This window comes from Streptomyces sp. NPDC045470 (assembly GCF_040646595.1).
In the GTDB taxonomy this organism is placed as follows: Bacteria; Actinomycetota; Actinomycetes; order Streptomycetales; family Streptomycetaceae; genus Streptomyces.
Genome location: NZ_JBEZAN010000004.1, coordinates 112320 through 465746 on the forward strand (window position 1 = coordinate 112320; position 353427 = coordinate 465746).

At 72.0% G+C, this 353427-nt stretch carries 320 protein-coding genes, 6 tRNA genes and 4 pseudogenes (1 of these 330 cut by a window edge); 208 read left to right on the forward strand and 122 right to left on the reverse strand.

All coding sequences use genetic code 11. The features are described 5' to 3' along the window. Positions 1-894, forward strand: partial view of an NADH-quinone oxidoreductase subunit NuoN gene (gene nuoN, locus AB0A97_RS14790; RefSeq protein WP_361149058.1) — the 3' portion only. Its footprint begins 759 nt before the window's first position; only the last 894 of its 1653 coding nucleotides appear in the window; its start codon lies beyond the left edge, outside the window; it ends in the stop codon at positions 892-894. A 181-nt stretch (positions 895-1075) separates the two neighbouring features. On the opposite strand, the gene AB0A97_RS14795 is transcribed toward nuoN, so the two are convergent. The 4 genes from AB0A97_RS14795 to fahA all read right to left on the reverse strand — a co-directional run bounded on the left by AB0A97_RS14795 (position 1076) and on the right by fahA (position 4200). After that, positions 1076-1417, reverse strand: coding sequence for a hypothetical protein (locus AB0A97_RS14795; protein WP_361149060.1), 342 nt, complete (start codon positions 1415-1417; stop codon positions 1076-1078). A 226-nt stretch (positions 1418-1643) separates the two neighbouring features. Then, the gene (locus tag AB0A97_RS14800) at positions 1644-2180 is read right to left on the reverse strand and encodes a hypothetical protein (RefSeq protein ID WP_361149063.1); all 537 of its coding nucleotides are present in this window, start codon (positions 2178-2180) and stop codon (positions 1644-1646) included. 137 nt (positions 2181-2317) lie between these two features. Further along, a complete protein-coding gene (locus AB0A97_RS14805) occupies positions 2318-3004 on the reverse strand; it encodes a GPP34 family phosphoprotein (protein ID WP_361149065.1) in 687 nt (228 codons plus the stop codon). Continuing rightward, positions 3001-4200: a fumarylacetoacetase gene (fahA, locus tag AB0A97_RS14810; RefSeq protein ID WP_361149067.1), complete on the reverse strand. Its 1200-nt coding sequence runs from the start codon at positions 4198-4200 to the stop codon at positions 3001-3003. The genes AB0A97_RS14805 and fahA overlap by 4 nt, the downstream gene beginning before the upstream one ends. Positions 4201-4528: 328 nt before the next feature. On the opposite strand from fahA, the gene AB0A97_RS14815 reads away from it, so the two are divergent. The 6 genes from AB0A97_RS14815 to AB0A97_RS14840 all read left to right on the forward strand — a co-directional run bounded on the left by AB0A97_RS14815 (position 4529) and on the right by AB0A97_RS14840 (position 11986). After that, entirely contained in the window at positions 4529-5866 is a 1338-nt protein-coding gene (locus tag AB0A97_RS14815; RefSeq protein WP_361149069.1) for an ATP-grasp domain-containing protein, read from the forward strand. Next, positions 5863-7077, forward strand: coding sequence for an FAD-dependent oxidoreductase (locus AB0A97_RS14820; protein ID WP_361149072.1), 1215 nt, complete (start codon positions 5863-5865; stop codon positions 7075-7077). The genes AB0A97_RS14815 and AB0A97_RS14820 overlap by 4 nt, the downstream gene beginning before the upstream one ends. A gap of 353 nt (positions 7078-7430) precedes the next feature. Beyond that, positions 7431-8444, forward strand: a complete 1014-nt coding sequence (locus AB0A97_RS14825) for a polyprenyl synthetase family protein (RefSeq protein WP_361149075.1) — start codon at positions 7431-7433, stop codon at positions 8442-8444. 234 nt (positions 8445-8678) lie between these two features. After that, on the forward strand, positions 8679-9989 hold the full coding sequence (locus tag AB0A97_RS14830) for a DUF2092 domain-containing protein (RefSeq protein ID WP_361149078.1): 1311 nt from the start codon (positions 8679-8681) through the stop codon (positions 9987-9989). A gap of 115 nt (positions 9990-10104) precedes the next feature. Next, positions 10105-11070: an ABC transporter ATP-binding protein gene (locus tag AB0A97_RS14835; protein ID WP_361149080.1), complete on the forward strand. Its 966-nt coding sequence runs from the start codon at positions 10105-10107 to the stop codon at positions 11068-11070. Continuing rightward, on the forward strand, positions 11057-11986 hold the full coding sequence (locus tag AB0A97_RS14840) for an ABC transporter permease (protein ID WP_361149082.1): 930 nt from the start codon (positions 11057-11059) through the stop codon (positions 11984-11986). The genes AB0A97_RS14835 and AB0A97_RS14840 overlap by 14 nt, the downstream gene beginning before the upstream one ends. A 50-nt stretch (positions 11987-12036) precedes the next feature. Here the strand turns inward: AB0A97_RS14840 and AB0A97_RS14845 are convergent, their stop codons facing one another. From AB0A97_RS14845 to AB0A97_RS14875, 7 genes are all read right to left on the reverse strand, one after another. Then, positions 12037-13437 (reverse strand): M28 family metallopeptidase, encoded by a 1401-nt coding sequence (locus tag AB0A97_RS14845; protein WP_361149084.1) that lies wholly within the window; start codon positions 13435-13437, stop codon positions 12037-12039. A gap of 129 nt (positions 13438-13566) precedes the next feature. Continuing rightward, entirely contained in the window at positions 13567-14661 is a 1095-nt protein-coding gene (gene rarD, locus AB0A97_RS14850) for an EamA family transporter RarD (RefSeq protein ID WP_361149087.1), read from the reverse strand. A gap of 224 nt (positions 14662-14885) precedes the next feature. Then, complete coding sequence (locus AB0A97_RS14855) at positions 14886-15980, reverse strand: 2-oxoacid:ferredoxin oxidoreductase subunit beta (RefSeq protein WP_361149090.1); 1095 nt, start codon at positions 15978-15980, stop codon at positions 14886-14888. Continuing rightward, positions 15973-17994: a 2-oxoacid:acceptor oxidoreductase subunit alpha gene (locus AB0A97_RS14860; protein WP_361149093.1), complete on the reverse strand. Its 2022-nt coding sequence runs from the start codon at positions 17992-17994 to the stop codon at positions 15973-15975. Before AB0A97_RS14860 ends, AB0A97_RS14855 begins: the two co-directional genes overlap by 8 nt. A gap of 274 nt (positions 17995-18268) precedes the next feature. Then, a complete protein-coding gene (locus AB0A97_RS14865; protein WP_361150145.1) occupies positions 18269-18928 on the reverse strand; it encodes a response regulator transcription factor in 660 nt (219 codons plus the stop codon). 997 nt (positions 18929-19925) lie between these two features. Then, positions 19926-21248 (reverse strand): sensor domain-containing protein, encoded by a 1323-nt coding sequence (locus tag AB0A97_RS14870; RefSeq protein WP_361149095.1) that lies wholly within the window; start codon positions 21246-21248, stop codon positions 19926-19928. Between the two features lie 406 nt (positions 21249-21654). Continuing rightward, a complete protein-coding gene (locus AB0A97_RS14875) occupies positions 21655-23073 on the reverse strand; it encodes a sensor domain-containing protein (protein WP_361149097.1) in 1419 nt (472 codons plus the stop codon). Positions 23074-23223: 150 nt separating this feature from the next. Here AB0A97_RS14875 and AB0A97_RS14880 point away from each other — a divergent pair, with 150 nt between their 5' ends. The 15 genes from AB0A97_RS14880 to AB0A97_RS14950 all read left to right on the forward strand — a co-directional run bounded on the left by AB0A97_RS14880 (position 23224) and on the right by AB0A97_RS14950 (position 39536). After that, positions 23224-23841 (forward strand): RDD family protein, encoded by a 618-nt coding sequence (locus AB0A97_RS14880; RefSeq protein WP_361149099.1) that lies wholly within the window; start codon positions 23224-23226, stop codon positions 23839-23841. Between the two features lie 192 nt (positions 23842-24033). Further along, entirely contained in the window at positions 24034-25476 is a 1443-nt protein-coding gene (locus AB0A97_RS14885; protein WP_361149102.1) for an EsaB/YukD family protein, read from the forward strand. A 537-nt stretch (positions 25477-26013) separates the two neighbouring features. Next, on the forward strand, positions 26014-26988 hold the full coding sequence (locus tag AB0A97_RS14890) for a hypothetical protein (RefSeq protein ID WP_361149104.1): 975 nt from the start codon (positions 26014-26016) through the stop codon (positions 26986-26988). 188 nt (positions 26989-27176) lie between these two features. Next, positions 27177-27578 carry an NADH-quinone oxidoreductase subunit A gene (locus AB0A97_RS14895; RefSeq protein ID WP_031002969.1) on the forward strand — a complete coding sequence of 134 codons (402 nt, stop codon included), beginning with the start codon at positions 27177-27179 and terminating at the stop codon, positions 27576-27578. Beyond that, positions 27569-28366: an NADH-quinone oxidoreductase subunit B family protein gene (locus AB0A97_RS14900; RefSeq protein ID WP_361149107.1), complete on the forward strand. Its 798-nt coding sequence runs from the start codon at positions 27569-27571 to the stop codon at positions 28364-28366. The genes AB0A97_RS14895 and AB0A97_RS14900 overlap by 10 nt, the downstream gene beginning before the upstream one ends. Continuing rightward, on the forward strand, positions 28363-29730 hold the full coding sequence (locus AB0A97_RS14905) for an NADH-quinone oxidoreductase subunit C (RefSeq protein ID WP_361149110.1): 1368 nt from the start codon (positions 28363-28365) through the stop codon (positions 29728-29730). Before AB0A97_RS14900 ends, AB0A97_RS14905 begins: the two co-directional genes overlap by 4 nt. Next, positions 29727-30692: a complex I subunit 1 family protein gene (locus tag AB0A97_RS14910; RefSeq protein WP_031002976.1), complete on the forward strand. Its 966-nt coding sequence runs from the start codon at positions 29727-29729 to the stop codon at positions 30690-30692. The genes AB0A97_RS14905 and AB0A97_RS14910 overlap by 4 nt, the downstream gene beginning before the upstream one ends. After that, a complete protein-coding gene (locus AB0A97_RS14915; protein WP_361149113.1) occupies positions 30692-31312 on the forward strand; it encodes an NADH-quinone oxidoreductase subunit I in 621 nt (206 codons plus the stop codon). The genes AB0A97_RS14910 and AB0A97_RS14915 overlap by 1 nt, the downstream gene beginning before the upstream one ends. Continuing rightward, the gene (locus AB0A97_RS14920) at positions 31309-31962 is read left to right on the forward strand and encodes an NADH-quinone oxidoreductase subunit J (RefSeq protein ID WP_361149115.1); all 654 of its coding nucleotides are present in this window, start codon (positions 31309-31311) and stop codon (positions 31960-31962) included. The genes AB0A97_RS14915 and AB0A97_RS14920 overlap by 4 nt, the downstream gene beginning before the upstream one ends. Beyond that, the gene (gene nuoK, locus AB0A97_RS14925; RefSeq protein ID WP_361149117.1) at positions 31962-32381 is read left to right on the forward strand and encodes an NADH-quinone oxidoreductase subunit NuoK; all 420 of its coding nucleotides are present in this window, start codon (positions 31962-31964) and stop codon (positions 32379-32381) included. The genes AB0A97_RS14920 and nuoK overlap by 1 nt, the downstream gene beginning before the upstream one ends. Then, positions 32378-34411: an NADH-quinone oxidoreductase subunit L gene (locus AB0A97_RS14930; RefSeq protein WP_361149119.1), complete on the forward strand. Its 2034-nt coding sequence runs from the start codon at positions 32378-32380 to the stop codon at positions 34409-34411. The genes nuoK and AB0A97_RS14930 overlap by 4 nt, the downstream gene beginning before the upstream one ends. A 17-nt stretch (positions 34412-34428) precedes the next feature. After that, on the forward strand, positions 34429-36078 hold the full coding sequence (locus AB0A97_RS14935; RefSeq protein ID WP_361150147.1) for an NADH-quinone oxidoreductase subunit M: 1650 nt from the start codon (positions 34429-34431) through the stop codon (positions 36076-36078). Next, a complete protein-coding gene (locus tag AB0A97_RS14940; RefSeq protein WP_361149121.1) occupies positions 36078-37775 on the forward strand; it encodes an NADH-quinone oxidoreductase subunit N in 1698 nt (565 codons plus the stop codon). The genes AB0A97_RS14935 and AB0A97_RS14940 overlap by 1 nt, the downstream gene beginning before the upstream one ends. A gap of 402 nt (positions 37776-38177) precedes the next feature. Continuing rightward, positions 38178-39041: a zinc metalloprotease HtpX gene (htpX, locus tag AB0A97_RS14945; protein ID WP_361149124.1), complete on the forward strand. Its 864-nt coding sequence runs from the start codon at positions 38178-38180 to the stop codon at positions 39039-39041. A gap of 99 nt (positions 39042-39140) precedes the next feature. After that, positions 39141-39536 (forward strand): YccF domain-containing protein, encoded by a 396-nt coding sequence (locus tag AB0A97_RS14950; RefSeq protein ID WP_361149126.1) that lies wholly within the window; start codon positions 39141-39143, stop codon positions 39534-39536. Positions 39537-39599: 63 nt separating this feature from the next. Here the strand turns inward: AB0A97_RS14950 and AB0A97_RS14955 are convergent, their stop codons facing one another. Beyond that, positions 39600-40337: a hypothetical protein gene (locus tag AB0A97_RS14955; RefSeq protein WP_361149129.1), complete on the reverse strand. Its 738-nt coding sequence runs from the start codon at positions 40335-40337 to the stop codon at positions 39600-39602. A 116-nt stretch (positions 40338-40453) separates the two neighbouring features. Between AB0A97_RS14955 and AB0A97_RS14960 the strand changes: the two genes are divergently transcribed. Further along, positions 40454-41653: a hypothetical protein gene (locus AB0A97_RS14960; protein WP_361149131.1), complete on the forward strand. Its 1200-nt coding sequence runs from the start codon at positions 40454-40456 to the stop codon at positions 41651-41653. A 133-nt stretch (positions 41654-41786) separates the two neighbouring features. Here the strand turns inward: AB0A97_RS14960 and AB0A97_RS14965 are convergent, their stop codons facing one another. Further along, positions 41787-42275, reverse strand: coding sequence for a YajQ family cyclic di-GMP-binding protein (locus tag AB0A97_RS14965; RefSeq protein ID WP_361149133.1), 489 nt, complete (start codon positions 42273-42275; stop codon positions 41787-41789). A 193-nt stretch (positions 42276-42468) separates the two neighbouring features. On the opposite strand from AB0A97_RS14965, the gene AB0A97_RS14970 reads away from it, so the two are divergent. Beyond that, positions 42469-42550 (forward strand) — tRNA-Tyr (locus tag AB0A97_RS14970). Between the two features lie 129 nt (positions 42551-42679). On the opposite strand, the gene AB0A97_RS14975 is transcribed toward AB0A97_RS14970, so the two are convergent. Continuing rightward, the gene (locus AB0A97_RS14975) at positions 42680-43339 is read right to left on the reverse strand and encodes an SDR family oxidoreductase (protein WP_361149136.1); all 660 of its coding nucleotides are present in this window, start codon (positions 43337-43339) and stop codon (positions 42680-42682) included. 94 nt (positions 43340-43433) lie between these two features. Beyond that, positions 43434-44726 (reverse strand): amidohydrolase family protein, encoded by a 1293-nt coding sequence (locus tag AB0A97_RS14980; RefSeq protein ID WP_361149138.1) that lies wholly within the window; start codon positions 44724-44726, stop codon positions 43434-43436. A 182-nt stretch (positions 44727-44908) separates the two neighbouring features. Here AB0A97_RS14980 and AB0A97_RS14985 point away from each other — a divergent pair. From AB0A97_RS14985 to AB0A97_RS15010, 6 genes are all read left to right on the forward strand, one after another. Beyond that, positions 44909-44981 (forward strand) — tRNA-Thr (locus AB0A97_RS14985). Positions 44982-45028: 47 nt separating this feature from the next. Further along, positions 45029-45101, forward strand: a tRNA-Met gene (locus tag AB0A97_RS14990). Between the two features lie 88 nt (positions 45102-45189). After that, entirely contained in the window at positions 45190-45354 is a 165-nt protein-coding gene (rpmG, locus tag AB0A97_RS14995; RefSeq protein WP_006604855.1) for a 50S ribosomal protein L33, read from the forward strand. Positions 45355-45518: 164 nt separating this feature from the next. Beyond that, positions 45519-45974 (forward strand): MaoC family dehydratase N-terminal domain-containing protein, encoded by a 456-nt coding sequence (locus AB0A97_RS15000; protein WP_361149141.1) that lies wholly within the window; start codon positions 45519-45521, stop codon positions 45972-45974. A 4-nt stretch (positions 45975-45978) separates the two neighbouring features. Further along, positions 45979-46413, forward strand: a complete 435-nt coding sequence (locus AB0A97_RS15005) for a MaoC family dehydratase (RefSeq protein WP_361149144.1) — start codon at positions 45979-45981, stop codon at positions 46411-46413. Positions 46414-46482: 69 nt separating this feature from the next. Continuing rightward, positions 46483-47538: a UDP-N-acetylmuramate dehydrogenase gene (locus tag AB0A97_RS15010; protein ID WP_361149147.1), complete on the forward strand. Its 1056-nt coding sequence runs from the start codon at positions 46483-46485 to the stop codon at positions 47536-47538. 42 nt (positions 47539-47580) lie between these two features. On the opposite strand, the gene AB0A97_RS15015 is transcribed toward AB0A97_RS15010, so the two are convergent. Together AB0A97_RS15015 and AB0A97_RS15020 are read right to left on the reverse strand one after the other, a co-directional pair. Then, on the reverse strand, positions 47581-48603 hold the full coding sequence (locus AB0A97_RS15015) for an adenosine deaminase (protein ID WP_361149150.1): 1023 nt from the start codon (positions 48601-48603) through the stop codon (positions 47581-47583). A gap of 121 nt (positions 48604-48724) precedes the next feature. After that, complete coding sequence (locus AB0A97_RS15020; RefSeq protein ID WP_361149153.1) at positions 48725-49957, reverse strand: pyridoxal phosphate-dependent aminotransferase; 1233 nt, start codon at positions 49955-49957, stop codon at positions 48725-48727. Positions 49958-50141: 184 nt separating this feature from the next. On the opposite strand from AB0A97_RS15020, the gene AB0A97_RS15025 reads away from it, so the two are divergent. The 16 genes from AB0A97_RS15025 to panD all read left to right on the forward strand — a co-directional run bounded on the left by AB0A97_RS15025 (position 50142) and on the right by panD (position 69769). Next, a tRNA-Trp gene (locus AB0A97_RS15025) sits at positions 50142-50214 on the forward strand. 109 nt (positions 50215-50323) lie between these two features. Then, the gene (secE, locus tag AB0A97_RS15030; protein WP_030017011.1) at positions 50324-50617 is read left to right on the forward strand and encodes a preprotein translocase subunit SecE; all 294 of its coding nucleotides are present in this window, start codon (positions 50324-50326) and stop codon (positions 50615-50617) included. A 72-nt stretch (positions 50618-50689) separates the two neighbouring features. After that, a complete protein-coding gene (gene nusG / locus AB0A97_RS15035; RefSeq protein WP_361149157.1) occupies positions 50690-51616 on the forward strand; it encodes a transcription termination/antitermination protein NusG in 927 nt (308 codons plus the stop codon). A gap of 168 nt (positions 51617-51784) precedes the next feature. Then, positions 51785-52219 (forward strand): 50S ribosomal protein L11, encoded by a 435-nt coding sequence (gene rplK, locus AB0A97_RS15040; RefSeq protein WP_030017009.1) that lies wholly within the window; start codon positions 51785-51787, stop codon positions 52217-52219. A gap of 106 nt (positions 52220-52325) precedes the next feature. After that, positions 52326-53048 carry a 50S ribosomal protein L1 gene (rplA, locus tag AB0A97_RS15045; RefSeq protein ID WP_361149160.1) on the forward strand — a complete coding sequence of 241 codons (723 nt, stop codon included), beginning with the start codon at positions 52326-52328 and terminating at the stop codon, positions 53046-53048. 205 nt (positions 53049-53253) lie between these two features. Further along, entirely contained in the window at positions 53254-54108 is an 855-nt protein-coding gene (locus AB0A97_RS15050) for a hypothetical protein (RefSeq protein WP_361149162.1), read from the forward strand. A gap of 323 nt (positions 54109-54431) precedes the next feature. After that, complete coding sequence (gene rplJ / locus AB0A97_RS15055) at positions 54432-54983, forward strand: 50S ribosomal protein L10 (protein ID WP_030017006.1); 552 nt, start codon at positions 54432-54434, stop codon at positions 54981-54983. 89 nt (positions 54984-55072) lie between these two features. After that, positions 55073-55459, forward strand: coding sequence for a 50S ribosomal protein L7/L12 (gene rplL, locus AB0A97_RS15060; protein ID WP_030017005.1), 387 nt, complete (start codon positions 55073-55075; stop codon positions 55457-55459). A gap of 605 nt (positions 55460-56064) precedes the next feature. After that, positions 56065-59547 carry a DNA-directed RNA polymerase subunit beta gene (rpoB, locus tag AB0A97_RS15065; protein ID WP_125055648.1) on the forward strand — a complete coding sequence of 1161 codons (3483 nt, stop codon included), beginning with the start codon at positions 56065-56067 and terminating at the stop codon, positions 59545-59547. 125 nt (positions 59548-59672) lie between these two features. Next, positions 59673-63572: a DNA-directed RNA polymerase subunit beta' gene (locus AB0A97_RS15070; protein ID WP_030017003.1), complete on the forward strand. Its 3900-nt coding sequence runs from the start codon at positions 59673-59675 to the stop codon at positions 63570-63572. Positions 63573-63899: 327 nt separating this feature from the next. Beyond that, positions 63900-64376 (forward strand): DUF1707 and DUF4190 domain-containing protein, encoded by a 477-nt coding sequence (locus tag AB0A97_RS15075; protein WP_361149167.1) that lies wholly within the window; start codon positions 63900-63902, stop codon positions 64374-64376. A 420-nt stretch (positions 64377-64796) separates the two neighbouring features. Then, a complete protein-coding gene (gene rpsL, locus AB0A97_RS15080; protein WP_003948652.1) occupies positions 64797-65168 on the forward strand; it encodes a 30S ribosomal protein S12 in 372 nt (123 codons plus the stop codon). A 2-nt stretch (positions 65169-65170) separates the two neighbouring features. Beyond that, positions 65171-65641 (forward strand): 30S ribosomal protein S7, encoded by a 471-nt coding sequence (gene rpsG, locus AB0A97_RS15085; RefSeq protein WP_030017001.1) that lies wholly within the window; start codon positions 65171-65173, stop codon positions 65639-65641. A 39-nt stretch (positions 65642-65680) separates the two neighbouring features. Continuing rightward, positions 65681-67801 (forward strand): elongation factor G, encoded by a 2121-nt coding sequence (gene fusA, locus AB0A97_RS15090; protein ID WP_361149170.1) that lies wholly within the window; start codon positions 65681-65683, stop codon positions 67799-67801. 155 nt (positions 67802-67956) lie between these two features. Next, positions 67957-69150: an elongation factor Tu gene (gene tuf, locus AB0A97_RS15095; RefSeq protein ID WP_361149173.1), complete on the forward strand. Its 1194-nt coding sequence runs from the start codon at positions 67957-67959 to the stop codon at positions 69148-69150. 184 nt (positions 69151-69334) lie between these two features. Next, entirely contained in the window at positions 69335-69769 is a 435-nt protein-coding gene (gene panD / locus AB0A97_RS15100; protein ID WP_361149176.1) for an aspartate 1-decarboxylase, read from the forward strand. A 34-nt stretch (positions 69770-69803) separates the two neighbouring features. Here panD and AB0A97_RS15105 read toward each other — a convergent pair whose 3' ends face one another. From AB0A97_RS15105 to AB0A97_RS15115, 3 genes are all read right to left on the reverse strand, one after another. Further along, positions 69804-70637: a TauD/TfdA family dioxygenase gene (locus AB0A97_RS15105; protein WP_361149179.1), complete on the reverse strand. Its 834-nt coding sequence runs from the start codon at positions 70635-70637 to the stop codon at positions 69804-69806. Then, complete coding sequence (locus AB0A97_RS15110; protein WP_361149181.1) at positions 70624-72588, reverse strand: nucleotidyltransferase domain-containing protein; 1965 nt, start codon at positions 72586-72588, stop codon at positions 70624-70626. The genes AB0A97_RS15105 and AB0A97_RS15110 overlap by 14 nt, the downstream gene beginning before the upstream one ends. Positions 72589-72814: 226 nt before the next feature. Further along, complete coding sequence (locus tag AB0A97_RS15115) at positions 72815-74128, reverse strand: MFS transporter (protein WP_361150150.1); 1314 nt, start codon at positions 74126-74128, stop codon at positions 72815-72817. A gap of 782 nt (positions 74129-74910) precedes the next feature. Here AB0A97_RS15115 and AB0A97_RS15120 point away from each other — a divergent pair. The 33 genes from AB0A97_RS15120 to truA all read left to right on the forward strand — a co-directional run bounded on the left by AB0A97_RS15120 (position 74911) and on the right by truA (position 94115). Next, positions 74911-75189, forward strand: a complete 279-nt coding sequence (locus AB0A97_RS15120) for a hypothetical protein (RefSeq protein ID WP_361149184.1) — start codon at positions 74911-74913, stop codon at positions 75187-75189. 146 nt (positions 75190-75335) lie between these two features. Next, the gene (locus tag AB0A97_RS15125) at positions 75336-76247 is read left to right on the forward strand and encodes a hypothetical protein (RefSeq protein WP_361149187.1); all 912 of its coding nucleotides are present in this window, start codon (positions 75336-75338) and stop codon (positions 76245-76247) included. Positions 76248-76678: 431 nt separating this feature from the next. Beyond that, a complete protein-coding gene (gene rpsJ / locus AB0A97_RS15130; RefSeq protein ID WP_004571821.1) occupies positions 76679-76987 on the forward strand; it encodes a 30S ribosomal protein S10 in 309 nt (102 codons plus the stop codon). Positions 76988-77001: 14 nt separating this feature from the next. After that, positions 77002-77646, forward strand: a complete 645-nt coding sequence (rplC, locus tag AB0A97_RS15135) for a 50S ribosomal protein L3 (RefSeq protein ID WP_030016992.1) — start codon at positions 77002-77004, stop codon at positions 77644-77646. An 8-nt stretch (positions 77647-77654) separates the two neighbouring features. Further along, positions 77655-78305, forward strand: coding sequence for a 50S ribosomal protein L4 (rplD, locus tag AB0A97_RS15140; RefSeq protein WP_361149190.1), 651 nt, complete (start codon positions 77655-77657; stop codon positions 78303-78305). Continuing rightward, positions 78305-78628 (forward strand): 50S ribosomal protein L23, encoded by a 324-nt coding sequence (rplW, locus tag AB0A97_RS15145; protein WP_030016990.1) that lies wholly within the window; start codon positions 78305-78307, stop codon positions 78626-78628. The genes rplD and rplW overlap by 1 nt, the downstream gene beginning before the upstream one ends. Before the next feature lie 39 nt (positions 78629-78667). Next, entirely contained in the window at positions 78668-79504 is an 837-nt protein-coding gene (rplB, locus tag AB0A97_RS15150; protein WP_030016989.1) for a 50S ribosomal protein L2, read from the forward strand. A gap of 12 nt (positions 79505-79516) precedes the next feature. After that, positions 79517-79798: a 30S ribosomal protein S19 gene (rpsS, locus tag AB0A97_RS15155; protein ID WP_030016988.1), complete on the forward strand. Its 282-nt coding sequence runs from the start codon at positions 79517-79519 to the stop codon at positions 79796-79798. A gap of 44 nt (positions 79799-79842) precedes the next feature. Beyond that, positions 79843-80190, forward strand: coding sequence for a 50S ribosomal protein L22 (rplV, locus tag AB0A97_RS15160; protein ID WP_006604878.1), 348 nt, complete (start codon positions 79843-79845; stop codon positions 80188-80190). Continuing rightward, on the forward strand, positions 80190-81020 hold the full coding sequence (gene rpsC / locus AB0A97_RS15165) for a 30S ribosomal protein S3 (RefSeq protein WP_030016987.1): 831 nt from the start codon (positions 80190-80192) through the stop codon (positions 81018-81020). Before rplV ends, rpsC begins: the two co-directional genes overlap by 1 nt. Positions 81021-81025: 5 nt before the next feature. Beyond that, positions 81026-81445 (forward strand): 50S ribosomal protein L16, encoded by a 420-nt coding sequence (gene rplP / locus AB0A97_RS15170; RefSeq protein WP_004571829.1) that lies wholly within the window; start codon positions 81026-81028, stop codon positions 81443-81445. Further along, positions 81445-81669, forward strand: coding sequence for a 50S ribosomal protein L29 (rpmC, locus tag AB0A97_RS15175; RefSeq protein WP_030016986.1), 225 nt, complete (start codon positions 81445-81447; stop codon positions 81667-81669). The genes rplP and rpmC overlap by 1 nt, the downstream gene beginning before the upstream one ends. Next, complete coding sequence (gene rpsQ, locus AB0A97_RS15180) at positions 81669-81953, forward strand: 30S ribosomal protein S17 (protein ID WP_004571831.1); 285 nt, start codon at positions 81669-81671, stop codon at positions 81951-81953. Before rpmC ends, rpsQ begins: the two co-directional genes overlap by 1 nt. Before the next feature lie 131 nt (positions 81954-82084). Beyond that, a complete protein-coding gene (gene rplN, locus AB0A97_RS15185) occupies positions 82085-82453 on the forward strand; it encodes a 50S ribosomal protein L14 (protein ID WP_003974257.1) in 369 nt (122 codons plus the stop codon). 3 nt (positions 82454-82456) lie between these two features. Further along, positions 82457-82780, forward strand: coding sequence for a 50S ribosomal protein L24 (gene rplX / locus AB0A97_RS15190; RefSeq protein WP_031003050.1), 324 nt, complete (start codon positions 82457-82459; stop codon positions 82778-82780). After that, positions 82780-83340: a 50S ribosomal protein L5 gene (gene rplE / locus AB0A97_RS15195; protein WP_030016984.1), complete on the forward strand. Its 561-nt coding sequence runs from the start codon at positions 82780-82782 to the stop codon at positions 83338-83340. Before rplX ends, rplE begins: the two co-directional genes overlap by 1 nt. A 2-nt stretch (positions 83341-83342) precedes the next feature. Then, positions 83343-83528, forward strand: coding sequence for a type Z 30S ribosomal protein S14 (locus tag AB0A97_RS15200; RefSeq protein WP_004571834.1), 186 nt, complete (start codon positions 83343-83345; stop codon positions 83526-83528). Positions 83529-83794: 266 nt separating this feature from the next. Continuing rightward, entirely contained in the window at positions 83795-84193 is a 399-nt protein-coding gene (rpsH, locus tag AB0A97_RS15205) for a 30S ribosomal protein S8 (protein ID WP_004571835.1), read from the forward strand. Positions 84194-84215: 22 nt separating this feature from the next. Next, positions 84216-84755, forward strand: coding sequence for a 50S ribosomal protein L6 (gene rplF / locus AB0A97_RS15210; protein WP_073768965.1), 540 nt, complete (start codon positions 84216-84218; stop codon positions 84753-84755). A 3-nt stretch (positions 84756-84758) separates the two neighbouring features. After that, positions 84759-85142 carry a 50S ribosomal protein L18 gene (gene rplR, locus AB0A97_RS15215; RefSeq protein WP_030375637.1) on the forward strand — a complete coding sequence of 128 codons (384 nt, stop codon included), beginning with the start codon at positions 84759-84761 and terminating at the stop codon, positions 85140-85142. A gap of 46 nt (positions 85143-85188) precedes the next feature. Then, positions 85189-85794, forward strand: a complete 606-nt coding sequence (gene rpsE, locus AB0A97_RS15220; protein ID WP_030016981.1) for a 30S ribosomal protein S5 — start codon at positions 85189-85191, stop codon at positions 85792-85794. After that, complete coding sequence (gene rpmD / locus AB0A97_RS15225; protein ID WP_030016980.1) at positions 85794-85976, forward strand: 50S ribosomal protein L30; 183 nt, start codon at positions 85794-85796, stop codon at positions 85974-85976. Before rpsE ends, rpmD begins: the two co-directional genes overlap by 1 nt. Before the next feature lies 1 nt (position 85977). Beyond that, positions 85978-86433: a 50S ribosomal protein L15 gene (rplO, locus tag AB0A97_RS15230; protein WP_030016979.1), complete on the forward strand. Its 456-nt coding sequence runs from the start codon at positions 85978-85980 to the stop codon at positions 86431-86433. A gap of 236 nt (positions 86434-86669) precedes the next feature. After that, a complete protein-coding gene (gene secY, locus AB0A97_RS15235; RefSeq protein WP_125046327.1) occupies positions 86670-87983 on the forward strand; it encodes a preprotein translocase subunit SecY in 1314 nt (437 codons plus the stop codon). Next, positions 87983-88633 carry an adenylate kinase gene (locus AB0A97_RS15240; RefSeq protein WP_361149201.1) on the forward strand — a complete coding sequence of 217 codons (651 nt, stop codon included), beginning with the start codon at positions 87983-87985 and terminating at the stop codon, positions 88631-88633. Before secY ends, AB0A97_RS15240 begins: the two co-directional genes overlap by 1 nt. 127 nt (positions 88634-88760) lie before the next feature. Continuing rightward, positions 88761-89597 carry a type I methionyl aminopeptidase gene (gene map / locus AB0A97_RS15245; protein WP_361149203.1) on the forward strand — a complete coding sequence of 279 codons (837 nt, stop codon included), beginning with the start codon at positions 88761-88763 and terminating at the stop codon, positions 89595-89597. Positions 89598-89790: 193 nt separating this feature from the next. After that, a complete protein-coding gene (gene infA / locus AB0A97_RS15250) occupies positions 89791-90012 on the forward strand; it encodes a translation initiation factor IF-1 (RefSeq protein ID WP_003956442.1) in 222 nt (73 codons plus the stop codon). Positions 90013-90070: 58 nt separating this feature from the next. Beyond that, positions 90071-90184 carry a 50S ribosomal protein L36 gene (gene rpmJ, locus AB0A97_RS15255; protein ID WP_003956441.1) on the forward strand — a complete coding sequence of 38 codons (114 nt, stop codon included), beginning with the start codon at positions 90071-90073 and terminating at the stop codon, positions 90182-90184. A 215-nt stretch (positions 90185-90399) separates the two neighbouring features. Further along, complete coding sequence (gene rpsM, locus AB0A97_RS15260) at positions 90400-90780, forward strand: 30S ribosomal protein S13 (protein ID WP_004571844.1); 381 nt, start codon at positions 90400-90402, stop codon at positions 90778-90780. A 64-nt stretch (positions 90781-90844) separates the two neighbouring features. Next, positions 90845-91249, forward strand: a complete 405-nt coding sequence (gene rpsK, locus AB0A97_RS15265; protein WP_004571845.1) for a 30S ribosomal protein S11 — start codon at positions 90845-90847, stop codon at positions 91247-91249. Between the two features lie 197 nt (positions 91250-91446). Then, the gene (locus tag AB0A97_RS15270) at positions 91447-92469 is read left to right on the forward strand and encodes a DNA-directed RNA polymerase subunit alpha (RefSeq protein ID WP_003956430.1); all 1023 of its coding nucleotides are present in this window, start codon (positions 91447-91449) and stop codon (positions 92467-92469) included. 226 nt (positions 92470-92695) lie between these two features. Beyond that, complete coding sequence (gene rplQ / locus AB0A97_RS15275) at positions 92696-93190, forward strand: 50S ribosomal protein L17 (RefSeq protein WP_125055658.1); 495 nt, start codon at positions 92696-92698, stop codon at positions 93188-93190. Positions 93191-93263: 73 nt separating this feature from the next. Beyond that, a complete protein-coding gene (truA, locus tag AB0A97_RS15280; RefSeq protein ID WP_361149208.1) occupies positions 93264-94115 on the forward strand; it encodes a tRNA pseudouridine(38-40) synthase TruA in 852 nt (283 codons plus the stop codon). Positions 94116-94139: 24 nt separating this feature from the next. Here truA and AB0A97_RS15285 read toward each other — a convergent pair whose 3' ends face one another. Next, positions 94140-94961, reverse strand: coding sequence for a hypothetical protein (locus tag AB0A97_RS15285; protein WP_361149211.1), 822 nt, complete (start codon positions 94959-94961; stop codon positions 94140-94142). Positions 94962-95018: 57 nt separating this feature from the next. Between AB0A97_RS15285 and AB0A97_RS15290 the strand changes: the two genes are divergently transcribed. The 5 genes from AB0A97_RS15290 to glmM all read left to right on the forward strand — a co-directional run bounded on the left by AB0A97_RS15290 (position 95019) and on the right by glmM (position 100662). Next, positions 95019-96638 carry an ATP-binding cassette domain-containing protein gene (locus AB0A97_RS15290; protein WP_361149213.1) on the forward strand — a complete coding sequence of 540 codons (1620 nt, stop codon included), beginning with the start codon at positions 95019-95021 and terminating at the stop codon, positions 96636-96638. A gap of 63 nt (positions 96639-96701) precedes the next feature. After that, a complete protein-coding gene (locus AB0A97_RS15295; RefSeq protein ID WP_361149216.1) occupies positions 96702-97958 on the forward strand; it encodes a glycosyltransferase family 87 protein in 1257 nt (418 codons plus the stop codon). Between the two features lie 205 nt (positions 97959-98163). Then, positions 98164-98607 carry a 50S ribosomal protein L13 gene (gene rplM / locus AB0A97_RS15300; protein WP_031003068.1) on the forward strand — a complete coding sequence of 148 codons (444 nt, stop codon included), beginning with the start codon at positions 98164-98166 and terminating at the stop codon, positions 98605-98607. Between the two features lie 41 nt (positions 98608-98648). After that, entirely contained in the window at positions 98649-99161 is a 513-nt protein-coding gene (gene rpsI, locus AB0A97_RS15305) for a 30S ribosomal protein S9 (RefSeq protein WP_361149219.1), read from the forward strand. 142 nt (positions 99162-99303) lie between these two features. Next, positions 99304-100662 (forward strand): phosphoglucosamine mutase, encoded by a 1359-nt coding sequence (gene glmM / locus AB0A97_RS15310; RefSeq protein ID WP_361149221.1) that lies wholly within the window; start codon positions 99304-99306, stop codon positions 100660-100662. A gap of 9 nt (positions 100663-100671) precedes the next feature. Here glmM and AB0A97_RS15315 read toward each other — a convergent pair whose 3' ends face one another. Continuing rightward, complete coding sequence (locus AB0A97_RS15315; protein WP_361149223.1) at positions 100672-101598, reverse strand: DUF389 domain-containing protein; 927 nt, start codon at positions 101596-101598, stop codon at positions 100672-100674. A gap of 40 nt (positions 101599-101638) precedes the next feature. Beyond that, positions 101639-102637, reverse strand: a complete 999-nt coding sequence (coaA, locus tag AB0A97_RS15320; protein ID WP_361149225.1) for a type I pantothenate kinase — start codon at positions 102635-102637, stop codon at positions 101639-101641. A gap of 195 nt (positions 102638-102832) precedes the next feature. Between coaA and glmS the strand changes: the two genes are divergently transcribed. The 7 genes from glmS (at position 102833) to AB0A97_RS15355 (ending at position 110172) form a co-directional block, all read left to right on the forward strand. Then, positions 102833-104680, forward strand: coding sequence for a glutamine--fructose-6-phosphate transaminase (isomerizing) (gene glmS / locus AB0A97_RS15325; RefSeq protein WP_361149228.1), 1848 nt, complete (start codon positions 102833-102835; stop codon positions 104678-104680). Next, positions 104677-105045 (forward strand): holo-ACP synthase, encoded by a 369-nt coding sequence (locus tag AB0A97_RS15330; protein WP_031003078.1) that lies wholly within the window; start codon positions 104677-104679, stop codon positions 105043-105045. The genes glmS and AB0A97_RS15330 overlap by 4 nt, the downstream gene beginning before the upstream one ends. An 88-nt stretch (positions 105046-105133) precedes the next feature. After that, entirely contained in the window at positions 105134-106561 is a 1428-nt protein-coding gene (locus AB0A97_RS15335; protein WP_361149230.1) for an NAD(P)H-hydrate dehydratase, read from the forward strand. Positions 106562-106659: 98 nt separating this feature from the next. Then, positions 106660-107820, forward strand: coding sequence for an alanine racemase (alr, locus tag AB0A97_RS15340; protein ID WP_361149232.1), 1161 nt, complete (start codon positions 106660-106662; stop codon positions 107818-107820). Then, positions 107817-109076 carry an alpha/beta hydrolase gene (locus AB0A97_RS15345; protein WP_361149235.1) on the forward strand — a complete coding sequence of 420 codons (1260 nt, stop codon included), beginning with the start codon at positions 107817-107819 and terminating at the stop codon, positions 109074-109076. Before alr ends, AB0A97_RS15345 begins: the two co-directional genes overlap by 4 nt. Positions 109077-109221: 145 nt before the next feature. Further along, on the forward strand, positions 109222-109758 hold the full coding sequence (tsaE, locus tag AB0A97_RS15350) for a tRNA (adenosine(37)-N6)-threonylcarbamoyltransferase complex ATPase subunit type 1 TsaE (protein ID WP_361149238.1): 537 nt from the start codon (positions 109222-109224) through the stop codon (positions 109756-109758). Positions 109759-109899: 141 nt separating this feature from the next. Then, positions 109900-110172 (forward strand): hypothetical protein, encoded by a 273-nt coding sequence (locus AB0A97_RS15355; protein ID WP_361149240.1) that lies wholly within the window; start codon positions 109900-109902, stop codon positions 110170-110172. Between the two features lie 58 nt (positions 110173-110230). Here AB0A97_RS15355 and AB0A97_RS15360 read toward each other — a convergent pair whose 3' ends face one another. Then, positions 110231-110797 (reverse strand): hypothetical protein, encoded by a 567-nt coding sequence (locus tag AB0A97_RS15360; RefSeq protein ID WP_361149242.1) that lies wholly within the window; start codon positions 110795-110797, stop codon positions 110231-110233. Positions 110798-110883: 86 nt separating this feature from the next. Here AB0A97_RS15360 and tsaB point away from each other — a divergent pair, with 86 nt between their 5' ends. The 5 genes from tsaB (at position 110884) to AB0A97_RS15385 (ending at position 114089) form a co-directional block, all read left to right on the forward strand. Continuing rightward, positions 110884-111543 carry a tRNA (adenosine(37)-N6)-threonylcarbamoyltransferase complex dimerization subunit type 1 TsaB gene (gene tsaB / locus AB0A97_RS15365; protein ID WP_361149245.1) on the forward strand — a complete coding sequence of 220 codons (660 nt, stop codon included), beginning with the start codon at positions 110884-110886 and terminating at the stop codon, positions 111541-111543. A 53-nt stretch (positions 111544-111596) separates the two neighbouring features. Beyond that, positions 111597-112130, forward strand: coding sequence for a ribosomal protein S18-alanine N-acetyltransferase (gene rimI, locus AB0A97_RS15370; protein ID WP_361150152.1), 534 nt, complete (start codon positions 111597-111599; stop codon positions 112128-112130). Further along, complete coding sequence (gene tsaD / locus AB0A97_RS15375; protein WP_361149248.1) at positions 112123-113277, forward strand: tRNA (adenosine(37)-N6)-threonylcarbamoyltransferase complex transferase subunit TsaD; 1155 nt, start codon at positions 112123-112125, stop codon at positions 113275-113277. The genes rimI and tsaD overlap by 8 nt, the downstream gene beginning before the upstream one ends. A gap of 13 nt (positions 113278-113290) precedes the next feature. Further along, positions 113291-113608, forward strand: a complete 318-nt coding sequence (locus tag AB0A97_RS15380) for a hypothetical protein (RefSeq protein ID WP_361149250.1) — start codon at positions 113291-113293, stop codon at positions 113606-113608. A gap of 115 nt (positions 113609-113723) precedes the next feature. Beyond that, complete coding sequence (locus tag AB0A97_RS15385; RefSeq protein WP_361149252.1) at positions 113724-114089, forward strand: hypothetical protein; 366 nt, start codon at positions 113724-113726, stop codon at positions 114087-114089. A gap of 3 nt (positions 114090-114092) precedes the next feature. Here the strand turns inward: AB0A97_RS15385 and AB0A97_RS15390 are convergent, their stop codons facing one another. The 5 genes from AB0A97_RS15390 to AB0A97_RS15410 all read right to left on the reverse strand — a co-directional run bounded on the left by AB0A97_RS15390 (position 114093) and on the right by AB0A97_RS15410 (position 120476). Further along, a complete protein-coding gene (locus AB0A97_RS15390; protein ID WP_361149255.1) occupies positions 114093-115307 on the reverse strand; it encodes a class I SAM-dependent methyltransferase in 1215 nt (404 codons plus the stop codon). Between the two features lie 65 nt (positions 115308-115372). Then, the gene (locus AB0A97_RS15395) at positions 115373-116908 is read right to left on the reverse strand and encodes an FtsW/RodA/SpoVE family cell cycle protein (protein ID WP_361150154.1); all 1536 of its coding nucleotides are present in this window, start codon (positions 116906-116908) and stop codon (positions 115373-115375) included. 50 nt (positions 116909-116958) lie between these two features. Then, positions 116959-118245 (reverse strand): LCP family protein, encoded by a 1287-nt coding sequence (locus tag AB0A97_RS15400; protein WP_361149257.1) that lies wholly within the window; start codon positions 118243-118245, stop codon positions 116959-116961. 70 nt (positions 118246-118315) lie between these two features. Continuing rightward, complete coding sequence (locus AB0A97_RS15405; protein ID WP_361149259.1) at positions 118316-119806, reverse strand: HAMP domain-containing sensor histidine kinase; 1491 nt, start codon at positions 119804-119806, stop codon at positions 118316-118318. Next, a complete protein-coding gene (locus tag AB0A97_RS15410) occupies positions 119796-120476 on the reverse strand; it encodes a response regulator transcription factor (RefSeq protein ID WP_361149261.1) in 681 nt (226 codons plus the stop codon). The genes AB0A97_RS15405 and AB0A97_RS15410 overlap by 11 nt, the downstream gene beginning before the upstream one ends. 623 nt (positions 120477-121099) lie before the next feature. Between AB0A97_RS15410 and groES the strand changes: the two genes are divergently transcribed. Beyond that, positions 121100-121408: a co-chaperone GroES gene (gene groES / locus AB0A97_RS15415; protein ID WP_030022440.1), complete on the forward strand. Its 309-nt coding sequence runs from the start codon at positions 121100-121102 to the stop codon at positions 121406-121408. A gap of 103 nt (positions 121409-121511) precedes the next feature. Continuing rightward, the gene (gene groL / locus AB0A97_RS15420) at positions 121512-123134 is read left to right on the forward strand and encodes a chaperonin GroEL (protein ID WP_030022439.1); all 1623 of its coding nucleotides are present in this window, start codon (positions 121512-121514) and stop codon (positions 123132-123134) included. Between the two features lie 77 nt (positions 123135-123211). Here groL and AB0A97_RS15425 read toward each other — a convergent pair whose 3' ends face one another. From AB0A97_RS15425 to AB0A97_RS15455, 7 genes are all read right to left on the reverse strand, one after another. Continuing rightward, a complete protein-coding gene (locus AB0A97_RS15425) occupies positions 123212-123577 on the reverse strand; it encodes a GntR family transcriptional regulator (RefSeq protein WP_361150156.1) in 366 nt (121 codons plus the stop codon). 5 nt (positions 123578-123582) lie between these two features. Further along, complete coding sequence (locus AB0A97_RS15430) at positions 123583-124416, reverse strand: hypothetical protein (protein WP_361149265.1); 834 nt, start codon at positions 124414-124416, stop codon at positions 123583-123585. Positions 124417-124533: 117 nt separating this feature from the next. Then, positions 124534-125583, reverse strand: a complete 1050-nt coding sequence (locus AB0A97_RS15435; protein WP_361149268.1) for a hydroxyacid dehydrogenase — start codon at positions 125581-125583, stop codon at positions 124534-124536. Between the two features lie 28 nt (positions 125584-125611). Further along, on the reverse strand, positions 125612-126547 hold the full coding sequence (locus AB0A97_RS15440) for a carbohydrate ABC transporter permease (protein ID WP_361149271.1): 936 nt from the start codon (positions 126545-126547) through the stop codon (positions 125612-125614). After that, positions 126547-127488, reverse strand: coding sequence for a sugar ABC transporter permease (locus AB0A97_RS15445; RefSeq protein ID WP_361149273.1), 942 nt, complete (start codon positions 127486-127488; stop codon positions 126547-126549). Before AB0A97_RS15445 ends, AB0A97_RS15440 begins: the two co-directional genes overlap by 1 nt. After that, positions 127485-128804 (reverse strand): extracellular solute-binding protein, encoded by a 1320-nt coding sequence (locus AB0A97_RS15450; protein ID WP_361149275.1) that lies wholly within the window; start codon positions 128802-128804, stop codon positions 127485-127487. Before AB0A97_RS15450 ends, AB0A97_RS15445 begins: the two co-directional genes overlap by 4 nt. Positions 128805-129019: 215 nt before the next feature. Beyond that, positions 129020-130273 (reverse strand): substrate-binding domain-containing protein, encoded by a 1254-nt coding sequence (locus AB0A97_RS15455; RefSeq protein WP_361149278.1) that lies wholly within the window; start codon positions 130271-130273, stop codon positions 129020-129022. A 221-nt stretch (positions 130274-130494) separates the two neighbouring features. Here AB0A97_RS15455 and AB0A97_RS15460 point away from each other — a divergent pair, with 221 nt between their 5' ends. Together AB0A97_RS15460 and AB0A97_RS15465 are read left to right on the forward strand one after the other, a co-directional pair. Continuing rightward, positions 130495-132474 (forward strand): DUF2264 domain-containing protein, encoded by a 1980-nt coding sequence (locus tag AB0A97_RS15460; RefSeq protein WP_361149281.1) that lies wholly within the window; start codon positions 130495-130497, stop codon positions 132472-132474. 54 nt (positions 132475-132528) lie between these two features. Then, complete coding sequence (locus AB0A97_RS15465; RefSeq protein WP_361149283.1) at positions 132529-134085, forward strand: hypothetical protein; 1557 nt, start codon at positions 132529-132531, stop codon at positions 134083-134085. 65 nt (positions 134086-134150) lie between these two features. Here AB0A97_RS15465 and AB0A97_RS15470 read toward each other — a convergent pair whose 3' ends face one another. Beyond that, positions 134151-134924, reverse strand: a complete 774-nt coding sequence (locus AB0A97_RS15470) for an SDR family oxidoreductase (RefSeq protein WP_361149286.1) — start codon at positions 134922-134924, stop codon at positions 134151-134153. A gap of 85 nt (positions 134925-135009) precedes the next feature. Beyond that, positions 135010-135675: an MOSC domain-containing protein gene (locus AB0A97_RS15475; protein WP_361149288.1), complete on the reverse strand. Its 666-nt coding sequence runs from the start codon at positions 135673-135675 to the stop codon at positions 135010-135012. A 79-nt stretch (positions 135676-135754) separates the two neighbouring features. Between AB0A97_RS15475 and AB0A97_RS15480 the strand changes: the two genes are divergently transcribed. Beyond that, a complete protein-coding gene (locus AB0A97_RS15480; RefSeq protein ID WP_361149291.1) occupies positions 135755-136666 on the forward strand; it encodes a LysR family transcriptional regulator in 912 nt (303 codons plus the stop codon). 137 nt (positions 136667-136803) lie between these two features. Here the strand turns inward: AB0A97_RS15480 and AB0A97_RS15485 are convergent, their stop codons facing one another. Then, positions 136804-137136, reverse strand: a complete 333-nt coding sequence (locus tag AB0A97_RS15485; RefSeq protein WP_361149293.1) for a WhiB family transcriptional regulator — start codon at positions 137134-137136, stop codon at positions 136804-136806. Positions 137137-137515: 379 nt separating this feature from the next. Here AB0A97_RS15485 and AB0A97_RS15490 point away from each other — a divergent pair, with 379 nt between their 5' ends. The 5 genes from AB0A97_RS15490 to AB0A97_RS15510 all read left to right on the forward strand — a co-directional run bounded on the left by AB0A97_RS15490 (position 137516) and on the right by AB0A97_RS15510 (position 142287). Next, complete coding sequence (locus AB0A97_RS15490) at positions 137516-138127, forward strand: response regulator transcription factor (protein ID WP_003948568.1); 612 nt, start codon at positions 137516-137518, stop codon at positions 138125-138127. A 281-nt stretch (positions 138128-138408) separates the two neighbouring features. Further along, positions 138409-138984, forward strand: coding sequence for a sigma-70 family RNA polymerase sigma factor (locus AB0A97_RS15495; protein WP_361149296.1), 576 nt, complete (start codon positions 138409-138411; stop codon positions 138982-138984). Positions 138985-139273: 289 nt separating this feature from the next. Further along, positions 139274-140776, forward strand: coding sequence for an IMP dehydrogenase (guaB, locus tag AB0A97_RS15500; protein WP_361149298.1), 1503 nt, complete (start codon positions 139274-139276; stop codon positions 140774-140776). A 49-nt stretch (positions 140777-140825) separates the two neighbouring features. Continuing rightward, positions 140826-141086 (forward strand): hypothetical protein, encoded by a 261-nt coding sequence (locus AB0A97_RS15505; RefSeq protein ID WP_361149301.1) that lies wholly within the window; start codon positions 140826-140828, stop codon positions 141084-141086. A gap of 73 nt (positions 141087-141159) precedes the next feature. Beyond that, entirely contained in the window at positions 141160-142287 is a 1128-nt protein-coding gene (locus AB0A97_RS15510) for a GuaB3 family IMP dehydrogenase-related protein (RefSeq protein WP_361149303.1), read from the forward strand. 76 nt (positions 142288-142363) lie between these two features. On the opposite strand, the gene AB0A97_RS15515 is transcribed toward AB0A97_RS15510, so the two are convergent. Together AB0A97_RS15515 and AB0A97_RS15520 are read right to left on the reverse strand one after the other, a co-directional pair. After that, entirely contained in the window at positions 142364-142948 is a 585-nt protein-coding gene (locus tag AB0A97_RS15515; RefSeq protein WP_361149306.1) for a hypothetical protein, read from the reverse strand. A gap of 76 nt (positions 142949-143024) precedes the next feature. After that, entirely contained in the window at positions 143025-144317 is a 1293-nt protein-coding gene (locus tag AB0A97_RS15520; protein ID WP_361149308.1) for a nucleotide sugar dehydrogenase, read from the reverse strand. 210 nt (positions 144318-144527) lie between these two features. Between AB0A97_RS15520 and AB0A97_RS15525 the strand changes: the two genes are divergently transcribed. From AB0A97_RS15525 to AB0A97_RS15555, 7 genes are all read left to right on the forward strand, one after another. Further along, entirely contained in the window at positions 144528-146234 is a 1707-nt protein-coding gene (locus AB0A97_RS15525; RefSeq protein WP_361149312.1) for a glycerol-3-phosphate dehydrogenase/oxidase, read from the forward strand. A 595-nt stretch (positions 146235-146829) separates the two neighbouring features. Continuing rightward, complete coding sequence (locus AB0A97_RS15530) at positions 146830-149019, forward strand: serine/threonine-protein kinase (protein ID WP_361149315.1); 2190 nt, start codon at positions 146830-146832, stop codon at positions 149017-149019. A 268-nt stretch (positions 149020-149287) separates the two neighbouring features. Continuing rightward, positions 149288-152194, forward strand: coding sequence for a protein kinase (locus tag AB0A97_RS15535; protein ID WP_361149318.1), 2907 nt, complete (start codon positions 149288-149290; stop codon positions 152192-152194). Positions 152195-152447: 253 nt separating this feature from the next. Further along, on the forward strand, positions 152448-153635 hold the full coding sequence (locus AB0A97_RS15540; protein ID WP_361149321.1) for an amidohydrolase family protein: 1188 nt from the start codon (positions 152448-152450) through the stop codon (positions 153633-153635). Further along, on the forward strand, positions 153635-154771 hold the full coding sequence (locus AB0A97_RS15545; RefSeq protein ID WP_361149323.1) for an acyl-CoA dehydrogenase family protein: 1137 nt from the start codon (positions 153635-153637) through the stop codon (positions 154769-154771). The genes AB0A97_RS15540 and AB0A97_RS15545 overlap by 1 nt, the downstream gene beginning before the upstream one ends. A gap of 9 nt (positions 154772-154780) precedes the next feature. Continuing rightward, positions 154781-155827: an acyl-CoA dehydrogenase family protein gene (locus AB0A97_RS15550; protein ID WP_361149325.1), complete on the forward strand. Its 1047-nt coding sequence runs from the start codon at positions 154781-154783 to the stop codon at positions 155825-155827. A 415-nt stretch (positions 155828-156242) separates the two neighbouring features. Continuing rightward, complete coding sequence (locus tag AB0A97_RS15555) at positions 156243-156716, forward strand: ATP-binding protein (protein WP_361149327.1); 474 nt, start codon at positions 156243-156245, stop codon at positions 156714-156716. A 308-nt stretch (positions 156717-157024) separates the two neighbouring features. Here the strand turns inward: AB0A97_RS15555 and AB0A97_RS15560 are convergent, their stop codons facing one another. Next, positions 157025-157966 carry a cyclase family protein gene (locus tag AB0A97_RS15560; protein ID WP_361149330.1) on the reverse strand — a complete coding sequence of 314 codons (942 nt, stop codon included), beginning with the start codon at positions 157964-157966 and terminating at the stop codon, positions 157025-157027. Positions 157967-158095: 129 nt separating this feature from the next. On the opposite strand from AB0A97_RS15560, the gene AB0A97_RS15565 reads away from it, so the two are divergent. The 3 genes from AB0A97_RS15565 to AB0A97_RS15575 all read left to right on the forward strand — a co-directional run bounded on the left by AB0A97_RS15565 (position 158096) and on the right by AB0A97_RS15575 (position 161457). After that, entirely contained in the window at positions 158096-159007 is a 912-nt protein-coding gene (locus AB0A97_RS15565) for an SDR family oxidoreductase (RefSeq protein WP_361149333.1), read from the forward strand. 207 nt (positions 159008-159214) lie between these two features. Beyond that, positions 159215-160390: an acyl-CoA dehydrogenase family protein gene (locus AB0A97_RS15570; protein ID WP_361149336.1), complete on the forward strand. Its 1176-nt coding sequence runs from the start codon at positions 159215-159217 to the stop codon at positions 160388-160390. Continuing rightward, positions 160390-161457 (forward strand): Zn-dependent alcohol dehydrogenase, encoded by a 1068-nt coding sequence (locus AB0A97_RS15575; RefSeq protein ID WP_361150159.1) that lies wholly within the window; start codon positions 160390-160392, stop codon positions 161455-161457. Before AB0A97_RS15570 ends, AB0A97_RS15575 begins: the two co-directional genes overlap by 1 nt. Before the next feature lie 50 nt (positions 161458-161507). Here AB0A97_RS15575 and AB0A97_RS15580 read toward each other — a convergent pair whose 3' ends face one another. From AB0A97_RS15580 to AB0A97_RS15595, 4 genes are all read right to left on the reverse strand, one after another. Beyond that, the gene (locus tag AB0A97_RS15580; protein ID WP_361149338.1) at positions 161508-162173 is read right to left on the reverse strand and encodes a flavin reductase family protein; all 666 of its coding nucleotides are present in this window, start codon (positions 162171-162173) and stop codon (positions 161508-161510) included. Between the two features lie 63 nt (positions 162174-162236). Then, the gene (locus tag AB0A97_RS15585; RefSeq protein WP_361149341.1) at positions 162237-163067 is read right to left on the reverse strand and encodes an enoyl-CoA hydratase-related protein; all 831 of its coding nucleotides are present in this window, start codon (positions 163065-163067) and stop codon (positions 162237-162239) included. Between the two features lie 94 nt (positions 163068-163161). Next, positions 163162-165432 carry an acetate--CoA ligase family protein gene (locus tag AB0A97_RS15590; protein WP_361149344.1) on the reverse strand — a complete coding sequence of 757 codons (2271 nt, stop codon included), beginning with the start codon at positions 165430-165432 and terminating at the stop codon, positions 163162-163164. A gap of 74 nt (positions 165433-165506) precedes the next feature. Continuing rightward, complete coding sequence (locus tag AB0A97_RS15595; protein ID WP_361149346.1) at positions 165507-166748, reverse strand: NAD(P)/FAD-dependent oxidoreductase; 1242 nt, start codon at positions 166746-166748, stop codon at positions 165507-165509. A 228-nt stretch (positions 166749-166976) separates the two neighbouring features. Here AB0A97_RS15595 and AB0A97_RS15600 point away from each other — a divergent pair, with 228 nt between their 5' ends. The 3 genes from AB0A97_RS15600 (at position 166977) to AB0A97_RS15610 (ending at position 168970) form a co-directional block, all read left to right on the forward strand. Then, complete coding sequence (locus AB0A97_RS15600; protein ID WP_361149348.1) at positions 166977-167387, forward strand: Zn-ribbon domain-containing OB-fold protein; 411 nt, start codon at positions 166977-166979, stop codon at positions 167385-167387. Positions 167388-167762: 375 nt separating this feature from the next. Further along, positions 167763-168416: an META domain-containing protein gene (locus AB0A97_RS15605; RefSeq protein ID WP_361149351.1), complete on the forward strand. Its 654-nt coding sequence runs from the start codon at positions 167763-167765 to the stop codon at positions 168414-168416. Between the two features lie 65 nt (positions 168417-168481). Further along, on the forward strand, positions 168482-168970 hold the full coding sequence (locus tag AB0A97_RS15610) for a GNAT family N-acetyltransferase (RefSeq protein ID WP_361149354.1): 489 nt from the start codon (positions 168482-168484) through the stop codon (positions 168968-168970). A 69-nt stretch (positions 168971-169039) separates the two neighbouring features. Here the strand turns inward: AB0A97_RS15610 and AB0A97_RS15615 are convergent, their stop codons facing one another. Beyond that, a complete protein-coding gene (locus AB0A97_RS15615; protein WP_361149357.1) occupies positions 169040-169987 on the reverse strand; it encodes a hypothetical protein in 948 nt (315 codons plus the stop codon). Between the two features lie 134 nt (positions 169988-170121). On the opposite strand from AB0A97_RS15615, the gene AB0A97_RS15620 reads away from it, so the two are divergent. Then, complete coding sequence (locus AB0A97_RS15620; protein ID WP_361149360.1) at positions 170122-170676, forward strand: PH domain-containing protein; 555 nt, start codon at positions 170122-170124, stop codon at positions 170674-170676. Here AB0A97_RS15620 and AB0A97_RS15625 read toward each other — a convergent pair. The 4 genes from AB0A97_RS15625 to AB0A97_RS15640 all read right to left on the reverse strand — a co-directional run bounded on the left by AB0A97_RS15625 (position 170673) and on the right by AB0A97_RS15640 (position 173914). Beyond that, complete coding sequence (locus AB0A97_RS15625; protein ID WP_361150161.1) at positions 170673-171377, reverse strand: pyridoxal 5'-phosphate synthase; 705 nt, start codon at positions 171375-171377, stop codon at positions 170673-170675. The two genes, AB0A97_RS15620 and AB0A97_RS15625, sit on opposite strands and share 4 nt — an antisense overlap. Positions 171378-171476: 99 nt before the next feature. Continuing rightward, on the reverse strand, positions 171477-172208 hold the full coding sequence (locus AB0A97_RS15630; protein WP_361149361.1) for a trypsin-like serine protease: 732 nt from the start codon (positions 172206-172208) through the stop codon (positions 171477-171479). A 29-nt stretch (positions 172209-172237) separates the two neighbouring features. Beyond that, positions 172238-173545 carry an FAD-dependent monooxygenase gene (locus AB0A97_RS15635; protein WP_361149364.1) on the reverse strand — a complete coding sequence of 436 codons (1308 nt, stop codon included), beginning with the start codon at positions 173543-173545 and terminating at the stop codon, positions 172238-172240. Positions 173546-173623: 78 nt separating this feature from the next. Further along, positions 173624-173914, reverse strand: coding sequence for a hypothetical protein (locus AB0A97_RS15640; protein ID WP_361149366.1), 291 nt, complete (start codon positions 173912-173914; stop codon positions 173624-173626). An 82-nt stretch (positions 173915-173996) separates the two neighbouring features. Here AB0A97_RS15640 and AB0A97_RS15645 point away from each other — a divergent pair, with 82 nt between their 5' ends. Continuing rightward, a complete protein-coding gene (locus AB0A97_RS15645; RefSeq protein WP_361149369.1) occupies positions 173997-174809 on the forward strand; it encodes a helix-turn-helix transcriptional regulator in 813 nt (270 codons plus the stop codon). After that, positions 174806-174991: a DUF397 domain-containing protein gene (locus tag AB0A97_RS15650; protein WP_361149371.1), complete on the forward strand. Its 186-nt coding sequence runs from the start codon at positions 174806-174808 to the stop codon at positions 174989-174991. Before AB0A97_RS15645 ends, AB0A97_RS15650 begins: the two co-directional genes overlap by 4 nt. On the opposite strand, the gene AB0A97_RS15655 is transcribed toward AB0A97_RS15650, so the two are convergent. Beyond that, entirely contained in the window at positions 174981-175637 is a 657-nt protein-coding gene (locus AB0A97_RS15655; protein WP_361149374.1) for a hypothetical protein, read from the reverse strand. The genes AB0A97_RS15650 and AB0A97_RS15655 overlap by 11 nt on opposite strands. 251 nt (positions 175638-175888) lie before the next feature. On the opposite strand from AB0A97_RS15655, the gene AB0A97_RS15660 reads away from it, so the two are divergent. Continuing rightward, positions 175889-176656: a VOC family protein gene (locus AB0A97_RS15660; RefSeq protein WP_361149377.1), complete on the forward strand. Its 768-nt coding sequence runs from the start codon at positions 175889-175891 to the stop codon at positions 176654-176656. 114 nt (positions 176657-176770) lie between these two features. On the opposite strand, the gene AB0A97_RS15665 is transcribed toward AB0A97_RS15660, so the two are convergent. Further along, positions 176771-177751 (reverse strand): ALF repeat-containing protein, encoded by a 981-nt coding sequence (locus AB0A97_RS15665; RefSeq protein WP_361149380.1) that lies wholly within the window; start codon positions 177749-177751, stop codon positions 176771-176773. Between the two features lie 64 nt (positions 177752-177815). On the opposite strand from AB0A97_RS15665, the gene AB0A97_RS15670 reads away from it, so the two are divergent. After that, a complete protein-coding gene (locus AB0A97_RS15670; RefSeq protein WP_361149383.1) occupies positions 177816-178613 on the forward strand; it encodes an alpha/beta hydrolase in 798 nt (265 codons plus the stop codon). Positions 178614-178701: 88 nt separating this feature from the next. Continuing rightward, positions 178702-179418 (forward strand): hypothetical protein, encoded by a 717-nt coding sequence (locus tag AB0A97_RS15675; protein ID WP_361149386.1) that lies wholly within the window; start codon positions 178702-178704, stop codon positions 179416-179418. A gap of 95 nt (positions 179419-179513) precedes the next feature. On the opposite strand, the gene AB0A97_RS15680 is transcribed toward AB0A97_RS15675, so the two are convergent. After that, positions 179514-180707, reverse strand: coding sequence for an acetyl-CoA acetyltransferase (locus AB0A97_RS15680; RefSeq protein ID WP_361149388.1), 1194 nt, complete (start codon positions 180705-180707; stop codon positions 179514-179516). A gap of 149 nt (positions 180708-180856) precedes the next feature. Here AB0A97_RS15680 and AB0A97_RS15685 point away from each other — a divergent pair, with 149 nt between their 5' ends. Further along, positions 180857-182116, forward strand: coding sequence for an acyl-CoA dehydrogenase family protein (locus AB0A97_RS15685; RefSeq protein ID WP_361149391.1), 1260 nt, complete (start codon positions 180857-180859; stop codon positions 182114-182116). Next, the gene (locus tag AB0A97_RS15690; protein ID WP_361149393.1) at positions 182113-182622 is read left to right on the forward strand and encodes a nitroreductase family deazaflavin-dependent oxidoreductase; all 510 of its coding nucleotides are present in this window, start codon (positions 182113-182115) and stop codon (positions 182620-182622) included. The genes AB0A97_RS15685 and AB0A97_RS15690 overlap by 4 nt, the downstream gene beginning before the upstream one ends. A gap of 327 nt (positions 182623-182949) precedes the next feature. Here AB0A97_RS15690 and AB0A97_RS15695 read toward each other — a convergent pair whose 3' ends face one another. Further along, a complete protein-coding gene (locus AB0A97_RS15695) occupies positions 182950-183597 on the reverse strand; it encodes a TetR family transcriptional regulator (RefSeq protein WP_361149396.1) in 648 nt (215 codons plus the stop codon). A 390-nt stretch (positions 183598-183987) separates the two neighbouring features. On the opposite strand from AB0A97_RS15695, the gene AB0A97_RS15700 reads away from it, so the two are divergent. Further along, a complete protein-coding gene (locus AB0A97_RS15700) occupies positions 183988-184752 on the forward strand; it encodes a VOC family protein (protein WP_361149399.1) in 765 nt (254 codons plus the stop codon). Positions 184753-185409: 657 nt separating this feature from the next. Next, positions 185410-188061, forward strand: coding sequence for a PQQ-binding-like beta-propeller repeat protein (locus tag AB0A97_RS15705; RefSeq protein ID WP_361149401.1), 2652 nt, complete (start codon positions 185410-185412; stop codon positions 188059-188061). A gap of 31 nt (positions 188062-188092) precedes the next feature. On the opposite strand, the gene AB0A97_RS15710 is transcribed toward AB0A97_RS15705, so the two are convergent. After that, positions 188093-189028, reverse strand: a complete 936-nt coding sequence (locus AB0A97_RS15710) for a hypothetical protein (RefSeq protein WP_361149403.1) — start codon at positions 189026-189028, stop codon at positions 188093-188095. Between the two features lie 229 nt (positions 189029-189257). On the opposite strand from AB0A97_RS15710, the gene AB0A97_RS15715 reads away from it, so the two are divergent. Both AB0A97_RS15715 and AB0A97_RS15720 read left to right on the forward strand, forming a co-directional pair. Then, complete coding sequence (locus AB0A97_RS15715; RefSeq protein ID WP_361149405.1) at positions 189258-189863, forward strand: hypothetical protein; 606 nt, start codon at positions 189258-189260, stop codon at positions 189861-189863. Next, a complete protein-coding gene (locus AB0A97_RS15720; RefSeq protein ID WP_361149407.1) occupies positions 189863-190402 on the forward strand; it encodes a hypothetical protein in 540 nt (179 codons plus the stop codon). The genes AB0A97_RS15715 and AB0A97_RS15720 overlap by 1 nt, the downstream gene beginning before the upstream one ends. Before the next feature lie 65 nt (positions 190403-190467). Here AB0A97_RS15720 and AB0A97_RS15725 read toward each other — a convergent pair whose 3' ends face one another. From AB0A97_RS15725 to AB0A97_RS15735, 3 genes are read right to left on the reverse strand one after another with little or no spacing between them, the layout of a single operon-like run. Beyond that, positions 190468-191256 (reverse strand): enoyl-CoA hydratase/isomerase family protein, encoded by a 789-nt coding sequence (locus AB0A97_RS15725; protein ID WP_361149410.1) that lies wholly within the window; start codon positions 191254-191256, stop codon positions 190468-190470. Further along, the gene (locus AB0A97_RS15730; RefSeq protein ID WP_361149413.1) at positions 191253-191777 is read right to left on the reverse strand and encodes an OB-fold domain-containing protein; all 525 of its coding nucleotides are present in this window, start codon (positions 191775-191777) and stop codon (positions 191253-191255) included. Before AB0A97_RS15730 ends, AB0A97_RS15725 begins: the two co-directional genes overlap by 4 nt. Positions 191778-191783: 6 nt before the next feature. Further along, positions 191784-192935: a lipid-transfer protein gene (locus AB0A97_RS15735; protein WP_361149416.1), complete on the reverse strand. Its 1152-nt coding sequence runs from the start codon at positions 192933-192935 to the stop codon at positions 191784-191786. A gap of 108 nt (positions 192936-193043) precedes the next feature. On the opposite strand from AB0A97_RS15735, the gene AB0A97_RS15740 reads away from it, so the two are divergent. The 3 genes from AB0A97_RS15740 (at position 193044) to AB0A97_RS15750 (ending at position 195865) form a co-directional block, all read left to right on the forward strand. Then, a complete protein-coding gene (locus AB0A97_RS15740) occupies positions 193044-194702 on the forward strand; it encodes a FadD3 family acyl-CoA ligase (RefSeq protein ID WP_361149419.1) in 1659 nt (552 codons plus the stop codon). 131 nt (positions 194703-194833) lie between these two features. Further along, entirely contained in the window at positions 194834-195487 is a 654-nt protein-coding gene (locus AB0A97_RS15745) for a hypothetical protein (RefSeq protein WP_361149421.1), read from the forward strand. Between the two features lie 159 nt (positions 195488-195646). Then, complete coding sequence (locus tag AB0A97_RS15750) at positions 195647-195865, forward strand: hypothetical protein (protein WP_361149424.1); 219 nt, start codon at positions 195647-195649, stop codon at positions 195863-195865. 20 nt (positions 195866-195885) lie between these two features. Here the strand turns inward: AB0A97_RS15750 and AB0A97_RS15755 are convergent, their stop codons facing one another. Then, positions 195886-197523, reverse strand: a complete 1638-nt coding sequence (locus AB0A97_RS15755) for an AMP-binding protein (RefSeq protein ID WP_361149427.1) — start codon at positions 197521-197523, stop codon at positions 195886-195888. Positions 197524-197671: 148 nt separating this feature from the next. On the opposite strand from AB0A97_RS15755, the gene AB0A97_RS15760 reads away from it, so the two are divergent. After that, the gene (locus AB0A97_RS15760; RefSeq protein ID WP_361149430.1) at positions 197672-198103 is read left to right on the forward strand and encodes a pyridoxamine 5'-phosphate oxidase family protein; all 432 of its coding nucleotides are present in this window, start codon (positions 197672-197674) and stop codon (positions 198101-198103) included. Between the two features lie 93 nt (positions 198104-198196). Here the strand turns inward: AB0A97_RS15760 and AB0A97_RS15765 are convergent, their stop codons facing one another. From AB0A97_RS15765 to AB0A97_RS15775, 3 genes are all read right to left on the reverse strand, one after another. After that, complete coding sequence (locus AB0A97_RS15765) at positions 198197-198418, reverse strand: hypothetical protein (RefSeq protein ID WP_361149432.1); 222 nt, start codon at positions 198416-198418, stop codon at positions 198197-198199. Positions 198419-198757: 339 nt separating this feature from the next. Next, positions 198758-199195, reverse strand: a complete 438-nt coding sequence (locus tag AB0A97_RS15770) for a laminin G (RefSeq protein ID WP_361149434.1) — start codon at positions 199193-199195, stop codon at positions 198758-198760. 210 nt (positions 199196-199405) lie between these two features. Beyond that, complete coding sequence (locus AB0A97_RS15775; protein ID WP_361149437.1) at positions 199406-202348, reverse strand: BTAD domain-containing putative transcriptional regulator; 2943 nt, start codon at positions 202346-202348, stop codon at positions 199406-199408. Between the two features lie 353 nt (positions 202349-202701). Here AB0A97_RS15775 and AB0A97_RS15780 point away from each other — a divergent pair, with 353 nt between their 5' ends. The 10 genes from AB0A97_RS15780 (at position 202702) to AB0A97_RS15825 (ending at position 214720) form a co-directional block, all read left to right on the forward strand. Beyond that, positions 202702-203958, forward strand: a complete 1257-nt coding sequence (locus AB0A97_RS15780) for an amidohydrolase family protein (protein ID WP_361149440.1) — start codon at positions 202702-202704, stop codon at positions 203956-203958. 127 nt (positions 203959-204085) lie between these two features. Next, the gene (locus AB0A97_RS15785) at positions 204086-204892 is read left to right on the forward strand and encodes an alpha/beta hydrolase (RefSeq protein WP_361149443.1); all 807 of its coding nucleotides are present in this window, start codon (positions 204086-204088) and stop codon (positions 204890-204892) included. Positions 204893-204950: 58 nt separating this feature from the next. Further along, a complete protein-coding gene (locus AB0A97_RS15790; RefSeq protein ID WP_361149446.1) occupies positions 204951-205334 on the forward strand; it encodes a DUF393 domain-containing protein in 384 nt (127 codons plus the stop codon). Positions 205335-205515: 181 nt separating this feature from the next. After that, a complete protein-coding gene (locus AB0A97_RS15795; RefSeq protein WP_361150164.1) occupies positions 205516-206463 on the forward strand; it encodes a TIGR03619 family F420-dependent LLM class oxidoreductase in 948 nt (315 codons plus the stop codon). A gap of 32 nt (positions 206464-206495) precedes the next feature. Next, a complete protein-coding gene (locus AB0A97_RS15800; protein ID WP_361149448.1) occupies positions 206496-207275 on the forward strand; it encodes an SDR family NAD(P)-dependent oxidoreductase in 780 nt (259 codons plus the stop codon). Positions 207276-207436: 161 nt separating this feature from the next. Then, positions 207437-208573: an LLM class flavin-dependent oxidoreductase gene (locus tag AB0A97_RS15805; protein ID WP_361149451.1), complete on the forward strand. Its 1137-nt coding sequence runs from the start codon at positions 207437-207439 to the stop codon at positions 208571-208573. 19 nt (positions 208574-208592) lie between these two features. Further along, positions 208593-210323: a D-aminoacylase gene (locus AB0A97_RS15810; protein ID WP_361149454.1), complete on the forward strand. Its 1731-nt coding sequence runs from the start codon at positions 208593-208595 to the stop codon at positions 210321-210323. Further along, positions 210320-211813 (forward strand): aldehyde dehydrogenase family protein, encoded by a 1494-nt coding sequence (locus AB0A97_RS15815; protein WP_361149457.1) that lies wholly within the window; start codon positions 210320-210322, stop codon positions 211811-211813. The genes AB0A97_RS15810 and AB0A97_RS15815 overlap by 4 nt, the downstream gene beginning before the upstream one ends. 237 nt (positions 211814-212050) lie before the next feature. Then, the gene (locus AB0A97_RS15820) at positions 212051-213640 is read left to right on the forward strand and encodes an APC family permease (RefSeq protein WP_361149460.1); all 1590 of its coding nucleotides are present in this window, start codon (positions 212051-212053) and stop codon (positions 213638-213640) included. Between the two features lie 717 nt (positions 213641-214357). Next, on the forward strand, positions 214358-214720 hold the full coding sequence (locus AB0A97_RS15825) for a DUF6415 family natural product biosynthesis protein (protein WP_361150166.1): 363 nt from the start codon (positions 214358-214360) through the stop codon (positions 214718-214720). Between the two features lie 9 nt (positions 214721-214729). On the opposite strand, the gene AB0A97_RS15830 is transcribed toward AB0A97_RS15825, so the two are convergent. Then, a complete protein-coding gene (locus tag AB0A97_RS15830; protein ID WP_361149462.1) occupies positions 214730-216241 on the reverse strand; it encodes a CehA/McbA family metallohydrolase in 1512 nt (503 codons plus the stop codon). 214 nt (positions 216242-216455) lie between these two features. Here AB0A97_RS15830 and AB0A97_RS15835 point away from each other — a divergent pair, with 214 nt between their 5' ends. The 3 genes from AB0A97_RS15835 (at position 216456) to AB0A97_RS15845 (ending at position 223215) form a co-directional block, all read left to right on the forward strand. Continuing rightward, entirely contained in the window at positions 216456-217280 is an 825-nt protein-coding gene (locus AB0A97_RS15835) for a TIGR03619 family F420-dependent LLM class oxidoreductase (RefSeq protein WP_361149465.1), read from the forward strand. 310 nt (positions 217281-217590) lie between these two features. Then, positions 217591-220233 carry a bifunctional FO biosynthesis protein CofGH gene (locus AB0A97_RS15840; RefSeq protein ID WP_361149468.1) on the forward strand — a complete coding sequence of 881 codons (2643 nt, stop codon included), beginning with the start codon at positions 217591-217593 and terminating at the stop codon, positions 220231-220233. A gap of 99 nt (positions 220234-220332) precedes the next feature. Further along, entirely contained in the window at positions 220333-223215 is a 2883-nt protein-coding gene (locus tag AB0A97_RS15845) for a tetratricopeptide repeat protein (RefSeq protein WP_361149471.1), read from the forward strand. Between the two features lie 9 nt (positions 223216-223224). Here the strand turns inward: AB0A97_RS15845 and AB0A97_RS15850 are convergent, their stop codons facing one another. After that, a complete protein-coding gene (locus AB0A97_RS15850; RefSeq protein WP_030021897.1) occupies positions 223225-223485 on the reverse strand; it encodes a hypothetical protein in 261 nt (86 codons plus the stop codon). A 219-nt stretch (positions 223486-223704) separates the two neighbouring features. On the opposite strand from AB0A97_RS15850, the gene AB0A97_RS15855 reads away from it, so the two are divergent. The 5 genes from AB0A97_RS15855 (at position 223705) to AB0A97_RS15875 (ending at position 231719) form a co-directional block, all read left to right on the forward strand. Then, positions 223705-224826 carry an ADP-ribosylglycohydrolase family protein gene (locus AB0A97_RS15855; protein ID WP_361149474.1) on the forward strand — a complete coding sequence of 374 codons (1122 nt, stop codon included), beginning with the start codon at positions 223705-223707 and terminating at the stop codon, positions 224824-224826. Positions 224827-225344: 518 nt separating this feature from the next. Beyond that, complete coding sequence (locus AB0A97_RS15860) at positions 225345-226325, forward strand: ABC transporter permease (RefSeq protein WP_361149477.1); 981 nt, start codon at positions 225345-225347, stop codon at positions 226323-226325. Further along, complete coding sequence (locus AB0A97_RS15865; RefSeq protein WP_361149479.1) at positions 226325-227365, forward strand: ABC transporter permease; 1041 nt, start codon at positions 226325-226327, stop codon at positions 227363-227365. Before AB0A97_RS15860 ends, AB0A97_RS15865 begins: the two co-directional genes overlap by 1 nt. After that, on the forward strand, positions 227362-229944 hold the full coding sequence (locus tag AB0A97_RS15870) for a dipeptide ABC transporter ATP-binding protein (protein ID WP_361149482.1): 2583 nt from the start codon (positions 227362-227364) through the stop codon (positions 229942-229944). Before AB0A97_RS15865 ends, AB0A97_RS15870 begins: the two co-directional genes overlap by 4 nt. A 74-nt stretch (positions 229945-230018) precedes the next feature. Further along, positions 230019-231719 (forward strand): ABC transporter family substrate-binding protein, encoded by a 1701-nt coding sequence (locus tag AB0A97_RS15875; RefSeq protein ID WP_361149485.1) that lies wholly within the window; start codon positions 230019-230021, stop codon positions 231717-231719. A gap of 47 nt (positions 231720-231766) precedes the next feature. Here the strand turns inward: AB0A97_RS15875 and AB0A97_RS15880 are convergent, their stop codons facing one another. After that, complete coding sequence (locus AB0A97_RS15880; protein WP_361149488.1) at positions 231767-233398, reverse strand: sodium:solute symporter family protein; 1632 nt, start codon at positions 233396-233398, stop codon at positions 231767-231769. A gap of 380 nt (positions 233399-233778) precedes the next feature. Beyond that, entirely contained in the window at positions 233779-234564 is a 786-nt protein-coding gene (locus AB0A97_RS15885; RefSeq protein WP_361149491.1) for an SDR family oxidoreductase, read from the reverse strand. A gap of 280 nt (positions 234565-234844) precedes the next feature. Here AB0A97_RS15885 and AB0A97_RS15890 point away from each other — a divergent pair, with 280 nt between their 5' ends. Then, the gene (locus AB0A97_RS15890; protein WP_361149495.1) at positions 234845-235798 is read left to right on the forward strand and encodes a hypothetical protein; all 954 of its coding nucleotides are present in this window, start codon (positions 234845-234847) and stop codon (positions 235796-235798) included. A 152-nt stretch (positions 235799-235950) separates the two neighbouring features. Here the strand turns inward: AB0A97_RS15890 and AB0A97_RS15895 are convergent, their stop codons facing one another. From AB0A97_RS15895 to AB0A97_RS15905, 3 genes are all read right to left on the reverse strand, one after another. Continuing rightward, a complete protein-coding gene (locus AB0A97_RS15895; RefSeq protein WP_361149498.1) occupies positions 235951-236160 on the reverse strand; it encodes a DUF397 domain-containing protein in 210 nt (69 codons plus the stop codon). A 201-nt stretch (positions 236161-236361) separates the two neighbouring features. Further along, on the reverse strand, positions 236362-237228 hold the full coding sequence (locus AB0A97_RS15900) for a helix-turn-helix transcriptional regulator (RefSeq protein WP_361149500.1): 867 nt from the start codon (positions 237226-237228) through the stop codon (positions 236362-236364). 335 nt (positions 237229-237563) lie between these two features. Beyond that, the gene (locus AB0A97_RS15905; protein ID WP_361149503.1) at positions 237564-238337 is read right to left on the reverse strand and encodes a GPP34 family phosphoprotein; all 774 of its coding nucleotides are present in this window, start codon (positions 238335-238337) and stop codon (positions 237564-237566) included. Positions 238338-238585: 248 nt separating this feature from the next. On the opposite strand from AB0A97_RS15905, the gene AB0A97_RS15910 reads away from it, so the two are divergent. Together AB0A97_RS15910 and AB0A97_RS15915 are read left to right on the forward strand one after the other, a co-directional pair. Continuing rightward, a complete protein-coding gene (locus tag AB0A97_RS15910; protein WP_361149506.1) occupies positions 238586-241327 on the forward strand; it encodes a D-alanyl-D-alanine carboxypeptidase in 2742 nt (913 codons plus the stop codon). 328 nt (positions 241328-241655) lie between these two features. Continuing rightward, positions 241656-243047 (forward strand): glycosyltransferase family 39 protein, encoded by a 1392-nt coding sequence (locus AB0A97_RS15915; protein ID WP_361150169.1) that lies wholly within the window; start codon positions 241656-241658, stop codon positions 243045-243047. A gap of 49 nt (positions 243048-243096) precedes the next feature. Here the strand turns inward: AB0A97_RS15915 and AB0A97_RS15920 are convergent, their stop codons facing one another. Continuing rightward, complete coding sequence (locus AB0A97_RS15920) at positions 243097-243921, reverse strand: winged helix-turn-helix domain-containing protein (RefSeq protein WP_361149508.1); 825 nt, start codon at positions 243919-243921, stop codon at positions 243097-243099. A gap of 63 nt (positions 243922-243984) precedes the next feature. On the opposite strand from AB0A97_RS15920, the gene AB0A97_RS15925 reads away from it, so the two are divergent. After that, the gene (locus tag AB0A97_RS15925) at positions 243985-245070 is read left to right on the forward strand and encodes a hypothetical protein (protein ID WP_361149511.1); all 1086 of its coding nucleotides are present in this window, start codon (positions 243985-243987) and stop codon (positions 245068-245070) included. Continuing rightward, positions 245067-245960: an isocitrate lyase/phosphoenolpyruvate mutase family protein gene (locus AB0A97_RS15930; protein ID WP_361149513.1), complete on the forward strand. Its 894-nt coding sequence runs from the start codon at positions 245067-245069 to the stop codon at positions 245958-245960. The genes AB0A97_RS15925 and AB0A97_RS15930 overlap by 4 nt, the downstream gene beginning before the upstream one ends. Before the next feature lie 89 nt (positions 245961-246049). On the opposite strand, the gene AB0A97_RS15935 is transcribed toward AB0A97_RS15930, so the two are convergent. Then, positions 246050-246358 carry a hypothetical protein gene (locus AB0A97_RS15935; RefSeq protein WP_361149516.1) on the reverse strand — a complete coding sequence of 103 codons (309 nt, stop codon included), beginning with the start codon at positions 246356-246358 and terminating at the stop codon, positions 246050-246052. A 257-nt stretch (positions 246359-246615) separates the two neighbouring features. Between AB0A97_RS15935 and AB0A97_RS15940 the strand changes: the two genes are divergently transcribed. Together AB0A97_RS15940 and AB0A97_RS15945 are read left to right on the forward strand one after the other, a co-directional pair. Further along, positions 246616-247269 carry a hypothetical protein gene (locus AB0A97_RS15940; protein ID WP_361149519.1) on the forward strand — a complete coding sequence of 218 codons (654 nt, stop codon included), beginning with the start codon at positions 246616-246618 and terminating at the stop codon, positions 247267-247269. Continuing rightward, a complete protein-coding gene (locus AB0A97_RS15945) occupies positions 247266-248708 on the forward strand; it encodes a HAMP domain-containing sensor histidine kinase (RefSeq protein WP_361149521.1) in 1443 nt (480 codons plus the stop codon). The genes AB0A97_RS15940 and AB0A97_RS15945 overlap by 4 nt, the downstream gene beginning before the upstream one ends. Here AB0A97_RS15945 and AB0A97_RS15950 read toward each other — a convergent pair. Beyond that, positions 248689-250899, reverse strand: a complete 2211-nt coding sequence (locus AB0A97_RS15950) for an esterase-like activity of phytase family protein (protein WP_361149523.1) — start codon at positions 250897-250899, stop codon at positions 248689-248691. The two genes, AB0A97_RS15945 and AB0A97_RS15950, sit on opposite strands and share 20 nt — an antisense overlap. A gap of 61 nt (positions 250900-250960) precedes the next feature. Next, positions 250961-251488, reverse strand: a complete 528-nt coding sequence (locus AB0A97_RS15955) for a hypothetical protein (RefSeq protein WP_361149526.1) — start codon at positions 251486-251488, stop codon at positions 250961-250963. Between the two features lie 540 nt (positions 251489-252028). Between AB0A97_RS15955 and AB0A97_RS15960 the strand changes: the two genes are divergently transcribed. Beyond that, a complete protein-coding gene (locus AB0A97_RS15960; RefSeq protein ID WP_361149529.1) occupies positions 252029-252178 on the forward strand; it encodes a hypothetical protein in 150 nt (49 codons plus the stop codon). Positions 252179-252283: 105 nt separating this feature from the next. Here AB0A97_RS15960 and recQ read toward each other — a convergent pair whose 3' ends face one another. Then, complete coding sequence (gene recQ, locus AB0A97_RS15965; RefSeq protein ID WP_361150171.1) at positions 252284-254269, reverse strand: DNA helicase RecQ; 1986 nt, start codon at positions 254267-254269, stop codon at positions 252284-252286. Positions 254270-254645: 376 nt separating this feature from the next. Between recQ and AB0A97_RS15970 the strand changes: the two genes are divergently transcribed. After that, positions 254646-255254, forward strand: coding sequence for a DUF4232 domain-containing protein (locus tag AB0A97_RS15970; RefSeq protein WP_361149532.1), 609 nt, complete (start codon positions 254646-254648; stop codon positions 255252-255254). A gap of 103 nt (positions 255255-255357) precedes the next feature. Then, positions 255358-255642, forward strand: a complete 285-nt coding sequence (locus AB0A97_RS15975; protein ID WP_361149535.1) for a hypothetical protein — start codon at positions 255358-255360, stop codon at positions 255640-255642. Positions 255643-255956: 314 nt separating this feature from the next. Here AB0A97_RS15975 and AB0A97_RS15980 read toward each other — a convergent pair. From AB0A97_RS15980 to AB0A97_RS16020, 9 genes are all read right to left on the reverse strand, one after another. Continuing rightward, positions 255957-256029 (reverse strand) — tRNA-Arg (locus AB0A97_RS15980). A gap of 396 nt (positions 256030-256425) precedes the next feature. Beyond that, positions 256426-258057: a SulP family inorganic anion transporter gene (locus tag AB0A97_RS15985; RefSeq protein ID WP_361149538.1), complete on the reverse strand. Its 1632-nt coding sequence runs from the start codon at positions 258055-258057 to the stop codon at positions 256426-256428. 17 nt (positions 258058-258074) lie between these two features. Next, positions 258075-258677, reverse strand: a complete 603-nt coding sequence (locus AB0A97_RS15990) for a carbonic anhydrase (RefSeq protein ID WP_361149541.1) — start codon at positions 258675-258677, stop codon at positions 258075-258077. Positions 258678-258773: 96 nt separating this feature from the next. Further along, positions 258774-259682, reverse strand: a complete 909-nt coding sequence (locus tag AB0A97_RS15995; RefSeq protein ID WP_361149543.1) for a hypothetical protein — start codon at positions 259680-259682, stop codon at positions 258774-258776. After that, positions 259679-261142 carry an MFS transporter gene (locus AB0A97_RS16000; protein ID WP_361149546.1) on the reverse strand — a complete coding sequence of 488 codons (1464 nt, stop codon included), beginning with the start codon at positions 261140-261142 and terminating at the stop codon, positions 259679-259681. Before AB0A97_RS16000 ends, AB0A97_RS15995 begins: the two co-directional genes overlap by 4 nt. Positions 261143-261182: 40 nt before the next feature. Next, positions 261183-261704 (reverse strand): hypothetical protein, encoded by a 522-nt coding sequence (locus AB0A97_RS16005; protein WP_361149548.1) that lies wholly within the window; start codon positions 261702-261704, stop codon positions 261183-261185. Between the two features lie 213 nt (positions 261705-261917). After that, positions 261918-263195 (reverse strand): hypothetical protein, encoded by a 1278-nt coding sequence (locus AB0A97_RS16010; RefSeq protein WP_361149550.1) that lies wholly within the window; start codon positions 263193-263195, stop codon positions 261918-261920. Between the two features lie 282 nt (positions 263196-263477). Further along, positions 263478-263639, reverse strand: coding sequence for a hypothetical protein (locus tag AB0A97_RS16015; protein WP_361149552.1), 162 nt, complete (start codon positions 263637-263639; stop codon positions 263478-263480). Between the two features lie 623 nt (positions 263640-264262). Continuing rightward, positions 264263-265432, reverse strand: coding sequence for a ScbA/BarX family gamma-butyrolactone biosynthesis protein (locus tag AB0A97_RS16020; RefSeq protein WP_361149554.1), 1170 nt, complete (start codon positions 265430-265432; stop codon positions 264263-264265). 215 nt (positions 265433-265647) lie between these two features. On the opposite strand from AB0A97_RS16020, the gene AB0A97_RS16025 reads away from it, so the two are divergent. Both AB0A97_RS16025 and AB0A97_RS16030 read left to right on the forward strand, forming a co-directional pair. Further along, on the forward strand, positions 265648-266262 hold the full coding sequence (locus AB0A97_RS16025) for a ScbR family autoregulator-binding transcription factor (protein ID WP_361150174.1): 615 nt from the start codon (positions 265648-265650) through the stop codon (positions 266260-266262). A gap of 49 nt (positions 266263-266311) precedes the next feature. Then, positions 266312-267514: an NAD-dependent epimerase/dehydratase family protein gene (locus tag AB0A97_RS16030; protein WP_361149556.1), complete on the forward strand. Its 1203-nt coding sequence runs from the start codon at positions 266312-266314 to the stop codon at positions 267512-267514. Between the two features lie 102 nt (positions 267515-267616). Here AB0A97_RS16030 and AB0A97_RS16035 read toward each other — a convergent pair whose 3' ends face one another. Then, positions 267617-268846: a transposase gene (locus AB0A97_RS16035; protein WP_361150177.1), complete on the reverse strand. Its 1230-nt coding sequence runs from the start codon at positions 268844-268846 to the stop codon at positions 267617-267619. Positions 268847-269858: 1012 nt separating this feature from the next. Here AB0A97_RS16035 and AB0A97_RS16040 point away from each other — a divergent pair. The 4 genes from AB0A97_RS16040 to AB0A97_RS16055 all read left to right on the forward strand — a co-directional run bounded on the left by AB0A97_RS16040 (position 269859) and on the right by AB0A97_RS16055 (position 274080). Beyond that, positions 269859-270701 (forward strand): helix-turn-helix domain-containing protein, encoded by an 843-nt coding sequence (locus tag AB0A97_RS16040; RefSeq protein WP_361149558.1) that lies wholly within the window; start codon positions 269859-269861, stop codon positions 270699-270701. Positions 270702-270806: 105 nt separating this feature from the next. Beyond that, the gene (locus AB0A97_RS16045) at positions 270807-271772 is read left to right on the forward strand and encodes an aminoglycoside phosphotransferase family protein (RefSeq protein ID WP_361149561.1); all 966 of its coding nucleotides are present in this window, start codon (positions 270807-270809) and stop codon (positions 271770-271772) included. A gap of 38 nt (positions 271773-271810) precedes the next feature. Then, complete coding sequence (locus tag AB0A97_RS16050; protein WP_361149563.1) at positions 271811-272548, forward strand: hypothetical protein; 738 nt, start codon at positions 271811-271813, stop codon at positions 272546-272548. Between the two features lie 212 nt (positions 272549-272760). Further along, complete coding sequence (locus tag AB0A97_RS16055) at positions 272761-274080, forward strand: transposase (RefSeq protein ID WP_361149566.1); 1320 nt, start codon at positions 272761-272763, stop codon at positions 274078-274080. 9 nt (positions 274081-274089) lie between these two features. Here the strand turns inward: AB0A97_RS16055 and AB0A97_RS16060 are convergent, their stop codons facing one another. Continuing rightward, on the reverse strand, positions 274090-274431 hold the full coding sequence (locus AB0A97_RS16060) for a hypothetical protein (RefSeq protein ID WP_361149569.1): 342 nt from the start codon (positions 274429-274431) through the stop codon (positions 274090-274092). Next, the gene (locus AB0A97_RS16065; RefSeq protein ID WP_361149571.1) at positions 274428-274601 is read right to left on the reverse strand and encodes a hypothetical protein; all 174 of its coding nucleotides are present in this window, start codon (positions 274599-274601) and stop codon (positions 274428-274430) included. Before AB0A97_RS16065 ends, AB0A97_RS16060 begins: the two co-directional genes overlap by 4 nt. 91 nt (positions 274602-274692) lie before the next feature. On the opposite strand from AB0A97_RS16065, the gene AB0A97_RS16070 reads away from it, so the two are divergent. From AB0A97_RS16070 to AB0A97_RS16080, 3 genes are all read left to right on the forward strand, one after another. After that, on the forward strand, positions 274693-275343 hold the full coding sequence (locus tag AB0A97_RS16070; protein WP_361149574.1) for a TetR family transcriptional regulator: 651 nt from the start codon (positions 274693-274695) through the stop codon (positions 275341-275343). Between the two features lie 119 nt (positions 275344-275462). Next, the gene (locus AB0A97_RS16075) at positions 275463-276275 is read left to right on the forward strand and encodes a helix-turn-helix transcriptional regulator (RefSeq protein ID WP_361149577.1); all 813 of its coding nucleotides are present in this window, start codon (positions 275463-275465) and stop codon (positions 276273-276275) included. After that, entirely contained in the window at positions 276272-276448 is a 177-nt protein-coding gene (locus tag AB0A97_RS16080) for a DUF397 domain-containing protein (protein ID WP_361149579.1), read from the forward strand. Before AB0A97_RS16075 ends, AB0A97_RS16080 begins: the two co-directional genes overlap by 4 nt. Here the strand turns inward: AB0A97_RS16080 and AB0A97_RS16085 are convergent. Next, complete coding sequence (locus tag AB0A97_RS16085; RefSeq protein ID WP_361149582.1) at positions 276391-277047, reverse strand: rhomboid-like protein; 657 nt, start codon at positions 277045-277047, stop codon at positions 276391-276393. The genes AB0A97_RS16080 and AB0A97_RS16085 overlap by 58 nt on opposite strands. A gap of 373 nt (positions 277048-277420) precedes the next feature. Here AB0A97_RS16085 and AB0A97_RS16090 point away from each other — a divergent pair, with 373 nt between their 5' ends. After that, entirely contained in the window at positions 277421-278089 is a 669-nt protein-coding gene (locus AB0A97_RS16090) for a TetR/AcrR family transcriptional regulator (RefSeq protein ID WP_361149585.1), read from the forward strand. Between the two features lie 327 nt (positions 278090-278416). Further along, entirely contained in the window at positions 278417-279952 is a 1536-nt protein-coding gene (locus AB0A97_RS16095) for an MFS transporter (RefSeq protein WP_361149588.1), read from the forward strand. A gap of 222 nt (positions 279953-280174) precedes the next feature. Here AB0A97_RS16095 and AB0A97_RS16100 read toward each other — a convergent pair whose 3' ends face one another. Beyond that, positions 280175-280672, reverse strand: coding sequence for a MarR family transcriptional regulator (locus AB0A97_RS16100; protein WP_030024258.1), 498 nt, complete (start codon positions 280670-280672; stop codon positions 280175-280177). Positions 280673-280815: 143 nt separating this feature from the next. Beyond that, on the reverse strand, positions 280816-281871 hold the full coding sequence (locus tag AB0A97_RS16105; RefSeq protein ID WP_361149592.1) for a questin oxidase family protein: 1056 nt from the start codon (positions 281869-281871) through the stop codon (positions 280816-280818). 194 nt (positions 281872-282065) lie between these two features. On the opposite strand from AB0A97_RS16105, the pseudogene AB0A97_RS16110 reads away from it, so the two are divergent. After that, positions 282066-282556: pseudogene (locus tag AB0A97_RS16110) on the forward strand (pyridoxamine 5'-phosphate oxidase family protein); the annotation flags it as partial. A 73-nt stretch (positions 282557-282629) separates the two neighbouring features. Here AB0A97_RS16110 and AB0A97_RS16115 read toward each other — a convergent pair. Then, a complete protein-coding gene (locus AB0A97_RS16115; RefSeq protein ID WP_361149594.1) occupies positions 282630-283217 on the reverse strand; it encodes a hypothetical protein in 588 nt (195 codons plus the stop codon). Between the two features lie 104 nt (positions 283218-283321). Then, a pseudogene (locus tag AB0A97_RS16120) lies at positions 283322-283642 on the reverse strand (GNAT family N-acetyltransferase); the annotation flags it as partial. Between the two features lie 174 nt (positions 283643-283816). Here AB0A97_RS16120 and AB0A97_RS16125 point away from each other — a divergent pair. The 4 genes from AB0A97_RS16125 (at position 283817) to AB0A97_RS16140 (ending at position 289069) form a co-directional block, all read left to right on the forward strand. Continuing rightward, complete coding sequence (locus AB0A97_RS16125; protein WP_361149597.1) at positions 283817-284818, forward strand: sigma-70 family RNA polymerase sigma factor; 1002 nt, start codon at positions 283817-283819, stop codon at positions 284816-284818. 382 nt (positions 284819-285200) lie between these two features. After that, entirely contained in the window at positions 285201-285971 is a 771-nt protein-coding gene (locus AB0A97_RS16130) for a DeoR/GlpR family DNA-binding transcription regulator (protein ID WP_031008731.1), read from the forward strand. After that, a complete protein-coding gene (pfkB, locus tag AB0A97_RS16135) occupies positions 285968-286915 on the forward strand; it encodes a 1-phosphofructokinase (RefSeq protein WP_361149599.1) in 948 nt (315 codons plus the stop codon). The genes AB0A97_RS16130 and pfkB overlap by 4 nt, the downstream gene beginning before the upstream one ends. 96 nt (positions 286916-287011) lie before the next feature. Next, positions 287012-289069 (forward strand): fructose-specific PTS transporter subunit EIIC, encoded by a 2058-nt coding sequence (locus AB0A97_RS16140; RefSeq protein ID WP_361149602.1) that lies wholly within the window; start codon positions 287012-287014, stop codon positions 289067-289069. Positions 289070-289198: 129 nt separating this feature from the next. Here AB0A97_RS16140 and AB0A97_RS16145 read toward each other — a convergent pair whose 3' ends face one another. Further along, complete coding sequence (locus AB0A97_RS16145) at positions 289199-290455, reverse strand: Ig-like domain-containing protein (protein ID WP_361150179.1); 1257 nt, start codon at positions 290453-290455, stop codon at positions 289199-289201. A 99-nt stretch (positions 290456-290554) separates the two neighbouring features. Then, the gene (locus tag AB0A97_RS16150) at positions 290555-291751 is read right to left on the reverse strand and encodes a CoA transferase (RefSeq protein WP_361149604.1); all 1197 of its coding nucleotides are present in this window, start codon (positions 291749-291751) and stop codon (positions 290555-290557) included. 334 nt (positions 291752-292085) lie between these two features. On the opposite strand from AB0A97_RS16150, the gene AB0A97_RS16155 reads away from it, so the two are divergent. Continuing rightward, on the forward strand, positions 292086-292352 hold the full coding sequence (locus tag AB0A97_RS16155) for a hypothetical protein (protein WP_361149606.1): 267 nt from the start codon (positions 292086-292088) through the stop codon (positions 292350-292352). A gap of 60 nt (positions 292353-292412) precedes the next feature. Here the strand turns inward: AB0A97_RS16155 and AB0A97_RS16160 are convergent, their stop codons facing one another. The 8 genes from AB0A97_RS16160 to AB0A97_RS16195 form a co-directional block, all read right to left on the reverse strand. Beyond that, positions 292413-293036 (reverse strand): YIP1 family protein, encoded by a 624-nt coding sequence (locus AB0A97_RS16160; protein ID WP_361149608.1) that lies wholly within the window; start codon positions 293034-293036, stop codon positions 292413-292415. 22 nt (positions 293037-293058) lie between these two features. Further along, positions 293059-294300, reverse strand: coding sequence for a P1 family peptidase (locus AB0A97_RS16165; protein WP_361149611.1), 1242 nt, complete (start codon positions 294298-294300; stop codon positions 293059-293061). Between the two features lie 133 nt (positions 294301-294433). Then, positions 294434-295204, reverse strand: a complete 771-nt coding sequence (locus tag AB0A97_RS16170; protein ID WP_361149614.1) for a L,D-transpeptidase family protein — start codon at positions 295202-295204, stop codon at positions 294434-294436. 212 nt (positions 295205-295416) lie between these two features. Further along, a complete protein-coding gene (locus AB0A97_RS16175) occupies positions 295417-296571 on the reverse strand; it encodes a low temperature requirement protein A (RefSeq protein ID WP_361149615.1) in 1155 nt (384 codons plus the stop codon). A gap of 103 nt (positions 296572-296674) precedes the next feature. Next, positions 296675-297613 (reverse strand): hypothetical protein, encoded by a 939-nt coding sequence (locus AB0A97_RS16180; RefSeq protein ID WP_361149618.1) that lies wholly within the window; start codon positions 297611-297613, stop codon positions 296675-296677. A 53-nt stretch (positions 297614-297666) separates the two neighbouring features. After that, positions 297667-299286 carry a peptidoglycan-binding protein gene (locus AB0A97_RS16185; protein ID WP_361149620.1) on the reverse strand — a complete coding sequence of 540 codons (1620 nt, stop codon included), beginning with the start codon at positions 299284-299286 and terminating at the stop codon, positions 297667-297669. Between the two features lie 106 nt (positions 299287-299392). Continuing rightward, a complete protein-coding gene (locus AB0A97_RS16190) occupies positions 299393-299788 on the reverse strand; it encodes a hypothetical protein (RefSeq protein WP_361149622.1) in 396 nt (131 codons plus the stop codon). A gap of 148 nt (positions 299789-299936) precedes the next feature. After that, complete coding sequence (locus AB0A97_RS16195) at positions 299937-300290, reverse strand: WXG100 family type VII secretion target (protein ID WP_361149624.1); 354 nt, start codon at positions 300288-300290, stop codon at positions 299937-299939. A gap of 577 nt (positions 300291-300867) precedes the next feature. Here AB0A97_RS16195 and AB0A97_RS16200 point away from each other — a divergent pair. After that, entirely contained in the window at positions 300868-302214 is a 1347-nt protein-coding gene (locus tag AB0A97_RS16200) for a M20/M25/M40 family metallo-hydrolase (RefSeq protein WP_361149627.1), read from the forward strand. A gap of 90 nt (positions 302215-302304) precedes the next feature. Here the strand turns inward: AB0A97_RS16200 and AB0A97_RS16205 are convergent, their stop codons facing one another. Then, positions 302305-302880: a TetR family transcriptional regulator gene (locus AB0A97_RS16205; protein WP_361149629.1), complete on the reverse strand. Its 576-nt coding sequence runs from the start codon at positions 302878-302880 to the stop codon at positions 302305-302307. A 70-nt stretch (positions 302881-302950) separates the two neighbouring features. On the opposite strand from AB0A97_RS16205, the gene AB0A97_RS16210 reads away from it, so the two are divergent. The 3 genes from AB0A97_RS16210 to AB0A97_RS16220 all read left to right on the forward strand — a co-directional run bounded on the left by AB0A97_RS16210 (position 302951) and on the right by AB0A97_RS16220 (position 305690). Then, a complete protein-coding gene (locus AB0A97_RS16210; protein WP_361149631.1) occupies positions 302951-303556 on the forward strand; it encodes a dihydrofolate reductase family protein in 606 nt (201 codons plus the stop codon). 187 nt (positions 303557-303743) lie between these two features. Beyond that, positions 303744-304919, forward strand: coding sequence for a MerR family transcriptional regulator (locus AB0A97_RS16215; protein WP_361150181.1), 1176 nt, complete (start codon positions 303744-303746; stop codon positions 304917-304919). A 63-nt stretch (positions 304920-304982) separates the two neighbouring features. Further along, a complete protein-coding gene (locus AB0A97_RS16220; RefSeq protein WP_361149634.1) occupies positions 304983-305690 on the forward strand; it encodes a TetR family transcriptional regulator in 708 nt (235 codons plus the stop codon). Between the two features lie 26 nt (positions 305691-305716). Here the strand turns inward: AB0A97_RS16220 and AB0A97_RS16225 are convergent, their stop codons facing one another. From AB0A97_RS16225 to AB0A97_RS16235, 3 genes are all read right to left on the reverse strand, one after another. After that, on the reverse strand, positions 305717-306922 hold the full coding sequence (locus AB0A97_RS16225; protein ID WP_361149636.1) for an FAD/NAD(P)-binding oxidoreductase: 1206 nt from the start codon (positions 306920-306922) through the stop codon (positions 305717-305719). Between the two features lie 113 nt (positions 306923-307035). Beyond that, complete coding sequence (locus tag AB0A97_RS16230; protein WP_361149639.1) at positions 307036-307959, reverse strand: sulfite exporter TauE/SafE family protein; 924 nt, start codon at positions 307957-307959, stop codon at positions 307036-307038. Between the two features lie 85 nt (positions 307960-308044). After that, entirely contained in the window at positions 308045-308830 is a 786-nt protein-coding gene (locus AB0A97_RS16235; RefSeq protein WP_361149641.1) for a GntR family transcriptional regulator, read from the reverse strand. 424 nt (positions 308831-309254) lie between these two features. Here AB0A97_RS16235 and AB0A97_RS16240 point away from each other — a divergent pair, with 424 nt between their 5' ends. Continuing rightward, on the forward strand, positions 309255-310682 hold the full coding sequence (locus AB0A97_RS16240) for a rhodanese-like domain-containing protein (RefSeq protein ID WP_361149643.1): 1428 nt from the start codon (positions 309255-309257) through the stop codon (positions 310680-310682). On the opposite strand, the gene AB0A97_RS16245 is transcribed toward AB0A97_RS16240, so the two are convergent. The 3 genes from AB0A97_RS16245 to AB0A97_RS16255 are packed head-to-tail and all read right to left on the reverse strand — an operon-like array spanning position 310642 to position 312038. After that, positions 310642-310986: a hypothetical protein gene (locus AB0A97_RS16245; RefSeq protein ID WP_361149645.1), complete on the reverse strand. Its 345-nt coding sequence runs from the start codon at positions 310984-310986 to the stop codon at positions 310642-310644. The two genes, AB0A97_RS16240 and AB0A97_RS16245, sit on opposite strands and share 41 nt — an antisense overlap. A gap of 20 nt (positions 310987-311006) precedes the next feature. Then, positions 311007-311408: a hypothetical protein gene (locus tag AB0A97_RS16250; RefSeq protein ID WP_361149647.1), complete on the reverse strand. Its 402-nt coding sequence runs from the start codon at positions 311406-311408 to the stop codon at positions 311007-311009. A 60-nt stretch (positions 311409-311468) separates the two neighbouring features. After that, complete coding sequence (locus AB0A97_RS16255; protein WP_361149650.1) at positions 311469-312038, reverse strand: MFS transporter; 570 nt, start codon at positions 312036-312038, stop codon at positions 311469-311471. A 158-nt stretch (positions 312039-312196) separates the two neighbouring features. On the opposite strand from AB0A97_RS16255, the gene AB0A97_RS16260 reads away from it, so the two are divergent. Beyond that, complete coding sequence (locus tag AB0A97_RS16260; RefSeq protein WP_361149652.1) at positions 312197-312712, forward strand: AMP-binding protein; 516 nt, start codon at positions 312197-312199, stop codon at positions 312710-312712. Between the two features lie 21 nt (positions 312713-312733). Here the strand turns inward: AB0A97_RS16260 and AB0A97_RS16265 are convergent, their stop codons facing one another. After that, positions 312734-313150, reverse strand: a complete 417-nt coding sequence (locus tag AB0A97_RS16265; RefSeq protein ID WP_361149654.1) for a hypothetical protein — start codon at positions 313148-313150, stop codon at positions 312734-312736. 182 nt (positions 313151-313332) lie between these two features. After that, on the reverse strand, positions 313333-314550 hold the full coding sequence (locus AB0A97_RS16270; protein ID WP_361149656.1) for a helix-turn-helix transcriptional regulator: 1218 nt from the start codon (positions 314548-314550) through the stop codon (positions 313333-313335). Positions 314551-314753: 203 nt separating this feature from the next. Between AB0A97_RS16270 and AB0A97_RS16275 the strand changes: the two genes are divergently transcribed. Next, positions 314754-314951, forward strand: coding sequence for a hypothetical protein (locus tag AB0A97_RS16275; RefSeq protein WP_361150183.1), 198 nt, complete (start codon positions 314754-314756; stop codon positions 314949-314951). 49 nt (positions 314952-315000) lie between these two features. Here the strand turns inward: AB0A97_RS16275 and mscL are convergent, their stop codons facing one another. From mscL to AB0A97_RS16295, 4 genes are all read right to left on the reverse strand, one after another. Continuing rightward, on the reverse strand, positions 315001-315519 hold the full coding sequence (gene mscL, locus AB0A97_RS16280; RefSeq protein ID WP_361149658.1) for a large conductance mechanosensitive channel protein MscL: 519 nt from the start codon (positions 315517-315519) through the stop codon (positions 315001-315003). Between the two features lie 980 nt (positions 315520-316499). Next, entirely contained in the window at positions 316500-316856 is a 357-nt protein-coding gene (locus tag AB0A97_RS16285) for an FmdB family zinc ribbon protein (protein ID WP_361149660.1), read from the reverse strand. A 69-nt stretch (positions 316857-316925) separates the two neighbouring features. Further along, the gene (locus tag AB0A97_RS16290) at positions 316926-318149 is read right to left on the reverse strand and encodes an MFS transporter (protein ID WP_361150185.1); all 1224 of its coding nucleotides are present in this window, start codon (positions 318147-318149) and stop codon (positions 316926-316928) included. 528 nt (positions 318150-318677) lie between these two features. Beyond that, complete coding sequence (locus AB0A97_RS16295; RefSeq protein ID WP_361149662.1) at positions 318678-320360, reverse strand: potassium/proton antiporter; 1683 nt, start codon at positions 320358-320360, stop codon at positions 318678-318680. A 274-nt stretch (positions 320361-320634) separates the two neighbouring features. Between AB0A97_RS16295 and AB0A97_RS16300 the strand changes: the two genes are divergently transcribed. After that, the gene (locus AB0A97_RS16300; protein ID WP_361149665.1) at positions 320635-323544 is read left to right on the forward strand and encodes a penicillin acylase family protein; all 2910 of its coding nucleotides are present in this window, start codon (positions 320635-320637) and stop codon (positions 323542-323544) included. Between the two features lie 140 nt (positions 323545-323684). Here the strand turns inward: AB0A97_RS16300 and AB0A97_RS16305 are convergent, their stop codons facing one another. Further along, positions 323685-324293, reverse strand: a complete 609-nt coding sequence (locus AB0A97_RS16305) for a 5-formyltetrahydrofolate cyclo-ligase (RefSeq protein ID WP_361150187.1) — start codon at positions 324291-324293, stop codon at positions 323685-323687. A gap of 80 nt (positions 324294-324373) precedes the next feature. Between AB0A97_RS16305 and galU the strand changes: the two genes are divergently transcribed. From galU to AB0A97_RS16350, 9 genes and pseudogenes are all read left to right on the forward strand, one after another. Further along, a complete protein-coding gene (gene galU, locus AB0A97_RS16310; RefSeq protein ID WP_361149667.1) occupies positions 324374-325276 on the forward strand; it encodes a UTP--glucose-1-phosphate uridylyltransferase GalU in 903 nt (300 codons plus the stop codon). A gap of 4 nt (positions 325277-325280) precedes the next feature. Next, entirely contained in the window at positions 325281-326597 is a 1317-nt protein-coding gene (glp, locus tag AB0A97_RS16315; RefSeq protein WP_361149670.1) for a gephyrin-like molybdotransferase Glp, read from the forward strand. A 305-nt stretch (positions 326598-326902) separates the two neighbouring features. Beyond that, positions 326903-327385: a cyclic pyranopterin monophosphate synthase MoaC gene (moaC, locus tag AB0A97_RS16320; RefSeq protein WP_125046493.1), complete on the forward strand. Its 483-nt coding sequence runs from the start codon at positions 326903-326905 to the stop codon at positions 327383-327385. Between the two features lie 326 nt (positions 327386-327711). Then, a pseudogene (locus AB0A97_RS16325) lies at positions 327712-328236 on the forward strand (MogA/MoaB family molybdenum cofactor biosynthesis protein); the annotation flags it as partial. Next, the gene (locus AB0A97_RS16330; RefSeq protein WP_361150189.1) at positions 328233-328856 is read left to right on the forward strand and encodes a GNAT family protein; all 624 of its coding nucleotides are present in this window, start codon (positions 328233-328235) and stop codon (positions 328854-328856) included. The pseudogene AB0A97_RS16325 and the gene AB0A97_RS16330, both read left to right, overlap by 4 nt. Positions 328857-329007: 151 nt before the next feature. After that, positions 329008-330171 carry a gephyrin-like molybdotransferase receptor GlpR gene (glpR, locus tag AB0A97_RS16335; protein WP_361149672.1) on the forward strand — a complete coding sequence of 388 codons (1164 nt, stop codon included), beginning with the start codon at positions 329008-329010 and terminating at the stop codon, positions 330169-330171. Between the two features lie 75 nt (positions 330172-330246). After that, positions 330247-330319: transfer RNA gene (locus AB0A97_RS16340), tRNA-Ala, on the forward strand. Between the two features lie 308 nt (positions 330320-330627). Next, entirely contained in the window at positions 330628-331059 is a 432-nt protein-coding gene (locus AB0A97_RS16345; protein WP_361149674.1) for a DUF3995 domain-containing protein, read from the forward strand. 146 nt (positions 331060-331205) lie between these two features. Then, positions 331206-332012, forward strand: a complete 807-nt coding sequence (locus tag AB0A97_RS16350; RefSeq protein WP_361149676.1) for a hypothetical protein — start codon at positions 331206-331208, stop codon at positions 332010-332012. Between the two features lie 57 nt (positions 332013-332069). Here AB0A97_RS16350 and AB0A97_RS16355 read toward each other — a convergent pair whose 3' ends face one another. Next, positions 332070-332621 carry a TetR/AcrR family transcriptional regulator gene (locus AB0A97_RS16355; protein WP_361149679.1) on the reverse strand — a complete coding sequence of 184 codons (552 nt, stop codon included), beginning with the start codon at positions 332619-332621 and terminating at the stop codon, positions 332070-332072. 413 nt (positions 332622-333034) lie between these two features. On the opposite strand from AB0A97_RS16355, the gene AB0A97_RS16360 reads away from it, so the two are divergent. Next, entirely contained in the window at positions 333035-333991 is a 957-nt protein-coding gene (locus AB0A97_RS16360) for a DMT family transporter (protein WP_361150191.1), read from the forward strand. Here AB0A97_RS16360 and AB0A97_RS16365 read toward each other — a convergent pair. Both AB0A97_RS16365 and AB0A97_RS16370 read right to left on the reverse strand, forming a co-directional pair. Beyond that, positions 333966-334499 (reverse strand): M23 family metallopeptidase, encoded by a 534-nt coding sequence (locus tag AB0A97_RS16365; protein ID WP_361149681.1) that lies wholly within the window; start codon positions 334497-334499, stop codon positions 333966-333968. The genes AB0A97_RS16360 and AB0A97_RS16365 overlap by 26 nt on opposite strands. 120 nt (positions 334500-334619) lie before the next feature. Beyond that, positions 334620-335723 carry a LacI family DNA-binding transcriptional regulator gene (locus AB0A97_RS16370; protein WP_361149683.1) on the reverse strand — a complete coding sequence of 368 codons (1104 nt, stop codon included), beginning with the start codon at positions 335721-335723 and terminating at the stop codon, positions 334620-334622. A gap of 518 nt (positions 335724-336241) precedes the next feature. On the opposite strand from AB0A97_RS16370, the gene AB0A97_RS16375 reads away from it, so the two are divergent. From AB0A97_RS16375 to AB0A97_RS16400, 6 genes are all read left to right on the forward strand, one after another. Further along, positions 336242-337681, forward strand: a complete 1440-nt coding sequence (locus tag AB0A97_RS16375) for a sugar ABC transporter substrate-binding protein (protein WP_361149686.1) — start codon at positions 336242-336244, stop codon at positions 337679-337681. 183 nt (positions 337682-337864) lie between these two features. Then, positions 337865-338686, forward strand: coding sequence for a sugar ABC transporter permease (locus AB0A97_RS16380; RefSeq protein ID WP_361150193.1), 822 nt, complete (start codon positions 337865-337867; stop codon positions 338684-338686). Further along, on the forward strand, positions 338683-339600 hold the full coding sequence (locus AB0A97_RS16385; protein ID WP_361149689.1) for a carbohydrate ABC transporter permease: 918 nt from the start codon (positions 338683-338685) through the stop codon (positions 339598-339600). The genes AB0A97_RS16380 and AB0A97_RS16385 overlap by 4 nt, the downstream gene beginning before the upstream one ends. A gap of 41 nt (positions 339601-339641) precedes the next feature. Then, positions 339642-340874, forward strand: coding sequence for a glycosyl hydrolase (locus AB0A97_RS16390; protein ID WP_361150195.1), 1233 nt, complete (start codon positions 339642-339644; stop codon positions 340872-340874). A 61-nt stretch (positions 340875-340935) separates the two neighbouring features. Beyond that, positions 340936-343146 carry an endo-beta-N-acetylglucosaminidase gene (locus AB0A97_RS16395; protein ID WP_361149691.1) on the forward strand — a complete coding sequence of 737 codons (2211 nt, stop codon included), beginning with the start codon at positions 340936-340938 and terminating at the stop codon, positions 343144-343146. 87 nt (positions 343147-343233) lie between these two features. Then, positions 343234-346314, forward strand: coding sequence for a glycoside hydrolase family 38 C-terminal domain-containing protein (locus AB0A97_RS16400; protein ID WP_361149693.1), 3081 nt, complete (start codon positions 343234-343236; stop codon positions 346312-346314). A 50-nt stretch (positions 346315-346364) separates the two neighbouring features. Here AB0A97_RS16400 and AB0A97_RS16405 read toward each other — a convergent pair whose 3' ends face one another. Next, positions 346365-347615: a glycosyltransferase gene (locus tag AB0A97_RS16405; RefSeq protein ID WP_361149696.1), complete on the reverse strand. Its 1251-nt coding sequence runs from the start codon at positions 347613-347615 to the stop codon at positions 346365-346367. 83 nt (positions 347616-347698) lie between these two features. Next, positions 347699-348463: pseudogene (locus AB0A97_RS16410) on the reverse strand (MerR family transcriptional regulator); the annotation flags it as partial. Positions 348464-348844: 381 nt separating this feature from the next. Between AB0A97_RS16410 and AB0A97_RS16415 the strand changes: the two are divergent. Both AB0A97_RS16415 and AB0A97_RS16420 read left to right on the forward strand, forming a co-directional pair. Further along, entirely contained in the window at positions 348845-349327 is a 483-nt protein-coding gene (locus AB0A97_RS16415; RefSeq protein WP_361149699.1) for a hypothetical protein, read from the forward strand. 6 nt (positions 349328-349333) lie between these two features. Next, complete coding sequence (locus tag AB0A97_RS16420) at positions 349334-351196, forward strand: HAMP domain-containing sensor histidine kinase (RefSeq protein WP_361149701.1); 1863 nt, start codon at positions 349334-349336, stop codon at positions 351194-351196. Positions 351197-351230: 34 nt separating this feature from the next. Here AB0A97_RS16420 and AB0A97_RS16425 read toward each other — a convergent pair whose 3' ends face one another. Then, positions 351231-351764 (reverse strand): GNAT family N-acetyltransferase, encoded by a 534-nt coding sequence (locus AB0A97_RS16425; RefSeq protein ID WP_361149704.1) that lies wholly within the window; start codon positions 351762-351764, stop codon positions 351231-351233. A 266-nt stretch (positions 351765-352030) separates the two neighbouring features. On the opposite strand from AB0A97_RS16425, the gene AB0A97_RS16430 reads away from it, so the two are divergent. Then, entirely contained in the window at positions 352031-352360 is a 330-nt protein-coding gene (locus AB0A97_RS16430; protein ID WP_361149706.1) for a hypothetical protein, read from the forward strand. Positions 352361-352486: 126 nt separating this feature from the next. Further along, positions 352487-353290: an exodeoxyribonuclease III gene (locus AB0A97_RS16435; protein WP_361149709.1), complete on the forward strand. Its 804-nt coding sequence runs from the start codon at positions 352487-352489 to the stop codon at positions 353288-353290. Positions 353291-353427 lie beyond the last annotated feature (137 nt).

Sequence of the window (353427 nt, forward strand, 5' to 3'; positions counted from 1 at the left end):
GACGGTGCCAAGCAGATCGACCCGGCGCTGGCCGACACCATGGGCAACGACGCGCTGCTGCTGATCGGCGCGGCGCTGGTGCTCATGGGCCTGCTCTTCAAGGTCGGCGCGGTGCCGTTCCACATGTGGACGCCGGACGTCTACCAGGGCGCGCCGACGCCGGTGACCGGGTTCATGGCGGCGGCCACCAAGGTCGCCGCGTTCGGCGCGCTGCTGCGGCTGCTGTACGTGGTCCTGCCGGGGCTGCGCTGGGACTGGCGGCCGGTGATGTGGGGCGTCGCGATCGTCACGATGCTGGGCGGCGCGATCGTCGCGATCACCCAGACCGACATCAAGCGGCTGCTGGCGTACAGCTCCATCGCGCATGCCGGATTCATCCTGGCCGGTGTCATCGCCACCAACAAGGACGGCATCTCGTCCGTCCTGTTCTACCTGGCGGCGTACTCCTTCGTGACGCTCGGCGCGTTCGCGGTGGTCACGCTCGTCCGGGACGCGGGCGGTGAGGCGACGCAACTGGCGAAGTGGGCGGGGCTGGGCCGGCGCTCGCCCCTGACGGCGGCGGTCTTCGCGGTCTTCCTGCTGGCTTTCGCCGGTATCCCGCTGACCTCCGGCTTCACCGGGAAGTTCGCGGTGTTCAAGGCGGCGGCGGAGAGCGGAGCGGGCTGGCTGGTCGTGGTCGGTGTCCTCTCGTCCGCCATCGCCGCGTTCTTCTACATCCGTGTCATCGTGCTGATGTTCTTCAACGAGCCGAAGGCGGACGGGCCGACCGTGGCGGTGCCCAGCCCGCTGACCATGACGGCCATCGCGGTCGGCGTCGTGGTCACGCTGGTGCTGGGCGTGGCGCCGCAGTACTTCCTCGATCTGGCGGGCCAGGCGGGGGTGTTCGTGCGCTGAGCGCGGCCGAGCCGGCCGGATGCACGGCGTACGGCCCACGGCCGCCGCCCGGTGCCCCTGCGGGGGTGCCGGGCGGCGGCCGTTGCGCCGCTCGGGCGAAGGGGGCCGGCGCGGCCTGAAGCAGGTACGAGGAGGGCCGGCCGGAGTGCGAAAGGCGCAGGTCAGAAGGGGGGCACTGGGCTCAGCGGGAGAACAGCACCGACCGGACCAGGACCTTCTTCGGGGCGGCCTTGCCGGGCGGGACGACGAAGAAGGTGTCGCTGCTGCAGTCGTCGTCGGCGAAGAGGGTCACGGTGGCGTTGGTCCGGTTGCGCGCGGCGTAGGCGAAGTCGGCACCGTCCGGCAGCTTGAGGGTGATGCACTGCTTGCCGGGCGGATTGAACAGGGCCGCACGCTGGTCGAGCTCGTTGCCGGTGTTGAAGCCGTAGGAGAAGACGCCGTCGGCGGCGTAGGCGGAGGTGGGGGTGGTCAGGGCGAGTACGGCCGCTCCGAAGGCGGCGGCGACGGAGGTGCGCAGGCGCATCTCGTGACTCCTCGTGGTTGTCGGTGTCGAGCAACTACTCGGAGTGAATATGGCTCAGCGTATGGCGTCTTTCCCGGCGCCGCCCCGGAAACACCCCTGGTGGCGTAGCGGGTCTGCGCCGTTCGCGGCGGCCCTCGGCCGTTCGCGCGGGCTCTGCGCCGTTCGTACGGCCTCTTCGCCGTTCGCCCCGGTCGGTCCCTGGAGCGGCCCGGTGCCTGATCGGCCGTCAGGAGCCGGACGGGCCCCCGGGCAGGCTCGGCATCTCCGGCAGCTTGAGCTTGCCCTCGGCCTTGGTGAAGTCGTCGGTGGGGCCGCCCTTCCAGCTCACCTTCAGCGTCTTGCCGTCGGCGCCCGGCTTGACGGTGCCCAGGGTGCGGGTGGTGTGGCCGCCCATGCACTTCAGGGCGATCACCGTGGTGCCCGCGGTCTCCACCTTGCCCTGGCAGGCCGAACCGGTGTCCGCGCCGAGCCCCAGGGAGGCGATGCCCCGGTAGATCACGAGGGTGAGGTGCGAGTCGCCGGTGGTGGCCGTCCAGGCGCCGTCGAGGCTGCCGGTGCCGCCGCCGTCGCGGCCGTCACCGGTGGAGCCGTCACCGGCCGGGCTGCCGGGGGTCCGCGACGGGGTGGCGGCCGGTGCCGTGCCCGTCCCGCCCGCCGCGTCACGCTGGTCGTCTCCGCTGCCGCTGCCGCTGCCGCCTCCGCAGCCGCTGAGCAGCAGTGCGGCCATGGCGGCCGTCCCGGCGATCTGTGCTGCCTTGCGCACGTACGTCTCCTCCGTTGTGGGGCAGGACACGTGAGGCTAGCAACGCGGTGTGCGGCCCGGCTCCGTGACGAGCGGGGTCACAGTGATCGCGGCAGCGTCGCTACGAAGTCGGCGCGCTGCCGTGACCTTCGGGTATCTCATCCGGCACCGCCGCCGCTGCCGGCGGCGGCCTGGTCCTGGAGGATCACGCCCGCCACCGCGCGGGCGATCCAGTCGTCGCGGACCAGCGCCTTCAGGCCGCGGCGTACGGCCCGCCGGTCCGGGCCCAGCTCCAGCTTGCGGTCCAGGGAGGTGGCGGACACCAGAGCGGCCAGCACCCGGTCGCGCGGGTCCGCGAAGCCGGTGGCCAGCGCGCCCTTGAAACGCGCGCGGGCCGGCCCGGCGAGGTCCACCGGTCCGGCCGCCAGACGCTCGTAACGGAACAGGCCGAGCGCGCGCCGGGACTCCCGGCGGACCGCGCCGCGCTGTTCCAGCCGCTGCCGGCACACCTCGTCGACGCCGCGCGCCGCGCTCCGCACCCAGCGCTTGACCTTGACCTCGCCGCCCTTGCCGGGGCCGGACAGCGTGGCCAGCGCCGCGTCCAGCACCAGATCACCGAAGGGCAGCGGACTGCCCACCAGGATCCGGCCGCCGCGGCCCTCGGTGGCCCGCCCGGCCCGTGCCAGCTCCGCCAGGGCGGCGCCGGCCAGGCCGTACCGCAGGTGGGACGGATCGTTCAGCGGCTTGCCCCGCGCCGGGTCCAGGGCGAGGAGCAGCAACTCCTCGGGCAGGGTGGGCCCGAGATCCGCGCCGCCCCACTCGCTCCCCGCCCCGTGCCCGGTCATGCCGTACGCGCCGGCCGGACACGTCCGGTGACCTCGCCCAGGCCGACCCGGGAGCCCTCGGGCCCCGGGGCCCAGGCGGTCAGCGTGACCTCGTCGCCGTCCTCCAGGAACGGGCCCTTGCCCTGGGTGAGTTCGAGGAGGCAGCCGAGCTGGTCCGGCTCCGGGCCGGAGACCGTGCCGGAGGCGTAGAGGTCGCCGGTGCGCAGCGAGGCGCCGTTGACCGTCATGTGGGTGAGCTGCTGGGCGGCGGTCCAGTACATGGCGGAGAAGGGCGGGCGGGCGACCGTCTCGCCGTTGATGTCGATCTGGATGCGCAGGTCGATGCCGCCCGGCTCGGCGTTCGAGTCGTCCAGGTAGGGGAGGACGGGGACGTCGCGGGCGGGCGGTGCCGTACGGGCGTGGTCCAGCGCGTCCAGCGGCGTGATCCACGCGGACACGGAGGTCGCGAAGGACTTGCCGAGGAAGGGCCCGAGCGGCACGTACTCCCATGCCTGGATGTCGCGCGCCGACCAGTCGTTGACCAGGCAGACGCCGAAGACGTGGTCGCGGAAGCCGGCCAGGCCGACCGGCTCGCCGAGCGTGGACGGCGTGCCGACGACGAAGCCGACCTCCGCCTCGATGTCCAGCCGCCGGGAGGGCCCGAAGGCGGGCGCCGCGTCGGCGGGCGCCTTGCGCTGGCCGCTGGGCCGTACGACGGGGGTGCCGGAGACGACGACCGTGCCGGCCCGGCCGTGGTAACCGATGGGCAGGTGCTTCCAATTGGGGGTGAGCGCCTCGGCGTTCGGCCGGAAGATCCGGCCGACGTTGGTGGCGTGGTGCTCGCTGGCGTAGAAGTCGACGTAGTCCGCTACCTCGAACGGCAGGTGCAGCGTCACCGCGTCCAGCGGGATCAGCAGCGACTCGGTGGTGGCGCGGTGCGCGGGGTCGGTGACGGCCGTGCGGACGGCCGCCCGTACGGCCTGCCAGATGTCGCGGCCCGCGGCGAGCAGCGGGTTCAGGGTCGGTGCGGCGAGCAGGTCGGCGTGCGGCGATCCGGAGGTGGCGGCCAGTGCGTCGAGGTCGAGTACGTGGTCGCCGAAGCGCACGCCGATGCGGCGCCGGGTCGGCTCGTCCGCCGTGCTGAAGACGCCGTAGGGGAGGGTGTGCGGCCCGAAGGGGTGGTCCTCGGGCAGGTCGAGCGGGTGGTGCTCGGACATGTACGGCTCCTCGCGTGGTCTCTCGCGTGCGTCGTCACCTGTGGCCGCGGACCCGGCCGGCGGGCCGGCGGGCTCATCGATCAGATTACGGCCCAACGGGCCGCGAGGGGATGCCCGGCCGGACGGCGGGTGCCGGCGCGGAGGTGCCCGGGGCAGCGGCGAACCGGAGAGAGACAGTGGCAGAAGAGAAACAGAACCGATCGAAAGGCGTTGGCAAAGCGCCATGAAAGAGTTCGTAATGTCTGGAAAGACGGTACCCGAACGGTCAGTTCGGTTCTAACTTCCTTGCGGGGCGTGGCCGGGGCGGGACGCGCCGTTGGGGGGTCAGGTGGCTCGGAGCAGTACGGCGTTCGCGGTGGACCGGACCGTTCCGGGACTCATCGTGAAGATCGGTGACTATCCGCTGCACCACGGCGGAGTGGGGGCGATCCGCAGTCTGGGACGTCTCGGCGTACCCATGTACGCGATCACCGAGGACCGGTTCACCCCCGCCGCCACCTCACGCTACCTGCACGGACGCTGCGTCTGGCCCACCACCGGACGCGAGGACCCGCAGCGGCTCGTCGAGGTGCTGCTGCGCATCGGCAAGCGGATCGGCCGGCCCGCGGTCCTGATTCCGACCGACGAAGAGGCCGCTGTCCTGACCGGTGAGTACGCCGACGTCCTCGGCGGCCACTTCCTGCTGCCCCGCACCGGAGCCGGCCTGCCGCGCCGCCTGGCGAGCAAACAGGGGCTGTACGAACTCTGCGTCGAGCACGGTATTCCGTCACCGGCGTCCGCCTTCCCCGAGTCGCTGTCGGACATCGAGCACTTCGCCGCACGGGCGCGCTTCCCGGTCGTGGCCAAGAACCGCGAGGCGTTCCAGCGGCGCCGGCACCCCGCGGTCGCCGGCACCACCCTGATCGCGGGCCCCGGCCAGCTCCTCGGCCTGGCCCGCGACTGGGGCCCGCGGCCGGACGTGATCCTCCAGGAGTACCTGCCGCGGGAGGAGGCCGAGGACTGGATCGTGCACGCGTACTTCGACGCGGACAGCACCGCGCTGAGCCTGTTCACCGGGGTCAAGGTGCGCTCCTGGCCGCCGCACGCGGGCATGACGGCCTGCGCGTACGTCGTCGACAACCCCGAACTGGCCGAGCTGACCGCCCAGTTCGTCAAGCGCGTCGGCTTCAGCGGCATCGTGGACCTGGACTGGCGCTACGACCGCCGGGACGGCGCGTACAAGCTGCTGGACTTCAACCCGCGGATGGGCGCCCAGTTCCGGCTGTTCGAGAACGAGGCGGGCGTCGACGTCGTACGGGCCCAGCACCTGGACCTGACCGGCCGGAAGGTCCCGGAGGCGGAACAGCGGGCCGGACAGCGGTTCGTCGTGGAGAACATCGACCTGCCGGCGCTGCTCGCGTACCGCCGCAGCGGCTACACCACGCCCCACGCGCCGAGCCGCGCCACCGGCACCGAGCTGGCGTGGCTGGCCGCCGACGACCTCAAGCCGTTCTTCACGATGCTGGCCCGGTTCGTCGGCCCGGGCGCCCGGCATCTGGTCGAACTGCGCCGGACGAGCAGACGCGCGCGGGCGATGAACGGGGGATCAGTGCGGCCGTTCCCCGCCAGGGCAGTGGGGGGCACTGCCGGACCAGCAGCAACACCCTGGGGAGGGGAACGCACGTGAACACTCCGGTAGCAGTCGTCGGAGCCGGTCCGTACGGCCTGTCGACGGCGGCGCACCTGCGCGCGCTGGGCGTGCCCGTACGCGTCTTCGGCCGGCCGATGGTGAGCTGGCGCGAGAACATGCCCGCGGGCATGCTGCTCAAATCGACACCGGCGGCGTCCACCATCGACGCCCCGCAGACCGGGCACACGCTCCAGGACTTCTGCGACGCGACGGGCGGGCGGCGCTACGAGTCCGACTGGGACATCCTCCCCGTCGAGACCTTCGTGCGGTACGGCGAATGGTTCCAGGAACGGCTGGTTCCCGACCTGGAACAGGTACGGGTCGTCTCGGTCGACCGGCGGTCCGGCGGCTACGACCGGCACTCCGACGGATTCGAGCTGAAACTGGACAGCGGCGAACAGTTCCGGGCCCGCGCGGTCGTCGTGGCCACCGGACTGACCGGCCTCGCCCGGCTGCCGCGAGAGCTGGCCGCGGCCGTGCCGGACGGGCCGTCCCCCACCGGCCCGGTCTCGCACAGCTCCCAGCACCGCGACCTGTCGGCCTTCGCGGGCCGGGACGTGGTGGTGGTCGGCGCCGGACAGTCGGCGCTGGAGAGCGCGGTGCTGCTCGCCGAGTCCGGCGCCCGGTCCGTACGGGTCGTCGCGCGCGGGCGTACGGCGGTGGGCTTCGGCGCGCCGCCGGACCATCAGCCCAGGCTGCGGCCGGAGACACCGTTCGGCAACGCGTGGTCGCTGTACGCGTTCACGTACTACGCGGGCGGTTTCCGCCACCTGCCCGCACCGGCCCGGCGCTACCTGGCCCGCCGGGTGCTGGGGCCACTGGGCGCCTGGTGGCTGCGCGACCGCTTCGTGGGGCGCGTCCAGGTCACGGCCGGGCAGCGGATCGTCCGGGCCCGCGTCGAGGACGGCCGCCCGGTCCTGACGCTGCGCGCGCCCGACGGCCGCACCGGCGAACTGGCCGCCGACCACGTCCTGGCCGCCACCGGCTACCAGGTCGACCTGGCGGCGATGGACTTCCTCGGCCAGGGCCTGCGCACCGGCGTCACGGTCAGCGGCGGAGGTCCCCGCCTGGACGCGGGCTTCGGCTCGTCCGTCCCGGGCCTGCACTTCACGGGCCTCCCGGCGGCGGCGTCCTTCGGGCCCGTGATGCGTTTCGTCTGCGGTACGGAGTTCGCGTCCCGGCGGGTGGCGGAGGCGGTGGCGCGGTAGGGGAGGACGGTACGGGGGAGAGCGCCGGCGTCCGAGCGGGGGCGTGGGCGCGGGCCCGGGCGGGACTCCGGGGCCCGCCTCCGGGCGGATGCCTGACCGGGAGGTCGGACGAGCACCCCGTCGCACCGCGGCCGGGGCGCTCCGTTCTGTCCGGAATCCGCTGGTGTCCGAGGTGCGAGAAGCGTGTTCGCCATGCGGACGCGGGCGGGTGTCGAACGGCTCGCACACCGTTCGAGTGTCTCGGAGGGGCGGGCGCTCACGGTGATCCAACAGCGACCGGATACGCTGGCCAATGGTGGAGACAGCGACAGATCGACATTCCGTTTGATCGTCAGCAGACAGGAGTACCCCTCGTGACCGTCGTCGGGCCCTTCGGGCTGAGCGTGCGGGACCAGGCTCTCGAGGCCGATGTCCAGGCCGGGTTGGCGGCTGTCGAGGAGGGCCTGCTGGAGGCCACCAAGAGCGACGTGCCGTTCATCACCGAGGCCGCGCAACATCTCGTCCGCGCAGGTGGCAAGCGGTTCCGGCCGCTGCTGGTGATGCTGGCCGCGCAGTTCGGCGACCCGCACACGCCGGGCGTCGTCCCCTCGGCCGTCGTCGTGGAGCTGACGCACCTGGCGACGCTGTACCACGACGACGTCATGGACGAGGCGGACGTGCGCCGCGGGGTGGCCAGCGCCAACGCCCGCTGGGGCAACTCCGTCGCCGTACTGACCGGCGACTTCCTCTTCGCGCGCGCCTCGCACATACTGGCCGACCTCGGGCCGGAGGCCGTCCGCATCCAGGCCGAGGCATTCGAACGCCTCGTGACCGGTCAGATCCTGGAGACGGCGGGCCCGCGGGACGGCCGTGACCCGATCGACCACTACCTGGACGTCATCGCGGGCAAGACCGGCTCGCTGATCGCCGTCGCGGGCCGCTTCGGCGCGATGATGTCCGGCGCCGACGAGACGACCGTCAACATCCTGACCCAGTACGGCGAACGCCTCGGCACCGCCTTCCAGCTCGCCGACGATGTCCTGGACATCGCCAGCGACTCCCACGAGTCCGGCAAGACGCCCGGCACGGACCTGCGCGAGGGCATCCCGACCCTGCCGGTCCTGCACCTGCGCGCGCTGGCCGACGGCGCACACGGCACCGACAAGGACCGCGAGCTGCGCGACCTGCTGGCCGGCGACCTGACCGACGACGCCCGGCATGCCGAGGCGCTGGCCGGACTGCGTGCCCACCCGGCGCTGGAGCAGGCCCGCCGCGACACGGTGCGCTACGCGGAGGAGGCACGGGCCACCCTGGCGCCGCTGCCGGAGTGCATGGCGAAGGCCGCGCTGGAAGGGCTGTGCGACTCGGTGGTGCACCGGGCGGGGTGACCTCCGGTAACCCTTAGGGTCCGTCTCTGTCTTTGGTCATACCGGTTCCACCCTGCGGTGGTGTGGGGCTCATCCCACCGGAGTACGGGAGTTGACCCCCGGGGCTGACGCGTCCGGCTGGCCGGTTTGGTGGGATGGAGAGCACCACGCCGCGGCGGAACGGGTCACAATGAGCCCGGGAGTGGGACGAGTGCGTCGCGCAGCAGGCCGCCGCTTACGACGGAGGTAAGGCACATGCCACGGAACCAACCGGCACAGGTCACCGACGAGTGGGACGGGGACGGGGGGCGCTCCGCGAAGCGCCGCAGAACGATGCGGTACGCCGTTCCGGCCGCCGTCGTGGGTATCACCGCGGCCACGATCGGGCTGGTCCCGGCGTTCGCCGGTTCCGGCTCCCCGGACCTGCCGAAGATCTCCGCGCAGGACCTGATAGCCAAGGTCGCCGCGTCGGACGTGCAGCAGTTGTCCGGTACGGTCCGCACGAACACCGACCTGGGACTGCCGTCCCTGTCGGGTGCCGGCGCCGGTGCCTTCGGCGGCTCCGCGGGCCAGGGCGGCAGCGGCTCGGGCGACAAGGACCGTACGGGAGCCTCCGCGAGCCCGCAGAACCAGCTCATGGACCTGGCGTCCGGCTCGCACACGCTGCGCGTCGCCGCCGACGGGCCGGACAAGCAGCGGGTCTCGGTCGTCGGCAAGGCCGCCGAGTACAACCTCGTGCACAACGGCCGTGACCTCTGGGGTTACGACAGCAAGAGCAACACCGCGTACCACAGCACGATCCCGGCCAAAGCGGACAAGGGCGGGAAGCACGGTACGGACGGGTCCGGCACGTCCGGCGACCTGAAGAACGCCACCCCGCAGGAACTGGCCAAGAAGGCGCTCGACGCGGTCGGCGACACCACCTCGGTGACCGTCGACGGCACCGCCAAGGTGGCCGGGCGGGACGCGTACCAGCTCTCGATCAAGCCGAAGCAGGCCGGTTCCACGGTCGACTCGATCCGGATCTCGGTGGACGCCGAGACCGGCGTACCGCTGAAGTTCACGCTCACGCCCAAGGGCGGCGGCGCCGCCGCGATCGACGTCGGCTTCACCTCCGTCGACTTCGCCAAGCCCGCGGCCGGCACCTTCGACTTCAAGCCGCCGAAGGGCGCCGAGGTCGTGGACGGCGACAAGGCCCGCGCGCAGCAGCGCGCCAAGGGGGAGCGGACGGCCGAGGACCTCCAGGGCATCCTGGGGCAGTACGGCCTGGGCGGCAAGAACGCCGCGAAGGGCAAGGGCGGCGTCGACGTCATCGGCTCCGGCTGGACCTCGATCGCCCACGTCAAGGGCGTCGGCTCCGGTCTCTCCTCGGCCGACGGCAAGGGCGCGTCCGGTGACGCGGCCAAGCTGCTGGACAGCCTGGGAGAGAAGGTGAACGGGAAGTTCGGCTCCGGCCGGCTCTTCAGCACCCGCCTGGTCAACGCCCTGGTGACGGACGACGGCTCGGTCTACGCCGGTGCCGTGGACAAGGAGTCCCTGATCAAGGCGGCCGAGCCCGCCAGGTGACGAGACCGGCGCGGGGCGGGGCCGGCCGGTCCCGCCCCGCGTCCGGGACGGGGCCGTCGGCGCGACCGGCCGCGGTCACCGGTGCGACCACAGGCGTGACCACATGGGGGAGCCGATGACGCAGCCGTCCGCCGGGGACCGGGTGATCGAAACCCGGGGGCTGACGAAGACCTACCGCGGCGGGCCACCGGCCGTCGACCGTCTCGACCTCGCCGTACCGCGCGGCAGCGTCTTCGGCTTCCTCGGACCCAACGGCTCGGGCAAGACCACCACCATCAGAATGCTGCTCGGCCTGATCGAGCCGTCGGCGGGCGGCGTCCGGCTGCTCGGCGAACCGATGCCGCGGGCCGCCCGCCGGGTGCTCCCCAGGGTCGGCGCCCTCATCGAGGGACCGGCGCTGTACGGCTTCCTCAGCGGGCGGGACAACCTCGTCCGGTACGACGCGGCCGATCCGGCCACGGACCCCCGCACCCGCGGCCACCGCGTGGACCACGCGCTGGAACGGGTCGGGCTGGCCGCCGCCGCCCGCAAGAAGGCGCGCGCCTACTCGCTGGGCATGAAGCAGCGGCTGGGGCTGGCCGCGGCGCTCCTCCAGCCCCGCGAACTCCTCGTGCTGGACGAGCCGACCAACGGCCTGGACCCGCAGGGCATGCGCGAGATCCGTACGCTCGTCAGAGAGCTGGCGGGCGACGGCACCACCGTCTTCCTCTCCTCCCACCTCCTCGACGAGATCGAGCAGGTCTGTACGCACGCCGCCGTGATGGCCCGCGGCCGGCTCGTCACCCAGGGCACGGTCGCCGCGCTGTCCGCGGGCACGCGCGGGCGGCTGGCGGTCGGCACCCCCGACACCGCCGACGCGGCGCGGGTGCTCAAGGAGTGCGGGGTGACCGACCTCGTGGTGGCGGAGGAGCGGGTGTCCGGTGACCTGCCGACGCCGGCCGGCGGGCCGCCCGACCTGGCGGAGGTGAACGCCGCTCTCGTACGGGCCGGGGTGCGCGTCCGGGCCTTCGGCGTGGAACGGGCGTCCCTGGAGGACGTCTTCGTGCAGTTGACCGGGGAGGGCTTCGATGTCGCGGGTTGAGACGGCCGGGAGCGCGGGGGCCGGGGACGCGGCGGCCGGGAGGGCGCCGGCCGGCAGCGCGGCCGTGCGCCGTGCGCCGCGACCGCTGTGGTCGCTCGGCCTGCTGCGCAACGAGATCGGCATGACCTTCCGGCGCTGGCGCACCCTCGCGCTGCTCGCCGTCCTCGCCGCCGTACCGGTCCTGATCGGTGTCGCCGTCAAGATCGAGACGAGCGGTGAGGGCGGCGGACCGGGCGGCTCCGGCGGCGCGGCATTCGTCTCCCAGATCACCAACAACGGCCTCTTCCTGGTCTTCACCGCACTCGCCGTCACCCTGCCGGTCTTCCTGCCGCTGGCGGTCGGGGTGGTCGCCGGGGACGCCGTCGCCGGTGAGGCGCACGCGGGGACGCTGCGCTACCTGCTCGTCGCCCCGGCAGGGCGGACCCGGCTGCTGCTGGTCAAGTACGCGACGACGCTGACGTTCTGCCTGGTGGCGACGCTGGTCGTGGCGGTGTCGGCGCTGGTGACCGGCGCGCTGCTGTTCCCGGTCGGCGAGGTGACGCTGCTGTCCGGGACGACCGTGCCGTTCGGCGAGGGGCTGCTGCGGGCGCTGGCGATCGCGGTCGTCGTGGCGCTGTCCCTGGTGGGGGTGGCGGCCATCGGCCTGTTCGTCTCGACGCTCACCAACAGCGGCATCGCGGCGATGGCCACCACCGTCGGTCTGCTGATCGTGGTGCAGATCCTGGACACCATCCCGCAACTGCACGCGATCCAGCCGTACCTCTTCTCGCACCACTGGCTGTCCTTCGCCGACGTGCTGCGCGAACCCGTCTACTGGGACCAGCTCCAGAAGAACTTCGGGCTCCAGGCGGTGTACGCGGCGGTCTTCGGCTCCGCGGCCTGGGCGCGCTTCACGGCGCGGGACGTCACGGCCTGAGCCGCGGCGCCCCGCGCCGTACGCTCCCGGTCCGCCGGTGCGGCCGGCCGTCAGAAGGTGAGCTTCCAGCCGTCGATGTAGCCGGTGTCCTGCGGACCGAGGTCCTGCACCCGCAGCCGCCAGGTGCCGTCGGCCGTCTCGGCGGACGCGTCGACGGTGTACGTGGTGAGCACGTTCGGCGCCGAGTCCGAGCCGCTGGAGTTCTTCAGCCGGTACGCCTGCCCGCTCGGCCCCACGAGGTCGATGGCCAGGTCACCGCGGTAGCTGTGCTTGATGTCCACGCCGACCTGGAGGGTGGCCGGCGCGTTGCCGGTACGGCCGGAGACCGTCACCGACGAGGTCACCGCGGCGCCCGCGTCCGGGATCTGCACGTCGTCGGTGTTCTCGAAGACGGTGCCGCCGGGCGGGGTCGTCGTGCCGACGCCCAGCGTCCACACCGCGTGGGCGACGGCGTCGCTGTTGCGGTCCAGGGCGGTGTCGTCGATGTTCGACGACGTGTCGCAGGAGCGGTGGTAGCAGCGGTCGAAGGGCTGGCCCGCCGTACCGCCCCACTTCTGCGCCTGCGCGGCCGTCTTGGTGTAGTCCGCGCCGGAGAACAGGCCGCCCACGGGGATGCCGACGTTCTTGAACGGCGCGTGGTCGCTGCGGCCGTCGCCCTCGGTCTCGATCTCCGTGGGGACGTTCAGCGAGGCGTAGTACGCCTTGAACACGGCCTCGATGGCGCGGTCGTCGTCGTAGACGAAATAGCCGGGGTTCGGGGAGCCCACCATGTCGAAGTTCAGATAGCCGCTGAACTTCGACCGCTCCGTCGCGGCCAGCCGGCTCACGTAGTACTGCGAGCCGCGCATCCCCAGCTCTTCGGCGCCCCACCAGCCGAACCGCAGGTGCTTGGCGGGCTTGGCGCCCGCGCGGGCGACGGCCAGCGCGGTTTCGAGGACCGCGGCCGAGCCGGAGCCGTTGTCGTTGATGCCGGGGCCCGCGCTGACGGAGTCCAGGTGCGCGCCGGCCATCAGGATCTGGTTCGGGTCGCCGCCGGGCCAGTCGGCGATCAGGTTGTAGCCGGTGGTGCCGCCGGTGGTGAACTGCTGCACGCTGGTGGTGAAGCCCGCGGCGTCCAGCTTGCCCTTGATGTAGTCGATCGAGGCCCGGTAGCCGGGCCGGCCGTGGGCCCGGTTGCCGCCGTTGGCGGTGGCGATCGACTGGAGCTGGCTCAGGTGCGCCTTGACGTTGGCCACCGGCAGGTCGGGGGCGGCGGTGCTGACGGCAGGGGCGGTGGAGCGGGCGGCGGCAGGCGCGGCGGTGGCCGCACCGGCCGCCCCGGGTATCGCAACGATCAGGCCGAGTACGGCACCGGCGGCGGTCAGCCCGAGGCCGCCGGGACCGTTGCCGCCGCTGCTGCCAGATCTTCGAAAACGCCTGGTCGTGCAGGGTCTTGCGGCATTCCATGACATGAGGGGTCTCCGGATTCCGAACGTGACATGAACGGACCGTGCATGGCGCGAAGCTGATGCTGGGCGCGCCGCGCCCCGCTGGCAAGGCGGAATCCGGACACCCCGACCCGCATATCGTTCCGCGGCGGATCAGTGCTTGGACGCACCCAGCTCCGTGGCGGATCCCGGGGCGGCTGCCGGAACGGACGGTGCGGAGGCGGACGTGGCCGCCGGGACGGACTGCCCGGCTGCCGGGGCGGTGTCCCGGGTGGCCTGCTCCGCGGTGGCCGGGGTCAGGGCCGCGGCCGTCTCGCCGACCACTTCCTGGGCCGTCTTGCGGGCCGTGGCCAGCGCCGTACGCGCGGACCGGGCGGTGCGCACCGCGTCGTACGTCAGCACCACCAGCGCCAGCCAGACGAGACCGAAGCCCGCCCAGCGCTCCACCGGCATCTCCTCGTGGAAGACCAGCAGACCGAGCGCGAACTGGAAGGTCGGCGCGAGGTACTGGAGCATCCCGAGCACGGTCAGCGGCAGCCGTACCGCCGCCGCCCCGAAGGCGATCAGCGGCAGCGCGGTGGCCACGCCGCAGCCCATGAGCAGCAGCATCTGGCCCACCCCGCCGGTCAGGAACCCGGCCTCGCCGCGCGCGCCGAGGAAGATCAGGATGCCGAGCGCGGGCAGGAACTGCATCGCCGTCTCGGCGCTGAAGCCCTCGATGCCGCCCAGCTTCACGCCCTTCTTGACCAGGCCGTACGTGGCGAACGTGAACGCCAGCGCGAGGGAGATCCAGGGCACCTGGCCGTACGCCACGGCCATCACGACCACCGCCGCGGTGCCGACGCCCACGGCGGTCCACTGCAGCGGCCGCAGCCGTTCGCGCAGCACCAGCACGCCGAAGGCGATGCTGACCAGCGGGTTGATGAAGTAGCCGAGGCTGGCTTCGAGTACGTGCCCGGCGTTGACCGCCCAGATGTACAGGAACCAGTTGACGGAGATGACCGCGGCGCAGACCAGCACCATGCCGAGCCGCTTGGGCTGCCGCACCAGCTCCCGTACCCAGGACCAGCGGCGTATCGCGGCCAGGATGAGGACGGCGACCGGCAGCGACCACACCATCCGGTGGGCCAGGATCTCGGTGGGGGCCAGGTCGCCCAGCAGGTGCCAGTACAGCGGGAGAAGACCCCACACCACGTACGCGGCGGTGCCGTAGACGAGTCCTGTGCGCTGTTCGTTCTGGGGTTGCAAGGGGCCCTCCGGAGGAATGCTGCTCCATCTGCGCCGGCGGTGGTGCGGGTCGCGCTCCGAAGGTAACGCCGGACGGCCCAACTGTCATGTCCGTTCCGGTAGACGGTCATGACAGGGGCGCGGCGGCGGTGCGGGCCGGCCACCTCGTGGCCGAAAACGACGGTGCCCGTACGGGACGTCCGAAGACGCTCCGTACGGGCACCGGAAGGCCCGTGACCGGCTGCTCAGCCGACCACCGTCCAGGTGTCGTGGCCGGCCAGCAGGGAAGCCAGGTCGCCCTTGCCCTTCTGCTCGATGGCGGTGTCCAACTGCTCACCCATGAGCGTGTCGTACACCGGGCGGTCCACGTTGCGCAGCACGCCGATGGGGGTGTGGTGCAGCGTGTCCGGGTCGGCGAGGCGGGACAGGGCGAACGCGGTGGTCGGCGAGGCGTTGTGCGCGTCGTGGACGAGCACCGCGTCCGCGCCCACCGCCGCCACGTCCACGACCTTCAGGTCGCCGGTGGCCGGATCGCGCACCACGCCCTTGGAGCCGAGGCCGTCCTCGGCGAGCGCTCCGAAGCGGATCGGCTGCCCGTGCTCCAGCCGGATCACGGCCTCCTCGGCCTGCTGCTTGTCCTTGAGGACCTCGAAGGCGCCGTCGTTGAAGATGTTGCAGTTCTGGTAGATCTCCACCAGCGCGGTGCCCGGGTGGGCGGCGGCCGCGCGCAGCACACCGGTCAGGTGCTTGCGGTCGGAGTCGACCGTACGGGCCACGAAGGACGCCTCCGCGCCGATGGCCAGCGACACCGGGTTGAAGGGCGCGTCCAGCGAGCCCATCGGCGTCGACTTCGTGATCTTGCCGACCTCGGAGGTGGGGCTGTACTGGCCCTTGGTCAGGCCGTAGATCCGGTTGTTGAACAGCAGGATCTTGAGGTTGACGTTGCGGCGCAGCGCGTGGATGAGGTGGTTGCCGCCGATGGACAGCGCGTCGCCGTCACCGGTGACGACCCACACCGACAGGTCGCGGCGCGAGGAGGCCAGACCGGAGGCGATGGCCGGGGCACGGCCGTGGATGGAGTGCATCCCGTACGTGTTCATGTAGTACGGGAACCGGGACGAGCAGCCGATGCCCGAGACGAAGACGATGTTCTCCTTCGCCAGACCGAGTTCGGGCATGAAGCCCTGCACGGCGGCGAGAACCGCGTAATCACCGCAGCCGGGGCACCAGCGCACTTCCTGGTCGGACTTGAAGTCCTTCATGGACTGCTTGGCCTCGGCCTTGGGCACCAGGGAGAGCGCCTCGATCGTCGAGGTCCCCTCCGCGATCGTCTCAGTCATTGATGGCCTCCTTAAAGACCTCCGCAAGCTGCTCGGCCTTGAACGGCATTCCGCTGACCTGGGTGTACGAGCGGGCGTCGACGAGGTACTTCGCCCGCAGCAGTGTCGCGAGCTGGCCGAGGTTCATCTCCGGTACGACCACCTTGTCGTAACGCGCCAGCACCGCGCCGAGATTCCGCGGGAAGGGGTTGAGATGGCGCAGATGGGCCTGTGCGACCCGCCCCCCGTCGCGCCGTACGCGCCGGACGGCCGCGGTGATCGGCCCGTACGTCGAGCCCCAGCCCAGCACGAGGGTGTCGGCGCCCCGCGCGGCGGCGGCACCCTGGCCGTCGTGGACGGCCGCCTCCACCGTCGGGTCGTCGACCTCCAGGTCCGGCACCTCGATGCCGTCGATCTTCGCCTGGCGGGTGCGCACCATGAAGTCGTGGTTGGCCGGGTCGTAGGAGATGTTGCCCGTGCCGTCCTGCTTCTCGATGCCGCCGATCCGGTGCTCCAGACCGGGCGTGCCGGGCACCGCCCACGGCCGGGCGAGGGTCTGCTCGTCGCGCTTGTACGGCCAGAACACCTCGGTGCCGTCGGCCAGCGTGTGGTTCGCGCCGGACGCGAACTGCACCCGCAGGTCGGGCAGTTCGTCGACCTCCGGGATGCGCCACGGCTCGGAGCCGTTGGCCAGGTAGCCGTCGGACAGCAGGAAGACCGGCGTACGGTACGTCAGCGCGATGCGCGCCGCGTCCAGCGCCGCGTCGAAGCAGTCGGCCGGTGTCCTCGGCGCCACGATCGGTACCGGCGCCTCGCCGTTGCGCCCGTACATCGCCTGGAGCAGGTCGGCCTGCTCGGTCTTGGTGGGCAGGCCGGTGGACGGGCCGCCGCGCTGGATGTCCACGATGACCAGCGGGAGTTCGAGGGAGACCGCGAGCCCGATGGTCTCCGACTTCAGCGCCACACCGGGGCCCGAGGTGGTGGTCACCGCGAGGGCGCCGCCGAAGGCGGCGCCCAGTGCCGCGCCGATGCCGGCGATCTCGTCCTCGGCCTGGAAGGTCCGCACGCCGAAGTTCTTGTGCTTGCTCAGCTCGTGCAGGATGTCCGAGGCCGGCGTGATCGGGTACGAGCCGAGGTAGAGCGGCAGATCGGCCTGCTGCCCGGCGGCGATCAGGCCGTACGACAGTGCCAGGTTGCCGGAGATGTTGCGGTACGTCCCCGTCGGGAACGCCTGGGTGGCCGGCGCGACCTCGTAGGAGACCGCGAAGTCCTCGGTGGTCTCACCGAAGTTCCAGCCCGCGCGGAACGCGGCGACGTTCGCCTCGGCGATGTCCGGCTTCTTGGCGAACTTCTGCCGCAGGAACGCTTCGGTGCCCTCGGTCGGCCGGTGGTACATCCACGACAGCAGGCCCAGCGCGAACATGTTCTTGGAGCGCTCGGCCTCCTTGCGGGAGAGCCCGAACTCCTTGAGCGCCTCGATCGTCAGCGTCGTCAGCGGCACCGGGTGGACGTTGTACGCCTGCAGCGACCCGTCCTCCAGCGGGCTGACGTCGTAGCCCACCTTCGCCATCGGCCGCTTGGTGAACTCGTCCGTGTTGACGATGATCTCCGCGCCGCGCGGCAGGTCCGCCAGGTTCGCCTTCAGCGCGGCCGGGTTCATCGCCACCAGGACGTTGGGCGCGTCGCCGGGGGTGAGGATGTCGTGGTCCGCGAAGTGCAGCTGGAAGCTGGAGACGCCCGGCAGGGTACCGGCGGGGGCCCGGATCTCGGCGGGGAAGTTCGGCAGCGTCGACAGGTCGTTGCCGAAGGTCGCCGTCTCGGAGGTGAACCGGTCGCCCGTGAGCTGCATACCGTCACCGGAGTCGCCCGCGAACCGGATGATCACCCGGTCCAGGCGACGTACCTCTTTACCGCCGTTTTTACCGCCGTCTGTACCGCCGTTCTTCCCGCCGTCGGCGCCGGTCCCGGGAGCCTGCGGCTCCCGGGTGAGCGCTCCGTCGGCCTGCTCGGCTTGGCTGCTGACCTGGCTGGTCACTGCTTCGGACCTCCCTCGGGGCGGTGGCTCGGGACTCGTCGTGCCGACCGGTCGTCCCACGAACATCGTACGTGGGTAAGGGTCGCCTTCCCTGGGCCGGTCACATGATGGACGTGGACATGAGACAGCACTCTGTCAGGAATTGTCATGAAAGAACCGCCCCCCGGCCCCCTTCTCCAAGACGCTCGCGTCTCGGCCTTTGGTTCTACTCCTCAGGTCCCGGGCGGCCCACGGAGCCGCCCGCAACCTGCGTGACTGACAGCGTGTCGGTTTCTCAGGAGTCGAGATAGGTGAGGACGGCCAGCACCCGGCGGTGATCCCCGTCACTCGGCGACAGGCCCAGCTTGAGGAAGATGTTGCTGACGTGCTTCTCCACCGCACCGTCGCTCACCACCAGCTGCCGCGCGATCGCGGAGTTCGTCCGTCCCTCGGCCATCAGCCCCAGGACCTCCCGCTCCCGCGGCGTGAGGTGCGCCAGTACGTCCTGCTTACGGCTGCGGCCGAGCAGCTGCGCGACCACTTCGGGGTCCAGCGCGGTGCCCCCCTCGGCGACCCGGACCACCGCGTCGACGAACTCCCGCACTTCGGCTACCCGGTCCTTGAGGAGATAGCCGACGCCGTGACTGGATCCCGCGAGCAATTCCGTCGCGTACTGCTCCTCCACGTACTGCGACAGCACCAGCACCCCCAGACCCGGGTGATCACGCCGCAGCCGGATCGCGGCCCGCACCCCCTCGTCCGTGTGCGTCGGCGGCATCCGTACGTCCGCCACCACCACGTCCGGCAGCTCACCCTCGGCCGCCAGCTCCCCGATGACCTTGATCAACGCCTCGGCGTCACCCACCCCCGCCACGACGTCGTGCCCTCGGTCGGTGAGCAACCGGGTCAGCCCCTCCCGAAGCAGCACCGAGTCCTCGGCGATGACCACCCGCACCCTGTCCTCCACGGCTCTTCCTGCCCCCACGTCTTGATATTTCCCCACCCTGCGCCCCCAGCATCCCAGCATCCGATCCCGACCGCCCCCACCCGCCCTGAATCGACGGACACGACTGCGGACGGGGCGGGGGCGCCGCCCGGGACGGGGCGGGGTGTCATTCGGGTCGGGGCGGGGGTGCCCCGGGGTGGGCGGGGGTGTCAGCCGGGATGGGGCGGGGCGTCCCGGGATGGGGCAGGGCGGCGTCATTCGGGACGGGGCGGGGGTGTCGTTCGGGATCGGACTCGGGTGGTGCTCCGGGCAGGCGGGGTGGTGACGGGCGCCATACCGGACAGGGCGGATGGGGGCGAAGGGCGGGCGGGGGAGCGGTTCGGGGCCGGGTACGAGTTGCTGGCTGGGTGGCTGGGTGGCTGGGTGGCTGGGTGGCCGGGGGCCGGGGGCCGGGGGCCGGGGGCCGGGGGCCGGGGGCCGGGGGCCGGGGCGCCGGGTCGCTGGGTGGTCGGGGGGCCGGGGTGCCGGGCCGCTGGGTGGTCGGGGGCCGGCTGGCCGGGGCGGCGGATAGCCGGGTCGCCGGGGCGGTGGATTGCCGGGCGGGCGGGTGGCGGGATGGCCAGGGGCGGGCGGTCGGGAGTGCTGGGTCGCCGGGAGTGCCGGGCTGTCGGGTCTCTCGGGGCGCCGCGCTGTCGGACTGCCGGGTCTGCCGGGCCTGTCGGGGCGCTGGGCTGCCGGGGCGCTGGGCTGTCGGGTTGCCGGACCGCCCGGACCGCCCGGACCGCCCGGACCGCCCGGACTTCTCCCGGCCCCCGGGCCCCCACGTCCCCCCTCCGGGCCCCCACGTCCCCTCCGGCTCCCCCAACGCCCCGGCCCCCGGATCGCCCAGGTGGCCCATGTGATCCCGGCGATCCCGGCGATCCGGGCAGGTGGCCGGGCAGGCCGGGTGGTCCCGGCCGGGTTACGGCGTGGCCCGGCTCGGTCCGGCCGGGTCACGCCGGGGAAGTCAGGCGCGCCAGGGGAGGTCTGCCGTGACGGTGGTCGGGCCGCCCGGCGGGGAGTCGACGACCAGGAGGCCGTCGACCGCGCTGAGCCGCTCGGCCAGGCCCGCCAGCCCGCTGCCGGTTTCCGTGCTCGCACCCCCCTGCCCGTCATCCGCGACGAGCACCATGAGCCGGTCCGCCACCTGCCACACGTCCACGGAGGCACTGCTCGCCCGGGCGTGCTTGGAGACGTTCTGGAGCAGTTCGGAGACGGTGAAGTAGGCGATGCCCTCGATGGCCGCGGCGGGACGGAGGTCCAGGTCGACGGAGACCTTGACCGGCACCGTGCAGCGGGCGGAGAGGGCCGACAGCGCCGGGCCCAGTCCGCGGTCCGTGAGGATCGCCGGGTGGATGCCGCGCGCGAGGTCCCGCAGCTCCTGCAGGGCGATCTTCACCTCGCCGTGTGCCTCGTCCACCATCTTCGCGGCGGCCTCCGGGTCCTGCGCCAGCTTCTCCTTCGCCAGGCCCAGGTCCATCGCCAGCGACACCAGACGGGCCTGCGCGCCGTCGTGCAGATCCCGCTCGATGCGCCGCAGGTCGGCGGCGGCGGTGTCCACGACCACCCCGCGGTCCGTCTCCAGCTCCGAGACGCGCGTGGCGAGCAGGGAGGGGCCGAGCAGCCCGTGCACCAGGACGCGGTCCACGTGCGTCAGACCGCGTATCAACCACGGTCCGGCCAGGACCAGCAGCAGGCCGAGCCCGCTGGTCATCGCCATGCCGGGCGGGGAGTCCAGGTACAGGCCGTCTCCCCGGCCGTTGCCCCACAGCTGGATGCCCGGCTGGTCGAGGTAGGCGGGGAACGTCCACTGCCACAGCGGGTAGAGGAACAGGGACCAGGCCGCCGTCCAGAACGTCACCGCGAAGACGAAGGCGAAGACCGCCCAGGGGAAGTGGAGTATCGAGTACAGGAGATGGCGCCAGGAGACACCGCTCTTGAGCACCGCGAAGACCCAGCTCATCATCCCCGGCTTGGCGGCACGCACCGGCTCCGGATGCTCCACGTCCAGATCCAGCAGCGCGCGCGCCCGGACCCGCTCCAGATTGCCGAACCCCCGGCAGCCGAGCAGCGCGCCCGCGAGCACCGGTATGCCCAGGAACGTGACCAGCAGGCCCGCACCGACCGAGACCATGGCGACGGCGTAGCAGAACATCATGCAGGCGACCGGGAGGCTCAGCAGGAGGTAGAGGAACTCCCGCCAGGTACGGCCCGCGAACGGGGCGCGCAGGGCGATGGGCACGCGCGAGGCTGCTGGTGAGGGGGAAGGGGGGCCGTAGGCGGTGTCCATGGTCTCGTCGTCCGTTCTGCCAGGTCCGGGTCGGCCTGCTGCCGGCGCCGTTGTACACCTCCGGCAGCGTCCAACCGCTGCCGCGCCGTCAGACCCGCTGCATCCGGCTCTTCCGACTACCTCAAGACTCCGCGCTCGCCGCCTTCCGCACCATGAGGGAAAGCGCAGTCTTCACCCTGGGGTTTTCCCCACCCCCGCCCCCCGCCCGGCGAAGGGGCGGCCCCTCCGACGACCTCACAGGCGGCGGGACTCCCGCCCTCGCAGCCCGTACGCGTCCCGTCCCCGCAGCCCGTACACGCCCCGTACACAGCCCGTGCGTGCTCCGAGCGCGTCCTGCGCGCATCCTGAGCGCGTCACGCGCACGTGCCCCGTACGGACTCCGTACGCGCCCCGTGATCGCCGCGCATCAACTGCCGGCGCCCACGCCTCTCCGCCGAGCTGCCCGTTCCCCCACGCTCTGCTCACCATTGCCCCGTTCCCGCACGCCCCGCTGCCCCTTGCCCCGCCCGCGTGCCTTCCAGCCGCCGCGCGGCGCCGCTCCCGCTGCGGCCCCCGCGCCCCTGCCCGCGGCCTGACGCCCGTCCTCTTCCCCCGCCCGGCCCCGCCACGGCAGCTCGGCCGTCACCCGCGTCGGCCCGCCGGGCGGCGAATCGAGGACGAACACCCCGTCCACCGAACCCAGCCGTTCCGCGAGCCCGGCCATGCCGCTGCCGCCGTCCAACCGCGCACCGCCCCGTCCGTCGTCCTGGACCTGGATCAGCAGCCGGTCCTGGGCGCGCCAGAGCTCCACCCGCGCCGCCCGCGCGCCACTGTGCTTGGAGACGTTCTGCAGCAGCTCCGAGACGGTGAAGTAGGCGATGCCCTCGATCGCCGGCGCGGGCCGCTGCGCCACGTCCACCTCCACCGTGACCGGGACCGTGCAGCGACCCGCCAGCGAGGTGAGGGCCGGGCCCAGCCCGCGGTCCGTGAGGATCGCCGGGTGGATGCCGCGCGCGAGGTCGCGCAGCTCCTGGAGGGCGAGTTTCACCTCGCCGTGCGCCTCGTCGACCATCTGGGCCGCCGCGTCCGGGTCCTCCAGCAGCTTCTCCTTGGCCAGGCCGAGGCCCATGGCCAGGGCCACGAGCCGGGCCTGCGCCCCGTCGTGCAGGTCACGTTCGATCCGGCGCAGGTCGGCGGCGGCGGTGTCGGAGACCGTCGCGCGGTCCGACTTCAGCTCGGCGATCCGCCGCTCCAGTTCGTCGGAGGGCGACAGCAGGCCGCGCACCATCATCCGGTCCACGTTGGCCAGTCCGCGCGCGATCCAGGGCAGCGCGGGCCAGAGCAGGAAGAACGAGACGACCGTCAGCGGGAAGGTCAGGATCGACCACGGCAGCCGGATGAACGCGTACAGCGCGTGCCGCCACCCGACCGGGTCCTTCAGGCGCAGCCACAGCCAGGTGAAGAAACCGTTCCCCGCCGTGTGCAGCGGGCTGGGCTCGTCCACCCGCACGCCCAGCAGGCACCGCGCGCGGGCGCGCTCCAGCTTCCCGTACTGACGGCACACCAGAAGGCCCACCGCGAGCAGCGGCAGCCCCACGACGGTGACGGCCAGCCCGATGCCCGCCACCAGCCAGACGGTCAGTACGGCGAAGGCCAGGACGCCCAGCGGGAGGTCGGTCAGGAGGTGGGCGACCTCCCGCCAGGTCGCGGAGGCGAGCGCGGCCCGGGGCGGCGGCAGGGGATCGCCGCCGTCGTGACGGTGGCCGTGACCGATGGCGCCCGGCGCCGGTGCGGTCCCTCCGGGGAGGGGATCGTGGCGTCGGTCGTGAGCGGAAGGTGCGGTCATACGCCCTAGCTTGCCGGTCACCACGCGTGGCGACCATGGGGAAGGTCGGTGACCGGAGGTGGGGTTTTCCTCACCCCGCAGCCCCGGGCCGGGGCGGTCACGGAGGGCGCGGCTTGTGCGAAGGCGGATCCGGCAGCTTGGATCTCCGACATGAGTGAGCACCAACAGGGACCGTACGGGCAGCAGCCGCCCTACGAGGCGTACGGGCAGGGGCAGGCACCTGGTCACGGGGCGCCGGGATACGGAGCGCCGGGATACGGGGCACCCGGATACGGCGCGCCGGGCCAGCAGGGGTACCCGTACGGAACACCGCAGGCGGGCGGGCCGCCCACAGGCATGCTGGCAAGTCAGGGGACGCGGCTCGGGGCGCGGGCGCTGGACGGGGTCTTCCAGGTCGCCGCGGTCGTCGTCATCCTCGTCGTGGTCAGCATCGTCCAGTCCCTGCTGCCGCGCGGGGCCGGAGTGGGCATACCGACAGCCCTGGCCGGGATCGTCGGCGTCGTCGCGGTGCTGCTCTACGAGCCGTTCATGAACTGGAAGTACGGCGGCACGTTCGGCAAGCGGATCTGCGGTCTGCGGGTCGCCCGGCTGAGCGACGGGGCGGCGCTGTCCTTCGGGCAGGCGCTGGGGCGTTGGGCCGTGGTGTTCCCGATGGGGTTCGTGCCGTTCCTGGGGCTGCTCAACGTGCTGTGGTGCTGCTGGGACGAACCGTTCCGGCAGTGCTTGCACGACAAGGTGGCCGGCACCGTGGTCGTCAAGCGCGTGTAGGCGCAGGTCAGGGGCTGCTGGGCTGATCGGGGGCGAGTGGCCCGGAGGCTGTCGGCCCGAGGGCGGGCGGCCTGGGTGCGGCCGGGCAGCCGGCCGGGGCAGGTGGTTCCGGGGCGGGTGAGGCGAGTCGTATCGTGTCGCGGTGCGGTGCGGTGGGGTGGGTTCCGGTTCTAGTACGGGGGCGTGGTCGGCATGGTGAACGCTGAGGCCGAACAGCGGGTGACGCTGCGACGGCTGGTGCTGGCGGGCGAACAGCGGCGGATCGACCTGGTGTTGCCCGCGCACGCGCCGATCGGCGAGCTGCTGCCCGAGATTCTGCGGACGGCCGGTGACCGGACGGCCGGTGACCGGACGGCGCACGAGCCGCCGACGTGCCGTCTGGTGACAGCGGGCGGAGCCGTACTCGCGTGGAGCGAGACGCTTGCTTCCGCGAATGTGACGGACGGGTCCGTCGTACGACTGGTACGGGAGCACGGCGTGTCCGAACCCCCGGCCGGGCGGAGCGCGCTCGGCGAGACGACGGGTGGCCCGCGTGGCCAGGACGACCGCGGTGGCCACGCCGACCACGGCGGCGATGGCGGTCACGAGGGCCGTGACGACCACGACAGGTACGTCTGGCGATGGGACGAGCGGAGCCGGACAGGGGCGGCGGTCGCGGCCGCAGTGCTGCTCACGGTCGTTGCCTGCGTGTTCGCAGGCCGCCAGTACGGGCTCGACCGGGCCGCACTGTGGCTCGGCCTGGCCACGGTGGCCGCGACCGGAGCCGGTGCGGCGGCCGGCCTCCTGCTCACCAGAAAGGCACCGGCTACCGCGCTGCTCCTGGTGGGCGGAACGCTCGGCGTGTCCGCCTCCTGGGGCGCGGCGCCGGGCGGTGCCCCGCGCCTGGCCGCCGTCGGGCTGACGGTGGCGGTCGTCCTCGCGCTGCTCGGGCTCTGTACGGGCCTGGGACGTGGCGGACTCGTCGGAGCGGCGGCCGTCGCGGCCGCGGTCGGCGGGTGGGCCATCGGGCTGGTGGTCGCCGACCCGGCCCGTACCGGTGTCGTACTGGGCGTGGTCTCGGTCCTCGTACTGGGACACCTGCCGCGGCTCGCGCTGTCGTCGGCCGGGCTGACACGTCTGGACGACCGCCACTCCGGAGGCGCACCGGTCAGCAGGTACCGGGCCGCGGCGGCGCTGGGCGCCACGCACCGCGGGCTCACCCTGGCCGCCGTCACGACGGCCATGTCGGCCGGGGCGGGCGGCGTACTGGCCGTCGGCGGCACCGGCGACGCGTCCGGAACGGTGGACGGCTGGGCGGTGGCGGCCGCGGTGCTGCTGAGCGTCGTGCTGTTCTCGCGGGCACGGGCCTACCCGCTGGCCCTGGAGGTCGTGGCGCTGCTGGTGGCCGGTGCGGCGGTCTGCGTAAGGCTCGTCCTGCTGTGGGGTTCCGACGGCGGGGACCCGACAGCCGCGCTGACCGTGCTGAGCCTGTCGGTGGCGGTGCCGCTCGCCGCCCTCGCGGTGCGGCCGCCGGAGCACGTACGGCTGCGGATGCGGCATCTGACGAACCTGGTCGAGGCGGTGAGCGTGGTGGCGCTGATTCCGGTCGCCGTCGGGGCGCTCGGGGTGTACGGCGGTCTGCCGGACATGTTCTGACCAGCCGGCCGGCCGCGAAGGACCGGCCGGGGCGACGAAAATGATCGGCCGCGACGGTCGGCCGGAGCGATCAGTCCGACCAGAAGGGGCGGCGGAGGGTTCATGTCAGGACAGACGGGGCAGCCGGGGCAGCCGGGGGCGGAGCAGCCAGGGCAGGAGGGGCAAGCGGGCCGGACGGGGCAGGGAGGGCAGTCGGGGCGGCCAGGGCCGGTGGTGCCGCCGATGCCCGGGTATGCGCCGGGGGCGGGTGGTGGCGCTGTGCCGGGCGGCGGTGCGGTATCGGGCGGCGGTGCCCCTGGTCGCGGGACGGCGCCGACGGCTCCCGCCGCGATGCCCGGCGGCACGCCCGCGGCGCCCGCACCGGTGGCCGTGCCGTTGCCCGGGGCCCGGTCCGCTCCCGGTGCCACGCCCGCGCCCGAACCCGTCATACCGGCTCGTCCGAGTGGCCCGGCCGGCCTGGCCGGCAGCCCCATGAACCCGGCCGGCCCGAGTGGTCCGGCCGGCCCAGTCGCCCCCACAACAGGTGTGCGGCCGCACATGCACCAGCCGCATCGCCCGGCCTCCACCCCCACCCCCGTCTCCGTCCCCGTCCTCCCACCCGAGCTCGACGGTGTGCAGGCCAAGCCCCGGCACGGTGAGACCGTCGCCCGTAGGGCCGGGCGGGCGCTGCGGCGCGTGTTCGCCTCCTCGGCTGCGGCCGAGACCGAGGCCGTCACGCGCGCCGCGCACGCCATCCAGCAGCCCGTGACCACCGGCCGCCAACTGGCCGTCTCCAGCATCCGCGGCGGTGCGGGCAAGTCCACGGTCGCCGCGCTGCTGGCCCTCACGTACGCGCACTACCGCTCGGACCCGGTGCTCGCGGTGGAGGCCGACCCGGCGCTGGGCACGCTGCCGCACCGGCTGGGTGTGCGGGAGGTGCGCTGGTCCGGCACCGATCTGGCGCAGATCGTCGACCCGTCCATGCTGATCACCGACCTGACCGGTTACCTCCTGCCGTTCACGGGCGGCGGCTGGCTGCTGCCCGGCAGTCAGGGCGCGATCGGCGCGCGGCTGGATCTCGACACGTACCGCATCGTCATGACCTCCCTGCGCCGCCACTTCGCGACCACGGTCGTGGACTGCGAGACGCTGCCGGCCGAGGTGGCGCGTACCGCACTGGTCACCACTCAGGCGCGGGTCCTGGTGACGCCGGCGACCGTGGAGGGCGTACGGGCGACCAAGTCCGTGCTGGAGTGGATGGGCGGGGTGCACCGCGGGCTGCTGCCGACCGCTGTCGTCGTGCTCAACCACACGTCGCCCGACGGGGGCATCGACGTACGCAAGGCGGTCGAGCACCTGGGGGCAGGCGGCGCGGCGGTGCTTCCGCTGCCGTACGACCGGCATCTGGCCGGTGGCGGTGCCGTCCGTACGGAGCTGCTGGGCGAACGGACGCGGGAGGCGGCGGCGCGGCTGGCCGCCGAGGTGATGGACCGTGCGGTCTCGCGCGGGCCGGGCAGGCAGCGCGAAGGCTGAGCCGCCACGCGCGGTGCCACGGGGACGTGTACGGGGTCCACGGTGCCGGGTCCAGGTGGGGCGAAGTCGGGCCATAGCCGTCCGCCAGGTGACGCGACTGCTCACCTGGGGCGGGCCAGGGCCTAGACTCCCGTGCGTACAGATCGTCGAAGTCGTTGAACAAGAGCAGTCAGGGAGCGAGGGCGGACGTGCCGGACGCGACCGTACGCACCAGCCTTGCCGCGGACTATTTCCAGGGGTACTCGGTCGTCGGGCTCATCGCCGTGATCGGCGTGCTCTTCGTGGCCGTGGCCTTCGGTGCCGGGCGGCTGCTGCGGCCCGTGGTGCCCACCCCGGAGAAACTGCTCACCTACGAATGCGGCGTGGACCCGGTGGGCGAGGGCTGGGCACACACCCAGGTCCGCTACTACGTCTACGCCTTCCTCTACGTGATCTTCGCCGTCGACTCGATCTTCCTGTTCCCCTGGGCGACGGTCTTCGCCGCCCCCGGTTTCGGCGGCGTCACGCTGGTGGAGATGTTCATCTTCCTCGGCTTCCTCGCCGTCGGCCTGCTCTACGCATGGAAGAAGGGCGTCCTGGAATGGACGTGACGAACGCGAGGCCGGCCACCGCGACGGGCACCGAACTGCCCGTCGTGTCCGCCGGCGGCACCGTCGAACGACGCCGGCTGGGCCCGCTCGCCCGCCTGGCTCCCGAACCCATGAAGGTGGTCCTGAACTGGGGCCGCCGCTACAGCCTGTGGGTCTTCAACTTCGGGCTGGCCTGCTGCGCGATCGAGTTCATCGCCGCGTCGATGGCGCGGCACGACTTCATCCGGCTGGGCGTGATCCCGTTCGCACCGGGCCCCCGGCAGGCGGACCTCATGATCGTCTCCGGCACGGTGACGGACAAGATGGCGCCCGCGGTCAAGCGTCTGTACGAGCAGATGCCGGAACCGAAGTACGTCATCTCGTTCGGAGCGTGCTCGAACTGCGGCGGGCCCTACTGGGACTCGTACGCGGTCACCAAGGGGGTCGACCAGATCATCCCCGTCGACGTGTACGTCCCGGGCTGCCCGCCCCGGCCCGAAGCACTGCTCCAGGGCATCCTCAAGCTGCAGGAGAAGATCGCCCGTGAGTCGCTGGGCGAGCGGTACGGGGTCGCGGACAACGGCGACGCGCCTTCCGGGCCGTCGGCTGCCGCGCTGCGCAGCGGGCTGGTGACGCCGCCTGCGCCGGGGGCTTCGGCCGAGGCGGGGGAGCCGGCCGGGACGGGGACGTCGGCCGAGGCGTCCCGGGGTGAGGCGTCCGGGGCCGAGGCGCCCGGGGGCGCGGCATCCGGGGGCGCAGCCGAAGCCGACACCGGTGGCGGGAAGCCGAAGGGAGCGGGGGACCAGTGAGCGACGAACAGTCTCCGGTCCCGCCGGCCGAGGACATGCCCGCCGACGCGGCCGAAGCCGCCGGGACGCCGTCCGAGTCCGCCGAGTCCAGCGAGCCCGCCGAGTCGGTCGAGGCGCCGCCCGCGCCGCCCGTCGGGTGGCTGCCCGGTTCCGCCACCGACCTCTTCGGCCCCGGCGCGACCGCCGAAGAGGCGTACGACCTGCTGACCGTCGACGTACCCGCCGACGCCTGGATCCCGGCGCTCACCACCGCCCGCGACGACCTCGGATGCAGCTACTTCGACTGGCTGAGCGCGGTGGACGAGCCCGGCACCGGCTTCCGCGTCTGCGCCCACCTCGCCGACATCGCCCGGCCCGGCCGCGTACGGCGCCTGGTGCTGCGCACCACCGTCCCGCACGCGGCGGCCGTACTGCCCACCGCCACCGAGGTGTACGCGGGTGCGGGCTGGCACGAGCGGGAGACGCACGAGATGTTCGGCGTGGACTTCACCGGCCACCCGTACCTGGAGCCGCTGCTGCTCCCCGAGAACTTCGAGGGCCACCCGCTGCGCAAGGACTTCGTGCTCGCCGCACGGGTCGCCAAGGCGTGGCCGGGCGCGAAGGAGCCGGGTGAGTCCGAGCACGGCGGGCCCAAGCGCCGCCAGATGCTGCCGCCCGGCGTGCCCGACCCGAACGAGTGGGGCCCGCTGAAGGGCCAGTTGCCGCCTGCCCCGGCCCGGCCCGCCCGTGGCGCACGCGCGGCCGGTGCCCGTGCGGCCGGCGGGGCGGCGGGGGAGCGGCCCGCCCGCCGTACGCGTACGGCGGGCGCGGGCTCGGCGAGCCAGCAGAGCGCCGCGGACAGCGCGCGGACGCCGGCCACGGACGCGGGGGCCTCCGCCGGGACTCCGGCCGCCGCCCCGGCTTCGCCCCCGGCCCCGGCCTCGGCCGCCCGGCCGGAACGCCCCGCCCGCCGGACGCGCAGCGCCGGCCAGGGCTCGGCCAGCCAGCAGGCGGCCGGTCAGGAGCCGGCCGGTCAGCAGTCGTCCGGCCACGAGTCGGCCGGTCAGGAGTCGTCCGGTCAGCAGGCAGGCCAGGCGTCCGGCCAGGCGGCGTCCGGGCAGGCGCCCGCCGTCACCGGCTCCTCGGACGCTCCGTGGCACCACGCCCGCCCCGCTTTCGAGGACGAGCCGAAGACCGGCGAGAAGCGCGCAGCCGAAGCCGCACCCGCAGCCGAAGCCGCACCCGAGCCCGCACCCGCCCCCGAAGAGAAACCCGCAGCCGAAGGCGAACCCGGGCCCGAGCCCGAGGGCACCGGCCCCAGCGACGGCACCACCGACGACCCCGGCCCCAGCGACGCAGTGGAAGAAGGCGGGACCAGACCATGAGCGACGCCCTCGACATCGCCCTGCGCCTGATCGCCGTCTTCGTCGCCTTCCTGGTCTTCCCGCTGGTCATCGGCCAGACCGAGCACAAGGTCATGGCCCATATGCAGGGCCGCCTCGGCCCCATGTACGCGGGTGGCTTCCACGGCTGGGCGCAGCTCGTGGCCGACGGGGTGAAGTTCGCGCAGAAGGAGGACGTCGTCCCGGCCGGTGCCGACCGGCGGATCTTCCAGCTCGCGCCCGCCGTCGCGCTCCTGCCGTACCTGCTGGTGCTGGTCGCCATCCCGCTCGGCCCGGACAACGCGGTCGGTCAGTCGCTGGACGCGGGCATCTTCTTCGTCCTCGCCGTGATGGGCGTCGGCGTCCTGGGCTCGCTGATGGCGGGCTGGGCCTCGGCCAACAAGTTCTCGCTGCTCGGCGGCTTGCGTACGGCCGCCCAGCTCCTCGCGTACGAGCTGCCGATGCTGCTCGCCGCGGCGTCCGTCGCGATGGCCGCCGGAACGCTCTCGCTGCCCGGCATCCTGGACGCCTTCCACTGGTGGTGGGTGCCGTGGCAGATCGTCGGCGGCCTGGTCTTCTTCACGGCGGGGCTGGCCGAACTGCAGCGGCCGCCGTTCGACATGCCGGTCGCCGACTCCGAGATCATCTTCGGCGCGTACACCGAGTACACCGGGCTGCGCTTCGCGCTGTTCCTGCTCGCCGAGTACGCGGGCATCCTCGTCCTGTGCGCCCTGACCTCCGTCCTCTTCCTCGGTGGCTGGCACGGGCCGTTCGGCGCCGACGGGCTCGGCTGGCTGTGGACGCTGCTGAAGACCGCGGTCCTGGCCTTCGGCGTGATCTGGCTGCGCGTCAGCTACCCGCGGCTGCGTGAGGACCAGTTGCAGAAGCTGGCCTGGACGGTGCTGATCCCGCTGGCCCTCGCCCAGATCGCCCTCACCGGCGTCGTCAAGGTGGTGATCTCGTAATGGCCCCGGAGAAGAAGTCCGGCTGGCCCGGCAGCGGTCTGGCCAAGGGGCTGGCCGTGACCCTTCGGACGATGACGAAGCGTTCGGTCACCGAGCAGTACCCGGAGGTCCAGCCCGAACTGGCACCGCGCACCCGCGGTGTGATCGGGCTGTTCGAGGAGAACTGCACGGTCTGCATGCTGTGCGCGCGCGAGTGCCCGGACTGGTGCATCTACATCGACTCCCACAAGGAGACGGTGCCGCCCGCCGCGCCCGGCGGCCGCGAGCGCAGCCGTAACGTCCTGGACCGCTTCGCCATCGACTTCTCGCTGTGCATGTACTGCGGTATCTGCATCGAGGTGTGTCCCTTCGACGCGCTGTTCTGGTCGCCGGAGTTCGAGTACGCCGAGACCGACATCCACAACCTCACCCACGAGCGGGACAAACTCCGCGCATGGATGTGGACGGTCCCGGAGCCGCCCGCCCTCGACCCCGCGGCCGAGGAGCCCAAGGAGATCGCCGCCGCCCGCAAGGCCGCCGACAAGCTCGCCGCGCAGGAAGCGGCCGAACGGCAGGCCGCGCAGCAGGCGGCCGAGGAAGCAGCCCGGAACACCGCCCAGGAACAGGAGGGGGAAGCGTGACGCTCGCCGCCGCAAGCCACGGTTTCCTCTCCCCGACCGGGGTCGAGATCGCCTTCCTCCTGGTCGGCCTCGTCACCCTCGGCGCGGCCGTGGTCACCGTCACCACCAAGCAACTGGTGCACGCCGCCCTGTGGCTGGTGGTCGCCCTCGGCGGTATCGCCGTGGAGTACCTGCTGCTGACCGCGGAGTTCATCGCCTGGGTGCAGGTCCTGATCTACGTCGGGTCCGTCGTCGTGCTCCTCCTGTTCGGACTGATGCTCACCAAGGCACCCATCGGCCGCTCCGCGAACGCCGACTCGGGCAACCGCTGGGCCGCGCTCACGGTGGCCGTCGCCTCCGCCGCCGCGCTCGTCTGGGTCGTCACGGACGCGTTCCGTACGACCTGGATCGACCTGGACGGCGCGGTGCAGGGCTCCACCGAAGCCTCCGGGCGCAGCCTGTTCCAGTACTGGGTGCTGCCGTTCGAAGCGCTCTCCGTCCTCCTCCTCGCCGCCCTCGTCGGCGCGATCGTGCTCTCCCGCAAACACGGAGACCGCGAGCGGCCCGCCGCCGGCAAGGGGCCCGGCGGCAAACAGGCCGGCACCCGCAAACGGCCCGGCTCCCGCGAGCAGCCCGGTGACCGCGCACGTCTCGGAGAGGACCAAGGCTGATGCATCTCGCCTATCCCGCCGTCCTCGCCGTCCTCCTGTTCTGCGTCGGCCTGTACGGCGTCCTCGCCCGCCGCAACGCGATCCTCGTCCTGATGTCGGTCGAGCTGATGCTCAACGCGGTCAACCTGAACCTGGTGGCGTTCGACGTCTGGCTGCGCGACAAGCTGCACGCCGGCCAGGCGCTCACCCTCTTCACCATCGCCGTGGCCGCCGCCGAGATCGGCATCGGCCTGGCGATCGTGCTGCTCGTCTACCGCAACCGCGGCAGCTCCGACGTGGACCGCCTCCGCGACCTCGCCGAGCGCCCGGACAGCAGCGGCCCGGACGACGGCAGCGACCCGAACGACGACAGCACCGGCGGCGCGGACGGTGCCGCCGGCCGGCCGCAGCCGGACCACCGGGCGGAGGCCGCCGCGTGACGACCACGACCACCGCCGTACTCGTACCTCTCCTTCCCTTCCTCGGCGCCCTCGCGGGCATCCTCCTCGGCCGCCGCGCGCCCGGCTTCGTGCGCCCGCTGGCCATCCTGCCGACCGTCGCCGCGGCCGCCCTGGCCGTCGTCGTGGCCGTCTCCCAGGGCGGCGGCGCCGGTGCGGGGAAGGCCCCGGTGGACGCCGCGACCCGGCTCACCCCCACCGGCTCGGTCCCCGTCGACCTCGCCCTGCACATCGACGGCTTCGCCGCCCTCGTCGCCGTACTCGTGGCCGTCGTCGCCTGCTGCGTGCAGATCTACTCGACCGGCTACCTGCGCGACGACCCGCGCTACCCCTCCTACGCCGCCCTGGTCTCCCTCTTCACCGCCGCGATGCTGCTGGTCGTCTACTCCGGCGACCTGATGGTGCTGCTGGTCGGCTGGGAGATCATGGGCATCTGCTCGTACTTCCTGGTCGGGCACTACTGGGAGACCGAAGCCGCCCGCTCCGCCTCCCTCAAGGCGTTCCTCGTCACCAAGCTGGGCGACGTCCCCTTCCTCTTCGGCATCTTCGCGCTCGCCGCCGACGCCGGGACGTTCCGCATCACCGGCATCCTCAAGACGGTGGCCGTCGGCGGCCTGGACCACCCCACCCTCGTCGCGCTGCTCCTGCTGGCCGGTGTCGCGGGCAAGTCCGCGCAGTTCCCGCTGCACACCTGGCTGCCCGACGCGATGGCCGGCCCCACCCCGGTCTCGGCCCTCATCCACGCGGCCACCATGGTCGCCGCCGGCGTCTACTTCGTCGCCCGTCTCCTCCCCGTCTTCGCGGCGTCCGCCACCGCGATGGTCGTCCTCGCCGCCATGGCCGCGGCCACCATGGTCGGCTCCGGTCTCGCCGCCCTGGCGCAGGACGACATCAAACGCGTCCTGGCCTACTCGACGGTCGGCCAGCTCGGCTACATGACCGGTGCCCTGGCCGTCGGCGACCGCGGCGCCGCCGTCTTCCACCTCCTGTCGCACGGCGCGTTCAAGGCCCTGCTCTTCCTCGCCGCCGGTGTGGTCATCCACGCCGCCGGCACCAACTCGCTGGCCGCCATGTCACGGATGCGCGGCCTCGCCCGGCGCATCCCCGACGCCTACTGGACGATGACGGTCGCGCTGCTCGCCCTGGCCGCCATTCCCCCGTTCGCCGGCTTCTTCTCCAAGGAAGCCGTCCTGGGCGCCGCCGAACACGCCGCCACCGGTCACCCGACGGCCTCCGGCACCCTCGCCGCCGTCCCCTCCGCGGCAGGCTGGACCGTTTTGATCGCCGGGCTGCTCACCGCCCTCCTCACCGCCGGGTACGCGACCCGGCTGTGGCTGCTGGCCTTCCACGGCAAGGGCCCGGAACCCGCGCCCGACCACGGCAAGCAGCCGGTCGTCATGAACACCGTGCTGTGGGTGCTGTTCGTCCCCACCCTCGCGCTGGGCCTTGCCACCCCCGTCCTGCCCGACTGGTTCGACGGCCGCTCGCTGACCCCGACCCTGACCACCTCCGTCCTGGGCACCGGTGTCGCCCTCGTCGGCGCCCTGGTCACCTACGGTGCCTGGCGGCACACCACCGCTCTCGCGGCGCGCGTCCCGCTCGGCGCGGTCGCCGTGGACCCGGACGCCGCCCCCGCGGACTCCGAGGAGCGCGCCATCGCCACCCACGCCGCGGCCTACGGCGACAACGCCGGCGCCCCGGACCCCGCCGACCCCGGCCGGCTCCTCCTGGGCCCGCTGCACCGCCCCGCCGCCGTCGGCTTCCACCTCGACGCCGTCTACACCGCCCTGTTCGTCCGGCCGGTGCGGGCCGCGGCCCGGCTCGTGCGCTTCCTCGACCGCGAGGTCGTCGACACGTACGTGCACGGCGCGGGCACCGCCTCCCGCTGGCTGGGAGCCGCCGTCCGCCGCGCCCAGACCGGCAATGTGCAGACCTACCTGGGCGCGCTGCTCGCGGGCTCGCTCGTCCTGGCCGTCGCCGTCGTCCTCGTCGCTACGGGCACGGGAGCCTGACCGTGAATCACACCGCTATGCAGCTTCTCCTCGCGGCCGTCGTCGTCCTCCCCCTGCTGGGCGCGGTCGCCGCCCTGCTCCCGGCCCCGCCCGGTCTCAAGGGCCGCGACCCCGACCAGGCCGTACTGCGCCACGGCGTGACCGTCACCGGTGTCGTGCTGGCCGCGGCCGTCGCGCTGGCCGTCGGATTCGACCACGACCACCCGGCCCGGATGCAGGCCACCACCGACATCAGCTGGATCCAGGCGCTCGGCATCCGGATCCATCTCGGCATCGACGGCATCTCGCTCCCCCTCCTCGTCCTGACCGCGCTGCTGACCTTCCTCTGCGCGCTCTACAGCTACTTCCACCTGCCCGCGGGCCCGTCCCCCAAGGCGTTCGTGGCCCTGCTCCTGGTCCTGGAGGCCGGCACCCTCGCCACCTTCGCCGTCCTGGACCTCGTGCTGTTCTTCCTCGCCTTCGAGATGGTCCTCATCCCGATGTACTTCCTCATCGCCCGGTGGGGCGGTGCGCAAAGGACGTACGCGGCGTGGAAGTTCATCCTCTACACCCTCCTCGGCTCGGTCGTGATGCTGCTGGGCCTGCTCCTCGTCGGCCTGAAGTCCGGCACGTTCGACATGGTGGCACTAGCCACTGACAACGGCCCGAACTCCCAGCTCAGCCACACCGTCCAGCTCCTCGCGGTGCTCGCGATCGGCATCGGACTGGCCGTCAAGGCACCGATGTGGCCCCTGCACAGCTGGCTGCCCGACGCGCACACCGCCGCCCCCACCGTCGGGTCGGTGCTCCTGGCCGGCGTCCTGCTGAAGATGGGCACGTACGGCTTCGTGCGCATCGCGCTGCCCATCGCGCCGGACGGCATGCACACCTTCGCCCCGTACCTCGCCGCCTTCGCCGCCGTCGGCATCGTCTACGGCTCGCTCGCGTGCCTGGCGCTCGCCCGGCGTGGCGCGAAGGGCGACCTCAAGCGCCTGATCGCGTACAGCTCGGTCGGCCACATGGGCTTCGTGCTGCTCGGCATCGCGACCATGACACCCACCGGCGTCAACGGCGCGCTGTTCGCCAACATCGCGCACGGCCTGATCACCGGCCTCCTCTTCTTCCTGGTCGGCGCCCTCAAGGACCGGTACGGCACCACCGACCTGGACCGGCTCGCGGGCCGCACCGGCGCCGCCCTGTACGGGCGCGCACCGCGCTTCGGCGGCCTGCTGGCGTTCGGCGCCGTCGCCTCCCTCGGCCTGCCCGGGCTCGCCGGGTTCTGGGGCGAGATGCTCGCCATGTTCGGCGCTTTCGAGCCCGCCGCGGGCCTCAGCCGCCCCGCGTTCCTCACCTTCATGGCGCTGGCCGGCCTCGGCACGCTCCTCACCGCCGCGTACCTGCTGATCGTCGTACGGCGGGTGTGCATGGGGGGCAAGGAGCCGACCGAGGAAGCCGGGGCGGCCGGGTCGCCGGAGCCCGACGGGGCGGCCGGTCCGCTCGGCGCTGACGGGGCACCAGAGGCCGCCGGTGCCACCCGTACCGCCCCCGTCATCCCCGACCTGGCCCGCTACGAGTACGCGGCCTGGTCCCCCCTCGCCGTGCTCACCGTCCTCGCCGGCCTGTGGCCCGCGGCCCTCCTCGGCCTCACCGACCCGGCCGTCCAGCAGCTCCTCGGAGGCGGTAAGTGATGAGTTCCGTGACCTCCCTGGTCCAGTCCGTCGACTGGGTCGCCGTCGCACCGCCCACCATCACCGCCGCCGTCGCCCTGGCCGTCCTGGTCGCCGACCTCTTCGTCCCGCAGCACCGCAAGCCGCTCCTCGGCTGGTGTGCGATCGGTGGCCTCGCGCTGGCCGCGCTCTCGCTCGTCCCCCTGGTGGCCGGGGACCGCCGTACCTTCTGCCTGACCACGGACCCGGGCGTGTGCAGTTACGCCGCCGACCACTTCGCCGTCGTCATCCAGTTCCTGGTGCTGGCCGGCGCCCTGCTCACCGCCCTGCTGTCGGTCACCGCCGTCGAGGACCACCGGCTGCCCGCGGGCGAGTTCTGGTTCCTGCTGCTGTCCTCCGCGGCGGGCGCGGCCCTGCTGCCCGCCTCCCGGGACCTGGCGACCCTCGTCATCGCCCTCGAAGTGGCCTCGCTGCCCGCCTTCGCCCTCGTGGGAATCCGGCGCGCGGACCGCCTCTCCTCGGAGGCGGCCCTGAAGTTCTTCCTGTCCTCGGTGGTGGCCACCGCGGTCATGCTCCTGGGCGTCAGCTTCGTCTACGCGGCGACCGGCAGCCTCCACCTGTCCCGCGTCGCCACCGCCCTCACGGACCTGCCCGACCCGCAACTGGCCACCCTGGCCACGGCGGGCGTCGCCCTGACCCTCGTCGGCTTCGCCTTCAAGACCGCCGCCGTGCCGTTCCACTTCTGGGTGCCCGACACCTACGTGGGCGCGCCACTGCCGATCGCCGCGTACCTCTCCGTCATCGGCAAGGCCGTCGGCTTCTCGGGCCTCATCCTGGTCACGGTCGAGGGCTTCCCCTCGTACGCGGACGTCTGGGGCCCGGCCGTCGCCGTCCTGGCCGCCCTCACCATGACCGTCGGCAACGTCGCCGCGCTGCGCCAGGCCCCGGAGCGCGCGCACAGCGCGGTACGCCTGCTCGCCTGGTCCTCGGTGGGGCAGGCGGGCTACCTCCTGGTGCCGATCGCCGCCGCCGGGTACGCCGACGACGCGGCACACGCCATCGGCGCGACCGTCGCGTACGCCCTGATGTACGCGGCCGTGAACCTCGGCGCCTTCGGGGTCGCTGCCCTCGTGGCCCGTACGAGCCCCGCCAACCGCATCAGCGACTACCGCGGCCTGGTCACGCGCCGCCCGCTGCCCGCCCTCGCCCTCGGCTTCTTCCTGCTCTGCCTCGCGGGCCTGCCGCCCGGCATCATCGGCCTGTTCGCCAAGGTCACGGTCTTCTCGGCGGCGGTGGACGCGGGCCTTGCGTGGCTCGCCGTCGTCATGGTCGTCAATGTGGTCATCGCGCTCTACTACTACCTCCAGTGGACGGCGGTGCTCTTCCGTGCGGCGGGGGAGACGGCTGACGCGGCTGAGGCGACTGTGGCGGAAGGTGCGGTTGAGTCGCGTGTGGAGGTCGGTGCCCGGGCCGGTGCTGGTTCTGGCGCCGAGGCCGGTCCCGGGGCAGACCACGGGACCGGAGCGGGTGGCGAAGGGGCCGAGGGGCCCGAGGGGGCCCGTACCCGGGCTCCCGAGACGGTCGGGCCGGCCGGACTTCCCAAGGCGAAGGTCCCGGCTCCGCTGGCCGCCGCGATCGCCCTCGCCGCCGTCCTCGGCATCGTCCTTTCCGGCGCGCCGCAGCTCGTCCTCCGCTTCGCCTCCGGCGCGCTCCTCTGAGCGCGCCGCGCGGGCGCACCCGGCACCTCTCGTGAGCACGGTCCGAGCCTGACGGTGGTCCGGGACCGATCGAGGACCGAGCCTGACGGTGGTCCAGGACCGATCGCGGACCGATCCTGAGCGCGGCCCGGCCGCTCTCCTTCCCTCCGGCCGCGATCTTCGGTCACTCCGGCACGGTTCCCCGGCCGACTGCTGGCCGGAATGCGACCGCCGACGATCACTTCGCCGGGGTGCCCGGAATGCGCCCGTGCGCGGGCTCACTCGCACGGCCGTACGCCGTCCCCGCATGCACAAGGGAACTAGCGCCCCTCATCTGGCGTTGACCAGACAGAAAGGGTCCACTGAAAAGTGGAGGAAACGTCAGCAAAGGGTTCCCCTGCCGCACCACCTGGAGGGCGTACCGTGCACCGCAGGCACAACGGGCTCAAGACCGCCGTACTCCTCGGGGGACTGTCCGCACTCATCATCGTCATCGGCGGACTTTTCGGCCGTACGGGCCTGATCATCGCGGTCCTCGTGGCCCTGGGAACCAACGCCTACGCGTACTGGAACAGCGACAAACTCGCCCTGCGGGCGATGCGCGCCCGCCCGGTGAGCGAGTTCCAGGCCCCGCAGCTCTACCGCATGGTCCGCGAGCTGTCCACGGCCGCGCGCCAGCCCATGCCCCGCCTGTACATCTCACCGACCCAGGCCCCCAACGCCTTCGCCACCGGCCGCAATCCGCGCAACGCCGCCGTCTGCTGCACGGACGGCATCCTGCACCTCCTGGACGAACGCGAGCTGCGCGGCGTCATCGGCCACGAACTCAGCCACGTCTACAACCGCGACATCCTCATCTCGTCCGTGGCCGGAGCCCTGGCCTCGGTGGTGATGTTCCTGGTCAACTTCGCCTGGCTGATTCCCATAGGCCGTTCCGACGACGAAGAGGGCCCCGGCATCCTCGGGATGCTCCTGATCATGATTCTCGGGCCGGTGGCGGCCTCCCTCATCCAGCTGGCCGTCAGCCGCTCCCGCGAGTACCAGGCCGACGCCTCCGGCGCCCAGCTCACCGGCGACCCGCTCGCCCTGGCCTCCGCGCTCCGCAAGCTGGAGGCCGGCACCCGGCAGCTCCCGCTGCCGGCCGAACCACGGCTGGAGACGGCGAGCCACATGATGATCGCCAACCCGTTCCGGCCCGGTGACGGGATGACCAAGCTCTTCTCGACCCACCCGCCGATGCGCGAGCGCATCACCCGCCTCGAACAGATGGCGGGCCGTCAGTCCTGACATCGGCCCCCCGCCGCAACTGTTTCCGACCGCCGCTGCGTCTCCCTGGAGGAAAGACACCACCACCGCACCCCACCGGTGCACGGAAGGCTGCCGACCATGAAGCTCATCCTCAACGTCATCTGGCTGATCCTGAGCGGCTTGTGGATGGCCGTCGGCTACGTCCTCGCAGGCATCATCTGCTGCATCCTGATCGTCACGATCCCCTTCGGCATCGCCTCGTTCCGCATCGCGGGCTACGCGCTGTGGCCCTTCGGCCGTACGACGGTGGAGCGGCGCGACGCGGGTGCCGGCTCGGTCATCGGCAACGTCATCTGGGTCATCTTCGCGGGCTGGTGGCTGGCGCTGGGCCACATCGTCACGGGCGCCCTGCAGTGCGTGACGATCATCGGCATCCCGTTCGGCATCGCCAACTTCAAGATGGTGCCGCTCTCCCTGCTCCCGCTCGGCCGCGAGATCGTCCCGACGGACCAGCCCTTCGCCGGGCGCTACTGAGCAGGTCGCGGGATACGGGAGCCCCGCTCCGTCCCGCCCCTCGCTCCGATCGCGTACGGGCCCTCACCGCCGTACGAGCCCCCGAGGCGTCACGTACCGCTGGAAACCGAGCGGTGTGACGCCCGGGATGCTCGCGATGAGGTTCATCACCGCGCCGCCCTGCTGCAGCGACGTCTCGACCACCCGCTGGTGCGCGGCCTCGTCCGTCCACTCGCTGTAGTTGAAGACCCGGCTGCCGTCCTCGCTGATGTGGAAGTTCGAGGAGATCCCGCCGGATCCGGTCCGCGAGGTCCCGGCCGAACCGGGCTGCACCTCGCCCAGCATGTCCAGCAGGCCGTCGACGAGCTGCCGTGCGGCCTCGTGCCCCGTCGTCTCGAAGGAGACGGCCACCACGCACCCCGGCTCCGGCTGTTCGCCCTGCGGCAGCAGGCTGCGGTAGTAGCGGTAACGCCGCGCCCCGCCCGCCTCGACGGCCGCCCGGGAGGCCCCGGCGGGCCCGTCCTCCCCGTCCGCCCACTGCCCGAAGCCGAGGACGGTGCGGCCGTCCGTACCGGTGAGGTAGACCTGCGAGACCAGGCCGTCCGGCAGCGGCGCCGCCCGCAGCGCCCGCGCGGCGCCCTCGGCCATGGCCTGCTGCCGCTCCGGGCTGCCCGCGTCCCACTCGCTGATCAGTACGGTGCCGACACCGGCCCGCCGGATGTCGGGCAGGGTGTCCGCCCGGAACCCGTCCGGGGCCGGGAAGCCACCGGGGTCGGCATCGTGGGCGTGCGCGGTCCGTCGGGTGTTCGTTTCCGAAGTCATGTGAACAGCCTCTGACCTCAACCAAACGTGAGGTCAAGCGCCTGCTCGTGAAAATCGCACGGTGTGCGAGGGTGTCCCCTTCGGGAAGATCAGATGTACGGGGGCGATCGACGGTCATGGCGCGAACCGGCAGATGGATCACGGCACCCCCGGCGGCCGTCGCCGCGCTGGTGCTGCTCGGGCCAGGGGCCGGCGGTTCGAGCGGGGCGCAACTGGACGCCGGGAAGCCGGTCTTCACGCTCCGTTCCCACACGCCGTACGTCCTGCCCGAGGAGAACCTCCCGTACGGCTCCACGGGCGCCTTGGAGGGCGTCCCCCGCCTCACTCCCGCTTTCGGGAACACCGGGACCGCGGCGGCGCCCCGGGGTGTGGTGCTGCGCGTGGACCTCGAAGACGTGCAGTTTCCCCGCAACCCTGGCGCCATGGTCCACGACAACTGCTACTACGGGGTGGGCGGCGGCACGGTCTTCTGCGAATTTCCGGACGCCGTGCCCGTGGGGACCGCGTACGAGACCGCCGAGCCCCTCCCGTGGGCCACCAGCAGTTCCGACGTGGTCGAGGGGGCGTACCGGTACTCCGTGTGGCCGCTGGGCGATCCGCCCCCGGGCACCGAGGACTACAAAAAGCTGGACGCGCGCGGTTCGGGACCCGCACTCGGTCTCGTGCCGGTCGCCGTCGACTCTGTCAAGGGCGGCGGTGAACTGCGCTTCGCTCCGCCCTCGCGGGCGCGGGCCGACTGGTCGGTCAAGGGCATCACCCTCCGCGGCCGGGTCGGCGAGTACGTCACCGTGGGGATGGAGGAGGTCGGCCACGGGGGAGACAGGGTGCGCGTGGACCTGCCGCCGGGGACGTCGTTCGCCCCGCTTTCCAGGGCGGAGCGGGAGGGGACCCCGTCCGAGCAGTACACCTGCGGACGCGACGACCTGGACGGGCAGCTCTACTGCAGCAACCAGCCCAACTACATATCGCTGCGGGTGCGGATCGACCGTCAGGTCGAAGGCGCGGTGGGGAAAGTGTCGGTACGCGACCCCATCCGGGGGGACACCGACCCCACGAACAACTCGGCGCCGACAGAGCTGGAGATAACGGGCACCGCCCCACCCGGCGAGACCGATCCACCCGTCGAGACCGCCGCGCCCGGCGAAGCCGGCCCCGGCGCATCCGCGCAGTCGCCCATGTCGCAGTCCGCCCTCTCGGACGACCGCCGTACCCCTGGGAGCGCGCTCGCCGTGGCAGCCTCCGCCGCCGCTCTCGCGCTGGTGACCGCCCTCCTCACCCGCCGCAAGCGCGCCCGGCGGGCAGACGGCCCGGCATAGGGAGAGGGCGTGTGGAAGAAGGCGTGCGGGACAAGGCGCACGGAACGCGACGGGGGCGCGGCGCCGAGACGGTTCTCGGGGCCGCGCCCCCGGCCGTGTCCGCCACCGGACTCACCGGCAGAGCGCCGATGGACTACCGGTAGTTCACGAACTGCAGCGCGAAGTCCAGGTCCTTGCCCTTCAGCAGCTGCTGCACGGCCTGGAGGTCGTCCCGGCTCTTCGAGCTGACGCGCAGCTCGTCGCCCTGCACCTGCGCCTTGACGCCCTTCGGGCCCTCGTCGCGGATGATCTTGGCGACCTTCTTCGCGTTCTCCTGCGAGATGCCCTCTTCGAGAGAGGCGAAGATCTTGTACTCCTTGCCGGAGGCCTCCGGCTCGCCCGCGTCCAGGGCCTTCAGCGAGATCCCGCGCTTGACCAGCTTGGACTGGAAGATGTCGAGGACAGCCTTCACGCGCTCCTCGGCGTTGGCCCGCATCTCGATCTTCTCGCCCGACCACTTGATCGACGCGTCCACGCCCTTGAAGTCGTAGCGCTGCGAGATCTCCTTGGCGGCCTGGTTGAGGGCGTTGTCGACCTCCTGCCGCTCGACCTTCGAGACGATGTCGAAACTGGAGTCGGCCATCTTGAGTTGGCTCCTCGTACATAGATCCGTCAGGGGTACGGCCCACCTGGGACCGCTACGCAAGCCTAGTCACCCCGAGCATGATCGGTCCGGGAAGAACCGAGTGGCGAACCACCCCCGGCCATCGGGTATGGTTTACGTCGTTGCCCCGGAGCGACGCCACACCGGCGGATCTCCCGGCAGCACAACCCATGGCGGTGTGCCCGAGCGGCCAAAGGGAGCAGACTGTAAATCTGCCGGCTCAGCCTTCCCAGGTTCGAATCCTGGCGCCGCCACAGGTCCGAAAAGGCCCTGGTCCGTGAGAACGGATCGGGGCCTTTTCGCTTGCCGCACGCCTTCCGTTCGAGGGACCGGCCGAGGCCCCGCCGCGCGCGCCGCGCGGAGCGGGGTCCCGGACGGCGCGGTCAGCCCGCGATCGCCCGGACGGCCTCCTCGACCGGAGTCTCGCCGCCGATCAGCTCCAGCGTGCGGCCGGCCGTGCGCGGCTCGTCCAGGAGGGCGGCCAGTACGGCCGCCACGTCGTCCCGGGTGATCTCGTCGCGGCCGGTCGACTCGGCCAGCCGGACCAGGCCGGTGCCCGGGTCGTCCGTCAGGCGGCCCGGCCGCAGGATCGTCCAGTCCAGGCCGGAGCGGGAGCGTACGTCGGCGTCCGCGGCGCCCTTGGCGCGCAGGTACGCGGCGAACACCTCGTCGGTGCCCTCCGGCGGTTCCCTGTCGGCGCCCATCGACGACACGACGACGAAGCGTCGTACCCCGGCCGCCTCCGCCGCGTCCGCGAAGAGCGACGCGGCACCGCGGTCCACCGACTCCTTGCGTTCGATGCCGCTGCCCGGCCCGGCGCCCGCCGCGAAGACCGCCGCGTCCGCGCCTTCGAGGTGCCGGGCGACGTCTGCGACGGTGGCCGTCTCCAGGTCGCAGACGACCGGCTCGGCCCCGGCGGCCAGCAGGTCCCCGGCCTGTTCGGGCCGGCGGATGATGCCCGCCACCTCGTCTCCGCGCCCGGCGAGCAGCCGCTCCAGCCGCAGCGCGATCTGACCATGTCCACCTGCGATGACAATGCGCATGATCCCGACCGTACGCCTGTCGTGCCGCCCGGCGCGGCACCCGGCGCGTGCGGGGTGCGGCCGGGCGCCCCGCTCCCGCCTCGGAGCCGCCCGCTCACCGCTGCGACTGCCGCGGCAGCTCCAGCGCCACCACCGCCGCCGAGTCGCAGTACTCGCGCACCGCGCTCGTCCGGGCCACCACGCGTCCCCGGTGCACGACGATCCGGCTGTACGCGAGCGACAGCACCCCGGCGAGGCTCTCACCCCGTACGGCCAGCAGTTCGGCGGGGAAGCCCGCTTCGACGCGGACCTCCGGGAGGCCCAGCGTGGCGCGGGCGGCCGTGCTGACGGCCCCGTAGGCGGCCTCGGGGCCGGCCTCGCCCAAGGAGGCCAGCAGGTACGCCGCCTCCAGGGGGTCACCGCGGCCCACCGGGTTCGCCGCGTCGCGCAGGGCGCCGCTGCCGGCCGCCACCCGTACGCCGGCCGCGCGCAGCAGCCGTACGGGCGCGGAACGGGGCCCCCGGCCGCCCGCGGCCCCGCCGTGCCCCGGCGGCCCGCCGCCCTGCCGTTCCAGGGCCGCACAGCCGCCCTGTGGCAGGCACACGACCGTCACGCCGGCCGCCGCGAGCTGTTCGGCCGTGCGGGCCGCGACCTCCGGCGGCGGCGCCGACAGGCCCGCGCACGGCCCGAGGGTCACGCCGGGGCGCAGGCCGCCCGCCATCGCGGCGAACCGGGCGAGACGCGCGGGGTCGTCGCCGTCGGTGTGCAGGTCCACGGCGCAGCCGTGCTCGTTCGCCAGCTCCAGGACGGTCTCGGCGTATCCGGCGGGGTCGGGGTCGAGGTCCGGGCAGCCGCCGACGACCGTGGCGCCCATCTTGAGGGCGTCCCGCAGCATGGCCAGTCCGTCCGCGCCGGCCACTCCGGTGAGCATCCGCGGCACCGCGACCGCGGTCACCTCGGCGAGTCCGCGCAGTGACCGGCTCGCCTGGAGGACGCCTTCCAGCGACCGCAGCCCCTGGACGTCGCCGATCCGTACGTGGGTGCGCAGGGCCGTCGCGCCGTGGCCGAGTTGCAGGAGGGCCGCCTCGGTGGTGCGGCGCTGGACGTCTTCGAGCGTCTCGGCGACGGGGCCGGCGGCGTCGGCGGTCAGTGCGGTGTCGCAGTGCGCGTGCGGCTCGGCGGGGGCCGGGAGCAGCAGGTAGCCGCCGAGGTCGATGCGGGAGCCCTGCGGGGCGAGGCTGCCCGCCGTGCCGACCGCCTCGATGCGCCCGCCGCTGAGCCGTACGTCCACCACGCGGCCGTCGGCGAGCCGTGCGTCACAGAGGACCAGGGTGCCTGCCGCGGCGCCCGTGCCGTCGCTGCCCGTGGCCTTCTCGGGCCCCGGCTGCGGCTGACTGCTGTCGGACATCGCGCTCCTCGAAGGACCGGGCGTGCAAGATCACGCAGCGTGGTCCGAGCCTAGGGGGCGCTCCGGGGACCTTCACGGAGGCGCGAAATAGTCGTACCGGTGTGGTGCGAGGGGCGGCCGGGGCGGGGCTCCGGATACGGATTTCACCTTTGGCGGCAGGCCGTGTAATGTCTTCATCGCTCGCCCCAATAGCTCAGTCGGCAGAGCGTCTCCATGGTAAGGAGAAGGTCTACGGTTCGATTCCGTATTGGGGCTCTGATGTGTGAGGTATCCCGCCTTCGGGCGGGGTCCACTCGCATCACAGCGGTGTAGCTCAGTCGGTAGAGCAAGCGGCTCATAATCGCTGTGTCACCGGTTCAAGTCCGGTCACCGCTACTGACAGTAGCCGATTGTGGGGTCGGTCCTCCGATCGGCTACTCTTCTATGCGTTCATCCGTCCATCCGTCCGTCAAGGAGCACTCACGTGGCTGCCACCGACGTCCGCCCGAAGATCACGCTGGCCTGCGTGGAGTGCAAGGAGCGGAACTACATCACCAAGAAGAACCGGCGCAACGACCCGGACCGTCTTGAGATGAAGAAGCACTGCCCGCGCTGCAACTCGCACACCGCGCACCGCGAAACGCGGTAACACCAGGCTCGTCCGCGAGGCCGTCCCCAGACCTTGGGGGCGGCCTCGCGGCGTTGTGGTGCGACGACGGCGGCGCGCGGCGTGGTGCCGGCCCGCCGGGCCGACGTGCCGGTATGGCAAGGTCAGGTTCTTTGCAGGGACCACTTCAGGGAGGTTGCGAGCCCATGGCGCTCGACCAGTCCTTTGTCGGGCGGAGCTACCCGGCCACCGCTCCTTACGAGGTCGGCCGGGAGAAGATCCGCGAATTCGCCGAGGCGATCGGGGACCCCGCACCGGCGTACACCGACGCCGAAGCCGCCAGGGCGCTCGGTCACCCCGATGTGATCGCCCCGCCGACCTTTGTGTTCTCCATCACTTTCCGGGCCGCCGGACAGGTGGTCGAAGACCCGCAGCTGGGGCTCGATTACAGCCGGGTGGTGCACGGCGACCAGAAATTCGTCTACACCCGCCCGGTGCGTGCCGGTGACCGGCTGACCGTCACCTCGACCATCGAGGCGATCAAATCCCTCGCCGGAAACGACATTCTCGATATCCGCGGTGAGGTGCACGACGAAGCGGGCGAGCACGTGGTGACCGCTTTCACCAAGCTGGTGGCGCGCGCCGCCGGGCAGGAGGGCTGACGCGATGACGGCGAAGATCTCTTACGACGACGTCGAGGCCGGCACCGAACTCCCGGCCCGGACCTTTCCTGTGACCCGTGCCACGCTCGTGCGCTACGCGGGCGCCTCCGGCGACTTCAACCCGATCCACTGGAACGAGAAGTTCGCCAAGGAGGTCGGCCTGCCCGACGTGATCGCGCACGGCATGTTCACCATGGCCGAGGCGGTCCGCGTGGTCACCGACTGGACCGGCGACCCGGGTGCCGTCGTCGAGTACGGCGTGCGCTTCACCAAGCCGGTCGTGGTGCCCAACGACGACGAGGGCGCGCTCATCGAGGTCAGCGCCAAGGTCGCGGCCAAGCTGGACGACCAGGCCCGTACGGTCCGGGTCGACCTGACCGCGATGAGCGCCGGGCAGAAGGTGCTGGGGATGTCGCGCGCGGTGGTGCGCCTCGCCTGAGGCGAGTGATCGTCACTGCACGGGGGCGGCCCGGCCGGAGCGGCGGACCGCCCCCGTACTCTTGAGCCCGTGCAGGAACTCACCGACGCTCCCCTCGCCCCGCTGACCACCTTCCGCCTCGGCGGACCGGCCACCCGGCTGCTCACCGCCACCACGGACGACGAGGTGGTCGCGGCCGTCCGCGAGGCCGAAGCGGCGGGCACGCCGCTGCTGGTCATCGGCGGCGGCAGCAACCTGGTCATCGGCGACAAGGGCTTCGAGGGCACCGCGCTGCGCATCGCCACCCGCGGCTTCACCCTGGACGGCACCGACCTGACGCTGGCCGCGGGCGAGAACTGGTCCGACGCGGTGGCCCGCACGGTCGAGGCCGGGCTCGCGGGCATCGAGTGCCTGGCCGGCATCCCCGGCTCGGCGGGTGCCACGCCGATCCAGAACGTGGGCGCGTACGGACAGGAAGTGTCCTCCACCATCACCGAAGTGGTCGCGTACGACCGCACAGCGGGCGAGACCGTGACCCTCTCGAACGCCGAGTGCGCGTTCTCGTACCGCCACAGCCGCTTCAAGGAGCACCCCGGCCGGTTCGTCGTGCTGCGCGTGCGCTTCGCCCTGGAGGATGCCGGCGGCCTGTCCGCGCCGATCAAGTACGCGGAGACCGCCCGCACCCTCGGGGTCGAGGCGGGCGACCGGGTGCCCGCCGCCGACGCCCGCGAGACCGTGCTCAAGCTGCGGGCCGGCAAGGGCATGGTGCTGGACCCGGAGGACCACGACACCTGGTCGGCGGGCTCCTTCTTCACCAACCCGGTCCTCACCGAGGACGGGTACGCGGACTTCCTCGCCCGCGTCCACGAGCGCCTCGGCGCGGACGCCACCCCGCCCGCCTTCCCGGCGGGGGAGGGGCGCGTGAAGACCTCGGCCGCCTGGCTCATCGACCGCGCGGGCTTCCCCAAGGGCTACGGCGACGGCCCGGCCCGCATCTCCACCAAGCACACCCTCGCCCTCACCAACCGCGGCGAGGCCACCACCGAGGACCTGCTCGCGCTGGCCCGCGAGGTCCGCGAGGGCGTCCGCGCGGCCTTCGGCGTCACGCTGGTCAACGAGCCGGTGACGGTCGGCGTCACCCTTTAGGACGCGTCGGGGCCCGGAGGGCTCAGCCCTCCGCCGGCCGGCTCAGCCCTCCGCCAGCCACGCCTCCACCCCCGCCAGCAGCTCACGCCGCACGCCCTCCGGCGCCCGCGAGCCCCGTACCGACTGGCGGGCCAGCTCGGCCAGCTCCGCGTCCGAGAAGCCGTGCGCCGCACGCGCGATCTCGTACTGCTCCGCCAGCCGGGAGCCGAACAGCAGCGGGTCGTCGGCGCCCAGCGCCATCGGGACGCCGGCGTCGTACAGCGTCCGCAGCGGTACGTCCTCCGGCTTCTCGTAGACACCCAGGGCCACGTTCGACGCCGGGCAGACCTCGCAGGTCACCCCGCGCTCGGCCAGCCGCCCCAGCAGCGCCGGATCCTCCGCCGCCCGCACCCCGTGGCCGACACGGGACGCGTGCAGGTCGTCCAGGCAGTCCCGGACGCTCGCCGGCCCGGCCAGCTCCCCGCCGTGCGGAGCCGCCAGCAGCCCGCCGTCGCGCGCGATGGCGAAGGCCCGGTCGAAATCGCGCGCGAAACCCCGCCGCTCGTCGTTGGAGAGGCCAAAACCGATCACGCCGTGGTCGGCGTAGCGGACCGCGAGACGGGCCAGCGTACGGGCGTCCAGGGGGTGCTTCATCCGGTTCGCGGCCACCACGACCCGTATCCCGAGACCGGTGTCCCGGGAGGCGGCCCGCACCGCGTCCAGGATGATCTCCAGCGCCGGGATCAGCCCGCCCAGCCGGGGCGCGTACGAGGTCGGGTCGACCTGGATCTCCAGCCAGCCGGAGCCGTCCCGTACGTCCTCCTCGGCGGCCTCCCTGACCAGCCGCTGGATGTCCTCCGGGGAGCGCAGGCAGGAGCGTGCGATGTCGTACAGCCGCTGGAAGCGGAACCAGCCGCGCTCGTCCGTGGCCCGCAGCTTCGGCGGCTCGCCGCCCTTCAGGGCATCCGGCAGGTGCACGCCGTACTTGTCGGCGAGTTCCAGCAGGGTCGCGGGCCGCATCGACCCCGTGAAGTGCAGGTGCAGGTGGGCCTTCGGCAGCCCTCGGACATCGCGTACACGTTCCATCCCAGGATCTTGCCGTACGGGGCCGACGCGCCGGTAGGCCCTTTCCCGAACGAGCGCCCGCCCGAAAGCAGATGCGGGCCCCGGGGGTTTCCCCCGGGGCCCGCGCATCCGCCGCTGTGCGCTACTTGGCCTCGGCCAGCAGCTTCTGGACCCGCGAGATGCCCTCGACCAGGTCCTCGTCACCCAGCGCGTACGACAGGCGCAGGTAGCCCGGCGTGCCGAACGCCTCCCCCGGGACGACCGCGACCTCGGCCTCCTCCAGGATCAGCTCGGCCAGCTCGACGCTGGTCTGCGGGCGCTTGCCCCGGATCTCCTTGCCGAGCAGGCCCTTGACCGACGGGTACGCGTAGAACGCGCCCTCCGGCTCGGGGCACAGCACGCCCTCGATCTCGTTGAGCATCCGCACCATCGTCTTGCGGCGCCGGTCGAAGGCGACCTTCATCTCCTCGACGGCGTCCAGGTCACCGGAGACCGCGGCGATGGCCGCCGCCTGCGCGACGTTGGAGACGTTGGAGGTGGCGTGCGACTGGAGGTTCGCCGCGGCCTTGATCACGTCCTTCGGGCCGATGGCCCAGCCCACCCGCCAGCCGGTCATCGCGTACGTCTTGGCCACACCGTTGACGACGATGCACTTCTCGCGCAGCTCCGGGACCACCACCGGCAGCGAGGAGAACTCCGCGTCGCCGTAGACCAGGTGCTCGTAGATCTCGTCCGTCAGGACCCACAGGCCGTGCTCGGCGGCCCAGCGGCCCACCGCCTCGACCTGCTCGCGGGTGTAGACCGCGCCGGTCGGGTTGGACGGCGAGACGAACAGCAGGACCTTCGTACGGTCCGTACGGGCCGCCTCCAGCTGCTCCACGGACACCCGGTAACCGGTGGTCTCGTCGGCCACCACGTCCACCGGCACGCCGCCCGCCAGCCGGATCGACTCCGGGTAGGTGGTCCAGTACGGGGCCGGCACGATGACCTCGTCGCCCGGGTCCAGGATCGCCGCGAACGCCTCGTAGATCGCCTGCTTGCCACCGTTGGTGACCAGCACGTTCGCCGCCTCGACCGCGTAGCCGGAGTCGCGCTGCGTCTTCGCGGCGATGGCGGCCTTCAGCTCGGGCAGGCCGCCGGCCGGCGTGTAGCGGTGGAACTTCGGGTCGCGGCACGCCTCGACGGCGGCCTCGACGATGTAGTCCGGCGTGGGGAAGTCGGGCTCACCGGCGCCGAAGCCGATCACCGGGCGCCCGGCGGCCTTGAGGGCCTTCGCCTTGGCGTCGACGGCGAGGGTCGCGGACTCGGAGATCGCCCCGACGCGGGCCGACACCCGACGGTCGGTGGGGGACTGTGCGGGAGGAGTAGCGCTCATGTACTGCATGTTCCCAGACCGCCGTCGGGGCGGGCACACGGGTTTGCGGGCACCACCTCGGGGCTTTCTGTTCGACGCCCGGCCGCGAACCACGTACACTCGCAGACCGTTGGCTCCCGACAGGGCGCGAACGGCCACGCACCTGGTGCAGTGGTCGGGATGCGGTAGGTTGGGGGAACCACAAAGGGTCGTAGCTCAATTGGTAGAGCACTGGTCTCCAAAACCAGCGGTTGGGGGTTCAAGTCCCTCCGGCCCTGCTACACGCACTCGTCGCCGAGTCGCGTGCACGCGTACGTACTGAAATGCACCGCCGTGCGGCTCTACCGGGCGCGGCACGGCAGACGACCCGGATTCAGGTGAGGACGAGTGACGGACGCCCTGGGCTCCATCGACATGCCTGAGCGCGGTCGTTCCGAAGACGAGGGCTCGGACGCGAAGAAGCCCCGCCGCGGCGGCAAGCGCGGCAAGAAGGGCCCGTTCGCCCGCCTCGCACTCTTCTACCGGCAGATCATCGCCGAACTCCGCAAGGTCGTCTGGCCCACGCGGGGACAGCTCTCGACGTACACCACTGTGGTGATCGTCTTCGTCGTCATCGTCATCGGTCTTGTAACCGTGATTGACTTGGGATTCAACGAGGCCGTCAAGTACGTCTTCGGCTGATCCCGCGAAGGGCGCCTTTGCGGGCGCCCCTTTGCATGTTCAACCCCTTGAAGCCAGGAAGAAGCAGCCACCGTGTCTGACCCGAACCTGAACGACGCCGCCGACTCCGTCGAGACGGCAGCGGCCGACGTTGACGCGGCTGCCTCGGCCGAGGTCGAGGGCGACGCTGCGGCGCTTGCCGACGAAGAGGGCGCTCGCGAGATCGTCGAGGGCGCCGACGCGGCCGACGAGCTCGACACCGAGGACGCCGAGGCGGGCGAGCCCGCCGAAGAGGCCGCGGTGAACGTCGAGCCCACCGAAGAGGCCGCCGACGCCGACGAGGCCGATGAGGCTGCCGACGAGGACGCGGCGCAGGACGAGGCCGAGGACGAGGCCGAGCCGGTCGACCCGATCACCGCGCTCCGCGAGGAGCTGCGCACCCTTCCGGGCGAGTGGTACGTCATCCACACCTACGCGGGCTACGAGAAGCGCGTGAAGGCCAACCTGGAGCAGCGCGCCGTCTCGCTCAACGTCGAGGACTTCATCTACCAGGCCGAGGTCCCCGAGGAAGAGATCGTCCAGATCAAGAACGGCGAGCGCAAGAACGTCCGCCAGAACAAGCTCCCGGGCTACGTGCTCGTGCGCATGGACCTGACGAACGAGTCCTGGGGCGTCGTGCGCAACACGCCCGGTGTGACCGGCTTCGTGGGCAACGCCTACGACCCGTACCCGCTGACCCTGGACGAGATCGTCAAGATGCTCGCCCCGGAGGCCGAGGAGAAGGCCGCCAAGGAGGCCGCCGAGGCCGAGGGCAAGCCGGCGCCGTCCCGCAAGGTCGAGGTCCAGGTGCTGGACTTCGAGGTGGGCGACTCGGTCACCGTCACCGACGGCCCGTTCGCCACGCTGCAGGCCACGATCAACGAGATCAACGCCGACTCGAAGAAGGTCAAGGGCCTGGTCGAGATCTTCGGCCGCGAGACCCCGGTCGAGCTGAGCTTCGACCAGATCCAGAAGAACTGACACCTTCTGGAACCACGCTTCCGAACAGGTCAGACGAGCCCCTCGGGGACCGTCTGACCTGCTCGGTTTTTGGCCGCACCTCTGTACCCGTTATCGTTGTGCGGTATGCCTCCATCCGGATGACCGGATGGTCTGGCGAAAAACCTCTCACTAGGACCCGGAGAGAGCATGCCTCCCAAGAAGAAGAAGGTCACGGGGCTCATCAAGCTCCAGATCCAGGCCGGTGCCGCGAACCCGGCTCCGCCGGTCGGCCCCGCGCTGGGTCAGCACGGCGTCAACATCATGGAGTTCTGCAAGGCCTACAACGCCGCGACCGAGTCGCAGCGTGGCTGGGTCATCCCGGTGGAGATCACGGTCTACGAGGACCGTTCCTTCACCTTCGTGACCAAGACGCCGCCGGCCTCGAAGATGATCCTGAAGGCCGCGGGCGTGGAGAAGGGCTCCGGCGAGCCGCACAAGACCAAGGTCGCCAAGATCACGGCCGACCAGGTCCGCGAGATCGCCACCACCAAGATGCCCGACCTGAACGCCAACGACCTGGACGCCGCGTCGAAGATCATCGCTGGCACCGCCCGTTCCATGGGCATCACGGTCGAGGGCTGACAGCCACCCCGCATCCGCCCCGCGGCACCCGCCGCATCACGGGGCACGTGGCAGGGCCAGGCGCTGGCCCGTACCACGACTCCATCGCCACCATTCAGGAGCAGCAGTGAAGCGCAGCAAGACTCTTCGCAACGCGGACGCGAAGATCGACCGGGAGCGTCTGTACGCCCCGCTCGAGGCCGTCCGTCTGGCCAAGGAGACCTCCGCGGCCAAGTTCGACGCGACCGTCGAGGTCGCCATGCGTCTGGGTGTCGACCCGCGCAAGGCCGACCAGATGGTCCGTGGCACCGTGAACCTTCCGCACGGCACCGGTAAGACCGCCCGGGTCCTGGTCTTCGCGACCGGCGACCGTGCTGCGGCCGCGGAAGCCGCCGGCGCCGACATCGTCGGCTCCGACGAACTGATCGACGAGGTCTCCAAGGGCCGCCTGGACTTCGACGCCGTCGTCGCCACGCCGGACCTCATGGGCAAGGTCGGCCGCCTCGGCCGCGTGCTCGGTCCCCGTGGTCTGATGCCGAACCCGAAGACCGGCACCGTCACCCCGGATGTCGCCAAGGCTGTCACCGACATCAAGGGCGGCAAGATCGAGTTCCGCGTGGACAAGCACGCGAACCTCCACTTCATCATCGGCAAGGTGTCCTTCGACGACACCAAGCTGGTGGAGAACTACGCCGCGGCGCTGGAGGAGATCAACCGTCTCAAGCCGTCCGCCGCCAAGGGCCGCTACATCAAGAAGGCCACCATCGCCACCACGATGGGCCCCGGCGTCCCGGTCGACGGCAACCGCACCCGCAACCTCCTCGTCGAGGAGGACGCGCTCGCCGTCTGAGTCTGACGGCAGGCGCGCGCGTACGCGTACGCCGGGCCCCGCACCTCCTCCGAGGTGCGGGGCCCGGCGCTTTTTCCGGCCATCGGACCCGTACGGGACGGTGCGGGGCGTTCGGGACCCGGTGGGGCCCGGCACCGGGCACTGTCAGCCCTCTGCACTACGCTCACCCGCAGTCGTAAAGCTGATCTACAACGGGGAGACACACGTGCGTACTGCGCGGATCACGGCGGTCGCGGCCGGCGTCGTCATGCTGGCCGGTCTGACCGCCTGCGGCGGCAAGGACGGCGGCAACAAGGCGGGCGGCGACGCGGGCGGCAACGGCTCGCCCGTCCAGGCCGCCGCCGCGGCGCTGCGGACGGCCTCCGAGAAGACCGGCTCGGAGAAGTCGGCCAAGGCCGAGACGACGACCACGTCGGGCCAGGCGACACAGACCATGAAGAGCGAGATCGACTGGTCCGAGGGCATGCGGATGAACGTCGAGATGTCCGGGAAGGGCGGTCTGGGCGGCGGCAAGCCCATGAAGGCCGTCTACACCCCGGAGGCCGCGTTCCTCAACCTCGGCGGCGGCAAGTCCTGGCTGAAGTACGACTACAACGCGATGGCCAAGAAGAGCCCGATCTACGCGGTGCTCAAGGATCAGATGCAGAACAGCAACCCGTCGCGGTCCGTCGGTCTGGTCCTCGCGTCGGGGAAGGCCAAGAAGGCCGGTACGGAGGACGTACGCGGCGTCCGGACGACCCACTACACCGCCACCTTCGACGCGGCCGAGCTGGCCCGTATGCAGGTGTCCGAGAACTTCAGCGCCAAGGACATGAAGGCGCTGGAGGAGTCGTTCAAGCAGACCGGCACGGAGAACCAGACCCTCGACCTCTGGATAGGCCCGGGCGACCTGCTGGTCAAGAAGGCCGAGAAGACCCGGACCCATGTGGGTCTCGTGGAGAGCACGACCTACTACTCCGACTACGGCACCAAGGTGAGCGTCCAGGAGCCACCGGCCTCGCAGGTCACCGACGGCAGCAAGATCGGGGCCGGCGCCGCGGCCGGCGGCCTGACGGGCTGACCCGACGCCCTCCCGACCCGCCGTTTCCGGGCCCGGCGCGCCGCGCGCCGCCGGGTCCAGGGGCGGATTTGCCTGCGCGGTGGCCGTTCGCGTACCGTAGCGAAGAAGCCAAAGACCGCTGGTTGTCTCTGTGCGCCCTTGTGGCGTACGGAACCGAAGGATCCGCTAGCTGCGGACGGCCTGCGCAGGTGGACGAGGAAGAACTCCCGGACGAAGTCTGTTTTTCGCCCGGTCGAGCCATGCCCCGTGCGCTTGCGCCGGGGCGTTTGTTTTGCCCAGCCCCTTCTGCGCGGTCCTCATCACCCGGAAGGAGGCCGAGGCTCATGGCGAGGCCCGACAAGGTCGCAGCCGTCGAGGAGATCACGGAGAAGCTCCGTAACTCCAACGCCGCTGTTGTGACCGCGTACACCGGACTGTCCGTCGCTCAGCTCAAGCAGCTGCGCCGTTCGCTCGGTGACAACGCTCAGTACCGTGTGGTGAAGAACACGCTGACCAAGATTGCGGCCAATGAGGCCGGGATCACGCTGGACGAGCACCTCAAGGGCTCGACGGCTGTCGCCTTCGTGACCGGTGACCCGGTCGAGGCGGCTAAGGGTCTTCGTGACTTCGCCAAGGAAAACCCCTCTCTCGTCATCAAGGGCGGTGTCCTCGACGGCAGGGCGCTGTCCGCCGACGAGATCAAGAAGCTTGCGGACCTCGAGTCCCGCGAGGTTCTGCTCGCCAAGCTGGCGGGTGGCATGAAGGCGTCCATGGCCAAGGCCGCGGCGACCTTCCAGGCCCCGCTCACGAAGATGGTCCGCACCGCGGAAGCTCTTCGCAGCAAGGTCGAGCAGGGCGGTGCCGGTGAGCCGGCTCCCGCCGAGGCCGCGGAGTAACCACTCCGTAGTCCAGCGGGCACGTCTGCTCAGCACGCCCGCCGCAATGTACATCCGGCACCAGCCGAATTAGTGGAAGGACCGCCACCATGGCGAAGCTCACCCAGGACGAACTGCTGGCCCAGTTCGAGGAGATGACCCTGCTCGAGCTCTCCGACTTCGTGAAGAAGTTCGAGGAGAAGTTCGACGTCGAGGCTGCCGCCCCGGTCGCCGTCGCCGCCGCCGGTGCCCCGGGCGCCCCGGCCGCCGAGGCCGCTGAGGAGCAGGACGAGTTCGACGTCATCCTCACCGGTGCCGGCGACAAGAAGATCCAGGTCATCAAGGTCGTGCGCGAGCTGACCTCGCTGGGTCTGAAGGAGGCCAAGGACCTCGTGGACGGCACCCCGAAGCCGGTCCTCGAGAAGGTCGCCAAGGACGCCGCGGACAAGGCCGCCGAGGCCCTCAAGGGCGCCGGCGCCTCCGTCGAGGTCAAGTGACCCGACGAGTCTGCTGACTCTTCGCAAACCTGAAGGCGATCACCCATGCGGGTGGTCGCCTTCGGGCGTTCGGGCCGCGGCTGCGCCGCCCCTGCCTTCCGTGCGAGTATGGTGATCTTCGTTGCCCGGCCGTGCACCCCGTGACGATCTTCCAGTGGGTGGGGGGCCTTGACGAACCGCACGCAGCGCGCAATTCTCAGGACGCGACGTCAGAAGCGATCCGGGTTCGAGGCATGGATCGCCGGCGAAGAGGGAAGCATCGGGGTGCGCCTGTTGGCGCACGGCTCGTGGCAGGCATAAGACGTTGGGCGTTGAGACGAACAAAGAGGGGTACCTCCGTCACGGAGGGTGCCGCCTCCCGGAGGGAGAAGATCGGTATCACGGTGCTGGGCCGGTCTCCGGAAACTCGCTCTGGACATCAGTGTGCCGAGTGGCTACACTGACCCTTTGCGCTGCCTGTTAGCTGCTCCCTGCCCGTCACCAGGGGCATACCCGAGCTCGAGCAATGCCGACTGATCCGCCCTGACCTGGGCCTTTCCTCCGGCTGTGTTCGGTCCGGGACCGGTACGCGCGTAGTGAGTCCGAGCCCTCGGAAGGACCCCCTCTTGGCCGCCTCGCGCAACGCCTCGACTGCCAATACGAACAACGGCGACAGCACCGCCCCGCTGCGCATCTCTTTTGCGAAGATCAAGGAGCCCCTCGGGGTTCCGAACCTCCTTGCGCTGCAGACCGAAAGCTTCGACTGGCTGCTCGGCAATGCCGCATGGAAGGGTCGCGTCGAGGCTGCGCTGGAAAGTGGTCAGGACGTCCCCACCAAGTCCGGTCTGGAGGAGATCTTCGAAGAGATCTCCCCGATCGAGGACTTCTCCGGGTCGATGTCGCTGACGTTCCGCGACCACCGATTCGAGCCCCCGAAGAACTCCATCGACGAGTGCAAGGAGCGCGACTTCACGTACGCGGCTCCGCTCTTCGTCACGGCTGAGTTCACCAACAACGAGACCGGTGAGATCAAGTCTCAGACGGTCTTCATGGGCGACTTCCCGCTCATGACCAACAAGGGCACCTTCTGCATCAACGGCACCGAGCGTGTCGTCGTCTCGCAGCTGGTCCGCTCGCCGGGCGTCTACTTCGACAGCCAGATCGACAAGACGTCCGACAAGGACATCTTCACCGCCAAGATCATCCCGTCCCGGGGTGCCTGGCTGGAGATGGAGATCGACAAGCGCGACATGGTCGGCGTGCGCATCGACCGCAAGCGCAAGCAGTCCGTGACCGTCCTCCTCAAGGCCCTCGGCTGGACGACCGAGCAGATCCTGGAGGAGTTCGGCGAGTACGAGTCCATGCGCGCCACCCTGGAGAAGGACCACACCCAGGGCCAGGACGACGCGCTGCTCGACATCTACCGCAAGCTGCGCCCGGGCGAGCCGCCGACGCGCGAGGCCGCGCAGACGCTGCTGGAGAACCTCTACTTCAACCCGAAGCGCTACGACCTCGCGAAGGTCGGCCGCTACAAGGTCAACAAGAAGCTGGGCGGCGACGAGCCGCTGGACGCCGGTGTGCTGACCACCGACGACGTCATCGCCACGATCAAGTACCTGGTCAAGCTGCACGCCGGCGAGACCGAGACGATCGGCGAGAACGGCACGGAGATCGTCGTCGAGACCGACGACATCGACCACTTCGGCAACCGCCGCCTGCGCAACGTCGGCGAGCTGATCCAGAACCAGGTCCGTACGGGTCTCGCCCGTATGGAGCGTGTCGTGCGTGAGCGCATGACCACCCAGGACGTCGAGGCGATCACGCCGCAGACCCTGATCAACATCCGGCCGGTCGTCGCCTCCATCAAGGAGTTCTTCGGCACCAGCCAGCTCTCCCAGTTCATGGACCAGACCAACCCGCTGTCGGGTCTGACCCACAAGCGCCGGCTGTCCGCGCTGGGCCCCGGTGGTCTCTCCCGTGAGCGGGCCGGCCTGGACGTCCGTGACGTGCACCCCTCGCACTACGGCCGCATGTGCCCGATCGAGACCCCCGAAGGCCCGAACATCGGTCTGATCGGTTCGCTCGCCTCGTACGGCCGGGTCAACGTCTTCGGCTTCATCGAGACGCCGTACCGCAAGGTCGTCGACGGCCGGGTCACCGAGCAGGTCGACTACCTGACCGCCGACGAGGAAGACCGCTTCCTCATCGCGCAGGCGAACGCTCCCCTCACCGAGGACATGGAGTTCGCCGAAGGCCGCGTCATGTGCCGCCGTCGCGGTGGTGAGGTCGACCTCGCCGCCCGCGAGGACGTGGACTACATGGACGTCTCGCCGCGCCAGATGGTGTCGGCCGCGACCGCCATGATCCCCTTCCTGGAGCACGACGACGCCAACCGCGCGCTCATGGGATCGAACATGATGCGCCAGGCCGTGCCGCTGATCAAGGCGGAGGCCCCGCTGGTCGGCACCGGCATGGAGTACCGCTGCGCGGTCGACGCCGGTGACGTCATCAAGGCCGAGAAGGACGGTGTGGTCCAGGAGGTCTCCGCGGACTACATCACCGTCGCCAACGACGACGGCACGTACACCACGTACCGCGTTGCCAAGTTCACCCGCTCCAACCAGGGCACCTCCTTCAACCAGAAGGTCGTCGTGGACGAGGGCGCGCGCGTCGTCGTGGGCCAGGTGCTCGCCGACGGTCCCTCCACCGACGAGGGCGAGATGGCGCTGGGCAAGAACCTGCTCGTCGCCTTCATGCCCTGGGAGGGCCACAACTACGAGGACGCGATCATCCTGTCGCAGCGCCTCGTGCAGGACGACGTCCTGTCCTCGATCCACATCGAGGAGCACGAGGTCGACGCCCGGGACACCAAGCTGGGCCCGGAGGAGATCACCCGGGACATCCCGAACGTCTCCGAGGAGGTCCTCTCGGACCTCGACGAGCGCGGCATCATCCGCATCGGTGCCGAGGTCGTCGCCGGCGACATCCTCGTCGGCAAGGTCACGCCCAAGGGTGAGACCGAGCTGACCCCCGAGGAGCGTCTGCTGCGCGCGATCTTCGGTGAGAAGGCCCGTGAGGTCCGTGACACCTCGCTGAAGGTCCCGCACGGCGAGATCGGCAAGGTCATCGGCGTCCGCGTCTTCGACCGTGAAGAGGGCGACGAGCTGCCCCCGGGCGTGAACCAGCTGGTCCGCGTCTACGTGGCGCAGAAGCGCAAGATCACCGACGGTGACAAGCTCGCCGGCCGTCACGGCAACAAGGGCGTCATCTCCAAGATCCTGCCGGTCGAGGACATGCCGTTCCTGGAGGACGGCACCCCGGTCGACATCATCCTCAACCCGCTGGGTGTCCCGTCCCGAATGAACCCGGGACAGGTCCTGGAGATCCACCTCGGCTGGCTCGCCAGCCAGGGCTGGAAGGTCGAGGGCGACGCCGACTGGCAGAAGCGTCTTCAGGCGATCGGCGCCGACGAGGTCGCGCCCCGCACCAACGTCGCGACCCCGGTCTTCGACGGTGCGCGCGAGGATGAGCTCGCTGGTCTGTTCGACTCCACGCTGCCGAACCGTGACGGTGAGCGGATGGTCAAGGACACCGGCAAGGCCCGGATGTTCGACGGCCGTTCCGGTGAGCCGTTCCCGGACCCGATCTCGGTCGGGTACATGTACATCCTGAAGCTCCACCACCTGGTGGACGACAAGCTGCACGCGCGTTCGACCGGTCCGTACTCGATGATCACCCAGCAGCCGCTGGGTGGTAAGGCCCAGTTCGGTGGCCAGCGCTTCGGTGAGATGGAGGTGTGGGCGCTGGAGGCTTACGGCGCCGCGTACGCCCTCCAGGAACTGCTGACCATCAAGTCCGACGACGTGACCGGCCGCGTGAAGGTGTACGAGGCGATCGTCAAGGGCGAGAACATCCCCGAGCCCGGCATTCCCGAGTCCTTCAAGGTGCTCATCAAGGAAATGCAGTCGCTGTGCCTGAACGTGGAGGTGCTGTCCTCGGACGGCATGTCCATCGAGATGCGCGACACGGACGAGGATGTCTTCCGCGCCGCGGAGGAGCTCGGTATCGACCTGTCCCGGCGCGAGCCGAGCAGCGTCGAAGAGGTCTGACGGGCCTGGCCGGGGCTCCTTTCCCCCAAGGAGCCCCGGTCGCCCCGGACCCGTACAGACCATGATGTAGAGCCCATTTTTTCGCTTACGCGAAGGGCACGACCCTGAAAGAGGGATTGACGACAGTGCTCGACGTCAACTTCTTCGACGAGCTGCGGATCGGCCTGGCGACCGCGGACGACATCCGACAGTGGTCCCACGGTGAGGTCAAGAAGCCGGAGACCATCAACTACCGCACCCTCAAGCCGGAAAAGGACGGGCTCTTCTGCGAGAAGATCTTCGGTCCGACCCGGGACTGGGAGTGCTACTGCGGCAAGTACAAGCGTGTCCGGTTCAAGGGCATCATCTGCGAGCGCTGTGGCGTCGAGGTCACTCGCGCCAAGGTGCGCCGTGAGCGGATGGGCCACATCGAGCTGGCCGCCCCCGTCACGCACATCTGGTACTTCAAGGGCGTTCCGTCGCGGCTGGGCTACCTGCTCGACCTCGCCCCGAAGGACCTGGAAAAGGTCATCTACTTCGCCGCCTACATGATCACGTGGGTGGACGAGGAGCGCCGTACGCGCGACCTGCCCTCGCTGGAGGCGCACGTCTCCGTCGAGCGTCAGCAGATCGAGCAGCGCCGCGACGCCGACCTGGAAGCCCGCGCCAAGAAGCTCGAGACCGACCTGGCCGAGCTGGAGGCCGAGGGCGCCAAGGCGGACGTGCGCCGCAAGGTGCGCGAGGGGGCCGAGCGTGAGATGAAGCAGCTGCGCGACCGCGCGCAGCGCGAGATCGACCGCCTCGACGAGGTGTGGAGCCGCTTCAAGAACCTCAAGGTCCAGGACCTGGAGGGCGACGAGCTGCTCTACCGCGAGCTGCGTGACCGCTTCGGCACGTACTTCATGGGCGGCATGGGCGCGGCTGCCCTGCAGAAGCGCCTGGAGTCCTTCGACCTCGACGAAGAGGCCGAGAAGCTCCGCGAGATCATCCGCACCGGCAAGGGCCAGAAGAAGACCCGTGCGCTCAAGCGCCTGAAGGTCGTCTCCGCGTTCCTGCAGACCCGCAACAGCCCCAACGGCATGGTGCTGGACTGCATCCCGGTCATCCCGCCGGACCTGCGTCCGATGGTGCAGCTGGACGGTGGCCGCTTCGCGACCTCCGACCTGAACGACCTGTACCGCCGCGTGATCAACCGCAACAACCGCCTCAAGCGGCTTCTCGACCTCGGTGCCCCCGAGATCATCGTGAACAACGAGAAGCGGATGCTGCAGGAGGCCGTCGACGCGCTGTTCGACAACGGCCGCCGCGGCCGCCCGGTGACGGGCCCCGGCAACCGTCCGCTGAAGTCCCTCAGCGACATGCTGAAGGGTAAGCAGGGCCGGTTCCGTCAGAACCTGCTCGGCAAGCGTGTGGACTACTCCGCGCGTTCCGTGATCGTCGTCGGTCCGCAGCTGAAGCTGCACCAGTGCGGTCTGCCGAAGGCCATGGCGCTGGAGCTCTTCAAGCCGTTCGTGATGAAGCGCCTGGTCGACCTGAACCACGCGCAGAACATCAAGAGCGCCAAGCGGATGGTCGAGCGCGGCCGTACGGTCGTCTACGACGTCCTCGAAGAGGTCATCGCGGAGCACCCGGTCCTGCTGAACCGTGCGCCCACCCTGCACCGCCTCGGCATCCAGGCCTTCGAGCCGCAGCTGGTCGAGGGCAAGGCCATTCAGATTCACCCGCTCGTGTGCACCGCGTTCAACGCGGACTTCGACGGTGACCAGATGGCCGTGCACCTGCCGCTGTCCGCGGAGGCGCAGGCCGAGGCCCGCATCCTGATGCTGTCCTCGAACAACATCCTCAAGCCGGCCGACGGCCGTCCGGTCACCATGCCGACCCAGGACATGGTGCTGGGCCTGTTCTTCCTCACCACCGACGAGGCGGAGCGCAAGGTCATCGGTGAGGGCCGGTCCTTCGGCTCGGTCGCCGAGGCGATCATGGCCTTCGACAACCGGGAGCTCTCGCTCCAGGCGAAGGTCGACATCCGCTTCCCGATCGGCACCGTCCCGCCCCGCGGCTGGACCCCGCCGGCGCAGGAGGAGGGCGAGCCCGAGTGGCAGCAGGGTGACAGCTTCCGGCTGCGGACGACCCTGGGCCGCGCGCTCTTCAACGAGCTGCTGCCCGAGGACTACCCGTTCGTCGACTACTCGGTGGGCAAGAAGCAGCTCTCCGCGATCGTCAACGACCTGGCCGAGCGCTACCCGAAGGTCATCGTGGCGGCGACGCTCGACAACCTGAAGGCGTCCGGTTTCCACTGGGCGACCCGTTCCGGTGTCACCGTCGCGGTCTCGGACATCGTCGTGCCGGAGGCCAAGAAGGCCATCGTCGCGGGCTACGAGGCCCAGGACGAGAAGGTCCAGAAGCAGTACGAGCGCGGTCTGATCACCAAGGACGAGCGCACTCAGGAACTGATCAACATCTGGACCAAGGCGACCAATGAGGTCTCCGAGGCGATGAACGCGAACTTCCCCAAGACGAACCCCATCTTCATGATGGTTGACTCGGGTGCCCGAGGAAACATGATGCAGATGCGGCAGATCGCCGGTATGCGTGGTCTGGTGTCGAACGCGAAGAACGAGACCATCCCGCGACCCATCAAGGCGTCGTTCCGTGAGGGTCTGTCCGTGCTGGAGTACTTCATCTCCACCCACGGTGCCCGTAAGGGTCTCGCGGACACCGCCCTGCGTACCGCCGACTCGGGTTACCTGACCCGTCGTCTCGTGGACGTCTCGCAGGACGTCATCATCCGCGAGGAGGACTGCGGCACCGAGCGCGGTCTGAAGCTGCGGATCGCCAGCAAGGGCGCCGACGGCATCCTGCGCAAGGCGGACGACGTCGAGTCCAGCGTGTACGCACGCATGCTGGCCGAGGACGTCGTCGTGGACGGCAAGGTCATCGGCCCCGCCAACGTCGACCTGGGCGATGTCCTCATCGACCAGCTCGTCGCGCACGGCGTCGAGGAGGTCAAGACCCGCTCGGTCCTGACCTGCGAGTCCGCCGTCGGCACCTGCGCCTTCTGCTACGGCCGTTCGCTGGCCACCGGCAAGCTGGTCGACATCGGTGAGGCGGTCGGCATCATCGCCGCCCAGTCCATCGGTGAGCCCGGCACCCAGCTGACGATGCGTACCTTCCACACCGGTGGTGTGGCGGGTGACGACATCACCCTGGGTCTGCCGCGTGTCGTCGAGCTCTTCGAGGCCCGTACGCCCAAGGGTGTCGCCCCGATCTCCGAGGCCGCCGGCCGCGTCCGGATCGAGGAGACCGAGAAGACCAAGAAGGTCGTCGTCACACCGGACGACGGCAGCGACGAGACGGCGTACGGCGTCTCGAAGCGTGCCCGTCTGCTGGTGGGCGAGGGTGACCACGTCGAGGTCGGCCAGGCGCTGACCGTGGGTGCCGTCAATCCGCACGACGTGCTGCGCATCCTGGGCCAGCGCGCCGTCCAGGTCCACCTGGTCGGCGAGGTCCAGAAGGTCTACAACAACCAGGGCGTGGCGATCCACGACAAGCACATCGAGATCATCATCCGGCAGATGCTGCGCCGTGTGACGATCATCGAGTCCGGCGACGCCGAGCTGCTGCCGGGCGAGCTGGTGGAGCGTACGAAGTTCGAGAGCGAGAACCGTCGTGTGGTCCAGGAAGGCGGCCACCCGGCCTCCGGCCGTCCGCAGCTGATGGGTATCACCAAGGCTTCGCTGGCCACCGAGTCCTGGCTGTCGGCGGCGTCCTTCCAGGAGACGACCCGGGTGCTCACCGACGCGGCGATCAACGCCAAGTCGGACTCCCTGATCGGCCTCAAGGAGAACGTCATCATCGGTAAGCTCATCCCGGCCGGTACGGGCCTGTCCCGCTACCGCAACATCCGGGTGGAGCCCACCGAGGAGGCCAAGGCCGCGATGTACTCGGCCGTCGGTTACGACGACATCGACTACTCGCCCTTCGGCACCGGCTCCGGCCAGGCGGTCCCGCTGGAGGACTACGACTACGGTCCGTACAACCAGTAAGGGCCCGGCCGGCCGTGCGCGGCCGGACCGGACACGCGCTGTGAGCGGCAGGGCGGTCACCCCCCGGGGTGGCCGCCCTGCGGCGTTGCGGGGCGGATCACTCCGTCGGCGGTCCGCCGGCTCCACTTGCGGTGGCCGGCGCGGTGTGGTGGCGCGCGCGGAATCATTCGCGGGGAACCGTGCGCTCTTCCGGCGCGTACTGAATGATGGGTGGTACTGCCTAATGTGGGGGAGGTGCTGAGAGTGGCGTTCCAGCCGTGGCAGGGTGGACAGCCGGCGCCGTGGCAAGGCGGGCAGCCGGTCCAGGGCCCGGGCCAGGTCCCGGCGATGCGTGCGTCGCACGCCGACCGGGAGCGTGCGGTGGACGTGCTGAAGGCCGGTTTCGCCGAGGGGCGGCTTCCGCAGCAGGAGTACGAGCAGCGCATCGGGCGCGCGTATCAGGCACAGACCCAGGCCGAGCTGCAGATGCTGGTGGCGGACCTGCCGCAGGGGCCGATGCCGCAGTCGCAGTTCGGGCCGCCGCCCGCGGTGCCGCCGACGTTCATGCCGGTGCAGCCGATGACGGCGCCGACCAACGGTTCGGCGACCGGCGCGCTGGTGTGCGGCATCCTCGCCCCGGTGACGTGGGGTCTGACGTCGATACCCGCGGTCATCCTGGGGCACAAGGCGCGGGCCGAGATCCGCCGCACGGGGGAGCGCGGGGACGGTCAGGCGGTCGCCGGGCTGGTCCTGGGCTGGCTGGGGATCAGCGGCTGGCTGCTGTTCTTCATCCTGATGGTCTTCGTGGGAGCGACGAACCTCTGAGGGCGCGTGGGACGGGGCACGGAAGGCGCCGGTGGCGCGGGGGCTGCCGGGTACCGGGGAGCGGCTCCGGGGGCCGCAGGGCGGCCGCCACGGCGCGCGCGGCGATGGCCGAGCCTTCTTCCGTACGGCCGCTGATCGCACTACGGTGGCCGCAGCGCCGGGGGAGTCCGGCGTGTCCTTCGCGTGTGCATTTGTTTTGACCGCAGCCCATGCGGTAGGTACGCTCTGACCTTGTGCCTGGGGTGTCCTCAGGCTGCCGTGCGTGCACTCGTCCGTACGGAAGCCGGGTCTCGACACCGCAATCTGCCGCCCTCCTCGTTCCAGCGAGGGGTCTGCAGTATTCGACACACCCGACCGCGTGGGTCGGGGACTGTTCCAGGTTAGCTTTACCGAGACTGGCACACAGAAACCGGAGAAACGGTGCCTACGATCCAGCAGCTGGTCCGCAAGGGCCGGCAGGACAAGGTCGAGAAGAACAAGACGCCCGCACTGGAGGGTTCGCCCCAGCGCCGCGGCGTCTGCACGCGTGTTTTCACGACCACCCCGAAGAAGCCGAACTCGGCCCTGCGTAAGGTCGCACGTGTGCGTCTGACCAGCGGCATCGAGGTCACCGCTTACATTCCGGGTGAGGGCCACAACCTGCAGGAGCACTCGATCGTGCTCGTGCGTGGCGGCCGTGTGAAGGACCTGCCGGGTGTTCGGTACAAGATCATCCGCGGCTCCCTCGACACGCAGGGCGTCAAGAACCGCAAGCAGGCTCGCAGCCGCTACGGCGCCAAGAAGGAGAAGTAAGAATGCCTCGTAAGGGCCCCGCCCCGAAGCGCCCGGTCATCATTGACCCGGTCTACAGCTCTCCTCTGGTGACCTCCCTCATCAACAAGGTCCTGCTGAACGGTAAGCGCTCCACCGCCGAGCGCATCGTTTACGGCGCCATGGAGGGTCTGCGTGAGAAGACCGGCAACGACCCGGTCATCACGCTGAAGCGCGCGCTGGAGAACATCAAGCCGACCCTTGAGGTCAAGTCCCGCCGTGTCGGTGGCGCGACCTACCAGGTCCCGGTCGAGGTCAAGCCCGGCCGCGCCGCCACGCTCTCGCTGCGCTGGCTCGTGGGCTACTCGCGCGCCCGCCGCGAGAAGACCATGACCGAGCGCCTCATGAACGAGCTGCTGGACGCCTCGAACGGCCTCGGCGCTTCGGTCAAGAAGCGCGAGGACACGCACAAGATGGCCGAGTCCAACAAGGCCTTCGCGCACTACCGCTGGTAGTCGCTACCCCCATCGAGACCGAGAGAAGATTGAGCCGATATGGCTACCACTTCGCTTGACCTGGCCAAGGTCCGCAACATTGGGATCATGGCCCACATCGACGCGGGCAAGACGACCACCACCGAGCGGATCCTGTTCTACACCGGTGTCTCCTACAAGATCGGTGAGGTCCACGACGGCGCTGCCACGATGGACTGGATGGAGCAGGAGCAGGAGCGCGGCATCACGATCACGTCTGCCGCGACGACCTGCCACTGGCCGCTGAACAACGTTGATCACACCATCAACATCATCGACACCCCGGGCCACGTCGACTTCACCGTCGAGGTGGAGCGTTCGCTGCGCGTGCTCGACGGTGCCGTGACGGTGTTCGACGGCGTTGCCGGTGTTGAGCCGCAGTCCGAGACCGTCTGGCGCCAGGCCGACCGCTACGGCGTGCCGCGCATCTGCTTCGTCAACAAGCTCGACCGCACCGGTGCGGAGTTCCACCGCTGCGTCGACATGATCGTGGACCGCCTGGGCGCGACCCCGATCGTGATGCAGCTGCCGATCGGTACCGAGGCGGACTTCAAGGGCGTCATCGACCTCGTCTCCATGAAGGCGCTGGTCTGGTCCGCCGAGGCCGCCAAGGGCGAGATGTACGACACCGTCGACATCCCGGCCACGCACACCGAGGCTGCCGACGAGTGGCGCGGCAAGCTGCTCGAGGCCGTCGCCGAGAACGACGAAGAGATGATGGAGCTGTACCTGGAGGGCCAGGAGCCCACCGTGGACCAGCTGCACGCGGCGATCCGCCGCATCACCATCAACTCCGGCAAGGGCGGCGACACCACCGTCACCCCGGTCTTCTGCGGCACCGCGTTCAAGAACAAGGGCGTGCAGCCCCTGCTCGACGCGGTCGTGCGCTACCTGCCGTCGCCGCTGGACGTCGAGGCCATCGAGGGCCACGCCGTCAACGACGCGGAAGAGGTCATCAAGCGCCGCCCCTCCGAGGAGGAGCCGCTGGCCGCTCTGGCGTTCAAGATTGCGAGCGACCCCCACCTGGGCAAGCTCACCTTCATCCGGGTGTACTCGGGCCGCCTTGAGGCCGGCTCGCAGGTCACCAACTCGGTGAAGGGCAAGAAGGAGCGCATCGGCAAGATCTACCGGATGCACGCGAACAAGCGTGAGGAGATCGAGTCGGTGGGTGCCGGTGACATCGTCGCCGTCATGGGTCTGAAGCAGACCACCACCGGTGAGACCCTCTGCGACTCGTCGAACCAGGTCATCCTGGAGTCGATGGAGTTCCCGGCCCCGGTCATCCAGGTCGCCATCGAGCCCAAGTCCAAGGGCGACCAGGAGAAGCTGGGTGTCGCCATCCAGCGTCTCGCCGAGGAGGACCCGTCCTTCCAGGTCCACACGGACGAGGAGACCGGTCAGACCATCATCGCGGGTATGGGCGAGCTGCACCTCGACGTGCTGGTCGACCGTATGAAGCGCGAGTTCCGGGTCGAGGCGAACGTCGGCAAGCCGCAGGTCGCGTACCGCGAGACCCTGCGCAAGGCCGTCGAGCGCCTGGACTACACGCACAAGAAGCAGACTGGTGGTTCCGGCCAGTTCGCGAAGGTGCAGATCGCCCTTGAGCCGCTTGAGGGCGACGGTTACGAGTTCGAGAACAAGGTCACCGGTGGCCGTATCCCGCGGGAGTACATCCCGTCCGTGGACGCGGGCTGCCAGGAGGCCATGGAGTTCGGCGTGCTCGCCGGCTACCCGCTGACCGGCGTCAAGGTCGTCCTTCTCGACGGTGCGTTCCACGAGGTCGACTCGTCCGAGATGGCCTTCAAGATCGCCGGTTCGATGGCCTTCAAGGAGGCCGCCCGCAAGGCCAGCCCGGCCCTGCTGGAGCCGATGATGAAGGTCGAGGTGACGACGCCCGAGGACTACATGGGTGACGTCATCGGCGACATCAACTCGCGTCGCGGTCAGATCCAGTCCATGGAGGACCGCCACGGCGCCAAGCTCGTCACGGGCCTGGTTCCGCTCTCGGAGATGTTCGGCTACGTCGGAGACCTCCGCAGCAAGACCTCGGGTCGCGCAAGCTACTCGATGCAGTTCGACTCCTACGCCGAGGTTCCGCGGAACGTCGCCGAGGAGATCATCGCGAAGGCCAAGGGCGAGTAGTACCGGCTCGCACGAGTCGCAAGACGCTTTAGGCTTGACACCGTCTGCCGGGGCCCGTCCCCGCCACCCGCGAGGGGGCCCCGGCGGCCGGCATCCCAGCAAAGATCACCTGGCGCCGATGAGTAAGGCGTACAGAACCACTTCAGGAGGACCCAGTGGCGAAGGCGAAGTTCGAGCGGACTAAGCCGCACGTCAACATCGGCACCATCGGTCACATCGACCACGGTAAGACGACCCTCACGGCCGCCATTACCAAGGTGCTGCACGACGCGTTCCCGGACCTGAACGAGGCCTCGGCCTTCGACATGATCGACAAGGCGCCCGAGGAGCGCCAGCGCGGTATCACCATCTCGATCGCGCACGTCGAGTACCAGACGGAGAACCGTCACTACGCCCACGTTGACTGCCCCGGTCACGCGGACTACATCAAGAACATGATCACCGGTGCCGCCCAGATGGACGGCGCGATCCTCGTGGTCGCCGCGACCGACGGCCCGATGCCGCAGACCAAGGAGCACGTGCTCCTGGCCCGCCAGGTCGGCGTGCCCTACATCGTCGTCGCCCTGAACAAGGCCGACATGGTGGACGACGAGGAGATCCTGGAGCTCGTCGAGCTCGAGGTCCGTGAGCTCCTCTCGGAGTACGAGTTCCCGGGCGACGACGTTCCGGTCGTCAAGGTCTCGGCGCTCAAGGCGCTCGAGGGCGACAAGGAGTGGGGCGACTCCGTCCTCAAGCTCATGGCCGCCGTCGACGAGGCGATCCCGCAGCCCGAGCGTGACGTCGACAAGCCGTTCCTGATGCCGATCGAGGACGTCTTCACGATCACCGGTCGTGGCACCGTCGTCACCGGTCGTATCGAGCGCGGTGTCCTCAAGGTCAACGAGACCGTCGACATCATCGGCATCAAGACCGAGAAGACCACCACCACGGTCACCGGCATCGAGATGTTCCGGAAGCTGCTCGACGAGGGCCAGGCCGGTGAGAACGTCGGTCTGCTGCTCCGCGGCATCAAGCGCGAGGACGTCGAGCGCGGCCAGGTCATCATCAAGCCGGGCTCGGTCACCCCGCACACGGAGTTCGAGGCGCAGGCGTACATCCTGTCGAAGGACGAGGGTGGCCGCCACACCCCGTTCTTCAACAACTACCGCCCGCAGTTCTACTTCCGTACCACGGACGTGACCGGCGTCGTGACCCTCCCCGAGGGCACCGAGATGGTCATGCCGGGCGACAACACCGAGATGTCGGTCCAGCTGATCCAGCCGGTCGCCATGGAGGAGGGCCTGAAGTTCGCCATCCGTGAGGGTGGCCGGACCGTCGGCGCCGGCCAGGTCACCAAGATCGTCAAGTAATTCCTGACGGTCGGGGAGACCCGGCAGCTCTTCCGAGCGCTCTGAGGAGCCCCGCTCGCCTTCGGGTGAGCGGGGCTCCTCGCTGTTTCAGGGCCGGGCCTTCTGCTCCGCCCGCCGGGTGCTTAGCATGTGCGGGTCGGCGCGTACCCCTTCGGGACGCGACCCTCTTCCCGGAAGTGACGCCATGCTGCGCACCATGTTCAAGTCCAAGATCCACCGTGCCACCGTCACCCAGGCGGACCTGCACTACGTCGGCTCGGTGACGGTCGACGCCGACCTGCTGGACGCCGCCGACCTGCTGCCCGGCGAGCTGGTCCACATCGTCGACATCACCAACGGCGCGCGCCTGGAGACATACCTCATCGAGGGCGAGCGCGGCTCCGGCGTCCTCGGCATCAACGGCGCCGCCGCGCACCTCGTCCACCCCGGCGACCTGGTGATCCTCATCAGCTACGCCCAGGTGGACGACGCCGAGGCCCGTACGCTGCGCCCGCGCGTCGTCCACCTGGACGCGGACAACCGCATCGTGGCCCTCGGCGCGGACCCCTCGGAGCCGGTGCCCGGGGGAACGGCCGTGCGCAGCCCGCAGGCGGTCGTACGGGCGGTGGAGCCCGCCTAGGAGGCCAGGGCCGGCGGCCGCGGGACGGCAGGGCTCACGGTGGTACCGGGCGTGCGGGGAAGCCGAAGGCCATCCGGTCGCAGGCCGGCCCCGTGGCGTCGAAGTTGAGACGGCGCATCACGCGGGGCATGCCGGCGGGGACGGGTGTCCTGCCGTGCACCACGGCCGTGTTGTCGGCGATCAGCACGTCGCCGACGGCGAGCTTGAAGCTCAGCCGGTTCGCGGGGGCGGCGAAGAACCGGCACAGCTCCGCGTACTGGTCCCGGACGTCCGCGCGCGGCACGACCCGCGACACGCCGTCCGCCATCCGGAACGTCAGCGTGCAGACGCCGTCCCGGCGCCGGAACAGTGGCTGGGTGCTGGTCCGGTCGGCGCGGGTGATCGTCAGCGCGTCGGGTTCGGCCAGCGCGTCGCGCCGGCCGGGGAAGTGCCGCGCCAGGTACTCGTAGGCGGCCTGGGCGCTGGCCAGGACGGACAGGCCGCCCCGTACGGCGGGCCGGACGCACTGGAGCGTGATCAGGGTTTCGGGGTGGTCACGGAAGGCGCCGTCGGTGTGCAGCAGGTGTTCCACGCGGGTGGAGCCGAGGAAGCCGGCGACCGGCCGGGCCGGGCTGATCGGCACGATCCCGTCGCCGTCCGCGCGCGGGTGCGGCACCGGGGTGCCGAAGCGCCGGCGCAGGCTGAGCAGGTCCTGGCGGCTCCTGGCCCGCTCGGCGCAGCGCAGGATCGTGAAGCCGTACCGGTTGAACGCGATCAGCATCTCGTGCTCCTGTGCGGCCGACATGCAGCGCATCGAGGGCACCCGGACGATCTGCGCCGCCACGGGCAGTTCGGAGCCGAACGGGCGGCGCAGGTCAGGTGGCGCCATGGCCGGGGGCCTCCGGTCGCGGTGCGGGGGTGAGCGTGGCGAGCCAGCCGCGCAGCACGGCGGCGGCCATCCGCTCGGTACCGGCGCGGTCGTACCGTACGTCGCCCGGTGCGGCCCCGAGTCCGTCGGGACGGCGGTGGTGGAAGGCGGTGACGGCCTGGTCGTCGGCCGGGTACTCGGCTCCGCTCTCCACCCGGAGCATGATCTTCGCGAGCAGGGCGGTGGCCTTGTAGAGCACCCGCAGGTCGGGTTCGGCGAGCAGGAGCTGCTTGCGGAGGGTGACGGCGGCCTGGACGCCGTCGCGCACACTGACGTCGGCGTACGTGACGGCGTCCGGCACCGGCAGGGCGAGGCCGGGGGCGCACCACAGGGGCGCGAGGGCGCCCGCCCCGCTGAGGGTGAGGACGTGCAGCAGGCGCGGCGGCAGGGCGCCCGCGCGGAACTCGTCCTCGGTGAGGACCGTCATGGTCATCCGCACGCCGTCCAGCACCGGCGCCAGTTCCGTGCGGACGCTCCGGAGCCGGGGGAGGGCGTCCTGCGGTGCCAGGACGAGGACGTCCAGGTCGCTCCAGCCGTGCCGGTACGTGCCCCGGGCCGCGCTGCCGGTCACGGCGACCAGGTCCACCGCCGTACGGGGCCGGGTGAGCCGTTCGCGCAGGGCGCGCAGATATGTCCCGAGGCAGCTCGGGAGGCCCAGGCTGTGCACGGAGACGGGCTTGAGCGGCCGGAACGTCCAGGCGGCGTCGAAGGCGAGGCGGTCCAGGCGCCGGTGGAGGCTGAGCCGGGGCCAGGGGGCGGCGGCTTCCTGAGCGGTGTGCTGAACGGTGGGTTCGGGCGCGGTGTCCTCGGGCGCGGTGTCCTCGGGTGCGGCGCCCGGCACGGAGCCGTCAGGGGCGAAGGAGTGCGGCGCGGGAGCGTGCGGGGCGGCGGCCGGGCCGGTCCCGGGCCCGGGGTGTACGGCGTGCAGCCGGTCGCCGAAGAGCTTGCGCAGTTCCTGGACGGTGGCCCGGTCGCGTACGGGCTCGATGCTCACGCGGTCGAGGAACGGGTGCGCGGCGCAGTAGCGGTCGAGGCCGTCGGCGATGCGTTCGGCCAGGGCCGTGGTGTCGTCGGTGTCCGGTACGGACGGGTCGTGCGACGCGGCGGCGAGGTGCGCGGCGTTGAGCCGGGCGTAGCCGCGTCGGGTACGCAGGTACTCTCCGGCGGCGTCGCGCGCGTGCTCGCAGTCGCCGCCCAGCGCCGCCACACGTACCCGGGAGAGCGCGCACTCCGGAATCGTGGGGTACAGCCGGTGCAGGCGCTGCCGCAGTTCGTGCTGCACGTCGATCGCGGGCCGGTCGCCGACGACGACGGCCGTGTCGAACCGTCCCTCGCCGAGAAGGCGGTTGATCTGCTCGTGCAGTCGCCGCTGGTAGTACTCCAGGAGGCGGTCAGGGGCCGGGGACCGGGCCAGACCGCGCGCGGCGCTCTGAGCGGGGTCCTCGTCGTGCAGCAGGACGACGCCGCACTCGGTGTCCTCACAAGCGCGCAGGGCGGTGCGGTACGGCGCGAGTGCCGCGCGCGCCTCGCGGGCCGCTCGTGCCGTACCGCACCGCTCGCGTACGGCGGCGACGGCAGCGAGCGTCGCTTCCAGCATGGGCAGGCCCTGCCGTACACAGCGCAGGTACCCACTGGACCGGGGCTGCCGGGCGCGGGCCAGGTAGGCCGTGGCGAGGACGTCTGCCAGCTCCTGGTAGGACGCGCCGTCGAGCCACCATCCAGTCGCCTCCGTGCCGCTCAGGGCGTGCCACCGGGAGGCGTAGGTCTCCGCAGGGGCGGAGGTCTCGATCTGCGGGGTGCGGCGGGCCAGCATGCGGAGCTGGGTGTCCTTGCCCACGTACGCCGGTCCGCTCACGGCGATGACCCGGTGTGCCGCCGGTGGGCGTTCTTCGGCCGGTGGGTTCAGGGGCATGGTGTTTCCTCCGGAGGTTCGCGTTCGGACGGGGTCCGGGCTTTCGGCATAAGGCGGTGTGGTGTGTTTCTTTTCCGTACGGGCGTTTCCGTGTGCGGGCCAGATGGAGGCAGGACAGGTGCTCGCCTCGCGGACCTCGGGAATTTCCTGTAGGGCGGTCTGCGGGGTGTTGCGCGTACGGAGGTGAATACCGGTTGTGCGGGAAAGGCCGGCCCGCGGCCGGGGTTCACGTCTTCGCGGCCGTGTCCGCGTCCCCGTCCGAACGTGTTTCCGCCTCGCACTCCGGCTCGGTGCCGGAATCCGCGCCCGTCGACGTTCCCGTACCCGTCTCCGGCTCCGTCGCCGGACGGGAGAGCGCGCAGCCGACGACGGCGGCCGCCGCGAGCGAGGTCAGGCCGCCGGTGAGGAAGCCGGCGCGGGGTCCGCAGGTCTCGGTGACCCAGCCGACGGCCGGCGCGGCCACCGGTGTGCCGCCCACGAACGCGATCTTGAACAGGCTCATCACCCTGCCCCGCGTCGCGGCGTCCGCGGTGAGCTGGACGTGCGCGTTGGCGGTGGCGGTGACGACCAGACCGGCCATGCCGACCGGGACCAGCAGGGCCGCGAAGAGCCACAGGGCGGGCGCCAGGGCGGCGGCCGTCTCCAGCGCGCCGAACAGCAGCGCCGCCGTGGTCAGCACCCGCCGCGGCGGCGCGAGGCTGCGCGCTGCCCACAGCGCCCCCGCCACCGCGCCCGCCGCCAGCAGCGAGTTGAGCAGGCCGTACACGCCGGAGCCGGTACGGAAGACCTGCACGGTGAACGCGGTCAGCCAGACGGGGAAGTTGAACCCGAACGTGCCGACGAAGGCGACCAGCACGATCGGCCACAGCAGGCCGGGATCGCGCCCGACCTGCCGCAGCGTCGCCCTGACCTGGCCGCTGCCGTGCGGGGCGCGCTCGGCCGGGTGTATCTCGGCGGTGCGCATGAGCAGCAGGGCGGCGAGGGGCGCGAGGTAGGAGAGGGCGTTGAGGAGGAAGGCCCAGCCGATGCCCACCACCGTGATCACCACGCCGGCGACGGCCGGGCCGACCAGGCGCGCGGTCTGGAAGACGGCGGAGTTCAGGCTCACCGCGTTGCGCAGTTGCTCCGGTCCGACCAGCTCGGAGACGAACGCCTGCCGGGCGGGAGCGTCCGCGACGGAGATCAGGCCCAGCACGGCCGCCATGACGTACACGTGCCAGGGCCTCGCCTGGCCGGACAGCACCAGTACGGCCAGGACCAGCCCCGTCGTGCCGAGCGCGGCCTGGGTGTGGAGCAGCAGCCGGCGCATCGGCAGCCGGTCGGCGATCAGGCCGCCGTGCAGCCCGAGGAGCAGCATGGGCGCGTACTGGAGCCCGATGGTGAAGCCGACGGCGGCGGGGGAGCCGGTCAGCTCGACGACCAGCCAGTCCTGGGCGATGCGCTGCATCCAGGTACCGGTGTGCGAGACGGCCTGTCCGGCGGCGAACAGCCGGTAGTTGCGGATGCGCAGCGAGCCGAACGTCGTGGTGGCGTGGCGCACCGAGCCGTCCTCGCGGCGGGGCGGGAGGGCGGCGGATGCGGGGCCCGGTGCCCCGGTCACGCCCGCCGCCTTCGTACGGGGCCCGGGCCGGGGCGTCTCCCGCACGCGGGGGCGGGACTTCTCGCTCCGCGGCGCGATCGGCGTCCGTGGGAAGAACGGTGTCTGGAGCGGGCGCAGCCGCCGCGCCGGAAAGGACGTCCGGAAGGGGAATGCTGCATGAAATCCTCCTTCCTGCTCGCCCGGCCGATATGGTTCAGGGTTCCCCCGGGGGTGCGGCGTAGTCGCCGGGTGCGCAGCTTCAGCCGGAAGGCTTCCATTTCTTGTGAGCTGTAGGATTTTCGGGTTCATTCGATACGGCGTGTTTTTGCCCGCGCCGGATAATTCTTTTGCGCTCGGCGCCCGGGGGCGTACGGCGGTGCGCGGGCGTGAGCCGGAGCGGGGGAGCGGGGTGTGCGGCGAGTGGGGTGCGCCGCGCCCCGCGCCGCGCGGTGCGGAAGTTCGGTTCGCGGGTGCGGCGCGCCGGAAATGGCGAGGGACCTTCCGTCATTTGGAGTAACGTACTGATGTCGGAGCGTCACCGCCCGGGGAGGGGCGGCTCGCGCCGAGGGGGTCGGGCGTCGCCAGGAAGTCCAGTCGGCACCAGAGGAGTCAGCCTCTCGTGGTACTTGCTCACCCCGTCACCCGTGTCGCGCCGCGGAGCACCGCCTCCGCGCCCGCCCCGAAGCCGCGCGTGCGCAGCGGGCCGCCGGCGTCTTCCGTGCGCGCCGACGGGCGGTGAGCGGGTGGTCGGCAGCGAGATCAGGCCCTGCGATCACCCCAAGAAGGACGTGCGGCGGGTGCTGGAGAAGTGGGCGGCCCGTGGCTGGGTGCTGCGCAAGGACGGGCACTGGGGGCGGCTCTACTGCCCGTGCGCGGGCCGCTGCACGGTCATCCCGGTGGCGGGCACGCCGCGCAGCGCCTCCGCGCACGCGCGCGTGATCGACCGGCTGGCGGCTCGGTGTCCGCTGCCGGACGACGCGGCGAACCGCAGTCTCACGGGGATGCCGCGCGGCGAAGCGTGACCGCGGCGTCAACTGAGGTGGACCGGCGGTGACCGTGCGCTTTACGACGGCTGCCCGTGCAGGCTGCGACATGTTTTGTCATGCTTTGTCTGTTGACGAACGACAACAGACCTGCAACCCTGCCCAAGGACTAGGGGGACGCCGTCATGGACTACGACTTCACCTTCGTCGTCACGGGCGCGACCGTCGACGACCCGGACGCCGTCGACGCGCTGCGCGACACCTGCGACGCCCTCCTGGCGCGGGCCGGCGGCACCGACCTGCTCAGCATCACCTGGCCCGGCGACTGCGCGGTCCGGGCCGCGCTCGAAGCGGCCTCCGCGGCGCGCGCCGCGGTGCCGCGCCTGCGGGTGCGCCGCCTCGACCGCGATGTGGTCGGCATACACGAGATCGCCGAGCGCACGGGACGCTCCCGGCAGAACGTCGCCCAGTGGGCCGCCGGGGTGCGCAAGGCCCAGGGTGCCCCGTTCCCGGCCGCCGAGGGCACCGTCGGGCGCTCCCGGGCGTGGCTGTGGCCGGAGGTCAACCGCTGGCTCGCGGCGTACGGCCTCGACGACGGGGCCGCGTACCCCACGCGCGAGGAGATGGCGGAGATCGACGTGGCGCTGGCCGGCCGGGTCTCGCTGACGTTCCGGTTCGCCGCGACCACGGGCTTCCAGGAGGGACGGCAGCGCGTCATCGACGAGCTGCGCAACCGCCACATAAACCGGTTCCTGGGCATACTGGCGGGGTTCGAGGGCACCACGGACGAGCACGGCGACCATGTGCTGGTCGTGGCCGACGGACGCGAGCCGGCCCGCGGGGTCATGGAGCGGGTGGCGCAGTTCCCGCACGACGTGGTGCTGGTGACCGAGACCGACCAGTTCACGGTCACCGTCCTCGCCAGCCGCGGCCCGGACCGCTCGGGCCGCGTCGTCCCCGTGCCCGGCACGGCGACGGTCGGCGAGTGGCTCCGGCAGATCCGCGACTTCCCGCACGCCACCTTCGCCGTGGAGGGTGACGAGCGTCACGCGGAGGAGTCCGCCCGTATCCAGTGGCAACTGGCGATCGCGGCGTGAGAGCGGGCCGGCGGCGCCCCGCCGGCGGTCCGTCCCGGCGCGTCGGAGGCGGGTCCGTGCATCCGGGCGGTGTGACGCGGTGTACGATCTCCCGCTCGATTGGCAGCGGCCGCCGCTGATGTGGCACACTGTCCAGGTTGCTCGGTTGAGTGCCGATGCTGCGCGCCTCCCGCCGGGGGGACTGGAAGCGAGTCCTAGGTATTCGTCGTCCCTTATCAGGGGCGGAAGTACGGGAATCTTCCGGGAAGTGCAGCGGGGTGCCTCAGCCAGGCGCCCGGTGGGTGTTCATCCCCCACGTTTTCCTTCTCGAAGGATCGCCCTTGCGGGGATCTGCGGGAAGGAGCGCGACACGCCCGACCGCGTGGGTCGGTGGATGAACGGCAACGTACCGGGTCCCAGAGCGTTACGAGAGACAGGACTACGAAGTAGCCATGGCGGGACAGAAGATCCGCATCCGGCTCAAGGCCTACGACCACGAGGTCATCGACACGTCGGCGAAGAAGATCGTCGAGACGGTGACCCGTACTGGTGCGTCGGTCGCGGGCCCGGTGCCGCTCCCCACCGAGAAGAACGTGTACTGCGTCATCAAGTCGCCGCACAAGTACAAGGACTCGCGCGAGCACTTCGAGATGCGCACGCACAAGCGCCTGATCGACATTCTCGACCCGACGCCCAAGACCGTTGACTCGCTGATGCGCCTGGACCTTCCGGCCGGCGTTGACATCGAGATCAAGCTCTGAGAGGCGCAGTAGAGATGGCTAAGCAGATCAAGGGCATCCTGGGCGAGAAGCTCGGCATGACCCAGGTCTGGGACGAGAACAACCGTGTCGTCCCGGTCACTGTGGTCAAGGCCGGCCCCTGCGTCGTTACCCAGGTGCGCACCAATGACCAGGACGGCTACGACTCCGTCCAGATCGCCTTCGGCGAGATCGACCCGCGCAAGGTGAACAAGCCCCTCAAGGGCCACTTCGCGAAGGCCGACGTCACCCCCCGCCGTCACCTCGTCGAGGTCCGTACCACTGACGCCAGTGAGTACACCCTCGGCCAGGAGCTGACCGCCGAGACCTTCGAGTCGGGCGTCAAGGTGGACGTGACCGGCAAGAGCAAGGGCAAGGGCTTCGCCGGTGTCATGAAGCGTCACGGCTTCCACGGCGGCAAGGCTTCGCACGGTGCCCACCGCGTGCACCGCAAGCCGGGCTCCATCGGTGGCTGCGCCACCCCGGGCCGCGTGTTCAAGGGCATGCGGATGGCCGGCCGTATGGGCAACGAGCGGGTCACCACCCAGAACCTGACCGTCCATGCCGTTGACGCGGAGAAGGGTCTGCTGCTCATCAAGGGCGCAGTTCCTGGTCCGAACGGCGGCCTCGTCCTGGTCCGTACCGCGGCCAAGGGGGCCTGAGGTAACCGATGAGCACCATTGACATCCTTTCGCCGGCAGGCGACAAGGCCGGGACCGTCGAGCTCCCCACGGAGATCTTCGACGCGAAGGTCAGCATTCCGCTGATCCACCAGGTCGTTGTCGCGCAGCTGGCCGCGGCCCGTCAGGGCACGCACAAGACCAAGACTCGTGGCGAGGTCCGCGGCGGTGGCAAGAAGCCGTACCGCCAGAAGGGCACCGGCCGCGCGCGCCAGGGTTCGACCCGTGCGCCGCAGTTCGCCGGCGGTGGCGTCGTGCACGGCCCCGTGCCGCGTGACTACTCGCAGCGGACCCCGAAGAAGATGAAGGCCGCCGCCCTGCGCGGTGCCCTGACCGACCGGGCCCGCAACAGCCGCGTCCACGTCGTCTCCGGCGTGGTCGAGGGCGAGGTCTCCACGAAGGCCGCCAAGGCTCTCCTCGGCAAGATCAGCGAGCGCAAGCACGTGCTGCTGGTCGCCGAGCGCGCCGACGAGGCCGCGTGGCTCTCCGCCCGCAACCTGCCCCAGGTCCACATCCTGGAGCCGGGCCAGCTGAACACGTACGACGTGCTCGTCTCCGACGACGTGGTCTTCACCAAGGCCGCCTTCGAGTCCTTCGTGGCTGGTCCCAAGGCCGCTGAGCTCGAAGGGAGCGCCGCCTGATGACTGAGGCGACCGTTACCAGCAAGTCCTTCTCGGACCCGCGCGACCTTCTGGTCAAGCCGGTCGTCTCCGAGAAGAGCTACGCGCTGCTGGACGAGAACAAGTACACGTTCATCGTCGACCCGCGTGCGAACAAGACCCAGATCAAGCAGGCCGTCGAGGCGGTCTTCTCGGTCAAGGTCACCGGGGTCAACACGATCAACCGCCAGGGCAAGCGCAAGCGCACCCGCACCGGTTTCGGTAAGCGCGCCAACACCAAGCGCGCCATCGTGACCCTCGCCGAGGGCGACCGTATCGACATCTTCGGCGGCCCGGTCTCCTAACGGAGTCCGAGTCGTCCGGAATCGGACGAGGACTGAGAAATGGGTATCCGCAAGTACAAGCCGACGACCCCGGGCCGTCGTGGCTCCAGCGTCGCCGACTTTGTCGAGATCACGCGGTCCACGCCGGAGAAGTCGCTGGTCCGCCCGCTGCACAGCAAGGGCGGCCGTAACAACGCCGGTCGTGTGACCGTTCGCCACCAGGGCGGTGGCCACAAGCGCGCCTACCGCGTGATCGACTTCCGTCGTCACGACAAGGACGGCGTGCCGGCCAAGGTCGCGCACATCGAGTACGACCCGAACCGCACCGCGCGCATCGCGCTGCTGCACTACGCAGACGGCGAGAAGCGCTACATCATCGCGCCGCGTGGCCTGGTGCAGGGTGCTCGGATTGAGAACGGCCAGGGCGCCGACATCAAGCCGGGCAACAACCTGCCGCTGCGCCACATCCCGGTCGGTACGACGATCCACGCCATCGAGCTGCGGCCCGGCGGCGGCGCGAAGTTCGCCCGCTCCGCGGGTGCCTCCGTGCAGCTGCTGGCGAAGGAGGGCTCCATGGCCCACCTTCGTATGCCGTCCGGTGAGATCCGCCTGGTCGACGTGCGCTGCCGCGCCACCGTCGGCGAGGTCGGCAATGCCGAGCAGTCGAACATCAACTGGGGCAAGGCCGGCCGTATGCGCTGGAAGGGCGTCCGCCCGACCGTGCGTGGTGTCGTGATGAACCCGGTCGACCACCCGCACGGTGGTGGTGAGGGCAAGACCTCCGGTGGTCGCCACCCGGTCTCGCCCTGGGGCCAGAAGGAGGGTCGTACGCGTTCGCCGAAGAAGGCTTCGAACAAGTACATCGTCCGCCGCCGCAAGACGAACAAGAAGCGCTAGGAGCGGGTTTAGATGCCGCGTAGTCTCAAGAAGGGGCCCTTCGTCGACGACCACCTGAGCAAGAAGGTGGACACGCAGAACGAAGCCGGCACCAAGAACGTCATCAAGACCTGGTCCCGCCGCTCCATGATCGTCCCGGCCATGCTCGGCCACACGATCGCGGTGCACGACGGCCGCAAGCACGTCCCGGTGTTCGTCACCGAGTCGATGGTCGGCCACAAGCTCGGCGAGTTTGCGCCGACCCGCACCTTCCGCGGCCACGAGAAGGACGACCGCAAGTCGCGTCGTCGCTGATCGACCGGAGTGCGAAGACTATGACTGACACCGAAGGGACAACCATGGAAGCCAGGGCCCAGGCGCGGTACATCCGCGTCACGCCCATGAAGGCCCGCCGCGTGGTGGACCTTATCCGTGGCATGGATGCCACGGAGGCTCAGGCGGTCCTGCGTTTCGCCCCGCAGGCCGCGAGCGTGCCCGTCGGCAAGGTGCTGGACAGCGCCATTGCCAACGCGGCGCACAACTACGACCACACCGACGCCGGCAGCCTCGTCATTTCCGAGGCGTACGTCGACGAAGGCCCGACCCTGAAGCGGTTCCGTCCGCGCGCCCAGGGCCGTGCCTACCGGATCCGCAAGCGGACCAGCCACATCACCGTGGTCGTCAGCAGCAAGGAAGGAACCCGGTAATGGGCCAGAAGGTTAACCCGCACGGGTTCCGGCTCGGCATCACCACCGACTTCAAGTCGCGTTGGTACGCCGACAAGCTGTACAAGGACTACGTCAAGGAAGACGTCGCCATTCGTCGCATGATGACGAAGGGCATGGAGCGCGCCGGCATCTCGAAGGTGGAGATCGAGCGCACCCGTGAGCGCGTCCGCGTCGACATCCACACCGCTCGTCCGGGCATCGTCATCGGCCGCCGCGGCGCCGAGGCCGACCGCATCCGCGGCGAACTGGAGAAGCTGACCGGCAAGCAGGTCCAGCTGAACATCCTCGAGGTCAAGAACCCCGAGACCGATGCTCAGCTCGTGGCCCAGGCCGTCGCCGAGCAGCTGTCCTCCCGCGTCTCCTTCCGTCGCGCCATGCGCAAGAGCATGCAGTCGACGATGAAGGCCGGCGCCAAGGGCATCAAGATCCAGTGCGGTGGCCGTCTCGGCGGCGCCGAGATGTCGCGCTCGGAGTTCTACCGCGAGGGCCGCGTGCCCCTGCACACGCTCCGCGCCAACGTCGACTACGGCTTCTTCGAGGCCAAGACCACCTTCGGCCGTATCGGTGTGAAGGTCTGGATCTACAAGGGCGACGTCAAGAACATCGCCGAGGTCCGCGCCGAGAACGCTGCCGCCCGTGCGGGCAACCGCCCGGCCCGTGGTGGTGGCGGCAACGACCGTCCGCGCCGCGGTGGCGAGCGTGGCGGCCGTGGCGGCCGCAAGCCGCAGCAGAACGCCGCTGCCGAGGCCCCCAAGGCCGAGGCCGCTGCCGCTGCTCCGGCTGCTGAGAGCACCGGAACGGAGGGCTGACCGACATGCTGATCCCTCGCAGGGTCAAGCACCGCAAGCAGCACCACCCGAAGCGCAACGGTATGGCCAAGGGTGGCACCGAGCTTGCCTTCGGTGAGTACGGCATTCAGGCCGTGACCCCCGCCTACGTGACGAACCGGCAGATCGAGTCCGCTCGTATCGCCATGACCCGTCACATCAAGCGTGGCGGCAAGGTCTGGATCAACATTTACCCGGACCGCCCGCTGACGAAGAAGCCGGCCGAGACCCGCATGGGTTCCGGTAAGGGTTCTCCGGAGTGGTGGGTCGCGAACGTCAAGCCCGGTCGGGTGATGTTCGAGCTGTCCTTCCCGAACGAAAAGGTTGCGAAGGAGGCGCTGACCCGCGCCGCCCACAAGCTTCCGATGAAGTGCCGCATCGTGCGGCGCGAGGCAGGTGAGTCGTGATGGCGGCCGGTACCAAGGCGACCGAGCTGCGCGAGCTGAATGGCGAGGACCTCGTCAAGAAGCTGCGTGAGGCCAAGGAGGAGCTGTTCAACCTCCGCTTCCAGGCGGCGACCGGACAGCTCGAAAACCACGGCCGGCTGAAGGCCGTCCGCAAGGACATCGCCCGGATCTACACCCTGATGCGGGAGCGCGAGCTCGGCATCGAGACGGTGGAGAGCGCCTGATGAGCGAGAAGAATGTGACTGAGACGAACGAGCAGCGCGGCTTCCGCAAGACCCGCGAGGGTCTCGTCGTCAGCGACAAGATGGACAAGACCGTCGTCGTCGCTGTCGAGGACCGTGTCAAGCACGCGCTGTACGGCAAGGTCATCCGCCGTACGAACAAGCTCAAGGCGCACGACGAGCAGAACGCTGCCGGTGTCGGCGACCGCGTCCTCCTGATGGAGACGCGTCCGCTGTCGGCGAGCAAGCGCTGGCGCATCGTCGAGATCCTCGAGAAGGCCAAGTAAGGACATTCCCGTTCGGGAATTCCTATAGATACCGCCTGGGGGGTTTCCCCCAGGTCAGTTCCGCCAGGCTCGGCGGTGGGCCTCAGCCATGAGGCCCCCGCCGGGAACCGGCAGACGATCAGGAGATAGACGTGATCCAGCAGGAGTCGCGGCTTCGGGTCGCCGACAACACGGGTGCGAAGGAAATTCTCACCATCCGTGTTCTCGGTGGTTCGGGCCGCCGCTACGCGGGCATCGGTGACGTCATCGTCGCCACCGTCAAGGATGCGATCCCCGGTGGCAACGTGAAGAAGGGTGACGTCGTCAAGGCGGTCATCGTTCGCACCGTCAAGGAGCGCCGCCGTCCGGACGGCTCGTACATCCGCTTCGACGAGAACGCGGCCGTCATCCTCAAGAACGATGGCGACCCCCGCGGCACCCGTATCTTCGGCCCCGTGGGCCGGGAGCTGCGCGAGAAGAAGTTCATGAAGATCATCTCGCTCGCGCCGGAGGTGCTGTAACCGATGAAGATCAAGAAGGGCGACCTGGTCCAGATCATCACCGGCAAGGACAAGGGCAAGCAGGGCAAGGTCATCGCGGCCTTCCCCCGCGAGGACCGTGTCCTGGTCGAGGGTGTCAACCGGGTCAAGAAGCACACCAAGGCCGGTCAGACCGCTCGCGGCTCCAAGACCGGCGGCATCGTGACGACCGAGGCCCCCATCCACGTCAGCAACGTTCAGCTGGTCGTGGAGAAGGACGGCAACAAGGTCGTCACCCGCGTCGGGTACCGCTTCGACGAAGAGGGCAACAAGATCCGCGTTGCCAAGCGGACCGGTGAGGACATCTGATGACTGCCACCACCAACGCGCCGCGCCTCAAGCAGCGCTACCGCGAAGAGATCGCCGGGAAGCTGAAGGACGAGTTCTCCTACGAGAACGTCATGCAGATCCCCGGTCTGACCAAGATCGTGGTCAACATGGGTGTGGGCGACGCCGCCCGCGACTCCAAGCTGATCGAGGGTGCCATCAAGGACCTCACCACGATCACCGGCCAGAAGCCGGCCGTCACCAAGGCCCGTAAGTCCATCGCGCAGTTCAAGCTGCGCGAGGGCCAGCCGATCGGTGCCCACGTCACCCTCCGCGGTGACCGCATGTGGGAGTTCCTGGACCGCCTGCTGTCGCTCGCGCTGCCGCGCATCCGCGACTTCCGTGGTCTGTCCCCGAAGCAGTTCGACGGTCGGGGCAACTACACCTTCGGTCTCACGGAGCAGGTCATGTTCCACGAGATCGACCAGGACAAGATCGACCGGCAGCGGGGCATGGACATCACCGTGGTCACCACGGCGTCCAACGACGATGAGGGCCGCGCCCTGCTTCGTCACCTCGGCTTCCCGTTCAAGGAGAACTGACCGTGGCGAAGAAGGCTCTGATCGCTAAGGCGGCCCGCAAGCCGAAGTTCGCTGTGCGCGCGTACACGCGTTGCCAGCGCTGCGGCCGTCCGCACTCCGTGTACCGCAAGTTCGGCCTGTGCCGCGTGTGCCTCCGTGAGATGGCTCACCGTGGCGAGCTGCCGGGCGTGACCAAGAGCTCCTGGTAACACCCCCTCCCGCACGTCCGACCAGCGCCCTCACGGGCGGTCCGGCGGACGGCAGGAATCATGTGGGTGGTTCCGGAGTCTCTCGGTAAGCATCTGTTCGGCGGGGCCCCGCCCTTTGATCCCGTAGGGTAGAAGGGTTGGGCGCCCCGCCGCCCAGGAACGACTTACTACGCCGAAGGTCCCCGCGCCGCACCCGTCCCGACCCTGCTCGGGGAGAGGGATGGCGCATACAGGAAACCCCGGCGAGAGAGGCCGAAGGCCAATTCATGACCATGACTGACCCCATCGCAGACATGCTCACGCGTCTGCGTAACGCGAACTCGGCGTACCACGACACCGTCGTGATGCCGCACAGCAAGATCAAGTCGCACATCGCGGAGATCCTCCAGCAGGAGGGTTACATCACCGGCTGGAAGGTCGAGGACGCCGAGGTCGGCAAGAACCTCATCCTCGAGCTGAAGTTCGGTCCGAACCGCGAGCGTTCGATCGCCGGCATCAAGCGCATCTCGAAGCCGGGCCTGCGGGTCTACGCAAAGTCCACCAACCTGCCGAAGGTGCTCGGCGGCCTGGGCGTGGCGATCATCTCCACGTCGCACGGTCTCCTCACCGGTCAGCAGGCCAGCAAGAAGGGCGTAGGCGGAGAAGTTCTCGCCTACGTCTGGTAATTCGGGAACGGAGGAATAGCTAATGTCGCGTATTGGCAAGCTGCCCATCCAGGTTCCCGCTGGTGTGGACGTCACCATCGACGGTCGCACGGTTTCGGTGAAGGGTCCCAAGGGCTCCCTGCAGCACACCGTCGCCGCGCCCATCGAGGTCGCCAAGGGTGAGGACGGCTTCATCGCCGTCACCCGCCCGAACGACGAGCGTCAGAACAAGGCCCTGCACGGCCTGTCCCGCACGCTGGTGGCGAACATGATCACCGGCGTGACCCAGGGATTCACGAAGGCGCTCGAGATCAGCGGTGTCGGTTACCGCGTCCAGGCGAAGGGCTCCAACCTGGAGTTCTCGCTCGGTTACAGCCACCCGATCCTGGTCGAGGCGCCCGAGGGCATCTCGTTCAAGGTCGAGTCCCCGACCAAGCTGAGCGTCGAGGGCATCGACAAGCAGAAGGTCGGCGAGGTCGCCGCGAACATCCGCAAGCTGCGCAAGCCCGACCCGTACAAGGCCAAGGGCGTCAAGTACGCCGGCGAGGTCATCCGCCGCAAGGTCGGAAAGGCTGGTAAGTAAGCCATGGCATACGGTGTGAAGGTCGCGAAGGGTGACGCCTACAAGCGCGCCGCCGCCAAGCGTCGCCACATCCGCATCCGCAAGCGGATTTCGGGTACGCCGGAGCGTCCGCGTCTGGTCGTGACGCGGTCCAACCGCGGTATCACCGCCCAGGTCATCGACGACATCAAGGGTCACACCCTGGCGTCGGCGTCGACCCTGGACGCGTCGATCCGCGGTGGCGAGGGCAACAAGACGGACCTGGCCAAGCAGGTCGGTTCCCTGGTCGCCGAGCGCGCCAAGGCCGCCGGCGTCGAGGCCGTCGTGTTCGACCGTGGTGGCAAGCAGTACGCCGGGCGGATTGCCGCTCTGGCCGACGCCGCCCGCGAAGCCGGGCTGAAGTTCTAAGCCCCGGTTCCGTAGCTAGCGGACGTAACAGAGAGAGGTAAATCCAATGGCTGGACCCCAGCGCCGCGGGAGCGGTGCCGGTGGCGGCGAGCGGCGGGACCGTAAGGACCGGCGGGACGGCGGCGCAGCTGCCGAGAAGACCGCCTACGTCGAGCGTGTTGTCGCAATCAACCGCGTCGCCAAGGTTGTGAAGGGTGGTCGTCGCTTCAGCTTCACCGCGCTGGTCGTGGTGGGCGATGGTGACGGCACCGTGGGTGTCGGTTACGGCAAGGCCAAGGAGGTGCCGGCCGCCATCGCCAAGGGTGTTGAGGAGGCCAAGAAGCACTTCTTCAAGGTCCCCCGTATCGGTGGCACCATCCCGCACCCCATCCAGGGCGAAGAGGCCGCGGGCGTCGTCCTGCTCAAGCCGGCTTCCCCCGGTACCGGTGTGATCGCCGGTGGCCCGGTGCGTGCCGTGCTGGAGTGCGCGGGCATCCACGACGTGCTGAGCAAGTCGCTCGGTTCGTCGAACCCGATCAACATCGTGCACGCCACGCGCGCCGCGCTCCAGGGCCTGCAGCGGCCCGAGGAGATCGCCGCCCGCCGTGGCCTGCCGCTGGAGGACGTTGCTCCCGCCGCTCTGCTGCGGGCGCGTGCCGGGGTGAACGCGTAATGGCTTCGCTCAAGATCACGCAGACCAAGTCCATCATCGGCAGCAAGCAGAACCACCGCGACACCCTGCGTTCGCTCGGTCTCAAGAAGATCAACGACGTGGTTGTCAAGGAAGACCGCCCCGAGTACCGCGGCATGGTGCACACCGTCCGCCACCTCGTGACGGTCGAGGAGGTCGACTGACATGGCGGAGAACAACCCGCTGAAGGTCCACAACCTCCGTCCTGCCCCGGGCGCCAAGACTGCCAAGACCCGTGTGGGTCGTGGTGAGGCGTCCAAGGGTAAGACCGCAGGTCGTGGTACCAAGGGCACGAAGGCCCGTTACCAGGTTCCGGAGCGCTTCGAGGGTGGGCAGATGCCCCTCCACATGCGCCTCCCGAAGCTGAAGGGCTTCAAGAACCCCGCCCACAAGCAGTTCCAGGTCGTGAACCTGGACAAGCTGGCCGCGCTCTACCCGCAGGGTGGCGAGGTCACGGTGACCGACCTGGTCGCCAAGGGCGCGGTGCGCAAGAACGAGCTCGTCAAGGTCCTGGGCCAGGGCGAGATCTCCGTGGCGCTGACGGTGACGGTGGACTCCGTCTCCGGCTCCGCCAAGGAGAAGATCACCGCTGCCGGTGGCAGCGTCACCGAGCTCATCTGAGCTCAGTGAATCAACCGACCGGGGATGCCCACGTATTGGGGCATCCCCGGTTGGTCGTTCCAAGGGGGGCATGGTCGCCGGTAAGGTGGCGTGCACTGTTGCTGTATTTTCCGGGGGTTCTTCCCCTGGACCCCCACCGCGTGGGCTAATGTCCTGCGCGGTTTTGGCCGCTTTGTATTCGTCGATCCTCAAGACCGTCACCTCTCGCTCCAGAGGCGGGAGGCGCAGGAGGCACCGTGCTCACCGCGTTCGCCCGAGCGTTCAAGACGCCCGACCTGCGCAAGAAGCTGCTGTTCACGTTGGGCATTGTGCTCGTCTACCGGCTCGGAGCGCACGTTCCGGTGCCCGGGGTGAACTACTCCAATGTCGACACCTGCATGAAGCAGGCCGGCGCCAACGGCGGCCTCTTCGGCCTGGTGAACATGTTCAGCGGTGGTGCGCTGCTCCAGATCACGATCTTCGCGCTGGGGATCATGCCGTACATCACGGCAAGCATCATCCTCCAGCTGCTGACCGTGGTCATCCCCCGTCTGGAGGCCCTCAAGAAAGAGGGCCAGTCCGGACAGGCAAAGATCACTCAGTACACCCGGTACCTGACCGTCGCGCTGGCGGTCCTCCAGGGCACCGGCCTGGTCGCCACCGCCAAGAGCGGCGCGCTGTTCCAGGGCTGCCCCGTCGCCAGCGAGATCGTCCCGAGCGACACGATCTTCACGACCATCACCATGGTCATCACGATGACCGCCGGTACGGCCATGGTCATGTGGCTCGGTGAGCTGGTGACCGACCGCGGCATCGGCAACGGCATGTCGATCCTGATGTTCGTCGGTATCGCGGCCGGCTTCCCCGGCTCGCTGTGGCAGATCAAGATGTCCGGCAAGCTGGCGGACGGCTGGATCGAGTTCTTCGCCGTCATCGTCGTGGGTCTGGCGATGGTCGCCCTGGTCGTCTTCGTCGAGCAGGCCCAGCGGCGGATCCCCGTGCAGTACGCCAAGCGGATGATCGGACGTCGCTCGTACGGCGGTACGTCCACCTACATCCCGCTCAAGGTGAACCAGGCGGGCGTGATCCCCGTCATCTTCGCTTCGTCGCTGCTCTACATCCCGGCCCTGGTGGCACAGTTCAGCGGGTCGAAGGCCGGCTGGGCGACCTGGATCGAAACCAACTTCACCAAGGGCAACCACCCGGTCTACATCGTCACGTACTTCCTGCTGATCGTCTTCTTCGCGTTCTTCTACGTCGCCATCTCCTTCAACCCCGAAGAAGTTGCCGACAACATGAAGAAGTATGGTGGCTTCATCCCGGGGATCCGGGCCGGTCGCCCCACGGCCGAGTACCTCAGCTACGTGCTCAACCGGATCACGTGGCCGGGCTCGCTGTACCTGGGTCTGATCGCGCTGGTGCCCACCGTGGCGTTGGTGCTGTTCAAGGCCAACCAGAACTTCCCGTTCGGCGGGACGAGCATCCTGATCATCGTGGGTGTGGGTCTGGAGACCGTGAAGCAGATCGAGAGCCAGCTCCAGCAGCGCAACTACGAAGGGTTCCTCCGCTGATGCGAATCGTCCTCGTCGGGCCTCCTGGGGCAGGCAAGGGTACGCAGGCCGCGTACCTCGCCAAGAACCTCTCGATCCCGCACATCTCCACGGGCGACCTGTTCCGCGCCAACATCAGCCAGGGCACCGACCTGGGCAAAGAGGCCAAGTCCTACATGGACGCGGGCAACCTGGTCCCCGACTCGGTGACGATCGCGATGGCCGAGGACCGGCTGAACCAGGAGGACGCCCGGCAGGGCTTCCTGCTGGACGGCTTCCCGCGCAACCTGGGCCAGGCCGAGGCGCTGGACACCTACCTCAAGGGCAAGGCCGTGAAGCTGGACGCCGTCCTGGACCTGGAGGTCCCCGAGGACGAGGTCGTCAAGCGGATCGCCGGCCGCCGGATCTGCCGCAACGACAGCAGCCACGTCTTCCATGTGGACTACCACAAGCCGAAGACCGAGGGCGTCTGCGACCTCTGCGGCGGCGACCTGTACCAGCGCGAGGACGACCGCGAGGACACCGTCCGCAAGCGGCTGGAGGTCTACCACACGGAGACCGAGCCGATCATCGACCACTACAAGGCGCAGGACCTGGTCGTCACGATCCCGGCCCTCGGCAAGGTCGACGAGGTCACCCAGCGCGCGATGGCCGCGCTCGGCAAGGCCTGACAGGCACGAGAACCACGCGTACGGCCGCGGTGCCCGGGCACGGGCGCCGCGGCCGTATCGTGTATGTGGCGGCCCGTGCGGCCGCAGCAGCGTCGTAGTAGTCGGTTTGAGGAAGGCGTCAGCCCCCATGGTGGAGATCAAGAACCCCGAGCAGATCGCGAAGATGCGCGAGGCGGGGCTGGTGGTCGCCGCCATCCACGCGGCGACCCGTGAGGTGGCGGTGCCCGGCGCCACCACCAAGGACCTGGACGACGCCGCGCGCAAGGTGCTGGCCGAGCACGGCGCCAAGTCGAACTTCCTCGGGTACGGCGGCTTCCCCGCGACGATCTGCACGTCGGTCAACGACGTCGTCGTCCACGGCATCCCCGACACCGAGACCGTGCTCGCCGACGGCGACATCATCTCCATCGACTGCGGCGCGATCATCGACGGCTGGCACGGCGACGCGGCCTACACCGCCTTCGTGGGCTCCGGTCACGCTCCGGAGCTGGTCGAGCTGAGCCGGGTGACCGAGGAGTCCATGTGGGCCGGCATCGCCGCCGTCCGCAAGGGCAACCGCCTGGTCGACATCTCCAAGGCGATCGAGGGCTACATCCGCCGCCAGCCGCGCCCGGCCAACGGCAAGTACGGCATCGTCGAGGACTACGGCGGCCACGGCATCGGCTCGCAGATGCACATGGACCCGCACCTGCTGAACTACGTCGACCGCAAGCGCGGCCGCGGCCCGAAGCTGGTCCCGGGCTTCTGCATCGCCATCGAGCCCATGGTCAACCTGGGTACGGCCAAGACCCATGTGCTGGAAGACGACTGGACGGTCAAGTCGAACGACGGCGGCTGGTCCTCGCACTGGGAGCACTCGGTCGCGCTGACCGAACAGGGCCCGCTGGTGCTGACCGCCCCCGACGGCGGCAAGGCGAAGCTGGCCGAGCTGGGCATCGAGGCCGCGCCCGACCCGCTGGCCTGAGACCCGCACCCGGCCGGCGGTACGGTCCGGGCCCGAGGCGTAACGATCACTGTCCGTGGGCAATAATCGTGGATTCGTCTTTTCGGGATCGCTGACGTAGACTGACGCGTCGGCTGTCGTGCATCCGTGTGCCTGTTTTCCGGGTATGCGTCCGTACGTAGTCGATCAAGGTAGCCGATTCGAAGGGCGAAGCGTGGCCAAGAAGCAAGGTGCCATCGAAATCGAGGGCACCGTGATCGAGTCCCTCCCGAACGCGATGTTCAAGGTGGAGCTTCAGAACGGTCACAAGGTCCTCGCGCACATCAGCGGCAAGATGCGGATGCACTACATCCGCATCCTTCCGGATGACCGGGTCGTCGTGGAGCTGTCTCCGTACGACCTGACGCGTGGCCGGATCGTCTACCGCTACAAGTAGATCTTGTCGACGCCCCCTCCCGTGGGGTGGCGGCACTGACCCGGAGAACCTCACACCCATGAAGGTCAAGCCGAGCGTCAAGAAGATCTGCGACAAGTGCAAGGTGATCCGCCGCCACGGCCGGGTCATGGTGATCTGCGACAACCTGCGCCACAAGCAGCGCCAGGGCTGACGCACGCCGACCTCTCTGCATTTCGCAGTATCTTCGCGCGACGCAAACGCACAGTAATACGTACATACGCAGACACCCGACCCCCGTGCTCGCTCAGGTAGCGGACGCAGGGGACGACACCCCCGGCTCGGAGGCCGGGGACCCGGCTCGTAATGCTCAAGAGTCTTACGGGAACGGTGCTGCGGAAGACCTCCGAATACCTCAGGAGCCAATCGATGGCACGCCTCGCAGGCGTTGATCTCCCGCGCGACAAGCGCGTCGAGGTCGCCCTCACCTACGTCTTCGGCATCGGGCGCACCCTGTCGCAGCAGACCCTCGCCGCCACCGGCGTGAACCCGGACACCCGCGTTCGCGACCTGGCCGAGGAAGACCTGGTCAAGATCCGCGAGTACGTGGACAACAACCTCAAGACCGAGGGTGACCTCCGTCGCGAGATCCAGGCCGACATCCGCCGCAAGGTCGAGATCGGCTGCTACCAGGGTCTGCGTCACCGCCGCGGCCTGCCGGTGCACGGTCAGCGCACCAGCACGAACGCCCGTACCCGCAAGGGCCCGCGTCGCGCGATCGCCGGCAAGAAGAAGCCGGGCAAGAAGTAGTCCTCAGCGGACGCTCATCAGCGGTCTTCGCTGTAGGACCGACCACCTCCACCGGGAGTAATACATGCCTCCGAAGGGCCGTACGGCCGGCGCCAAGAAGGTGCGCCGCAAGGAGAAGAAGAACGTCGCCCACGGGCACGCTCACATCAAGAGCACGTTCAACAACACCATCGTCTCGATCACCGACCCCACGGGCAACGTGATTTCCTGGGCCTCGGCGGGCCACGTGGGCTTCAAGGGCTCGCGCAAGTCCACGCCGTTCGCCGCGCAGATGGCTGCCGAGTCGGCCGCCCGCCGCGCGCAGGAGCACGGCATGCGCAAGGTCGACGTCTTCGTCAAGGGTCCCGGCTCCGGCCGTGAGACCGCGATCCGCTCGCTCCAGGCCACCGGCCTGGAGGTCGGCTCGATCCAGGACGTCACCCCCACGCCGCACAACGGCTGCCGTCCCCCCAAGCGTCGTCGCGTCTGACGCCGCGCGGCCGTAACAGGCCGCAGCCTGTCGGTCCGCGCTCCGGCGCGGCCCGGCACCGGGCACTTTTGGGGCGGTACGCCGCGACTCCTGGGAGCCGCGCCGTGCCGCCCGTACCCTTGTAGAGACCGCCGGGCCACCGTCCGGCGCAGCTGGCATCAAATAGCGGGTGCCACGACTGGAAGGCGAAACACCTCATGCTGATCGCTCAGCGTCCCTCGCTGACCGAAGAGGTCGTCGACGAATACCGCTCCCGGTTCGTGATCGAGCCGCTGGAGCCGGGCTTCGGCTACACCCTCGGCAACTCCCTGCGTCGTACGCTCCTCTCCTCGATCCCGGGTGCGGCGGTCACGTCCATCCGCATCGACGGTGTCCTGCACGAGTTCACCACCGTGCCGGGCGTCAAGGAGGACGTCACCGACCTCATCCTGAACATCAAGCAGCTTGTCGTCTCCTCGGAGCACGACGAGCCGGTCGTGATGTACCTGCGCAAGCAGGGCCCCGGCCTGGTCACCGCCGCGGACATCGCCCCGCCGGCCGGTGTCGAGGTGCACAACCCCGACCTGGTCCTCGCCACCCTCAACGGCAAGGGCAAGCTGGAGATGGAGCTGACCGTCGAGCGCGGTCGCGGCTACGTCTCCGCCGTGCAGAACAAGCAGGTGGGCCAGGAGATCGGCCGTATCCCGGTCGACTCCATCTACAGCCCCGTGCTGAAGGTCACCTACAAGGTCGAGGCGACCCGTGTCGAGCAGCGCACCGACTTCGACAAGCTGATCGTCGACGTCGAGACCAAGCAGGCCATGCGTCCCCGTGACGCGATGGCGTCCGCCGGCAAGACCCTGGTGGAGCTGTTCGGTCTGGCGCGCGAGCTGAACATCGACGCCGAGGGCATCGACATGGGCCCGTCCCCCACGGACGCCGCCCTGGCCGCCGACCTGGCGCTGCCGATCGAGGAGCTGGAGCTCACCGTTCGGTCGTACAACTGCCTCAAGCGCGAGGGCATCCACTCCGTGGGTGAGCTCGTGGCCCGCTCCGAGGCCGACCTGCTCGACATCCGCAACTTCGGTGCGAAGTCGATCGACGAGGTCAAGGCGAAGCTGGCCGGCATGGGCCTGGCCCTGAAGGACTCGCCCCCCGGGTTCGACCCGACGGCTGCCGCTGACGCCTTCGGCGCCGACGACGACGCGGACGCCGGGTTCGTGGAGACCGAGCAGTACTGAGCCCGTCTGCGGCGGGGTGGCTGACATGTCGGCCGGCCCGCCGCCGGGGCGCAGGCGTTATCGGCCTGCGGCCTCGTCCTCAAGCGCCGGACGGGCTTGTTTTGGCCTGGTCCGGCACGATGGAACAGGCCGCAGGCGGCGCGAAAAATCTTCCACGTGGCACCCGCCCCGTGGGAACTGACACCGGTACCTGATACGGCCGGTGCAGCAATGAAGGAGAAATACCATGCCGAAGCCCGCCAAGGGTGCCCGTCTGGGCGGCAGCGCGTCGCACGAGCGTGCGATGCTGCGCAACCTGGCCACCAGCCTCTTCGAGCACGGCCGGATCACGACGACCGAGGCCAAGGCCCGTCGTCTGCGTCCGTACGCCGAGCGTCTGGTGACCAAGGCGAAGAAGGGTGACCTTCACAACCGCCGCCAGGTCATGACGCTGATCTCGGACAAGAGCGTCGTGCACACGCTCTTCACGGAGATCGCGCCGCGCTTCTCGGAGCGTCCGGGTGGTTACACCCGTATCACCAAGATCGGCAACCGTCGTGGCGACAACGCCCCGATGGCCGTCATCGAGCTGGTCGAGGGCGAGATCGCCAAGAAGGCCACCGTTGCCGAGGCCGAGGCCGCGACCAAGCGCGCGGTGAAGGAGTCCGACGAGGCCGCCAAGGCCGAGGACACCAAGGGCGAGGCCGCCGAGGCCCCGGCCGAGGAGTCGAAGGACGCCTGAGCCTGCCACAGGCCGTAGGACGGGCCCGCTCCCCTCAGGGGGGCGGGCCCGTTCCGCTTGAGAGGATGCACGCGTGAGCGATGAAGTGGAGCCCGGGTTCGTACGGGTGCGGCTGGACCTTTCCTACGACGGGAAGGACTTCTCGGGCTGGGCCAAGCAGCGGGCGCGGCGCACGGTCCAGGAGGAGCTGGAGACCGCGCTGCGGACGGTGACGCGGTCGGCGGAGACGTACGAGCTGACCGTGGCGGGGCGGACGGACGCCGGGGTGCACGCGCGCGGGCAGGTGGCGCACGTGGATCTGCCGGCCGGGCTGTGGGCCGAGCACGCGGACAAGCTGCTGCGGCGGCTGGCCGGGCGGCTGCCGAAGGACGTACGGGTGTGGCGGGCGGCCGAGGCGCCGTACGGGTTCAACGCGCGGTTCTCGGCGATCTGGCGGCGGTACGCCTACCGGGTGACGGATCACCCGGGCGGCGTGGACCCGCTGCTGCGCGGCCACGTGCTGTGGCACGACTGGGACCTGGACGTCGAGGCGATGAACGCGGCGTCGCAGGCGCTGCTGGGGGAGCACGACTTCGCCGCGTACTGCAAGCGGCGTGAGGGGGCGACCACGATCCGTACGCTCCAGGAGCTGAGCTGGGTGCGGGACGCGGACGGGATCGTCACGGCGACGGTGAAGGCGGACGCCTTCTGCCACAACATGGTGCGCTCGCTGGTGGGCGCGCTGCTGTTCGTGGGGGACGGGCACCGGCCGGTGGAGTGGCCGGGCAAGGTGCTGGCGGCCGGGGTGCGCGATTCGGCGGTGCACGTCGTACGGCCGCACGGGCTGACCCTGGAGGAGGTCGGCTATCCGGCGGACGACCAGCTCATGGCCCGCAACAAGGAGGCGCGCAACAAGCGGACCCTGCCGGGGGGCGGCTGCTGCTGAGCCGCCCCGGGCGGGCGCGCGGGGTCAGGACTGGGCGCGGGCGGCCTTGGCCGCCTGGTCCGTGCCGCGCTGCCAGATGCGGTGGAAGGCGTACTGGCCGCCGTCCCGCCCTATCTGGAGGGCCTTGGTGGAGGCGTTGGTGACGGCCGAGCCGTCCAGGTTGCCGGCGATGGTGAAGTAGGCGTAGCGGCCGGTGGCGTTGGCGTACGTGGTGCAGGGCGAGCCCTGGCAGAAGGAGCCGACGCCGTCGCCCGCCAGCGGGGCGAGGCCGGGCTTGCCGGCGGCCTTGACCTTGAACGCGGCGGCCTTGGAGTCGAAGACCGCGACGCCGACGGTGACCGCCACGCCGTCCTTGGCGTAGGTGGCGCGCAGCAGCTTCTTGCAGCCGTTGTGCTTGAGCACCGAGCCCAGGGCGCCGTAGGTGCCGGCCGTGCAGTCGTCGGTGGCGGCGGTGCTGTGGCGGGGGTAGCTGTTCTTGCCGAGCACCATGGTCTTGTCGGGGAAGAGGCCGGCGGGGGTGAGGGCGGCGGTGTCCTTCTTGGGGTCGGTGATGTAGTCCCGCGGGTTCGGCGGCGGGGGGACCGAGACCTCGGAGAAGGACGGCTCGGGGGCGGCGGACTCGGTCGGCAGGGTCACGGGGTGCGGCAGGTCGCCGCCCTTGTTGCTGGTGATGACGGCGGTGGCGACGATGCCGGCCACGGCCGCGGTCGCCAGCGCTCCGCCGCCGATGAGCAGCCATCGTTTGCGGCGGCTGCGCGCCTCGCTCTCGTCGGCGAGCGCGTCCCAGTCAGGAGTCGAGGAGTCCGGTCCCCCAGGGCCGAACGGCCCGCCATTCCCAAAGCTCATGCCGCGCATCCTAAACCGGTTGGTGGAACGCGCGGCGGGCGGAGACAATCCGGGGCTATGGGACACGTGGAGGCCGGGCATCTGGAGTACTACCTGCCGGACGGGCGGGTGCTGTTGGGCGACGTGTCCTTCAGGGTCGGTGAGGGCGCCTCGGTGGCCCTGGTCGGCGCCAACGGGGCGGGCAAGACGACGCTGCTGCGGCTGATCGCGGGGGAGCTGCAGCCGCACGGCGGCGCGGTGACGGTCAGCGGCGGGCTGGGGGTGATGCCGCAGTTCGTGGGCTCCGTGCGGGACGAGCGGACCGTACGGGACCTGCTGGTGTCGGTGGCGCAGCCCCGCCTCAGGGAGGCTGCCGCGGCCGTGGACGCCGCCGAGCACGCGGTGATGACCGTCGACGACGAGGCCGCGCAGATGCGGTACGCGCAGGCGCTCAGCGACTGGGCCGAGGCGCGCGGGTACGAGGCCGAGACGGTGTGGGACATGTGCACCATGGCCGCGCTGGGCGTCCCGTACGAGAAGGCGCAGTGGCGGCAGGTGCGCACGCTCAGCGGCGGCGAGCAGAAGCGGCTGGTGCTGGAGTCGCTGCTGCGCGGCAGCGACGAGGTGCTGCTGCTGGACGAGCCGGACAACTATCTGGACGTGCCGGGCAAGCGCTGGCTGGAGGAGCGGTTGCGCGAGACGAAGAAGACGGTGCTGTTCGTCAGCCACGACCGGGAGCTGCTGGCCCGCTCCGCCGAGAAGATCGTCAGCGTCGAGCCGGGGCCCGCCGGTTCGGACGTGTGGGTGCACGGCGGTGGTTTCGCCACGTACCACGCGGCACGCAAGGAGCGCTTCGCCCGCTTCGAGGAGCTGCGGCGGCGCTGGGACGAGAAGCACGCGCAGCTCAAGAAGCTGGTGCGCACCCTGCGGCAGGCCGCGGAGAACAGCCATGAGCTGGCCACGTGGTACCACGCCGCACAGACCCGGCTGCGCAAGTTCGAGGAGGCCGGGCCGCCGCCGGAGCCGCCGCGCGAGCAGGAGATCACCATGCGGCTGAAGGGCGGCCGTACCGGTGTGCGGGCGGTGACCTGCGAGAACCTTGAGCTGACCGGGCTGATGAAGCCGTTCGACCTGGAGGTCTTCTACGGGGAGCGGGTCGCGGTGCTGGGGTCGAACGGCTCCGGGAAGTCGCACTTCCTGCGGCTGCTGGCGGGAGACTCCGTGGCGCACACGGGGGCCTGGAGGCTGGGCGCGCGCGTCGTGCCCGGCCACTTCGCGCAGACGCACGCGCACCCGGAGCTGGAAGGCCGCACGCTCCTGGACATCCTGTGGACGGAACACGCCAAGGACCGTGGCAAGGCGATGAGCGCGCTGCGCCGGTACGAGCTGGAGCGCCAGGCCGAGCAGCGCTTCGACCGGCTGTCGGGCGGCCAGCAGGCGCGCTTCCAGATCCTGCTGCTGGAGCTGGCGGGGACGACCGCCCTGCTGCTGGACGAGCCGACCGACAACCTCGACCTGGAGAGCGCGGAGGCGCTTCAGGAGGGGCTGGAGGCGTACGAGGGGACGGTGCTGGCGGTGACGCACGACCGCTGGTTCGCGCGGTCCTTCGACCGGTTCCTGGTCTTCGGCGCGGACGGGCGGGTGCGGGAGACGGCGGAGCCGGTGTGGGACGAACGGAGGGTGGAGCGGAAGCGGTAGCCCCAGGTCACCGCTTGGACGCGTGCGGTGGTGGGGCCGTGGGGGCGGCCCTTGAATGGACGCATGAGCGCGGAGAAGACGGGCACAGCGGGTGCCGGCGAGGACCGGGACGCGGTGCGGCCCGCGGCCGCGCCGCTCGTCGGGTGGCTGCGCGGGCGGGCCCCGTGGCCGCTGTGGGCGGTGGCCGCCGCCCTGATGGGAGCGGTGATCTTCCATGTCCAGCGGCACAGTCCCACCGTCGGCATGGACAACGACTTCGTCGTGAAGGCGGCGCGGGCGCTGCTGGACGGTGACGCCCCGTACGCCGACAAGCGGTTCCTGTATCTGCCGAGCGCGGTGCCGGCCGCGGTGCCCGAGGCGCTGCTGTCCGCCGGGAAGCTGCGGCTGCTGGTGCCGGTGGTGGGGGTGGGGCTGGTGCTGCTGGGGTGGCTCGTCTCGCTGCGGATCTTCCGGGTTCCCGTACGGAGCCGGCTGGCGGTGCTCGGCGTGGTGGCCCTGGCGTTCTTCGAGCCGTTCCGCAACGTCGTGAACATCGGGAACTGGACGCTGGCCTCCGTGGTGGCGCTGCCCCTGACGCTGCTGCTCGCGCTGCGCTCCCGGTGGATCGCCGCGGGCGCGGTCCTGGGGCTCGCGCTGGCGGTCAAGCCGATGTTGGCGCCGCTGCTGCTGCTCCTGGTCCTCGCGCGGCGGTGGCGGGCGCTCGCGGTGGCGGTGGCGGTGCCGGTCTCGGCGTCCGTGCTGGTGGCGCTGGTGATGCCGCGGCCGGGCATGTTCTTCACCCGTACGCTGCCGTTCCTGCTGCACGGCCAGGACAGCTTCGCGCGCCCGTTCGACGCCTCGCCCGGCATGATCCTCACCCGGCTGGGTGTGCCCGAGACCGCGGCGTACGGCGTGGCGGCGGTGGCGGCGGTCGCGGGGACGGGCTGTGCGTGGCTGCGGTGGCGGCGCGGCGACCCGGGGGCGCAGCGGCTCGTGGAGACGGCCGCGATGCTGATGCTGGCGGCCTTCCTGGTGTCCCGGCCGTCCTTCGACCACTACCTGCTGGTGGTGCTGCCGCCGCTGGCCGCCTCCGTGGTCCTGCCGGACTCCGTGCCCCGTACGGTGTGGTTCTGGGTGGCGCTGGTGCCGCAGATCGGCGGGCTGCCCTGGCCGCACCTGGAGGGACTGCACCGGCGGGCCTTCAAGGACACGGTGATGCTGTGCACGGTGGCCGCCGTGCTGGCATGGACCTGCGTACGGCCGCGGGTGCTGCGAGCGGTGGCTATCATGCCCATGGGGCCCGAGGGCACGGATCGTACGCCGGTTCGGGACGTGTTTTGACCCGGCTGGGGGCGGCCCGGTATTCTGCCAGTTCGTTATGCGTATTGGCTTGCTCTATCTCACGTGAGGGGCCCTTACGCCGGTCCACCGGGCCGATGACCAGTGGCAGGAACCCGGGTTGCGTCACCCGTGGTGCCGCCAGTGCTGGAGATCGACCGAGGTGGCCAGTACAGGACCCTATTCACTGAAGAAGCGAAGGCTAACCGTGCGTACGTTCAGCCCCAAGCCCGGCGATGTCCAGCGCCAGTGGCACATCATTGACGCGCAGGACGTTGTCCTGGGCCGTCTGGCCTCGCAGGCCGCGTCCCTCCTGAGGGGCAAGCACAAGCCGGTGTACGCGCCGCACGTCGACACCGGTGACTTCGTCATCATCGTCAACGCCGACAAGGTGCACCTGTCCGGCAACAAGCGCAGCCAGAAGATGGCCTACCGCCACTCCGGCTTCCCGGGCGGTCTGCGCTCGGTGCGCTACGACGAGCTCCTCGACAAGAACCCCGAGAAGGCCGTCGAGAAGGCCGTCAAGGGCATGCTCCCCAAGAACACCCTGGGCCGTCAGATGCTCTCGAAGCTGAAGGTCTACGCGGGTGCCGAGCACCCGCACGCTGCGCAGCAGCCGGTCCCGTTCGAGATCACCCAGGTCGCGCAGTAAGTCCGGCCACCCCCTAAGACGAAGAGAATCTGAGGAGAATCGTGGCTGAGACCACCGCCGAGACCCCGCTCGAAGAGGTAGAGGTCGAGGAGTACACGACCGAGACCGAGGTTCCGCTGGAGGGTGAGTACACCTCCGAGTCCCTCGCCTCGCGCTTCGGCGACCCGCAGCCGGCCGCCGGCCTGGGCCGTCGCAAGAACGCCATCGCCCGCGTGCGGATCATCCCCGGCTCCGGCCAGTGGAAGATCAACGGCCGCACCCTTGAGGGTTACTTCCCGAACAAGGTGCACCAGCAGGAAGTCAACGAGCCCTTCAAGGTGCTCGAACTGGACAACCGCTACGACGTGGTCGCCCGCATCTCCGGTGGCGGCATCTCCGGCCAGGCCGGTGCGCTGCGCCTGGGTGTGGCCCGTGCGCTGAACGAGGCGGACGAGGACAACAACCGCGGCCCGCTGAAGAAGGCCGGCTTCCTCAAGCGCGACGACCGTGCGGTCGAGCGCAAGAAGGCCGGTCTGAAGAAGGCCCGCAAGGCCCCGCAGTACAGCAAGCGCTAATTGCCGCTCGGCTGCTCGCGCGGCTCTTGGCGAACGCCCCGGTGGCACGATCCGTGCTGCCGGGGCGTTCGGCTATCCGGGACCAGCGGCGTATACCTGGACGCAATGCTCTGGTCCACGTACATCAACTCGGAGGACACCAGTGGGACGACTCTTCGGCACGGACGGTGTGCGCGGTGTCGCCAACGCGGATCTCACGGCGGAGCTGGCGCTCGGTCTGTCGGTCGCGGCGGCGCACGTGCTCGCGGAGGCGGGCACTTTTGAGGGCCACCGGCCGGTGGCCGTGGTCGGGCGCGATCCGCGGGCGTCGGGGGAGTTCCTGGAGGCCGCCGTCGTGGCGGGTCTGGCCAGCGCGGGCGTGGACGTGCTGCGGGTGGGCGTGCTGCCGACCCCGGCCGTGGCGTACCTGACCGGGTCGCTCGGCGCGGATCTGGGCGTGATGCTCTCGGCCAGCCACAACCCGATGCCCGACAACGGCATCAAGTTCTTCGCCCGCGGCGGCCACAAGCTCGCCGACGAGCTGGAGGACCGCATCGAGCGCACCTACCGCTCGCACAGCTCCGGCGAGCCGTGGGACCGGCCGACCGGCGCCGGTGTGGGCCGGGTCAAGGACTACGACCAGGGCTTTGACAACTACGTCGCGCACCTGGTGGGTGTGCTGCCGAACCGTCTGGACGGCCTGAAGGTCGTCATCGACGGCGCGCACGGCGCGGCCTCCCGCGTCTCCCCGGAGGCGTTCGCCCGGGCCGGTGCCGAGGTCGTCACCATCGGCGCCGACCCCGACGGCCTGAACATCAACGACGGCTGCGGCTCCACGCACCTCTCCGGCCTGTGCGCCGCGGTCGTCGAGCACGGCGCCGACCTCGGCGTGGCGCACGACGGCGACGCGGACCGCTGCCTGGCGGTGGACCGCGACGGCAACGAGATCGACGGCGATCAGATCCTGGCCGTCCTCGCCCTCGGGATGCGCGAGGCGGGCACGCTGCGCAAGGACACCGTCGTGGCGACCGTGATGTCCAACCTGGGCTTCAAGCTGGCCATGGAGCGCGAGGGCCTGACCTTCGTCCAGACGGCGGTCGGCGACCGGTACGTCCTGGAGGAGATGAAGTCCGGCGGCTTCGCCCTCGGCGGTGAGCAGTCCGGGCACGTCATCGCGCTGGACCACGCGACGACCGGCGACGGCACGCTCACCGGCCTGATGCTGGCCGCCCGCGTCGCGGCGACGGGCCGCCCGCTGGGCGAGCTGGCGGGCGTCATGAAGCGCCTGCCGCAGGTGCTGGTCAACGTGCCGGACGTGGACAAGACCCGGGTCGCTACGTCGCCGGAGGTCACCTCGGCCGTCGCGGAGGCGGAGCGCGAGCTGGGCGCCACCGGGCGGGTCCTGCTGCGCCCCTCGGGGACGGAGCCGCTGGTGCGGGTCATGGTCGAGGCCGCCGACATCGAGCAGGCGGGGGCCGTGGCCGGCCGCCTGGCGGACGTCGTGAAGTCGGCGCTGGGCTAGCAGCCGCCCCTACCGCTGTCGCTGCCCGGCCCAGAAGAATTTCTGGGCCAGCAGCGTCAGCGTGCCCGCCAGGACGATGCCCAGCAGGTTCAGCAGGAGCTGTTCGGTGGAACCCCACGCCTGCCGGTACGAGCCGTAGCCGAAGGCGACGGCCGCGTTGGCGGCGGCCGGGACGGTGGTGACCGAGATCGCCACGCCGACCAGGGCACCGGACTTCGCCGAGGTCAGCGAGAGCACGCCGGCGACTCCGGCGAGGACGGCCACGACGAACGAGAACCAGTCCGGCCGGTAGATGAAGTGGGTGTTCGGCCGCTCCGCGGTCAGCGCACCGGCGTGGAAGAGCCCCACCGCGTCCATGAACAGGCTGAAGCCCACCGTCACCGCCATCGCCGCCGCGAAGCCCACGACCAGGGCCAGCAGGGACCGCCAGGCCAGCCGGGGCGCGCGGCGCACCAGTGCGGTGCAGATCCCGGCCAGCGGCCCGAACTCGGGCCCCACGGCCATCGCGCCGACGATCAGGATCGCGTTGTCCAGCACCACACCGCAGGCCGCGATCATCGTGGCGAGCGTCAGGAACGCCAGGTAGGTGACGGAGAGCGTGGACTCCTCGTGGGTGGCGTCGGTCAGCGATTCCCACAGCACGGCGTCCGCGCCCTCGCCGGGCGCGTCGTCCGCCGCCCGGTCCGCGCGGGCGGACAGGGACAGGTCGATGTGCTCGACGGCGATCGCGCCGTCCCGGTCGATGCCGAGTGCCCGCAGCTCGCGCAGCAGCCCGTCACCGGCCTCGCGGGCCACGTCGCACAGCACCACATCGCCCCGCGGGTCGCGCGCGGCGCCGGTCAGGACGGCGAGGTGGGCGGTGCCGACCGTGCTGTCCACGAGCCGTACGACAGCGTCCGTACGGTCGGCGGGGACGATCAGGCGCAGGTGCAGCACGTGCGTACTCCTCGGGGCGGCGCGACGGTGGTGGGCCGCGTCAGAGTTTGCGCAGCGACAGCCGCTGCACCTTGTGATCGTGCCCCTTGCGCAGCACGAGGTTGGCGCGGCCGCGGGTCGGTGCGACGTTCTGTTCCAGGTTGGGCTTGTTGACGGTGCGCCAGATCATCCGCGCGTAGTCGAGGGCTTCTTCCTCGGAGACCTGGGTGTACTTGCGGAAGTAGGAGAACGGGTTCTGGAAGGCGGTCTCGCGCAGCTTGCGGAACCGGCCCAGGTACCAGCGCTCGATGTCCTCCGTGCGGGCGTCCACGTACACCGAGAAGTCGAAGAAGTCCGCGAGGCCCAGGCGGGTGCGGCCGTCCTTGCCGGGCAGGGCGGGTTGCAGGACGTTCAGGCCCTCGACGATCAGGATGTCGGGCCGGTGCACGGTCAGCCGCTCGCCGGGCACGATGTCGTAGATCAGGTGGGAGTAGACCGGGGCGCTGACCTCGGCCTTCCCGGACTTCACATCGGCGACGAAGCGGGTCAGGGCCCGGCGGTCGTACGACTCGGGGAAGCCCTTGCGCGACATCAGGCCGCGGCGGTGCAGCTCGGCGTTGGGGAACAGGAACCCGTCGGTGGTGACCAGTTCGACGCGCGGGTGCTCCGGCCAGCGGGCCAGCAGCGCCTGGAGGAGCCGGGCGGTGGTGGACTTGCCGACCGCCACGCTGCCCGCGACGCCTATGACGAACGGGGTGCCGGGCTGCGCGCCGTGGCCGCCGCCCGCGTCGCCCAGGAAGGTGTTCAGCGCGCCGCGCAGGTTGCTGGACGCGCCCACGTACAGGTTGAGCAGGCGGGACAGCGGCAGGTAGACGTCGCGTACCTCGTCCAGGTCGATCACGTCGCCCAGGCCGCGCAGCCGCTCGACCTCCTCGGCGGTCAGCGGCAGCGGTGTCTTCTCCCGCAGGGCGCTCCACTCGGCGCGCGTCAGGTCGACGTACGGCGTGCGCTCGGCGCGGCGGCGGTGCTGCGACTCGGTCGGCTCTGTGGTGAGGGGCACGCGCCCATTGTCCGCAGGCGCGGGGGCCGGTTCACCCCGGGGTGGGGTTGTGGCCGCCCGGTCCGCGTGTCGCGCGTACGGGTCACGGCGGCCCCGGACGGCGCGCGGGCCAGGCGGAGGGTGCGGGTCCGGTGCGCGTCGCCGTTGGCCGGATGGAGCGCGGGGAGGGATCGTACGGCCCCGTAGGCTGCCCTCATGTGCGGAATCGTGGGGTATGCGGGCGGCCGGTCCGCCCTGGACGTCGTGCTCACCGGGCTGAAGCGGCTGGAGTACCGCGGCTACGACTCGGCCGGGGTGGCCGTGCTCGCGGACGGCGGACTGGCGGCGGCCAAGAAGGCCGGCAAACTCGCCAACCTGGACAAGGAACTGGCCGACCGTCCGCTGCCGGCCGGTACGACCGGGATCGGGCACACGCGGTGGGCCACGCACGGCGCGCCGACCGACACCAACGCCCACCCGCATCTGGACAACGCCGGACGGGTCGCCGTCGTCCACAACGGCATCATCGAGAACTTCGCGGCCCTCCGCGCCGAACTGGCCGAACGCGGCCACGCGCTGGCCTCCGAGACGGACACCGAGGTCGTCGGGCACCTGCTGGCGGAGAACTTCTCCTCCTGCGGGGACCTGGCCGAGGCGATGCGCCAGGTGTGCCGCCGCCTGGAAGGCGCGTTCACGCTGGTCGCGGTGCACACCGACGCGCCGGACGTGGTGGTGGGCGCGCGCCGCAACTCCCCGCTGGTGGTGGGCATCGGCGAGGACGAGGCGTTCCTGGCGTCGGACGTGGCGGCGTTCATCTCGTACACCCGTGAGGCCGTCGAACTGGGCCAGGACCAGGTCGTGGAGGTACGCCGGGACGGGGTGACGGTCACCGGCTTCGACGGCGCGCCGGGCGAGGTGCGGAACTACCACGTGGACTGGGACGCGTCGGCCGCCGAGAAGGGCGGCTACGACTACTTCATGCTCAAGGAGATCGCCGAGCAGCCGAAGGCCGTCGCCGACACGCTGCTGGGCCGGGTGGACGGGGCCGGGGTGCTCTCGCTGGACGAGGTCCGCATCGAGGACACGGTGCTGCGCGAGGCCACCAAGGTGGTGATAGTGGCCTGCGGCACCGCCTTCCACGCCGGGATGATCGCCAAGTACGCGATCGAGCACTGGACGCGCATCCCCTGCGAGGTGGAGCTGGCCAGCGAGTTCCGCTACCGCGACCCGATCCTGGACCCGCGCACGCTGGTCGTCGCCATCTCGCAGTCCGGCGAGACGATGGACACCCTGATGGCCGTACGGCACGCACGGGAGCAGGGCGCGAAGGTGCTCGCGGTGTGCAACACCAACGGCTCGACCATTCCCCGCGAGTCGGACGCGGTGCTCTACACGCACGCCGGGCCCGAGGTCGCGGTCGCCTCGACCAAGGCGTTCCTGACGCAGTTGGTGGCCTGCTACCTCCTCGCGCTGTACCTGGGCCAGGTGCGCGGCACCCAGTGGGGCGACGAGATCCGCGCGGTGGTGCGCGAACTGGCCGCGATCGGCACCCAGGTCGAGCGGGTCCTGGGGACGATGGAGCCGGTCCGGGAGCTGGCGCGCAGCCTGGCGGAGAAGGACACGGTGCTGTTCCTGGGGCGGCACGTGGGCTACCCCGTCGCCCTGGAGGGCGCGCTGAAGCTGAAGGAACTCGCGTACATGCACGCGGAGGGCTTCGCGGCGGGCGAGCTGAAGCACGGGCCGATCGCGCTGATCGAGGAGGGTGTGCCGGTCGTCGTGGTCGTACCGTCGCCGCGCGGCCGGTCCGTCCTGCACGACAAGATCGTCTCCAACATCCAGGAGATCCGGGCCCGGGGCGCGCTCACCATCGTCGTCGCGGAGGACGGCGACGAGGCGGTCGTCCCGTACGCGGACCACCTGGTGCGCATCCCGCGCACGCCCACCCTGCTCCAGCCGATGGTCTCCACCGTGCCGCTCCAGGTCTTCGCCTGCGAACTGGCCACGGCGCGCGGCAACGAGGTCGACCAGCCGCGCAACCTCGCCAAGTCGGTGACCGTCGAATGATCGTCGGGGTGGGGATCGACGTCGCCGAGATCGACCGGTTCGCGGCAGCGCTGGAGCGCACCCCGGACATGGCGACGCGGCTGTTCGTCGAACGGGAGCTGACACTGCCCAGCGGCGAGCGCCGGGGCATCGCCTCGCTCGCCGCGCGGTTCGCGGCCAAGGAGGCGGTGGCCAAGGCGCTGGGGGCGCCGGCCGGGCTGCGGTGGACGGACGCGGAGGTGGCGGTGCTGGAGACCGGGCAGCCGATACTCAAGATCCGGGGCACCGTCGCCGAGCGGGCCGCGGAACTCGGCGTGCGGTCCTGGCACGTGTCGCTCAGTCATGACGCGGGCGTGGCCTCGGCGGTGGTGATCGCGGAGGGCTGAGCGGCGGACGGCCGGTCCGCGCGGGACACCGGCGCCGTGCGGGCGAGCCGGGAGGAATGCCCGCGCCGTCCGGGGTGAGACTGGGGGCATGAGGACTGCGTTCAGCGTGGATGTCGTACGGGCGGCCGAGCGGGACCTGATGGCGAGGCTGCCCGAAGGGGCCCTGATGCAGCGGGCCGCCGCCGGTCTCGCGGTGGCGTGCGCGGAGCTGCTGGGGCGGGTGTACGGATCGCGGGTCGTGCTGCTCGTCGGCAGCGGCGACAACGGCGGCGACGCCCTGTATGCGGGCGCCCGGCTGGCCCGGCGCGGCGCGGGCGTACGCGCCGTCCTGCTGTCCCCGGACCGGGCCCACGCGGGCGGCCTGGCGGCGCTGCGCGCGGCGGGCGGACGGGTGTCCGGCGACGCCCTGGCCGACCTCGCGCGGGCCGACCTCGTCGTGGACGGCATCGTCGGCATCGGTGGCAAGGGCGGGCTGCGGCCGGAGGCGGCCCGGCTGGCCGACGCGGCGCGGCGGTCCCTGGTCGTCTCCGTCGACCTGCCGAGCGGCGTGGACGCGGACACCGGGGAGGTGGCGGGTGACGCCGTACGGGCCGACGCGACGGTGACGTTCGGCGCGTACAAGCCGGGGCTGCTCATCGACCCGGCGCGCGAGTACGCGGGCGCGCTGCGGCTGGTGGACATCGGCCTGGAGCTGCCCGGGGAGGCGACGGCCGAGGCGCTTCAGTACGCGGACGTGGCGGAGCTGCTGCCGCGCCCCACGGCGGAGAGCGACAAGTACCGGCGCGGCGTGGTGGGTGTCGTGGCGGGCTCGGCGCGCTATCCGGGCGCCGCCGTCCTGGCGGTCTCCGGGGCGCTGCGGGGCGGCGCCGGGGCCGTACGGTACGTGGGTCCGGCGGCCGACGCCGTCCTCGCGCAGTTCCCGGAGACCCTGGTGCACGCCGGACCGCCCTCGAAGGCGGGCCGTGTGCAGTCCTGGGTCATCGGCCCCGGCATCGGCGACGAGGGGGACGCCATGGCGGACGTCCTCGACTCGGACGTCCCCGTCCTGGTGGACGCCGACGGGCTGCGCTTCCTGGACCCCGCGCGGGTACGGGGCCGCGGCGCACCGACCCTGCTCACCCCGCACGCCGGAGAGGCCGCGGCCCTGCTCGGCACCGACCGGGCGGACGTGGAGGCGTCCCGCCTGCGCTCCGTACGGGAACTGGCCGAGCGGTACGGCGCCACGGCCCTCCTGAAGGGCTCCACGACCCTCGTCGCCGACCCGGCGGGCGGCCCGGTGCGCGCCAACCCCACCGGCACGGGCTGGCTCGCCACCGCGGGCAGCGGCGACGTGCTGTCCGGCCTGACCGGCTCGCTGCTGGCCACCGGCCTGCCCGCGCGCGACGCGGCCGCCGTCGGCGCGTACCTGCACGGCCTGGCCGCCCGGCTGGCGGCCACCCCGGACGGCGCGCCGATCCTGGCGACGGACGTGGCCGGGGCGCTGGGCGCGGCGTGGCGGGACGTCAGCCGCCACTGAGGGCGCCGGGCCGCGGGCCCGTACCGCGGGCGCCCGCCCGTACCTCCCGCGCCCCCGTCTCTCCCGGCCCCAACACCCCGTTCTGCGACACTGGGTGGATGAACCATGCAGCCATGCGGGCCCGTGCGGCCGTGGACCTCGACGCGGTGCGCTCCAACGTGCGGGCGCTGCGGGCCCGCGCGCCCCGGGCCGAGCTGATGGCCGTGGTGAAGTCCGACGGGTACGGCCACGGCGCGATCCGGTGCGCCCGCGCGGCCCGGGAGGCCGGGGCGACATGGCTGGGCACCGCGCTCCCCGAGGAGGCGTTCGCACTGCGCGCCGCGGGCGACACCGGCCGGCTGATGTGCTGGCTGTGGACGCCCGGCGGGCCCTGGCGGCAGGCCGTCGAGCAGGACATCGACGTGTCGGTCAGCGGCATGTGGGCGCTGCACGAGGTGACCGCGGCGGCGCGGGCGTGCGGCCGTACCGCCCGCGTCCAGCTCAAGGTCGACACGGGGCTGGGGCGCAGCGGCTGCCAGCCCGCCGACTGGCCCGAGCTGGTCGCCGCCGCCCGCGCCGCCGAGGCCGAGGGCGCGATACGGGTCACCGGCGTCTGGTCGCACTTCGCCTGCGCCGACGAGCCCGGCCACCCTTCCATCGACGCCCAGCTCGCGGTCTTCGCCGACGCCGACGCGGTGACCCGCCGGGCGGGCCTGGACCCGGAGGTGCGCCACCACGCCAACACCCCGGCGCTGCTCAGCCTCCCGCACGCGCACTTCGACCTGGTACGTGCCGGTATCGGCATCTACGGTGTCTCGCCCAGCCCCGAGATGGGCGTGCCGGAGGACTTCGGGCTGCGGCCCGCGATGACGCTGGAGGCGTCCCTGGCGTCGGTGAAGCACGTGCCCGCCGGGCACGGCGTCTCGTACGGGCACCGCTACACGACGTCCGGGGAGACCACCCTCGCCCTGGTCCCGCTCGGCTACGCCGACGGCATCCCCCGCCATGCGTCGAACAGCGGACCGGTGCTGGTCGCGGGCAAATGGCGGACGGCCGCCGGCACCGTCGCGATGGACCAGTTCGTGGTCGATCTCGGCGGGGACCCGGCCCAGGTGGGAGACGTGGCCGTGCTGTTCGGCCCGGGGGACCGGGGCGAGCCGACCGTCGAGGACTGGGCGCGTGCGACGGGCACGATCGGGTACGAGATCGTCACGCGGATCGGTACCCGGGTGCCACGCGTCTATGTCGACGAGCGCGCGGACACGGGGAGCGGGACATGAGCGACAGGACGGGGGCGGCCGCCGACGCCGCGATCGACGCGGCGGCCGAAGCGGCCACGACGGCCGGCAACTGGACCCGGGCGGGACGGCGCGCGAGCCTCGCGGGCGCCGCGCTCGGCGTGGTCGCCGCGGGCGCCGCGGCGGGCGTCGCCATCGAGCGGCTGACGGTCGGCCGGGGCGTACGGCGCAAGGCGCGGCTCGCGCTGGACGCGGCGGGCCCGTACGGCACGCTGCGCGGCACACCGGGCACGGCGGTGGCCGAGGACGGCACGGAGCTGCACTACGAGATCGACGAGCCGGAGGACGGCAAGGGCAGCAGGAGCAGCAAGGGCGGCGCCGGCGGTGCGCGCCGCAAGCGGCTGCTGGGGCTGCTGGGACGCCGCTCCGGAGCGCCCACGGTCGTCTTCAGCCACGGCTACTGCCTGAACCAGGACTCCTGGCACTTCCAGCGCGCGGCCCTGCGCGGCGCGGTGCGCAGCGTCCACTGGGACCAGCGCAGCCACGGCCGCTCGGAGCGCGGCCGGGCCCAGCGCGACGGCACCGAGCCGGTCACCATCGACCTGCTGGGCCGGGACCTGAAGGCGGTGCTGGACGCCGCCGTGCCCGAGGGGCCGATCGTGCTGGTCGGGCACTCCATGGGCGGCATGACGGTGATGGCGCTGGCCGACCAGTATCCGGAGTACGTCGCGGAGCGGGTGGTCGGCGTGGCCCTGATCGGCACCTCGGCGGGCCGGCTCAGCGAGGTCGCCTTCGGGCTGCCGTCGCTGGGCGTCAAGGCGTTCCACCGCTTCGCACCGGGCGTGCTCAAGGCGCTCGGCGCGCAGAGCGAGCTGGTCGAGAAGGGCCGCCGGGCGACCGCCGACCTCTTCGCCGGGCTGGTCAAGCGCTACTCCTTCGGTACGCCGAAAGAGGTGGACCCGGGGGTGGCGCGGTTCGCCGAGCGGATGATCGAGGCGACCCCGATCGACGTCGTCGCCGAGTTCTTCCCGGCCTTCGCCGTGCACGACAAGACCGAGGCGCTGGTCGCGTTCGACCCCGTACCGGCGCTGGTGCTGGCCGGTGACCGGGACCTGATCACCCCGTCCGACCACAGCGACGCCATCGCCGGCCTGCTGCCGGGCGCGGAGTCGGTGTGCGAGCCGGGGGCGGGCCACCTGGTGATGCTGGAGCGCCCGGAAGTGGTCACCGGTCATCTGGAGACCCTGATCGAGCGGGCGGCGGCGACAGCGGCGGCGGCCCGGTCGGCGCGGGCGTAGCCGCGAGGCCGGGAAGATCCCCGGGCCCGGTGGGCTCGGGGAGCCCGGTGAGGCCGACGTGCCCGGCGGGCCCGACGGCCCCGGCGGCGTCCGCCCGCCGCGGACGGGTTCGAAATGCCGGTTGTGCGCGCCGTACCATCGGCGCATGAGCGCCACCGAGACGATCGAGCACGTAACCGTCAAGTCACCTCAGCGGATGCAGGAGTTGGGCCGCGCACTGGCCGGGCTGCTGTGCCCCGGGGACCTGGTGCTGCTGACCGGGGAGCTGGGGGCGGGCAAGACGACGCTGACCCGCGGGCTGGGCGAGGGCCTCGGCGTGCGCGGCGCGGTCACCTCGCCGACCTTCGTGATCGCCCGGGTGCACCCGCCGCTGGCCGACGGCCCGGCCCTGGTGCACGTGGACGCGTACCGGCTCGGCGGCGGCCTGGACGAGATGGAGGACCTGGACCTCGACGTGTCGCTGCCCGAGTCGGTGGTGGTCGTGGAGTGGGGCGACGGCAAGGTCGAGGAGCTGTCCGAGGACCGGCTGCACGTGATCATCGAACGCGCCGTCGGCGCGGACGCGCCCGTCGTTCCCGCCGACGGTGCGGCGCCGGACGAGGACGACGTGCGCGAGGTCACGGTGCGCGGTGTCGGGCCGCGCTGGGCGGACGTGGATCTGACGGTGCTGGCCGGCGCGTAGGAAGCGCCCGTACCGTAGTTTCCGACAAGCCGTCGGGAAGATGTTGCGCGCGCGGCGCCGGACGTGGTCACATGGGTGCAGAGAGAGCCGGTTAGGTCTGCCTAACTACGCCCGCTTGCCCAGGAGCCACGGGAGGCATCCATGTCGGCCCACCAGCCCGTCACCGCAGCGGTCCGCAACGGCGCGGCCGAACCGACGCCGACCATGAACCAGCTACTGGCGGCGTGCGCCGCGGCCAGCGCGGTGTCCACGCCCCCGCAGCCGCCGTCCCAGGCCGAGGCCGCGGAAGACACCGAGAACAACGAGAACACCGAGAGCGCCGAGGACGACGCCCGCGACGCCGCGCGGGAGGGCACCGGTCCGGGCCCGCACGGCGCGAGGACGCACGGCGCGGGGGCGCGCGACGCGGCATAGCGGGGGCGCACGCGCCGCGCAGGCTCACGCCCCGCGTCGGCTCACGCCCCGCCCAAGCTCACTTCACGACGACGATCTTCGTCTTGTGCAGCGCGAAGTCCCACATCGCCGTGCCGTCCGCCCGCGTCTCCCGGATGCCGCCGGTCTTCTTGGTCGCGTTCGGGTCCGGCATCGAGCCGTCCACCGCCGCGCTGAAGCCGACCACCACACCGTCGGCGACCGTGAAACGCACCACGTGCTCGATCGGCACCCCGTCGGAGCCGGTGACCTTCAACGTCCGGCCGTTGACCTTGTACGTGCCCGGGGCCGGGCTGACGGAGCTCGGTGTGACCTCGTACGTCCGCTTGACCTTGCCGTCCGCCGTGACCAGCCACACCCGCCGCGCGCCCAGCGCGTAGACGACCCGCTCGCCCTCGCCGGAGTCCGGCGGCACCGGCACCTCGGTCTTCCGCTGGTCCGCGCCGCCCTTGCCCTTGCCCGGGGCCGGGCTCGCGGTCGACGACGGCTGCTTGCCCGGGGTGGTGTGATCGGGGGCCGAGGCGGACGCCTGATAGGCCAGGAAACCGACGGCGGCGAGCGCAACCGTGGTCAGAGCGGTGACGATCGAGCTGCTCTTTGCGGACACCGCCGTGCCACCTTTCGTACGCGCGTGACTACGGGTGACGGTAGCACCCGGCAAGGCACCCGCGGCCGCGCCGTAGTCTTGGAGGCGTGCTGCTGCTTGCTCTGGACACCGCAACCCCCGCCGTCACCGTCGCCGTCCACGACGGCTCCCGCGTCCTCGCCGAGGAGCGCCAGGTGGACGCCCGCCGGCACGGCGAACTGCTGCTGCCCGCCGTCGACCGGGTGCTCGCCGAAGCGGGGGTGAAACTCGACGCGGTCAGCGACATCGTCGTCGGCGTCGGCCCCGGCCCGTACACGGGCCTGCGGGTCGGGCTCGTCACCGCCGCGACGTTCGGCGCCGCGCTCGACGTGCCGGTGCACGGCCTGTGCACGCTGGACGGCATCGCGTACGCCGCCGGGCTCGACGAGCCGTTCCTGGTGGCGACCGACGCCCGCCGCAAGGAGGTCTACTGGGCGCGCTACGCCGACGCCCGCACGCGGCTCACCGAGCCCGCCGTGGACCGCCCCGCGGACATCGCCGACGAGGCCGGCGCGCTGCCGTCGGTGGGCGCGGGCGCGCTGCTGTACGCGGACACCTTCACCGGCGTACGGGACGGCGGCCCGGAGCACCAGTCCGCGGGCGCGCTCGCCGCGCTGGCCGCCGAGAAGCTCGCGCGCGGTGATGAACTGCTGCCGCCGCAGCCGCTGTACCTGCGCCGCCCCGACGCGCAGGTCCCCGCCAACTACAAGGTGGTCACCCCGAAGTGACCGCGCGGACGGCGGCCGGGGACGGCGCGCGCGACGGCGCCGTACTCCGCGAGATGCGCTGGTGGGACATCGCGCCGGTCCTGGACCTGGAGCGCGAGCTGTTCCCCGAGGACGCCTGGTCGGCGGGCATGTTCTGGTCCGAGCTGGCGCACGCGCGCGGCCCGGCCGCCAACCGCCGCTACCTCGTCGCCGAACAGGACGGCCGCCTGGTCGGCTACGGCGGCCTGGCCGCCGTCGACGGCACCGGCGACATCCAGACCATCGCCACCGCCCGCGACCAGTGGGGCACCGGCCTCGGCTCCCGGCTGCTGACCGAGCTGCTGTCCGCCGCCACCGCCTTCGAATGCGCCGAGGTGCTGCTCGAAGTACGCGTCGACAACATACGGGCACAGCGCCTGTACGAGCGGTTCGGCTTCGAGCCGATCGGCTTCCGGCGCGGCTACTACCAGCCGGGCAACGTGGACGCCCTCGTCATGCGCCGTACCACCGAGTCCCCCTCCGAATCCCCGGCCGATTCCGCCGCCGGACCGTCCGGCGACGCCCCCTCCTCCCCACCCCCCGCGCAAGGAAACCGGACCCATGGCTGACGAACCGCTCGTCCTCGGCATCGAGACCTCCTGCGACGAAACCGGCGTCGGCATCGTGCGCGGTCACACGCTCCTCGCGGACGCCGTCGCCTCCAGCGTCGACGAGCACGCCCGCTTCGGCGGCGTCGTCCCGGAAGTGGCCTCGCGCGCGCACCTGGAGGCGATGGTCCCCACCATCCGGCGCGCCCTGAAGGAGGCCGGCGTCGCCGCGTCCGACCTCGACGGGATCGCCGTCACGGCGGGTCCCGGCCTGGCGGGTGCTCTCCTCGTCGGCGTCTCGGCCGCCAAGGCGTACGCCTACGCCCTCGGCAAGCCGCTCTACGGCGTCAACCACCTCGCCTCGCACATCTGCGTCGACCAGCTCGAACACGGCGCCCTGCCCGAGCCGACGATGGCCCTGCTGGTCTCCGGCGGCCACTCCTCGCTCCTGCTGGCCCCCGACATCACCTCCGACGTACGCCCCCTCGGCTCGACCATCGACGACGCGGCGGGCGAGGCGTTCGACAAGGTCGCCCGCGTGCTGCACCTGGGCTTCCCCGGCGGCCCGGTCATCGACCGCTACGCACGCGAGGGCGACCCGGACGCGATCCGCTTCCCGCGCGGCCTGACGGGCTCCCGCGACCCGGTCTACGACTTCTCCTTCTCCGGCCTCAAGACGGCCGTCGCCCGCTGGATCGAGGCGAAGCGCGCCGCGGGCGAGGAGGTCCCGGTCGCGGACGTCGCGGCGTCCTTCCAGGAAGCGGTCGTCGACGTCCTGACCCGCAAGGCGGTACGCGCCTGCAAGGACAACGGCGTCGACCACCTGATGATCGGCGGCGGCGTCGCCGCCAACTCCCGCCTCCGCGCGCTGGCCCAGGACCGCTGCGAGAAGGCAGGCATCACCCTGCGCGTCCCCCGCCCCAAACTCTGCACCGACAACGGCGCCATGGTCGCCGCCCTCGGCGCCGAAATGGTCGCCCGCAACCGCCCCGCCTCCGCCTGGGACCTCCCGGCCGACTCCTCCCTCCCGGTGACGGAACCCCACGTACCGGCCCCGGACCACGACCACGGCCCCGGGGGCCACAGCCATACGCACGGCCACGGTCACGGCCATGCGCACGATCACGACCACTTCCACGAGCTGAGCAAGGACAACTTGTACTCGTAGGGGGAGGGGGCCGATGGCCTCGATCACGTTGTTGCACGACGCCGTGGCGCAGGCCACGCCCGCTGCCCTGCCCGCCTTCACCCGTGAGCTGTCCCAGGCCGCCGACAGGGTTCTTCAGGGAGGGGACTTCCTTTCGTTGCGGCGTTTCGCGACGCAGTGGGCCGTCTACGTACACATCCAGCGTGATCCCGGGACCGCCGCCAGGTTCCGGGAGTTGGAGGACCTGGCGGTGGCCTCCGGCGACCCGGCGAAGGCCCGGGGCGCGGTGGGGGAGCTCGGTCGCATTCTGGACGCCGCGCATGCCGCCGTGGCGCACGGCGAAGCGCCGTGATCACGGCGTTCCGGCCTCCGAAGGGTGCCGCCGTGCAAACCTGCCCCGCCCACTCGTGACACCACGTCATACCCTGGCCTAGCCGAAATGCAGACATACGGGGAGGCGGCAGGCTGTGAACTGGTTCTGGTGGGTGTTCGTGTTCTTCATGGCGGGGGGTTTCGCCAAGGTCGCCGATGTGGGGCGGAAGGCGATGGGTACGCGGCACGCGCGGAAGATGGAGCGGCTGGAGAGTACGCGGCGCGAGCGGCTGGAGCTGGAGGCGGCGCAGCGGCCGCCGGAGCCGGTGTGCGGGTGTACGCACCACCTCGCCAAGCATGACAAGCAGGGCAAGTGCCATGAGGTGACGCAGGTTCCGACGGCCTGGGACGCGGAGCAGAAGCCGGTCAGGTACGAGCCGGGGCAGTGCACCTGCCAGCAGTACGTCGGCCCGCAGCCCCTGTCGCAGGTGTTCGCGGAGGAGCTGACGGACCGGGCGTAGGCGTCAGCCCTTCGCGGCCGCAGGGGCCTCCCGGCCCAGGAGCATCGTGGGGGCGCCCGCGACCCGGGTCAGGAAGATGACGCAGGAGTGCGGGCCGGCGAGCTTCAGCTTCTTGCGCAGTTCCTCGGGTTCGACGGCCGAGCCGCGCTTCTTGACGACGGCGACGCCCACGCCGCGTTCGCGCAGCAGCGCCCGGAGCTTCTTGACGTTGAACGGCAGCGTGTCGGTGATCTCGTACGCGGTGGCGTACGGGGTCGGACGGTGCTCGTCGGCCGTGACGTAGGCGATGGTCGGGTCGATCAGGCGGCCGTCCACCCGCTGGGCGACCTCCGCGACGAGGTGCGCGCGGATGACGGCGCCGTCCGGTTCGTACAGCCAGCGGCCGACCGGGCCCGGCGCGGGGTCGGGCAGGCCGGTGCCCAGCAGGAAGTCACCGGCGGGCAGGAGCGTGGCGCGGCGCGCGCCGGGCGCGGTGCCGAACCACAGGACGGCTTCCTTCACGTCGCCGCCGTCGGAGATCCACTCCGCCTCCGCCTCGTCGGGGATGATCTCGTGCGGGATGCCCGGCGCGATCTTCAGGGCGGCGTGCGGTGCCGTACGGGCGGCTTGTACGGCCCAGGAAAGCGGCGGCGAGTACGCCTCGGGGTCGAAGATCCGCCCGCCGCGCCCGCCCCGGCCGCCCCGCCGCGCCGGGTCGACGAACACCGCGTCGTACGCCGAGGTGTCCACCTCGGTGACATCCGCGCAGCGCACCTCGATCCGGTCGGCCAGCCCCAGCGCCTCCGCGTTGGCGCGGGCCGCCGCGCAGGTCAGCGGGTCGCGGTCGACGGCCAGGACATGGATGCCGGCGCGCGCCAGGGCGATGGCGTCACCGCCGATGCCGGAGCACAGGTCGGCGAGCGTGCGGACGCCGAGGGCGGCGAGGCGGGTGGCGCGGTGGGCGGCGACCGTGCTGCGGGTGGACTGTTCGACGCCGTTGGGCGTGAAGTACATGCGCGCGGCGTCCGCCCCGAATTTGGCCGCGGCGCGCTGGCGCAGCCGCGCCTGTCCCAGCGCGGCGGAGACCAGCGGCGCCGGGTGGTCGCGTCGCAGCCGGGTCGCGGTCGCCAGTTCGTCGGCCGGGTCGTGGTCGCGCAGTGCGGCCAGCAGGGCCTGACCTTCGGGCGTGTGCAGCGCGGAGAAGGAGTCGAGGTCGTTCGCCTGGTTCACCCGGTCCATTGTGGGCCAGCGCGCGGGGTGGGGAGCGGCGGGGCGCTGCGGAGGCCGGTGGTGACCTCCCGGGGTCAGCCGCGTGAGCGGCGGGCGCGGCGGCCGTGGCCCGGCGGACGGCCGCCGGGCCGGGGCATGGCCGGGGCGGGCAGGGCGGCCGGGTCCACGCGCGGGGTGGCCTGGGTGGCGTCCAGGTCCGCCGCGGCGCGGGCGGCGCGCCGTCCCCGCCGCCCGCGCCGTCCGGTCGGCTCTCCTATCGGCTCGCGGCGGCGCTGCGCACTGTCGCTGATGCGGATGAGCAGCGCGACCATGACCCAGTTCGCGACGAGTGAGGACCCGCCCTTGGCCAGGAAGGGCAGTGCTTTGCCGGTGAGGGGGATCAGCCCGGTGACGCCGCCCGCGACGACGAACACCTGGAGCAGCAGCGAGCTGGCCAGGCCGACCGCCAGCAGCTTGCCGAAGGGGTCGCGGGCGGTGAGGCCGACGCGCAGGCCGCGCTGGGCGAGCAGTACGTACAGGAGCAGGACGACCATCACGCCGGCGAGGCCCAGTTCCTCGCCGACGGTGGTGAGGATGAAGTCGCTGTTGCCCGCGAAGCCGATCAGTTCGGGGTGTCCCTGGCCCAGGCCCGTACCGCTGATGCCGCCGCTGCCGAAGCTGAACAGCGCCTGCGCGGCCTGCTCGGATATCAGGCCCGGCGGTCGCTCCTTCTCGGGCAGGAAGATGTCCATGGGGTGCAGCCAGGCCATGACCCGGCCCTTGACGTGCGGTTCGGTCGAGCCGACGACGGCGGCGCCGATCACCGCCATGGCCAGGCCGCACAGCACCCAGCTGGTGCGCTCGGTGGCCATGTAGAGGGTGATCACGAAGAGGCCGAAGAAGATCAGTGACGTACCGAGGTCGCGTTCGAAGACCAGCACCAGGAGGCTGATGACCCAGATGGTGAAGATCGGCCCGAGCTGGCGTCCCGGCGGCAACTGGACGCCCATGACGCGGCGGCCGGAGAGGGCGAGCGCGTCGCGGTTGAGCGTCAGGTAGCCCGCGAAGAACACCGCGATCATGATTTTCACGAACTCGCCGGGCTGCAACGAGAGCGGTCCCACGAAGATCCACCGCTTGGCGCCGAACGTGTCGCCGGGGAAGAACGCCGGGGCCATCAGCAGCACCAGCGCGACGGCCATCGTCAGGTAGATGTACCGCTGGAGGAAGCGGTGGTCGCGCAGCAGCATCAGCACGGCCGTACAGACCGCCACCCCGATCACCGTCCACACCAGTTGCCCGCCGGCCGCCGGGGCCATGTGCAGGCTGGGCTTGGCCGCGTACGTGATGTCGAGGCGATTGAGCAGCACCAGGCCGAGGCCGGACAGCAGGGTGGCGAGCGGCAGGATCAGCGGGTCGGCGCGCGGCGCGAAGCGGCGCACGACCAGGTGCGGGACGAGCGCCATGAAGAAGACGGCGGCGCTGAAGCCGGGCAGCCCGGCGGGCAGCCGGCCGTTCATCGACAGACCGGTGTACGTGTAGCCGAAGACCGAGATCAGTACGGCGAAGGCGAGCAGCCACATCTCCGTACGCCGCCGGTTCGGGGCCTGGGCGAGCGCGGCGAACGTCATGGTGCGCTCGGCGTCGCTCTCCGGCGCCCCGGGGGGCCGGGGCGAGCTCGTCAGTCCACGCACGGGATGCCTCCGCCGTCCATCATGGGAGCCGTCTGCCCGGAACGTTCCGCTCCGGAGCCGGACTCCACCGTCGATGAGGAAGACGAGGGTGACGGTTGCAGGGTTCCCACAGACGGCCGGGGTGCGACAGACCCGCCGTCGGGCGCGTCACCGCTGGTGGGAGCAGTGGAATCACCGGCCTCCGGCCTGGTTTCGCGGGCGACGAGCCGCCGTATCTTGTCCGGATCCACCCGGTTCACGTCCTCACCGTGATGCTTGGCGAAGCCCTCCACGGGCAGCGTGGTGAAGCGTACATTCCCGCCCGAAAGGTTCTTCGCCTGCCGGAGGAACGCCAGCAGGTCCCAGCCCTCGTCGATCACCAGGTCCTGCTTCGCGACGTCCGTCAGCTTCAGCAGCCGCAGCGGGTCGGTGAAGGTGCCGGCCGAGTTCAGCTTGTGCGTGGCGGAGGCGAGAAACGCCTGCTGGCGGCGGGTACGGTCCAGGTCGCCGGCGGGCAGGCCGTGCCGCTGCCGTACAAAGGCCAGCGACTGCGGCCCGTCGAGCGTCTGCCGTCCGGCCGGGAAGTCGGCACCCGAGTAACGGTCCCGCACCGCGTGCTTCAGGCACACCGGTACGCCGTCGAGCGCGTCCGCGATGTGCAGGAAGCCCACCAGGTTCACCTCGGCGAAGTGGTCGACCGGCACACCGAGGAAGGCGCGCACCGTCGCGATCTGCGCCCGGCGGCCGGCCTCCCGCCCCTCGTGCTCCAGCCGGTCGTGATCCGTGACGCCCTGCCGCGCCAGCCGCTCCTCCGCCGCGGCCTTGGCCAGCCCGTACGCCTTCTTGATCTTGTCCTTGCCGTGCCCCGGAATGTCCACGAGATCGTCGCGGGGAATCGAGAACGCAGTGGCCCGCCCCCCACCGGCAGGCACATGCAACAGCATCAGCGTGTTGGTGTTGTAACCGCCGATGTCCGACGAGGCGCCCGCGTGCAGCTTCTCCAGCACGTCCTTCGGCAGGTCGTTCCCGTTCTGGTCCTTACGGCTGTCCAGCCCCATCAGCAGGATGTTGACCGCCCCGCCGGACGATCTGGGCGCCCCGTCGCCGAGCGCCCGCGACGAGCCGATCCGCGCGGCGAGATCCCGGTAGAAGTACCACCCGGCGCCCGCCGTGCCCAGCAGGAGCACGGCGACGCACAGGGCCAGCCTGCGCAACACGACACGGCGCCGGGACCGGCGCCGGTGCCCTCGCGGGTGGGCGGTGTCCGGAGCGGTGGGCCTGCGACGGTGCTTCATCCGAACAGGCTGACGGTCCGCCGCTGAAGAAAATCTGAAAGTCCTGAAGACCCGCTCAGGAGTAACCGCCTCAGGCGGGCCGCCCCCTGTCAGAAACCCCCGGGCCCCCGCTGCCCCCGGTCCGTACGGGCAACACGGCCACGAAGCGGGCACCGGCCCGCCCGTCCTCCCGCCCCCGCACGGTCAGCTCCCCGCCGTGCGCGCGGGCGACCCCCCGGGCGATGGCCAGCCCCAGCCCCGTACCGCCGGTCTCCCGGTCACGCGCCGCGTCGAGCCGGGCGAACCGCTCGAAGACCTTCCCCCGGTCCGCCTCCGGAACACCTGGCCCGTCGTCCACGACTTCCAGTACAGCCCGGTCGACGGCACCATCGTGTCCGCCTTCCTCCCCCCGCGCCACGACCCGCACCTCGGACGCCGCATACCGCAGCGCGTTGTCGACCAGGTTGGTCAGCAGACGCTCCAGTTGCGCCGGATCACCCCGCACAGGAACGGGTTCACCGGCCTCCACGACCAGCCGCGCCCCACCGCCGCCGCCCGGACGGCGCGCGGCCTCCTCCGCCGCCAGCAACGCCAGATCCACCGGCTCCGCACCACGCGGGGCATGCGCGTCGAGCCGCGCGAGAAGCAGCAGGTCAGCGGCGATCCGCTGTAGACGCTCGGTGTCCCGCAGCGCCGCGCGTACGGACTCCTGATGCTCGCTGTCGCTGTCGCTGCCACCGGTCCCGCCAGCGAGCGCCACCTCCAGCCGGGACCGCACCGCCGCGATCGGATTGCGCAGTTCGTGCGACGCGTCCGCGACGAACTGGCGCTGCCGGGTGACGGCCTGCTCCAGCCGGTCCAGGGTGGCATTGACCGTACGGGCCATCAGCGCGATCTCGTCACCGCCCGCCGGATCCGGCACCCGCCGGTCCAGCTCGCTCTCACTCACAGCGGCCAGCTCGGTCCTGATGGCGGTCACCGGGCGCAGCGCCAGCCCCGTCACCGCCCACGCGATGGCGGCGGCCAGCGCGATCAGCGGCGGGGCGCTGGCCAGCAGGGCCACGCCGATGGCGTGGGTCGCGTCGTCCACGTCCGAGAGCACGGTCACGGCGTACACGTACCGCTCCTGCCCGCCGCCGCCGGGCGGCGACGCCCGGACCACCACCACGTCCGCGCGCGCACCGCCCGCCGCCGCGGCGGGGGAGCCGGTCAGCACGCGGTCGGCGGAATCCTGGCCCGGCGACGGGCGCAAGCCCCGCAACTCGGCGGTCAGCGGTTCGGCGGTACGGAGACTGGTCGCGACGACCCGCCCCGTCGCGTCCAGGACCAGCACCAGATCGACGCCGTCGGCGGGCGAAGGCAGCACCTCCGGCAGGGCACCGGTGTCCGCCTGCGCGGCGACCTTACGGGCCGCCACCTCGGTACGACTGGTGGTGTTGTCCAGAAGGTTGGCGCGCAACAACGCGTAGAGCCATCCACCCCCGACGGCCAGCAGGAGGCCCATCGCGAGCGCCGCGGCCACGGCGGTGCGGCCGCGCACGGACGCGGGCCCGGGCCGGAACCGGCGTTTCTCAGCCGTCATCGGGCGCCATCCGGTAACCCGTCCCGTGCACGGTACGGATGGAATGGCGGCCGAACGGCACATCCACCTTCTTGCGCAGCGACGAGACGTACACCTCGACGATGTTGGGGTCCACGTCGGCCGGCGAGTCCCACACCTCGTCGAGGATGTCCCGCTTGGCGACCGCCTGCCCCTCGCCCGCCATGAGACAGCGCAGCACGCCCAGTTCGCGGGCGGTCAGCTCGATGTCCGTGTCACCGCGGCGACAGCGCCGGGCATCGGCGTCCAGAGTGAGATCACCGCTCTGCAGCGTCCGGGGCCGCTCGGCGGCCCGCCCACGCCGGGTGAGCGCCCGCAGCCGGGCCAGCAGCACAACGAACGAAAACGGCTTGGTCAGATAATCGTCGGCGCCCGCGTCCAGCCCTTCGGCCACGTCGTACTCGCCGTCCTTGGCGGTCAGCATCAGCACAGGCGTCCAGTCGTCCCGGCGCCGCAGCCGCCCACAGATCTCGTACCCGCTGGGCCCCGGCAGCATCACATCCAGCACGATCGCGTCGTACACCCCCGCCAACGCGAGCTCCAGCCCCCGATGCCCGTCCCGGGCCACATCCACCCAGTGCCCCTCAGCAGCCAGCCCCCGCCGCAAGGAGTCGGCGAGCCCCTCTTCATCCTCCACGACCAGTATGTGCATGAACTCATTGTCCCGGTTCCGCCCTATTCCCGACAGGACGGACCGGAGGACCGCAGCAGTGGCGCCCACACCACGTGAGCCTCTCCGCCAGTCGAGCGCGCACCAGAACAATCGTTCTTTCCCACCCCCACAGACCTGGGCTCGCCAATCCGACCGGAGGGGGCGGGTAGGGGACCGTCCCCGCGGGCAGTCCGGACACTGGCCCACGTATCCGATGCACCTCAGCTAAAGGACGCCGTGGGGAGCTAAAGGATGCCTTGGGGGTACCCCCGGCCGAAGGCTGGGGGAGAGTTGGCCCCCTACGCGCCCCCGCCGCTCCCACAACGAACCCCGTCCGAGCCCAGGTCACCCCACAACCCCCGCGCGAAGCGCAACCCAGGATTGCCAAGCCCCCCACCTGGGCAAGGTGCCCCACGAGCAGCCCCCCCGAAGAGACGCGCCGAAGGCGCATTGGCACTCCGCTTGACCGAGTGCTAACCGCGTCATAGTCTCGGCTCTGGCACTCTCCACCGGGGAGTGCCAAACACAGCGACGGGCAGGTCCGGCACCCGCGACGACGGATCGACCTGGTCGCCACCTCAGACAGTTAACCCCGTGAGATCTCCGAAGGGGGAGGTCGGATCGTGACGACCGCCAGCTCCAAGGTTGCCATCAAGCCGCTCGAGGACCGCATCGTGGTCCAGCCGCTCGACGCCGAGCAGACCACGGCTTCGGGCCTGGTCATTCCCGACACCGCGAAGGAGAAGCCCCAGGAGGGCGCCGTCCTCGCCGTGGGTCCGGGCCGCTTCGAGAACGGCGAGCGCCTGCCGCTCGACGTCCAGGTGGGTGACGTCGTTCTCTACAGCAAGTACGGCGGCACCGAGGTGAAGTACAACGGCGACGAGTACCTCGTCCTCTCGGCGCGCGACGTGCTCGCGATCATCGAGAAGTAATTCACCGAAGATTGCCTAGTTCTGCGCCCCTGGTTCCCGCGTCTAAACAACCGGTATCCCGGGGCGCAGTTCGTTGCAGAGAACGACTAAGGACACGTAACTCATGGCGAAGATCCTGAAGTTCGACGAGGACGCCCGTCGCGCCCTTGAGCGCGGCGTCAACAAGCTTGCCGACACCGTGAAGGTGACGATCGGCCCCAAGGGCCGCAACGTCGTCATCGACAAGAAGTTCGGCGCCCCGACCATCACCAACGACGGTGTGACCATCGCCCGTGAGGTCGAGGTCGACGACCCGTACGAGAACCTCGGCGCGCAGCTGGTGAAGGAGGTGGCGACCAAGACCAACGACATCGCTGGTGACGGCACCACCACCGCCACCGTGCTGGCGCAGGCGCTGGTCCGTGAGGGCCTGCGCAACGTCGCCGCGGGTGCTTCCCCGGCCGCCCTGAAGAAGGGCATCGACGCCGCGGTCAAGGCCGTGTCCGAGGACCTCCTCGCGACCGCCCGCCCGATCGACGAGAAGTCCGACATCGCGGCCGTCGCCGGTCTGTCCGCGCAGGACAAGCAGGTCGGCGAGCTGATCGCCGAGGCGATGGACAAGGTCGGCAAGGACGGTGTGATCACCGTCGAGGAGTCCAACACCTTCGGTCTGGAGCTGGACTTCACCGAGGGCATGGCCTTCGACAAGGGCTACCTCTCGCCGTACATGGTCACCGACCAGGAGCGGATGGAAGCGGTCCTGGAGGACCCGTACATCCTCATCCACCAGGGCAAGATCGGCTCGATCCAGGACCTGCTGCCGCTGCTGGAGAAGGTCATCCAGGCCGGCTCCTCCAAGCCGCTGCTGATCATCGCCGAGGACGTCGAGGGCGAGGCCCTGTCGACCCTGGTCGTCAACAAGATCCGCGGCACGTTCAACGCCGTCGCCGTCAAGGCGCCCGGCTTCGGTGACCGCCGCAAGGCGATGCTCGGCGACATGGCCGCCCTGACCGGCGCGACCGTCATCGCCGAGGAGGTCGGCCTCAAGCTCGACCAGGCCGGTCTGGACGTGCTGGGCACCGCCCGCCGCGTGACCGTCACCAAGGACGACACGACCATCGTGGACGGCGGCGGCAACTCCGCCGACGTCGAGGGCCGCGTCAACCAGATCAAGGGCGAGATCGAGTCCACCGACTCGGACTGGGACCGCGAGAAGCTCCAGGAGCGCCTGGCGAAGCTGGCCGGCGGCGTCTGCGTGATCCGCGTGGGTGCGGCCACCGAGGTCGAGCTCAAGGAGAAGAAGCACCGTCTGGAGGACGCCATCTCCGCGACCCGCGCCGCGGTCGAGGAGGGCATCGTCTCCGGTGGTGGCTCCGCCCTGGTGCACGCCGCCAAGGTGCTGGAGGGCTCCCTCGGCAAGGAGGGCGACGAGGCCACCGGTGTCGCCGTCGTCCGCCGCGCCGCCGTCGAGCCGCTGCGCTGGATCGCGGAGAACGCCGGCCTTGAGGGCTACGTCATCACCTCGAAGGTGGCGGAGCTGGACAAGAACCAGGGCTTCAACGCCGCGACCGGCGAGTACGGCGACCTGGTGAAGGCCGGCGTCATCGACCCGGTCAAGGTCACCCGTTCCGCGCTGGAGAACGCCGCGTCGATCGCCTCGCTGCTGCTCACGACCGAGACCCTGGTCGTCGAGAAGCCGGCCGAGGAGGAGCCCGAGGCCGGTCACGGCCACGGCCACGCCCACTGAGGCAGCTCACCGCCGTTCGAGGCCCGGTCCCCTTTCGAGGGGGCCGGGCCTCGTCCCGTTGACGGGGCTTCCCGCCGTCATCCCGCGGAACCGTTGGCCAGCGCCGCTCGGACGATGCGGACGGCCTCGTCGGTGCCGATGCCGGCGCGGGCGATGACGGCGGCGTACTCGGCGGCGGCGCGGCGTGCCCGTTCGCGCCCCTTCTCGCCGGCCGCGGACACGAACGAGCCGGCCGCTCCGCGGGTCTCGATCAGCCCTGCCTCCTCCAGCCCCCGGTAGGCCCGGCCGACGGTGTTGGCGGCCAGGCCGAGGTCCGAGGCCAGGCGGCGGATGGCCGGCAGCCGGGTGCCCACGGCCAGTGCGCGGTCCTGGATCTGCCGGGCGAGCTGGGCGCGGAGCTGCTCGAACGGCGGGACGGGGGAGGCCGGGTCGATGACGAGCATCGGTCTCACCGGTCGCTCATGACGTGCTGTGCCACCGTGGAGCTCGGTGCGGTCCGCGCGGTGATCAGGGCGAGCGCGACGACGCTCAGGGCGATGAACGCAAGCCAGGCGACGGTCCACCAGCCGAGCCCGGCAGCGAGCACCGACACGGTCGGCAGGCACCACACCACGGAGGGGGTGGCGACGTAGCGGGCGTCCTCGACCCGCATGATGACGTCGGCGGTCAGCGAGACCTCGTCGTCGGCCACGGCCGGGCGCGCCAGAACATGCCGCAGTTGGACGAGCATGCCGGCCGCGATCCCGCCCAGCCCGATGAGCAGGATGGCCGCCGCGTACCGTGCGGTGGATTCCTGCACGGTCAGGGCATGGATCGCCGGGGCCGTCGCGCCCGCGAACGTGGCAACCGCGAACAGGACACGCGGCCCGCCGAGCACGGTGCGCCAGCCGAGCCGGACCGGGTGGGCCGCCCGTCGCGGCAGCGTCGCCGCGGCCCGCCGGTCGACCTGCCGCACCCGCCGGGCCAGCAGTGACTGGGCCAGCACCAGCCCGGCCACCACCGCCGTCAGGACCAGCAGCGACCAGTGCAGGGGAGGCCCGGCCCCGTCAACCGCGTCGCCGTCGGACCGGTTGACGGTGTGGACGAGGGCGACCGCGATGATGAAAACGGCCAGCAGGACATCAGCGGCCAGGTGGCTGGCCCGCCGGGCCGCCAGGCGCGCGGCCAGCAACGGTGTCGGCCGGACGTCGGCGAGGCCGTGCCAGGTCAGCCACGCGCCGGCCCGTTCAAGGTCGACCGGCCGCACCGACCGGTCGTTGTCCGGAGTCGTTCCTTTCGGCATGACGCCTCCTTGTATCAACCCTTGACTCAACACGGTGCGACAAGGGTTGCGACAAGTCAAGGGCGAAGTGGCCGCAGGCAGACGGTACTTGACGGCGATCCGGCCTCGCCCCGGCCCTCACGCCGACCGCCCGAGCCCGTCCGGCCGTACGGGATCCGCGAACGGCAACCCCTGCGCGTAGCGCTCCAGTTCGTCCAGGGCCTGGTCGGCCATGCGGTGGAGCTCGCCGCCGAGGGAGCCGGCGAGGTGCGGGGTGAGCAGGACGTTGGGCAGGTCGTAGAGGGGGGAGTCGGGGGGCGGCAGTTCGGGGTCCGTGACGTCGAGTACGGCGCCGATGCGGCCGGTGACCAGCTCGGAGAGCAGGGCCGTCCCGTCGACGAGGGTGCCGCGGGCGGTGTTGATCACGGTGGCGCCGTCGGGCAGGAGGGCCAGCCGTCGGGCGTCGAGCAGGTGGTGGGTGGCGGGCAGTTGGGGCGCGTGGACGGTGACCACGTCGGAGCCGGCGCAGAGGTCGTCGAGGGAGGCGAGGGTGGCGCCGAGGCGGCCGGCTTCGGCCTCGTCCACGTACGGGTCGTGGAGGAGGACCGTCAGGTCGAAGGGGCGCAGGAGGTCGATGACGCGGCGGCCGATGCGGGAGGCGCCGATCACGCCCACGGTGCGGCGGTGGTTGCCGGCGCCGTCCAGTTCGCGGAGCCAGTCGTGGGGGGCGCGCAGCGCGCGGTAACGGTGTGCGGAGTGCAGGACGCGCTTGTTGGCGAAGAGGATCGCGGCGAGTGTGTACTCGGCGACGGGCTGCGCGTTGGCGGCGGCCGCCGAGGTGACGGCGATGCCCCGGCCCCAACAGGCCTCGGTGACATGGGGTTTGACCGACCCGCCGGCGTGGACGACGGCGCGCAGGCGCGGGGCCCGGTCGAGGACAGCGGCGGTCAGCGGGGTCGCTCCCCACGACGTCAGGAGGACTTCGGCGTCGGCCAGCGCGGTGGCCACGGCCGGGGGCGGGTCGGCCAAGTCGTGGGCCACCAGGCCGGGATCGGTGCGGGCGAGCGCTGTCAGACGGGTGCGGTGGTGGTCGGCGAGCAGACGGCCGGCGAGGCCGGGTTGCATGGCGAGCAGCAGGGTGGGGCGGGAAAGTGCCTGGTCAGAGGAATTGTCAGTGGTGTGGTGCATGGTGGAAGCGTGCTCCTGGTTCGGGGCGTCACTTGACGCTTCCGGCGGCGAGTCCGGCCTTCCAGTGCCGCTGGAGGGTCACGAAGGCGATGATCAGGGGAAGGACGGCGAGGAGGGAGCCGGTGACGACGAGGGGGTAGAAGGACGGCTCGCCGTGCGCGTTGCCGCTCCAGGCGTACAGGCCGAGGCTCACGGGGAAGAGCCGCTGGTCGGAGAGCATCACGAGGGGGAGGAAGAAGTTGTTCCAGATCGCGGTGAACTGGAAGAGGAAGACGGTCACCAGGCCCGGCGCGACCATACGCAGGCCGATGGACCAGAAGACGCGCAGCTCGCCCGCGCCGTCGATACGGGCCGCTTCGAGCGCCTCGTCCGGGATGTAGCCGGCGCTGAAGACCCGCGCCAGGTATACGCCGAACGGGTTGACGAGTACGGGCACCAGCACCGACCAGTAGGTGTTGACCACACCGGTGCGGCTGGCCAGCAGGTAGAGGGGGAGGGCCAGCGCGGTGGTGGGGACCAGCACCCCGAGCAGGACGACGCCGAACAGCTTCTCCTTGCCCGGGAACCGGTACTTGTCGAAGGCGTAACCGGCTGCCACGCAGATCAGGGCGCAGAGCGCGGCGCCGGCGCCCGCGTAGAGCAGGCTGTTGGCGTACCACCGGAAGTAGATGCCGTCGCCCTCCGAGGCGAGGCGGGAGAGGTTGCCGGCCAGGTCGAAGCCCTCGAAGGACAGGGCGTCCCCGGCCAGCAGGCCGCCCGCGTCCTTGGTGGCGGCGGTGACCAGCCAGACGAGGGGGAAGAGCGTGTAGAGGACGGCGAGGGCGAGGGCCGCGTTGACGGCGGCGGGGGAGAGCCAGCGGCCGCGCGGGTGACGGCCGGCGGCGCGTACGGACGGGGTGCGCGAGGGGCGTACGGGCGCGGGGGCCGCCGGGCCGGCGACGGCGGTGCGGGGGGTCAGCGCCATCAGGGCCTGCCCTTCGGGTGGGCGAGCGGGACACGGGAGGCGTCCGGCAGGCGGCGGCCGGGCCGGGAGGAGCGGCCGGAGAGGCGGGTGACGGCGAAGGACAGCAGCGCGGCGGCGAGGGCGAGCAGGACGGACGCGGCGGCCGCGAGGCCGTAGTCGTTGCGGGCGAAGGCGGCGGTGTAGGCGTACATGTTCGGCGTCCAGGAGGAGGTGACGGCGGAGCCGGAGCCCTGGTTGAGGATCAGCGGCTCGGTGAAGAGCTGGAGCGAGCCGATGACGGTGAAGAGGGCCACCATGACGAGGGAGGGGCGGATGAGGGGGATCTTGACGCCGGTCGCGACGCGCCAGGCGCCCGCGCCGTCCACCGTCGCGGCCTCGATCACGGAGCGGTCGACGGCCTGGAGGGCGGCGTAGAAGATGACCATGTTGTAGCCGAGCCACTCCCACAGGGCGATGTTGACGACCGAGGGCAGCGCTCCGGAGGGGGACAGGAAGTCGAAGCCGAGACCGCCGGACTCCATCGCGGCGACGACCGGGCTGAGCTGGGGCGTGTAGAGGTAGACCCAGATCAGGGCGGCGATGATGCCGGGCACGGCGTGCGGCAGGAACAGGGCGAGCTGGAAGAAGCGCCGGGCGCGGGCGAGGGCGGAGTCCAGCAGCAGGGCGAGCGTCAGCGCCCCGGCCAGCAGGAGGGGGAGGTAGAGGGCGCAGTAGCCGAGGAGGACGAGGAAGCCGTCGCGGAAGGCGTGGTCGCCGAGCGCCGCCGCGTAGTTGCCGAGTCCGCTGAAGACCGTGCGCGTACCGCCGAAGCCGAGGCCGGACTGCTTCTCGGTGAAGAGGCTGAGCCAGACCGCGTACCCGATCGGGACCACCATGACCACGGCGAACAGGGCGAAGAAGGGGGTGAGCAGGACGGTGGCGGCGCGCGCCTTGGCGTTCACCGGCCCATGACCTTCAGGCCGCGCTTCCGCAGTTCGCGCACGGTCGCGTCGCTGCCGGCGCGTACCGCGGCGGTGAGCGAGCCGGTGCCGCCGCCCGCGCCCGCGACCTTGCCGAACTCGTCCTTGAGGGTGGTGTTGGTGGTGCCGGTGGCCGGGCCCCAGCCCCACGCGCCGTTGACCGAGGCGGCCGCGGCGTCGAAGAGGGCATAGACGTCCTGGCCGCCGTAGTAGCGGGTGTCGAACGCCCGCCGGGCCACCGGGCGCAGTGCCGTGGCGGCCGGGTAGGCGCTGGACTCGCCGGAGGCGACCCGGGCCTTGACCGCGTCGGCGGAGGTGGACATCCAGGTCGCGAACCGTACCGCGGCCTCGGGGTGGCGGCTGTTCTTGGTCACGGCGGTCGTGGAGCCGCCGAGCATGCCGCTGGCGGGCCTGCCGTCCCAGCTCGGCACGGGCGCCGCGGCCCACTTGCCGCTCTGGTCGGGCAGGGTGCCCTTGAGGACGCCCGCGCCCCAGGAGGCGCCGAGGTAGCCGACGGTGCCGCCGCTCTTGAGCGAGTTGGTCCACCCGGGGCTGAAGGAGGCGTGGGTGTGCACCAGGCCGTCCCGGAGGAGGCCCTGCCAGTAGTCGGTGACCTTCCTGGTCGCCGGGTCCGTGGTGTTCAGCTTCCAGGAGTCGCCCTCGGTGGCGAACCAGTGGGCGCCGGCCTGCCAGGCCATCGCCTCGAAGGTGGTCGGGTCGTCGGGGAAGAAGGTGCCGGCGCGCGCTTTCGGGTCGGCCCTCTTCACGGCGGCGGCAGCGGCGCGGAAGGCTTCCCAGGTCCGCGGCACCTCGATCCTGTGCCGGGTGAAGAAGTCCTTGCGGTAGTAGTAGACCTGCGGCGCGGCGTCGAAGGGGACGGCCCAGTCGCGGCCGCCGAGGGTGGTGAGCCGGACGGCCTGCGGCAGCAGCTTCCGCTTCAGCTCGGGCGTCACGTACGGGGTGATGTCCCGGACGGCGCCCTGGCTGACGAACTCCGGGAGGGTCGGGTACTCGACGCTGACCAGGTCGGGCGCGTTGCCCGCCTTGACCGCGTTGGAAATCTTGGCGTAGCCGCCCGCGGTGCCCGAGGGGATCTCCTCGAACCGTACCTTCGTGTCGCGGTGGGTGGCGTTGAACGCGTCCACGGCCTGTTTCGTGCCCTTGGTCCAGCCCCAGTACGTCAGGGTCACGGGGCCTTCGCTCCCGGCGGCGCCACTGCCGCCGCAGGCCGTCAGCAGGGTCAGGGCGGTGAGGCCGCCGGCTAGCGCGAGCGTCGTTCTGCTCCAACTGGGGCTCATGGCGCGGCTCCTGAGCATGGGGGGCGCGGCGCGAAGGTGATGGCCGCGATCCGCGATCCTTGGGCCGGCCTTGAGCGAAGTCAAGAGCGAAAGATTGATTGATCGAAAAAAGAACAGGATGGGGGAGGCGGGTGCGGCGTCCGGAGGTGGCCGAGCGGCCGGGGAGTGGGGAGGGGCGGAATGCGGGAGCGGGTGGCGGGAGGGGGGCAGACGGGTCAGGTGCCTTCGCCCGCACCCGCGCCCGTACCGCTTCCCGCGCCCGCCTCCGTACCGCTTCCCGCCTCCGTACCGCTTCCCGCCTCCGTACCGCTTCCCGCCCCGGTACCGCTCCCCGCCCCGCACGAAGCGCGGACCCGCAGTGTCGGCAGCAGGGTGAGGTGGCGCCGCGGACCCGGCCCCCCGAGACCTTCCCCGCCCGGCTCCCCGCCGCCTGCCGCCCCACCGCCACCCCCTCCGGCCCGCTCGCGCAGCCGGTGCATCAGCAGGCCCGCCGCCTGCCGCCCCACCTCCCGCTTGGGCGGCGCCACGGCCGTCAGCGGTGTGTCCGCCAGCGCCGCCACCTCGTCGTCGTACGCGACCAGCGCCAGGTCGCGCGGCACCCGTACGCCCAGTTCGGCGAGCCGCTGCACCATCTGGATCGCGTCCACGTCGTTGTGCACCAGCGCCGCCGTCGCCTCCCCCGAGGCCACCGCCGCCCGCAGCTCCCGTACGGCCCGCTCGAAGCCCGCCGGGTCCAGTTCGGCGGGCACCGACCCGATCGCCGGCCGCGGCCGCGGCACGCCGAGGGCCCGCAGCGCCGCGTCGTACCCTTCGCGTACGGCGAGCGCCGTCGGGCTGTCGGCGCGGGCCACCAGCAGTGGCGCCGCGTGTCCCCGCGCGATCAGGTGGCGCAGCGCGAGCAGCACCCCGTGGCTGTGGTCCGAGCACACCCGGTCCAGCCCCGCCAGCGGGCTGCCCGGCGGCACACTGCGCTCCAACAGAACGACGGGCACCGGGAGTTCGGCGACCCAGCCGCCGTACTCGGCCGGGTCGCCCGGGCCGCGCCAGCCCGGCGCGACGAGCAGCCCTTCGGCGCCGGCGGACAGCAGTCCTTCGGCGCGCGCCGGGTCCTCCTCGGGCCGGTAGTCGGATATCCGCAGGACGAGCCGGGCCCCGGCCCGCGCCGCGGCCTCGTGGGCGCCGCGGATCACGTCGGCGAAGTAGTACGTGGCCGAGGGCGCCAGCAGGCCCAGCACCGGCCCCTCGGCGGCGGGCGCGCGGCCGTCGGCGGCCCGGTCGCGCCGCCGGGGCCAGGACACCGCGCCGTGCACCCGGTCGAGCAGGCCCTTGCCGGTCAGCGCCTCGACGTCGCGCCGTACGGTGACGGGTGAGACGCCGAGCTGGTCGGCCAGGTCGGTGACGCGGGCCGAGCCGCGCTGCCGTACCAAGGACAGCAGGCGGTCATGACGTTGCACAGCACGCTCGCGCACGGCGGCAGCCCCCTCGCGGTGTGGTGGACGGGTGCCGGCCGGGACGGCGGCCGGTCCCGGACCCGGCCCGTCTCCAAGAGAAACAAGAGAAAACGGTGCGGACGCACCCTAGTGCAGCGTGATCGAACGGCCCAGCAAACGGTCGTTCGATCAGGTGGTCTTGACGTTCGATCGCGGCGAGTTGAGGATTCCTGGGGTCGTCGACCGTAAGGGAAGCGCTCATGACCGTGCCCCAGCCCGCCCAGCCCCCGCAGTCCGCCCGGCCCGCCGGCCGGAAGACCGGCGCCCTGCCGCCGGAGGACCGCGAGCGCAGTCCGTACACCGGCTGGACCCGTGCGCACTGGGAAGCCACGGCCGACGGCCTCCTGCAGGCGGTCGTCCCGTACGCGTCGCCCCGCAACGGCCTCATCAACCTCCCCGGCGCCCGTCCGAGTTGGGCCGGACCGCGCTCGGACGGCCTCGAAGGCTACGCCCGTACCTTCCTCGCGGCCGCCTTCCGGGTGGCCGGGAGCGGTGGCCGGGACCCGCACGGCTACCTGGCGCGCTACGGCGAAGGGCTCGCCGCGGGCACCGAGCACCCGGTGACCGAACCGGGACTGGACGGCAAGGACCCCGACGCCTGGCCGGTCATCCCGGACACCCGGCAGGCCATCGTCGAGTCCGCCTCCGTCGCCCTCGGCCTGCGGCTGACCCGCCCCTGGCTGTGGGACACCCTGGACGACAAGGTCCGCACCCGGGCCGTCGACTGGCTGCTGCCCGCCCTCGACCCGCCGCCCATCGACAACAACTGGTGGCTGTTCGGCCTGACCGTCGGCGGTTTCCTCCTCGACGCGGGCGTCGAGACGGAACGCGCGCAGGCGTCCGTCGACCGCGCGCTGGAGCGGATCGACGGCTGGTACCGGGGCGAGGGGTGGTACAGCGACGGCGACAACCAGGCGTTCGACCACTACAACGGCTGGGCGCTGCATTTCTATCCCGTCCTGCACGCCCATCTCTCCGGCGACCGCGCGCTGCTCGACACGTACGGCGAGCGGCTGCGCGCCCACCTGGACGGCTACCGCCGCATGTTCGACGCCAACGGCGCCCCGATGCCGTTCGGCCGCTCGCTCACCTACCGCTTCGCCACCCTCGCCGCGCCCTGGCTCGGCGCGCTCACCGGCCACACCCCGCTCAGCCCCGGCGCCACCCGCCGCCTCGCCTCCGGCACCCTGCGGCACTTCGTCGACCACGGCGCCGTGACGGACGAAGGGCTCCTGCCGCTCGGCTGGTACGGCCCGTACGCCCCCATGCTCCAGGGCTACTCCGGGCCCGCCTCCCCGTACTGGGCGTCCAAGGGGCTGCTCGGCCTGCTGCTGCCGGACGGCCACCCCGCCTGGACCGAGCGCGAGGAGCCGCTGCCGGCGGAGACCGAGGACGCCGTCACCACGCTGCGCGCACCCGGCCTGCTCGTGCAGGCCACGGCATCCGACGGGCTGGTCAGACTGCACAACCACGGCAGCTCCTCGGTCTTCGGCCCGGCCGACCCGAACTACGCGCGGTTCGCCTACTCGACGCGTACGGGGCCGTCGGCCGCCGAGGAGACCGTGGCGATCGTGGACACGGCGGCGAACCCCGGTTCCGACACCACCCCCGTCGCGACCCCGGACAACCACTTCGCGCTGCTGGTGGACGGCGCGTCCACCGGCCGCGGCCCGGTCGAACCGCTGGGCAGCGGACCGGGCTGGGCCGCCTCGGCGCACACACCGCGCCGCGCGGACGGCTCCGAACTCGCCGGAGTACGGGTCCGGTCCGCGACGCTGGCGCACGGCCGCGCCGAGGTACGCGTCCACCTCGTCACCGGGGCCGCGCCCGGCACGCCCGTACGCCAGACCGGCTGGGCCGTCCCGGACGACGGGCCGACCGCCCAGCTCCACGCCGTACACGGTTTCACCCAGGACGGCGGGCAGCCGCGGACCGTACCGACCGGCAGCACGCCTTTCGGGGAGCACACCCGCACCGCCTGCCTCGACGGCACGGTGCCGGACGCCCCCGAAGCCGCCCTCTTCGTCTCGATCGCCTCGCTCACCGCCGAGGCCGACCCGGCGCCGGCCCGCACGCTGGCCGAGGTCCGGCTCAGCGGCTCCCACGCCATCCACGTGACCTGGAAGGACGGCACCACCAGCACCCTGACCCTGACCGCGGACACCGCCACCGCCCCGTAACGGAGGCCCACGGACCATGCGACCCGGACCAGGAACCGCACCAGGAACAGGGCCATGAGACCCGGACCGCGCGCCGCCGCGCGCGCTTGGCCCACCGTGCTCGCTCTGTCCGCCGCGCTCACGCTTGTCGCAGCCCCCGGCGCGTGCGCCGCCGACCGCCCCTCCGCTTCGGCAGGCCACGCCTTCCACGTCGACTGCGCCGCGCCCGCCGGGGGCGACGGCTCGCGCGCCCGCCCCTGGTCCACCCTGGCCCAGGCCAACGCTCAGCCGTACGGGCCTGGCGACCGCCTGCTGTTCCGCCGCGGCATCACCTGCACCGGCACCCTCGCCCCCAGGGGCGAGGGCTCCGCCACCGCGCCCTTCACCATCGCCGACTACGGGAGCGCCGCCGCCCGTGCCCGACTGGACGGGGCCGGCGCCCACGACACCGTGCTGCTGGGCAACACGCAGTACGTACGGCTCAGCGCGCTGGAAATCGTCAACGCGGCACGCCCCGGCAGCGAACGCAACGGCGTACGGCTGCGCCTGACCGACTACGGCACCGCCCGCGGTATCGCGGTCACCGGGCTGTACGTGCACGACGTACGCGGCGGCGACGCCAAGACCCTGACCGGGTCCAGCGGCATCCATGTCGCGGTCGAGGGCACGGCGCGGCCCAGCCGCTACGACGGGCTGGAGATCGCCGGGAACCGCATCGAGGACGTCGACCGGGAGGGCGTGTACTTCAAGTCCACCTGGTCCAGGCGCCCCCTCGTCGGCAACCAGCAGGACCCGCACACCTACCCCGGCGCCTGGACCCCGAGCACCCGGGTCCGCGTCCACCACAACACCCTCAGGTCACTGGCGGGCGACGGCATCAAGCTGGACACCACGGCGGGCGCCGTCGTCGAGCACAACCGGGTGGACGGTTTCCAGCTCCGCTCGCCCTCGGCCAACGCGGGGGTCTGGACGTTCAACACCGACGACACCCTCGTCCAGTTCAACGAGGTCTCCGGCGGCGGCAACACACACGACGGCATGTCCTTCGACGCCGACGGCGCCTCCCGGAACACGGTGTTCCAGTACAACAACAGCCACGACAACAAGGGCGGCTTCCTGCTGCTGTGCCCGTACAGCGGCGCCAAGACCGTCGGCACCACCGTCCGCTACAACGTCAGCCGCAACGACGGCGCGCGCCTGATCCAGAACTGCGCGGGCCCCGTCCTCGACACCCGCATCTACAACAACAGCTTCCTCAACACGGACCGCATCCCCGCCTACCTGGTCCAGGACGACACCTCGTCCCCCACCACCACCGACCACCAACTGACCGTCCGCAACAACATCTTCGTCAGCCGCGGACAGGGCGGTTACGCCCTCAAGAACCCCACACCCGGCCTGCGCTTCGACCACAACGTCTTCCACGGCCTGCCGCCGGCGCACCTGCCCGCCAACCCCGGCGGCACCACGGCCGACCCCGGACTGCGCGACGACTTCCGCCTGACCGCCGGGTCACCTGCCCACGCCGCCGGACGGCACGTGGCGGGCAACGGCGGCCGCGACTACTTCGGCACACCGCTGCCCGCCGGAGCCCCCACCATCGGCGCTTACGAGGGCCCCGGCGTCCACTGACGACTCCAGGACGGTACGGGCCGCGCCCTAAGGCCCGTACCACCCACGGCCCGTACCGCGCCGCGTCACTGCGGCCCGTACTTGCGTCCCGTCTTCGACGTGATCCCGCCGAGGAGGTTGCGCGGCGCCAGCTTCGCCACGCCCATCAGCGCCTTGTAGCGCGGGTCCGGGATCGACAGCGACTTGCCGCGCGCCAGGTCCTTCATCGCAGCGTCCACCAGTTTGTCGGGGTCCAGCCACATCCAGTCGGGGATGTTGTCCGTACCCATTCCGGCCCGTTCGTGGAACTCGGTCCGCACGAAGCCCGGACACAGCGCCATCAGCCGTACGTTGCTGCCCGCCAGGTCACGGGCGGCGCCCTGGGTGAACTGCACGACCCACGCCTTGCTCGCCCCGTACGTGCCGCGCGGCACGAACGCGGCCACCGAGGCCACGTTGACGACCCCGCCACGACGCCGCTCGCGCATCCCCTTCAGCGCCTCCGACGTCAGCCGCAGCACCGCCTCGCAGTGCACCTTGAGCATCATCAGCTCGTCGGCCATCGGCACGTCCAGGAACTCGCCCTTGTTGCCGAAGCCCGCGTTGTTGACCAGCAGGTCCACCGGGTGGGTGCGGTCGCCGAGCCGCTTCTCGACCGCGGCGATGCCGTCCTCCGTCGCCAGGTCGGCGACCAGCACGGACACCTCGACGCCGTGCCGGTCGTGCAGCTCGGTGGCCTGCTCGCGCAGCCGCTTCTCGTTGCGCGCCACGAGCACCAGGTTGTGGCCGTCGCCCGCCAGCCGGCGGGCGAAAGCGGCGCCGATGCCCGCCGTCGCTCCCGTAATCAATGCAGTCGTCATACGGGCACGCTATCCGCATCCGCGCACACCGACCGCCCCGGCCGGTGCCCGTCGGCCGGGGCCCGGGCGCCCCGTTCAGGCGGGTTCAAGCCTCTTGTGCACGGATGTACTTGAGCGCCCATTCGCGCAGCTCGGGGTGGAGTGCCGCACCCGTCTCCAGGAGCCGCGGCAGCACCTCGCGCTCGGTGGTCATGCCGCGGAAGGCGAGGGCGATGGTCACGTCGTGGTCCGGGCGGTGCTCGACGGTGATCGTGTCCCCGGCCCGGATCTCGCCCGGCTCCAGGACCCGCAGATACGCGCCGGGCACCCCGGCCCGCGTGAAGCGCTTGATCCAGCCCGGCTCGCCCAGCCGCCCCTGGAAGGTCATGCAGGGGATGCGCGCGGAAGTCACCTCCAGCAGCAGCCGAGGGCCGACGCGCCAGCGTTCGCCGATCAGCGCGTACGTCACGTCCAGGCCGCTGGTGGTGAGGTTCTCCCCGAACATCCCGGCGGGCAGCGTGCGGCCCAGTTCCTTCTCCCAGACGTCCAGATCCTCGCGGGCGTAGGCGTACACCGCCTGGTCGTCGCCGCCGTGATGCTGGAGATTGACCACCGCGTCCCCGGCCAGACCACTGCCGGCGACGCCCTTGGGGCCGGGCGCGGAGACCGCCACCGGCCCGTCGACGGGCTGCTTTCCGATGCCCGTACTGCCCGTCGCACCGGGGTACTCCATGGGCCCCGGCCGCCCCACGTTCACAGACAGAAGCTTCATGGCGGCACGCTACTGGCATCCGGCCAAAGCAGCGAGTCATTATTTCCCGCTCACCCCAAGGTCCGCTTATGCTCGGAGCATGATCGAGGCCCGCCATCTCCGTGTGCTGCGCGCTGTCGCCCGGACCGGTTCCTTCTCCGCCGCCGCCCGCGCGCTCGGCTGCACCCAGCCCGCCGTCAGCCAGCAGATGAAGGCCCTCGAACAGTCCGCAGGCACCCCGCTGCTGATCCGTACGGGCCGCGAGATGCGGCTGACGCAGGCGGGCGAGGCGCTGGTGCGCCACGCCACCGGCATCCTGGCCGGGCTGACCGCCGCCGAGGAGGAGGTCGCCGCCATCGCCGGGCTGCGGGCCGGGCGGGTGCGGCTGGTCTCCTTCCCCTCCGGCAGCTCGACGCTGGTGCCCACCGCCCTGGCCGCCATGCGCGCCGACCACCCCGGCACCCGCGTCTCCCTGGTCGAGGCCGAGCCGCCGCGCTCGGTCGAGATGCTGCGCAACGGCGACTGCGAGATCACGCTGGCCTTCCGGTACCCGGAGGTGCGCGGCGCCGACCCCGCCGCCGAGGCGGAGTGGGACGACCTGGTCGTCCGGCCGATCCTGGTCGACCGGCTGGTGGGTCTGGTCCCGGAGACGCACCGGCTGGCCGACGCCGGGACGGCGGGCTACGCCGACCTGGCCGGCGAGCCGTGGATCGCGGGCTGCCCGCGCTGCCGGCGGCACCTGGTCGAGGTCTGCGAGGGGGCGGGCTTCACCCCGCGCATCGACTTCGCGACGGACGACTACCCGGCGGTGATCGGCCTGGTGGGCGCGGGTCTGGGCGTCGCCGTACTGCCGGAGCTGGCGCTGGAGTCGGTACGGCACAAGGGGGTCCGTACGGTCGCGATGGAGCCGTGCGTGCAGCGCGAGGTCGTGGCGCTCACCCTGCCGGACCTCGCACAGGTCCCGGCGGTCGAGGCGATGCTCGGGCGGCTGGCGGGCGCGGTCGGGCGCTGAGACGTCCGGCCCTGGCCATGACTCCGGCCCTGGACCCGGCGCGGGCTCGAAGGCGGCGATCGGCGCCCGGCGGGGACCCGGCCTGACTGCGCCGATCGGGTGAAGTTTCCGAGGAAACGTTTCTTCAGTCCGGGCTCTCAGCCACCCCCGGCGCCGAGGTGTCCCACCACCGCCGTCGCCGGCACCAGCCGGTGCCGCGCCCGGCCCATCAGCTCTTCGCGCTCGTCCTCCGTCAGCCCGCCCCACACCCCGTACGGCTCGCGGACGGCGAGGGCGTGCGCCGCGCACTGGGCGCGCACCGGGCAGCGCATGCACACCTCTTTCGCCGATGTCTCACGCGCGCTGCGGGCGGCGCCGCGTTCGCCCTCGGGATGGAAGAAGAGGGAACTGTCCACGCCACGGCACGCGGCGAGCAGCTGCCAGTCCCAGAGATCTGCGTTCGGGCCCGGAAGGCGCGAGAAATCTGCCATTGCTAGTCCCCTCGAAGCGATACCGGTTCGGGCTCGGTGCTCACGACCGTACATCTACTGTCTAAGTAGATGTAAATATGACTCATTGCGAATCTAGCCACAGACACCATGAAAACGGAAGAAAAGCCACCGAATAGGGCATAGCGTGATGAAGCGGGGCGATACTCGGCCGTGCATCTTCTGCGTGTCCGAGCCCTCACGTAGAGTGCCGAAGGCGGCTGTCGAACCCGTAACTCTTTCGAGTGACCGTCGTTGAGAGGGCGGAAGCGGTTGGCGGAGGTAGGTCTCGGGCAGGTGTCCGAGGCGGTCGATCGCTCAGGTGACGATACGTACCAGCCTGGAGGCTCAAGGTGACGCGCATCAGCTGCGGAGGGCGGTCATGACATCCGTCCTCGTCTGTGACGACTCCCCGCTTGCCCGAGAGGCGCTCCGCCGCGCGGTCGCGACCGTGCCCGGTGTAGAGCGTGTGACGACGGCGGCCAACGGCGAGGAAGTCCTCCGCCGCTGGGGCGCCGATCGCTCGGACCTGATTCTGATGGACGTGCGGATGCCCGGACTGGGCGGGGTCGAGACGGTTCGCCGGCTGCTCTCCGCCGACCCCGGGGCCCGCATCATCATGCTCACGGTCGCCGAGGATCTGGACGGGGTCGCTCTGGCGGTCGCCGCCGGCGCCCGCGGCTATCTGCACAAGGACGCCTCACGCGCCGAGCTGCGCGCGACGGTCACCCAGGCGCTCGCCGACCCCACCTGGCGGCTCGCCCCGCGCCGGCTGCGGTCCGCCGAGATGGGGGCCGCGCCGACGCTCACCGCGCGTGAGATCCAAGTGCTGGAGGGCATGAGCCACGGCCGCTCCAACGCGGAGATCGGACGTGAGCTGTTCCTCTCCGAGGACACGGTCAAGACCCACGCCAGGCGGCTGTTCAAGAAGCTCGGCGCCTCCGACCGGGCCCACGCGGTCGCGCTCGGATTCCGCTGGGGTCTGGTCCGCTAGGACGGCCGTGACGTGCAGCGATGCGGGGGAATGAGGGGCCCCGCCCACCGCATGGCGGGCGGGGTGGCAGCAGGTCCCGCAGGTGCCGGGCCGGGAGTGCCGTCCCGGTTCGGCGCGCGGTGCCGCATCCTTGAGGTATGGAGTTCCTCGGGGACGGGCCGATCCGGTGCGAGGGGAGGGCGCGGGAGATGACAGCCGGCGCACCTGCCGCGCATAACGCTTCGGTGCACAAGTACGGACCTGATGCCGCGGATCGCGCCGCGCCAAGGCACCATGGACCGATGCGCGATGACGGGATTCAGGAGATCGGCGATCTCGTCGCACGCGCCGTGGAAGGGGATCGCCGGGCCACCCACGACCTGCTGGCCCATGTGCACCCCCTCGCCCTGCGCTACTGCCGCACCCGGCTGTCCCGGCTGCCGGGTGACGCGCGGCACTTCGTGGAGGACCTGGCGCAGGAGGTCTGCGTCGCGGTGCTCTGCGCGCTGCCGCGCTACCGGGACACCGGCAAGCCCTTCGAGGCGTTCGTCTTCGCCATCGCCGCCCACAAGGTCGCCGACCTCCAGCGGGCCGCGATGCGCGGTCCCGGCAGCACGGCCGTGCCGTCCAACGAGATGCCCGAGCAGCCGGACGACTCGCTGGGCCCCGAGGAGCGGGCGCTGCTCAGCAGCGACGCCGAGTGGGCCAAGAAGCTGCTGGCCAACCTGCCGGATAACCAGCGTGAGCTGGTGCTGCTGCGGGTCGCGGTCGGGCTGACGGCCGAGGAGACCGGGCAGATGCTGGGGATGTCGCCGGGTGCGGTGCGGGTAGCGCAGCACCGGGCGCTGAGCCGGCTGCGGGCCCTGGCCGAGCAGTAGCCGGACCGGCGGGGGCGCGCGCCCCGGCGATGGTCCGGTGTCCGGCGGGGGGCTGTCCGGTGCCCGGCTCGGAGCGGCGTTCCGGTCCCCGGCGGAGGTCGGGGCAGCCGGACGCCGCGGGGGAACGTACAGTCGAAGAAACGCGCAGCCGTAGGAATGTACGTCCGTACCGCGGTCATTTCATAGGAACGCACAAGTGATGCGCTCCTCACCGGTTGTGGAATGAGACGCCTGTGGTGGCCGTTAGCATGGGTGTCCGCGCTGAGGCAAGACCATTTGGGAAGGTGTCATGACTGACAACGTCGACGGAATGCCCGCCAAATTCGCGATGCTCGGTCTGACATATGACGACGTGCTGCTGCTGCCCGGCGCCTCCGAGGTGCTGCCGAACGCGGTCGACACGGCGTCCCGGGTCTCGCGCAACGTGAAGGTCAACATCCCGCTGCTGTCCGCCGCGATGGACAAGGTCACCGAGGCGCGGATGGCGATCGCCATGGCGCGGCAGGGCGGCGCGGGCGTACTGCACCGCAACCTCTCCATCGAGGACCAGGCCAACCAGGTCGACCTGGTCAAGCGCTCCGAGTCCGGCATGGTCACCGACCCGATCACGGTCCGCCCGGACGCCACCCTCGTCGAGGCGGACGCGCTCTGTGCGAAGTTCCGCATCAGCGGGGTGCCGGTGACCGACCCGGCGGGCAAGCTGCTGGGCATCGTCACCAACCGCGACATGGCCTTCGAGCTGGACCGCAGCCGTCAGGTGCGCGAGGTCATGACCCCGATGCCGCTGGTCACCGGCAAGGTCGGCATCTCCGGCGAGGACGCCGTCGAGCTGCTGCGCCGCCACAAGATCGAGAAGCTGCCGCTGGTCGACGACGCGGGCGTCCTCAAGGGCCTGATCACGGTCAAGGACTTCGTGAAGGCCGAGAAGTACCCGAACGCGGCCAAGGACGCCGAGGGCCGCCTGGTCGTCGGTGCCGCGGTGGGCGTCGGCGACGAGGCGTTCGACCGTGCCCAGGCGCTGGTCGAGGCCGGCGCGGACTTCCTGGTCGTGGACAGCGCGCACGGCCACAGCCGCGGCATCCTCGACATGATCGCCAAGGTGAAGTCCAACGTCCGCGTCGACGTGGTCGGCGGCAACGTCGCCACCCGTGACGGCGCCCAGGCGCTGATCGACGCCGGCGCGGACGGCATCAAGGTCGGTGTCGGCCCGGGTTCGATCTGCACCACCCGCGTGGTCGCCGGTGTCGGCGTGCCGCAGGTCACCGCGATCTACGAGGCCGCGCAGGCCGCCAACGCGGCGGGCGTGCCGCTGATCGGCGACGGCGGCCTGCAGTTCTCCGGCGACATCGCCAAGGCCATCGCGGCCGGTGCCGACACGGTCATGCTGGGCTCGCTGCTGGCCGGCTGCGAGGAGTCGCCGGGCGAGATGGTCTTCATCAACGGCAAGCAGTTCAAGTCGTACCGCGGCATGGGCTCGCTCGGCGCGATGCAGTCCCGCGGCCAGGCGCGTTCCTTCTCCAAGGACCGCTACTTCCAGGACAACGTCCTCTCCGAGGACAAGCTGGTCCCCGAGGGCATCGAGGGCCAGGTCCCCTACCGCGGCCCGCTCGGCTCGGTGGCCCACCAGCTCGTCGGCGGCCTGCGCGCCTCCATGGGCTACGTCGGCTCCGCGAGCATCGAGGAGCTGAAGGACAAGGGCCGCTTCGTCCGCATCACGGCGGCGGGCCTGAAGGAGAGCCACCCGCACGACGTGCAGATGGTGACCGAGGCGCCGAACTACGCGCGGCGCTGAAGCCGGTAGGCTTGAGGCGCCTGTTTGAGGGGGCCAGATGTTGTACTCGGTGAGTTACAGCGAACGCGCGGCCCAGATCCGCGACAGTTTGCCCGAGGACTGCAGGGCTTTGCTGGAGCGGGGCCTCAGGAAGCTGGCGGACGATCCGCGGCCGAAGATTTCCATACCGATCTCAAGCGACGAGAACACCAGATCGCTGGCGCTCACGCAGAACATCGCGGTCGAGTACGTCATCAGCGACGGCCTGCTGATCGTTGTCGTGGTCCACGTCGTGGACACTTCCCAGGTGCTCCTCGACAACGAAGACTGATCAAGCCCTGATACGTCCCCAGCGTCCCCGGTCGGGGATACTGGGGACGTAATCGTATGGAAGGGCCACACACGTGACTGAGATCGAGATCGGGCGCGGCAAGCGCGGCCGCCGGGCGTACGCCTTCGACGACATCGCCGTCGTACCGAGTCGGCGCACCCGCGACCCGAAGGAGGTCTCGATCGCCTGGCAGATCGATGCCTACCGTTTCGAGCTGCCGTTCCTGGCGGCCCCGATGGACTCGGTCGTCTCGCCGCAGACCGCGATCCGCATCGGTGAGCTGGGCGGTCTGGGCGTACTGAACCTGGAAGGGCTCTGGACGCGCTACGAGGACCCGGAACCGCTGCTCGCGGAGATCGCGGAGCTGGACGGCGAGGCCGCCACCAAGCGCCTCCAGGAGATCTACGCCGCGCCGATCAAGGAAGAGCTGATCGGGCAGCGCATCAAGGAGGTGCGCGACTCCGGTGTGGTCACCGCCGCCGCGCTCTCGCCGCAGCGCACGGCCGAGTTCTCCAAGGCCGTGGTGGACGCGGGCGTGGACATCTTCGTGATCCGCGGCACCACCGTCTCCGCGGAGCACGTCTCCTCGGCCGCCGAGCCGCTGAACCTGAAGCAGTTCATCTACGAGCTGGACGTCCCGGTGATCGTCGGCGGCTGCGCCACGTACACCGCGGCCCTGCACCTGATGCGCACCGGCGCGGCGGGCGTGCTCGTCGGCTTCGGCGGCGGCGCCGCGCACACCACCCGCAACGTGCTCGGCATCCAGGTGCCGATGGCGACCGCGGTGGCCGACGTGGCCGCTGCCCGCCGTGACTACATGGACGAGTCCGGCGGCCGGTACGTGCACGTCATCGCCGACGGCGGCGTGGGCTGGTCGGGTGACCTGCCCAAGGCCATCGCCTGCGGCGCCGACGCGGTCATGATGGGCTCGCCGCTGGCGCGCGCCACCGACGCGCCCGGCCGCGGCCACCACTGGGGCATGGAGGCCGTGCACCCGGACGTGCCGCGCGGCAAGCGGATGGACCTGGGTGCCGTCGGCACCACCGAGGAGATCCTGTGCGGTCCCTCGAACACGCCGGACGGTTCGATGAACTTCTTCGGCGCGCTGCGCCGGGCGATGGCGACCACCGGCTACTCCGAGCTGAAGGAGTTCCAGCGGGTCGAGGTGACGGTCGCGCCGTCGCAGCACGACAAGCCCTGAGGCACGACGCGCAGACGCCGAAGGGCCCGGACCGCACACCTCGTGCGGTCCGGGCCCTTCGGCGTGCGTGCGGGTGTCAGGCCCCGAGCTTCTTGGCGACCTGGAAGCCGCCGGCGGCCGCCAGCAGGTAGAAGACCACGTCGATCGCGCCGAGGTACTCCTTCCACACCGCGTGGACCAGGTCGAAGTGGTCGAAGACGATCTCGGTGAACGTGACGTGCGCGGCGTCGGCCGTGAGCAGGGCCATGCCGAAGACCTGGCCGAGGTAGAGCCCGAGCAGGCCGAGCACCGCGCTGACGACCGGCAGCGCGGCGTTGCGGCCGCCCAGCTTGCCCACCACGGCGCCGATCAGCGCGCCGACGGCGAGTGCCGCGTAGCCGATCGAGGCGCCGTCCACGGCCTTGAGGACCCCGCCGTAGACACCGGCCGCGACCAGCATGGTGACGACACCGAGCACGACGGCCAGGCCGGCGTTGCCCTGGCGGGCGGGCGGCGGAGCCGTCGGAGCCGGGAAGCCGCCCGGTGCGGGAGCGCCGTACGGAGCCTGCGGCGGCTGGTGGGGCTGCTGCGGCTGCTGCGGCGCAGGCGGCATGGACTGGCTCATGAAGATTCCCCCGAGGTGGAAGACCGTCGCGGTGCTGGGCACGGGACCGGTCGGCATGGACGCGCACACGTTCGATGCGCCGGAACAAATTAACAGACCGGTCTGACATGTCCGCTACGGAATACCGCCGTGCTCAGAGCCGGTGCGCGGCCCCCGTCGGCGTCGCCCCCCGGGTGTCCAGGAGGAGCTGCGCCTTCACCGCGAGGCCCTGGAGGTCGTACGTGCGGTGATGCTGGAGCAGCAGCGTGAGGTCGGCCCCGGCGGCCGCGTCGTAGAGGGCGTCGGCGCGCGGGACGGGCCGGTCCCGGACCTGCCACTGGTGGACGTACGGGTCGTGGTACGTGATGTGCGCGCCCAACTCCATGAGCCGGGAGGCGACTTCGCGGGCCGGGGAACCTTCCTCGTCGCCGGTGTCCGGCTTGTACGTGACGCCCAGCAGCAGGACGCGGGCGCCGCGCGCGGACTTGCCGTGCTCGTTGAGCAGGGTCGCGCAGCGCTGTACGACGTAGCGCGGCATCCGGCTGTTGACCTCCTGCGCCAGCTCGACCAGGCGCAGCGGGTAGCCGAGTGAACGGCCTTTGTAGGAGTAGTAGTTGGGGTCGATGGGGGCGGTGTGGCCGCCGACCCCGGGGCCGGGGCGGAACGCCTGGAACCCGAACGGCTTGGTCTCGGCGCAGCGGATGACGTCCCACAGGTCGACGCCGATGTCGTGGCAGAGCACCGCCATCTCGTTCATGAGCGCGATGTTCAGGTGCCGGTAGTTGGTCTCCAGCAGTTTGGCCGTCTCCGCCTCGCGCGGGCCGCGCGCGCGGACGACCTTGTCGGTGAGCCGGGCGTAGAACGCCGCCGCGGCCTCCGTGCAGGCCGGGGTCAGGCCGCCGATGACCTTCGGGACGGTGCCGTAGCGGTGTGCGCGGTTGCCGGGGTCGTGGCGGGCGGGGGAGCAGGCGAGATGGAAGTCGCGTCCCGCGGTCAGACCGGAGCCTTCTTCCAGGAGGGGGCGCAGGAATTCCTCGGTGGTGCCCGGGTAGACGGTGGACTCCAGGACGACCGTGGTGTGCGGGCGCAGCTGCGCCGCCAGTACGCGGGCGGCGTCGGCGACCGCGGTCAGGTCGAGGGCGCCGTCCGCGCCGAGTGGAGTGGGGGCGCAGATGACAGCCGTACGGACCCGGCCGAGCGCGGTGGGGTCGTCGGTGACGCGGAAGCCGGCCGCGAGCAGCCGGCGGGTCTCGGACGCGGTGAGCGGGCTGTGCGCGGTGGCGGCCGGGCGGCTGTCCGGGGGCGCGGCAGCGGGGGTGTCCGGCGCGGCCGTCGCCGGCGGCGGTCCGGGGTCGTAGCCGATGGTGCGGACGCCGGCGAGGGTGGCGGCCTGGGCGAGGGGGAGACCGATATGGCCTAGTCCGACGACGGCGAGGTCTGCGGGCATGGCTGGCTGCCGTCCTTCCCGAGCGGTTCCGGATGAGGCGGTGAAGCATAAGAGCATAAATAGACTAAGCGGACATTTGGCCCAGAATGGGGATTGGCGGATCGGGGGCGGCGGGGTGTTGCCCGGCTCGCCGGAGGGTGGATACGGGCCGGTGGCGCGGCCAAAATCGACGGACGGGGAGTGTGGCCCCGACCACAGCGGGAGGCAGCGGTGAGGACAGCGACACTCGGACCGGCCCAGCGTGCCGAAGCACTCGCACGGATGGCGGAACGGGAGCTGGACATTTTGGTGGTCGGCGGCGGAGTCGTCGGCGCCGGCACGGCACTGGACGCGGCGACCCGCGGCCTGGACACCGGACTGGTCGAGGCCCGCGACTGGGCCTCGGGCACGTCGAGCCGGTCGAGCAAGCTCATCCACGGTGGGCTGCGGTACCTGGAGATGCTGGACTTCGCGCTCGTACGGGAAGCCCTGAAGGAGCGCGGGCTGCTGCTGGAACGGCTCGCGCCGCACCTGGTCAAGCCGGTGCCGTTCCTCTACCCGCTGACCCACAAGGGCTGGGAACGCTGGTACGCGGGCTCCGGCGTCGCCCTGTACGACGGGATGTCGGTCTCCTCCGGGCACGGCCGCGGCCTGCCCGTCCACCGGCACCTCTCGCACAAGCGCGCCCTGCGGGTCGCGCCGTGCCTGAAGAAGGACGCCCTGGTCGGCGCGTTGCAGTACTACGACGCCCAGATGGACGACGCCCGCTTCGTGATGAACCTCGTCCGCACCGCGACCGCCTACGGGGCGGACGCGGCCAACCGGGCCAGGGTGGTCGGCTTCCTGCGCGAGGGCGAACGCGTCGTGGGCGCCCGGGTGCAGGACGTGGAGGCGGGCGGTGAGTACGAGGTACGGGCGCGCCAAGTGGTGAACGCGACCGGCGTGTGGACCGACGACACCCAGGCCCTGATCGGCGAGCGCGGCCAGTTCCACGTACGGGCGTCCAAGGGCATCCACCTGGTCGTGCCCAAGGACCGCATCCACTCGACGACCGGGCTGATCCTGCGCACGGAGAAGAGCGTGCTCTTCGTCATCCCGTGGGGCCGGCACTGGATCGTCGGCACGACCGACACGGACTGGGACCTGGACAAGGCGCACCCGGCAGCGTCCAGCGCCGACATCGACTATCTGCTGGAGCACGTGAACTCGGTGCTCGCCACACCGCTGACCCGCGACGACGTCGAGGGCGTCTACGCGGGACTGCGTCCCCTGCTGGCCGGTGAGTCGGACGCGACCAGCAAGCTGTCGCGCGAGCACACGGTCGCGCACCCGGTGCCGGGCGTCGTCGTGGTCGCGGGCGGCAAGTACACCACGTACCGGGTGATGGCCAAGGACGCGGTGGACGAGGCGGTGCACGGACTCGACCAGCGGGTGGCCGAGTGCGTCACCGAGGACACGCCGCTCGTCGGCGCCGAGGGCTACCGGGCGCGGTGGAACGCGCGGGCCCGCACAGCGGCGCGCACCGGCCTGCACGTGGTGCGCGTCGAGCACCTGCTGAACCGTTACGGCTCCTTGGCCGACGAGGTCTTCGAGCTCGTCCTCACCGACCCGGGGCTCGGCGAGCCGCTCGCCGCCGCCGACGACTACCTGCGCGCCGAGGTCGTCTACGCCTGCACCCACGAGGGCGCCCGGCACCTCGACGACGTCCTCACCCGGCGTACGCGCATCTCCATCGAGACCTTCGACCGGGGCACCCGCAGCGCCCGCGAGTGCGCGGAGCTGATGGCGCCGGTCCTGGGCTGGGACGCGGACCAGGTCGACCGCGAGGTGCAGCACTACGAGAAGCGGGTGGAGGCGGAGCGCGAGTCGCAGCGGCAGCCGGACGACCTGACCGCCGACGCGGCCCGGCTGGGGGCGCCGGACATCGTGCCGCTGTAGGGGGTACGAACCTCAGCCGGCCGGTTCTGCCGGGCGGGCCCGACGCGACCGGGTCCGCCCGGCAGAACTCTTTCCCCGGCACCGGGGGCGACCCGGTCACGGTGCCGGCGCCCGGTCACGGTGAGGGTGAGCAGGCGAAGGAAGGTGCGGCGGGTGGGGTGCGTGCGGCGCGGGGAGAACCGGAGGGGGTGGTGTCGGCGTGGAGGGTAGGGAGGCCGGAGCCGGACAGGGTGACGGAAGGGACGCGGGAGACGCTGGAAGAGATGAGGCCGGTGGTGTCGGAGACCCGGGAGGGGCGGGCGGTGCGTCGTGAATCCGTTCTTGTCCCTGTCGTCACCTGTCGTTTCCTGCTGCCGTCCGCCGTCCCGGCGCCCGCCGGCACCGCGCCGGTGATGCCCTCGTCAGCGGGGACGCCGCCCTCCCGGGCCGTCATGGCGGGTGCGCAACGGGCGCCGAGTCGTGGACCCTGGCCTTCCCCACGGGCGCGGATGAGAGAGAATGAAGGCTCCGCCAGGGTGGGTTGTCCGAGTTGGGCCAGTTTGGTGATCGACAAGTGTTCGAGATGCCAACTCGGCTGGATTGCAGAGGGGATTCAGTGGGCGACGAGGTCGAGATGGACGGCAAGGAGGGCAGGCTGCTCGCCGGCCGGTACCGGCTCGCCGAAGTCCTCGGCCGGGGCGGAATGGGTACGGTCTGGCGCGCACGGGACGAGGTGCTCGGCCGTACGGTCGCGGTCAAGGAACTGCGCTTCCCTGGCGGAGTCGAGGAGGACGAGAAGCGCCGCCTGATCACCCGTACGCTGCGGGAGGCCAAGGCGATCGCCCGGATCCGCAACAACGGCGCGGTCACGGTCTACGACGTGGTCGACGAGGACGACCGCCCGTGGATCGTCATGGAGCTGGTCGAGGGCCGCTCGCTCGCCGAGGTGGTGCGCGACGACGGCCCGCTGACGCCGCGCCGGGCGGCGGAGGTCGGCCTCGCCGTCCTCGACGTGCTGAACGCCGCCCACCGCGAGGGCATCCTGCACCGCGACGTGAAGCCCTCCAACGTCCTGATGTCCGACGACGGCCGGGTCGTGCTCACCGACTTCGGCATCGCCCAGGTCGAGGGCGACCCCTCGGTGACCTCCACCGGCATGCTCGTCGGCGCGCCCTCGTACATATCGCCCGAACGGGCCCGTGGCCAGAAGCCGGGCCCGCCGGCGGACCTGTGGTCGCTGGGCGGCCTGCTGTACGCCTGTGTCGAAGGCGTGCCTCCGTACGACAAGGGGTCGGCGATCGCCACCCTGACCGCCGTGATGACCGAGCCGCTGGAGCGGCCGAAGAGCGCCGGTGTGCTGGAAGAGGTCATCTACGGGCTGCTGGTGAAGGACCCGGCGGCGCGGCTCGACGACCGGGCGGCGCGGGCGCTGCTCCTGGACGCGGCCAGCGCGCCGGAGGACACCGGGCCGGAACCGCCCGCTCCGGACGCGACCCGGGCGATGGCCCTGCCGGTCGTCCCCGAGGAGCCCGCGGCGCAGTCCGAGGTCCGCGGCCGGGACAAGGACCGGGACCGGGAGACGGCGCGGTCGAAGCCGTCGATGCCCCGCCCGCAGTGGAAGCCCAAGACGCGTGGCAAGGACGCCGAGAGACGCGCACCGGAAGCCGGGCACGGTTCCTCGCGGCCGGACGCGCCGGCTGCGCGCGCGGCGTCGGCCGCCGGTCCGCGCACGGCGCCGGGTCCCCGTACCGGATCGGGCGCCCGTACCGGATCGGGCACGGGCACGGGCGCAGGCACCACGGGTACGGGCAGGGGCTCCGGGGCCAAGGCGGCGACCGCCTCGACGACGCGGAGCACCACCGGTCAGTCGTCGGCGCAGACCGGCTCGACGAACGGGCCGAAGAACTGGCCGACGGCGGTCGGCTCGGCCGGCCGGACGGGCTTCGAGTCGGAGGGCGCGAAGGAGAAGGTACGGACCGCGCTCCAGGCGGTGCGCAAGGCGGCGGCCGCCGCGGCCGCCGCCGCCAGGCCGGAGCCGAAGCCGGACGACGGCACGCGCCCGTCCGGCCCGCCCCGGGCGTCCGTCACCGACGTCGTACCCCGCCGTACGCTCGTCATCGCCGCCGTGGTCGTGGTGCTCGCCGTGCTCGGCACGGTGCTGGCCTTCGCGCTCAGCGGGAGCGACGAGAAGGACGGCGGCCGGGCGGCGGGCGCCGGCAAGGCGGCCACCGACGCGGCCGGTTCCGCCCCGGCGAGCGCCGGGGACACCCCCGGCGAGCCGACGACGGACGGCAAGCCGGGCGGCGGTCAGGGCGGCAAGCCGGGCGGTGACGGCAAGGACAAGGCGCTGCCGCAGGGCTACGGGACGGTGGCCCACCCCGGCTTCCACTTCGCCGTGGCGCTGCCGTCCGGCTGGAAGCAGACGGACACGGCCGGTCAGAACTCCGGCGCGATCTACAGCGCGTCGGGCGGGTTCCCGCGCGTCCAGATCGACTACAACGCCAAGCCCGGCAGCGACGCCGCGGCCGCCTGGCGCAGCCTGGAGCCCGCCGTCCGCGGCAGCGTCCAGGACTACCGGCGCATCGACATCAAGCCGATCGAGTGGCGGGGCTACCCGACGGTCGCCGACTGGTCGTTCACGCGCAAGCAGAGCGGCCAGGACGTCCGCGTGCTCAACCGCGGTTTCCGCGCGGACGACCAGCACGGCTACGCCATCATGGTCACCTGCAAGGCGGACGCCTGGGACGCGGCGGAGTGCCGGCGGCTGCGGGACACCGCGTTCGCGACCTTCCAGGTGAAGGACTGACCTGCCGCGGCCCGCGTACCGAGAGGTGCGCAGGCCGACGAGGTGTGCGCGGTGACGGTCGCAGGGCGCGAGCGAAGTCCTGGGGGAACTGTTGGCCGGAGCGCTCCTCAACCCACGCCCCCGGCACGTATCGTGAGACCCCGAAGACCGTACGCAGCCGCAATCGGAGGGAATGCGACCGGTTTTGACCACTGGGGGTAACCAGTGGAACCGGGAGCTCCCGGACAAAGCCGGGCAGGCGGCGTGAATCGCGCGCTGGGGAGGCGTCGTGGACGAGTACGCGGGAAGAGTGCTCGCCGAGCGCTACCGCCTGCCGGTGCCACCGGCGGACGAGTACGAGTTCGCCGAGACCCGCGCCTTCGACACGTACAGCGGGCAGGAGGTCCTCGTACGCCAGGTGCCGCTGCCCGAAGTCGTGGACGCGGAACTCCTGGACCCGGGGCATCCGGGCGGCCGCCCCGCGCCGGGCGGATACGGGTACGGACCGGGCCACGGCCACCGGGTGTCCGGGGCCGACCGTACGCCGCGGGACCCCGCCGTACGGCGTGCCCTGGAGGCCGCGACCGCCGCGGCCCGGCTGCCCGACCACCCGCAACTCGACCAGGTCTTCGACGTCTTCGCCCAGGACGGCAGCCTCTGGATCGTCAGCGAACGCGTCGCCGCCCGCCCGCTCGCCGCGCTCCTCGCCGAACGCACCCTCACCCCGCACCGGGCGGCGGAGGTCGCCGCCGACATCCTCACCGCCCTGCGCGCCCTGCACGCGCACGGCTGGACCCACCGCAACATCACTGTCCGCACGGTCCTGGTCTGCGACGACGGACGGGCGATCCTGACCGGTCTGGCCGCGGGCGCGGCGGAGGAAGCGCTGTGCGGGTACGACCCGGTGCCGGGGGAGGGGGCGGGAGCGGACGCGGGGGAGCGTGCGGCGGCGCCGGGGCAGGCGCCCATACCGGGGGCTTCCGCGGCGGGGCAGGCTTCCGTGCCGGGGCAGGCCTCCATTCCGGGGCAGGCTTCCGCGGCGGGTGAGACGGTGGCGGAGCCGGCCGGTCCCGAAGCGGCGACCGGAGACGGTGGCGGGGAGCCGGACGCGTCACCCGGAGCGGACCCACGCCGGGCCCGGGCCGGGGCGATAGCCGCCTACCAGGCGGGCACCCGGGCAGCCGCCGCCCGTACGGGCACCGGCGAGGACGCGGCGGCCACCGACCCCGCACACCCCGCCGACCCGCACTTCAGCCCGTACCGGGACCACATCACCGCGCCGACGCCACCGGCCGCCCCGTCGCGGCCGGGCAGCGTCACGTACGGCGGCAGCCTGCCGGGGCCGGGGGCCGGGCCGCGGCCCGGAGGCATCCAGGTGCCGCATCCGCTGCCGGTGCAGCGCCCGGCGCCGGAGGCGGGACCCTCCTTGCCCGAGGAGGGTGCGGAATCGAATCATCCGGAGGGGCCGGGGCAGTCGAAGCGTCCGGAGCGCTCGGAGCACGCGGACCACCCGGACCAGGCCGTTCCCTACGGGCGCCCGGGCGCGGCCCTGGCCGCCGAGCGGGCACGGCAGGTGCGGATCAACGTCGTCGGCCCGGTCACCGAGCGCTGGGCGCCGGAGCAGGCCGGCCCGGTGCACGCCAACTGGCAGCTCGCGCCGCCGATCGGCCCCGCCACCGACCTGTGGGCGGTCGGCGCGCTGCTGTTCCGGATCGTGCAGGGGCACTCCGCCTACCCCGAGGACAGCGCCGCCGAGCTGGTGCAGTCGGTGTGCTCGGAACCGCCGTCGTACGCCGAGGAGTGCGGCGCGCTGCGGCCGGTCGTCGAGTCGCTGATGCGGCAGGATCCGGCCGACCGTCCGGACTTCGAGGAACTGCGCGGCTGGCTGCGGTCGCTGATCCGGACCGCGCCGGAGCCCGAGGTGGGCAGCCGGGTCGTGACCGTGCCGTCGCTGGAAGGGCCGTCCGACTCGCGGCGGCTCCCGATCCTCCGGCGCCGGGGCGAACTCGTACGCAAGGGCCGGCACAAGAAGGCGCGCCGGTCCCGGCCGCAGCGCCCGGCCAAGCCGCCGCGGCAGCCGAAGGGCAAGCGCCCGGCCGTGGCGTACCGGGAAACCACCCAGCACGCCCAGCCCGGCCTCTCCGAAGCGCCCGCCGACCAGCAGCCGCAGCCCTTCATACCGCCGACGGACGACCCCCGGGGCAGATCCCACTTCCAGCCCCCGTCCCCACCGCAGTTCCAGTCACCGCCGCAGTACCAGCCTCCTGCCCAGCCGTTCACGCCCACCACCCAGGACGGTCGACACCCCCACGAAAGCGACCGAGCCCACCAGCCTCAGCAGCCCCACCATCCCTCCGCCCCGCCCACGCACGCGGCGGCCACGGTCCCGCCGCCGCACCGGGCCGAGCCGGCCCGCGCCCCCAAGCAGTCCCGCCCCGCCCGGCAGCCGCGCCCGGCCAAGCAGATCCGGCGGATCGAGGGCGCCGTGCCCCCGGGCGGACGCAGCCCGCGCCGCCTCGGACTGCTTCTCGTGGGGTTGGTGATCCTGCTGGTGGTGGGCACGATTCTGGTCGCGGTGCTGTTCATGCCGAAGGCCGGCCCGGGGGCGGGCGCCGCGGACAGCGTCCGCGAACGCAGGGGCGCCGTGGGCACGCAGAGCTCGACACCTGACGGCGGCTCCGGCGGTCGGCCCGGCGACCAGGGCTCGCGCAAGCAGCAGCCGCAGACGACCGAACCCGCCGACCTCGCCGAAGGCTTCGCGGTGCGCAAGGACCCGGAAGGCTTCCAGGTCGCCGTCCCGAAGGGCTGGCAGCGCCGCGGGGAGAACGAGCGCGGCCAGGTCCGTTACCTGGGGAACGACTTCGAGCTGCTGATCGTGCCCGGCCGCGACACCACGTCCCGCCACGGCACCGACCCGATGGCCTACCAGCAGGACAAGGAGGCGGAACTGGCCCCGTACCGGGAGTCGAGCTGGTCCGGCTCCTCCGGCCTGCGCCGTATCGACGTCGGCCGGGCCGCGATGGCCGAGGGCACCTTCACCTGGCAGGACAGCAGCGGCCGCCAGGTGTACGTACGCAACCTCGCGATGATCCACAACGGCCGCTACCACGTCATCCAGGTCATCGGCCCGGACAACGAACGCCGCGAGGTCGACCGCCTCTACGACCAGGCCACGGGCTCCTACCGGCCCAACTAGCCGATCATCCCGCTGTCGATGGCGACACGGGTCCCCGCCCTCGTCGCCCTCCCCGCACCCTTGCCCGCCCTCGTCGCCCTCCCCGCGAGTCCTCGGCACACCCCTGCCCGCCCTCGTCGCGCGCCTGCGTGCCCCGCCGCGCGCCTTGTCGGCTCCGAGGCGCGCGGCTAGCCTCGTAACTGACGGGCCGTCAGAAAGCGCTTGGCGTACGTCCGTCGGGCACCGGTCGGAAGAACCGTGTGAGGGGAACCGGATGGAGCTACCGCGCATCGTCAGCGTCGACGACCACGTCATCGAGCCCGCGCACCTCTTCGAGACCTGGCTGCCGGCGAAGTACCGGGGACGGGGCCCGCAGCCGCTGACCGCGGGCATCGGCGAGCTGGCGTACACCGGCGGCAAGTATGTGATCACGATGGATCCGGACGGGCCGCCCACCGACTGGTGGATCTACGAGGACCTGAAGTTCCCGTACAAGCGCAACATCGCCGCCGTCGGCTTCGACCGCGACGCCATGACGCTGGAGGGCATCACCCGCGCCGAGATGCGCCCCGGCTGCTGGGACCCGGCCGAGCGGCTCAGGGACATGGACCTCAACCACGTCGAGGCGTCGCTGTGCTTTCCGACCTTCCCCCGGTTCTGCGGCCAGACGTTCGCCGAGGCGCGGGACAAGGAGGTCGCCCTGGCGTGCGTGCGCGCGTACAACGACTGGATGGTGGAGGAGTGGTGCGGGGACAGCGGCGGGCGGCTGATCCCGCTGTGCATCGTCCCGCTGTGGGACATCGGCCTGGCCGTGGCCGAGATCCGGCGGAACGCGGCGCGCGGGGTGCGGGCCGTGACGTTCAGCGAGATACCGACCCACCTCGGACTGCCGTCGATCCACTCCGGCTACTGGGACCCGTTCTTCGCGGTCTGCGAGGAGACCGGGACGGTGGTCAACATGCACATCGGGTCCAGTTCGCAGATGCCGGCCGCCTCCCCCGACGCGCCGCCCGCCGTCCAGGCGTCACTGAGCTTCAACAACGCCATGGCGTCGATGATGGACTTCCTCTTCAGCGGGGTGCTGGTGAAGTTCCCGCTCCTCAAACTCGCGTACAGCGAGGGGCAGATGGGCTGTATACCGTACGCCCTGGAGCGCGCGGACGACGTGTGGGAGGAGCACCGCGCCTGGGGCGGGGTGCGCGACCTGATCCCCGAGCCGCCCTCCACGTACTACTACCGGCAGATCTTCTGCTGCTTCTTCCGCGACAAGCACGGTGTCGCCTCACTGGACGTGGTCGGCCGGGACAACGCCACCTTCGAGACCGACTACCCGCACGTGGACTCGACCTTCCCGCACACCAAGGAAGTCGCCCTGGACCACGTGAAGGGGCTGGACGAGGAGACCGTGTACAAGCTGATGCGCGGCAACGCGATCCGCATGCTCGACCTCGACCTCGTCTGATGGACCTGACGTACTCGCCCGAGGAGGAGGAGTTCCGGGTCCGGCTGCGGGAGTGGCTCGCCAAGACGCTCCCCGGCCTTCCCGCCCGGCCCGATCCGCTGGACTGGCCGGGCCGGCGTGCCTACGACCTCGGCTGGCAGCGGCGGCTGTACGACGCCGGGTACGGTGCCGTGCACTGGGACGCCTCGCCCACCCGGCGGCTGATCTTCCTGGAGGAGACGGAGCGCGCCGGTGCGCCCTACGTGGGCGCCAACTTCGTCGGGCTGCTGCACGCCGGGCCGACCATCGCCGCCGAGGGCACGGACGAGCAGCGCGCCCGCTGGCTGCCGCCCGTCGTGCGCGGTGAGGAGGTCTGGTGCCAGGGCTTCAGCGAGCCGGAGGCGGGCTCCGACCTCGCCGCCCTGCGCACCCGTGCCGTACGGGACGGCGACGACTACGTGGTCACCGGGCAGAAGATCTGGACCTCGCACGCGGAGATCGCGGACTGGTGCGAGTTGCTGGTGCGTACGGACGCGGAGGCCCCCAGGCATCGGGGTGTCTCGTGGCTGGCGATGCCGATGGACGCCCCCGGGATCACCGTACGGCCGCTGCGTACGCTCGCCGGCCCGGCCGAGTTCGCGGAGGTCTTCCTCGACGGGGTGCGGGTGCCGGTGGCAAACCGGGTCGGCGCCGAGCACGACGGCTGGCGCGTCACCATGGTCACGCTCTCCTTCGAGCGGGGCACCGCCTTCGTCGGCGAGGTCGTGGCCTGCCGCCGTACGCTCGGCGAGCTGGCCCGCGCGGCACGGGCGAACGGGCGCTGGGACGACCCGGTGCTGCGCCGTCGGCTGGGCCGGCTGAACGCCGAGTTCACGGCGTTGTGGCGGCTCATCCAGCGCAACGTCGGCGCGGCCCGGGACACGGGCGGGGTACCGGACGCGGGCGGCTCGGTCTTCAAACTGCGCTACTCGCAGACCCGCCAGGAGCTGTACGACGCGGCCGCCGAGGTGCTGGGGCCGTCCGGCGCGCTCGACGCGGACCAGCGGTGGACGGCGGACCGGCTGTCGTCCCTCTCGTACACGATCGCCGCCGGAACGTCGCAGATCCAGCGCGACATCATCGCCGAGCGCATCCTCGGCCTGCCGAAGGGACGGTGAACGGGCACCGTGGACCTCCGACCCACCGCTGATCAACGCGCCTTGCAGGCGGGAACCCGCGAACTGCTGACGCGGCGCTTCGGCAGGGACCGGCTGCGGGAGGCGGTGGAGGCCCCGGCGCTCGACCGCGCGCTCTGGCGTGAGCTGGGCGCGGCCGGGTTCTTCGCGCTGCGGCTGCCGGCGGCGGACGGCGGGGTGGGGCTCGGCCTGCCGGACGCGGTGCTGGTCTTCGAGGAGGCCGGGCGGGCGTTGCTGCCGGGGCCGCTGGTGGCGGGAGAGCTGCTGGCGGGGGTGGTGCCGGGGGCGGCCACGGGGGAGCGGGTGGTGGGGTTGTGCGATGCGGGGAGGGGCGGGGAGCGGCTGTGGGAACACCCTGGGGACTGCGACGAGTTGATCTTGCTGGAGGGCGGCGATCCGGGAGAGAGCCGTGAGCTGGGGGAGGGCGGCGATCTGGGCGAGAGCGGGGAGTCGGGCGAGGGCGGGGAGCCGGGCAAGACCGGCAGGGCCTTCTGGAACGCCCCCGACTGGCCGGTCCTGGAGCCCGTCCGCTCGGTCGATCCGCTGACGCCGCTCGCGCGCGTGACGTCCTACCCGCGCCGCGCGCCGCGCTCTCTGGACGTGCCCCGGCTGCGCCGCGAGGCCGCCCTGCTGACGGCGGCGCTTCAGCTCGGCAGCGCTGCCCGTACGGTCGAGATGGCCGTGGAACACGCCCGGCGCCGAGAGCAGTTCGGCGTACGCATCGGATCGTTCCAGGCGGTGAAACATCTGTGCGCCGAGATGCTGATACGAGTGGAAATAGCGAGAAGCGCCGTATATGCGGCTTCACTCACCGATCAGTCACTCCCCGTAGTCGGCGCCAAGTTGCTCGCCGACGAGGCCGCCGTGCGCAACGCCCGGGACTGCCTTCAGGTGCACGGCGGAATGGGCTTCACCTGGGAGGCCGACGTCCATCTGCACCTCAAACGGGCGTGGTGGCGAGTCGAACAGTGGCAAAGCGGCGGAAAGGCGGAGGAAGCACTCGCCGAGGCTCTGTTGGCCGACGATTTCGGCGTGTAGGGCATTCTGGTGCGGAATGTCGGTTTCCGTACACACAAGCGGTCACAGAGGGTCGATATCGGGTGGTGTCCCAGGCATAACTCGTCACAGGGGGGAGTCGGCGCCCCGCTCGGGTACGCTCCCTTGGGTGCGAGTGGTTCTGAGGCGCAACTGTTCCCGTGGGGTCGTGGCGACCGACCCGGGATGCCGAACGCGCTCCGCTCGCCCCCGAAGGAGGGGCGTGAAGCCCTCTTGTTCGACTCCCGGCAATGCGCGTCGCACAGTATGCACCACGCATACTCCCTTGCGCTGGAATATGCCCGAAGCGCTTGTTGGGGTGACTGAACGTCAACCATGCTGTGCATCACCGAGGTCACGGAGTGTGACCTCGATGAGGTGCGAGGCGATGTGTCCGCCGGTTCGGATGGTGTGAGCGGTGCAGGTGCTTCAGGTGCAGTTGGAAGTCCGGCCTGACCCCGCGGAGGTGGGGCGGGCCCGGAGGTGGGCCAGGTCGCGGCTGGCCGGCTCGGGCATAAGGGCCGACGAGCCGTTGGCGGAGACGCTGATCCTGCTGATCTCGGAGTTGGTCACCAATGCCGTCGTGCATACGGGCAACCCCGCCGAGCTGCGGATGTGCTTCTCGGGTTCGGGTGCCGTGGTGGGCACCGTACGGGTCGAGGTCGCGGACCGCAGCACCCGCGCGCCACGCCCCCGGCGCGCCGACGGTGACGACACGAACGGCCGCGGCCTGGAACTGGTCGACGGCCTGGCGGACCGCTGGGGCTGGCGGCCCGAAGGGACCGGCAAGAGCATCTGGTGCGAGGTGGACCGCGGGCAGTCGATGCTGATGGCGGCCGGGTCGGACCTGGGGGCGTACGACCCGCACTGCGCCGTACCGCACCGCGCCTGACCGAAGGAAAGTCCAGACCAGGTGTTGACGTGGCGTGGCCACGTGATCACGCTGGGGTGGAGCGATCCGCCGCGAGGGGACGCCGAGGGTACGGGGCCGGGGCCTCGGCGAGTGCGGGTCGTGTCCCGTAGCCGGGTGGTGGTCCGCGGTGCCACGCTCGGGGTGCGCATGGGCGTACCGCCACCCGGCTGGGGCAGTGCCGCTGCCCGTACGGCGGCCGGCCCGCTTCCGTCCGGCCTGTCGCAGGCCGACCCGCTTCCGTCCGGTCCGCCTTCCCGGCGCGGGCGCTCCCGCGCCGGTGCGCAGCCTCAGAGGACCGCGACCGGCGCCACCGGTGTGCCGGTGCCGCCCACGAACGGTTCGGCCATCGCGGCGAGGAAGAACGCGTAACGGTTCTCCTGCGCGCAGGCCCCGGCCAGCTCCTCCAGATTCCAGTTCTGGCCCTGGATCATGCCCATCTCCACCAGGTGGAGCGCGTGCACGGGCATCCAGAGGCCGTCGATCTCCGGCGGGAAGATCTCGAAGGTGAGGGTGTCGTCGGCGACGGCCGCGACGTCGCGGGCGTGGAACCACTCGGGCGTACGGACCGACAGTCCGGGCGACGGGTGGGCGTACGCGTCCCGGTCGCCCGCCAGGTAGTGCTGGATCTGCCCGGTACGGATCAGCACGATGTCGCCGGCCCTTACCCGCGTCCCGGCCAGTTCCTCCGCCGCGTCCAGGTCCTCCGGCGTCACCGCGTGACCGGCGGGCAGCCTCCCGGGCCCGTCGGAGTCCCCGTGGTGGGCGCGGGCCACGTCGAGCAGGACGCCGCGCGAGACGATCGGGGGCGCCTTCTCGATGCCGAGGACGGTGGCGCCGCCGCGCGCGGTGACGGAGTCGGCGGGGCGGTTGTTGTAGAGCCGGCCGGAGTGCGAGACATGGGCCAGGCCGTCCCAGTGGGTGGCCGCCTGGAGGCCCATGGTGACGGCGTCGTCGGAGGTGGCGACCGTCCCCGGGCCGAAGATCTCCTGGTTGATCGCGGTCATGGTGTGCAGGGGGTTGACGCGGCCGGGAATCAGGCCGGTCTGCACGCCGTCCTGCCGCAGTGGCAGCGCGAGGCCGATGCGGCGGCCGGAGCGGACGGCGGAGGCGGCCTCCCGTACGACGCCGGGCGTGAGCAGGTTGAGCGTGCCGATCTCGTCGTCCGCGCCCCAGCGGCCCCAGTTGTTCACGCGTTCGGCGAGGGCGTGGAACTCGGCGGGCAGTGGCATTCCGGTCCTCCTCGGGGCGGTGCGGGGGTGTGCGTCGTGCCGCGTTCCGGGCTGCGCCGGGTCTTGTGCTCGGTGCGGGTCTGCTCAAAAATCTAACGGGCCGTCAGAAACTGCGGGAAGGGGCGCGGCATGGGGAACTTCTTGACGGACAAGGTGGTCGCCGTCACCGGTGCGGGCCGCGGCATCGGGCGCGCGGTGGCCCTGGCCTGCGCCGCCCAGGGCGCCCGGGTGGTCGTCAACGACTACGGGGTGGCGGTGGACGGCGCCGGGCCGAGCAGCGAGGTCGCCGAGGCGGTGGTCAAGGAGATCGAGCAGGCGGGCGGCGAGGCGGTCGCCGTCGCGGACGACGTGTCCACGATGGCGGGCGGGCAGCGGGTCGTCGACACGGCGCTCACCCGCTACGGGCGCGTGGACGGCGTGGTGTGCGTGGCCGGCATCCTGCGCGAACGCATGCTCTTCAACATGACCGAGGAGGAGTGGGACCCGGTCGTCGCCACCCACCTGAAGGGCACCTTCACCGTGTTCCGGGCGGCCTCGGCGGTCATGCGCCGGCAGCGGTCCGGCACCCTCGTCGGCTTCACCAGCGGCAACCACCAGGGCAGCGTCTCGCAGGCCAACTACGCCGCGGCCAAGGGCGGCGTCATCTCGCTGGTGCGCAGCGCCGCACTCGGTCTCAGCCGGTACGGCGTGACCGCCAACGCGGTCGCCCCCGTCGCCCGTACGCGGATGTCCGCCGGCGTGCCGACGGAGCTGACGGAGATCGGCGAGCCCGAGGACGTCGCGGCTCTCGTCGTCTACCTGCTCAGCGACCGCGCCGTGCAGGAACGCGTCACCGGACAGGTCTACACGGTCGCCGGGCCGAAGATCGCGGTGTGGGCCCAGCCGAGGGAACTGCGTGCCGGGTACGCGGAGGGCGGGTGGACGCCGGAGAAGATCGCGGAGTTTCTGCCGGGGACGGTGGGGACCGATCCGATGCCGTTGCTGTCGCGGGTGGAGGCGATGGCCGCTGACGCGGCCGGGGGGCGGCGGCCCAACGTGTAGTTCCAAGTGGCGCTCTTTGGGCGCGGGGTCCGGGGCGCCGGTTCGCTTCTGGCTGCGGGTTCGTCGCGCCTGCGGCGGGCTGTGGCCGCTGCGCGGGGCTGTCAGGTTCGGGGGCGGGCCTGCGCGGCAGGCCGCTCCGGCCCGCCCCCTTCCGTGAGGGGGTGGGAGGAGAGGTGGATCGGGGCTTGTCCCGGTGGGAGGGTGGCGGTGGATTTTTCGGTCGGGGTCGAAGATCAGGTGTTTCGGGGTGAGGTGCGTTGTTGGCTGGCGGAGCATCTGTGTGAGGAGTTGGTGGCCCGGCGCTCGGAGTTCGGCGTACGGCGTGCCTGGGAAAGGGAGTTGGGGCGCGGCGGGTGGGTCGGGATCGGGTGGGACCGTGCGTACGGTGCGTTCGGGAACCGGGGGGCCACGCTGACGCAGCAGGTGGTGTGGGCCGAGGAGTGCGCCGCGGCGCGTGCGCCGGAGCGGGTGGGACACATCGGGGAGCAACTGCTGGCACCGACGCTGCTCGCTTACGGGGACGACGCGCAGCGGAAACGTTTCCTGCCGCCCGTCGCGCGGGGCGAGGAGCTGTGGTGTCAGGGGTACAGCGAGCCCGGCGCGGGCTCGGACCTCGCGGCGGTCCGTACGGCGGCCGTGCGGGACGGGGACACGTACCGGATCAGCGGGCAGAAGATCTGGACCTCGCTCGCGCGGGAGGCCGACTGGTGCTTCGTGCTGGCCAGGACCGATCCGGGGGAGCGGCGGCACCGGGGGCTGTCCTTCCTGCTGGTGCCGATGGACCAGCCGGGGCGCATCGAGGTCCGGCCGATCCGGCAGCTTACGGGGACGTCCGAGTTCAACGAGGTGTTCTTCGACGGGGCGGTGGCGCGCGCCGCGCATGTGGTGGGCGGGCCCGGCGCCGGGTGGCGGGTGGCGATGGGGCTGCTGGCGCTGGAGCGCGGTGTCTCCACCCTCGCCCAACAGGTCGGCTTCGCCGCCGAGTTGCGCGAGGTCGTCCGTGAGGCGGTGCGTACGGGCGCGGTGGACGATCCCGTACTGCGGGACCGGATCGTACGCCAGTGGGCCGAGCTGCGGGTGCTGCGGTGGAACGCGCTGCGCACGCTCGGTCCGGCGGCCGGGGACGCGGGCGCGCCCAGTGTGGCGAAGCTGCTGTGGTCCGGCTGGCACCAGCGGATGGGGGAACTGGCGATGCGGGTACGGGGAGCGGGCGCGGCGTGCGGCCCGGAGCCGTGGACGGCGGACTCCGCGTACGCACTCGACGCGGCGCAGCGGCGGTTCCTCTTCAGCCGGGCCGACACGGTCTACGGCGGTTCGGACGAGATCCAGCGCACGGTCATTGCCGGGCGGGTGCTCGGCCTCGGCGGAGGGCGGGAGCGATGATGCGAGGCGTCATGTTCGAGGGTGGCCGGCCGCGGGTCGTCGACGACCTGGAGGTACGGGCTCCGGGGCCCGGCGAGGTGCTGGTCGGCATCCGGGCGGCGGGGCTGTGCCACAGCGATGTGTCAGTGGTCGATGGGACGATTCCTTATCCGGTGCCGGTGGTGCTGGGGCATGAGGGCGCGGGTGTGGTCGAGGAGGTGGGGGACGGGGTCACGCATGTAGCGGCAGGAGATCATGTCGCGCTGTCCACGCTGGCCAACTGCGGGACGTGCGCGGAGTGCGACCGCGGCCGGCCGACGATGTGCCGCGCCTCGATCGGGATGCCCGGGAAGCCGTTCCGGCACGGCGGCCGGGAGGTGTACAGCTTCGCGTCCAACTCGGCCTTCGCCGAGCGTACGGTCGTCCGGGCCGTGCAGGCGGTACGGATCCCCCGCGGGATACCGCTGACGTCGGCGGCGCTGATCGGGTGCGGCGTGCTGACCGGGGTCGGCGCAGTCCTGAACCGCGCGCGGGTGGGGCAGGGCGACACGGTGGTGGTGATCGGCACGGGCGGCATCGGGCTGAACGTGCTCCAGGGTGCCCGGCTGGCCGGTGCCTCGGTGATCGTCGCCGTGGACGTCGAACCGGCCAAGGAGGCGATGGCGCGGCTGTTCGGCGCGACGCACTTCGTGGACGCCTCGGCGGTGCCGGACACCGTCGAGGCCGTGCGCGGTGTCCTGCCGGACGGCGCCGACCACGCCTTCGAGTGCGTGGGCCGTACGGAGCTGATCCGGCAGGCCGTGGACCTCCTCGGCCGGCACGGTCAGGCGGTGCTGCTGGGCGTGCCCCCGGCCACCGCCGAGGCGTCGTTCCTGGTCTCGTCGATGTATCTGGACAAGTCCATCCTGGGCTGCCGCTACGGCTCGTCCCGCCCGCAGCGCGACATCGCGCGTTACGCGAGGTTCTACGAGGAGGGCCGCCTCCTCCTGGACGAGCTGGTGACCAGGACGTACGCGGTCAAGGACTTCGACGGGGCGGTGGCGGACCTGCGGCGGGGCCGGGTGGCGCGCGGAGTGCTGACGTTCTGACGTACGGGCGTACCGCCCTCCGGCCCCGGTGCCCGGCGGGCGGTTCCGTCCTACGCGCTGAAGCGGCCGAAAGCGCCCCGGTGGAAGAGGAGCGGGCCGGCCCCGGCGGTTCCCGGGTCCGTGCCGAGGGCGGCGACCCGGCCCACGACGATGAGGTGGTCGCCGCCGGTGTGCACGGCCTGGATCACGCAGTCGATCCAGGCCGGGACGCCCGCCAGGCGCGGTGATCCGGTGACCGGGGCGGGTGCGTGGGAGACGCCCGCGAACTTGTCGGCGCCGCTGACCGCGAAGGCGCGGCACAGGCCCTCCTGGTCCGCGCCCAGGATGTTGACGCAGAAGACGCCCGCGCGGGCGATCCGGGGCCAGGTGGTGGACGTACGGGCCACCATGAACGTGACCAGCGGCGGGTCGAGGGAGAGCGACGCGAAGGACTGGCAGGCGAAGCCGGCCGGGCCGTGCGCGGTGGTGTCGCCGGGGCCGGCCGGGCGGGGTGCGGGCGCGGTGACGACCGTGACGCCGCTGGCGAAGTGGCCCAGCACGGCGCGGAAGTCGGCCGGGTCGAGCGGGGCGCGCTCGTCCTCCCGTACGGCTCTGAGGGCGGGGCGCGGCACTGTGCCGGCGCGCCCGGCGGGCTCCGGCGGCGTGGCGGAGGTCGGCGCGCCCACCGACCGCAGATAACGCACCGCGGTGGCCGCCATACCGGCATGTCCCATCATGCTTCCATTGAACCTGATGGCCCGTCAGATTTGAAGGTGCGGGCGGGGCCGCTCTGCCGGAGCTCACCGCCCCCGGTACGTGGGCCGGCGGCGCTCCACGAAGGCCGTGACCCCCTCCCGCGCGTCCGCCGTCGTCATGTTGATCTCCTGGGCCGCCGCCTCGGCCGCGAACGCCGTGCCCCGGTCGGCCTCCAGTGAGGCGTTGACCAGGTGCTTCGTGAGGGCAAGGGCCCGGGTCGGGCCGGCGGCGAGCCGTTCCGCCCAGTCCCGCGCGGCCTTCTCCAGACCCGTGTCCGGCACGACCCGGTTGACCAGCCCCATGCGTGCGGCGTCGGCCGCCGTGACGGCGTCGCCGAAGAACAGCAGTTCCTTCGCGCGCTGCGGCCCGACGAGCCGGGGCAGCAGGTACGCGCCGCCGCCGTCCGGTACGAGGCCGCGCCGCGCGAACACCTCGACGAACGTCGCGGACTCGGCCGCCACCACCAGGTCGCAGGCGAAGGCGAGGTGCGCGCCGAGCCCGGCGGCGGTGCCGTTGACGGCGGCGAGGACGGGTTTCTCGCAGTCCAGTACGGCGGATACGAGGCGCTGGGCGCCGCGCCGGATCAGACGGGCCACGTCGCCCGCGGCCCGCTCGGCCGGCTGCGTGGCGGCACCGCCGCGCAGGTCGGCGCCGGCGCAGAAGCCCTTGCCGGTGGCGGTGATGACGACGGCCCGTACGTCCGGGTCGGCGGACGCGTCGGAAAGTCGCGCGATGATGCGTTCGCGCTGGTCAGGGGTGATGGCGTTGAGAGCGGCCGGGCGATTGAGGGTGATCCGCAGCACGCCGTTGTCAGTGGTGTGGAGTATCAAGGAGTCAGCGGGGACGGATGCGGGGGAATCGGGGGTGGGGGCCATGGTGAGGCGGCTCCGAGTTCTGTGGTCGACGGTGGGAGCGCTCGGGCGGGCGGGCGCCCGGGCGCCCGCGCGGGCCGCCGGGCCGCCCGCCCGGTCAGTGGCAGACGGCGAGCGCGTCGAGCGCGACGGCGCCCTGGCCGCGCGGCAGCACCATCAGCGGGTTGATGTCCAGCTCGGCGAGTTCGCCGCTCAGGTCCAGCGCCATCCGCTGGACGCGCAGGACGACTTCGACGAGCGCGTCCACGTCGGCCGGCTGCCCTCTCCGTACGCCTTCCAGCAGGGCGTGTCCGCGCAGTTCGCGGAGCATCGCGCGGGCCCGGTCCGCGCCGAAGGGCGGCACGCCGACGGCGGTGTCCCGCAGGACCTCGACGAGCACCCCGCCCAGCCCGACCGTCACGGTCGGCCCGAAGAGGCGGTCGGCGGTGACGCCCACGACCATCTCCACGCCCCGCTCGATCATCTGGCAGACGAGCACCCCGTCCAGCTCGATGCCTTCGTGGCGGGCGATGTCGGCCAGCTCCCGGTAGGCGTCCCTGACCTGGCTGGCGGAGGTCAGTCCGGTCTTGACGAGCCCGAGTTCGGTCTTGTGCGCGAGCTGCGGCGCGGACGCCTTCATGACGACGGGGTAGCCGACGAGACTCGCGGCGCGCACGGCCGCCGCCGCGCTGGTGACGAGCTGTTCGCGCGGCACCCTGATCCCGTAGGCGCGCAGGAGCTGTTTCGCCGCGTGTTCGCTGAGCTGCTGTCCCGGGCTCATCAGGTCGTGCGCCTTGCGCGCGGAGGGCGACGGGGTGCGCGGGGCGTCGTCGAAGGGGGAGCGGTAGCCGGCGGTGAAGCGGTGGTGGGCGAGGTGGGCGCGGACGGCCGTGACGCAGTTGGCGAAGGTGCGGAAGGTCGCCACGCGCCGGGAGCCGAGGAGGGTGTGCCGGTAGGCGTCCTCGGTGCCGACCGGCGAGCCCCAGACGACGCACACCAGCTTGTCCGTCTGTTCCGCCGCGTCCACGAGGTCCTGGGCCAGCTTGTCGCTCATCGGGGGGAACGGTCCGGTGATCGGGCAGATCAGTACGCCGATGGACGGGTCGGCGAGGAGCGCGTCGATGATTTTTCGGCCGCGCCGGTCGCCGACCGGGTGGCCGCCGCTGTCCACCGGGTTGGCGACGTTCAGACAGTCCGGGATCCACTGGTGCAGCTCGTCCTGCTTCGCGCGGTCCAGGGTGGGCAGCGTGAGCCCGGCGGCCGTCGCCAGGTCCGCGAAGTGGGCGCCGGTGCCCCCGGATATCGAATAGACGACGACGCCGTCGGCCGTCGGGGTACGGGCCCGGGCGAGCAGGGCCGCGGTGTCCTGCAACTCGTCCAGCCCGTCCACCCGGATCACCCCGAACTGCCGCATGGCCGCGTCCACCACCGCGTCCGCACCGGTCAGTTTGCCGGTGTGCGAGGCGGCGGTACGGGCCCCGGCCTCGGTGCGGCCGACCTTGACGGCGACGACCGGGACCTTGTTGCGGGCCGCCCGGTCGGCGGCGAGCAGGAAGCTGCGGCCGTCCTTGAACCCTTCGATGTACGCGGCGACGGCACCGACCTCGGGACGGGAGGCGAAGTAGGAGAGGAAGTCGGCGGTCTCCAGATCGGCCTCGTTGCCGGTCGGGGCCCAGTGCGAGAGGCGGATGCCCAGTTCCTGGAGGGAGAAGACGGGGCGGCCCTGGTGGCCTGACTGGGTGATCAGGGCGATGGCGGGGCCGTCCAGGTCCTCGCGGAACGACGCGAAGGCGTTGAGGTTGGTGTTCGGGCCGAGCAGCCGGATGCCGGTACGGGCCACGGCCTCGGCGAGCCGGTCCTGGGCGGCGGCACCGGCCGCCCCGGTCTCTGCGAAGCCGGAGGCGAAGGCGACCGCGAACCTGATCTTCGCGTCGGCCAGTTCCTCGATGACCGGTACGGGGTCGGCGACCAGCAGTACGGCGAGGTCGGCCTGCTCGGGCAGGTCGGAGACGGAGGTGAGGCAGGGCAGGCCGAAGACACGGTCGCGGCCCGGGTTGACCGGGTACAGGCGGGCACCGACACGTTCGGCCCACGCGATGAGCTGCCGGGTGATGCCGGTGTTCGGGCGGCCCTCGCTGTCCGAGGCGCCGACCACCGCCACCGCCCCGGGCCGGAAGAACCGGTCCAGGTCGGGGACGGGGGCGTACAGCGGGCGCCCGCTGACGTCCAGGTCGGGCCCCGTGGCGCCGGCGGGTGTGCCGTCGGCGTGCGGGCCGCCCGCGGGGGGCGCGGCCGTGCCGTGCACGGTGTGCGGTGGGGTCGCCCCGCACGCCACTACGCGGGCCGGGCTGGAGTGAGTGCTGAGGCTGCCGTAGGTCGATCCAAGCATCGCTGACGCCCGCTCCCGTGTGACGAGTGCCGATTCGACTGACGCTCCGTCAGGTTAGGGCAACTGACGTTCAGTCAGGAATGGGTCGTGCGGGATCGGGTGCGGGCGGGCACGGGGTCCGGGCCCTGACGGGCGTGGGCCTCGGCGATGGCGTGCGCGATGCGGCGGGCGTCGTGCGCCAGTTCGCGGAACATGCCGCTGATGGGGTTGGTGTAGCCGGTGAAGTGGAGGCCCGGGCAGGAGGGGAGGGTGCGGGGGCCGTGGACGCGCGGGCGGCCGCGGGTGTCGAGGAGGCCGAGGTGGCCGACGAGGCCGTCCAGGCCGCGCCGGTAGCCGGTGGCGGCGATGACGGCGTCCGGTTCGATCGCGTCGCCGTCCGCGAGCCGTACGACGTCACCGTCGAAGGACGCCACGGCCGCCACCGGCCGTACCGCTCCGCGCTGTACGGCGTCGATCAGCCCCACGTCCTGTACGGGGATCGCCCCTTCCAGGACCCGGCTGTACAGCCCGGTGTCCGGCATCGGCAGGCCGTGCGCCGACAGGTCCGGCACGGAGAGGCGGCGCATCACCCGGGCCGCCCGGTCCACCGCGCGCGGCGGCAGACGGCGTACGAGGATGCCCGTCGCCTGGGCGGGCCAGCCCGCCGTCGAGCGGCGCACGATGTGCGGGGCGGTACGGACCGCCAGCCGCACCCGCGCCGCGCCGCCTTCGGCCAGGTCGACGGCGATCTCGGCTCCGGTGTTGCCGGTGCCGACGACCAGGACGTCCTTGCCCGCGTACGGGGCGGCGTTGCGGTAGTCGCCGGCGTGCCGGAGATCGCCGGAGTAGCTGTCGCGGCCGGGCCAGTCGGGGAGGTGCGGGGTGTGGTTGTAACCGGTGGCGATCACGACCGTACGGGCGGCCGGCGCGCGCCCGCCGTTCGCGTGGAGCACCCATCCGCCGTCCGCCGCGCGGTCCACGCGCCGCACTTCGACGCCCGTGGCGACTTCGAGGTGATGGTGCTCGGCGTACTGCTCCAGGTAGCGCACCACGTCGTCGCGCGCGACCCACCGCCCGTAGGCGCGCGGGATGGGCAGGCCCGGCAGGCCGGAGAGGCGGCGTGTGGTGTGCAGTCGCAGACGGTCGTAGTGGCCGCGCCAGGAGGCGCCCACCGCGTCGGCCTTTTCGAGGACGACGGCACGGATGCCGTAGGCACCGAGGGCGGCGGCCGTGGCGAGCCCGCCCGGCCCGCCCCCGATGACATACACGGGTGGGTCGGCGGCGGGCGGTGCGGTGCTGGATGCGGAGGAGCTGGCGTGCGCTGCGGCGTCCGGCATGCCGGTGAGGGTAACCGCGTACGGCGCGCATGTCGCCGTACGGGGCGCTGCCCGTGCCCGCACCCTTGCGCAGCCCGGCCGTCGTCGAGTGAACTGACGTGCCGTCAGGAAAAGCAACGCGCGCTGTGGGCCGTGCGCCGCGCGCCGAGGTGAAGCGGGTGGTCCGGAGTGAGGCCGAAGGCGACATCCACGTCCGAACCCGAGGGGCCTGCGGCGGCGCCGTCCGCCGTGCCCAGGTACGACCTGCCCGGCACCGACGCGTTCAGCCGCGTCTACTGGGACGCGGCTGCTCAGGGCCGCTTGCTGCTGCGCCGCTGCCGCGCCGACGGCTGCGGGGCGGCGCACCACTACCCGCGCGAGTTCTGCCCGCGTTGCTGGAGCGAAGACGTGGAGTGGGAGGAAGCGAGCGGCCGGGCCACGCTCTACACGTGGTCGGTGGTGCACCGTAACGACCTCCCGCCGTTCGGCGGGCGTGTGCCGTACGTGGCCGCGGTGGTGGACCTCGCCGAGGGCCCGCGGATGATGACGGAGGTCGTCGACTGTCCGGAGGCGGCCCTGCGCATCGGTATGCCGCTACGGGGGCGTTTCCGCACCGCGGACGCTTCAGGAATTGTCGTCCCCGTATTTCGCGCCGCCTGAACTCCACGTGACAGGGAACTGCTGCCGTGAGACGCGCGTTTTACGGTCATGGTGACGCGTAAGTCCCGAAGACTCACCCTGGTGTCGGCCGGTGCCGGTGCGATGACCCTTGTCGCGATCTCGGGGTGCGGTGCGACATCGGCCGGGAGCGCCGGGGCGGGGCGCGGTTCGTCGGCGTACGCCTCGTCCGCCCCGGACGCGAGGAAGGGGCCGGACGGTGCGGGCGGGCTGTTGGCCCGTGGGGTCTGGTCCGTGCGCGCCTTCAAGGGAAAGGAGGTGCCGTACGCATTCTTCGGGACGTCCGTCGGACGTCCGTGGATCGAATTGCATGATGACGGGACCGCGTCCGGCGCCTACGGGTGCGAGGCGTTCCGGATGGAAGCGAAGCTGGGGGCGGCCGAGCTGACTCTGGGAGGAAAGGCGGGCGAGCCTCCGAAATGGCCGGGCCCGCAGAAGAAAGCCCGGTGCGGCGACGAAGTGACCTACGCCGAGGGAGCGGTGCAGTACGAGGAAGGCCTCAAAGCCTTCCTCCAGGGCCCGTTGACGATCACCGAAAAGCCCGAAGACGCTGACCCGGAGTCCGCGAAGCCCCGAAGCCCCCGTTCTTCCCTGGAGCTGAAGAACGACCGCGGTGGGACGGTCACTCTGGTGCCCAACCGTCCCGAGGAGTTCTTCGACACCCGGTACCGGCCGGTGCGAGTGCAGGTGTACGACTCCCCGTACGGTTTCGACTCCGGCACCGAGCTGTATTTCGACTTCCACCCGGACGGCACTGTCACCGGACAGCTCGGTTGCAACGACTTCACCGCCAAGGCCGACTTCGCCGGCACGCACGTCTTCTTCCACGACCCGGAGCTCGCCACGGACCACTCCTGCTCCGAAAAGGAACGGGACGACGCACAGATGGTGCTCCCACTCCTGAAGTCGCAGCCCTACCAGTACGTGGCCGACCGCGACGGCATGACGATACGTTGGGGCGACGACCCCTACATCACCACCCTTGACTTCACCGGCAGTCCACGGCCGTAGCCGCTCTCCCACCGGGCCCGGAAAATCGCTGGCTCCCAGCGTCCGCCCCCGGCATGCTGGCGCGCGTGCTGATCCGAGAAGCGAACGCGGCCGACTGGCCCGCGATCTGGCCGTTCTTCCGTGCCATCGTCGCGGCCGGCGAAACGTACACCTACGACCGCGACACGGACGAGGCGACCAGCCGTGCGATGTGGATGCTCGATCCGCCGAGTCGCACGGTCGTCGCCGTGGACGACGGCGGTACGGTCCTCGGCACGGCCAAGATGAACGCCAACCACATGGGCGGCGGCGCCCACATCGCGAGCGCGTCCTTCATGGTCGATCCGGCCCACGGCGGCCGCGGAGTGGGCCGCGCGCTCGGCGAGTACGCCGTCGGCTGGGCCCGTACGAGCGGCTTCCGGGCCATGCAGTTCAACGCGGTGGTCGAGACCAACACCCATGCCGTCGCCCTCTGGAGGTCCCTCGGCTTCGAGATCATGACGACCCTTCCCGAGGGTTTCCTGCACCCCACCGAGGGCTACGTCGGGCTGCACATCATGTATCGGCGCTTCTGACGGCACACGGCACACGGCACACGGCCGTGACCCGCGACCCACGACCGCCGAACCGTGCGGCGCGGGCCGTCAGCCGTCCGCAGTGATGACTTCGTACTGCTTCGCCGTGGGCGGGATGCCCGTGTGGAGCTTGGCGTTGACCAGGGCGAGCGTGCTTCCGAAACGCGCCGCCGTCGACGGGGTCCGGAACAGCCCCGACCTGATCGTCTTTTTCGCCTTCCCGCTGTTCAAAGGCCCGTTGAGCGTGACCCGCCGCACCTGGCCGAGGAAGCCCTGGACGGCCCACACCGTGCGTCCGTGCAGCACGATGCCGTCGACCCCCGGTACGGACACCCCGGAGACGGCCGTACTGCGCCCGCTCGCGGGATCGACGGTGAAGAGGGCGCCCTTGGAGGAGTGCGCGACGATCAGCGTCCGCCCGTCGGGCGTGGCCTGGATGCCGTTGAGGTTGAACCGGCCGGCGAGGACGGCGGCCGGGCCGCTGACGCGGAGGGCGGTGTGGTGGCCGAGCCGCCCGCGCCGGTCGACGGGTACGAAGTAGAGCCGGGGCCGGGAGGAGTCGGTGAACCAGGCGCCGTAGCGGGTCAGGACCACGTCGTTGACGAACGTCGTGCCCGCGGGGCCGAACCGGTAGCTCGCCACCGTGCGCCCCGTCCCGGTGTCGTAGACGTACGCCCGCCCGGTCCGGCCGCCGCCGACGAACAGCAGGTCGTGTCGGGGGTGTGCCTTCATGCCGAGGGCGTGACGGCCGCGCGGCGCGTCGATGAAGCGGGCGGCGGTACCCGCCTCGATGTCGCCGCGGTAGATGTCGCCACCGAAGTAGTCGCCCGCGTAGAAGGTGGAACCGCGCCCGGCGGCGATGCCCTCCGCCGAGGTGGCGCCCGGCAGCACGATCGTCTTCCCGTGCGCCGCCGCCTGCCCCTGTGCCGGTGCCGGTACCGTCGCCCCGGCCAGGGTGGCGAGCACCAACAGGGGCAGCAGCCCGCGCCGCACCGGGCTCCCGGTCGTACGGCGCATCGGCAGTTCTCCCTCACCTCGGACGGGACCGCTGTATCTCCCGGCACCGTAACGGCGGGGCGCGCGCGGCGCCGTCCTGGTTGGCCCGAATGCCGTAGGGAGGGCCGGGTATGGGCGGGACGTAGGGTGAATGGGTGGAAACGATCGAGTACCGACCCGCGTCCCGCTGGTGGCAGTGGATCGCCCTGGCCTTCGCCTTCGTCGGCGGGGTCGTCCCGCTGTGCGTGGTCACCTTCGGCATGGGGTGGCAGGAGTTCGGGCGCCGCTTCTACGCGGAGCCGCGCGGCAGTGACCTGCGCGAGCTGACCGTCGCGCTCGGAGTGTTCGTGCCGCTTTCCCTCGTCCTGTACTACTGCACCGCCAGCCGTACGTACGTCGGCGACGAAGGCATACGGGTCAGGTCTCCGCTGCGGCGGCGACGCATCGCCTGGCGTGACGTCGCGGGCGTCGGCGTCGACCGCCACGAGGGCACGTCCCTCTACGGCCGTAAGGGCACGCCTCACCACCGCATACGGCTGGACCTGGTGAACGGCGAAAGGATTTTCCTGCCCGCCCCGGTCAAGGAGGAGTTCGACTCGGCCATGGAGGCCGCCAAGGGGGAGGTCATCCGCCGCTGGAAGGCCGCGACGGTACCGGCGCGGGAGGGCGTCGGCCCGGTCTACGGCCAGAAAGGTTCCGGCCCGGCCTAGGGCCAGAGGAGTTCGCGGGTCCAGGCCCCGTTCTCGTCCGCACGGCGGTAGTCGACACGTACGTGCCGTCGGCGGGCGTCGCCCTGGAAGAACTCCACCTCGTCGGGGCGCAGGACGTACAGGGTCCAGCTCGGTACAGGGGCGGTCGGCTCCGCCTGGGCGCGGGCCCAGGCGGCCTCCGAGGCACGTTCCAGTTCGGCGTACGAGGCGAGGACTTCACTCTGGTGGCCGACGAGGGCGGCGGCCAGCGCGCCCGTCGAGCGGCGGTGGAGGTCGGCCGCGCTCTCCTCCGGACCCGCCTCGGTGACCCGGCCCCGTACGCGGACCTGGCGGCCGAGGCCCGCCCAGTAGAAGCCGAGGGCGGCGCGCGGGCGGTCGGCGAGTTCGCGGCCCTTGCGGCTGCCGCGGTGGGTGGCGAAGTGCCAGCCGCGCTCGTCGGCGTCGTGCAGCATCAGGGTGCGGACGTTCGGATCGCCGGACGCGTCCGCCGTCGCGAGCGTCATGGTGTGCGGCTCGGGCACGCCCGCCTCCGCGGCCTCCCGCAGCCACTGCCGGAAGAACGGCAGCGGGTCGGCCGGGGCGTGCGCCGGGTCGGGGTCGATGCCGGGCAGCTCGCAGTCCCAGACGCGGAGGGAGCGGAGGAGGGCGTGGAAGCGCTCGTCGGAGTCCGGGCCCGCGCCCGTACCCGTACCCGTGTCCATGTGCGGGGGCGCGTTCTCTGCCGGGTGTTCGACCATGGCTGGCAGCCTAGTCCGCCGGTCTGCGGGCGGCGGACCAGGCAGTGCCTGTCGCGAGTCGCCCTAGCGGCGGATGACCGAGCGGATCCAGGCGAGTTGCTGGGAGACCTCTCCGGCCTGGGCGACCGTCTCCCGGTCCGAGCCGTTGAAGACGCCGAGGAGCGTTTCGCTGCCCTGCGCCCCGATGCTCATGACCGGACCGCCGGAGTCGCCGCCGGCCGGAATCCCGGTCACCTTCTCCATGCAGAAGTCGGGGCCGCCCGGTGCCGTGTAGCCCTTGCAGCGGCGGTCGTCCGGTCGCACGATCCGAAGGTCCGACTGCTTGAGCACGGGGGACTGGCAGGCGTTCTCGTCGTCGGTGCAGGTGGCGCCCCACCCGTACTGCCGCACGGTCTGGCCGACGCGGACGCCGGTCGTGGCCAGGCGCGCCGTGGGGATGTTCATCTTCGGGACCTTGACGAGCATCATGTCGGCGGTGCTGCCCACCCGCTTGCCGGGCAGCGGCCGGACCGTGGTGCCCTTGCGCATGTCGAGGTTGCCGACCCGGAAGGAGATCCGCTTGTCGGCGACCGGCTGCGCCTGCTCGTAGAAGCAGTGCGAGGCGGTGAGTATCCACTGGGGGGCGACCGCCGTCCCCGTACAGGTGGGCTGGCCGTCGATGAGCATGCGTACCGCCCATGGGCCGTAGGTGCTCTTCGCCCCGCCGATGACGGCGGAGGCCGGTGCGGACCAGATCACCGAACCTGTCAGCAGCAGTGCGGCCGTCAACAGCAGCACACGAACTCGACGCACCATCCGAACAACTCCTCCACCTGACCGGGCCCTTACGGGTGAAGAGATGACCCGCCGGGGCAAAAGGTTCCGGCTTGCGCCGATGTGAGAGCCGGGGCCGGTGCTGGGGCCGGGCGGTGGGTGCCGTACGGCTTGAGGGTGATCGCGTGGGCGCAGCGCTGTACGTCCTCGGCGAGCTTCTTCGCCACGTAGTTCTTCCACGGCAGGTGGGACAGCATCCGCAGCATCACGTGCCGGAACCGGATGGCGGCCCGGGAGGTGGGCGTCATCTGCGGTACGAACTTCTCCGCCATCCGCTGGTTCGCCGTGACGTACGGGCGCATCTCCCCCTCGTAGCGCGCGAAGCCCGTACGGGGGTCGCCGCCCGCCGCCGCGAGTTCCCCGGCCAGTACGTACGCGCCGACCAGCGCCATCCCCGTCCCCTGCCCCGACGCGGGTGACGCGCAGTGCGCGGCGTCGCCCAGCAGCACCACGCGCCCGCGCGACCAGCGGTCCATTTCGATCAGGTCGAGCCCGTCGAAATAGAAGTCGGTGGCGGCGCGGGAGGCTTCGAGGAGGCGCGGCACCTGCCAGCCGACGCCTTCGAAGGCGGTTGCCAGCAGCGCGCGTTGGCCGTCCGCGTCGCGGGGGTCGTAGTCCAGCCGGGGCGAACGGAAGCAGAGCCACGCCTTGGCGCCGTTGGCGCCATGTTCACCGGACGCGCTGTACGTGCAGATGAGGCGGCCGGGCGTGAGGTGGTACAACTCCTCGCCGGGTGCCGCCAACCCGTCCGGAATGCTGAAGGCCGCTATGTACGCGCCGATGCGCCTCAGGTAGCGCGACTCGTCGCCGAAGGCCAGGCGGCGGACGGTGGAGTGCAGGCCGTCCGCGCCGACGACCAGGTCGAAACGGCGCGGCGTCCCGCGTTCGAAGGTGACGTTCACACCCGTGCCGTCGTCCGTGAGCGAGCTGATCGAGTCGCCGAAGACATACTCCACGTCGTCGCGCGTGCGGGCGTGGAGGATACGGGTCAGGTCGCCGCGCATGATCTCGTCGTCGCCGTCCACCCGGGCGCCGAAGATGTCGGCGGGCAGCGTGGCCACCCGCCGCCCGTCGTCGTTCACGTACGCGCCGGTGCGCATGTCCGTACTGGCGCGCCGGATCTCCGGCAGTACGCCCATCCGGTCCGCGACCTCGATCGCGACGCCGCGCAGGTCGACCTTGTAGCCGCCGGTCCGGAGTACTGGCGCGCGCTCCACGACGGTTACGGCGTAGCCGTAGCGGTGCAGCCAGTAGGCGAGGGCGGGGCCGCCGATGCCGGCGCCGGAGATGAGGGCGTGGGGACGGGATGTCGAGGTCACGCAGCGACTATACGAGCGTCTTATACGCTTGTCTATGACGCTTGTGTAGGTTCCCGCTGCTCACGGTGCGTGACATGTTCAAGGCAGGCGGCGGCCCCGGCTGTCCGCCACGCGCACGGCGTCGCTGAGCGATTCGGTGAGGCGGTTGGTGATGAACAGCAGTTCCGTGCGCTCGGGCGGCTGCTCCCTGTTCAGGGCCGCGCGCGAATGGTCCAAGAGCTGCACCGCCATGGAGAGTTGCATCTCCTCCAGCCCGTCGGCCAGGTCGGTCACGGGGCCGCGTCCTTCGCTGATCACGTAGCAGGGCTTGCCGTCCTGACCGGCCCAGGGGAGGAGGCGTGGCTCTCGGGGGTGGTTTTCGGTCGTCATGGCTTCAATGGTCGGCATGTGTGCGTAGCGTCACCAGAGAGAAAGCGTCCACAAGGCGGGTTGTAGGGAGGAGTTGGTCATCGTGGCCGTTTGGATGGAGCCGTCACCGGCGCGGGAGCACGTCGGAGGGCTCATCAAGCATTTCCGTCAGCGCACAGGCATGACGCAGAAGCGGCTGGCCTACGAGACGCATGTCTCCGAGTCGCTGGAGGGGGCGTACGAGCGAGGGGAGCGCATCCCGAGCGCCGGGTTCCTGATCGATGCAGACCGACACATGGCGGCCGGCGGAGTGTTGGAGACGTGCGTGAAGCTGATGGAGCAGGAATCCAGCCGTGCACAGTATCTGGAGTGGCGGCTGTTGGAAGCTGAGGCGCTGAGCCTCAGCGGATACGTGGACACGGTGCTGCCTGGGCTGCTTCAGGCTCCTGATTACATGCGTGCGCTGTTCAGGTCGCGGGTTCCGGCCTTCAGCGCTGATGAGGTCGAACGCTTGATGCGCAGGCGGCTGGAAAGGCAGCCCGTGCTTCTCCGAAACCCTGCCCCAACCGTGAGTTTCGTAGTGGAGCAGTCGGCGTTGGAGCGGCCGCTCGGGGGGAAGCAAGTCCTCAAAGGGGCTTTGCTCCACGTCCTGGAGACCGTCCGCGCCCTGAGTCACGTCACGCTACAAGTGATGCCCACGAACGTGGAGACGCACTCTGGACTCGAAGGTTCACTGCAGTTGCTGTCCTCCCCCGACGGGCGGAGGAGCGTCTACTTCGACGTGGAAGGGAAGGGTAAGTTGCTCACCAGGCCGGTCGAGTCCGTTCAGTACGTTGAGCAGTACGGTGCCATTCGTGCTCAGGCACTCTCCCCGGCGAAGTCCCTGGACCTGATCGAGAGACTGGCAGGTGAATGATGAACGTCGCACTGGTCTGGCGGAAGTCCAGCTACAGCAGCGAACAATCCGCCGACACCAACTGTGTCGAGATCGCCACCACCCCCACCACCATCCACATACGCGACTCCAAGAACAAGACCGGCCCCGCCCTCTCCGTACCCCCCACCTCCTGGGCCGACTTCCTCCGCCTCATCTCGTAGCGCGGGACGCGTCGTACTCGATGACGCGTTCGTTCATGGCTTGCAGGTGGTCGTCCCAGGAGTAGACCCGCCGGAGGCTGTAGCCGCCCTTGCCGGCCGGTTCGCGGACGATCACGTCCTGGCCTGAGAGTTCGACGGACAGGGGTGTCACTCCGGCGTCCATGATCTGGGTGACCACCCCGTCCTTCGCGGTGAACCCCCACAGGAACAGAAACGTTTTCCCGGACTCGATGCCGAGCAGCAGCTCGTCCTTGCCGTCCCCGTTCAGGTCCCGGTACTGCGGCGCCAGTACGGGGCACCCCTTCTGCCCGGCGGCCCGGCACTCCCCGATCTTCCTGTGGGTGCCGTCCTCGTCCAGCGCGCCGGTCATGGACGCGACCTTGGCCTGCGCGACGGCCAGCGCCGAGACCCGGTGCATGTCACCGGACGGGACGCGCGGCGCCGACCGCAGCGGCGTCGGGCGCTCGGCGGAGTTCGGCTCGTACGTCTGCTCCGGCGCGGGCGTACGGCCGGGCCACAGCAGGGCAGGCGCCGATGCCCCCGCCGTACGCCCCGCACTCTTCGGCTCGCCCGTCCCGTCGCACCCGCTGACCAGCGCGCACGTGGCGGTCAGGGCGAGCGCCACGGCCGGCAGGGAACGGAGCATCGGTACGTCATTTCCGGTCGGGGCCTGAAGGGAGACGGCGGGCGGGGGCCACACCGCACATGATGTTGTCTGCCCTTTGTTGCGGCAATTCGGCGGCGGCGTAACGGCACGCCGTAGACGGAAGTGCGGTGGTGTTACGGGCCTGGAAATGTCCCCCGGATGTAGGACACTCCCTGTCCGCCATGGCGCCTAGCGTCGTTCTCGTCGGCCAGCGCGGCCACCCGGCCGCCCCGTACCGTGAGGAGCACGTCATGAGCCGTGTCACCGGCAATCAGCCCGACGGAACGCCCACCTGGATGGAGCTGGCCGTTCCCGACCTCGACCGTGCCATGGACTTCTACGGGGCGCTGTTCGGCTGGACGTACGAGACGGAAACCATGGAGGGCGGGCGGTACGCCGTCGCCCTCGTCGGCGGGCAGCGCGCCGCGGGCCTGATGGAACGGCCCGACGCGGCGGGCGGCGGGTGGACGATGTACATGGCGGTGGACGACTGCGACGGCACGGCCAAGCGGATCGCCGACGCGGGCGGCCGGGTGCTGTGGGGCCCGGTGGAGATCCGGGACTACGGACGGGCCGCGATCGCCGAGGACACCGTGGGGGCCCAGTTCGGGCTCTGGCAGGGGCGTACCCACGTCGGCTGCGAGATCGTCAACGAGCCCAACTCCCTCGTACGCAACGACCTGGTGGCGCCGCCCGCCCACGCCGCCCGGGCCCGCGACTTCTACGCGGCGGTCTTCGCCTACACGCTGGACGGCAACCCGGACATGCCGGGCGTCGACTTCACGTTCCTGCGCCGCCCGGACGGGCACGAGATCGGCGGGATCATGGGCGACGCGTCCGCCGGGGCCGCGAGCTGGGGGACGTGCTTCGAGGTGGCGGACACGGACGCGGCGGTGGCGCGGGCGGCCGCGGCCGGCGGGACGGCGACCGAGCCGGAGGACACGGTGTACGTACGGCAGGCGCGGGTGACGGACCCGTTCGGTACGGAATTCGTGATCGGCGCGCGTCCGACGGCGTGAGGCTGCCGCCGCAGTCCACACAGCTTTGAGCAGCCCCGTACAGCCCGCGCAATCGCGCGCCCGGCGGCCGGCCACGGGGGACCGGCCGCCGGGGGCGCCTGCTTCCGTCGAAGGTCAGCCGCGCTCGGCGGCGGTGCGGCGGCGGCCCGCGACCATCAGGCCCGCGCCCGCGGCGACGGCGACGGCGGCGCCGCCCGCGGCCCACGGGGTGACCGGGCTGACGCCGGTCGCGGCCAGGCTGCTGCCACTGGTGCTGCTGTCGCTGCCGGTGGACGTGACGGCGGTGCCGGAGGCCGTGCCGGAGCCGGTGGTGCCGTGGCCGCCCGCGGGCTTGGAGTCGACGGCGGGCGTGACGTTCTTGCCGCCGCCCTTGGCGGCCTCGTCCTCGGCAGCCTTGTCCTTTGCTGCCTTCTCCTTCGCCGCCTTGTCCTTGGCGGCCTTCTCCTCTTCCGCCTTCTTCGCGGCGGCCTCGTCCTTGGCGCGGGCCTCGTACTGGCCTACGTCGAGGAAGTGCTGAAGGGCCTCGGGCCCGGCCCACAGCGCCTCGTCGGCGGCGGCTCTGACGGCGGGGCCGCCGATGCTGGAAATCTGCACCGCGCGCACCCTGTTGTCCGCTTCGGTGGCCAGGGCCAGGCCCTCCTTCAGGAAGCGCACCCGGTCCTGCGGGGTCCCCTCAAGAGCCTTGGCGGCTGCTTTGTAGACGCTGGAGTCGGTGCTCTTGCCCGCGATGCTCCGCAGGATCGCCACCCTGTTGTCCTCGTCGCGGGCCTCGTACTGCCCTGTCTCCAGGAACTGGCGCAGGCCCTCGCGCGGACCCATGAGCGCCTTCCTGGCCTCCCGGGCCAGCGCGCGGCCGGGGTTCCCGTCCAGCATCCGCGCGACCGTGAGCAGGTCCTCCTTCATGCTCGACGTGTCAGCCGGCTTCTTCGCGGACGCGTCCGGCTCCGTCTGCGCGCCCTGGTCCGGCGCCGAGTTGGCGGTGGCCGGTGCCTCGGCGGCGAGCGCCGGGGAGGCGAACAGCACGGCCGGCGCGACGGCGGCAGCCGCCAGGAAGGCCGTGAGACGGGCCTGCTTCTTCATGTCTTGCACCAACATTTCCAGTAATGATCAAAAAATAACCTTTACAGGGTAAGGGGTGCCCGGGATTAGCGTGCCGGGCATGGGGACTTCGCAAGAACACCGCAGTCGGCTGCTCCTGGGCGGCCGTAGCCTCTCGTATCTCGATTTCGGCCCCGCCGACGGAAAACCTCTCCTCGCCTTGCACGGGCATTTCTCCGAAGGCCGCGGTTTCGCCGGGCTCGCCGCCGAACTCGCCCCGGAATGGCGGGTGATCGCCCCCGACCAGGGCGGCCACGGCGAGTCGGACCGTACCCCGGACCTTTCCCGTGAGGCGTACGTCGCCGACGCGATCGCGCTCCTCGATCATCTCGGCCTGTCGTCCGCCGTGGTGCTCGGACACTCCATGGGCGGCAAGAACGCGTACCACCTCGCCGCCCGGCATCCCGAGCGGGTCCGTGCGCTGATCAACGTGGACGACCCGGTCGTGATCACCGACACCGGCCCCAGCGGCATCGCCTTCTGCCTGGACTGGCCGCGCCAGGCACCGACCCGTGAGGCGCTGCTCGACGGCCTCGGCGCGGCGGCGCCGCTGATCGCCCCATGGCTGCGGCAGCAGGACGACGGCAGTTGGCGGCTGCCGTTCGTGCCGGAGGACATCGTCGCGTCCGACTTGGGCGTGCGCGGTGACCACTGGCCGGTCTGGCTGGGCAGCGACTGTCCGGCCCTGCTCGTGCACGGCCGTACGAGCTTCTTGCTGACGCCGGAGCTGGCCCGGGAGATGGCCGGGCGTCGCCCGCGCACCCGCCGGGTCGAGCTGGACGCCGGGCACTTCATCCCGACCGAGGACCCGCAGGGGCTGGCCAGGGCGGTACGGGAGTTCCTGGGCACGCTTCGGTGAGCGGGGAACGGGTGAGGGGGCGGGTGCGAGGGTGTTACGGGCGGGGCCATAGTGGACAGAGGGGAGGAAATCTCCATAAGGTAAAGAAATGGCAAACTTCGTTGAATGCATAACCGATCCGGACGCCGCCGGTGAGCTGTGGTGCGGAGACCGCACGGTCGCCGTACTCGCCGCCCGCCCCCAGGGAGTGGTCGACGGGGCCGGAGGCGTCGAGGGCTCGGTCGCGCTGCTGGACCTGGGCGCCGACGACCCCGCCCTGCGCTTCGTCGCCGTCCTCGACTGCGCCGAGGACGCGATCCTGGTGCCCCTGTTGCAGGGGGCGACCGACGAGGTCCGCAAGGCGGGCGGCACGGCGCTGCGGTGGATCACGGAGGAGGACACGAGCCCCGGCAGGCCCGCGGTGGAGCTGGGTGCCCTCGAAAGCGGCGAGGTCTACCGGTGGTGGCGGCGCGGCCTGCCGGCCGGTGTCCCCGTGCGGGACGCGGCCGTACGGCAGTTCCCCTCCGAGGAGGAGGGGGTCGCGTTCCGTATCGGTACGGACGACGCCTGGTACGACGTCGAGTTGGACGACGCCCGCGCCCGCCTGGTCCACAACCGCGAAGAGGACAGCACCGCCGACGCGCTCACCGCCCTCACCTCCGCGGCCCTCCACGCGCTCGACACCGACCACCCCGGCCTCCGTACCGCCGAGGTCAACGCGGCACCCGACGACGAGGAACTCCACGCGGCCCTGCGCCGTCTGGGATTCGAGGCGACGGACTCGCGCGCCGTGGAGTACACGTTGGCGCTGGTGCAGGGCGGGTAAGGGGTGGGCCGGGCCGCCGCTTCACGGACGCGGCACGGCGTCGAGCGAGAGGGAGTAGTTGAAGGGGTAGTGGCTCACGGCCTCTGCCCCGTCCTCTACCCCCGCCCCAGCACCACCGTCCCCGACGAGCAGAACCAGCCGCCCGTCCCCGAGGCCACGGCCAGTTCCGGGAGGCTGCCGTCCGGCCGTCGTACCTGGCGGCCCTCGCCCGCCTCGCCGCGTAGCTGGCGTACCGCCTCGACCAGCAGGAACAGGCCGCGCATGCCGGGATGGCAGGCGGCCAGGCCGCCGCCGTCGGTGTTGACGGGGAGGGCGCCGTCGCGCAGCAGCCGGCCCTTTTCCACGAACGCGCCGCCCTCGCCCTTGGCGCAGAAGCCGAGGTCTTCCAGCGTCACCAGCGTCATGTAGGTGAAGGCGTCGTAGATCTCGGCCACGTCGATCTCCGACGGGCGCACTCCGGCCCGTTCGAAGGCGAGGCGGCCGGAGACGGCGGCAGGGGAGACGGTGAAGTCCTCCCATTCGGACATCGCGGAGTGCGACACGGCGGTGCCCGCGCCCAGGACGTGGACGGGCGGTTGGGCCAGGTCGCGTACGTACTCCTCGGCGGCCAGGAGGACCGCGCAGCCCCCGTCGGAGCGGATGCAGCAGTGGAGCTTGGTGAAGGGGTCGGCGATCAGCGGGCCGGACAGGACGTCGTCGACGGTGATGGGGTCCCGGTACATGGCGTCCGGGTTCGTGGCCGCGTTGGCCCGCGCCTGGACGGCGACCTCGGCGAGCTGGGCGAGGGTCGTGCCGTACTGGTGCATGTGGCGGCGCGCGGCCATGGCGTACTTGGCGACGAGGGTGTGGCCGTACGGCACCTCGTACTGGAGCGGGCCGCGGGCGCCGAAGGAGAGGCTGGCGGTACGGCGGCCGGCCTTGAGGTCGGCGCGCGCCGTGGACCCGTACACCAGCAGCACCGCGCGCGCCTGCCCGGCCGCGATCGCGTCCACGGCGTGCGCGGCCATCACCTCCCAGGTCGCGCCGCCCACCGACGTGGAGTCGGTCCAGGTGGGACGCAGCCCCAGGTACTCGGCGACCTCCACCGGCGCGAGGGTGCCGACTCCGGCCGAGGCGAAGCCGTCGACGAGCGAGCGGTCCAGGCCGGAGTCGGCCAGCGCGCGGCGGGCGGCCTGGGCGTGCAGGGCGTACGGGGTGGGTCCGTCCACGCGTCCGCAGTCGGAGAGGGCGACACCGGCGATGACTACCTTGCGGGGGAATGCGGCGGTACTCCCTGGCGGTAGCGGCATGGACGTGACGGTACATCAGATAGCGGGCGGGGCGGGAGGGTGCGACAGCGGGGTGAGAAGTGCGCGTGAGGCTGGGAAAAGCGGTTCGGGGTACCTAACATGACGGGCCGTCAGGTCGTCGTACGGCCGTGACCGGGAGGAGTCCGCCGATGGATGCCGCGTTCACCGATGAGCAGGACGAGATCCGCCGTACGCTGCGGGAGCTGCTGCGGAAACGCTGCGGCTCCGACGACCTGCGGGCCGCCGTGCGCACCCCCGAGGGGTACGACCCCGACCTGTGGCGACAGCTCGCGCAGCATCTGGGGCTGCCGGGACTGGCACTGCCCACCGCGTACGGCGGCGTCGGCTGCGGGCCCACCGAGCTGGTGCTGGCCTGCGAGGAGACCGGGCGGGTGCTGCTGCCCTCGCCGCTGCTGCCCACCGCCGCCCTCGTCGCGCCGCTGGTGCTGGCGGTGGGGACGGAGGCGCAGCGTGCGGAGCTGCTGCCCGCCCTCGCGTCGGGAGAGCTGACGGGTGCGCTCGCCGTACCGGGCGGGCAGCTCGGCACGGCCCTCGCGCTCACCGCCCGTAACGGCGGGGACTGGGCGGGGGGCGGCCGGGCCGGCGGCATCCAGGCGCGGGAGTGCGGAGGGGGAGGGGGGCGCGGGACGGCGGGGGAGTGGCGGCTGTACGGGGAGGCCGCGCAGGTGCTGGGCGGGCACAGCGCGGGGCTGCTCCTGGTGGCCGCGCACGCGGGCGGCTATGCGCGCAGCCGGACGCTGCTGTTCGTCGTACGGGGGGACGCGCCCGGTGTGGCGCGGGTGCGGCAGACGGCGATGGACGAGACCCGGGCGCTGGGGGTCGTCCAACTGCGCGATGTACCCGCCTCGTTGCTGGGGGCGGAGGGCGCGGGCGGGGGGAATGGGCGGGTGGGGCGCGCGCTCGCGCAGGCGGGTGCCGGGGTCGCGGCGGCGCTGGCCGCCGAGGCGGTCGGGGCGGCGGGCGCGGCGTTGGAGCGGACCGTCGAGTACGTCAAGGTGCGGGAACAGTTCGGCCGGCCCATCGGGTCCTTCCAGGCCGTCCAGCACCGGCTGGCGGACCTGTACGTACAGGTGCAGGCCGCCCGGTCCGCGGTCTGTTACGCGGCGTGGGCGGTGGGCGGCCCGGCGGAGGGCGCCGAGCCCGGTGCCCCCGGCCTTGCGCTCGCGCACGCTCTGGAGACGCTGCGCGCGGTGGCCGGGGAGGCCATTCAGTTGCACGGCGGGATCGGCTTCACCTGGGAGCACGACGCCCACCTGTTCTTCAAGCGCGCGGCCTGCGACGAGCTGCTGTTCGGGCCCGTGCACCGGCTGCGGGCGCAGGCCGCCGAGACGGCGGGAGTGTTCGGGGACGGTGGGGGCGGCGAGCTGCGGGCGGAGGTATCGGCGTGAGGGCGCCCGGCGGCTCCGGAGCGTCCGCCCGGGTGAAGGCGTCCGGCAGGCGGGTGGTGCAGAAGGTGTCCGCGACGCGTGGCTTCGCGCGGGTGGCGCCGTACGTCGTCCCCGCCCTGGACCGTACGGTGCACCGGCTCACCAAGGGCAAGGTGCTGCTGAGCGCGCGGATGCTGCCCGGTGCGGTGCTGACGGCGACGGGCGCCCGGACCGGCCTGCCGCGGCGGACGCCGCTGGCGTGCCTGCCGGAGAAGGCCGGGACGTGGCTGCTGGTCGGCAGCAACTTCGGCCGCCCCGGGCACCCGGCCTGGACGGCCAACCTGCTGAAGCACCCGGAGGCCGAGATCAGTTGGCGGGGCCGGGACGTCCCCGTACGGGCCCGGCTGCTGACCGGTACGGAGCGGGCGCGGGCATGGGCGGCGGTGGTCGGGTTCTGGCCGCCGTACGCCGCGTACCAGGCGCGGGTCAGCCGGGAGATCCGGCTCTTCCGGCTGGAGTCGCGCTGAGCGCACGGGCTCACGGGTGCACGGGTGCACGGGTGCACGGGCTCACGGGCGTACGGGCTCCGGGCGTCCGCGCGTCACGGCCCTGGGCGTCCGGGGGCTTGATGCTGCCCGCAGACGCGCACAGCGGGTGCCGGCCGGCCCCGAGGGGCGGACAACACCCGCTGTGACGTACAGCTATGGCAGGACGAGCGCGAACGAGAACCGTTCCGTGGGCTGTTTCGTGAGGTATTCCCGAGCTGTGTCGTGGCGCGGAACCGGGGTGCCGCGTGGGGTGAAACAGGAGGGCGAAATGTGGCCTGAGCCGTGTGCCGTGGAATGCGACCCGGGTTATTTGGTGGGCTTTTTCCCGGTGACGCCCAGGTGCACCAGAAGCGCCAGGTTCGGCTTCAATTCCTGCTGTTTGACACCCCAGCTCGTGAAACCCTTCTGATGAGCGGCGACCGCCGCCAGCATGGCGACGAGCGAACCGGCCATCGCGGCCGCACTGACGTCCTTGTCCACCTTGCCCTTGGCCTGGAGCTCCTTGATGGAGTCGGTAAGGGAGTTGGTGACGGCATTGAGGATCTTCATGCGGATCTTGTAGAACCGTTTGTCGCCCTCGGCGGCACCGAGGTCGACGACGCGCAGGATCGCGTCGTTCCGCCGCCAGAAGGAGAGGAATCCCTCGACGAGTTCCTCGGCCGCCTGCCGGCCCGACCGGCCCACCCAGGAGCGCCCGGCCACCAGGTCGGTCAGGCTCGCGCCCTCTTTGGCCATCTCCTCGGCGATTTCCAGTACCGCGCCCTCGACATCGGGGAAGTACTGGTAGAACGTCGCGGGCGAAGTGCCCGCTTTGCGGGCCACATCGATGACCTTGACGTCTCTGTACGGGGACGAACTGAGCATGTCGCTGAGGCAGTCGAGCAGCTTCTGCCGGGTCGCCTGTCCACGGCGCCCGGCGACTCTGCCGTCGACGGTCCGAACTTGTCCTGTCATGCCGTCAGCTTACCGAGGGGTGATCGGAGCGCGATTTGGCTGCCTGCAAATGGGGATGCGGGAGTTCGGTCGTATCGGTCCTGGCCGGCCCCGTGCGCGGGGCGGCCGGGGCGGGCCGGAGCGGGCCCTGAGGGCGGCTTGGCCCGAACAAGTGAATCGTATTGTCAACAGGCTGTGGACAACTTTTCCGGACCGGCGCGGACCGGGTTCCGGCGGGGGTGCGCGACCGTGCCGTACGGCATTGCGGGCGCGGAACAGATCATTGCGGACGGGGAACTGCTCATTGCCGGACGACGGGGAATGTCCGGTAAGGAGCGTGATCGCAGAGAATTGGCAGAATGTTCGATTACTCTCCGGGCGCGCGGCAAGATCCAGGGCTAGTTTGGCCCCATGACTGCATTCGCGGCGGGCGCCCCGTGCTGGGCCGACGTCATGCTGCCCGATCTGGAAGCGGGCAAGAGGTTCTACGGAGAGCTGTTCGGCTGGACCTTCTCCGGCGGCGCCCCCGAGTCCGGCGGCTACACCGAGGCGTACAAGGACGGCAGGGCGGCCGCCGGCCTGATGCCCAAGCGGGACGGCCGGATGCCCACCGCGTGGAACGTCTACTTCGCGACCCCGGACGCCGCCCGGAGCAGCGCGCTGATTCTGCGGGCGGGCGGCCGGATCGTCACGGAGGCCGCGCCCGTCGGTGACTTGGGCACCATGCTGGTCGCCGCCGACCCCACCGGCGCGGTCTTCAGTATCTGGCAGGCCGGCACCCACCAGGGCTTCGGCGTGCAGCGCGAGTCCGGCGCGTACGTCTGGACGAGCCTGAGCACCCGCGACCCGGAGCGGGCCGACGCCTTCTACGAAGAGGTCTTCGGTTTCGAGAGCGTGGCCGACAGCCCGGCGGCGGACGAGCGCTTCCGGCCCTGGCGGCTGCCCGGCCAGGGCCGCGAGGTCGGCGGCCGGATCCTCATGGACGAGCACGCGCCCGCCACGATGCCGCCGCACTTCACCGTCTGCTTCCTCGTCCCCGGAATGGACGACGCCGTACGGACCACCACCCGGCTCGGCGGCCGGGTCACGGTCGAACCGGTCGGCACGCCGGGCGGGCCGTTCGCGGTGCTCACCGACAACCAGGGGGCGGGCTTCGGCGTCATGGCCCCGAAGTAGGCGCTCACCGACCACAATTGAGGACGAGGGCAGCTCCCGCTGTCGGGCCGCGGACGGCGCGGCCCGGCAGCGGGCCTGTGCGAGGGGCCTGTGGGGGCGGCGCGACGACCTTGAGTACGGCACAGTGGGTACGGCCGCGCGCGGGGAGAGAACGGGGACGGGACGACATGACCAGTACGGACAGCAGGCCGGACGGACGGCTTCCGGTGCTCGCGGGGTGGGGTGCAGGACTGGACATATCGGAGTCCGGCGGACGTAACCGATCTACCCGACGTACCCGGTCGTTCCCGGGCGCAGGTCCGGTCCGGCGGCAGTTTCGGGCGGTGTGACGGCGCGGCGACGGCACGCCCCGGCGCGATCCGGTCGTACGGTGTTCGACAGCTCGTCGGCGGCCCGCGGCGGCGCCCGGGCCCGTCCGTACGGACATCCGTCCGCACGGATCCGTCACGGCATGTGACGGTACCGGTGCGCACCGCAGAAGCCCGCCGGGACACGACGGGAGCGGCCCCGGGTTCGCAACCGTGGGCCCGGCCAGGAAGAATCAGCACGCGTACGGCCGAACAGGCCAGGCGGTGAGACGCTGCACGGGGCAGTGGCTCTCGGCGGCCACCGGCTTTTGAGAGTCTCTTTAACGCCCCACGGGGAGGTGGCAGGCAAGTGGTGGAGCAGCTGACACAGCTGACGCAGCACGATCCCCGGCGGATCGGCCCGTTCGAGGTGCTCGGCCGTCTCGGGGCCGGCGGCATGGGGCTGGTCTACCTCGCGCGCTCGGCGTCCGGGCGGCGGGTGGCGATCAAGACGGTGCGTACGGAACTCGCCGAGGACCAGCTGTTCCGGGTCCGCTTCACCCGCGAGGTGGAGGCGGCCCGCGCGGTCAGCGGCTTCTACACCGCCGCGGTGGTGGACGCCGACCCCCGGGCCGCGGTGCCGTGGCTGGCCACCGCCTACGTGCCCGCGCCCTCCCTGGAGGAAATAGTCAATGAGTGCGGGCCGCTCCCGGCCCAGGCGGTGCGCTGGCTCGCGGCCGGCATCGCCGAGGCGCTGCAGTCCATCCACGGCGCGGGCCTGGTCCACCGGGACCTGAAGCCGTCCAACGTGCTGGTCGTCGAGGACGGCCCGCGCGTCATCGACTTCGGTATCGCCAGCGGCGTCTCCAACACCCGCCTGACCATGACGAACGTGGCCGTCGGCACGCCCGCGTACATGTCGCCCGAGCAGGCCCGCGACTCCCGCAGCGTCACCGGCGCCAGCGACGTCTTCTCGCTCGGTTCCACCCTGGTCTTCGCCGCCACCGGACACGCCCCCTTCCACGGCGCCAACCCGGTCGAGACGGTCTTCATGCTGCTGCGCGAGGGCCCGGACCTGGCCGGGCTGCCGGACGAACTGCGGCCGCTGATCGAGTCCTGCATGCAGATGGAGGCGCCGGGCCGCCCCACCCCCGCCGACCTCCAGTCCCAGCTCGCACCGCACCTGTTCGGCTCCGGCAGCGACGACAGCGGCACCGCCTCCGCCTGGCTGCCGGACGGCGCCGTCGCCCTCATCGAGGGGCGGCGCGGCGGACGCCAGACCGCGTCGGCGGCCGCCGGGCGCGGCGGCACCGGGCAGCCCCGCGCCGCGCGGCAGCCCGTACCGCACTCGCCGCCGCCCGCCCAGCCGCCGCCACCGCGCCCGCGCGACGCCCCGGCGGCCGCGGCCGCGCAGGCCGGCGGCGCGATGGGGGCGCCCGGGGCGGAGCCCGGCTGGGCCGGAGCCGCCGGAGTGGGCCCCGGCGCACGCCGGGCCGCCGACCCGCGCGGCGCCGCGCAGCCGCCGCAGTCCGCGCCCGCCGGTCCGGTGGCCGCGGCACCGCCGGTCGCCGCCCCGCCCTTCTCGTCCGCCCCGCCCGCCGCGTCGCGGCTGCCGGACGCCGACGTGCCGAACGGCTCCGTACGCCTCGCGGGCACCTCCGCACCGATAGGCCCCGGCCCCCGCGCCGGGGACGGCGGGCAGCCGCAGCCACGCGCCCAGGCACCCGCCACGGACTGGGTCCGGCCGCCCGCGGGCGCGCCGGGCGGCCCCGGCCACGGCCCCCACGAAGGCGACCCGGCCGCACCCCTGCCGCAGCAGGGCGCCGCGGCGGGGCACGGCTCCGGCGCGCCCGTCACCGGTGCGGGCGGCGCCTCCGGAGGCGCCGCGCCCGCCCGCTGGCGTCCCTGGCGTTTCCGCATGTCCAACGACGTATGGGGCACGCCCACGGTCGCCGGCGACCTGCTGTACGTCACCTCCTTCGAGGTGCACGCCCTCGATGTGGCCAGCGGCCGCCGCCAGTTCAAGACCCGTGACGTGGCCTGGAGCATGTCCGTCGCGGACGGCCGTATCCACGCCTCCGACGGGCCGAGCCTGTACGCGCTCGACGCCGCCGACGGCACCGAGCAGTGGCGCCTGGGCAGCGACGGCTGGATCTACGCGCTCACGGCCGACCGGGGCACCGTCGTCACCGGCACCCGCGGCGGCGGCGTCCAGGCGTGGGAAGCCGCCACCGGCGAACGGCTGTGGGAGACCGGCGGCGTCCAGACCGACTTCGAGACCGCCGACCTGGGGCCGGTCCTGCACGAGGGCACGGTCCTCGTGTGGGCCGACGGGCGGCTGAAGGCCCTGGAAGCCCGTACCGGTGCCGAGCGCTGGTCGTACCCGGTCGGCGACACGGCCTCCTGCGGCGGCGTCCCGGTGCGGCTGCTGCCCGCGCCGGACGGCGCCGTGTACGTCACCGCCGGGACGCGGGTGCTGGCGATCGACCTCGCGCGCGGCGAGGTGCGCTGGCACTTCGAGGCGCCCGCCGCGTTCCTCAGCCGCCCCGCGTTCGCGCCGGGGCCCGCGGTCACCGGCGGCGGTCTGTACCTGGCCGACTACCTCGGCACGGTCTACGCCCTGGACGCGGCCGACGGCCGGGACCGCTGGCGCATCGCGACCGAGGCCCGGCAGTCCACCGAACCGGTTCTGGTCGCGGACGGTGCCGTGCACCTCGGCAGCGGCCAGGCGCTCTACACGCTCGACGCCGTCACGGGCACGCCCCGCTGGCGGTTCCAGGCGGGCGGCGAGGTGATCGGCGCGCCGGTGGTGGCGGACGGCCGGGTGCACTTCGGCTCCGCCGACCACTGCCTGTACACCCTCGACGCGACGGGTGGACAACTGCGCTGGAAGCTGGCCACCGGCGGCGAGATCACCGGCACGCCGGTGGCCGCCGGGGGCGTCGTCTACGCGTGCAGCAAGGACCGGTGCGTGTACGCGCTGGACGCGGCGAAGGGGACGGGGCTGGCGCGGCGGTCGTGACGGGCGGCGGCCGGGCCTCGCGCGGGCGCGGCTACCGGTCCTTGTCGCGGGGCGGCTGCCCGGGCCGTTCCTGCTCCGGCTGTACCGGCCGCTCCGGGGGCTCCGGCTGTACCGGCCGCTCCGGGGGCTCCGGCTGTACCGGCCGCTCCGGGGGCTCCGTCTGTACCGGATGCTCCGGCCGTTCCGGCTGTACCGGCCGTTCCGGGGGCGGTGTCGTCCTGATGGGCCGCGTCTCGTCGTCGGGCCGGGGCGGCGGCTGTCCCGGATCGTCCGAGGCCGGGGGCATCCGGACCGCCCGGGTGGGCTGGTCGTCCGGGTCCGGCGGGCCCGACGCGGGCGGCGGGTGCCCGGCGCCCGGCCACCGTACGGGCGGCTGCTGATGGGGTGCCGGAGGCGGTGTCGCGCCGTACGCGGGGGTGCCCTGCGGCGGGGTGTCGCCGCCCCGGATCGGGCCGGGCTCCCACTCGGGCCCGGGGGCCCCGTAGGGCGTCGGCTCGCCGTACCGGTTGTCCCGCTCCGCGGAACCGGCCTCCCGGCGCCGGGAGCGCACGCCCCGGCGCCCGCTCATCACCAGGGCTCCCAGCCACAGCAGCGCGCCCCCTCCGAGGGCGTACGCCACCCCCAGCCCCACCCCTTGGCCGGCGTTCTCGCCCACGGTGAGGCTGCCCGCCTGCTGCCCCTGGCGGACCATCCACAGGATGGTGAAGCCGAGCACGACGAGTCCCGCCACCGCGACGAGCAGGCGGGAGCGGAACACGATGCCCAGCAGGGTCACCAGCGCGGCGAAGGCCATCGGCAGGAACACCGAGCCGAACAGGTCCGCCTTGTCCCCGGTGATGCCCCGGAACAGGTCCTCGATACGGATCTCGCGTCCGTGACGGCCGTCGTACCAGGCACGGAAGGGGCTCCAGACGGCGGCCGCCGCTCCGGCGAGGGCCAGTACGGATCCGAGTACGTTGCGCACCACAGGCGTCGCCTCTCAGGTCGCTGATTCGTCCCGTTTCCCTCTGTAATCGACGCTACGCCCGACTGCACGCGCGCGCCAGACCTGCGCGTTTTACCTGGTCAGGAAGAGATTTTGGGTAACGCAAAGAGGTTGCTAGTCTGCCGTGCACTCGTCAAGAAAAGATAAGGACGAGCGAGGCCGCACGGGCAGGACGCGGCTCTTTCAACGGGGTCAACGGGGGCACAACAACATGAAATTCCGTCATGTCCGCGCGGTCGCGGCGGCCGCGGTGGTCCTGGTCGCGCTGACCGGCGCCCGTCACTCGCACGGAGGTGGCTGCGGCAGCAGCCACAGCAGCAGCGACGGCGGTTCCAGCAGCACGGGCGGCAGCAGCACCAGCGGCAGCAGCAGCGGCAGCAGCAGCGGCGGCTACGAGGCCAGCACCGGCGGCTACGACGGCGGTACCAGCGGCGGCAGCTCGACGAGCGGCAGCACGACCAGTGGCGGCAGCACCAGCGGCAGTACCTCCGGCTACACCAGCGGCGGCTCCGGCAGCAGCCGCAGCGCCATGGGCGACATCAAGATCAACGGCTGCCGGTACAACGGCGCCGGGAGCGTGAAGACCACGGTCAGCGCCACCAACAGCTCGTCCACCACCAAGTACACGTACCTGCTGACGGTGAAGTTCACCGCGCCCGGCGGCAAGGACCTCGGCACCCGCCACCCGAGCATCCCCTACGTGATGCCGGGGCGCACCGACTCCACCGACGTGATCCAGTACGTGCCGTCCGACGCCGCCACCGCCGGTACGTACCGCTGCTCGGTGACCGACGTCCAGCGCACCCCGCTGTCCTGATGGCCACCTGGGAACGGCGGCCCGTGCGGGCCGCCATCGCGGCCGTGACGGTGACCGCCGGCGCGCTCGGGCTGGTCGGCTGCGGCGCCCTGCTGCCCGGGGGCCACGCCGGCCGGGTGACACCGCCGCCGCCACCTCCCGGCTACCGCTACTCGCCGTCGCCCGGCTACGACTCGCCCTCGTACGAGCCGACGTACTCCTACTCGCCGTCGCCGACGCCGGAGGAGACGTACGACCCGGACGGCCGCTCGGACGCGCGCGGCAACAACTGCCGCTACGACCAGTCGACCCACCGCCTCGAATACTCGGTCTCGGTGACCAATCCGTCGCTGACCAAGACCTTCAAGTACGAGATGGCCGTCAACTGGATGAAGGCGCGGCCGGCCGACGGCACGGCGTTCGGGCTGCACCAGCGCAGCATCATCGTCCGGCCGGGGCAGACCGAGACGTACACGGCCTCGTACAGCTACACCAACACCTCGACGCGGCAACTGTGGTTCCAGTGCGAGATCCGCAGGGCGCGCAAGTCGGAGCTGTGACGGGGCCGTCGGCGGACCGGTGACGCTTGCGGGCGTACGGCCTCCGGGGCCGGTGCGCCCCGGCGTCAGCGGACCCGGAAGTCCCGGGAGCGGGCCGCGAACAGCCCCGCCTGCTCCTCCGGCGGCAGACTGCCCAGCGCGATGAGCTGCGGGGCGTGGGCCACGGCCTGCGCCCGCGCGGCCTCCCGCGACGCCCACAGGGCCCGTACGGTGCCCTGCACCGCGCCGGTCGGCTGCGCGGCGAGCACGGCGGCGGCACGCCGGGCCGCCGCCACCGCGCCGCCCGGTGGCGTCAGCTCCGACACCAGGCCCGTCGCATGGGCGCGGCGGGCACCGAGCCGCTCCGCCGTGCCCATCAGGGACAGCCGAGCGATCTCGCCGTACGGCATCCGCTGCGCCATGAAGACCGACTCGTACGCGCTGACCATCCCGTACGTCGTGTGCGGGTCGAAGAACGTGGCCTCCTCGGAGGCCACCAGGAACTCGCACTCGCCCAGCAGGTAGAACGCCCCGCCGCAGGCCATCCCCTCGACGGCCGCGACGACCGGCTTCCACAGGTCGTTCGCCTTCGGGCCGATGCCGAGCAGCGGGTCGTCGGCCGAGAACGGGGCGGACGGCTGCGGGACGTCCGCCGAGCGGTCGATGCCGGTGCAGAACGCCGCACGCCCGGCGCCGGTCAGGACGACGGCCCGTACGGCGTCGTCGAAGCGGAACCGGCGCCAGACGGCCGCGAGCGCGCCGGCCGTCGCCAGATCGATGGCGTTGTGGCGTCCGGGCCGGTCGAGCGTGACCAGGGCGACGCCGTCGGGCGCCGTCTCCACCCGGACGGGCGGCTGTCCGCCCGGCGTCGTCACGGCCGCTCCAGCAGCCAGCGCGGCACGGTGACGCCCGGCGCCTGCTCGTGGAACGCCACCCTCACCGCGGCGCCGATACGGACCCGGCCCGGGTCGACGGAGTTCAGCGGGGCGTCCGGGGCCGCGACCAGGTTGCCGGCCAGGCGGATGCGCGGGGCGTCGGCCAGCTCCACCACGACGACGGTGTACGGGGCCTGCGCGGTGTAGGCGGGCAGCAGCGGCGGGTGCGGCACGACGTACGACCAGACGCGGCCCCGGCCCGACATCCGCCGCCAGCGGTGGTCGAAGGACTGGCAGTGCGGGCAGCACGGGCGGGGCGGGAAGCGCAGCTCGCCGCAGGCGGCGCAGGACTGGACGCGGAGTTCGCGGCGGGCGGCGTACTCCCAGAAGGGGGCGCCGTCGTCGTCGGGGACGGGGAGGAGGAGAGCGTCGGCGGGGGCGGGGGTCGCGTTCGGGGCTTTGCCCTGGTCGGGGGCCGGTTCGGGGCCGTTGTCAGTGGTCGGCCTCATGCTGGTGGACATGAGCACTCAACTCCTCAGCAGCAGGGCCGATGTGGGGACGCCCTCACCGGCCGTGACCAGGCAGGTGGCGGCGTCCGGGACCTGGGCGGTACTGGTGCCGCGCAGTTGCCGGACGCCTTCGGTGATGAGGTTGAAACCGTGTACGTACGCCTCGCTCAGCCCGCCGCCCGCGGTGTTCAGGGGCAGCCGGCCGCCGATCTCCAGGGCGCCGCCCTCGGTGAAGGCCGCGCCCTCGCCGCGCCCGCAGAAGCCGTACCCCTCCAGGGAGAGCGGGATCAGCGGGGTGAACGCGTCGTAGATCTGCGCCACATCGACGTCCTCGGGGCCGAAGTCGGCCTGCTTCCAAAGCTGCCGGGCCGCGGTCCAGGCCGGCCCGGTGAGCGGGTCGTCGGTCCAGTAGTTGACCATGCCGTGGTGCTGGGCGGGCAGGCCCTGCGCGACGGAGTGCACATACACCGGGCGGTGGCGCAGGTCGCGGGCGCGTTCGGCGGCGACGACCACACACGCCAGCGCGCCGTCGGTCTCCAGGCAGTTGTCGAAGAGGCAGAGCGGCTCGCTGATCCAGCGGGAGGTCATGTACATTTCGCGGGTCAGCGGCCGGTCGTACATGATCGCGGCCGGGTTCTGGTTGGCGCGGTTGCGGCAGGCGAGCGCGACGTTGAAGAAGTGGTCACGGGTCGCGCCGTATTCGTGCATGTAGCGCCGGGCGAGGACACCGATCTCGTCGGCGGGCCGCAGCAGACCGAAAGGTCGGGTCCATTGGGCCGGAGTGGGCAGTTGGACAGCGGTGTTCCGCCACGGGCGGGGCCCCGATCCGCGCTTGCGCGAGCGCCAGGCGACGCCCACGCCCGCCTGGCCGGTGGCGATGGCCGCAGCCAGGTGCGCGACGGTCGCACACGAACCGCCGCCGCCGTAACCGGCCTTGGTGAAGAAGGTGACGTCACCGGCGCCGATCGCCTTGGCGACCTCGACCTCGTCGGTCTCCTCCATGGTGTACGAGGCGAACGCGTCCACCTCGGCCGGGGCGATCCCCGCGTCGTCCAGCGCCGCGACGATGGCCCGGCACGCCAGCGTGCGTTCGGACTCCGGAAGCCGCTTGGCGAACGCCGTCTGGCCCGTCCCGGCTATCACCGCCGCGTCCTTGAGGGTCGCCCCCATCGCCACCTCCGTGGTCGGCCGTCCGTGCTGACAGCCGAGGAGGCTACCGCTAACCTGACGGGTAGTCAGCTACTCGGTACGGGCAGCTCTGTCGCGGGAGGTAGTGCGATGCGCGGTGACCTGGACGAGCCCGGCACCACCGACCCTCGCGCCGACCTGGAGCACGGCACGATCCCCCGGCTGGTGCGGGCCGCCGCCGAGCGGTACGGCCCGGCCGAGGCGGTCGCCGAAGGCCGCCACCGCCTGAGCTACGCACAGTTGGGGGAGCGGGTCGAACGGGCCGCGGCGGCCTGCCTCGCCGCCGGTGTCCGCCCCGGCGACCGGGTGGCCGTGTGGGCCCCCAACACCACCGGATGGATCACCGCGGCGCTCGGCGCGGTGACGGCGGGCGCCGTCCTGGTGCCGGTCAACACCCGCTTCAAGGGCGCCGAGACGGCCCACGTCCTGCGCCGCACCCGCGCCCGCCTGCTGTTCGTCACCGGCACGTTCCTCGGCACGTCCTACGTGGCCTCGCTGCGGCGCGCGGCCCGGGAGGGCTCCGGTCGCGGCCCGCTCCCCGGCCTGCCGGACCTGGAGCGGGCCGTCGTCCTCTCGGGAGACGCCCCGGACTCCTTCCAGGCCTGGCAGGACTTCCTGGCGGCGGGCGAGGCGGTACCGGCCGACGCGGTGCGCGCACGGGCCGACGCCGTCCGCCCCCAGGATCCTTCCGACATCATCTTCACCTCCGGCACCACCGGCCTCCCCAAGGGCGCCGTCATCACCCACCAGCAGACCCTGCGCGCGTACGGCGTCTGGAGCGAACTCGCCGGACTCGTGCCCGGCGACCGCTACCTGATCGTCAACCCGTTCTTCCACACCTTCGGCTACAAGGCCGGCATCATCGCCTGCCTGCTGCGCGGCGCGACGATGATCCCGCAGCCGGTCTTCGGCGTCCCCACCGCGCTGGCCCACATCGCCGCCGAACGCGTCACGGTGCTGCCCGGCCCGCCCTCCCTCCACCAGCAGCTCCTCGACCACCCCGACCGGGCCCGGTACGACCTCGGCTCGCTGCGCCTGGTCGTCACCGGCGCCGCCGTCGTACCGCTGGAGCTGGTCGAACGGCTCCGCGCCGAGCTGGGCGTCGGCACCGTACTGACCGCCTACGGCCTCTCCGAAAGCTCCGGCATCGCCACGATGTGCCGCCGCGACGACCCGCCCGCCACCGTCGCCGGAACGTCCGGGCGCGCCGTACCCGGCACGGAGATACGGATCGCCGGCGCCGACGGCCGGGGGGTGGCGGAGCCGGGGACGGCGGGCGAGGTCCAGGTCCGCGGCTATCACGTGATGACCGGCTACTACGAGGACCCGCCGGCCACCGCCGACGCGCTGACCCCGGACGGGTGGCTGCGCACCGGCGACGTCGGAGTCCTGGACGCCGACGGCAACCTGCGCGTCACCGACCGCCTCAAGGACATGTTCATCGTCGGCGGCTTCAACGCCTACCCCGCCGAGATCGAGCGCCTGCTCGCCCGCCACCCGGACGTCGCCGAGGTCGCCGTCGTCGGCATCCCCGACCCCCGGCTCGGCGAGGTCGGCAAGGCGTACACGGTCCGCCGCCCGCACTCCACGCTCACCGCGGCGGAACTGATCGCCTGGGCGCGCCGGGAGATGGCCAACTACAAGGTGCCCCGGGAGGTCACGTTCGTGACGGCCCTGCCGCGCAACGCGAGCGGGAAGGTCGTCAAGGGCGAGTTGCGCGGCGCTCTCGCCCTTCCGACGCACCCGTAGCGGCAGGCCCCGGGCAGGGGGGCGTAGGACGCCACCCGTCGATTACCGGGGTGTTAGCAGGCTGTTAGCCGCCCCCGGCACCGTTGAGTACGTACCGACGACCCCGCCGCACCTGTTCCTGGGGGAACCGCATGACCAGCCTCACCACCGCCGCCTTCCGCCGCGGCCGCCGGCTCGCCGCCACGGCGATCGTCGCCGTCGCGGCGTTCTCGCTCACCGCGTGCAACAGCTCCTCCGGCGGCCCGGGCCCGGCCGAGAGCGCGGCGGTCGACGCTCCCGAGGGCGGCTCGTCCGGCGGCTCGGGATCGTCCGGCGGCTCGGGCTCCGCGGGCGGCGACGCGGGTCCCGCGGACACCGGCACCTCGGGAGCACAGGCTGCGGGTGGCTCCACCGGCGGCGGCACGTCGGGCGGCACGGGCTCCAGCGGCTCCGGCACGGGCAAGGCAGCAGGTACCGGTACCGGTGCCGGTACGGGCGCCGGTCGCAAGGGCGTCGACGCCACCCTGGTCGGCACCCTCAAGTACCTCGCCCCGGGCAAGCTCACCGTGACCCCGCGGTCCGGTACGGAGCAGGCGTTCTTCGTCGCCGCCGACACCGAGGTCCTCGGAGCCGCGACCATCTGCGGCGGCCCCGACGGCCAGGTCACCATCACGGACGACAGCTACGGCACCACCGCCTGCACCACGGACCAGCTCGACGAGGCCGCCAAGAAGAACACGGTCAAGGTCCGCGCCACGATCCACAAGGGCATCGCCACCAAGGTGGAGGAGCGCTACCACCCGTAAACCACTTTCCCACCCCCGGCGCAGCCCCCGGCCCCCCGACCGGGGGCTGCGCGCATCCGTCGCGGCCTCGGTACGGTGCAGTGCAGTGCAGCGCGGCGCGGTCGGCCGCTGTCCCGATCCGGTGGTTGTGAAGCGGCGCTCGCGTGGAAGGCGTGCAGTATGAGCACTCCGTATCCCGACGGGCCCGAGCCCGGCGGCCCCGTGACCGACCCGCCCGACCCGCCCGGCCCCCAGCCGGGACCCGAACCTCAGCCGGGACGCGACCCGAGTCCGCCCCCGCCCGGGCCGAGCGACCCCATGGGCCCGGACCCGATCCCGCGGCCGTCCGACCCGGACGCGGCCCCGGAGCCCGCGCCGCAGCCCGGCCCCCTCACCTGACCCTCACCTGCCCCCGGCCCTCAGCGCTCCCCGAACCGCTCCCGCAGCGCCCCCTTGAGCACCTTGTCCAAGGGGCCGCCCCGCGGCAGTGCGTCCAGGATCTCCAACTGCTCCGGCAGCTTCTGCGGCATCAGCCCCGCCCGGCGCAGATGTGCGGTGAGCGCGCCGAGCGTCAAGGCCCCCGGGCTCGGAACCGCATCAGGCTCCGAGCCCGGCCCCGGCCCCGGCCGGGCGCCTGCCTCCGCCCCCGCCCCCGCGAGAGTCACCACCGCACACACCCGTTCACCGCGCTCCCGGTCCGGCAGACCGATCACCGCCACCTCGCCCACCGCCGGATGCGCGCGGATCAGCTCCTCGACCTCCTGGGCGGAGATGTTCTCGCCCTTCCTGATGATGATGTCCTTGAGCCGCCCGGTGATCACCAGGTGCCCGTCCGCACGCAGCAGGCCCAGGTCGCCGGTGCGGAACCAGCCCTCCGCGTCGAACGCCCCGGCCGTCAGCGCCGGGTCGGTGTAGCCGCGGCAGACCATCGGCCCGCGTACCGTGATCTCGCCCGGCTCGCCGGGCCGCGCCTCGCCGCCGTCCGGCCGGGCGATCCGGACGCGGGCCCCGGTCACCGGCTTGCCCACGGTGTGTGCCAGTTGTTCGTCGCTGTCGTACGGCGTCCCCATCGCGATCATGGGGCACTCCGTCATCCCGTACCCGTGCACCACCGCGCACTCCAGCTCCCGGCCCGCCGCGTGGTACAGCTCCGGCGGGAGCGGCGCCCCGCCGCCGGACAGCAGCCGCAGCGTGGGGACGAGCTTGACCGCCGGTCCGGGTCCGGCATGCGCCCGGCGACGGCGGGCCTCATCGAGGAACGCCTGGTAGAAGGCCGTGCTGCCACCGGCCATGGTGACTCCGTGCCGCCGGTACGCCGCGACCGCGGCCGCAGGTTCGAACGTGTCCAGGACGACGGCCGGGAAGCCGCTGAGCAGCATCGCGACCACGTAGTCGGGCCCGGCGACGTGTGCGTACGGGAAGGCGATCGAGCCGGTGTCCGCATCGGTCATGCCCAGCGCGGTGGCCAGTCCGATGCCGCCCGCGAGGAGCGAGCCGTCGGTGTGCTCGACGCCCTTGGGGTCGGCGGTCGTGCCGGAGGTGTAGTAGATCCACGTCGGCGTGCCGCCCGGCCGTACGAAGTCCGGCAGCGCGTCCCCGGAGCCGGGCGCGGCCTCCGGCAGCCCGTCGGCGACGGAGAGCACCCGCACACCGGCGGGCGCGACCTGCCGCGCCGTGCCCGCATAGTCGTGACCGCGCCACTCGCCCGGCACGATCGCGTACTCGGCGCCCGATTGCCGCAACGCGAAGCCGACTTCCCGCGCCCGGTGCAGATGCAGCACGGGTATCTGCACGGCTCCGAGCCGGGCCAGCGCGAGGGACACCGCGACGGTCAGGGGCCAGGTGGGCAGTTGCCACAGGACGCGCGTGCCGGCGCCGATCCCCAGCCCGTGGAACCCGGCCGCCAGCCGCAGGGCCCGGTTCCGTACCTCCTCGAAGGTGACGGTCTGCCCGGAGCCGCCGGTGGTCTCGTCGAAGAACATCGGCTGCCGCGGGGACAGCTCCACCCGGTACCCCATCAGTTCCCAGAGCGAACGCACACGATCGGGTTCGAACACGTCGCCTCCTAGGGGAGCGGGGCCGCGACGGTAGCAGACGTACGCAGACATGAGGAGACGTCAACTGGCGGAACATGCGGAACATCCGCACGGGGGACGGCGTTGGGAGCTGGTGACCTGGTCCGCACGAGCACGTGAGGAGACGGCCATGCCGTTGAGTACGGAAGAGCGCGAGGCTTTCCTGGCCGAGCCGCACATCGGAGCCCTGTCGGTGGCGTCGGGCACGGCGGACCGCGCCCCGCTGACCGTGCCCATCTGGTACGGCTACGAGCCGGGCGGCGATCTGTGGATCACCACCGAGCGGGATTCGCGCAAGAGCCGGCTGATCGCGGCGGCGGGCCGGTTCTCCCTGATGGTGGACCGGGTCGAGCCGACGGTCCGCTATGTGTCGGTCGAGGGGGAGGTCGTCTCGACCGAGCCGTCGACGGACGAGGAGCTGCGCGCGATCGCCGAGCGCTACCTCGCTCCGGAGGCCGCGGCGGCGTACCTCAAGAACGTCCTGCCCACGTTCGGCCCGTCGGTGACCATCCGGCTGCGGCCGCGGCGGTGGCTGTCGGCGGACATGGGGTCGGCCGTTTGACCCGAGCAAGCCTTGGATCGGACGCCGTAGGGGCCGGCCTCACCTGGTCCGGCCCCCGTCGGTCGTGGTCCGGGCCCGTGACGGGCCCGGGGGTTACGGGCGGTGGGTGTCCAGCGGGACAAATCCGCCCGCGTCCGGCCGGTGGGTGTCGGGCGCGACGGAACGCTCGACAGGGGTCGGGCGGTGGGTGTCGGGCGCGACGGAACGGTCGGCGGGTATCGGCCGGTGGGTGTCGGCGAACGCGGGAACCGCCGCCGTGCCCGCTACGGCAGTGGCGAAAGCAAGAGTGACAAGGGTGCGCTTGATACAACTCATGACAGCTCCTCCGTGGGGGAATCCCATATGAGTGACGCTAGCTTCTGGTGAGGCATGTGTTCGATCCCCCCGGCCGGAAACGGCCGTAGAGCGGGGGCGAAAGCGTATGACTGCGGGTATGCCGCGGGGACCGGCTTCGATGGCTCCCCCCTGAGTGCCATCGAAACCGGCCCCCGCGATCCCCCGGATCCCCCCGGATCCCCCGAACCCCGGATTCAGCAGTCCCCCCGGATCCCCCGATCCCCCGGACTGCCGAAACCGCAGTGGGTCTGGTGTGGAGTTACTCGCCGTACGGGCGGGCCGATGGTTCCCCCGTGACCCGCCCGTACGGGCGTCGCACTACTTCGGCTCGGCCACGGGCACGTTGCCCTCGTCCATCACGACCACATTGCCGTCCCGGCCCGGTGCGGGCTGGGTGGCGTCCTCCGTGACCAGCGCACCGTCGATGATCGGCCGGTGGCTGTCCTCCGGCTTGATGGGCCGGTGGCTGTCCATGGGCGTGATCGGCCGGTGGCTGTCCATGGGCGTGATCGGGCGGTGGCTGTCCTCCGGCTGGATCGGCCGGTGGCTGTCGACGGTCTCCGGCTGGATCGGCCGGTGACTGTCCTGCGGCACGATGGGCCGGTGACTGTCCTGCGGCTGGATCGGCCGATGGCTGTCGACGGGTTGCGGCGGAATGGGCCGGTGGCTGTCCTGCGGCTGAATGGGCCGGTGACTGTCCAGCGGTTTGACGATGTTCCTGTCGTCGTCCTTTCGAGCCTGATTCTGAGAGCTCACGGTGATCAACTCCGTTGTGTGGGCGCAGTTGGCCCACCCGGCCGGCAACTCCCCCGTGGGTCGCCGGACGGGTGGACCATGGCCTTACACCTTGCGGTGGGGCCTGGTCACCGAGCCGCTTGCCCCCCGAGGCGGCGGATCGGTAATTAGAGACTGACCCCTCGCGATGAACGATCGATAAACGCCTGAAGCCCGCCGTCCGGGCGGCTTTTACACCAGCGCGACAGGGGCGGTGAAATGCTGCGTCTCCCCGTCCGCGGGCAGGCCGAGCTGTTCGTGGATGGACACGACTTCCTGCCAGCAGACCTTCGCCCGTCCGGTGTGCCCGATCTGGTTCAGGGCGTGCCCCAGCGTCGTCAGCGCGTCGGCCCGCCAGCGGCCGCCGCCGAGCCCCCGCAGGGCGGACAGCGCCTGCTCGGCGTAGTTGGCAGCGTTGGCCGGGCGGTGGGCCGCCAGGTCGACCTCGGCGAGCCGGAGGTAGGTCATGCCCTCCCAGAACCGCTGCCGGCTGTCGCGGAAGATGACGAGTGCCTCGGTGAGCTGCTGGGTGGCCTCGTCGAGTCTGCCGGCCAGCGTCAACGCCATGCCCAGCGCGTACATGCCATTGCCGAGGCGGCGGGTGGCGCCGACCTCGCGGAGGGCGGCGACACCCTGCTCGGCGAGCTGGATGGCGCTCTCGGTGCGCCCGGTGTCCAGGTGCAGCCGCGACAGGTTGCACAGCGCGCTGGCCTCGGACTGCTTGTTGTCGTTCTCGCGGAAGGCGAGCAGGGCCTGGTTCAGGTAGCCCTCGGCCGCCTCGAAGCGGTGCTGGATGCTGGCGATGATGCCGCGGTCGTTGGGGCCCTGCGAGGCGGCGAAGGGATCCTCGGCGGCGAGCCCCAGCAGGGTGGCCAGCTTCGCGTGCTCGTCCGCCTCGTTGAGCCGTCCGGAATGGGTGTAGAAGGGCGCCAGTGCCCAGTGGGCCCGGCCCTCCGCGTGCTGGTCGCCCGCGCGGCGCGCGGCGTCCAGCAGGACGAGGTTGGCCTGCTCCCACTGACGGCTGTTGGCGCCGGACTCGGCCATGTCCCGGGTCAGGAGCAACAGGTCGACGGCGCGCCGCAGCACCTTCTTGCCGGTGTTCTGCAGCGCGCAGGCGATCAGGGAGCGGGTCTCGTTGAAGAGCCAGCTCAGGGCCTCGGCGCGGTCGGTGAAGAGCAGGCCCGGGTAGTGCGGGGTCTCCGTGTGGTCGGTGAGGCGGTCCCCGGGGCGCTCCAGCGCGAACATGTGGGTGGCGGTGGCCAGGTAGAAGTCCAGCAGCCGGGCCAGGGCCGCGTCGCGTTCCTCGGCCGGCTGCTCGTCGCGCTCCGCGCAGGAGCGGGCGTAGAGGTGCACCAGGTCGTGGAAGCGGTAGCGGCCGGGGGCGGCGGACTCCAGGAGGGAGGTGTCGACGAGCGATTCGAGGAGGTCCTCGGCGTCGTCGGTGTCCATGTCGAGGAGGGCGGCCGCGGCGGCGAGCGAGATGTCGGGGCCGTCGGCGAGGCCCAGCAGCCGGAAGGCCCGTGCCTGGCGGGGCTCCAGTTGCTTGTAGCCCAGCTCGAAGGTGGAGTTCACGGCGAGGTCGCCGGCGCGCAGCTCGTCCAGCCTGCGGCGCTCGTCGGCCAGCTTGCGGGCGAGTACGGAGACGGTCCAGGTGCGGCGGGCGGCCAGCCGGGACGCGGCGATACGGATGGCCAGCGGCAGGAAACCGCAGGCGCCGACCACGTCCATGGACGCCTCGCGCTCGGCGTTCACGCGCTCCTCGCCCACGATGAGCGCGAAGAGGGTGAACGCTTCCTCAGGGCTCATCACGTCCAGGTCGACCAGATGCGCGCCGGCCAGGTCTATCATCCGGACGCGGCTGGTGATCAGCGCCGCGCAGCCGTCCGTACCGGGCAGCAGCGGGCGGACCTGGGCGGCGTCGCGGGCGTTGTCGAGCAGGACGAGCAGCCTGCGGCCGGCGAGGGCCGAGCGGTAGAGGGCGGCCCGTTCCTCGATGCCGTCGGGGATGGCCGCGCCCGGCGTCCCCAGCGCGCGCAGGAACGCGCCGAGCACCGCTTCCGGGTGGGACGGGGAGTGCCCGACGCCCTGGAGGTCCACGTAGAGCTGACCGTCCGGGAAGTGCGCATGGGCGGCGTGCGCGACATGCACGGCCAAGGTGGTCTTGCCGACGCCGCCGATGCCGGTGAGTGCCGAGACGGCCATCACCCGGCCCTCGGCGGTGGCGAGCTGCTCGCTCAGTTCCGTGACGAAGGCGGCCCGGCCGGTGAAGTCGGCGACGGTGGCCGGAAGTTGCTGCGGGCGTACGAAGGCCGGCTCGCCGGGCAGTTGGCCGTCGTGCGGCACGGCGGGCGCGTCCAGCTCCGTGTCCGCGCGCAGGATGCGCTGCTGGAGTTCGGAGAGCGACGCGCAGGGGTCCACCCCCAGCTCATCGGCGAGCAGACGCCGCGTGTCGGCGTATACGGCAAGTGCCTCGGCCTGCCGGCCGCTGCGGTACAGCGCCAGCATGAGGAGTTCTCGCAGCCGCTCGCGCAGGGGATGCGCGGCGGTCAGCGCGGTCAGCTCCGAGACGGCGTCGCCGTGGCAGCCCAGTTCCAGGTCGAGCTCCAGGCGCGTCTCCATGAGGGACAGGCGCCACTCCTCCAGGCGGGTGCGCTGGTTCTCCGCGTAGGGCCCGGCGAGGTTGGCGAGCGGTTCGCCGTCCCACAGGGCCAGCGCGGAGTCCAGGAGGTCCCGGGCGCGGCAGCGGTCGCCGGTGGCCCGGGCCTTCTCGGCGTCGGCCGCGTACTGCTCGGCGTGGACCATGTCGAGGTCGAGCGGCCGGTGGTCCGCCGACCGCAGTGCATAGCCGCCGGACTCGCTGACCAGCGTGTCCGCGTCCGCCCCGAGTGCTTTGCGGATGCGTGAGGCGTACGTGCGCAGCGCCGCGAGGGCGGCGTGCGGCGGTTCCTCGCCCCAGAGGGCGTCGACGAGTTCGGATGCGGTGGCGGTGCGTCCGCCCCGCAGGAGAAGGGCGGCCAGCAGCGCACGCTGCTGCGGGGAGCCGGCCGCCAGTGGCGTCGCGCCGCGCCAGGCCCGTACGGGACCGAGCACGGTGAAGCGGAGCCGCTCCTGGCCCTGCTCCGGACCGTCGTCCATGGTGTCCCCCTGCCCTGTGCACTTCGTTCGCATCGGCCAGTCTGCCTTGTCGTAGCCCCTTACGTCAGTAGGGGTCCGGTCTCAGCACGGTCTCTCCACGCCCGGCGTTCGGGCTGGTGTTCGGCTGCGTGGCGGGGGTCGGGCCGGGGCGGTCGCCGGTGCCGGTGACCGTGCGGATGCGCGTGCAGCTTCCCGTGCGCGGTCCGGGTGCGGACGGGGGCCCGAGCGTCGCTGCTCAGCCGCCTGCGAGGCCGCGCGGCGCCCGGCCGGCGCCCGGAACGGTGCCGTCTGCATGCATTCCCTCCCGTCACTGGGTTACTGACGACCCGTCAGTTCGACGCTACGGTAAAAACATGGAGAGTTTTCCGAAGATAATCTCGGTGGACGACCACACGGTGGAGCCGCCGCACGTCTGGCGGGACCGCCTCCCCTCGAAATATCACGACATCGGCCCCCGAATCGTCCGGGCACCACTGAAGGAAATGACCTTCGTGGGCGGCAGGTTCGCGCCGAAGATGGGCCGGCCGGGGGAAGAGGGCCCGCTCGCCGACTGGTGGGTCTACGAGGATCTGCACCGCCCGCTGACCCGCCTGGACACCGCCGTCGGCTACGCCCGCGACGACATCAGACTCGAAGGCATCACCTACGAGCAGATGCGCCCCGGCTCCTTCAGCGTCCCGGAGCGGCTGGCCGACATGGACGTCAATCACGTGCAGTCGGCGCTGTGTTTCCCCACGTTCCCGCGGTTTTGCGGCCAGACCTTCACCGAGGCCAAGGACCGCGAACTGGGGCTGCTGGGCGTGCGCGCGTACAACGACTGGATGGTGGAGGAGTGGTGCGGTCCGGCCGCGGGCGGACGCCTCATACCGCTCTGCCTCGTCCCGTTGTGGGACGCGGAACTGGCCGCGCGGGAGGTGCGCCGGAACGCGGAGCGGGGCGTACGGGCGGTCTGCTTCAGCGAAATCCCGCCACATCTGGGCCTGCCCAGTATTCACACCGGTGACTGGGACCCCTTCCTGCGCGCCTGCGAGGAGACCGGGACCGTCATCGCCATGCACATCGGCTCCTCCAGCAGGATGCCGTCCACCTCCGCCGACGCGCCGCCCGCCGTCGGCTCCACGATCACCTTCGCCAACTGCTGCTTCTCGATGGTCGACTGGCTGATGAGCGGAGCGTTCGACCGCTTCCCCGGCCTGAAGATCATGTACGCGGAGGGGCAGATCGGGTGGATCCCGTACATCCTGGAACGCGCCGACGTGGTCTGGGAGGAGAACCGCGGCTGGGGCGGCGTCGCCGACAAGGTCCTGCGGCCGCCCTCCGAACTCTTCGCCGGGCACGTGTACGGCTGCTTCTTCGACGACGCCTTCGGCCTGCGCAACCTGGACGCGATCGGCGTCGGCAACGTCCTCTACGAGACCGACTACCCGCACTCGGACTCCACCTGGCCGCGCTCCAGGGAGGTCGGCGAGGCCCAGATGGGACACCTCGCGCCCGAGACGGTCGAACGGATCGTCCGCGGCAACGCCATCGACCTGCTCGGACTGACGCCGGACGGGCTGTGGGCGGGCTCCGGGACGGGGCCGGGAGCGAGGCCGGGAGCGGGGGCGTAGGGGCGGCGCGCGCCTGTGCGACGCCGGGTCCGGCGCGTGCCCGTGCGACATGCCGCCTTTCGTGCACCCGGAACCTCCCCCTACGGGCCGCCTTGCGGTCACGATGGGACGAGTGGAGGTGACACACATGATGACGTTCGTGCTGGTGTCGGGCGGGTACACCGGAGGATGGATCTGGCGGGAGGTGGCGGACCACCTGCGCGCGGCGGGACACCGGGCGCATCCGGTGACCTTGACCGGGATGGGAGACCGCCGCCACCTGTCAGGCCCCGGCACCGATCTGAACACCCATGTCGAGGACGTGGTGCAGGTACTGGACCACGTGGGCGCGGGGGAGCCGCACGAAGCGGGCGAGACCGTACTGGTCGCGCACTGCTACGGCAGCTACCCGGCGCTGGCCGCCGCCGACCGCGCCCCGGAGCGCATCGCCCGCCTCGTGTTCGTGGACGCCGGCCTGCCCCGCGACGGCGCCGCCGTCCTGGACTCGCTGCCCGACCCGGCCGTACGGGAACGGCTGCGGCGCCGCGCCCAGGAACACGGCGACGGCTGGCGCCTGCCCCCGCCCGCGTTCGACGAGACGGAGATCTGGGGCAGCCTGGACGGCATCTCCAAGGACGGCCTGGACCGGCTGGCCCGCCTCGCCGCGCCACAGCCGCTGGCCACCCTCACCCAGCCGGTCCGGCTGACCGGCGCGACGGCCGGGCTGCCCACGACCGGCATCTTCTGCACGAAGAACGTCACCAGTACCGCGGCCGTCCGCGCCCTGGTGGCCACCGGCGACCCGGCCTTCGCGGCGCTCGCCGACCCCCGGGTCGGCTTCTTCGACCTCGACACCGGGCACTGGCCCATGCTCTCGCGCCCCGGCGAGCTGGCCGACCTGCTGCTGCGGGCGGCGGCGGACGAAGGGGAGCGGATCGGGGCGGCCGCGGGCTGAGGGGAGCGCCGTCCGGGGCGCCGCCGGACCGCCGCCGGCGCCCCGGCATGATGGAGCCATGACCAACCGACCTGTACTCGTCTACGACGGGGACTGCGGCTTCTGCACCACCTGCGTGCGCTTCGCCGAACGCCGCATCCACCCCCGCTGTACCGTCTCGGCCTGGCAGTTCACCGACCTGGAGGCGCTCGGCGTCACCCAGGGGCGGGCCGAGCGCGAGCTGCTCTGGATCACCCCGGCGGGAACCGTGTACGGCGGCGCGCAGGCGGTCGCCAAGCTGCTGATGAGTGCGCGCGGCCGGTGGGCCGTCCCCGGTGCGCTGCTGACCCTGCCGCCGTTCCGCCAGGCCGCCCACGCCGTCTACCGCCTGGTCGCCGACAACCGCCACCGCATGCCCGGCGGCACCGCGGCCTGCTCGCTCCCCGCGCACCTCCGGCCCTGACGCCCGCCACCAGCGCCCACCCCCTTGTCTGACGGGCCGTCAGCCCACACCATGACCCCCAGCCGACGACGACGGGCCGTCGGCCGAGCGCCCGGGGGTGGACGCGGACGTGGACAGCGCTACGGGAAGCGGCACACACAGCGGCACACGCACCGACAGCACCGGCAGTACGGACGACGCGGTGCGGGTGCTGCCCGACGGGAAGCTGGCCTACGGCATCCAGCTCCCCGTCCAGTCGCAGAGCACCCTCTACACGGAACCGTGGGAGGCCGCGGCCGGCCCCGCCGACCTCGTGGAGATCGCCCGCACCGCCGACCACCACGGCTTCGCCTACATCGCCTGCTGCGAGCACATCGGCATACCGCGCCGGCTGGCCGCGGCCATGAGCACGGTCTGGTACGACCCGGTCGCCACCCTCGCCTACCTGGCGGCTGCCACCACCCGCGTCCGGCTGCTCAGCCACATCGCGCTGGCCGCCCTCAAGCACCCGCTGGTCAGCGCCAAGCAGTACGCGACCCTGGACCACCTCTCGGGCGGGCGGCTGATCCTCGGGGTCGGCGCCGGGCACGTACCGGAGGAGTTCGACGCCCTCGGCGTGGACTTCACGCGGCGCGGCGCCCTGCTGGACGAAGCCGTCGACGCGCTGAAGGCGGCGCTGGGACCGGAAGAGTTCCCCGCCTACCAAGGGAAACGATGCGCCTTCGCCGGACTGGGACAGCGCCCCCGCCCCGTACAGACGCCGCGCCCGCCGGTCTGGGTGGGCGGCTCCTCGCCCGCCGCCGTCCGCAGAGCGGCCGTACGCGGCGACGGCTGGCTGCCGCAGGGCGACCGCAGGGACCAGCTCCCGGCGCAGCTCGCCAAGCTGCGGCGGCTGCGGGCGGAAGCCGGGATCAGCACGCCCGCCGAGGCCGGCGCCATCACCGAGCCGCTGTACGTCGGCGAGCCCGCGTGGGACACCGGCCGGCGCACCCTCACCGGGCCGCCCGAGCGGCTGGCGGAGTCCCTGCGCGCGTACCAGGCGATGGGGGTGCGGCAGATCCAGGTCCGGTTCCGCAGCCGGAGCCGCACCGAACTGACCGACCAGATGGCGGCGTTCGCCACCGGGGTGGCCCCGCACTTCGACTGCTGAGACGCACGGCGCTCGCGGAGGGACCGGTGCACATGGGGAAGCTGGACGGCCGGGTCGTCGTCATCACCGGCGCCGCACGCGGCCAGGGTGAGCAGGAGGCGCGGCTCTTCGTCGCGGAGGGCGCCCGCGTGGTGCTGGGCGACGTGCTGGACGGCCCGGGGGAGACGCTGGCGGCGGAGCTGGGGGACGACGCCCGGTACGTACACCTGGACGTGCGCCGGGAGGCGGACTGGGAAGCGGCGGTCCGGGCCGCCGGAGAGGCGTTCGGCACGGTCGACGGGCTGGTCAACAACGCCGGAATTTTGCGCTTCAACGAGCTGGCCGCCACCCCGCTCGCCGAGTTCCAGGAGGTGGTGCAGGTCAACCAGGTCGGCACGTTCCTCGGGATGCGGGCGGTGGTCCCGGAGCTGACGGCGGCCGGCGGCGGCACCGTCGTGAACACCGCCTCGTACGCCGCGCTGTCCGGCATGGCGTACCTGACCGCGTACGCGGCGTCCAAGGCCGCGGTGGTCGGCATGACGCGGGTGGCGGCGATGGAGCTGGCGGGCCGGGGCATCCGGGTCAACGCGATGTGTCCGGGGGCCGTCGACACCCCGATGACCCGGCCGGAGCGGGGACCGGGGGGCGCCTCCGACACCTCCGCGCGGGAACCGGACGCGTTCTATGCGAAGGCCGTCCCCCTCGGGCGGATCGGCCGGCCGGAGGAGGTGGCCCGGCTGGCGCTGTTCCTGTCGTGCGACGACTCCTCGTACATCACGGGGCAGCCGTTCGTCATCGACGGCGGCTGGCTGTCCGGCATCAGCCTGTACTGAGGTGCGTACGGTGCCTCCGAAGTCCGTACCACGGCCCTGTCCGTGCCGTACCTGATGGCCCGTCAGGTATTGACGCTCCGGATGCCCGGTGCGAGAGTCGGACCCGATCTGACGGGGCGTCAGGTGGTGGCGCCAGGGCGGACGAGGGACGGTGAACCCCCTTGGAATTCGGGCTGTTCGTACAGGGATATGTGCCCGCCGCGCGGGCGGAGGTCGACCCCGAGGCAGAGCACCACGCACTGATGGAGGAGACCGAGTACGTCATCCAGGCCGACCGGTCCGGGTTCAAGTACGCGTGGGCCTCCGAACACCACTTCCTGGAGGAGTACTCCCACCTCTCCGCCAACGACGTCTACCTGGGCTACCTCGCCCACGCCACCGAGCGCATCCACCTCGGCTCCGGCATCTTCAACCCGCTCGCCCCGGTCAACCACCCCGTCAAGGTCGCCGAGAAGGCCGCCATGCTCGACCACCTCTCCGGGGGCCGCTTCGAGTTCGGCACCGGGCGCGGCGCGGGCAGCCACGAGATCCTCGGGTTCATGCCGGGCGTGACGGACATGAACCACACCAAGGAGCTGTGGGAAGAGACCATCGCCGAGTTCCCGAAGATGTGGCTCCAGGACGAGTACCAGGGGTTTCAGGGGAAGCACTGGCAACTGCCGCCCCGGAAGGTGCTGCCCAAGCCGTACGGGGCCGCGCACCCGCCGATGTGGTACGCGGCCGGCTCGCCGTCCTCGTACGCGATGGCGGGGAAGAAGGGCCTGGGTGTACTGGGCTTCAGCGTGCAGAAGGTCGCCGACATGGAGTGGGTCGTCGAGTCGTACAAGACGGCCGTCGAGCAGGCCGAACCGGTCGGCGCGTACGTCAACGACAACGTCATGGTGACCTCCACCGCCATCTGCGCCGAGACGCACCGGAAGGCCGTGGAGATCGCGGTGGGCGGCGGGCTGAACTACCTCCAGTCGCTGCTGTTCCGCTACCACGACACGTTCCCGCGCCCCGAGGGAATCCCGGAGTGGCCCGAGCTGCTGCCCGAGTACACCGAGGAGATCATCGAGCTGCTGATCGCCGAGGAGCTGATGATCTGCGGCGACCCCGACGAGGTCTTCCGGCAGTGCAAGCGCTGGGAACAGGCCGGCGCCGACCAGCTCTCCTTCGGCCTGCCCATCGGCGTCTCGCCCGAGGACACCCTCACCACCATCCGCCTCATCGGCGAGCACGTGATCCCGAAGATCGACACCGACCCGGTGCACCGGACCGCCCGCTTCCGGCAGGGCGCCGCCGGACCGGACGCCTGAGGGAGAGGGGCACCCGGGGATGCTCGACCACCTGATCAAGGGCGCCACGATCGTCGACGGCACCGGCGCCCCCGCCTACCGGGCCGACCTCGCCGTGCAGCACGGCCGCATCACCGCCATCGGCAGCATCACCGACCCCGCCGGGACCACCGAGGACGCCCACGGCCTCGTCCTCACCCCCGGCTTCGTCGACCCGCACACCCACTACGACGCCCAGCTCTTCTGGGACCCGTACGCCACCCCCTCCATGCACCACGGCGTCACCACCGTCGCGGGCGGCAACTGCGGCTTCACCCTCGCCCCGCTCAACCCGGACCGCCCCGGCGACGCCGACTACACGCGCCGCATGATGAGCCGCGTCGAGGGCATGTCGCTGGCGGCGCTGGAGCAGGGCGCGCCGTGGAACTGGTCCACCTTCGGCGAGTACCTGGACGCGCTGGACGGCCGGACCGCCGTCAACGCGGGTTTCATGGTCGGCCACTGCGCCCTGCGCCGCCACGTCATGGGTCCCGACGCCGTCGGCGGACAGCCCACCGCGGCCCAGCTCGACGCGATGCTGCGGCTGTTCCACGACGCGATGGACGCGGGCGCCTGGGGCCTGTCCACCACCCAGTCCGCCACCCACACGGACGGCGACGGCCAACCGGTCGCCTCCCGCCACGCCCGCCCCGCCGAACTGCTCGCCCTGTCCCGCGCGGTCGCCGACCACGAGGGCACCCAGCTCGAGGCCATCGTCGCCGGCTGCCTCGACCAGTTCGCGGACGAGGAGATCGACCTGCTCGTCGAGATGTCGGCCGCCGCCGGGCGCCCCCTGAACTGGAACGTGCTGACCATCGACGCGGCCGTACCCGAACGCGTGCCCCGGCAACTGGAGGCGAGCGAGCGCGCCCGTAAGGCGGGCGGCCGGATCGTCGCCCTCACCATGCCGATCCTCACCCCCATGAACATGTCGCTGGGCACCTTCTGCGCCCTCAACCTCATCCCCGGCTGGGGCGACGTCCTCGCCCTGCCCGTACCGGAGCGCATCGCGCGGCTGCGCGACCCGGCCGTACGGGAGGAGATGCTGCGGCGCGCGGCGAGCAAGGAGGCGGGCGTCTTCCGGCGGCTGACCGACTTCGCCCGGTACGTCATCGGTGACACGTACTCCGCCGCGAACCAGGGACTCTCCGGCCGGGTGGTCGGTGACATCGCCGCCGAACGCGGCCAGGACCCCTTCCACACCCTGGTCGACATCTGCGCCGAGGACGGGCTGCGCACCGTCCTGTGGCCGATGCCGACCGACAACGACCCGGAAAGCTGGGCCCTGCGGCAGCGCACCTGGCAGCACGAGGACGTCATGCTGGGCGGCTCCGACGCGGGCGCCCACCTGGACCGCATGTGCGGCGCCCCGTACACGACGCGGTTCCTCGGCGACTGTCTGCGCGGCCGGAAGCTGGCGGGGCTGGAGACGGCCGTACGGATGCTGACCGACGACCCGGCCCGGCTCTTCGGACTGCGCGACCGTGGCCGGATCGCCGTCGGCCACCACGCCGACCTGGTCCTCTTCGACCCGGAACGGATCGACGCGGGCCCGGCCCGGCTGGTGCACGACCTGCCCGGGGACAGCCCGCGACTGGACTCGGAGGCCGCCGGGATCGTGAGCGTACGGGTCAACGGCGTCGAAACGGTACGGGACGGCGCGGTGACCGGGGCGGTACCGGGGAAGGTGCTGCGGTCGGGGCGGGACACCGAGACGGTGCGGACGCGGTGAGCGCTTCCGGCGGGGCGGCCGAATCGCGATATGAGCGGCTGCTGATCGGCGGCGAGTGGACCGCGCCGGAGCGGGGTCACTACGAGGTCATCGACCCGGCGACCGAGGAGACCGTCGGGCTGGCGGCGGAGGCGGGCCGTGACCAGGTGTACGAGGCGGCCCGCGCGGCGCGCGAGGCGTTCGGGCCCTGGTCGCGCACGGCGCCCGGGACCCGGGCACGGGTGCTGGAGCGCGCCGCCGAGATCCTGGCGCGCCACATCGGCCCGTACGCCCGGCTCGCGCAGGCGGAGACCGGGGCGACGGCCGGCACCGCCCGCGCGATGCAGGTGGGCGTCGCCGTCGCCCGCCTCAGGCGGTACGCGCGCGGAGCGCTGGAGCCGGTGGAAACCCCCTTGCCCCCGCAGATCAACGAGGCGGGCCCGTTCGGGAAGGCCGCCGTCCTCGGCGCGCTCGCGGTGCGCCGCCCCGTCGGCGTCGTCACCTGCGTCACCTCGTACAACAACCCCTGGGCCAACCCGGCAGGCAAGATCGCGCCCGCCCTGGCCATGGGCAACACCGTCGTGATCAAGCCCGCCCCGCAGGACCCGCTCTCCGTCCACCGCCTCGCCGAGGCGCTCCAGGAGGCGCTGGACGAGGGCGGCGCGCCACCGGGCGTCGTCAACCTCGTGACCGGCACGGACCCGGCGATCGGCGAGGCCGCGGTGGACGCCCCGGACGTGGACATGGTCAGCTTCACCGGCTCCACGGCCGTCGGGCAGCGCATCGCCGAAGTGTGCGGACGCGGCATGAAACGCCAGCTCATGGAGTTGGGCGGGAAGGGCGCCGCGCTGGTCTTCGACGACGCCGACCTGGACGCGGCCGTCGCCGGCATCGGCACCACGTACTCCTTCTACAGCGGACAGATCTGTACGGCGCCGACGCGCGTGCTGGCCCAGCGGGGCATCCACGACCGGCTGGTGGAGCGGCTGGCCGCGTACGCCGGCCGGCTGAAGGTCGGCGACCCGGCCTCGGCGGACACCGTCGTCGGCCCGGTGATCTCCGCCGCGCACCGCGACCGCGTCGAGTCGTACGTCGAACTGGGCAGGAAGGAAGGCGCCCGCCTGGTCACGGGCGGCGAGCGCCCACCCCTGCCACGCGGCTTCTACGTGGCCCCCACCCTCTTCACCGACTGCGCCCCCACCATGCGCGTCGTACGCGAAGAGATCTTCGGCCCGGTGATCGTCGTCCTCCCCTTCACCGACGAGGAGGAGGCCGTCGCACTCGCCGACGACACCGACTACGGCCTGCTGGACTACGTGTGGTCCGGCGACGTTGCGCGCGCGTTCCGGGTGGCGGGGCGGCTGCGGGCGGGCGGCGTCGGTGTCAACACGGTCGGCCGGAACATGGAGGCGCCGTTCGGCGGCTTCAAGCGGAGCGGGGTGGGGCGCGATGTCGGCTCGTACGCGCTGCACGCGTACAGCGAGACGCAGGCGGTGGTGTGGCCGGGGTGAGGCCGGTGCGGGACGGTGCGGGAAAATTTTGAAACGGGACGAATCGGGCGGGGGTGCGGTTCCCGCAGTCCGGAACTCGACGGTACGACCTTCAAGTTACCGCTCGTAACGCGCAGTCGACCTTGTAAACCGCGACCGATGCCCGATTCGCACCTCGCTAAGCGAGGAAAACGGCGGCACTCAGGGGTCGATCTCCAGCCCCCCGATGCGGAAACAGCAGCCCTTAACGTCCTGTTCATGGTTCAGGTAGACCCCCGGCTCCCGGCCGGAGACACGGTAACGAGGGCCGCCGGCACGGCTGGTGACACGCCCGTCGGCGGCACCGGCGGTACCCGCGGCAAGGGCCTGAGCGGCAACTCCGTCGGCCTCCTCGGCAGCGCCGTCATCGGCGTCTCGACCGTCGCCCCCGTCTACTGCCTGACCTCGACCCTCGGCCCCACCGTCGGCGAGGTCGGCCTCCAGATGCCGGCCGTCTTCCTCGCCGGTTTCCTGCCCATGCTGCTGGTCGCCTTCGCCTACCGCGAGCTGAACAAGGCCGTACCCGACTGCGGTACGTCCTTCACCTGGTCGGTCAAGGCGTTCGGCCCCCGCATCGGCTGGATGTGCGGCTGGGGACTGGTGATCGCCACGATCATCGTCCTCTCCAACCTGGCCGGCGTGGCCACCTCCTTCTTCTGGCTCCTGCTCGGCGAACTCACCGGCAGCGACGCCGTCGCCGCCCTGGACGGCAACAAGGCCGCCCACGTCCTGACGTGCCTGGCCTTCATCGCCCTCGCCACCGCCGTCAGCTACCGCGGCATGACCGCCACGAAAGGCGTCCAGTACGCGCTGGTCGGCCTCCAACTGGCCGTCCTGGCCGTCTTCGTGGTCATGGCCTTTGCCAAGGCCGGCTCCGGCGCCTTCACCGGCTCCCTCCACTTCTCGACGAGCTGGCTGAACCCCTTCGCCGTCCAGTCCTTCTCCGCCTTCACCGCGGGCCTGTCCCTCTCGATCTTCATGTTCTGGGGCTGGGACGCCTGCCTGACCGTCAACGAAGAGACCGCCGGCAGTGCCAAGACCCCCGGCCGCGCCGCCCTCCTCGCCATGCTCGTCCTCATCGGCTCGTACCTGCTGACCGCCGTCGCCGCCCAGATGTACTCCGGCGTCGGCACCGAAGGCCCCGGCCTGGGCAACCCCGACACCGCCGACAACGTCTTCGCCGCCCTCGCCACCCCCGTCATGGGCCCGGTCCTCGGCGTACTCCTCTTCGTCGCGGTCCTCGCCTCCGCCGCCGCCAGCCTCCAGACCACCTTCATCCCGGTGGCCCGCACGGTCCTGGCGATGAGCGCGTACGAGGCACTGCCGCCGTCCTTCGCCCGCATCCACCCGCGCTTCCGCTCCCCGGGCCGCGCCACCGTCGCGGCGGGCATCGCCACCGGCGTCTTCTACGCGGGCATGACCTTCCTCTCCCAGAACGTCCTCGTCGACACCATCTACGCCCTCGGCCTCATGATCTGCTTCTACTACGCGATCACGGCCTTCGCCTGCGCCTGGTACTTCCGCCGCGAACTGCGCCGCTCCGCCCGCGACCTGCTCTTCAAGGGCGTCTTCCCGGCCCTCGGCGGCCTGCTCCTGACCGCCGTCTTCACCAAGACTCTCCTCGACATGTGGAACCCGGCCTACGGCTCCGGCAGCTCCGTCCTCGGCGTCGGCTCGGTCTTCGTCATCGGCGTCGGCCTGCTCCTGCTCGGCTTCGTCCTCATGCTGGTGATGCGGCGGCGCAGCCCGGCGTTCTTCCGGGGTGAGGTGCTGACGCGGGCTACGCCGGTGATGGTGGTGGAGGAGTAGAACGGGCGAAACCGCCCCGCCGGCCTCCGACGAGGCCAGGCCCCCGAACTCGTCGAGGATGTCCGCCCCCCGGTCGGTCACCGCCCGGACCGTCTCGACCTGTGCCGCCCCGACACGGCCGGTCCGGCCCGGACGCGCCGCCGCTTCGGCGCGTCCGGCGAGGTCGGAGAAGAGCGGCACGGCCAGGGCGGCCGAGTAGAGGCCGGCTTGCAGGACGCCCCTGCGGGACGGGTCCATGTCGTCGCGGCTCAGGTCGAGGAGTTCTTCGACGGCTGCGCTCCCGGCCGGGGGCGCACTGCCCGGCCGGGTGGGGAAACCGGCTTCGGCGTGGGTGACGGGACGTCCGAGGCGCCTGGCCAGGGCTTCCAGGACGACGGGCCGGACCTGGGGCCTCGGCATGGTGCCGGAGAGCCAGTGGGCGACGGCCGACTGCTCGTACCGGAGGGTGAGACCCGCTTCCGTCCCCGCACGGTTCACCGCGTTGGCGAACTGCTGCTCGGTCCATGTGGCCTGCCGGAGCAGGAGCGCGAGACCGGTGTTCGGTGGGCGCCGACTGGTCGCCATGCTCAACTGCCGGCAGTATTCATGGCTTTCATGTCCCTGCCCGCCTTCCACGGTACCCGCGCGGGCGCCACACCGAGTTGTCTCCGTGCAGGACAGGGCACCACGGACGAGGTGGGCCGGTACCCGGGTAACGAGGAAGCAGCGGTGAGGGACATGGAGCCACGGGAGCAGGCGGGTGCGGTGCCGGCGGGAGTCGACTTCGAGGCGGCGCGCCGCACCATCGGCGCGATCAGGGCGCAGGTGCGGAGCTGCTCGGCGACGGAGGACGCGGCGCGGCTGATGGGTGAGGTGCGGGCCATTCTGTCCCAGCTGATCCCCCTGGTCGACGAGCGTGTAGGGCGGCTGCCCCGCACCTCGCTGGAGTGGGACCGGGGCTGCGACACGGTCGCGCGTGCCCGTACGGCCCTGACGTGGACCCATACGGGCAGCAGCATCTCGTACCTCGGCTACGTCGCCCACGTCGCCGATCACCTGCTGAGCTACTTCCCGGACCGGAGGCCTGAGGAGGGAGCGTGATGGCCGGCGTCAGTTCTGGCCCAGGAAAATCGGATTCGTCATGGCCGCCATCGGGCCCGGCGCCCCCGGTGTCGTCGTCGGGTGGCGGACCTCCGCGCGTACGTAGGCGGCGTTGGCCGGGGTGGTGTGCCATGTGGCGGTTCCCGTGGCGGGGGTGGTGAAGCGTTGGCCCTGGTCGGTGAGGAAGCGGATGGTGCTGTCGGGTGGGGCGCCGGTGACGGCGAGGCGGATGGTGACCGGGGTCGAGTCGTGTACGGGGAGGCGGTCGCCGATGGTGGCGTGTTCGCCCTTGGGGCCGGTGGCGGTGAAGGTGAGGGAGAGGGAGGACGATTCGGCGAGGTAGGCGTGGCCCTTGCGGATGCCGTCGAGGATGGCGTGTCGCGAGAGGGCGTCGGCGTGGACGACGGTCTGGGGGAGGCCGATGACGTCCGGGTCGCGGTGGGCGTCGCTGTGGCCGACGGCGGGGAGGAAGCGGCCCCGGTCGTGGGCGTGTGCCACCAGGGCGTTGTCCCACTCGGCGATGGCGACCTCGTCGTCGAGGGTGAAGGGGCCGTTCCAGACCTCGACCGCGTCGGCCTCTTCGTAACCGAACTTCCAGTTGCAGCCGATGCAGGTGGCGTGCGGGTGGGCCGGGATGACGAGGCCGCCCGCGCGGTGGATGCGGCGTGCGAAGCGGTCGAAGACGGCGTCGCGGGCGCGGTAGCGCCAGTCGATGAAGACACCGGGGTCGGTGCCCATCGCCACCACGTGGCCGTTGCGCGTGGTGACCTCTTCGCCGGTGAGGATGAGCAGGTCATCGCCCCACAGGCCCTCCCAGGCCCGGTGCGAGGAGGTGGTGTTGTGCTCGGTGGTGGTGATGAAGTCCAGGCCGGCGGCGCGGGCGAGGGCGGCGATCTGGGCGGGGGTGCGCTTGCCGTCGGAGTGGACGGAGTGGAGGTGGTTGTCGCCCCGGTACCAGGAACGGCCGCGGCCTTCGGCGCGTTGGGGAGGGTAAGAGGGCACAGGCGGGGTGCCGGGGGAGCCGTAGTGGAGGGTGATGGTCACTTCGTAGGTGAGGCCCTGCGGGGCCACGGTGTACGGGCCGAGGGCGATGTACCAGGTCCCGGGGTTGAGGGGGCCGGGGAGGTAGCCGGGCGTCGCGTCGTCGGCGCGGAGGAAGAACTCCGTACGGGCGCCGCCCGACCAGCCGCGGAAGCCGCGTCCGCCGAGGTCCGTGCCGCGTTCGTCGAAGATGCCGATGTCGCAGGCGTTGCCCGCGGTGCCGGGTGGGGTGGCGGGGCGGTCGTAGGTGTAGGAGACGGCGATCTCGCGTACACCGTCGGGGATTTCGACGGGGAGGTGGACGTAGTCGGGGCAGCCGGCGGGGAGGCGCCCGGTGACCTTGCGTGTGGTCGCACCGGCCCGGCCGTCGCTGTCGGCTGCCGCGAAGCTCACACCGTTCAACGTAAGCGCCGCGGCGGCTCCCGTCACCAGGAGGGCGCGGCGTCCGAGCGGGCCGCTGGGTCTGTCGTCGTCGCACATGGGGCATCGCTCCCGGGGAGGCGTGGCGGAACCGGCGTACGGAAACCCTCGTATTGAGGCGTGAACGGACGGGCAAGGGAAGGGGGCGGGCCGGAAACGCTCCTGTGTGGCGCGTCGTGTGGCGTGTTCCGCGGCCACCGCACCGGCGCCTCATGGACGTTGCCCCTTCCCGGCGGTAGGAAGGGAACACTGCCGACGCGGAGGTACGCCCAGTATGCGGATCTCGACCACCATCTTCCTGACCGACGAGACCGTCCGGCCCGACCGGCTGGCCCGGGAGCTGGAGCAGCGCGGGTTCGCCGGGCTCTACCTCCCGGAGCACACGCACATTCCGGCCAGCCGCGACACGCCCGCCCCCATGGGTGAGCCGCTGCCCCGCGAGTACGGGCGCACGCTCGACCCGTTCGTGGCGCTGGGGCAGGCCGCCGCCGTCACCGAACGGCTGACGGTCGCCACCGGCGTCACCCTCGTCGCTCAGCACGACCCGATCGCCCTGGCCAAGCAGGTCGCCACGCTGGACTTCCTCTCGGGCGGGCGGTTCACGTTCGGGGTGGGGTACGGCTGGAACGTGGAGGAGGCGGCGGACCACGGGGTCGAGTGGTCCTCGCGGCGCGCGCTGGTGCGGGAACGGATGCTGCTGATGCGCGCCCTGTGGGCGGAGGAGCCGACGGCGTACGAGGGGCGCTTCGCTTCGGTACGGGCCAGCCTGGCGCATCCGAAGCCGGTCAAGGGCGCGCCGCGCACGCTGCTCGGCGGCGCGCCGGGCCCGCGGCTCTTCGCGGGCATCGCGGAGTACGCGGACGGCTGGCTGCCGATCGGCGGCGCGGGGCTGGCGGAGGCGCTGCCGGCCCTGCGGCAGGCGTGGACGGACGCGGGCCGGGACGGCGAGCCGGTGGTGGTGCCGTACGCGGTGCAGCCGTCGGCCGGGAAACTGGCGCGGCTGCGGGACTTGGGGCTGGAGGAGGTCGTCGTGGGGCTGCCGTCGGCGGGGGAGGCGGAGGTGCTGCGGACGCTGGACGAGTACGCGCAGTATCTGTGAGGGGCGGCTGGTCACTCGGCGGGGGCGGCAGGGCTGGGGAAGGGCGCAGGGCGTCCGGCGAGGGCGGCAGGGGCCAACGTGAGGGACGGCAGGCCCCCGGCGAGGGCGGCAGAGGCCACGTGAGGGACGGCAGGCCCCCGGCGAGGGCGGCGGGGCCCGGCCCGGTACACCTCCGCACCCGGTCGCACCACTCCCGCCCAGGCTGCCCGCCCCCGCCCCGGAGGGAACCTCCGTCTGACGTGATCAGTGGCACACCGTCGCAGGCCGGCCGGTCGGCGGCACTGTCGGTGGTCGCTCGTATGCTCGTTGGATGACTAGCAGCGCGCAGGTACCCGGGCAGGGGACGGACCGGGTGGCGGTCCCCACCGGCACACCCTCTTCCGCCACCGCCCCCACCGCCAACGCCATGCGCCGCGCCCTCAAGCGCGCCCGCGACGGCGTCGCGCTCGACGCCGCGGAGGCCGCGGTGCTGCTCCAGGCGCGCGGCGACGACCTGCGCGACCTGTGCGCGTCCGCCGCCCGGGTGCGCGACGCCGGCCTGGCGGCCGCCGGGCGGCCCGGTGTCATCACGTACTCCAAAAGCGTGTTCATCCCCCTCACGCGCCTGTGCCGCGACAAGTGCCACTACTGCACGTTCGTCACCGTCCCCGGCAAGCTGCGCCGCGCCGGCCACGGCATGTTCATGTCCCCGGACGAGGTGCTGGACATCGCCCGCCGCGGCGCCGAACTGGGCTGCAAGGAAGCGCTGATCACGCTCGGCGACAAGCCGGAGGAGCGCTGGCCCGAGGCGCGCGAGTGGCTGGAGGCCGAGGGGTACGACTCCACGATCGCGTACGTGCGCTCCATCGCGATCCGCATCCTGGAGGAGACCGGGCTGCTGCCCCACCTCAACCCGGGCGTGCTGTCCTGGACGGACTTCCAGACGCTGAAGCCGGTCGCGCCGTCGATGGGCATGATGCTGGAGACCACCGCCGAGCGCCTGTGGAGCGAGCCCGGCGCCCCGCACTACGGCTCCCCGGACAAGGAACCGGCCGTCCGGCTGCGCGTCCTGGAGGACGCCGGACGCTCCAACGTGCCCTTCACGAGCGGCCTGCTCATCGGCATCGGCGAGACGTACGAGGAGCGCGCCGAGTCACTGTTCGCGCTCCGCAAGGTGCAGCGCGCGTACCACGGCATCCAGGAAGTCATCGTGCAGAACTTCCGCGCCAAACCGGACACGGCGATGCGCGGCATGCCGGACGCCGAACTGGAGGACCTGGCCGCCACCGTCGCCGTCGCCCGGCACATCCTGGGCCCGGCCGGCTGCCTCCAGGCGCCGCCCAACCTCGTCGACTCCGAGTACGCGCTGCTCATCGACGCGGGCATCGACGACTGGGGCGGCGTCTCCCCGGTGACGATCGATCACGTCAACCCCGAGCTGCCCTGGCCGCAGATCGAGGAGCTGGCCGAGAAGTCCGCCGCCGCGGGCTTCGAGCTGCGCGAGCGGCTCGCCGTCTACCCGGAGTACGTCCAGCGCGGCGAGCCCTGGCTCGACCCGCGCCTGCTGCCGCACGTACGGGCCCTGGCCGACCCGGAGACCGGGCTGGCCCGCCCGGACGCGAAGGTCGAGGGCCGCCCCTGGCAGGAGCCCGACGAAGGCTTCTCGATGAGCTCCTCGGGCCGTACGGACCTGCACCGCACCATCGACACGGACGGCCGCACCGCCGACCGGCGCGACGACTTCGACGAGGTGTACGGCGACTGGGACGCGCTGCGCGAGGCCGCAGCCCCCGGCATGGCTCCCGAACGCATCGACACGGACGTCCGCGCCGCCCTCGCGCAGGCCGCCGACGACCCGACCAAGCTCACCGACGCCGAGGCGCTGGCCCTGCTGCACGCCGACGGCCCGGCGCTGGACGCGCTGTGCGGCATCGCCGACGACCTGCGCCGCGCCACGGTCGGCGACGACGTCACGTACATCGTCACCCGCAACATCAACTTCACCAACGTCTGCTACACCGGCTGCCGCTTCTGCGCCTTCGCCCAGCGCCGTACGGACGCCGACGCGTACACCCTCTCCCTCTCCCAGGTCGCCGACCGCGCCCAGCAGGCGTGGGACGTGGGCGCGGTCGAGGTCTGCATGCAGGGCGGCATCCACCCCGACCTGCCCGGCACCGCGTACTTCGACATCGCGCGCGCCGTCAAGGAACGCGTCCCCGGGATGCACGTCCACGCCTTCTCGCCGATGGAGGTCGTCAACGGCGCGAGCCGCACCGGCCTGTCCATCCGTGAGTGGCTGAGCGAGGCCAAGGCCGCCGGCCTGGACAGCATCCCCGGCACCGCCGCCGAGATCCTCGACGACGAGGTCCGCTGGGTGCTGACCAAGGGCAAGCTCCCCACCGCCACCTGGGTCGAGGTCGTCAAGACCGCCCACGAGCTGGGCATCCGCTCGTCCTCGACGATGATGTACGGCCATGTCGACCAGCCCCGGCACTGGCTCGGCCACCTGCGGCTGCTCGCCGGGATCCAGCAGGAGACCGGCGGGTTCACGGAGTTCGTGACGCTGCCGTTCATCCACACCAACGCGCCCGTCTACCTGGCCGGCATCGCCCGCCCCGGCCCCACCACCCGCGACAACCGCGCCGTGACGGCCATGGCCCGCGTACTGCTCCACCCGCACATCCCCAACATCCAGACGAGCTGGGTCAAACTGGGCACGGAAGGCGCCGCCGAGATGCTCCGCTCCGGCGCCAACGACCTCGGCGGCACCCTGATGGAGGAGACCATCTCCCGGATGGCGGGCTCCAGTTACGGCTCGTACCGTTCCATCCAGGACCTGGTCGCCATCGCGGACGCCGCGGGCCGCCCGTCGCGCGCCCGCACGACGCTGTACGGGCCGGTGGCGGCGGAGCGGGAGGCGGCGGCGCTCGCCTCGGACGGGCATCTGCCGGAGTTGCTGCCGGTGGTGGAGTAGCGGGACCGGGGGCGGCCGGAGCAGGGCAGCGCGGAGCACCCCGCGGCGCTACGGTTACCTCCCAGAGCCCGCCGGGGGGCGCGGGCCGGGAGGTGAGCGGTGGACCGCAGACGGCTCTCGCGCCAGGAACTGCTCCGGGCCCGGAGCGGGGACGGCTTCGTCGGCCGGGAGAGCGAACTGGCCGCGTTCCGCGCGAACCTCGGCCGGGACACCGCCGATCCGGATTTCCGGTTCCTGCACCACCTGCACGGCCAGGGCGGCGTCGGAAAGACCTCCCTGGTCCGGCGCTTCGAGCAGATGGCACGCGAACGGGGAGCGCTGACCGTCTGCACGGACGAGTCGGTGCACAGCGTCCCGGAGGCGATGGCCGAGATCAGTGCCCGGCTGGCCCGCCAGGGCGCCGCGCTGAAGTCCTTCGACAAGCTGCTGGCCACCTACCGTGAGCGGCGGCACGAGGCCGAGGCGGCGCTCGCGGGCCCGGACGAGCCGGGTGACGAGGCGCCGCCCTCGCCCGGCAACATGATCATCGCCAGAGCGGGTATGGCGGGCCTGGGCCTCATCCCGGGCGTCGGGCCCTTCACGAGCGTGGTGGACACCACCCAGGTCGCCCGGGGCACCGAGCGGCTGCGCAGCCGCATCGGCGCGCGGCTGCGCAACCATGACGACGTACGGCTGGTCCTGTCCCCGGTCGAGGTGCTGACCCCGGTCTTCGTACGGGAACTGAGCGACGCCGCCGACGCCGTACCCGTCCTGGCGCTGTTCTTCGACACCTACGAGGCGACCGGCCCGCTCCTGGACACCTGGCTGCGCGACGTCCTCTTCAGCGACCGCTACGGCCCGCTCGCGCAGAACGTCATGGTCACCCTCTCCGGCCGGGACGCACTGGACCGGGGCTGCTGGGCCGACCACCTCGAACACGTCACCGACGTACCGCTGGACGCCTTCACGGAGGCCGAGGCCCGGCAGTACCTGTCCGCCAAGGACATCACCGACCCCGGCACCGTCGACGCCATCCTGCGGCTCTCCGGCGGCCTCCCGGTGCTCGTCTCGACGCTCGCGGGCAACCGGCCACGCGCGGCGGAGGCCGTCGACGACCCCAGCGACACGGCCGTCGAACGCTTCCTGAAGTGGGAGACCGACCCGGTACGGAGGGAAGCCGCGCTGGCCGCCGCCCTGCCGTGCCACCTGGACGAGGACGTGTACCGGGAAGCGGTGGACGCCGAGGCCGCAGGACACTTCGGCCGGCTGTGCACCCTGCCGTTCGTCACCGAGCGCGGCGGGCGGTGGCAGTACCACGAGGTGGTCCGTACGGCGATGCTCCGCCTCCAGCGCCGCCGCTCGCCGCGCCTCTGGGCCGAGCGGCACGGGCGGCTGGCGGAGGCCGCACGGCGGTGGCGGGCGGAGTGCGCGGGGGACGGCCCGGACGGCTCCGGGGGCGGGGGCGGCAGGTACGGGGAGGACAGCGACGCGGGCGCGTGCCACCGCGACGAGCGGTGGCGGGAATTGCGGCTGGGGGAGATCTACCACGGGCTGTGCGCCGACCCGCGGGGGTTCCTGCCCGAGGCCCTGTCCGAGGTGACGGCCACCGCGCGGTACGAGCCGCCCGCCGTACGCCTGGTCGCCGAGACCGTACGGAAGGCCGGGGCGGACGCGGACGCGCCCGAGGTACGCGACTGGGGTGAACGGCTGCTGGCCGCCCTCGACGGGGCGGAGGGGCTGACGCAGGCCCTGACCACGCTGCTCGCCCGGCCCGGTCTCGGCGCGCCGGAGCAGGCGCTGATCCACCGCCTGCGCGGCCGGGAACACCGCAAGGCCGAGTCGTGGCAGCAGGCGTTCGCCGACTTCGACCGGTGCCTGGAGCTGGCACCGGACGACGCGCACGCGCTGGTCGGGCGAGGGCTGACCCACCGGTACCGGCGCGACTTCGAGCCCGCCGTCCAGGACTTCACCCGGGCCCTGGCCCTCGATCCGCGCTCGGTCACCGCAGCCTTCCACCTCGGCGAGGCCAACCGCCTCATGGGCAGGTACGAGCAGGCGCTGACCGCGTTCGACCGGCCGCTGGAGCTGGACCCCCGTTACCCGCCGGCGCACGGCAGCCGCGCCGTCTGCCTGCGCCACCTGGGCCGCCACGAAGAGGCGCTGGCGGTGCTGGAGCACGCCATCGAGCTGTACCCGGACTACGCCTGGGCGATGGCCGAGCGGGGCATGACCTACCGCGCCATGGGCCGGTACACCGAAGCGCTGGCGGAGTTCGACCGGGCGCTGGCCGTCAACCCGGTCTACGCGTGGGCCGCCGGAGCCCGGGGAAGGGTCGCCCTCCTCGCGGGGCGGCCCGCGGAAGCGGTGGCGGACTTCGGCCGGGTCGTCACCCTCGGGGCGGCCGATGCCTGGCTCCTCGCCCGCCGCGCCAAGGCACACGCGCTGCTGGGGGCGGCGGAAGAAGCGCTTGCCGACTACGACAGGGCACTGGCCGAAACCGACCGGTCCGCCGTGCCGGACGAGGCACGGGCCGCCTTCCAGGCCGGGCGCGCCGGATGCCTGCGCCGCGCGGGACGGCTCGACGCGGCACGCGAGGCCGTCGAGACGGCCGCGGCTCTCGCGCCGGACGCACTGCCGGTGCGGTACGAGGCCGCGCTCCTCACCTGCGCCGCAAGCGGACCACGGGCCGCCGCGCCCGCCTGGGAAGCGCTACGGGACGGCGCGGAGGCCCGGCCGCCGGACGGTGACGACTTCACCGGCCCCGCCGTCGCCGCCGCCGTCAGCCGCTGTGCCCTTGCCGACTGGACCGGCGCCCATGCCGTGCTCACCGGCCTGCTCGACGACGGTGCCTCCTGGGAGCGCCTGGCCGAGGTGGAGTCCGGGCTGCGGGACCTGGCCGGGGCGTGGCCGGGCCCGGACGCGGCGGGAGCCGAACAGTTGGCAGCCCTCCGCCGCGTACTCCTGGACCGGATGACCGAAGCAGCCGCCGAGCACGCGCGGTGACCGCCGTCCTCACCCGTCCCCCGTCTCCGCCTCCGCCTCGTGCTGGAGGATGCACTGCTGCCACTGCGCCAGTGCTTCCGCGCGGTCGCCGCCGGTGTCCTCGGCGGCGGAGATGAGGGCGTCGGCGGCCATCGCGGCCAGCCGGACGGTGATCTGACACACGTCGCGCTGCGAGAGCGGGCGGAGGAGTTCCACGGCGCCGTCGCTGTCACCGGCCAGGGCGCAGGCCACGGTGGCCATGGCGGTGCGGTCCCACTCGAAGTCGGGCATGGCAGAAGCCTTCCCACGGCACGCCGGACGTATGGCCTCGGTGCGCAGGGGGCACGACTGTGTGGATCGGGACCGTAGTGATCAAAAGCCTCCTCCGGGGTGACTGTTCGCATAGCGTTCCTTGCCCGGAGTTGACTGTTCTTGGTCGATTACAGTGCTGCGGCAGGGGGCGCGTAAGGACCCCGTAAGGGAAGTGGTGGGCCACGGGGAGGGACGAGCGTGAGCACAGCGGCAGGCGGCGCGGCCATCTGGGGCCGCGCCGAACAGCAGGACTTCCGCAGCCGGGTACGCGGCTGCCTGTTGGGCGGGGCGATCGGTGACGCACTCGGCGCCGGCATCGAGTTCAGCTCGCTGGACGCGATCCGCGAGGCCCACGGCCAGGACGGTGTGACGGACTACGTACCGGCCTTCGGGCGGCGCGGCACGGTCACCGACGACACCCAGATGACGCTGTTCACCGTCGACGGGCTGATCCGGGCCCAGGTGCGGCGCGACACCGGCGCCTGGCACCCGCCCACCGACGTGCACCGCGCGTACCTGCGCTGGGCCGCCACCCAGCGCGACTGGGGCCCCGACGAACGCAAGGAGGACGACGGCTGGCTGGCGCGCGAGGAGTGGCTGTACGCGCAGCGGGCACCCGGCCGGGCCTGCCTGTCCGGGCTCGGCGACGACGTGATGGGAACGCTGGAACAGCCCAAGAACCCCACCTCCAAGGGGTGCGGCGCGGTCATGCGGTCGGCGCCCTTCGGGCTGCTGGTCGGCTGGGAACCACAGCTCGTCTTTCAGCTCGCCGTCGAGTGCGCCGCGCAGACGCACGGCCACCCGACCGGCTACCTCGCGGCCGGCGCCCTGGCGGTGATCAACCACTCGCTGGCCCGGGGCGAGGACCTGGACAGCGCCGTACAGAAGTCCCTGGCCCACCTGGCCACCCGGCCGGACCACGAGGAGACCGCCGAGGCGCTCAAGCAGGCGCTGGGCGCCGTACGGCAGGGGATGCCCACGGCCGCCCGCGTGGAGTCGCTCGGCGAGGGCTGGACGGCCGAGGAGGCCCTGGCGATCGGCGTGTACTGCGCGCTGGTCGCCGAGGACGTCCGGCACGGGCTGCTGCTGGCGGTCAACCACGGCGGCGACAGCGACTCCACCGGAGCCATCTGCGGCAACCTCCTGGGCACCCTGCACGGTGAGACGGCGCTGCCGCCCGTGTGGCTGGCCGAGGTGGAGGGCCGCGCGACGATCCTGCAACTCGCCGACGACTTCGCCATGGAGATGACACAGGGCCCGGCCCTGCACGGACCGGGCAACTCCGCGCCGGGGTGGCTGGAGCGGTATCCGCGGGCGTGACGGTTGCGGCGGTGGGGGTTCGGGGCGACGCCTGGGCCCACCCCATGGGGGGGGGTACCGCAGCCCGCTCCATGGGCCGGCATGCAACTCGCTCCATGGGCGGCACCGCAGCCCACTCCGTGGGCGGTCCGGTGCGCAGCTCACCTCAGGGTCCGGCACGCACCCACTCCACGGGCCGGCATGCAGCCCACTCCGTGGGGCGGTCCGGTGCGCAGCCCACTTCAGGGCCCGGCACGCACCCACTCCCTGGGCTGGTGTGCACCCACTCCATCCGCCGGCACGCAGCCCGCCCCATGCGTCCACCGGGGGCAAATCGAACGGACTCAGCCCCCCAGCGGGGGAATACCCGGGGGCGGCGCACCGGACACGCCGGAGGTCAACTCGGCTGGCGACCGCAGGCGTTCGCATTGTCCCGCTTTGGGGGCGCCTTGGTCGACAAACCCTCCCCGGGCATGCGAGAACAGCCCGAGGGGACCGCAGGCGGTCCACGCCGTAGCCGTACGAGGGGGAGAGAGATCATGGGCCGCTACCTGCTGCGCAGGCTGGCCGGTTACCTCGTCCTGGTGGCCGTGGCGGCGTCCCTGACGTATTTCCTCGCCGGGCTGAGCCTGAACCCGCGGGCCCGGTTCGAGAACCGCAACCCGCCGCTGCCCGAGGCCGCCGTCACCCGCACCCTCGACGACGTCAACATGAATCCGGACACCCCGGTGGCGGCTCGCTTCGCGCGCTGGGCCGGCGACGTCGTCCACGGCGACCTCGGCCGGACCCTCTCCGGCGACTCGCTCAACGACGACTTCGGCCGCCGGGTCGGTGTCAGCACCCGGCTGCTGCTCCTGGCCACCTTCGCCGGCTCGGCCCTCGGCGTCGCCGTCGGCGCGTACGGAGCGATCCGCCAGTACCGGTTCTTCGACCGGTTCTCCACCCTCGCCTCGTTCTTCGTGCTGGCCATGCCGGTGTTCGTGGTCGGCGTCGCCCTGAAGATCGGCGCCACCGCCCTCAACGACGGTACGCAGACGATCAAAGTCCTCGGCGAGTACGACGCGCAGTACGCCGGCCGGTGGGACCCCGCCGCCCTGTTCAACCGCGCCCAGCACATGCTGCTGCCCGCTCTGACCCTGATCATCGTGCAGGTCGCCCTCTACAGCCGTTACCAGCGCAACACCATGCTGGACGTGCTCGGCGCCGACTTCCTGCGTACCGCGCGCGCCAAGGGCCTGCGCCGCCGCACCGCGCTGTTACGACACGGGCTGCGCACGGCCGTCCTGCCGGTCGTCCCCCTGCTGGTCTACAACATCGTGCTGCTCTTCGCCGGTGCCACGTTCGTCGAGAAGACCTTCGGCTGGCACGGCATGGGCGAACTGCTCGTCGACTCGGTCGCCGGGCAGGACGTCAACGCAGTCGCCGCGGTGGGCCTGTTCACCGCCGTACTGGTGCTGGCGGCGGGGCTGCTGTCGGACCTCCTTTACGCGGCGCTGGACCCCCGCGTAAGGGTGCGGTGATGCGTACCGCAACCGGCGGCCGTACGCCCTGGCCCGGCCGTACGCCGTGTTCCGACCGCCCGTCACGTGGCCGCCGTACGTCGCGTGACGGCCGCCCCTCGCGGTCCGGCCGTCCACCGCGTGACCGCCGCCCGTCCCGCGCGCGCCTCACCGCGCGCCGCTTCGCGCGCAACCGGCTCGCGACGGCCGGGCTGGCGCTGCTCCTCCTGCTCTTCCTCGCCGCGTACGCCGGCCCGCTGCTGACCCCCTGGGACCACCGCACCCACGACTTCCTCAACTTCCTCTCCGGACCGTCCGCCGAACACTGGTGGGGCACCACCCAGAGCGGCCTCGACCTGTACGCGCTCACCCTGCGCGGGCTCCAGAAGTCCCTGGTCATCGGCATCCTCGTGGGAGTGGTCTCCACCTTCCTGTCGGCCGTGGTGGGCGCCTTCGCCGCGTACTTCGGCGGCTGGACCGACCGCGTCCTGACGGGCGTCGTCGACCTGCTGCTGGTGATGCCCGCATTCTTGGTCGTCGCCGTCCTGTCGCCGCTGGTCCGCGGCTCCGGCTGGCCGGTCTTCGTCGTCCTGCTGGCCGCCTTCAGTTGGATGATCACCGGGCGGGTGGTCCGCAGTGTGACGCTCACGCTCAAGGAACGCGAGTACGTCAAGGCGGCCCGCTACATGGGGGTACCAGGGCCGGTGATCGTCTTCCGGCACATCCTGCCCAACATGGCCTCCCTGCTGATCATCGACGCGGTCATCCAGGCCGGGGCCGCGGTCATCGGGGAGAGCGGACTGTCGTACTTCGGGTTCGGGGTGCAACCGCCGGACGTGTCGCTCGGCACGGTCATCGCCGACCACACCAACATGGCCGCGAGCTACCCGTGGCTGTTCTTCTTCCCCGCCGGGTGCCTGGTGCTCATCGGCGTCTCCCTCGCCTTCATCGGCGACGGGCTGCGGGACGCGCTGGACCCCGACGCGGCGGGGGCGCAGGCGCGCGCCAAGGGGCGCGGGAAGCGCGGGAAACGCGCCCTCACGGAAGGCCGCCGCCGGTGACCGGACAGCGTGCCGCCGGCCCGGACCCGGCGGCCGCCCGCCCCGCCCTCCAGGTGACGGACCTGCACGTCACCTTCCCCGGCGAGCACGGCCCCGTGCACGCCGTACGCGGTCTGAGCTACGCCGTACGGCCCGGCGAGGTGCTCGGCATCGTCGGGGAGTCCGGCTCGGGCAAGTCCGCCGCCGCCCAGGCCGTCCTCGGACTGCTGCCGGACGGCACCGGCGTACGGGGCTCCGTCGTACTGGACGGCCGGGAACTGCTCGGACTCGGCGACGCCGCGCTGTCCAAGATCCGCGGCAACGGCATCAGCATGGTCTTCCAGGACCCGCTGTCCGCCCTCACGCCCGTCCACAGCATCGGCAGCCAGCTCGTCGAAGCACTCCGCGTCCACCAGGACCTGAGCCGCAAGGCCGCACGGGACCGCGCCGTCGAACTCCTCGCCCTCGTCGGCATCCCCGACCCGCGGCGCCGCGCCGACGCCTTCCCGCACGAGTGCTCCGGTGGGATGCGGCAGCGCGTGGTGATCGCCATGGCCATCGCCAACGGCCCGCGGGTGATCGTCGCGGACGAGCCGACCACCGCGCTGGACGTCACCGTCCAGGCGCAGATCCTGGACGTCCTGCGGACCGCCAGGGAGGTGACCGGTGCCGCGATCGTCCTGATCACCCACGACCTGGGGGTGGTCGCGGGGTTCGCGGACCGGGTGCAGGTCATGTACGCGGGCCGGTCCGTGGAGGCCGGTACGGTCGACGAGATCTACTACCGGCCCCGGATGCCGTACACCATCGGCCTGTTGGGCGCCACACCCCGCCTGGACGGACCCACGGGCGTACCGCTGACCCCCGTCCACGGCACCCCGCCGTCCCTGACGGAGCTGCCGCCCGGCTGCCCGTTCGCCCCGCGCTGCCCCGTCGCCGTCCCCCACTGCCGCGAGACGGAACCCGACCCGGCCCCGGGCGTGCCCATGGCCGCCACCGTAACCACGGCTCCACCAGCTCCACCGGTTCCACCAGATCCACCGGTTCCACCAGATCCATCAGCCCCATCGGCCCTCACTCAGGTCCCCCCGGCCACTGCCGTTCCTCAGGCCACCCCCGCCACCCGGGCCACCATGGCCCCCGGCCATGCCGCCGCCTGCCACCGCAGCGGGGAGATCGCCTCGGGCGCGTTGCCGCGGGCGGGGATCTTCGCGGGGGCAGGGGGGACGCCTTCGGGCGGGGGCGGTTCACCTTCGGACCCCGGCGGTACGGGCACGGCCGGTACGGGTACGGGCGGTACGGGCTCTCGCAGTACGGGGACGGGCGCTACGGCCACCGGCGGTACGGGCTCCCGCAGTACGGGGACGGGCGCTACGGCCACCGGCGGTACGGGCTCTCCCAGCACGGCCACCGCCCCCGGTGGCGCTTCCGCCGCCCCACCCCGTACGGACCGCGCGCCTATCGGGGCGAATCGAACGGCCCGGTCCCCCCAGCAGGGGGTTACCCAAGGGCGGCAGCCCGGAACCGTGCCGCCCGCCCCGCCACCTGCCCCGTCGCCCGCCGCGCCACCCACCCCCCGCCCCGCCATCCTGGAAGTCGAAGCTCTCGTCAAGCACTTCCCGCTCACCCGGGGCACCTTCGTCAAGCGCACGATCGGCGCCGTGCGGGCCGTGGACGGCATCAGCCTGGTCGTACGGGAGGGGGAGACGCTCGCTCTGGTCGGCGAGTCGGGTTGCGGCAAGACCACCACCCTGATGGAGATCATGGACCTGGCGGCCGGGCAGGCGGGCACCGTCCGCCTCTTCGGCCGGGACGTACGGGACCTGGACCGCGCCGTGCGCCGCGCCCTGCGCCGTGACCTCCAGATCGTCTTCCAGGACCCGACGGCCGCACTGGACCCCCGGATGCCGGTCGGCGACATCCTCGCCGAGCCGCTGCGCACGCACCGCTGGCACAGGGACCGGATCGCCGCCCGCGTCCCCGAGCTGCTGGAGACGGTCGGCCTGGCGGCCGCGGACGCGGGGCGCTACCCGCGCGAGTTCAGCGGCGGCCAGCGTCAGCGCATCGCCGTCGCGCGTGCCCTGGCGCTGGAACCGCGGCTGCTGGTGCTGGACGAGCCGGTCTCCGCCCTCGACGTGTCCGTGCAGGCCGGTGTGCTGAACCTGCTGAACGAGCTGAAGGCCCGGCTCGGTCTGAGCTACCTGCTCGTCGCCCACGACCTGTCCGTCGTCCGGCACAGCGCCGACCGGGTCGCGGTCATGTACCTGGGCCGCATCGTGGAGTCGGGCGACACCGCGGACGTGTTCGCGGCGCCGGCGCATCCGTACACGCGGGCCCTGCTGTCCGCCGTACCGCTGCCCGATCCGCGCAAGGAGAGGGCCAGGACCCGGATTCTGCTGGGCGGCGACCTGCCGAGCCCGGCGGACGTGCCGTCCGGCTGCCGGTTCCGCGGCCGCTGCCCGCTGTACGCGGCGCTCGGCGCGCCGGAACAGCGGCGCTGCGAGCAGCGGGACCCGTCCCCGGCACCCGTCGGGCCCCGCCACGAGTCGGCCTGCCACTACGCGGGGCACCGGCCGGACACACCGCCCACCGGAGGCTGAAGAACACCTCCCGCACCACGCCCTCCCTGTGTTTTCGTCAGTCCAGTCCAGTCGAGAAGGGGAACGTCTCCGCAATGAAACTCTCCAGAGTTCCACTCGCCCTCGTCGCCACCGTCGTGGCGTCGTCCTTGGCGTTGACCGCGTGTGGCGGGTCGGACGACAAGGGCGGTGACGGCAAGGCGAAGCAGCCGCCGAGGACCACCGCGCTGGACATCAACAAGACCGACCCGGCGCGGCTGGCCCAGGGCGGCACGCTGAACTGGGCGATAGACCAGTTCCCCGTGCAGTTCAACGAGATGGAGACGGACGGCAACCAGGCCGCCACCAATGCCGTCGTCGAGGCCCTGCTGCCGTCGCTGTGGCACTCGGCGCCCAACGGCGAGCAGGTGCCCGACAAGGCGTTCCTGCTGGACGCCGCCAGCCGTACGGAGGGCGGCAAGCAGATCGTCACGTACCACCTGAACCCCAAGGCGAAGTGGTCCGACGGCACGCCGATCACCTACCGGGACCTGGAAGCCAACGTCCGGGCGCTGAGCAGCAAGGACCCGGCGTACAAGGTCGGTTCGCCGGCCGGGTACGAGGACGTGTCGTCCGTGCGCAAGGGCAAGGACGACCATGAGGCCGTACTGACCTTCGGCAAGCCGTACGCGGACTGGCGCGCCCTGTTCGGAGCGCCCAACAACACCCCGCTCTACCCGGCGAAGTACATGGCCGACGCGAAGAGCTTCACCACCGGCTACCTCAACAAGATCCCGGTCACCGCCAACGCGTACAAGCTCGGCGGCATCGACAAGACCGCGCAGACCGTCACCCTGGTGCCCGACCCCGCGTGGTGGGGCGCGAAGCCGAAACTCGACAAGATCGTCTTCCATGCGATGACGACCGAGTCGATGCCCGCCGCCTACGCCAACGGTGAGATCGACTACTTCGACCTGAACGCGAGCGTGGCCGCCTTCAAACAGGTCTCGGGCGTGAAGACGGGCGAGATCCGCGAGGCCGGCGGCCCCAACTACCGGCACCTGACCTTCAACGGCAAGAGCCCGAAGCTCAGCGACCCGAAGGTACGCAAGGCGCTGTTCAAGGCCACCGACCGCGAGACGCTCGTGAAGTCCGGCCTCAAGGGCCTCAACTGGGAGGGCACGCCGCTGGGCAACCACTTCCTCATGCCCAACCAGCAGGGTTACCGGAACAACGCCGGCGACCTCGGCACGTACGACCCGAAGGCCGCCGCCCGGCTGCTGGACGAGGCCGGCTGGAAGCTGGACGGCGGCAAGGTACGCAAGAAGGGCGGCGAGGAGCTGAAGCTGCGCTTCGTGATCCCCACCGGCCAGCCCGCCGCGAAGAACGAGGCCACCATCCTCACCCAGATGTGGGCCGAGGCCGGGGTCCGGCTGGACATCCGGACGGTGCCCGTCAACGAGTTCTTCGACAAGTACGTGACCCCGGGCGACTACGACGTGGCGCCCTACAGCTTCTCCCGTACGCCGTTCGCCGCGACCGGCTCCAGCGGCACCTACGCCCGCGACGGCGGCGGCAACGACTCCAAGACCGGCAGCGCCAAGCTGGACGACCTGCTGGACAAGGCGGGCCGCAGCGCCGACCAGGCCGCCGCCCTGGAGGCCGTCAACGCGGCCGACGCGGAGGCGTGGCAGGTGGCCGGCGTCCTGCCGACCTACCAGCTCCCCGAGATCACCGCGGCCAAGAAGAATCTGGCCAATCTCGGCGCCCAGGGCATGGCCGACATCGCGTACGAGCGGATCGGCTACACGAAGTAGTTCGCGAAATCCGCCGTGGGCGAGGGGCGGCGGGCCGCACGGCCGCCTCACCGTGGTGGCGCACGGTGTCCGGGCCCGCCGGCCCGCCCGGACACCGTGCGGGCAGCGGTGCCCGTACCGCCGGTGCCGACGCCGTCCCCGCCACTTCCGTCCGCACCCGCACCCGCGTCCCTGCCCTCGTCCTCATCCTCATCGTCGCCGGAGTTGATACGGGCGAGCACCGCGTCCCGCTCCGGCGTGTCCTCCGGCTTGAGGAAGCCGATCACGACGTACAGGACCAGCGAGGTGGCCACCGGCGCGACGATCTGGACCTGGAGCTGGACGCCGGTCAGTCCGTAGTTGGTGAGCCAGAAGGCGAACAGGCCCGCCGCCCAGGACACCAGCGCCGCGGTCGGCCCGGACCTGCGGAACCGCGGCACCATGCCGAGCAGGAACGGGATGGAGATCGGCCCCACCAGGCCGGCCACCCACTTGATGACGACGGTGATGATGTCCTTGAACGTCGGCGAGTTCACCTGGGTGGCGATGGCCATCGACAGGGCCAGGAAGGCGACGGTGGACAGCCGCGCGGCCAGCAGACCCGCCCGGTGCGACCAGGCACGGGCCCGCGCGCCCAGTTTCGGCAGCGCGGGCGCGATGTCACGGGTGAAGACGGCGGAGATGGCGTTGGCGTCGGACGAGCACATGGCCATCGTGTGCGAGAAGAAGCCGACGATGACCAGGCCCAGCAGGCCGTGCGGCAGCAGGTGTTCGGTGAGCAGCGCGTACGAGTCGGACGCGTCCGGCTTCTCCGCCTTCACCAGCAGCGGCGCGACCCACATGGGGAAGAAGAGCACCGCCGGCCACACGAACCACAGGGCGGCGGACAGCCGCGCCGAACGCCGTGCCTCGCGCGCGCTGCGGGTGGCCATGTAGCGCTGCGCCTGGTTCCACATGCCGCCGCTGTACTCGAACGTCTTGATGAAGAGGTACGCGAGCAGGAACGTCAGCGTGTACGGGCCGACCGTAGGCTGTGTGTGGCTGTCGGGCAGCCGGTCCCACACCGTCCACAGCGCGCTGACACCGCCCAGCTCCGCCAGTACGGTCACCAGCATCGCCACGCCTGCCAGCAACTGGATGACGAACTGGCCGAGCTCGGTGAGCGCGTCCGCCCACAGGCCGCCGACGGTGCAGTAGACGCCGGTGACCACGCCGGTGATCAGGATGCCCTGGTTGAGGGAGAGCCCGGTGAAGACGGACAGCAGGGTGGCGATCGCCGCCCACTTGGCCCCCACGTCGACGACCTTCAGCAGCACGCCGGACCAGGCGAGCGCCTGCTGGGTGGGCAGGTTGTAACGGCTCTTGAGGTACTCCAGCGGCGAGGCGACACGCAGCCGCGAACGCAGCCGGTTCAGCCGCCCGGCGAACAGGCGCGCCCCGATGGCGATCCCCACCGCGATGGGGAAGGACCAGGTGACGTAGGACGTGACGCCGTACTGGTAGGCGATCCCCGCGTACCCGGTGAACATCACGGCGCTGTAGCCCGACATGTGGTGCGAGATGCCGGACAGCCACCAGGGCATCCGGCCGCCCGCGGTGAAGAAGTCGCTGACGTCGTCCACGCGCTGGTGGGACCACACGCCGATCGCGACCATCACACCGAAGTAACCGATGAGCACGGCCCAGTCGAGACTGTTCATGCCCCCTCCAGGGGTCCGCCTTGTGAACGGGAAACACATCGCCGTACGTTCCGCGGGGCGGCGCCCCCGTGCGGGAGCGGGGACTTCGGGGATTGAACCGTTCATGGCGAGGGATGGTCAAGGGTGCTGGTGGTCAAGGATGTGAACCTATGCCAGCCAGGCGAACGATTTGGTGTCCTCCTGGCTGGTGGAGGAGTTGTCGGGTGCGGCTCCCGGAGCCGACGCTGAGCGCATGCTTCGCCGGGAGCCGGGAGCCGGGAGCCGGGAGCCGGGAGCCGGGAGCCGGGAGCCGGGAGCCGGGAAGAGGTAGGGGGCGAGGCCCAGGGGGAGGCCGGGGAGGGAAGCGGCGTGCCAGTGAGGTGGTACGGCGGAAGCGGCGCCTAGCGCATGATCTCGCCGGCGTTCACCAGCAGCGACTGGCCGGTGATCGCCCGCGCCCGGTCGGACGCCAGGAACACCGCCGTCTGTGCGACATCGGCGTCCGTCGCCATCTCCGGCAGTGCCATCCGCGCGGTGAGCCGGTCCAGCACCTCGCGCTCCGGCACGTCCTCGGTGTGCGCCGCGTACCGGACGTACGCCTCGACCTGCGGCCCCCACATCCAGCCCGGCTGCACGGTGTTGACGCGTATCCGGCGCGGCCCCAGCTCACGCGCGAGCGAGTACATCGCCGAGACCAGCGCGCCCTTGGACGCCGCGTACGCCGCCTGCCGCACCTCGGACGGCGCGGCGACCGACGACTGCGTGCCGATCAGCACGACCGACCCGCCGCCGCGCTCCGTCATGGACGGCAGGCAGGCGCGCGCCATGCGCAGCGTGCCGAAGAGGTTGACGTCCACGACCCGCTGCCAGGCGTCGAAGTCGGCGTCCGCCAGCCCGCCGAAGTACGAGTCCAGCGCGGCCACCTGAACGATCGCGTCGACACCGCCGAAACGTTCGGCCGCGAGCGCGGCCAGTGCCGCGCACTGCTCCTCGTCCGCGATGTCCGTCACCCGCCAGGCGACGCGCTCGCCCGACGGGTCGGCCTGCGCCGCCGTCTCGGCGAGGCGGGACTCCGTACGGGCGCCGAGCACCACCGAAGCGCCGTCCCGTACGCATGCCGTCGCCACCTGGTGGCCGAGCCCGGCGCCGACGCCCGAGACGACGACGGTCTTGTCCCGCAGCAGCATGCGCGCCCCCAGCCCGACGGGATGTGACGAGCCGTCAGGATAGGTGCGCGGGATCTCGATGGCTACGGGCGCGGCGCCCGCAGTGTCTTCGCCGGCCGCAGCAGCCCCTCCTGAATCTCCTCCGGCGGACGCGTCACGAAGGACAGCCGCACGGTCCCCGCGTCGGCCGGCCCGGCGTAGGAGCAGAGGTGCCCGCATGGTGAACCGGGGGTGGCGGGTACGGGTGCCGTGGGCTCCGCGCCTCTCCTCAACTGACGCGGCGTCAGCTACACCTCTGGGTATGACCCGGAACCCCGGCACGGACGAGCACGCGACAACGGACCTGGACACGGAGACGGGCGCAGCCACGGATGCGGAGACGGACGCAGGCGCGGCAACGGGCGCGGACGCCGAGGCTGACGCGGACACCCGCAGCGGGACCTACGCCGAACTGGCCGCCGTCGGCCCCTACGGCGTGCGCCCCGGGCACGCGCTGATCACCATGGTCGAGCCGCATCCCGGCCACGAGTCCACGTACAACCGCTGGTACGAGGACGACCACTACCTGGCCGGCGCGATGGCGATGCCCTGGATCTTCGCGGGGCGCCGCTGGGTCGCCACCCGGGACCTCCGGCTGCTGCGCTACCCCGCCCGGTCGGCCGTCGCCCGGCCCGTCACCGCCGGGTGCTACCTCTCCACGTACTGGATCACCGAGGGGCGCTATGACGACCACCTGCGGTGGACCGTCGCCATCAACCGGCGGCTGAACGCCGACGGCCGGATCCACCACGACCGTACGCACGTCTTCACGGCCTTCCACGACCACCAGGCCACCGTCTACCGGGACGGCACCCACGGCCCCCGTGACTTCCACGCCCTGGACCACCCGTACGCCGGCCTCGTCGTCGAGATCGTGGACGCGGAGGGTGCTCCGGGCCGTACCGCGCTGCTGCGGTGGCTGACCGAGGAGCGGCTGCCGCGCCGGCTGGCGGGCTCGCCCGCGGCCATGGTGACGGTCTTCCGGCCCAGGCCGCTGCCTGCGGACCGGATGGCGTACGTGCGGCAGGTGGAGGGTGCGGACACCCGGCTGACGCTGCTGTGGTTCCTCCAGGCGGACCCGCGAGCGTGCTGGGACCGGTGGTTCACGGGGCTGGACGGGGAGGTGGCGGCCTCGGGGCTGGGGCAGGTGGAACTGGTCGCGCCGTTCGTCCCCACCGTGCCCGGGACCGACCGGTACGTGGACGAGCTGCGCTGAGGCGGTGGGGAGGGCCGCCCCGCGCGCTCGCGGGCAGGGCCGAGCCCCCTCGGCCGGGACGGCGATCCAGTCGAGAGGGCTCTGGGGTGGTGCTCGTCATGCGGTGTACGGCATCAGGCCGGGACCGGCCGGACCGGACCGGGAGGTCCGGATCAGGTCAGGTCGTACGCGCCTTTGCTCACGTCCCCCACGAAGGAGTTCCACGCGGAGGTGTCGAAGGTCAGGCGCGGGCCGTCGGGGTTCTTGGAGTCGCGGACCGCGATGGCGGCGGGCGCCGGTACGGCGACCTCGACGCAAGCGCCATTGCCACCGGAGTACGAGGACTTCGTCCAGGAGAATGCGGAATTGGGCTGAATGGCCATGTTCACTCCGACTCGATCTGAGTTGCACCGCGTTGCCGCGGATTCGGTAGTCCCGACGCTACGCGCCAACATCACCGGAGGCAGGAGTAGTTCACCCATCCGTATGGCATATTCCTTGATCTCTTTCCAAGTGGCAGCGTCTCGGTGTACGGTGCCGGACTTCCTTCCGGAATCCTGGATTCGGCCATCCTGGCGCGGTGATCAGGTCATGCTGTCCGCGTGCTTCTTCGCCGCCGCGGCGATGAACTCCCTGCTCTGGTCCGCACTCAGCGCCTGGGCCCGCAGATGTTCGTACATGATCGTGTACTTGTGCACATCGTTGGTCTTCTCCAGGTACAGGTCGCTGGTGACGCCCTCGATGTAGACCACGCTCGAATCGGCCGCGTCGTCGAACTCCAGGATCGAGAACGTGCCCGACATACCCGCGTGCGCGCCCGCGTCGTACGGCAGCACCTGCACCGTCACATGCGGCAGGTTGCTGACCTCCACGAGGTGGTCGAGCTGCTCGCGCATGATCAGGTGGCTGCCCACGACCCGCCGCAGCGCGCTCTCGTCCAGGACGACCCACAACCGCAGCGGGCTGTCGGGGTGATTGACCCGGTCCTGGCGGCGCATCCGCACCTGAATGCGTTTCTCCAGCTGCTCCTGCGTCAGCTCGGGGACCGTGCCGGGAATGACGGCCTCGGCGTAACCGGACGTCTGCAACAGGCCCGGTACGAGCAGCGACTCGTACACCCGCAGCGAGGCCGCCTCGGTCTCCAGGCCGATGTAGACGCTGTACGGGATGTCACCGAACGCGTGCCACCAGCCCTGCTGGCGGGAGTCCTTGGCCATCTGCATCAGCGAATCCACGACCCGGTGGTCGTCGACCTCGTACACCCCGCACAGGTCCCGGACATCACGCTGGCTGATGCTGCGGCGGCCGTTCTCCAGCCGGCTGATCTTCGACTGGGACACGAGCAGGCGCTCGGCGACCTCCTCGGCCGTCATGCCCTTCAGCTCGCGGAGCCTGCGCAGCTCCTGGCCCAGCCGGCGCCGCCGGACGGTGGGATTGATGTTGGACGCCACGGGACGTGCACCTCCGGCTCCGTACTGCTGATTTCTCCTGCTCAGCAGATTGCCATCCCAGGTCCGCGCAGCGCAGTGGAATGGACACACAAGGCGAGCGGACGTGCGCGCGGGGTGGCGGCCCGGCCGTCGTCCGGAACGGCCGGGCCGCCACCCCGCGTTTGCTGCGGCTCCCGAACGGGACCGTGGGGACGGTGGTGCTGGTGCTGGTGCTGGTGCTCGGTGCGCCTGACACGCACCGAGCGGGTGCCGCGTGGTGTGTGTCCGTGCTCTGCGCGACGTGCCGTTACCGCCGCGGTGCCGGGCTCGTCGTCGGCGTGCGCCGACGCGAGACGTCAGCGTGCGCCGACGCGGGCCATGGACCCGTGCCGGGGCTGTACCGGTACGCCCGCCGGCTCGGCTGCCACGCGGGTCGCGGGCTGCCTGCCCGCACCCGGCCCGGCCGCCGCTCCGGACACCGTCACCGGTGCGCGCCTCGGCTGTGCCGCGACGCCGTTCTGCACATCCATGACGGCATGTGCGACCAGCCCGCCCATCGGGTCGTGCCGGATCAGGTCCCGGAGGCGGGAGCGCGAGGAACGCCCCTCGTTCCCGGGATACAGGTGCTTGCCGAGACCGACCGCGTGGGCCAGAGCGGCGAGCGCCGCGGTCCGCGGGTCCGGCGGTACGCCGGTGCGGATCGCGTTGTCCAGCCGGTTCTTGATCTCCCGGCTGATGGCCGTGTCCGTCGCCTGGTAGCGAGTCGTCGGCAGCACCCCGCACATCTGGCCCGCCACGGCATGGACCATGCCGCACCGCTCCAGATGCGTGAGATACGTCTGGCGCAGCCCCAGCCGGGGCCCGCCGATCCAGTGGACGGCGCGCACCGGGCTGCCGCGTCGGCGCAGCAGTTCGAGCGCGGAGTCCAGAGTCGGATCTCCGGTCGGCCGTGGCAGCACCACGGCGATACGATCCCCGTCAGGGGCTATCCGTCCGGCCAGAGCCAGCTCTACTAGCTGGGCCCCGGCCAGACCGAGGTCGAGCGACTGCGGCTGCGCTGTGGTTCCCGTTGCCGGGTCCAAAGCGAGCAGCAGAAGCTCCTCCGGAATTGTTCTGCGGCTCCTGCCCATCCATGCCTCCCCGCGTGGATGAATGACAGGGTGACCCCTCTCACATTCATCTGTCGAGAGTGCCTGGGGGGTTAGGCAGGGAACCTGTAGGTATGTCGTTGTCGTCTAGCTCCTTGGCGACGCCTTCTGTGGGGCGGGGCGCCCAGCGTTTCGCGTGGCGGTGCGGACGTGCCTCGCGGACACAGGACACTTGGGAACACTGGGCCAGACAGAGCGCGACGTATCGCGGACGTGTGAAGGAGACATAGGTGGCGGGCGAGTCCCCCGGCAAGCCGGAGCAGAAGCAGTCGTCGGGGGAGACGGCGGGGAGCGAACGCGATCCGCGGCTCGCGGTCTTCCGCGAACCGAAGGCCGACCCGGCCGACCCGGAATCGAAGAACGGCACGGCGGACGACGCCGGGTCCAAGGCTGCGGACGAGGGCACGGGCGAGGCCGCGAAGGCGGGCAAGGCAGGCGAGGCGGAGAAGACCGCTGCGGAGCCGGCTGCGGAGCCCGGCGGCGAGGGCCGTGACGAGCGGCTGCGGGAGGCGGTCGCCGCCTGGGTGGCGAACTCGGACGGCGAGGACGCGTCCGACGGGGACGCTTCCGGAGCCGATGCCTCTGGTGGCGTCGCCTCCGATGGCGACGCAGGGGCCGGAGCGGAAACGCGTGCGAAGGCTGAGGCGGACGAGGCCCCGGTGACGAAGGTGACGAAGTCGTCGAAGGCATCGAAGGGGAACGACGAGGAGAAGGCCGGCGGCGCCCCCGAAAAGGCTCCCGAGGCCACTTCCAAGACCGCCCCTGAGTCTGCCCCCGAGCCCGCTCCCAAGGGTGCCTCGAAGGCTGCTGAGGGCGCGGCTAAGGGCAAGACCGAGGCTGAGCCCAAGGACAAGTCCAAGAGCGGGTCCAGGGATGTCTCCAAGGGTGCCTCCAAGGCGGGTGAGGCCGCTGCGAAGAGCTCCTCCGGTGCGGCGGCCGACGGCCGGCCGAAGGCGGACGAGGGCAAGCCGAAGGCGGCCGAGGAGCAGTCGAAGGCGGTGGACCAGCCGACGGCGATCTTCAAGATGCCGAGCGCGGAGGAGCCTGCCGACGACGCGACCCGAGCGTTTTCGATCGCAAACCGAAAGGGGTCGGACGCCGAGGTTCCGGCGACGTCCGCCAAGGACGCCGGCAAGGCCGGGAAGCCCGGATCAGAGGACGCCGGGACCGACGCGAAGACCGACTCCAAGGCCGGCACCGAGGCTGAAAAGCCCGGTGGCAAGCCCGGTGGCAAGACCAGCGGCAAGCCGGAGGACGAGCCGGCCGCCGACCAGCCGACCACCGCGATAAAGGTCGTACGGCCTGCCGGTGCCGCGGAGTCGGACGGCGAGCGGACCAGCCAGTTCGTGGCCCTGAAGTCCACCGACCCGCAGCCGATCAAGCCGCCGCGGCCGGTCACGGGCGACAAGCCGGGCAAGGGTGGCAAGCCCGCGGCCGAGGACGCCGCGAAGACCGAGGGCAAGCCCGGTACCGGTGCCAAGTCCGACGCCAAGGCGGGTAAGAAGGCGGGCGCGAAGCCCGCCGCCGAGCCGGACGTCGCGCCGGGCACGAAGTGGGGTGCGAAGGCCGCCGGGACCGAGGCGAAGCCCGCCGCGCCCGAGGCGCCCGCCGCCGCGGCGTCCACCGGCGCCACCGCGCTGCCCGACTCCGAGCGCACCAAGCAGCAGCCGCTGCCGCCGCTGGACCTGCTGGCGCAGCTCACCAACACCCCGCCGCCGCCCGAGACCCCGCTGCGCACGGTCGCCCGCCGGTTCAAGATCTGGACCCCGCTGGTGATCCTGCTGGCGATCATCTTCGTCGTCGTCCAGCAGGTGCGCCCGCTGCCCGACCCGACGCTGGCGCTGGGCGGGAAGTCCGCGTACACGTTCGCGGGCGACGCGTTCCAGATGCCGTGGCCCGGTGAGGGCCAGGCGGCGGCGCGGGTCGTCGGCGTGGGTGACGTCGGCACGTACGGGCCCCAGAAGCCGGTGCCGACGGCCAGTGTCGCGAAGGTGATGACCGCGCACCTGATCCTCAAGAACCACCCGCTCAAGCCGGGCGAACAGGGCCCCAAGATCAAGGTGGACGCCACGGCCGTCAAGGAGTCGGGCGCCGAGGACGAGTCGCGGGTCAAGGTCAAGGAAGGGCAGTCGTTCACGGAGTTCCAGATGCTCCAGATGCTGCTCATCCCCTCCGGCAACAACATCGCCCGGCTGCTGGCGCGCTGGGACTCGCCCCAGGACGAGCAGGCGTTCATCGGCAAGATGAACGCCGAGGCCAAGGCCCTGGGCATGACGAACACCACCTACACCGACTCCAGCGGGTTCAAGGACTCCACGAAGAGCACGGCGGTCGACCAGCTCAAGCTGGCCGAGGCCGTGATGAACAACGAGGTCTTCCGCAAGATCGTCGCCATGCCGAACGCCCAGGTGCCCGGTCTCGACCAGCGGCTGGAGAACAACAACAGCGAGCTGCTGATCAAGGGCACGGGTGTCCTGGGCATCAAGACGGGATCCAGCACCCCGGCCGGCGGCGCGCTGATGTGGGCCGCCCGGCGGACCATCGACGGCAAGCCGCACACCATCGTCGGGGTGACCATGGACCAGCACTTCAAGGGCCTGGACCCCAACGCCGAGAACAGCCTGCGGCTCGTCCGCGACCGGAGCTACAAGATGATCAGGGCGTTGCAGGACGCCATGACCTCTGCCGACGTGGTCAAGAAGGGTGACGTGGTCGGTTACGTGGACGACGGTCTCGGCGGACGGACGCCGGTGGTCGCGACCAAGGACTCCAAGGCGGTCGGGTGGCCCGGCCTCAAGGCGAAGTTCTCGATCGACAGCGGCCGCACTCCCGTACCGCACGAGGCGAAGGCCGGGACGGTCGTGGGACAGCTGAACATCGGCAGCGGCCCCGGCCGGGCGACGGTGCCCGTAGCGCTCCAGAAGGATCTGGCCGAGCCGTCCTTCGGCGCGAAGCTGAAGCGCATCGCCTGATCGTCGGACTCACCGGCGGCCTGGCTCCCGGGCGGGCCGTCGGCGGGTCTCCCGTCTTACGGCGTGAACCGTCGAGGCCCCGGCAAGCAGCGGTTTGCCGGGGCCTCGGCCATGCCCGGCGTGCGGCCGCCGCGCACCGGCAGGCCCCCGCCTGCTGCTGGGCGGCGGCTGTCGTACGGTCTAAGCGTGTCCGCACAGGCATCGTCCCGACCCTCCCGCTGAAGCGGAGTCCGCCATCGACGTAGCGCAAACCGCATACGCGTCCCCCGCGCGCGCCCGGAGCATCTGGGTGTCGCGGGGGGCCGTCGCGTTGTACCCCGCCACCTTGATGCTGCTGCTGGGTCTGTGGGGCATCCGCCGCCAGGGCAGCATGTGGCGGGACGAGGCGGTCACGTACGACATGGCGCACCGCACCCTGGCGGAGCTGTGGCCCACCCTCCAGACCGTGGACGCGGTGCACGGTCTCTACTACGTGCTCATGCGCGGGTGGTTCCTCGTCTTCGACGGGGGTGTGGTGGCCCTGCGACTGCCGTCGGTGGTGGCGATGGCGGCGGCCGCCGCCGGGGTCACCCTGCTCGGCAGGCAACTGGCGGGCCGGCGGGCGGGGCTCTTCGCGGGTCTTGTCTTCGTGCTGCTGCCGACGGTGCAGCAGTACGCGCAGGAGGGCCGCTCCTACGCGATGGTCTGCGCGCTGGTGGTGTGGTCCACCTACCTGCTGGCGCGGGTCACCGCCCGGCCCGGCAGGCGCCTGTGGGTGGGGTACGCGGCACTGTCGCTGGCCGCCTGCCTGATGCACGAGTTCGCTGTACTGGTCCTGCCCGCGCACGGCGCCGCCGTCGCCCTGTCCGGGTTGCCGCGCGCGGTGCGCAGGGCCTGGTGCGTGGCGGCGGCCGCGGTGGTCGTCGGCCTGGTGCCGCTGGCCCTGTTCAGCATGGGGCAGTCGGAACAGCTCAGCTGGCTGCAATGGCCCAACCCCGTCCAGTTGGGCACTTTCATCGCCCTGGTGCTGGGCGGCCTGCTCTGCTCCCGTGCCCCGGTCGCCCGCGCGGGCCGGCGGCGGCTGCGGCTGCGGCCGGTCGCGTTCCCCCTGCTGGTCCTGCCCACGGCGCTGCTGGTGCTGCTCTCCCAGCTCAAGCCGATGTACGTGGACCGCTACGTCCTGTACTACGTGGCCGGGTTCGCCCTCCTGGCGGGCGCGGCGCTCGACTGGGTGCTGCGCCCGCCCGGCCGCCGCGGCCAGACCCGGCGCAGGGTGCTGTACCGGTCGGCGGCGCTCGTCGTGGTCCTGGCGCTGCTCGTCCCCGTCAACGTCTTCCTGCGCAGCCCGCAGAGCCGTACCGACGACGCGATCGCGGTGACCCAGGCCGTACGGGAGCTGTCGTCGCCCGGCGACGGCCTGCTGTTCCTGCCCGCGCGGCGCCGGGTGTGGGCGGCGGCCGCGCCCCACGAGTTCCACCGCCTGCGGGACCTCGCGCTCGACGAGAGCCCGGTCGCCTCGCACACGCTGTACGGCACCGAACTGTCCGGCGACCGCGTCCACGGGCACATGATGCGGGCCCGCCGTATCGTCGCGGTCGGCGACGCGAAGGGGCAGCCGCTCGACCGGACCGATCAGGAGATCGCCAAGCGGACCACCTTGGAGTCGGCGTTCCAGGTCTGCGCGACGAGGGACGTGAAGGGTGCGAGCATCACGCTGTACGCCCGTCCTGGGCACTGCTGAGGGGTAACGGTCCCGGGTACTTACGCGCCGGAGTACCGGCCCGGGGTACTTACGCGCTCCGGCCGTCCTCCCGCCCCGCTTCCGCCGCTTGCCCGTCAAGCAGCGCCGCCTGAGCAGCGCCGCCTGTCCGCTGGAGCAGCCCCGCCGCCTCCGCATCCAGACCCAGCAGGTCACGCAGGGCCTCCACCCCCGTGGGCGTCAGCCGTACGGCCCGGCCGCTGCCGACGCGCCGTACCCACGCCCGTTCCAGCAGCCCCGCGCAGAGCCGGGCGCCCGCCACGCCTGCCAGGTGCTGCCGCCGCTCGGTCCAGTCCAGGCAGCCGCGCGCCGTCGGGCGGCGGCCCGCGCGGAGCATGGCGGTGTCGGTGGCGAGGGCCTCGGCGAACCAGGCGCGGCCGGCGCCGGTGAGCGCGAACCCGCCGTCCTGGTCGATCAGGCCGCGCCCGGTCATCGCGTCCGTGACGGCCACGCCCAGCCGCCCTGCCAGGTGGTCGTAGCAGGTACGCCCGCGGGCCAGCGCCGCCGACGCGTTCGCTGCGCGCAGCCCGCGCGGCCGCTCGGCGGGTGGGTCGAGGTGCGCGGTCAGCCCCTCGATCAGTTCGGCGACGCGAGGGCTTGCGAGCTGCACGTACCGGTGCCGGCCCTGTCGGTGCTCCACGAGCAGCCCACCCTCGGTCAGCCGCGTCAGGTGCTCGCTCGCACTGGAGGGCGCGACCCGCGCGTACGCGGCCAGCTCACCCGCCGTCCAGGCCCGCCCGTCCAGCAGGGCCAGGCAGAACGCGGCCCGGGTCCGGTCGGCGAGCAGGCCCGCGAGACGCGCGAGCCCGACGCTGTGCGCCGGTGCCGCGTCCGGCGGCGGTGCCTGCGTGGTCATGGGTCCATTGTGCGGGGGCACGTTTCGGCCGGGCCCGAAACAAGGCGGTTCTACGGTCCTGGCATGCAGACCTTGGACGTGGACGACATGGACGACGTGGACGTCACGGGCGACCTGGACAGCACACGCGGGGGTACCGGCCCTGACCTGCTCACGGACCCGGGCTGGGGAGTGTCGCCGGTACCGGAGGACGCACCCGAGGGCACGATGGCCTGGCTGCGGGCGCGGGTGGCCCGCTTCAGCAGCGGGGAAGCGCATGCGCGGCGGCGGGCACTGGCGACCGAAGCGCTTGATGCGATCGGTGCACTTGATTTTCCCGGTTCGGCGGGTTCGGTGATGGCGTCGGGTTCGGTGGGTGCGTCGGGTGCGTCGGGTGCGTCGGGTGCGTCGGTTTCGACGGGTTCGACGGGTTCGACGGGATCGCCCGGTGGGCCGGACGCGGCCGTGGCGCTGCGCGCCGCGGTCCTGCGCGACGCGACGCGCGTCCGGACGCAGGAGCTGCTGTGCGCCCCCGGCCCGATCGAGGTGATGGCCCGAGTGGCCCGCGTCGTGCCCGCCGAAGTACTCGCCGCGTCGCTCGGCCTGCCGGTCACGGCGGACACGGCCGGGCTGGTGGGGGACGTGGCCCGCGCGTACCACGCGCACGGCGGGACGGTCCCGGCCGCGGACCGCGCCCTCACCCGGCTCGTGGCGGACTGCGGCGGTACGTGGGACGAGGCCACCGCGGCCCGCATCGGCCTGCTGGTACAGGCGTACGACGCCACGGCGGGGCTGATCGGGAACGCGGCGTACCTGTCGCTGTCGGGAACGGGGCACGCGCCGGAGCTCCTGCCCGTACCACCGTGCGCCGACCCCACCACGGACCGGCTGGAGCAGGCCCTGCGCACCGACCCACCCGTACGGGGCACCCTCCGCGCCCCCGTGGACGGCGGCGACCCGATACGGGTCGGCCTGGTCGCCCCCGACGGATCGCTGGCCTTCGGCGCCGGGGCGCACGCCTGTCCCGGGAACGCTCACGCCCGGGCCCTCGCGGCCGGAGTGCTGGACGCGTTGCTCGCGCGCGGCTGCCGCCTGGTCCGCCCGGACATCGCGTACGAGCCGTCCGTGAACCTGCGGGTGCCGGCGGCGCTGGAGGTGGTGTGCGCGTGAGTAAGGACCGGAACCGCACCTTCCACGCCCTGCACCACGCCGACGCGCCGCTGCTGCTCCCCAACGCCTGGGACGCCGCCTCCGCAGCCGCCCTCGCCGCCGCGGGCTTCGCCGCGATCGGCACCACGAGCCTGGGCGTCGCGGCCGCCCTGGGCGAACCCGACGGGCAGGGTTCGGCCCGCGTACGGGACGCCATGGTCGCCCTCGCGCGACGGCTCGGCAGCCGCCTGACCTGCCCGTACACGGTGGACATCGAAGGCGGCTTCGGCGGTGGGCCGGAGGAAGTGGGCGCGCTGGCGGCGGAGTTGGCGGAGGCGGGTGCGTCCGGCGTCAACCTGGAGGACGGGCTGCCGGGCCGGACGGGGGACGGCCCGCTGGTCGCGGCCGCGCGGCAGGCGGAGCTGATCCGCGCGGTCAAGGAGCATGCGCCGGGCCTCTACGTCAACGCCCGTATCGACACGCACTGGCTCGTGGACGACGTGGCGACGCGGCCGCTGGACGAGACGCTGGCCCGCGCCGAAACGTATCTGGCGGCCGGGGCGGACGGCGTCTTCGTGCCGGGCGTCGCCGACGAACGGGCGGTCGGCACGCTGGTCGCGGGCATCCCGGCACCGCTGAACGTCCTGTACACGCCGGGCCCGGACGGAGGCCGGGGCCGCCTCGCCCGCCTGACCGAGCTGGGCGTACGGCGCGTCAGCACCGGCTCGCTGCTGTTCCGTTCGGCGCTGCACGCGGCCGTGACACTCGCGGAGTCCGTACGTGCCAACGGGGCCGACGGGGCCGACGGGGACGGCAGGGACGATGGGGCGGACGAGGCGGGCGGTGGCGGTGGGGCAGGTGTTCTCGCCGGTGTGCCCGGTTACGAGGCGGTGCAGCGGCTGGCGGAGTGACGGGCCCGACGGGACGAAGGAGGGGCGAGGAGGGGCGGGGCGAGGGCCTGGACGTACGGGACGCGGGCGCTGCCTTCGGCCGCTTCGGCTCAGACCTGCTGCGCCTGGCGGCGCCGGTGCACCGCGATGCCCGCACCCGCCGCGCCGAGTACACCGGCCGCGGCCGCGAGCCCGCTCGCGGGGAGCCCGCCGATCCGCTCGGCGATCCCGGCGAGGCCGTCCTCGGGCAGCACGGCGGACAGGCGGCCCGACGCGTGCTGGGTGGCGGCTTCGGCAGGGGCGGTGGGGGTTTCGGCGGTGGCGGCGGCGAACGCGCCGCCCGCCGGGAGGAGCAGGGCGGCCGCGACACCGGTCGCGACGGCGGCGGTACGGATCACGGAGCGGCGCTTTGCCCGCATGGAACGACTCCTCGTCGTGGCGGCCCGGACCGGACTGCCGTAGGTCTGCTGGTTCGAAGACGAATGTACGAGGCGTCTTTCACGGCGATCCGTAGGTTGTGTAACAGCCTGGGCCATCTCTGCGGTCAGTGATGTCACGGCATGGGCGCAGGTAACCGTACGCGCGCCGCCACTATGGGTAACTTTGTCTCGTTACGTACATCTGTGTCCGTGCCCGGAAGGCCACGGGGACGCGTCGGACGGGAAGGCGGTGGGCCGTGCGGCGCCGGACGCTCGCGGCGGTGGCACTGGTCATGGTGCCGCTGCCGCTCGCCCTGGCGGCGGGCTGCGCACCCGTCGCAGGACTGCACGACGACGGCCGGGCGCGGAACGTGAAAGCACCGCTCGCCCTGTGGGCGGACCGTACGCCCGCGCCGCGCGTCCGCGACGAGGACCCCGGCGACCAGCGCGCCGTACCGGGCATCGCCCGAGTCCCCTCCGGCGACATGAAGGACACCGACCCGGCGGCCGTCGTCCGCGCGGACTTCGCGGCCGACGGGGACCGGCCGTCCGCCCCCGACGCCGTACGCAGCCCGGTCCTCCACGACCTCACCGACGACGGAAAACCCGACCTGATCAGCGCCGTCGACCTGGACGCGCGCACCAGCCTGCTGCGCGTCTACAGCGTCCGCGACCAGGTCGTGACGCGCGTCCTGGCGATGCGCGCCGTACTCGCGGGCGTCGAACTGGCCGCGGGCCACCTCGCCGTACGCGAGCCCACCAAGGACCCGCGCTACGTCAGCGTCACCGACTACGTGTGGGACGGCCGCCGGATGGGCCTGTGGGACCTCACCCTGGACGACTACCGGACCTCGAAGAACCCGCTGCCCACGGCCCCGACGAACACGCCGTCCCCAAGGGCTCCCGCATGACCCGCCCGGCGCGTCCCGCACGCCCGGCGCGTCCGTCACGCCCGGCGCATCCGGCACTTCTGGCGCTCTCCCTCCGCTGGAAGATCGCGCTCACCGTCACGGCGGTGTGCTGCGCGGTCGCCGCCGTACTGGGTGTCCTGGTCCACAACGCCGTCGCCCGCCAAACCGTCGGCCAGGTACGGAAGGAGACCCTCGCCGACCTCGACGACGCGCTGGACCTGTACGAGTACGGCACCTCCCGCGAGGGCCTCAACTCCGTACTCGACCCCGCCGAACTGCCCGCCCAGCTCAGCGCGTTGGTCCACCACGGCCGGCGCGGCAGCATGGTCGGCACCTACCACGGGCAGCGTGTGATGTGGACGGCGGCGCCGGCCGGGGACCAGGTGATGGCGGTCTGGTCCCCGTACGAGAACACCCGCCGCTCCCTGGAGAACCTCGACACGGCCATCTTCGGCTCGGCCGTCCTCGCCGCCACCGCCGTCGCCCTCGCCGGACTGTTCCTCGCGCACCGCATCAGCCGCCGGCTGAGCACCACGGCGGCCGTCGCGCGCCGCATCACCGCAGGGGATCTGGACGCCCGGGTCGGCACCGAGGGGGTGGGGCGGCGGGGCCGGCCGGGGGCGCGGGACGAGGTGGCGGCGGTGGCCGCGGCGCTGGACTCGGTGGCCGGCTCCCTCCAGGGCCGCCTCCAGGCCGAACAGCGCTTCACCGCCGACGTGGCCCACGAACTGCGCACCCCGCTGACCGGCATCCTCGCCTCGGCCGAGCTGCTGCCCGAGGGCCGCCCCAAGGAGATGATCAACGACCGGCTGCGGGCGCTGCACCGGCTCACCGAGGACCTGTTGGAGATCTCCCGTCTCGACTCCGGCGCCGAACACCCCGACCTGGCCGCGTACGAGCTGGGCGCGCTGGTCCGCGGCTCCGTGCGCGGCACGGGGCTCGACACCGAGGTACGTGTCGTGCGGGACGCGGTCGTACGGACGGACAGGCGCCGCCTGGACCGCATCCTGTGCAACCTGGTCCTGAACGCGCATCGGCACGGGGAGTCTCCGGTCGTGGTGACCGTGGATGTGCCGGGCGAGGGCGGGGGCCAGGGCGGAGGGTACGCGGGGAAGCCGTACACAGGAGAGCCGTACGAGGGAAAGCCGCACGTCAGGACACCGCACGACCGGCCGCCGCACGACGGAGCACACCGAGGAGGACCGTCCCCGATCCCTGTCGTGGAAGTGCGCGACCACGGGCCCGGCTTCCCGGACGAATTGCTGCACCGCGGCCCGCAGCGTTTCCGTACCGACGCGCCGGGCCGCGGCAAGGGACACGGTCTCGGCCTGACCATCGCGGTCGGCCAGGCGGCCGTCCTGGGCGTCGAACTGCACTTCACCAACGCGCCGGACGGCGGCGCGCGAGCCGTCCTCCGCCTCATCCCGCCCCCGCCGTAGCCCCCGTCCTCGCCTCCGTCCCCGTCCTCGCCTCCGTCCCCAGCCCCGTCCCGCTCCCCGTCCCCGTCCGACCGGTCCGGATCGCCAGGGCGTACACCCGGGTGATCTGGTGCGGGCTGTTGTTGTTGTCCGACACGATGAAGAGCGGCAGCCGCCCCTTGTACGGGCCGGAGGCCAGCGGCGCGGTGCCGAGCGCCATCCCCTCGGCGTTCTCCAGCAACGGGTTCGACTGCGGCTGTGCGGTCGCCGCGGCCCCCCGCGGACAGGTGACGAGGTCGACCGGCTCCCACTTCTTCGCGAACGCGTCGACCGGCTCGGACTGCAACGACGCGACCTGGGAGACGTCCTTAGCCCGGCTCAGGTCGGCCCCGAAGACGCGCACCGCGTTGCCCTGGCCCTCGGCATGGTTGGTCTCCAGCACGAGCAGCCGGTCGCCGCCCATCGCCACCAGCTCCGAGACCCGCAGCCCGGCCGCCGACTGGTAGGCGAACTGCTTGTCCGGTACGTACGCGCCGCCCGGCGTCCCCTTGAAGCGCTGGATACGCAGCAGGCTGCGGCCCCGCGCCTTGCCGTCGCGGAAGAGCGGCGCCTCCATGCCCGCGTACAGGTACCGGCCGTCCGGGGACGCTCCCAACGCCTCCAGGTTCTCCGGCCCGGCCCATTCGACCAGGTTGCGCGGCAGTTCGATGCGGCCCGTCTCCGCGCCGTCCGACACCCGGAACCTGCGGATCGACGGGCCCGCCTCCGAGGCGACCAGGACGGTACGCCCGCCCTTCTCCAGGACGAGCCCCTCGCCGTCGAAGCGGCCGCCGCCGGTGGGACGGAGGGTACGCAGGTGGACGGCGCGGGCGGCCGGCGGTGCGGCGCCCGACGTACCGAGGTCGAGGTCGAAGATCCGGCCCGGCGTATTGTCGGCCAGCGCCCACGCCCGGGAGGGGCCGGACATCGCCAGGCCGGACAGGCCGTCCACCGGTACGGCGCCCTCGTACTCGACACCGTTGAGCGCGTCACTGTGACCGATCAGCGCCACGTCGTCCGAGCAGGCGCCGGAGGACGGCTCGTCGTCCCGCGACTGCCACCACACGGCGGCCGGGACCGCCGTCGCCACCACCGCGACGCACAGTACGGAGATCAGCGCCCGCCGCCGGACCTTCCGCGCCTTGACGGCTTCCGGGGCGGGGGGTGCGGGTGAGACGGGTGAGCGTGCGGTGCCCGGGGGGCCAGAAGGGCTGGCGGTCCCTGCGCTTCCGGACGATCCGACGTCCGAAGCCTGGCCGGGCTCGCCGGGTGTACCGGGCCGGCCGTTCTGCCCAGGTGGGCCGCTCTCACCGCTCTCACCGGTCCTATCGGTCTGGCTGGTTTGGCCCGGTGGGGGAGCGGGGCGCGCAGCCCGGTTCCGTACGAACGGCAGCTTCTCGATGCCGTTCTGCGCCTGCTGCTGCGGCAGCGGACGGTTCTTCTCGCGCAGCGCGCGACGGACTTCCCGGTAGATGGCTTCGAGGCTGAGGTGATCGTGGGGCGGGGGAGCCGCGGCCGGGTTGGCTGCCGCGCTCTCCGGACCCGGGCCCGGGATCCCCTCCCGCAGCACCCGCAGGAACTCACCGGTGAAGGCGGTGTGCTCCTCGCCCTCCGGTGCCAGCGCCTCCACGTTCCACGGCGTCGAGGTGAGCAGGTACGAGACGCCCTCCAGGCTGTCCATGCCCTCGAACAGGGCCTCCCCCAGTTGACTGGACGCCTGCTGCGTGGCCGCCGCGGTGGACATGGTGCCGGACATGGTCCCGACGGACATGCGTCTGATCACGCTGCCGCTGTAGCAGCAGTCGAGGATGATGATGCGGCGCTTGGGCGGCGTACGGGTGCCCAGGGCACTGCTCAGCCAGGTGTACGGGATGCCGCTGTGCACCTTCCCCGGTTCCGTACCGGGCAGCGTGAGGTACAGGCCCTCCGGCCGCGAATCGAGGAACCCGTGGCCCGCGTAGTACACGATCAGGGTGTCCCGCGCGGCCCGTACCGCCTCCTCGATGGGCTTCAACGCCGCGGTGACCGTGCGGGGATTGGACACGATCCGGCAGTTCTTCTTGGGCATCCCGCCGATGGTCCGGTCGGTCAGCGCGGCCTTGAGGGCCTTGAGGTTGTTGCGGACCCCGGGCAGCGGCGGCAGATTGGCGTACCGGTCGACCCCGATGATCACACAAGCCGACTCCGTCGGATCGAACGCCGCCCCCACTTCTCCCCCGACTCCACCCATCCCGTCAACCCCCACCCGTCCCGCCTTCACGCGCTTCTCCTGCACGCGCTTCTGCCGTACGCGGTTCTACCGCGCGCGGTGCTCCTGGTCGTGCCTCTCCCGCCCCCGCTTCACCTGAACGTGCTTCTCCCCCTGCCTCCGACCTCTCCACCTCGTCCGCTCCCTCCTCCCCTCCCGCCTCCTCCAACTGCTCCATCTCCTCCAACGCGCGAAGAATGCTCCGGGCACCGTCCGTGTCCGCCGTGGCGAAACTGACCCGTACGCCATTGCGTTCGACCGTCATCTTGGGGCGCGCCGCGTACGCCCTGCGCCAGCCGTCGATGGCGATGGCGAGGCTGCTCAGTTGGAACGCGCTGTCCACGATCAGTTGGACGGCGTCGAACCCCAGCCCCATCTCCCCGGGCCTGCCCTCCCTCGCCCGCAGCGAGACGTCCGCGCTCCGGCCCACGGCGGGATCGTCCGTCAGCCACTCGCACAACGACCGCAACTCCAGGTCGCTCTCCGCCTCGTCCAGCCTGACCCGAATCCTCATCAGCCCCCCATGCTCCGGTCCGGCCTCACATCAACTCTCGCCCCATACCCATCCCCTTCGCGGCGATTCCCGGAACCGCGCGCAATCACCCTGCGCGCGTGCGCTTCGTCCGGTCGGCTGTCAAGGAACCGGATGCACGGAGGCCGGCCCTCTGCCAAGCCCCCCGTACATCGAACATTTCATCGATGACGTACGCCCGTATCGGCGTGTCTCTGCACGAGATCGGCCTGGTGTCCGAGGCGCAGATGCACAGCACCCTCGCGGAGGCGGCGAACTAGGCGGACGAGCCACTGGCAGAGCATGAACAGGCAGCGTGCGCACTCCAAGAGTTCGACGTCACGGTCTCGGCCCGCGCCGACGACATCGACGACACCAGCTCCATCGACTCCACCTCCTACGACCGCGCCACCCTGTTGGAGGACCCCGTAACGGACGCCGGCGGCAAGGCCGCCATCACCAACGCCCGGATCGTCGAGAACGAAGACGACTTCGAGGGCGGCCGCCTGGACCAACCGGAGTTCGAAACGGAACGGCAAGCCCATGCCCACCCTGACCGACCACCTCGCGGAGGACTACCACGACCGGGACGCCGTCCGTGAGGCCCGAGCCGAGACCACCCACGACGACGGCCCGCAGACCTGGCGCTTCCACGCCGGCCGCACCGCGCCTACGACAGCATCATGGTCCTAGCCACCCCCGAACAGGCCCAGGCCCTCCACACCCACCTAGCCTTCACCTTTCCCAACTAACCCCCTCTCCTTCCCCCCCCCCGGGGCTCCCGGAAGCGGAGCCCTCTCACTCCTCCTCAGCCGGCGGCTCCCCCCAGTCCCACTCCTCCTCCTCCGGCACCGGCTCCCGCCCCGCAGTCGGTCCCGTCGCCGGCGCCGCCTGTTCCGAAAGCACCGCCTGCTCCGCCGGTACCGCCTGCTCCGACAACACAGCCAGAATCTGTTCGCCGTACTTCGCCAGTTTGTTCTCGCCCACTCCGTTCACGGAGCCGAGTGCGCCCATGCTCGACGGCCGGGCCGTGGCGATCTCCCGCAGCGTCGCGTCGTGGAAGATCACGTACGCCGGTACGCCCTGCTCCTTGGCCGTACGCCCCCGCCAGGCGCGCAGCTCCTCGAACACCGGCACCGCCTCCTCCGGGAGGTCCACCGGCACCGCGCGCCGCCCCTTGGCCGCCTTCGCGGCCTTGGCCTTCACGGCCTTCTCCGGCTCGCGGCGCATCAGCACCTCACGCTGCCCCCGCAGCACCTCACCACTCGCCTCGGTGAGCACCAGCGTGCCGTAGTCACCCTCCACCGCGAGGAGCCGCTGGGCGAGCAACTGCCGGATGACGCCGCGCCATTCGGCCTCCCGCAGGTCCTCCCCGATCCCGAAGACGCTGAGCTGGTCGTGATCGAACTGGATGACCTTCGCGGTCTTCCGCCCCATCAGGATGTCGACGATCTGCCCGGCACCGAACTTCTGCTTCCGCTCGCGCTGCAGCCGTACCACCGTGGAGAGCAGCTTCTGCGAGGGAACGGTGCCGTCCCAGGTCTGCGGCGGTGTCAGACACGTGTCGCAGTTCCCGCAGGCGCTGCTCTCCTGCCCGAAGTAGGCGAGCAGCCGCACCCGCCGGCACTCCACCGTCTCGCAGAGCGCGAGCATCGCGTCGAGGTGCGCCGACAGCCGCCTGCGGTGGGCGTCGTCCCCGTCCGAGCCGTCGATCATCTTCCGCTGCTGAACCACGTCCTGCAGCCCGTACGCCAGCCACGCCGTGGACGGCTGGCCGTCCCGTCCCGCGCGACCCGTCTCCTGGTAGTACCCCTCCACCGATTTCGGCAGGTCCAGGTGGGCCACGAACCGTACGTCGGGCTTGTCGATGCCCATCCCGAACGCGATGGTGGCGACGACCACCACCCCGTCCTCCCGCAGAAAGCGGGCCTGGTGTTCGGCGCGCATCCGCGCGTCCAGCCCCGCATGATACGGAAGCGCGGTGATGCCGTTCTGCACCAGGAATTCCGCGGTCTTCTCGACCGACGCCCGCGAAAGGCAGTACACAATGCCCGCGTCACCGGCGTGCTCGGTGCGCAGCAATTCCAGCAGCTGCTTCTTCGGGTCACTCTTTCCGGCGATCCGGTACTGAATGTTCGGCCGGTCGAAGCTGGCCACGAAATGCCGGGCGTTCTCCATCCCGAGCCGCGAGGTGATCTCGCGGTGGGTGGCTTCCGTGGCCGTCGCGGTCAGGGCCATCCTCGGGACCTCGGGCCACCGTTCCCGGAGCATCGACAGAGCGAGGTAGTCCGGCCGGAAGTCGTGGCCCCACTGCGCGACACAGTGCGCCTCGTCGATCGCGAAGAGCGAGATCTTGCCCCGGTCGAGCAGGTTCAGCGTCTGCTCCACCCGCAGTCGCTCCGGTGCCAGATACAGCAGGTCCAGCTCTCCGGAGAGGAACTCGGCCTCCACCAGCCGCCGCTCCTCCAGATCCTGCGTGGAGTTGAGGAAACCGGCCCGCACGCCCAGCGCCCGCAGCGCGTCGACCTGGTCCTGCATCAACGCGATCAGTGGTGAGACGACCACCCCGACGCCCGGCCGCACCAGGGCCGGAATCTGGTAGCACAGGGATTTTCCGCCGCCGGTCGGCATCAGTACGACCGCGTCGCCACCCGTTATGACGTGCTCGATGATCGACTGCTGTTCCCCGCGGAACGCGTCGTACCCGAATACCCGCCGCAGTACGCTCACCGCGCCACTGACGTCGTCCTCGGTTTCCCGGGTTTCCTCGGCACCGGAAGCCATCTCCACCTCGCTCATGCCAGCAGCGTACGAGCAATCCCGCCACCCGCGCTCAGCCCTGTGGATAACTCCGCGCCAGGCCTGCCCCCTCTGCTACCCCCGGACCGAGCCTGCCCGGGCCCCGTACGACCTCGGCCCCAGGCTCTGCACGGGTGCCACGCAGCCCCTGACCGCCTCGCGCCACGCCGCCATACAACGAAAACCGCCGTCCGTCCGTCTCACAGAACGCCGAGGAACATCACATATCGCGCCCCGCGAACACCGCGCCCCATCCCGATCCCTCCGCCCCATCCCACCCACTACCCCGGGCCTACCTTCTCCCCCCTTCCGCCTCCCACCTCCCTCCGCCACCAAGACCACCTACAGGACGGAGAACCACATGCGCACACACAGCACCCGACCCCACCCCACTCGCTCACTCAACCGCACCCACTCCACCCACCCCACCCCCGCCAAACGCCACCACTCAACCAGGAACGCCACAGCCCTCCTCGCCACCATCACAGCCGCAATCGCAATCCTCACCACACTCACCACCACAGCCTCGGCCAACCCCATCGCCACACCCACCTCCTCAACCGCCCCCACCCCCCGCTGCCCTGAATCCGCACTAACGATCAAGGCATCCATCCCCACCCCCCAACACCCCGACATCCTGCGTATCAGCGCCACCAACCGCACCACCAAGCCCTGCGTCATCGACCGCATCCCGACCGTCACCTTCGGCGATCTCGACGGCGCCGCCGAGCCCGACCCGCCCACCGAGAGCGCCCCGTACCGCCTCGCGCCCGGCTCCACCGCATACGCCACGGTCCGCACCGTCACCGGCCGGCCCACCCCGTCCGCCCGTACCGTCGACTTCGTCACCGTCGCTGCCGACCCGTCGCACCACGGCCGCCGCTTCGACGCCACCGCCATCGGCGCCCCGCCCACCGGCATCCGCGTATGGTCGCCGACCACGACCTGGTGGCGTCCGACGCCCACCTGACGCCAACTGGTCAACGCATGACCACGCGTCCAAGTGCCCACCACCGAGGGCGGGTTGAAGCGCGCCCCCCGCCTTCGACCGCGCCGCCCACCAAAGTGAGCGCATGAGTCTCACGACCGTCGGCGAACCGCCAGGCCCGGTACGTTTCTTCCTCATGTGCGCCCGCCTGGGCTGCGGCGCCCGCACCGTCCACGACCTGGTCGTCCCCGATCAGCCCCCGGACATCGGGACAGACCTCTTCGGCCACCTCCTGCACAGCGCCAAGGCGGCCACCCCACACATCACCGACATGGGGTGGACCTACTACCAGGGCGACGGCTACTGGTGCCCGCGCTGCTCGACCCCGAGGTCCCAACGCCCCCAAAGAGGCCACACCCGCTCCTCCTGAACCAGAGCACCCCACGACCTCGACCGCCGACTCACCGCACTCAAGGCAACTCGCGACGGACCAAAGCCCGCCCGAACGGCTCCCCGGTGGACGGTCGTGGTCGTGGTGGCCGGCATAGGGCTGCTTGTACGAGGCCCGGCAAGGGAGGCAAACATACGAGGTCTTTCCGTGAGCCATGCAGCAAGGCAGAACCGCCGAAGAACCGGGCTGGGCCGACTTCCGGCAGGCTGCACAAGCCCTTCGGCATGGGCGCGCGTGAGCACGAGAGCCCCTCCACCCGGTAGGCGGAAGGGCTCTGACCTGCTACTTCGCTGTGCCCCCGGCAGGATTCGAACCTGCGACACCCGCTTTAGGAGAGCGGTGCTCTATCCCCTGAGCTACGGAGGCGGGGAGTGGTCGGCGCCTGGTGGGCGCGCGGCCGGGCTGCTGGTGGGCAGCTTTGGACAGGGTAGCGGATGGGGGGTGGGTGGTGGGGAGGGGCGGGGGGAGGGGAGGCAGGTGGGGTGTTTTCGGGTTGGGGCGGGGCGATCGGGAGTGTTCCCGGAGAGGGGATACGCCCATGGGCCCGGGTGGGACGCGCCCACGACCTCAGGTGAGGACGCGGCGCCCCCGGGTGGCAGCCCCACGCGCCGAGCTGGACGCGCCCACGCGCCGAGCTGGACGCGCCCACGCGCCGACCTGGGCGCGCCCACGCCCCGACTGGGAGACGCCCACGCCCCAGGTGGGGGCGTGGGCGTCCATGGATACGTCAGTGCCGCCTACAGGGCCGGCGTGGGCGTGTGATTAGGGCGCGTGGGCCGGGTTGTCGGGGGTGGGGGAGTTGGTCTGGTTGGAGCGGTGGGTGGTCCAGGTGGTGAGGGCGGTGGCGCAGGCGTGGTCGAGGTGGCGCAGGCCGGTGAGGTCGAGGGTGACCTTGCGGTCGTGGGGGAGGGCCTCCAGTTGGTCGAGGATCTTGGGGAGGCGCAGGAAGGTGGCGTTGCCGAGGGCGCGTACCTGGACGGGTTCGGTGGACGGGGCGTCCAGGCCGGAGATCTCCAGGTGGACGTGCGAGGTCTCCCAGGCGGTCTTGGCGATCGCGAGGAGCAGGCCGATCAGTACGCCCTCGAACATGTTGGTGACGACGATGGCGATGGCCGTCGCGGCGAGGACCACCGCTTCGCCGCGGTGCTCGCGCCACAGAGGGCCGAAGTCGCGTACGGGGATGAGCTTGAAGCCCGCGTGGACGAGTACGCCTGCCAGCGCCGCGACCGGGATGATGCCCAGGGCCGCCGGGACGGCCGCCGCGAAGATCAGCAGCCAGGCGCCGTGCATCACGCGGGACGCCTTGGTGCGGGCTCCGGCGCTGACGTTCGCGGAGCTGCGCACGATCACCGCGGTCATGGGCAGCGCGCCCAGGATGCCGCACACGGTGTTGCCCGCGCCCTGGGCCATCAGCTCCTTGTCGTACTGCGTGCGCGGCCCGTCGTGCAGCCGGTCCACGGCCGCCGCGCTGAACAGGGACTCGGCGGACGCGATGAGTGCGAAGGCGAGAATCGTGCCGATCGCGCCGACGCCCGCGAGCTGGGCGAAGTCCGAGCCGCCGGGCGGCTGGACGGAGGAGAGCAGGCCGTGGACCTCGACGCGGGCTATGGGCAGGTCGAGGGCGAAGACCGCGAGCGTGGCCAGGGCCACGGCCGCGAGCGGGGCCGGCAGGATGCGGGCCGCGCGCTTCCACCGGGGCCACAGCACCAGTACGGCGATGGTGCCCGCGCCCACCGCGAGGGCGGACAGGGCGGCTCCGGAGCCCGCGGTGCCGGTGACCAGGCCGGGCAGGCCGCCGAGGTTGGCGAGTCCGCTGCCGGGGGCCTTGGCGTCGGTGAGGGTGTAGAGCTGTGCGGCGATCAGGACGAGTCCGATGCCCGCCAGCATGCCTTGGACGACGGCCACGGAGATGGCCCGGAACCAGCGGCCGAGGCGCAGCGCGCCCATGGCGAGCTGGAGGAGGCCCGCCACGAGGACGAGCGCGCCCAGCGTGCCGAGTCCGAATTCCTTGACCGCCTCGAAGACGAGGACGGTCAGCCCGGCGGCCGGGCCGCTGACCTGGAGGCTGCTACCGGGCAGGAAGCCGGTGAGCAGGCCGCCGACGATGCCGGTGATCAGACCGAGTTCCGCCGGGACGCCGGAGGCGACGGCCACGCCGACGCACAGGGGCAGGGCCACCAGGAAGACGACGATGGAAGCGGTGAAGTCCGCCCGGAGGTGGGGCCAGCGGGGGGAGGGGGAGGAGGGGGAGGGAGTAGAGGGAGTAGAGGGGGAGGGATTCTTGGGGCGGATAGGGGTGGGGTGGGGCGCGCCGTCGGTGCCGGGCGCCGGGGAGGGAGCTGTTGCGCCCGTGGTCACGTCCGTGGTCGTGCCCGGGTTCGATTTCGGTGTCATGGAAGGCGCCTTCGCCGTCAGAGGGGGAGGAACGTGTCGGTGTCGGGCCGGTGCGCCGTGACCAGGCCGGTGTGGACCTCGTAGTACCAGCCGTGCAGGTTCACCTCGCCCGCGTCGACGCGCTCGCGTACGCACGGGTACTGGCGCAGCCGCGCCACTTGCTCGGTGACGTGCCGCTGGACCGCGGTCGCGACCGTCGGCGCCTCGTCCACGGGCAGCTCGTCGGAGAGTTCCTGGGTCAGCCAGGCGCGTACGTCGGGAGCGCCGGCGAGATCCTCGCGGCGCGCCATGGCGCCGACCGCCCCGCAGTGCGAGTGACCGCAGACCACGATGTCGGCGACGCGGAGCACCCGCATCGCGTACTCGATGGTGGCGGCCTCCGCGCTGGCCGGCATGTCCGGCCGGTGCGCGGGTACGGCGTTGCCCGCCGTACGCAGTTCGAAGAGTTCGCCCGGCAGCGCTCCGGTGATCAGGGACGGAATGATCCGTGAGTCGGAGCAGGTGATGAACAGGGCGAGCGGTGACTGGCCGTCGGCGAGCCGCTGGTAGGTCTCACGCTCCTCGTGCGCGGCCGCGATGCGGGCGTTGAAGGAGCGGGCATGTTCGATGAAGGTTTCCACGAGGGAATGTCTCCTGCTGGTCGGTAAGTGGTGCCATTGAGGGGCATGGCAGAACCCGTTCGACTGGTGCGGAGCAGGAAGCCCCAGCAGCGCTTCTCAGCAGCGGAACACGCAGTGGAGACAGTGCAAGGCGGGGCGGGTGGCCACGCCTGGTCTTGATGTGGTGAGTGCGGCGGCGGTGCCGGTGTGTGCGGAGAACAGGGCGGCGGTCGGGTAGGACCGGGCCGCGCACGGGTGCGACGGAAGCCGACGGTGGTACGGGGACGGCGCGCCCGGCGCGGTCCGCGTGCAACGACGCGCCTGGTTACGGTCCTTGTCCTTCTCCCGCCCGGGATCGCGTTCGTTGTCGCGCCGGTACTGGATGCCCGTGGTGGAGCCGGCCCGGGCGGGGGACACCTGGGTGGGGGTGCCGTGCGCGCCCGGGGGAGCCGCCGGGGTGGGGGTGGGATCGGGGGCCTGTACGGGCGCGGCGCCGGCGGCCGTGAGGGTCGGGGTCTTGCCGCCCTTGGCCGCTGCCGTTCCGGAGAAGAGCAGGGTCAGCGCCACGATGAAGATGCCGAGGACGCTGAGGATGTTGAGGGGGTGGGGGGAGTGGTTGCTCCAGGTGGAACGGGTGGAGCGGGTGGAGCGGTCGTTTCGAGTGGTGCGGGTGTTGCGAGGTTTCTGGGTGTGCTGGAGGTGGCGACGGACGGGAGGCCGTACGCGGGCAGCGGCCCGCATACGGGGCGGCGTTGCCGAACGCTTGCCGGCCGGGGCGACGACGGCAGCCTCGGCGGCGGGCTTGGTGGCGTGCCCGGTGGCGTACCCGGTGGCGGAGGCCGCACGAGTGGCCGTACGCGTCGCCGCGCGCGCCGCTGTACGGACCGCCGCGCTGACCGGCCCCGTGCCCGGCGGGCTGTGCGGACGGTTGGAGGCCGTGTAGTGGGCGGGGTGCCCGGCGGTGTCCGGACGGGTTTGCAACTGAGGGAAGCCTTTGCGGCCCGTGAGGCTCTTGAAGTACTTCATGTCTGCTCCCCCGGCGCAGACGTACCCGCGCCCGCGCGCGTACCTGCACCCGCGCCCGTACCCGAGCGATCACCACGCTCCTCACGCCCCCCACGCCCGCTCAGCACCAGCAGCGGTACGAGGCCCAGCGCCACGATCCCCCCGCCCAGCGCCAGCGTGGAGTAGCCGCCCGTGGCCACGACCAGCCCCGACGCCATGCCGCCGGTGGCACCGGCAACGGCGATGCCGACGTCGACCAGGCCCTGCGTCGAGGCGCGGGTGGCCAGCGGTACGGCGTCGGTGACGATGGCGGTGCCGCTGACGAGGCCGAAGTTCCAGCCGATGCCCAGGAGCACGAGTGCAGTGGCGAGCGCCGGTACGGAGTGGGCCGGTGCGAGTGCGGCGAGGACGCCCGCGGCGAGCAGAACCACGCCGGAAGCCGCGGCGACGCGCAGCCGGCCGATCCGGTCCACCAGCATCCCGGTGAGCGGCGACGGCAGGTACATCGCCGCCACGTGCAGGGCGATGACGAGCCCGGCGGTCTCGGTCGCGTGGCCGTGCGCCCGCATGTGGACGGGCGTCATCGTCATGATGGCGATCATGACCAACTGGGTGAAGGTCATGACGGCGGCACCGGTGACGAGCTTGCGGGTGTCGGCACGGGCCGCGGGGGCGGCGGCCGCGACGCCATCGGCCTCCGCGGTCTCCGACGCCTCTTTCGCCGCCTCCGCCTCAGCCGACGCCTCCTTCGCCTGCTCCTCCGCCTCCGCGAGGCGCCGCGCCAGATGCAGCGGGTCCGGGCGCAGGAACAACCCCAGCACCACGGCCGCCGCCGCGTACGCGACCACCGCCAGCAGGAACGGTCCCGCCAGGCGCGGCACGCCCAGACCGTGCGCGACCTCGCCCGTCACCCCGACCAGGTTCGGCCCGATCACCGCGCCGAGCGTGGTGGCGAACAGGACCAGGCTCACCGCACGCCCCCGGCGCGTCGGCGCGGCCAGGTCGGCGCCCGCGTACCGGGCCATCAGGGTCGTCGCCGTACCCGCTCCGTAGACGAGGAGCGACAGGAACAGCAGCCATACGGAACCGAGGCCCGCGGCGGCGACGACGCCGAGGCTGCCCAGGCCGGCGGTCGCGTACCCCGCGGTGAGACCCGGCCGCCGGCCCCAGCGCTGGCAGACCCGGCCGATGCCGACGGCACCGAGCGCCGCCCCGCCCGTGAACAGGGCGGCGGGCAGGCCGGCCAGCCCCGTCGAGCCGAGCATCTCCTCCGCGAGCAGGGCCCCCACGGTGATGCCCGCGGCCAGCCCGGCGCCGCTGAGCGTCTGCGACAGCGCGAGCACGATGAGCACACGCTTCTGCTCCGGGGGCTCCAGAACTTCCGCGGCTGGATCGCCGTGCTGGCCGTGCGGGCCGTGCTGGCCGTGCGGTGAGGCGTGGTGTGCGGCATGTGGTGCCGGTGTGCCGGGCCGAGCGCTCATAGGTCCGTTTCCTCGTTCTCGGGCTGCCCCGATAGCGCGCTCAGGGCGCGCCGGCAGGCTGGAGCGCCGCGATGTCCCGCAGCGACATGCTCAACTGGTCGTGCAGGAAGCGCACGATCGTCCAGTGCGGCAGGGCGCCCTCGTCGAAGGGGCCGAACTCGCGGACGTACAGCGGTATCCAGCGCAGGGCCTCCTCGATCACCTGCTCCCGCCCCGGCTCCTGCTGGTACGCGTCGTAGCCGATGCTGCGGTGCTCGATGAAGAACCGTCCCGGCAGCCGTTGCTCGCACCACTCCCGGTACTCGCGCGTCTGGAGGATGAGGTAGTGCCAGATCTCGTCGATGTCCTGCTCGACGGGCAGGAAGAGACCACTGAGCTGCTCGCGGTGGCGGGAGACGAGGTAGAGGTAGCGCAGGCACTCGGTGACCTGCCGCTCCACGTACTCCGTCCCGGCGTCGCTCAGCGCCTCGAAGTGCCGGACCACTTCGGCGTGCAGGCGCTCGCCGAGCAGGGCTACGAGGTCGTCGGTCGTGACGTGCGGTTCCTGCGTCTGCGAGGTCATGGTGCTCCCGGTTTCTTCGGGTGGGGTCGGTACCGTCGGTGCGGTGGATGCGGATGTCTTCGGGGCCGCTCCGACGGGTCGAGCTGTACGGAATCGGAGCCGCTCCGTACGGAATCGGACCCGCTTCGTTCGGATCCGGAACCAGGCCGTACGGAAACGGAACCGAGGCGCACGGGATCGGAACCGAGCCGTACGGCCCCGAACGCGCGGACTTCAGCCGACGGCCTGTCCCCGCTCCAGCCACGCGTACTTCCCCGACTTCCCGATCGGAAGGTGCGCGCGGTGCTCGACACGGCACGGAAGCCCCGTCAGCCGCTCCACCCCCGCGCTCAGCGCCGCCGCTTCCGCCGCGTCCACGGGAGCGCCGTCGAAGGTCGTGTACCGCAGCTCGGCGCCGCTCCGGTCGTCGGGCACGTGCAACTGGTGGACGAACACGCGGGACGAGGCCGTGCCGACGCAGTCGTCGAGATCACCCTGCGCGACCGGGCCCTGGCCGTGTGCCGATGCGAGCAGCTCCTTCTCACGGCCGCAGAACCGGGAGATCTTCTCCGGGTCCGGAGTGCCGTCGACCGTGCGCGCGCAGTCCCCGGAGCGGTAACGGATCAGCGGCATGTACGGGTTCCGGACGCTCGACACGATCATGCTGAAGAGGTGGCTGCCCGGCTCCACCGGGACCAGCTCGACGCTCATCTTGTCGAGGTACGGGTGGTACCGGCCGTGCCGGTCGCTGTAGTAGAGGTAGCCCAGCTCGGTGCTGCCGAACAGGTCGATGACCGGGCAGTCGAAGTGCTCGTGCAGGTAGCGCCGCACGTTCACCGGCGTGTACTCGTACGCGTGCACGATGCTCGCCGGCCGCGGGAAGCGGTCCCACAGGTCCCAGTCGGTCACCTTCCGCACGAGGTGCGCCAAGTGGTAGCTGCTGCAGTCGAGGTGGTAGCGGCCGTGCGGGTGGGCCTGCTGGGCCGTACGGATCTCGTCGAGCATCCGCTCGACGTCCGCGCGGTCCCAGAGGGCCGGGTCGAGCTTGAGGTTGACGTAGAAGGTGCGCTCGTCGAGGCGCCGGTCCGCCAGGTCGGGTACGGGCGCGGGCGCGGTACGGCCGTGCTTCTTGGCGTTGACGCGTGCCACGTGCTCGGTGGCCAGCACCGTGGTGAGGGAGACGCGCCGGCACCCCTCGTGCCAGGTGTCGGCGATGTCCGGGTGCTCGCTCCAGAGCTGGTAGTACGAGTTCAGCAGGAAGTACGGCGGCCGGATGATCTGCATCCGCGCGTGGTTGGTCCCGGTGGAGAGCACGTACTCCGCGGTGCCGGCGGCGAGTGCGTCGGCCAGTACCGGCGTCATCCAGTTGTCCGGAAATCCCCGGGCGATCTCGGGCTTGTCCAGTATGGGGAAGTGCCCCCGCTCTATCGACGAGCGGTAGATCGGTATGTCCCTTATCCGGTTCACGATGTCGGCGGTCGGCTGTCCCGACCGGCTCGGCTGGCCATCCATGGTCACCCTCAGGTCTGTCTTGTCTGGCGGACGGGGAGTGATCGGTGTCGCGGCGTACGAGAACCTGTGTCAAAGCGTAGGAAACGAGAGGAACACGCGGAATCCGCGGAATCCGCATACCCGGTCTGCTGCGAACGGGCTGCGGCCGGAACGCGATCGGAAGGCGGTCGGAAGGCGGTCGGACCGCGCTCGGACCGCGATCGGCTGCATGAAGTGGCGGGGAGACGGCCGGAGGTGTGCGGGCCGCCGGCCGGCTCCCCGCCCGGAAGGCTCAGCGCCCGGTCAGGAAATACATCCCGTTTTGGGCGCGGCCGAGGTCGCGCTGATGCAGCCGGACTTCGTCGCGCTGATGCAGCCGTCCTTGCCCGCTGCGCGCGGGGAGTTCACGGCGACCCACTCGCGCCAGACGCCGTCCTGGGCCATCTTCTTGATCAGCTGTTCCATGTCCGTCGAGCCTCCGAAGGCAGGGGATGGTGGAAAACGGCGATGATCAGCCACGCGAGTCGCGCGGGTGCCGCTCCCTAGAACGTAAAAGAAAGACCAAGTGATCGTCAAAGGCCCGCAATCGAGGGATGGCTCAAACGCCGACACGAACGGACACTTTGGCTTGATCCTTCCCGTCATGGCCACAGCTCGCACGGGCTTCGTGGCCGGTAGTAGCCGGTTGCGGCCGATAGGTGTGCGGTGTGCTGCTGGTCTGGACCATGAAACTGGTACGCCGTGGACATGACAGTAGGACCAGTGGCCGGAACGGTGTGGAGCGACTTGATTACGACAGGGTGGCCACGAGGTGAACGTAGGGTGAATCGCCGCACGTCTGATGGATCTCCCGAAGTCGTAGCGGGATGGCGTGCGATGTGTGCGGCCCCGCGGAGGGCGGTTCGGGCGCGCCGGGGCGGGCCTTTCGGTCACCTTGCCCGTGCGTGTACTTCCGCCCGGAATTCGGTAGTCGCAGCCGCTCCGGCAGGTGTGGGAGTTCTTGTGTGGGGTGTTGTGCGAGTTCCCGTGCGAGTTCTTGTGTGGATTCGCGCGATTGCGCCCGGCGTCCCCGGCGGAGTTCCGCCTGACTAGCCGTCATATTCGTTACTCGGCGCCATACGTGGCGACGGGACCAGAGGGCGGGCCTTGACCATTGCGGTGAACAGCTCCCGGCCGTTCTGGCGCGCGGTGACGCGTACGTGGACGAGGCCGGACGAATCGGTGCGCACCGTACCCGATTCCGTCCTCCATTCCGCCCCCGATTGCGCTGTCGGCCCCGCCCCCGATTGCGCTCCCGATTCCGTTTCGAGTTCGGCCCTGGAATCCACTCCTGATTCCGCCCCTGACGGCGACCCTGCCTCCGCTCCCGGATCCCCCTCCGTACCCGCTCGGCCGATTACCGTGGCCTCTATCCAGCACGGCGCGTCCAGTTCGGCGTATCGGGCGAACACGGTGCTCAAGCCGACGGGTATCACCGGCTGCGGGTGGAGGACGGCATGGACGGCCTGGTGCGTGGCTTCCAGCAGCAGCATCCCGGGTGCGTGGTCGACCGGGTGGTCGAAGATGACCGGGTGGGTGGTGTCCGTACGGAGCTGCCAGCGGTTGCGGGTGTCCGTGGGGGAGAGCATCACACTCTCGTACTGGGCGCGGGCCACCCGGTGCGGCGCGACCGGCGGCGGCAGCGGCACCGCGCGGGCCATCGCCTCGCGGGCGTCGCCGTACGCGCCGCGCAGCCGGCGGTAGACGGCCGGAGCGTGGCTGGTGAAACGCGCGACCGCGGTGCCGAGGTGGACGCCGTTCCGCGTCGCCTCGACGTCCATGGTCAGGGAGCTGAGGATGCCCCTGCGGCGCCTGATGCCGGAACAGACGATGCGTAGTTCGATCTCGGCGGGGGCAGTCTCGGTACGCAGCACGCCGGGTTCGAGCGCATAGGTGAAGTGGTCCCAGATCAACTGGTGTCCGAACGGCACGTGGTAAGCGAGGTGCGAGAGCAGCGGAATGGTCTGGCGGATCGTCTCGACGAGCAGAAGGGGGTCGTGCAGCCGGTTCCTGGAGGAGTAGAACGCGTGGGCCCGCGGCCATTCCGCGGTCACGACGTGCACGTCCGGGGCCGTCTCCTGCCAACTGGTGAGCAGGACTTCGGACAGCGCCGTCTTGTGTACATACTCCTTGGGCACGGTGGTGGTCAGCGTGCGCGGACACGGGCCGGGGGCGGCAGCGGGTGCGGAGGTCTCCGGAAGCCGGCCGGTGATGCTCATACGGGTGTCCCCCTGAGGAGTGTCTGCAGGCCCGGCCCTTTGCGGTCCTTTGTGGTGCGGCCGGGGCCCCCGGGGTGGGCCGTTGCCGTCCCGCAGGGCGCCTGGTGACCAACAGGAGCCGTGGCGTGCTCGGTTCAGCAGTCACCGCGTGAGGGCCTCGGCGCTCATAAAATAAATACTATTCTTTTTGTTTGTCGAGGGAGCTGGTGCTGTCCATGCAGGAGCGCGCGGTCAGGACACGTGAGGTCATCCTCCGGGCGGCTGCCGAGGTCTTCGACGAGTTCGGGTTCAGCGGCGCCAGCATCAGCAAGATCATGAAGCGCGCCGGTGTGACCCAGGGCGGGATGTACTTCCACTTCCCGTCCAAGGAAGCCCTGGCCAGGGCGGTGATGGTCGAGCAGGGCGACGGCCTGCGGATGCCGCCCGGAGAGGACGGCCTGCAGCGCCTGGTCGACATCACCCTGTACCTGGCGGAGGAACTGCAGTCCAACCCCACTCTGCGGGCCGGCGTCAGGCTCGCGGCCGAGCAGGGCGAGTTCGGCGTGCAGGACGATTCCGCGTACCGCATCTGGGCCGAGCAGTTCGGCGGTCAGCTTCGCGCCGCGCGGGAGAAGGGCGAACTGCTTCCCGAGGTGAACGTGGACGAACTGGCCTGGGTCCTGGTCAGCGCCTACACCGGTACGCAGCTCTTCTCGCAGATCTCCACCGGCCGCTCTGACCTGCACCAACGCGTCGTTTCCCTCTGGCGCTACCTCCTCCCGGGCGTCGCCGCGCCGGACATCAGGCGGCAGGTCGACCTCGCGGTGCGGCGGAAGCGGGCGGCGGCCTGAGGGCGGGGCGCGGACGCGTACGGTGACGGCGGAAAGTGTGGCGAAAGGCGTGGCGAAAGGCGTGGTGGACGACGTGGCGGACGGTCTGGCGGTGACGGCTCCCCGGCGGGTGGTGGTGACCGGGGCGACCGGGTTCATCGGCTCCGCGGTGGTACGGGAACTGCTGTCTGTTCCGAATCAGGATTCGGTTTCGGCCCGCTCGATCCACCTCCGCGCCGTGGCTCGCAAGCCGCCGGAGCCCGCCGAGCCCCCGGAGCCCGCCGAGCCCCCGGAGCCCGCCGAGCCCCCGGAGCCCGCCGGGTCCCCGGATTCCCTCCGGTCCCTGCGCCCCCTCCGGTCCCCGGGTTCCCTCCGGCCCCCGCGGCCGGACACGACCGTCCCCGTCGAATGGCGCGCCGCCGACCTCGCCGACCCCGCCTCCTTGCGCGGAGTCTGCGAAGGCGCCGACGTCCTGCTGCACCTCGCCTCGGACATCGGCCGGGACGAGGAGCGCTGCGAGCTGGTCAACGTCCGTGGCACCGCGGCCCTCGTGGGCGAAGCGGTACGGGCGGGTGTCGGCCGGATCGTCCAGCTCTCCACCGCCGCCGTGTACGGGGCCGGGCCGCACGCCGGCCCGGGCGTGGGCGAGGTCGAACCCGCGCCGGTCTCCCCGGCCAGCCGTACCCGCCTGGCCGCCGAACGCCCGGTGCTCGAAGCGGGCGGCACGGTGCTGCGGCCGGGTCTGGTGCTCGGCGCGGGCGACCGGTGGGTGGTGCCGGCGCTGGCCGAACTGCTCCACCGGGTGCCGGGGCGCTGGGACGGCGGGCGCGGCCTGCTCTCCGTCGTGGCGGTCGAGGACCTGGCCCGCCTGTTCGTGCGGCTGGCCCTCGCGCCGGAGGGGGGACCCGGTGGCGTGTACCACGCGAGTCATCCCACCCCCGTACGTAACGGGGACCTCATGGACACCCTGATCGGCCACGGCGTCCTCCCGCGGCCGGACGCCACCTCACCTCAGGGTGCCTCAGGCCCCGACGCCGACACCCGCCCCGGTCCCGGCCTCGGCCCCGACCTCTCCTGGGACGCGTGCCTGGCGCGCCTCGGCTCCGTCCCCGGCCGGGTGAGCGAGCGGCAGTTCGCCCTTCTGGCCACCGACCACTGGTACCGCAGCGACGAGGTGTGGACGGCGGCCGGCTGCGGCCCGGGCCCCGGCCCTCTCGTACGGCTCGCGGAAGCCGCCGACTGGTACCGCTCCCACCTTCAGACCCGCGCTTGACCCCGGACCGCGGCTGATCCCGACCCGCGCATGAACCGGACTGCGCTGTAACCGGCCCGCGCCTCAACCGGCCCGCCCCGCGGCCCGCTCCGCGACCCGCCCTCAGGACACGAACCGCACCGCCGTCAGCGTCTGCTCGTCCGGCACCGCGGTCAGCGCGCGATACGCGTGTGCCGCGGAGGTCAGCGTCATGTGGTGGTGCCAGCCCGGGAAGGAGCGGCCCTCGAAGTCGTGCAGTCCGAAGTCCGTCGCGAGGGTGCGCAGCGTGGCGGTGGGCAACTGGTGCAGCCGGGCGAGGCCGAGCAGTTGGCCCATGCGGCGGTGCGCCATGTTGGTGAGCCAGATCCGGGACGGCCGGGCGCCGGCCGGTCCGGGCTCGGTGAAGGCGCGGTAGGTGTGGTGCGAGCCGGGCAGGCGTACGGGCGTGGGCGCGGACTGGAGCAGGCGCGGGCGGGCGCCCGGGTCGCCTGGCATGCCGGGCGTGGCCGGGGTGGCCAGCGCGGTGGCGGACGGCACGGCGATGACGAAGTCGCGTCCCTGCCGGGCCAGTGCCTCGATGAGCCGTACGGAGTCGGAGTACTCGCTCAGGTCCGCCACGACCGGCGCCGGAGCGCAGGTCGAGCGGGCGGCCTGTGCCTCCACGAGGTCGAGGGCGTGCACCCACATCGGGCGGGGGTGGTTCGTCTCCGAGGCGGGTATGCGGTTGCGGCGCAGCAGCTCGGGGTCGTCGGCCCACTGGGGAGGCAGGAACAGCCGCCAGTCGACGGACACGGTCGCGCTGCCACCGCAGTCACCGGCGGCGGCCGATGCCGCCGACGCGCCTGAGGCCCCCGATGCACCCGAGCCACCCGAGGCGGCCCCCGGGGCCCCCGAAGCCCCCAAGGCCCCCGAAGCGGCGGACGCCGACACCGCGACGGCCGTGGCCGCCTCCCCTACCGGCAGGAACATCCCCATGGCCAGTTGACAGCTCACGGTCCGTCCGGCGGCGGAGTCGAAGCGGCGGTGGACGCCCACGGAGTGCCCGCCGCGCTTGGGCAGTATCGCCGGGGCGAGGATCCACGCCCGGGGCGGTGCGGGCTCCTCCGCCCGGCGTACGAGTTCGCGGCGTACCGGGTTCCAGTCCCAGGGGCTGGCGTTGAGGAACTGGTGGAGCGACTGCGAGGCGGTGGGCGAGTCGGAGACGGCGGCGGCCAGCCGGCGTACGGACTTCTTGCCTTCGGTGGTCAGCAGCGCCAGCAGGTACGCGTGGGCCCAGCGGCGCTGGTCGGTACGCGGCAGATGTCCGAAAAGGTCGTCAGCGAAGGTGTCGAACGTCCCGAAGGTCTCGGACATCTCCGCCGCCTCGGACATCTCGGATGTCACGCACGGACCGGACGTGCTGGACGGACCGGACGGGACGGAGGCGCCGGACGAGCCGGACGTCCCGGCCGGGGCGGTGGAGGCGGAGTCGCCGGGTGCGGCGGCGCGGCGCGCGGGTGCGGCGGAGGCTTCGCCCCGGCCGGGCCCGCGGGTGGTTCCGGTTCGCCCGGCGGGGCCGGTCGAACCGGCGGCCGGGGCCCTGCCGGTGCCGCCGTTGCGGGCGGTGGAGCGGCCGTTGCGGGCGGTCCTTCCGGTAGCGGCGGGGAGCGGGTCGGTGGTGACGGACGAGACCTCGCGCACACCCGATTTGTCGGACAGACTACGTACTGCGACAGGGCGACTGGAAGAGAGGGAAGCGGCCAGGGTGTGTGCGGGGGTGCGGGTCGCCGGATGCGCAGTTTCTGTCGTCATGGTGTTCGTTCCCTCCCGTGGTCATCCCGTGAATCGGGCGCCGACCAGCAAAGAATAAAGAACGATCGTTTTTTTTGCGAGCCCACGAGGTCCCGGGCTTTTTTCGTCGTGCCGGGAGCCCTCCGGGCGGGGCCGGACGGAAGCCGAACTGCGGGCGCGCGACCGGGAAACGATCAGTGCGGGCGGGCCCCGGAAGAGGGTGCGGAGACCGGTCCGCAGTGGTTCCGTACCCCCTCCCGGGCCGGTGCGGACGTGTCCCCGGCCGACCGCGAGACCCCGGCCCGGCCCAGGCTCCGGGTTCCGCTTCCACGGCACCCGAAGCCCCTTCGGGAACGGCCCGCCACCGCCCAGCAACCCCGGCCCCGACCCGGCACCGCCCGGAATCGGCCCGGCCCGCCCGGCACCGCCCCAGAGCAGTGAACGAGTGCCCGCGTCGGCCCCCGGTTCCCATACTGATCAAGTCTTGGCCGGCTGCGGCCGCGACCGTGCGGCCCGTCAAACCCGCGCCTACCATGGGTGGTTGGGTGTCACCGGTACGGCGCTGGCAACCGAGGGCGATCACCGAGGCGGGACAATGGCGCGACAGGACCGAGCTGAGCGGACGCGCCGGACCCTGCTGCGGGCCGCCGCCGACGAGATGGCCGAGAAGGGGTACGCGGGTGCCTCGATGGCCCGCATCAGTACCGCGGCGGACGTCACGATCGGCGGCCTGACGTTCCACTTCCCGTCGAAGGCGGCGCTCGCCGAGGCGGTCAGGGAGGCCGGCTGCGCGTTGACCCGCGGCGCGCTGTCCTCCCTCATGACGGCGAGCAGGAGCCCCAAGGCCGCCGCGCGCGGCGAATTACGCCGGGTCGTCACCTTCACCCGTACCCTCGCGCGGCTGCTCGAAGAGGAACCGACCGTACGGGCCGCCGCCCGCCTGGCCTGGGACTTCCCGGAGGACGGCGACACCTGGTACGCGATGTGGCTGCCCTCGCTCGGCGAACTGGTCGAACGGGCCCGCCCGGACTTCACCGGCTGGACGACCGCGGAGGCGGTCACCGCCACGGCGGTCTCCGTGGTGACCGGCGCGGAGTTCGCGGCCCGCACCGGCGTACCGCGCGGCGCCGCGGCCGGGCTGCCCCCGACGGAGCAGGTGGACCGCGTCTGGGGTCTGGTGCTCGGTGCGCGGCCGCCGCTCCTGGTGGGCGGCGACGAGTACCCGGAGAACCGCCTGAGCGGTGAGGACACGACGGGCGGGGACCGCGGCGGCGACCACCGGGCGGGCGACATCCGGGCGGGCGACCTCCGGGTGTCGGATCACCGGATGCCGGAGCATCGGGGGCCGGAACACCGGGTGTCCGAGCACCGGGTGGGGGAACGCCGGGTGGGGGAGCGCCGGACCGGTGAAGGCCGGATGCGCGCCGCGTCCCGGTGACACCGGCACCTTCGCCCGACGCCGTACGGCACCCGCCCGCGGGGCCCCGCCAAGTGATCGGCAATTCCGTCGCGCCCCACCACGGGCCGTGGCACCATCGCTGCCATGCCAGGACTTCCGGAGTTCATGACGCCCGACCAGCTCGCCGCCCGCACGTCACGCGCGCTGGACGCGGCCGTCACCGCCGGGCGTGAACTGGGCCTGACGGTGACCGACCCGACGGTGCTGCACGACATGTTCTCGGTCGTCGTGCACCTCGCCCCCTCACCCGTGGTGGTCCGGGTGCCGACCGTCCTGCCGCCGTACGCCGACACCGGCGTCCAGGCGGCGCGTCAGCGGCTGGAGCTGGACGTGGTGGCCTGGCTGGCGATGCGGGGCGTCCCGGTGATTCCGCCGAGCCCGCTCGTGCCGCGGGAGCCCGTGCGGCACGACGGCTTCTCGATGACGTTCTGGCAGTTCGTCGAGCATGAGCAGGGCGAGGGCCGGGAGCCCGACTACGTACGCAACTCCGGCCTGACGGCCGACCTGCACGCCGCACTGCGCGCGTACCCGGGCGAGCTGCCGTTCCTGTCGGCCGCCGAGCCGAGGTTCGCCACGGAGGCGCTGGCCGCCCTCGAAGGGCACACCGACCTCATCGATCCGGCCGATCTCGACCGTGCGCGGCGGGAGTGGGCGATCCTGGAGCCGCTGGCCGCTTCGCGCGCGGCATTCGAGGCGGAGTTTCCCGGCGTCGGCGTCCAGCCGATCCACGGGGACGCGCCCGCCGTCAACATCGTCGCCGCCGAGGCCGGTGCGCTGTACGCCGATTTCGAGCTGACCACGCTCGGGCCGGCCGAATGGGACATGGCGGCGCTCGGCCCCGAGTGCGAGGCCGCCTACGACGAGGCCGCGCGCCGCCACGGCCTGCGGCAACTCGACGAACGCGTCCTGCGCTTCGTCAACGCGGTGGGCATGGTCCGGGTGGTGGCGTGCCTCGTGCTCGTACCGCAGTTGCCCACGCTCGCGGAGGCGCTGAAGCCCGCCATCGAGCACTGGCGGACGATGCCGTTCGCCGGTGGTCTGCGGGGCTGAACACCGAGAGCCAGGCCCGGGGCACGGGAGGGCGGCCGATGGGGGACCAGGTGACAGCACGGGACGGCGCCGCGCCCTCGGCTGCGCGGCCGAGCTGGTTCTTCGGGAGCGGCGCCACCGGGGGAGAACGGGTGCTGGCCTGTATGGCGGGCGCGTTCGGCGTCTGCTTCCTGGTCTGGGACGCGGGGGACCTGGGCTGGCCATGGTGGAAGTACGCGGTCGCCGTGGCGCTGGTCTTCGACCTCGCGGGCGGAGTGGTGGCCAACGGCCTCGACGCGGCCAAGCGCTTCCATCACGGCCCGCTGCCGCTCCCGCCCACCCGCCTCAACCGCTTCCTGCACCACGAGGTCGGCTTCGCGGCGGCCCACCTCCAGCCCGTCGTCATCGGCCTGCTGTTCGGCGGGCCGTGGTGGTGGGGGCCGCTCTGGTACGCCTGGGCGCTGGCCGGTGTGGTGCTGGTCAACCGGGCGCGGCGGCACCTCGCCCGGCCGGTCGCGCTGTTCGCCGTGCTGGCCGGTGTCATGGTGGCGCCGGCGCTGCCCGCCCCGGCCGGCTTCGGCTGGCTCCCGGCCGTCCTGCTGCTCAAGCTCGTCCTCGCCCACGCGGTACCGGAAATTCCGTACGGGCACCCGGACGGGGCCCAGCACGGGACCTCATGCGGATCCCCGCACGGGACCTCATGCGGACCCTCACACGGGACCTCGTACGGGCCTGCGCACGGGACCTCGTACGGACCCCCGCACGACATGGGGCGTACGGACCCGCCCCCGCCCTGACCCGCAGGCCGCCCGTAGCCCCGTCACGCCCGCCAACGGCCGCTCCGAGCCCACGCCGAACTTGCTCCGCCGCACCGCCTCGACCCCCCTGCGCGACTTCGTGAAGTCGTTCGCGATCCGCCCAGCGGGGCGAGAAACATAGCGAACATTCTTTATTGTCCTGCTGTCACCCGCACGCCCGTCCCGTCTCCCCGGGGGCCAGTACCTTGTCCGTGCCCGCATCCCCCACCGCCGTTCCGCCGCTCCTCCCCGGGCGGCCGACCAGCACCCAGGAGGCGTGGGTCGAGGACCTGTGCCGACACCTCTTCACCTCCTTCACCAGGGCGGATCACCACCTCAAGGGCGAGCAGTACCTGCGCGGGCTGCTCACCGCCCCCGGCCGCAAGTCCATCCGCAACATCGCCCGGACGCTGGACGACACCGGCGCGGCCCAGCGCCTGCACCACTTCATCTGCAACGCCCCGTGGAACTGGCGCACCGTCCGCGAAGCCCTCGCCGACTACCTCCTCGCCCTCACCCGCCCGCGCTCGTGGGTCGTCCGCCCGATGCTGATCCCCAAGTCCGGCACGAACTCGGTCGGCGTCCACCGGCGCTTCGTCCCCGCCACCGGCCAGCTCGTCAACGGCCAGCTCGCGTACGGGCTCTGGTACGCGGGCCAGGCCCTCAATGTCCCCGTCGACTGGAGCCTGCACCTCCCGCCACCGGCCACCGGCCTCCCCGTCCCCGACGACGACGGCGTGACCCAGATCCTCGAACTGGTGCGGCGGGCCGCGAAGACGGCGCCCGGAGCCGCCGCCCCGGTCGTCTGGGACAGCCAGATGCGCCACGCGGGTGAGGTGATGAGCGCCCTGGCCCCGCTCGGCCTGCCTGTCATGGCCCGCACGCCCGGCTCCCTCCCGCTCCAACTGCTGGACCGCTGCGGGCGGCCGGCGCGCCGCGGCGCCCTTCCGGCGCAGCGCGTCCTGGCCGCGCCGGAACGCCTGGGCCTCCAGGTCCACGACGTGGCCCCCGGGGTGCGGGCCGTACTGGCCCGGGTCGTACCGGTGCGGCCGGGCACGGGCGGCGAGAACGGCGGGAGCGCAGGGAGCGGTGAGGCGGGTGAGCTGATGCTCTACGCGCAGCGGTACGAGGACCCCGAAGGCCGCGACAGCCGCGAGGGACGCGAAAGCCGGCACGGGGCGGGCGCCCGCGCCGACTTCTGGCTGACGACGCCGACCCGCAGGTCACCGGTCGATCTGCACCAGTTCACGAGAACCGCCGCGTACGTGGCGCGGGACAGCGTCCGCATCGGCGGCCGTACAGGGCTGCGGGACTTCGAGGGCCGGTCGTACGACGGCTGGCACCGGCACATGACGCTGGCCTCGGTCGCGTACGCCGTCCAGTCACTCACCGCGCTCGACGCCGTACGGGCGGAACGCGGCCCGCACCAGCGGCTGCACGCGCTCGCACGCCCGTACGCCTACGCTCCCGGGCAGCGGTACTCCGCCTCCCGGGAGCGCGCGGCCGGATCGCCCCTCTCCCTCGCGGGGTGAAGGGCGGGGTCAGCCGCCGATCGTCCAGCTCAGGGTGCCGTCGGCGGTGGCCAGCGTCGCCAGGATGATCAGGTCGACGGCGCCGAGGGTCATGCCCAGTACGGCGCGGAAGCGCCGCGTGGTGTTGCGGGCCAGGGCCAGCGCTCCGAGTACGAGGGCGCAGGGGCCGAGGACGACGTTGGCGACCAGCGTGCCGACGAGGCCGAGGACGAACGCGGCCACGGCCATGCCGTCGGCCTGCCCGCGCGGCGAACGGCGCTTCTCCGGCCCGGCCGGGGACTTGGTGTCCGGCTCGGTGGCGGCACCTGCGCGCCGGGTGTCGCTGTCGTGGTCGGTGATGAGGGTGGTCATCGGGACACTCCCTCGCTCTTGTCGGTGCGGTGGCGGCGCTCGCGGATGAAGAAGACGAGCAGCCAGCAACTGATGGCCACTGCCGCGATGATCGTGACGGGGACCGGGAGGTGTGCCGCGGTACCCACCAGAACTCCCAGCAGGAGGAGGGCTGCGACAAGGAAGAGCATGATCTGCCTTTCCATTCTGGAGGACAGTTGTTCACTCAGGTTCCCACTGTAGGGATGGAGAAACTCGGAGCACAGTTGTTTACTGGATGGCATGAGTCACAGTGAGACCGGCGGTGTCCGGCAGGCCCAGAAGCAGCGCACGCGGCAAGCCCTGCTCGACGCGGCGCTCGGGCTGCTGGCGGAACAGAGCCTGAGCAGCCTGGGGTTGCGCGAGGTGACGCGGGTGGTCGGCGTCGCTCCCACCGCCTTCTACCGGCACTTCCGTGACCTGGGCGAACTGGGAGTCGCCCTGGTTCAGGAGTCGTTGAGCAGCCTGCACGCGACCGTCCGCGCGGTCCTCGCCGAACAGGCGGGCGCGGAGGAGCGGATCGACCACACGGTGGCGGTCGTCGAACGGTACGTACGCGAACAGCCCGCGCACGTCCGCTTCATCGCCCGCGAACGGCACGGCGGTGTACGGGCCGTACGGCAGGCCATAGCCGGTGAACTGGACCGGTTCGCGACGGAGGTCGCGGCGGCACTCAAGTCGCAGCCGGTGTCGGACGGCTGGAGCGACGAGGACGTACGGATGCTGGCGGAGCTGTACGTCGACCGGCTGGTGATGACGGCCTCCGCGTTCCTGGACGTACGGGACGGGGGTGACCAGGACACGGAGCGGTGGCGGGTGGTGGCGCGTACTGCGCGGAGGCAGCTGCGTCTCATCGATGTCGGGCGTCAGTATTGGCGCGATGCCGGTTCCTGATCGCTGTTTGTTCGTCGGTGACCAATTGATGGCGCAGTTAAGTCATTTGGCGTGATTGTCAGTGGGTGGGTCTAGCGTTTGCCGTGGGTCAACTACGCGAGTAGCGGGAGGCGGACGCGATGTCGGGTGAGAATGACAAGCCACCGATGGCGTGGCGGTACTGCGGGAATCAGATCAGGCTGTGGCGCGGACAGGCGGAGTTGAGTCGGGAGGAGTTGGCAAGCGAGGTCGGTTACTCGGTCGAGTACGTGAAGTCGATGGAGCAGGGGCGGCGGAAGCCGACGGTTCATCTGCTCCGCGTAGCTGATCAGTTGTGCGGGTCCCGCGGACTGCTGACGGCGGCTGAGGACTACCTGGCTCCCGAGAAGCCTGCGTCGTACGCGGCGGATTACATGCTGTACGAGCTCGATTCGGTCGCCCTCCACTTTTACCAGGCTTCCCTGGTGCCGGGCCTGCTCCAGACCGAGGCGTACGCGCAGCACTTGCTCAAGGAGTCCTGGCCGCCCGTGAGCGAGGAGACAATCGAGCGGCGGCTCACGTCCCGCTTGAGGCGTCAAGCCCTGCTTGGCGAGGTCATCAGGTCTTTCACCTTCGTCATCAGTGAGCGAGTGCTGCATCTTGCCTATGGCGGGGACGAGGTGCACAAGGCGCAGTTGGTCCGCATGGTGGAGGTTGGCGAGCAGCGCAACGTGGCCATTCAGATCTTGCTCGACCGCGACATGGTCAACGCTGGGTTGAACGGTCCGTTCATCTTGCTGGACACGGAACAGCACGAGCACCTTGTTTATGTGGAGGTGCCCTTGAGCGGCTTGATCTACGCGGAGCCGGAGAAGGTTCGCGTCATGCGCCAGCGGTACGACAAGCTCCTGCAACAAGCGCTCAGCCCGGTGGAATCGTCCAAATTCATCGAGAAGGTGGTGGGAAATTTGTGAGTCACGCCGCGTGGCCCAGATCCAGCTACAGCAGCAACGAGGGCGGTGAATGCGTTGAAATATCCACCACCCTGGACAGGGTCCACGTCCGGGATTCCAAGGACCCGCAGGGTCCTCAGCTCGCCTTCACCGTGGCCGCCTGGGCGGACTTCCTCCTCGGCGTGAGGGGGTAACACGCCAGCCCCAGTAGCGCAGCGGTGAAGTGACCGATGTCGGTGAAGGTGAGGTGGTCGAAGAGGGGGGCGGTGTAGAAGAGGAGGACGCCGGCCGCGTACACGTAGCGCAGGGGGCGCCAGGGGATGCGGTACGTGAGGACGGCCGCGACGCCGGCCAGCGCGTAGCTGACGCCGACGTCCAGGGTGTTCACGGCGGAGCGCGGTGCCGCGTCCGTGTGGATGGCGAGGGCGAGGACTCCCTCGCTCAGATACGTGGCGCCGATGTGGGCGACGCCCATGACCGCGAGCCAGCGGCTGGTGCCGAGCCAGCGTTCGGCGGGGACGTGGAAGATGTTGAAGACGAGGACGTAGAGGGGCCAGCCGCCGCCGTCGAGCCACAGTGCGCTGGTGAGCAGGACCCGGCCGGGTGAGAGCAGCAGGTTGTGGATGTTGGTGGAGCGGCGTTGCAGGACCCGCTCCAGGATGTCGGGGGTCAGCTCGTGCATGATCACCGACGTCCCGAAGAGGATGCCGAGCCAGATGAACGTGCCGGGGGCGCGGCACACGTACGACCGGATCGCGCGGGGTAGAGCGGCCGGGCGGAGCGAAACGGTCATGGCGCATGTATACGGCACGCGGTCTGCCGCGCTCGGTACGCGGCCCGCCGTGCCGCGCTGGATCCGCCCGTGCCGCGCGAGCTCCGCCGTCCCGCGCCGGATCCACCGCGCCGGGTCAGCTCCGCCCCGCGCTGGATCCGCCGCGCCGGGGCAGATCTGCCGGGCCGGGTCAGCTCCGCCGCGCCGCGCCGGGTCAGCTTCGCCGCGCGGCGCCGCGCGGAGCCCGTACGACTGGCGTGGCGCAGGTCACAGCCTTGGCCGAAATAACCGGGGAGCGCATCCCCGTTTAACCCGGTGTCCGACTGAAGCGGGGATCCACTCCCCGCTTCGTACAGCCGCTCACTTCGTACAGCCCAGAGAGGAACGTGCCGACATGACCGCCACCCGGTCCCGCACCCGCGCCACCGGCGCCTGCGCGGTGACCCCGCCGCACCGGCTGCGCGCGGACGCCGTGCGCAACAGGGAGCGGATCATCGGCGCGGCCCGTGAGGCGATGGTCGAGTTCGGGGCGGAGATCCCGCTCGACGAAATCGCTCGACGGGCCGGTGTCGGCAATGCGACGCTCTACCGTCACTTCCCGGATCGGCTGGAGCTGATCCACCACGTCACGCTCTCCGTCATGGACCGCACCGCGGACAAGGCGGAGTGCGCGCTCGCCGAGGAGCCCGATGCTTTCCAAGCGCTGAGGCGCTTCGTCTTCGCCGCGGTCGAGGAGCGGATCGGTGCCCTGTGCCCGCTGCTCTCGGACGGCGTCGACAAGGACCACCCCGACCTGCTCGCAGCGCGTGAGCGCCTGGAGGGGGCCGTCGAGGCCCTGATGGGCGCCGCACGCGACAGCGGCCAACTGCGTACCGACATCGCCGTCGGCGACCTGATGGTCGCGCTCACCCAACTGACTCGGCCGCTGCCCGGAAGCGGCTGTACGGAGTTCGATCGGTTCGTGTACCGGCACCTGGTGCTGTTCCTGGACGGTCTGCGGGCGCCCGCGCGTTCGGAACTGCCCGGTGCGGCGGCCACGCTGGAGGACCTCCGGCACGGCTGACGGCCGACGGCTCAAAACGCGGCACCCTCCCCGGCAGGGGAACTTCCGGCGACCCACGACCGACCTACAGGCCGGTGGGTTCGTCGTCCCTGCCGACCCACCGTACGGAACGCAGGAGCGCCGCGTCGCGACCGTAGTCGCGCCGCCGGCGCACCCGTCGCCGTACACCCAAGCGATCAACATGTGATCAACACGTACTGAACACCCGATCAACACCACACCGACACCGTTCGTCCACGGAACGGCACCGCGGTCACGGGCTTCCACGCCCTGCCCACGTCCCTATGTCTTCGCTCACGCACCACGCACCACTAGGCGGACCCACCCATGTCTGATACGACCACCCACGTCGATCCCCGGCGCTGGAAAGCGCTCATATTCATCGCCCTGGCGCAGCTCATGGTCGTGCTCGACGCGACGATCGTGAACATCGCACTGCCCTCCGCGCAGGCCGACCTCGGCATCTCCGACGCGAACCGGCAGTGGGTCATCACGGCGTACGCGCTCGCGTTCGGCGGTCTGCTGCTGTTCGGCGGGCGGGTCGCCGACCTGTGGGGCCGCAAGCGGACCTTCATCATCGGCCTGGTCGGCTTCGCGCTGGCCTCGGCCCTCGGCGGCGCCGCCTCCAACGAGGGCGTCCTGCTCGGCGCGCGCGCCCTCCAGGGTGTCTTCGGCGCGCTGCTGGCGCCGTCGGCGCTGTCGCTGCTCGCGGTGACGTTCACCGAGGCGCGGGAGCGGGCCAAGGCGTTCGGCATCTTCGGCGCCATCGCCGGTGGTGGCGGTGCCGTGGGTCTGATCCTCGGCGGTGTGCTCACCGAGTACATGAACTGGCGCTGGACCTTCTTCGTCAACATCCCGTTCGCCGTGATCGCGGCCGTCGGCGCACTGCTGGTGATCCGCGAGCCCGCGGGCAGCCGCAACCCGTCCAAGCTGGATGTGCCCGGCGTCATCCTGGCCACGCTCGGCCTGGTCTCCCTGGTGTACGGCTTCACGCGCGCCGAGTCCGACGGGTGGGGCGCCGGAATGACCGTCGGCCTGTTCGTGGCCGCCGCCGTACTGCTCGGCGCGTTCGTGCTCGTCGAGTCGAAGGTCAAGTCCCCGCTGCTGCCGCTGCGCGTGCTCACCGACCGCAACCGGGCCGGCGTCTACGCGTCGCTGGGTCTGGCCGTCATCGGCATGTTCGGTCTGTTCCTGTTCCTGACGTACTACATGCAGATCGTGAAGGGATTCACGCCGGTCACGACCGGTCTGGCCTTCCTGCCGATGATCGTCGGCATGATCACCGGTTCGACGCAGATCGGCGCCCGGCTGATGACCCGCGTCCCGCCGCGGCTGCTGATGGCCCCGGGCTTCCTGCTCGCCGCCGTCGGCATGTTCCTGCTGACCGGGATCGACCTGGACACGTCCTACCCGGCGCTGATCCTGCCCGCCTTCCTGCTGCTCGGCCTGGGCATGGGTACGGCCTTCATGCCCGCCATGTCACTGGCCACGCACGGCGTCCAGCCGCGCGACGCGGGTGTCGCCTCGGCGATGGTCAACACCTCGCAGCAGGTGGGCGGCGCGATCGGCACGGCCCTGCTGAACACCATCGCGGCCAGCGCCACCACCGCGTACGCCACCTCCCACGCGAAGAGCGCGCCCTCGGTGGACCTGCTCAAGCTGGAGTCGATGGTGCACGGCTACACCGCCGCCATCTGGTGGGCGGTCGGCATCCTGGCCGTCGCGGCGGTCATCGCCTTCACCATGGTCACCACCGGCCACCAGGGCGGCAGCGGACCGGTCGCCCGCTCCGGTGACGGCGCGGACACGGCCGAGGGCGCCGACGCTGAGGCGGACGTGCCGATTCCGGTCATGGCGCACTGAGCGTACGTCTGCGCGGGCCGGTGTCCGGCCACGGGGCAACGGCCGGTGACCGGTAGCCGGTGGCCGGTAACCCGTCACCGGCCACCGGCACAGGTCACCGGCCACAGGCTCGTACGGGTGGTTCCGAACCCTCAGAGTGGTCCCGAATCCCCAGGGCGGTTCCGGACCCCCGGAGCGGCCCGAACCCTCCGGCGCCGGCCTGCCCCTCGGCTCCCCGCTTTCTCAGCGGAGCCAGGGCAGGTCGGCGCCTTGCGGTTGCAGGCCGTCCGCCACCGTGCGGCAGATGGCGGCCAACTGGCCGACCTGCTCGGGGCTGAGCCGGTCGAATATCGCCGCCCGCACGGCGGCGACATGGCCGGGGGCGGCCTTCTCCAGGACGCGCAGGCCCTCATCGGTGAGGACGGCGTTCTGGCCGCGCTTGTCGGAGGGGCAGTCCTCGCGCCGGACCCAGCCGCTCTTCTCCAGGCGGGCCACGGCGTGCGAGAGCCGGGAACGGGTGATCTTGGCGTTCTGGGCCAGTTCGGTCATCCGCAACCGGCGCCGGGGGGCCTGGGAGAGCTGGACGAGCAGCCCGTAATAGACGTGCGGCATGCCTGCGTCACGCTGGAGCTGGCGGTCGAGGTGGTCCTCCAGGAGCGTGGTGGCGTGCAGGTACGACTGCCAGGCGTACTGCTCTTCGTCGCTGAGCCAGCGGGGCTCACCTGCGGGTTCGGTGCTCATACCATCCACTGTCTCACCGCTCCGCCATTTCTTGAAGTTTTAACTAAGGGTGACGGGCGAGAAATGCGCAGGTGAGCCGTTGTGCACGGGGCGCCGGTTTCTTCAGGAACGCTCCGGAACGGCCGCAACCCGAGACAATCCGTTCAGGAAACGGCGGAAATCAACCGCTGGGCGCGCACGGCAGCGGCCAGTGCCCGGTCGTCACCGTCCGCGGCCGAGGCCGCCACGTCCAATGCCGTGTCGGTCATCTTGATGACGTGCTCGTCGCCGTGCCGGGCGGAACGCTCGAACACTTCCTCCGGTACGAGCGGCCCGGCACCTTCCAGCGGCGGCAGCGCCTCGCCGGCCCCGTACACCGAAGTGATCGCGGCACTCGCCGCCCAGACCGCGCCGAGCGACACCGCCCACAGCTCACGGGGGAGCGCGGGCAGGGTGCGCAGCACGGCGTTCGGGGCCGTGGCGGTGTGCACCATCAGGACACCGTGCCCGTGCCCGTGGCCGAGATAGCGGTGCACGGTGGCCCGGACGAGCGCGGCCAACTGCTCGCGGGCGGCGTCCGGGTCCTCGTACGGCACCCGCAGCGCGTCCGCCGCGGCCGTCCAGCCCGGCGTACCGGGGAGCTGCGCCAGGCCGTCGAGCGGCAGAACCTGCTGGTCGGCGATGCGCGGGAGGGCGGCCAGCGCCTCGTCGGGGGAGGCGGTGCCGGCCGGGTGCACCGCGACGGGCAGCGTGGTGTGGCGCGCCGCCCAGTAACCGAGCGCGTGCGCCAGCTCCGCGATCCGCGGCGCCTCCTCGCCGTCCTCAAGGAGCGTCCGTACGACATGGCCCACCCGGATGACGGGATGCGTCGCGGCACCGGCGATGCCGGGCAGCAGCCGCGGCCACCACTCGGCGAGCACGTCCCGCCACGGGCGCTCGGCGACCAGCCGGGTGAAGTACGCGGTCCAGTCGGTGACCCGGCGCGGATCGCCCAGCGCCGCCCGCCAGTCGGCGTCCGGGATCGCCTCCCGGGGACTCGGCACCTCCTCCAGCTTCGTCGCGTAATGATCGAGCCAGCGGTGGACGGAACCCGCCTGCCCGTGCCGGACCAGAGCCTCCACCGCCATCGGCCCGTGATTGGCCAGAAACCCCTGGAACTCGGGGCCCGAGGTGTGCAGACGCTCCAGGGCCTCGTCGAGAATGCCGCTGCTCAAGTCCATGCCGCCGAGGCTAGGCCGGGCGCCGGGCCTCCGTAACGGACGCCGGTCCTACGCCCCTGTACGGCGATGGTCGTAAGGCCGGGCGTGCCCGCGCCCGCAGTCGGGCCTGGCCGCGCCCACCTTCCCTTCCCTGTCCGACAGAAGGTGTCGGACAGGGAAGGGAAGGTGGGCGCATGACGAGCGACACGGCAGGTATGGGCAGCGGCGGCCGCATCCGAGGTACGGGCTGGGCGGGATTCCTGGCCGCGCAACCGGAGTTGGCGTGCAGGTGGTAGCGCGCTTCGCGGCGTACCGGCATCACGTCCTCGGGACGCTGCGCGCCGACGGCGCACCGCGTCTCAGCGGCATCGAGGCGGACTTCCGGTTCGGTGAACTGTGGCTGGGCATGATGGCCGACTCCCGCAAGGCGCTGGACCTGCGGCGCGACCCCCGGTTCGCGCTGCACGCCAACCCGGGGCCGGAGACAGACCTGGCGGGCGGCGACGTACGGGTCGCCGGCCGGGCCGTGGAGGTGACCGACCCGGCGGTGCTCGCGCGCTACACGGACGCGACGGAACCGCCGGAGCCGTTCCACCTGTTCCGGTCGGAGCTGACCGAGGTGGTCCGTACGTACGTCGAGGACCCGCACATCGTGCTGGAGGCCTGGCGGCCCGGCGGCCCCCTGCGCGTCATCCGGCGGGGGAACGGCGCCGAGCCGCCCGAGGTGACCGTCGTGCCCGAGCAGGGCATCGGCGCGGTGCCGGCGTGTCCGAGGGAGGTCAGGCCGCCGTGTGGTGTGTCCGGTGCGCTCCCTGGGACCGGTGCGTCCGCTGTGAGCCGCGGGGGCGGTGTTCGCCGTGGGGCTCACGGGTGCGGTGGGTGCGGAAGATGTACAGGGAGACGACGAACATCACCGCGCCCATGATCAGCCCCATCCGCACCGACTCCAGGATGGACGGCCCGGTCGAGTGGGAGATGCTGTACAGGTAGCCCATCGCGGTGCCGAAGAGCGCTCCGTACGACAGTGCCCGCACCTCGGTGATCAGCGTCGCCTGGACGCGTACCAGCGCCAGCCCGAGCGCTCCGCTGACGGCGGCCGCGATCAGGCCCAGCAGCCAGGCGTGGCCCAGCGAGGAGCCGCTGGTGCGGTCGACGAAGGCGGTCCACAGGCCGTAGAGGGCCGCGGCGGCGACGGGCAGGGCCAGGGCGGTGGTGGACATGCCGCGCCGCTTCGAGCCGGGCGCGTTCCCGTGCGGTGCCGGACGGGACTGGGCCTGGACCTGGGACTGGGGCTGTGACTGTGACCGGGACGTGGGCCCGGACCGCGGGTCCGCGGTGGCGCCGTGCCGGTGGACGGGTGTCTCCATGACGGGCTCCTCTCACTCGCCCCCGTCTTCCAGGCCACACCCGGGCCTCGCCACCGTCAACTGGAGGGGCTGGTTCCGGCCCGTCGGCAGGGCCGTCCCGGCCGGCCGACGCCCCGGCCGACGGCCTCGCGGGCGCAGTGGACGCCGACTTCCACCGAGGTGGCATAGGCCGGCTTGATCCGGAAAGGCGTACTGGTCACATGACCCAAGAGACTCCGGTTTGTCCGGCCCCGGGCAACCAGAAGACGGTGCGGGCCGTCTTCAGGGTGGGAGAGCAACCACGAGCGGCGCCGCTCGGGGGTGCGGGGCTCCGTGTCGAAGGTGATGGGCGTCTCACGGACATAGTGGTCGTAGAGGTCCGTGAGGCTGCCGAGGTCGGCCTCGGTTGCCGCCCTGACCTGCGCTTCCCGGTACTCCGGAGACATCCGACCTCCTCGGTGGGGATGCAGGGTACTGCATGATCACGAAAATAGGTGCTCGGCAGGGGAATTCTGTCCGGATTCCAGCCGTTGTTTCCTTCGGAAGGGGTACTCGGGTCACGCACCCGGTGTCCCACCGCCACCATCCCGCGACCGACTCATCGCAAAGGGAGCACACGCATGGCAACCCGTGCCGTCGCCCGACGTCAGGCCACCAGCAGCGGTGCTGACGGGGCCAACAGTGTTCGCGCCGTAGGCGGGGAGATCGCCGACCGCGACCTGGTCGGCATGTACCTCGACGAGATCGCGCGAACGCCCCTGCTCGACGCCGCCAGGGAGGTCGAGCTGTCCCAGACCATCGAGGCGGGCGTCTACGCCCGGCAGATCCTCGACGGGATCGTCGATGACGGCAACGCCGCCGGCGGCACCCGCGAGGAGCTCGAAGCGCTGGCCGAGGAGGCGGAGAAGGCCAAGGACGTCTTCATCCGCTCCAACCTGCGCCTGGTCGTAGCGGTCGCCCGCCGCTACCCGCGCGCCGGTCTGCCCCTGCTCGACCTGATCCAGGAGGGCAACGCGGGCCTGGTCCGCGCGGTCGAGAAGTTCGACTACGCGAAGGGCTTCAAGTTCTCCACGTACGCGACGTGGTGGATCCGCCAGGCCATCACCCGCTCCATCGCGGACCAGTCGCGCACCATCCGGCTCCCCGTCCACCTCGTGGAGGAGCTGGGCCGCATCCGCCGCGTGCAGCGCGAGTTCAACCGTGAGAACGGCCGCGACCCGGAGCCCGCCGAGGTCGCCCAGGAGCTGGGCTCCACGCCCGAGCGCGTCACCGACGTCCTGGACTGGGCCCGCGACCCGGTCAGCCTGAACATGTCCGTCGACGACGAGGGCGACACCCAGTTCGGTGACCTGCTGGAGGACACCTCCGCGGCCTCGCCCGAGCAGTCCGTCCTGACGCTGCTGCGCAGCGAGGAGCTGGAGGACCTGATCGACCGGCTCGACCACCGTACGGCCTCGATCATCAAGGCGCGGTACGGCATCGAGGACGGCCGCGAGCGGACCCTCACCGAGGTCGGCAAGCAGCACGGCCTGACGCGTGAGCGCATCCGGCAGATAGAGAAGCACGCGCTGCTGGAGCTGAAGCGGATGGCGCGCGACACGGGGTTCGACGCGGCGGCGTAGCGGCTGCGGGGCCGCTGCCCGCGGCCCGGTGGCGGACGTGGTGGCCGCGTTCCCTCCCTGGTCAGTGGTGGCCTGACCCGGCGAGAGGCGGCAGCCTGCCTCCGACCCGACCCCTTCCCCATGGACGAGCCCCGGTGCCGAACCCCCCCTCGGCGCCGGGGCTCTTTGCTGCTTGACGCGCGCTTCGCTGCGCGCCGAGTGCTCTGCGTGCGCGTCCCTGCACGTCCCCGCACGACGCTGCGCGTTCGTGACCGGCTGCTGCCGCCGCCCATTCATGTCCGTTTGGGTCTGTCGCGTGCCCGTATGTGTTTACTTCTCGCTCTTTCGGTCGTACCTTTGGCCTGAAACCACACGGTCGGGCACGAGGCAGGCACGAAGTCACATGTACGCAGCGGAGCGGCAGCAGGAGATCCTGCGACTGGCGCGGGAGAGCGGACGGGTCGACGTCCTCTCGCTCGCAGAGGAGTTCCAGGTCACCGCCGAGACCGTACGCCGGGATCTGAAGGCCCTGGACCGGGCCGGCCTGGTCCGCCGGGTGCACGGCGGCGCCATCCCCGCCGGGCGCCTGGACTTCGAGCCCGACCTCGCCGAACGGGACACCGTCGCCGCCGACGAGAAGCAGCGCATCGCGCGGGCGGCCCTCGCGGAGCTGCCCGGCGGGTCCGCGCCCGGCAGCGTGATCCTCGACGCGGGCACGACCGCCGCCCGGATCGCCGCCGAGCTGCCGCTGGAGGCCGAGCTGACCGTCGTCACGCACGCGCTCCCGGTCGCCGCGCGGCTGGCCGACCACCCCGGCCTGACCCTCCACCTCGTCGGCGGCCGCATCCGGCACCGTACGCGGGCCGCGGTCGACGACTGGGCCCTGCGCGCCTACCGCGAGATCAACGCGGACGTGGTCTTCCTGGCGACCAACGGCTTCTCCCTGGAGGGCGGCCTGACCACCCCCGACCTCGCCGAGGCGGCCGTGAAGCGGGCGGCGGTCGCCGCCGCGCGGCGGGTCGTGCTCGTCGCGGACAGCAGCAAGTTCGGGCAGGTGCACTTCGCCCGCTTCGGCGGCCTCGACGACGTGGACCTGCTCGTCACCGACACCGGGCTCAGCCCCGACGACGCCCTCGCCATCGAGCGCGCGGGCACGGAAGTGGTGCGCGCATGATCCTCACCGTCACTCCCAACCCCAGCCTGGACCGGACGTACGAGATCCCGGCGCTGGAGCGCGGCGCCGTGCTGCGCGCCACCGCGGACCGGATCGACCCGGGCGGCAAGGGCGTCAACGTCTCCCGGGCCGTCGCGGCGGCCGGGCACCGCACGCTGGCCGTACTGCCGCTCGGCGGCCCGGCGGGCGCGGCGCTGGGCGGCCTGCTGGCGGCGGAGGGCATCGAGGTCGCGGGCGTACCGGTGGCCGGGCAGACCCGGTCGAACATCTCCGCCGTGGAGCCGGACGGCACCCTGACGAAGATCAACGCGGCGGGCCCCGAGCTGTCGGCGGACGAGTCGCGGGCGTTGCTGGACACCGTACGGACCCACTCGGCCGGAGCGGACTGGATCGCCTGCTGCGGCAGCCTGCCGCGCGGCCTGGCCCCCTCCTGGTACGCGGAACTGGTCGCCCAGGTGCACCGGGCCGGGGCCCGGATCGCCCTGGACACCTCGGGGCCGTCGCTGACCGCGGCGCTGAGCGCGCGGCCGGACGTGGTCAAGCCGAACGCCGAGGAACTGGCCCGGGCGGTGGGCCGGCCGCTGCGCACCGTCGGCGACGCCGTCGAGGCCGCGCGGGATCTGCGCGCCCTGGGCGCGGGCGCGGTGCTCGCCTCCCTCGGCGCCGACGGGCAACTGCTCGTCGACGGGGACGGGGAGCACTTCGCCTCCGCGCCGGTCGCGACCGTACGCAGCAACGTCGGCGCGGGCGACGCGTCGCTGGCCGGGTTCCTGGCGGCGGGCGGCGTCGGCGTACCGGCTCTGGCCTCGGCGGTGGCGTACGGGGCGGCGGCGGTGCAGCTACCGGGCAGCGCCATGCCGGCGCCGGCGGACCTCGATCCTTCGGCGGTTCTGGTGGCCGACACCGTGCCGGTGGGGCTGGAGCTGCGGGAACCGGTGGGGTGAGCGCCCCGGGCCGGCTCACGTGTTGTCGCTTCGCTCGTCCTCAAGGGCCGGACGGGCTGAGTTTGCTGGGACCTGATGCGAGCGAAGGAGCCCGCGATGAGTGAGCTGATCACCGCGGAACTGGTCGATCTCGACCTGTCCGCCGAGAGCAAGGAAGCGGCCGCGCGGTCGCTGGCCGAGCGGATGGCCGGGCGGGGCCGGGTCACCGATCTGGAGGGCTTCCTCGCGGACGTGGCCGCGCGCGAGGCCCAGATGCCGACCGGCCTGGACGGCGGCATCGGCATACCGCACTGCCGCAGCGCGCACGTCACCGAGCCGACGCTCGCCTTCGGGCGCAGCGCCGCCGGAATCGACTTCGGCGCGACGGACGGGCCTGCCGACCTGGTCTTCCTGATCGCGGCCCCGGCGGGCGGCGACGCCGACCACCTGTCGATCCTGTCGACGCTGGCCCGGCACCTGATGGACGAGGAGTTCACGGGGGCGCTGCGGGCGGCGGACGACCCGGCGGCGGCAGCGGCGCTCATCCGCGGGGACGCGCCGGAGGCCGTGCCCGAAGCCGTGCCCGAAGCCGTGCCCGAAGCCGCCCCCGAGGCGGAGCCCGAGCCGGACGCCGTACCCGCGGCAACCGCAGGACCCGGCGCCGGGCCGGCGGACACGGCCGCTCCCGCCGCCTCCTTCAAGATCGTCGCCGTCACCTCCTGCCCCACCGGCATCGCCCACACCTACATGGCCGCCGAAGCGCTGGCCAAGGCGGGCAAGGAGGCCGGGGTCGACCTGGTCGTGGAGACGCAGGGGTCGGCCGGTTTCGAGCGGCTGGACCCGGAGGTCGTCGCCGCGGCGGACGGTGTGATCTTCGCGCACGACGTCGAGGTACGGGACCGGGCGCGGTTCGCCGGGAAGCCGACGGTCGACGTCGGGGTGAAGGCGGGCGTCAACCGGCCCGCCGAACTGATCGCCGAGGTACGGGAGAAGGCCGCGCGCGGCGACGTCTCCACACCGGCGACGCCCGGTTCCGCGCCCATGGACCGCGACGGCGAGGCGGGCGACGGCTTCGCCACCCGGCTGCGCAAGTGGCTGATGACCGGCGTCAGCTACATGGTCCCGTTCGTCGCCGCGGGCGGCCTGCTGATCGCCCTGGGCTTCGCGATCGGCGGGTACGGCATCGACAAGGCGCCGTCCGTCGCCGAGCACTTCGTGTGGAGCGAGTCCGCGAGCTGGGCGGCGCTGCTCTTCCAGATCGGCGGCGTCGCGTTCGGCTTCCTCGTCCCCGTACTGGCGGGCTTCATCGCGTACGGCATGGCCGACCGGCCCGGTCTGGTGCCGGGCTTCGTCGGCGGCGCGATCGCCCTGACCGTCGACGCGGGGTTCCTCGGCGGTCTGATCGCCGGTCTGATCGCGGGCGCGGTGGTGATGGCGGTCCAGCGGGTCGCGGTGCCGCCCGCGCTGCGCGGGATCATGCCGGTCGTCGTCATCCCGCTGATCTCGTCGGCGGTCGTCGGATTCCTGATGTTCCTGGTGGTCGGCAAGCCCGTCGCCGCGCTCCAGAAGGCGCTGACCGATTGGCTGAGCGGGCTGTCCGGTGCCAACGCCGTCATCCTGGGCGTCATCCTCGGACTGATGATGACGTTCGACCTCGGCGGGCCGCTCAACAAGGTGGCGTACGCGTTCGCCGTGGGCGGCCTCGCCCATCCCAACGACGGCAGCCTGAAGGTGATGGCCGCGGCGATGGCGGCCGGCATGGTGCCGCCGCTGGCGATGGCGCTGGCCACGACCGTACGCGGCCGCCTGTTCACCCGTGCCGAGCGGGAGAACGGGAAGGCCGCGTGGGTGCTGGGTGCTTCGTTCATCACCGAGGGCGCGATCCCGTTCGCCGCGGCCGACCCGCTGCGCGTCATCCCGTCCGCGATGGCGGGCGGCGCGGTGACCGGTGCCCTGTCGATGGCGTTCGGCTGCACGCTCCGGGCCCCGCACGGCGGTGTCTTCGTGGTGCCGCTGATCGGGCAGCCGCTGCTCTACCTGGTGGCCGTGCTGGCCGGTACGGCGGTCACCACCGCCCTGGTCGTCCTCCTGAAGGGCCTGCGCAAGCCGGACGCGCCGCAGGCCGCCACGGAGCGGGCCCAGGCTCCGGCCGAAAGCACACCGGTGGCGGCCTGACGAACCGATCGCGGTACGACGGTGGCCGGTCCCCGGGGGGACCGGCCACCGTCATGTCGTCAGGGCCGCGCAGGCCGTGCCGTACGTACGGGAATCAGCCCGCGTCGGCCGTGCCGTACGTCCGCGGCATCAGGCCGCGCTGCCCGCCTGCCACTCGCTCCACGCCATGTTCCAGCCGTTGAGGCCGTTGTCGGGCTTCACGGTCTTGTCGGGGGAGTTCTTGACGACCACGACGTCACCGATCAGCGAGTTCTCGAAGAACCACTTGCCCGGGGTGTCACCACCGCCGCCCCGGTTGTCCTGGAGGCCGACGCAGCCGTGGCTGGTGCCGGCCTTGCCGAAGATCGACGGGCTGCCCCAGTAGTTGCCGTGGATGAACGTGCCGGAGCTGGACAGCCGCATCGCGTGCGGGACGTCCTTGATGTCGTACTCACCGCCGAAGCCGACCGTCGAGCCGTCCATGCGGGTCTGCGTGAACTTCTCCGAGATGACCATCTGGCCGTTGTACGTCGGGTTCTTCGCGCTGCCGCCGGAGATCGGGATCGACTTGACGGTCTTGCCGTCCCGGACCACCGTCATGGTCTGGGTGTTCATGTCGACGGTCGAGACCTGGGAGCGGCCGATGGTGAAGGACACCGTCTTGGACTGCACCCCGGTGATGCCCTGGCCGCCCTTGACCCCGTCCAGCTCGATCTTCAGCGTGACCTTGGACCCGGCCTTCCAGTACTGCTCCGGGCGGAAGTCCAGGCGCTGGGCGCCGAACCAGTGACCGACCACCTTCTGGCCGCTGCTGGAGGTCACCGTGATGTGCGACTGGACGTCCTTCTTGTTGCTGATCGCCTTGTCGAAGGTGAAGGACACCGGCATGCCCACGCCGACGGTCTTGCCGCCGTCGGGCGTGTAGGAGCCGATGAAGCTGTTCTTCGACGAGACGGTGGTGAAGGTGGCGTTCTCGGTGGCCGCCCGGCCCTTGCCGTCCTTGGCGTTGGCCACCAGCTTGTACTTCGTCCCGCGCTCCAACTGCGCCGACGGCTTCCAGGACGAACCGTCGGCGGATATCGCGCCCTTGACCTCCGCGCCGTTGTCCGCCTGCACCAGCTTCACGTCGGTCAGCTTGCCGCCGCTGACCTTCACACCGGTGTCGTTGATGCTGGCGTTGGTGGCGCCGTCCTTCGAGGTGACCGAGATCTTCGCCTCGGAGGCGTCCTTGGCGGCCGCGGCGTCCGCGCCCGCCTGCCCCTTGCCGTCGTTGCCGCCCGCCGAGGCGTCACCGCCGCACGCGGACAGGGCCAGGGCACCTGCGGTCAGGAGGGAGGCCGCCGCGAGACCGCGACGCAGCCGGCGCTTGGTGCGGGACGGTGCGGGCGGCGCGGTGTTGTCCGGCATTGTCACGGGCTGCTCCATGCAAGGGTGTTGTCAGTCAGTGCTGGTAAACAGCAACTACGGGAGGGTTTGGTTGCACTCCCCGAACTCTTGTGATGAACGTCACAGGAGGGGTGGCAGGGGCGTGTCGTCCGGGCCGGACAGCCAGGCGCGGAGGGGGTCGCCGTGCTCGTCCAGGGCGGGTGGGGCGTGCGGGGCGACGACCGGCGTGGCGGACAGCCGCAGCGGACTGCGCACCTGCGGGGCCCGGCCGGCACCGACCGGCACGACCGGGTCCAGGCCGAGCCGTTCGGCCAGGGCCAGTGCCGCGCCGACGGAGTTGACCGGCCCGCACGACACGGACGCGGCGGTCAGCCGCTCGGTCCAGGCCGCGGGCGTCTCCGCCGCCAGCCGCTTCTCCAGCTCCCCGACCAGTTCGGCGCGGTGCCGCACCCGGTCCTGGTTGTGCGCGAACCGCTCGTCGTCGGCGAGGCCGGGCGCGCCGAGCGCCTGCGCCAGCGCCCGGAACTGCCGGTCGTTGCCGACCGCGACGGCCAGCGGCTCGCCGTCCCGGCAGGCCAGCGTCTCGTACGGGGCGATGCTCGGGTGCCGGTTGCCCATCGGGCCCGGGTCCCGGCCGGTGGCCAACTGCCCGGACGCCTGGTTGACCAGCGAACCGAGCAGCGACGACAGCAGGTTGACCTCGACGTGCTGGCCCTGACCCGTACGGTCGCGGTGGCGCAGTGCGGCCAGGACGGCGGTGGCGGCGTCCTTCGCGGTCAGGACGTCGACGAGCGCGACGCCCGCCTTCAGGGGCGGGCCGCCCGGTTCGCCGGTGATGCTCATCAGGCCGCCGACGGCCTGCACGACGAAGTCGTAGCCCGGCAGACGGGCGCCCGCGCCGGAACCGAACCCGGTGATCGAGCAGTGCACCAGGCCAGGATGGGCGGCGAGGGTGGCCGACGGGTCCAGCCCGTAGCGGGCGAGGGCGCCGGGCCGGAAGTTCTCGATCAGTACGTCGGCCCGGCGGGCCAGTTCCCGGGCGGCCGCCGCGTCGCCGGGGTCGGCGAGGTCCAGGGCGAGGCCGCGTTTGGAGCGGTTGGCGGCGTCGAAGTACGCGGCCGTGCCGTCGGAGGAGAAGGGCGGTCCCCAGGAGCGGGTGTCGTCGCCGGAGCCGGGCCGCTCCACCTTGACCACGTCGGCTCCCAGATCGGCCAGGGTGGCGGCGGCCAGCGGACCGGCCAGGACGCGGCTGAAGTCGGCCACGAGGACGCCTTCCAGGGCCTTGGGGGTGGTGCGGGGTGCGGTCGGCTGCGGCACGTGCGTACTCCTCGCGTCGGGAGGGCGGCGGAGGCCACATGCTCGTGGACGATCTTGGGTGAGGGGAAGGGGGCGTGGGCGTGCGGCGCGGGTGCGGGGCGGGCGTACGGGGGGCGGGCGTCGGCGGTGAGCGGCGGTGTGGGGGAGACGTGGGGAGGCCGGGCGGGAGGCGCGGAGGTGTACGAGCGGTGTGGGAGTTACGTCACGTGTGGGGTGTAAGTCCGTTGAATCCCCTGACGGAAGTACCTGACATGGTGTCTACTACTGAAGTCCGCCCGCCGGGGCCAGCACGGGCCCGGAACCGCACCGTCGCGCATCCGACCTGGAGGACCGCATGCTCCCCTCCGTACCGCTCCTCCAGCAGATCGGCCTGGCCATTCTGCTCACCGTCACCGTGGGGTGGGCCGTGAGCCAGGCCCGGCTCGTGCGCCGGCACCGTTACGGGGCCCCGGCCGGGAACGGCACCAGACCGCTGCTGCGCGCGGTCCCGCGGCAGACCGGCCCGGCCGGACCGCCGTCCGAGCGCGTGGAGCTGAGCGCCGCCGAGCGCGAGGCGTTCGCCGGACTCGTACGGCAACTGGACGAGAACGAGAGGCACTGAGCGGCACCGGGCCGCGCCGCACCGGGCCGGACCGGACCTCGGCGCCGCGATGCCCCGGCTTCAGCGCACCGGACCCAGCTTCAGCAGCGCCAGCGAGGTCAGCATCTGCACCGCCACCGCCACCGCCGCCTTGACGGTGGACAGATGGTGCTGGCCCCGGATGAGCAGGATGGCCAGCAGATAGCCGAAGCCCCAGGTCGTCCAGGCCACGGCCTGCACGAGCGTCGAGCCGTGCGGCAGCCAGGTGGCCAGCACCAGCCGCGGCAGGTCGGTGACCCAGAACAGCACGACGAACAGGCTGACCGTCGGCTCGAACCTGCCGTTCCCGCCGATCGTGCGCGCTATGGCATGGGTGACCATGCCCAGCGCGAGACTGGCGAGCAGGACGCCCGCCTCCGCGACGGCCGCCAGCTCCAGGGCCTGGCGCTGGTCCATCGCCCACTGCTTGCGGAAGGCGTCCACCGACACGATGCCGAGGGCGCCGCTGATCAGGCACAGCAGGACGGCCGCACTCCAGGCGCTGCGGTCGCGCGCCTCGTCCATCACCTCGACGGGCCGGTACCAGAGCCCGAGGAACAAGCGGTGCCACCACAGCCGCCGGCGCCGCTTCGGCGGCTGCGGCGGGCCCGGTTTCTTCTTGGGCGATGGCTGGACGAGCGTGGGGGGAGGCGGCGGCACGGACATAAGGCCCGTTCTACCACCGGTGTCAGGAAGGCGACTGCGACGGGTAGAGGTCACGGTACGACGGGAAGCAGCCGCCCGGAGTGTCCACCGTCTCCGCCGCCAGTACGCCCTTGACCACGGCGCGGGCCAGCACGTCGGCCCCCGCGGCCAGGATCTCGTTGAGGGCGGCGGTCTCGGCGTGCGCCGCGAACACCGGGTCGGCGGCGGCCGCTTCCGACATCGGCGGCCGGTCACCGGTGGCGAGCGCGAAGACCGTGTCGCCGTCGGTGAGCAGGTGCGCCGGGCGTACGGCGCGGGCCAGCCCGTCGTGTGCGGTGCCCGCCAGTTTCTGGGCCTGGGCGCGGGTCAGGACCGCGTCGGTCGCGACGACGGCGAGGGTGGTGTTCAGGGGCGGGCGCGCGGAGACGGCCGAACGTCGCTCGGAAGCGGTACGGGCCTCGGCGAGACGGCGCCGCGCGCCGGCGTGCGCGCCGGGGGAGGGCAGGCCGGGGGCGGGCGAGCCCGGAGCCGTCCGGCCGGCGCCTTCGTCGGGCACCGCTCGCGCCAACTCCTCGCACACGTCCCCGTACTGCCCGTACAGCACACCGGTACGCGGGTCGACCACCGACCCCGCCGCGTTGACGGCCGCCAGCGCGGCGACCGTGACGCCCGACGGCAGGACCACGCTCGCGGTGCCGATGCCGCCCTTGACGCCGCCGGTCACCGCGCCCGTACCGGCACCGGTGTTGCCCTCTCGGACGGGCGCGTTCAGTGCCGTGGTGGCGGCGTCCTCGATGGCGGCGCGGCCCAGCGCGGCGTCCGGGCGGGCGTACCAGTCGCCACCGCGCCCCAGGTCGAACAGGGCCGCGGCCGGTACGACGGGGACGACCTGCGCCGGGTCCGGGCCGACGCGGTAGCCGCGGCCCTGCTCCGCCAGCCAGGCCACCGCCCCGGAGGCGGAGTCCAGGCCGAAGGCGCTGCCGCCGGTCAGGACGACCGCCTCGATGCGCTGGACGAGGTTGCGCGGGTCCAGGGCGTCCGTCTCGCGGGTGCCGGGGCCGCCGCCGCGCACGTCCACGGCGGCGATGACGCCGCCTTCGGGCGCCAGGACGACGGTGGTGCCCGTCAGGCGCCCGTCGCCGAGGAGCTGCGCGTGGCCGACCCGCAGGCCGGTGACGTCGGTCAACGCGTCACGGGGGCCGGGACGTTGCGGGGCCTCCTCAGGAGCGGAGAGGGAGGCGCGGGGTGCGGCTTCGTCGTGCGACTGCTGAGGGTCGTCGGCCATGGCACATGCGTACCACGAGTGAAGGCGGGGCGATACGGGGAGCGGCGGGGCTCTTGTCGGGGCCCCGCCGGGTGATGCCGGGTACCTGGACCGGGGCCGTGCCGGAGGCTCTGCCCGCCCGCCGAGGGGGAGATCAGTGGCCCGCCGGGCCCATCACGACGACCGGGTGCTGTGCCGGGTCCAGCGTGCGCAGCAACTCCTGCATCACCTCGGGTTTGAGGCTGATGCAGCCCTGCGTCGGCCCGTTGTGGTCGACGTGCAGCCAGACGCCGCCGCCCTTCGCGGCACCCTGCGGGCGCCGCTGGTCCAGGGGCGAGGAGCCCTTGACCCGGTTGTAGTCGATGGCGATGACGTAGTCGAAGGCGCCGCCCAGCGGCTCCCCTTCGACGCCGGTGCCGTGCGCGACGAAGCTGCTGTTGTGGTCGTACGGCAGCTTGGTGCCCTCCGGCGGCGCCAGCTTGCCGCCCGCGTCGCTGAGCGTGAACACGCCCTCGGGCGAGCGCAGGTCGCCGTAGTGGTGGTCCTCGGTCCAGCCGCGGGAGGCGTTGTGCGCCACCCAGCGGGTGCCGGGCCGCCAGTCGTCCGAGTGCTCGGCGCGGGTGTAGAGCACGACGGAGGAGTCGTGCGCGTCCGGGCCCTGGCCCGTGACGACCAGGACCTGCCGGGACTCGGCCGGGATCTGCTTGCGGGTGGCGTCGCTCAGGACCGGGATCGTGCGCGGGGCCGGTGCGGTGGTGCCGCCGGTGACGTGGTGCGCGGGGGTGTCCGGCGCGGAGGGGGCCGGGCGGGCCTGGTCGGCGCGGTGGCCGTCGTGGTCGTCGCCGGAGGCGGGCCAGGCCCACAGTGCGGTGCCCACGAGGGTGGTCAGGGCGAGACCGCTCACGGCCTTGCCGCGACGGGTCATCCTTATTCGCGTACCGCCCGGCTGGGCGTGGCGGGCAGCCATGTCGTGGCGTCTCCTCGCCCGTCGGCTCTGGCCGGTGGGCTGTCGCAGGTATAAATCGGGCAATCTGCACCCTACACCGTTCGGGGAAATGCTCCGTACCGGTCCTGGTGCTGTTCATGCGTCAGGAGAGGTCAATGGCCGAAATGGGCGGGTCCTTTGGCCGGAACCGGTCAGTTGCCCAGCGCCTGCCCCTGCCGCGCGGTCAGCGTCACCCCCACCGCGACCGTCGACGCCGCCACCAGCCCGGTCAGCAGCACCGCCCCATGACCCGCGAACGTGCAGGCCAGGACCAGTACGGAGGACACCGGCAGGACCAGTTGCTGGGCCGGACCGCGCTTCTGGTGGCGGGAATGGATCAGCCACACGGTGAACATGAACAGCGCACCGGGAAGGGTCACGCACGCCGACGCCGCGAACTGCGAGAGGTGCGCCTTGCCGACCGACTCCTCCACCGCCACCTCGATCCCCGCGCCGATCGCCGCCGCCGAACCGAAGACCAGGTAGTGCCCGTAACCCCAGAGGAACGCCTGGCGGTTGGAGGAGAGGTGCAGGTGGATCGGGACCGCGAAGTAGATCCAGTACGCCGCGAAGATCAGCAGCAGGCCGCCCGCCGCGATGGGCAGCAGATTCCCCAGTTCCTCCTGCTCGTCCACCGCGGACTGCACCGCCACCGTCGCGGCGGAGACCGTCTCACCGAGCATGATGATGACGAACAGGCCGTACCGCTCCGCGATGTGGTGCGGGTGCCACGCCGTCTGGTGGTCGCGCTCGGCCACCGTGGGCACGGCCAGCTCCGCGACCGCCAGCGCGAGGAACACCCACGGCCGTACGTCCTCCGGCGACAGCAGGACGGCCAGCCAGCCGGCCTGGCACAGCGTCACCCCGGCGGCATAGCGCAGCGCGGTGGTCCGCTCGGGCCCGGTGCTGCCGTGCGCGGCCCGCAGCCACTGCGCCACCAGCGCGAGCCGCATCACCAGATAGCCGAACCAGACCACCGCGAAGTCACCGTCGAACGCGCGCGGCACCCCCGCCGCCAGGATCAGCACGCCCGCGATCTGTACGAGCGTCACCACCCGGTACAGCGTGTCGTCGGTGTCGTACGCGGACGAGAACCACGAGAAGTTGACCCAGGCCCACCAGATGGCGAAGAAGAGCATCAGGTAGCCGGGGACGCCGTGCCCCGGATGCCCCTCGGCGAGAGCGTGTACGAGCTGCCGCCCGGCCTGGGCGACGGCCACGACGAAGCACAGGTCGAAGAAGAGCTCCAGCGGGGTGGCCGCGCGGTGCGCCTCGGAGCGGCCGCGGGCTGTCATTCGGGCCATCATGGTGATCAGTACAGTCCGTGCGGCCGGGAGGCGCCATGAGACGCGCGGGAACCCCTGCCGGTCGGAGGACGGGCAGGGCCCCCGGCGCGGTACGCGCGCGGGGTCAGCGCACGGTGATCCGCACCGTTCTGGTCTCGGAGTACGCGCGGCTCTCCGCCGAATCCGGGGTGCCGGTGCTGCCGTTCGCACAGCGGTAGCAGCCGAACAGCTCGACCACGGCGGTGCCCGCCCGGTCGGCCGAGAAGGTGTACCAGTCCGTGCGGTCGCCCGCCGCGTCGCCTTCGACGTGCGGCACGTCGCTCAGCAGTGGGGCGGGCCCCGAGGCGCTGCGGCTGACGACCCGCCAGGTGATGCCCGGTACGTTCGAGTAGGCGTTCGGCAGTGAGAAGCGTTCCCCGCGCCGGACGGTCACCTCGCCGCCGGAACCGCTCGTGAAACCGGTGCCCAGCGAGCGCCCCCGATCGAGGCCGCCGCCCGTCGCGCTCGGGGCCGCGCTCGGTGCGGTGGCCGGTCCGGTGCCCACGGTGACCTGGTACGTCATGGTGCGCTCGCGGTCCGCCGAGGTCAGCACGATCCGTGCGGTGCCGGGCTTGACGGCGTGGAAGGCGGCCCGTACGCCGTCTTTCGCACCGGAGCGCGAGGCGGCGCCCGGAGCCGTGCCCGATGTGGCGCCCGGAGCCGTGCCCGGGGCGGCGCCCGGAGCCGTGCCTGAGGCGGCGGTCCCGGTTCGGTGCCGTACCGCCGCGCCTTCGATCTTCGGCTCGTCCACCCGCCAGCCGCTGCCACCCGCCCGCAGCACGATGTCGAAGTCCGTACCGGCCCGCACCCGCAGGCTCGTCGCCTGGGACGGGAACGCCCAGGCCGCACCCGGCACCCCGCCCGGCGTGGTGGGCGACGGCGAGGCGGTCGGCGCCTTGACGCAGCAGTCCGACTTGCCGCCGCACGCGCCCGTCGTCAGGGCGACGAGCGCGACGCCGGCCGTGGCCAGGGCGACGGCGCGCGGCCGGGGAGCGGGTTTCCGGGGCCCCGGCCTCAGGGACACGGGCTTCCGGAACGCAGGCGTCCAGGGTCGGGGAAAGCGCGTCATCAGGCGGCTCACTTCGGTACGTGCACGGCGTACGCGTCCGGCAGGTCGTTGTCGGACGCCTTCTGCATCCGGCCGTTGACGAAGTCGTCCTCGCTGACCCAGGTCGTGGTCCCCCACGGGTTGTAGACCTGGAGCATGTCACCCTCCTGGCCGACGATCATCATGGCGTGGCCGCTGCGGTCGCCGTCCTGGTAGCCCTCGACGCCGATGGGTACGGGCTTGCCCTCGGCCACCGCCTTCTCGATGTCCGGCAGTGCGTCCCGGCGGGCGTCCGCGCTGCCGGTCTCGCGCAGTTCGTACGCGCCGCCCGTGTGCGGGCTGATCTCCTTGTTGACGACCTCGGTCTTGCCGTCGTTGTCCATACCGCTGGGCGCCCCGGTGCCGAACCAGCCCTCGTGGCCGCCGTCGCCCTCCTCGTGCACCCGGTGCTGCTCGTCCACCAGGCGCTCGCGGAACGCCTTGGGGTCGTTCTCCTGGCCCGACTCGCCGCCGGTGAGGCCCAGGGCGTAGACCGGGTCGACCATGGCCCGCGCGGTGACGGTCGAGGAGGCCACACAGGTGCCCTCCTGGCCGTCGCCGCCCTGGGCCCACGCCTGGCCGTTGAAGGCCGCGGTGTCCTTGTTGACGTTCGACCCGTCGTCGTTGAGCCCCTCGTCGTTCTTGCTGTCGCCCTGGGTGACGACCGGCGTGAGGTGGGTGGCCAGCCACGCCTCGTCGTCGCCGTGCGGGTGGATCTTGTCGCGGAAGCCGCGTACGGAGTCGAGGCCGTTGCCGGCGGCGAGCGCCTTCATCAGGTAGGCGCGCTCCTCGGGCGACTTGGACTCGGCGAGCATCCGCTCGAACTCGGCCCGGTCCGCGGCGTTCATCTTGTTCAGGTACTGGCTGGACCGCTGGAGATCGTTGCTGGTGAGGATCTCGTTCTGCTCGCGGGCCGGGTCGTTCTCGTCGACGGTGGAGGTGTCGGCGAGCATCAGCTTGTCCGCGGCGGTCAGCCCCTGGGCGGTCACCTTGCCCGAACGTGCCTCCGCGGCGTACTTGTTCAGCTCGCGCGCCGCCGCCCGCCCCGCGTCGTCGGCGGTCACGGCCGCCCGGTGCAGGTCGGCGACGCCGGTCTGCGCCAGGCTCTTCGCCCGGTTCTTGGCGTCCTCCTCGCCGTCGTCCTCCCACATGTCGTCGAAGAGCCCGTCCTCGCCGCCGAGCAGGCTCAGCGCCTCCTCCAGGCTGGGGCGGCCCCGGCGGTCGGTGTCCTGGGCGGACCGTACGGCGTCCGCGAGCCGGATCAGCTCGCCGCCGGCCCTGCTGAACGCCTCCGCCATCTGCTGCGCCGCCCGGTCCGCCGCGGCCACCACGTCCGCCGCCTTGACCGCGGTCGTGCCGGTCCAGGCGTCCGGCAGGGTCTCCTGGGCGACCTTCTGGATACGGGGCTGCACCTCGTGGCTACAGGTGTCGGCCGCGGAACGGTAGCTCTTGCCGGCGCTCTCGATCGAGCCGGGGTCGCCGAACGGCGCCTGCACGGCGAGCGCCTTCTTGATCTCGGATATCAGGTCGTTCTTGCTGTCGGCACCGTCGATGCCCTTGACCCGCTCGGCGAGTTCGGCCCGCCGTGCCGTCGTGGATTCGCCCGCCATGTGGGCCGCCTTTCCCCCGTGGTGCTGCTGTGGTGGCTGTGTTGGTGATGGTGCTGTGGTGCGCTGGTGCCGGTGTGCCGGTGTGCCGGTGGTGCTGAATGGGTGCTTACGGTGCCGGTGAGGTGCCCGCGGTCAGCCGCAGTTCCATCAGCGCGGCCACCGCCTCGAACCAGCGGGCGAGCGTCTCGTCGTCGTCCACGCCCCCGGCGACTCCCGCCGCGGCGGCGAGCCAGGCGCCCGCCGTACGGGCCGGTGCCTCGCCCGGCAGCGGCAGGTCGAGTGCGGCGGCGTACGCGGCGCCGCCCGCGCGGACGACCCGGGCGAGGTAGGCCACGGAGCGGGGCAGCACACCGAGCCGGCCGAGCGTCACGGCGGCGGCGATCGCCCCGTCGCCGAAGAGGGCGCGGCGGGCGTGGCCTTCGGCGGGCAGGCCGAAGCGGAGCATGGACGGGACGTCGAGCCGCAGCAGTTGGTCGTCGGTCTTCGGAGGGAATGCGGTCATGGCTGGCTTGGCCTGTTCTGGTGGCGTGGTGTTACGTGCCTGGCCTGGCCGGGTACGGCCTGGCGGGGCTGGGTACGGCCTTCGGTCCGGTCCGGTCCGGATCGGTCCGGACCGGTGTGGCAGTGGCAGTGGCGGGTGCGGCCGCCGGTCAGCCGAAGGGGGTGCTGCCCGCGCCGGAGGGCGTCGGTGCGGCCGCGGCCGCGTGGCGGAGGCCGGAGACGGCGGAGTGGTCCGCGGCGCCGTAGTTGTTCGTCGTGGTGCGGAGTTTCTTCGCGATCTCACCGAGCGCGTCGTGCAGAACGCCGGCTTCGCGCTGCCAGGCGCCGGCGAAGTTGTCGAAGGCGGGAGCCGCGTCCTCGCCGCCGAACGATTCCGGCCTGCTGCACGACTGCTGCGGGACGGATTTCTGTACGGAGGCGAGTTGTCCGGCGGCGGAATCCAGTTCCGACGCGCTGCTCTCCGTACCGGATTTCTTGATCGCGTAACCCGACCCGCTGGCCATGCCTGAGTACCGTCCCCCGTGCGTCTGAGCATCTGTGCGCCCGTGCGTGCTCTTCCCGCACCGAGCGACCTGACGCGCCGTGCGGAATTCCCGGATGCGGACGAAATGCGTACCGCACGCCGATTCCGTGCGCCGCGGATTTCGTCGTTCGTACGGATTCCGCTGTTCACCAGGTCACTTCGGTGCCGGAGGAGCATAACCGATTCCTTCCGGGCGCCGGCCGGACAAAGAGCGATACGGCGGCCGTTCGGCCCGATAGGCCGTGCAATAAGCCGTTCCAGGTGCTTCGGTCCCGGGAATTCCCGCAATGGGGTTTCCGTGCGGGGTGGGGGCAGGCGGGAGAAGGTGGCGCTGCCGGGAACTTTGTGCCGCACAACGCACGTTGTTCGTACAGGCTTTGCACAGGAAAGGAGGGGGCGCGCAGCGGTCTGCCGTACGCCGGTTGCCGCCGGTCGCTGTCGGCTGCCACCGGTTTTCGCCGGTGAGTCGGCAGGGGTGGGGCCGGGCGGTGCTTTCCGGCCCGCCGCGGCCGGTCCGGGCCTCGTCCGCGCGTCCGTTACATGATCAAATGCTACGTATGAGCGATAGCGCGCGTGACACCGTACTGGCCCCGCTCGACGCCCGCATGGCGGACCTCGAATCCCTCTACGAAGACCTCCACCGACACCCCGAACTCGGCTTCCAGGAGACCCGTACGGCAGCCGAGGCGGCCCGCCGCCTGGCCTCGAACGGCTACGAGGTCGTCACCGGCATCGGCCGGACGGGCGTGGCGGGCGTGCTGCGCAACGGCCCCGGCCCGGTCGTCCTGCTGCGGGCGGACATGGACGCCCTGCCCGTCACCGAGCGCAGCGGTCTGCCGTACGCCTCCGCCGTCCCCGGCGTCATGCACGCCTGCGGCCACGACGTGCACGTCACATGCCTGGCGGGCGCCGCCGACCTGCTCGCGGCGGGCCGGGAGCACTGGTCCGGCACCCTGGTCGTGCTCTTCCAGCCCGCCGAGGAGGTCGGTGACGGAGCACGGGCGATGATCGAGGACGGGCTGTTCGGAGCCGCGGCGGACGGTTCCGAGGCGGGGAACGGGGCGGCCGGCTCCGGGGTCGGTGCTGGTGCTGGTGCTGGTGCCGGTGCTGGAGCCGGGGCCGACGGGCAGGGGCGGGTGCCCACGCCCGACGTGGTGCTCGCCCAGCACGTCGCCCCGCTCGGCGCGGGCCTGATCTCGTACGCCCCCGGCGCCTGTATGGCCGCCTCGGACAGCCTGAAGATCACCTTTCACGGGACCGGCGGCCACGGCTCCCGGCCCGAGACCGCCGTCGACCCGATCGTGATGGCCGCCGCCTTCGTCCAGCGGCTGCAGTCCGTCGTCGCCCGCGAGGTCGCGCCCAAGGACCGCGCCGTCGTGACCGTGGGCTCCTTCCAGGCCGGGGACGCGCCCAACGTCATCCCCGACCAGGCGGTGGTGCAGCTCAGCGTCCGTACCTTCGACGAGGACGTGCGCAGCCGGGTGCTGGCGGCCATCGACCGCATCGCCAAGGCCGAGGCCGTCGCGTCCGGCGCGCCGCGCGAGCCGGAGACCGAGGTGCTGAACACCTTCCCGGTCACCCGCAACGACGACCGGACGCTGGAACAGGTCAACGCCGCCTTCACCGACCACTTCGGCGCCCAGCGGCTGTTCGGCTACGAACCGGCCGCCGGCAGCGAGGACGCCGGGCTGCTCGCCACGGCCGCCGGCGCGCCGCTCTACTACTGGTGGCTCGGCGGCTGGGACCCGGACGAGTTCCGCGCCGCGATGTCCTCCGGACGCCTCGCCCAGGACATCCCGTCCAACCACTCACCGCACTTCACCCCGGTCAAGCAGCCCACCCTGACCATGGGCGTCCAGGCGCTCACCGTCGCGGCCCTGAGCCACCTGGAGCCGGGCCGGTGATCTCCCGTACGCCCAGGCGTGGACAGGCCGACCCTGGACGGCCGACGCCACCGGTGCGACATCACGCGTCGTCGGGTTCGTGTGCCTGGGTCAGGGAGCCACGATGCGGTCGACCGCGGCGTACACCAGCTCTTCGCGCTCGGCCTCCGAGAACACGTCGGGCAGGGTGAGCTGTTCGACGATGAGCCAGTTGAAGGCCAGGTACAGCAGCCGGACGGCGGTCGCGTCGCCGGGCAGGCCGGAGGCCTGGTGGTAGGCCACGTTGGCGTCGACGTCGGCACGGACGCGTTCGGTCAGCACCGCGCGCAGTGCGGGGCGGCGGGTGGCTTCGAGGCGCAGTTCGAGCAGGGCCAGGTAGCCGGTGCGGAACGAGCTGACCCGGCCGACCAACTCGCGCATCAGCATCGCGTACGTCTCCCGGTCGGGCGTGGCCAGCCGCTGCCGCGCGATCGTCGCCTCGTCCGGCTGGAGGCGTTCGTAGACCCGGGCGCCCGCCTGGGTGAGCAGGTCGTCGCGGTTGGCGAAGTAGTTGGAGGCGGTGCCAGGGGGGACGGCGGCCGCGTTGTCCACCGCGCGGAAGGTCAGGCCGCGGGCGCCTTCCCCGGCCAGCACCTCGATCGCGGCGTCGACGAGAGCGGCCCTCCGCTCGTCGTTCCTGCGCACCATTGACACCACTCCGTTCGCAGTACTACGTTCTTACCACTTCACTTAGAGCACTATGGATGGAGTCGTCGGTATGCGCAAGCTGGTCTACTACGTGGCCGTCAGCCTGGACGGCCGTATCGCGGGCCCCGGCGGGGAGTTCGACTTCTATCCTGCGGGCGACGAGCAGCAGGCCGCCGCCTACAGCGCGTGGTGCAACGCCCGCTACCCGGAGTTCGTCCCCACCGCGATGCGCGCCGCCCTCGGGCTCGCCGACACGCCCAACCGGCGCTTCGACACCGTACTGATGGGGCTGGGCAGTTACCGTCCCGCGCTGGACGCGGGCATCACCAGCCCGTACGCACACCTGCGCCAGTACGTGGTGTCGAGCACGCTCGCGCCGGACATCGACCCCGCCGTGACCGTGGTCCGCGCGGACCCGCTCGCGCTCGTCCGGGACCTGAAAGGCGAGGCCGGGGAGCGGGCGGGGCAGGAGCGGGACATCTGGCTGTGCGGCGGCGGCCGGCTCGCGGGCGCGCTGCTGCCCGAGATCGACGAGCTGATCATCAAGAGCTACCCGGTGGTCGCCGGGGCCGGCATTCCGGTGTTCGACGGGGAGTTCGACCCCACCGTCTTCGACGTGACCGACCGGGACTCGTTCGACAACGGCGTCACGGTCACCCACTTCGCCAGGCGGTGACCGGGCCCGCCCCGCCCCGCCCTTGACCTTGCCCCTGGGGGAGGACCCAGCCTCAGGACCGCGGGGGTCGTCCCCGTACGAGGAGGGTGGACGGGGGCGTGAACAGGTGCGCGGAGACACGGGAGCGGAGCCGGGACCGGAAGCAGCGACCGGCCCGGACGAGGCGGGCGGCCGGGGAACCGGGCGGCTGCTGGGCATCGGGGCGTTCGCCAGGGCGGCGCGGCTCTCGCCGAAGGCGCTGCGGCTCTACGACGAACTGGGGCTGCTGCCGCCCGCCCACGTCGATCCCGCCAACGGCTACCGGCGCTACGTGCCCGCCCAGTTGGAGCGGGCACGGCTGGTCGCCTGGCTGCGCCGGCTCGGTATGCCGCTGGCCCGTATCCGGGACGTGTGCGAGCTGGCCGCGGGACCGGCCGCCGAGGCGGTGTCGGCGTACTGGGCGCAGACCGAGGCGGACATCGCCGCCCGCCGCGAACTGGCGGCCTTCCTCGTCGACCACCTCAAGAGGAGGGACGAGGCCATGAAGAACACGTCCACGGGTGCCGCGAGGCCCGGACGGACGCTACCGCTCGGCATCCGTTACGCGGCCCTCTCGGACACCGGGCTGGTCCGGGAGAGCAACCAGGACACCGTCTACGCGGGTGACCGGCTGCTGGCCGTGGCCGACGGCTTCGGCGGGGCCGGGGCGTCCGCCGGGGCCGCGGCCGTCGAGGCACTGCGCGGCCTGGAGCGCTTCGACGGCGGGGCGCTGCGCCCCGGCGACCTGCTCAACGTACTGGCGGACGCGGCCGGGCAGGCGAACCGTTCCGTGCGGGGCGTCGTGACGGCCGGGGCGCCGGACCACGCCGGCACCACGCTGACCGCCCTGCTCTGGACCGGCTCCCACCTGGCCCTCGTGCACGTGGGCGACTCGCGGGCATACCTGCTGCGCGGCGGCGAGCTGTTCCAGATCACGCACGACCACACCCATGTCCAGTCACTCGTCGAGGAGGGACGGCTGACGCCCGAGGAAGCCGAGTCGCATCCGCAGCGCGCCCTGCTGTTCCGGGCGCTGGACGGCAGTGACGGTGTCGAACCGGAGGTGGGGCTGCGGGAGGCGCGCCCCGGGGACCGCTATCTGCTCTGCTCGGACGGCCTGTCGGCGGTGGTTCCCTCCGACGCCGTACGGGAGGTGCTCGGCGCGGCCCCCGGCCCCGCCCGGGCGGTACGGGACCTGGTGGCCCTGGCGCACGACGCCGGGGCGCCGGACAACGTGAGTTGCGTGGTGGCCGATGTGGTCAGGGATGGGCCAGCGGGCGGGGGCGGGGTCGGGGGTCTGGACGAGGTCGCGGACGTGTCGGCGGACGTGTCGGCCTCCCCGTAGCGGCGAGGTGCGCGAGTATCGTCCGAGGACGTCTCCGATCCCGTATCTGCCGCTGGAGCCCCCGTGAACCAGCCCATCGCGCACGGTCCGGATGCGCACGGTCCGGTCGCACACGATCCGGAAGCGCACGGTCCGGATGTGCGTGATCCGGGCGCGCACGGAACCACCGCGCACGGTCCGGACGCGCACGAGCCGGCCGCCGGCGGGTCCGGGCCCGACGGGCAGTACCAGCGGCAGGCGCTGATCGAAGCCGCCCTGCGGATCATCGAGCGGGACGGTGCGGCCGGGATCACCCACCGCACCGTCGCCCACGAGGCGCAGCTTCCCACCACGGCCGCCACGTCCGCCTTCGAGAGCCCCGACGCGCTGCTCACCGCCGCGCTGACCAGCGCCATGGAGCTGGAGACCGAACGGTTGCGGCAGCTCACCGCCGCGCCCGCCGCCGGGCCGGGCGCGGCGGGCGGTCGCGGCGACAAGCGACGGATGCTGGCCCGCCTGACGGCCGGGGCGCCGGCGGACCGGGGGCTGCTGCTCGCCGAGTTCGAACTGAGCCTGCTGGCCGCCCGCCGCCCCGAACTGCGCGGCCACACCCGCCGCTGGTCCGAAGCGCTCGCCGACTTCGCCCGCCTCCACACGCAGGACCCGATGCGCGTGCGGCTCTTCACCCGCGCCTACGAGGGGCTGCGCCTCCAGGCCCTGCTGGCCGATGTGCCGCCTACCGCCGAGGAGTTCGAGGCGATGCTGTGGGAGCTGCTGCCGGACGAGGGGTAGGAGGGGTAGGAGGGGTAGGAGGCCGCTCAGGCCAGGCCCTTGAGCATCCCCTTGAAGTACAACTGCGGCAGCCCGTACCGCTTCAGGAACCACATGTCGGTGCGCTCCTTGGTCGTGTCGATGAACGGGATGGAGGGCGCCGGTTCCAGGTCGTAGTCGAACTCGGCGAGCAGCATCTTGTGGCGCGCGGTGACCAGGGGGCAGGACGTGTAACCGTCGTAGCGGGCGGTGGCGGGGCGCCCGCGCAGCCCGGCCCGCAGGTTGGCGACGACGACCGGGGCCTGCTTGCGGATCGCCGCGCCCGTCTTGGACGTCGGCAGGTTCGCCACGTCACCGACCGCGAACACCTCGGGAAAGTCGGGGTGCTGGAGCGTCTCCCGGTCGGCCTTGGCATAGCCGAAGGGCGAGGCCGGGTCGGCAAGCGGGCTGTCGGCCACCCACTGCGGCGCGCGCTGCGGCGGTACGGCGTGCAGCAGGTCGTAGTGGATCGTCTCCTTCGCGCCGGTCGCGTTGTCGACGATCTCCGCCTCCCGCGCGCCGCCGTCCACCTGCGTCAGCTCCGACTGGAGCCGCACCTCGATGCCGTACCGCTGTGCCGTCTCCCGCAGCGCCCGGTCGAAGACCGGCACCTTGAACATGGCGGGCTCGGGCAGCACCAGGATCGTACGGATACGGCCCAGCAGTCCCCGCTTGCGCCAGTAATCGGCGGCCAGGTACGCGATCTTCTGCGGGGCGCCGCCGCACTTCACCGGCCCGGACGGCATCGTGAACAGCGCCGTACCGCGCCGGGTGCGCCGGATGTAGTCCCAGGTCAGCGGGGCGAGGTCGGGGCGGTAGTTGCTGGAGACACCACCGTGGCCGAGGGCCTGCGCCAGACCCGGTATGCCGTCCCAGTCCAGGCTCAGCCCGGGAGCGAGCACCAGCCGGTCGTACGAGACCGTCCGCCCGGAGGCGGTACCCACCGTACGGGCGGACGGGTCGACCGAGACGGCGGACTCGCGCAGCCACCGCACACCGGGCGGCATGACCTCCGCCTCCGTACGCAGCGCGGCCCGCAGCGGCGCCTGGCCGCCGCCGACCAGCGTCCAGAGCGGCTGGTACCAGTGCGTCTCGGAAGGCTCCAGCACCGCGATGTCGCGCAGTCCGGCGCGGCGCAGCCGGGCGGCCACGGTGATGCCCGCGGTGCCGCCGCCGATGATGACGACCTGGTGGTGCGTCGGGGCGGAAGTCATGGTTCTCTCCTCCTGAGATCGAGCTGGGATGGAGCTGAGGTCGGGCTGGGATGGAGCTGAGGTCGGGCTGGGGTCGAGCTGAGGTCGAGGACCGGATTGATTCGGGGCCCGGGTCACAATCGGGGGATGCTGGTCACCGCCATCGATACGGCGAGCACCGTGACCAGTGACGCGAACGCCGTGGACAGGGCCTGCGGCCGCAACCGGGCGGCGAGCCGGTTGCCGAGCCCGCTGCCGAGCGCGGCGCAGGCGGCGAAGGAGGCCAGCAGCGGCCAGTCCAGGCCGCCCGCCCCGGCCCGGGTGGCGAACGCCGTACCGGAGTTGACGAGGATGACCAGGAGCGACGTACCGATGGCGACCGGCATCTCCAGGCCGAGGACGAGGGTCAGCGCCGGCACGACGACGAAGCCGCCGCCGACACCGAAGAAGCCGGTCAGCAGGCCGACGGCGGTGGCGGTGACACCGATGCGCAGGGCGGAGGCGAGGCGGGCGGCGGGGGGCTTCGGGGCGGCGGGCGCCGGGATGGCGGGCGCCGGGTCGGTCGGCGTCGTCCCGGGAGCGGCGCCGACCGCGCCGTGACCGGTGCTCACCGGGCCGTGGCCGGTACTCACCGCGTCGTGATCGGCGCGTGCCGCGTCGTGATCGGCGCGCGCCTTCTCCCGTTCCCGTTCGCGCCACGTCCGTACGAGCATCACCGCCGCCACCGCCAGCATCAGCCCGGCGAACGCCGTCATCAGGACGGTCGGATTCAGTGACGCGCTCCAGCGGGAGCCCAGAAACGTTCCCGCGGTGCCCAGCCCGCCGAACGCCGCCCCCGCCGCCCAGCGGACCCGGCCCGCACGGGCATGGCAGGCCATGCCGGACGCCGCGCCGATCCCGACGACGACCAGCGCACCCGCCGTGGCCTCGTGCGGGGTCTGGTGCAGCAGGTAGACCAGCGCCGGTACGGCGAGGATCGAGCCGCCACCGCCGAGCGCGCCCAGCAGCAGCCCGATGACCAGCCCGCAGGGCAGTGCCGCCCAGGCTAGGAGCGGCATCGCCGGTGGCAGGTCGTCGGCGGAACCGGCCGCGTCGCGGTGTGCGGAACCGGCCGCGTCGCGGTGTGCGGTGCGCGCCCGGCCGTCATGACGGACACGAGGCGCGGGGCGCCAGTTCGACCGCGTGGCTGTCGCTCGACCACTCGGCGACGAAGGCGAAGCGGTCGCCGCGTACGACGGTCTCGCGCCACTCCACCGGCCGCTCCCCGGAACGCCCCAGCCGCTCGATGGCGAACGCGGGCTCACGGTCGGCCAGCCCCAGCAGCCACGCCTGCCGGATGTCGGGCAGGAAAGGGTGGATGCGTTCCCGGCCGCCGGTGACCTTGATCCCGCAGCGCTGCTGCAACTCGCCGTAGAGCGAGGTGTGCCGGAAGTCGGCGTCGAGCAGCGGCTCGGCCACCTCGGCGGGCAGATACGTGGTGTCGTGGGCGAGCGGCTCGCCGTCCGCCAGCCGCAGCCGCTCCAGCACGACCAGCGGCGCGTCCGGGACGAGTCCGAGCTGGTCGGCGATCGGCCCGTCCGCCGTCCGCTCCAGCCGCAGCACTTCGCTGCGCTGCTCCACGCCCTGGCCCTCCAGCTCGCGGAAGAGGCTGTAGAGCGAGCCGAGCGGCTGCTGTATGCGCCGGGTGTTCAGGCGGCTGGCCCGGCCGCGTTCGGCGATCACCAGGCCGTCCGCGCGCAGTTTGCGCAGCGCCTCACGCACGGTGTGCCGGCTGACCTCGTACTCCCCGGTGAGCCGGTGCTCGGCCGGGAACTCCTCGGCGAACTCGTCCGCCTCCATACGGCGCCGCAGGTCTTCGGAGAGCTGGGCCCACAGGGGCAGCGGGGAGCGCCGGTCCAGGGGACGCGGGCCCGGCGGGTGTTCGGTCATGAGGGCGCCTCCGTGTGGTGCGAGCGGTACGGGTGGTTCGGTGGAGCGGGTGGAACGGGTGGAACGGGTGGAACGGGTGGGGCGGATGGTTCGGGTGGTGCGGCTTCCCGAATGCGGGTGGTTCGGATGGTGCGGTTCTCCGAATACGGTGGTGCGGGTGACCCGGTCACCGGGTACAGATGTACGGGCGGGCCGTGGTCAGGCTCAAGCGTGGTCCGGCTGGGGCGTTGTCTCCGGCGTCCTGGGGCGTCGTCTCCGGCGCCTCCGGCTGTCCTCCTCGGTACCCGCGCCGCACCGGCCGTCGCGCCGCCCGAACTTGTCGCCGCCGACGCCGCATGCCTAATGTACGTACATCCGTGCATCCGCACAACACACTCCCCGCGGGGCCCGCGACGGCGGACCCGCAGGACCACGGAGGTCGACCGTGCACTTCGCGCAGTACTACCTCGACTGCCTCTCCCAGGCGTCGTACCTGATCGGCGACGAGACCACCGGACGTGCCGTCCTCGTCGACCCACGCCGCGACATCGACGACTACCTGCGCGACGCGGAAGCGGCCGGACTGCGCATCGAACTGATCATCGAGACGCACTTCCACGCCGACTTCCTCTCCGGACACCTCGAACTGGCCCGCGCCACCGGCGCCACCATCGCCTTCGGTGAGGCCGCCGAGACCGGCTACCCGATACGGCGGCTGCGCGACGGTGAACGGATTCACCTGGGCGGCGGCGGAACGGGTGGCGAAGCGGACGGTGAACCGGGCGACGGATCGGGCGGCGGAACGAAGCCCTCCGGCGTGACCCTCACCGTCCTCGCCACCCCCGGCCACACCCCGGAGTCCATCTGCCTCGTCGTCCACGAACACCCGGAGGCGGCGGAGCCGTACGGCGTCCTGACCGGCGACACGCTCTTCGTCGGCGACGTCGGGCGCCCCGACCTGCTCGCCACGGCCGGGCTGACGCCGCAGGACATGGCGGGCCGCCTCTACCGTTCCCTGCACGGCAAACTGCTCACCCTCCCGGACGCCACCCGCGTCTTCCCCGCCCACGGCGCCGGCTCGGCGTGCGGCCGCAACCTCTCCACCGAGACCACCTCCACCATCGGCGACCAGCGCCGCCACAACTACGCCCTGCAACCCATGCCGGAGGCCGAGTTCATACGTCTGGTCACGGCCGGGCAGCCCGCCACCCCCGGCTACTTCGCGCACGACGCCGCCCTCAACCGCGACGGCCACCCGCTCCTGGACGCCGCGCCGCCCGTCGCGCTCACCCTCGACGAGGCGCTCGCCGCCTGCCGGGACGCCGGCGCGGTCCTCCTGGACAGCCGCCCGCTCACCGCCTACACCGCGGCGCATTTCACCGGCTCGCTGCACATCAGCCTGGACACCCGGTTCGCCGAGTACGCGGGCAGTGTGGTGGCGCCCGGCACGCCGATCGTCCTCGTCAGCGACCCCGGCACGGAAGCCGAGGCCCGCCTCCGCCTGGCCCGCATCGGTTACGACCACGTCCTCGGGCACGTCCCCGACCCGGCCGCCGAGCTCGCCCGCCACCCCGAGCTGGTGTCCCGCAGCCGCCGTCTGTCGCCCGGTGACGTCCCGTCCGAAGGCGTCCAGCTCATCGACGTCCGCAACCCCGCCGAGTACGAGACGGGCGCCCTGCCGGAAGCCCGCAATCTGCCCCTCGCGAGCCTCCCCACCGGCTGCGCGACGCTGGACCCCGAGCGTCCGGTCGTCCTCTACTGCCGCAGCGGCGGCCGCTCCGTGATCGCCGCCGCGCTGCTGGAGGCCCGCGGCTTCCGGGACGTACGGGACGTCATCGGGGGCTACGAGGCGGTCGCGACCACCTGCGGCTGACGCGCCGCAGGGCGCTCCGGTTCCGCAGCAGGAGGGCCAGGCAGGGGGCCGCGCATCCGGCCGAGGCGAGGCGCAGCGCGCCGCCCGGGTCGTTACCGGCGGGCGCGAGGCCCAGCCCGGCCGTTACCGTGATCGTGCACTCGGTCAGCCCGGACGCCTCGCCCGCCTGGGCCGGCCGGACCCTGGCCTGGGTGGCCGTCAGCGTCAGGGCCCCGGCCGCACCCAACGAAGCCACGGCCACGGTGGCCGCCACCAGGAGGACGGCCGCCGCCGATTCCGCACCGGCCTGCGCCGGCGCTGCCATCGCCGCTGCTGATGGTGCCGTCACTGAGACATCGCTGACGTCGCTGCCAAGGCGGCAGCGGCGAGACCGAGGCAGGTGGCCGTCACAGGTTCGGTGACGGACGTGGGCACCGGCCCGGCCACCCGCCCGGCCGCCGCCATCGCGGCCGCCGGTACGAGGAAGGCCGTCCCCGCACCCGGTACGGACAGCCCCTGCACCTCCTGGAGCACGAACGGGACCACGAAGAGCAGCACCACGGTCGCCGCGTTCGCCACCGCACCGGCCGAAGTGAGCGCGGCGCAGGGCGCGTTACGGAAGAGGGCGCGGTCGATCAGCGGCGCGCGCGACCGGCGCTCGGCCCGTACGAACAACGCACCGAGCCCCAACGCGCCCGCCACCCACCCGCACGCCTGCCACCACACCCCCGCGCTCTCAACAGCCATCACCAGACACACCGGCGCCCCGGCCCCCACAACCACCGAGCCCCACTGGCCCTACCGGCCCTACCGGCCCCACCGGCGGCCCCGGACGCCCGCGCCTCCGGCCAGGCAGACCGCCCCTCCCCGTGCTTGCTCGCCTCCGGCCCGATGGACCACCACCCCGCCCCGGATCCCCACTGCCTGCCGGGGCCCCGCCGCCCTCCGAAACTCCACCGCCCGCCGAGCGCACAGCATCGCCGCCGCACACAACGGCACATTCACCCAGAACACGGCCCGCCAGGACAGCTCCTGGGCCAGCACTCCACCCACGAATGGCCCGCACGCGGTGGCCAGGCCGGCCAGCCCCAGGGCCTGTCCCGTCGCGACGCGCGCCCGCCCCGGTGGGAAGGAACGTGTCAGCAGGGCCAGCCCCACCGGCATGACCAGCGCACCTCCCACCCCTTGCAGCGCCCGGAACACCACCGGCGACGGCAACGAGGGCACCACCGCGCACCCTGCCGACGTTCCCCCGAACAACGTGAGCCCGAACAGTGCGGGTCGGCGCGGCGCGGTACGTACGGACGAGGAAGGTGAAAGGCGGGGGATTGGGTGTGCCGGAGACGGGGCAGAGACGTGGAGGTGCCGCACGGGCACCTACGGTTTCGCACGAGTACGCCGCCCGAGGGGCACGAGAAGCGACGCCTTCCGGGGCGTCGCGAAAACGGCTGCTGCGGGGCACGGGACGTGCCGTACAGCGGACGTTCAGCAATTGTTGATCGCTGATCTTCAAGCTGGTCCACATGTTGCGCCGTGTGATCTCCGAGCATGAGGAAACGACCCGGGAAACGCAAGAGCCCCCGGCGTCCCCGTCCCCGATGGCCCTCACCTGGCACGGTGAGCCGGGACGTCACGAGGAGCTGACCCACACCATGCTCATGGGCCAGGCCAAGCGGGCGGCCGCTGCGCTGGCCCGGCTCGGCGTGCGGGCCGGCGACCCGGTGGCGGTCCACCTGCCGCTGGTACCGGAGTCGGTCGTCGCCACACTCGCCTGCGGTCGGCTCGACGCCGTCCGTACGACGCTGCCGGTCTTCCTGACCGTCCCGGAACTCGCCGAGGCGGCACGCGAATCCGGCGCCAAGGTGATCATCACCGCGGACGCCGCCTTCTGGGACGGCGCGGTACGCCCGGTCAAGCCCGTACTGGACCGCGCCCTGCGCCGCGACGGCGCATGGGTACGGTCCGTCCTGGTCGTGAACCGCACCAGCCGCCCGGTCTCCTGGACAGCGGGCCGCGACCACTGGTGGCACGAGGCCCTCGCCACCCGCTGACGCCCGTCCCGGCCGGGCCCGCTACACCGAGGGCTGCCGCCCCGCCGGCACCCGCGTGTACCCGGCCCGCTCGTCGCTCCGGTCGTCCTCGTCGCTCTCGCCGAACGTCGTGGCCGAGTGCCCACCCGCCTCCGCCACGCGCCGCTGGAGCGCGAGCCGCCCTTCGGCATCGTGCGCGAACCGGTTCCAGTGGTGCACGAGACTGAACGCGCGCCGGACCACCACCTGGCGCCCCAACGCACCGACCAGCGCCCCCAACTCGGGCCGCTCACCCCCCAACGCCGCATCCCCGAAATCCACCCACCACCCGGCAACCTCCCACCCCTGCCGCTCGGCATAGGCGCGACACCCGGCCAAGCGCATCTCCAACATCGCATGCGAACGCGTGGCACAACGGTCGTAGACAAAGGCGAGCGGGGGTGTGGTGGCACCGGTCATACCTGGCTCCTGTCGGTTCACGGTGCGGCACCGTCTCCGTCCCGGTCCGGGAACGTGCGGGTGCCGCGTCATGCGGAGCACGCTAGGTATCGATGTCGCTCCGGCCCAGGGACGCCCTGGCCCGCTTCGCTGCACTGCTAGGGCGGCCCGGCCGAGGTGCTGGAACGGTGGGACAGGGCGTCCTACCCGCCGACCCCCAGCCTGTCGGCGAGCCGCAGCACTGGCGCATCCCGACGCCCGGCGCTCTCGCGCAACTCGGTGACGAGGCGGCGGGACGTCGAGTGGTAACGCATCCACTCGGGCGCGTCCCGCTCGGCCATGAGCAGGGCGCGTGTCGCCGCCGCGTCGTCTTCGAGGTCGTGATGCGCCAAGGCCCGGTCGACGTGGAAGCGGGCCCGCCACGTGGGCGGGAGAGAGGCCAGGGCGGGCACGCCCCGGGCCTCGCGGACGGCGCGCTCGCTCTGCTCCATCTCGACCAGGAAGTTGACCTTGGCGACACCGGCGTTGGTCGGGCCGAAGGGGATGGCGTAGACGATCTGGTCCTCCCCGATCCGCTCGGCGGCCGCCGAGGCCATCCGCAGGAGGTCGGTGACCGCGGCATGCCGCTTCTGCCGTACGGTGGCGGTGGCGGCGCGCAGCAGCAGGATGCCCCAGAGCGCGATGTCCCGGGGCGGCGAACGGAAACCCGGTTCGATCGCGTCCGCGCGGACCGTCGCCACGCGCTCGGCGTCGGCGAGACGGCCCTGCTTGGTGAGCACCCAGCTCAGGGTGGATGCCGAGAGAGTCTCCAGGTGCGGGTCGTCGGAGAGGCGGACCGCCGCCAGGGAACGCTCCATGGCGGTGAACGCCGCGTCCTCCTTGCCCAAGGCGGCCAGCGTCGTGGCGGCGACCTGGTAGGCGACGGCCAGGACGGAGTTGGCGGCGGCCGCCTCCGCACCGGTGAAGGCGTGGGCAGCCGTTCGCGCGTCGCGGATCAGGCTGGGCAGCAGGACACCGATATCGCCCATCCGGCCCTCGCGCCTGATGCCCTCCGTGGAACGGAGCGCCGCGCGCAACTGGCCGATGGTCGGGGGCTCTTCGTGATCCTCCTCCCCGAGGAGGTCCGAGACCGGCGACACGGCGCGGCGCAGAGCCAGGACCGACGGGGCCTCTTCCTGAGCGGGCCGCTGGATCTCGAAGGTCCCGGGCTGGCCGACGAGGTGGGACGGCTCGGTGTCCAAAGCGGCTGCGAGCGCGTTGATGCTGGACAGCCGTGCCGTTCTGCGGCGGCCCTGCTCCAGTTTGCGGACGACGTCCACCGAGAGGCGGGCCGCCTCGGCCAGCTGCTCCTGCGTCAGGCCACGGCGCAGCCGGAGCCGGGCCAGCCGGTCGCCCATCCCTGCTTCGTACGCGGCACTCATGAAGCCCCCCGCCGGAAGGTGTTCCAGCAACGGTACGCCCGGTGGCCCGGCGGGCCGCAAACGTACGGAGGCCGAGGCGGCGCAGGCCCGGGCCGCCACGGATAATTCTCCGGCGGCCGTACCCTGGAGGAGTGAGTACGACCCCCGAATCCCGGCCCGACGCCGACGCGGAGCCGCAGGAGAGTCCGGTGCGGCCGGAGACCGTGGAGACCGCGGCGAACTCCGAGCGGCCCCCTCGGCCCCCGCAGCCCGCGGCGCACGCGGCGCTGATCTTCGACGACCCGCTGAGCCGACGGTCGTCGGACGACACCGACCGTGGCTGGGGCGAGCGTCCGGGCCGTACGGACAGTGCGGCCGACCTCGCGCGCTTCCTCGACGAAAAGCCGCCCCACCACCTCTGACCGAGGCGCCGGGACGGCTTCGTGGGACCGGGGTCCGTCGCGGCGTCCGTTACTGCGACTTCTGCGTGACGACCGAGCCGCTGCCGCCATGGCCGGGCGAGCCCATGGACGAACCGGACAGCGAGCCGTTGCGCTGCGCCACGAGCGCGTCGCGGATCTCCGTCAGCAGTTCGACCTCGGTCGGGTCCACCGGGCCGTCGTCCACCGGCTTCTTGGCGTCCTGGCGCGCCTTCCACTTGTTCATCGGCAGGATCATGAGGAAGTACACGACCGCGGCGGTGATCAGGAACGTCAGGACGGCGCTGAGCACCGAGCCCCACAGGATGTAGATCCCGTCCGTGAAGTCGCCGGTCTTGGCGTCCGTGGAGCAGGTGGTGAGGCAGGCCTTGTAGTGGTCGAGGTTCTGCGAGCCCAGAGCGCCGACGATCGGGTTGATCACGCCCTTGACCACGGCGTTCACGATGTTCGTGAACGCGGCTCCGACGACCACGGCCACCGCGAGCTCGATCACGTTGCCGCGCATCAGGAATTCCTTGAACCCCGAAAGTACGCCCGTCTTCCCGCTCACCCGAAAGCCTCTTTCCACACTCACTACGAACCGTGCAACGAACAGCACCGCAACCTACGGCAGGGCAGGGCGAGGCTGTCCAATCCCATGACCTGAACCGGTGAGCGGACAGAGCGTCCGTACGGATCGGCGCCGCGTCCCGGTCGGCCGGAGAAGAGCCTTCCCCACGGCACGACGGACGCACCCCGCCACTTTCGCCAGTGTCGCGCGCATATCGGGCAAAGGCCACTCGATCTTCGCCGGGCGCGGTCCGGGACGTCATGACTGCCCCCAGCCCGGGTGGCCCCCGGGTGCCGGGGCGGCACAGGCACCCGAAGGGCCCGAGGCGCGGCCTTCGCCGCTCTGGTGGGCCGTGGCGGTCAGGGCCGCGGCGGTCATCGCCAGCCCCGCCGTCATGGTGCGCCGACGGCGCCGTACCGCCCTGCGCAAGCGGTGACGCCCGCCCTGCGCCCGTACGGGAGTGAAGTGCGCAACCTCACACGGTGGAGGGAGGGGGAGGGGAGGAGCGATGTCGTGATCGAGGTCGAGGTCGTGGGGCACGGTAACCACCGCCTGCGGTGCCGGAATCGGTGCGGACGAGCTCCACCGTGCCGGACTTCGCCGGAGCCCGCTCGGCCCTGTGGACAACGGACACCGACGCGCGCGGGCCGACGTTCGCTACCCGCCGGTTGTGGAGAAAACGGTCACCCTCACGGGCCTCTCCTCCCCTCGCAGCCCTCCTCCGCCCCTCACGGCAACGGAATTCCCAGATCCCAGCTTGCGGGCCGACGCCGCTGCCGGGTGGCCGGTCGTGCCGTAGGGGGGTAGGGCGTGATCTCCGTCACGGCGCCCGGGAACGAGGAGAAGCCGGGTCCGCCGATGACGCCGGAAGCCCCGCCGTCGGTGACGGCGGGGCTTCCGCGAAGAGCTGTCCGGTACGGGTACGTACGTGACCGACCGGGGTACCGCAGGAGTGTCGCCGGGCGGGGCCGGAGCCTCGCTCAGGCGACCGAGGTCTTGGGCGTCGAGCTGGAGCCCGTACCCGAAGAGCTCGACGAGCCGGCGGACGACTTCGACTCGCTGCCCGAGGACGACGAGGAAGACGACGAGGAGCCGGAGTCCGAGGACGCGGAGCCGGACGACGAGGACGAGCTCGACGCGGGGGTGCTGCTGGACGACGAGCCGCGGCTGTCGTTCCGGTAGAACCCGGAGCCCTTGAACACGATGCCGACCGCGGAGAACACCTTCTTGAGGCGTCCGTTGCAGGCGGGGCACTCGGTGAGCGCGTCGTCGGTGAACTTCTGCACCGCCTCAAGGCCCTCGCCGCACGCGGTGCACTGATACTGGTAGGTCGGCACTGTGACTTCCTCCTGGCACTCTCACTCAATGAGTGCTAACGACGCTCCATAGTGCAGTATTCCGGCCCGTCAGTCCACTGTTGCCGGTGAGCGGTGACCCACCCCACGTCCGACGACCAGGGTTTCGGTGCGCGGCACCAGGTGCCCCCGGAACACCGCGAGCACCACCAGCGCCAAGCCCGTACCGCACAGCGGAACCAGGAATCCGGCATGCGGACCGAAGTGGTCCGCCAGCAGACCGGCGACCGTCGACGCCGCGGCCTGGCCGAGACCGACCGCGCCGGTCAGCCAGGTGAACGCCTCCGTACGGGCGGATGCCGGGACCAGCGAGTCCACCAGCGTGTAGCCGGTGATCAGCGCCGGGGCGATGCACAGGCCCACCAGCAGGCCCACCGCGCCCATCAGGGGCGCCACACTCACCGCCCACAGCGGGGTGGTCAGCAGCGTCAGCAGCGCGTACCCGACCAGCAGGCGGCGCCGGGGTCCGACCTTCCAGGAGATCGCGCCGCACACGATGCCGGCCAGCATGTTGCCCGCCGCGAAGACCCCGTACAGCAGGCCGTTGATGCCGGGCTGCCCGATGTCCTCGGCGAAGGCCGTGAGGGAGACCTGCATCCCGCCGAAGACCGTGCCGATGCCGAAGAGGCCCGCGATCAGGACCCGCAGACCCGGCACCGACAGCGCCGAGACGCGCTTGGCCGAGCTGTCGCCGGACCGGTGCACCGGCGGCTGGCTGCGCCGCTGCGCCGCGAAGAGCAGGCCGCCGCCCAGCGTCAGGACGCCCTCGGCGACCAGGCCGGCCGCCGGGTGGATGCCGGTGCACAGCGCGGTCGCCAGCACCGAGCCGACGACGAAGGTGAACTCGTCGGTCACCGACTCGAAGGCGGTGGACGTCGGCATCAGGGGCGTACCGGTCAGCTTGGCGGCCCACCGGGAGCGCACCATGGGGCCGATCTGCGGTGTCGAGGCGCCGGTCGGTACGGCGATGACCAGCAGCGCCCACAGCGGGGCCTGCGACAGCGCCAGCGTGATCATCGCGGCGACCGCCGCCGCGTGCACCAGTACGCCGGGTACGAGCACCGCGCGCTGCCCGAACCGGTCGGCCAGCTTGCCGCTCTGCGGCGCGAACAGCGCCATCGAGACGCCGGTGACCGCCGAGACGACACCGGCGGTGCCGTACGAGCCGGTGGTGTGCTGGACGAGCAGCAGGATGCTGAACGTCAGCATCGCGAAGGGCTGGCGGGCCAGAAAGCCCGGCAGCAGGAACGCCCACGCCCCGGGGGTACGCAACAACTGCCCGTAACCGGGACGGGCGTCCTTGGCCGGTGTCTGCTGTGCGGGGGTGGTCGTGTCCTGGACGGCCTCGTCCTGGACGTCCTTGCCCGCGTTGTCCTTGACCGCGGATGCCACGGCCGAGCCTTTCTACCGCCTGGTAGCGCGCTGTCCGCGAGGTTGTCACGGGGTGTGCGCGCCGAGAGCTGTCCTCTCGCGCAGGACCGAGTGATACCGCGTGGTCCGCACCGGGGAGGTGGCTGCGTGTGGCAGGGGACCGCGGCCGCCGAGCGGTCGCGCCAGCTCTGCTTCAGGCAGAGTTGGTTCCTTTGATTGCCATGTCATAGTACAGGCCGATACGTGGGAAGCCCTGGCGTCGGCCAGGGCTTCCCACGGCGATTTTCGGCATGTTTGTTGGTTGATCCCGGTCGGTCCCGGTTGTTTGCCGCCCGGGCTCCGGTTGCTCGCCGCGGTCGCCGGTCGTTCGCCGTCCGGGCGCGCCGGTGGCCCGGCATCAGGTTGCCGGCTGCCCAGCGTCCGCCCGGTCGCTCAACGCGCCGGCGTGTGCGGCGGCCGCCCACCGGTCGCTCCGTCGGGCCGGCCCCCGGCAGCTCCGTCGGGCTTCCCTTCGACCTTCCCGTCCGGCCGCGCGGCGGACCGGCCACCGGCCCGCTCCCCGGCCCGTGCACCGGCCCGCTCCCCGGCCCGGCCACCGGGATGCTCCCCGGGCCGCTCCCCGGCCCGCACCCCGGACCGGTCGCCCGGCCGCAGCCCCGCCTTCTGGAGGGCCCGCCGCCCGCCCGGCCCGCCCGGCGCCAGCCAGCCGGCCAGTTTGCCGTGCTGGGAGACCGCCTGGAGCCGGTTCTCGACCGCGTCCCGTACCGGGTCCGTGGCCACGACCAGCAGGTCGTCCCCGCGTCGCAGCACGGTCGTGGGCGACGGTACGAAGCTGGTCCCGTCCCGTACGACGAGGGTGACCGCGGCTCCCGGAGGCAGCCGCAGTTCGTTGATCTCCACGCCGTGCATCCGCGACTTCGGACTGATCGTCGTGGACAGCAGATGGCCGCGCAGCCGCTCCAGCGGCGCCGACTCGATCCCCAGGTCGGCGGCCTCCTCGTCGTCCCCCAGGCGCAGCTTCCTGGCCAGCCAGGGCAGCGTCGGACCCTGGATCAGCGTGTAGACGACGACCAGGATGAAGACGATGTTGAAGACCCGGTCGCTGCCGGGCACACCGCCCACCATGGGGATGGTGGCCAGCACGATCGGTACGGCGCCGCGCAGCCCCGCCCAGGACAGCAGCGCCTTCTCGCGCCAGGGCACCTTGAAGGGCAGCAGCCCGAGGAACACGGAAGTCGGCCGGGCCACGATCGTCAGGATCAGGCCGATGACCAGCGCCGGCACCGCGTCGTCGAACAGCGTGTGCGGGGTGACCAGCAGACCGAGCAGCACGAACATGCCGATCTGGCCGATCCAGCCGAGACCTTCGGCGAAGCCGCGGGTGGCGGCCGAGTGCGGCAGTTTCGCGTTGCCGAGGATCAGCGCCGCGATGTAGACCGCGAGGAAGCCGGAGCCGTGCGCCAGCGCGCCGGCCGCGTAGGCGGAGACCGCGATGGCCATCACCGCGATCGGGTACAGGCCGGACGCGGGCAGCGCGACATGCCGCATCCCGTACGCGCCCAGCCAGCCGACGGCCAGGCCGATGGCCGCGCCGATCGTCAGTTCCAGGGCGATCTCGCCGATCAGCGTGTACCAGTGCTCCACCGGCCCGGCGGTGGAGAACGCGACGACGAGGATGACCACGGGGGCGTCGTTGAAGCCGGACTCGGCCTCCAGGACGCCGGTCAGCCGGGCGGGCAGCGGCACGTTGCGCAGGACGGAGAAGACCGCCGCCGCGTCCGTCGAGGAGACCACCGCGCCGATGAGCAGCGCCTGGCGCCAGTCCAGACCGACGAGGTAGTGGGCGCCGGCCGCGGTGACCCCCACGCTCACCGCGACACCGAACGTCGACAGCACCGCGGCTCTGGGCAGCGCGGGTCTGATCTCTTTCCACTTCGTGCCGAGGCCGCCCTCGGCCAGGATCACGACCAGGGCGGTGTAGCCCAGTATCTGGGTCAGCTCGGCGTTGTCGAAGACGACACCGCCGAATCCGTCCTGCCCTATGGCGATTCCTATCCCCAGATAGATGAGCAGGCTGGGCAACCCGCTGCGGGAGGAGACGCGTACCGCTGCCACCGCGACGAGCAGGACGAGGGCGCAGATCAGCAGGAGTTCGTTGAGGCGGTCGACAGTCAGGACTGGTCCTTCCTCGTGGCGGGCCGGTCAGGCACGGGAGCGGGCACAGGGCTGTGGAACGAGCGGGCTTTCCTTACCGTATCTAGTTACTGAGGCTAACAATTTACCATTGCTTGAATCTTGGAGGTGCCGCCGGCTACACCGCGTAGGGCTCGGCGGACCCGTGCGCCTATGGTTGCTCCAGCACTCCCACCCTGCCCCTCGAAGGACAGAGATGCCCGCCAACAAGTCCGCCCCCGCCCCTGACAAGGCTGCGAAGAAGCCGAAGAAGAAGGGGCGGCGCGGCCGCCTCGTCGCGACCACGGTCGTGCTTCTGCTCGTGGCGGGCATCGGCTACGGCGCGTACTGGGGCGTCAGTACCGTCCGCGCCTCGTACCCGCAGACCACCGGTTCCCTGAAACTGGCCGGCCTGACCGCACCCGTCGACGTCTCACGCGACGGCAACGGCATTCCGCAGATCTACGCCGACACCGACGAGGACCTCTTCCGCGCCCAGGGCTTCGTACAGGCCCAGGACCGCTTCTGGGAGATGGACGTACGCCGTCACATGACGGCCGGCCGCCTCTCGGAGATGTTCGGTCAGAGCCAGGTCGACACCGACGCCTTCCTGCGCACGCTCGGCTGGCACGACGTCGCACAGCGGGAGTACGACACCAAGCTCTCCCCGGAGACGAAGAAGTACCTCCAGGCGTACTCCGACGGCGTCAACGCCTACCTCAAGGACCACGAGGGCTCGGCGCTCTCCCTGGAGTACGCGGCGCTCGGTTTCCAGAACGACTACAAGCCGCAGAAGTGGACCCCGGTCGACTCGGTGGCCTGGCTCAAGGCGATGGCCTGGGACCTGCGCGGCAACATGCAGGACGAGATCGACCGCGCCCTGCTGACCAGCCGCTTCAGCCCGACGCAGATCGACCAGCTCTACCCGAAGTACCCGGCCAAGCGGAACCGGCCGATCGTCGACGGCGGCGCGGTCGACCCGCTCACCAAGGACTTCGACGCCAAGGCGACGCCGAGCGGCGGCCTGCAGAACAACTCGGGGTCGGGCACGGGTACGGGCACCGGGACGGGCTCCGGCACCGGTACGGGCACCGGCACCGGCCCGGGGAACGGCGCCGGCACGCGTACGGGGCAGGGAGCCGGCAACGGCACGGGCACCGGGACGGGTACGGGCACCGGAACCGGAACGGGCACCGGAACCAACTCCGCCTCCGCCGCCACCCAGGGCGTGCAGACCCAGCTCTCCTCGGTCTCCAAGTCCCTGGAGAAGATCCCGGCCCTGCTCGGCCCCAACGGCAACGGCATCGGCTCGAACTCCTGGGTCGTCTCCGGCGCCCACACCACCACCGGCAAGCCGCTGCTCGCCAACGACCCGCACCTGGCCCCCCAGATGCCGTCCCTCTGGTACCAGATGGGCCTGCACTGCCGCACCACCAGCGCCAAGTGCAACTACGACGTCTCGGGCTACACCTTCTCCGGGATGCCCGGCGTGGTCATCGGCCACAACCAGGACATCTCCTGGGGCATGACCAACCTGGGCGCCGACGTCACCGACCTGTACCTGGAGAAGATCAGCGCCAACGGGTACCTGTCGAACAACACGGTCAAGCCGTACAAGACCCGCAAGGAGACCATCAAGGTCGCCGGCGGCGCGGACCGCGAGATCACGGTCCGCTCGACCGACAACGGCCCGCTGATCTCCGACCGCGACGACGAGATGACCAAGGTCGGCAAGCACGCCCCGGTCGGCAACGCGGCGCCCGACCGTGGCGACGGCTACGGCATCTCGCTGCGCTGGACCGCCCTGGACCCCGGCAGGTCGATGGACGCGGTCTTCGAGCTGAACCGCGCCAAGAACTGGACGGACTTCCGCAAGGCCGCCGCCCACTTCGAGGTGCCCTCGCAGAACCTGATCTACGCCGACACCAAGGGCAACATCGGCTACCAGGCGCCCGGCCGGATTCCGGTCCGCGGCAAGGGCTACGACGGCACGCTGCCCGCCCCCGGCTGGGACCCCAAGGCCCGCTGGGCCGGCTACGTGCCCCAGAAGGCGCTGCCCAACGAGTACAACCCGGCGCGCGGCTACATCGTCACCGCCAACCAGGCCGTCGTCGACCCGGACAAGTACCCGTACCTGCTGACCAAGGACTGGGGCTACGGCGCCCGCAGCCAGCGGATCAACGACCTCATCCAGTCGAAGATCAAGGACGGCGGCAAGGTCTCCACGGACGACATGCAGACCATGCAGATGGACAACAGCAGCGAGATCGCCAAGCTGCTGACGCCCTACCTGCTGAAGATCGACGTGGACGACGCGTACGTCCGTGAGGCGCAGAAGCTGCTGGAGGGCTGGGACTACACCCAGGAGCCCGACTCGGCCGCCGCCGCCTACTTCAACGCGGTCTGGCGCAACACCCTCAAGCTGGCCTTCGGCAACAAGATGCCCAAGGAACTGCGCGTCGAGGGCCAGTGCCTCAACGTCCGCCCGGCCGACGACACCGGCCCGGCCGACGACCAGGACAAGCTGGTGCGCGAGTGCGGCCAGCGCGCCCCCGACCAGGCGCAGCCCGACGGCGGCGACCGCTGGTACGAGGTCGTCCGGAACATCATCGACGACCCGAAGAACGACTGGTGGAAGACGGAGTCCCGGCCCGGCCGGGTCCTGGACGCCAACCGCGACCAGCTCCTCAAGCACGCCATGCGGGACGCCCGCTACGAGCTGACCAGCAAGCTGGGCAAGAACGTCGACAACTGGAGCTGGGGCCGCCTGCACCAGATGTTCCTGAAGAACCAGACCCTGGGCACCAGCGGCCCGGGCCTCCTCCAGGGCCTGTTCAACCGTGGCCCCTGGAACGTGGGCGGCGGCGAGGCGGCCGTCAACGCCACCGGCTGGAACGCGGCCGGCGGCTACGAGGTCACCTGGGTCCCGTCGATGCGGATGGTCGTCAACCTGGCCGACTTGGACAAGTCGCGGTGGATCAACCTGACGGGCGCCTCCGGGCACGCGTACAGCGCGCACTACTACGACCAGACGGACAAGTGGGCCAAGGGCGAACTGCTCCCGTGGGCCTACTCCCAGAAGGCCGTCAAGGCCGCGGCCAAGGACACGCTGACGCTGTCGCCGTGACGAACGCTGCGGCGGACGCCGTGACGGGGCGCTGACCTCGCAGGCCGGGCGGGCTCGAATCCCTTCGAGTCCGCCCGGTTCTGTTCACGGTGGTCCATGAAGGGTTACGGCGGTCCCCGGCTGCCTCCCCCCGGGGGCGACTAGGGCGGAGGCGACGGCACAGCGAACCGGTGCACACCCCCGGGCGTCACCGCCACGTCCACCGGCCGGTCGTGCTCCTCGGCCGGCACCTCCGCCAGCACCTCCGCGTCGTACAGCAGCACCACCTTCGCCGGCCGGACGCCCGCCTTCTCCAGCCGCTCCAGCACCCGGTCGTACGACCCGCCGCCGCGCCCGAGCCGCATGCCGCGCCGGTCCACCGCCAGCCCCGGCAGCAGCATCGCGTCCGCCTCGGTGACGGACCGCGGGCCCAGCCGGGGCCCGGCGGGCTCCCGCAGGCCCCGCGCGGCCCGTACGAGGCTCTCGGCGCCGTCGTACGGGGCCCAGTCCAGGTCGTTGTCCGGCAGCAGTACGGGCAGCAGCACCCGTACCCCGGCGGCGTGCAACTGGTCCAACAGCGCGTGTGTGGACGGCTCGCGCCCCACCGACACGTACGCGGCGACCGTGCCCGCCCCGGCCAGCTCCGGCAGGGCCAGCGCACGGCGCGCCAGCACCGCCCCCGCCGCCCGGATTTCACCGGCCGGCAACTGGGCCCTCATGTCCAGGAGATCACGCCGCAACCCGCGTTTCCCACCGTCGTAACCGCTCATGATGCGCCGTCGCTCCCGCTCCTGTGACCCGTTCACCGGACCCCGCCTTCCGGTGCAAAGTGCCGGTTATCGTGATCCGCATGACTCCATCGCGTACTCGGATCACCAAGGCTGTCATTCCGGCAGCCGGTCTCGGGACCCGCTTCCTCCCGGCGACCAAGGCCACGCCCAAGGAGATGCTGCCGGTCGTCGACAAACCCGCCATCCAGTACGTCGTGGAGGAGGCCGCCACCGCCGGACTCAGCGACGTCCTGATGGTCACCGGCCGCAACAAGCGCCCCCTCGAAGACCATTTCGACCGCAATTACGAGCTGGAAGAGGCTCTGGACCGCAAAGGGGACGAATCGCGCCTCGCCCGTGTCCAGGAGTCCAGCGACCTGGCCACCATGCACTACGTCCGCCAGGGGGACCCCAAGGGCCTCGGCCACGCCGTCCTGTGCGCCGCCCCGCACGTCGGCGACCAGCCCTTCGCGGTCATGCTCGGTGACGACCTGATCGACCCGCGCGACCCGCTGCTCCAGCGCATGATCGAGGTGCGGGAGCAGCACGGCGGCTCCGTCATCGCCCTCATGGAGGTCGATCCGGCGCAGATCGGCCTCTACGGGTGCGCGGCCGCCGCCCCGGACGGCGACGACGACGTGGTGCTCGTCTCCGACCTGGTCGAGAAGCCGGACCCGGCCGACGCCCCCAGCAATCTCGCCATCATCGGCCGGTACGTCCTCGACCCGGCCGTCTTCGAGGTGCTGCGCAGGACCGCGCCGGGCCGTGGCGGCGAGATCCAGCTGACCGACGCCCTCCAGGCGCTCGCCGCCGACCCGGACCTCGGCGGGCCCGTCCACGGTGTGGTCTTCAAAGGGCGCCGCTATGACACCGGCGACCGTGGCGACTACCTCCGCGCCATTGTCAGACTGGCATGCGAACGTGAGGACCTGGGCCCGGAGTTCCGGACCTGGCTGCGCAGCTTCGTCAGCGAGGAGATGTGACACCGTGAGCGCCACCACCGGCCGGATCAGCCACCAGGAACGCGTCTGGTCGGTGGCCGACCACCTCGAAGACGTCCTTTCCAAGATCCACCCGCTGGAGCCCATCGACCTCCACCTCCTGGACGCGCAGGGCTGCGTGCTGGTGGAGGACGTCACCGTCCCCGCCGCCCTGCCGCCCTTCGACAACAGCTCCATGGACGGGTACGCGGTCCGCGTCGCCGACGTGGCGGGCGCCACCGACGACTTCCCCGCCGCCCTGACGGTGGTCGGCGACGTCGCGGCGGGCAGTGCCGAGCTGCCCGCCGTCGGCCCCGGCGAAGCCGCCCGCATCATGACCGGCGCGCCCCTTCCCCCCGGCGCGGAAGCCGTCGTGCCCGTGGAGTGGACCGACGGCGGAACGGGCGGCGGGCCCGCCGAGGCGATGCGCGCGCACAGCGCCGTGCCCGAGGCCGCCGGCGGCGAGGTCCGGATCTACCGCCCGGTCGACGAGCGGCAGCACGTACGCGCCCGCGGCAGCGACGTCCCGGCCGGCGAACTGGCCCTGCCGGCCGGCACCGTCATCGGCCCCGCCCAGACCGGCCTGCTCGCCGCCATCGGGCGCGCCTCGGTCCGGGTCCGGCCGCGCCCCCGGGTCGTGGTCCTGTCCACCGGAAGCGAACTGGTCCAGCCCGGCGAAGAGTTGGCCCCCGGCCAGATCCACGACTCCAACAGCTTCCAGCTCACCGCCGCCGCCCGCGCGGCCGGCGCCATCGCCTACCGCGTCGGCGCCGTCGCCGACGACGCCGAGACGCTGCGCGCCACCCTGGAGGACCAGCTCATCCGGGCCGACATCCTGGTCACCAGCGGCGGCGTCAGCGTCGGCGCGTACGACGTGGTCAAGGAGACCCTCGCCGACCTCTCCGCCGAGGAAGGCACCGTCGAGTTCCGCAAGCTGGCCATGCAGCCCGGCAAGCCGCAGGGCTTCGGCCTCATCGGCCCGGACCGCATCCCGCTGCTGGCCCTGCCCGGCAACCCGGTCAGCTCGTACGTCTCGTTCGAACTGTTCGTCCGCCCCGCCATCCGTACGCTCATGGGCCTGCCCGACGTGCACCGCCACACCTCCCGGGCCACCTGCGGCGCGGCCGTCGACTCCTCCCCGCAGGGCCGGCGCCAGTTCCTGCGCGGCCGGTACGACGCCGACACCGCCACCGTCACGCCCGTGGGCGGCGCCGGGTCCCACCTGATCAAGGCGCTGGCCCAGGCCAACGCGCTGATCGTGGTCCCGGAGGAGACGACCGAGGTCGCGGAGGGGGCGGAGGTGGAGGTCGTGCTGCTGGGGTGAGGGGCCAGGGGTGGGGGACGAGGCGGGGGGGGGTGGGGCGGGCGGTGTCCGTGCGGTGCCGTGGGGCCGTCCGCACGGTGCTGCGGGGGGCATACGGTGCTGCGGGGCGTTCATACGGTGTAACGGGGCCCGTCCGCACGGTGGCTGTGGGGCCGTTCGTACGGTGCCGTGGGGGCCGTCGGTACGGTGTCGTGGGGCCGTCCGCGTCGAACGTGCGTGCCGTCAGCACCGGGGAGCCGGGTGAGGGCCGACGCCTGCGGGTACGGTGTCGTCGCACAGGCGGCACGGTCCGGACCGGGAGAACGATGAGCAGCGGCCAGCAAGACCTCACCCACCTCGACGCGTCGGGCGCGGCCCGCATGGTCGACGTGTCCCAGAAGGACGTCACCGCGCGCACCGCCCGCGCCAGCGGCCGCGTCCTGGTCGCGCCGCGCGTCGTCGAGCTGCTGCGCGGCGAGGGCGTCCCGAAGGGCGACGCACTCGCCACCGCCCGCATCGCGGGCATCATGGGCGCCAAGCGCACCCCCGACCTGATCCCGCTCTGCCATCCGCTCGCGATCTCCGGAGTGGAAATCGACCTCCGGGTGGCCGACGACGCCGTGGAGATCCTGGCCACGGTCCGCACCACGGACCGCACGGGCGTGGAGATGGAGGCCCTGACGGCCGTCTCGGTCGCCGCCCTGACCGTCGTCGACATGGTCAAGGCCGTCGACAAGGGAGCGGTCGTCACCGACGTACGGGTCGAGGAGAAGACCGGCGGCAAGTCGGGCCACTGGAGCCGGTCATGACCGCGGACCGGCACCGCCCCGGCCAGGGCGGACACGGCGCGACGGCAGACCCGGGACCGGAAACCGCGCCCGGCGCGGTGCGCGGCCCGACCGCGAACCCGGGACCGGAGTCGGCCACCGGCCGCCCCGCCGCCACGCCGCCCAACCCCGGACCGGGCACTGCGGCCCGGGCTCCCGGGGCTCCCGCTCCTGCCGGTCCGGGTCCGAGCCCGAGCCCGAACCCGGGGGCGTCCCACCGCCCACACCGGGACGCCCCGTCCCAGAACCCCTCGCCCCGGCGACCCGCCCCCGCACCATCGCCCGAGTCCCCGGCCGAGGTACCGCCCCGAGCCCTCGTCGTCACCGCGTCCAACCGCGCGGCGGCCGGTGTGTACCCGGACAAAGGCGGGCCGCTGCTCGCCGAGGGCCTGGCCGCGCTGGGCTTCGCGGTCGACGGGCCGCGGGTGGTCCCGGACGGCGAGCCCGTCGAGACCGCCCTGCGCGCCGCCGTCACCGCCGGCTACGACGTCGTCCTGACCACCGGCGGTACGGGCATCTCGCCCACCGACCGCACCCCCGACGTCACCCGCCGCGTCATCGACTACGAGGTCCCCGGCATCCCGGAGGCGATCCGCGCCGCGGGCCGCGCGAAGGTGCCCACCGCCGCGCTCTCCCGGGGCCTGGCCGGGGTGGCGGGCCGTACGCTGATCATCAACCTGCCCGGCTCCACCGGCGGTGTCCGCGACGGCCTGGCGGTCCTCGCCGACCTCCTCCCGCACGCGGCGGACCAGCTACGGGGCGGCGACCACGGGCCGACGCCGACGCCGACGCCGGCACCCCCGGATCCCACCTCCACCGGGAGCGCACACTGAACGCCCCCTGGCCCGTCGTACTGGCGGACGGCGAGACCGCCCTCCGCCCGATAAAGCTGCGCGACCAACGCGCCTGGCGCGACGTCAACCGCCGTAACCGCGACTGGCTGCGCCCGTGGGAGGCGACCATCCCGCCGCCCCCGCCGGGCGTCCCCGCGCCGCACCGGCCCACGTACCGTCAGATGGTCCGGCATCTGCGCGCCGAGGCGCACGCGGGCCGGATGCTGCCGTTCGTCGTCGAGCACCGGGGCCGGTTGGCCGGGCAGCTGACGGTGGCCGGGATCACCTGGGGCTCGATGTGTTCGGGCCACGTCGGCTACTGGGTCGACGAGGCGGTGGCGGGCCGCGGCGTCATACCGACGGCGGTGGCGCTCGCCGTCGACCACTGCTTCCGCTCGGTGGGCCTGCACCGCGTCGAGGTCTGTATTCGGCCGGAGAACCTGCCCAGCCGCCGGGTCGTGGAGAAACTCGGCTTTCGCGAGGAGGGGCTGCGGCCGCGCTATCTGCACATCGACGGGGCCTGGCGCGACCACCTCGTATTCGCGCTGACCGCGGAGGAGGTGCCCGAGGGGCTGTTGAGCCGCTGGCACCGGGAGAAGCCCAGCACACCCCACAAATAAAATACGTGTTCGAATATTTTCACCAATTGACCACAAGCGCGTACGGCTGATCTCAACAATCACAAAAAAAGTTCGAGATATCAGCCAGATCGTGCGACACACCGGCTCAATTGGCGGATGGCCCCCTGCAAACCCCTCTACCGTGTGAGACGTGAGCAGCAGCGGCCTCATCTACGCAGTCATCGTCGGGGCCTGGGCCGCCTACTTGGTGCCGATGTGGCTTCGCAGGCAGGACGAGCTCAATGAAGCCCGGCCGACGGAACGCTTCAGTACCGCCATCCGGCTCCTGTCCGGACGGGCGGCGATGGAGCGCCGTTACGCCAAGGGGCTGGAGGGGCAGGGCAGCCGGCCCACCGACGATGCGGGCGAAGCGCGAGAGCCGGACGCCGCGGCCGAGGAGGCCGACGTCCGGGACTTCGACGCGCCCGCGGACGAGGCCCCGCCCGCCGCTCACCGCCACGCGGCGCCCGCGCCCGGCAGCGCGTCCTCCGGCGGCGCGTCCCCCGGCGGCCGGCCCGCCTCCACGAGCGCCGCTGCCTCCGGGCCCGCACCCGCTCCCCGCCCCGGCAAGAAACCCGCCTTCAACCGGGCCTCCACCGCCGAGCGCATGAAGCGCGCCAAGGTGCTGGCCCGCCGTCGGCGCACCACCACCGTCCTCTTCCTCGCCTTCACCGTCGGCACGATCATCGCGGCCGTCGGCGGCCTCGCCTTCCTCTGGGCGCCGGCCATCCCCGCCATACTCCTCAGCGCGTACATCGTCTACCTCCGCGCCCAGGAGCGGCGCCGCTTCACCTTCACCATGGACCAGCGCCAGGCGGAGGCGGCCGCCCAGCGGCTGCGGGAGGGCAGGCCACGCCCTCCCCAGGCGTCCCAGCAGCCCCCCGCCGACGAAGCCCCCGCTGAGGACGCCGCCGCCACGCCCCCCGCCCCGGCACGCACCGCCGCGCCCGCCTCCCGCCCCGAGCCGGCGTCGACAGCCGGCCGCCGCGCCCTGGTGGAGGAGACCGACCACGCGGAGTGGGTGGACCAGCAGCGCGAACGCGAGCGCACCGAGCCCGGCGGCTGGGACCCCGTCCCGGTCCCGCTCCCGACGTACGTCACGGCCCCGGTCGCCCCGCGCGCCACCAGCCATGTCGACCTGGACGCCGACGACGCCTGGAGCTCCGCCCGCTCCGGCCCGGCCACCGAAACCCCCCAGCCGACCCCGTCCACCACCCCGCAGCGCCGCGCCGCCCCCGGCCGCCGCACCCGGGGCCGCACCCCCTTGTTCGACCAGTACGCCGACGACGACCGCCCCCGCGCGGCGAACGAGTGAGCCCCCACGGCTGACCAGCACGGGAAGCGATTTTTGAGCACCCCGGCAAGGATGCTAGAGTTTCACTCGTCGCAAGGGCCTGTGGCGCAGCTGGTAGCGCACCTCGTTCGCAACGAGGGGGTCAGGGGTTCGAATCCCCTCAGGTCCACCGACGGACTGTTTCCGAGTTGGCTCGGGAGTGGTTCACGAGATCCCGTCCGATCTGTTGATCGGGCGGGATCTTTGCGTTGCCCCGGGACCGGAGGGTGTGCTTCGGCGGAAGTGTGCGGACCGCTGTGCCGGACGCAGGGGAATCTCTCGCCGCTCCGGCTCAGGAGTTACTGCGAAGGGGCGCGGTCGGTTACTCGACGGCCGATGCCGGCCGGCGTGTCGTGCCTACCCCAACTGCGGTGCTGGCGAGAGCTGTTGCCATGATGGGTCAGGTTCCTTATGGGCAGCGAGGGGGAGGCGTTGTACATGGTTCGCACGGTGGTTCCGGTGGGGTTGGCTGTTGTTCTGGCGGCAGTCGGTGTGCTGCATTTCGTCTGGGCTTTCTCGACCTGGCCGATGAAGGACACGGTGACATTCACCAAGACGATCGGTGGCAGCGACGACGGTGTGATGCCGTCGGCGCCGAGCACAGTTCTGGTGGGGGTGGCGCTGATCGGTGGCGCCGTGCTCACTCTCATGGTCAACGAGTCCATTCCGGCGATCGGCCCGGACTGGCTGCGGCTGGTGGGTATGTACGGACTGGCCGCGGTCCTGCTCGCCCGTGGCTTGGGCGGGTACTTCATGAACTCCGGAGCCGCCGTCGAGTTCCAGCGGCTGAACAGCTTCCTGTACTCGCCGTTGTGCGTGGTGCTCGGCGTCCTGGGCGGGATCGTCGCGGTGGCCGCGAGCAGGCGCTGACACGGCGTGGGGGCGGTCGAACGAGGGTTGTCCACAGGCCCAGTTGATTGTCGGTCCTGGGCTCTAAAGTTGTTTTTTGCGGGGCCGGTGGGCTTCGTCATGGGTACGTGATCGGGTATCCGATGGCGGTGGCGACGGGAGGACACATGGCCAAGGAACGGGCGTTCGGGCCGCATCAGCTGGCCGAGTGGCTGGGGATCGAGCCGCGGCATGTACGGCGTGCCGAGACCCGGGGGCTGATTCCGCCCCCGGACGTGGGGGACGAGCGGTGGTCGGTGGGGTTGGCCAAGACACTGCCGGACCGGGTCGAGGAGATCCTGTCCGTGGTGGGCGACGAGAACTACGGGGATGCGCAGGGCTCCGGGAAGGCCGGGCGGCGTCAGCCGGTCAAGGGGGACACGCTGGGGCCGCACCAACTGGCGAGCGAGCTGGAGCTCCAGCGGTGGCAGGTCGGCCGGGCCGAGCAGCGGGGGTTGCTCCCGCCGCCGGACGTGGACGGCAAGCGATGGTCGCGGGAGGTCGTGGAGGGCTTGCGGGAGCGGGCGGCAGAGATCAGGGAAGAGCTCGGCGACCACCCCGGGCTGGGGTCGATCGACGCGGCGAAGCACCTGGCCGAGCGTATGGAGCTGGGGGTCGAGCGGGAGGACGTGCGGATGCTGGCGGGGCAGGGGCACCTTCGGCCGGTGGGGGAGTTCCGGGGGTATCCCATGTTCAGCCTGGAAAGCCTCGACGGGCTGGACGAGGAACTGGTCGCGGGGGTGGTGGGTGAGCGGCAGCGGTGGATGGAGCGGAGCGTGACGGCCAAGGAGGCAGCGGCGCTGTTGGGGTGGTCGGCCGGCCGGTTCGAGGTGACGGCGGAGCGGAACGGTCTGGGCCCGGGGCGGCTCGGCCGGTACGACCGGGCGGAGGTCGAGGCGTTGCCGGAGAGGGACGGGGCGGAGGGGAGGGGCTGAGGGGGAGGGGGTGAGGTGATTGAGGGGGGTGGGGGTGAGGGGCCGGAGGACTGTGGGTTAGGTGGGGAGGAGGGATCGGGCCTGGGCGCGGGCTTGGAGGATGGGGGTGGGGAAGACAGCCAAGCCGTGTGTGACCAGGGCGCCTTCGTGGAGGAGCAGGAGGGTCCGGGCCAGGCGGTCCGGGTCCGGAGCGGCCAGGGTGCGGGCGAGGTCGGTGAAGAGGGCGAGCATCCAGGCCTTCTGACCGGTGATGATCGCGTACGCCGGGTGGGCCGGATCACTGATCTCCGCGTGCGCATTGACCATGCCGCAGCCCTTGGTGCTGTGCTCCACGGACCAGGCGTGTGAGGCGTCGAAGACGGCCAGGATGCGGGAGGCCGGGTCGGGGCCCGCGGCGTCGAGGTGTTCGCCGAGGAACGCGCGCCAGCGTTCGTCGCGTTCGGCCAGGTACTCCACGACGATCTGCTCCTTGGAGCCGAACCTGTCGTAGAGCGTCTTCTTCGTGACCCCGGCCTCCGCCGCGATCAGGTCGACGCCGACGGCGTGGATGCCGCGCTCGTAGAACAGCTTGGCGGCAGCCGCGCGCACGCGCAGGGCGCCGGGGGTCATGGGGACGCGGTGCGGGGGGTTCGGGGCGGAGTGCGCCGGGGTGGGTGCTTCGGGGGTGGGCGTTTCTGGGGCGGGTGCTTCCGGGGTGGGCGAACTGGGGGCGGGTGTTCCGGGAGCAAGGCCGTCCGCGGTGGACGAATCCGAGGCGGGCGTATTCGGGCTGGGCGTGCCTGGGGGCGGTGTGCCCGGAGTGGGTGCCTTCGGGGCGGGTGCTTCCGGGGCGAGCGTTTCCGAGGTGGTGGCCTTCGAGGTGGTGGCCTTCGGAGGGGTCGGCTTCGGGGTGGGGGCTGGTGGCATCTCGGGTCCTCGGGGAGGGAGGGGTGTGTCGGGGGCGTCGAGGTGAGTATACCGATCTGTATAGTTCGAGGGGTGATGGTAGACCGATCGGTTTAGACGGAGAGTGGGTGAGTGGTGTGGGGCTGCTGGTCTCGGCCGGGTTCGTGGTGTGCTGGAGTTCCGGGTTCATCGGGGCGAAGCTGGGGGCGGGGAGCGCGGCGGCGGTCACCGTACTGATGTGGCGCTTCCTGCCGCTGGCCCTCGTGCTGCTCGCGGTGGCGGCCGTCGCCGCCCGGAAACCGTGGCGTGGGCTCACGGCTCGGGACGTGGCACGGCAGGCGGTGATCGGAGCGCTGTCGCAGAGCGGGTACCTGCTCACCGTCTACTACGCGATCCAGCTAGGCGTCAGCAGCGGTACCACCGCTCTGATCGACGGCACCCAGCCGCTGGTGGCAGGCGCGCTCGCCGGGCCGTTGCTGCGTCAGTACGTGACGGGCCGGCAGTGGGTCGGCCTGTGCCTGGGCCTGGGCGGGGTCCTCATCGTCACCACGGCCGACGCGGGAGCCGGGGGCAAGGCGGCGGGCTGGGCCTACGCGGTGCCGTTCCTCGGGATGTTCGCGCTGGTGGCAGCCACCTTCCTGGAGAGCCGTGCCCGTACACGGGTCGCTCCGGTGGTGTCGCTGACCGTCCACTGCGCCACCAGCGCCGTGATCTTCTCCGGGCTCGCGCTGGCCACGGGGGCCGCGACGCCGCCCGCCGACGCCGCCTTCTGGCTGGCGATCGGCTGGCTCGTCGTGCTGTCCACACTCGGCGGGTACGGGCTGTACTGGCTGATCCTCCGGCGTTCCGGCGTCACCAAGGTCAACACACTCATGTTCCTCATGGCGCCGGTGACCGCTCTGTGGGGTGCCGTGATGCTCGGGGAGCCGTTCAGCCCGCAGACCGCCGTCGGGCTGGGTGTGGGGCTGGCGGCGGTCGTGGTGGTGCAGTGGGGGAGTGGGAGGCGGCATCGGAGGGGTTCGGGAGGCGGCGGCGGGCATCAGGGGAGCGGCGGGCGTGGGGTGGGGGTCAGTAGGGGAGGGCTCGTCGGGTGATGCGGATGCCGCGGCGGGCCAGGTAGGTGAGGGGGTTGATGTCGGAACCGTAGTGGCGGGTCTTGCGGACTTCGAAGTGGAGGTGGGGGCCGGTGGTGCGGCCGGTGGCGCCGCTGTAGCCGATGCGGGTGCCTGCCCGTACACGTTGGCCGACGCGGGCGGTGATGCGGGAGAGGTGGCCGAACAGGGTGTAGTAGCCGTCGGTCATGTGGATGGTGACGGCCAGGCCGTAGTCGCCCGAGCGTTTGGCCAGGACGACGGTGCCGGATCCGACGGAGGAGACCGGGGTGCCGGTGCGGACGGCGAAGTCCACGCCGGTGTGGTGGCCGGCGGCCCAGTTTCCCTTGACGCCGTAGGGCGAGCTGACGCGGGCGTTGACGGCGATCGGGCGGGTCCACGAGCCTGCGGGCACGGCCGGGACCGCCTCGGTCACGGCCAGGCTGAGGACGGTGCCGAGGGCCGCGGGGACCACGCCGTGCAGCAGGAGTCGTCTGCGGAGCCAGTTCATAGTTGCGAGGACACGCCCTGGGAGGGGTCGACGCATCCGGAAACACGCGGAGGGCGCCCGAACGGCGCAGAGGTTCCCCGTACCGGGTGGTAACAGGAGTGCGTGCGGGTGGACGGGGAATCAGGGCGCGCGGGTGGTGCTTTCGCGGAGTTCGAGGTGCGGCAGCTCGGCCTGGAGGCGGCGGGTGGGTGCGCCGTCGAGGAGGGACAGCAGCTCCTGGGCGGCCAGGCGGCCGAACCCCGCGGTGTCGCGTACGAGTGAGGTCAGACGCGGGTGGGTCACCCGGCACAGGGGCGAGTCGTCCCAGGCGACGATGGACAGGGCGCCGGGTACGGGGACACCGTGTCCGGCGGCCACGGCGGCTCCGGCCACGGCCATCACGTCGTTGTCGTAGACGATCGCGGTGGGCGGATGCGGGGCGGCCAGCAGGCGGCGGGTGGCTTCGGCGCCCTGTTCGTCGGAGTAGTCCGTGCAGACGGAGCGGACGTCGGCGGCGTCCAGGCCGAGGCGGGCCGCCTCGGCGCGCAGGGCGGCGACCCTGCGTTCGGTGTGGGCGAGGCCGGGCAGGCCGGCGATGTGCACGATGCGGCGGTGGCCGAGCGCGTGGAGGTGGTCGATGATCGAGCGCATCGCGGCGGCGTCGTCGGCCCAGATGGTGGAGAGGGGAGCCGTGGCGGGTGGCGGCCCGGCCTCCGCCCCCGCCTGTGTGTCGCCGATGACGACGGTCGGCAGGGTCAGGGAGGCGAGGAGGGCCGGGCGGGGGTCCTCGGTGCGGGGGTCGACGACCAGGACGCCGTCCACGCGGCGTTCGGCCCACCAGCGGCGGTAGGTCGCGCACTCGGCGTCCAGGTCCTCGACGACCTGGAAGAGGAGGGCGACGCGCCGGGCGGCGAGGGCCTCCTGGATGCCGGAGACCAACTGGAGGAAGAAGGACTCGACGCCGAGGGTACGGGCGGGGCGGGCGAGGACCAGGCCGACGCAGCCGGAGCGTTCGCCGGACAGGGCGCGGGCGGCGCTGTTGGGCTGCCAGCCGAGTTCCTCGGCGACCTCGCGGATGCGGGCGCGGGTGCCGGGGGAGACGCCGTCGCGGTCGTTGAGGGCGAAGGAGACGGCCGAGGGGGAGACGCCGGCGCGTTCGGCGATGTCCTTCATGGTCGGGCGGCGGCGCGGGGGAGCTGTGGGGATGCGGGGGGCGTCGCCCGCGGCCCGGGGGCCGGTGGTCATCTCGTCGGTCAGCTCCTCCGGTCGGCCCGGTCTCCGTGGTGCGGTGATCTGAGTGACCCGTTGCTGCTAAACCGCATTAGGTCGTCGGGCTAAAGCGCATTAGGTGATTCAGGATCACGGTGCGGGCGCGGGAAGTCAACCGTTGTACGGGAAGGCGGCAGGAGGCTGGACGGGAGCGAACTCATCGGTGTCGTTACGGAATTGAGATGGCGGGTTCGGCAAGCGGTGGCTTTAGCGCATCAGTGCAGGTGGAGCTTGGGGATGTGGCGGAAAGGGGCGGGGGTGGGCGTGGAAGGGCGCGGGGTGAAAGGGAGCGGTGGCGGCGGAAGTTGGGGGCTGTGCATTGACGGGAGGGAAAGCGGACGACAACGTTGGCACCGCCATCCGGCGGCGCGGCCGGTCGTGTGCCGGTCCGTGCGTGGCTCTTCGCTGTTTCCTCGCGGTTCCCCGAAGCGGGAGCGCTCCCTCACGGGGACGTGCCTCCCGGGCAGAAGCGTTTCCCCGACGCAGGAGTGACCATGACGCGCAGGCACTTGGATCCCGTACGTAACGCAAGCAGCGCCCACAGCGCGAGCAGCGCACACAGCGCAAGCAACAAGCGCCCCGGCCGCCCCCGGCTGGTCGTTGCCACCACCCTCACAGCCGCTCTGATGTCGGCCACGGCCGCCTGTGGTGTCGGCGGGGCCGAGGGCTCGTCGGCCGCCGAGGGGCAGCCGAAGCGGACCGGCAAGGTCGCCGGGGAGATCACCTTCCGTACGCTCCAGTTGAAGCCGACCTTCACCACGTACGTGCAGGGCGTCATCGACGCGTTCGAGAAGAAGTACCCGGACGTGAAGGTGACCTGGGAAGACGTGCCGGGTGACGGCTACAACGAGAAACTTGTCGCCGATGCGCAGGCCGGCGGGCTGCCGGACGTGGTCAACCTGAACACCGACTCGTTCCAGTTGCTCGGCGACCGGGGGATGCTCGCGGACGTCGCCCGGCTGGATCCGAAGATCGCACGGGAATACGTACCGGGCGCCTGGGAGCAGTACAAGCTGCCGGGCAAGGGGGACGGCGTGTACGCGTATCCCTGGTACGTGACGCCCGAGATCCTCACGTACAACAAGGAACTCTTCGCCGAGGCCGGGCTCGACGTGAACAAGCCGCCCACCACGGTCGAACAGTTCTTCGGCCAGGCGGAGCGGATCGCGCAGGCGGCGAACGGCCGGTACAGCGCGTTCATGGCGGACCCGAAGGGGCGGCTGCCCGGTGACTGGCAGAAGATGGGCGTGCCGATCCTGAACAAGGAGAAGGACGCGTTCGTCTTCGACACGCCCAAGGCCGTCGAGTGGGTGCAGCGGATGAAGAAGCTGTACGCGATGGGGGCGATGCCGAAGGAGTCGCTGACCAAGGCCGACGACCTCGCCCAGCTCTACGGGGCGGGGAAGCTGGTGTTCGGGCCCGGGTCACCGGGGATCCTCAAGGACGTCAAGCGCAACTCCCCGTCGGCGTACGCGGACACGCAGGTGGCGCCGGCCGTCACCGGGACGCTCCAGCACATCGGCATCTACACGCAGTCGCTGGGCGTACGGAAGGACACCGAGCACCCGGACGCGGCGGCGGAGTTCGCGAAGTGGGTGACCAACGGGCCGAACCAGGTGGCGTTCTCGAAGCAGGTGACCATCTACCCGTCGAACGCCAAGGGCCTCGCCGACCCGTACTTCGCCGACCGCGGCGACGGCAAGGATCCCGAGACGCTGGCGCGCGCCATCGGTGCCGAGGAGCTGAAGGCGGCCCGGCTGGACGCGAACACCCCCGTGGAGTGGACCACCCAGGTCGGTGACGCGGTGGTGCGGGAGATGCAGAAGGGGATCAAGGGGGAAGAGGAGCCCGCCGCGGCGGTCAAGAACGCGCAGGAAGCGGCCAACAAGATCCTCGAACAGCAGCAGAAGCAGCACAAGCAGAAGCGGCAGTGACCGGAGATGGCATCCGGCACGACACGCACGCCTCACATGACGATCACCCCGGGCCCGACCTCGGTCCCGGCCGCGCCCACCCCCGGTTCCGCCCGGCGCAGCCGCAGAGCTCTCGGCACGGACACCGGCCTGGTGCACCGTCGCTGGTGGACGCCGTACCTCTTCCTGCTGCCGGGCCTGGTCATGGTGGTGCTGTTCAGCCTCTGGCCGTTCGTCAACACCGTCATCCTGTCGCTCACCGACGCGCAGATCCTGCGCGGCGGCCGGTTCGTGGGCCTGGAGAACTACGGGCGGGCGCTCGACGACCCCGACTTCTGGACGGCGACCCTCAACAGCGTCGTCTACCTGGCCGTCGTCGTGCCGTGCCTGGTGCTGCTGCCGCTGGCGCTGGCCGTCCTCGTGCAGCGGAAGGTGCCCGGCATCGGCTTCTTCCGTTCCGCCTTCTACACGCCGGTCATCGCGTCGGCCGTCGTCGTCGGGCTGATCTGGCAGTGGGTGCTGCGCAGTGACGGACTGGTCAACACCGTGTTCGAAAAGCTGCACCTGATCTCCGGGCCGATCCCGTTTCTGACCGACTCCACGATGCTGCTGGTCTCCGCCATGATCGTCACGATCTGGAAGGGCCTGGGCTACTACATGGTCTTCTACCTCGCGGCGCTGGGGAACGTGCCGGCGTCGCTGTACGAGGCCGCCGCCCTCGACGGCGCCGGCGCCGTCCGCCGCTTCCTCAGCATCACCATCCCCAGCGTGAAACCGATGATGCTGCTGGTCGGGACGTTGTCGGCGATCTCCGCACTGCGGGTGTTCACCGAGATCTACATCCTCGGCGGAGAGAGCGGCGGCCCCGGCGGCGGGGCCCGGACCCTGCCGTTCCTCATCCGGCAGGTCGGGCTGGGCTTCGCGGGCGAGACCGGTTACGCGGCGGCCGTGTCGATCCTGCTGTTCCTGCTGACGCTGGCGTTCAGCCTGCTGGGGCACCGGCTGTCGAAGGGAGACGAGAGGTGACCGCTCTGTCCTCGTCAGGTGCGCGTCGGGTCCGGCGCGCCCAGGTCGCGGGCCGCGGCCGCAAGGCACCCCGCAGACGCAGAGCGCCCCTCGGCCGCAAGGCGATTCTCGGTCTCTCCGGCCGCTATCTGACGTTGTGCCTGATGCTGGTGGTGATGCTGGGGCCCATCGTCTGGCAGTTCCTGACGTCGCTGAAAGGGCGCGGGGAGGACGTGTACGGGGGCGTGCTGCCCAGCCGGCCGACCCTGGACAACTACGTACGGGTCGCCGAGTCCTTCCCGCTGCTGCACTACGTGGGCAATACGCTGATCGTCGCGGCGCTGGCCGTCACCTCCAACTGCGTGTTCGCCGCGATGGGCGGCTACGCGCTGTCGCGCGCCGGGTGGCGCGGGCGGCGGGTCGTCTTCACGGTGCTGGTCGCGACGCTGATGTTCCCCTTCGAGTCCGTGATGATCTCGATGTTCCTCACGGTGCGTTCGATGGGGCTGGTGGACACGCTCGTCGGCGTCTGGCTCCCCGGCGCGGTCTCCGTGCTGAACCTGATGATCATGCGGGCCGCCTTCCTCGCCGTACCGAAGGAGGTGGAGGAGGCCGCGGTCCTGGACGGGGCCGACGAGTGGCAGCGCTTCACGAAGGTGTTCGTACCGGCCGCGAAGGGCGCGCTGGCGGTGGTCTGCCTGACCAGCTTCATGGGCGCCTGGGACGACTTCCTGTGGCCGCTGATCGTGCTGACCAACAGCGATCACTACACCCTGCAACTCGGACTGAAGTCGCTGGCCGGAGCCACCACGGTCAACGACCAACGGCTGATCGCGGCAGGCGCCATGGCCGCGCTGATCCCGATGATGGCGCTCTTCTTCGCCCTCCAGCGGTTCTTCTTCAAGGGCGTGGGCGAGGGGGCGCTGAAGACGTGAAGGGAAGCGATGTGACGTCGTCCGCCGGCCGCGCGCCCCGTATGGGCGCCAACTACACGCCCAGCCAGGGCTGGTTCCACCACTGGCTGGATTTCGACCTCGACGCCGTACGCCGCGACCTGGCCGCCCTCGCGGCGCTCGGCCTGGACCACGTCCGGGTCTTCGCCCTCTGGCCGGTCTTCCAGCCGAACCGTTCCCTCATCCGCCCGCGCGCCGTCGGACAACTGGGTCAACTGGTGGACGCCGCCGCGGAGAGCGGCCTGGACGTCGCCGTGGACGCCCTCCAGGGCCACCTGTCCAGCTTCGACTTCGTACCGTCCTGGCTGCGCACCTGGCACCGGCGCAACATGTTCACCGACCCGGAGGCGATCGACGGCGCGGCCCGTTACCTGGAAACCCTCGCGACATCCCTGGCCGGCCGTCCCAACTTCCTGGGTATGACGCTGGGAAACGAGATCAACCAGTTCTCGGGGCCGCCGCACCCGGACCCCGACCCGTGCACGTACGAGGAGGCCGGGCAGTGGCTGACCCGGCTGCTGGACGTGTGCGAGCGGGCCGCGCCGGGACGGCTGCACACCCACGCCGAGTACGACGCGGTGTGGTTCCAGGACGGCCACCCCTTCACCCCCGCCCAGGCCGCACGCCTCGGCCGGGCCACCACCCTCCACTCCTGGGTCTTCAACGGCACGGCCCAGCGGCACGGTCACGACGGGACCGCGACGGTACGGCTGGCCGAGTACTTGATCCAGGTGGCCACGGCCTGGGCCGACGGCCCGGCGCGCCCGGTCTGGCTCCAGGAGGTCGGCGCCCCCGCCCCGCTCGTACCGCCCGAACACGCCGCCGCGTTCGCCACCGCCACCCTCGACAACGCCCTGACCTGCGAGGAGCTGTCCGGCATCACGTGGTGGTGCTCGCACGACGTGTCCCGCGAGCTGGCGGACTTCCCTGAGCTGGAGTACGGGCTCGGGCTGCTCACCTCGGACGGCGCGGTCAAACCGGCCGGGCGCGCGGTCGCCGAAGCGGCGGCCCGGCTGCGCGCGGAGCCGCCGCGGCCGGTACGCCGCACCACCGCGCTCGTCCTGGACGCGGGAGACACCGGCACGGCGCCGCACCGGTCGGTGTGCGCGCCGGGCGGGCCCTTCTTCGAGGCGTGGGTACGGCTGGCCGGCCAGGGCGTACGGGCGGGAGCCGTCCTGGCGGACCGGGCGCGGGACGCCGCGTACCTGGCGGGACGGGGGATCACGGAGGTGGTGTGGCCCTCGGACGTGAAGTGACGGAGCGGAGCAGTACGGGCGCGGACATGACCGGAGAGCGGGACGAGCGGTGGAGGACGCAATGGACGCACGACGGGATGCGGGGCGGGGCAAGGGCTCTGAGCAGGGGCCGTCCCGGCGCAAGCTGGTCGCCGGGGCCGCGGCGGCGGGTCTGGCGCTGCCGCTGACCTCCGGGAGCGCGGGAGCGGCCGTACGGGCGGACGCCTCCAGAGGGGCTGTACGGGCGGACGCCTCCGCAGCGGCGGGACGGGAACAGACCCCGAAGGCGGCAGGTTTCCTCCAGCCGTACGCCTCCTACTGGTTCCCCGACAGCTTCCCCGAGGGCCGCGAGCCCGACCCGGGCGCGGTCTGGCGCAGCCTGAAGAGCTGGCGTCCGCAGGACGACGCGGACCTGCCGTACAACGTCGCGACCGTGCCCTTGGCCAAACGTTTCGCGCCGGTGCCCGCCAACCTCACCGCCCGCACCGACCAGGCCCGTGTCTCGGCGCTCGTCTCCTTCGCGGGGACGGCCCGGAACCCTTCCCAGGGCAGCCCGAAAGCGGACTACTACGCCCTCAGCCACTGGGCCTACCTGGACGAACTGGTCTTCTGGGGCGGCTCGTCGGGCGAGGGCGTCATCCTCGCCCCCAACGCCCCGGTCACCGACGCCGCGCACCGCAACGGCGTGCCCGTGCTGGGCAACGTCTTCCTCCCGCCCACCGCGTACGGCGGCGAGCTGACCTGGACGCGCGAGCTGGTCCAGCAGGACGCGCTCGGCCGTTTCCCGCTGGCGGACAAGCTGATCCAGGTGGCCCGTACGTACGGCTTCGACGGCTGGTTCCTCAACGGTGAGACCGACGGCGGCGACCCCGCGCTGGCCCGGCAGTTCGCCGACTTCGTGCGGGCGCTGCGCAAGGGCGCGCCCGAACTGCGCATCACCTGGTACGACGCGTTCAACGCGGACGGCCGGGTCGGCTGGCAGGGCGCGCTGAACGACAAGAACGCGATGTTCTTCCAGCGCGGGGCCGAGAAGCTGTCCGACACGCTGTTCGTGGACTTCCGGTGGAGCGCGTCCCGGCTGGCGTCGTCGGCCGCGTACGCCCGGCGGCTGGGACGTTCGCCGTACGAGCTGTGGGCCGGTGTCGACGTCGAGGCCAGCGGCTGGGACTCGCGCGTGAACTGGGACGCCTTCGTGCCGGAGGGCCGTGACCACGTGGTGTCGTACGGGCTCTACCGGCCGGAGTGGACGCGGCGCTCCGGCGAGGCGCCCGGAGCGTTCCACGCGCGCGACGACCAGTTCTGGGGCGGGCGGAACACCGACCCGTCGGCGCCCGCCGGGCCGGGCTCCTGGCGCCCGGCCGCCCGTACGGTCGCGGACCGCTCGACCGTCACGTCCGTACCGTTCGCCTCCGCCTTCAACACCGGTCACGGGACGGCCTGGTACGAGGACGGGGTGCGGACCGGTGAGGCCGAGTGGAACCACCTCGGCCTTCAGGACCGGCTGCCCGGGCGGCGGTGGGCGCTGTGGGCGGACGGCGGTGGAACGTTCCGGCGGCCCGCGGTCGGCTTCGACTTCGGGGCGGCGTGGCGCGGCGGCAGCAGCCTGCTCGTGGACGGCACGCTCGACCGTCCCGTGACGCTGGAGCTGTACCGCACGCGGCTGCCCCTGCGCGCCGGCACCGTCCTGGAGATCACCCACCGGGCCGACGAGGGCTCGGCGGCGGTCACCGTGGAGGCGGCCGTGGCGTACGCGGAGCCCGCGAAGGCCGGCGGGCGGCCGCAGTTCCGCCGGATGCCGGCCCGGACCGTCCGGGCCGCGGACGGCTGGGTCACCTCCACCGTACGGATCGGGGACGGGCCCGGCCGTACCGCGTACGCGCTCGGTGTGCGGCTGGGGGCGCCCGGCGGCGCGCCCGTGCGCTGGCGGCTGGGCGCCCTCGCGGTACGGGACGGTGAACCGGCCGCGCACACGCCCGCGCCACCGGGCGCCGTGAAGATCGCCGCAGCACGCGTCACGGGTGACGGCACGGCCGAACTGCGGCTCACCTGGCAGCCGTCGGCCAAGGGCGTGCCCGTACGGCACTCGGCCAAGGGCGTGCCCGTAAGGCACTACGAAGTGCACCAAACCCTCCCGGACGGAAAGCGCCGCTTCCTTGGCGGGACCTGCGGCACGGCCTTCTATCTGCCCGCACTGCGGCGGACGGACGGCGAGCCGGGAACCCGGCTGGAGGTGCGGGCGGTCGGCGAGCTGTACGGCTCGTCGGCGGCCGCCACGGCCGTATTCACCTGGTAAGCCACTCGCCCGAGGGGCAGAAACTCCGCAGGACGCGTACCACCGCACACCCACCCCCACCCGCCACACACCCACCGGAGCACCCTCATGCACGACGACCGCAGCATCGTGGAACACCGTCTACGCCGTGTCCTGAACGACCGCATCGTGCCCGCCGTCCGCAGCCGGTCCGTGCCGCTGACGGTCGAGCGCTGGGAGGCGCCGGGCGAGCCGGTGCCGCCGGCCGAGGGACTGGCCGCCACCTACGAACCGACGAAGACCGGGGAGGGGTGGGGGCCCGCCTGGGGCACCACCTGGTTCCGGGTCACCGGGCAGGTCCCGGCGGAGTGGGCCGGACGCACCGTCGAAGCCGTACTGGACCTCGGCTTCGACGCGAACATGCCCGGCTTCCAGTGCGAGGGCCTGGTCTACCGGGCGGACGGCGAGGCGGTGAAGGGCCTGAACCCGCGCAACGACTGGGTGCGCATCGCCGAGGCCGCCACCGGCGACGAGGCGGTCGAGCTGTACGTGGAGGCGGCCTCCAACCCCGTCCTGGCGGACCACCGGCCCACCTACGAGGGCGACCGGCTCACCGCGAGCCACGCGCCGCTGTACCGGCTGCGGCGGATGGACCTCGTCGTCTTCGAGACCGAGGTCTGGGAACTCGTCCAGGATCTGGAGGTGCTGGGCAGCCTGATGCGGGAGCTGGACGTGGCCGACGCGCGCCGCCACGGCATCCTGCGCGCCGTCGAGCGGGCCCTGGACGCCGTCGACCTGAAGGACATCCCCGGCACCGCCGCGCGGGCGCGCGAGCAGCTCACGGACGTCCTCGCGTCCCCGGCCCACGCCTCGGCGCACCGCGTCAGCGCGGTCGGCCACGCGCACATCGACTCCGCCTGGCTGTGGCCGCTGCGCGAGACGGTACGCAAGGTGGCCCGTACGTCCTCGAACATGGTCAACCTGATGGACGAGCACCCCGAGTTCGTCTTCGCCATGTCGCAGGCACAGCAGCTCGCCTGGATCAAGGAGCACCGGCCCGAGGTGTTCGCCAGGGTCAAGGCGAAGATCGAGGCGGGGCAGTTCGTGCCGGTCGGCGGCATGTGGGTGGAGTCGGACACCAACATGGTCGGCGGCGAGGCGATGGCCCGGCAGTTCCTGTACGGGAAGAAGTTCTTCCTCGACGAGTTCGGGATCGAGACGAAGGAGGTGTGGCTGCCGGACTCCTTCGGCTACACGGCGGCCATGCCGCAGCTCGTGAAGCTGTCCGGCTCGACGTGGTTCCTGACGCAGAAGATCTCCTGGAGCCAGGTCAACAAGTTCCCGCACCACACCTTCTGGTGGGAGGGCATCGACGGCACCCGCGTCTTCACCCACTTCCCGCCCGTCGACACCTACAACTCCGACCTCGGCGGCAAGGAGATGGCACACGCGGCCCGCAACTACCGTGAGAAGGGCCGGGGTAAGCGGTCGCTGGCGCCCTTCGGGTGGGGTGACGGCGGTGGCGGCGCCACCCGCGAGATGCTGGCCCGCGCGGCCCGGCTGCGGGATCTGGAGGGCTCGCCGCGGGTCGAGATCGAGCGGCCCGACGCGTTCTTCGAGAAGGCGCACGCGGAGTACCCGGACGCGCCGGTGTGGGCGGGCGAGCTGTACCTGGAGCTGCACCGCGGCACGTACACCTCGCAGGCCAAGACCAAGCAGGGCAACCGGCACAGTGAGTCCCTGCTGCGCGAGGCCGAGCTGTGGGCCGCCACCGCCGCCGTGCGGGTGCCGGGCCACGCGTACACCTACCCGTACGAGGACCTGGAGCGGATCTGGAAGACGGTGCTGCTGCACCAGTTCCACGACATCCTGCCCGGCTCGTCGATCGCCTGGGTGCACCGGGAGGCCCGCGACACGTACGCGCGGGTGCGCGAGGAGCTGACCGGGATCGTCCGCGCCGCGCAGACCGCGCTGGCCGGGCCCGGCACCCGGGAGATCGTCTTCAACGCGGCACCGCACGCGCGCGGCGGCGTTCCGGCGGGCGGCGCGCAGCCCGCACCCGGACAGGCGCCCGGCCGGAGCGGTGCGCCCGCCTCCGTACGCCCGGTGACCGTCGAGCCGCTGACCGTGGACGGCCGGGCCACCGGCGGCCACCGCCTCGCCAACGGCCGGCTGCGGATCGAGATCGACGCGCGCGGGCTGGTCGTGTCGGCATATGACATCGAGGCCGGACGGGAGGCCGTGGCACCGGGCGCGGCGGCCAACCTCCTCCAGATCCACCCGGACTTCCCCAACATGTGGGACGCCTGGGACGTGGACGAGTTCTACCGGCACAACGTCACCGACCTGGTGTCCGTGGACGAGCTGACGGTCGACGCGGCCGGCCCGCACGAGGTACGGGTCAAGGTCGCCCGGTCCTTCGGGCACGGCTCCACCGTCGTGCAGACCCTGACCCTGCGCTCCGGCGCCAAGGTCCTGGAGATCGACACCGAGGTGGACTGGCGGGAGACCGAGACGTTCCTCAAGGCCGCCTTCCCGCTGGACGTGAAGGCCGACCGGTCCGCCTCCGAGACCCAGTTCGGGCACGTCTTCCGCGCCACCCACACCAACACGTCCTGGGAGGCCGCCAAGTTCGAGATCTGCGCGCACCGCTGGATCCAGGTCGAGGAACCGGGCTGGGGCGCGGCCCTGGTCAACGACTCCACGTACGGGCACGACGTCACCCGCGACATCCGTCCGGACGGCGGCCAGACCACGACCGTACGGCTGTCCGTGCTGCGGGCGCCCCGCTACCCGGACCCGGAGACCGACCAGGGCCGGCACCGCCTGCGGTACGCGCTCGCGCCCGGCGCGACGGTCGGCGACGCGGTACGGGAGGGGCACCGGATCAACCTGCCCGAACGCACGGTGCGGGGTGGCGGGCCGGTCGAGCCGCTGGTCGCGGTCGACAACGACGCGGTGGTGGCGGAGGCCGTGAAGCTGGCCGAGGACCGCAGCGGCGACGTCGTGGTCCGGCTGTACGAGTCGCACGGCGGCCGGGCCTCGGCGACGCTCACGGCCGGGTTCCCGGTGGCGGGTGCCGTGGAGACGGATCTGCTGGAGCGGGAGACGGCCGGTTCGGCCGTCGGTGAGGTACGGGACGGACAGGTGGCGCTCACGCTGCGGCCGTTCCAGATCGTGACCGTACGGCTGTCGCGCGCGGCGGGCTGACAAGAAGGCGGGGCGGCCGGAGTCCTGCGGGCCCGGCTGCCCCGTCCCCCTCACCCCCCGTTCTCCACCGCCTTCAGCACCTCACCCGCGCCGTCCTCCGCCGCCATGCGCCGTGCGATCCCGGTGGCGGCAGCGCGGTGGGCGGGCTCCCGTACGGCGCGCGCGACGGCCTCCGCCAAGAGGTCCGGTGCGCCTTCCTCCTCCGCCAGCGCGCGGAACGGCACCGGACCGGTACCGGCGCCCACCGCCGCCAGCCGGGCGGCCCAGAACGGCTGGTCGGCGGTGACCGGTACCGGCACGGCCGGGACCCCGGCCCGCAGTGCGGCGGCCGTCGTGCCCGCGCCCGCGTGGTGCACGACGGCCGCCGTACGCGGGAAGAGGAGGGCGTGCGGCACCTCGCCGACGGTCAGGACGTCGTCGCCGGTCTCCGGGCCGGCCAGGCCCGCCCAGCCGGACTGGAGCACGCCGCGCACCCTGGCGCGGCGGAGGGCGGCGACGACGTTCGCCGTCAGCCGCGCGGCCGTGCCGTCGTCCCCCGCCCCCGCCGCCATGCTGCCGAAGCCGACGAAGACGGGCGGCGGGCCCGCCGCGAGGAAGTCCTCCAGCGCGGGTGGGAGGGCGGCGTCGGGTGCGGTGTACGGCCACCAGTTGCCGACCAGTTCCAGGCCGGGGCGCCAGTCCGTGGGCCGGGGGACGAGTACGGGGCTGACGCCGTGCAGCACCGTACGGCGGTCCGCGTCCCGGCGGCGGCGCAGCGCGCCCGTCGAAACGGGCGGCAGGCCCAGCCGGGCCCGTAGCTCCCGTACCCCGTCCGCGTACAGGCGGTCCACCACCCGCAGGGAGAGACGGCCGGCGGCGCGGTTGCCCCGGCGGCCCAGCGAGCGGGTACCCGCGACCACGGGCGGGAAGTCGCCGGTGGGCGCGTTCGGCTGGAGGGGCAGGTCGAGGAACGGGATGTCCATCGCCTCGGCGGCGTGCCGGCCGAGCGGGGCGGTGGTCGCGGACAGGAGCAGCAGGTCGGCGCCCTGGGCGGCGGCATCGGCGAGGCCGGGGCCGAGCTCCCGGGTGAAGGCGGCGGCCCGGCGCATCAGCTCCCGCTTCCCGCCGGAAGCCCCGTTCCGTTCCCTTCGGGGGTCGGCGGGCAGCGCCCGGAACTCCAGCCCGGCGGCGCGTACGAGCGGCGCGTACGAGGCGTCGGCGGCCAGCGCGACGGTGTGCCCGGCCTCCTGGAGGCGGGCGCCGAGGCCGGTGTACGGGGCGACGTCGCCGTACGAACCGGCCGCCGTGACGAGGATCTGCATGACGGCTCCGGGGAGAAGGGCGGGAGGGTTTCGGGCGGGACGGCTGCGGGCGGGAGCGTTCCGGGCGGGGCGGGAGCGGGGCCTTGGCGTACCGCGTTGGCGTGCACCGCCGCCCGCAGGTACGCGGCGAGGCCGGGACGCTGCTGGGACGGCGGTACGACGAGCGCGTAGGCCCGTGGGTCGGCCGTGAAGTCGTCGGCGATCCGGCAGTGCATGTCGGTGGGGCACGGGGTGAACCAGCGGGTGAGGTGGGCGCGGTGCTCCTCGGCCAGGTCCATGGCCCGCTCGCCGTCGGCGGGCTCCCCGGCATCGAAGGCGGCGAGCAGCCGGTGCCGCCACGCGCCGGCCTCGGCCATGATCCGCGCCCAGTCCTCCTTGGTGTGCGCGGCGGCCCGCGCCATGGACTGCTGGTGGCCCGCGCTGTGCTGCCACTTCAGGTGTGCCTCGGTGGCGTAACTGAGGTCGAAGGTGACCTCGCCGAAGACCTCGAAACGCTCCTCGGGCGTCAGCTCCACCCCCGTACGCTGCACCTCCATCGCCCGTTCGGCGACCTCGACCAGCCGTTGCAGCTCGGTGATCTGCTCCTTGAGCAGGCGGTGCCGGGCGCGCAGGTGGTCCAAGGCGTCGGCCTGCGGGTCCCGGAGGACGGCGGCGATCTCGTCGAGGCCGAAGCCGAGCTGCCGGTAGAAGAGGATCTGCTGGAGGCGGGCCAGGTCGGCGTCGTCGTAGCGGCGGTATCCGGCGGGACTGCGGGCGCTGGGGGAGAGCAGACCGGTCTTGTCGTAGTGGTGCAGGGTGCGGACCGTGATGCCCGCGAAGCCGGAGACCTGCCCGACCGAGTACGCCATGGAACCGCCTCTCGTGCCACGGCCCGCCGGGGGCCGCCGTACGGCCCGTGCCGTACGGGCACAGACTGCGGCCTGACGTGGGGGGAGGGTCAAGCGGGGGCCGGTCGTCCGGACGGAGCCGGTCCCGGCGGCTCCCGCGAGCCACCGCTGGACCGCACACCATCGTCCGACCGCACACCACCGACCGAGCTCACTCCACCGATGGACCCCTGTTACACGGCCGTGGGACTGCCGTGAAACGGGCTGCTTAGCGTGAGGGCAATCTGGGCGGACACGGTTACCTTTGTCGTAAAAGCCCACAAGTCCAGTCCATGGCTCCTCACGGCGCCCCGACGGCACTCCGGTGCCACCCCGAAGCCCCCCCAGCCGACCGAGGGACACGTGCGCTCACTCACCGCGACCGCCTGCGTCGCCGCGATGTCCGCGGCCGCGCTGCTGCTGTCCGGCTGCTCCGACCCGCGCGGCCTGCGGGTGGCGGGCCCCGCAGTGTCGCCCTCACCGCCGGCCGGTCCGGCCGAGGTCACCGAACCCGTTTACGTCTCCGACGCGGCACGCCGCCCGTTGCAGCGCCCCGCCTCCTTCGTGCTCACCGACTCGGTGAGCCTGACCGGCCTGCACTGGACGTCCTGGGGCGACGCGACCGCCAAGGCCACCGGAGGACTCAGCGGCGCCTGGTGCCGTCCCGCGTGCGGGGAACAGCCGTACCCGGTCGAGGTGACGCTCAGCGGCCTGCTCAAGCAGGACGGGCCGGACCGGCAGCACCGGCCGGCCTTCTATTCGAGCGCCACCCTCGTCTCCGACCGCCTGCCGCCGGAGAAGGCCGCCGAGCTGGGCAGGGTCAGCCTGCACACCCCGGAGTTCTAGGCCGCCATGGGGTTGCGCGCGAAGATCGGCATAGCGATCGCCGCCACGGCCGCCGTGGTCGCGGTCCTCATCGGCGTGCTCGTGCACAACCGGACCGTGGACGCGCAGTTCGACCTGGCGGCCGAATCGATCGACGGGCGGCTGCAGAGCCTGGTGCAGGACCGGGCGGCCGGTGTCGACACCGGCCGGGCGATCATCGACCCGCCCGACCTCCCCGGCCCGCTGAAGGACGCCGTCGCGCACGGCAAACGCGGCGTCTACCTGGAACCCGACGGCCCCAAGCCGCATCTCTGGGCCGCGACCGAGCTGGCCGGCGAGGTCATCGCGATCAAGCGCCCCTACGTACGGGAGCGGGAGACCCTGCGCAGCCTGGACCGCGTCCTGTGGCTGTCCGGCATCGCGGGCACCGCGCTGGGCTGCGTCGTCGGCCTGCTGGTCGCCCGCCGGCTGGGACGGCGGCTGACCTCCTCGGCGGTCACCGCGCAGCGGATCGCCGAGGGCGACCTGACCGCACGGCTGCCGCGCGGCGGCAAGGACGAGATAGCCCAGCTCACCACCGCGGTCAACACCATGGCCGACGCGCTGGCCGCCCGCCTCCAGGCCGAACGCGACGTCACCGCGAACATCGCCCACGAACTGCGCACCCCCGTCGCCGGCCTGGTGGCGGCCGCCGGCCTGCTGCCGCCCTCGCGCCCCACCGAGCTGGTCCAGGACCGGGCCCAGCGGGTACGGGGGCTGATGGAGGACGTCCTGGAGGTCGCGCGGCTGGACGCGCGTACCGAGGAGGCCGACACGGAGCTGCGGCCGCTGGGCGAGCTGGCGCGGCGGACGGTGGCGGCGCTGGGCGAGGCCGCCGGGGCGGGTGTGGAGATACGGGTGCTCTCGGACGGGCTGGTGGAGACCGACCCGCGGCGGGTCGAGCGGATCCTCGTCAACCTGGTCGGCAACGCGCTGCGGCACGGCGCGGCCCCGGTGACCGTCGAGGTCGAGCGCGGCGTCCTGCGCGTCCGCGACAGCGGTCCGGGCTTCCCGGAGGCCCTGCTGGCCCACGGGCCGCAGCGCTTCCGTACGGGCGGCGGCTCGGACGGTCACGGGCTCGGCCTCGGGCTGACCATCGCGTCCGGACAGGCGCGGGTGCTGGGCGGGCGGCTGACGTTCGCCAACCCGGCGGGGGGGAGGGGCCGAGGCGACGCTGGACCTCGGCCGGTCGCTCGCCGACGACTGCGAAGGCTCCGGGGGCTCGTCCTCCGACGGCTCCTGACATGCGCAGCGGCCCGTCCGCACCAAGAGTGGTGTGAGACGCCCGCGTCCGGAGCAGGCGTACCGGTACCCCACCGTCGACCGCAGACCACTGGAGCCACCGCGATGGACGAGAACGTGCTCTTCATGGACCTCACCGACGCCGGGGAGGGCGCGGCGCGACGCGCCCTGGACGCGCTGCGCCACGAGGACGCCGAACACCGGATCACGCTGCGCGAGGCCACCGTGATCGCCCGGGACACCGACGGCACCGTCACCTTCCCCGAGAACGAGGACCACACCGGCACCGCGCGCGGCTTCGCCGTCGGCGGGCTGCTCGGCGGGCTCGTCGGACTGCTGGGCGGGCCGCTGGGCGCCGTGGTCGGCTTCGGTGCCGGCGGCCTGCTCGGCGGCGCGCGCGACGCACGACGGGCCAGCGCGGACAACGCGGCCGTGGACATGCTGGCGGCGGAGGTGCCGCCGGGCAGCACCGTCCTGGTCGCCGAGGTCTCGGAACCGGCCAGGGGCCCGGTCGACGCGGCGCTGGCCGGCATCGGCGAGGGCGTCGTCCGCTATCCGGCGGCCGAGGTGCGCACGTACGTGGAAGAGCTGATCGCGGGGAGCCGCTGAGGGGCGTACGAGCTGGGTGCCCGGACGCCACGCCCTACGAGCTGTGCGCCCGGACGCCCGCGCCGGTCGGCGCTCCGGCGTCGTCCCCCGGTGACACCAGGGACTTCGCCAGGCACCGGCTGTCCTCGTACATCCGGTACAGCCCGAACTTCGTCACCGGCCGGTAGCCGCACGACGCGTACAGCGCCAGCGCCTCGGGCTGCTTGATGCCCGTCTCCAGCACCATCCGGGTCCGGCCCGCGGCCCGCGCGTCCGCCTCCAGGGCCGCGAGGATGCGCCGGGCCAGACCGCGCCCGCGGGCCTCCGTGACCACGAACATCCGCTTGATCTCGGCGTCCCCGTCCGCGTAGCCCTCGGGGTTGGCGTCCTGGGCCCGCCAGCCGCCGGTGGCCAGCGGGCGCCCGTCCTCGTACGCGAGCAGGTACAGGCCGTTCGGCGGCCGGAACATCCCCGGGTCGAGCGGCGTGATGTCGCCCTCGTCGTCGTACCGCTGCGCGTACTCGCGCTGCACCAGCCGGTCGAGGTCGACGGCGTCGGGGTGGTCATAGGGGACGGGACGGATCTCCATCCGATGAATCGTACGGATGTCCGGCCGTTGGGGCGAGAGTGCCGGACGGGATACCGGCGCCCGCCCGGCGCGCCACCGACGCGTGCCTCTTCCGAAGTCCGCATCCCGTCCCCTCTACCGGACCCCGCCCCCGCCCTCCCGCCGCATACGGCGGTTCGGCGGAGCCAAAGCACCCGATGGGGGTGTGTCGGTACGGGATCGGACAATACGGGCCGGTGGCGGGGAACGGCTGCTGCGCCACTGACGCTGAACCGAAGGAGAAACCCATGCGTCTGCGTCCCGTTCTGGCCACCGCCGCCGCCGTACTCTCCCTGTCCGCAACCGGTCTGACCGGGGCTGCCGTGGCGGCGGCCCCGGCGGACCCCGCGCCGCCGGTCAGCTTCGGCAGCCAGCCGAACGACGACAGCGCCAACGGCGACAGCCGCGGCGAGCGGGATTACCCGGGCACCATCGGGTGGGGGCACAAGCCGTACCAGCTGCTCGGCGACCGCGACGGCAAGTACATCATCACGGCGGTGAACAAGACCGACACCGACCGGCTGCCGACCTGCTACCGCGACCTGTACGCGACCCCGGCCTCCTCGATCTGTCACTGACCGGAACGGCTCACCGTCGTGCCCGGCGCTCACCGCGCCGGGCACGCGCGCGCGTAGCGCCGAGTCGTTTCCGCCCCCTCGCGTCGCGTAGGCTGCGCTGCCGCCAGCGCGATGAGGGAGCAAGTAGTGCTAACTGTGACAACCGTCAACGTCAACGGCCTGCGCGCCGCGGCCAAGAAGGGCTTCCTTCCCTGGCTGGCGGAGACGGACGCCGACGTGATCTGCCTCCAGGAGGTGCGCGCCGAGCCGGACCAGTTGCCCGCCGAGGCCCGCGACCCCGAAGGCTGGCACACGGTGCACGCCCCCGCGGCCGCGAAGGGCCGGGCCGGTGTCTCCCTCTACTCGCGCCGCGCGCCCGAGCGCGTACAGATCGGATTCGGGTCGGCCGAGTTCGACACCAGCGGCCGGTACGTCGAGATCGACCTGCCCGGTGTGACGGTGGCCAGCCTCTACCTCCCCTCCGGCGAGGTGGGCACCGACCGGCAGGACGAGAAGGAACGGTTCATGGCCGAGTTCCTCCCGTACCTCGCCGCGCTGCGCGAGCGGGCCGCCGCGTCCGGCCGTGAGGTCCTGGTGTGCGGCGACTGGAACATCGCCCACCAGGAGGCCGACCTGAAGAACTGGAAGGCCAACCGCAAGAAGGCCGGCTTCCTCCCCGAGGAGCGCGCCTGGCTCACCCGCGTCCTCGCCGAGCACGAGGGCGGTTACGTGGACGTCGTCCGCGCCCTGCACCCGGACACCGAGGGCCCGTACTCCTGGTGGTCGTACCGGGGCCGCGCGTTCGACAATGACGCGGGGTGGCGCATCGACTACCTCATGAGCACGCCCGGCCTGGCGGCGCGCGCCGTGAAGGCGTTCGTGGAGCGGGCCGCCACCCACGACCAGCGCTGGAGCGACCACGCACCGGTCACGGCGGTCTTCGAGCGGTAAGAGCTTGTGGCGCGGCCCCCGCCGGGCGCCCGGCGGGGGCCGCCCCCCCCCCCCCCCGCGGGGCCGCCCCACCCCCCTTAGAGGGCATTCGCGGAGCCCAGCCGCCCCCCCGGGCGCCGCGCCGGCCAATAAAAACC

Coding starts and splice junctions, on each gene's coding strand:
- AB0A97_RS15970 (WP_361149532.1), top strand. CDS start 254,646: ATGCGCACACACAGCACCCGACCCCACCCCACTCGCTCACTCAACCGC.
- AB0A97_RS15715 (WP_361149405.1), top strand. CDS start 189,258: ATGAAATTCCGTCATGTCCGCGCGGTCGCGGCGGCCGCGGTGGTCCTG.
- AB0A97_RS14805 (WP_361149065.1), bottom strand. CDS start 3,004: ATGACCGGGCACGGGGCGGGGAGCGAGTGGGGCGGCGCGGATCTCGGG.
- rpsJ (WP_004571821.1), top strand. CDS start 76,679: ATGGCGGGACAGAAGATCCGCATCCGGCTCAAGGCCTACGACCACGAG.
- AB0A97_RS15075 (WP_361149167.1), top strand. CDS start 63,900: ATGCGTGCGTCGCACGCCGACCGGGAGCGTGCGGTGGACGTGCTGAAG.
- AB0A97_RS15865 (WP_361149479.1), top strand. CDS start 226,325: ATGCGTACCGCAACCGGCGGCCGTACGCCCTGGCCCGGCCGTACGCCG.
- AB0A97_RS15000 (WP_361149141.1), top strand. CDS start 45,519: ATGGCGCTCGACCAGTCCTTTGTCGGGCGGAGCTACCCGGCCACCGCT.
- AB0A97_RS15820 (WP_361149460.1), top strand. CDS start 212,051: ATGGTTCAGGTAGACCCCCGGCTCCCGGCCGGAGACACGGTAACGAGG.
- AB0A97_RS16105 (WP_361149592.1), bottom strand. CDS start 281,871: ATGGACTTGAGCAGCGGCATTCTCGACGAGGCCCTGGAGCGTCTGCAC.
- AB0A97_RS15470 (WP_361149286.1), bottom strand. CDS start 134,924: ATGACGACTGCATTGATTACGGGAGCGACGGCGGGCATCGGCGCCGCT.
- AB0A97_RS14830 (WP_361149078.1), top strand. CDS start 8,679: ATGCCACGGAACCAACCGGCACAGGTCACCGACGAGTGGGACGGGGAC.
- AB0A97_RS15465 (WP_361149283.1), top strand. CDS start 132,529: ATGAGACCCGGACCGCGCGCCGCCGCGCGCGCTTGGCCCACCGTGCTC.
- AB0A97_RS15440 (WP_361149271.1), bottom strand. CDS start 126,547: ATGGCGCTGACCCCCCGCACCGCCGTCGCCGGCCCGGCGGCCCCCGCG.
- AB0A97_RS16065 (WP_361149571.1), bottom strand. CDS start 274,601: ATGCTCTTCCTTGTCGCAGCCCTCCTCCTGCTGGGAGTTCTGGTGGGT.
- rplQ (WP_125055658.1), top strand. CDS start 92,696: ATGCCGAAGCCCGCCAAGGGTGCCCGTCTGGGCGGCAGCGCGTCGCAC.
- AB0A97_RS16115 (WP_361149594.1), bottom strand. CDS start 283,217: ATGGAGACACCCGTCCACCGGCACGGCGCCACCGCGGACCCGCGGTCC.
- AB0A97_RS16015 (WP_361149552.1), bottom strand. CDS start 263,639: ATGGAACAGCTGATCAAGAAGATGGCCCAGGACGGCGTCTGGCGCGAG.
- AB0A97_RS15655 (WP_361149374.1), bottom strand. CDS start 175,637: ATGCTCCGTTCCCTGCCGGCCGTGGCGCTCGCCCTGACCGCCACGTGC.
- AB0A97_RS15580 (WP_361149338.1), bottom strand. CDS start 162,173: ATGATGGGACATGCCGGTATGGCGGCCACCGCGGTGCGTTATCTGCGG.
- AB0A97_RS16085 (WP_361149582.1), bottom strand. CDS start 277,047: ATGACCGTTTCGCTCCGCCCGGCCGCTCTACCCCGCGCGATCCGGTCG.
- AB0A97_RS15840 (WP_361149468.1), top strand. CDS start 217,591: ATGACTAGCAGCGCGCAGGTACCCGGGCAGGGGACGGACCGGGTGGCG.
- AB0A97_RS15425 (WP_361150156.1), bottom strand. CDS start 123,577: ATGCTCGTCATCGACCCGGCCTCCCCCGTCCCGCCGTTCGAGCAGCTC.
- map (WP_361149203.1), top strand. CDS start 88,761: ATGGTGGAGATCAAGAACCCCGAGCAGATCGCGAAGATGCGCGAGGCG.
- AB0A97_RS15780 (WP_361149440.1), top strand. CDS start 202,702: ATGGAGAGTTTTCCGAAGATAATCTCGGTGGACGACCACACGGTGGAG.
- AB0A97_RS16095 (WP_361149588.1), top strand. CDS start 278,417: ATGTCTGATACGACCACCCACGTCGATCCCCGGCGCTGGAAAGCGCTC.
- AB0A97_RS14935 (WP_361150147.1), top strand. CDS start 34,429: ATGCAGCTTCTCCTCGCGGCCGTCGTCGTCCTCCCCCTGCTGGGCGCG.
- AB0A97_RS16165 (WP_361149611.1), bottom strand. CDS start 294,300: ATGGCCGACGACCCTCAGCAGTCGCACGACGAAGCCGCACCCCGCGCC.
- AB0A97_RS15860 (WP_361149477.1), top strand. CDS start 225,345: ATGGGCCGCTACCTGCTGCGCAGGCTGGCCGGTTACCTCGTCCTGGTG.
- AB0A97_RS14980 (WP_361149138.1), bottom strand. CDS start 44,726: ATGTCCGACAGCAGTCAGCCGCAGCCGGGGCCCGAGAAGGCCACGGGC.
- AB0A97_RS15330 (WP_031003078.1), top strand. CDS start 104,677: ATGATCGTCGGGGTGGGGATCGACGTCGCCGAGATCGACCGGTTCGCG.
- AB0A97_RS16210 (WP_361149631.1), top strand. CDS start 302,951: ATGCGCAAGCTGGTCTACTACGTGGCCGTCAGCCTGGACGGCCGTATC.
- AB0A97_RS16190 (WP_361149622.1), bottom strand. CDS start 299,788: ATGACCGCATTCCCTCCGAAGACCGACGACCAACTGCTGCGGCTCGAC.
- rplJ (WP_030017006.1), top strand. CDS start 54,432: ATGGCGAGGCCCGACAAGGTCGCAGCCGTCGAGGAGATCACGGAGAAG.
- AB0A97_RS15885 (WP_361149491.1), bottom strand. CDS start 234,564: ATGCTGCTGCGGGACAAGACCGTCGTCGTCTCGGGCGTCGGCGCCGGG.
- AB0A97_RS15750 (WP_361149424.1), top strand. CDS start 195,647: ATGAGCACTCCGTATCCCGACGGGCCCGAGCCCGGCGGCCCCGTGACC.
- AB0A97_RS16245 (WP_361149645.1), bottom strand. CDS start 310,986: ATGGCAGCGCCGGCGCAGGCCGGTGCGGAATCGGCGGCGGCCGTCCTC.
- AB0A97_RS14940 (WP_361149121.1), top strand. CDS start 36,078: ATGAGTTCCGTGACCTCCCTGGTCCAGTCCGTCGACTGGGTCGCCGTC.
- AB0A97_RS15625 (WP_361150161.1), bottom strand. CDS start 171,377: ATGGACACGGGTACGGGTACGGGCGCGGGCCCGGACTCCGACGAGCGC.
- AB0A97_RS14840 (WP_361149082.1), top strand. CDS start 11,057: ATGTCGCGGGTTGAGACGGCCGGGAGCGCGGGGGCCGGGGACGCGGCG.
- AB0A97_RS15270 (WP_003956430.1), top strand. CDS start 91,447: ATGCTGATCGCTCAGCGTCCCTCGCTGACCGAAGAGGTCGTCGACGAA.
- AB0A97_RS16235 (WP_361149641.1), bottom strand. CDS start 308,830: ATGACCGAACACCCGCCGGGCCCGCGTCCCCTGGACCGGCGCTCCCCG.
- AB0A97_RS16230 (WP_361149639.1), bottom strand. CDS start 307,959: ATGCCGCTCCTAGCCTGGGCGGCACTGCCCTGCGGGCTGGTCATCGGG.
- AB0A97_RS16010 (WP_361149550.1), bottom strand. CDS start 263,195: ATGGATGGCCAGCCGAGCCGGTCGGGACAGCCGACCGCCGACATCGTG.
- AB0A97_RS15700 (WP_361149399.1), top strand. CDS start 183,988: ATGACTGCATTCGCGGCGGGCGCCCCGTGCTGGGCCGACGTCATGCTG.
- tsaD (WP_361149248.1), top strand. CDS start 112,123: ATGGCTGACGAACCGCTCGTCCTCGGCATCGAGACCTCCTGCGACGAA.
- AB0A97_RS16160 (WP_361149608.1), bottom strand. CDS start 293,036: ATGTCCGTGCCGCCGCCTCCCCCCACGCTCGTCCAGCCATCGCCCAAG.
- AB0A97_RS15495 (WP_361149296.1), top strand. CDS start 138,409: ATGCGCGATGACGGGATTCAGGAGATCGGCGATCTCGTCGCACGCGCC.
- AB0A97_RS16070 (WP_361149574.1), top strand. CDS start 274,693: ATGAGTCACAGTGAGACCGGCGGTGTCCGGCAGGCCCAGAAGCAGCGC.
- AB0A97_RS16050 (WP_361149563.1), top strand. CDS start 271,811: ATGGGGGACCAGGTGACAGCACGGGACGGCGCCGCGCCCTCGGCTGCG.
- fahA (WP_361149067.1), bottom strand. CDS start 4,200: ATGTCCGAGCACCACCCGCTCGACCTGCCCGAGGACCACCCCTTCGGG.
- AB0A97_RS15665 (WP_361149380.1), bottom strand. CDS start 177,751: ATGTTGGTGCAAGACATGAAGAAGCAGGCCCGTCTCACGGCCTTCCTG.
- rpmC (WP_030016986.1), top strand. CDS start 81,445: ATGGCGGCCGGTACCAAGGCGACCGAGCTGCGCGAGCTGAATGGCGAG.
- galU (WP_361149667.1), top strand. CDS start 324,374: ATGACTCCATCGCGTACTCGGATCACCAAGGCTGTCATTCCGGCAGCC.
- AB0A97_RS15935 (WP_361149516.1), bottom strand. CDS start 246,358: ATGCGGGCAAAGCGCCGCTCCGTGATCCGTACCGCCGCCGTCGCGACC.
- AB0A97_RS16075 (WP_361149577.1), top strand. CDS start 275,463: ATGTCGGGTGAGAATGACAAGCCACCGATGGCGTGGCGGTACTGCGGG.
- rpsE (WP_030016981.1), top strand. CDS start 85,189: ATGGCTGGACCCCAGCGCCGCGGGAGCGGTGCCGGTGGCGGCGAGCGG.
- rpsH (WP_004571835.1), top strand. CDS start 83,795: ATGACCATGACTGACCCCATCGCAGACATGCTCACGCGTCTGCGTAAC.
- AB0A97_RS16370 (WP_361149683.1), bottom strand. CDS start 335,723: ATGACCACCGGCCCCCGGGCCGCGGGCGACGCCCCCCGCATCCCCACA.
- AB0A97_RS15960 (WP_361149529.1), top strand. CDS start 252,029: ATGCCCACCCTGACCGACCACCTCGCGGAGGACTACCACGACCGGGAC.
- AB0A97_RS14960 (WP_361149131.1), top strand. CDS start 40,454: ATGGCGCGAACCGGCAGATGGATCACGGCACCCCCGGCGGCCGTCGCC.
- AB0A97_RS14835 (WP_361149080.1), top strand. CDS start 10,105: ATGACGCAGCCGTCCGCCGGGGACCGGGTGATCGAAACCCGGGGGCTG.
- AB0A97_RS16100 (WP_030024258.1), bottom strand. CDS start 280,672: ATGAGCACCGAACCCGCAGGTGAGCCCCGCTGGCTCAGCGACGAAGAG.
- AB0A97_RS15395 (WP_361150154.1), bottom strand. CDS start 116,908: ATGACGTTCGCCGCGCTCGCCCAGGCCCCGAACCGGCGGCGTACGGAG.
- rplC (WP_030016992.1), top strand. CDS start 77,002: ATGGCTAAGCAGATCAAGGGCATCCTGGGCGAGAAGCTCGGCATGACC.
- AB0A97_RS15285 (WP_361149211.1), bottom strand. CDS start 94,961: ATGAGCTTTGGGAATGGCGGGCCGTTCGGCCCTGGGGGACCGGACTCC.
- AB0A97_RS16195 (WP_361149624.1), bottom strand. CDS start 300,290: ATGGCCAGCGGGTCGGGTTACGCGATCAAGAAATCCGGTACGGAGAGC.
- AB0A97_RS15615 (WP_361149357.1), bottom strand. CDS start 169,987: ATGCGCCGTACGACCGGGAGCCCGGTGCGGCGCGGGCTGCTGCCCCTG.
- AB0A97_RS14975 (WP_361149136.1), bottom strand. CDS start 43,339: ATGCGCATTGTCATCGCAGGTGGACATGGTCAGATCGCGCTGCGGCTG.
- AB0A97_RS15925 (WP_361149511.1), top strand. CDS start 243,985: ATGCAGACCTTGGACGTGGACGACATGGACGACGTGGACGTCACGGGC.
- AB0A97_RS15835 (WP_361149465.1), top strand. CDS start 216,456: ATGCGGATCTCGACCACCATCTTCCTGACCGACGAGACCGTCCGGCCC.
- rpsG (WP_030017001.1), top strand. CDS start 65,171: ATGCCTCGTAAGGGCCCCGCCCCGAAGCGCCCGGTCATCATTGACCCG.
- AB0A97_RS15745 (WP_361149421.1), top strand. CDS start 194,834: ATGACCAGCCTCACCACCGCCGCCTTCCGCCGCGGCCGCCGGCTCGCC.
- AB0A97_RS16035 (WP_361150177.1), bottom strand. CDS start 268,846: ATGTCCGAGACCTTCGGGACGTTCGACACCTTCGCTGACGACCTTTTC.
- AB0A97_RS15290 (WP_361149213.1), top strand. CDS start 95,019: ATGGGACACGTGGAGGCCGGGCATCTGGAGTACTACCTGCCGGACGGG.
- moaC (WP_125046493.1), top strand. CDS start 326,903: ATGAGCAGCGGCCAGCAAGACCTCACCCACCTCGACGCGTCGGGCGCG.
- AB0A97_RS15435 (WP_361149268.1), bottom strand. CDS start 125,583: ATGCACCACACCACTGACAATTCCTCTGACCAGGCACTTTCCCGCCCC.
- AB0A97_RS15335 (WP_361149230.1), top strand. CDS start 105,134: ATGAGGACTGCGTTCAGCGTGGATGTCGTACGGGCGGCCGAGCGGGAC.
- AB0A97_RS15660 (WP_361149377.1), top strand. CDS start 175,889: ATGAGCCGTGTCACCGGCAATCAGCCCGACGGAACGCCCACCTGGATG.
- AB0A97_RS15400 (WP_361149257.1), bottom strand. CDS start 118,245: ATGAAGCACCGTCGCAGGCCCACCGCTCCGGACACCGCCCACCCGCGA.
- AB0A97_RS15390 (WP_361149255.1), bottom strand. CDS start 115,307: ATGGACCGGGTGAACCAGGCGAACGACCTCGACTCCTTCTCCGCGCTG.
- rplK (WP_030017009.1), top strand. CDS start 51,785: ATGCCTCCCAAGAAGAAGAAGGTCACGGGGCTCATCAAGCTCCAGATC.
- rplX (WP_031003050.1), top strand. CDS start 82,457: ATGAAGATCAAGAAGGGCGACCTGGTCCAGATCATCACCGGCAAGGAC.
- AB0A97_RS15480 (WP_361149291.1), top strand. CDS start 135,755: ATGATCGAGGCCCGCCATCTCCGTGTGCTGCGCGCTGTCGCCCGGACC.
- AB0A97_RS15585 (WP_361149341.1), bottom strand. CDS start 163,067: ATGGCCCCCACCCCCGATTCCCCCGCATCCGTCCCCGCTGACTCCTTG.
- AB0A97_RS16380 (WP_361150193.1), top strand. CDS start 337,865: ATGGTGGTGCTGTTCAGCCTCTGGCCGTTCGTCAACACCGTCATCCTG.
- AB0A97_RS14955 (WP_361149129.1), bottom strand. CDS start 40,337: ATGACTTCGGAAACGAACACCCGACGGACCGCGCACGCCCACGATGCC.
- AB0A97_RS14880 (WP_361149099.1), top strand. CDS start 23,224: ATGAGTGAGCACCAACAGGGACCGTACGGGCAGCAGCCGCCCTACGAG.
- AB0A97_RS15730 (WP_361149413.1), bottom strand. CDS start 191,777: ATGTCCACCAGCATGAGGCCGACCACTGACAACGGCCCCGAACCGGCC.
- rplV (WP_006604878.1), top strand. CDS start 79,843: ATGGAAGCCAGGGCCCAGGCGCGGTACATCCGCGTCACGCCCATGAAG.
- rplF (WP_073768965.1), top strand. CDS start 84,216: ATGTCGCGTATTGGCAAGCTGCCCATCCAGGTTCCCGCTGGTGTGGAC.
- rpsC (WP_030016987.1), top strand. CDS start 80,190: ATGGGCCAGAAGGTTAACCCGCACGGGTTCCGGCTCGGCATCACCACC.
- AB0A97_RS15295 (WP_361149216.1), top strand. CDS start 96,702: ATGAGCGCGGAGAAGACGGGCACAGCGGGTGCCGGCGAGGACCGGGAC.
- AB0A97_RS15675 (WP_361149386.1), top strand. CDS start 178,702: ATGGCAAACTTCGTTGAATGCATAACCGATCCGGACGCCGCCGGTGAG.
- AB0A97_RS15920 (WP_361149508.1), bottom strand. CDS start 243,921: ATGACCACGCAGGCACCGCCGCCGGACGCGGCACCGGCGCACAGCGTC.
- fusA (WP_361149170.1), top strand. CDS start 65,681: ATGGCTACCACTTCGCTTGACCTGGCCAAGGTCCGCAACATTGGGATC.
- AB0A97_RS15765 (WP_361149432.1), bottom strand. CDS start 198,418: ATGAGTTGTATCAAGCGCACCCTTGTCACTCTTGCTTTCGCCACTGCC.
- AB0A97_RS16175 (WP_361149615.1), bottom strand. CDS start 296,571: ATGATGGCCCGAATGACAGCCCGCGGCCGCTCCGAGGCGCACCGCGCG.
- AB0A97_RS15695 (WP_361149396.1), bottom strand. CDS start 183,597: ATGACAGGACAAGTTCGGACCGTCGACGGCAGAGTCGCCGGGCGCCGT.
- AB0A97_RS15020 (WP_361149153.1), bottom strand. CDS start 49,957: ATGAGCGCTACTCCTCCCGCACAGTCCCCCACCGACCGTCGGGTGTCG.
- AB0A97_RS16185 (WP_361149620.1), bottom strand. CDS start 299,286: ATGGCGGGCGAATCCACGACGGCACGGCGGGCCGAACTCGCCGAGCGG.
- AB0A97_RS14890 (WP_361149104.1), top strand. CDS start 26,014: ATGCACCAGCCGCATCGCCCGGCCTCCACCCCCACCCCCGTCTCCGTC.
- AB0A97_RS15680 (WP_361149388.1), bottom strand. CDS start 180,707: ATGCCGCTACCGCCAGGGAGTACCGCCGCATTCCCCCGCAAGGTAGTC.
- AB0A97_RS16205 (WP_361149629.1), bottom strand. CDS start 302,880: ATGGTGCGCAGGAACGACGAGCGGAGGGCCGCTCTCGTCGACGCCGCG.
- rpmD (WP_030016980.1), top strand. CDS start 85,794: ATGGCTTCGCTCAAGATCACGCAGACCAAGTCCATCATCGGCAGCAAG.
- AB0A97_RS15355 (WP_361149240.1), top strand. CDS start 109,900: ATGTCGGCCCACCAGCCCGTCACCGCAGCGGTCCGCAACGGCGCGGCC.
- AB0A97_RS14855 (WP_361149090.1), bottom strand. CDS start 15,980: ATGACTGAGACGATCGCGGAGGGGACCTCGACGATCGAGGCGCTCTCC.
- AB0A97_RS15945 (WP_361149521.1), top strand. CDS start 247,266: ATGACCCGCCCGGCGCGTCCCGCACGCCCGGCGCGTCCGTCACGCCCG.
- AB0A97_RS15520 (WP_361149308.1), bottom strand. CDS start 144,317: ATGCCCGCAGACCTCGCCGTCGTCGGACTAGGCCATATCGGTCTCCCC.
- AB0A97_RS16355 (WP_361149679.1), bottom strand. CDS start 332,621: ATGACCCCCGGCGCCCTGCGCGTGCGCGCGGCTGCCGCCAAGCTGTTC.
- AB0A97_RS15405 (WP_361149259.1), bottom strand. CDS start 119,806: ATGACGGCTGAGAAACGCCGGTTCCGGCCCGGGCCCGCGTCCGTGCGC.
- AB0A97_RS15595 (WP_361149346.1), bottom strand. CDS start 166,748: ATGCCGGACGCCGCAGCGCACGCCAGCTCCTCCGCATCCAGCACCGCA.
- AB0A97_RS15670 (WP_361149383.1), top strand. CDS start 177,816: ATGGGGACTTCGCAAGAACACCGCAGTCGGCTGCTCCTGGGCGGCCGT.
- AB0A97_RS15800 (WP_361149448.1), top strand. CDS start 206,496: ATGGGGAAGCTGGACGGCCGGGTCGTCGTCATCACCGGCGCCGCACGC.
- AB0A97_RS15735 (WP_361149416.1), bottom strand. CDS start 192,935: ATGGGGGCGACCCTCAAGGACGCGGCGGTGATAGCCGGGACGGGCCAG.
- AB0A97_RS16025 (WP_361150174.1), top strand. CDS start 265,648: ATGCAGGAGCGCGCGGTCAGGACACGTGAGGTCATCCTCCGGGCGGCT.
- rplO (WP_030016979.1), top strand. CDS start 85,978: ATGGCGGAGAACAACCCGCTGAAGGTCCACAACCTCCGTCCTGCCCCG.
- AB0A97_RS15650 (WP_361149371.1), top strand. CDS start 174,806: ATGATGAACGTCGCACTGGTCTGGCGGAAGTCCAGCTACAGCAGCGAA.
- AB0A97_RS15475 (WP_361149288.1), bottom strand. CDS start 135,675: ATGAAGCTTCTGTCTGTGAACGTGGGGCGGCCGGGGCCCATGGAGTAC.
- rplP (WP_004571829.1), top strand. CDS start 81,026: ATGCTGATCCCTCGCAGGGTCAAGCACCGCAAGCAGCACCACCCGAAG.
- rplB (WP_030016989.1), top strand. CDS start 78,668: ATGGGTATCCGCAAGTACAAGCCGACGACCCCGGGCCGTCGTGGCTCC.
- AB0A97_RS15905 (WP_361149503.1), bottom strand. CDS start 238,337: ATGGGCAGGAGCCGCAGAACAATTCCGGAGGAGCTTCTGCTGCTCGCT.
- glmS (WP_361149228.1), top strand. CDS start 102,833: ATGTGCGGAATCGTGGGGTATGCGGGCGGCCGGTCCGCCCTGGACGTC.
- AB0A97_RS15890 (WP_361149495.1), top strand. CDS start 234,845: ATGACCCGGAACCCCGGCACGGACGAGCACGCGACAACGGACCTGGAC.
- AB0A97_RS14965 (WP_361149133.1), bottom strand. CDS start 42,275: ATGGCCGACTCCAGTTTCGACATCGTCTCGAAGGTCGAGCGGCAGGAG.
- rpmJ (WP_003956441.1), top strand. CDS start 90,071: ATGAAGGTCAAGCCGAGCGTCAAGAAGATCTGCGACAAGTGCAAGGTG.
- AB0A97_RS15105 (WP_361149179.1), bottom strand. CDS start 70,637: ATGGCGCCACCTGACCTGCGCCGCCCGTTCGGCTCCGAACTGCCCGTG.
- tsaE (WP_361149238.1), top strand. CDS start 109,222: ATGAGCGCCACCGAGACGATCGAGCACGTAACCGTCAAGTCACCTCAG.
- AB0A97_RS14795 (WP_361149060.1), bottom strand. CDS start 1,417: ATGCGCCTGCGCACCTCCGTCGCCGCCGCCTTCGGAGCGGCCGTACTC.
- AB0A97_RS14870 (WP_361149095.1), bottom strand. CDS start 21,248: ATGGACACCGCCTACGGCCCCCCTTCCCCCTCACCAGCAGCCTCGCGC.
- AB0A97_RS14950 (WP_361149126.1), top strand. CDS start 39,141: ATGAAGCTCATCCTCAACGTCATCTGGCTGATCCTGAGCGGCTTGTGG.
- groL (WP_030022439.1), top strand. CDS start 121,512: ATGGCGAAGATCCTGAAGTTCGACGAGGACGCCCGTCGCGCCCTTGAG.
- AB0A97_RS15995 (WP_361149543.1), bottom strand. CDS start 259,682: ATGAAGTACTTCAAGAGCCTCACGGGCCGCAAAGGCTTCCCTCAGTTG.
- AB0A97_RS15955 (WP_361149526.1), bottom strand. CDS start 251,488: ATGAGGATTCGGGTCAGGCTGGACGAGGCGGAGAGCGACCTGGAGTTG.
- AB0A97_RS16365 (WP_361149681.1), bottom strand. CDS start 334,499: ATGAACTGGCTCCGCAGACGACTCCTGCTGCACGGCGTGGTCCCCGCG.
- AB0A97_RS16000 (WP_361149546.1), bottom strand. CDS start 261,142: ATGAGCGCTCGGCCCGGCACACCGGCACCACATGCCGCACACCACGCC.
- AB0A97_RS15410 (WP_361149261.1), bottom strand. CDS start 120,476: ATGCACATACTGGTCGTGGAGGATGAAGAGGGGCTCGCCGACTCCTTG.
- AB0A97_RS15345 (WP_361149235.1), top strand. CDS start 107,817: ATGAGCGACAGGACGGGGGCGGCCGCCGACGCCGCGATCGACGCGGCG.
- rpsS (WP_030016988.1), top strand. CDS start 79,517: ATGCCGCGTAGTCTCAAGAAGGGGCCCTTCGTCGACGACCACCTGAGC.
- AB0A97_RS14885 (WP_361149102.1), top strand. CDS start 24,034: ATGGTGAACGCTGAGGCCGAACAGCGGGTGACGCTGCGACGGCTGGTG.
- AB0A97_RS16430 (WP_361149706.1), top strand. CDS start 352,031: ATGCGTCTGCGTCCCGTTCTGGCCACCGCCGCCGCCGTACTCTCCCTG.
- pfkB (WP_361149599.1), top strand. CDS start 285,968: ATGATCCTCACCGTCACTCCCAACCCCAGCCTGGACCGGACGTACGAG.
- AB0A97_RS15790 (WP_361149446.1), top strand. CDS start 204,951: ATGACCAACCGACCTGTACTCGTCTACGACGGGGACTGCGGCTTCTGC.
- AB0A97_RS15560 (WP_361149330.1), bottom strand. CDS start 157,966: ATGCCACTGCCCGCCGAGTTCCACGCCCTCGCCGAACGCGTGAACAAC.
- AB0A97_RS15380 (WP_361149250.1), top strand. CDS start 113,291: ATGGCCTCGATCACGTTGTTGCACGACGCCGTGGCGCAGGCCACGCCC.
- AB0A97_RS16375 (WP_361149686.1), top strand. CDS start 336,242: ATGACGCGCAGGCACTTGGATCCCGTACGTAACGCAAGCAGCGCCCAC.
- rplE (WP_030016984.1), top strand. CDS start 82,780: ATGACTGCCACCACCAACGCGCCGCGCCTCAAGCAGCGCTACCGCGAA.
- rpsK (WP_004571845.1), top strand. CDS start 90,845: ATGCCTCCGAAGGGCCGTACGGCCGGCGCCAAGAAGGTGCGCCGCAAG.
- AB0A97_RS16350 (WP_361149676.1), top strand. CDS start 331,206: ATGGCCAAGGAACGGGCGTTCGGGCCGCATCAGCTGGCCGAGTGGCTG.
- AB0A97_RS15850 (WP_030021897.1), bottom strand. CDS start 223,485: ATGCCCGACTTCGAGTGGGACCGCACCGCCATGGCCACCGTGGCCTGC.
- AB0A97_RS16060 (WP_361149569.1), bottom strand. CDS start 274,431: ATGACCACCCTCATCACCGACCACGACAGCGACACCCGGCGCGCAGGT.
- AB0A97_RS15240 (WP_361149201.1), top strand. CDS start 87,983: ATGCGAATCGTCCTCGTCGGGCCTCCTGGGGCAGGCAAGGGTACGCAG.
- AB0A97_RS16140 (WP_361149602.1), top strand. CDS start 287,012: ATGAGTGAGCTGATCACCGCGGAACTGGTCGATCTCGACCTGTCCGCC.
- AB0A97_RS16005 (WP_361149548.1), bottom strand. CDS start 261,704: ATGACCTCGCAGACGCAGGAACCGCACGTCACGACCGACGACCTCGTA.
- AB0A97_RS15005 (WP_361149144.1), top strand. CDS start 45,979: ATGACGGCGAAGATCTCTTACGACGACGTCGAGGCCGGCACCGAACTC.
- AB0A97_RS16125 (WP_361149597.1), top strand. CDS start 283,817: ATGGCAACCCGTGCCGTCGCCCGACGTCAGGCCACCAGCAGCGGTGCT.
- AB0A97_RS14910 (WP_031002976.1), top strand. CDS start 29,727: ATGAGCGACGCCCTCGACATCGCCCTGCGCCTGATCGCCGTCTTCGTC.
- rpsM (WP_004571844.1), top strand. CDS start 90,400: ATGGCACGCCTCGCAGGCGTTGATCTCCCGCGCGACAAGCGCGTCGAG.
- AB0A97_RS15450 (WP_361149275.1), bottom strand. CDS start 128,804: ATGAGCCCCAGTTGGAGCAGAACGACGCTCGCGCTAGCCGGCGGCCTC.
- AB0A97_RS15590 (WP_361149344.1), bottom strand. CDS start 165,432: ATGCTTGGATCGACCTACGGCAGCCTCAGCACTCACTCCAGCCCGGCC.
- AB0A97_RS14900 (WP_361149107.1), top strand. CDS start 27,569: ATGGACGTGACGAACGCGAGGCCGGCCACCGCGACGGGCACCGAACTG.
- AB0A97_RS16145 (WP_361150179.1), bottom strand. CDS start 290,455: ATGCCGGACAACACCGCGCCGCCCGCACCGTCCCGCACCAAGCGCCGG.
- AB0A97_RS15830 (WP_361149462.1), bottom strand. CDS start 216,241: ATGTGCGACGACGACAGACCCAGCGGCCCGCTCGGACGCCGCGCCCTC.
- AB0A97_RS15015 (WP_361149150.1), bottom strand. CDS start 48,603: ATGGAACGTGTACGCGATGTCCGAGGGCTGCCGAAGGCCCACCTGCAC.
- AB0A97_RS15895 (WP_361149498.1), bottom strand. CDS start 236,160: ATGGCCATTCAGCCCAATTCCGCATTCTCCTGGACGAAGTCCTCGTAC.
- rplD (WP_361149190.1), top strand. CDS start 77,655: ATGAGCACCATTGACATCCTTTCGCCGGCAGGCGACAAGGCCGGGACC.
- AB0A97_RS15775 (WP_361149437.1), bottom strand. CDS start 202,348: ATGGACGACGGTCCGGAGCAGGGCCAGGAGCGGCTCCGCTTCACCGTG.
- AB0A97_RS15880 (WP_361149488.1), bottom strand. CDS start 233,398: ATGAACAGTCTCGACTGGGCCGTGCTCATCGGTTACTTCGGTGTGATG.
- AB0A97_RS15630 (WP_361149361.1), bottom strand. CDS start 172,208: ATGGTGCGTCGAGTTCGTGTGCTGCTGTTGACGGCCGCACTGCTGCTG.
- AB0A97_RS16405 (WP_361149696.1), bottom strand. CDS start 347,615: ATGCAGATCCTCGTCACGGCGGCCGGTTCGTACGGCGACGTCGCCCCG.
- AB0A97_RS15825 (WP_361150166.1), top strand. CDS start 214,358: ATGGAGCCACGGGAGCAGGCGGGTGCGGTGCCGGCGGGAGTCGACTTC.
- AB0A97_RS15685 (WP_361149391.1), top strand. CDS start 180,857: ATGGATGCCGCGTTCACCGATGAGCAGGACGAGATCCGCCGTACGCTG.
- AB0A97_RS15565 (WP_361149333.1), top strand. CDS start 158,096: ATGGGGAACTTCTTGACGGACAAGGTGGTCGCCGTCACCGGTGCGGGC.
- rplW (WP_030016990.1), top strand. CDS start 78,305: ATGACTGAGGCGACCGTTACCAGCAAGTCCTTCTCGGACCCGCGCGAC.
- AB0A97_RS15875 (WP_361149485.1), top strand. CDS start 230,019: ATGAAACTCTCCAGAGTTCCACTCGCCCTCGTCGCCACCGTCGTGGCG.
- AB0A97_RS15915 (WP_361150169.1), top strand. CDS start 241,656: ATGCTGCTGCTGGGTCTGTGGGGCATCCGCCGCCAGGGCAGCATGTGG.
- AB0A97_RS15740 (WP_361149419.1), top strand. CDS start 193,044: ATGCGCGGTGACCTGGACGAGCCCGGCACCACCGACCCTCGCGCCGAC.
- AB0A97_RS15640 (WP_361149366.1), bottom strand. CDS start 173,914: ATGACGACCGAAAACCACCCCCGAGAGCCACGCCTCCTCCCCTGGGCC.
- AB0A97_RS16425 (WP_361149704.1), bottom strand. CDS start 351,764: ATGGAGATCCGTCCCGTCCCCTATGACCACCCCGACGCCGTCGACCTC.
- AB0A97_RS16200 (WP_361149627.1), top strand. CDS start 300,868: ATGAGCGATAGCGCGCGTGACACCGTACTGGCCCCGCTCGACGCCCGC.
- AB0A97_RS15785 (WP_361149443.1), top strand. CDS start 204,086: ATGATGACGTTCGTGCTGGTGTCGGGCGGGTACACCGGAGGATGGATC.
- AB0A97_RS16250 (WP_361149647.1), bottom strand. CDS start 311,408: ATGGCTGTTGAGAGCGCGGGGGTGTGGTGGCAGGCGTGCGGGTGGGTG.
- AB0A97_RS15810 (WP_361149454.1), top strand. CDS start 208,593: ATGCTCGACCACCTGATCAAGGGCGCCACGATCGTCGACGGCACCGGC.
- rplL (WP_030017005.1), top strand. CDS start 55,073: ATGGCGAAGCTCACCCAGGACGAACTGCTGGCCCAGTTCGAGGAGATG.
- AB0A97_RS15545 (WP_361149323.1), top strand. CDS start 153,635: ATGGACCTGACGTACTCGCCCGAGGAGGAGGAGTTCCGGGTCCGGCTG.
- guaB (WP_361149298.1), top strand. CDS start 139,274: ATGACTGACAACGTCGACGGAATGCCCGCCAAATTCGCGATGCTCGGT.
- AB0A97_RS16130 (WP_031008731.1), top strand. CDS start 285,201: ATGTACGCAGCGGAGCGGCAGCAGGAGATCCTGCGACTGGCGCGGGAG.
- AB0A97_RS16270 (WP_361149656.1), bottom strand. CDS start 314,550: ATGAGTGCCGCGTACGAAGCAGGGATGGGCGACCGGCTGGCCCGGCTC.
- AB0A97_RS16265 (WP_361149654.1), bottom strand. CDS start 313,150: ATGACCGGTGCCACCACACCCCCGCTCGCCTTTGTCTACGACCGTTGT.
- AB0A97_RS16045 (WP_361149561.1), top strand. CDS start 270,807: ATGCCAGGACTTCCGGAGTTCATGACGCCCGACCAGCTCGCCGCCCGC.
- AB0A97_RS16020 (WP_361149554.1), bottom strand. CDS start 265,432: ATGAGCATCACCGGCCGGCTTCCGGAGACCTCCGCACCCGCTGCCGCC.
- AB0A97_RS15605 (WP_361149351.1), top strand. CDS start 167,763: ATGGAAGCGAAGCTGGGGGCGGCCGAGCTGACTCTGGGAGGAAAGGCG.
- AB0A97_RS16155 (WP_361149606.1), top strand. CDS start 292,086: ATGCTCCCCTCCGTACCGCTCCTCCAGCAGATCGGCCTGGCCATTCTG.
- nuoK (WP_361149117.1), top strand. CDS start 31,962: ATGCATCTCGCCTATCCCGCCGTCCTCGCCGTCCTCCTGTTCTGCGTC.
- AB0A97_RS15720 (WP_361149407.1), top strand. CDS start 189,863: ATGGCCACCTGGGAACGGCGGCCCGTGCGGGCCGCCATCGCGGCCGTG.
- AB0A97_RS16305 (WP_361150187.1), bottom strand. CDS start 324,293: ATGAGCGGTTACGACGGTGGGAAACGCGGGTTGCGGCGTGATCTCCTG.
- panD (WP_361149176.1), top strand. CDS start 69,335: ATGCTGCGCACCATGTTCAAGTCCAAGATCCACCGTGCCACCGTCACC.
- AB0A97_RS16170 (WP_361149614.1), bottom strand. CDS start 295,204: ATGACCCGTCGCGGCAAGGCCGTGAGCGGTCTCGCCCTGACCACCCTC.
- recQ (WP_361150171.1), bottom strand. CDS start 254,269: ATGGCTTCCGGTGCCGAGGAAACCCGGGAAACCGAGGACGACGTCAGT.
- AB0A97_RS15975 (WP_361149535.1), top strand. CDS start 255,358: ATGAGTCTCACGACCGTCGGCGAACCGCCAGGCCCGGTACGTTTCTTC.
- AB0A97_RS15460 (WP_361149281.1), top strand. CDS start 130,495: ATGACCGTGCCCCAGCCCGCCCAGCCCCCGCAGTCCGCCCGGCCCGCC.
- AB0A97_RS14915 (WP_361149113.1), top strand. CDS start 30,692: ATGGCCCCGGAGAAGAAGTCCGGCTGGCCCGGCAGCGGTCTGGCCAAG.
- AB0A97_RS16390 (WP_361150195.1), top strand. CDS start 339,642: ATGGGCGCCAACTACACGCCCAGCCAGGGCTGGTTCCACCACTGGCTG.
- AB0A97_RS15490 (WP_003948568.1), top strand. CDS start 137,516: ATGACATCCGTCCTCGTCTGTGACGACTCCCCGCTTGCCCGAGAGGCG.
- AB0A97_RS16225 (WP_361149636.1), bottom strand. CDS start 306,922: ATGACTTCCGCCCCGACGCACCACCAGGTCGTCATCATCGGCGGCGGC.
- AB0A97_RS15575 (WP_361150159.1), top strand. CDS start 160,390: ATGCGAGGCGTCATGTTCGAGGGTGGCCGGCCGCGGGTCGTCGACGAC.
- AB0A97_RS16420 (WP_361149701.1), top strand. CDS start 349,334: ATGGGGTTGCGCGCGAAGATCGGCATAGCGATCGCCGCCACGGCCGCC.
- AB0A97_RS15985 (WP_361149538.1), bottom strand. CDS start 258,057: ATGACACCGAAATCGAACCCGGGCACGACCACGGACGTGACCACGGGC.
- rpsQ (WP_004571831.1), top strand. CDS start 81,669: ATGAGCGAGAAGAATGTGACTGAGACGAACGAGCAGCGCGGCTTCCGC.
- rplR (WP_030375637.1), top strand. CDS start 84,759: ATGGCATACGGTGTGAAGGTCGCGAAGGGTGACGCCTACAAGCGCGCC.
- AB0A97_RS15515 (WP_361149306.1), bottom strand. CDS start 142,948: ATGCCGACCGGTCCCGTGCCCAGCACCGCGACGGTCTTCCACCTCGGG.
- AB0A97_RS16300 (WP_361149665.1), top strand. CDS start 320,635: ATGCCCGCCAACAAGTCCGCCCCCGCCCCTGACAAGGCTGCGAAGAAG.
- alr (WP_361149232.1), top strand. CDS start 106,660: ATGAACCATGCAGCCATGCGGGCCCGTGCGGCCGTGGACCTCGACGCG.
- AB0A97_RS14875 (WP_361149097.1), bottom strand. CDS start 23,073: ATGACCGCACCTTCCGCTCACGACCGACGCCACGATCCCCTCCCCGGA.
- AB0A97_RS15485 (WP_361149293.1), bottom strand. CDS start 137,136: ATGGCAGATTTCTCGCGCCTTCCGGGCCCGAACGCAGATCTCTGGGAC.
- AB0A97_RS15430 (WP_361149265.1), bottom strand. CDS start 124,416: ATGCCGAAAGGAACGACTCCGGACAACGACCGGTCGGTGCGGCCGGTC.
- rimI (WP_361150152.1), top strand. CDS start 111,597: ATGCGCTGGTGGGACATCGCGCCGGTCCTGGACCTGGAGCGCGAGCTG.
- AB0A97_RS14845 (WP_361149084.1), bottom strand. CDS start 13,437: ATGTCATGGAATGCCGCAAGACCCTGCACGACCAGGCGTTTTCGAAGA.
- AB0A97_RS16345 (WP_361149674.1), top strand. CDS start 330,628: ATGGTTCGCACGGTGGTTCCGGTGGGGTTGGCTGTTGTTCTGGCGGCA.
- AB0A97_RS16090 (WP_361149585.1), top strand. CDS start 277,421: ATGACCGCCACCCGGTCCCGCACCCGCGCCACCGGCGCCTGCGCGGTG.
- AB0A97_RS16040 (WP_361149558.1), top strand. CDS start 269,859: ATGGCGCGACAGGACCGAGCTGAGCGGACGCGCCGGACCCTGCTGCGG.
- AB0A97_RS15125 (WP_361149187.1), top strand. CDS start 75,336: ATGGACTACGACTTCACCTTCGTCGTCACGGGCGCGACCGTCGACGAC.
- AB0A97_RS15110 (WP_361149181.1), bottom strand. CDS start 72,588: ATGCCCCTGAACCCACCGGCCGAAGAACGCCCACCGGCGGCACACCGG.
- AB0A97_RS16395 (WP_361149691.1), top strand. CDS start 340,936: ATGGACGCACGACGGGATGCGGGGCGGGGCAAGGGCTCTGAGCAGGGG.
- AB0A97_RS15760 (WP_361149430.1), top strand. CDS start 197,672: ATGCCGTTGAGTACGGAAGAGCGCGAGGCTTTCCTGGCCGAGCCGCAC.
- AB0A97_RS16400 (WP_361149693.1), top strand. CDS start 343,234: ATGCACGACGACCGCAGCATCGTGGAACACCGTCTACGCCGTGTCCTG.
- AB0A97_RS15540 (WP_361149321.1), top strand. CDS start 152,448: ATGGAGCTACCGCGCATCGTCAGCGTCGACGACCACGTCATCGAGCCC.